This is a genomic window from Marinobacter halotolerans, assembly GCF_008795985.1.
In the GTDB taxonomy this organism is placed as follows: Bacteria; Pseudomonadota; Gammaproteobacteria; order Pseudomonadales; family Oleiphilaceae; genus Marinobacter; species Marinobacter halotolerans.
In genome coordinates this window covers 1,825,469-2,234,069 of record NZ_VMHP01000001.1, presented here as the reverse complement: position 1 = coordinate 2,234,069, position 408,601 = coordinate 1,825,469, and the positions used below count along the sequence as shown (strand labels likewise).

At 58.4% G+C, this 408,601-nt stretch carries 368 protein-coding genes, 2 tRNA genes and 2 riboswitches (1 of these 372 only partly in view); of the genes, 201 read left to right on the top strand and 169 right to left on the bottom strand.

Annotated features, from left to right (window positions below; all coding sequences use genetic code 11):
• Positions 1-163: 163 nt before the first annotated feature.
• Positions 164-1,366, bottom strand: a complete 1,203-nt coding sequence (tyrS, locus tag FPL19_RS10290) for a tyrosine--tRNA ligase (protein WP_150912327.1) — start codon at positions 1,364-1,366, stop codon at positions 164-166.
• Between the two features lie 313 nt (positions 1,367-1,679).
• Here tyrS and FPL19_RS10285 point away from each other — a divergent pair, with 313 nt between their 5' ends.
• Positions 1,680-3,155: an OapA family protein gene (locus FPL19_RS10285; protein WP_150912326.1), complete on the top strand. Its 1,476-nt coding sequence runs from the start codon at positions 1,680-1,682 to the stop codon at positions 3,153-3,155.
• Positions 3,156-3,158: 3 nt separating this feature from the next.
• Positions 3,159-4,259 (top strand): anhydro-N-acetylmuramic acid kinase, encoded by a 1,101-nt coding sequence (locus tag FPL19_RS10280; protein WP_150912325.1) that lies wholly within the window; start codon positions 3,159-3,161, stop codon positions 4,257-4,259.
• Between the two features lie 36 nt (positions 4,260-4,295).
• On the opposite strand, the gene erpA is transcribed toward FPL19_RS10280, so the two are convergent.
• From erpA to argC, 4 genes are all read right to left on the bottom strand, one after another.
• The gene (gene erpA / locus FPL19_RS10275) at positions 4,296-4,649 is read right to left on the bottom strand and encodes an iron-sulfur cluster insertion protein ErpA (RefSeq protein WP_150912324.1); all 354 of its coding nucleotides are present in this window, start codon (positions 4,647-4,649) and stop codon (positions 4,296-4,298) included.
• A 64-nt stretch (positions 4,650-4,713) separates the two neighbouring features.
• The gene (locus tag FPL19_RS10270) at positions 4,714-5,205 is read right to left on the bottom strand and encodes a bactofilin family protein (RefSeq protein WP_150912323.1); all 492 of its coding nucleotides are present in this window, start codon (positions 5,203-5,205) and stop codon (positions 4,714-4,716) included.
• 1 nt (position 5,206) lies between these two features.
• Positions 5,207-5,947, bottom strand: coding sequence for a DUF6776 family protein (locus FPL19_RS10265; protein ID WP_150912322.1), 741 nt, complete (start codon positions 5,945-5,947; stop codon positions 5,207-5,209).
• Positions 5,948-5,956: 9 nt separating this feature from the next.
• Complete coding sequence (gene argC / locus FPL19_RS10260; protein ID WP_150912321.1) at positions 5,957-6,994, bottom strand: N-acetyl-gamma-glutamyl-phosphate reductase; 1,038 nt, start codon at positions 6,992-6,994, stop codon at positions 5,957-5,959.
• Positions 6,995-7,145: 151 nt separating this feature from the next.
• On the opposite strand from argC, the gene FPL19_RS10255 reads away from it, so the two are divergent.
• From FPL19_RS10255 to FPL19_RS10230, 6 genes are all read left to right on the top strand, one after another.
• On the top strand, positions 7,146-8,951 hold the full coding sequence (locus FPL19_RS10255; protein WP_150912320.1) for a chloride channel protein: 1,806 nt from the start codon (positions 7,146-7,148) through the stop codon (positions 8,949-8,951).
• 3 nt (positions 8,952-8,954) lie between these two features.
• Positions 8,955-9,377, top strand: coding sequence for a protoporphyrinogen oxidase HemJ (hemJ, locus tag FPL19_RS10250; protein WP_150912319.1), 423 nt, complete (start codon positions 8,955-8,957; stop codon positions 9,375-9,377).
• A 7-nt stretch (positions 9,378-9,384) separates the two neighbouring features.
• The gene (gene thiD, locus FPL19_RS10245) at positions 9,385-10,176 is read left to right on the top strand and encodes a bifunctional hydroxymethylpyrimidine kinase/phosphomethylpyrimidine kinase (RefSeq protein ID WP_150912318.1); all 792 of its coding nucleotides are present in this window, start codon (positions 9,385-9,387) and stop codon (positions 10,174-10,176) included.
• Positions 10,164-10,811 (top strand): thiamine phosphate synthase, encoded by a 648-nt coding sequence (gene thiE / locus FPL19_RS10240; protein WP_150912317.1) that lies wholly within the window; start codon positions 10,164-10,166, stop codon positions 10,809-10,811. Before thiD ends, thiE begins: the two co-directional genes overlap by 13 nt.
• 27 nt (positions 10,812-10,838) lie before the next feature.
• Entirely contained in the window at positions 10,839-12,119 is a 1,281-nt protein-coding gene (hemL, locus tag FPL19_RS10235; RefSeq protein ID WP_150912316.1) for a glutamate-1-semialdehyde 2,1-aminomutase, read from the top strand.
• A 172-nt stretch (positions 12,120-12,291) separates the two neighbouring features.
• On the top strand, positions 12,292-13,206 hold the full coding sequence (locus FPL19_RS10230; RefSeq protein WP_150912315.1) for a lipase family alpha/beta hydrolase: 915 nt from the start codon (positions 12,292-12,294) through the stop codon (positions 13,204-13,206).
• Between the two features lie 99 nt (positions 13,207-13,305).
• Here FPL19_RS10230 and FPL19_RS10225 read toward each other — a convergent pair whose 3' ends face one another.
• The 4 genes from FPL19_RS10225 to FPL19_RS10210 form a co-directional block, all read right to left on the bottom strand.
• Positions 13,306-14,631, bottom strand: coding sequence for a tetratricopeptide repeat protein (locus FPL19_RS10225; RefSeq protein WP_191965249.1), 1,326 nt, complete (start codon positions 14,629-14,631; stop codon positions 13,306-13,308).
• 126 nt (positions 14,632-14,757) lie between these two features.
• On the bottom strand, positions 14,758-15,129 hold the full coding sequence (locus FPL19_RS10220; RefSeq protein ID WP_150912313.1) for a hypothetical protein: 372 nt from the start codon (positions 15,127-15,129) through the stop codon (positions 14,758-14,760).
• Positions 15,126-15,797 (bottom strand): anti-sigma factor family protein, encoded by a 672-nt coding sequence (locus FPL19_RS10215; RefSeq protein ID WP_225314360.1) that lies wholly within the window; start codon positions 15,795-15,797, stop codon positions 15,126-15,128. Before FPL19_RS10215 ends, FPL19_RS10220 begins: the two co-directional genes overlap by 4 nt.
• A gap of 10 nt (positions 15,798-15,807) precedes the next feature.
• Positions 15,808-16,320, bottom strand: a complete 513-nt coding sequence (locus FPL19_RS10210) for an RNA polymerase sigma factor (RefSeq protein WP_404802804.1) — start codon at positions 16,318-16,320, stop codon at positions 15,808-15,810.
• A gap of 276 nt (positions 16,321-16,596) precedes the next feature.
• Between FPL19_RS10210 and FPL19_RS10205 the strand changes: the two genes are divergently transcribed.
• Positions 16,597-17,529, top strand: coding sequence for a DUF4382 domain-containing protein (locus FPL19_RS10205; RefSeq protein WP_150912311.1), 933 nt, complete (start codon positions 16,597-16,599; stop codon positions 17,527-17,529).
• A 52-nt stretch (positions 17,530-17,581) separates the two neighbouring features.
• Here FPL19_RS10205 and FPL19_RS10200 read toward each other — a convergent pair whose 3' ends face one another.
• Both FPL19_RS10200 and mrcB read right to left on the bottom strand, forming a co-directional pair.
• Complete coding sequence (locus FPL19_RS10200) at positions 17,582-18,136, bottom strand: tetratricopeptide repeat protein (RefSeq protein WP_150912310.1); 555 nt, start codon at positions 18,134-18,136, stop codon at positions 17,582-17,584.
• Positions 18,133-20,451: a penicillin-binding protein 1B gene (gene mrcB / locus FPL19_RS10195; RefSeq protein ID WP_150912309.1), complete on the bottom strand. Its 2,319-nt coding sequence runs from the start codon at positions 20,449-20,451 to the stop codon at positions 18,133-18,135. The genes FPL19_RS10200 and mrcB overlap by 4 nt, the downstream gene beginning before the upstream one ends.
• A 71-nt stretch (positions 20,452-20,522) precedes the next feature.
• Here mrcB and FPL19_RS10190 point away from each other — a divergent pair, with 71 nt between their 5' ends.
• Positions 20,523-22,151 (top strand): bifunctional aminoglycoside phosphotransferase/ATP-binding protein, encoded by a 1,629-nt coding sequence (locus FPL19_RS10190; RefSeq protein WP_150912308.1) that lies wholly within the window; start codon positions 20,523-20,525, stop codon positions 22,149-22,151.
• On the opposite strand, the gene sfsA is transcribed toward FPL19_RS10190, so the two are convergent.
• Entirely contained in the window at positions 22,152-22,880 is a 729-nt protein-coding gene (gene sfsA / locus FPL19_RS10185) for a DNA/RNA nuclease SfsA (protein WP_150912307.1), read from the bottom strand.
• A gap of 179 nt (positions 22,881-23,059) precedes the next feature.
• Here sfsA and dksA point away from each other — a divergent pair, with 179 nt between their 5' ends.
• The 10 genes from dksA to pgi all read left to right on the top strand — a co-directional run bounded on the left by dksA (position 23,060) and on the right by pgi (position 34,910).
• Positions 23,060-23,500: an RNA polymerase-binding protein DksA gene (gene dksA, locus FPL19_RS10180; protein ID WP_150912306.1), complete on the top strand. Its 441-nt coding sequence runs from the start codon at positions 23,060-23,062 to the stop codon at positions 23,498-23,500.
• Positions 23,497-24,381, top strand: a complete 885-nt coding sequence (gene gluQRS / locus FPL19_RS10175) for a tRNA glutamyl-Q(34) synthetase GluQRS (protein ID WP_225314358.1) — start codon at positions 23,497-23,499, stop codon at positions 24,379-24,381. Before dksA ends, gluQRS begins: the two co-directional genes overlap by 4 nt.
• A 50-nt stretch (positions 24,382-24,431) precedes the next feature.
• Complete coding sequence (locus FPL19_RS17540) at positions 24,432-24,608, top strand: hypothetical protein (protein ID WP_191965248.1); 177 nt, start codon at positions 24,432-24,434, stop codon at positions 24,606-24,608.
• Complete coding sequence (locus FPL19_RS10170; RefSeq protein ID WP_150912305.1) at positions 24,598-27,558, top strand: ATP-binding protein; 2,961 nt, start codon at positions 24,598-24,600, stop codon at positions 27,556-27,558. The genes FPL19_RS17540 and FPL19_RS10170 overlap by 11 nt, the downstream gene beginning before the upstream one ends.
• A gap of 7 nt (positions 27,559-27,565) precedes the next feature.
• The gene (locus FPL19_RS10165) at positions 27,566-28,975 is read left to right on the top strand and encodes a sigma-54-dependent transcriptional regulator (RefSeq protein WP_150912304.1); all 1,410 of its coding nucleotides are present in this window, start codon (positions 27,566-27,568) and stop codon (positions 28,973-28,975) included.
• Positions 28,976-29,703: 728 nt separating this feature from the next.
• On the top strand, positions 29,704-31,062 hold the full coding sequence (gene pcnB / locus FPL19_RS10155; RefSeq protein WP_150912303.1) for a polynucleotide adenylyltransferase PcnB: 1,359 nt from the start codon (positions 29,704-29,706) through the stop codon (positions 31,060-31,062).
• A gap of 3 nt (positions 31,063-31,065) precedes the next feature.
• Entirely contained in the window at positions 31,066-31,584 is a 519-nt protein-coding gene (gene folK / locus FPL19_RS10150) for a 2-amino-4-hydroxy-6-hydroxymethyldihydropteridine diphosphokinase (protein WP_150912302.1), read from the top strand.
• 31 nt (positions 31,585-31,615) lie between these two features.
• Positions 31,616-32,410 carry a 3-methyl-2-oxobutanoate hydroxymethyltransferase gene (gene panB, locus FPL19_RS10145; protein WP_150912301.1) on the top strand — a complete coding sequence of 265 codons (795 nt, stop codon included), beginning with the start codon at positions 31,616-31,618 and terminating at the stop codon, positions 32,408-32,410.
• Positions 32,407-33,255: a pantoate--beta-alanine ligase gene (gene panC, locus FPL19_RS10140; RefSeq protein ID WP_150912300.1), complete on the top strand. Its 849-nt coding sequence runs from the start codon at positions 32,407-32,409 to the stop codon at positions 33,253-33,255. The genes panB and panC overlap by 4 nt, the downstream gene beginning before the upstream one ends.
• 29 nt (positions 33,256-33,284) lie before the next feature.
• Positions 33,285-34,910, top strand: a complete 1,626-nt coding sequence (pgi, locus tag FPL19_RS10135) for a glucose-6-phosphate isomerase (RefSeq protein ID WP_150912299.1) — start codon at positions 33,285-33,287, stop codon at positions 34,908-34,910.
• Positions 34,911-34,927: 17 nt separating this feature from the next.
• On the opposite strand, the gene folK (FPL19_RS10130) is transcribed toward pgi, so the two are convergent.
• Complete coding sequence (folK, locus tag FPL19_RS10130; protein WP_150912298.1) at positions 34,928-35,437, bottom strand: 2-amino-4-hydroxy-6-hydroxymethyldihydropteridine diphosphokinase; 510 nt, start codon at positions 35,435-35,437, stop codon at positions 34,928-34,930.
• Positions 35,437-35,793 carry a dihydroneopterin aldolase gene (gene folB, locus FPL19_RS10125; protein WP_191965247.1) on the bottom strand — a complete coding sequence of 119 codons (357 nt, stop codon included), beginning with the start codon at positions 35,791-35,793 and terminating at the stop codon, positions 35,437-35,439. Before folB ends, folK (FPL19_RS10130) begins: the two co-directional genes overlap by 1 nt.
• Positions 35,794-35,953: 160 nt before the next feature.
• Here folB and plsY point away from each other — a divergent pair, with 160 nt between their 5' ends.
• Entirely contained in the window at positions 35,954-36,523 is a 570-nt protein-coding gene (gene plsY, locus FPL19_RS10120; RefSeq protein WP_263656801.1) for a glycerol-3-phosphate 1-O-acyltransferase PlsY, read from the top strand.
• Here the strand turns inward: plsY and tsaD are convergent.
• Positions 36,520-37,575 (bottom strand): tRNA (adenosine(37)-N6)-threonylcarbamoyltransferase complex transferase subunit TsaD, encoded by a 1,056-nt coding sequence (gene tsaD / locus FPL19_RS10115; RefSeq protein WP_150912296.1) that lies wholly within the window; start codon positions 37,573-37,575, stop codon positions 36,520-36,522. The two genes, plsY and tsaD, sit on opposite strands and share 4 nt — an antisense overlap.
• A gap of 204 nt (positions 37,576-37,779) precedes the next feature.
• Between tsaD and rpsU the strand changes: the two genes are divergently transcribed.
• The 7 genes from rpsU (at position 37,780) to nhaD (ending at position 45,628) form a co-directional block, all read left to right on the top strand.
• A complete protein-coding gene (gene rpsU, locus FPL19_RS10110; RefSeq protein ID WP_007153483.1) occupies positions 37,780-37,995 on the top strand; it encodes a 30S ribosomal protein S21 in 216 nt (71 codons plus the stop codon).
• A 148-nt stretch (positions 37,996-38,143) separates the two neighbouring features.
• Positions 38,144-39,871, top strand: a complete 1,728-nt coding sequence (gene dnaG / locus FPL19_RS10105) for a DNA primase (RefSeq protein ID WP_150912295.1) — start codon at positions 38,144-38,146, stop codon at positions 39,869-39,871.
• 131 nt (positions 39,872-40,002) lie between these two features.
• Positions 40,003-41,850 carry an RNA polymerase sigma factor RpoD gene (rpoD, locus tag FPL19_RS10100; RefSeq protein WP_150912294.1) on the top strand — a complete coding sequence of 616 codons (1,848 nt, stop codon included), beginning with the start codon at positions 40,003-40,005 and terminating at the stop codon, positions 41,848-41,850.
• A gap of 62 nt (positions 41,851-41,912) precedes the next feature.
• A tRNA-Ile gene (locus tag FPL19_RS10095) sits at positions 41,913-41,989 on the top strand.
• A gap of 514 nt (positions 41,990-42,503) precedes the next feature.
• Entirely contained in the window at positions 42,504-42,779 is a 276-nt protein-coding gene (locus FPL19_RS10090) for a YrhK family protein (protein ID WP_150912293.1), read from the top strand.
• Positions 42,780-43,454: 675 nt separating this feature from the next.
• Positions 43,455-44,063, top strand: a complete 609-nt coding sequence (locus FPL19_RS10080; RefSeq protein ID WP_150912292.1) for a CBS domain-containing protein — start codon at positions 43,455-43,457, stop codon at positions 44,061-44,063.
• Between the two features lie 119 nt (positions 44,064-44,182).
• Complete coding sequence (gene nhaD, locus FPL19_RS10075) at positions 44,183-45,628, top strand: sodium:proton antiporter NhaD (RefSeq protein ID WP_263656791.1); 1,446 nt, start codon at positions 44,183-44,185, stop codon at positions 45,626-45,628.
• A gap of 98 nt (positions 45,629-45,726) precedes the next feature.
• Here the strand turns inward: nhaD and FPL19_RS10070 are convergent, their stop codons facing one another.
• The 4 genes from FPL19_RS10070 to FPL19_RS10055 all read right to left on the bottom strand — a co-directional run bounded on the left by FPL19_RS10070 (position 45,727) and on the right by FPL19_RS10055 (position 49,230).
• Entirely contained in the window at positions 45,727-46,143 is a 417-nt protein-coding gene (locus FPL19_RS10070) for an EF-hand domain-containing protein (protein WP_150912291.1), read from the bottom strand.
• A 40-nt stretch (positions 46,144-46,183) separates the two neighbouring features.
• A complete protein-coding gene (locus FPL19_RS10065) occupies positions 46,184-47,083 on the bottom strand; it encodes a cation diffusion facilitator family transporter (protein ID WP_150912290.1) in 900 nt (299 codons plus the stop codon).
• A gap of 69 nt (positions 47,084-47,152) precedes the next feature.
• A complete protein-coding gene (locus tag FPL19_RS10060) occupies positions 47,153-48,547 on the bottom strand; it encodes a sensor histidine kinase (protein ID WP_150912289.1) in 1,395 nt (464 codons plus the stop codon).
• The gene (locus FPL19_RS10055) at positions 48,538-49,230 is read right to left on the bottom strand and encodes a response regulator transcription factor (RefSeq protein WP_150912288.1); all 693 of its coding nucleotides are present in this window, start codon (positions 49,228-49,230) and stop codon (positions 48,538-48,540) included. Before FPL19_RS10055 ends, FPL19_RS10060 begins: the two co-directional genes overlap by 10 nt.
• Positions 49,231-49,383: 153 nt before the next feature.
• Here FPL19_RS10055 and FPL19_RS10050 point away from each other — a divergent pair, with 153 nt between their 5' ends.
• From FPL19_RS10050 to FPL19_RS17845, 5 genes are all read left to right on the top strand, one after another.
• Positions 49,384-50,076: a thermostable hemolysin gene (locus tag FPL19_RS10050; RefSeq protein ID WP_150912287.1), complete on the top strand. Its 693-nt coding sequence runs from the start codon at positions 49,384-49,386 to the stop codon at positions 50,074-50,076.
• Complete coding sequence (locus FPL19_RS10045) at positions 50,069-52,234, top strand: AMP-binding protein (protein ID WP_150912286.1); 2,166 nt, start codon at positions 50,069-50,071, stop codon at positions 52,232-52,234. Before FPL19_RS10050 ends, FPL19_RS10045 begins: the two co-directional genes overlap by 8 nt.
• Positions 52,221-53,000, top strand: coding sequence for an SDR family oxidoreductase (locus FPL19_RS10040; RefSeq protein ID WP_150912285.1), 780 nt, complete (start codon positions 52,221-52,223; stop codon positions 52,998-53,000). Before FPL19_RS10045 ends, FPL19_RS10040 begins: the two co-directional genes overlap by 14 nt.
• The gene (locus FPL19_RS10035; protein ID WP_150912284.1) at positions 52,997-53,650 is read left to right on the top strand and encodes a tetratricopeptide repeat protein; all 654 of its coding nucleotides are present in this window, start codon (positions 52,997-52,999) and stop codon (positions 53,648-53,650) included. The genes FPL19_RS10040 and FPL19_RS10035 overlap by 4 nt, the downstream gene beginning before the upstream one ends.
• Positions 53,651-53,877: 227 nt before the next feature.
• Entirely contained in the window at positions 53,878-54,297 is a 420-nt protein-coding gene (locus FPL19_RS17845; RefSeq protein ID WP_150912283.1) for a GFA family protein, read from the top strand.
• 143 nt (positions 54,298-54,440) lie between these two features.
• On the opposite strand, the gene FPL19_RS10025 is transcribed toward FPL19_RS17845, so the two are convergent.
• Both FPL19_RS10025 and FPL19_RS10020 read right to left on the bottom strand, forming a co-directional pair.
• Positions 54,441-55,121 (bottom strand): SOS response-associated peptidase, encoded by a 681-nt coding sequence (locus tag FPL19_RS10025; RefSeq protein ID WP_150912282.1) that lies wholly within the window; start codon positions 55,119-55,121, stop codon positions 54,441-54,443.
• A 13-nt stretch (positions 55,122-55,134) separates the two neighbouring features.
• Positions 55,135-55,968, bottom strand: coding sequence for a type 2 periplasmic-binding domain-containing protein (locus FPL19_RS10020; RefSeq protein ID WP_225314355.1), 834 nt, complete (start codon positions 55,966-55,968; stop codon positions 55,135-55,137).
• Positions 55,969-56,129: 161 nt separating this feature from the next.
• On the opposite strand from FPL19_RS10020, the gene FPL19_RS10015 reads away from it, so the two are divergent.
• From FPL19_RS10015 to FPL19_RS09995, 5 genes are all read left to right on the top strand, one after another.
• On the top strand, positions 56,130-56,384 hold the full coding sequence (locus tag FPL19_RS10015; protein WP_150912281.1) for a TIGR02647 family protein: 255 nt from the start codon (positions 56,130-56,132) through the stop codon (positions 56,382-56,384).
• Between the two features lie 311 nt (positions 56,385-56,695).
• A complete protein-coding gene (aupA, locus tag FPL19_RS10010) occupies positions 56,696-58,027 on the top strand; it encodes an alkane uptake protein AupA (RefSeq protein ID WP_150912280.1) in 1,332 nt (443 codons plus the stop codon).
• Positions 58,028-58,040: 13 nt separating this feature from the next.
• Positions 58,041-61,355 (top strand): Ig-like domain-containing protein, encoded by a 3,315-nt coding sequence (locus FPL19_RS10005; protein WP_150912279.1) that lies wholly within the window; start codon positions 58,041-58,043, stop codon positions 61,353-61,355.
• 156 nt (positions 61,356-61,511) lie between these two features.
• Positions 61,512-63,806: a molybdopterin-dependent oxidoreductase gene (locus FPL19_RS10000; protein ID WP_150912278.1), complete on the top strand. Its 2,295-nt coding sequence runs from the start codon at positions 61,512-61,514 to the stop codon at positions 63,804-63,806.
• Between the two features lie 51 nt (positions 63,807-63,857).
• Positions 63,858-64,313 (top strand): DUF2489 domain-containing protein, encoded by a 456-nt coding sequence (locus FPL19_RS09995; protein WP_150912277.1) that lies wholly within the window; start codon positions 63,858-63,860, stop codon positions 64,311-64,313.
• A 1-nt stretch (position 64,314) separates the two neighbouring features.
• Here the strand turns inward: FPL19_RS09995 and FPL19_RS09990 are convergent, their stop codons facing one another.
• From FPL19_RS09990 to FPL19_RS09980, 3 genes are all read right to left on the bottom strand, one after another.
• A complete protein-coding gene (locus FPL19_RS09990; RefSeq protein WP_150912276.1) occupies positions 64,315-65,682 on the bottom strand; it encodes an aminoacyl-tRNA deacylase and HDOD domain-containing protein in 1,368 nt (455 codons plus the stop codon).
• Positions 65,683-65,765: 83 nt separating this feature from the next.
• Positions 65,766-67,841 (bottom strand): ATP-dependent DNA helicase RecG, encoded by a 2,076-nt coding sequence (gene recG / locus FPL19_RS09985; protein WP_150912275.1) that lies wholly within the window; start codon positions 67,839-67,841, stop codon positions 65,766-65,768.
• 8 nt (positions 67,842-67,849) lie between these two features.
• Positions 67,850-68,812 carry a hydrogen peroxide-inducible genes activator gene (locus FPL19_RS09980; protein ID WP_150912274.1) on the bottom strand — a complete coding sequence of 321 codons (963 nt, stop codon included), beginning with the start codon at positions 68,810-68,812 and terminating at the stop codon, positions 67,850-67,852.
• A 49-nt stretch (positions 68,813-68,861) separates the two neighbouring features.
• On the opposite strand from FPL19_RS09980, the gene FPL19_RS09975 reads away from it, so the two are divergent.
• On the top strand, positions 68,862-69,743 hold the full coding sequence (locus tag FPL19_RS09975) for an NAD-dependent epimerase/dehydratase family protein (protein ID WP_150912273.1): 882 nt from the start codon (positions 68,862-68,864) through the stop codon (positions 69,741-69,743).
• 51 nt (positions 69,744-69,794) lie between these two features.
• Here FPL19_RS09975 and FPL19_RS09970 read toward each other — a convergent pair whose 3' ends face one another.
• The 5 genes from FPL19_RS09970 to FPL19_RS09950 all read right to left on the bottom strand — a co-directional run bounded on the left by FPL19_RS09970 (position 69,795) and on the right by FPL19_RS09950 (position 74,471).
• Positions 69,795-70,181: a RidA family protein gene (locus tag FPL19_RS09970; RefSeq protein WP_150912272.1), complete on the bottom strand. Its 387-nt coding sequence runs from the start codon at positions 70,179-70,181 to the stop codon at positions 69,795-69,797.
• Between the two features lie 101 nt (positions 70,182-70,282).
• Positions 70,283-72,412 carry a RelA/SpoT family protein gene (locus tag FPL19_RS09965; protein WP_150912271.1) on the bottom strand — a complete coding sequence of 710 codons (2,130 nt, stop codon included), beginning with the start codon at positions 72,410-72,412 and terminating at the stop codon, positions 70,283-70,285.
• A gap of 181 nt (positions 72,413-72,593) precedes the next feature.
• Complete coding sequence (gene rpoZ, locus FPL19_RS09960; protein WP_150912270.1) at positions 72,594-72,806, bottom strand: DNA-directed RNA polymerase subunit omega; 213 nt, start codon at positions 72,804-72,806, stop codon at positions 72,594-72,596.
• 91 nt (positions 72,807-72,897) lie between these two features.
• The gene (gene gmk / locus FPL19_RS09955) at positions 72,898-73,530 is read right to left on the bottom strand and encodes a guanylate kinase (protein ID WP_150912269.1); all 633 of its coding nucleotides are present in this window, start codon (positions 73,528-73,530) and stop codon (positions 72,898-72,900) included.
• 77 nt (positions 73,531-73,607) lie between these two features.
• Complete coding sequence (locus FPL19_RS09950) at positions 73,608-74,471, bottom strand: YicC/YloC family endoribonuclease (protein WP_150912268.1); 864 nt, start codon at positions 74,469-74,471, stop codon at positions 73,608-73,610.
• Positions 74,472-74,641: 170 nt separating this feature from the next.
• On the opposite strand from FPL19_RS09950, the gene rph reads away from it, so the two are divergent.
• Positions 74,642-75,358 carry a ribonuclease PH gene (rph, locus tag FPL19_RS09945; RefSeq protein ID WP_150912267.1) on the top strand — a complete coding sequence of 239 codons (717 nt, stop codon included), beginning with the start codon at positions 74,642-74,644 and terminating at the stop codon, positions 75,356-75,358.
• An 81-nt stretch (positions 75,359-75,439) separates the two neighbouring features.
• Here the strand turns inward: rph and FPL19_RS09940 are convergent, their stop codons facing one another.
• Positions 75,440-76,246, bottom strand: coding sequence for an exodeoxyribonuclease III (locus tag FPL19_RS09940; protein WP_150912266.1), 807 nt, complete (start codon positions 76,244-76,246; stop codon positions 75,440-75,442).
• 81 nt (positions 76,247-76,327) lie between these two features.
• Between FPL19_RS09940 and pyrE the strand changes: the two genes are divergently transcribed.
• Both pyrE and FPL19_RS09930 read left to right on the top strand, forming a co-directional pair.
• Positions 76,328-76,966, top strand: a complete 639-nt coding sequence (gene pyrE / locus FPL19_RS09935) for an orotate phosphoribosyltransferase (protein WP_150912265.1) — start codon at positions 76,328-76,330, stop codon at positions 76,964-76,966.
• Positions 76,967-77,045: 79 nt separating this feature from the next.
• Positions 77,046-77,699, top strand: a complete 654-nt coding sequence (locus FPL19_RS09930) for a DUF4124 domain-containing protein (protein ID WP_150912264.1) — start codon at positions 77,046-77,048, stop codon at positions 77,697-77,699.
• 61 nt (positions 77,700-77,760) lie between these two features.
• On the opposite strand, the gene FPL19_RS09925 is transcribed toward FPL19_RS09930, so the two are convergent.
• Entirely contained in the window at positions 77,761-78,174 is a 414-nt protein-coding gene (locus FPL19_RS09925) for a hypothetical protein (RefSeq protein WP_150912263.1), read from the bottom strand.
• A gap of 306 nt (positions 78,175-78,480) precedes the next feature.
• On the opposite strand from FPL19_RS09925, the gene FPL19_RS09920 reads away from it, so the two are divergent.
• Positions 78,481-78,867 carry a fibronectin type III domain-containing protein gene (locus tag FPL19_RS09920; RefSeq protein ID WP_150912262.1) on the top strand — a complete coding sequence of 129 codons (387 nt, stop codon included), beginning with the start codon at positions 78,481-78,483 and terminating at the stop codon, positions 78,865-78,867.
• 3 nt (positions 78,868-78,870) lie between these two features.
• Here the strand turns inward: FPL19_RS09920 and FPL19_RS09915 are convergent, their stop codons facing one another.
• The gene (locus tag FPL19_RS09915; RefSeq protein WP_150912261.1) at positions 78,871-79,221 is read right to left on the bottom strand and encodes a DUF2782 domain-containing protein; all 351 of its coding nucleotides are present in this window, start codon (positions 79,219-79,221) and stop codon (positions 78,871-78,873) included.
• Between the two features lie 87 nt (positions 79,222-79,308).
• Between FPL19_RS09915 and polA the strand changes: the two genes are divergently transcribed.
• Positions 79,309-82,053: a DNA polymerase I gene (polA, locus tag FPL19_RS09910; protein WP_150912260.1), complete on the top strand. Its 2,745-nt coding sequence runs from the start codon at positions 79,309-79,311 to the stop codon at positions 82,051-82,053.
• A 230-nt stretch (positions 82,054-82,283) separates the two neighbouring features.
• Positions 82,284-82,661 carry a hypothetical protein gene (locus tag FPL19_RS09905; protein WP_150912259.1) on the top strand — a complete coding sequence of 126 codons (378 nt, stop codon included), beginning with the start codon at positions 82,284-82,286 and terminating at the stop codon, positions 82,659-82,661.
• A 24-nt stretch (positions 82,662-82,685) separates the two neighbouring features.
• Here FPL19_RS09905 and FPL19_RS09900 read toward each other — a convergent pair whose 3' ends face one another.
• The 3 genes from FPL19_RS09900 to FPL19_RS09890 all read right to left on the bottom strand — a co-directional run bounded on the left by FPL19_RS09900 (position 82,686) and on the right by FPL19_RS09890 (position 86,401).
• On the bottom strand, positions 82,686-84,074 hold the full coding sequence (locus tag FPL19_RS09900; protein WP_191965246.1) for an OmpP1/FadL family transporter: 1,389 nt from the start codon (positions 84,072-84,074) through the stop codon (positions 82,686-82,688).
• Positions 84,075-84,175: 101 nt separating this feature from the next.
• Complete coding sequence (locus FPL19_RS09895) at positions 84,176-85,297, bottom strand: PilT/PilU family type 4a pilus ATPase (RefSeq protein WP_150912258.1); 1,122 nt, start codon at positions 85,295-85,297, stop codon at positions 84,176-84,178.
• Positions 85,298-85,366: 69 nt separating this feature from the next.
• Positions 85,367-86,401 carry a type IV pilus twitching motility protein PilT gene (locus tag FPL19_RS09890; protein ID WP_150912257.1) on the bottom strand — a complete coding sequence of 345 codons (1,035 nt, stop codon included), beginning with the start codon at positions 86,399-86,401 and terminating at the stop codon, positions 85,367-85,369.
• A gap of 145 nt (positions 86,402-86,546) precedes the next feature.
• Here FPL19_RS09890 and FPL19_RS09885 point away from each other — a divergent pair, with 145 nt between their 5' ends.
• From FPL19_RS09885 to FPL19_RS09835, 10 genes are all read left to right on the top strand, one after another.
• Positions 86,547-87,242, top strand: coding sequence for a YggS family pyridoxal phosphate-dependent enzyme (locus FPL19_RS09885; RefSeq protein ID WP_150912256.1), 696 nt, complete (start codon positions 86,547-86,549; stop codon positions 87,240-87,242).
• A gap of 104 nt (positions 87,243-87,346) precedes the next feature.
• Positions 87,347-88,180: a pyrroline-5-carboxylate reductase gene (gene proC / locus FPL19_RS09880; protein ID WP_150912255.1), complete on the top strand. Its 834-nt coding sequence runs from the start codon at positions 87,347-87,349 to the stop codon at positions 88,178-88,180.
• A 43-nt stretch (positions 88,181-88,223) separates the two neighbouring features.
• On the top strand, positions 88,224-88,805 hold the full coding sequence (locus tag FPL19_RS09875; RefSeq protein ID WP_150912254.1) for a YggT family protein: 582 nt from the start codon (positions 88,224-88,226) through the stop codon (positions 88,803-88,805).
• A gap of 162 nt (positions 88,806-88,967) precedes the next feature.
• Positions 88,968-90,956: a dynamin family protein gene (locus FPL19_RS09865; RefSeq protein ID WP_150912252.1), complete on the top strand. Its 1,989-nt coding sequence runs from the start codon at positions 88,968-88,970 to the stop codon at positions 90,954-90,956.
• A 137-nt stretch (positions 90,957-91,093) separates the two neighbouring features.
• On the top strand, positions 91,094-92,242 hold the full coding sequence (gene metX, locus FPL19_RS09860) for a homoserine O-succinyltransferase MetX (RefSeq protein WP_150912251.1): 1,149 nt from the start codon (positions 91,094-91,096) through the stop codon (positions 92,240-92,242).
• Positions 92,239-92,841, top strand: coding sequence for a methionine biosynthesis protein MetW (gene metW / locus FPL19_RS09855; protein ID WP_150912250.1), 603 nt, complete (start codon positions 92,239-92,241; stop codon positions 92,839-92,841). Before metX ends, metW begins: the two co-directional genes overlap by 4 nt.
• Before the next feature lie 18 nt (positions 92,842-92,859).
• Entirely contained in the window at positions 92,860-93,306 is a 447-nt protein-coding gene (locus FPL19_RS09850; protein WP_150912249.1) for a DUF4426 domain-containing protein, read from the top strand.
• 2 nt (positions 93,307-93,308) lie between these two features.
• Positions 93,309-93,911 carry an RdgB/HAM1 family non-canonical purine NTP pyrophosphatase gene (rdgB, locus tag FPL19_RS09845; protein ID WP_150912480.1) on the top strand — a complete coding sequence of 201 codons (603 nt, stop codon included), beginning with the start codon at positions 93,309-93,311 and terminating at the stop codon, positions 93,909-93,911.
• Positions 93,908-95,044, top strand: a complete 1,137-nt coding sequence (gene hemW / locus FPL19_RS09840) for a radical SAM family heme chaperone HemW (RefSeq protein ID WP_225314354.1) — start codon at positions 93,908-93,910, stop codon at positions 95,042-95,044. Before rdgB ends, hemW begins: the two co-directional genes overlap by 4 nt.
• A complete protein-coding gene (locus FPL19_RS09835; RefSeq protein ID WP_150912248.1) occupies positions 95,044-95,571 on the top strand; it encodes a hypothetical protein in 528 nt (175 codons plus the stop codon). The genes hemW and FPL19_RS09835 overlap by 1 nt, the downstream gene beginning before the upstream one ends.
• A gap of 33 nt (positions 95,572-95,604) precedes the next feature.
• Here FPL19_RS09835 and trmB read toward each other — a convergent pair whose 3' ends face one another.
• Both trmB and FPL19_RS09825 read right to left on the bottom strand, forming a co-directional pair.
• Positions 95,605-96,321 carry a tRNA (guanosine(46)-N7)-methyltransferase TrmB gene (gene trmB / locus FPL19_RS09830; RefSeq protein ID WP_150912247.1) on the bottom strand — a complete coding sequence of 239 codons (717 nt, stop codon included), beginning with the start codon at positions 96,319-96,321 and terminating at the stop codon, positions 95,605-95,607.
• 62 nt (positions 96,322-96,383) lie between these two features.
• Complete coding sequence (locus FPL19_RS09825; protein WP_150912246.1) at positions 96,384-97,907, bottom strand: YifB family Mg chelatase-like AAA ATPase; 1,524 nt, start codon at positions 97,905-97,907, stop codon at positions 96,384-96,386.
• A 229-nt stretch (positions 97,908-98,136) separates the two neighbouring features.
• Between FPL19_RS09825 and FPL19_RS09820 the strand changes: the two genes are divergently transcribed.
• On the top strand, positions 98,137-99,339 hold the full coding sequence (locus FPL19_RS09820) for a glycerophosphodiester phosphodiesterase family protein (RefSeq protein ID WP_225314390.1): 1,203 nt from the start codon (positions 98,137-98,139) through the stop codon (positions 99,337-99,339).
• Between the two features lie 22 nt (positions 99,340-99,361).
• On the opposite strand, the gene FPL19_RS09815 is transcribed toward FPL19_RS09820, so the two are convergent.
• Positions 99,362-99,637 carry an accessory factor UbiK family protein gene (locus tag FPL19_RS09815; RefSeq protein WP_150912244.1) on the bottom strand — a complete coding sequence of 92 codons (276 nt, stop codon included), beginning with the start codon at positions 99,635-99,637 and terminating at the stop codon, positions 99,362-99,364.
• Positions 99,638-100,002: 365 nt separating this feature from the next.
• Between FPL19_RS09815 and glnK the strand changes: the two genes are divergently transcribed.
• Together glnK and FPL19_RS09805 are read left to right on the top strand one after the other, a co-directional pair.
• A complete protein-coding gene (glnK, locus tag FPL19_RS09810; protein ID WP_135804419.1) occupies positions 100,003-100,341 on the top strand; it encodes a P-II family nitrogen regulator in 339 nt (112 codons plus the stop codon).
• A gap of 76 nt (positions 100,342-100,417) precedes the next feature.
• Positions 100,418-101,698 (top strand): ammonium transporter, encoded by a 1,281-nt coding sequence (locus tag FPL19_RS09805; protein WP_150912243.1) that lies wholly within the window; start codon positions 100,418-100,420, stop codon positions 101,696-101,698.
• A 58-nt stretch (positions 101,699-101,756) separates the two neighbouring features.
• Here FPL19_RS09805 and speE read toward each other — a convergent pair whose 3' ends face one another.
• Complete coding sequence (speE, locus tag FPL19_RS09800) at positions 101,757-102,638, bottom strand: polyamine aminopropyltransferase (protein WP_150912242.1); 882 nt, start codon at positions 102,636-102,638, stop codon at positions 101,757-101,759.
• 223 nt (positions 102,639-102,861) lie between these two features.
• Here speE and speA point away from each other — a divergent pair, with 223 nt between their 5' ends.
• From speA to FPL19_RS09785, 3 genes are all read left to right on the top strand, one after another.
• Positions 102,862-104,772, top strand: coding sequence for a biosynthetic arginine decarboxylase (gene speA, locus FPL19_RS09795; RefSeq protein ID WP_150912241.1), 1,911 nt, complete (start codon positions 102,862-102,864; stop codon positions 104,770-104,772).
• Between the two features lie 169 nt (positions 104,773-104,941).
• Positions 104,942-105,541, top strand: a complete 600-nt coding sequence (locus FPL19_RS09790) for a sigma-70 family RNA polymerase sigma factor (RefSeq protein ID WP_150912240.1) — start codon at positions 104,942-104,944, stop codon at positions 105,539-105,541.
• Complete coding sequence (locus FPL19_RS09785) at positions 105,538-106,191, top strand: ChrR family anti-sigma-E factor (RefSeq protein WP_150912239.1); 654 nt, start codon at positions 105,538-105,540, stop codon at positions 106,189-106,191. Before FPL19_RS09790 ends, FPL19_RS09785 begins: the two co-directional genes overlap by 4 nt.
• Before the next feature lie 79 nt (positions 106,192-106,270).
• Here FPL19_RS09785 and FPL19_RS09780 read toward each other — a convergent pair whose 3' ends face one another.
• Positions 106,271-107,014 carry an SDR family oxidoreductase gene (locus FPL19_RS09780; protein ID WP_150912238.1) on the bottom strand — a complete coding sequence of 248 codons (744 nt, stop codon included), beginning with the start codon at positions 107,012-107,014 and terminating at the stop codon, positions 106,271-106,273.
• Between the two features lie 152 nt (positions 107,015-107,166).
• On the opposite strand from FPL19_RS09780, the gene FPL19_RS09775 reads away from it, so the two are divergent.
• The gene (locus FPL19_RS09775) at positions 107,167-108,942 is read left to right on the top strand and encodes an acyl-CoA dehydrogenase C-terminal domain-containing protein (protein WP_150912237.1); all 1,776 of its coding nucleotides are present in this window, start codon (positions 107,167-107,169) and stop codon (positions 108,940-108,942) included.
• Between the two features lie 17 nt (positions 108,943-108,959).
• Here the strand turns inward: FPL19_RS09775 and FPL19_RS09770 are convergent, their stop codons facing one another.
• Genes FPL19_RS09770 through FPL19_RS09755 form a run of 4 tightly spaced genes read right to left on the bottom strand, consistent with a single transcriptional unit; the run spans position 108,960 to position 112,921 of the window.
• Positions 108,960-109,766 carry an ABC transporter permease subunit gene (locus tag FPL19_RS09770; RefSeq protein WP_150912236.1) on the bottom strand — a complete coding sequence of 269 codons (807 nt, stop codon included), beginning with the start codon at positions 109,764-109,766 and terminating at the stop codon, positions 108,960-108,962.
• Entirely contained in the window at positions 109,759-110,658 is a 900-nt protein-coding gene (locus tag FPL19_RS09765) for an ABC transporter permease subunit (RefSeq protein WP_150912478.1), read from the bottom strand. The genes FPL19_RS09770 and FPL19_RS09765 overlap by 8 nt, the downstream gene beginning before the upstream one ends.
• 34 nt (positions 110,659-110,692) lie before the next feature.
• Positions 110,693-111,811 (bottom strand): polyamine ABC transporter ATP-binding protein, encoded by a 1,119-nt coding sequence (gene potA, locus FPL19_RS09760; protein ID WP_150912235.1) that lies wholly within the window; start codon positions 111,809-111,811, stop codon positions 110,693-110,695.
• A 3-nt stretch (positions 111,812-111,814) separates the two neighbouring features.
• Entirely contained in the window at positions 111,815-112,921 is a 1,107-nt protein-coding gene (locus FPL19_RS09755; protein WP_150912234.1) for a polyamine ABC transporter substrate-binding protein, read from the bottom strand.
• Between the two features lie 234 nt (positions 112,922-113,155).
• On the opposite strand from FPL19_RS09755, the gene tcdA reads away from it, so the two are divergent.
• Complete coding sequence (tcdA, locus tag FPL19_RS09750) at positions 113,156-113,953, top strand: tRNA cyclic N6-threonylcarbamoyladenosine(37) synthase TcdA (RefSeq protein WP_150912233.1); 798 nt, start codon at positions 113,156-113,158, stop codon at positions 113,951-113,953.
• Between the two features lie 27 nt (positions 113,954-113,980).
• Positions 113,981-115,834 (top strand): cation:proton antiporter, encoded by a 1,854-nt coding sequence (locus FPL19_RS09745; RefSeq protein WP_150912232.1) that lies wholly within the window; start codon positions 113,981-113,983, stop codon positions 115,832-115,834.
• 9 nt (positions 115,835-115,843) lie between these two features.
• On the opposite strand, the gene FPL19_RS09740 is transcribed toward FPL19_RS09745, so the two are convergent.
• From FPL19_RS09740 to FPL19_RS09725, 4 genes are all read right to left on the bottom strand, one after another.
• Positions 115,844-116,830, bottom strand: a complete 987-nt coding sequence (locus tag FPL19_RS09740; protein WP_150912231.1) for an NADP-dependent oxidoreductase — start codon at positions 116,828-116,830, stop codon at positions 115,844-115,846.
• A gap of 78 nt (positions 116,831-116,908) precedes the next feature.
• A complete protein-coding gene (locus FPL19_RS09735; RefSeq protein WP_150912230.1) occupies positions 116,909-117,379 on the bottom strand; it encodes an acyl-CoA thioesterase in 471 nt (156 codons plus the stop codon).
• Positions 117,372-118,463, bottom strand: a complete 1,092-nt coding sequence (locus FPL19_RS09730; protein WP_150912229.1) for an SMP-30/gluconolactonase/LRE family protein — start codon at positions 118,461-118,463, stop codon at positions 117,372-117,374. Before FPL19_RS09730 ends, FPL19_RS09735 begins: the two co-directional genes overlap by 8 nt.
• 52 nt (positions 118,464-118,515) lie before the next feature.
• Complete coding sequence (locus FPL19_RS09725) at positions 118,516-119,304, bottom strand: alpha/beta fold hydrolase (protein ID WP_150912228.1); 789 nt, start codon at positions 119,302-119,304, stop codon at positions 118,516-118,518.
• Positions 119,305-119,717: 413 nt separating this feature from the next.
• On the opposite strand from FPL19_RS09725, the gene FPL19_RS09720 reads away from it, so the two are divergent.
• The 3 genes from FPL19_RS09720 to FPL19_RS09710 all read left to right on the top strand — a co-directional run bounded on the left by FPL19_RS09720 (position 119,718) and on the right by FPL19_RS09710 (position 122,951).
• Positions 119,718-120,740, top strand: coding sequence for an AraC family transcriptional regulator (locus FPL19_RS09720; protein ID WP_150912477.1), 1,023 nt, complete (start codon positions 119,718-119,720; stop codon positions 120,738-120,740).
• Positions 120,737-122,173, top strand: coding sequence for a cardiolipin synthase (gene cls, locus FPL19_RS09715; protein WP_150912227.1), 1,437 nt, complete (start codon positions 120,737-120,739; stop codon positions 122,171-122,173). Before FPL19_RS09720 ends, cls begins: the two co-directional genes overlap by 4 nt.
• A gap of 103 nt (positions 122,174-122,276) precedes the next feature.
• On the top strand, positions 122,277-122,951 hold the full coding sequence (locus FPL19_RS09710; protein ID WP_150912226.1) for a GntR family transcriptional regulator: 675 nt from the start codon (positions 122,277-122,279) through the stop codon (positions 122,949-122,951).
• Positions 122,952-122,957: 6 nt separating this feature from the next.
• Here the strand turns inward: FPL19_RS09710 and FPL19_RS09705 are convergent, their stop codons facing one another.
• Both FPL19_RS09705 and FPL19_RS09700 read right to left on the bottom strand, forming a co-directional pair.
• A complete protein-coding gene (locus FPL19_RS09705) occupies positions 122,958-125,183 on the bottom strand; it encodes a patatin-like phospholipase family protein (protein WP_150912225.1) in 2,226 nt (741 codons plus the stop codon).
• Positions 125,184-125,199: 16 nt separating this feature from the next.
• A complete protein-coding gene (locus FPL19_RS09700; RefSeq protein WP_150912224.1) occupies positions 125,200-125,826 on the bottom strand; it encodes a hypothetical protein in 627 nt (208 codons plus the stop codon).
• Positions 125,827-126,076: 250 nt separating this feature from the next.
• Here FPL19_RS09700 and FPL19_RS09695 point away from each other — a divergent pair, with 250 nt between their 5' ends.
• Entirely contained in the window at positions 126,077-126,439 is a 363-nt protein-coding gene (locus FPL19_RS09695; RefSeq protein ID WP_150912223.1) for a hypothetical protein, read from the top strand.
• A gap of 10 nt (positions 126,440-126,449) precedes the next feature.
• Here FPL19_RS09695 and FPL19_RS09690 read toward each other — a convergent pair whose 3' ends face one another.
• Complete coding sequence (locus FPL19_RS09690; protein WP_404802803.1) at positions 126,450-129,236, bottom strand: transporter substrate-binding domain-containing protein; 2,787 nt, start codon at positions 129,234-129,236, stop codon at positions 126,450-126,452.
• Positions 129,237-129,320: 84 nt separating this feature from the next.
• Here FPL19_RS09690 and FPL19_RS09685 point away from each other — a divergent pair, with 84 nt between their 5' ends.
• The gene (locus FPL19_RS09685; protein WP_150912222.1) at positions 129,321-129,554 is read left to right on the top strand and encodes a DUF2789 domain-containing protein; all 234 of its coding nucleotides are present in this window, start codon (positions 129,321-129,323) and stop codon (positions 129,552-129,554) included.
• Here FPL19_RS09685 and FPL19_RS09680 read toward each other — a convergent pair.
• From FPL19_RS09680 to FPL19_RS09650, 7 genes are all read right to left on the bottom strand, one after another.
• The gene (locus tag FPL19_RS09680) at positions 129,548-131,239 is read right to left on the bottom strand and encodes a GGDEF domain-containing protein (protein WP_150912475.1); all 1,692 of its coding nucleotides are present in this window, start codon (positions 131,237-131,239) and stop codon (positions 129,548-129,550) included. The genes FPL19_RS09685 and FPL19_RS09680 overlap by 7 nt on opposite strands.
• 32 nt (positions 131,240-131,271) lie before the next feature.
• On the bottom strand, positions 131,272-132,240 hold the full coding sequence (gene xerC / locus FPL19_RS09675) for a tyrosine recombinase XerC (protein ID WP_150912221.1): 969 nt from the start codon (positions 132,238-132,240) through the stop codon (positions 131,272-131,274).
• Between the two features lie 2 nt (positions 132,241-132,242).
• Positions 132,243-133,013 carry a DUF484 family protein gene (locus tag FPL19_RS09670; protein WP_150912220.1) on the bottom strand — a complete coding sequence of 257 codons (771 nt, stop codon included), beginning with the start codon at positions 133,011-133,013 and terminating at the stop codon, positions 132,243-132,245.
• Between the two features lie 16 nt (positions 133,014-133,029).
• On the bottom strand, positions 133,030-133,986 hold the full coding sequence (gene dapF, locus FPL19_RS09665; RefSeq protein WP_150912219.1) for a diaminopimelate epimerase: 957 nt from the start codon (positions 133,984-133,986) through the stop codon (positions 133,030-133,032).
• A 14-nt stretch (positions 133,987-134,000) separates the two neighbouring features.
• Complete coding sequence (gene lysA, locus FPL19_RS09660; protein ID WP_150912218.1) at positions 134,001-135,251, bottom strand: diaminopimelate decarboxylase; 1,251 nt, start codon at positions 135,249-135,251, stop codon at positions 134,001-134,003.
• A 50-nt stretch (positions 135,252-135,301) separates the two neighbouring features.
• The gene (gene lptM, locus FPL19_RS09655) at positions 135,302-135,466 is read right to left on the bottom strand and encodes an LPS translocon maturation chaperone LptM (protein ID WP_150912217.1); all 165 of its coding nucleotides are present in this window, start codon (positions 135,464-135,466) and stop codon (positions 135,302-135,304) included.
• A gap of 75 nt (positions 135,467-135,541) precedes the next feature.
• Complete coding sequence (locus tag FPL19_RS09650) at positions 135,542-138,403, bottom strand: class I adenylate cyclase (protein ID WP_150912216.1); 2,862 nt, start codon at positions 138,401-138,403, stop codon at positions 135,542-135,544.
• Between the two features lie 142 nt (positions 138,404-138,545).
• Here FPL19_RS09650 and FPL19_RS09645 point away from each other — a divergent pair, with 142 nt between their 5' ends.
• A complete protein-coding gene (locus tag FPL19_RS09645) occupies positions 138,546-140,984 on the top strand; it encodes an EAL domain-containing protein (protein ID WP_150912215.1) in 2,439 nt (812 codons plus the stop codon).
• Between the two features lie 13 nt (positions 140,985-140,997).
• On the opposite strand, the gene argH is transcribed toward FPL19_RS09645, so the two are convergent.
• Positions 140,998-142,389 carry an argininosuccinate lyase gene (gene argH / locus FPL19_RS09640; RefSeq protein ID WP_150912214.1) on the bottom strand — a complete coding sequence of 464 codons (1,392 nt, stop codon included), beginning with the start codon at positions 142,387-142,389 and terminating at the stop codon, positions 140,998-141,000.
• A 45-nt stretch (positions 142,390-142,434) separates the two neighbouring features.
• On the opposite strand from argH, the gene FPL19_RS09635 reads away from it, so the two are divergent.
• From FPL19_RS09635 to FPL19_RS09610, 6 genes are all read left to right on the top strand, one after another.
• On the top strand, positions 142,435-143,550 hold the full coding sequence (locus FPL19_RS09635; RefSeq protein ID WP_150912213.1) for a sensor histidine kinase: 1,116 nt from the start codon (positions 142,435-142,437) through the stop codon (positions 143,548-143,550).
• 9 nt (positions 143,551-143,559) lie between these two features.
• Positions 143,560-144,318, top strand: coding sequence for a LytR/AlgR family response regulator transcription factor (locus FPL19_RS09630; protein WP_150912212.1), 759 nt, complete (start codon positions 143,560-143,562; stop codon positions 144,316-144,318).
• 81 nt (positions 144,319-144,399) lie between these two features.
• Entirely contained in the window at positions 144,400-145,341 is a 942-nt protein-coding gene (gene hemC, locus FPL19_RS09625; protein ID WP_150912211.1) for a hydroxymethylbilane synthase, read from the top strand.
• A complete protein-coding gene (locus tag FPL19_RS09620; protein WP_150912210.1) occupies positions 145,322-146,128 on the top strand; it encodes a uroporphyrinogen-III synthase in 807 nt (268 codons plus the stop codon). The genes hemC and FPL19_RS09620 overlap by 20 nt, the downstream gene beginning before the upstream one ends.
• Before the next feature lie 2 nt (positions 146,129-146,130).
• On the top strand, positions 146,131-147,255 hold the full coding sequence (locus tag FPL19_RS09615; protein WP_150912209.1) for a uroporphyrinogen-III C-methyltransferase: 1,125 nt from the start codon (positions 146,131-146,133) through the stop codon (positions 147,253-147,255).
• The gene (locus FPL19_RS09610; RefSeq protein WP_150912208.1) at positions 147,252-148,490 is read left to right on the top strand and encodes a heme biosynthesis HemY N-terminal domain-containing protein; all 1,239 of its coding nucleotides are present in this window, start codon (positions 147,252-147,254) and stop codon (positions 148,488-148,490) included. The genes FPL19_RS09615 and FPL19_RS09610 overlap by 4 nt, the downstream gene beginning before the upstream one ends.
• On the opposite strand, the gene FPL19_RS09605 is transcribed toward FPL19_RS09610, so the two are convergent.
• The 3 genes from FPL19_RS09605 to rho form a co-directional block, all read right to left on the bottom strand.
• On the bottom strand, positions 148,487-149,491 hold the full coding sequence (locus FPL19_RS09605) for a 2Fe-2S iron-sulfur cluster-binding protein (RefSeq protein ID WP_150912474.1): 1,005 nt from the start codon (positions 149,489-149,491) through the stop codon (positions 148,487-148,489). The genes FPL19_RS09610 and FPL19_RS09605 overlap by 4 nt on opposite strands.
• 1 nt (position 149,492) lies before the next feature.
• Complete coding sequence (gene ubiD / locus FPL19_RS09600; protein WP_150912207.1) at positions 149,493-150,980, bottom strand: 4-hydroxy-3-polyprenylbenzoate decarboxylase; 1,488 nt, start codon at positions 150,978-150,980, stop codon at positions 149,493-149,495.
• Between the two features lie 241 nt (positions 150,981-151,221).
• Complete coding sequence (gene rho / locus FPL19_RS09595) at positions 151,222-152,484, bottom strand: transcription termination factor Rho (RefSeq protein ID WP_150912206.1); 1,263 nt, start codon at positions 152,482-152,484, stop codon at positions 151,222-151,224.
• Between the two features lie 391 nt (positions 152,485-152,875).
• Between rho and moaB the strand changes: the two genes are divergently transcribed.
• Genes moaB through FPL19_RS09575 form a run of 4 tightly spaced genes read left to right on the top strand, consistent with a single transcriptional unit; the run spans position 152,876 to position 155,384 of the window.
• Positions 152,876-153,448 (top strand): molybdenum cofactor biosynthesis protein B, encoded by a 573-nt coding sequence (gene moaB / locus FPL19_RS09590; protein ID WP_150912205.1) that lies wholly within the window; start codon positions 152,876-152,878, stop codon positions 153,446-153,448.
• Between the two features lie 3 nt (positions 153,449-153,451).
• A complete protein-coding gene (locus tag FPL19_RS09585) occupies positions 153,452-154,666 on the top strand; it encodes a molybdopterin molybdotransferase MoeA (RefSeq protein ID WP_150912204.1) in 1,215 nt (404 codons plus the stop codon).
• Between the two features lie 2 nt (positions 154,667-154,668).
• Positions 154,669-154,932, top strand: coding sequence for a molybdopterin converting factor subunit 1 (gene moaD, locus FPL19_RS09580; RefSeq protein ID WP_150912203.1), 264 nt, complete (start codon positions 154,669-154,671; stop codon positions 154,930-154,932).
• Between the two features lie 2 nt (positions 154,933-154,934).
• Complete coding sequence (locus tag FPL19_RS09575) at positions 154,935-155,384, top strand: molybdenum cofactor biosynthesis protein MoaE (RefSeq protein ID WP_150912202.1); 450 nt, start codon at positions 154,935-154,937, stop codon at positions 155,382-155,384.
• A gap of 65 nt (positions 155,385-155,449) precedes the next feature.
• On the opposite strand, the gene trxA is transcribed toward FPL19_RS09575, so the two are convergent.
• Positions 155,450-155,776 carry a thioredoxin TrxA gene (gene trxA, locus FPL19_RS09570; protein ID WP_007153552.1) on the bottom strand — a complete coding sequence of 109 codons (327 nt, stop codon included), beginning with the start codon at positions 155,774-155,776 and terminating at the stop codon, positions 155,450-155,452.
• A 367-nt stretch (positions 155,777-156,143) separates the two neighbouring features.
• Here trxA and ppx point away from each other — a divergent pair, with 367 nt between their 5' ends.
• Complete coding sequence (gene ppx / locus FPL19_RS09565) at positions 156,144-157,679, top strand: exopolyphosphatase (RefSeq protein ID WP_263656790.1); 1,536 nt, start codon at positions 156,144-156,146, stop codon at positions 157,677-157,679.
• Between the two features lie 14 nt (positions 157,680-157,693).
• Here ppx and FPL19_RS09560 read toward each other — a convergent pair whose 3' ends face one another.
• The gene (locus FPL19_RS09560; protein WP_150912201.1) at positions 157,694-159,655 is read right to left on the bottom strand and encodes an ATP-binding cassette domain-containing protein; all 1,962 of its coding nucleotides are present in this window, start codon (positions 159,653-159,655) and stop codon (positions 157,694-157,696) included.
• A gap of 40 nt (positions 159,656-159,695) precedes the next feature.
• On the opposite strand from FPL19_RS09560, the gene FPL19_RS09555 reads away from it, so the two are divergent.
• The 3 genes from FPL19_RS09555 (at position 159,696) to FPL19_RS09545 (ending at position 161,439) form a co-directional block, all read left to right on the top strand.
• Positions 159,696-160,226, top strand: a complete 531-nt coding sequence (locus FPL19_RS09555) for a DUF2390 domain-containing protein (protein ID WP_191965245.1) — start codon at positions 159,696-159,698, stop codon at positions 160,224-160,226.
• Positions 160,223-160,609: a DUF4124 domain-containing protein gene (locus FPL19_RS09550; RefSeq protein ID WP_150912199.1), complete on the top strand. Its 387-nt coding sequence runs from the start codon at positions 160,223-160,225 to the stop codon at positions 160,607-160,609. The genes FPL19_RS09555 and FPL19_RS09550 overlap by 4 nt, the downstream gene beginning before the upstream one ends.
• Before the next feature lie 119 nt (positions 160,610-160,728).
• On the top strand, positions 160,729-161,439 hold the full coding sequence (locus FPL19_RS09545; RefSeq protein WP_150912198.1) for an FKBP-type peptidyl-prolyl cis-trans isomerase: 711 nt from the start codon (positions 160,729-160,731) through the stop codon (positions 161,437-161,439).
• 44 nt (positions 161,440-161,483) lie between these two features.
• On the opposite strand, the gene rsd is transcribed toward FPL19_RS09545, so the two are convergent.
• Both rsd and FPL19_RS09535 read right to left on the bottom strand, forming a co-directional pair.
• On the bottom strand, positions 161,484-161,966 hold the full coding sequence (gene rsd / locus FPL19_RS09540; RefSeq protein ID WP_150912197.1) for a sigma D regulator: 483 nt from the start codon (positions 161,964-161,966) through the stop codon (positions 161,484-161,486).
• Positions 161,967-162,056: 90 nt separating this feature from the next.
• On the bottom strand, positions 162,057-162,563 hold the full coding sequence (locus tag FPL19_RS09535; RefSeq protein ID WP_150912196.1) for a disulfide bond formation protein B: 507 nt from the start codon (positions 162,561-162,563) through the stop codon (positions 162,057-162,059).
• 117 nt (positions 162,564-162,680) lie between these two features.
• Between FPL19_RS09535 and FPL19_RS09530 the strand changes: the two genes are divergently transcribed.
• On the top strand, positions 162,681-163,145 hold the full coding sequence (locus FPL19_RS09530; RefSeq protein ID WP_150912195.1) for a flagellar basal body-associated FliL family protein: 465 nt from the start codon (positions 162,681-162,683) through the stop codon (positions 163,143-163,145).
• Between the two features lie 21 nt (positions 163,146-163,166).
• On the opposite strand, the gene rmf is transcribed toward FPL19_RS09530, so the two are convergent.
• From rmf to FPL19_RS09510, 4 genes are all read right to left on the bottom strand, one after another.
• Complete coding sequence (rmf, locus tag FPL19_RS09525; protein ID WP_150912194.1) at positions 163,167-163,382, bottom strand: ribosome modulation factor; 216 nt, start codon at positions 163,380-163,382, stop codon at positions 163,167-163,169.
• A 160-nt stretch (positions 163,383-163,542) separates the two neighbouring features.
• The gene (gshA, locus tag FPL19_RS09520; RefSeq protein ID WP_150912193.1) at positions 163,543-165,096 is read right to left on the bottom strand and encodes a glutamate--cysteine ligase; all 1,554 of its coding nucleotides are present in this window, start codon (positions 165,094-165,096) and stop codon (positions 163,543-163,545) included.
• A gap of 68 nt (positions 165,097-165,164) precedes the next feature.
• Positions 165,165-167,513, bottom strand: coding sequence for a Tex family protein (locus tag FPL19_RS09515; protein WP_150912472.1), 2,349 nt, complete (start codon positions 167,511-167,513; stop codon positions 165,165-165,167).
• Positions 167,514-167,588: 75 nt separating this feature from the next.
• Positions 167,589-169,319, bottom strand: coding sequence for a bifunctional diguanylate cyclase/phosphodiesterase (locus FPL19_RS09510; protein ID WP_150912192.1), 1,731 nt, complete (start codon positions 169,317-169,319; stop codon positions 167,589-167,591).
• 142 nt (positions 169,320-169,461) lie between these two features.
• Between FPL19_RS09510 and rep the strand changes: the two genes are divergently transcribed.
• The 3 genes from rep to FPL19_RS09495 all read left to right on the top strand — a co-directional run bounded on the left by rep (position 169,462) and on the right by FPL19_RS09495 (position 174,410).
• Positions 169,462-171,480: a DNA helicase Rep gene (gene rep / locus FPL19_RS09505; protein ID WP_150912191.1), complete on the top strand. Its 2,019-nt coding sequence runs from the start codon at positions 169,462-169,464 to the stop codon at positions 171,478-171,480.
• 117 nt (positions 171,481-171,597) lie between these two features.
• On the top strand, positions 171,598-173,853 hold the full coding sequence (locus FPL19_RS09500; protein ID WP_150912190.1) for a galactose oxidase-like domain-containing protein: 2,256 nt from the start codon (positions 171,598-171,600) through the stop codon (positions 173,851-173,853).
• Between the two features lie 17 nt (positions 173,854-173,870).
• Entirely contained in the window at positions 173,871-174,410 is a 540-nt protein-coding gene (locus FPL19_RS09495) for a hypothetical protein (protein WP_150912189.1), read from the top strand.
• Between the two features lie 72 nt (positions 174,411-174,482).
• On the opposite strand, the gene FPL19_RS09490 is transcribed toward FPL19_RS09495, so the two are convergent.
• Positions 174,483-174,899 carry a c-type cytochrome gene (locus FPL19_RS09490; RefSeq protein ID WP_150912471.1) on the bottom strand — a complete coding sequence of 139 codons (417 nt, stop codon included), beginning with the start codon at positions 174,897-174,899 and terminating at the stop codon, positions 174,483-174,485.
• Between the two features lie 170 nt (positions 174,900-175,069).
• Here FPL19_RS09490 and FPL19_RS09485 point away from each other — a divergent pair, with 170 nt between their 5' ends.
• Both FPL19_RS09485 and FPL19_RS09480 read left to right on the top strand, forming a co-directional pair.
• Positions 175,070-175,402 carry a hypothetical protein gene (locus FPL19_RS09485; protein WP_150912188.1) on the top strand — a complete coding sequence of 111 codons (333 nt, stop codon included), beginning with the start codon at positions 175,070-175,072 and terminating at the stop codon, positions 175,400-175,402.
• An 11-nt stretch (positions 175,403-175,413) separates the two neighbouring features.
• Positions 175,414-176,532: a phospholipase A gene (locus tag FPL19_RS09480; RefSeq protein ID WP_404802802.1), complete on the top strand. Its 1,119-nt coding sequence runs from the start codon at positions 175,414-175,416 to the stop codon at positions 176,530-176,532.
• A gap of 155 nt (positions 176,533-176,687) precedes the next feature.
• On the opposite strand, the gene FPL19_RS09475 is transcribed toward FPL19_RS09480, so the two are convergent.
• The 12 genes from FPL19_RS09475 to FPL19_RS09420 form a co-directional block, all read right to left on the bottom strand.
• A complete protein-coding gene (locus FPL19_RS09475; RefSeq protein WP_150912469.1) occupies positions 176,688-178,046 on the bottom strand; it encodes a phosphohexomutase domain-containing protein in 1,359 nt (452 codons plus the stop codon).
• 58 nt (positions 178,047-178,104) lie between these two features.
• Complete coding sequence (gene bfr / locus FPL19_RS09470; RefSeq protein WP_150912187.1) at positions 178,105-178,581, bottom strand: bacterioferritin; 477 nt, start codon at positions 178,579-178,581, stop codon at positions 178,105-178,107.
• A gap of 108 nt (positions 178,582-178,689) precedes the next feature.
• On the bottom strand, positions 178,690-178,896 hold the full coding sequence (locus FPL19_RS09465) for a bacterioferritin-associated ferredoxin (RefSeq protein ID WP_150912186.1): 207 nt from the start codon (positions 178,894-178,896) through the stop codon (positions 178,690-178,692).
• A gap of 97 nt (positions 178,897-178,993) precedes the next feature.
• On the bottom strand, positions 178,994-180,304 hold the full coding sequence (gene pepQ / locus FPL19_RS09460) for a Xaa-Pro dipeptidase (RefSeq protein ID WP_150912185.1): 1,311 nt from the start codon (positions 180,302-180,304) through the stop codon (positions 178,994-178,996).
• Entirely contained in the window at positions 180,297-181,211 is a 915-nt protein-coding gene (locus FPL19_RS09455; protein ID WP_150912184.1) for a LysR family transcriptional regulator, read from the bottom strand. Before FPL19_RS09455 ends, pepQ begins: the two co-directional genes overlap by 8 nt.
• A gap of 56 nt (positions 181,212-181,267) precedes the next feature.
• Entirely contained in the window at positions 181,268-182,287 is a 1,020-nt protein-coding gene (locus FPL19_RS09450) for an ABC transporter ATP-binding protein (RefSeq protein WP_150912183.1), read from the bottom strand.
• Complete coding sequence (locus FPL19_RS09445; protein ID WP_150912182.1) at positions 182,284-183,282, bottom strand: ABC transporter ATP-binding protein; 999 nt, start codon at positions 183,280-183,282, stop codon at positions 182,284-182,286. Before FPL19_RS09445 ends, FPL19_RS09450 begins: the two co-directional genes overlap by 4 nt.
• Before the next feature lie 5 nt (positions 183,283-183,287).
• A complete protein-coding gene (locus FPL19_RS09440) occupies positions 183,288-184,220 on the bottom strand; it encodes an ABC transporter permease (protein WP_150912181.1) in 933 nt (310 codons plus the stop codon).
• Complete coding sequence (locus FPL19_RS09435) at positions 184,217-185,266, bottom strand: ABC transporter permease (protein ID WP_150912180.1); 1,050 nt, start codon at positions 185,264-185,266, stop codon at positions 184,217-184,219. The genes FPL19_RS09440 and FPL19_RS09435 overlap by 4 nt, the downstream gene beginning before the upstream one ends.
• 84 nt (positions 185,267-185,350) lie before the next feature.
• Positions 185,351-186,913, bottom strand: coding sequence for an ABC transporter substrate-binding protein (locus FPL19_RS09430; RefSeq protein ID WP_150912179.1), 1,563 nt, complete (start codon positions 186,911-186,913; stop codon positions 185,351-185,353).
• Positions 186,914-187,071: 158 nt separating this feature from the next.
• Positions 187,072-187,794 carry an LrgB family protein gene (locus tag FPL19_RS09425; protein WP_225314352.1) on the bottom strand — a complete coding sequence of 241 codons (723 nt, stop codon included), beginning with the start codon at positions 187,792-187,794 and terminating at the stop codon, positions 187,072-187,074.
• Entirely contained in the window at positions 187,791-188,153 is a 363-nt protein-coding gene (locus FPL19_RS09420; protein WP_150912468.1) for a CidA/LrgA family protein, read from the bottom strand. Before FPL19_RS09420 ends, FPL19_RS09425 begins: the two co-directional genes overlap by 4 nt.
• A 73-nt stretch (positions 188,154-188,226) precedes the next feature.
• Between FPL19_RS09420 and FPL19_RS09415 the strand changes: the two genes are divergently transcribed.
• From FPL19_RS09415 to FPL19_RS09395, 5 genes are all read left to right on the top strand, one after another.
• Entirely contained in the window at positions 188,227-188,772 is a 546-nt protein-coding gene (locus FPL19_RS09415) for a YaeQ family protein (protein ID WP_150912177.1), read from the top strand.
• Between the two features lie 88 nt (positions 188,773-188,860).
• Positions 188,861-188,937, top strand: a tRNA-Arg gene (locus FPL19_RS09410).
• Positions 188,938-189,372: 435 nt separating this feature from the next.
• Positions 189,373-190,809, top strand: coding sequence for an OmpA family protein (locus FPL19_RS09405; RefSeq protein WP_150912176.1), 1,437 nt, complete (start codon positions 189,373-189,375; stop codon positions 190,807-190,809).
• A gap of 37 nt (positions 190,810-190,846) precedes the next feature.
• Complete coding sequence (locus FPL19_RS09400) at positions 190,847-192,427, top strand: hypothetical protein (RefSeq protein WP_150912175.1); 1,581 nt, start codon at positions 190,847-190,849, stop codon at positions 192,425-192,427.
• Positions 192,424-193,269: a hypothetical protein gene (locus FPL19_RS09395; RefSeq protein ID WP_150912174.1), complete on the top strand. Its 846-nt coding sequence runs from the start codon at positions 192,424-192,426 to the stop codon at positions 193,267-193,269. The genes FPL19_RS09400 and FPL19_RS09395 overlap by 4 nt, the downstream gene beginning before the upstream one ends.
• Positions 193,270-193,447: 178 nt before the next feature.
• Here the strand turns inward: FPL19_RS09395 and FPL19_RS09390 are convergent, their stop codons facing one another.
• Entirely contained in the window at positions 193,448-193,852 is a 405-nt protein-coding gene (locus tag FPL19_RS09390; protein WP_150912173.1) for a glutaredoxin family protein, read from the bottom strand.
• Positions 193,853-193,957: 105 nt separating this feature from the next.
• Positions 193,958-194,386 (bottom strand): VOC family protein, encoded by a 429-nt coding sequence (locus FPL19_RS09385; RefSeq protein ID WP_150912172.1) that lies wholly within the window; start codon positions 194,384-194,386, stop codon positions 193,958-193,960.
• 257 nt (positions 194,387-194,643) lie between these two features.
• Here FPL19_RS09385 and FPL19_RS09380 point away from each other — a divergent pair, with 257 nt between their 5' ends.
• The 4 genes from FPL19_RS09380 to FPL19_RS09365 are packed head-to-tail and all read left to right on the top strand — an operon-like array spanning position 194,644 to position 197,825.
• Positions 194,644-195,513: a formate dehydrogenase accessory sulfurtransferase FdhD gene (locus FPL19_RS09380; protein WP_150912171.1), complete on the top strand. Its 870-nt coding sequence runs from the start codon at positions 194,644-194,646 to the stop codon at positions 195,511-195,513.
• Entirely contained in the window at positions 195,506-196,093 is a 588-nt protein-coding gene (mobA, locus tag FPL19_RS09375; protein ID WP_150912170.1) for a molybdenum cofactor guanylyltransferase MobA, read from the top strand. The genes FPL19_RS09380 and mobA overlap by 8 nt, the downstream gene beginning before the upstream one ends.
• Positions 196,090-196,581, top strand: a complete 492-nt coding sequence (mobB, locus tag FPL19_RS09370) for a molybdopterin-guanine dinucleotide biosynthesis protein B (RefSeq protein WP_150912169.1) — start codon at positions 196,090-196,092, stop codon at positions 196,579-196,581. Before mobA ends, mobB begins: the two co-directional genes overlap by 4 nt.
• Positions 196,578-197,825, top strand: a complete 1,248-nt coding sequence (locus FPL19_RS09365) for a molybdopterin-binding protein (RefSeq protein ID WP_150912168.1) — start codon at positions 196,578-196,580, stop codon at positions 197,823-197,825. The genes mobB and FPL19_RS09365 overlap by 4 nt, the downstream gene beginning before the upstream one ends.
• Here the strand turns inward: FPL19_RS09365 and FPL19_RS09360 are convergent, their stop codons facing one another.
• From FPL19_RS09360 to FPL19_RS09345, 4 genes are read right to left on the bottom strand one after another with little or no spacing between them, the layout of a single operon-like run.
• Positions 197,826-198,302, bottom strand: a complete 477-nt coding sequence (locus tag FPL19_RS09360; protein WP_150912167.1) for a DUF6505 family protein — start codon at positions 198,300-198,302, stop codon at positions 197,826-197,828.
• Positions 198,299-199,003, bottom strand: a complete 705-nt coding sequence (locus tag FPL19_RS09355; protein ID WP_150912166.1) for a biotin/lipoate--protein ligase family protein — start codon at positions 199,001-199,003, stop codon at positions 198,299-198,301. The genes FPL19_RS09360 and FPL19_RS09355 overlap by 4 nt, the downstream gene beginning before the upstream one ends.
• Positions 199,000-199,845 (bottom strand): Mrp/NBP35 family ATP-binding protein, encoded by an 846-nt coding sequence (locus FPL19_RS09350; RefSeq protein WP_150912165.1) that lies wholly within the window; start codon positions 199,843-199,845, stop codon positions 199,000-199,002. The genes FPL19_RS09355 and FPL19_RS09350 overlap by 4 nt, the downstream gene beginning before the upstream one ends.
• Positions 199,846-199,863: 18 nt before the next feature.
• Entirely contained in the window at positions 199,864-201,792 is a 1,929-nt protein-coding gene (locus FPL19_RS09345; protein WP_225314351.1) for a 4Fe-4S binding protein, read from the bottom strand.
• Positions 201,793-201,994: 202 nt separating this feature from the next.
• On the opposite strand from FPL19_RS09345, the gene FPL19_RS09340 reads away from it, so the two are divergent.
• The 9 genes from FPL19_RS09340 (at position 201,995) to FPL19_RS09305 (ending at position 209,396) form a co-directional block, all read left to right on the top strand.
• Entirely contained in the window at positions 201,995-202,573 is a 579-nt protein-coding gene (locus tag FPL19_RS09340) for a DUF3305 domain-containing protein (RefSeq protein ID WP_150912163.1), read from the top strand.
• Positions 202,573-203,244 carry a DUF3306 domain-containing protein gene (locus tag FPL19_RS09335; protein WP_150912162.1) on the top strand — a complete coding sequence of 224 codons (672 nt, stop codon included), beginning with the start codon at positions 202,573-202,575 and terminating at the stop codon, positions 203,242-203,244. Before FPL19_RS09340 ends, FPL19_RS09335 begins: the two co-directional genes overlap by 1 nt.
• 86 nt (positions 203,245-203,330) lie before the next feature.
• Positions 203,331-203,942: a TorD/DmsD family molecular chaperone gene (locus tag FPL19_RS09330; RefSeq protein ID WP_150912161.1), complete on the top strand. Its 612-nt coding sequence runs from the start codon at positions 203,331-203,333 to the stop codon at positions 203,940-203,942.
• 40 nt (positions 203,943-203,982) lie between these two features.
• Complete coding sequence (locus FPL19_RS09325) at positions 203,983-204,171, top strand: hypothetical protein (RefSeq protein WP_150912160.1); 189 nt, start codon at positions 203,983-203,985, stop codon at positions 204,169-204,171.
• 88 nt (positions 204,172-204,259) lie between these two features.
• Positions 204,260-207,145, top strand: a complete 2,886-nt coding sequence (locus FPL19_RS09320) for a formate dehydrogenase subunit alpha (protein WP_150912159.1) — start codon at positions 204,260-204,262, stop codon at positions 207,143-207,145.
• 15 nt (positions 207,146-207,160) lie between these two features.
• Entirely contained in the window at positions 207,161-207,769 is a 609-nt protein-coding gene (fdh3B, locus tag FPL19_RS09315) for a formate dehydrogenase FDH3 subunit beta (RefSeq protein ID WP_150912158.1), read from the top strand.
• An 85-nt stretch (positions 207,770-207,854) separates the two neighbouring features.
• The gene (locus tag FPL19_RS09310) at positions 207,855-209,027 is read left to right on the top strand and encodes a formate dehydrogenase subunit gamma (RefSeq protein WP_150912157.1); all 1,173 of its coding nucleotides are present in this window, start codon (positions 207,855-207,857) and stop codon (positions 209,025-209,027) included.
• Entirely contained in the window at positions 209,024-209,152 is a 129-nt protein-coding gene (locus tag FPL19_RS17745; protein WP_263656789.1) for a hypothetical protein, read from the top strand. The genes FPL19_RS09310 and FPL19_RS17745 overlap by 4 nt, the downstream gene beginning before the upstream one ends.
• On the top strand, positions 209,142-209,396 hold the full coding sequence (locus FPL19_RS09305; RefSeq protein WP_150912156.1) for a sulfurtransferase TusA family protein: 255 nt from the start codon (positions 209,142-209,144) through the stop codon (positions 209,394-209,396). Before FPL19_RS17745 ends, FPL19_RS09305 begins: the two co-directional genes overlap by 11 nt.
• Here FPL19_RS09305 and FPL19_RS09300 read toward each other — a convergent pair.
• Genes FPL19_RS09300 through FPL19_RS09290 form a run of 3 tightly spaced genes read right to left on the bottom strand, consistent with a single transcriptional unit; the run spans position 209,375 to position 211,998 of the window.
• Positions 209,375-210,124 carry an alpha/beta fold hydrolase gene (locus tag FPL19_RS09300; RefSeq protein ID WP_191965244.1) on the bottom strand — a complete coding sequence of 250 codons (750 nt, stop codon included), beginning with the start codon at positions 210,122-210,124 and terminating at the stop codon, positions 209,375-209,377. The genes FPL19_RS09305 and FPL19_RS09300 overlap by 22 nt on opposite strands.
• 4 nt (positions 210,125-210,128) lie before the next feature.
• Positions 210,129-211,220 (bottom strand): M14 family zinc carboxypeptidase, encoded by a 1,092-nt coding sequence (locus tag FPL19_RS09295; RefSeq protein ID WP_150912154.1) that lies wholly within the window; start codon positions 211,218-211,220, stop codon positions 210,129-210,131.
• 1 nt (position 211,221) lies between these two features.
• Positions 211,222-211,998 (bottom strand): GNAT family N-acetyltransferase, encoded by a 777-nt coding sequence (locus FPL19_RS09290; RefSeq protein WP_150912153.1) that lies wholly within the window; start codon positions 211,996-211,998, stop codon positions 211,222-211,224.
• A gap of 220 nt (positions 211,999-212,218) precedes the next feature.
• Between FPL19_RS09290 and FPL19_RS09285 the strand changes: the two genes are divergently transcribed.
• From FPL19_RS09285 to FPL19_RS09270, 4 genes are all read left to right on the top strand, one after another.
• The gene (locus tag FPL19_RS09285; RefSeq protein ID WP_150912152.1) at positions 212,219-212,473 is read left to right on the top strand and encodes a YdcH family protein; all 255 of its coding nucleotides are present in this window, start codon (positions 212,219-212,221) and stop codon (positions 212,471-212,473) included.
• 84 nt (positions 212,474-212,557) lie between these two features.
• Positions 212,558-214,132 carry a glutamate synthase-related protein gene (locus FPL19_RS09280; protein WP_150912151.1) on the top strand — a complete coding sequence of 525 codons (1,575 nt, stop codon included), beginning with the start codon at positions 212,558-212,560 and terminating at the stop codon, positions 214,130-214,132.
• Between the two features lie 181 nt (positions 214,133-214,313).
• Positions 214,314-214,994, top strand: coding sequence for a PEP-CTERM sorting domain-containing protein (locus FPL19_RS09275; RefSeq protein WP_150912150.1), 681 nt, complete (start codon positions 214,314-214,316; stop codon positions 214,992-214,994).
• Between the two features lie 223 nt (positions 214,995-215,217).
• Complete coding sequence (locus tag FPL19_RS09270; RefSeq protein ID WP_150912149.1) at positions 215,218-216,318, top strand: oxidoreductase; 1,101 nt, start codon at positions 215,218-215,220, stop codon at positions 216,316-216,318.
• A 1-nt stretch (position 216,319) separates the two neighbouring features.
• On the opposite strand, the gene FPL19_RS09265 is transcribed toward FPL19_RS09270, so the two are convergent.
• Entirely contained in the window at positions 216,320-216,979 is a 660-nt protein-coding gene (locus tag FPL19_RS09265; protein ID WP_150912148.1) for a hypothetical protein, read from the bottom strand.
• A gap of 132 nt (positions 216,980-217,111) precedes the next feature.
• Positions 217,112-217,351 carry a DUF1289 domain-containing protein gene (locus tag FPL19_RS09260; RefSeq protein WP_150912147.1) on the bottom strand — a complete coding sequence of 80 codons (240 nt, stop codon included), beginning with the start codon at positions 217,349-217,351 and terminating at the stop codon, positions 217,112-217,114.
• A gap of 159 nt (positions 217,352-217,510) precedes the next feature.
• Here FPL19_RS09260 and FPL19_RS09255 point away from each other — a divergent pair, with 159 nt between their 5' ends.
• Complete coding sequence (locus FPL19_RS09255) at positions 217,511-218,515, top strand: sodium:calcium antiporter (protein ID WP_150912146.1); 1,005 nt, start codon at positions 217,511-217,513, stop codon at positions 218,513-218,515.
• Here FPL19_RS09255 and FPL19_RS09250 read toward each other — a convergent pair.
• Complete coding sequence (locus tag FPL19_RS09250; protein WP_150912145.1) at positions 218,505-219,716, bottom strand: D-amino acid dehydrogenase; 1,212 nt, start codon at positions 219,714-219,716, stop codon at positions 218,505-218,507. The two genes, FPL19_RS09255 and FPL19_RS09250, sit on opposite strands and share 11 nt — an antisense overlap.
• Positions 219,717-219,879: 163 nt before the next feature.
• Positions 219,880-219,978: riboswitch (glycine riboswitch) on the bottom strand.
• A gap of 222 nt (positions 219,979-220,200) precedes the next feature.
• Here FPL19_RS09250 and FPL19_RS09245 point away from each other — a divergent pair.
• The 4 genes from FPL19_RS09245 to FPL19_RS09230 all read left to right on the top strand — a co-directional run bounded on the left by FPL19_RS09245 (position 220,201) and on the right by FPL19_RS09230 (position 228,977).
• Positions 220,201-221,604: an efflux transporter outer membrane subunit gene (locus FPL19_RS09245; RefSeq protein ID WP_150912144.1), complete on the top strand. Its 1,404-nt coding sequence runs from the start codon at positions 220,201-220,203 to the stop codon at positions 221,602-221,604.
• The gene (locus FPL19_RS09240) at positions 221,601-222,863 is read left to right on the top strand and encodes an efflux RND transporter periplasmic adaptor subunit (protein WP_150912143.1); all 1,263 of its coding nucleotides are present in this window, start codon (positions 221,601-221,603) and stop codon (positions 222,861-222,863) included. The genes FPL19_RS09245 and FPL19_RS09240 overlap by 4 nt, the downstream gene beginning before the upstream one ends.
• The gene (locus FPL19_RS09235; protein WP_150912142.1) at positions 222,856-225,969 is read left to right on the top strand and encodes an efflux RND transporter permease subunit; all 3,114 of its coding nucleotides are present in this window, start codon (positions 222,856-222,858) and stop codon (positions 225,967-225,969) included. Before FPL19_RS09240 ends, FPL19_RS09235 begins: the two co-directional genes overlap by 8 nt.
• A 371-nt stretch (positions 225,970-226,340) precedes the next feature.
• Positions 226,341-228,977: a sensor domain-containing protein gene (locus tag FPL19_RS09230; protein ID WP_191965243.1), complete on the top strand. Its 2,637-nt coding sequence runs from the start codon at positions 226,341-226,343 to the stop codon at positions 228,975-228,977.
• A gap of 10 nt (positions 228,978-228,987) precedes the next feature.
• Here the strand turns inward: FPL19_RS09230 and FPL19_RS09225 are convergent, their stop codons facing one another.
• The 6 genes from FPL19_RS09225 to nei form a co-directional block, all read right to left on the bottom strand.
• On the bottom strand, positions 228,988-230,355 hold the full coding sequence (locus tag FPL19_RS09225; protein ID WP_150912140.1) for a sigma-54-dependent transcriptional regulator: 1,368 nt from the start codon (positions 230,353-230,355) through the stop codon (positions 228,988-228,990).
• Positions 230,355-232,508 (bottom strand): sensor histidine kinase, encoded by a 2,154-nt coding sequence (locus FPL19_RS09220; protein WP_150912139.1) that lies wholly within the window; start codon positions 232,506-232,508, stop codon positions 230,355-230,357. The genes FPL19_RS09225 and FPL19_RS09220 overlap by 1 nt, the downstream gene beginning before the upstream one ends.
• A 125-nt stretch (positions 232,509-232,633) precedes the next feature.
• Positions 232,634-234,661 (bottom strand): TRAP transporter permease, encoded by a 2,028-nt coding sequence (locus FPL19_RS09215; RefSeq protein ID WP_150912138.1) that lies wholly within the window; start codon positions 234,659-234,661, stop codon positions 232,634-232,636.
• On the bottom strand, positions 234,658-235,167 hold the full coding sequence (locus FPL19_RS09210) for a DUF1850 domain-containing protein (protein WP_150912137.1): 510 nt from the start codon (positions 235,165-235,167) through the stop codon (positions 234,658-234,660). The genes FPL19_RS09215 and FPL19_RS09210 overlap by 4 nt, the downstream gene beginning before the upstream one ends.
• Positions 235,168-235,184: 17 nt before the next feature.
• Positions 235,185-236,144 (bottom strand): TAXI family TRAP transporter solute-binding subunit, encoded by a 960-nt coding sequence (locus FPL19_RS09205; RefSeq protein ID WP_150912136.1) that lies wholly within the window; start codon positions 236,142-236,144, stop codon positions 235,185-235,187.
• Positions 236,145-236,339: 195 nt separating this feature from the next.
• Positions 236,340-237,182, bottom strand: coding sequence for an endonuclease VIII (nei, locus tag FPL19_RS09200; protein WP_150912135.1), 843 nt, complete (start codon positions 237,180-237,182; stop codon positions 236,340-236,342).
• Positions 237,183-237,315: 133 nt separating this feature from the next.
• Between nei and FPL19_RS09195 the strand changes: the two genes are divergently transcribed.
• The 3 genes from FPL19_RS09195 (at position 237,316) to FPL19_RS09185 (ending at position 239,090) form a co-directional block, all read left to right on the top strand.
• A complete protein-coding gene (locus FPL19_RS09195) occupies positions 237,316-237,720 on the top strand; it encodes a hypothetical protein (RefSeq protein ID WP_150912134.1) in 405 nt (134 codons plus the stop codon).
• A 106-nt stretch (positions 237,721-237,826) separates the two neighbouring features.
• On the top strand, positions 237,827-238,573 hold the full coding sequence (locus FPL19_RS09190; protein WP_150912133.1) for an SDR family oxidoreductase: 747 nt from the start codon (positions 237,827-237,829) through the stop codon (positions 238,571-238,573).
• Between the two features lie 10 nt (positions 238,574-238,583).
• Positions 238,584-239,090, top strand: coding sequence for a prepilin-type N-terminal cleavage/methylation domain-containing protein (locus FPL19_RS09185; RefSeq protein ID WP_150912132.1), 507 nt, complete (start codon positions 238,584-238,586; stop codon positions 239,088-239,090).
• A gap of 15 nt (positions 239,091-239,105) precedes the next feature.
• On the opposite strand, the gene FPL19_RS09180 is transcribed toward FPL19_RS09185, so the two are convergent.
• Positions 239,106-240,659, bottom strand: coding sequence for a methyl-accepting chemotaxis protein (locus FPL19_RS09180; RefSeq protein WP_150912131.1), 1,554 nt, complete (start codon positions 240,657-240,659; stop codon positions 239,106-239,108).
• Positions 240,660-240,854: 195 nt separating this feature from the next.
• On the opposite strand from FPL19_RS09180, the gene FPL19_RS09175 reads away from it, so the two are divergent.
• The 3 genes from FPL19_RS09175 (at position 240,855) to FPL19_RS09165 (ending at position 243,256) form a co-directional block, all read left to right on the top strand.
• Complete coding sequence (locus FPL19_RS09175) at positions 240,855-241,991, top strand: zinc-dependent alcohol dehydrogenase family protein (RefSeq protein ID WP_150912130.1); 1,137 nt, start codon at positions 240,855-240,857, stop codon at positions 241,989-241,991.
• Between the two features lie 15 nt (positions 241,992-242,006).
• The gene (locus FPL19_RS09170; RefSeq protein WP_150912129.1) at positions 242,007-242,432 is read left to right on the top strand and encodes an acyl-CoA thioesterase; all 426 of its coding nucleotides are present in this window, start codon (positions 242,007-242,009) and stop codon (positions 242,430-242,432) included.
• Between the two features lie 62 nt (positions 242,433-242,494).
• Entirely contained in the window at positions 242,495-243,256 is a 762-nt protein-coding gene (locus tag FPL19_RS09165; RefSeq protein WP_150912128.1) for a CLCA_X family protein, read from the top strand.
• Here FPL19_RS09165 and FPL19_RS09160 read toward each other — a convergent pair.
• From FPL19_RS09160 to FPL19_RS09150, 3 genes are read right to left on the bottom strand one after another with little or no spacing between them, the layout of a single operon-like run.
• Positions 243,220-243,900 carry an NAD-dependent epimerase/dehydratase family protein gene (locus FPL19_RS09160; RefSeq protein WP_150912127.1) on the bottom strand — a complete coding sequence of 227 codons (681 nt, stop codon included), beginning with the start codon at positions 243,898-243,900 and terminating at the stop codon, positions 243,220-243,222. The genes FPL19_RS09165 and FPL19_RS09160 overlap by 37 nt on opposite strands.
• On the bottom strand, positions 243,897-244,754 hold the full coding sequence (locus tag FPL19_RS09155; RefSeq protein WP_150912126.1) for an Nmad3 family putative nucleotide modification protein: 858 nt from the start codon (positions 244,752-244,754) through the stop codon (positions 243,897-243,899). The genes FPL19_RS09160 and FPL19_RS09155 overlap by 4 nt, the downstream gene beginning before the upstream one ends.
• A gap of 13 nt (positions 244,755-244,767) precedes the next feature.
• Positions 244,768-245,652, bottom strand: a complete 885-nt coding sequence (locus FPL19_RS09150; protein WP_150912125.1) for a chemotaxis protein — start codon at positions 245,650-245,652, stop codon at positions 244,768-244,770.
• Positions 245,653-245,823: 171 nt separating this feature from the next.
• Between FPL19_RS09150 and FPL19_RS09145 the strand changes: the two genes are divergently transcribed.
• The 19 genes from FPL19_RS09145 to FPL19_RS09055 all read left to right on the top strand — a co-directional run bounded on the left by FPL19_RS09145 (position 245,824) and on the right by FPL19_RS09055 (position 261,953).
• On the top strand, positions 245,824-246,264 hold the full coding sequence (locus tag FPL19_RS09145; protein WP_150912124.1) for a DUF4864 domain-containing protein: 441 nt from the start codon (positions 245,824-245,826) through the stop codon (positions 246,262-246,264).
• A 131-nt stretch (positions 246,265-246,395) separates the two neighbouring features.
• Positions 246,396-246,806, top strand: coding sequence for a MerR family transcriptional regulator (locus FPL19_RS09140; protein WP_150912123.1), 411 nt, complete (start codon positions 246,396-246,398; stop codon positions 246,804-246,806).
• On the top strand, positions 246,803-247,969 hold the full coding sequence (locus tag FPL19_RS09135; RefSeq protein WP_150912122.1) for an isovaleryl-CoA dehydrogenase: 1,167 nt from the start codon (positions 246,803-246,805) through the stop codon (positions 247,967-247,969). Before FPL19_RS09140 ends, FPL19_RS09135 begins: the two co-directional genes overlap by 4 nt.
• Before the next feature lie 295 nt (positions 247,970-248,264).
• Positions 248,265-249,872 carry a carboxyl transferase domain-containing protein gene (locus FPL19_RS09130; protein WP_150912121.1) on the top strand — a complete coding sequence of 536 codons (1,608 nt, stop codon included), beginning with the start codon at positions 248,265-248,267 and terminating at the stop codon, positions 249,870-249,872.
• 14 nt (positions 249,873-249,886) lie between these two features.
• The gene (locus tag FPL19_RS09125; protein ID WP_150912120.1) at positions 249,887-250,696 is read left to right on the top strand and encodes an enoyl-CoA hydratase/isomerase family protein; all 810 of its coding nucleotides are present in this window, start codon (positions 249,887-249,889) and stop codon (positions 250,694-250,696) included.
• Positions 250,697-252,712 carry an acetyl/propionyl/methylcrotonyl-CoA carboxylase subunit alpha gene (locus FPL19_RS09120; protein WP_150912119.1) on the top strand — a complete coding sequence of 672 codons (2,016 nt, stop codon included), beginning with the start codon at positions 250,697-250,699 and terminating at the stop codon, positions 252,710-252,712.
• Positions 252,709-253,617 (top strand): hydroxymethylglutaryl-CoA lyase, encoded by a 909-nt coding sequence (locus FPL19_RS09115; protein ID WP_150912118.1) that lies wholly within the window; start codon positions 252,709-252,711, stop codon positions 253,615-253,617. The genes FPL19_RS09120 and FPL19_RS09115 overlap by 4 nt, the downstream gene beginning before the upstream one ends.
• Positions 253,618-253,636: 19 nt before the next feature.
• Complete coding sequence (locus FPL19_RS09110) at positions 253,637-255,331, top strand: AMP-binding protein (protein WP_150912117.1); 1,695 nt, start codon at positions 253,637-253,639, stop codon at positions 255,329-255,331.
• Between the two features lie 265 nt (positions 255,332-255,596).
• Positions 255,597-256,349, top strand: coding sequence for a hypothetical protein (locus FPL19_RS09105; RefSeq protein WP_191965242.1), 753 nt, complete (start codon positions 255,597-255,599; stop codon positions 256,347-256,349).
• Between the two features lie 69 nt (positions 256,350-256,418).
• Positions 256,419-256,871, top strand: a complete 453-nt coding sequence (locus FPL19_RS09100) for a GFA family protein (protein ID WP_318527383.1) — start codon at positions 256,419-256,421, stop codon at positions 256,869-256,871.
• Between the two features lie 142 nt (positions 256,872-257,013).
• Entirely contained in the window at positions 257,014-257,271 is a 258-nt protein-coding gene (locus FPL19_RS09095) for a type II toxin-antitoxin system Phd/YefM family antitoxin (protein ID WP_150912115.1), read from the top strand.
• Positions 257,259-257,561 (top strand): type II toxin-antitoxin system RelE/ParE family toxin, encoded by a 303-nt coding sequence (locus FPL19_RS09090; RefSeq protein WP_150912114.1) that lies wholly within the window; start codon positions 257,259-257,261, stop codon positions 257,559-257,561. Before FPL19_RS09095 ends, FPL19_RS09090 begins: the two co-directional genes overlap by 13 nt.
• A gap of 110 nt (positions 257,562-257,671) precedes the next feature.
• A complete protein-coding gene (locus FPL19_RS09085; RefSeq protein WP_150912113.1) occupies positions 257,672-258,331 on the top strand; it encodes a hypothetical protein in 660 nt (219 codons plus the stop codon).
• Positions 258,332-258,394: 63 nt separating this feature from the next.
• The gene (locus FPL19_RS09080; protein WP_191965241.1) at positions 258,395-259,120 is read left to right on the top strand and encodes a hypothetical protein; all 726 of its coding nucleotides are present in this window, start codon (positions 258,395-258,397) and stop codon (positions 259,118-259,120) included.
• 84 nt (positions 259,121-259,204) lie between these two features.
• Complete coding sequence (locus tag FPL19_RS09075) at positions 259,205-259,486, top strand: ECs_2282 family putative zinc-binding protein (RefSeq protein WP_150912111.1); 282 nt, start codon at positions 259,205-259,207, stop codon at positions 259,484-259,486.
• Positions 259,487-259,491: 5 nt separating this feature from the next.
• Positions 259,492-259,959, top strand: a complete 468-nt coding sequence (locus FPL19_RS09070; RefSeq protein WP_150912110.1) for a hypothetical protein — start codon at positions 259,492-259,494, stop codon at positions 259,957-259,959.
• A gap of 94 nt (positions 259,960-260,053) precedes the next feature.
• Complete coding sequence (locus FPL19_RS09065) at positions 260,054-260,686, top strand: DUF5343 domain-containing protein (RefSeq protein ID WP_150912109.1); 633 nt, start codon at positions 260,054-260,056, stop codon at positions 260,684-260,686.
• A complete protein-coding gene (locus FPL19_RS09060; protein WP_150912108.1) occupies positions 260,683-261,264 on the top strand; it encodes a Swt1 family HEPN domain-containing protein in 582 nt (193 codons plus the stop codon). Before FPL19_RS09065 ends, FPL19_RS09060 begins: the two co-directional genes overlap by 4 nt.
• 104 nt (positions 261,265-261,368) lie before the next feature.
• On the top strand, positions 261,369-261,953 hold the full coding sequence (locus tag FPL19_RS09055) for a hypothetical protein (RefSeq protein WP_150912107.1): 585 nt from the start codon (positions 261,369-261,371) through the stop codon (positions 261,951-261,953).
• An 88-nt stretch (positions 261,954-262,041) separates the two neighbouring features.
• Here FPL19_RS09055 and FPL19_RS09050 read toward each other — a convergent pair whose 3' ends face one another.
• Together FPL19_RS09050 and FPL19_RS09045 are read right to left on the bottom strand one after the other, a co-directional pair.
• Complete coding sequence (locus FPL19_RS09050; protein WP_150912106.1) at positions 262,042-262,314, bottom strand: BrnA antitoxin family protein; 273 nt, start codon at positions 262,312-262,314, stop codon at positions 262,042-262,044.
• Positions 262,289-262,600, bottom strand: coding sequence for a BrnT family toxin (locus tag FPL19_RS09045; protein WP_150912105.1), 312 nt, complete (start codon positions 262,598-262,600; stop codon positions 262,289-262,291). The genes FPL19_RS09050 and FPL19_RS09045 overlap by 26 nt, the downstream gene beginning before the upstream one ends.
• Positions 262,601-262,730: 130 nt before the next feature.
• Between FPL19_RS09045 and FPL19_RS09040 the strand changes: the two genes are divergently transcribed.
• From FPL19_RS09040 to FPL19_RS09010, 7 genes are all read left to right on the top strand, one after another.
• Positions 262,731-263,189: a DUF3291 domain-containing protein gene (locus FPL19_RS09040; RefSeq protein ID WP_150912104.1), complete on the top strand. Its 459-nt coding sequence runs from the start codon at positions 262,731-262,733 to the stop codon at positions 263,187-263,189.
• A gap of 34 nt (positions 263,190-263,223) precedes the next feature.
• Entirely contained in the window at positions 263,224-263,724 is a 501-nt protein-coding gene (locus FPL19_RS09035) for a pyridoxamine 5'-phosphate oxidase family protein (RefSeq protein WP_150912103.1), read from the top strand.
• A gap of 32 nt (positions 263,725-263,756) precedes the next feature.
• The gene (locus FPL19_RS09030; RefSeq protein WP_150912102.1) at positions 263,757-264,506 is read left to right on the top strand and encodes a class I SAM-dependent methyltransferase; all 750 of its coding nucleotides are present in this window, start codon (positions 263,757-263,759) and stop codon (positions 264,504-264,506) included.
• The gene (locus FPL19_RS09025; RefSeq protein WP_150912101.1) at positions 264,493-264,906 is read left to right on the top strand and encodes a GFA family protein; all 414 of its coding nucleotides are present in this window, start codon (positions 264,493-264,495) and stop codon (positions 264,904-264,906) included. The genes FPL19_RS09030 and FPL19_RS09025 overlap by 14 nt, the downstream gene beginning before the upstream one ends.
• A 33-nt stretch (positions 264,907-264,939) precedes the next feature.
• Positions 264,940-265,341 (top strand): hypothetical protein, encoded by a 402-nt coding sequence (locus FPL19_RS09020; RefSeq protein WP_150912100.1) that lies wholly within the window; start codon positions 264,940-264,942, stop codon positions 265,339-265,341.
• 60 nt (positions 265,342-265,401) lie between these two features.
• Positions 265,402-266,394, top strand: coding sequence for a serine hydrolase domain-containing protein (locus FPL19_RS09015; RefSeq protein ID WP_150912099.1), 993 nt, complete (start codon positions 265,402-265,404; stop codon positions 266,392-266,394).
• Between the two features lie 95 nt (positions 266,395-266,489).
• Positions 266,490-267,821 carry an MFS transporter gene (locus FPL19_RS09010; RefSeq protein WP_150912098.1) on the top strand — a complete coding sequence of 444 codons (1,332 nt, stop codon included), beginning with the start codon at positions 266,490-266,492 and terminating at the stop codon, positions 267,819-267,821.
• Here the strand turns inward: FPL19_RS09010 and FPL19_RS09005 are convergent.
• Positions 267,818-268,996, bottom strand: coding sequence for a magnesium transporter (locus FPL19_RS09005; RefSeq protein ID WP_225314350.1), 1,179 nt, complete (start codon positions 268,994-268,996; stop codon positions 267,818-267,820). The two genes, FPL19_RS09010 and FPL19_RS09005, sit on opposite strands and share 4 nt — an antisense overlap.
• A gap of 99 nt (positions 268,997-269,095) precedes the next feature.
• Here FPL19_RS09005 and FPL19_RS09000 point away from each other — a divergent pair, with 99 nt between their 5' ends.
• Positions 269,096-269,953 (top strand): mechanosensitive ion channel domain-containing protein, encoded by an 858-nt coding sequence (locus FPL19_RS09000; RefSeq protein WP_191965240.1) that lies wholly within the window; start codon positions 269,096-269,098, stop codon positions 269,951-269,953.
• On the opposite strand, the gene FPL19_RS08995 is transcribed toward FPL19_RS09000, so the two are convergent.
• The 6 genes from FPL19_RS08995 to FPL19_RS08970 form a co-directional block, all read right to left on the bottom strand.
• Entirely contained in the window at positions 269,954-270,442 is a 489-nt protein-coding gene (locus tag FPL19_RS08995; RefSeq protein ID WP_150912097.1) for an NADAR family protein, read from the bottom strand. It abuts the gene before it with no gap.
• A gap of 61 nt (positions 270,443-270,503) precedes the next feature.
• Entirely contained in the window at positions 270,504-271,397 is an 894-nt protein-coding gene (mmsB, locus tag FPL19_RS08990; protein WP_150912096.1) for a 3-hydroxyisobutyrate dehydrogenase, read from the bottom strand.
• A gap of 36 nt (positions 271,398-271,433) precedes the next feature.
• Positions 271,434-272,516: an enoyl-CoA hydratase/isomerase family protein gene (locus FPL19_RS08985; RefSeq protein WP_150912095.1), complete on the bottom strand. Its 1,083-nt coding sequence runs from the start codon at positions 272,514-272,516 to the stop codon at positions 271,434-271,436.
• A gap of 11 nt (positions 272,517-272,527) precedes the next feature.
• Complete coding sequence (locus FPL19_RS08980; protein ID WP_150912094.1) at positions 272,528-273,307, bottom strand: enoyl-CoA hydratase; 780 nt, start codon at positions 273,305-273,307, stop codon at positions 272,528-272,530.
• A gap of 33 nt (positions 273,308-273,340) precedes the next feature.
• Positions 273,341-274,507: an acyl-CoA dehydrogenase family protein gene (locus tag FPL19_RS08975; RefSeq protein WP_150912093.1), complete on the bottom strand. Its 1,167-nt coding sequence runs from the start codon at positions 274,505-274,507 to the stop codon at positions 273,341-273,343.
• Between the two features lie 8 nt (positions 274,508-274,515).
• Positions 274,516-276,006: a CoA-acylating methylmalonate-semialdehyde dehydrogenase gene (locus tag FPL19_RS08970; RefSeq protein ID WP_150912092.1), complete on the bottom strand. Its 1,491-nt coding sequence runs from the start codon at positions 276,004-276,006 to the stop codon at positions 274,516-274,518.
• 159 nt (positions 276,007-276,165) lie between these two features.
• On the opposite strand from FPL19_RS08970, the gene FPL19_RS08965 reads away from it, so the two are divergent.
• The 4 genes from FPL19_RS08965 (at position 276,166) to FPL19_RS08950 (ending at position 280,376) form a co-directional block, all read left to right on the top strand.
• The gene (locus FPL19_RS08965; protein ID WP_150912091.1) at positions 276,166-277,041 is read left to right on the top strand and encodes an AraC family transcriptional regulator; all 876 of its coding nucleotides are present in this window, start codon (positions 276,166-276,168) and stop codon (positions 277,039-277,041) included.
• A 110-nt stretch (positions 277,042-277,151) separates the two neighbouring features.
• Positions 277,152-278,207, top strand: coding sequence for an NAD(P)-dependent alcohol dehydrogenase (locus FPL19_RS08960; RefSeq protein ID WP_150912090.1), 1,056 nt, complete (start codon positions 277,152-277,154; stop codon positions 278,205-278,207).
• 141 nt (positions 278,208-278,348) lie between these two features.
• Entirely contained in the window at positions 278,349-279,542 is a 1,194-nt protein-coding gene (locus tag FPL19_RS08955) for a GGDEF domain-containing protein (protein WP_150912089.1), read from the top strand.
• A gap of 27 nt (positions 279,543-279,569) precedes the next feature.
• Positions 279,570-280,376: a crotonase/enoyl-CoA hydratase family protein gene (locus FPL19_RS08950; RefSeq protein ID WP_150912088.1), complete on the top strand. Its 807-nt coding sequence runs from the start codon at positions 279,570-279,572 to the stop codon at positions 280,374-280,376.
• Here FPL19_RS08950 and FPL19_RS08945 read toward each other — a convergent pair.
• The gene (locus tag FPL19_RS08945) at positions 280,370-280,909 is read right to left on the bottom strand and encodes a glutathione peroxidase (RefSeq protein WP_150912087.1); all 540 of its coding nucleotides are present in this window, start codon (positions 280,907-280,909) and stop codon (positions 280,370-280,372) included. The two genes, FPL19_RS08950 and FPL19_RS08945, sit on opposite strands and share 7 nt — an antisense overlap.
• Before the next feature lie 19 nt (positions 280,910-280,928).
• Between FPL19_RS08945 and FPL19_RS08940 the strand changes: the two genes are divergently transcribed.
• The 4 genes from FPL19_RS08940 (at position 280,929) to FPL19_RS08925 (ending at position 286,580) form a co-directional block, all read left to right on the top strand.
• Positions 280,929-282,716 (top strand): VRR-NUC domain-containing protein, encoded by a 1,788-nt coding sequence (locus tag FPL19_RS08940; RefSeq protein WP_318527382.1) that lies wholly within the window; start codon positions 280,929-280,931, stop codon positions 282,714-282,716.
• Entirely contained in the window at positions 282,713-284,962 is a 2,250-nt protein-coding gene (locus FPL19_RS08935; protein ID WP_150912086.1) for an ATP-dependent DNA helicase, read from the top strand. The genes FPL19_RS08940 and FPL19_RS08935 overlap by 4 nt, the downstream gene beginning before the upstream one ends.
• Positions 284,963-285,036: 74 nt before the next feature.
• Positions 285,037-286,059 (top strand): LLM class flavin-dependent oxidoreductase, encoded by a 1,023-nt coding sequence (locus tag FPL19_RS08930; RefSeq protein ID WP_150912085.1) that lies wholly within the window; start codon positions 285,037-285,039, stop codon positions 286,057-286,059.
• A complete protein-coding gene (locus FPL19_RS08925; protein ID WP_150912084.1) occupies positions 286,056-286,580 on the top strand; it encodes a YqiA/YcfP family alpha/beta fold hydrolase in 525 nt (174 codons plus the stop codon). The genes FPL19_RS08930 and FPL19_RS08925 overlap by 4 nt, the downstream gene beginning before the upstream one ends.
• Here FPL19_RS08925 and recD read toward each other — a convergent pair.
• The 3 genes from recD to recC are packed head-to-tail and all read right to left on the bottom strand — an operon-like array spanning position 286,569 to position 295,956.
• Positions 286,569-288,758 carry an exodeoxyribonuclease V subunit alpha gene (recD, locus tag FPL19_RS08920; RefSeq protein WP_150912083.1) on the bottom strand — a complete coding sequence of 730 codons (2,190 nt, stop codon included), beginning with the start codon at positions 288,756-288,758 and terminating at the stop codon, positions 286,569-286,571. The genes FPL19_RS08925 and recD overlap by 12 nt on opposite strands.
• The gene (gene recB / locus FPL19_RS08915) at positions 288,755-292,447 is read right to left on the bottom strand and encodes an exodeoxyribonuclease V subunit beta (protein ID WP_150912082.1); all 3,693 of its coding nucleotides are present in this window, start codon (positions 292,445-292,447) and stop codon (positions 288,755-288,757) included. The genes recD and recB overlap by 4 nt, the downstream gene beginning before the upstream one ends.
• Positions 292,447-295,956, bottom strand: coding sequence for an exodeoxyribonuclease V subunit gamma (gene recC / locus FPL19_RS08910; protein WP_150912081.1), 3,510 nt, complete (start codon positions 295,954-295,956; stop codon positions 292,447-292,449). The genes recB and recC overlap by 1 nt, the downstream gene beginning before the upstream one ends.
• A gap of 193 nt (positions 295,957-296,149) precedes the next feature.
• Between recC and FPL19_RS08905 the strand changes: the two genes are divergently transcribed.
• The 4 genes from FPL19_RS08905 to FPL19_RS08890 all read left to right on the top strand — a co-directional run bounded on the left by FPL19_RS08905 (position 296,150) and on the right by FPL19_RS08890 (position 299,669).
• Positions 296,150-297,178 (top strand): TRAP transporter substrate-binding protein, encoded by a 1,029-nt coding sequence (locus FPL19_RS08905; protein WP_150912080.1) that lies wholly within the window; start codon positions 296,150-296,152, stop codon positions 297,176-297,178.
• 102 nt (positions 297,179-297,280) lie between these two features.
• Positions 297,281-297,874: a TRAP transporter small permease gene (locus FPL19_RS08900; protein ID WP_150912079.1), complete on the top strand. Its 594-nt coding sequence runs from the start codon at positions 297,281-297,283 to the stop codon at positions 297,872-297,874.
• A 34-nt stretch (positions 297,875-297,908) separates the two neighbouring features.
• A complete protein-coding gene (locus FPL19_RS08895; RefSeq protein ID WP_150912078.1) occupies positions 297,909-299,192 on the top strand; it encodes a TRAP transporter large permease in 1,284 nt (427 codons plus the stop codon).
• A 36-nt stretch (positions 299,193-299,228) separates the two neighbouring features.
• Complete coding sequence (locus FPL19_RS08890; protein ID WP_150912077.1) at positions 299,229-299,669, top strand: universal stress protein; 441 nt, start codon at positions 299,229-299,231, stop codon at positions 299,667-299,669.
• 15 nt (positions 299,670-299,684) lie between these two features.
• On the opposite strand, the gene FPL19_RS08885 is transcribed toward FPL19_RS08890, so the two are convergent.
• Positions 299,685-301,973 carry a sensor domain-containing diguanylate cyclase gene (locus FPL19_RS08885; RefSeq protein WP_150912076.1) on the bottom strand — a complete coding sequence of 763 codons (2,289 nt, stop codon included), beginning with the start codon at positions 301,971-301,973 and terminating at the stop codon, positions 299,685-299,687.
• A gap of 46 nt (positions 301,974-302,019) precedes the next feature.
• On the bottom strand, positions 302,020-303,099 hold the full coding sequence (locus tag FPL19_RS08880; RefSeq protein ID WP_150912075.1) for a TRAP transporter substrate-binding protein: 1,080 nt from the start codon (positions 303,097-303,099) through the stop codon (positions 302,020-302,022).
• A gap of 174 nt (positions 303,100-303,273) precedes the next feature.
• Between FPL19_RS08880 and FPL19_RS08875 the strand changes: the two genes are divergently transcribed.
• The gene (locus tag FPL19_RS08875; RefSeq protein WP_150912074.1) at positions 303,274-303,633 is read left to right on the top strand and encodes a thiol-disulfide oxidoreductase DCC family protein; all 360 of its coding nucleotides are present in this window, start codon (positions 303,274-303,276) and stop codon (positions 303,631-303,633) included.
• Positions 303,634-303,647: 14 nt separating this feature from the next.
• Here the strand turns inward: FPL19_RS08875 and rarD are convergent, their stop codons facing one another.
• A complete protein-coding gene (gene rarD / locus FPL19_RS08870) occupies positions 303,648-304,559 on the bottom strand; it encodes an EamA family transporter RarD (protein ID WP_150912073.1) in 912 nt (303 codons plus the stop codon).
• A 94-nt stretch (positions 304,560-304,653) separates the two neighbouring features.
• On the opposite strand from rarD, the gene FPL19_RS08865 reads away from it, so the two are divergent.
• From FPL19_RS08865 to FPL19_RS08825, 9 genes are all read left to right on the top strand, one after another.
• Positions 304,654-305,388, top strand: coding sequence for a sulfite exporter TauE/SafE family protein (locus tag FPL19_RS08865; RefSeq protein WP_225314349.1), 735 nt, complete (start codon positions 304,654-304,656; stop codon positions 305,386-305,388).
• Between the two features lie 87 nt (positions 305,389-305,475).
• The gene (locus FPL19_RS08860) at positions 305,476-308,301 is read left to right on the top strand and encodes an endo alpha-1,4 polygalactosaminidase (protein ID WP_225314348.1); all 2,826 of its coding nucleotides are present in this window, start codon (positions 305,476-305,478) and stop codon (positions 308,299-308,301) included.
• 4 nt (positions 308,302-308,305) lie between these two features.
• A complete protein-coding gene (locus tag FPL19_RS08855; RefSeq protein ID WP_150912072.1) occupies positions 308,306-311,560 on the top strand; it encodes a tetratricopeptide repeat protein in 3,255 nt (1,084 codons plus the stop codon).
• Positions 311,561-311,571: 11 nt separating this feature from the next.
• Positions 311,572-312,108, top strand: coding sequence for a hypothetical protein (locus tag FPL19_RS08850; RefSeq protein ID WP_150912071.1), 537 nt, complete (start codon positions 311,572-311,574; stop codon positions 312,106-312,108).
• Positions 312,109-312,133: 25 nt separating this feature from the next.
• Positions 312,134-313,480 carry a PelD GGDEF domain-containing protein gene (locus FPL19_RS08845; protein ID WP_150912070.1) on the top strand — a complete coding sequence of 449 codons (1,347 nt, stop codon included), beginning with the start codon at positions 312,134-312,136 and terminating at the stop codon, positions 313,478-313,480.
• Positions 313,470-314,456: a tetratricopeptide repeat protein gene (locus tag FPL19_RS08840; RefSeq protein ID WP_150912069.1), complete on the top strand. Its 987-nt coding sequence runs from the start codon at positions 313,470-313,472 to the stop codon at positions 314,454-314,456. Before FPL19_RS08845 ends, FPL19_RS08840 begins: the two co-directional genes overlap by 11 nt.
• Positions 314,453-315,961, top strand: a complete 1,509-nt coding sequence (gene pelF, locus FPL19_RS08835) for a GT4 family glycosyltransferase PelF (protein ID WP_150912068.1) — start codon at positions 314,453-314,455, stop codon at positions 315,959-315,961. Before FPL19_RS08840 ends, pelF begins: the two co-directional genes overlap by 4 nt.
• Positions 315,961-317,337, top strand: a complete 1,377-nt coding sequence (gene pelG / locus FPL19_RS08830) for an exopolysaccharide Pel transporter PelG (protein WP_150912067.1) — start codon at positions 315,961-315,963, stop codon at positions 317,335-317,337. The genes pelF and pelG overlap by 1 nt, the downstream gene beginning before the upstream one ends.
• Positions 317,338-317,482: 145 nt before the next feature.
• Complete coding sequence (locus tag FPL19_RS08825) at positions 317,483-318,805, top strand: HD-GYP domain-containing protein (RefSeq protein WP_150912066.1); 1,323 nt, start codon at positions 317,483-317,485, stop codon at positions 318,803-318,805.
• Here FPL19_RS08825 and FPL19_RS08820 read toward each other — a convergent pair.
• Together FPL19_RS08820 and FPL19_RS08815 are read right to left on the bottom strand one after the other, a co-directional pair.
• On the bottom strand, positions 318,770-319,198 hold the full coding sequence (locus FPL19_RS08820; RefSeq protein WP_150912065.1) for a hotdog fold thioesterase: 429 nt from the start codon (positions 319,196-319,198) through the stop codon (positions 318,770-318,772). The genes FPL19_RS08825 and FPL19_RS08820 overlap by 36 nt on opposite strands.
• 260 nt (positions 319,199-319,458) lie before the next feature.
• On the bottom strand, positions 319,459-320,841 hold the full coding sequence (locus tag FPL19_RS08815) for a ribonuclease J (RefSeq protein ID WP_150912064.1): 1,383 nt from the start codon (positions 320,839-320,841) through the stop codon (positions 319,459-319,461).
• 113 nt (positions 320,842-320,954) lie between these two features.
• Here FPL19_RS08815 and FPL19_RS08810 point away from each other — a divergent pair, with 113 nt between their 5' ends.
• A complete protein-coding gene (locus tag FPL19_RS08810) occupies positions 320,955-321,656 on the top strand; it encodes a type 1 glutamine amidotransferase domain-containing protein (RefSeq protein WP_150912063.1) in 702 nt (233 codons plus the stop codon).
• Here FPL19_RS08810 and FPL19_RS08805 read toward each other — a convergent pair whose 3' ends face one another.
• Both FPL19_RS08805 and FPL19_RS08800 read right to left on the bottom strand, forming a co-directional pair.
• A complete protein-coding gene (locus FPL19_RS08805) occupies positions 321,657-322,103 on the bottom strand; it encodes an acyl-CoA thioesterase (RefSeq protein ID WP_150912062.1) in 447 nt (148 codons plus the stop codon).
• Positions 322,103-323,215: an S-(hydroxymethyl)glutathione dehydrogenase/class III alcohol dehydrogenase gene (locus FPL19_RS08800; protein WP_150912061.1), complete on the bottom strand. Its 1,113-nt coding sequence runs from the start codon at positions 323,213-323,215 to the stop codon at positions 322,103-322,105. Before FPL19_RS08800 ends, FPL19_RS08805 begins: the two co-directional genes overlap by 1 nt.
• A gap of 108 nt (positions 323,216-323,323) precedes the next feature.
• Here FPL19_RS08800 and FPL19_RS08795 point away from each other — a divergent pair, with 108 nt between their 5' ends.
• The 3 genes from FPL19_RS08795 (at position 323,324) to FPL19_RS08785 (ending at position 325,890) form a co-directional block, all read left to right on the top strand.
• The gene (locus tag FPL19_RS08795) at positions 323,324-323,911 is read left to right on the top strand and encodes a TetR/AcrR family transcriptional regulator (protein WP_150912060.1); all 588 of its coding nucleotides are present in this window, start codon (positions 323,324-323,326) and stop codon (positions 323,909-323,911) included.
• 75 nt (positions 323,912-323,986) lie between these two features.
• Complete coding sequence (locus FPL19_RS08790) at positions 323,987-325,108, top strand: alkene reductase (RefSeq protein WP_150912059.1); 1,122 nt, start codon at positions 323,987-323,989, stop codon at positions 325,106-325,108.
• A gap of 32 nt (positions 325,109-325,140) precedes the next feature.
• A complete protein-coding gene (locus tag FPL19_RS08785; protein WP_150912058.1) occupies positions 325,141-325,890 on the top strand; it encodes an SDR family oxidoreductase in 750 nt (249 codons plus the stop codon).
• Positions 325,891-325,958: 68 nt separating this feature from the next.
• On the opposite strand, the gene FPL19_RS17790 is transcribed toward FPL19_RS08785, so the two are convergent.
• Complete coding sequence (locus FPL19_RS17790) at positions 325,959-327,260, bottom strand: methyl-accepting chemotaxis protein (RefSeq protein WP_150912057.1); 1,302 nt, start codon at positions 327,258-327,260, stop codon at positions 325,959-325,961.
• A gap of 165 nt (positions 327,261-327,425) precedes the next feature.
• Between FPL19_RS17790 and FPL19_RS08775 the strand changes: the two genes are divergently transcribed.
• Genes FPL19_RS08775 through FPL19_RS08760 form a run of 4 tightly spaced genes read left to right on the top strand, consistent with a single transcriptional unit; the run spans position 327,426 to position 331,163 of the window.
• The gene (locus FPL19_RS08775) at positions 327,426-328,748 is read left to right on the top strand and encodes a DASH family cryptochrome (protein WP_150912056.1); all 1,323 of its coding nucleotides are present in this window, start codon (positions 327,426-327,428) and stop codon (positions 328,746-328,748) included.
• 40 nt (positions 328,749-328,788) lie between these two features.
• The gene (locus tag FPL19_RS08770; protein WP_150912055.1) at positions 328,789-329,268 is read left to right on the top strand and encodes a DUF6231 family protein; all 480 of its coding nucleotides are present in this window, start codon (positions 328,789-328,791) and stop codon (positions 329,266-329,268) included.
• 12 nt (positions 329,269-329,280) lie between these two features.
• Complete coding sequence (locus FPL19_RS08765; RefSeq protein ID WP_150912054.1) at positions 329,281-330,894, top strand: phytoene desaturase family protein; 1,614 nt, start codon at positions 329,281-329,283, stop codon at positions 330,892-330,894.
• Between the two features lie 11 nt (positions 330,895-330,905).
• Positions 330,906-331,163: a TIGR03643 family protein gene (locus tag FPL19_RS08760; RefSeq protein WP_150912053.1), complete on the top strand. Its 258-nt coding sequence runs from the start codon at positions 330,906-330,908 to the stop codon at positions 331,161-331,163.
• 9 nt (positions 331,164-331,172) lie between these two features.
• Here FPL19_RS08760 and FPL19_RS08755 read toward each other — a convergent pair whose 3' ends face one another.
• Positions 331,173-331,937, bottom strand: a complete 765-nt coding sequence (locus tag FPL19_RS08755; RefSeq protein ID WP_150912052.1) for a fructosamine kinase family protein — start codon at positions 331,935-331,937, stop codon at positions 331,173-331,175.
• A 106-nt stretch (positions 331,938-332,043) separates the two neighbouring features.
• On the opposite strand from FPL19_RS08755, the gene FPL19_RS08750 reads away from it, so the two are divergent.
• The 8 genes from FPL19_RS08750 to FPL19_RS08715 all read left to right on the top strand — a co-directional run bounded on the left by FPL19_RS08750 (position 332,044) and on the right by FPL19_RS08715 (position 339,750).
• A complete protein-coding gene (locus tag FPL19_RS08750) occupies positions 332,044-332,457 on the top strand; it encodes a YkvA family protein (protein ID WP_150912051.1) in 414 nt (137 codons plus the stop codon).
• Entirely contained in the window at positions 332,439-333,215 is a 777-nt protein-coding gene (gene pomA, locus FPL19_RS08745) for a flagellar motor protein PomA (protein ID WP_150912050.1), read from the top strand. Before FPL19_RS08750 ends, pomA begins: the two co-directional genes overlap by 19 nt.
• A gap of 5 nt (positions 333,216-333,220) precedes the next feature.
• A complete protein-coding gene (locus tag FPL19_RS08740; RefSeq protein WP_150912049.1) occupies positions 333,221-334,144 on the top strand; it encodes a MotB family protein in 924 nt (307 codons plus the stop codon).
• 209 nt (positions 334,145-334,353) lie between these two features.
• A complete protein-coding gene (locus FPL19_RS08735; protein ID WP_150912048.1) occupies positions 334,354-335,562 on the top strand; it encodes an ammonium transporter in 1,209 nt (402 codons plus the stop codon).
• Between the two features lie 216 nt (positions 335,563-335,778).
• Positions 335,779-337,212 (top strand): circularly permuted type 2 ATP-grasp protein, encoded by a 1,434-nt coding sequence (locus FPL19_RS08730; protein ID WP_150912047.1) that lies wholly within the window; start codon positions 335,779-335,781, stop codon positions 337,210-337,212.
• Complete coding sequence (locus FPL19_RS08725; RefSeq protein WP_150912046.1) at positions 337,206-338,144, top strand: alpha-E domain-containing protein; 939 nt, start codon at positions 337,206-337,208, stop codon at positions 338,142-338,144. Before FPL19_RS08730 ends, FPL19_RS08725 begins: the two co-directional genes overlap by 7 nt.
• A complete protein-coding gene (locus FPL19_RS08720; RefSeq protein ID WP_150912045.1) occupies positions 338,141-338,926 on the top strand; it encodes a transglutaminase family protein in 786 nt (261 codons plus the stop codon). The genes FPL19_RS08725 and FPL19_RS08720 overlap by 4 nt, the downstream gene beginning before the upstream one ends.
• Positions 338,927-339,024: 98 nt before the next feature.
• Positions 339,025-339,750: a proteasome-type protease gene (locus tag FPL19_RS08715; protein WP_150912044.1), complete on the top strand. Its 726-nt coding sequence runs from the start codon at positions 339,025-339,027 to the stop codon at positions 339,748-339,750.
• An 11-nt stretch (positions 339,751-339,761) separates the two neighbouring features.
• On the opposite strand, the gene FPL19_RS08710 is transcribed toward FPL19_RS08715, so the two are convergent.
• Genes FPL19_RS08710 through FPL19_RS08690 form a run of 5 tightly spaced genes read right to left on the bottom strand, consistent with a single transcriptional unit; the run spans position 339,762 to position 348,238 of the window.
• Positions 339,762-340,853, bottom strand: a complete 1,092-nt coding sequence (locus FPL19_RS08710) for a lipocalin-like domain-containing protein (RefSeq protein ID WP_150912043.1) — start codon at positions 340,851-340,853, stop codon at positions 339,762-339,764.
• Entirely contained in the window at positions 340,850-343,129 is a 2,280-nt protein-coding gene (locus FPL19_RS08705; RefSeq protein WP_150912462.1) for an FtsX-like permease family protein, read from the bottom strand. The genes FPL19_RS08710 and FPL19_RS08705 overlap by 4 nt, the downstream gene beginning before the upstream one ends.
• Positions 343,130-343,136: 7 nt before the next feature.
• A complete protein-coding gene (locus tag FPL19_RS08700) occupies positions 343,137-343,820 on the bottom strand; it encodes an ABC transporter ATP-binding protein (protein WP_150912042.1) in 684 nt (227 codons plus the stop codon).
• Positions 343,821-343,835: 15 nt separating this feature from the next.
• Positions 343,836-347,003, bottom strand: coding sequence for an efflux RND transporter permease subunit (locus FPL19_RS08695; RefSeq protein ID WP_150912041.1), 3,168 nt, complete (start codon positions 347,001-347,003; stop codon positions 343,836-343,838).
• Complete coding sequence (locus tag FPL19_RS08690; RefSeq protein ID WP_150912040.1) at positions 347,000-348,238, bottom strand: efflux RND transporter periplasmic adaptor subunit; 1,239 nt, start codon at positions 348,236-348,238, stop codon at positions 347,000-347,002. The genes FPL19_RS08695 and FPL19_RS08690 overlap by 4 nt, the downstream gene beginning before the upstream one ends.
• Before the next feature lie 115 nt (positions 348,239-348,353).
• Between FPL19_RS08690 and FPL19_RS08685 the strand changes: the two genes are divergently transcribed.
• Positions 348,354-348,764 (top strand): potassium channel family protein, encoded by a 411-nt coding sequence (locus tag FPL19_RS08685; protein ID WP_150912461.1) that lies wholly within the window; start codon positions 348,354-348,356, stop codon positions 348,762-348,764.
• Positions 348,765-348,821: 57 nt separating this feature from the next.
• Here FPL19_RS08685 and FPL19_RS08680 read toward each other — a convergent pair whose 3' ends face one another.
• From FPL19_RS08680 to FPL19_RS08660, 5 genes are all read right to left on the bottom strand, one after another.
• Positions 348,822-352,052, bottom strand: a complete 3,231-nt coding sequence (locus FPL19_RS08680) for an efflux RND transporter permease subunit (RefSeq protein ID WP_150912039.1) — start codon at positions 352,050-352,052, stop codon at positions 348,822-348,824.
• Complete coding sequence (locus FPL19_RS08675) at positions 352,049-353,125, bottom strand: efflux RND transporter periplasmic adaptor subunit (RefSeq protein WP_150912038.1); 1,077 nt, start codon at positions 353,123-353,125, stop codon at positions 352,049-352,051. Before FPL19_RS08675 ends, FPL19_RS08680 begins: the two co-directional genes overlap by 4 nt.
• A gap of 162 nt (positions 353,126-353,287) precedes the next feature.
• Positions 353,288-354,976 carry a SulP family inorganic anion transporter gene (locus FPL19_RS08670; RefSeq protein WP_150912037.1) on the bottom strand — a complete coding sequence of 563 codons (1,689 nt, stop codon included), beginning with the start codon at positions 354,974-354,976 and terminating at the stop codon, positions 353,288-353,290.
• An 18-nt stretch (positions 354,977-354,994) separates the two neighbouring features.
• Positions 354,995-355,861, bottom strand: a complete 867-nt coding sequence (locus FPL19_RS08665) for an MBL fold metallo-hydrolase (protein ID WP_150912036.1) — start codon at positions 355,859-355,861, stop codon at positions 354,995-354,997.
• Positions 355,862-356,018: 157 nt separating this feature from the next.
• A complete protein-coding gene (locus tag FPL19_RS08660; protein WP_150912035.1) occupies positions 356,019-356,696 on the bottom strand; it encodes a DNA-3-methyladenine glycosylase I in 678 nt (225 codons plus the stop codon).
• 107 nt (positions 356,697-356,803) lie between these two features.
• Here FPL19_RS08660 and FPL19_RS08655 point away from each other — a divergent pair, with 107 nt between their 5' ends.
• From FPL19_RS08655 to FPL19_RS08645, 3 genes are all read left to right on the top strand, one after another.
• Positions 356,804-357,436: a DNA-3-methyladenine glycosylase family protein gene (locus tag FPL19_RS08655; protein ID WP_150912034.1), complete on the top strand. Its 633-nt coding sequence runs from the start codon at positions 356,804-356,806 to the stop codon at positions 357,434-357,436.
• A gap of 136 nt (positions 357,437-357,572) precedes the next feature.
• Complete coding sequence (locus tag FPL19_RS08650; RefSeq protein WP_150912033.1) at positions 357,573-359,681, top strand: molybdopterin-dependent oxidoreductase; 2,109 nt, start codon at positions 357,573-357,575, stop codon at positions 359,679-359,681.
• Positions 359,682-359,846: 165 nt separating this feature from the next.
• Positions 359,847-363,221 (top strand): thrombospondin type 3 repeat-containing protein, encoded by a 3,375-nt coding sequence (locus FPL19_RS08645; protein ID WP_225314346.1) that lies wholly within the window; start codon positions 359,847-359,849, stop codon positions 363,219-363,221.
• On the opposite strand, the gene FPL19_RS08640 is transcribed toward FPL19_RS08645, so the two are convergent.
• Positions 363,193-363,396, bottom strand: coding sequence for a 2-hydroxymuconate tautomerase family protein (locus tag FPL19_RS08640; RefSeq protein ID WP_135803598.1), 204 nt, complete (start codon positions 363,394-363,396; stop codon positions 363,193-363,195). The two genes, FPL19_RS08645 and FPL19_RS08640, sit on opposite strands and share 29 nt — an antisense overlap.
• Positions 363,397-363,463: 67 nt before the next feature.
• Positions 363,464-364,825, bottom strand: coding sequence for an MBL fold metallo-hydrolase (locus FPL19_RS08635; protein WP_150912032.1), 1,362 nt, complete (start codon positions 364,823-364,825; stop codon positions 363,464-363,466).
• 150 nt (positions 364,826-364,975) lie between these two features.
• On the opposite strand from FPL19_RS08635, the gene FPL19_RS08630 reads away from it, so the two are divergent.
• On the top strand, positions 364,976-367,399 hold the full coding sequence (locus FPL19_RS08630; RefSeq protein WP_150912031.1) for a phosphoketolase family protein: 2,424 nt from the start codon (positions 364,976-364,978) through the stop codon (positions 367,397-367,399).
• On the opposite strand, the gene FPL19_RS08625 is transcribed toward FPL19_RS08630, so the two are convergent.
• The 16 genes from FPL19_RS08625 to FPL19_RS08550 all read right to left on the bottom strand — a co-directional run bounded on the left by FPL19_RS08625 (position 367,380) and on the right by FPL19_RS08550 (position 384,850).
• A complete protein-coding gene (locus tag FPL19_RS08625; RefSeq protein WP_150912459.1) occupies positions 367,380-370,070 on the bottom strand; it encodes a cation-translocating P-type ATPase in 2,691 nt (896 codons plus the stop codon). The genes FPL19_RS08630 and FPL19_RS08625 overlap by 20 nt on opposite strands.
• A 19-nt stretch (positions 370,071-370,089) precedes the next feature.
• Complete coding sequence (gene arcC, locus FPL19_RS08620; RefSeq protein WP_150912030.1) at positions 370,090-370,995, bottom strand: carbamate kinase; 906 nt, start codon at positions 370,993-370,995, stop codon at positions 370,090-370,092.
• 15 nt (positions 370,996-371,010) lie between these two features.
• Positions 371,011-372,012, bottom strand: coding sequence for an ornithine carbamoyltransferase (gene argF / locus FPL19_RS08615; RefSeq protein WP_150912029.1), 1,002 nt, complete (start codon positions 372,010-372,012; stop codon positions 371,011-371,013).
• 18 nt (positions 372,013-372,030) lie between these two features.
• The gene (locus FPL19_RS08610) at positions 372,031-373,260 is read right to left on the bottom strand and encodes an arginine deiminase (RefSeq protein WP_150912028.1); all 1,230 of its coding nucleotides are present in this window, start codon (positions 373,258-373,260) and stop codon (positions 372,031-372,033) included.
• A gap of 35 nt (positions 373,261-373,295) precedes the next feature.
• Positions 373,296-374,741 carry a YfcC family protein gene (locus FPL19_RS08605; RefSeq protein ID WP_150912027.1) on the bottom strand — a complete coding sequence of 482 codons (1,446 nt, stop codon included), beginning with the start codon at positions 374,739-374,741 and terminating at the stop codon, positions 373,296-373,298.
• Positions 374,742-374,903: 162 nt separating this feature from the next.
• Positions 374,904-375,857 carry a M23 family metallopeptidase gene (locus tag FPL19_RS08600; RefSeq protein WP_150912026.1) on the bottom strand — a complete coding sequence of 318 codons (954 nt, stop codon included), beginning with the start codon at positions 375,855-375,857 and terminating at the stop codon, positions 374,904-374,906.
• Between the two features lie 52 nt (positions 375,858-375,909).
• On the bottom strand, positions 375,910-376,332 hold the full coding sequence (locus FPL19_RS08595; protein WP_150912025.1) for an MAPEG family protein: 423 nt from the start codon (positions 376,330-376,332) through the stop codon (positions 375,910-375,912).
• 85 nt (positions 376,333-376,417) lie between these two features.
• On the bottom strand, positions 376,418-377,044 hold the full coding sequence (locus FPL19_RS08590; protein ID WP_150912024.1) for an FMN-binding negative transcriptional regulator: 627 nt from the start codon (positions 377,042-377,044) through the stop codon (positions 376,418-376,420).
• Positions 377,045-377,154: 110 nt separating this feature from the next.
• Positions 377,155-377,574, bottom strand: a complete 420-nt coding sequence (locus FPL19_RS08585) for a hypothetical protein (RefSeq protein ID WP_150912023.1) — start codon at positions 377,572-377,574, stop codon at positions 377,155-377,157.
• Between the two features lie 93 nt (positions 377,575-377,667).
• Positions 377,668-377,916, bottom strand: a complete 249-nt coding sequence (locus FPL19_RS08580; protein WP_150912022.1) for a hypothetical protein — start codon at positions 377,914-377,916, stop codon at positions 377,668-377,670.
• Between the two features lie 112 nt (positions 377,917-378,028).
• Complete coding sequence (locus FPL19_RS08575) at positions 378,029-378,445, bottom strand: MAPEG family protein (RefSeq protein WP_150912021.1); 417 nt, start codon at positions 378,443-378,445, stop codon at positions 378,029-378,031.
• Between the two features lie 90 nt (positions 378,446-378,535).
• Positions 378,536-378,916, bottom strand: a complete 381-nt coding sequence (locus tag FPL19_RS08570) for a phosphopantetheine adenylyltransferase (RefSeq protein WP_150912020.1) — start codon at positions 378,914-378,916, stop codon at positions 378,536-378,538.
• A 100-nt stretch (positions 378,917-379,016) separates the two neighbouring features.
• Positions 379,017-379,610, bottom strand: coding sequence for a transcriptional regulator (locus tag FPL19_RS08565; RefSeq protein WP_150912019.1), 594 nt, complete (start codon positions 379,608-379,610; stop codon positions 379,017-379,019).
• A 231-nt stretch (positions 379,611-379,841) separates the two neighbouring features.
• Positions 379,842-382,028: an OsmC domain/YcaO domain-containing protein gene (locus tag FPL19_RS08560; RefSeq protein ID WP_150912018.1), complete on the bottom strand. Its 2,187-nt coding sequence runs from the start codon at positions 382,026-382,028 to the stop codon at positions 379,842-379,844.
• 113 nt (positions 382,029-382,141) lie between these two features.
• Positions 382,142-382,792: a glutathione S-transferase family protein gene (locus FPL19_RS08555; protein ID WP_150912017.1), complete on the bottom strand. Its 651-nt coding sequence runs from the start codon at positions 382,790-382,792 to the stop codon at positions 382,142-382,144.
• Positions 382,793-383,023: 231 nt separating this feature from the next.
• Positions 383,024-384,850, bottom strand: a complete 1,827-nt coding sequence (locus FPL19_RS08550; protein ID WP_150912016.1) for an integrin — start codon at positions 384,848-384,850, stop codon at positions 383,024-383,026.
• A 299-nt stretch (positions 384,851-385,149) separates the two neighbouring features.
• Here FPL19_RS08550 and FPL19_RS08545 point away from each other — a divergent pair, with 299 nt between their 5' ends.
• On the top strand, positions 385,150-385,422 hold the full coding sequence (locus FPL19_RS08545) for a YebG family protein (RefSeq protein WP_150912015.1): 273 nt from the start codon (positions 385,150-385,152) through the stop codon (positions 385,420-385,422).
• 15 nt (positions 385,423-385,437) lie between these two features.
• On the opposite strand, the gene FPL19_RS08540 is transcribed toward FPL19_RS08545, so the two are convergent.
• The 4 genes from FPL19_RS08540 to FPL19_RS08525 all read right to left on the bottom strand — a co-directional run bounded on the left by FPL19_RS08540 (position 385,438) and on the right by FPL19_RS08525 (position 389,907).
• Positions 385,438-386,208 (bottom strand): ABC transporter ATP-binding protein, encoded by a 771-nt coding sequence (locus tag FPL19_RS08540; RefSeq protein WP_150912014.1) that lies wholly within the window; start codon positions 386,206-386,208, stop codon positions 385,438-385,440.
• Positions 386,208-387,122 carry a FecCD family ABC transporter permease gene (locus FPL19_RS08535; protein ID WP_150912458.1) on the bottom strand — a complete coding sequence of 305 codons (915 nt, stop codon included), beginning with the start codon at positions 387,120-387,122 and terminating at the stop codon, positions 386,208-386,210. Before FPL19_RS08535 ends, FPL19_RS08540 begins: the two co-directional genes overlap by 1 nt.
• 40 nt (positions 387,123-387,162) lie before the next feature.
• Positions 387,163-388,023 (bottom strand): cobalamin-binding protein, encoded by an 861-nt coding sequence (locus FPL19_RS08530; RefSeq protein ID WP_150912013.1) that lies wholly within the window; start codon positions 388,021-388,023, stop codon positions 387,163-387,165.
• 72 nt (positions 388,024-388,095) lie between these two features.
• A complete protein-coding gene (locus FPL19_RS08525; RefSeq protein ID WP_150912012.1) occupies positions 388,096-389,907 on the bottom strand; it encodes a TonB-dependent receptor domain-containing protein in 1,812 nt (603 codons plus the stop codon).
• A gap of 181 nt (positions 389,908-390,088) precedes the next feature.
• Positions 390,089-390,294, bottom strand: a riboswitch (cobalamin riboswitch).
• A 145-nt stretch (positions 390,295-390,439) separates the two neighbouring features.
• Between FPL19_RS08525 and FPL19_RS08520 the strand changes: the two genes are divergently transcribed.
• Together FPL19_RS08520 and FPL19_RS08515 are read left to right on the top strand one after the other, a co-directional pair.
• A complete protein-coding gene (locus FPL19_RS08520; RefSeq protein WP_150912011.1) occupies positions 390,440-392,311 on the top strand; it encodes a putative nucleotidyltransferase substrate binding domain-containing protein in 1,872 nt (623 codons plus the stop codon).
• Entirely contained in the window at positions 392,304-393,044 is a 741-nt protein-coding gene (locus FPL19_RS08515) for a 3'-5' exonuclease (protein ID WP_150912010.1), read from the top strand. The genes FPL19_RS08520 and FPL19_RS08515 overlap by 8 nt, the downstream gene beginning before the upstream one ends.
• A gap of 25 nt (positions 393,045-393,069) precedes the next feature.
• Here the strand turns inward: FPL19_RS08515 and msrB are convergent, their stop codons facing one another.
• From msrB to FPL19_RS08495, 4 genes are all read right to left on the bottom strand, one after another.
• Positions 393,070-394,254, bottom strand: a complete 1,185-nt coding sequence (msrB, locus tag FPL19_RS08510; protein ID WP_150912009.1) for a peptide-methionine (R)-S-oxide reductase MsrB — start codon at positions 394,252-394,254, stop codon at positions 393,070-393,072.
• A gap of 125 nt (positions 394,255-394,379) precedes the next feature.
• Positions 394,380-395,888: a sensor histidine kinase gene (locus FPL19_RS08505; protein ID WP_150912008.1), complete on the bottom strand. Its 1,509-nt coding sequence runs from the start codon at positions 395,886-395,888 to the stop codon at positions 394,380-394,382.
• A gap of 3 nt (positions 395,889-395,891) precedes the next feature.
• Positions 395,892-396,593, bottom strand: a complete 702-nt coding sequence (locus FPL19_RS08500; RefSeq protein WP_150912007.1) for a response regulator transcription factor — start codon at positions 396,591-396,593, stop codon at positions 395,892-395,894.
• Complete coding sequence (locus FPL19_RS08495; protein WP_150912006.1) at positions 396,590-396,889, bottom strand: pentapeptide MXKDX repeat protein; 300 nt, start codon at positions 396,887-396,889, stop codon at positions 396,590-396,592. The genes FPL19_RS08500 and FPL19_RS08495 overlap by 4 nt, the downstream gene beginning before the upstream one ends.
• Positions 396,890-397,121: 232 nt before the next feature.
• Here FPL19_RS08495 and FPL19_RS08490 point away from each other — a divergent pair, with 232 nt between their 5' ends.
• The 3 genes from FPL19_RS08490 to FPL19_RS08480 all read left to right on the top strand — a co-directional run bounded on the left by FPL19_RS08490 (position 397,122) and on the right by FPL19_RS08480 (position 400,686).
• Positions 397,122-398,288: an acyl-CoA dehydrogenase gene (locus FPL19_RS08490; RefSeq protein ID WP_150912005.1), complete on the top strand. Its 1,167-nt coding sequence runs from the start codon at positions 397,122-397,124 to the stop codon at positions 398,286-398,288.
• A 118-nt stretch (positions 398,289-398,406) separates the two neighbouring features.
• Complete coding sequence (locus FPL19_RS08485; protein ID WP_150912004.1) at positions 398,407-398,988, top strand: hypothetical protein; 582 nt, start codon at positions 398,407-398,409, stop codon at positions 398,986-398,988.
• 123 nt (positions 398,989-399,111) lie between these two features.
• Entirely contained in the window at positions 399,112-400,686 is a 1,575-nt protein-coding gene (locus tag FPL19_RS08480; RefSeq protein WP_150912003.1) for a methyl-accepting chemotaxis protein, read from the top strand.
• Between the two features lie 39 nt (positions 400,687-400,725).
• Here FPL19_RS08480 and FPL19_RS08475 read toward each other — a convergent pair whose 3' ends face one another.
• Positions 400,726-402,117, bottom strand: coding sequence for a sodium-dependent transporter (locus FPL19_RS08475; protein WP_150912002.1), 1,392 nt, complete (start codon positions 402,115-402,117; stop codon positions 400,726-400,728).
• Positions 402,118-402,183: 66 nt separating this feature from the next.
• Positions 402,184-403,050 carry a DMT family transporter gene (locus FPL19_RS08470; RefSeq protein WP_150912001.1) on the bottom strand — a complete coding sequence of 289 codons (867 nt, stop codon included), beginning with the start codon at positions 403,048-403,050 and terminating at the stop codon, positions 402,184-402,186.
• 163 nt (positions 403,051-403,213) lie between these two features.
• Here FPL19_RS08470 and FPL19_RS08465 point away from each other — a divergent pair, with 163 nt between their 5' ends.
• Positions 403,214-404,614 carry an MATE family efflux transporter gene (locus FPL19_RS08465; RefSeq protein ID WP_150912000.1) on the top strand — a complete coding sequence of 467 codons (1,401 nt, stop codon included), beginning with the start codon at positions 403,214-403,216 and terminating at the stop codon, positions 404,612-404,614.
• On the opposite strand, the gene FPL19_RS08460 is transcribed toward FPL19_RS08465, so the two are convergent.
• Positions 404,583-405,593 (bottom strand): GGDEF domain-containing protein, encoded by a 1,011-nt coding sequence (locus tag FPL19_RS08460; protein ID WP_150911999.1) that lies wholly within the window; start codon positions 405,591-405,593, stop codon positions 404,583-404,585. The genes FPL19_RS08465 and FPL19_RS08460 overlap by 32 nt on opposite strands.
• A gap of 291 nt (positions 405,594-405,884) precedes the next feature.
• On the opposite strand from FPL19_RS08460, the gene FPL19_RS08455 reads away from it, so the two are divergent.
• Positions 405,885-407,009 (top strand): HD-GYP domain-containing protein, encoded by a 1,125-nt coding sequence (locus FPL19_RS08455; RefSeq protein WP_150911998.1) that lies wholly within the window; start codon positions 405,885-405,887, stop codon positions 407,007-407,009.
• On the opposite strand, the gene fghA is transcribed toward FPL19_RS08455, so the two are convergent.
• From fghA to FPL19_RS08440, 3 genes are all read right to left on the bottom strand, one after another.
• Positions 407,006-407,857, bottom strand: coding sequence for an S-formylglutathione hydrolase (fghA, locus tag FPL19_RS08450; RefSeq protein ID WP_150911997.1), 852 nt, complete (start codon positions 407,855-407,857; stop codon positions 407,006-407,008). The two genes, FPL19_RS08455 and fghA, sit on opposite strands and share 4 nt — an antisense overlap.
• A 27-nt stretch (positions 407,858-407,884) precedes the next feature.
• Positions 407,885-408,304 carry a CBS domain-containing protein gene (locus FPL19_RS08445; RefSeq protein ID WP_150911996.1) on the bottom strand — a complete coding sequence of 140 codons (420 nt, stop codon included), beginning with the start codon at positions 408,302-408,304 and terminating at the stop codon, positions 407,885-407,887.
• Between the two features lie 65 nt (positions 408,305-408,369).
• Positions 408,370-408,601: the final stretch of an alpha/beta fold hydrolase gene (locus FPL19_RS08440; protein ID WP_150911995.1), read on the bottom strand. It continues 728 nt past the right edge of the window; the window shows 232 of its 960 coding nt (coding positions 729-960); its start codon lies beyond the right edge, outside the window; it ends in the stop codon at positions 408,370-408,372.

Here is a 408,601-nt window from a genome sequence, read left to right as displayed (position 1 = left end):
AGAAGAAATTCAATAACCGGAATCTCTAATGTTTTCAAACGGTTGTCTTTCGATTTCTGGCCCGCCTGACCGGCGTGCCCCTCGAAAGAGATGCGTATTCTACAGCCCAGCGGCTAGGTGTCAACGGGCCATCGGAAAATTTCTTAAATAAGAGGCAGATCGATCACTCAGTGATCAGAACCCGGGCAATTTTCTTCTTTCCCGCCTGAAGGACGACATCTTCACCGACAGCAAACATTCGCTCTTCGGTCATTTGTTCGCCGTTCATGTAGACCGCTCCGCGACCAAAGACGTCTTTGGCCGCCTTGCCGTTCTGCGCCAGACCAGCTTCTTTTAGTAGACCCACAATATGCACGGCATCACGTCCCGCCAGGGAAATCTCCACCACCGGCACATTTTCCGGAATCTCGCCCAGCCCCACGCGGTTACCTGCCGACTTGTGCGCATTAGCCGCGGCTTCGGCATCGTGGAAGCGCGTAATAATCTCTTCCGCAAACACCTTCTTATACTCCTGGGGGTTGGCCCCGTCTTCCACTGCCGCGCGGTACTCGGCAATTTCAGCCAGGGGTCGAAAGCTCAACAACTCGAAGTAACGCCATAGCAGTGCATCCGGCATCGACAGTAACTTGGTGTACATCTCGCCGGGGGCGTCATTCACTCCAACGTAGTTACCCAGGGACTTGGACATTTTCTGCACGCCGTCCAGCCCTTCCAGAATCGGCATAGTGAGAACAACTTGCGGGGACTGCCCATAATGTCTCTGCAAATGACGACCCATTAAAAGATTGAACTTCTGGTCGGTACCGCCAAGCTCCACATCGGCCTCCAGAGCCACAGAGTCGTAGCCCTGAACCAGCGGGTAGAGAAACTCGTGAATGGCGATAGACTGCTCAGCTTCGTAGCGCTTGTGGAAATCATCGCGCTCCAGCATGCGGGCAACGGAATACTGGCCGGCCAGACGAATCATATCGGCGGCGGACAGCTGCCTCATCCAATCGGAATTGAACACGACCCGCGTTTTCTCGCGATCCAAAATCTTGAATACCTGCTCTTTATAGCTAAGGGCGTTCTGGGCTACCTGCTCTTCCGTCAGAGGGGGACGAGTGGCGCTCTTGCCGGTCGGGTCGCCTATCATGCCGGTAAAATCGCCAATCAGGAAAATGACCTCGTGACCGAGATCCTGAAACTGGCGAAGCTTGTTAATCAGGACGGTGTGACCGATATGGAGGTCGGGGGCGGTAGGATCAAAACCAGCCTTTATCCTTAACGGACGCCCTTCCTTCAGTTTCTCCGTAAGCTCGCTTTCAGGAATCAACTCGTCAACACCGCGCTGAATAACAGCCAGTGCTTCTTCTATCGAAGCCATCTACAACACCTTCTGTTCCGGCGGGAAGTCACGGAGCGGTTACAGACATCTACAAAACAGATCTGTGAGTTACCAACGCCCCTGCTACCATTTAACCGGTTAGTTTTAAGACAAAGCCATGATTGGCCGCGTATAAAATGGTCACGGATTATATCAGCGCCGCCAGTAAAAATCTGGCCGGGATTCGTACAACGGTAATGTTTCCTGCTGTCCCGAGCGCATTTTATGCGGTAATCTGTTGGTCTATACTTGAACAAAAGCTTTAATTAGGCGATACAACCTAGCGGAATGTCGATTAAAACGGGTGTGACACGTGCTTAAAATGTTTCCGAAGACACACATTACTATTGCCGCCAGTATAAGCGTCATTGTGACGGCTGCCGTGCTGATGAGCCCCAGCTCCCCCGTGGAAGCCAACCGGGTGGCCTATTCACTCGACCTGAATGAAGGCTCGGTAACCAAGGCCACCAGCCAGAAGCCCGGCCCGAGCGAGCCCGCCGCTGGCAACAACACACCCGATCAGACCGAAAATGTTAGTGAAGCAGCAGCCAACACCACGATGCTGGCATCGCTCGACGCCTCACCGTCAGCAGACGCGCCAGATTCCGGCGCGGACCCGCAGTCCGCACCAGCACCTCAGGTGGCTCAGCAAAAGACAAAGCAGACTTCGACACTGGATTGGGAAACCTTCAAGATCCGTTCAGGTGACACACTCTCTTCCCTGTTCCGCAAAGCCGGGTTCAATGATGGCCTGATGCTCTCGGTCATTCACGGCGAAGGCAAAGCAGACAAACTCCAGCGCCTGTATGCCGGTGAGACCATCCGGTTTGCGACCAATGAATCCGGCGAACTCCAGGCCATCGAACTACAGCGCAATCTGCTTGAAAGCCTAAAGATCCGCAAGAAAGACGGCGAATTCCACGGCCAGACCGTTATGCGGGAGCCGGAAGCCCGACCGGCGTTTGCCGCAGGCGAAATTGACGGCTCTCTCTACCAGGCCGCCCGGGATGCCGGCCTGTCCGACCGGGTCGCCATGGAAATGGCCGGCATTTTTGGCTGGAACATTGATTTTGTCTACGACGTTCGCAAAGGCGACACGTTTGAAGTGGTCTACGAAGAGCTGTATCTCGACGGTGAAAAATTCGACACCGGGCAGATTCTTTCAGCGCGTTTCGTGAACCGGGGAGAGGAAGTCATCGCTTTGCGTTACACCAACAGCAAGGGCGATACCGACTACTATTCTCCGAGTGGCAGTAGTATGCGGAAAGCGTTTTTGAGAACACCAATTGACGCCCGCATCTCATCCTCCTTTAACCTTCAGCGCAGACATCCGGTGCTGGACGTCGTGCGCCCTCATGAAGGCACCGATTATGCTGCCGCACCGGGAACACCGATCAAGGCTGCCGGCGATGGCCGTGTGAAGTTCGCCGGCTGGAAAGGCGGCTACGGTCGCACCGTGGTGCTTCAGCATGGCCAGAACATTACCACGCTCTACGCCCACATGAGCCGTCTCGGTCGCGGCATTCGCACAGGCACCAACGTGAAGCAAGGCCAGACAGTGGGTCACGTAGGTTCTTCCGGCATGGTGACCGGCCCGCACCTGCACTACGAGTTCCGTGTAAACGGATCTCCCAGAAACTCCCGGACCGTGAAGCTGCCCGACGCCAAGCCGATTCCGAGCTCTGAAATGGCCAGATTCAAACAGTTTGCCGAACAGGAAGTCGCCAAACTTGAACTCTTCCGCGGCGACAGTCAGCCACAACAACTGGCCCTTGCGTCGGACGAATAAGCTATGGACGCCTGGATTGGCATGATGTCTGGCACCAGCATGGATGGCATCGATGCCATCCTTGTGTCATTCCCGGCTGACCGCCAGATCCAGATCCACGGTACCTGCACCACACCTTACCCCGACGTTATCCGTCAGCGGCTGGGCAATCTTAGCCAGAATCGCGGTTCGCCCGATGAGCTGGGAGAACTTGATCATCTGGTAGGTGCGCTCTTTGCCGAGTCTGCGGCGAGGCTGATGGATGAGTCCGATCTCGAGCCTGGCCAGATAAGCGGCATTGGCAGCCACGGCCAGACCATCCGGCACCAGCCGGACGGAAGCACGCCATTCACACTGCAGATCGGCGACCCCACACTGATTGCGGAGCGCACGGGCATCACCACGGTTGCGGATTTCCGCAGACGGGATCTTGCTGCCGGAGGCCAGGCAGCCCCCCTTGTTCCCGCCTTCCACAAAGCCTTTTTCAGCGACGCCCATGAAGATCGCTGCATCCTGAATCTGGGCGGAATCGCCAACCTCACCCACCTGCCGGCGGACCCCAAAAAGCCGGTGACCGGTTTTGATACGGGGCCGGCGAACGCCCTGATGGACGCCTGGTGCAAGGACCAGACCGGTCAGAGCTTTGACCGGGATGGCGCCTGGGCAGATCAGGGCCAGGTAAACCAGGCCCTGTTGAGCGACCTGCTCTCCGACGCCTATTTCCAACGCCAGCCCCCGAAAAGCACCGGTACAGAAAAGTTCAATCTGGACTGGGTGAAGACGACGCTCACCCGACACACGCAGGTTTCCGGCGTGGATGTTCAACGCACACTGCTTGAACTAACAGCCATCACCGTCGCCCAGCAGCTACCACAACATCCGGGAATGACACTGTTTGCCTGCGGCGGAGGTGCGAAAAACCCGATATTACTGAGAGAGCTGCAAAGAACCTGCAGCCCCTGCACCGTGACTACCACGGCCAATATAGGCCTGGACCCGCAGTGGGTAGAGGCATCCGCATTCGCATGGTTGGCGCGACAGACACTGGCAGGGCTTCCGGGAAATCTTCCTGAAGTCACCGGTGCAAAGGGAGAAAGGATTCTGGGGGCGGTTTACTACGCCTGACAGACTAGAAACCTAGAAGCGGGAAAGCAGACCGAGTCAGATAGTGAAGGAGCTACCGCACCCGCAGGTTGAACTGGCATTCGGATTCTGTACCACAAACTGAGACCCCTGCAGTCCTTCCTGATAGTCAACAGTGGCGCCCACCAGGTACTGATAGCTCATCGGATCCACCAGCAGACTTATGCCGTCTTTTTCGATGACCGCGTCTTCGTCGTCCTGGGCTTCATCAAAGGAAAAACCGTACTGAAACCCGGAACAGCCGCCGCCCGTCACAAACACGCGGAGCTTCAGGTCTTCATTGCCTTCTTCCTCAACCAGTTCGCGAACTTTGGATACCGCGCTGTCGCTGAGGAATAGCGGGGAAATTGCCTGTTGCTGGACTACACTCAAGAATGCCTCCGGGTACTGCCGTTTCGTGTACCTTGATTATCATATTCCTGACTAAAACAATCAACTATTCCCTGGTCGCGTCTGCATCTGACTCTTCGCCAACTTTCACCTCAGCGGACTCTTCGCTGTCCTCATAGGAGCCGTCTCCGCTGCGGGGCGTTCGGGTCAGAAGGCCCGCCGGTTCACTTTGATGAACCAGGTTACCGTTGACCGACGCTCCCATCGCCATCTCAATCAGATTGTAATAGACGTTGCCATGGATTGCGGCATTCTCTGCCAGCTCAAGATGGGCAGAGGCATACACGTCACCGTGCACCGTGCCGTTAACAATAACATGGGGTGCCCGGATATCACCTTCAACCGTGCCCACCTCGGAGATTCTCAGCACCGCGTCACTGCCCTCGTCGGCGATCAGCGTACCGCAAATCTTGCCATCCACATGCAGGCCGCCAGAGAAATGCACATCGCCCTGGACTGTCGCCTTGGAGGAAATCAGCGTATCGAAGTGTCCGGTCGGGCGCCGTGGTTTCTGTTTCTGCTTTTTCTTACCCAGCATATTAGTTCTCCGTTAATTCATCCCAGTCGAACGTCCGTTCAACCTGCGCCGAATTCGATCCATCCCGCCTGGCCACGACACGCAGTTCCAGAGGTTCGAAATCCTCGGGCAGTGTCAGCGTGCCCTCAACCTCCTGAAAATACTTGAAGCGGAGCTTGATGTCGGTATTTTCAATATCACCTGACAGTTCTTTCAGCGCAATGGTTTCCCTCTGCTCATTACGCCGACCCACCAGACTTACTTCCACCGAGCCGGAAAGGTAACTCTTGTTGTCGCCCCGCTGCACCAGCACCACCATAAACTCGAATACGTCACCGGCGCCGGCAGCACGAACTCTGACCCGATCAATCTGCAGCCCGCGGGTGCTTTCTGACGGGGCCATGATGTTCTTGTAGAAAACCAGCTCGGACTGCATCGTGGCTACCCGGGTCTCGAGTTCAACGATGGTTCGCCTGGCCTGATTCAGGGCCTGCTCGTCCACCGCCCGACCGCGCTCCAGATTCACAAGCTGCTGGCTCATCTCGCGGTTTGCGCTGCGCAGCTCCTCGACCTGTTCCGACAGTCGCTGCCGGGAATCTTCAGCGGAGGAAAAGCGAAACCCGCTCTGAGCCATGCCAGCGGCATATCCAACAACCGCAGCAACCACCGAAAACGTCAGCAGAATAAGAGTCCTGCGAACTCGATATCCGGGCCGGTGCCGGATAACAATGTATTCTTCCGATGGTTTTTTCTGATCTGTCACCCGAACACCTTAGGGCAGCAACGCCGGGGCTTCGAGCCCACGGGTTTCCGGAAAATCAAACATGATGTTCATATTCTGCACTGCCTGCCCGGCTGCACCTTTGACAAGGTTGTCGATCACCGAGGACACAATAACGATGTTACTGTCTTCCTGCCGATGCAGCGCCATACGGCAATTATTGGCACCACGGACACTGCGGGTTTCCGGATGACTGCCAAACGGCATCACATCCACAAACGGCTCGGAACGGAAGCGATCCTCAAAAACGACCTGCAGCCGGTCAAAATCCGCCGGATTTCTGAGTTCGGCATATAGCGTGGCTTCAATGCCCCTGACCATGGGGACCAGATGCGGCACAAAGGTCACCCCAACGCCCACTCCGCTGGCAAGTTCCAGCCCCTGGCGTATCTCTGGCAGGTGGCGGTGGCCGGAGGCGCCATAGGCCTTGAAGCTTTCACCCACTTCACCGTGCAACATGCCGATCTTGCCCTGCCGCCCGGCACCGCTGGCGCCGGATTTTGCATCGGCGATGAGCCGCGACGGATCAACCAGATCGGCTTCTAGCAGGGGCAGGAAACCAAGCTGGACCGCCGTCGGGTAGCAGCCCGGATTCGCCACCAGTTGTGCGCCATGAATATCGGCGCGGGCCACTTCCGGCAGACCATAGACCGCCTTATGGGCCCATTCAGGGCTCTCGTGGGCAATGCCGTACCATTTGGCCCAGACGTCCAGATCCTTTATCCGGAAATCTGCTGACAGGTCTACAACCCTTGCACCCGCCGCCATAAGCTCAGGCATCATCCGCATGGCAACGCCATGGGGCGTTGCAAAGAACACCAGATCGCAATTGGCCAGGGTGGCCACATCAGGTTCGGAAAACGCCAGGTCATAGTGACCGCGAAGATTGGGGTACATCTCGGCCACGGGAAGCCCGACCTCGGAACGTGATGTGATGCAGCTCACCTCGACATCCGGATGTACCGCCAGAATTCTGAGAAGCTCCACACCGGTATATCCGGTGCCTCCTACAATACCTACCTTGATCACCAGCAACTCCCGCTATTCATGCAAAATCCCGGGCGGACAGACCAACCCTGCTAACCGGATAGTCTAACATGATAAACCAATGACTTAGTTGCAGCCCTACGGGCTCTGGTTACAATACTGAAAGAAATCATCCTGCGGCGGTACGGCACCCATGAAAAAACCCTGGCACAAGATCACTGAGAATCTGATTCCTGTGTTCCGTCGCCGACTTTCCGGGGTGGACGCCCTCCCTCAACTGGCCGTGCTTGGCCTTCTGTCCGGCCTGATTACTGGTAGCGTGATCCTGGTGTTCCGGTTTGCCATTGAGTGGCCGCTGGAACAGTTCTTACCCGGCCCGGGTTCGGAATCCTTTGAGGAACTCAGTCTGCTCGCACGCGCCGTGCTGCCTCTTGCTGGCGCTGTTGCCCTGGGCCTTATGCTGCACCGACTGGCAACCCAGGACCGCAAAGTCGGGGTTGTGCACGTCATGGAGCGGCTGAACTACCATCAGGGCTATATTTCCGTCCGCAGCGCACTGGTTCAGTTCGTCACCGGCGTGGCCACGGTGGTGACCGGCCAGTCAGCCGGTCGGGAAGGCCCCGCGGTGCATCTGGGCGCAGCTTTCTCAAGCCTGGTGGGCCAATGGATGCGCCTGCCCAACAACAGCATCCGCACCCTGGTCGCCTGCGGTTGCGCCGCCGCCATATCCGCGTCATTCAACACCCCGATTTCAGGCGTCATCTTCGCCATGGAAGTGGTGATGATGGAATACACCATCGCCGGCTTCACGCCGATCATACTGGCCTCGGTGACGGCTGCAGTGATCAGTCAGGCGGCCTATGGCTCGGAACCGGCATTCAGCGTGCCCGCCCTGACCATGAACTCACTGTTGGAAATTCCCTGGATTATTGCAGTGGCCCTGGTTATCGGCATCGCCGCCGCCGCGTTCATACAGCTCGTGGATACCTTTGGCAGGCATCATCAGCGTCCGGTTATCCTGCGTCTCACAATCGCAGGACTGCTGATGGTTCCTTTTGCCATTCTGGTGCCCCAGGTCATGGGCATTGGCTATGACACGGTTCAACTTACCATTGACCACCAGTTGACCTTCTGGGTGCTTCTGGGGGTGGGTGTTGCCAAGCTGCTAATCACCTCCGTCACCCTGGGCCTTGGCATGCCCAGCGGGGTGATCGGTCCCACGCTGTTTATGGGGGCAACCCTGGGGGGCGCGATGGGCCTGGTCGGCGCGCAGATTCTACCGAACATGGCATCGTCCATTGGTTTCTATGCCATGCTCGGGATGGGCGCCATGATGGGGGCGGTGCTGCAGGCGCCCCTGGCGGCATTGATGGCACTGATGGAACTCACCCGCAACCCGAACATCATTCTGCCGGGCATGCTGATCATCACCACCGCCAGCCTGGTGACCAGCGAGGTCTTCGGCAAGAAATCCCTGTTTCTGACCATGCTTAAGAGCCAGGGAATGAGCTACCAGAACTCCCCGGTAATTCAGGCACTTCGACGGGTATCGGTAGGCGCCATCATGGACCGGAACATTCTTCGCACCGAGCGATTCCTGACCGCGGAGGAAGCCCGCAAGGTGCTGAAATCCGAGCCCAAATGGCTGATTGTGGAAGGCAGCAACGGCCCGACTGCCCTGATGCCCGCGGTCGATCTTGCACGGTTCATGGAAGACAGCAGCGACTCAACGCCGGAAACCGAAAAGAAAAGTGAGGACACCGAAAAACCGGCAGACGAGGAGCCGGCCAAGATCGACCTGATCAACATTCCGGCCAATCGCCGGGACATTGGCCCCGTGCAATACCAGGCCACCCTTGAGGAAGCACTGAACGTGTTTGACCAGAGCAGCGTAGAAGCTCTATACGTTCAGCGTCACGTGGCCCCGACCATTCAGCGGATCTACGGCGTCCTGTTGAAATCCGACATCGAAAGCTACTACCAATATCGACGGAGTTAACCAATGCTGTGGGTCAAAGCCCTGCACCTGATTGCCATGGTGTGCTGGTTCGCCGGCATCTTCTATCTGCCACGCCTGTTCGTTTATCACGCTGCCTGCGACGACCAGCCCGGCCGTGAACGTTTTAAAGTCATGGAGCGCAAGCTCTACCGGGGAATCACCACGCCTTCGATGGTGGCGACCCTGGTGTTCGGCTTCTGGTTGGTAAGCTATAACCCGTCCGGCTATTTCAGCCAGGGCTGGCTTCACGCCAAGCTTTTTCTGATCGCCATCCTGGTGGCTTACCATTTCTACTGCGGCCATCTGGTCAAGGTATTCCGGGACGACGGCAATACCCGGTCCCATGTTTTTTATCGCTGGTTTAACGAACTGCCCGTGTTCATTCTGGTGGCCGTTGTAATCCTTGCCACCGTGCGACCTTTCTGAGGAGTCTATGACTGACCTGAGTTCCCGCCCCCACGTTCTTGTTATTTCCGGCCTCGATCCATCCGGCGGCGCCGGCATACAGGCTGACATTCAGGCCATTACCGCGCTGGGCTGCCACCCATTGCCCGTGCTTTCCTGTGTGACGGTGCAGGACACCCGCAATGTCTATGGGGCGTCTACCATTGACCCTGACATCATCCGCCAGCAGCTGGACGTGCTGGCGGGGGATTCACCCATCCACGCCATCAAGACCGGGGCACTGGGTAGCGCAGAGGTGGTCGATGTGCTGGTGGATTTCATCAAAAAACATCCCGGCATTCCTTTGATCACTGACCCGGTCATCAAGGCGGCCGGTGGCGGCGATCTGGCTGACGAAGCCCTGATCGATCGAATGCGTGAACGCCTTTTCCCCCTGGCGGAAATGCTTACTCCGAACGGCATTGAGCTGGAACTGCTGGGACAAAGCGACGACCCGGAGACTGCCGCGGACCGACTACTCGCCACAGGCTGTCATTCGGTACTCGCTACCGGCGGCCATGGCACCGGCCAGGACATTATCAACAACCTTTATGTGAGGGGAGCGCCACCGAAGCGTTTTCAGGTCGAACGGTTCGGCGGCGAGTATCACGGCACCGGCTGCACCCTGGCAGCCGCCATCGCGGCTGGCCGCGCCAGCGGACTGGGAGCTGGACCGGCGATCGGCCAGGCGCAGAACTTTGTGTCCCACGCCATACGTCATGCCCTGAAAGTGGGCAAAGGCCAGCCGGTCCCGGACAGAGGCATCACATGGACAAGCTGATGCGTCCGGGGCTCTATGCCATCACCGACAGTGCACTGCTGCCCCCGGAGCGATTGGTGAGGGCGGTTGAGGCAGCGCTCAGGGGCGGGGCCGTCATGGTCCAGTACCGGGAAAAATTCCTGCCATCATCAGAGCGGATCAGCCAGGCACGAAATCTGGTGGCGGCGTGCAATAATGCCCGGGTACCGCTGATTATCAACGACGACCCGGAACTAGCCGAACGAGTCAGGGCCAGTGGCGTTCATCTGGGCCAGTCCGACGCATCACTGCAGGCAGCCCGTGAACGCCTGGGCGAGGCCGCCATTATTGGCGCAACCTGCCATGCCAGCCTCGACCTGGCCAGCAATGCGGACCAGGCCGGCGCCGATTATCTGGCCTTTGGCCGATTCTTTCCCTCGACCACCAAACCGGATGCGCCCGCCGCCAGCGCCGACATCCTTGGCAAGGCTAGAGGCTACGGGAAGCCGGTCACTGCCATTGGCGGCATAACCCTGCAAAACGGCGAATCGCTGATCCGCGCAGGGGCCGATATGCTGGCCGTGGTAGGCGGCCTGTTTGACGCCGACGACGATCTGATTGAACATCGGGCCCGACAATTTACCCGGCTATTCACGGCCCATCATCCACTTTCCTAAGTTTCCGGTTATCAGGAGCAATGCAGCATGACCCAGTCCGAAACCCTGTTCGAACAGGCACAGAAATATATCCCGGGTGGCGTCAACTCGCCGGTACGGGCGTTCAAGGGCGTTGGCGGCACTCCGATTTTCTTCAAGCATGCCGAGGGCGCTTATCTTTATGACGAGGACGGCCGCCGGTACGTTGATTTTATCGGCTCCTGGGGTCCGATGATTCTTGGTCATTCCAACAAGCTGATCAAAGACGCTCTGCATGCCCAGGTGGATCTGGGCATCGGCTACGGCGCACCGACTGCCATCGAAACGGAAATGGCGAAAAAGGTCTGTGAACTGGTGCCTTCCATTGAACTGGTGCGCATGGTGAATTCCGGTACCGAGGCCACGATGAGCGCGGTTCGCCTGGCACGGGGCTACACCGGCCGGGACAAGATCGTGAAGTTCGAGGGCTGTTACCACGGCCATGTGGATTCACTGCTGGTCAAAGCCGGCTCCGGCGCACTGACCCTGGGCGTTCCCAACTCTCCCGGCATCCCGGCCAGTCTGGCCGAGCACACCCTGACGCTGGATTTCAACGACATTGACGGCGTGCGCAAAACCTTCCACGAAATGGGCGACCAGATTGCAGCGATCATTGTTGAGCCGGTAGCCGGCAACATGAACTGCGTGCCGCCGGTACCCGGCTTCCTGGAAGGTCTGCGGGAAGTGTGCGACCAGCACGGCACCGTGCTGATCTTCGACGAGGTGATGACCGGCTTCCGGGTTTCTCTTGGCGGCGCTCAGGGCTTTTACGGCGTCAAGCCGGATCTGACCGCGCTGGGCAAAGTGCTGGGAGGCGGCCTGCCCGTGGGCGCTTTCGGTGGCAAACGAGAAATCATGGAACACATATCCCCGCTGGGGCCGGTCTATCAGGCCGGCACGCTCAGCGGCAACCCGCTGGCCATGTGCGCCGGGCTGACTACCCTGAACGCCATTTCCGAACCCGGGTTCCATGACCGCCTGACGGCGAAAACCAACGCTGTTCGCGATGGCTTCAAGCAGGCAGCGGATGAAGCCGGAATACCGCTGACGGTGCAAAGCGCCGGCGGCATGTTCGGGTTCTTCTTCACTGAGGAACCCTCCGTCACCCGGTTTGATCAGGTCACAGCCTGCAATATAGAGCGCTTCAAGGCCTTTTTCCAGGGCATGCTGAAGGAAGGCGTGTATCTGGCGCCCTCGGCGTTCGAGGCCGGATTTACCACCAACGCTTTGAGCGATGAAGACATTGAGTTCACCATCAATGCCGCCCGAAAGGTCATGAAAACCCTCTGACGTCTCGGGCGAGAAACTGCCCGATTTTCGTGACGCCGGTCACAGTTCTCCTGTGACCGGCTCAGCACGGCCCCTTCTGCCGTTGACTTCTGATGCCTGCTGATCAAATTATGGTCACATCTCGCAAGAGATAGTTTGACAATAAATACAACAGCAAACTGCAGGTATAACAATGAAGAACTGTCTGAAAGCACTGGCTGTGCTGGTGGTCGTGGCGTGGTCTGCGCCGTCCATGGCATGGTGGTGGTCCCCCTCCGATTACACTGACACCCGTTATCCGATTGTGCTGGTTCACGGCATGTTCGGGTTCGACTCCATCGCCGGCGTGGATTACTGGTATGGCGTGGCGGAAGATCTTCGCAGCGATGGTGCCGATGTCTACACCACCCAGGTCCCGGCCCTGGACAGCACCATTGCCCGCGGCGAAGCGCTACTGCCCCAGATTGCCTCGATCGCGGCTATCCACGGCAAGGTCAATCTGGTTGGCCACAGCCACGGCGGCCCCACAGCCCGCTATGTCGCCCGCGTGCGTCCGGATCTGGTGGCATCGGTCACCACGGTGGGCTCGCCTCACACTGGCTCCCCGGTCGCAGACCTGATTTACGGCTCACCGGCTGAAAGCCTGGCCGGCCGCCTGGGCAATGCCCTTGGCAGCCTGATTGATCTGCTTTCCGGTGGCGGTTACGACCAGGACCTGAGCTCAAGCCTCTACTCCCTGACCGCCGAGGGCAGCGCCGAGTTCAACCGTTTTGCACCAGCGGGCATGCCATCCACCCGATGCGGAGAAGGCGCCCGTTCAGCCAATGGCGTGCGTTTCTATTCCTGGGGTGGCACCGGAGTGCTGACGAACGCGTTTGATCCTTCTGACGTGTTGCTGGGAACCACCAGCCTCGCCTTCGGCTTCAGCGCGAACGATGGTCTTGTGGGCCGTTGCAGCAGCCATTTTGGCGATGTCATCCGGGACAACTACTTCATGAACCATCTGGATGAGGTGAACCAGGCGCTGGGGCTGCACAGTCTGTTTGAAACGGATCCGAAAACCGTGTTCCGGCAGCAGGCCAACCGCCTGAAAAACGCAGGGCTCTGAGCCATCCACGACCAGCCGGTGCTAGCGTGCATCGGCTGGTTTGAATACCTTCCGGAAGTCCTCCAGAAACACCCTCTAGAACGCTCTCTAAAGCGCTCTCTAAAACACCCCGTCAAGACTGATCAGCAGCTCTGCCTGATCATATTCATACCGGGCCAGGCTACTCTGGTTGTCCAGCCAGCTCAGGTCAGCGCCCAACCGCCATCGGTCATTCAGCTGATAACCGGCAAACAACAGAGTTCTGAACTGCTCGTCCTCACGGGTTTCGGTGACGGTCTGCCCGCTTTCCACCAGCCGATGCGGGTCCGCGTAGCGGCTCGCACGGAAAGTCTGCCTGATGCCAGCGCTGAACGCGTTGGTGAGCTGCCGTTCCGCCTCGAAAGATACCCGGTGCCGGGTGGGTGACAGGCTGAAAAATTCGTCACCGCTCTGAAGGTCCCTGCGATGGTCAATGTCCAGGCCGTAGGCTGCCTCGAGGGTCCAGGCGTCAACGGATTTACGGGCGACCAGAGATCCGCCGTATACCTCTCCGTCATAGGCGCTGAATCCGGAACCACCCTGAATTTTGGCGGCATAGGTCTCAATCTCGCAGTCCAACATGACCACGGTAGGCCAGAAACAACCAGGGCGCTCATAGGCCAAATCAAGGCGCACCTGCCGCTCCAGCAGATCACCGCCGAACCAGAACCCGGAGAGAGAAAGTCCGGAGAGCAGACGAGATGCCGTCAAAGGCTGTTGCCAGGTTGCCCCCATGCTCAGATAGTTGGTATTAAACCGGGCGTTGCCCGGATAACGACGGCCATAGGCCACTGCATCCAGCCTCAAGGCCTTACCCTCGCGCTCGTGAGCATAACCTCTGCCTGATGCCAGAAGCTCGCCAAAAGCACCGGCTTCACCTGTGCTGGCACTGTTTGGGGCGCCGGAAATATTGTCGTCGTAGCCAACTGCCGTGGAAAGAAAACCGACGGTTCGAACAGAAGGGGAATCTGCGCCGGCGTCCCGCGCCGACGGCATCAATTGTCTCTGCGCAAGGGTCTGAATCTGCTCTGGGGATTGCTGGTCAGCGGCCCGTGCAAACCACTGGCGGGCGCCTTCCAGATCACCTTTTTGCTTGAGCACCAGACCGAGGTTGTATCGGGCCAGGGGCGCATGGGGGGTATCGAGCAGGCCGGAAAACGCAGCCTCGGCCTTGTCGTAAAGCCCGAGGCGAAAATACACCACACCAAGGTTATAACGCAGGGCGGATGAGTCCAGACCGGCATTCCGTGCCTGTTCCAGCAGCCGTTTCGCACGGTCAAGATCACCGGCCTGGAAGGCAGCCACCCCGGACTGGAAATCTGCCTGTGGCGTGGGACTATTGTCCGCCGAAACGCCCTGCGACAGAAACAGAGCAGCCATCAGAACGAAGATTGGAAAAAGCTTCAAAGACAACTCCTGCACATCCATTTGAAACCCCGGTACACCCTACCGCGTGTCTCGCGGTCGGCGGGTAGCGACCGGTCAGGAGTATAGCAGCGCAGGAGGCAGGGAGGGAGCAGCCTGAATGAGAACTTAACGCACCGCGCCGTTGGGAATTCCTTCAGGCGGGCCTTGATTCCCTGGCGCTTCAGGCCGTTCTGGCCGACCCACTTCCTGTCGCAGTCGTGCTGCTTCCCGGGCCCGTTCTGAGACGGCCTCGCCAAAAGCGCGACCGTTCTCTCGGGCTTCCCGGGCAACATCCCCGCCCCGCTCCGGACCGGTCTCAAGGTTGACCGGTCGATCAAGTCTGATCTCCCGAACCACCGAATCCGTCAGGGTTTCATCGTCCGTCACCATCCGCATAGTAACGCCCAGATCTTCACTGGCGCAGGCAACGGAAGACGTCAGCCCGAACAAGCCAAGAATCAAACCCACCAACAAATGCCTAACCATAAATGAACTCATAATACAGGCTCCGAACGACTGGCCGCATTGGCCCGAGGCAGATCTGCCCGAAAGGTTTTCCTACGCTCACCGTTATCCAGGTGAGCCACCAGCACGCCCTCGCCCGGGAACATGATATTAAGCGGCAGCTCTACAATATTCTCACCCTTGTCCAGACTCACATTCCAGCTCAGCTGTTGATGGCCTGGATAGCTAGCCATTTCAACGTGAGCGGGAAGTTCAAGCGTCAAAGTGACGTCCGTCATGGCTTCAGCGGCGTTGAAGGCAAGCCGCACCGTCTGGGTGTTACTGGGTGCAGGCGCACTGTCGGTGGCCACACGTGCCTCCCCGGTGGTTGCGCCGGGTTGCAGGCCAACCCCTATCGCCACGCCGAGTACCAGCGCCGCCGCGACCGCACCTCCGACCCAGGCCGTACTCACAGACCGGTGACGACCAGCAGACGCATCCGCTTCAGTGGCCGCTGCCAGAACTCTCGACTCGAACCCGGTTGACGGCTCGGGAACCTGGTACCCGGCCTGCAGGGCATTCAGAATCGCGCTTTCGCTTTCCACCACCCGCGCGCAGCGATAGCAGCCCGCTACATGCTTCTCGACCGCGGCCGATTCGGCTTCGGAAAGCTCACCTCTGAGCCAGGGCTGTATGTGTTCCCGGGTACTGCTGCATGACATTTTAATCACCTCACCGATCTACACGCCGGGTCTCCGCGGAAGGTTCCGGGGTCTCCTGTAATTTTTTCCGCAGTGCCGCCCGGCATCGATGCAGTCGGGATTTCACCGTTCCCAGCGGAATATCAAGCACAGCGGCAATGTCCTCCTGATTCCACCCATCCACTTCGCATAAAAGCAGCAGCGTACGTTGATCCGGAGACAGATCGGACAATGCGTTCTCCAGCATCGCCCGCATACGGTCAGAGTCTAGCCGTTCGGTTATGTCGGGTAAATCGGCAGGTTGTGCGTCAATCCAGCTTTCCGCGTCACTGAACTCAAAACTGCTCATCGGGCTATCTGCCTGTCGGCCTTTGCGTCTGACCGAATCAATGAACTGTCGGTAAAGCACGCGATTCAGCCAGGGCCGCAACTGGTCAATGGACTCAAGCTCTTCCAGCCGGGGATAGAGCTTAACCACCACGTCCTGAACCAGATCCTCAGCATCCTGTTGCTGCCCCGACAGCCGGAAAGCAAAACGATACATTGCATCCAGGTGAGGTTGGACAAGTTTTTCAAACCTTGAGGGCCGGGAGGGCCGCCTGAAAGGGATCAACGCCAAAACAGTTGCCTGTGCTCGTGTGGATAAAACCTGGCCAGATCTGCACCTGTATATTCTTTAATATGAAAGCCGGGAACCCATGGCCGGACCCCAGCGTTATACCGACAGGCACCGGACTCCACAAGAGAGTAAAGGAGGCCCGGTTCAATACCAACAGTATTGGTAAACAAACTCACCGAAAGGTATAGCCTGGAGAAGTTTATGAATAACGCACTGATCAAGGGTTTTGGCGTCACTGCATTGGCAGCTGCGATTTCCGCCTGTGGCGGAAGCGGCAGTGGAAGCAGCGGACCGGCAACCGGCACGGCTTCGTTTGACGTAACCGATGCGCCGACAACCCAATTCTCGGAAGTAGTCATCAGCTTCACCGGACTCTCCGTCAAGCCAGCGGATGGAGAAGCAATCGAATTCACTTTCGAAGAAGCCAAAACTCTCGATCTACTGACACTACAGGGTGGTGAGAGCGCTCCGTTACTGGAAGACCAGGAATTGCCAGCCGGAGAATACGAGTGGATCAGGCTAAAACTGGATCTCGACAGCTCCTATGTTTTTGAGGAAGGCGGCGAACAGAAAACACTGTTTGTGCCTTCTGGCGCCCAGACTGGTCTGAAGCTGGTCAGCGGATTTACCGTTGCCGCCGGCGGGGACGAGAATTTCACCATCGACTTCGATGTGCGCAAATCAATTGTGAACCCACAAGGTGGGCAGGCTGATTACTACCTCAAGCCTGCATTGCGCTTGGTGGATAACCAGGAAGTTGGCTCAATCACCGGCGAAGTGGACTACGCCCTGATCAACTCCACTCGTGGCGTTGACGATACGGAAGACAACCTGGCCGATTGCGCCTATGAAGGCTCTGCCTACATCTACGAGGGCGCCGACGTCACTCCGACAGACCTGAATGTTAATGAGGAAAGCGGTCCACTGCTGGTCGTGCCGGTATCCGCGAATGACAGCGACAGCCTGTATAGCTATACCGCCGCATTCCTGAGTGCGGGCGACTACACGGTAAGCTATTCCTGCCAACTGGACGATAACGAACAGGATGACGCGCTGGAATACGACGGAACCCAGAATGTGACGGTAGAGGCCGGATCCAAAACCGAAGCAGAGACCATTCCGCTTACCCTGTAATGAACTGCAGCAATAAAAATCCCCACCGGCAACGCCCGTGGGGATTTTTCATTTAGAGGCTGGCAGCCCGGGCTTCGGCCTGGTCTGCTCCAGCCATATTACCCCGGGCGCGACGGACCTCGGCAAGCAGTAGCCACCCGGACCGTTGCGCCGCGGCATCACTGCCCGCCAGTGAAAGCCCTTTCAGCGTAAACTGCTCCGCCGTTCCAAGCTGGTCCAATGCCATGTAGGCCCTGGACAACGCGAAATATACCTCTGACGAGCGCGGGGCAATCCTCTGGGCCCGTTCCAACTGGCTGACCGCAGCGCGGGCATCTCCGGAAGCAAGCAGGCTGTCCGCTTTCTGAACCAGGCTCCTGGCAGCCGGTGACAGCTCATCTCCCTGATCCTGATAGCTTGGCGACCGGGGTTCCGGTGTTTCCGGCTGTTCGCTCTTGCGAACGACACCGGGTTCTTGCGTACCCGGGTCAACGCGGGGCGGTTCCGGCGCACGGGGCGCTTCTTCTCCCGCGGGAACGTAGATTGAGCCACCGGGCCCGCTCGCGCAGGCGGATAATCCGCTTACCAGGGCGACCAACGCCCAACGCTTCATTAGCTCTGACTTCATTCAAATACTCCTTCAAACCAGCTCCGCAACCGACGCTCGATACTACCACCGCAAGTTGCTTCGATATCCGGCTCGCTACCTACAATAAAGGGCATGTAGCGGGCATTTTCGCAATGCTCATCTGTGAGTGCGGCTTTTTCGGAGTTCACCCAGTGATACTCCACGCCATCGGGCACCACCGGCGAGAATCCATGCTGGGGCACACGGCTCATGAATCTTGACCAGACCGGTAAGGCGCCGGTCGCGCCGCTCAGGGACGTAGGGCCGTTATCGTCGCGCCCAACCCAGGTCACCGCCAGCAGATCACCGCTGAACCCCGCAAACCAGGAATCCCGGCCGTCGTCGGTGGTACCGGTCTTGCCCGCCAGGGTCAGCTCTTCCGGCACAGTGCGATAGGCCGAGCGCCCGGTGCCTTCCTGCATCGCCTCCTGCATGGCGTACTGGACCAGATGAACCGCTGCCGCATCCGCCACCTGCTCGACTTTCAGGCTATAGCGGGTCAGCGCCTCGCCACCGGAATCGGTTACCTGGCGAATGGTTCGAAGGGGAGTATTGAACCCGGACGTGGCCAGGCCCTGATAGATCTGGGCCACTGTTACCGGGGTCATGGCCACGGACCCCAGCAGCATGGACGGGTATTCGGAAATATCACCGGTCATGCCGAAATTCTGCAGGGTGGTTTTCACCGCCTCAACGCCTACATCCAGCCCAACCCTCACTGTCGGCAGATTGTAGGAACGGGAGAGCGCCCGGTGCAGCGGCACTTCGCCACGCTCCTCGCCGTCATAGTTTTTGGGCTGCCATCGCCGGCCGTCATCAAACACCAGTGAAAAGGCTTCATCTTTTACCGGCGTTACCAGCGTGTACTGGTCGGGGTTCTGCAATGCGGTCAGGTAGACAAAGGGTTTGACCAGCGAGCCAATGGGCCGCCAGGCATCCACAGCGCGGTTGAAACCGGCGAATTTCGGGTCCCGGCCCCCAACCAGCGCCAGCACTTCACCGCTGTCGCGGGAGGTCACGACCATGGCCGACTCGAGCTTGCCTTCAACACGCTCGTCCAGGGAATTCAGAGTATCGCTTACGGCAAATTCCGCCGCATACTGGATGGACGGGTTGAGCGTGGTGAATATGCGCAGCCCCTCGCTTTGCAGATCCTCCTGGCGATAGTCCCGGGCAAGGTGCCGGCGAACCAGGTCAATATAGGCGGGGTAGCGGTTCTCCGACCAGGAAGCCCTGCCGGTCACGCCCAGGGGCTGCCCTCTGGCCCGAGAGGCCTCCTGCTCGGAAATCAGCCCGGCCTCGGCCATCACGCCCAGCACCAGGTTGCGCCGCGACCGTGCCCGCTCCGGATTCTGCCGGGGATTGTAGTAGGAAGGTCCCTTCACCAGCCCCACCAGCATGGCGATCTGATGGGGGGCGAGATCACTGATGGATTCACCGTAATAGAACTGGCTGGCCAGCCCGAACCCGTGGATGGCCCGGGTGCCTGCCTGACCGACGTAAACCTCGTTCATGTAGGTCTCGAGGATGTCATCCTTGCGGTAATGGAATTCAAGCAGCAGTGACATCAACGCTTCGTTGCCCTTTCTGAGCAGGGTCTGATCCCGGGTAAGGAAAAGATTCTTGACCAGCTGTTGGGTCAGGGTGCTGCCGCCCTGAACGATTTCCCCGGCGCGGATGTTGGCCAGCATTGCCCGGGCAATGGACAGCGGCGCAATGCCGAAATGATCGTAGAATTCCCGGTCCTCCACCGCCATCAGGGTGTTGCGAAACAGCTCCGGAACCTGCTCAAGCTCCACCAGAACCCGATCTTCATTATGGGCAGGGTAGATACCACCAATCTGCGCCGGTTCCAAGCGCACGATGGGCGACGAGGGCCCTTCCACCACTGCAAACTGCTGAACACGGTCGCCAAAGATGCTGAGCGACAGGCTTCGGCGCGGTTCCTCTCCATCGTTAAAGCGGAACCCCCGGGTATGAATCCGGAACTGGCCGCCGTTGCGGCGATAGGTTCCTGCCGCGCCGGAGCCGTCCCCCCGGTAACCCGCCAGTTCCAGCTCCCGCTCCAGTGCGCCGGCCGAAACGCTTGCACCGTCATACAGCTCAAGCGGCCTGGCATAGACGCGCGAAGGTACCTCGAAGCGCCGACCCTCGAAACGGGAGGTGACCACCGCATCGAGATACACAGTCCACCCCGCCAGCAGTACCAGGCCGATCAGTGAGAGACGAACAAAAAGCTTCCAGAACCAGGGCTTGCGACCACCCTTCGCGGAACGCTTTCGGGGAGTTTTCTTGGGGGAGGCGGTTTTTTTCATGGCGGGATTATACCGAAACCGGTGGGCGATGCGGCAACGCATCCATGTGTCATTTATGTAACCTGACCGTTATGATAGGGCGCAATCAATCAGACACGATCGAAAATGCCAGGGAGAGAAACGTGACCGACGCACCATCCGATAACCTGATCAAGGCCTTGCAGAACCCTGAACTGTACGACCACCCTGTGCGGGACTTTCAGGTTCTTGAAACTCACATTTCCTGGGTCATTCTCACCGGCGACTTCGCATACAAGATCAAGAAGCCCATGGATTTCGGCTTTCTGGACTTCTCTACCCTGGATCGTCGCAAGCATTTCTGCGAGGAAGAGCTGCGGCTGAACAAGCGCCTGGCCGACTCCCTCTACCTTGAGGTGCTGCCCATCACCGGCTCCACTGATGCACCGGCACTTGGCGGCAGTGGCGAGGCTTTCGAATACGCCATTCGCATGCGCCAGTTTGATCAGGACGGGCTTTTTGACAAGCAGCAGGAGCGCGGTCAGCTGCAGGAAGAGCAGCTCACCAGTCTGGCCCGCCAGGTGGCAGAATTTCACGAAACCCTGCCTCCCGTTGCCGCGGACAAACCGCTGGGCACACCGGACGCCGTCTTTGCCGGCATGCAGGAAAACTTCGACCAGGTTCGCCCGATGATCGACGAGCCCTTCCTGCTGGACCAGCTGGACAACCTCGAAGCCTGGACCCAGGCCACCTTCGAACGTTTCAAGCCATTGATTCAACAGCGTCATGCCGAGGGCTACGTGCGCGAATGCCACGGCGACCTGCACCTGGCGAACATCACCGTTTTCCAGGGCAAGGTGACGGTTTTCGACTGCATCGAATTCAGCGAGCCCTTCCGCTGGATCGACGTCATCAACGATCTGGCGTTCCTGCTGATGGACCTGGAGTCCCGTGGCGAAAGCCGTCTGGCCAACCTGGTGCTGAATCACTATCTGGAATACCGGGGGGATTTTCAGGCCCTGCCCCTGCTGACGCTCTACAAAGCCTATCGGGCGATGGTCCGCGGCAAGATTGCCCTGTTCACCATGGGAAACCCGTCTCTCAGCGAATCGGAAAAAGCCGATCTGATGCAGCGCTACCGGGAATACGCCCAGCTGGCGGAAGATTACAGCCGCTTCCCCAACCCCTATCTGCTGGCAACGACCGGCCTGTCCGCCAGTGGCAAGTCCGTTATCAGCCGGGAGATGGCAGCCGAACTGGGGCTGATCCGGCTGCGCTCGGACGTGGAGCGCAAGCGCCTTCATGGCCTGGGGCCACTGGACAGTAGCAAGTCCGGCATTGGCGAGGATCTTTACACTCCGGAAGCCAACCAGCGCACCTATGAGCGGCTGGCAGAACTGGCAAAAGATCTGCTGCTGGCGGGGCTGCCGGTGATTGTCGATGCGGCCTGCCTGAAACAGGCAGAGCGGGATCTGTTAACGGACGTGGCGGAGAACCTCGGCCTGCCGTTCGCGCTGATTCATTGCGAGGCAACAGAAGACACCCGCAGGCGGTGGATCAGCGAGCGTGACGGAGATGCATCGGAGGCCACGGAAGAATTGCTCGAAACGCAGGCAACATGGTTTGAACCTCTGACGGATCAGGAAAAAACCCACACCGTGCACCTGTACACTGACCAGGACCACCTGGCCGAGGCCGTGGCGGACCGGATCCGCCAGCACTTCGGCATGCCGGCCGCCTGATCAGTCTTCCAGACTGACAGGCATCGGTCCAACCAGGGAGAGGTCACCATCCGGCTCTCCCTGATTCAACAGCCCGGCGCGGTAAGCAAGCACTTCCACACCAGCCGCATGCGCCTCTCGCAGTAATTTCCCATAGGCCGGGTCAATGTCGTCCGCGGGCTTTACCACCTCGATCCCTGTGTGGTTCACCACAAACAACAGTACGGCCCGCTCGCCCGCCGCCACCTGAGCCATCAGCTCCCTGAGATGCTTCTGGCCTCGCAAAGTGACCGCATCCGGAAAATAGCCAACCCCCTGCTCACACAGAGTGACATTCTTGACCTCCACCCAGGCGTCGGACAACGACTCATGCCCGGAAAGGTGAAGGTCGATCCGGCTTTTTTCGCTACCGTAGCGAACCTCCGACCGACAGGCCGCGTAACCGGCCAGCTCGGTAACCACGCCTGTTTCAATCGCTTCCCGGGCCTGGCCGTTGGGGCGGGCGGTATTCACACAGGCCCAGGCGCCCGGTGAAGCTTCCACCAGTTCCCAGGTGTATTTCAGCTTCCGCTTCGGATTATCACTCATACTCAGCACCACCCGCGCGCCATCGGGCTGGCACCCGCGCATGGAGCCGGTGTTCGGGCAGTGGGCGGTTACCTCACTGTCATCTGGCAACCGTATATCCGCCAGGAAGCGCTTATAGCGCCGGATCAGTCGCCCTTCGGTCAGTTGGCCCGGTATGTTCATCTGTGTCTCCGTGCAAAAGTGGGTACGACAAGGCTGGCACCCCCGGAACTAATCTGCTATTTTCCGCAAATTCCCGTTTCAGGACGAGTGCTTCATCCAGAGTTAAACCGCTTAGCCACGGGGCTTGTGCGGTGGGAAGCACACCGTTCTAGTGAAGTGTTAACAAGAGGCCGGGTTCAATGGCAAAGACTGCAGACCAACCACGCGAACGTATTACCAACTTCACCCCCTACGAAATGAAGAAGGGTGAAGAATACATGAGTGCCGACATGCTCGAGCACTTCAAGGGCCTGCTGATGCAATGGAAGCAGGAACTGATGGAAGAAGTCGACCGCACCATGCATCACATGCAGGAAGATGCGGCAAATTACGCAGATCCCAGCGATCGCGCAACCCAGGAAGAGGAATTCAGCCTGGAACTGCGCACCCGGGACCGCGAGCGGAAGCTGATCAAGAAAATTGACCAGACCATCGACCGCATCGACAAGGACGACTACGGCTTCTGCGACCAGTGCGGCGTTGAAATCGGTATTCGCCGCCTTGAGGCCCGCCCGACCGCGACGCTGTGCATCGACTGCAAAACCCTCGCAGAAATTCGCGAGCGCCAGACCGGCATTTGATCGACGGCCCCGTCGATACCGGGTACCGGGGGCGCTTTGCGCCCTCGCCCACCGGCCCCCTGCATTTCGGTTCTCTGGTCACCGCGCTGGCAAGCTATCTTGAAGCCCGCGCCAGGCGCGGAACCTGGCTGGTGCGAATTGAAGATCTGGATCCCCTACGCGAATCCCCGGAAGCCACCGAACAGATCCTTGCGAGCCTCACCGCCCACGGCCTGGAGCCGGACGAACCCGTGCGGTTTCAGTCCCGCTGTCATGATCGCTATCAGCGGATAATTGACGATCTTCTCCAGCAGGGGCGTGCCTACAGGTGTATCTGTTCCCGCAAGCAACTGCAGGCCAATCATGGCAAACACCCCAATGGCTGCCGCGAAGGCAAAGTCGTGGCGGGTGATCGCCCCTATGCGGTGCGATTCGCCCTGCACGATGAAGACAGCCACTGGCAGGATCTTCTGCTGGGCGATCAGCACCAGCAGGTCAATGCGGAAACAGACGACCCGGTCATCCGGCGCAAGGAAGGCTTTTACGCCTATCAGCTTGCGGTTGTAGCGGACGACATTGACCAGAGGATCACCCATGTGGTTCGCGGATCCGACCTGCTGGAGATGACCGCCCAGCAGTGCCAGATCTACCGGGCCCTGGGGGCGCAGATTCCCGCCTGGCTGCATATTCCGGTGATACTCAACGAGCAGGGCCAGAAACTCAGCAAACAGAACCATGCCCCGGCCCTGGACGACGCCCGGCCGGCGAACAATCTACTGAGCGCCCTTCAAGCCCTAGGCCAGGATCTTTCTGGCCTGACAAACAGGGATTCAGCCGCGGATATTCTGCAAACCGCCACTGACCGCTGGCAGCCATCCCGGATTCACCTGACAGCCCGGTAAACCCCGTGTTATAAACTGACTCTCACACGGCAGTGGGGATCTCTTTTCCGATGTATATCTACCGTCTGGTCTTTCTTCTGGTATTGGCAGTCTATATTTTCTCGCCCAATATTCTGGATTGGTGGACCTCGCCGGGTAATGCCTGGTACAGCCCCTACATCATCTGGGCCGGACTGATTGCCATGGGCTTCTGGCTTGAATGGCGGCGAGACCCCAATGAGTTTTAGCGCCTCCGGCCTGCTGGTTGCCAGCTTCCTTTACCTTTTACTGCTTTTCGGCATCGCCTGGATAACAGAACGCGGCCTGCTGCCCCGCGGCTGGGTACGACATCCCCTGGTATACACTCTTAGCCTGGGCGTCTATGCGGGCATATGGGCGGTGTATGCTTCGGTGGGTGCGGCGGCTGAATACGGCTATGGCTTTCTGGCCTACTACCTGGGCATCAGCGGTGCGTTCCTGCTGGCGCCTGTGTTGCTCAATCCGATCCTGCGCATCGGCCGCGCCTATCAACTGACCTCGCTGGCAGATCTGTTTGCCTACCGCTATCGAAGCCAGTGGGCGGGTACTCTGGTCACCATCTGTTCCGGCGCCGCCATCCTGTCACTGCTGAGCATGCAGATCAAAGCCGTATCCACCTCCGCCAGCCTGCTTGCCCCCAACACTTCGCCGGTACTGATCAGCGTTTCCTTCAGCCTGATTGTGGTGCTGTTTGCCACGCTTTTCGGAGCACGCCGGGATCAGAGCTCCGACAGTCATCAGGGCCTGGTAGTGGCGATCGCCTTCGACTCGCTGGTCAAGCTGGTATCGCTGCTGGTTCTGGGCGGAGTCATCCTGTTCGCAGTTTTCGGCGGAATGGCGGGGCTTGAGGGCTGGCTTGCCGATCATGCCCGGCCGGATACCGCCATGGCATTGCGTATCGATGACGGCAGCTGGCGCGCGCTGATGCTGATGTCGTTTGCCGGCGCCCTGGTGCTGCCCCACATGTACCACATGACCTTCAGCGAAAACCCCTCGCCCAAGGCGCTGGCCAAGGCAAGCTGGGGATTACCCCTGTACCTTCTGCTGCTGGGCCTTCCGGTGCCACTGATTCTCTGGGGCGGCCAGGCGCTGTCGGCGACCACCGACCCCGCTTTTTTTGCTATAGGCGTGGCCCAGGCAATCGAAAGTCCGGCACTGACGCTGCTGATGTACATCGCCGGTCTGTCTGCCGCCAGCGGACTGATGATCGTCAGCACCCTGGCGCTGGCCGGAATGGTGCTCAACCATGTGGTGCTGCCGCTGCGCACACCCAAGGATCAGGGTGACATCTACCTATGGCTGCGCTGGGTGAAACGGCTGCTGATCGCGGCAACCATTCTGACGGCTCTGCTGTTCCACGAAATCGTCGGCAAGCATCTGGACCTGTCAATTCTTGGCATCATCTCCCTTTCCGGGATGCTCCAGCTGCTGCCCGGCGCCCTTGGCGTGATCTACTGGCCGGAAGGCAACCGGCGGGGGCTGAACGCCGGACTCTGCGCCGGTCTGGTTATCTGGGCGCTGACCCTGGTACTGCCGTTCTCCCATACCGCGAACGTTCTGGCATTGCTGGATTCGCCACTGGTACCGGACCGCGACAACGCTCATATCTTTATCTTCCTGAGCCTGACCGTAAACATATCGGTGTTTGCGCTGGTGTCGCTGCTCAGCGCCAGCTCAAAGGAAGAATCCGGCGCCGCCGAGGCCTGCTCAGTAGGCGCCCTGTCACGACCACAGCGCAGGGAACTGCTGGCATCCTCCTCCGAAGACTTCGTGCTGCAGCTTGCAGCGCCGCTGGGCATGGGGGTTTCCAGACGGGAAATCGACCGGGCGCTGCACCAGCTCAAACTGCCCAGCGTGGAGTACCGTCCCTATCAGCTGCGCCGCCTGCGGGATCGTATAGAAGCCAACCTTTCCGGCCTGCTGGGCCCGGCGGTTGCCCGGGATCTGGTCAAGCGGAACCTGGGATTCAAACCCATGGCCGGCGGCGGTACCGGGCAGGACATCCGCTATGTCGAACGCGCCCTGGGGGATTATGAAAATCGCCTGACCGGCCTTGCCGGGGAACTGGACAACCTGCGCCGGCATTACCGCCAGACCCTGCACAACCTGCCGATTCCCGCCTGTTCCATGGGGGACGATGGCGAGATACTGATGTGGAACAACGCCATGGAAGCGCTGACAGGCATCACTGCCGATGACGTGGTGGGCGCAAAGCTGCTGGCGTTGCCGGAACACTGGCATCTGTTGCTGGAGGATTTCAATTCCGGAGAGGACCTGCACCGGTACAAACACCGCCTCGACCTCGGCGGCCGGCCCCACTGGCTGAACCTGCACAAGGCGGCACTGGCCGGGCCGGATCATCCTGAAGGCGGCAGCATCATCCTGGTAGAAGACCAGACCGAAACCCGCCTACTGGAAGATGAACTGATGCACAGCGAGCGGCTGGCGTCCGTCGGCAGGCTGGCGGCAGGCGTAGCCCATGAGATCGGCAACCCGGTCACCGGCATTTCATCTCTGGCCCAGAACCTGAAGCTGGAAACCAGCGACCCGGACATCCTCTCGACCGCCGATCAGATCCAGCAGCAGACACGGCGGATCTCCACCATTCTGCAATCCCTGATGAATTTTGCCCGCACCGGCAACCATGCCCACGCCAATCGGTACGAGCCGGTGCTGATCCGCCGCTGCGTGGACGAATCCATCAACCTCCTCTCCCTGAGCGACAAGGGTCTTGGCATCCGTTATTCCAACGACTGCCCGGACAACCTGATGGTGCTGGGTGATGAGCAACGGCTGGTACAGGTATTCATTAACCTGCTGGCCAACGCCCGGGATGCATCACCCGAAGGTGGCGAAGTCCGAATCAGTGGAAAGCACGACGGCTACTCCGCTATGATCGACGTCACCGATGAGGGGTCCGGCATTTCGTCGCAGCAGCTGGATCATATCTTCGAGCCCTTCTACACCACCAAGGCACCGAACCAGGGCACCGGCCTGGGGCTTTCACTGGTCTACAGCATCGTAGAAGAGCATTACGGCAATATTCAGGTGGAGAGCCCGCTGAACCACGACACGGGTGGCGGAACCTGTGTCCGTATCAGGTTACCGGCCTACGAGCCGGAGACGGGGCACACCACAAGCCAGAACCAGGGGTCATAGCACGTTTATGCCGCGTATCCTGATTGTAGAAGACGAAGAGATTATCCGTTCAGCGCTTCGCAAGCTTCTGATTCACGCCGGTTATGAGGTCGCTGATGCGGGATCGGTGGAAGATGCCGCCGAGCATTACGAGCCCGGCGACTTCGACCTGATCATTTCCGATCTGCGGCTGCCCGGCGCGCCCGGCACAGAACTGATCCGTCGGGCACCGGACACCCCTGTGCTTATCATGACCAGCTACGCCAGCCTTCGCTCGGCGGTGGATTCCATGAAAATGGGCGCGGTTGAATACATCGCCAAACCCTTTGACCACGATGAGATGCTGGAAGCGGTGGAAAACATTCTGGCGCGCCAGACCACCAAGGGCACCCAGTCAGCTAACCCTGACACGGCAACGGCTGAAGCAGACACCACCGACAGTGACCCGGCCAGCCTGATGTACGGCAACTGTGACGCCATGGAGAAGGTGTTCACCCTGATCCGCAAGGTAGCGCCAACGGAAACCACTGTGCTTATCCAGGGTGAATCCGGAACGGGCAAGGAGCTGGCCGCCAGGGCGCTGCACCTTATGAGCCCGAGGGCTTCCAACCCGCTGATCTCCGTGAACTGTGCCGCAATTCCCGAAAGCCTGATCGAGTCGGAGCTGTTCGGCCATGAGAAAGGCGCCTTCACCGGTGCCGTTTCGGCTCGTACCGGTCTAATCGAGGCCGCGGACGGCGGCAGCCTGTTCCTCGACGAGATCGGTGAACTGCCCGCCGAGGCCCAGGCCAGATTATTGCGGGTGCTGCAGGAGGGCGAGATTCGCAAGGTTGGCTCGACCCAGAGCCGGAAAGTAGATGTACGGATGATTGCCGCCACCCACCGCAACCTGAAGGCCATGACCCGCACCGGCGACTTCCGCGAGGATCTGTATTATCGGCTAAACGTCATGCAGGTCCGCATACCGCCGCTGCGCGAGCGCAAACCGGATATTCTGGGCCTGGCCCATAATTTTCTGCGCCGTCAAGGCGCGAAGATGGGCAAACCCGCTCTGAACCTCACCCCGGAAGCAATGAGGGTGCTAGAGCGCCATCGCTGGCCCGGAAACGTGCGGGAACTGGAAAACGCCATAGAGCGTGCGACCATTCTTTGTGACAACGACCTGATCACGCCTGCCTTGCTGGACCTGGAGGACGGCGGAGAGGACGTTAACATTCCGGAAACCCTGGTAGACGGCAATCATGAACAAACAACCGTCCAGGACAGCGACACGTCCAGCGATCTGTCACTGGAAGATTACTTTCAGCATTTCGTACTGGAAAACCAGGACCGCATGAGCGAGACCGAGCTGGCTCAGAAACTTGGCATAAGCCGAAAATCACTCTGGGAACGCCGTCAGCGCCTGGGTATTCCCCGTAAAAAGAATTCTGCGAACTGACCGCACTGGCAACCGGAACCCTGCCACATCGAAAGTGTGAACCCATGCTCATTTGTTACCGGGTGTTCCTCACGGTAACACCCGCTTTCAGAAAACTGCGGACTGAGTAACACATTCGTCATAAGTGCAAACCCCTACGCAGGTTTCCAAACACTAACCTGCTGTTAATAAAGCAATTTCAAAATCTGGCACATACCCTGCTCTATCAAGAGCGCACAACAACAAAAACAACAATGATCTGGCAGCGCCAAAACAAAAACAAAAAGCTGCGGAAAGACGTTCATAAACAAAAACAAAAACAGAACGTGTGCGAACTGAGTGTTTTGGGTACTTTGCTTTTTAGTGGTCCCACGGCATGTGCGAGTTGTAGATGTAGAGAAGAATCGTTTCCCAGACGGCACTGCATTTATTCCAATGACTCGCCCGATGTCCCTGACTGCTCTGTGTATTCAAAGCTTTCCGTTTGCGTGAAATCGTCCTCAATAGTGGGGACACCAGTGGGGTAGAAAAACGAAGAAAAATCCCGGCAAAAACAAAAACAATGCAGATCGTCAACGCTTTGAGGGCGGGTTCGTGTAAACGGATCCGCCTTTTGATTTTCTGGGCCGGTGATCCCTGGCCAACCTGCGCCAGACGTTCATTTACCCGCCCAAACCCGCCAGACGTGTTCAAATCCTGTGCAAACCGGTAAACTCTCGCTTTTGCTTCAGCGCAGTCAACGGAATTCAATGTTTAATAACCTAATCGACAGAGTCACCTCCATGTTTTCCGGCACCAGCAGCGGCAAACAGCAAGCGCCTTACCAGAGGCAGGATATCCCGCGGGACCAGCACAATGTGTCGCGCTCTGCCATCAGCGAACCGGCCAAGAAGGTGCTCAGCCGTCTCAACAGCGCGGGCTTCGAAGCCTATCTGGTGGGCGGCGGCGTGCGGGACATCCTTCTGGGTGGCCAGCCCAAGGATTTTGATATCGCCACCAGCGCCACGCCGGAACAGGTGCACGAACTGTTCCGCAACTCGCGGCTGATCGGGCGCCGCTTCCGTATCGTCCACGTGCTGTTCGGCCGGGAAGTCATCGAAGTCACTACCTTCCGCGGTAACGCCACCGATGCCGGCGACGACGAGGATGACGATGACCGCCGCACCAGTGAACACGGCCTGCTGCTGCGGGATAACGTCTACGGGTCAATGGAAGAAGACGCGCTGCGTCGGGATTTCACCGTCAACGCCCTGTACTACTGCATTCGCGATTTCACCGTGGTGGATTTCGCCGGCGGCATGGATGACCTCAAAAAACGCCAGATGCGCCTGATTGGCGACCCGGAAACCCGCTATCGGGAAGATCCGGTACGAATGCTGCGCGCTATCCGGTTTGCAGCCAAGCTCGGATTCACCATTGAGCCGGCAACCGAGGAACCGATCCGCCAGCTGGCTCCTCTACTGACGCATATTCCGCCTGCCCGCCTGTTTGAAGAAGTACTCAAGCTCTTCTCCGCAGGCTATGGCGAGGCCACCTACGACCTGCTCAGCCATTACGGCCTGCTGGCACCGCTGTTTCCGGAAACCGCCGCCGCTATTGCCGACGGCGAAAGCGACGAACTGATCCGCCGGGCACTGCAAAACACCGACCGCCGCATTGCCCAGGGCAAATCAGTCACGCCCTATTTCCTTTACGCCGCCATGCTCTGGCCTGCCCTTCAGGCGGACTGGCGCAGGCGCCAGGAAAACGGCGAGCCGCCACAGCCGGCGCTGCACCAGGCCATTGGCCGGGTAATAGGTCAACAGGTCCAGGCCACCTCGATCCCCAAGCGCTTCTCCGGTCCCATGAAGGAAATCTGGGAGCTGCAGATGCGCCTGCCAAGGCGCCAGGGCAAACGCTCTTTCGTGACCCTGTCGCACCCCAGATTCCGGGCAGCCTATGACTTCCTGCTGGTACGGGAAGACGCCGGCGAAATCGAGCCTGGCCTGGGCCAGTGGTGGACCGAATTCCAGGAGCTCGACGAAAAAGGCCAGGAAAAAATGCTCAGCGAACTGGGCAGCGCTGCGCCCAAGAAACGTCGTCGCAAGAAGCCCGCAAACAAGGCCTGAACCGTGGCAAGAACGGACGCTTTCATCGGCCTGGGTAGCAACCTGGCTGAGCCTTCAGCCCAGCTAGCCCGGGCAGTGATCGGCCTGGCAGCGCTGCCGGAGACCGAACTGGTTGCCCAGTCGCCTTTTTATCGCAGCCGGCCAGTGGGGCCGCAGGACCAACCGGATTTTGTCAACGGGGCGGTCTGGCTGCGCACCGAACTGCCGCCGTTGGAACTGCTGGACCAACTGCAATCCATTGAACAGGATCATGGCCGCGAACGTCGGCAGCACTGGGGCCCACGCACGCTGGATCTGGACCTGTTGATCTATGGTAATGAAAGGATCTCAGAGAGCCGCTTGACCGTGCCACACCCGGAACTGCCCAACCGCGATTTTGTTCTGCAGCCACTACTGGACCTGGCCCCGTCCCTGACCCTGCCGGATGGAACACCTATTGCGGATCTGCGATCAAAATGCCCGGACAACCACCTGCGCCGGCTTGATCCTATTGCCTCTGACACACCCCGGGATTACCCTTAGATAGCCCATCCACCCACAAGGCAAGGATTCTATGGCTGTTACCATCAATACCCTGCGCGAGTACAAGGCCAAAGGCGAAGCGTTCTCCATGCTGACGTCCTACGACGCCACCTTTGCCCAGATTGTCAGTGAAGCAGGCGTAGACGTGATCCTGATCGGTGACTCCCTGGGCATGGTTCTGCAGGGACACGACAGCACACTGCCGGTGACCATGGATCAGATGGTGTACCACGTATCATCGGTAGCGAAGGGCAACCGCGGCTCCCTGATTATGGCGGACATGCCCTTCATGACCTATGGCACGGTCGAGGCGGCCCTGGAAAATGCGGCCGAACTGATGCGCGCCGGTGCCCACATGGTCAAACTGGAAGGCACCGATTGGATGAAAGACACCATCCACGCCCTCAGCGAACGGGGCGTGCCTGTGTGCGCCCACCTCGGGCTGACCCCCCAGTTCGTCAACAAGTTCGGCGGTTACAAGGTTCAGGGCCGGGACGAAAAACACGCCGAGATGATGATCGAACACGCCTGTGAGCTGGTCGCCGCCGGCGCTGACCTCATCCTGCTGGAATGCGTCCCCTCACCGCTCGCCGCCCGCATTACCCAGGCGGTTCAGGCCCCGGTTATCGGCATTGGTGCTGGCGCGGATACCGACGGCCAGGTACTGGTGGTTCACGACATGCTGGGCATGACAACCGGCCGTAAACCCCGTTTCGTTAAGGACTTCCTGGCCGAAACAGGCTCCGTAAGGGGCGCCATCGAAGCCTATGTGGCTGCCGTTCGCGACCGCTCATTTCCCGCCGAGGAGCATACGTTCAAAACATGAGAACCGTACATACGCTCAAAGAACTCCGCACCATGCTTCGTGGCTATCGCCAGAAGGGCAAGCGCATTGCGCTTGTGCCCACGATGGGCAATCTTCACGAAGGTCACATTTCACTGGTACGGCGCGCCAGCGAGACCGCCGACATTGTGGTCACCAGCATTTTCGTCAATCCGATGCAGTTCGGCGCCTCGGAAGACCTCGACAGCTATCCGCGGACACTGCAGGCGGACCAGGAGGCCCTGGAAAAAGCAGGCAGCACGCTGGTATTCACGCCATCCAATGACGAGATATACCCCGAAGGCCTGGCCCGTCAGACCCGGGTTATCGTGCCGGAAGTCAGCGAGGGCCACTGTGGTGCCAGCCGGCCAGGGCATTTTGAAGGCGTGGCCACCGTGGTCACCATGCTGCTGAACATGGTGCAACCGGATGTAGCCGTGTTCGGCGAGAAGGACTTCCAGCAACTGGCGGTGATCCGCAAGCTGACACGGGATCTTATGATGCCTGTGGAGATCGTGGGCGCGCCGACTATTCGGGAAAAAGACGGCCTGGCCAAAAGCTCCCGCAACGGCTATCTGTCGAAATCCGAGCGGGCCATCGCTCCGGTTGTTTATCGCACGCTCCAGGAGGCGGCCGATAAAATCCAACAGGGCCGAACCGATTTTAAAACCATTGAAGATGAAGCCAGCAAGGCGCTCAGCGATGCCGGCCTGCGCCCTGACTACTTCAATATTTCCAACAGCCTCACCCTGAAACCCGCCAGTGCGGAAGACACAGACATCACCCTGCTCACGGCGGCGTTCCTGGGAACTACGCGGCTGATCGACAACCTTTCGGTGTCCCGGTAATCCGGCAAATCTGAAAAAGGAACTGTGTTATGACCAAGGGACCTGCCTCACTGACCGATCGCCCGGAATGGCAGGCGCTGGTTGGTCATCAGAAGGATCTGGAACACATCCACATGCGGGAACAGTTCCGGGTTGACCCGGACCGCGCCAACCGGTTTTTCATTAGTGGCGGCGGGCTGTCCCTGGACTACTCCCGCAACCGCACCACCGATGACTCCCTGGCGAAACTGATGGCCCTGGCCCGAGCCTGCGACGTACCCGGGCGTATTGAGGCAATGTTCCGCGGCGATGCCATCAACCTGACGGAAAACCGTCCGGCTCTGCACGTTGCCCTGCGGGCCCCGGAAGAGAACCCCCTGGTCAGTGAAGACCTTGACCGGATGGAGGCGTTCGTCGAAGACGTGCAGCAGCAACGGCGCACCGGCCGCACCGGCAAAGCCTTTACCGACGTCGTCAGCATCGGCATTGGCGGCTCCTTCCTCGGACCCAAGCTGGTATCCGAAGCCCTGAAGCCCTACTGTCTAGGCCAACTGCAATCCCACTATGTCGCCAACATCGATGGCACCCACATCGCGGAAGTTCTGAAGCGGGTGAACCCGGAAACCACGCTTTTTCTGGTTCAGTCGAAGTCCTTCAAAACCCAGGAAACCCTGGAAAACAGCAAGGTGGCACGGGACTGGTTTCTGGCCAATGGCGGCACCGAACAGGACATCGCCGGCCACTTTATCGCGGTCACCGCCAATGCGCCGGAAGCCGTGGAATTTGGCATCGACGAGGACAACATCTTCCCCATGTGGGACTGGGTTGGCGGGCGTTATTCACTCTGGTCGGCCATTGGCCTACCGGTGGCCCTGACCATTGGCATGGCCAACTTTCGGGCCCTACTCAGTGGCGCCCATGAACTGGATAACCATTTCCGCCATACGCCACTGGAGCAGAACCTGCCGGTGGTCATGGCCATGCTGGGCATCTGGTACAGCAATTTCTGGGGCGCGGAAACCCATGCCATCCTGCCCTACGACCACTACCTGCGAAGCCTGCCCGCCCATCTCCAGCAACTGGACATGGAAAGCAACGGCAAGCGGGTCACCCAGCATGGTGAACCGCTGAACTATCACAGCGGTCCGGTGATCTGGGGCGGCGTCGGCGCCAATGGCCAGCACGCATTCCATCAGCTGTTGCATCAGGGTACGCGGCTGATTCCGGTGGACTTTATTATTCCGCTGAACAGCCATAATAATGTGGCCAGTCACCATGCCACCCTCTTTGCCAACTGCCTGAGCCAGTCCCGGGCCTTGATGTCGGGCAAGACTCTGAGCGAAGCGATAGAGGAACTGGTAGGCGAAGGCTTGTCCGAGGATCAGGCCCGGAGCCTGGCTCCCCATAAAGTCGTGCCGGGAAACAAACCCAGCAACACCCTGCTGATGGACAAGGCAACCCCGGAAACGGTCGGTGCGCTTATCGCACTCTATGAACACCGCACCTTTGTGCAGGGCATCATCTGGGACGTGGATTCGTTTGATCAGTGGGGAGTTGAGCTGGGCAAGCAGCTGGGCAAGGGCATTCTGCCCCGCCTGACCGGGGATTCAGACCAGAGTGCTGGAGCCGGCGACAGCTCCACCGATCACCTGATCCAGCTGTTTCGCAGGCGGTAACCTGCCGCGGCGAATCACTACGCGCGGGAGATGACCCGGCCCTGCCAGTCAAAATCCACGGGCCAGAGTTTCTGGTCCCGGTCGTAGGATTGCCAGAGCTCGGCATAGGTCTGGCCGCAGACCGGGTGTCGTTCATTCGGTGCGACGTCTGCCAAAGGCTTGAGTACGAAGGCGTTCTTGAGGATTTCACCGCGGGGCAGCTCCACACCGTCGAACTGGCCCACCAAGTCGTCGTAGGTCAGAATATCCAGATCCAGCGTTCGACCGCTGAATTTTGGCACGTCCCGGCGACGGCCATTCTCAGCTTCCAGTTGCTTGAAACGGGCGGAGAGCTCTGCCACCGAAAGCCCGGTATCAACGCCCACCACCTGATTCAAAAACGGTTCGCCGACAAAGCCGACCGCCTCGCTCTCGTAGACCGGCGACAGGTCCAGTTCGCCAAACCATTCCTGAAGCGCATCCAGCGCCGCCAGCACGTGCGTCTGGCGGTCGATATTGCTACCGATGCTGATGTAGACCCGGGCCATCAGCGAACACCCCGCTCAATGGAAACACCCACCGAGGTCGCCGCCGGCACGGCACCGGGCTTGCGGATGATCAGGCGTAGCCAGTACACGCCGAATTCCCGCTGCAAAAGCGCCGCAATGCCCTCTGCCGCGGTCTCCAGCAGCTGCGGACGGGTGTCGGTGAGATAGCCGGTAATCCTCTCGCTGACCGCGGCGTAATCCAGCGCGTCGGCGACATCGTCGGACGCCGCAGGAACGCTGTTGTCCCACGCCATCTCCAGGTCGATCAGCAGGCGCTGGCTGACTTCACGCTCCCAGTCATAGACCCCGATGACGGTTTCAACGGCCAGGCCTTCGATCATCACGCTGTCTGTCACTGGCAGGCTCCCCGGGCTCTTCGACTCTCGGCTGATTGAATAACGTACAGGCAAGGGATACTCTGCAAAGAGTGCCTGTTACGCTCATTTGAGCGGGGTAGTTTCTCACAGATCACCCTGACACGTCTTTGCCACCATGCCCCAGATCAGCGATCCGGTTCTGATTGTGCTCCTCTGCTTCCTGGCCTACCTGGCCGGGTCGGTGCTGTTTGCTATTCCGGTCTGCCGATTCTGGCACCTGCCGGACCCGCGGGCACAAGGTTCCGGAAACCCCGGCGCCACTAACGTCTACCGCACCGGCGGCTGGTCACCGGCGGCGGCCACACTACTTCTGGACGCGGCCAAAGGCGGATTGCCGGTATGGCTGGCCAGTGCCGCTGGCCTGTCGATTCTGGCACAGGCCATGGTTGCCCTGTGCGCGGTAACCGGGCACATGATTCCGGTGTTCTTCCGATTCAAGGGTGGCAAGGGAGTCGCAACGGCTCTGGGGGCCGGGCTGGCGCTGGCGCCGCTGACCACACTGCTACTGAGTGCCATCTGGGCCGTGGTGATGTGGCGCTGGCGCATTTCGGCGCTGGCCTCAATAGTTGCTGTCGTCAGTGGGCCGCTGCTCAGCGCCATGCTGGAACCGGAAACGCTGCCGCTGTTCGGCCTGCTGGCACTGCTGATCGTGGTCAGGCACAGGAACAACCTGATACGCATGGCCCAGGGCCGGGAGCCAGGGTTCTAGTCAACCAGACCATTTGAACGAACTTCCCCGACCGGGGGCAGCGTATTCATCGGCCAGCGGGGTACCGACACAATGCGGTCGCCGTCCTGCTGCCCGGCCAATAGGCGCTGACACCCGGCGTAGGCGATCATGGCGCCGTTATCAGTGCAGAATTCAGGCCGGGCATAGAACACTTTCGCCTTCTTTTTCTCGGCCATAGTTTCCAGCCCTGCCCGCAGCCGTTTGTTCGCACTAACGCCGCCGGCAATGACCAGCCGTTTGCTGTGGGTCTGCTCAAGAGCCCGGCGGCATTTGATCACCAAGGTATCCACCACCGCCGCTTCGAACGCCAACGCGATGTCTGCCCGGGTCTGGTCATCAAGTTCACCGGCTTTGTCGGCGGCGGTGACAGTATTCAGGGTAAAGGTCTTCAGGCCACTGAAACTGAAATCCAGCCCAGGGCGGTCTGTCATGGGGCGCGGGAAACGGTAACGCCCGGGCGTGCCCTTCTCGGCGAGCGCCGCCACTCTTGGCCCGCCCGGGTAGTCCAGCCCCAGCATCTTGGCGGTCTTGTCAAAGGCTTCGCCGGCGGCATCATCCACCGACTCGCCCAACATTTCATACTCACCAATACCTTTAACCAGCACCAACTGGGTGTGGCCGCCAGAAACTAACAGGGCGACAAAGGGGAAGGCCGGCGGCTCTGGCTCCAGCATGGGCGCTAGCAGGTGGCCCTCCATATGGTGAACGCCCAGCACGGGAACCCCGAGAGCAAAAGCCAACGAGTGCGCCACTGCGCCCCCCACCATCAAGGCGCCAATCAGGCCCGGGCCGGCGGTATAGGCGATACCTTCAATCTGGCTGCGGGTTTTGCCGGCGTCTGCCAGCACCTGATCGCACAAAGGCAGCAGCTTGCGGACATGGTCACGGGAGGCCAGTTCCGGCACTACGCCGCCATAATCCGCGTGCATATCGATCTGGCTGAACAAGGCATGGGACAAAAGGCCCTGATCACTGTCAAACAGGGCGACACCGGTTTCATCACAGGAGGTTTCGATACCGAGAATAAGCATAAATAGACCAACAGACGGAGACAGAATGCGTAGGAGCCGGCATTTTAGCAGAAACCCGAGACCGCCCGGCAGTTTCATCGAACAAACATTGACCTTACCCGTCTGCTAACGCTATCATTGCCGCCCTTAAATGAGCACTGGTCGGGTTTTAACCAGTTATCCGACCGAAACCAAAACCGAATCAATCAGGTAGGTGATTTTCGAATGCCAGCTGTTAAAGTGAAAGAGAATGAGCCGTTTGACGTAGCCCTGCGTCGCTTCAAGCGCTCCTGCGAAAAAGCAGGCGTACTGTCTGAAGTACGTCGTCGCGAGCACTACGAGAAGCCGACTGCCGTGCGCAAGCGCAAGGCCGCTGCTGCCGTCAAGCGTCATCTCAAGAAGCTTCAGCGTGAACAGCGCAAATTCGAGCGTCTGTACTAAGCTTTACCGGACGCTGCGCTACTGCAAGTAACTGCCATTACCGGCGTTGCCGTGTGAATGGCGACTTAAATGCCGCCGAGGCCTGGCTTCGGCGGCATTTTTGGCTGTACTCGCAGGACGGGCCTTTTGACAGGCCACCGGAGACCTCATGAGTGGACTGATCCCGCAACGCTTTGTTGAAGACCTGCTGCAACGGATTGACCTGGCCGAGCTGATCGGGTCACGGATCACTCTGAAAAAGGCCGGTGGTAACTACAAAGCCCGCTGCCCCTTCCATGACGAGAAAACACCGTCATTCAACGTCAGGCCGGATAAAGGCTTTTATCACTGCTTTGGCTGCGGCGCCCACGGGGACGCCATTAGCTTTGTTCGTGAATTTGACGGGCTGGGGTTCACCGATGCGGTGGAGGAACTGGCAAGGCGTGCCGGGCTGGAAGTGCCCTACGACGAAAACGCCAAGCAGGAAATGCAGCAGGCGAAAACCCTGACCGATGCGCTGGATTACGCCAGCAACTTCTATCAGGGCCAGCTGAAGGGTCAGCAAGGGGCGTTTGCCAAGGATTACCTGACCCAGCGCGGGCTGGACCAGGACATTATCGACCAGTACAAGATCGGGTTCGCCCCGGGTACTGGCACGGCGCTTTACGACAGCGCCAGCAAGGATTTACAGGGGCCGCTGATTGAAACCGGCACCGTGTCGGATCGATACGGGCGCCCACGGGATCTGTTCCGGAACCGGGTGATGTTCCCCATCCGCAACAGCCGCGGCCGCACCATCGCCTTTGGCGGGCGGACCCTGGGGGATGACAAGGCGAAATACATCAACTCTCCGGAGTCGGATGTCTTTCACAAAAGCCGCGAGATTTACGGCCTTTACGAAGCCAAGCAGGCGCTCAAGCAGGTCGACCGACTGCTGGTGGTTGAAGGCTACATGGATGTAATTGCCCTGGCGCAGAATGGCATCCATTTTGCGGTTGCCACCCTGGGCACGGCAACAAACCAGGACAGTCTGTCGGCGCTGCTGAAGCAGGCCCGGCACATAATATTCTGCTTCGACGGCGACTCTGCCGGCTTCCGGGCCGCAGACCGCGCCCTCGACAACGCCCTGGAACTGCTGGGCGACGGCATGCATCTGCAGTTCCTGATGCTGCCGGACGGTGAAGACCCGGACACCCTGGTCCGCCAGGAGGGTCCCGAGGCGTTCAAGGAACGCATCGACAGCGCCACACCGCTGTCCCGTTATCTGTTCAACCGGCAAAGCGAAGGGCTGGACCTGACACTGCCGGAAGACCGGGGCGAACTGAAAGCCAGGGTCGAGCCGCTGCTGAAGAAAATGCCCCGCAGCACGCTGCGGGATGCCATGTGGCACGAGATGCTGCGGCTGTGCCGTAACCAGCAGAGCACCTGGCAGGACCGGAGCCAGTGGAGAAAAGGAAAAGGCGCACAGCAGCGCACCCAGGAAGAACGGATCGACGTTCGCCTGAGCAAGGACACGCAACTTTGCCTGGCCCTGCTGGAAGCGCCGGATATGGCGCGGGAAATTGACGAACTGTGCCGAAGCAGCCGGGAACTGAAACAGGCCGGCCAGTTCGCTGCATGGATTCTTGAACAGGGCGTGACCGACCGCAAAACGCTGGTCAGCCGACTGGCCATGGATGCAGCAGCCAGAACCCGTTTTTACGGCCTGTTTGATGGTATTGAACACGTGCCTGCCAGGGAACAGACACTGGCCGGCGCCCGGGAAATGCTCAACCCGAACCAGGAAGTTGCACGCAAACAACGCCTGGCAGCATTGCTTTCGCAGAAACGGAACCTGTCGGATCTGACCGACGAGGAACGGAAGGAACTGAAAGCGCTGAGCGGGCAGAACGACTGAAACAGGCCCTTGCGGGCCTTGAAACTTACAGAGTTGGTCACCATCTAACCACTCGGTGGCAGACCAATCGGGCGACAGCTATAATGGCTGTTTAACTTTTTTCCTTTGTATAAGCGAGTTCACAGGTGTCTATGTCAGGCAATTCGCAAAAATCACGTCTTAAAGACCTCATCGCACGAGGCAAGGAACAAGGTTACCTGACTTACGCCGAGGTAAATGACCACCTCCCGGAAGACATAGCCGACCCGGACCAGGTTGAAGACATCATTCGCATGATCAACGACATGGGCATCCAGGTGGCCGAGGTAGCGCCGGACGCAGACACACTGCTGATGACCGACGGCGATTCCACCGCCGACGAAGCCGCAGCAGCAGAAGCAGCCGCCGCCCTGGCTGCCGTTGAATCCGATGCCGGCCGCACCACTGATCCAGTCCGCATGTACATGCGCGAAATGGGCACGGTCGAGCTGCTGACCCGCGAAGGCGAGATTGTTATCGCCAAGCGCATCGAGGAAGGCATCCGCGACGTCATGGCCGCCGTTGCCCACTTCCCCGGCATCACCGGCACCGTTATCCAGGCCTACGACCGCATCATCGAGAACGAAGGCCGCATCAGCGACATCGTGACTGGTTTTCTCGACCCGGACGGCGCCGAGCCGTTCATGGAAGAAGACACCTCCACGGATACTTCCAGCAGCTCCAGCGATTCGTCCGATGACGACGATGACGACGACAGCGAAGAAGAAACCGAGAGCGGTCCGGATCCGGAAGAAACCCGCCTGCGTTTCGAGCTGCTGAAAGAAAAGCGCGCAGCCGCTGACGAGGCGTTGGAAAAGCATGGCCGTGGCCACAAGAAAACCCAGGAAGCGCTCAACGAGCTGGGCCAGGTCTTTGCCCCCTTCAAGCTGGGCAACAAGGCGTTTGACGAGCTGGTGAAAGTGGTTCGTTCCACCAACGATCTGGTTCGTGAGAACGAGCGTGCCATCATGAAAATCTGCGTGCGTGAGTGCAAGATGCCGCGCAAGGATTTCATCAAGGCCTTCCCCGGCAACGAAGTAAATCTGGAATGGGCAGAAAAGCTCTCCAAGAGCAAGAAAGCCTACGCGCCGCTGATTGCCGAGCGCCTGGACGAAATCGTCCGCCTGCAGAAGCGCATCCACAACATTCAGACCGAAGTGGATCTGGACGTAGTGGACATCAAGGAAATCAACCGTCGCGTGTCCATCGGCGAAGCCAAGGCCCGCCGTGCCAAGAAGGAAATGGTGGAAGCCAACCTGCGTCTGGTTATTTCCATTGCCAAGAAATACACCAACCGCGGCCTGCAGTTCCTGGACCTGATCCAGGAAGGCAACATCGGCCTGATGAAGGCCGTCGACAAGTTCGAATATCGCCGTGGTTACAAGTTCTCGACCTACGCCACCTGGTGGATTCGTCAGGCCATCACCCGCTCTATCGCGGATCAGGCCCGCACCATCCGTATTCCGGTGCACATGATCGAGACCATCAACAAGCTCAACCGCATCTCCCGCCAGATGCTTCAGGAAATGGGCCGCGAGCCTACCCCTGAAGAACTGGGCGAGCGCATGGAAATGCCGGAAGACAAGATCCGCAAGGTGCTGAAGATCGCCAAAGAGCCGATCTCCATGGAAACCCCGATCGGCGACGACGAAGACAGCCACCTGGGCGATTTCATCGAGGATATCCAGGCCCTGTCACCGGTCGATTCCGCCACCGCCGAAGGCCTGCGCGAAGCTACCCGCTCCGTGCTGTCTGGCCTGACTGCGAGGGAATCCAAGGTACTGCGCATGCGTTTCGGTATCGAGATGAACACAGACCATACGCTGGAAGAAGTGGGCAAGCAGTTCGACGTAACCCGCGAGCGAATCCGCCAGATCGAAGCCAAGGCCCTGCGCAAACTGCGCCACCCTTCCCGCTCCGATCACCTGCGCGGCTTCATTGACGACCAGGGTAACGGTTAACCCCCTCCGCAACAGTAGCGGGCGCCTACCCCCATGGGTATAATGGCGCCCGCTTTCCTTTAGGGCCTATAGCTCAGTTGGTTAGAGCAGGGGACTCATAATCCCTTGGTCGGTGGTTCGAGTCCACCTGGGCCCACCACTTCAATGACTACTCCGCTTCAGTTAGTCATCCAACCATAGTTGGTGCGCTCTGGACGAACTAAAGTAAAAACCATCAAATGCTTTGCCCCCCGTCAAGTCGACTCGTACTGCAGCCGCTTTTAAACAAAAGCGAACATTCGCGACCTGCTAACTCCTCCCGTTTTTTAACACCCGAAACACTCTGCGATTCACCAAATCTACGGTGTCACCAGCTGCCTTCCGATCCTGCTGGTATAACGCATTGGCCAGTAAATGGCCTGTCGCGAAAGTGGGGGTATAATGAAAAACCCTCGAAAACGCCAAGATTTATGCCGTTTAACGTGAACGGATAAACCGCATGCACGCTTTTCACAGAACCAGGTGCTCAAAAATCGTCTGAAATAGCATGGTAAGGACGTGAAAAATCGCGGTTATCCGGATTGTGAGGCAGATTTGGACGGAGTGGTGGTGTTGCTGTTAAATGCAAATTTTTAAGCTTCATACGCAGACTCATATTGCAAGGAGGAGAGGCGATGTCGCAGCGAGATCTTGATCACCCGCTTACATTGACAGTTGGAAATGAGAAGCTGGTCATACGCAGGCGATATGAGGTCATGAGCATTATTAATGACTTCATCATAGCGCTATGGTTTTTAGTGGGTAGTATACTTTTTTTATTCCCAGAGTATGAAAGAGCCGCAATCTGGTTTTTTATTATTGGTAGCTTTCAATTCCTGGTTCGTCCTAGCATCCGACTTGCAAGTTATGTCCACATTAAGCAGGTGCCATCAAGTAACTGGGAGTATTGACTTCAGGCTCTGCGATCGCTGACAACATGCGTATAAATCTCAGTGGTGGGAATATTACTGTGGCGTACAATATTTTGGACTCTCCAAATATCACTCCCGGCTCGCAACAGCCGGGCCCCAAAAGGAATTTCTGAAGGGGTGGGATGCCACCTGATTTGGTACTTTCGGCACACAAGTCCAACGAGTCTTGATTGCCTGCATCAACCGCGGGTGGTAATTTAATCGGAGGATGCTGAATAGCGTATTTTGGTAATTCTATGAGTTCTCAGTCAGACAAAAACACGAAACTCTTTTGCAGTGCGACTCTGCTGCTGACTTTTGTGTTTTTGGTTTGGACAGGGGGCGCCCACGCTGCTCCCTTTTACGAAGACCCGTCTGCATCCTTGCAGGTTATTGATGTCGCAGGTATTACGGATTCTTCGTCTGACGGTAGCTCCCCAACCGAAGATTCGCCATTACAGCGTTTCGTAGTCGTACACTCCCCATTTAAATTCTCGTCACGTGCCCTCGCGCATTTGGCCTTTGACGGACCAGGTCTTAGGCTGCTGAGCTATCCTGGCCTGCCCCAGGCGCCTCCCGCGACGCTTTAGAACATTTACTACGCTCCAGACTTCCAGTGCTCTGTGAATCAGAGTGACGTCTTGACTAAATGATCTTAAGCGAAGGGGAATTGCCATGAGCAATCCATCACGTGTTTTAGTTCCCAAGTCTCCCGGTGACGTTTTCAGGCTCACTGCCTGTCCTGAGGAGGAATCCCTTACAGGTGACGATCCGGCTACCCAGTTGTTAAAGGACTTCACCAGCCATAACCCGATCAATATCCGATCGGCTATGGCTTTTAAGGAAATGAAAGCCAAACTATGCAACTCCGGCGCGACGTTTGCGATGGTGGTTAACCGGAGTGATGAGGTGGTCGGACTATTGACCCTGAAAGACCTTCTCGGTTCGTTACCGTTGAGTCTTGCCAATCAGCGAGGCGGTTCCATTTCGGACATTACGGCCAAGGATGTCATGCGCCCGATATGGAGTTTGCCTGCAGTAAGATATGGTCAGCTTCAGGAGCTGAAGGTCGACCAACTGGCGGAGATTTTCAATGAACTTCACACCGACTATCTGTTGGTGATGGAGGCGGATCTGGGTGAGGCAGGCTCCGGAGAGAAGTCTGTTCGCGGACTTTTGTCTGCTGATGATCTGAATGATCAAGCGGGCATCCGTGTGGACCAGCGCCCCCGCCCTGAGTCATTCTCTGACATTGTTCATGCCGTCAGGGGAAAATCTTACTAAAGCGCTTCAAAGCCGCAATCAGCCCAATCGATTGCGGCTTTTTCTTGTTTGACTGTTAACCAGAGACAGGGTCAAAGCCCATTAAAAAGATACTGATTGCGAATCGCGTCGAGATTGCGGTGCGCGTCGCCCGGGTATTCCTATGCATTCGGAGTTTCCTCTTAATGAAATTAATCGCTGTGCTGGCAACGGCTATCTTGTGGTTGGTACCTGGGCTGGTGTGGGCTAGCTCAAACCCTGATTTGAGTCTGATGTTTCACCCTGTCGGTTATGCCGCTATCGGCATTTTTGTGGTTGCTTATATCCTGGTGATGCTGGAAGAGAAAATTCACCTGGCGAAATCCAAGCCGATGCTGATTGCGGCCGGATTGATCTGGATCCTTGTGGCGGTGGCCTATCGTATGGCCGACGGAGACGGTGAGGTGGAAGCTGCCATCCGGCACAACTTCCTGGAATACGCCGAGCTGTTCTTCTTCCTTCTGGTGGCCATGACCTACATCAATGCGATGTTGGAGCGGAAGGTATTTGATCAACTGCGAATCTGGTTGTTGGGCAAAGGTTATGGATACCGTCAATTGTTCTGGATCACCGGTGTCCTAGCGTTTTGCATCTCGCCCGTCGCAGACAATCTCACCACAGCGCTGATCATGTGCGCCGTGGTGATGGCGGTTGGTCGGGACAGTGGAGTATTTGTATCGCTCGCCTTTATCAACATTGTAGTTGGTTCAAACGCGGGGGGTGCTTTCAGTCCGTTTGGCGATATAACAACGTTGATGGTCTGGCAAAAAGGCATTCTGCCATTCCAGGACTTCTTCCAACTCTTTCTGCCTGCAATGGTCAATTTCCTGGTCCCGGCGGCTCTGATGCATTTTGCATTACCCAAAGGAAAACCTGCACAGCCCGAGACTTATAATAAGGTGATTCGCCCGGGTGGAGGGTTTATTTGTGGCCTGTTTCTGCTGACCATTGCCACTGCGATCGCTTTCCATCAGTTCCTTCATATACCGCCTGTTTTTGGCATGATGACAGGGCTGGGGTATCTCAAGCTTTTTGGCTATTACCTGAAACGACACGAGGAATACCGCTGGAACGAAAATTATGAAACGCCTCCAGGAGACAGATCTAAAGAGCGAAGTTTCAATGTGTTTTCCCATATTGCCCGGGCGGAGTGGGACACACTGTTCTTTTTCTATGGGGTGATCATGGCTGTGGGTGGTCTCGGCTTCATTGGCTACCTGGGCATGTTGTCCGCGACGCTTTACGGCGATCTGGGCCCCACCTTTGCCAACGTGATGGTCGGAGTGATTTCTGCGTTAGTGGACAATATTCCGGTCATGTTTGCGGTACTGACCATGAACCCCGAGATGCCCGACTACCAGTGGCTTCTGGTCACCCTGACGGCGGGAGTTGGTGGCAGTTTGCTTTCTATCGGCTCGGCGGCGGGGGTTGCCCTGATGGGGCAGGCGCGAGGGCATTACACCTTTCTGAGTCATCTGAAATGGACACCCGCTATTGCTCTCGGTTATCTGGCGAGCATAGGTGTGCATCTGTTAATAAACGGCTAAGCGATCAGGGACTGTTGAGCAGTGCTTAATCGAGGGTTGGCCATAAATCCGGTGCCAAGGCTGCGCACCTGAGCGAGTCGAAAGGCTTCAGTTCAAGATTAATTGCTCAACTTGATTTCGTGGTGCTGTCTTTGCATTTCATTCCAGATATTGAATTCCCGCTTGCTTACCCTCCGATCGCGGTCAGCGTCTAACAGGTCAAGGATGACTGCCGCTCTTTTGGATCGCCCCATGCCTCGTTCTTCGGCGTTGTCGACACAGTCAGCTCGCTGGTCGATTTCCTGTTCGGTCAGGTATCCGTTCTTATCCTGATCCATACAGTCGAATCCTTGTAAAGAACTTTCGTGCAGGGGATCCACGTCAGTATCGAAATTCTTCTGAGCATGCTTGGGGTGATATAGGTACTGCTCGACTGACTCATCGGTTGGATTGTTTTCGTCAGCCGAAGTCAAGGCAGAAGTTGTCGCCGCAGAACACAAAATCAGCGTAGCTAATACTGAATTTAATCTGTTCATGTTTGGAACCTTTTGATGGTTTGGTGCGATTGACTAACAGCTAGCAGTAGGAGGTACTCGGACATTCCTGTCGACCGCGCTCCCACTGGATAGTGGCATGTTGGATGTTGAATTCTTTGTGTAGCATTGCAACGGCCTCACTGAGCAATTGATCATCATCTCGCGGGTCTGGCTTAACCAAGTGAACCGTTAGCGCATTTTCGGTCGTGCTCAAGGCCCAAATGTGAAGATGATGTGCCGATTGGACGCCGGGCATACTCTCGAGCCTCTTTTGTACAGCGCAGATATCGATGTCTTTTGGGACGGCGTCGACGGCAAGCGTCACAGAGTCATTTAATAGTTGCCAGGTTCCGAGGAATATCACTGCAGCGATCACAAGACTAATAATCGGATCAATCCACGTGATATTGAAAAATATCAGAATGGTCCCGGAAATAACCACGCCGACAGAAACTGCTGTGTCGGCGGCCATATGTAAAAAAGCCCCACGAATATTGATGTCGCCTTTCTGGCCTTTGATAAAGAGCATCATGGTCGCGCCGTTTATGACAACGCCAATGCCCGCAACAATTACAACCGTTAGGCCGGCGACGCTTGATGGCTCTGTGAGTCGCTGAATCGCTTCCCAAGTGATTCCACCGACAGCGGCAATCAGTATAAGAGCGTTGAATAGGGCTGCCAGGATAGTTGTTTTCTTCAAGCCATATGTTTTGCTCTCCGTCGCTGCCTTGCCAGCGAGCCAACTGGCCGACCATGCCAGAATTAGGCCCAGAACGTCGCTCAAGTTGTGGCCGGCATCAGCGAGCAGTGCAAGGGATCCCGAGAGCAGACCATACACAGCTTCAATGACCACAAAGAGCATGTTGAGGATCACCGCAAAAGCAAAGGAACGATTATGGGTATCGAAATGATGGCTGTGATCGTGGCTTTTATCGTGCATGGCACTCTCTATTACTTGGGTGCGACCGACATTCTAAACCCTGTAGCAACTATAGGGTCAAAGAGCCAGTCATGAGTCGTTCGCCACTGGCAAGGTGATGTGCACGCAAAGCCCACCTCTATTGTCCGGTCTATTTTCAAGCGAAAGGTGACCGTTGTGAAGTTCAGCAATCCGCCGTGCAATTGCCAGTCCGAGGCCCGATCCCTTGCCCACTCTCTGATCGAGACGGCTGAAACGGCGGAGCGCGCGGTCGCGCTCTTCCTCTGCGATGCCGGGGCCTTCATCGCATATCCAGATTTCAGCGTTATCCTTCTCTTTGAGGATGGAGATATCGATGGTTGAGCCTGACGGACCATACTGGATCGCGTTAGCCAGCACTGATCGCATCAGCGTGTTTATCAGTGCAGAATTGCAGTCCACTGTCAGCTCAGCCAGATCACTGTGCAGGACTGGCTCAATCTGTTTATTAAGGGCCAGCGGGGCAATGTCCGCGACACTCTGCTCCACGATGGCCGATAGGTTATTGGGTAAGCGCTCGAAACTCTCGATGCGATCAATTCGGCTAAGCAGAAGTAACTGATCGACAAGATGCGTCATGCGGTCAACCGATTCCATCAGATCCGAAAGATCTTCGGTGGGTCGGGTAGCCATATGTTCGAGATTCAGGCGTAACGCGCTCAGGGGCGTGCGAAGTTCATGGGCCGCGTCGGCGGAAAAACTGCGTTCGTGCGCAAGCGCCTCGTTTAGACGGCCAAGAAGGGTATTCACTGCGGTGACCAGACCGTGAACTTCCTTGGGGGCTATTGTCGTGTCGAGGTGGTACAGATGCTGTGGTTCCATGTCGGCCAGAGGCGCTTCGAGGCGACGAAGAGGCTGAAATCCTGAACGAATGGCAATCGGAATCGCGATCAGCAGCAAGGGAACAATGACAAGAAGCGGAAGAACATTTCCCATCGCCAGCTCTTGACTGAGCTCGTCACGAATATCCTCTCTCTGAGCGGTTCTCAGCCAGAACCCGGTTTCTGGGTCACGCATTGAGAAAGTGCGCCAACGGAAGCCAGAAGCGTCGATCCAATGGTAGCCAGGCATTGCCGGCGGCGTTGCGTCTGAGGACAGCGTATTCAGCAGCGCCGTGCCGTCAGGCGTCCAGATTTCAAACGACAGCTTTTTTTCGTATTTATGACCGGATCCGTCCGAAAGTATCTCACCGAAATCGCTCTCTGAGAGCGCAGCGTGGGGTATTTGCAGGGTTTCTCGAAGTGTTCTGGTCAGCTCGACCGGCGAACGGGTTTCTGACAGGTACCGAACCAAGCCCTGTACGATACGGGTGCTTTGGGCCAGTTCCGCATCAAACAGCTCTTCCAGCTCGTGATTGCTCTCGAAATAGCTCCACAGAGCGGCTGTCATTGCCAGTAGCAGGACCAAAGTGGTTACCATCAGAGTAAGGGTGCGGGTCAGTGACATGCGGTGTTCCCAATGCTGGCCGCCTCTTTGCTGTCCAACAGATAACCGACGCCGCGAACCGTTCGAATGACGGAGCGACCGATCCGTTTGCGCAAGTGATGAATATGCACTTCCAAAGCGTTGCTTTCCGCACCTTGTTCCCATCCATACAGCTGCTCTTCAAGGCGGCGTCTTGTCGCAACCCGGTCTGCGTGGCGCATCAGGTAGTGCATGATTTGGTATTCGCTGCGAGGCAAACTGACGGACACACCGTTGATGGATAAGGTCGACGAATCGGAAGCCAGATTTAGCACCCCGACGGTCAGGCTCGTCTGCGGCTGACCATCAGCGCGGCGAGTGACTGCCCGGATACGAGCTTTCAATTCTGCCATCGCGAAAGGTTTGGTCAGGTAGTCGTCGGCGCCGAAATCCAGTCCTTCAAGCTTTTCATTCAACTCGCTTCGGGCAGTCAGAATGATAATGGGTGTGCTGATGCCCTTGGACCGAAGTGAGCGCAATATATCGAGGCCATCCACGCGTGGTAATGTGAGGTCCAGGATGATCAGATCGAAGTGTTCGTTGGGAATGGCGTTCATGGCCTGTTGACCATCGTTAATCCAATCCACTGTGTCGTTCCCTTCCTTGAGCATCCCGAGCATTGTTTTCGCCAGCATCGGATCATCTTCTACCAGCAATATCCGCATGATTCTTTCCTGAAAAACGTGCGCGAACCAACCAACGTGAAGAACAGTTTGGCATAGAAACCTTAAGACCTTCTTAAGGAAAAAATCTCCCAGGGTTAAGGGATCGTTAAGTCGGCCCAGATAGTTTGGATTCTAACGATGAGTGGAGTCCAAATGATGTCTGAACTAATGACCCTGTCTTCAAGGTGGCGTTCCGATAACAGCGATTTCCAGCCCCAGGTGATTACATCTGGCCGACTGCTTTGCGAAGTGGCACCGGGCAGTGCCGCGGTTGGAGCCATCAGCGAGTTCATTCGGCGGCGTTTCGAACAGTCCTATGGTGCCCGCCCAAACCTATCGATACCTCAGTTACTGGCGCTCATCAACGAAAAAGGCACGTTACTGGCGGCCGTAGGTGCGCGCCACGCAGATCGGGAGAGGCTTTTCCTCGAAGACTATCTGGACGAGCCTGTTGAGGCTTACCTGGCGCAGGAGCCGGGGGTAGCGCGCAGCCACATTGTGGAAATTGCCCATCTGGCCGGCGTAGAGCCAGGGGTAAGCCGTCCCCTGTTTTTGGGGTTGGCACTGTGGCTGGTGATGAATCTGGCTGACTGGATTGTGTTCACCGGAACCGAGCCGCTTCGAAACAGTTTTCGGCGCCTGGGTATCGACTGCTTCCCGCTGGCGAAAGCCAGTGCCGATCGCCTTCCCGGTCGAGGAGCCGGGTGGGGTAGCTATTACGCGCAGAGCCCGATGGTTATGGCCGCCAACGTAAAGGCAGGCTATCAGAATCTGAGAACTGCAGGATTGCTCAACCAGACTCAATGGTTGAGTGCAGGCACGGAACGGGCGGTATCCAATGGCTGAGTTGCGGAATCTCTTGCAAACCGCGTTGGTAGACCGTGAAAAGCCGGCGCTGACTGACGGTTCGAAAATAACGACCGGCGCCCAGCTTTGGCAAAACGCGGAAGTACTCGCAAACACCCTGGCGGATCTCGGGTTCAAGCGTTTGGGTCTGGCGGGAGACAATGGGCAGGCGTGGCACGTTGCTGACCTCGCCTGTCTGATGGCTTCAGTCGTGAGTGTTCCACTACCGCCGTTTTTCTCCCGAAAGCAGACCGATCATATCGCTTCATGTGCAGCGCTGGATGGAGTGCTCTGGGTCGGCAACGCGCCCGAAGGCGCACGGCCACTAGCCGAAGGTCTTTTTTTCACCACGTCTAACGCTGGTAGGACCAGCATTTCACTGCCACCTGGCACGTGCAAAATCACCTTTACGTCGGGAAGTACGGGTTCGCCCAAAGGCGTCTGTCTGGGGGAAAGCCAACTGGCGGCAACCACCGAGGCCCTCGCTCATCGTTTAGCAGCGGTTGGCATTGAAAAACACCTGAACACTCTGCCTCTGGCTACCCTGCTTGAAAATATCGCAGGGGGTTATTTGCCTCTTTTAATGGGCGCAACGATTACCTCTGTGCCAATGCAAAACCTGGGCATGAGAGGCAGCTCGGGTCTCTCTGTTAACCGCTGGGCTTCAGCAATAAACGATCACCGTCCTCACTCACTGATTCTTGTGCCCGAGTTAGCCATGGCGCTGGTACAGGCTGCGAAGTCAGGACTCCTCCGCTATCGGGGCTTTCGTTTTTTGGCCGTGGGTGGCGGAAAGGTATCTCCTGGCCTTTTGCGTCAGGCCCGCGAGATGGACCTGCCCCTTTACGAGGGTTATGGCCTTTCTGAATGTGGTTCCGTGGTGTCGCTGAATGCTCCGGGGCTGGAACGTTTTGGATCGGTTGGTCGGCCGCTGGGCCATGTGTCAGTCCGTGTTGATGATCACGGCGAGATCCGAGTCACTGGCAAAACCTTTCTCGGCTATCTGAATGACACCGCTGAAGCAGGCTCTGGCGTAGGACGTGAGGTTGCAACCGGCGACCTCGGTTGTATGACATCCGATGGTTTTCTCAGGGTGAACGGGCGCGCCAAGAACCTGTTGATTACCAGCTTTGGTCGCAACATCAACCCCGAATGGCTGGAAAGTGAATTGCTTCAATGCCCCGGGATCGCGCAGGCCTGGGTGTTTGGCGATGGACAAGCTGCGCCTGAAGCCTTCTTGGTGCTTTCAGAAATGCCAGATCGAAAAGAGCTTAGGGACCAGTTGCTGATTTTGAATTCCAACCTGCCGGATTACGCCCGGCTTCAGGCAGTCCACTGCCTGAATCAACCCTTCACCCAGGCGAGTGGCTATCTCACGGCAAACGGCCGCCTGCGACGTCAACGATTATTGGACGATCTTGCGGTGCTGTGCGGCAGAGCCACGACCATTCAATTCAATACACGAGGTGCTGATATGAACTTTTTCGAACGTCTTCAGAAGGATACAGCAGTCGCACGACAGCATGTATCGCAAGCTCCAGTCATCCAGGCGATTCAGGAAGGTCGTTTTGACCTGGACAGTTATACCTGGTTTCTCACCCAAGCCTTTCACCATGTAAAACACACCGTACCGCTAATGATGGCGTGTGGTGGGCGACTGCCAGAACGCCTTGAGTTCGTCCGCAAGGCCCTGGTTGAGTATATCGACGAAGAATACGGACACCAGGAATGGATTCTGAATGATCTTGAGGCCTGTGGTGTGGACAAAGCCAGTGTTCGGCAGGGTCTGCCGGACAAGTCGATAGAACTGATGGTGGCCTATCTGTACGACCAGATTAACCGCGGTAACCCGGCAGCATTCTTCGGCATGGTTCAAGTGCTGGAAGGCACCTCCGTGGAGCTGGCGACTCCTTTGGGCCAGCAAATCCAACAGCAGCTGGAGTTACCGACCGAAGCCTTCAGCTATCTGTATTCCCACGGCGCTTTGGACCAGGATCATTTCGAATTTTTCAAAGGCCTGATGAGCGGCATTACCCGGCCAGAAGATCAGGAAGCCATCATCCGTTCGTCAAACATGGTTTACCGCCTTTACGGCGACATGCTGCACAGTATCCCACTCCCTCAATACCGCAAGGAGGCTTGCCATGAAGTTGCATGATCGGACCTTTCTGGTGATTGGCGGGACGGGCGGCATAGGTCGTGCCCTGGTTGCCAGGTTATTGAGCGAGGGGGCGCACGTGATTGTGACGAGTCGCCATCAAACGAACGTGACAGGTCTCGAAACGGTCGATGTGGTTACTCTTGATCTGGAAACAACCGAGCTTGAGACCCAGCTCGGCCAGATTAGTGAGCGATTTCCGCAAATAGATGGGGTGATTTATTGCGCGGGTCAAAACCGTTTTGCGTCTCTGGAACAGACAGACACGGCGATGATTGATACGCAGCTTGATACCAATTTGCGCGCGCCCATGTTGGTGGCTCGCCATTTTCTTCCGCGCTTGCGCAATACAAAGCAAAGCTTGATGGCTTTCATCGGCTCCACCTACGGCAGTATCGGATTCCCCGGTTATGCCGTCTATTGTGCCAGCAAATTCGGGCTCAGAGGATTTACCGAAGCTCTGCGCCGTGAAGTCGCCGACTCGAATCTGAGCATTCTTTATGTTGCGCCGAGAGCAACGGCGACGGCGATGAACCCCGCTGCCGTCGAACAGATGAACAAAGCGCTTGGGAACCAGGTCGACAAGCCTGATGAGGTTGCCAGCCAGATTCTTCGAGCCATTCATAAGAATGCCCGAATGCGCTTTCTGGGCTGGCCAGAAAGACTGTTTGTACTGATCAACAGCGTTTTGCCCAGGATAGTCGATCGAGCGCTGCGAAAGCAGCTACCCGTTATCCGTCAGTTCATGCGCGGAGGTGCAATATGATCAATCCTTTGAAAAGCAAGCCCGGTCGATTCATCAGGGTTCTGAGCTTAAGCTTGATATTGTTCAGTTCTCTCGCCACAGCTGGGGATTTTGAAGACGCGTTGCTAACTATTCAGCAGGAATGGGCAATAGCTCAGTACCAGACGCCTGAGGACGAGCAAACCAGGGCATTTGAGGAACTGGCAGACAAAACTGAGGCCTACGTCAGCAACCATCCCGGTCGCGCAGAGCCGCTGATATGGCAGGGCATCGTGTTCAGTACCTGGGCGGGTGCCAAAGGAGGCCTGGGTGCTCTTGGGTTAGTGAAAGATGCTCGAGCCAGCCTGGAGGGCGCACTGAAAATCGATCCTGCTGCACTTGAAGGCTCGGCTTACACGTCGCTGGGAAGCCTTTACTACCAGGTCCCCGGATGGCCTCTGTCGTTCGGCGACGACGAAAAGGCGGAAGATTACCTGAAAAAAGCCCTGGTACTGAATCCGGATGGCATTGATCCTAATTACTTTTTCGGTGATTTCCTGCACGAGCAAGGCAAATCAGAGCAAGCCAGGCAGTACCTGATTCACGCTCTTGAAGCCGCGCCTCGACCAGGCCGGGAATTGGCAGACGCAGGTCGTCGTCGGGAAGTGCAGCAGGTACTGAATACTTTCTAGGAGTGTAGGTGCCATGAAAGATGCGGGCGTGAGATAGGGCAATTCACTTCGCCCCATTCTCGATCACCCGCCCGCAACCGTTCATGCCAAACTTTGTCAGCGCACAGTGCCTTGTGGATATTTGCTTTGCGACCAGGTAGATTTTTCCCTTCCACGCCAAAGTAGCCTTTAGTTAGGCACGTGTGAAAATTTCAAGGTTTGGGTAATAATTTTCAAAGGTTTGATCGATGAAAGGCGAGTGTCTCTGCGGAGCGGTGAAGTTTGAGATTAAAGAACAGATTCGGAACCTCTATCAATGTCACTGTTCATTGTGCCGAAAAACCACAGGGACGACCGCCAACGCCGCGACTCTTGTGAGGGCCGCGGCTTTCTGCTGGTTAATGGGTGAGAGCAAAATCAGTTCATACAAGAAACCTACCGGATTTCGCAACGATTTTTGTTCACTATGCGGTAGCCCAGTTCCCAATAGGCTCGAAGGCACCGGGGTAGTTTGGATTCCTGCAGGATTACTAGATGAATTGGTCGAATCGCGTGTTGCAGTTCACCTCCATACAAAGTCCGCAGCTCCATGGGAATTAGATTCCGCAGAGTGTATTCGAATAGATGGAGGGCCCGACAGCGTAGACACACTGAATCAGTTGTTATAGTTCATTACGATTCACGGGAAACCCTTTTCCAGACATTGCTGAGCAAGATGTTAGTCATAAGCTGGAATGCTCGCTTTGCGACCCTAGCGGCCCATATATGGCAAAAATCCCCGCCCAAAATATGGTGTCAGACCAGGAGCTGATCACCCCTGATCCGCCTCAATAATCTCCCCTTCTCCCACTTTCTCAAGACTCCCCGGCGATTCAACCGGCTCCACCAACAACGGCTCCCGAATCCGGGTCCTCAGCAGGTGCTGCAGTGGATCGGTATTGGTCATCTGCGGGTCCAGCCACAGGTCAAAGTCCTGCCGTTCGAGCATCAGCGGAATGCTCTTGGGGTGGATATGGCTGAACCTGGGGTGTGGCGGCAGGGTGATGATGGTAAACGAGGGGACTATGTCGCCCTGGAAGTCCCAGAGTTCATAAAGGCCTGCAAAGGCAATCGCGTTATCCACCGGATGGATGTTGTAGCACTGCTTGTGGCCCTTCGGTCCGGTCCACTCATGGAAACCGCTCGCGGGGATGATGGCCCGCTGGGCATGAAACCGTTTTTTCCAGAGCGGGCTTGTGCCCAGGCTGCCCGACCGGGCGTTGAAGGTGCTGTATTTGGGCGAGGGGCGGTAGCCGCTGCCGTTGGGTTTGGGTTCAATCAGCAGTGACCAGATAGCGTCCTGCAGAGTTCTGCCCTGATTTGTCTCGTAGACAATCTGGCCTTTTGCTCCGGGGGCAATATTAAAGCGGGTTTCTGCGTTAACAGAGATTCCCAGGGCGTCGAGAAGATCTTGAACCAGCGGGTCGTCGATTATGTTGTAGCGGCCGCACATCCATAAACCTCTTTCAGAACCCCATATAGGAGTGGCGCAGCTCGGCCTGCAGGGGGCCGATGTAATCCTCGTTGATATCGTAGATTAGTCGGCCTTCGCGGGCGGCGTCAAAGCACTGGTCGAACTCCTCTGCCAAGGCGGCATCACGAAATACCATCTTGTAAGGCAGCGGCAGAAAAATGGGTGCGAACCGCAGGCTGGCCTTGCTGCCATAGCGGTCACGGAATATTGGATTGTCCATCTGACGCCGGTTGATCTCGGCAATGATCAGCCCGTCCGCGAGAATGGCATCTACCCGCCCCAGCATCAGAAGTTTCGAGTGAACCCGCAGATCCCCGATCTCCAGAATCGAGGCAATATCCGGCGCAAGCGTTTCAAGCTCCAGCTGTTTAATGCCATCCCGAAAGGTCACCACGTGAAGGCCCGCCAGATCATGAATGGTTTCAATGGCCTCGGTACGGCCGGAGTCGTAAAAGGCGCCGACCTGATACCAGATGTAGGCAGCCGTGCCCGTGCCTTCCAGAGTCGTGGCCAAGGGCACGGTCATGACCGCATCGTAGCGTGGCACCTCTGAGAAGGTGCGCAGGTGTCGGCCGAAGGGTTGCACCACGAATTCCGGCTCGTGCCCGCATAGCGCAAGAACCTGGCGAACAATGGCCGCATCGCGGCCGGTGCCGCCTTCTTCGGAAGCGCCCGGCAGGTCGGGCGCCATAATCAGCAGGTGGTCGGCGCTCAGCACACTACCCGAGGGCGACAGCCATAGCGCACAAATCAGCACCAGATGAAGAGGCCCGACGGCGGTCCACCTGCGTGTTCTTCTTGAAAGGCACCCGCTGATATCAATCATTGACTGCCAGCTCTATGGTTGCTTTTTACTCACTTTTAATCATATCGGGTTTTGGTCAATTTGCCTGTTTTATCGCGCCTCTATCAATAAAAACTGGCGAAACCGACCAGCGAGTTCCAGACTGTAATAACAGTCAACCCAACCGCGTCCGAGGACCCGTTATGGCCTTCACTAACGACCACCTGGCAGAACTCAATCTGCTGTCCCTGTTCAACCTGTCGTCCATCAACGAGGGCATCAAGGTACACAGTCATTCCGCATCAACAGACGCGGTCGCCGCGGCCGAGCGTTTGTACACCAAAGGGCTGATCACCCAGAAAGACGGCGGCTATCTGACCAGCCTGGGGACCGAGGCCGCCGAGCATGCGCAACGGCTTTTGTCGGTTCTTTCCAGTGACGAAAACTCCACTGTCTGATGTCGCGCTGATGAACGTGGAGCCAGGGAAGGCAACCGAATAGTGCGAACCCGGTCACACCTTAAACACCTGCGCCGGGATCGGGCAACGCCATCACCACATCCTCAAATCCCTGTTAGCAAAAAGAAATAGGCATTACCCCTCCATTATTTGGTCACACCGCCACCTTTGCCTGTCAGAACAGCCAAAGTCCGTCGACATTGCGGCATCTAGAATCCATCACAAGCTCATCACAATAACGGTTGCCACATGTGGTCGGTCCAAAGGACTGAACTGCACAGTGGGCAATAGGACAATAATTGGAGTGTTCCATGGCATTAACCCCCCGATTCTCTCTGCGTTCGCTATCGCTTGTCGTCGCCGCGAGTGGCTATTCCGTTCTGTCACTGGCCAGCATGGGCAACCTTGGCACCACCTATGGTGTGATGCCGATTGACGTGGCAACCGCGCAATCCCTGTCCATGTTTAACTCCCAGGTGTCGGCCACCTATTACAACCCTGCGTACCTGACCGCTGACGAACGCGGCGAGCTTACCACTGGCCTGCTGCACGCCGAGCAGGAGCTGCGGTCCAGCCGCTCTGATGCCAACGGGGATATCGTGTCCAATTCTCCCAGCCAGCATGTGCTGATTGGCATGAAGACCAATGTGGGCTCACTGACACGCTTCGATCACCCGATCTATCTGGGCTTCATCGCCGGGGTCGAGAAGTACGGCAAGGAAATGCTGGCGTTTTCGTCTGAAACCTCTGAGACCGGCCAGTATCTGCAGTATGGCAAGGAGCCTTTGTTTCTGAACATCGGTGGCGCCACTCCCTTGTGGCGGGGTATTTCCGCGGGCTTTTCAGTACGGATCACCCTTGAAGCAGCCGCGCAGCTGGATGCGGTCTCCACCCTGGGCGGCGAAACCAGCCGGGAAAGACTGGCAGTGAACGCGGAACCGTCCCTGAAATCGATTTTGGGCACCACGGTTAAATGGGGTGAAACCCTTTGTCCGGATGAGGCCTGCCTGTTCAGCGGCTGGGAATCGGCGCTGGCTTACCGCACCAAATCGGCGGCGTCCACCTCGGTGAACTCGAACGTGATCGTTACCCAGACCATTCCCGACCCGGGGCTAAGCCTGAAGGTCGCTACCATCGATTCCTTTCAGCCGGAAACCATCGCCTTCGGGACCCAGTACAAGGGTGACGGCTGGCGGGTAGGCGGCAGTATCGAGCAGCAGAACTGGTCGGAACTGGAGGATGAATTTGCCCAGGAATCGATTCGAGACCAGCAAAGTGTCAGCTCAGCCAACCGCATCGGGTTCAAGGACATACTGATTCCCCGCCTTGGCGGCGAGTATCAGCTCAGCGAGCATTTTGCCTTTCGTGGCGGCCTGGCCTACGAGGAATCTCCACTGGAGACAACCCGGAATCCGGAGCTGAACTATCTCGACACCGATAAAATCGTGGTCGGCCTGGGTCTTAGCGCCACCTACCGCAAAACCCGGCTGCTGGCCTACCCGGTGCGGATGGATATTGGCTACCAGTATCAGCAGCTGCAGGACCGGGATTTCACCATCGTCGACTTTGACGGCAACGAACAACAGGCAACGGCCGACGGTGACATCCATGTCATCAGCGGTTCTATCACTCTGAAGTTCTGAGGAGATGCTGGCCATGAAGTACAACAAGACCCTGGCACTGATACCCGCCCTGCTGCTGGCCGCCTGTGGTGGCGAAGAACAGACCATCAATGAACCGGCCGGCCCCGGAGCAGTGGTTTATTCCTATCCAACTGACGGCCAGAAAAGCGTCAGCCCCCACACTGATGCGGTTCTGCGGTTCAGCCACCCGCTAACTGAAGCCGAAGGCGACCTTCAGAGCAAACTTCAGGTCACCAGCGGGGGCGACCCGGTACCGTTCACCGTTGAGAAAATTGATGACGGCCAGAGCCTGAAACTGGATTTCGCTGAGGCCCTGAAACCGGCCACCGATTACAGCCTGACCTTCACTGACCCGCTGATATCCGCCGGCAATCGCATGGTGAACATGCCCAACGCCAGCGGTGACCCCGGGGTGCAGTTCAGCACTCGTGGCTCGTTGTCCGGCGTTGCCTCTATTACCAACCAGTCGGACAGTTTCGGGATCCTCTCTCAGATTCCTGCGCCCGACGGCCAATTTATGGCCATGAACTTTTCCACCTTCCGCCTGACCATGACCCAGCCCGTTCACCCGGACTGGGAGGCCCTGGGTGGGTCCATCGAGCTGCTCGACAGCAATGGCCAGCCAGTACCCACCACGCTTCTGGTCAAGGGCGACCGAATTGCCCTTGACCCCTGTGTCACTGCGGATCCGCTGATGTGTGGCAGCAAAGAGGACCTTCTGGCGAGTGGGGAGGAATACACGCTGAGCATTCAGAACCTGGCCAGCCTGACGGACCCCTCGCTGGATAACCGGTTCAGCACGGATTGGACTTTTACGCCAAGAGACACCGGCCCTACGGTGACGCTCCTGCAAACGGCCGTCGATTCCGGATTAGGCTCGGGTGCTAGTGAAAGCCAGGCGACCCGTTCCGTCCTTAATGGCCAGATCATCAATGGGGTTACCCTCAACTCTGTACTGCAGGGCAAGGCGGGGCCATCACAGCAGACGGGCGAGCTGTTTGCGGAACTGGCTTTCGCGCCCGCATTCCGGGCCCATGAAGCTCTGCCACTGCGCATTGCCAAGGGCAGTGTACTGCGCAGCACCAGCCTGGATGTACTGGTGGGCGGCCAGGTGCCGGTGCTGGATGCGGCAACCGGCGAATTGCAGACCACTGGTGACATCAAGGTCACCATGGTGTCTGACGCGTCCGGTTACCTAAGCCCCAATGCCTATACCGACGACCTGAGCGCCCCCCGCCACATCACCCTGTTCATGGATGTGGCAATGAACACCGAGAACGCCCAGCCCAATGCCGCCCTGTCACAGACACTGATGGGTGTTGAGCTTCGTGGCGTCGCCATCGTCCAAAACGGCGTTCTGACCATCGACGCCATTGGCATGGTCGAGCCCGGCCTGCTGGGTCAGGAATACACGGATTCCACTATCGCCTTCCATCTGGAGGCAGCAACCGATGTGGACTCGGCCCTGGACGCAGCCAGCCAGCGCCCCATGGATTCCACCCCACCATCACTGGTGAGCTGGACCCCGGGCGCGGAAAACGCTATTCCCGACACCCGCCAGGCAATGCATCGCCCCGGCGACCCGGTGATCCTGTTTTTCGATGAGCCGCTGGCCCCTGATTCCCTGCCCAATGGCGTGACCCTGACGGCGGACGGCACCCCGATAACCGACCTGACGATCCGTCTGGACGGCACCACGGTCGCACTCAATCCCGAAGGCGGCCTGCAGCACGGCGTTAACTATCAGGTGATAGTTAACGGCATCACCGATCTGGCAGGCAATCCGGCTACGCTTGCGCCGCTGGATTTTGCCCTGGATCCCGTCGGTGACAGCTCGGTAACCCGGCGGCCGCCGCTGGCTCTGACCACCTACCCGGGCTTCCCCTGCGAAACCGACCACTCCCAACTGGATTTTGAGAATGGCGTTCTAGGCCAGTGTTACGACGCCCGCGGCGACGCCTATTCCGGTGGACGGGACGCCACGGTGGACACCCTGCCGGTATCGCGCCTGCCAGCGGACCGCCCCATTACGGTGGTGTTCTCCAAGACAATCAATCCGGATTCGGTCATTGAAAAGTCCACCTTCAAGGTTGAACGGGTCACCCAAACCAGCGTTGGCGGCGGCTCAGTCACCGTTGGCGAGCCAGTTGCCGGGCACCTGGAACTGAACGCCCAGCGCCTGCGTTTCTTTCCCGATGAGCCCTGGCAGCCGGGTGCCCATTACCGCTACACCCTGGCCTCGTCAGAAGCGGCCGATGCCTGCAGCGCCGGCACCTACAGCGCTATCTGCGACACCCAGGGGCTGGCGCTTAAAACCGACCTGCTGGAAGGACTGAATGACCCGGACGCCGGCGCTGACCCGCTGGTGATCTATTTCACCGGCGCGCCGGCAACCGATACCGTGTTTACGCCGCTGCGCAACCTGCCTGTGCGGGACACCAACTCCAACTTCCTGGTGGACTGCAACGCCGGCACCAACGGCAGCGGCAACCGCACGTTCGAGAACGTCTCGGACTGCCTGGAACCCTTTGATCATCAGGGCAGCGATGCTGAAGGCTGGGCCGCCTCTGCCAACTCCACCAAACTGGCTGTCACCGGCAAACAGGCCTCGGCCAGCGGCCTGGTGGCTCCGACCGCACCGGCACAGGTTGGCTGTGAAGCCGGCGAAGGCATTGACTGCCCGCGGGGCAAATTCATCTACCAGACCTACGCACTGAACACCGAGGTGAAAGGCCCCGGCACCTACGATCCGGACCCGAACGTCACCGGGGACGAAATCGAAGGCATTCTGGTGGACCTTTACCCCACCATGCTGAGCACCACATCTATCAGCGTGTTCACCAAAATCAATGTGCTGGGCTTTATTCCACTGCAGGAAGAAACCGTTACCAACACCCAAATACTGCGCATGCGATACGCCAAGGACGATCCGGGTTGCACCGGCAGCGGCTGCGCCCGGAACTCCCTGATCCCCGGCGTGATCGCCGAGGGTGAAAACGGTCAGCCGGTGTTCATCACCAAAGCCGACCTGCTGATCGATGCGCCGGACATGGCAATCCCGCTGGGCGGCACCCATGATCTCTATGGGCGCCCATTCACCCTTGATCTGAAGGGCGACATCACCTTCTTCGACGACGGGCGGATGCAGATCGAGCAGCGCAACTCGAATCGGGTGGGCGAAGAGGACGAGCTTCTGGTCACCGCGAACACCGGTGGTTTCGCAAACGCGGGCGTGGTCACGCTGCGGCTTCCGCTGGAAATTCCAGTGAACGGCACCTACCTGAACTTCATTTCCAGCCCGATGAAAGACCTGCCAGAGCAGCAGTAGACGGTGCAATTCAGGCAATTCAGGCCAGCCTTCCGGGCTGGCCTTTTTTTAAGTGCGCAAGTCGCTACCCGCTTTTCCCATCAAACGGGTTTCCTGATAATCTGATTTCAGCCTGAACCTGTCATCCCCCCAACGAACACCCTGGAGAAAAGGCCCATGGAAAACGGCACCCACTTCCGCACCTGTCACCTTTGCGAAGCCATGTGTGGCGTTGCCATTGAGTTGGAAGACGGACAGATCCAGTCCATCAAGGGTGACCCGGATGACCCGCTCAGCCAGGGCTATATCTGCCCCAAGGCCACCGCCATGCAGGACCTGCATGAGGATCCGGAGCGCCTTCGCAAACCGGTCCGCCGAACCGCCGACGGCTGGCAGGAAATGGAATGGGACGAAGCCTTTGACCTGGTTGCAGACCGGCTCCATCGGATCCGCCAGGAGCACGGCCGCGACAGCATTGGAGCCTATCTGGGCAACCCCAATGTTCACAACCACGGCGCGCTGGTCGCCGGCATGCCGTTTCTGGGGGCGCTGGGCACAAAGAACCGTTTCTCTGCCACCTCCAATGACCAGCTGCCCCACATGCTGGCCAGCCTGGAAATGTTCGGCCACCAGGTGCTTTTCCCGATTCCGGACATTGACCGTACCGACCTGCTGATCTGTATTGGCGCCAATCCCATGGCCTCCAACGGTAGCCTGATGACGGTGCCGGATTTTCGCGGCCGGGTGAAAAGCCTGAAGGCACGCGGCGGCAAGCTGGTAGTGATTGACCCCCGACGTACCGAAACCGCGAAAATTGCCAGTGAGTTTCATTTTGTCCGGCCCGGCACCGATGCGCTGCTACTGATGGCGATGGTTTACACCCTGTTTGAAGAAAACCTGGTGGACCTGGGCCACGCCGAGAAATGGACCAAAGACGTGGACCTGATCCGGCTGGCCAGCCTTGGTTTCCGGCCCGAAGCGGTCAGCGACCACACCGGCCTTGCCGCTGACGACATCAGAAGCCTGGCCCGCCAACTGGCCACGACCCGCAAGGCCGCGCTATACAGCCGGATGGGCACCAGCACCCAGGCCTTTGGTGGCGTGGCGACCTGGCTGGCCTATGTGCTGAATATTCTGACCGGCAAGCTCGATACCACTGGCGGCGTGATGTTTACCCAGCCGGCGGTTGATCTGGTCACACTTGGCGCCATGGCGGGCCAGAAGGGGCATTTTGGTCGCCGTTATAGCCGGGTGAAAAAATTGCCCGAGTTCGGCGGTGAGTTTCCCTCCAGCACCATGGCCGATGAAATGCTCACCCCCGGCGAGGGCCAGATCCGGGCGTTTGTCACGATCGCCGGTAACCCGGTACTTTCCAGCCCCAACGGCGGCCGCCTGGACGAGGCCTTTGGCAATCTCGACTTTATGGTGTCGGTGGATTACTTCCTCAATGAAACCACCCGCCATGCGGATGTGATTCTGCCGCCCACGGCAGGCCTGGAACGCAGCCACTACGATCTTATCTTCAGCATGTTTGCGGTGCGCAATACCGCCAAGTACAGCCCGGCCTTGTTTGACGCCGGTCCCGACAGCCGTCACGACTGGCAGATTATGCTGGAACTGGCCCACCGCCTGGAGAAACGCCAGGCGGGTGGCAAGCTGCCCCTGCGAATGGAAACCGGCTGGCGCGCCTTCAAACAGATCGGCCCCGAGCCCATTCTGGACATGATGCTGCGTTCCGGCCCCTACGGTGCAGACATCGGGCCGGCCCGGGGACTGGTACAGCCCGCTATTGATCTGGTGATGGACATTCTGCCCATGGGTCATCCCGTGCGCGGGCTGGCCAAGCTGAGCCCCCTGAACCGTCACTGGCAGGACCTGCCCAAGGGGTTGTCGATACGTTCCCTGACCCAGTTACCCAACGGCGTTGACCTGGGCCCGCTTCGCCCCTGCCTGCCGGAGCGGCTTTTCACCGCTGATCGCAAGGTGAATCTGGCACCAAGGCGCTACCTGGGCGACCTTGACCGGCTACACGATCTGCTGGCACAGCCGGCCACCACCGACCTGTTGCTGATCGGCCGGCGGCATATGCGCAGCAACAATTCCTGGATGCACAACAGCCAGCGCCTGGTGAAAGGCAAGGAACGCTGCACCCTGATTATCAGCCCCAAGGACGCCGCGCGATCCGGCCTTCAGGACGGAGACTCTGCCCAGGTCAGCACGCCCACAGGAAAGATTGTGCTACCGGTGGAAATCACTGACGACATCATGCCCGGCGTGGTGTCCGTACCCCACGGCTGGGGCCATGACCGGGCCGGCATCGGTCAGTCCGTTGCCGCAGCCCACGCTGGCGCCAGCATTAACGACGTGATCAGTGACGGGGAGATTGATCCGTTGGTGGGCACGTCCGTACTCAATGGACAGGCAGTGCAGGTAAAGGTCTGGCGCGCAGACAGGCAACGCAAGCGCGCCTGACCTGGCTTCTCGATCCCAGCTCTGATTCTCACCCGAACCCGGAGACGTTTTATGCCCCAGTGGCTACAGTGGGCCCTGATTATTGGCGGCGTGGCGGCCATCGCCCTTCTGGCTGGCTTCATCTTGCGGCAGCTACGTGTGCTTCAGGCCAGTAAACGGCGCCAGGAAAAAACCGAAGCCTTCCAGAAGGAACGCCGTGCCAGCATGGTGGAAAGCCTTCAGGTACTGGCCATGGCCGTAGAAGCCGAACAGATGGAGTATTCAGAAGCTTGCCTGCGCATCAAGGGTCTGTTGGACCATGTCAGTCCGGACCTGCTTCAACAGCAGCCCTACCGGGTGTTCCAGGAGGTCCACGACCAGATCCAGCACATGCCGACCCACAAAGCCCGGCAGAACACCGAGACACGCTTTGTGGAGAAGATGGACAGGGAGCGGATGGCCATTGAAGAGGCCAACGCCGGCCGCATACGTGAGGCCGCCGTCGCCCTTCGCCAACTGGACCTGTAGGTTATTGCGGGTTCATCATGCCCGCCATGGCCATGACCACATCCTTGCTTTCCACCAGCTGATCAAACTGTTCCTCGACCTTCTCGCGGTCCAGCCCGAGCGACTCATAAAGCTCGGAGGGCACTTCCTGGCCCGCGCCGAGGGCAACACCACGCTCTATCAGCAGTTGACGTCCCAGCCACAGCAGCTTGGCATAAACGCTGTATGGCCCGTCGTAACCAGGGTTTTTCTGGTAGCGGATGGCCAGGTTCACCTCGTCCGGCATACCCCAGTTCTGCATCAGCTGTGAGGCGATCTGCTCGCGGCTGACACCCAGCAGGTAGTGCTCGATCAGGGACGAATCCATATGCGGATTCACCTCCAGGGTGCGGCACACCAGTTTGAAATGGGGAGGAAAGACCTGGGCCAGCACCAGATAACCGAAATTGTGCAGCAATCCCGCCAGATAGGAAAGACCAAAAACCGGACGCGCGCCCCGCGGCATCATACTCGACAGAATGCCAGAGGATTGGGCCTGCCAGATGGCCTGTTGCCAGTAATCCACATAGCCTTCCGGATGGTCCTGGGGCGTTTTCAGGGCGCGGCCAAGAGAAAGACCCATAGCGAGGTTCATCACCAGGTCGAAGCCCAGCACTCGGGACACCGCATCGTGAACTGACTTGACCTGGCCGGCCGCCGCATAAAATGACGACGACGCCCAGCTTACCACCTGGGCCGCAAGGCTCGGGTCGCTTTCCACTACGTCCACCAGATCCCCCATCACCGCATTGGGGTTCACCCGCAGATGAATAATCCGCTGTGCGGTTTCCGGCAGAGGTGGCAGTTCAAGGGTGTCTTCCAGGCGCTGCTGGATACGCAGGCTGGTAAATTTGCGGATAGCGGAATGAAACTGGGCCTGGTCATCTTCCGGACTGTTCAGATTGACCGTTATGGAGTCGGACGCCACGGAGAACGACTGCCGCTCGGCATGCTGTATCACCGACTGAAAATCCTCCCGGGGCATGACCATGCACAGGTTCTGATCAACCAGAGCCAGCGCCACTGAGGACATGGTGTCGACACGCTCATCCACCACCGTGCGCCAGCCGGTCAGGGACGGCAGCGGCGGCAGATCACTCAGCCCGGCTCTCTGTCTGGCCTTAGCCTGCTCTCGCTTGTTCATCATGCGAAGATCGCGGCCCAGCTTTTTGTTCAGAGCGTTGATATCCAGAAGGTCACTGTGGCGACAGATCGCCTGCAGACTACCCTGTTCATCGCTGAGGAGTACCATTCGCAACAGCTGTTCCTGCCTGGCCTGGCCCATGTCCCGGAGCGATACATCCGATACAGAGTCACCCAGTGCCTGCCTGACTGCGACAGGTAGTTCCATAATTCTCTCCCATAATCCATATAGAGTGTCGGTTGCGACAGCCTGAATGTTTCTAAGTATAGGGTAGAAAATACACCGCGACGTCAGACATCGCCATACCGTGTACGTTCTCCCAGCCATCGCCGTATCAGGCCATCCACCCGTTCCGGCTGGGTCAGCAGGCTCGGCGCCATGGCGCGAACGGGTTCAATCCAGCCTTTATCCCGCTCGAAATCCGCCAACCGGAACTGCATCATGCCGGTCTGACGGGTGCCAAGAACCTCCCCCGGGCCCCGGATTTCCAGGTCTTTCTCGGCTATGACAAACCCATCCTGGCTGTCCCGCAGGGCTTGCAGGCGGGCCTTTCCGTTCTGGGACAGGGGCGGGTGATACATCAGCACACAGAAACTGGCTTCCTCACCCCGCCCGACGCGACCCCGCAACTGGTGCAGCTGGGCCAGCCCCAGGCGCTCGGGGTTTTCAATGATGATCAGGGAGGCGTTAGGTACATCAACCCCTACTTCGATCACGGTTGTGGCCACCAGCAGGTCCAGCTCCCCTTCCTTGAAACGCTCCATCATCTGCGCTTTCTCGGCGGCCTTCAGTCGACCATGAATCAGGCCCACTTTGAGATCCGGTAGGCGGGCCGACAGCTCCTCAGCGGTGGCTTCCGCCGCCTGGCATTGCAGCGCCTCGGATTCCTCGATCAGGGTGCACACCCAGTAGGCCTGACGACCAGCCCGGCAGGCCTGGCGGACCCGGTCGGTGACGTCATCGCGTCGGCTGTCGGGAATCACAATGGTTTCAATGGGTTTGCGTCCTGGCGGCAGCTCATCGATCACCGACGTATCCAGATCAGCGTAGGCGCTCATGGCCAGGGTTCGGGGAATGGGCGTGGCGGTCATAATCAGCTGATGAGGCGCCAGGGTTCCGCCAACGCCCTTTTCCCGCAGGGCAAGCCGCTGATGAACCCCGAACCGGTGCTGTTCGTCCACAATGACCAGGGCCAGGCGGCTGAAGTTGACGTCGTCCTGGAACAGCGCATGGGTGCCGATTACCACGGCCGCTTCACCGCTGCCCACATCGGCCAGCGCGGCTTCACGGGCTTTACCTTTCACCTTGCCGGACAGCCAGGCAAGCCTTATTCCCAGCGGTTCGAGCCAGCCCCGGAAATTCTGGTAATGCTGCTCTGCCAGGATCTCCGTCGGTGCCATCAACGCCACCTGGGCGCCGGCGCCTATAGTCTGCAGTGCCGCCAGCGCAGCGACGACCGTCTTGCCGGAACCCACATCCCCCTGCACAAGGCGCAACATCGGTACTGGCTGGCTCAGATCCTGACGGATCTCGCTCATCACCTGTCGCTGGGCGCCAGTCAGGCGAAAAGGAAGACCATCCAGAAAGCGCTCGGGCAGATCGCCGGTCGGCAGCAGTGGCAACGCTTCCCGGGCTTGAATCTGCTGACGGACCTTCAGCAGGCTCAGTTGATGAGCCAGCAACTCCTCCATCACCAGCCGTTGCTGGGCCGGATGGCGGCCCTCCATCAGCAAGTGGACCGGTGCGTTCGCGGGGGGCGAATGCACCAGCTCAACCGCTTCGGAAATGCCCGGCAACTGGTACTGTTCCATAATATTGGAAGGCAGCCAGTCGTGAATGGGATATCGCCGGAGGTAAGTCAGCGCCTGCTGACACAATGAGCGCACCCGGGGCTGCTGAATGCCCTCGGTCAGCGGATAAACCGGTGTCAGTGTGGCTTGTCCCTGCGCGGGCATGGGCGGCGGGTTGACCTGATATTCCGGATGATAGAATTCGTAGCCGGCGCGACCGGGTCGGACCTCGCCGAAACAGCGAACCCGGGCGCCTTCGGACAGCTGGTTTTTCTGGGCGGCGTTAAAGTGGAAAAACCGCATCACCAGAAATCCGCTGCTGTCTTTGAGCGTGACCTGCAGGCTGCGTCGCCGGCCCATGACCAGGTCGGCTTTCATGACTTCGCCTTCCACCACGCCCACGTCACCGATCCGCAGCTGCCCCATCGGGATGACGTGGGTGCGATCTTCATACCGGTGCGGCAGATGGAACAGCAAATCCTGCAGCGAATGGATGCCCAGCTTCCCCAGCGTTTCCGCCAGGGCCTTGCCCACGCCCTTAAGAACCGTTACCTCAATGTCGCCCAGTGACGTCATGCGCCGGCTCAGGACGCGACGGCGGCGGCTTTGTCGAGCCTGGCCTTTTCGATGACCCGGCACTGGCTGGCCGCCAGCGACAATACATCTATGGCCTTGGGACGGGGGAAGGTGACCCGCCAGGCCAGTGCCACCGTCCGATAGGGTACGGGCGCGGCAAAGGGTCTGACTGCCAGAATGTCCTCGTCGTATTGCATGGCGGTGGCAGCAGACAAGGGCAACACGGTAATGCCCAGACCGGAGGCCACCATATGACGGATGGTCTCCAGGGAACTGCCTTCAGTGACCAGCGATGGCGCCTTGGCGTTGTTTGCGGTCGGTCGGCTGACCGCCTCAACCAGAGGCGGACAGGATTCCAGCACCTGGTCGCGGAAACAGTGCCCGGGGCCCAGTAGCAACAGCTGTTCCTGTGCCAGTTGCTCCGCCGTCAGGCTCTCGTGGCTGGTGAGGTGATGGCCGCCGGGCAGCAGCACCACAAAGGGTTCATCATAGAGCGGCAGTGTTACCACCTCCGGCTCTTCGAACGGCAGGGCAATGATGATGGCGTCCAGTTCTGACTGACGCAGCTTCTGGCGCAGGGTAGCGGTGTAGTTTTCCTCGATATAGAGCGGCATATCCGGCGCACCGCGACGCAGTTCCGGCAACAGATGCGGAAACAGATAGGGGCCGATGGTGTAGATGGCGCCTACTTTCAGGGGGGCGTTCAGTTGGTTCTTGCCGTCCTGCGCCATATCCTTGATCAGGCCCACCTGATCCAGAACCCGCTGGGACTGCTCGATAATCCGCTTGCCGGTTTCGGTGACGCGGATGCTGTTCTTGCTGCGCTCGAACAGGGGAATCCCCAGTTCGTCTTCCAGCTTTTTCACTGCCACGCTGAGGGTCGGCTGGCTGACGTGACAGCGCTCGGCCGCACGTCCAAAATGCCTTTCGCGGGCCAGGGTAACAACGTATCGTAACTCGGTAAGAGTCATGGTGGGCTCCGGTAATTTATTATCCAAAGCATAAGGATTGAGTTTGCCTATGGCAATCACTGAAGACAAACAATTGCCACGTATTCTTGTGGCTGGCTGCGGCAATCTGGGCGGCGCCATCGCGTCTGAGCTCGCCCGGGACTTCCAGGTGTTCGGCCTGCGCCGCAACCCCGACCGGGTTCCGCAAGACGTTCATCCGGTAAAGGCAGATCTGCTTGAACGCGACACGCTTGCATCGGCATTGCCGGACAACCTGGATATCGTTATCTATTGCCTGACGCCCTCACAATACGATGAAACCGGATACCGGAACGCCTTTGTGGAGGGTCTGAACAACCTGATGCAGGAACTTGAAGGCCAAACGCCTCTGACGCGTCTGTTTTTCATTAGCAGCAGCAGCGTGTATTCACAGGACGACGACTCCTGGGTGGATGAATCCAGCCCGACCGAGCCGGCGCGATTCAGTGGCGAGATTATCCTGGAAGGGGAACAGCTGGCCCTTAATGGCAGACACCCCGCCACCGTGGTGCGCTTTAGTGGCATTTACGGCCCTTCCCGCAAACGCTTTCTCAGCGCGGTTATGAAGGGCGAGATGGACCCTGAGCATCCCGCCCCCTACAGCAACCGTATTCACGAAGAGGATGCTGCAGCCGCCATCGACCACCTAACCCGATTGGCACTGGCGGAAAAGCCCCTGGAGGCCTGCTATCTGGCCAGTGACTGCAAGCCAGCCCGACTGGATGAGGTGGTGGCCTGGGTGCGTGACCAGATACCGTGCAAATCCCCGGATCCGGACGCCCGGAAAGGCGGCCGCGCCGGTAGCAAGCGTTGCAACAATCAGCGCCTTCTGGACACCGGCTTCAGCTTCCGCTATCCGGATTACCGCACGGGTTATGGCGAGATGATTGCGCGGGAAAAACAGCAGGCATGAAAAAAGCGGCCCGCGGGCCGCTTTTTTGCGTCTGAACCTGCAACTCCGGCTCTAGCTCAGAACCATCACCGCTTCCATCTCCACCGGCACACCCTTGGGCAGGGCGGCAACGCCGACGGCGGCGCGTGCGGGGTACGGCTCCTGGAAGTAAGTCGCCATGATTTCGTTGACCGTGGCGAAATTACTCAGGTCGGTCATGTAGATATTGAGCTTCACGATGTCTTTCAGCTCACCACCACTGGCCTCACACACAGCTTTCAGGTTCTCGAAGACCTGACGGGTTTTCGCCGCAAAATCACCGGACACCACTTCCATGGTTTGTGGGACCAGGGGAATCTGGCCCGACAGATAAACCGTATCGCCCGCCTTAACAGCCTGGGAGTAGGTACCAATGGCCTGCGGTGCATTTTCAGTCTGAATTACGGATTTATTGGTCATGAACTTTCTGTTCCCTCTCTCAAAACGCCAATCGTCACCCTCCGGCACCCAACCTGTCAACAGCCAGCCGGGCGCCGGAGCCGAAGGCGGTCACAGCCTTGTCAGTTACGCACCCGGTTGATGTGAGTCACCGCCTTGATATTGCGGATTCGGCGCATCACCCGCGCCAGATGCCGACGTCCGTGAACGTGCACAACCAGGCTTACAATGCCCAGCCGTGCGTTCTGCTCTTCCACATTGATCCGCTCTATGTTGCCGTCTGCGACGGCGACGGCGTTGGCCAGTTCGGCAATCACCCCGCGTTGGCGCTCGAGCTCTACCCTCAGCTCGACAGAAAACTCGTCCGCAATGTCCTTGGCCCATTTGAGCTGGGTCAGGTTGGCCCTTGCTTCGTCGTCATCCGGCAATCTTGAGCAGGTATCTGAGTGGATCACCATGCCCTTGCCGGAATCCATCACACCCACAACCGGGTCGCCGGGAATCGGCTTACAGCAGTTGGCAAACCGCACCAGCAGGCCTTCAGTGCCGCGAATGGTGACCGAGCCGTGTTCTTTGGTACTGACATCGCTCTGGCCGCTTTCATCAGCACCACTGACCAGTTGCCGCGCCACCAGGTAGGCCATACGGTTACCCAGGCCAATATCGCTGACCAGATCATCAAAGCTGTCGACCTGATTGTGCCGGACAACCGCGTCAATCTGGGCTTCACCGATGTCGGATAGGTTGGCCCCGAACCCCTTGAGTGATTTCTTGAGCAGCGTGCGACCCAGTTCCAGCGATTCGGCCCGGCGCTGATTCTTGAGTACGTGGCGAATGCTGCTGCGAGCCTTGCCGGTCGTAACAAAGCTGAGCCAGGCCGGGTTGGGCCGGGCACCGGGAGCAGTAATGATTTCCACGGTCTGACCACTTTGCAGAGTCTGGCTCAGGGACCCGAGATTCCGGTTGATCCGGCAGGCCACGCAGGCATTGCCGATATCGGTGTGGATCGAGTAGGCAAAATCCACCGGCGTCGCCCCCCGGGGCAGCTCCATGATTCGGCCCTTGGGAGTAAACACGTAGATTTCATCCGGGAACAGGTCGACCTTGACGTGTTCGATGAATTCCAGGGAATCGTCCGCCCGCTCCCGCATTTCCATCAGCCCCTTGACCCACTGGTCCACCCGGGTCTGATTGGCGGTGGTCACATTGGAGGGCTCGTTCTTGTACATCCAGTGGGCCGCGATGCCATTGTTGGCAATGTGCTCCATTTCCTCGGTGCGGATCTGGATTTCGATGTTCACGTGCATGCCGAACAGGGTGGTATGCAGGGACTGGTAGCCGTTGGCCTTGGGCATGGCGATGTAATCCTTGAATCGCCCGGGCAGCGGCTTGTAGAGGCTGTGGACGGCACCAAGGATGCGGTAACAGTCGTCTTCCGTGTCGGTGATGATGCGGAAGGCGTATACGTCCATGATTTCGTGAAAGGATTTGTGCTTGAACTTCATCTTGTTGTAGATGCTGTTCAGATGCTTCTCGCGCCCCTGAATACGGCCGGGAAGGCCCCGTTCTTCCAGCTTTTCCTGGAGCTTGCCCCGAATGTCCTCAATGATTTCCCGGTGGCTGCCGCGCAGTTTGGCCACAGCTTTGGAAATGTACTTCGAGCGCATCGGGTAAAGAGAGGAAAAGCCCAGGTCCTCAAGCTCGGTACAGATTGAATGCATGCCCAGGCGGTTGGCAATCGGGGCGTAGATATCCAGGGTCTCGTTGGCGATGCGCTGGCGTTTTTCGTAGGGCATGGGGCCCAGGGTGCGCATGTTGTGCAGTCGGTCGGCCAGTTTCACCAGAATCACGCGTATATCTCTGGCCATGGCCAGGGTCATCTTCTGGAAGTTTTCCGCCTGGGCTTCCGCGCGGGAACGGAATTCAATCTGAGTGAGCTTGCTTACCCCGTCCACCAGTTCCGCCACATCTTCGCCGAACTGCTCCGCCAGGGCGTCTTTGGGGATGCCGGTATCTTCAATTACATCGTGGAGCATGGCTGCCATCAGGCTCTGATGGTCCAGCCTGAGGCTGGCAAGGATATGGGCAACGGCCAGTGGGTGGGTAATGTAACGGTCACCGCTACGGCGCATCTGGCCTTCGTGGGCTTGTTCCGCATAATAGTAGGCGCGTCGCACCTGATTGATGCGATTGGAATCAAGATAGGTGCTCAGTTCACTGGCCAGCACCTCTACCGTCGCCTCTGCGGACACCGCGCCTCCGTCTATCGCCGTTTACAGCCTTTTTCCAGGGACAAAAAAACCCGAATGCGAGCATTCGGGTCCATCCGACGTCTTTGCGCTGAATGTTTGCAGCGCATTTCTGACGTACTCTCTATCTACACTATAAAAGCGGTGTGACAGATTTCAATGCTTTACTGGATAAACTTGCGGCTTATTCGTCGTCATCCTCGGCGAGGAGCTCACGACCGATCTTGCCTTCGGCGATTTCGCGCAACGCAATAACTGTCGGCTTGTCGTTTTCTTCCGGCACCAGAGGCTCGAAACCCTTGGTAGCGATCTGACGGGCGCGTTTGGTGGCCAGCATCACCAGCTGAAAGCGGTTATCAACGTGTTCCAGACAATCTTCAACAGTAACTCGTGCCATAACATCCCCGATATTCAAAAAAGAGCGGAATTCACCAGACCGCGTAGTTTAATGCCGTGAGGCCAATTTGTATACAGCTATTACCAGGTCTTCAGTGGCGTTCAGACAGCCGTATAAGCAGCCCGGAATGCCGCACCTGCTGGGCCTGTATGCGCAGACGGTGACAGCGGACGATAGCCAGCAGATCATCCAGCGCTGTGGTGAAATCATCGTTGACCACCAGATAGTCGAACTCCAGCGCATGACTGCACTCGTCTGCCGCCTCGTTCAGGCGCCGCTCAACCACTTCCGGCGAATCAGTTCCACGCCCGGTCAACCGTTCCCGCAGGGTTTCCGGCGAGGGCGGCACCACGAAAATGCCGACACAGCCGGGCATCAGCCGGCGCACCTGCTCCGCACCCTGCCAATCGATCTCAAGTATGACGTCCTCGCCCTGGGCAAGACGCTCCTGCACCCAAACCTGGGAAGTGCCATAGTAGTTACCGAAAACGGCCGCGTGCTCGAGAAATTCATCGCGACCTATCATCGCCTCGAATTCCTCACGGCTCACAAAGTGATAGTTAACCCCGTCCTGCTCACCGGTGCGCATGGGACGGGTGGTGTGGGATACGGAAACACCGAGTTTCGGATCCTGCCGGAGCATTTCCGCCACCAGACTGGTTTTCCCTGCGCCGGAGGGAGCAGATATGACGTAGAGAGTGCCGTGTTCTGTCGCGTAATTCATTGGCTATGATCGCCTTCCGCAAAACCTGAAAGGGCAGGATTATAGGGTCTTTGAACCCGGGCCGCATCCCGCAGGTTCTATTCGACGTTCTGGACCTGCTCTCGCATCTGCTCGATCAGCACCTTCAGATCCACGGCGGCACGGGTTACCCGGGCGTCAATGCTCTTGCTGCTCAGGGTGTTGGCTTCACGGTTCAGTTCCTGCATTAGAAAATCCAGCTTGCGACCGATGGCCTCATCGCTCTGAAACACATGGGTAACCTCCTGGATGTGTGCGTCCAGGCGATCCAGCTCTTCTGCCACATCCGATTTTTGCGCCAGCATCACCATTTCCTGGGCCAGACGGTCGGGATCAAGCTCTACTCTCGCCTGGGCAAACCGGTTTCGCAGGGTTTCTTCCTGAGCTTGCAGAAGCGTCGGCATCAATTTGCGAACGTCGGCCACCAGAGTCGCCATGGTTTCCAGCCGCTCGTCGAACAGCGGCCGCAGGCGCTCGCCTTCTCGCTCACGCACCGAAACAAGCTCTGAGACGGTTTCGGCAAACAGCCCGTCAGCGGCTTTCTTCGCGCTGCTGTAATCCTGCTCGGCAGATGCCAAAACCCCGGGCCAGCGCAGTACATCCAGGGCACTCAGATGGGCCGGGTTGTCGAGCATGCGGTTGATATGATTGGCCGCGTCATTCACCGCCTTGGCCATGGACTCGTCGATCTCCAGGCGCGGCCTGGTTTCGGTGGACTGGAACCGCAGGGCCACATCCACTTTGCCCCGTCGAAGTTGAGTTCGCAGCTGCTCTCGGAAGCGGTTCTCCAGTTCGCGAAGCGCTTCAGGCAGACGAAAAGAAGGCTCCAGGTACCGGTGATTGACCGTGCGGATTTCACAGGTGAGAACGCCCCAGTCGCCTTGGGTGTCCCGACGGGCAAAGGCCGTCATACTTCGAATCATAAAATGCCCCTCAGTGAGGACCCGGCTTGGGTGGCAGATTGTCTCACCAGTCTATCAGAACACCCTATCAGAACACCCGGGGCTGCCGCGTGTTATACTCCCTGCCCTTTCAGTTTGGCAAAAGACCGGGCAGCTGTCCCGGACACTCACTCGCATTATCAGGATTCACTATGAGACCGAGCGGAAGAACGCCGGAACAACCCCGCGATATCCGAATCACCCGCCAATTCACCCGCCATGCCGAGGGCTCGGTGCTGGTGGAATTTGGCGACACCAAGGTCATTTGCACCGCATCCGTGGAAAACAAGGTCCCACCGTTTTTGCGCGGCCAGGGCCAGGGCTGGATCACCGCCGAATACGGCATGCTGCCCCGCTCTACCGGCAGCCGCATGGGCCGCGAAGCCGCCCGCGGCAAGCAGGGTGGCCGCACCGTGGAAATCCAGCGCCTGATCGGCCGCTCACTGCGCGCAGCGGTCGACCTGAAAGCCCTGGGCGAGCATTCCATCACCATCGACTGTGACGTTATTCAGGCCGACGGTGGCACCCGCACAGCGGCGATTACCGGCGGCTGCGTGGCGCTGGTGGATGCACTGAATTTTCTGGTGAAAGAAGGTCGGCTGAAAAAGTCGCCGCTGAAACAGATGATTGCTGCGTTCTCGGTGGGTGTCTACAAAGGCACGCCGGTTCTGGATCTGGATTATCCGGAAGACTCAGAGGCCGAAACGGACATGAACGTCATCATGACCGATCAAGGCGGCTTCATTGAGATTCAGGGAACTGCGGAAGGTGCGCCGTTTGAGCAGGAAGAGCTGGATGGGATGCTGAAGCTGGCGAAACTTGGTATTAACCAGTTGTTTGAAGCCCAGAAGGCGGCGTTATCTGTCTGAGGTGCCTCGGTGTCGCGTGTTCGGAGGGGAATTCTTCTCCGGGCACGCTACAAGCACATCCATGTGCGCTCGACTCCAAACCTAAAGCCCGATTTCGATGTCGTAATCCATAATCACCGGCGCGTGGTCGGAGAACCGGGTTGAATCATCAATCCAGCCGTCCAGGACAGTTTTGCGAATGCCCGGCGTCAGCAGCTGGTAGTCCACCCGAATACCCGCCTTTTTCCGTGAGCCCTCGGCCTGCTCCGGCCACCAGGTGAACTGGTTGCTCTGCTTGTTCAGGTCGCGAAATGCATCCACACAGCCCATTTCATCAAACAAACGGTCCAGCCATGCCCTTTCATGGGGCAGGAATCCGGAAAAATCGAGTTTGTGATAGAGCGGGCTGGCATCGGTTACGTGATGGGCGGTCTGCAGGTTGGCACCGAAGATGAATTGCCGGCGTTTGCGCAGGGTTTTCTGCATATGAAGCCCAAAAGACTCCATGAACTCGTCCTTGTGATCCAGCACCGTCAGATCGTCGCTGCCGGTAAGCTCGTCTTCCCGGCCCAGGGCGCAGGGAGCCAGCACCGAAGCCACAGACACCTTGTCAAAATCCGCCTGGATGAAACGGCCCTCACGGTCTGCCTGCTCGCTGGCGAAGCCATACATAATGGCCTTGGGGAAGTGGCGGGTGTAGATGCCGACGCCGCCGTCCTCGTTGTGCTCGCCGTCGATAAAGTAGGCTTCATAGCCCTCAGGGATGAGGTTGAAATCCTCAATTTCATAGGCGCGCATGCGGTGATCCTGAACGCAGACCACGTCGGCATCCTGCCGGGCCAGCCATTCAAAGAAACCCTTTTCAACGGCCTGCGCGAGGCCATTGACGCTTATTGTTACGACGCGCATACGTGTTCCCTGATCCGGTTTGTGTGTATCATACTGTTTTTACGCTTCAATTAAAGTTCCAGACCCGCCAGAAACCTTGCCATGCATGACTATCAGCAGAAATTCATTGAGTTTGCCATTCGCCGGGATGCCCTGCGCTTCGGGGAATTTACGCTCAAATCCGGCCGCACCAGCCCTTACTTTTTCAACGCCGGCTTGTTCAATACCGGCGAGGACCTGCTGGAACTAAGCAAAGCCTATGCCGCAGCCCTCGAACGCAGCGAGCTAAATTATGACATTATTTTCGGGCCAGCCTATAAGGGCATTCCCTTGGCGACGGTGACCGCCATGGCACTTGCCTCAAACGGGATCAACAAACCCTTTGCTTTCAACCGCAAGGAAAAGAAAGACCACGGTGAGGGCGGCAATATTGTTGGCGCGCCTCTGCAGGGCAATGTCCTGATTGTTGACGACGTTATCACTGCAGGCACCGCTATCCGCGAATCCATGGATCTGATAAAAAGCGCCGGCGCCCGCCCTGCCGGCGTGCTGATCGCCCTTGATCGCCAGGAACGGGGCGCCGGTGAACTGTCTGCCATTCAGGAAGTACAGGACACTTTTGGCATTCCGGTCGTCAGCATTATCAAACTCGATCAGGTTCTTGACTACCTCAATAACCGCCCAGGCTTCGAAGACCATGCCGCCAGCGTGGCGAGCTATCGGCAAAAATACGGCATCTGACCGGCCCACATGGCATATTGCGCCGGTTTTGGTATGCTTCCCTGAGCATCATTCGTTGACCAGAGCGTGACATCACACCATGAATCATCTGATCCGGCCTGCCATCATTGCCTCTACCCTGGCCCTGCTGCTCTCCGCCGCGACCGTTTCCGCAGCAATGTACCGCTACAAGGATGAGAACGGCCAGGTCGTGATCAGCAACACTATCCCCCAGGAAGCTTCGAAGCGGGGTTACGATATCCTGAGTAGCGATGGCCGGGTCATCGATACGGTTGCGCCTGCCCCAACCGAGGAAGAACTTGCCGAGCGAGCCGCCGAGAAGCGCCGCCAGGAAGCCCGGGCACGCCGGATGGAACAGGACCGCAAGCTGCTGGAACGGTACAGTAATCCGGACCAGGCTGTGCGGGCCATGCACCGCAAGATTCTGGAACTCCGGGGCCTTTCGCAACTCAAGCAGGGCAACATATCAGTTATCGAAAACCAACTGGACGCCGAGCAGGCCAGGGCTGCAGACCTTGAACGTGCCGGCCGCGATATTCCGGAAGCAACCCTTAAGAAAATCCGCCGCCTTGAAGCCGATATCCGCGAAATAGAGCAGGAAATCAACGCTCAGAGAGCCGAGATCGAAGCGGTGAAACGCCAGTTTCTGGAAGACATCAAGCGCCTCGAAGTCATCACCGATCAACAGCGCACCGTTCCCCTGGAAGTCCCGTCGGATAAACCGTCCAAATAAAACAACCCGTCATTAAAAAGGCCGCCCGGAGGCGGCCTTTTAACAACCCGAATCAGACCTATCAGGCAGATGCGGTAGTTGTGGTCTTCTTGGCGGTGCTGGTCTTGCGTGCCGCCGTTTTCTTGGCAGTGGTACCGCCGGCTACTTTGCTCTTGGTGGACTGAGCAGCGCTGGTTACTTCGTCAGCGGCGTCAGCCACACCTTCAGAGGCTTCCTTCTCGAGGCGAGCTACCAGGTCACCGGCAAAGCTGCCGAAACGGGTGTTCAGGCTGCGCAGCTGCTCGAACAGGTTTTCGCTGTAGCCGTAGTAACGGGTACGCAGTGTCTTGACACTGTACTCACGAGCTTCGCTTTCGAGCTTCTCAGCATACTCAAACGGCTTGGAAGCCAGTTTCTTCTGCTGCTCTTCAGCGGCGTTGATGCCTTTTTCAACGATTTCCTGAAGCTGTTCCTGATATGTTTTGAGCTTACCCATAGTCTTTCTCCTTAATGGTTTCGATGCGTGCTTGCTAACTTTAAATCTGCATCATGTCGGCCGGATTTATCAGGCCGTTCTATGACTTCACCTCTTCACAGTAAGCTCAAAAATTAGAATGATCATACTAACTAGAAAAAAATTTTTATCGGTGAACAACTTTTAACGAACCCCCGCTTGATGATTCCCGACCAGACGGCATAATGCGTGCGGTGAAAACGCGTGTCCGTCTACCTGCATTATTCCGGCTTCACTTTCTGATACACACGCACTTTGATCTGCGTGCAACTCACAGCGAGAGTAATCATGACAGGTAGACCCGACCGATCATCGGCAATGCGGTTCATCAGCCTATGTGCACTTCTACCACTGCTGATGAGCAGCGGCTGCCAGGAAGTCAGCGGGACGAGCCAGCCCCTGACGACCAGCGACCGGCCGACATTAAGGTGGGAAGCGCCAGCCACACGGGAAGATGGTTCCCGGCTTTACAGCAGTGATATCAAGGAATACCGCATCTATTACCGGCTGCGGCATCACGATACCTTCAAGGCGATTCCACTTCCGGTTGAGAAAGGAACCGCCTTTACCCTGACCCGTTTCAAACCGGGAGCTTACGAGTTCAGTGTTACCGCCGTGGATGACCAGGGTCGGGAAAGTCGTCGCTCGGACGGCGTCGCCGTCGATCTTATCTGACGGTTACCAGCGGAACAGCACCCAGCTTGGCACCAGCAGCTCGGTTTCAGTTTCCCGAATCCATCCGCCGCCGTCAGCCGGCACCAGATAATAGGCAGGCCCAACGTCGGGGACGACCTTTATCTCAACCAGCTCGCCGTTGACCCGGTATTCATAAAACACCTCTTTTCCGTCTCCCGGACGGATGACGATCTGGGCTTCCGAACCCGGTGGCTGGTAATCGGACACCACCACCGGCTCTTTTGGTGCCTCGCCGGTATTGTCCGAAGACATGTCAGTTTCCTCCTGGCCGACGGCCGAAACCGCAAACAGGCCGAGAGTCAGTGCGCAGCAGGCGATCAATTCTGGTTTCATGATACCCTCTGATCCGAAAGGTTCTACATACCCAAAGACTTGCACAAGCCAACCCATGCTTCAATCACAATCCGGGTCCGTTTTGACATGACACAGAATAAGACTCCGCCGGTGGTTCTGGTAGATGGTTCATCCTACCTGTTCCGTGCCTATCACGCGCTGCCCCCCCTGATGACCAGCAAGAGCCAGCCAACAGGCGCCATCAAGGGCGTTATCAGCATGATCCGCAAGCTGGAGCAGGACTTTCCCGGCTCGAAAATGGTGGTGGTTTTTGACGCAAAGGGTAAGACCTTCCGCCACGATCTGTATGAAGAATACAAGGCCAATCGCCCTCCCATGCCAGAGGACCTGGGTGTCCAGATCAAACCAATACACGAGATCGTGCGTGCCATGGGCCTGCCGCTGCTGATTGTTGATGAAGTGGAGGCCGATGATGTGATCGGCACCCTGGCCAACGAAGCGACCAGCAAAGGCATCGACGTGGTGATTTCCACCGGCGACAAGGACATGGCGCAACTGGTCAGCGACCATGTAACCCTGATCAACACCATGACTGACACCCGGATGGATCGGGAAGGCGTGGTGGAGAAGTTCGGTGTCAAACCCGAGCAGATTATCGACTATCTGGCTCTGGTGGGCGACAAGGTCGACAACATACCCGGCGTCAACAAGTGCGGCCCAAAAACCGCCGTCAAATGGTTGCAGACCTGGAACAGCCTCGACGAAGTGATCGAGCATGCGGATGAGGTGAAGGGAAAGATCGGAGAATACCTGCGCGAAGCCATTGATAGCCTGCCCTTGAGCTATGAATTGGCCACCATACGCACGGATGTGAAGCTGGATTTCGGCCTGGAAGACCTGCAACTTCGCCAACAGGACGACACCGAACTGCTGGAACTGTTCCGCGAATACGAATTCCGCTCCTGGATCAACGAACTGGAAAACGGTAACGGCCAGACTAAGGCCAGTTCCCAACAGACGGACCAGCCAGCCGCGGGACAGCCATCCACAGCCAAAACGGAAAAAAACTACAGTGTCATTACCGATAGTGAAACACTGAACCAATGGATCGAGCGCCTGAAGAACGCATCGCTGTTTGCCTTTGACACCGAAACTACCAGCCTGCGCTATATGGAAGCCCGGGTAGTCGGCGTTTCCTTTGCCATTGAGCCGGGCGAAGCCGCTTACGTGCCTTTCGGTCACGACTACATGGGGGCTCCGGAACAGCTTGAACCTGACTACGTGCTGGGCCTGTTGAAGCCACTACTTGAAGATCCGAAGCTGGCCAAGCTGGGGCAGAACCTGAAATACGACAAGAACGTGCTGGCCAATCACGACATTGACCTTCAGGGCATTGCCGAAGACACCATGCTGGAATCCTATGTACTCAATTCCGTGGCTTCACGCCACAACATGGACGCGCTGGCGCAGGAATACCTGGGCGAGCAGACGATTTCCTTCGAATCCATCGCCGGCAAAGGCGCAAAACAGCTCACCTTCAACCAGATTGACCTGGAACAGGCCGGGCCCTACGCCGCAGAGGATGCCGACATCACCCTGCGACTGCACCACGTCCTGCGCCCCCGACTGGCGGAAACCGGCAAGCTGAAAGACGTCTACGAGAAGATCGACCTGCCGCTGGTGCCGGTGCTGTCACGCATGGAACAGCGAGGCGCCATGATCAGCGCCAGCACCCTGCGCCAACATAGCCAGGAACTGGCGGAGCGGATGGCAGAGCTGGAGAAGGAAGCGCACGAGGAAGCCGGTGAAGCGTTCAATCTGGGCTCACCCAAGCAGCTGCAGGCCATTTTCTACGACAAAATGGGGCTTCCGGTCATCAAGAAAACCCCGAAAGGCGCGCCTTCAACGGCAGAACCTGTGCTGCAGGAACTGGCCCACGACCATCGGCTGCCCCACCTGATTCTGGAACACCGCAGCCTGAGCAAGCTTAAATCCACCTACACCGATACCCTGCCGGAACTGATTCATCATCGCACCGGGCGGATTCATACGTCTTATCATCAGGCGGTAACCGCCACAGGGCGCCTGTCGTCCTCGGAGCCCAACCTGCAGAACATCCCCGTGCGCACCGAGCAGGGCCGGCGCATTCGTCAGGCCTTTATTGCGCCGGAAGGCTGCAAGCTGGTTGCCGCGGACTATTCGCAGATCGAGCTCCGTATCATGGCACACCTGTCGGGAGACAAGGGCCTGCTGAAGGCTTTCGAGAAAGGCGAGGATATTCACAAGGCGACGGCGGCCGAAGTTTTCGGCGTCAGCGTCAACGAGGTTTCTGCCGATCAGCGCCGCAGTGCCAAAGCCATCAACTTCGGGCTGATCTACGGTATGTCCGCCTTTGGCCTGTCGCGCCAGCTGGATGTCGGGCGAAACCAGGCGCAGGAATACATTGACCGCTATTTCGAACGCTACCCCGGCGTTCTTAAATACATGGACCGCATCCGCAAACAGGCCCACGACGACGGCTACGTTGAAACCCTGTTCGGTCGGCGTCTATACCTGCCAGAGATCAATGCCCGCAACAAGCAACTGCAACAAGGCGCGGAGCGAACCGCCATCAACGCCCCGATGCAGGGTAGTGCCGCCGACATCATCAAACTGGCGATGCTTGATGTCGAGCAATGGCTGATGACGAACCATGCCGATGATGCGCGCATGGTCATGCAGGTGCACGATGAACTGGTACTGGAAGTGAGGGAAAGCGCCCTGGACACCATCTGCGCTGGGCTGGAATCAAGAATGTCCGCCGCAGCCAGCCTTGATGTACCACTGCTGGTGGAGACCGGGGTGGGCAATAACTGGGACGAGGCGCACTGAATACTGGCGATCCAGGCCTTCTGTGCGCCAAAATCGTGCCTTCCCGGTAGCGGGATGGCACTACCTTCATCACCCCTTATCACCCGCAACACCCCGGAACCCCGCCATTGGCGGCGTTTCCTGCCCTCAAGCGGTAGGCGGCATGGATTTCGCAGCATAAACCCGGTCGGCTCCCGACCCACCGGGCTCTGGAGCCAGGTTGTGACATCCCCACTATCGAGGCACCCACCATGTCCACTATGGCATCCGAACGCAGTTGGCTGCTGAACCCTGGCCTGTTGAAGCTGGTGCACCAGTGTCGCCGGCTGATTCAGTCGGAATTCGGAGTCAAACTGCATCTCACAGAAGACAAACTGGAATATCGGCTGGCGGAATACGCCAGTAAAACCCGATCATCCCATCTGATGCGAACCTGGGAAACGCTCAAGCCTCAGATCCCGAACCTCGAGCTTGAAATGCCCCCGGCAGAGGACGCGGCTGGATCGGAAGGAAAAAAACCGAAAAGGATGTACCGGGGGCAGCCCATCGCCGATGAACCGAGCCATGGTGACGAGGCCATGGCCCAGCGGAAGAAAATCATTTACCGGGGCCAGGTTGTTGAGCAATAACCGGTGCCTGCCGCTTCGGGCTGATCAGAACTTCCTGCTCAGCTGGAACGCAGCGCCCCAGGCATCCAGCTCGTACTCTCCCTGCAGACGGGCCGCACCGGGCGTCGGCTCATTCTCGTAGGTGTACTCCTGCTCATCCACTGTCGGGTCGTCGATGATCAGGTAACCGGCCGCCAGATCCACCGTCCAGCCTGATGGGGCGTGGGCATACTGGCCGCCCAGCGTCAGCCAGTGGCGGTCCTCTGAAGGCACCCGGGCGGTGCGATACTGATCATTGATCGGCGACTCATCAAAGGCGTAACCGGCCCGCAGCTTGACTGCTGGTGTCGCCTGCCAGGAAACGCCCGTGGCCGCCGACCAGGTATCTCGCCACTGCTCCGGCACATGGCCGATCACGCCGGGTTCGCCATACTTGTTTTCACCAAGAAACGAAATGGTTTCGTTCGGTGTGCCGGCATTGGCCTGAGTGCTAACCACGTCCAGAGACTCGAACCGACTCCAGCGGGTCCAGGTGGCACTGGCCAGCAGGGTAACGTCGTCCGCCACCTGATGGCTGACGGCAAAGTTGAGCTGTTCGGGGATATCCAACGTCACTATGGCATTTTCGGTCAGCGTTTTGGTCATACCTGTAGGTGTGCCGCCCGGTCCAAATATCGGCGCATTCGTCAGCCGTGCGTCCCCTTCCAGCTTCAGTTCAGTCGCCGTGCGGTAAACAATGCCCAAACGGGTCGTCTCAGCCGGTTTGAACTGCATGCCCAAGGTATAGTTAACAGCGACATCATCACCTTCGACTTCAAAATAACCATCCTGTGGAAGCCCCGCCGAACGAAAATCCTGGAACTTGCTCAGGGTTCCCTCGCCATAGAGGACGTTGACGCTGGCCCCCAGCGAGAAGAAGCCATCGTTGCTGGTGGCGGCGAATGAGGGGCTGATGCTCAGTACCTGAAGATCCGTTTCATCCGCGAAGAAGCGGCCAACGAAGTCGTTATCGTAATCCGCTGATAACCCGTAAGGCGCGTTCACACCCAGGCCTACCGCGACGGCGTCATTCACTTCATGGGTCATGTATAGGTTGGGCACCACCGCCGTGGGCACAAAATCACCGCCATCACCGCCGGATACCGGGTTCCCGTTATCCCGGACGGCACTGCCCTCAAAATCACCGGTAATAGTCAGCACCGCTGCACCAAAAGACAGGTTCGTGCCTTCCAGCTCGGTCATACCGGCGGGGTTGAAATAGACGGTGGAGGCATTCTCGGGGTTGGCCGCGGCGCCGGCGTTGGCAACGCCGGATGCACTTGCGCCCTGCTCATTGAGGCCGTAGCCGCCAGCAAGAACACTGGCGGGCGCCACGGCCATCAGAGCAGGCAGGAAACAGGTCCTGATTACGGAATAGTCGTTTTTTGGCTGCATAAATCCCCCTTTCTGTAATTGGGGGCAGTGATAGCAGCACGAATCCTGAACTTCAACTGACAAGGCCACCGATTCAGGATGCTAACTAATTGAATACGTTGTCAATCATCCTGAATAGACAACTTGTCGACGCTTGAAGACAGCTTATCGGCTCCGTGTGCATCTGCGCCCAGTTTGATCATCAGTCGCAGGTCGTTCGCGGAATCCGCGTGTGCCAATGCATCTTCGTACGTGATTGATCCTTCAGCGTAGAGGTCATAGAGGGCCTGATCAAATGTCTGCATGCCCGACTCGCGGGATTTGGACATCAGTTCCTTGAGGCGGTGCACCTCACCCTTGCGGATCAGGTCGGACACCAGCGGGGTGTTGATCAGCACCTCGATAACCGCTTTACGCCCCTGCCCGTCCGGGGTGGGCACCAGCTGCTGGGCCACAATGGCCTTGAGGTTTAGGGACAGGTCCATCCAGATCTGATTGTGCTGTTCCGGCGGGAAAAACTGGATAATCCGGTCCAGCGCCTGGTTGGCATTGTTGGCGTGCAGGGTGGCCAGACACAGGTGACCGGTTTCGGCGAACTGTACCGAGTATTCCATGGTCTGGCGGGTACGCACCTCACCAATCAGGATCACGTCCGGCGCCTGTCGCAGGGTGTTCTTCAGCGCCACTTCAAAGCTTTCCGTGTCGATGCCCACTTCCCGCTGGGTAACGATGCAGCCCTGGTGCTGGTGAACAAATTCGATAGGGTCTTCGATGGAAATAATGTGGCCACGGCTGTTGCGGTTGCGGTGCCCAAGCATGGCTGCCAGGGAGGTAGACTTACCGGTACCGGTGGCGCCCACGAACATGATCAGCCCGCGCTTGGTCATCGCCAGGTCTTTGACCACTTCCGGCAGCGACAGTTCGTCGATCTGGGGAATCTTCACCTCGATCCGTCGCAGGACCATGCCGCACAGGTTACGCTGGAAAAACGCGCTGACCCGGAAACGACCAATGCCCCGGGCGCTGATGGCAAAGTTGCACTCGTGGCTCTCCTCGAACTCACGCTGCTGTTTGTCGTTCATCGAGCCGTACACGAAATCCCGGGTCTGCTCCGGCGTCAGCGCACTCTTTGTGACTGGCAACACCTTTCCGTTCACTTTCATGGAAGGCGGCACACCGGCAGTAATAAACAGATCCGAACCGCCCTTCTCGACCATCAAACGCAGTAACTTATCAAAATCCATATTGCCACCTGTTCTTTTGTTCTCAGCGTGCCCCGGAGGGACTGCCCGCCCCGTGCCTTCTCCAGGCTCTTAGAAATTGTCCGGCATCTTCGCTTTGATCCTCGCCGCTTCGCGGGAGATTAGGCCCTTCTTCAGCAGCTTCTCCAGACACTGGTCCAGCGTCTGCATGCCCAGCGAACCACCTGTCTGTATCGCCGAATACATCTGGGCAATCTTGTCTTCGCGGATCAGGTTCCGGATGGCGGAGGTACCAATCATGATTTCGTGAGCTGCAATTCGGCCACCGCCCATTTTCTTCATCAGCGTCTGGGAGATAACCGCCTGCAGGGATTCGGAGAGCATCGAGCGCACCATGGACTTCTCCTGGGCCGGGAACACGTCGACCACACGGTCGATGGTTTTGGCCGCCGAGGTGGTGTGCAGGGTGCCGAACACCAGGTGGCCGGTTTCCGCGGCCGTCAGAGCCAGGCGGATGGTTTCCAGGTCACGGAGCTCGCCCACCAGGATGATATCCGGGTCTTCCCGCAGTGCCGACCGCAGGGCTTCGTTGAAGCCCAGGGTATCGCGATGAACCTCCCGCTGGTTCATCAGGCATTTCTTCGATTCGTGAACAAATTCGATCGGATCCTCAATCGTGAGGATATGCTCGTAACGACTGTCGTTGATGTAGTCGATCATCGCCGCCAGAGTAGTGGACTTGCCCGAACCGGTCGGGCCAGTTACCAGAACCAGACCGCGGGGAACGGAAGCGATATCCTTGAACACCTGCCCCATACCCAGGTCTTCCATGGTCAGAACCTTGGAGGGGATGGTACGGAAAACCCCGCCGGCGCCCCGGTTCTGGTTGAATGCGTTAACACGGAAGCGGGCCACGCCGGGCACTTCGAATGAAAAGTCCGTCTCCAGGAATTCCTCGTAGTCCTTGCGCTGCTTGTCGTTCATGATGTCGTAAATCAGACCGTGGACTTCCTTGTGCTCCATCGGCGGCAGATTGATACGGCGGACATCGCCATCAACCCGTATCATCGGGGGAAGGCCAGCAGACAGGTGAAGGTCAGACGCACCCTGTTTCGCTGAGAAGGCAAGCAGTTCAGTAATATCCATAGAGGTCCTCGGAAGGCATTATTCTTCTATCCTGATTTCCGCCTGTGACGGCACCTGTGCTTCGCTGCCTTCACTTGGCATTTCAGTAACCTGGGGGTAACGTGTCACCCAATCTGAGGCACAGCGGCATCGGCGGAATCGCACAATGAGCAGCATAGCAGACAACGTGGGGACCGTAACCCGACGCATACAAAAAGCAACAATGGACGCGGGCCGCAAGCCCGGTTCAGTGAAGCTTCTTGCAGTGAGCAAGACCCGCCCTGCCAGTGATCTTCGTGAGGCCCACTCGGCCGGCCAGAATGCCTTTGGTGAGAACTACCTGCAGGAAGCGCTGGAGAAGATCGACGCGTTGGCTGACCTGCCAGATCTGGAATGGCATTTTATCGGCCCCATCCAGTCCAACAAGACCCGACAGATTGCCGAGGCCTTCCACTGGGTGCACAGCGTCGACCGGCTTAAAATTGCCCGTAGGCTCAGCGAGCAACGGCCCGATTCATTGCCACCCTTGAATCTCTGCCTTCAGGTCAATATTAATGAGGAAGACAGCAAATCGGGCTGTGTGCTGGCCGAGTTGCCCGATCTGGCGCGGGAATGCCTGGCACTGCCCAATATCCGCCTGCGGGGGCTGATGGCAATTCCGGACCCGGACCAGCCGGAGGCGGACCTGAGAGCCAGCTTCGACCGGCTCGCGGATGCGCTTGCGGCCCTGCGCAGGGACAATCCGGGAAGCGACGACCTGGACACGCTGTCCATGGGCATGTCCGCGGACCTGGAGCTGGCGATCGAGGCTGGCGCCACCTGGGTCAGGGTAGGCACCGCGGTTTTTGGCGCGAGGGACTAGCAGGTGCTGGTTCTTGGCCCGTGGCAAGCCCGCGAGCTCTGTTCCTGTTATCATCCAGTTCAATGCGGCCAAGGGCCGCTTTCGATCATAAGCGGGAGTGAATCTTGAGCACATCACCAACCATTTCGTTTATCGGCGCAGGCAATATGGCCAGCGCCATTATCGGTGGCATGCTGGAGAGCGGTTTCAATGCAGCCAATATCTGGGTGAGCGCCCCGGATGACGGTCATCTGCAGTCAATCCGCAAACAGTTCGGAGTCAGCATTACCACCGACAACCGTCACTGCGCCCAACAGGCAGACATGGTGGTGCTGGCGGTGAAGCCCCAGGTCATGAGGGACGTCTGCGTCGATATTGCTCCGGTTGTGCAGAACACGCGGCCGCTGATGGTGTCCATTGCCGCAGGCCTCGAAGCCACCACTCTGGACGAATGGCTGGGCGGCGGCATGCCCATGGTGCGGGTCATGCCCAACACGCCGTCGCTCGTCGGCAAGGGTGCTGCGGGCCTCTATGCCAATGATCAGGTGAAAGACAAACAGAAAGCCATGGTGGAGTCGGTGTTCAACAGCATCGGCTCGGCACTCTGGGTGGATGACGAATCCCTGCTTCACGCTGTGACGGCGCTTTCCGGCAGTGGCCCGGCCTATTTTTTCCTGATGCTTGAGGCCCTGGAAGAGGCGGCTACCGAGGCTGGCATTCCCGGCAAGACCGCGCGGGAACTGGCGATCCAGACCATGGCCGGCGCTGCAGAAATGGCCGGGCGCAGCGAACACGACCCGGGGCAGCTCAAACGTAACGTGATGTCCCCAGGAGGCACCACTGAACAGGCTATTAACACCTTCGAGGAAGGCGGCCTGCGCGAGCTGGTGAAAAAAGCCTACTCGGCGGCCTACAACCGTTCCGGCGAGATGTCGAAAGAACTTGCGGCCAAACAGTAGCGCTGCAGACAAACAGTCATAGATAAACGGGAGACACAGCCCCATGCTGGCCGACGTTCTGATCACCATCCTGCTTATAGCTTCCAGCTTTTACCTGACCATCGTACTGCTCAGATTTCTGCTCCAGCTTGCCCGGGCCGATTTCTATAATCCCATAACCCAGTTTGCGGTGAAGGCGACTAACCCCCTGCTGCGCCCCTTGAGAAAAATCATCCCGGGCTGGGGCGGCATCGACGGCGCCTCCCTGGTGCTGGCGGTGATCATTCAGGGCATTACCTTTTTCCTGATTCTCATCGCGTTGAACGGCGGCATCCCCAGCGTCAACCCGCTTTCACTGCTGACCTGGTCAGTACTGAACGTGCTGGACCTGATCGTGACCATCTACTTCTGGTCGGTGATCGCCGTGGTGGTGGTCAGCTGGATTGCACCGCAAAGCAGTCATCCCGCTATCCAGCTGGTGGCGCAGGTCACCGAGCCGATCATGCGGCCGGTTCGCAACGTGATGCCCTCCATGGGCGGCCTGGATCTGTCGCCTATTATCGTGTTCCTGATCCTCAACGTGTTGCAGGTGGTCATCGACAATCTGCAGCGCAGTGCGGGCATGGGCGCTTTGGCAGGTATGTAACAAAAATGTAGAGTGGCTCGCAAAAAAACACTTTGTTACAGAGCCACGCGCGACTTTTCATGAAACTCCCGTAACCTTAGCTATATTTGAATCACTCTTTTACCGGTTACTGGTTTCAGGGATCGTTGTCGTCGCCCGCAAGTCGCGCAGAAGGATTCTCCAATGAACACTCACGGCCCATACACTGGCACCTTCCAGGGCACTCTGTCCCAACAGGTCGAGGCCTATCACGGCTGGAAAAAAGAACTGATACGCCAGATCGGTCGTTATCGCCTGTGGCTCCAGGACAACAACCTTTTCTCGGACGATATCAGCACGCGCATTCGCAACGGCCTGGAGTTGCTGGTAGAAGACGAACTGACCATAGCCTTTGTGGGGGAATATTCCCGGGGCAAAACCGAGCTCATCAACGCCCTGTTTTTCTCGGAGTACGGCCAGCGCATGCTGCCGTCCCAGGCGGGGCGGACCACCATGTGCCCCACCGAGCTGTTTTTTGATCGCAACAGCAACAGCAACTACCTCCTCCTGCTGCCCATCGAAACCCGGACCGGCGAGCTTTCCCTGCAGCAACTGCGCAAGCAACCTGAACGCTGGGTCAAACACGAACTGGACGAGCGCGACCCGGAAGTCATGCGGGAAGTTCTCGCCGAAGTTGCCCGGGTCAAGAGTGTGCCTCCTTCCGAAGCACGGGCACTCGGCTTCGATGAAAGCATGCTTGAAAGCGATAGGGGACAGCCCGGACAGGTGCTGATTCCCGCCTGGCGTAACGCCCAGATCAGCATTCGCCATCCGCTTTTCGAGCGAGGCCTGCGCATTCTGGACACACCCGGCCTGAATGCCCTCGGTTCAGAGCCGGAGCTGACCATCAGCATGCTGCCCCGCGCACACGCCATCGTATTCCTGCTCAGCGCCGACACCGGTGTGACCGCCAGCGATATGACCATCTGGAAGGATCATATCGACACCGAGCATGCCGACCATCGCGCCGGACGCTTCGCGGTGCTGAACAAAATCGACGTGCTATGGGACGATCTACAGGGCGATAAGTACACCAATGACGCCATCGACCGCATCCGAAGCTATACCGCAGACCACCTGGGCATGCGGGAAAAGGACGTCATTCCTTTGTCCGCCAAGCAGGGGCTGACGGCGCGGGTCCGAAAAGACGAAGCTCTGCTGCAACGATCCAACCTCGCCCAGCTGGAGCAGCTTATTATCCAGCGCATATTGATGCACAAAGAGCAGTTGATCACCCAGAGCCTGATCAACGATCTACTGGGCATGCTGCAGAATAGCCAGGCCGCGATGCAGAGTCGGCTGGATGCGCTGAAAGAAGAAATGCAGGCCTGCTCAGGCGTCACCGTGGACAAAAAGGCGCTGCGACTGCTCGCCGACCGCGCCCAGCGCGACTACGACTTCTATTACAAGAAGTTGATCACCCTGCGTTCAAGCCGCCGGCTGATGGATTCACAGGGTGAAACCCTGAAGGAGTTCGTTAACGAAGAGCGCTTTGAGAAGCACGCGGAAACCATTCGCCGTCAGATGTCCAGCAGTTGGACCACTGCCGGCATGAACCGCAGCATGGAGCATTTCTTCGAGCTGCTGGAAGGCGACCTGAGCAACCTTATGAGCGAAGGCCGCCTGGCCGAGAAGATGGTCAGCGCGATCTATCGCCGGTATAACGAAGACACTCGCGCCAGACACCTCGAGCCGATCCCACTCCGTTCCGGGAGACACGTTATTGCCGTGCGGGAACTTCGCAAGAAGGCACGGCGCTTCCGCATAAGCCCCACCAACCTGCTAACCGAACAGTCAGTGCTGGTAAAACGCTTTTTCAATGTCATGGTCAGCGAAGCCCGCACGCTACACCAGCGGGTTCGCAACGATGTGGAGCGATGGCCATCGGAAGCCATGCTGCCGATCATGCAGTACTCCATGGAACAGAAGCAGTTGCTGGAGCACCAGATCCGACGTCTGCGCGACATGGTTCGCAACGACCGGGACGGCCGGGCGGAGCGTGAACGCCTGCAGAACACCATCACCGACCTCAAGCGACAGCTTGAACTTGCGGATACCATGCACAAGCAGATCCGCAAACCCGCCCCGACCATGATCCAGCAGAAAGTCGTCAATATTTCCGGCGCGCTCTGACCACCAGGCTGATCGCCAGCAACGGCGGTTGCAGCCTTGAGTGGCGGGCTTTAAACTCCTGTGCTGGCAAAGGGGCTGCCCGTTGCCGCCAATGCTCTTCCTTAGTTGATGGACCGGACCAGGAACCTGTCGCGCCCATGCCCGAATCCCTGCCAACGGATTCTGTCGGGATTGTCACCCCGCAGACACTGCATTTCGACACGCCCATTACCCTGGCGTGCAATCGGACGCTGGATCAGTACGACCTGGTGTATGAGACCTATGGCACCCTGAATGACGATGCCAGCAACGCCGTACTGATCTGCCATGCCCTTAGCGGCCATCACCACGCCGCCGGCTACCACAGCACCGATGAACGCAAGCCGGGCTGGTGGGATAGCTGCATAGGCCCCGGCAAACCCATCGACACCAACCGTTTTTTTGTGGTTAGCGTCAACAACCTCGGGGGCTGCCACGGCAGCACCGGCCCCTGCACCGTCAACCCCGAAACCGGCAAACCCTACGGCCCGGATTTTCCCGTGATTACGGTACAGGACTGGGTACAATCCCAGGCGCTGCTGGCCGACCGGCTAGGCATTAAATGCTGGGCCGCCGTCGTCGGCGGCTCACTCGGCGGCATGCAGGCGCTTCAGTGGAGCCTGGACTACCCGGACCGCATCCGACATGCGGTGGTGATTGCCTCAACGCCCCGGCTCAGTGCTCAAAACATCGCTTTCAACGAAGTGGCCCGGCAGGCCATCACCTCGGACCAGGAGTTCCACGATGGCCATTATTACGAGCACAACACCCTGCCCCGTCGTGGCCTGATGCTTGCCCGCATGGTGGGCCACATCACCTATCTGTCGGATGCCTCCATGGGCGAGAAATTCGGCCGCGAGTTGCGGGATCAGGCCTACAAGTTCGGCTATGACGCCGAATTTCAGGTTGAGAGCTATCTGAGGTATCAGGGCGAGCGCTTCTCCGAAAGTTTCGACGCCAACACCTACCTGCTGATGACCCGGGCACTGGACTACTTCGACCCCGCCTATGAGCATGGCGACGACCTGGCAAAGGCGCTTATGCAAGCGCGCTGCGAATTCCTGGTACTCTCTTTCAGCACCGACTGGCGTTTCACACCGGCCCGCTCGGAAGAGCTGGTCAATGCCATGATTGCCGCCCGAAGAAAGGTCAGCTACGCCGAAATCGATGCGCCCTGGGGGCATGATGCGTTTCTGATCCCCACGCCCCGCTATACCGCCATTTTCCATGCCTATATGGACCGGGTTGCACGGGAGGTGGGCGCATGAGAACGGACCTGCGGATCATCGAACAATGGATTAACTCCGGTAGCCACGTGCTGGACCTGGGTTGTGGCGACGGCACCCTGCTCGACTACCTCCAGCGGGAAAAACAGGCCACCGGTTTCGGTCTGGAAATTAATCCCGACCACATCACCAGCTGCATGAGCCGTGGCGTGTCGGTGATCGAGCAGAACCTGGACACCCAGGGGCTGGGCAATTTTGAGGACCACACCTTTGACACCGTGCTGATGACCCAGGCGCTACAGGCCGTCCGTCGCCCCGATGTGGTGCTGGATGAAATGATGAGAGTCGGCCGGGAGGGCATTGTCACTTTCCCCAACTTTGCTTACTGGAAACTACGCTGGTATCTGATGCGTAGGGGTCGCATGCCCGAATCTGAAACTCTACCGTATAAATGGTACAACACCCCGAACATACACCTGTGCACCTTCAAGGATTTTGAAGCCCTGTGCTACCGCAAGGACTTCCAGATCCTGAACCGGACGGTGGTGGACGGCGAACATCAGGATCGCTGGCTTAGCCGCCTTTGGCCTAATATGTTGGGACAGATTGCCATTTACCGGATCACCCGCAAAAACGGGTAAGCCATAAGGAGAGTCATCATGAACCTAGCCAGATTCCGCCCACTGATAACTGCGCTGACGCTGATGTTGATCAGCTGCGCCAGTCAGGCCGGGTCGAAGGATTTCGGCGACTACACCGTGCAGTGGAGTGTCCTTCCCAGCACGTTTCTGACACCCGAAATCGCCAAGGAAAACAACCTCAGCCGAAGCAAGGGCATTGGTGTCGTCAACATCGTTATCCTCAGTAGCGATGGCGAGGGAGAGCAGGTTACCGTGTCCGGGCAGGTTGAAGGCAAGGTACTGAATAACGTCCAGCAACCCAGTTTTCTGGCGTTTCGGCGGATTCAGGAGGGTGAGTCCATCTACTTCATCGCCCAGTATCAGTACCCCAGCGCCGAACTGATGACCTTTCAGATCACCGCTCGGCCCACCGGCTCGCAAGACGAACTGGCAGTTCGTTTTACCCATACGCTGTTTAACGACTGATGATGACTGAAGAAAAGCGACTGGTAATCGCCAGCAACAACCGTGGCAAGATCGCCGAACTGGAAGGCCTGCTCGCCCCCCTCAACCTGAAACCCGTGGCTCAGGGTGAGCTAGGAGTCGGAGAGGCAGAAGAGCCTGCCGTTACCTTCGTGGAAAATGCCATTCTCAAGGCACGTCATGCCTCAAGAGTAACCGGGCTGCCCGCCCTGGCGGATGACTCCGGACTGGCAGTTGATGCCCTCGGCGGCCGGCCCGGCGTGCGCTCGGCTCGCTTTGCCGGGGACTCGGCCACGGATCAGGATAACGTCGACGCCCTGCTGGTAGCACTGAAAGACGTTTCACCTGAAGATCGAACCGCCCAGTTCCACTGCGTGCTGGTCTACCTGCGACACGCCGACGACCCGACGCCCATTATCTGCCATGGCTGCTGGCCCGGCCGGATCCTGGAACAGCCCCGGGGCGAGGGTGGATTTGGCTACGACCCGGTATTTCTGGCACCAGAAACCGGGACCAGCGCCGCTGAGCTCAGCCGGGAGCAAAAGGCGGAGATCAGCCACCGTGGCCGCGCACTGAGCCTTCTGCTTGAGCAGCTGGGGGCACGTTGAGCCAGCAATCCTCACCGCCTCTCAGTCTTTACCTGCACATGCCATGGTGCGTCAAGAAATGCCCCTACTGTGATTTCAACTCCCACGCACTGACCGGCGACATCCCGGAACAGGCCTACCTGCAGGCCCTGCTGGAAGACCTGGAGCAGGACCAGCAGCTGATTCAGGATCGTCCGATCCAGACCGTCTTCATTGGCGGCGGCACACCATCGCTGATGTCACCAGATTTCTATTACCGGCTGTTTGAAGGTCTGAGCCGCCACCTGTCCTTCGCCGGTGATGCGGAGATTACCCTGGAGGCCAACCCGGGCACCGTCGAGGAGGAGCGCTTCAACGGCTTTCGCGCTGCCGGTATCAACCGGCTATCCCTGGGGATACAGAGCTTCCAGCCCCGGCAGCTGGAAGCCCTGGGGCGAATCCACGACGACACCGCCGCCCACCGGGCCATCGAGGCGGCGCGTAAGGCGGGTTTCGACAATTTCAATCTGGACCTGATGCATGGCCTGCCGGACCAGACCCCGGAGGATGCCGTGGCCGACCTGGAGGCCGCCATCGCCTGGGCGCCGCCGCATCTGTCGTGGTACCAGCTTACACTGGAGCCCAATACCGAGTTCTACAGCCGCCCGCCCGATCTTCCCGATGACGACCGGCTCTGGGAGATCTACTGCCGTGGAGCGGAACTTCTGCGAAGCCAGGGCTACAGCGACTATGAAGTCTCGGCCTGGAGCCAGCCGGGCGCGGCTTCCCGCCACAACCTGAACTACTGGACCTTCGGCGATTATCTCGCTCTGGGGGCGGGCGCCCATGGTAAAGTCACGCTGCCGGACGGCCAGGTCCGGCGTTTCTGGAAAACCCGCCAGCCTGAGGCCTATCTGAACCGGATTGGCAGCCGCACGGCAGGCCAACAGCAGATTGAGACCGAAGAGCTTCCGTTGGAGTTCATGATGAATGCACTCCGGCTCTCTGGCGGTGTGCCAGAAAGTCTGTTCACAGAACGTACAGGTTTACCGCTGAGCGTGGTTGAGGTAAAACTTGAATCATTGCGAAAGGATCGCCTGATGATGCGGGACCGTCTCCAGACCACGGAACTCGGCCAGCGCTATCTGAACAGCCTGCTGGAGCGTTTTTTATAATGGCAATGCCCGGACACGACTTCCCGAAAGCCCTGACCCTCAGCCTTCTGGTATCCCTGATCCTCTTTATCGCCCTGCTGGTCATTAACGAGCCCCTGCAGACCAACGTTGCCCCGAAAGGGATCGTCAGTTTTGAAATGGCGGGTACTCAGGATCACGCCGCAGAAATACTGGCGAGCTGGGATAACGACGGGATTTCCTCGGCAAGGGCGTCGCTGTGGCTGGATTTTGCCTTTGCAGCGGCTTACGTTGCCACACTGCTTTTGCTGACCAGATACCTCTCCCGCGACCGGCCCGGTGTGCGGGAGCGTACCGTCTCACGATGGGTGCGGGGGCTTTTTATTGCCGCCGGCGCCAGTGACGTAGTGGAGAACATTCTGCTGCTGAATAATCTGGATTCGCCCAGCGATTCACTGAGCATGGCCGCCACACTGTTTGCATTGGCCAAGTTCACCGGGCTGATACTCGGCCTGGCGGGGCTGGTCATTCTCAGGGCCGCCAGACGTCATCCGCTGTCACACCAATGACCCCATCCAGGTCAGATCGGGCTCGGACTCACCTCAGTTGGTCCGATAGAACAGCAGATCCCAGACTCCGTGGCCCAGATTCTCGCCCCGCTTCTCGAATTTGGTCATGGGTCGCTCATCCGGACGTGGCGCGAATGCCCCCGGCTCTACGGCGTTTTCAAACCCTTCAGATTCAGCCATGATTTCCATCATGTGCTCAGCATAGTTTTCCCAGTCGGTGGCCAGGTGTAGCACACCGCCGACCCTGAGTTTATGGCGCAGGCGCTGGACAAAATCGTGCTGCACCAGGCGACGCTTGTGGTGTTTTTTCTTCGGCCATGGGTCCGGGAAAAAGACCATCACCCGGTCCACCGCCGCATCCGGCAGACACAGATCCACTACGTCGTTGGCATCAATGGCGTAGACCCGCACATTCTCCAGGCCACGATCTTCCACTTCTTTGAGCAACGCACCAACACCGGGCAGATGGACCTCAACGCCAATAAAATCCTGCTCCGGCGCGGCTTCTGCCATATCCGCCAGGGACTGGCCCATGCCAAACCCGATCTCAAGGTTGAGCATGTTGTCCCGTCCAAAGATTTCCCGCGGGTCGATCATGCCCTGTTCGCGGGTCAGGCCGTATTTGGGCCAGTTCCGCTCGTAGGCTTTTTTCTGACCTTCCGTCATTCTGCCTTGGCGCAGCACAAAACTGCGCACACCCTTGCGGGTGGTGACCGGTGAATCGCCGGAATCGTGATTCTGTTCGCTCATCGGATGTCCTCAACCGCCGTAAAAAGGCTTGGTTTATTCGTTTGACGACAAGTTTATCAGATCTATACGGACACCTGAGCATTACGGGACTGCTGCCGATCCAGTTTTCGGTAGCCCAGGGCCTCCACAAGATGGGTCTGTGCGACCCCGTCCGCGTCTTCCAGGTCCGCCAGCGTCCGGGCGACCCTCAAAATCCTGTGTAGGGCCCGGGCCGACAGCCCCAGGCGCTCCATGGCGCCGGTCACCAGCGCTTCGCTGGCGCTGTCCAGTTTGCAGTGACGGTCCAGCTCCCGACCGCCAAGCATGGCATTCACCGTGCCCCGGTGGTTCTGACGGTCACGAGCCTGATTGACCCGCTGACGCACCGATGCACTGCTTTCGCTGTCGCTGGCAGAGGTCATCAGTAGCCGGGCACTCTGCACCGGCACCTCCACATGCAGGTCAAAACGGTCCAACAGCGGGCCGGACACCTTGGCACGGTAACGGATCACCTGCTGGGGCGTGCACTGGCATTCCACTGACGGATGCCCCAGATAACCACAGGGACAGGGGTTCATGGCCGCCACCACCTGAAACCGGGCCGGGAAAGTCACCTGGCGGGCGGCCCGGCTAATGGCGATCTCGCCGCTTTCCATGGGTTCGCGCAGCACCTCCAGGACCCGACGGCCAAACTCCGGCAACTCATCCAGAAACAGCACGCCCCGGTGCGCCAGGGAAATTTCTCCGGGCCTCGGGCTGCCGCCCCCACCCACCATGGCCACGGAGGAAGCGGTGTGGTGTGGTGCACGATATGGCGGGCAGTGCCAGTTGCCCTCGGGCACCGCCAGGCCGGCGACCGAATAGATACTGGCCACATCCAGCATGGCCTCGTTGGTCAGAGGTGGGAGAATGCCCGGCAACCGGCTGGCGAGCATGCTTTTACCGGTGCCCGGCGGTCCAAACATCAACAGATTATGAGCGCCTGCAGCGGCCACTTCCAGCGCCCGCCTTGGCACTTGCTGGCCACGGACGTCTTCAAGATCAGGCGCTTCGGCGGGGCGATCATCAAACGTTACCGGCGCCACCGGAGACAGTCGGGCGCGGTCAGCGAGATGCTCGCAGATCGCCAGCAGATGACTGGCAGCAAACACGTCATCCTCGCTCGCCAGGGCGGCCTCATCGGCATTGGCCAGGGGAATCAGCAACTGCCGGTTTTCCTTGCGGGCCGCGATCACCGCCGGTAGAACGCCTTTTAACGGCCGCAAGGCGCCGTCCAGCGACAGTTCGCCGAGGCACTCTACCGACCTCAGGCTTTCTGGAGGTATCTGCCCGGAGGCCGCCAGAATCCCCAGGGCGATGGGCAGATCGAAACGTCCGCCTTCCTTGGGTAGATCCGCAGGGGCAAGATTGATGGTGATGCGCTTGGCAGGGAACTCGAAGCCGGAATTCAGCAGCGCGCTTCGCACCCGCTCGCGGCTCTCCCGCACGCCGGTTTCTGGCAGGCCAACAATTGAAAGCGCCGGCAAGCCGCCGGACAGATGCACTTCCACCGTCACCGACGGCGCGGAAACGCCCACGCAGGCGCGGGTATGAACGACAGCTAACATGACAACCTTCCATGGTTTCAGGTAATAAACAGGGCCCCATTATGTCTGGCCGGAGCGAATGTGCAACTGGTGCAGCGCCGTTCAGAGGTGAAATCCGCTGCCCCTGATCTCCGTCATCCAATGGTCATCCGAGGCAGGGATGCTGTAGGGGATGTATGATTCAATCCACAAGGAGCCGGTTATGAATTTTCGAACATTTCTGAGTGCCCTCTGCGGCCTACTCACCCTGATGTCCGCCTGGACAGCGGTTAACGCAGCCCAGGCCTCTCTGGAGATGGAATCTGTGCAGCTCGGGCCGCGGCCGTTCTGGCTGGTGGCGGATATGGACGAAAGCCCGCTGAAAACCCGGTTGCAGGCCTGCGACATCCGCAACGTCAAGGCCGCGGACTTCTCTATTGGCCATCGTGGCGCACCCCTTCAGTTCCCTGAACACACCCGGGAATCCTATATCGCCGCCGCACGCATGGGCGCTGGCATTGTCGAGTGTGATGTTGCCTTCACCAAAGACCGGGAACTGGTCTGCCGCCACGCCCAGAATGACCTTCACACCACCACCAATATCGTGACGGTGCCGCAACTGAACGCCAAGTGCACCCAGCCCTTCGTTCCCGCCGACCCGGCCACCGGCACGCCAGCAAAGGCAGAATGCCGAACCAGCGACATCACCCTGGCGGAATTCAGAAGCCTCGAGGGCAAGATGGATGCATTTGATCCCATGGCGACAACGCCACAGGAATACCTGGGCGGAACAGCGGACTGGCGCACGGACCTGTACGCCAGCCGTGGCACGTTGATGACCCATAGGGAAAGCATTGAGCTATTCCAGGAACTGGGCGTGAAATTCACCCCGGAGCTGAAATCGCCTGTGGTGAAGATGCCCTTCGAGGGCGAATACAGCCAGCAGGACTACGCCCGCCAGATGATCCAGGATTATGTGGATGCCGGCGTGAAACCCGGGCATGTCTGGCCTCAGTCTTTCAATCTTGAGGATGTTCTGTTCTGGGTGAATCAGACGCCTCGCTTTGGCGAGCAGGCGGTGTTCCTGGATGAGGCGGCCCCCACGCCCGCCAACAGTTCACTGGCCCACATGGAAGAACTGAAAAGCCGTGGCGTGAATATTATTGCCCCGGCACTCTGGAAGATGCTGGCGCCCGGCCAGAACGGTGACATTGTCCCCTCAGACTACGCGCAGAATGCCCGCAAAGCCGGCCTCGACATGATTGCCTGGACTGTGGAGCGCAGCGGCCCCCTGGCCGAGGGCGGAGGCTGGTATTACCAGACAGTATCAGACGCCATCGACAATGATGGGGATATGCTTGAGGTCATTGACGTGCTTGCAAAAGATGTCGGCGTTATCGGTATCTTTTCGGACTGGCCGGCAACCACCACATTCTATGCCAACTGCATGGGGCTGACCGGCAAAAGCCACTGACACCCTGCAGTCGGCACTCTGCTTAACTCGCTGGCGACGCGCTGTCGTCAGCAGATGATGCTTTTTCAAGGACTTCTACCCGCTTCTCCAGCGCTTCCACTTTTTCACGGGTCTTCATCAGGACGGCCTGCTGGGCATCAAACTCTTCCCGGGTGACCAGTTCCAGTCTGGACAGCACGGTCATCACCGTGGCCCTGGCCTGCGCCTCGAAGTCCTCGCGCGCCGCACGCGCCATATCCGGAACAAACTGGCCAAACTGCCCCTGCAACTGGTTAAAAAAATCCTGGGGACCTTTCACAAGACACCTCGTTAATAACTCGGAATAATGACCTGGAAGTGTATCACACCGTGACCCCTGCCATACTGGGGGCGGTACACCCTATAATGGCGATTCAGGGGAGACGAGGCGCGTACAGAGCCTGTGCATTATTTTGGTTCATTCGCCCCCCTGTGGCGCTGTTTTGGTGCACCAGAACGGTCCATTTTGGATCAGTGTATTGCTATATAACTGATATTTAAGATTTTTTTTGCGTTGGCACACACGATGCTAAAAGCCTTGTACGCAATCCGCACAATTGGTGTGCGAGGTGGCAGCATCCCGAACTCAATACAAGGGACCCGAAGAATCCTGACTTTTGAGACGGCTTTACCAAGGAGAAACCCATGAAACTTGTGACAGCGATCATCAAGCCTTTCAAGTTGGATGATGTCCGTGAGGCACTATCCGAGATTGGCGTACAAGGCGTAACGGTCACTGAAGTCAAAGGCTTCGGTCGCCAGAAAGGCCACACAGAGCTCTACCGGGGCGCAGAATACGTGGTGGACTTCCTGCCGAAAGTGAAGGTTGAAGTCGCCATTGGCGAAAATCTTCTGGACCAGGTCATCGAGTCCATCACCAAAGCCGCCAACACCGGCAAGATCGGCGACGGCAAAATTTTCGTGACCGAACTGGAACAGGCCATCCGGATCCGGACTGGCGAGACGGGCGAAGAGGCCGTCTGATCCGGTAGCACGGTCAGAACCAGCCAACGCAAAAATTTTAACGCCAAAAGATTAGCCTCGTGCGGAGGGCTTACCAATGGAAAGTAATCTCAATTATATTTTTGAATTGCAGTACGCAATGGATACGTTCTACTTCCTGATTTGCGGTGCTCTGGTCATGTGGATGGCCGCGGGTTTCGCCATGCTGGAAGCCGGACTTGTCCGTGCGAAAAACACCACTGAAATCCTGACCAAGAACGTCGCCCTGTTCGCAATCGCTTGTACCATGTACCTCATCTGCGGCTACGACATCATGTACGGCGGCGGCATCTTCCTGAGTGGCATCACTACCGTTGCCGGCATGGACGAAGCAGCTGTTGCAGGCATTCTGGCCGCCTCGGCCGAAGCTGGCTTCGGTGACATGGGCGAGTACAGCGGCGCCTCTGACTTCTTCTTCCAGGTCGTGTTCGTGGCAACTGCCATGTCCATCGTCTCCGGTGCTGTTGCAGAGCGCATGAAGCTCTGGGCTTTCCTGATCTTCGCAGTGGTCATGACCGGCTTCATCTATCCGATGCAAGGCGCATGGACCTGGAACGGCGACGCGGTTTTCGGAATCTATGAACTGAGCTACAGCGACTATGCCGGTTCCGGTATCGTTCACATGGCCGGCGCTGCCGCTGCCCTGGCTGGTGTACTCCTGCTGGGTTCGCGTAAAGGCAAATATGGCGCGAATGGCCAGATCAAGGCCTTCCCGGGTGCAAACCTGCCCCTGGCGACCCTCGGTATGTTCATTCTGTGGATGGGCTGGTTCGGCTTCAACGGCGGTTCTACCCTGAAACTGGGTGGCATCGGTGTAGCCAACGAAGTGGCCAACGTATTCCTGAACACCAACGCAGCCGCTTCCGGTGGCCTGATTGCAGCTCTGCTGGTTGCCCGCATCATGTTCGGCAAGGCTGACCTGACCATGGCCCTGAACGGCGCTTTGGCTGGTCTGGTAGCCATCACTGCTGAACCTGCCGACCCTTCACCTCTGCTGGCCACCATCATCGGTGCCATCGGTGGTGTAATCGTTGTGTTCTCCATCGTGTTCCTGGATAAGATCCGCATTGACGATCCAGTCGGCGCGATCTCTGTCCACGGTGTGGTCGGTATCTGGGGTATCTTCGCAGTACTGCTGTCCGACGCTGACGCAACCTTCATGGGACAGCTGGTCGGCATGCTGACCATCTTCGTCTGGGTTTTCGTCACCAGCCTGATCGTCTGGGGCATCATCAAGGCCGTCATGGGCCTGCGCGTCAGCGAAGAAATCGAGTACGAGGGTGTGGACGTTGCCGAGTGCGGCATGGAAGCCTACCCGGAGTTTGTCAGCGCCAAGTAATACCGGCTGACTACTCAAACAAAAAGGGGCGCCAGATGGCGCCCCTTTTTTTTCTTCTTCAACGCTCGCTGGACATAACCTCGTCTTCCAGCACATCCACCATAAACTGCGGCATCGCCAGTGCACCCCGGTGGATATCGGCATTGTAATAACGGGTCACAAACGGGCGCTGGTCCGCATCTTCCTCCCGGAAGTACACCACCGGCTTTTCCTTGCCAGCCATGGTGCAGCTCCACCAGCCTGTTGGATAGACCGGCTGAGGGAACGGCAGCGTACGAACATGGTCGAATCCGGCCTTTTTCATATCATCATGGATGTTCTTGATGATGGTGTTGGTGTGTAGCAGGGGCGATTCGCTCTGTTGCACGATAATGCCGCCGTCCCGCAGGGCCAGCATGCAGTCACGATAGAAATCCAGGGCGAACAGGCCTTCGGCGGGGCCAACCGGGTCAGTACTGTCGATGATAATGATATCGAGACTGTCCGGCGCAATGTCCCGTATCCACTGGATACCGTCGCCAAAGAAGAAGTTGGCCCGAGGGTCGGTGTTGGATTCGCACAATTCGGGGAAGTATTCCTCGGACACCCGTGTCACCCGCTCGTCGATCTCTACCTGCCAGGCTTCCTCCACCCCCGGATGCTTGAGGACTTCTTTCAAAGTGCCGCAGTCACCGCCACCAACGATGGCGACTTTCCTGGGGTCGCGGTGGGTAAACAGTGCAGGGTGAGTCATCATTTCGTGGTAAAGAAAATTATCGCGGCTGGTGAGCATCACGCAGCCATCCAGAACCATCAGGTTGCCAAAGGTCTCGGTCTCCCAGATTTCCAGTTTCTGGAAACCGGTCTGCTCCTCATGAAGTTTTTTCTTCACCTTGAGCGAAAAGGCCGTTCCGTGGTCCTGGAAGACCTCTGTAAACCAACCGTCGTTCAGTTCTGTCATGGTATTTCTCCGAAAGGCGATGAGCGCGTTAGCGATGCTCGTTCTTAATGATCACGGTATTGTAGGTGCCCTGTGCCCGCAGCTAAAGCTCCGGGCAGTGGAAATCTGCCATCTTGCAGGTATGGTCGGGTTCAACAGTTCTTTCGACAACGCCCCCGAATCCCTACAATAAGCGCCAGTTTCCGGCGAATAACGGCCCGGCCACAGAACAGGTAAAAGCATTATGAGCGAATCCGGCACAGTCACAGCCCAAGAGGTGTATAACATCGCCCACTGGAGCGACGGATACATCGGCGTCAGCGAGGACGGCGATGTGCAGATTCGACCGGACCGGGGCCGCGGCAAGCACAGCATCAGCCTGCCAGAGCTGGCCCATTCGCTGACCGACCGGGGCATCCAGCTGCCGGTGCTGGTGCGCTTCACCGATATCCTTCATGACCGGGTCAACACCCTGTGCGATGCCTTCAACCGGGTATCCGCCGAGCAGCAGTACCAGGGCCATTACACCGCGGTTTATCCCATCAAGGTCAACCAGCAACGCCGGGTCGTGGAAGAGCTTCTAAGTGCACAACCGGCGGCCAGTAACAACCAGATCGGCCTTGAAGCGGGCAGCAAGCCGGAACTGATGGTGGTGCTGGCGCTGTCCCGCCAGCCCGGATCGGTGATTGTGTGCAACGGTTACAAGGACCGGGAGTATATCCGGCTGGCCCTGATCGGCCAAAAACTGGGGCACCGGGTCTTCATCGTCGTGGAGAAGCAGTCGGAACTGCCGCTGATCCTTGAAGAAGCCCGGGATCTGGGGGTTACTCCGCTGATCGGTGTAAGGGCGCGGCTGGCCACCATCGGCAAGGGTAACTGGCAGAATACCGGCGGCGAGAAATCCAAGTTCGGCCTGTCCGCCAGCCAGGTGCTGGATGTGGTCAATACGCTTCGGGACGCCGGTGCCCTGGAGTCCCTGCAGTTGCTGCACTTTCACCTGGGCTCCCAGATCGCCAACATCCGGGATATCCAGACCGGTCTGCGGGAATGCGCGCGGTTCTACAGCGAACTGCGCCACCTGGGCGCACCGGTCAGCACCGTGGATATCGGTGGCGGCCTGGGCGTGGATTACGAAGGCACCCGCTCCCGCAGCAGCTGCTCCATGAACTACAGTGTGCAGGAATACGCCTACAACGTAATTCACATCCTGCAATCGGAATGTGACCGGGCAGATATTCCCCACCCCAACCTGATCAGCGAGTCCGGTCGGGCGCTGACCGCCCACCACTCTGTGCTGATCACCAATGTGATCGACCGCGAGGTGCCGGACCGCCAGCAGACCCAACGACCGGAGGCCGGCTCACCGGAGCCTCTACACTCGTTGCAGCGGGACCTGGACAGCCTGTCCGACCGCCACAACCGCCGCTCACTGGCGGAGATCTACCATGACACCCTGCACGCCATGGCGGATGTGCACGCCCAGTTTGCCCACGGGGTTCTGTCGCTGACCGATCGGGCCCAGGCGGAAACCCTCTACAAAGCCTGCTGCCGGTCTCTCCAGAAGCAGCTGAATTCCTCAAACCGGGCCCATCGGGAAATCATCGACGAGCTCAACGAAAAGCTGGCCGAGAAACTGTTTATCAATTTCTCGCTCTTCCAGTCACTGCCGGACGTTTGGGGCATTGACCAGATCTTTCCCATCATGCCGATAAACGGTCTTCACCGGCCGCTGAACCGGCGCGCGGTGATCCAGGACATTACCTGTGATTCCGACGGTCGCATCGATCGCTATGTGGACGGCCAGGGCATCGAAACCACCCTGCCCATGCCGGCGGACGTACCGGGGGAACCTCTTTTAATGGGTTTTTTCATGACCGGCGCCTACCAGGAGATCCTGGGAGACATGCACAACCTCTTCGGCGATACCCACTCGGTGGACGTGCGCGGTAATGAGGCCGGGGGCTATACCATCAGCGATCCCATACAGGGCGATACCGTGGCAAAGGTGCTGCAATATGTGAACTTCGAGCCCGCCGCGCTGCTTGCAGCCTATGAACGAAAGTTTGCCGTCAGCGAATTCGACCGTGACACCCAACAGACCCTTCTGGCAGAACTGGCTAACGGCCTGAACGGCTATACCTACCTGGAAGAATAGCGCTGGGATGGCGGGCCATCAGGCCCGGGCAGAATGGTAATTTTTTGTGACCGGGCAAATCCGGTCTAGTAGCGCCAGCGTAAAACCGGTCAGACTGACAAATCCGGGACGAGCGCATAGAATGATGAACAAGACAATTCAAAGCCATGCAACAGTCAAGGAGCGTCCGGTGACCACACTGGATAAAAAACCAGCAAGAGCCGAGGGCCGGAAAGACCCCTGGAGCCAGTTGCTGGAGAAAGTGGGCAAGCACCAGGACCGTGAGGCGTATCACGCCCTGTTCCAGCATTTTGGCCCACAGATCAAGTACTATGCGATGGCTAACGGCATGGCCAACCATGCCGAAGAACTCGTGCAGGAAGTGTTCGTTTCAATCTGGCGCCGGTCGTGCCTTTACGACTGGAAGAAGGCAGCAGCATCAACCTGGATTTTCACGATTGCCCGGAACCAGCGCATCGATATGCTGCGCAAGATGCAACGAACCAGTGCTGAGATGCCCGTGGAAACCGAGGACCTCTGGCAGATTCCTGGCGAGCATGAAAATGAACCAGTGACTTCGCTTCACCGGTTGATGTCCGAGCGTCGGGTTCGCGACTCTCTGAAGCATCTTCCAGAGGAGCAGATCACGGTCATTGCCAAGGTCTATATGGAAAGCAAGTCCCACCAGATGGTGGCAGATGAGCTGAACATCCCACTGGGAACGGTAAAGAGCCGGGTTCGCCTGGCATTGAACAAGCTAAAAGTGATTTTGCAGGACCAAAACGTATGAATTCGCACCACCCCGATACGATTACTCTGATGGAATTCAGCGCGGGCAACCTGAGCGAACCCCATGCCCTGTGCATTCGGCTTCACCTGGACCAGTGCGCTGATTGCCGCAGTCGTGTTGATACTCTCGACAGCCTGGGCGCCGTGATGATGGAAAGCCAGCCCCAGACCGAAGTGTCTTCAGACATGTTTGATTCCATCCTTTCCCGTATCGACAACGACGCGGACGAGTCGGGCCAGCAGGTCAGCACGGCCGCCAAGAGCAACCGGCGGGTCAGCCCTCTGGTGAAATTGCTCGGCGACGATCTGGACAGTCTGCCGTGGAAACGACAACTGGGCGACGTCAGCGTACTGGACATTACCGACCGCTTTCCGGGTCAGAGAGAACAGGTTGTTCTCCAGAAGCTGGCAGCCGGAGGCAAGGCCCCGTCGCATACCCACCGGGGCGAGGAAACGACCATCGTGCTTCAGGGCGCGTTCGCCGACCAGAAGGGCGTATTCAACCAGTGGGACTTTGTGGTTCTGAACCAGGAAGACGACCACAAACCTGTAGCAGTGGGATGTGAAGACTGTATTACCCTGTCGGTGCTAAGCGCACCTGTGAAACTGACTGGAACATTCAGCCGGATGCTCAACCCCTTCATTCGCTGATCGATTCAGGCGTTGGATTTTCAGGCCGGGTTTGTCCCGGCCTTTTTTATGGGCCCTGCATTCTCCTCAATCCCACGTTTTACCAGGGAATCCTTGAACCGTCCCAGCTCAGGAACTGACCGTTGTTGTCCTGGGTCAGGCCATCAATAACGGACGCGATGTTTCTTGCGGTGTCCGCCGGTTCATGCACCGTTAGCTGCGCCAGAGATCGGGAAAAGGGCTCGCTCAGAGGCGACAGGGTGGTACCCGGGTGGACGGCTACACAGGCCAGCGGCCGGCACTTTCTGGGCAGTTCAATAGAGAAATTACGAACCAGCATGTTCAGCGCTGCCTTTGAACTGCGATAGGCGTACCAGCCACCAAACCCGTTATCGGTAATCGACCCCACCTTGGCGGAGATCGCCACGACGGTTTTGAAACCCCGATGCCGCAACCAGGGCGCGACCGCCCGCATCAGCACCGCGAATCCCGTGGCATTGACCGCGAATGAGTGAGCCAGAGCTTCCGCATTCAGATCCTCCAGCCGCTTCTCCGGCACGATGCCCGCACCGTGCAAAAAACCGGCTGCGTATATTACCCCGTCAAGACCCTCGTCCTTCGAAAGAACTGTCTCCAGATCGAATGCAATTTCCGTGGAATCCGTCGAGCCAGCGGCATCCCAGGGAAGCAGATGCACCCGGCCCTTATATTCCGAGTGAAATTTGACGGTCGAGGGATCACGGCAGAGCCCGATAACCTTCAGGCTCTCGTCCTGCGCCAGATAATGCTCCGCCAGTGCATGCCCGATAGCACCGGACACCCCGGCAATCAGAATATGCTTCATTCAACGCTCTCCTTCGAAAGATCCTGTATTCAGTACGAAAAAATTTTCAGAAGGACTGTTTTCTGGTGAACCAAACAATTCAAACGGCCGTATGAATTGGAGTAATTAACAGGTGTATTTCCACCAGCAAGACGGTTTGAGGAGAGACTTCCATGCAATATCAGGCTCCGGCTAATGATCTCAGCTTTCTGTTGTTCGACGTACTGGGCGTCGACAAGCTCCACGAACTGGAGAAATACGCCGATGCGACACCGGATCTGATCACCGCGGTGATCGAAGAAGCCGGAAAGCTGGCGTCCGAGGTGATTCAGCCCACCAACAAGATTGGCGACCAGCAGGGCTGCCAGTACAACCCGGAAACCCACGACGTCACCACCCCGGACGGGTTCAAGGAAGCCTATGCGAAGTTTGTGGAAGGCGGCTGGACGGCTCTGGACGCGCCCCTTGAGTACGGCGGTCAGGGTCTGCCCCACACCCTGAAGTTTGTGGTAGATGAAATGATGTGTTCCACAAACCTGTCGCTGGGTATGTACCCGGGTTTGACCCACGGGGCCATCAGTGCGCTGTATTCCCACGGATCCGACGAACTTAAAAACATCTACCTGGAAAAGCTGATTTCCGGCGAGTGGACCGGCACCATGTGCCTGACCGAACCCCAGTGCGGCACCGACCTGGGCATGATCCGCACCAAGGCCACACCTAATGATGACGGCTCTTACGCCATCGAAGGCACCAAGATCTGGATTACCGGTGGCGAGCACGACCTGGTCGACAACATTGTGCACCTGGTGCTGGCCAAGCTGCCGGGCGCACCGGACACCACCAAGGGTATTTCCCTGTTCGTAGTGCCAAAAGTGCTGCCGGACAGCGGTGAGCGCAACCCGGCTTTCTGTGGCGGCCTCGAACACAAGATGGGCATCAAGGGCTCCGCCACCTGCGTCATGAACTTCGAGGGCGCCAAAGGCTGGCTTGTCGGCGAGCCGAACGACGGTATGCGGGCGATGTTCACCATGATGAACGAAGCCCGCCTGATGGTGGGCATGCAAGGACTGGGACTGGCGGAAATGGCTTACCAGGAAAGCCTCGGCTTTGCCCGCGAACGCCTGCAGAGCCGTTCACTGAGCGGCCCAAAAAATCCCGACGGTCCTGCCGACTCGATCCTCGTGCACCCCGATGTTCGCCGCATGCTGATGCGTCAGAAAGTGTTGAACGAAGGCATGCGTGCCCTTGCGCTCTTTGCAGGCCAGAAGCTTGATCTGTCGGTTGCCCACCCGGATGAGGCGGTTCGGGAATCATCCGACGACCTGGTTCAGCTGCTGACGCCGGTGGTCAAGGCCTTCCTCACCGACGAAGGCTATAAGAACGCAGACCTTGGCCTGCAGGTACTGGGTGGCTCCGGCTTCACCACCGACTGGCCGCTGGAGCAGCTGGTTCGTGATGGCCGTATTGCCCGCATCTACGAAGGCACTAACGGCATCCAGGCCATGGACCTGGTAGGACGCAAGCTCAGCCTTAAGGGCGGCCAGCTGGTGCGCACGCTGTTTGGCGAGCTGACCGGCTACCTGAAGGACAACCCGGAAGCGCCCCATCGCGAAGAGCTCAAGGGCGCAGTGAAGGCCCTGGAGTCCGCCACCATGTGGATCGCCCAAAACGCCCCGAAAGATCCGGAACAGGCAGGTGCGGCGGCAACACCTTACCTGCGCCTGATGGCCCTGACGGTGATCGGCTACCTCTGGTCGCGCATGGCGGGCGTTGCCCAGGCACAGCTTGACAAGGGCGAGGGCAACAAGCCGTTGCTGGAAGCAAAGCTGATTTCGGCGCGCTTTTACTTCGAAAAGGTGCTCCCGGAAATCGAACAGCTCAATAGCGATATCGATTCCGGCAAGGCCTCGATGATGGATCTGGGTGACGATCACTGGGTTGCATAAACACAGGTGGGGGCGGTTTATCGCTGCTCGTTTCGTCGCATCAGATACCAGGCGACAAAAGCGATCAGCGAGACCGCCAGGATAATCAGCGCAGCCAGAGCGTTGATTTCCGGCGACACACCCATACGCACGGACGAGAACACCACCATGGGCAGTGTTGTTGCTCCGGGGCCGGAAACAAAGCTGGCGATCACCAGGTCATCCAGAGACAGGGTGAACGCAAGCAACCAGCCGGACACCAGCGCCGGTGCGATAACCGGCAGAGTAATTACGAAAAAGGTCTTCAGGGGAGTGCAGCCCAGGTCCATAGCCGCCTCCTCAAGGGAGCGGTCCACTTCCCGCAGGCGGGCGCTGACCACCACGGCCACATAGGCGCTGCAGAAGGTGGTGTGGGCAATCCAGATGGTGGCCATACCGCGATCCACAGGCCAGCCAATGGTCTGTGCCATCTGCACGAACAGAAGCAACAGAGACAGTCCGGTGATAACCTCCGGCATCACCAGCGGCATGCTGATCATGCTGGAAAGTAGAGTACGACCGCGAATGCGTTTGAAGCGGGTCATGATAAAGGCACACAGGGTGCCCAGGCACACCGCCATGCTGGCGGAGTAGAAGGCAATTCTCAGGCTCATCCACACCGCCGAGAGAATCTGCTGGTCCCGAAACAGCTCGCCGTACCAATGAGTGGAAAACCCCGCCCATACCGACACCAGCCGTGAGGCATTGAAGGAATAGACGATCAGCACCAACATGGGCACGTAGAGGAACAGCAGGCCCAGCACCAGCATCACTGTCGAGAAACTCATCGCCCGCGACTTAACCATGCTTTTCCATCTCCCGTGCCTGGAAACGATGGAACAGGATGATGGGAATCAGCAACAGCGCCAGCATCACAATGGCCAGAGAAGACGCCACCGGCCAGTCCCGGTTGTTGAAGAACTCCTCCCACAGAACCTTGCCGATCATCAGCGTATCTGGCCCACCCAGCAACTCCGGAATCACGAACTCCCCCACCGCCGGAATAAACACCAGCATGGAGCCGGCTATGATCCCGGCCCTGGACAGCGGTAATGTGATGGTGCAAAAAGTGGTCAGGCTGCGACAGCCCAGGTCCGAGGCGGCCTCCAGAAGGCGACCGTCCAGCTTCACCAGGTTGGAGTAGATCGGCAGCACCATGAATGGCAGATAGGCATAGGCAATGCCGAGCACCACCGCAAAGTTGGTGTTCAGCATTTTCAGAGGAGCATCGATGGCGCCCAGCCACATAAGCAGATTGTTCAGCAGGCCCTGGTTGCCAAGGATGCCCATCCAGGCGTACACGCGAATCAGAAACGAGGTCCAGGAAGGCAGCATCACCATCAGCAGCAGTACCATCTGCATGCTGGTCGAAGCCCGGGCCATGGCATAGGCCATGGGGTAGCCGATCAGTAGACAAACCAGAGTCGAGATCAGGGCGATCTTGATCGAGCTCCAGTAGGCGGCGATGTAAAGGCTGTCGGACAGCAGAAACAGGTAGTTGCTGAAATTCGCCACCACCGTGAAGGTGTTGTCCACGAAGTTGAACACCGGCTGGTAGGGCGGAATAGCCATGACCGCCGAGGAGAAACTGATCTTCAATACCAGGGCGAACGGCAGCAGGAAAAACAGCAGAAGCCACAGGAAAGGAATGCCGAATACCACCCGGCGGTGGAACACCACTGCGCGCACCCGCTCCATCAGCGGGCTGGACATCAATCTTCTGACCATGGCATCAGTTCCATAGCAGGATGGGGCTGGAAGCTTCCCAGGAAACAAACACCGTGTCGCCCCAGGTGGGCCGCTCGCCACGACGTTCCACATTGGCCATGGTGGCCTGCACCCGCTGGCCGCTCGCAAGCCGGACGTAGTAGCAACTGATGTCTCCCAGATAGGCGATGTTATCGACCATGCCCCGGCTCCAGTTGTTCTCGCCTTCCGGCTTTTCCCTTGAGAGGTAAACCTTTTCCGGTCGCAACGCCACGAGCGTCGCGGTACTTTCCGCCGGTGTGCTGACACCCCGGTCGATAAAGACCGGCGCGTCCAGCGCGGCACTTTCCAGGGTAATACTGTCGGATTCGTCCGCCAGAATCCTGGCCTCGAAGATATTCACCGAGCCGATAAACTCTGCCGTCATACGGCTGTTCGGGCTCTCGTAGATATCGATGGGCGACCCTACCTGGGCGATCCGCCCGTGGGACATGATGGCGATGCGACTGGCCATGGTCATGGCTTCTTCCTGATCGTGGGTGACCATCAGGCAGGTGGCGCCGACCTTCTCCAGTATCTCCACCAGTTCCAGCTGCATCTCGGAGCGCAGTTTCTTGTCCAGCGCCCCCATGGGCTCGTCCAGCAACAGCAGTTTCGGGCGCTTGGCCAGGGAACGGGCCAGGGCCACGCGCTGCTGCTGGCCGCCGGAGAGCTGCTCGGGTTTGCGGCTACCATAGGTCTCCATCTTGACCAGCTTCAGCATGGCTTCGACCCGGTCGCGGATTTCAGTCTTCGGCAGCTTGTCCTGTTTAAGACCCATTGCAATGTTCTGTGCCACCGTCATGTGGGGGAACAGGGCGTAGGACTGAAACATCATGTTGGTGGGCCGCAGGTAGGGCGGCAGGGCCGTAATGTCCTGGCCGTCCAGCACGATACGACCGGCATTGGGCACTTCGAAGCCTGCCAGCATGCGCAGCAAGGTGGACTTGCCCGAGCCGGAGCCACCCAGCAGGGCGAAGATCTCGCCCTTGCGGATCTGCAGGCTCACATCGTCCACGGCCAGGGTGCTGTCGAAACTCTTGGAAATGCCTTCGATGGTAAGTAATACCTCCGCTTGCGCGGAGGTATTGTTGCCGTTGTCCACCCCTTAACGACCGGACTTAACGTTGGTCCAGGTGCGGGTCATCAGGCGCTGGGCGTCCTGGGGCCGGCCTTCCATAACGTACAGCTTCTTCATCACCTCGTCGGTGGGGTAGATACTGGTATCGCCGAGGATTTCCGGGTCCACGAACTCATTGGCCGGCTTGTTGGGGTTGGCGTACCAAACATAGTTGGTCACGTCCGCGATGATCTCCGGGCGCATCAGGAAGTTCATCAGCTTGTGGGCATTCTCCACGTTCGGAGCACCCGCGGGAATGGTCATCATGTCAAACCACAACACCGCGCCTTCCTTGGGAATGGTGTAGCGGATCACATTGCCGTTACCTGCTTCCTCGGCGCGGGCTGCGGCCTGCAGGATGTCGCCGGAATAGCCGGCGGCCACGCACAGGTCACCGTTGGCCAGGTCACCAATGTAGCGGGAGGAGTGGAAATAAGTGACGTTCGGGCGAATGGCCCTGATCACATCGCCGCCTTTTTTGATGTCGTCGGCCTTGTTGCTGTTTGGATCCAGGCCAATGAAGGCCATGGCGGCGCGCACCATTTCTTCGCCGGAATCCAGCATGGCAATGCCGCAGCCCCCGGCGGCGAGTTTGCCGGTGACTTCCGGATCAAACACCAGGGCCCAGGAATCGGTAGGGGCGCTGTCGCCCAGGATTTCCCGGATGCGGCCTTCGTTGTAGCCGTAACCGTTGGTACCCCAGAGGTAAGGCAGAGAGAACTGACTGCCCGGGTCAACGTTTTCCAGATCGTCCATCAGGTCCGGATTCAGGTTCGCCATGTTTGGCAGCAGGGAGTGATCCAGCTTCTCGAACGCGCCAGCGGAAATCTGCTTGGCCACGTAATGATTGGAGGGCACCACCAGGTCATAGCCTGAGCGGCCGGAGAGCAGTGCCGCTTCCAGAATCTCGTTACTGTCGTAGACGTCGTAGATGACCTTGATGCCGGTTTCCGCGGTGAATTTCTCCAGCGTATCCTCGGCAATGTAGTCAGACCAGTTGTAGACACGCACTTCCTCCGCGGCCAACACGGAAGAGGCACCCAATGACACGGCTATAGCGGCGGCCAGCGCCGTCGGCTTGAACAACTTCAACATCGGAAAAGTCCCTCACAGAAAAGGGATGGATACAAAGCGTGCAGGACGCACGCAGTATTTTGCAGGTCTCTCGCGCGATATTTATCACGAGACCGCCCGGTACGCTACAGATTTTTGTGCAAATTCACGTCGCCCACAGACGACTCCCGGCAAAGGCTTTTTTTTGCACCTGCACGCTGCTGTACAATGTGGCGCTCTGCCTGACTTGCCTGGCCTGAAAACCGGAGAGATACCGTGACCGACAACGACTTCCAGTTCCGCTTCGGCGGCATTGAACGCCTCTATGGCCGCACGGCATTAGCGTCGTTCCGAGAGGCGCACATCGCCATCGTCGGCCTTGGCGGCGTCGGGTCCTGGGCGGCAGAAGCACTGGCGCGCTCCGGCATTGGCACCCTCACACTGATCGACATGGACGATGTCTGCGTCTCCAACACCAACCGCCAGCTTCACGCCCTTGACGGCCAGTTTGGCCACACCAAAACCGATGCGATGGCGGCCCGGCTACGGGCCATCAATCCCCACGCCGATATCCGCGTGCATTTCGGGTTTGTCACGCCAAAGAATGTGGCGGAACTGATTACCAGTGACCTGTCCGGTGTTGTCGACGCCATCGACAGCGTGAAAGCCAAAGCCTCGCTGATTGCCCACTGCAAACGCCAGAAAATTCCGCTGATCTGCGCCGGCGGCGCCGGCGGCCAGATGGACCCCACCCAGATCCGGATCAGTGATCTGAGCAAAACCACCCAGGACCCGCTGCTGGCCAAGGTGCGCAACCTGTTACGCCGGGAGTACGGTTTCTCCCGCAACCCTAAACGCCGCTTCGGCATTGAGGCCGTGTACTCCCTGGAACAGCTGACGTATCCTGCCGAGGACGGTGAAGTCTGTCTGCAGAAGCCGGCAACCGACGGCCCGGTAAGACTGGATTGTGCTACCGGCTTCGGGGCCGCCAGCCCGGTGACCGCGAGCTTCGGTTTTTTTGCTGCCTCAAGACTGCTGGCACGGCTGGCCCGCAAGGCCAACACTACACACTAGGAACTACCAGAGGGACCTGATCGCATCATGACCGTCAGCACCGTTTTTCTTCTCGCCTGCATCGGAGTCATTTCCCTCGTCTGCCAATGGCTGGCCTGGCGTGTGCGGATGCCCGCCATCCTGTTCCTGCTCGCCGGTGGCCTGGTCGCCGGCCCTGTGTCGGGGCTGCTCGATCCCGAACTGGTATTCGGGGACCTGCTGTTTCCGCTGATCTCCCTGTCGGTGGCGATTATTCTTTTCGAGGGTAGCCTGACGCTGCGTTTCAGCGACATCGCCGGTCACGGCAAGATGGTTCGCAACCTGATCCCGGTAGGCTCGGTGGTCACCTGCGTGATCGGCACCCTCTCTGCGCGCTGGATACTGGGTGTGTCCTGGGAGGTTGCTTTGCTGTTCGGCGCCATCTCCATTGTTACAGGCCCGACGGTAATCGTGCCGTTGCTAAGGTCCGTGCGGCCGCAGTCAAAGCTGGCCAACATCCTACGCTGGGAAGGTATTGTCATCGACCCGGTAGGTGCACTGCTGGCGGTCCTGGTGTTCGAAGGCATTGTTTCCTGGGGTCAGGGCAACGTATTTGGACACTCCATGTGGATCTTCGGCAAGACCCTGGCCGTGGGTTTCGTGATCGGTGCGATTGCCGGGTGGCTTAACGGGGTCGTTCTACGCAACCATCTGATTCCGCAATACCTCCACAATGCCGGTACGCTCACCTTTATGCTCGGGGTCTATGCGCTGTCCAACGAGATGGCCCACGAGTCCGGCCTGCTGACCGTCACCGTCATGGGCATCTGGATGGCGAACATGAAACTGGTGCCGCTGGAAAGCATCCTGGAGTTCAAGGAATCCCTGAGCGTACTGCTGATCTCCGCCCTGTTCATCATTCTGGCGGCGCGGGTGGAATTCGAGGCCATTGCCCAACTGGGCTGGGGCATGGTGCTGGTGCTGGCGCTGCTGATGCTGGTGGCCAGACCGGTGAGTATTTTCCTGTCGGCGATTGGCACTTCGCTGAACTGGCGAGACAAGCTGTTTCTGAGCTGGATTGCGCCCCGGGGCATCGTGGCGGCCGCGGTGTCTGCGCTGTTTGCGTTCCAGCTTCAGAAGCTGGGTTACGAGAGTGCCGGGGCCCTGGTACCGCTGGTATTCATGCTGATCATCGCCACCGTTACCATCCAGAGCCTGACCGCAAGGCCTCTGGCCCGGCTCCTCAAGGTGGCCGAGCCGGCGTCCTACGGCTTCCTGATTCTGGGGGCCAACCCCATTGCCCGGAAAATAGGGGCGGCCCTTCATAACCTCAAAGTACCCGTGGTCCTCACCGATACCAACTGGGAAAACGTCAAACTGGCGCGAATGGAAAACCTTCAAGTGTATTTCGGCAACCCGGTGTCAGAGCACGCCTATACCCATCTGGACCTGACCGGCATCGGCAACCTGCTGGTGATTTCGCCCTACAAGCACATGAATTCGCTGGCCACCTACCACTTCCTCGACTGGTTCGGGACCACCCACGTATTTACGCTCTCCGACGGCGAACAGGATCAGAACGCCCGGCACCGGACCGCTGAAAAAATCCACATGACCCGCGGGCTCTTCAATGGCCTTAGCTACGCCAAGCTGGCGAGCCTGGCGGCAAAGAACTACACCATCAAGACTACCCAGCTGAGCGACGAGTTTACCTTCGCGGATTTTCAGGCCAAGTACGATCAGCAGGCCTGTGTGTTGTTTGTGCTGGATAGCCGGGACCGGATTTCACCAGTCAAGGACATGGAAAGCCTGAAGCCGGAAAAAGACTGGACGCTGATCAGCCTGGTTCCGCCTCAGCCCAGCCGGGAAAAGGAAAGAAAAGAGAAGTCCGAGGCGCCGCCGGCAGAACCGGCGAAAACCTGACAGGGACCGTCAGGCGCGGCAGTCGAGCACCAGTTTGCCACGGACGTGGCCGCCCTCAAGGGTCTGGTGCGCCTGCTGCACTTCATCCAGAGTGAAGGTGCCGTCGATGTGGATTCTTACATCCCCGTCCTCAATCAGCTCGGCAATTTCCTCCAGATGGAAGACATCGGGTCTTACTGTCATTCCGTGGGCTCTGAGCCCCATGGATTCTGCTTCGGTAATGATCTCGTCAGCGGTCACGGTAGGCACTGTCACCAGCACCCCATGCTCACTCAGGGTATGCAGTGAACGCTTGCCCACCTCGCCGCCGATCAGGTCCAGCACCACGTCCAGACCATAGCACTCATCTTCAACCCGGGTAGTGTGGTAGTCGATCACCTCGTGAACCCCGAGCCCGGCCAGAAAATCCCGGTTGGAACCGGAGGCGGTGGCAATCACATGGGCGCCGCGCTCCAGGGCAAATTGCACGGCAAAATGGCCGACGCCACCAGCACCGGCATGAATCAGCACCTTCTGACCCGCCTGCAGTTGCGCCACCTCAAAAAGCGCCTGCCAGGCCGTCAAGGCCGCCAGTGGCAAGGCGCCAGCCGAGACCAGGTCAAGCTCTTCCGGCACGATGGCAAGGTCAACCGCCGGGGCGATCACATACTGGGAATAACCACCGCCGCCGGCGGGAAATCCAATCATGCCCATCACCCGGTCGCCGGGTTCAAGCGTTGTCACGTCGGAGCCTACAGCCACCACTTCCCCGGCCATGTCATAGCCCGGCGTCCAGGGCAGGCTGTTTTCGATCTGCCGCGCGGCAAAACCCAGGCCCTTACGGGTTTTCCAGTCGATCGGGTTCAGGCCCGCGCCGGCCACCCTCACCAGTACCCCGTCAGGGCCGGGCTCTGCGATTGTCGCCTGCGCCACCCGCAGCACGTCGGCCTCACCAAAGCGGTCATAGACAACGTGACGCATGTGGGTCTCAGAACTCGAATCCGTGGTGTTTTGCATAATGCTCTCCGGGCACGGGTTAACAGTGTTCAGATTAGCAGAAGTCGGCGGCGCCGTGATTACCGTCCACCATGAGTATCAGCCATCAAGGCCCCGACCGCCTTCTACCAGAACACTGGCGAGAATACGCTTGAATTCCGGCGGCATCCGGGACGGACGCTGGCTTTTCATATCCACGCAGGCATGGGTGGAAAGCGCCCGCACCAGAGTCTTGCCATCGGATTTGCGGATCAGCTGAAACTGTCGGGCAGAGCGGAAACGGCCGTCAAAATCCGTCAGCCAGGTGCCCAGTTCAAGCACATCGCCGGCGTTGGCCGAAGCCAGATAATCAATTTCCGTACGGGTGATGGCCATCGCCTTGCCGGTCTGTTCGTGCAGCGCCCAGGTCATTCCGAGGCTCTCGATATGGGCCCAACTCACTTCCTCGAGCCAGCGCAGATACACCACATTGTTGGCGTGTCCGAGGCGGTCAGTATCCTCAGGCGACACCCTTATTTGCTGAGTGAACGGTGATGGCAAATCCCAGTGCAGTTCTGGCTGGTCACTCATTGTTACCCTCCGTCAGACCCGGAACCGCTTCGATCGGCAGTCGCCCGATCCGGTCGTTGTGCAATGACCCGAAATACAAAATGCCGTTGTGGGGATTCACCGAGGTGATCTCCTGCAGATGCTTGCCGTCGGTATCGTGAAGACTCGCCAGCACCTCCCCCTGCTCATTGAACGCGAGCGCCAGGCCGTATTCCCGGGGTTTGGGCCGAAGAGCCTCCGGCATCTTGGCGATCAGCTCTTTGAGCCAGGGTCGGGGGTGCATGGTATCAATCTGACTATTGCGGAGCGTGGGAAAAGCCACCCAGTAACGGCCGGCGCTGTCCACGGCCAGGTTGTCCGGAAACCCTGGCAGGTTATCGGCGAATACTTCGGTGCTGCCGGGTTCACGCTTGCCGATCCAGTACTTGAGGATCCGGTATTTCCAGGTCTCGTTCATCAGCAGGTAGTCGCCGTCCGGCGATACCGCCACGCCATTGGCAAAGTAAAGGTCGCGGAGCAGTACCTCGGTTCTACCGGTTGCCGGATCATAACGCAAAAGGCGCCCGTGGGGCCGCATTTCCAGCAGGTCCAGCATGTACTCGGGCTGATTGAAACGGGAACTGGCGTCAGTGAAGTAGATTCGCCCGTCCGGGGCGATATCGACGTCGTCAGTGAAACCGAATGGCAATCCTTCCGCCTCGTCCGCCAGCACTGTAACCCCCTTGTCCGGCGCGATGGAAAGCAGGCCTTTCCAGGCATCGGCCACGATCAGGTTACCTTCCTGGTCGAAGACCATGCCCAGGGGGCGCCCACCGGTATTGAGCCAGTTTTCCACCCGGCCATCCGGCCAGACCCGGACAATCCAGCCGTCCTGGGTGCCGGTATAAACCACGCCATTAGCGTCTACCGTAGTGTCTTCCGGGCCGTAGACCTGACCTTTGGCAAGCAGGCCTGCAGATTCCAGGTGTTCATTGGGCGCCAGATTGCCGGTCATGGGTGACGCTTCAGGCGGGCTCCAGGCGGCACTGTCGACGGGGGACTCCGCCAGCAGAAAACCGCCGAGTACCACAAAGACCACCAGTACAAAACCCGCAAACCACTTCATGATGTTTTTCCGTCTTATTGTTTGGTTGCCTAACCTTACCAGACAGCCAGGGCTAGCCGTCCAGAAAGCGGCGGCAGAGTGCTATAAAAGTGTCCGGCTTTTCAGCGTGCAACCAGTGACCGGTGCCATCGATAATCCGCAGATCGGCGTTCGGGAACAGGCCCATGATGGTATCCCGGTGCTTGGTCTGGATGTAGGCCGACTCCGCGCCCTTGATAAACAGAACCGGCCCCTTGTAGGGGCCCTGACCCTCGGGGGCGGCAGACAGCGCGGCATAGCTCTGGTCGATCACCGGGAGGTTGAGCCTCCAGCGATAACGGCCGCCTTCCTCCTGCTCCGACGCCGGAACCGGCGCAAGGTTTTTCAGCAAAAACTGCCTGACTCCCGCTTCCTCGACATACTCCGACAGTGCCTGATCCGCGTCTTTGCGCGATTCGATGCTGCTGGTATCGACGGCTTTGAGTCCCTCCAGAACGTGATCATGACGGGGGTGGTAGGTTACCGGCGAAATATCGGCAACAATGATTTTCTCCACACGCTCCGGTGCCTTCAGGGCTAGCTGCATGGCCACCTTGCCCCCCATGGAGTGTCCCAGAATGCTCGCTCTGTCGATTCCCCGGGCATCCATATAGGCCAGCACATCATCGGCCATTTCCGGGTAGGTCATGGTGTCAGTGTGTGGTGACCGACCATGATTACGCTGATCGAGGGCGTGAATCTGCCAGCGATCCTCAAGCCCCCGGGCGATCACACCCAGGTTGTCCAGCGATCCGAACAGCCCGTGCAGAAGGATCAGCGGCTTGCCTTCGCCCGTGACCCGATGATGAAGCTCAACACTCATTAATAGATTCTCCAGTCGAAAGGCCTCAGACAGAAAAATGTCAGACGTAGAATGCACGGACACAAAAAAGCCGGGCAAGCCCGGCTGATAAAATGTCAGGTAAACGTATGATCAGCAATAGTAGATGCTGTCCAGGTACTCTGCCAGAGCCATCACGTTGATACGTTCCTGCTCGCTATGGGGGACAAAAATCTCACGCTCCATAAAACACCTCCTGATGAATGAAACCCGATTGCTTTGTTGACTGGTTACAATGCTATCTTTAGTGGCAACCGGGACGATTGACAGGCTGTCCCATTCCCTTGACAGTTTGTGACACCCCTTGTGATATTTTTCTCTACGGGGCGACAACGTCTCTACCAAAAGCAAAGGTTATCGTGAGCGCCGAACACGCTGATTCCAGAACATCACCCATGATTGCCGCTTCCAGCACCCTGGCGCTGGTGCACTACCTCAGGTGCCAGGGCGTTCTGGACCCGGCAGCGGTCGAGCAGATCACCGGTTATCCGCAGGAAGCGCTGACCGATCCGGATCTGATGATCCCGGCGGATCAGCATTATCATCTTTGGGAATACGCGGAGGCGGTCACCGGAGACCCGGCCGTGGGACTGCACGTGGGGCAGATGGTGGACCCAGACCGCATGGGCCTGGTCGGACACGTGTTTTTCAACTGCGATACCCTGGGCGAGGCGGTGACCCAGTATGTAAGACTTCATCGTCTGATCAACGAATCCGTCCGGCTCAGCTTCGAGCAGACCGGTGACCAGGCGGTTCTGACCTGGCAGGCGGACTCGCCCGGGCACTATTGCCGCCAGGACATGGACCGCACCATTGCGTCGGTGTTGTGCCGTACCCGCCATTTCATCCACCCGGGCATTGTCGCCGACTGGGTGGAAATTGCCCATGCCAGCCCCGACTACGCCGGGGAATATCGCGAGCTGTTCGGCGGCACGGTGCGATTTGGCTGCAAATCTACTCGGCTGGCCTTCGACAGCCGTCACCTTCAGCACCCCATTCCTCATCGCAACCCCTACGTGTATTCGGCAGTTCTCAAACAGGTGAATACACTGCTGTCGCGGCTTCAGAGCCGCCGGACTTTCGGCCGCAAGATCCGTCGGCTGATTTCCCAGCAGATGTCCACGGAACGGATTGATGCCGACACCCTGGCCAGGCAGTGTCATATGAGCCGCCAGACACTCTACCGCCGGCTGAAGAAGGAAGGTCTGGGCTTTCACGACCTGGTGGAGGAGGTGCGCAAGGACAAGGCCATGCGCTATGTCGCTTCGGATCACTATGCCCTGGGGGAAATCGCGTTTTTGCTGGGTTTCTCGGAGCTGAGCGCGTTCAGCCGGGCGTTCAAACGCTGGACCGGTATTGCCCCGGCGCAATATCGGGCCCGACACCTGGCTGACCAGAGCCGACGGGGCGGATCATGAATGCAGCGGACCCAACCTGGATCATCCTTGGGCTGATCGCCCTCTACACCGTCGCAATTGCCTGCATCTACCAGATACTGCTGAGCTACCGCACCGCCCAGGGCGCCATCGCCTGGATACTGGCGCTTCTTGGCCTGCCCTACCTTGCTGTGCCCTGGTTCCTATTGTTCGGCCGCAACCGCTTTGGCGGCTACCTACACGCAAGGCGGCCAGGCGAGGAAGCCGTCGCTGGCGCCATCACACAGTTCGAAAGCCAGAACCACCTAATCGACTGCCCCGGTCAGTCTCGGGACAGCAACGAGCTTCAGGTGCTGTCCCGGCTCGGTCGGCAGTCCTTTACCCGGGGCAACCGATGTGACCTGCTGAAAGACGGCGCGGCCACCTTTGATGCCCTGTTCGAGGCCATGGAGGACGCCCGCCACTACATTCTGCTGGAATTCTACATCGTGCGCTCCGACAAGGTCGGCCAGCGTATCAAGTCGATCCTCAAGCGGAAACTGGCCCAGGGTGTCGAGGTCTGGTTTCTATATGATGACATCGGCAGCGTGCTGCTGCCCCGCAAGTACCTCAGGGAACTGGCGGCAGCCGGCGCCCACGTGGCCTCGTTCGGTGATGGCAATCTCCGCCGTATGAAACTGCAGGTCAATTTCCGCAATCATCGCAAACTGCTGGTGTGTGATGGCGACGTGGGGTTTGTCGGCGGGATCAATCTTGGCGATGAATACCTCGGTGCCGTGGGCGATGAAGAGCCCTGGCGCGACACTCACTGCCGCATCCGCGGGCCCGCCGCCCAGGGCCTGCAACTGGCCTGGCTGGAGGACTGGAACTGGGCCAGCGAAGACATGCCGGACCTTGACTGGAAGGCTCCTGCGACAGCCGATGAAGACGAGGAAGTGCTGATTCTGCCGATGGGGCCCGCCGACACCTATGAGACCGGCGCGCTATTTTTTCTCAACTGCATCAACAACGCCCGTGACAGGATCTGGATAGCCTCACCCTATTTCGTGCCGGACTTTCAGATCCTCAATGCCCTGCAACTGGCGGCTCTGAGAGGGGTCGACGTCCGCGTGATCATTCCACAAAAAACCGACAGTTGGCTGATTGGCCTGGCGGCCTATTCCTACCTGGTTCAGGCCTCCCAGGCCGGTATCTCGATTTACCGTTATCAGAGGGGGTTTATGCATCAGAAGACCATCCTGGTGGATGATCGTTACGCCGCCGTGGGTACGGCCAATCTCGACAATCGCTCAATGCGGCTGAATTTCGAGATCATGGCGATCAATACCGCCAGGGCTTTTGTGGAGCGGATGGAAGAGATGCTTACCGCTGATATGGAGAACTGCCGCCTGATGACAGAACAGGATTACCGGGATCGCTCGATTCTCTTCCGCCTTACCTGCCGCGCCACCCGTCTGGCCGGGCCACTACTGTAATGCCGATCGGGTCTCAACACGGGCCCTGCCCTCGTTTTCCGGGCCAGGGGAATGTGAGAGTATTCAGCAACCAGCCATCAAACGTGCGAAAACAAACCACAAAATGACACTATTCAAACCCCGTGAAACCCTGACCGAGCAGGTGGCCCGACATATCGAAAACCTGATTGCGTTCGGTCAGCTACGTTCCGGTGAACGCATCTATGAAAGCACCATGGCTAAACAGATGGACGTCAGCCATGGCTCCATCCGTGAAGGGCTCCTGCTGCTTGAAAAGCGCCATCTGGTTCAGAACGTGCCCCGCAAAGGTGCCTTTGTGACGCCCCTGGACGAATTCTTTGTCCACAGCCTTTACGAAGTCCTGCAGCTTTACCTCACCCATACCGGCCGTAAACTGGTGCGGCAGTGGCAGCAGGCTGATATGGACAGGCTGGAATCCCTATACGGGCAGATGAAAGCCTGCCACGAGCGCAATGACCTGATGGCGTTTATGGAACTGGGGATCGAATATACCCAGGCGTCGCTGATCTACGCGGACAACTACTTCATCGTCTCCGCGATCCAGGATCTCTGGCCCTCCGCCAAGCGCTGTGCCTTCGTCGCCTTTCAGACCGGCGGCGGGCGGGTACTGGAAGACAACCTTGCCCATGTTCGCGAATCCATTGACGCCATCCGCGACCGGGACGAAGAACGCATGGCAGGGATTCTGGCAGGCTACGCAAGACAGCAGTGCGACCAGGTGTTGAAAGCCATCGGTGCCACGCCGGTCACGGCCTGAGATTGCTCAGTCGAACAATCGGGTGAACGAAAAACCAATATTGAGGTAAGCGCCCCAGTCGTCCTCATTATTGTAGGCGGTGGAGAACTGCACCGGGCCGATGACGGTCTCCACGCCGGCAAAGAGGCTCCATGAATAAAGCAGGTTGTCCCAACGGGCATCACCCAGGGACGACCACGCATTGCCCGCCTCGGCGCCCACGCCGGCAAACCAGGGAACGAACGGCCCCCCGAACGAGCGCCGCACAAAAGCACTGGCCAGGGCGGCATCCTCACCGGCAATTTCCCCCTGACTGAAGGCCGACAGCCGTTTAAAACCGCCCAGGGCCACGGAATTCTCCACACCAGCGACACCGCGGGTAACCGCGTTGGCAAACAGCAGCCCCGTCAGTGTGGTCCTGTCCCAGGTTTTTGCCGCCAGGGCCATGGTCCGGACGGAATCAAAGCGACGATCGGAGCCCAACCCCGGGCGCTCCAACCGGCCACGGACACCGGCGAAGGCGCCCGATTCCGGCAGAAATGCGTCGTCCAGAGAATCATGCTCGAAAGCCAGGTTGATACTGCCTTTCTGGATATAGCGATAAGGAACCACCTGGGCGCCTAGCTGCTCATCCACCGTGGCATAACCGCGCCGGTAGGTAAGCCGCACCTGGTTGTCCGAGCCAACTTCCATGCCGAGGGTGAGATCTGCCTCGCTGGTCGAAAGGTCAATTTCCGTTATTCGCTCGCCGTCTCCGTTAAAGGCGCTGAAAGTCTCTCGACGATATTCCGTGCCCAGGGTCAGATAACGCTCATACCCGTAATCCAGAGGCTGGAACCATTCCGTGCGAACCCAGGGTTCCGTACCCAGCTGCAGCCCCGTATTCCACTCCGCACCCAGTGCGTTCAGTTCCGTCATCCGCAGCGAGGCTGCGACATTGAACTCGGTGCGGCTCTCGAAGTTGTCCTCGTAGTTCAGCCCGAATGCCAGGTAATTTGGGCCCCAGCTTTTACGGCGAACCTGAATCAATAGCTCTGCACCCTCGCCCCCATACTCGCCGGACACCGGCCTGAGGGAATAGGACACGGTCTCGTAATAGCCGAGGCCATAGATTCGCTTCAAATCCTGCTCTAGCTGGTCCGGGTCCAGCGGTTCACCCAGTGTCTGGGTAATGCGGGAGCGGATGAAATCGGAAGCCAGCCGGTCACCGCCTGACACCCGGATGCGGGTGATGACCGAGGGGGCATCCGCCTCTTTCTTGAGGCCCGCCCGATAGGCGGCCCACTGCTCGTCACTGACAGACAGATGGTTCAACTCGACCGCATGATTGCGGGCCTCACTGGCACCCAGCTCAAAAAAGGGCGTGGCCTGGTAGAAGTCGGCCGAAGACAGGGTGCCCAGGTCCGGGCGGATCAACACATCACGCTCATTCAGCAGGTCAAGCTGGCGCACGGTATTTCTGCGGGTCAGTAGGGTGGTGAGCTGGCCGATTACGTTAAAGGCATTCTCGAGCTCGTCGCTGCTCATCAGGGGGTCGGTGATATCCACGGCGATGATTACGTCAGCGCCGAGTTCACGGGCAACGGAAACCGGCAGGTTGTTTGCAACGCCGCCGTCGATCAGTAGCCGTCCGTCTCGGAAAACCGGGGCGTAAACCCCCGGGATACTCATGCTGGCGCGAATCGCCTCGGCCAGGCTTCCGCTGCCAATCACCACGGCATCGCCGGATTCCAGATCCGTCGCCACCGCGCGAAAGGGCAATGGCAGCCGGTCGAAGTCCTCCACCAGGGCCGCATCAAGGGTGAGTTCGTTCAGAATGAATCCCAGGTTCTGACCGGCGATGAACCCACCCCCCAGTTCCAGGCCCTCGGCGCTGACGCCAATACCGGGGGTGATGGGAAAGCGCCAGTCCTGGCGCTTACGGCGGACGGGCTTGAAGACGCGGCCGGGGTCATCACGAAAGCTCGACAGCCAGTCCAGATTGATAAACCGGTCCTCAATCTCTTCAACTGTCATGCCCAGGCTGTAGAGGGCTCCGACGGCGGAACCGGCACTGGTGCCCACCACAATATCCACCGGCACCTGAATCTCTTCCAGCACCCGCAGCACGCCCACATGAGCCATGCCCTTGGCACCACCGCCACTGAGCACCAGGGCAACGGTGGGCCTCTCAGCGGCGGTCACCGGGCCCACCATTACGGCAGCCAGCAACAGAGCCAAAAGAACCGGAATCTTCAACCGAAGGATCAACATCGCTGACTGCCAGCAATCACTCTTTGCGTCCCGATCCGTCTTCCTGATCCGCCAGTGACAGGTGGGAGATATCCGGCACCACCGGAGGTGGTGACTCGCGGGATTCCACAAGTTCAGCGCCGGGCGGTGCCAGGGTCCACTCATCCAGATGTTCAAACATCGGGGCTTGCGCCTCTTTGTGCTCCTCCAGAGTGACCCCTACCGGGTCCAGAGTCAGGCCAGAGCCAGCCAGAATGCTGTCCACCTTTTCGCCGGCCACATTGGGCCTGTCGCCCGGCTCGACTTTGACTGACCCGCCGGCGCGGGAAGGAGTGGAATCGGAAGCAGAAGACCGGGGCGGCGCTGAAGGTTGCTCCGGAGCAGAGGGTTCTTTCTGAGCTGAGGGCTCTGGTCTGGCCGAAGACGGTTTGGGTGCCGTCCCTTCCATTGGCTCGACGTAGGCAACCATGCCGTGTTTTTTGAGGACGCCCTTGTACTTCTCGGCCTGGACTTCCTCCAGCCGGTTGCGGATAACCACCGGCTGGCCGCTAAACATCTTTGTGATCTGGTCAGCATTGGCCTTGAACAGGGTTCTGGCGTTGCTGCGGGCCTCTTCCGGATCGGTGCCGGGTGTGCACTCACCTTTGAAAACCAGTTGGAACATGATCCTACCTCTGACCTTGACTGAATACCCACATCATAGTTGAAAGCCGGGACCTGGGGGAACTTTGAACCGACCTCGGCCAACGGCCCAAGACTGTGAACAATTGAAAAATGTGGACAAAAAATGAACACATTTGCTGGAATTCCGACAAAAAGATCAGTAACCTTTAGTTACATAGTGTTACCGGATCGCTTTATCTGTCTGAAATTTGGTCTTGTCTGAACATTGCTATCTCACGAGAATACCGGCCATGAACATCAACCGCCTGATCTGCGCCTTCACACTTCCCCTGCTTTTTGGAGCCGGGTCAGCCTCGGCTGGCAATCTGGACGTGCTGCTGAGCGGCCTGTTCCCCGAAAACCAGGCGACCTACATCGGCTATGAGAGCATCGAACGTGAAATCATACCGGTCAGCGCCCCGGTTGAGCGCAAGTACCTGATCGTGGATTTCCGCTTCAACAGCGAGCCCGGCACAGAACAGCTCCAGGCCAGTGTTCACAAGGTGTGCATGGCCATGCTCAAAGACCGCGACCTGATCCGTGACCTGACCAACCAGGGCTATGACATGGTGTCGGTCGCTTTTGACCGGCGCTCCCAGTTCGACTGCCTGTAACACGCTAGATTTACTGCTCGCGGCCCAATAGCCGGGGAAAGGCTTCGAGGGCACTGTTTACCGCATCCAGGTTGAATGCTTCAACATCTGCCAGCAGCTTTTCGCCGTACCGGGTCACTGACGGCGATCGCACCCGTTGACCCCATTCGATCACCCGGCAGGCAAAATCTCTCATCTGCTCAGGATCGCCGCTTTCCCGGACCGTCTGCCATTCGTTACCGAAGTCCCGCTCCAATTGCTCTCTTAGCCAACCGCGCTCCTGCATGCTCAGAGTCTGGGCGAGCAGGCGGTCGGATTCCTGGGGCTGACCATCCTCCTCTGCCTGCTCGTCCGTTACCTCCACATCCGGCAGCCGCACGGTAAAGGTGGACCCGACGCCTGGTTCACTCTCCACATCCAGCTCGCCGCCCATCATTCGCACCAGCTTGCGGCTGATGGCCAGACCCAGGCCGGTGCCGCCATAGCGGCGGCTGTTCTGGCCTTCCTGTTGTTCGAAGGCGTCGAAAATCTGCTGTTGCTGATCCTCCGGAATGCCGATGCCGGTATCCTGCACGATGACCACAAGCTGAGAGCGGGGCATGCGCCCTTCCGCCTCGTCGCCGTCACTGCCCGCCTGCGGCGTGGCGGTGGCCCGCACCGTCACACCGCCTTCATGGGTAAACTTGATGGCGTTACCCACCAGGTTAAACAGCACCTGGCGCAACCGGGTTTCATCCAGCCTCATGGCCGCCGGCATGCGGGAGTCAACGCTGACTTCCAGGGAAATTCCCTGCTCGGTGGCCCGCAGATCGAAGATATGACGCACATCGCTAAGCAAGCGGCGCATGGACACCGCAGAATAATCCAGCCGCATCTTGCCGGCCTCGATCCGCGAGAGATCCAGAATGTCGTTGATCAGCATCAGCAGACTGCGGCTACCCGCCCGAATGGCGTTGAGGTAGTTTCGCTGCTGGGGGTCCTTGACGGTGTTGCTCAGCAGATCGCTGTAGCCGATCACGGCATTCATCGGGGTGCGGATTTCGTGGGACATGTTGGCCAGAAATTCACTCTTCGCACGGCTGGCCGCCTCGGCCTGACGGGCCAGACGCTCTGCATCCTGCTTGGCGGATCGCAGCTCATCCTCACTCCGTCTTAGCGCATTCTCCGAGCGGATACGCTCGTCCACTTCCCGGGAAAGCTTGCGGTTCCAGTAGAGGAAGATCAGTACCACCACCAACGCGATCAGCACGATGCGCCGAACCACGGTGTAGTCGGTCTCCTGTTCGATATCCAGATGAATCCAGCGGTTATAAATGGCTTCGGTTTCACTGGCGTCCAGGCTCGCCAGGGCTTTGTTCAAAATGCCCAGCAGTTCTGGTCGATCCTTTGGTACCGCAAAGCGAAGCTCATACTGGTAAGGGGTAATACTGGTAATCCGGAGGTTGGAGAGACCCAGCCGGGCCACGGTGTAACTCACCGCGGGAATATGGGTCACCATCACGTCGAGATCACCGTTGGACAGCGCCAGCAGGCCCTCTTCAACCGAGCTTACCGGATAAAGATTCAGGTCGGGGTGGTTGATCAACAGGTAATCGTGGCCGGCCTGCCCGTTTACAACGCCCACACGTTCATCCCTGAGTTGCCGCAACTCACCGATAAACCGACCGTCCTCACGAATCGCCAGCGCGATAGGTACAGTCAGGTAGGGGCGACTGAAAAGGAAGGATTCTTCCAGCTGAGGCGTTCGGGTCATGGCTGGAAGGATGTCGATCCTGCCCTGGCTCAGCTGCTCTTCCGGCACCTGCTCCGGCGCCAGCATGCGGCGTTCGAACTGCACTGACTGCTGTGACTCCAGCCGGGTGACCAGATCCGGGACCAGGCCACGTGGCTCGCCATCCTGGGTAAACTCGAAGGGCGGCCAGGCGGAACGGAACCCGATTTCAATATCCGGATTCTGCTTGAGGAACGCTATCTCATCGTCCGACAGACGGATGGCTCCATCTTCGGTTTCCTCCACACTGGATTGCAGCCAGGGCTGACGTATCGCCCGGTGCTCACTATGACTTATCGCCAGTACCGCCTGGTTAAGTACACGAAAAACACGATCTTTGTCGGCGGCCACCTCAAACACTACGTTCACCGACTGATTGCTCATCAGCCGGGCCAGCCGCACCCCGTTCACCATGGCAGAGCGCAGATAGTCCGACACTACGGCAACGGGCCCGACAAAGGCATCTGCCTGCCCCGAAAGCACCGCACTGACGGCCTCGCCTATGGTGTCCACCGGTACCGGCGTGAAACTTTTCACCGGGTCCAGCAGGGAATACTGGTTAGCATCCCGGGCGACAAGAGCGATACGGGTATTCTCAAGATCCGTAAGTTCGCGAATTCCGGCATCACCGGTGGCAACGAAAAGGCCGTAGGTCAGTGACATGAGAGGCGCGGATAGTTGTGTTTCACCCTCGTCGGGCTGCCGCGCCGGCCGCGTATTGAGGCGGGCGTCAATGATGCCGTCTGCCAGCCACTGGTCAAGCTGAGCTTCGGTGCCGGTCACCTGCTCAACCGGCACATCCAGTTTGGCGGAAACAGTGTTCAGGTAATCAATGAAAACCCCGGCCAACTGGCCTTCCCCGGTATCGAAGACCAGTGGAATCTGGTCGCTGCGTACGCCCACCCGAATGGACTTCCGGGCGCTCAGCCAATCCAGGTCCCCACTGCCCAGCACTGGTGAAGGTGAGGGTTGGGGCGGCTCTGCCATCAGAAGGCCAGGCGAAAGCAGGCAGGCCACACACAACAGTAGATGCAACGCCGCCTTCACTGGATATCCTCATACGTTAGACTAGAGTTCTGGGAACGATACCGACTAAATTCACTGATTGCATGCAGGAGTCGTACAACCACCATGGATACAAGCAAACACACACTGGCTACCCTTTTCGAACAGCTTGGCATGCCCGCGGATGAGGCAAGCATCGAGAATTTCATCGCCAGACACTCGCCCCTGCCGGCGGAAATTGCCCTGCAGGATGCGCCCTTCTGGTCTGACGCCCAATCCAACTTCCTGGAGGAAGGCCTGGAAGACGACTCGGACTGGGCCGAAGTCATCGACGAACTGGACGCACTCATGCGTCACTGAGCCGGGCGAACCCCGATACAGACCTGATCGCGACCGGTTTCCTTGGCGTGATAGAGAGACCGGTCCGCACGGTCGAAAACCTCGTCCGGTTCATCATCCGTGTCAAAGCAGGCCACGCCAGCAGAGAAAGTCACCGAAACCGGTTCACCTCGAAAATGAAACGGCAGCGCCTGGATATGCCCTCGCAGGCCGTCGAGAACGGCTTTGGCAGCCTCAGCGGAAGTTTCCGGAAACAGCAATACAAACTCCTCTCCGCCGTACCGGGCAATGAAGTCGGTCTGGCGCAGGCGATCCTGTAGTGCCTTGGCCACCAACTGCAACACCCGATCGCCAGCCTTGTGGCCGTAGGAGTCATTGACCCGTTTGAACAGATCAATGTCCAGTACCGCCAGGGTAAGGGAGCTGCGATAGCGCCGCCAGCGCTGATATTCAATGTCGAGGCGGTCCTTCCAGGCTTCCCGGTTCGGCAATTGAGTCAGCACATCGGTCATTGCCCGCCGACGCTGTTCCCGCAGTTCGACTTTGACACTTTCCGCCTGGGTTTCCATGGCTGCAAGTTTTTCCTGCAAGGTACCCAACTGCTCGGCCAGATACTTTTCCCTTTCAGACTCTTTGGTTCGAAACCGCCCCACGGCCTCGCGAATAGAGGTCAGATGTCCGGAAACCGACGCCTTGAGTCCCTGAAAATCCTGGCTGGCCTCAACTTTCTGCCCGAACGCATCCAGCTCCTGCTGTATTTCCTGGTCCAGTTCGGCAGAGGCGCCAAGCCGGCCGGCCTGGGCGTTCTCCTGTTCCGCAAAATACTTTTTGAGCGTATCCAGGCGCTCGTCGAGCCTGCGCAAGAACGCTTCAAAGTCTCGCTGACTACGGGTGACAGCCGCAATGACCAACTCAGCAACGCCGCTTAGACCTTCTCTCAGTTCGCCCCAGTCATCACTGGACAGCAGGCTTTCCTGAAGGCGCCGCGCCCGGGCCTCCGAGGCCGGCTCCAGAACCACCTGTTCCAGTAGCTGGCCCAGAAGCTCGCCGACCCGACGCGCTATCCGCAAACGCTGGTCAGCCTCTTCACCACAGGGTGGTTCCAACTCAACGGGTGGCGCTTCAACACCGGTCGACGCTGCCGGTAATGCTGGCTCCCGACCCTCATCGTCACTGGCATCGCGATCAAACAGTCGCCCGAACAGGCCTTTTTGCGGAGAGCGCGCTGCCTGCCGGCCAGCGTCGCTGTCTATTCCGGCCTGCAGAGCAGAGGCAAAATCCACTAGCCACTCGTTGAAAGATGCACGGAAGGTTTCCGGTTTCCGGAGCCGCTTTTCAAGGTCTTTCAGGCGATCTTTGACAGGCCGGAACGCGCTGTGGTGGCGTAGGTCTGACAGCAGTTTTTCAAAGATGCTCCGCAGCCGTCTATCCGACTCCGACTTGCGATCATCCAGTCCTGACACGTTGCGATCAATGCGTTCCTGGAGTTGCTGCCAGCCACTGGTGTCGAGGTGGCCCTTGCGGATATCTTCCCTCAGCCGCGCCAGCAGTGTATCCAGCTCGGCGCTCTGTCCTTCCGACGCCAGGCTTGTGCGAACCAGCATGCGCAGTAGTAGGTTTTTCTCAGTATCCCAACGCGCCTGCTGCGCTTCGGTGGCTTCGAGTTCCCGGAGGTATTTGTCTTTCCAGGACGCATCCGATGACATCTGGGTCTCCTGCTGTCCGGCGGGCCTGTCATTCATATCTTGGTGTCATCTGATTTACGACCCCGGCGGGCGCGGGGATGGCTTTGATCGTAAACTTTGGCCAGATGCTGATAATCCAGATGAGTATAGATCTGGGTGGTACTGATGTCCGCGTGGCCAAGCAACTCCTGAACCGCGCGCAGATCACCACTGGATTCGAGCATATGGCTGGCAAACGAATGTCTCAGCAGGTGGGGGTGCAGCGTCTGGTCGGCACCGTTCTTTACTCCCCAGCGTCGCAGACGGGACTGGATACTACGGTTGCTCAGGCGCTCTCCGCGGCGGCTGACAAACAGGGCCCGCTCGCGCTCGTCAGCCAATGCGGGGCGCGCCGCAAGCCACTGCTCCAGGGCCTCAAGCGCGCGCCGACCGACTGGCAAAATACGTTCCTTACCGCCCTTACCCAGCACTCTTACTTCACCGCCCCGACGGTCAACCGATTCCAGATCCAGGCCAGCCAGTTCGGACAAACGCAGGCCCGATGAATAAAGCAGTTCGAACATGCTCAGATCCCGCGTTTCCAGCGGATCATCTGGACTGGCATCCAGAAGATGGCTCAACTGATCCACGTCCGCCACCCGGGGCAGTCTTCGGCCCGCTTTGGGTGCTCTTACATCCAGCACCGGATTGTCCGTAGCGAGATGCTCCCGCAGCAGGTAATCATAAAATCGACGAACGGCGGAAAGATGACGGGCAATGCTGCGCCCTCCGAGGCCGGCGCGACTGAGAACGGCGACATAACGCCGCAAGTCATGGGAGGTCATATCACGCCATTCCGAGCGCCCCTGCGACCCGGCGACCCAGTCGCCAAACCGGCGAATATCATCCTCATAGTTGGCGCAGGTATGACGGGAATGGCGTTTTTCGGAAGCCAGGTAGCGGATAAAACCCCGAAGCGGATCTGCAAGCGCGGCAGCGAGACCGGCTTCGGAATCGGACGGTACGCTACCCGAAAAAGACACGCTCAGCGCGACTCCGCAACCGAGTCCGCCAGGGGTGCGGCGGCGGTGTGCTGCCGGAGAATCGGGGGCAGCAGCCGACTCAGGGTATCGCTGATATAGGTCAGGAAAAGCGACCCCATGTTCTGGTCGAAGTAGCCGGCTTCGCAGCTTCCGACCGCGAACACGCCCACCAGTTCGTTGGCTCCGCCAGTGAGTTCATGGGCAGCACGCAGGGGCACCAGCGCCACCGAAGCGATGGGATCTTCCCGATCCGGAAACAGGAAACTGCGTTCGCTCTCACGGAACTGGCCGCAGACCGCACGGTCACCGTCCAACAGACCCCCGAGGCGCTTTCTGGCGTCGTCCGGAGACACCACATGCAGCGCCCCATGACCGTTGCCGGGCAGTTGATCGTCGGTAAACAGAATAATCGAGGCCGCATCCAGGCCGAAATCACCACGTATGCTGTCATCAACAGCCGCGGCCATATCATTGAGATTGCGCGCTTCAATCACCTGCATCAGCAAACGCTTGCTCTTCTCGAACAGGCGGTCGTTATGCCGTGCGATAGACAGCAGCTCGACCAATTCCTGGCGCAAGGTGTCGCGCTGCTCGCGGAACAGGTGAACCTGACGCTCCACCAACGAAATGGCCCTGCCGCTGTCGTGGGGCAAAGTCAGAGTGCGCAGCAGCTCGTCCTGATCCAGAAAAAAATCGGGATTCTCGCGAAGATACTCTGCAACCGTTTCCCGGCTGATCTCACCGGCCTTCTGGCGGGCCGTTTGTTCTGTCATGCTGATCTCCTGACGGTCACTGCCTTGAAGCGGCCGTCTGGCGGCCACGTTGTTGTCGGTTCTGGGCAGACTTGCCATCGCCTTGTCTGGGGCCTCTGCGCCGACGTGGCGACGGATCTCCGGGCAGTCGCAACTGGCCTTCGAACACACTGGTCGCGGACCCTTCCATCATAACAGGCGACCCCTCACCCTGCCATTCCACCACCAGGTGTCCACCCAGCAGCTCCACATCCACCCGGGCATCAAGCAATCCGCGCAGGCGCCCGGCAACCACCGCGGCACAGGCGCCGCTGCCGCAGGCGAGCGTTTCACCGGCACCGCGCTCGAATACCCGCAGCCTCACGTGGCGGCGGTCCAGAATCTGGAGAAAACCAATGTTCGCGCGGGCGGGAAAACGCGGGTGGTTTTCCAGCCTGGGCCCCAGCTCCGCCACCGGAGCCGTATCTACGTTGTCCACCAGCAGAACGCCATGGGGGTTACCCATGGAGATCGCGCTCAGCTCGACGGTTTCGCCACCTACTTGCACGGTGTACAGCTCTTTGCGCTGGTCCGCGGCGAAGGGGATTGCCGGCGGGTTCAGCTCGGGCACGCCCATATCGACCGTTACCAGACCACCCTTGCCAATACGCAGTTCGATAACGCCCTTGGCGGTCTGCACGCGGATAATCTTCTTGTTGGTCAGCCGCTGATCCCGCACAAAACGGGCAAAGCAACGGGCACCATTGCCACACTGCTCGACTTCTGAGCCGTCGCTGTTGAAAATCCGGTAGCGGAAATCCACGTCGGGCAGGCCCGGGGGCTCCACCACCAGCAACTGGTCAAAGCCCACGCCAAAATTGCGGTTTGCCAGTTCCCGGATGGACTCTGCGCTCAGGCGGAACGGCTGGCTGATGGCATCCACCACCATGAAATCATTGCCCAGACCGTGCATCTTGGTGAAGCTCAGAAGCGAGCCGCGTCGTGACTGATTCATTTCCGGCTCCCCACTCATAACGGCAGGCAGCTTTCGGGTGCAAGCTGCTCGTCGAGGGTTTCGCGTCGGCGCACCACGTGTACATCCTGTCCGTCCACCATCAGTTCCGGTGGGCGGTTACGGGTGTTGTAGTTGGAACTCATGACAAAACCATAGGCGCCAGCGGAGCGCACCGCCAGCAGATCGTCGGCCTTTAGCCGCAGCGGGCGATCCTTGCCAAGGAAATCACCGGTTTCACACACCGGCCCCACCAGATCCCACTGTTTTTCGTCCACATCATTGCGGGGACGGACTGGAACAATCGACTGCCAGGCGCTGTAAAGCGCCGGGCGGATAAGATCGTTCATGGCAGCGTCGATAATGGCGAAATTACGGTGCTCGGTGCACTTCAGAAATTCCACCCGGGTCAGCAGAATACCGGCGTTGGCGGCGATGGACCTGCCCGGCTCCATAATCAGCTCCAGCTTACGGTCTCCCAGGCGTTCCGCCAGGGCCGTTACATAGTCCGATGGCTGGGGCGGCTGTTCCTGATCGTAGGTGACACCCAGGCCGCCGCCCATGTCCAGATGCCGTATCACAATCTGCTTTTCCGCCAGCGCATCAATCAGCACTAACACCCGATCGAGGGCATCCAGAAACGGCGCAACCGTAGTCAGCTGCGACCCGATATGACAGTCAACACCCTGAATATCCAGGTTCGGCAGAGTCGCTGCGCGCTGGTATACCGCGGGCGCCTCGGCGATGTCGATGCCGAACTTGTTTTCCTTGAGCCCTGTAGAGATATAGGGATGGGTACCCGCGTCCACATCCGGATTCACCCGCAGGGAGATTGGCGCTTTCACACCCAGCTCGCCAGCCACTTCGTTCAGACGGTCCAGCTCGGTATCCGATTCCACGTTGAAACAGCGAACCCCCGCTTCCAGTGCCCGGCGCATTTCCCAGCGTTGCTTGCCCACGCCGGAAAAAACCACCCTTGACGGTTCGCCACCGGCGCGAATGACTCGCTCCAGCTCGCCGGCGGAAACAATATCGAAGCCCGCGCCCAGGCGAGCCAGCACGTTCAGAACCGCCAGGTTACTGTTGGCTTTGACGGCGTAACACACCAGGTGGGGTCGCCCGGCCAGGGCATCGTCATAGGCCCGGTAATGTCGCTCCAGCGTCGCACGGGAATAGACATAGGCAGGCGTGCCGAACCTGTCAGCGATGTCCGCAACAGGAACGTCTTCGGCATAGAGCTCGCCGTCGCGGTAATTGAAATGATCCATGGGGCTCTCTGATATTTTCCGGGCTGTCGGTTTTCGGGTGCTACCAGGCACTACTGATCAGCGGCGCTCTCACGATCGGCCTGTTTTTCCGGCATGGTCGCGTTCTCCGCACCGGTCTGGTCGGATGCTGGCAGGTAGAGCGGACCTTTCTGCCCACAACCGGCAAGACCCGCAGCCATCACCAGAAACACCATCGTGATCAGTCCTGCTTTCATGTCCGCAGCCCCAATGAGTTTCGATAGACCCAGTATACCTGAGTGAAGCCCCGCCCGGCGAGACACCGCGGTGGCTCACTCCATCAGATAGCGGTTCAGGGATTCCTCAAGCACGGCACGGTAGTAAAGATACTGGATAGTCTGGATATCCTGCTGATAAACCTGAGGGTCCAGGTCATGGGGAAGGTGAACGTCCGTCAGATACACCGGGTAGGCTTCGTTGCCGCCACGCAGGGAACGGATGTAGTGGGCCACGGCCGGAATCAGCTGGTCTCCATACTCCTGAACCGTGAACTCCTGATCGGCGCAGAAAATGTCGAAGCGAACCCGGGCACCGCCTTCCTGAACGCCCACAGCCTGAACCTCCAGTCCGGACAGAGACAGTCCCTGCCGACTGGCGTCCGGGCGGGGCTCGGCCCGCCACTGCCCTTCCATCGGCGTCAGTTCGTAGCAGCGCACACCCGTTGGCCCCGCCATAACATCAAGCTGACGCAGCTGTTTACGCTCCAGCAGATTTTCAAGGAATCGCAACAGGGGCACCAGCAGGTAACGCCTGGAACTGAAGGCCTGCTGCCAGGAAAACACTCCCCCCAGCTCGTCCACCGCCCAGAGCTGAGCCCTGTCACCGGTGATTCGGTAGAAGATCTGGACATTGGACGGCTCGGCGGCGTGGCACACTATCCGGAGTTGTGGGTCGTCGGTCATCGCGTAGTGATCGAAAACCACCGGCAGATAACCTTCCTGGGGTCGCGCCAGGCACTCCAGCAGGGCGGATTTGCTGTCCACGGCGATAAAACCGGGCTCGGTGCCGTTGAAACTGAGCAGAAAATACCGCCGGTCCATCTCGATAACATACCGCAACGGGTGTGGCCCGGTACCCCCGGCAAAAAACGATCGCATCACCCCGGTAAAAAGCTCCTGCACCCGGCGGGCAATAGCGGCACCGTGACCGGCGCTGTGACAGTGCACCTGAATCTCCGGCAGCTGATCTGGCGCCGCGGCCACAGAGGCCAGAATATTCTTCAGACACTGGATGAGCGTATCGCCGGCGGCGTAGTGCTGAAGACTGACCTCATGCCAACTGTTGTAGGTCACCTGATCAATGGTGATCACCAGGTTTTCGCGGCCGCCACTGAATCCGAGGGAATCATGCCGGGCGCTGAGTTTGTGCAGGCCCCGCTCGGTCAGATGGGCCTGGGGGTCAACACCGACGTTCACGAACAGCAGATGGCGCAGGGGTCGAACACCGCGGGCGAGGGCTTCCCGGGAGACCGGCTCCACCGGCATGGGCAGACAGCCCGCCAGCGCGTCCAGCATATCCCTGAGCTCAGCCACCGAGGCATTGCTGGTGCCGCTGCGCACATTCAACCGTGTGCTGCGGGTCAGCAAGCCATTACAGAAACACCACACCATCAACTCAGTAAGGTTGCCGGAACGGCGGATCACCGGCTGCCAGAAGGCATCCGAGGGGTCTTCAAGATCCCGGTAAAGGAGCCACCCGCCCTGAGACGAACCATCCCCCTGCTCGGACTGGTGATGAAACGACAGGTTCTCCTCCGCCAGGGAGGGCGCCAGGCCCGGGTTGATCAATTCGATCTTCCCGGCCTTGCGCTGGAATGCCGCGTAAAGCTTTCGCCCCAGCAGGTTCATGTCGTTGTCGCTGATTGCTGCCTGGCTGCCGTGTTCACGGGCCAGCCGGGAAAGCAATCGGTAGCTGTGGGTTAGTTCTGCAACCACCTGACGGCGCAGCGACATGACATCTTCCGCCCGCCAGCGGGCGCGGTTGTCCAGTACATGCAGATCGTCCTCTGACCATTGCCACCGGCCCACCAGCGAATCCAGCAAAGCCGCGCGCCAGCCTGCACTGGCACGATTAACCCGGGTCAGCGGCAGCCCCGACTTCAGATAAAGACTCTGTCGAACGAGGCCCAGGCGGTCTTCCGCGCCGCTTTCAGCCAGCCATTGCTCCAGCCTCTCATACAACAGCATGTAGGGGTCCAGCCGATTGGCGTCGGTAACACCAGAAAACACCGCCTGCTTGAACACCCGGGACAGCAGCGGCCGGTCTTCTCCCATGGCGTAACACTCAATCAGCAACAACTTGAGCAATGCTTTCCAGGGCGCATCGATGCCCTTATAGAGCTGCCAGACCCCCGCCCCAAGGAATTCTTCCCGGGGGATTGAAGGCACCGCGCCGAAGTCGATGTATTCGTCCGCCCGGATAAACCGGCACTCCACCAGTTGCCGGACGCGCTCGTCGTAGCGGTGTTCGTCCTCCGGTGGCACCAGCCACCAGAGCGGATAGCGTCCGCCAAGATGGATGCCGGTTCGATAGAACTCGTCCAGCAGCAGATAATGCTGGGCACTGCCACAGTTTTCTCCGGTCACTTCGGTACCCTGGCGTCCCTCCCGGAATTCCGCGGCACAGAACACGAACACGTGAAGCTCCACACCCAGGCTCTGGGCCCATTCGCCCAGCCGCGAGGCTTTTCGCTCCAGACAAGCCACACCCCGGGTGCTCAGATCCGCCCGGTGACAGAGCCAGACGTCCAGATCGCTGGCTACCGAATGCCCGAGCGTGCCGGGACTTCCCATTAGAAACATTGCCTCCAGATCCGGTCGCCTCCGACCCTCATCTTTCAGACTGAAGGTGCGCGCCAGGCGTCGCGCGGTGTTCAGCACATCGTCGGAAGGCCGATAATGGCTAAGCCCGTAGGGACAGTGAGCGTCGGCGTAACCGGGCAGCGAGGGGTGATTGAGGTGGAATACCAGCGGCAGAATCTCGAGAACCATCTGCTGGCGATAAGTAAGCGCCGACCTTGCCCGATCCCAGCGCTGGAGGTTGATTCCCATGAACCGGTCCCGCAACCTGCGCAGCGTTTTGCGATCTATACCTTCATCAAAATCAAGGTCAATCCGGGCAGTCTGGACGGTCACTTTGGCTCCGGGGGAGAGGTTCTTTCAGTCTTTATTATGAGTATGATGACCGAATCGTGGCAAAACCGACAAAAAAATAAAAGCGGGACGCAGGTGACACACCCACCTGACCCGCCGTGGACATGGCGGAGGTTCTCCTTCTGTGAAAGAATTTTTTATTCGTCGCAACCCCTCAGAGAAGTCACCGGACAGCGAACGCCGGACCCTGATCCGGGTAAACGACGACGGCGAGATTGTCTCGGCGGACAGCCATAGCGACAGCGTTCTGGGGTACGAAAGCGGCGAACTGGAGGGCAAAAAAGTCCAGAAGATTCTGGCTGCGCGGCAGGACGACCCCTTCGCTCCCGCCCACCGCCAGAAGCTGGAAAATGGCGAGTCAGTGCTGATCACCTTCCGCCACAAGGAAGGCTTTTTCTTCACCGCCGCCCTCGGCCTGAGCGTCAATATCAACGATTCCGACCAGGCCGCCAGCGCGCAGATCAGCCAGCGCAACCATACCCCGATCGACCATCGTCTGATGCGCCTGGCCGAGAGCTCCGCCGGCTTTGGCGTCTGGGAGCTGGACATACTCAGCAATGAAGTCACCTGGACCGAAGGCCTGTATCACCTGCTGGAGCTCCGCCCCGGCAGCCGGATAACGCCTGAACAGGCCATGTTCTACTGCCAGGAAAGCCAGAGCCGGATTCGCGCCTCGATCCGTCGCTGTATCCGCACAGGGCAGCCATTCTCCATTCCGGTAGCGCTGGCAACCGCACGCCAGAATATACGCCGGGTCCGGCTGACTGGGCGGGCCCTGAAATCCGGTGACCGGGTCAAATCCGTGGGTGGCACAATGGTGGACCGCACTCATGAATACCACCGCGTGCTTGACCGCGAACAGGCCGACAGGCTGCTGAACGCCACCATAAGCGCCACCGACGACCTGGTTCTGGCGGTGGACCGGGACCTCAACTTCCTGCGCTTCAACCAACCGTTTGGCCACAAGTTCCAACAGATCTTCAATAAAACGCCCAAACCCGGCGACAACCTCAGCACGCTGCTTGCGGATTTTCCCAACGAAAGACGACTGAGTGAACGCTTGTGGCGCCGTGCCTTCGAGCGCGACGGCTACGTGGTGGAATTGCCCCTGTCGGCGAACAATGAGCGGCTACCCCTGTATGAGATTCACTACCAGCGCCTGGAAAATGGCAACGGTGAAGTCACCGGTGCCGTTCAGGTAGCCCGCGATATCAGCGACCGCGTGCAGCACGCAACCTCCGGCGAGCATCACCTCGAGCATGATCCCACTACCGGCCTGATGAACCGCAAAGCGTTTTTGTGTCGGCTCAAACGATCATTACAACAAAAGGCCCGCCGTGACGGCGCGGACAGCCTGCTGTATCTGGACCTGGACAGCTTTGAAAACTTCAACGAAATGGCTGGCCAGGGCGTTGGCGACCGTTACCTGCGGGAGCTGGCCAGCAACCTGGGGGTAAAAGTGCGACAGCGGGATGCGCTGGCGCGACTGTCTGGCAACACCTTCGCACTGCTGATCGAGAACTGCCCGGACGCGCGAGCCCGCAAGATTGCCGATGATATTCTGGAAATGATCCGCAACTTCGTTTTCAGCTGGCAGGGCAGCCAACTTCAGACCACCGCCAGCGGCGGCCTTCTCTTCATGGGCGGCAGCACCCCGTCTGACCCGGAGCAGTTGCTGACCCAGGCGGCGGATCTCTGCCACACCGCCAAGACCTCCGGCCGCAACCGGATTCATGCCGCCCCTGCGCTTCAGCAGGACATGGACGAGGGCACAACCAACCGTCTGGTTGAGCGGATCCAGAAAGCGCTGGAGCAGAACGGGCTGATTCTGGAGTACCAGGCCATGAGACCCGTTGCCAGCGTTACCTGGGGCGACCACATCGAAATTCTGGCGCGCATTCCTGGCGATGGTGAACCTGCTCTTCAGCCCCACCAGTTTCTGCCTGTTGCGGAGCGCTTTGACCTGTCAAAACGGCTGGACCGCCAGGTAATCCGCGAAACTCTGGCCTGGCTGGGACGACAGCGCTTGCTGGAACCCAGACTCAAGTACTGCGGCTTTAACCTGTCACTGGCCAGCGTACTGGACGACCGATTCGCGGATTTCATGGCGGAGGTGCTGAAAGGCTCGCCCTATGCTCCGGAGGTATTCTGCCTGGAAATTCGCGAAGACCACGCCACCCAGTACCCGGATGAGGTGGCCGTGCTGTGCGACACCCTGCATTCGGTAGGCTGCCGGGTGGCGCTGGAAGGCGCTGGCGCCTCGGTGGAAAGCTATCGGCTTGCAGCCAGGCTGCCGGTGGACATCATCAAGCTGGACCACAAGATCATGGAGCATCTGAACGATGACCCGGTGCAGCAGGTAATGGTGGAAGCCCTGCACAAGATTGCGGAGGCCGCCGGTAAAGCGACCGTCGCCACCTTTATTGAGGACGACGACACGCTCAGAAAGGTCAGAACCCTGGGCGTTCATTACGGCCAGGGCTTCCGCCTTTCCCGACCCAGACCGCTGGAAGAGCTGAAGCCGGCTGAAGTCGCGCTTACCACCGGCAAGATCGGCGGCTGATCACCCAGGGCAGCTATCGCCCCTTTCGGGCCCGGGCCACGGCCGCGAGCACCTGCTCGGGCGCCGTGCCGCCCAGGTGATTGCGGGCCTGCACCGAGCCGTCCAGCGTCAGCACGTCAAACACGTCCTCGCCGATGACATCGGAGAATCGCGCCAACTCGTCTGTGGTCATTTCCGACAGGTCCCGGCCTTCGGCCACACCAAAGGCCACCGCCTTGCCCACAATCTCGTGCGCGTCCCGGAAGGCCACGCCTTTCTTGACCAGGTAATCGGCCAGGTCGGTTGCCGTCGAGAAGCCCCGCTTGGCGGCCACGCGCATGTTATCGGCTTTCGCTTCAATGGCGGGAATCATGTCGGCGTAGGCCTTGAGGCAGCCCTTGACGGTATCCACAGTATCGAACAGCGGCTCCTTGTCTTCCTGATTGTCCTTGTTGTAGGCCAGAGGCTGGCTTTTCATCAGGGTCAGCAGGCTGACCAGGTGGCCGTTCACCCGGCCAGTCTTGCCACGCACCAGCTCCGGCACATCCGGGTTCTTTTTCTGGGGCATGATGGAGGAGCCGGTGCAGAAGCGATCCGGCAGGTCGATAAAATCGAACTGGGCCGATGTCCACAGCACCAGTTCCTCGCTGAAGCGCGACAGGTGGGTCATCAAAAGGGCGGCAAAGCTGCAGAACTCAATGGCAAAATCCCGGTCGCTGACGGAATCCAGCGAATTCTCGCTGGGCCGGTCAAAGCCCAGCAGTCCGGCAGTAATGCTACGGTCAATCGGATAGGTGGTGCCAGCCAGCGCCGCCGCACCCAGCGGCATCACGTTCACCCGCTTGCGGCAGTCCTGCAGGCGCTCGGCATCGCGCACCAACATTTCATACCAGGCCAGCAGATGGTGGCCGAAGGTGACCGGCTGGGCAGTCTGCAGGTGGGTAAAACCGGGCATGATGGTGGCTGCTTCCCGCTCCGCCAGATCCAGCAGGCCGCTTTGCAGGCGATTCAATTCCTCAGCGATCACGTCGATCTCGTCCCGCAGGTACAGGCGGATATCCGTGGCTACCTGGTCATTGCGGCTGCGCCCGGTGTGGAGTTTCTTGCCGGTGATACCGATGCGGTCGGTCAGGCGTGCCTCGATGTTCATGTGGACGTCTTCCAGACTGACAGACCACTGGAACCGGCCCGCCTCGATGTCTTCCCTGACGCCCTTAAGACCTTCAATGATGGTGTCACGCTCCTCATCCGTCAGCACACCCACCCGGGCCAGCATGGTGGCATGGGCAACAGAGCCGGTAATGTCGTGATGGTAAAGCCGCTGGTCAAAGCCCACGGAGGCTGTGAAACGCTCAACGAAAGCATCGGTGGGTTCTGTGAATCGACCGCCCCAGGGTTTCTCGGCGCTCTTGTTCTGATCCGTCATGGTCTATCTTTCCTGCTGACAGCCCGGCATTATTCGGCGGGAGCAATGAATGAAACAAGGCGGGATTATAGCATTGTGCAGCAGGCCAGAGAACGCGCTCTTCCCCTTCCCCGTGTAGGCGATGGTGATTTTTACATTCCGGATCTTTGCCGGGTGCGATCGGTATTCATGCTGGTGGTTACCGGCGAGTTGCTGTCGCTGGTACTGGCCGTGGTCCAGGCCGATGAACGCTGGATCGAGTGGAACTATTTCGGTTTGCTGTCGCTTTTCGTGCAGTGGACACTGCTAACCAGCGCCGCCGGCATCTGCCTTCTAAGGCGCTGGCTTGCCCGCCAGACCGTACCGCTGGCAACCGCAATCGTGGTGCTGATTGTATTATTCGATGTTCTGGTCTTCAGCCTTTTTGCCGACGGCATTATCAATCCGGCGCAGTCGGACAGGCCCTGGCAGGGCGTGGCCAAGAACCTGCTGCTCTCCCTGCTGATCACACTCATGGTTCTGCGCTATTTCTACCTGCAGTTCCAGTGGCAGCAACAACAGGAAGCCGAAATGCAGGCCCGCCTGACTGCCCTGCAGGCGCGCATTCATCCACACTTTCTTTTCAACAGCATGAACACCATCGCCAGCCTGATCAGCGTTAACCCGGAACGGGCCGAAGATGCGGTTCTGGACCTGTCGGAACTGTTCCGAGCCAGCCTGAGGGCCGATGATCGGCTGATCCCCCTGGCCTCGGAGCTGGATCTTTGCCGGCGCTATCTGGCCATCGAGCAGCTGCGACTGGGCGACCGGTTATCCCTGGACTGGCAGATCGAGGAGGGGCTGGATCAGCAGGCCATTCCTCCCTTGACCCTCCAGCCACTGGTTGAGAACGCCATCTACCACGGCATACAGCCGCGGCCTGAAGGTGGCATCGTACGTATCGAGGCCTATCGCAAGGGGGAGTCTGTCTACTTGATGGTGCAGAATCCCCGACCCACGGAAGACCAGCGCACCCACCAGGGCAACCGCATGGCCCTGGCCAATATCCAGTCCCGCCTGCAGGCGCTGTTCGGCGAACCGGCGATCCTGAAACACAGCCACCAGAATGATATCTATACTGTCACCATGCGCCTGCCCTGGCAGAAGACAGGCGACCGACGAAACCCCGCTGGCAAAAGGTAAAACCAGCGTATGTCCGAGACACACAGCCGCAGCGTACTGATCGCCGACGATGAACCCCTGGCAAGGCAACGTATCAGCCGACTGGTCGAGGCGATGCCGGGCTACCATGTCTGTGGCGAGGCCGCGGACGGCCATGAAGTGCTGAAGCAGATTGCGGCACTCGGCCCGGACCTGCTGCTACTGGATATCCGCATGCCAGGCATGGACGGAATGGACGCGGCGGAACGCATTGCCCAGCTGGACGCGCCGCCGGCGGTGATTTTCTGCACCGCCTACGACCATTACGCCATTCAGGCCTTTGATGTTCACGCCATCGCCTACCTGCTCAAACCCGTCCGTCGGGAGGCACTGGCCGAGGCCCTGAGCCGGGCAGGCCGGGTCAACCGTGTGCAGCTGCAAAGCCTGAGCAGCCGGGTAGAGCCCGCCGACGAGCAGCTTGCAATACGCACCCATCGGGGCACCGAGCTGATCGACCTCAATGCCATCGTCTGCTGCCAGGCGGACCAGAAATACGTCACCCTTCATCACGCCGGGGGCGAAACCGTCACCGATTTCACCCTCAAGGAACTGGAGAGCAATCACCCTTCGCATTTTCTGAGGATTCACCGGCAAACGCTTGTCGGCACCCGCTACATCCGCGGGCTGATACGCCAGCGGGACGGCCAGCACGCCGTTGAGCTGAGCGGAGACCTGGGACAGCTACCGGTCAGCCGGAGGCACACCGCCCAGGTTCGACAATGGCTCGAGGAGCAGTCAGCGAGCCCCTGAATTCGACGGTGCCCGGCTCCACAAATCCCCCGACAAAGAGTACCCTTGTCAGACATTTTTCAAGACGCGGTATCAGGCAACATGACAAACCGAACCCTTCGCATCGCAACCCGCAGCAGTGCCCTGGCCCTGTGGCAGGCGGAATTCATCAAAGCCGAACTGGAACGCCTGAACGATGGGGTGACCGTTGAACTGGTCAAGATCAAGACCCAGGGCGACAAGATTCTGGACGTGCCCCTGGCTAAAATCGGCGGCAAGGCCCTGTTCGTCAAGGAACTGGAAGAAGCTATGATGGACGGGCGGGCCGACCTGGCGGTGCATTCCATGAAAGACGTGCCCATGGAACTTCCCGAAGGCCTGGGACTGGTGGCCATCTGTGAGCGGGAAGACCCTACCGACGCGTTTGTGAGCAACGATTTCGACAATGTGGATGCCCTGCCCCACGGGGCCATTGTGGGCACCGCCAGCCTGCGACGGGAAGCCCAGTTAAGGGCTTATCGCCCGGACCTCGAGATTCGCAACCTGCGGGGTAACGTCAACAGCCGGCTGGCCAAACTGGACGCCGGCGACTACCACGCCATTGTGCTGGCCAGCTCCGGTCTCAAGCGTCTGGGCTTTCACCACCGTATCCGCTACGGCCTGCCGGATTCCATTTCTCTACCCGCGGTCGGCCAGGGCGCGCTGGGTATCGAGTGCCGCCTTGATGACCAGGAACTGATCGATATGCTAACGCAGCTGGACCATGTCGACAGTTCGGACCGAGTAAAAGCGGAACGCGCCCTGAACCGCCGCCTGGAAGGGGGATGCCAGGTGCCCATTGCTGCTTATGCCCTGCTGGAAGATAACGACACCATCTGGCTTCGCGGGCTGGTGGGGGCGGTCGACGGCACCCAGGTGTTCCGCGTGGAAGGTCGAGCGCCCCGCAAAGACGGCGAGAAGCTGGGCCGGGAACTGGCCGAAGACCTGCTTGCCATGGGAGCGGACAAGGTACTGGCCGAGATCTATGGTCACACCCCCACCTGATGCGCTGAAAGGCCGACGGGTTCTCGTCTGCCGACCCAGGCCCGAGGCAGAGCGCCTGGCCGGGGCTTTTGCTGAGGCCGGGGCCGAGGTCCGCGTTCTGCCCATGCTGGAGCGGGAACCGATCACCGACGATCCGGCCATTCGCACACAGATTCTGAATATCGACGAATTCGGCCACGTTATTGCCGTCAGCCCCTATGCCGCGGGGCTTCTTGTAGACTGGCTCGATACCTGGTGGCCACAAACCCCCAGCGGGATTGTGTGGTACGGGGTTGGCGCCGGCACCGCCGCCGTGCTGTCCGCTTACCATCTTGATACCCGTCAGCCGGAACACGGGTACACCAGCGAGGCGCTGCTGGAACTGCCGGAACTGTCCCGACTGGAGCACGAGAAAGTGCTGATTGTACGGGGTGAGGAAGGACGGGACCTGTTACCGGACACACTGCGGGCCAGAGGCGCCCGGGTCACTCTATTGCCCCTGTATCGCCGCTTTGCCCCGGAACATGATGCAGCTGCCCTGAAGCACAGCATCACCGGCTTTAACCCTGAGGTTGTGGTCACACTGTCGGGAGAAACATTGAACAATCTCATTTCACTCGGTAACAATACCGGCCATAATCTTAAAAATTGTTTAATGGTTGTCCCGGTGGAGCGCATTGCCGATCAGGCTCGCAAAGCCGGATTGCGGTACACCTGCGTACCTGAAAGCCTTGCCGACCATGCCATTGTGGCGGCCGTTGCAGACCAACTGGCCAGCCTTGACGCAAGCCCCGGAAATACCAAGTAAGGATGCCCGTGACTGAATCAAACGCCCAACTGCCTGCCACAATCAACCACGCCCCCTCCAAACCACGACGGCTATGGCTGCTCTGGATACTGGCCCTGCTGACCTTTATCGCCGTTGTTGCGCTGGCCCTGTGGAACTGGCAACAGTGGAATAATGCCCAGGCTCTGCAGCAGTCCGTGGCCAATCTCAAGCAGGAAACCTCCCAGCTGGACCAGCTTTACGGCAAGACCGGCGATCAGCGCAGCCAGCGCCTGCAGGCTCTGGAAAACAAACTGGCCAGCCAGCGAGAGCTGATCGCCACCCAGCAGCGGCAGATTGATCACAATGCCCGGGAATTGCTGGAGGCCGGCAATCGCACCCGCACCGACTGGTTGCTGGCCGAGGCGGAATATCTGCTGCGCATTGCCAACCAGCGTCTGATGATCGAAAAGGACATTCGCGGCGCGCTGGCCGCCCTGCAGGCCGCCGATGAGGTACTCCGGGAATCCGACGACATTGGCGTGTATCCGGTCCGTGAACAGCTGGCAAAAGAAATACTGAAGCTCAAGGAGCTGACGACTGTGGACCGCACCGGGCTCTACCTGACCCTGGAAGCGGCCATCGACAGCATTCATGAACTGACCGACAACGCCCTGGCCAGTGACCGGATGGCCAGCACCCTGGAGCAGTCCGGTACGGATTCCGGATCGACGTCGGACGCCAGCACCAACTGGTGGATCGAGGCCTGGAACAAGGTCAAGTCGACCCTGTCGCGAGTAGTGGTTGTGCGGCGTCTGGACGAACCGGTCAAACCACTGTTGTCGCCGGAACAAAGCGCCTACGCCCGTCTCAATCTCCAGCTGATGCTTGAAGAAGCAGAGCTTGCGGTGTTGCGAGGTCATCAGGAGCTCTATACTCGATCGCTGATCAAGGCCAGCAACGCCATCGAGACCTGGTACGACAGCACCAATCCGAAGATCATTGCCCTGTCCGAGACACTGGAAGGCCTGGCCGATGAAAATATCGACCCGGAACTGCCGGACATCAGTCAATCTCTTCAGCTGTTGAAATCCCGTCTTGCCGGGCGCCTTAGCACCGAGGGAGAGGGCAACAACGGCAGCAACAGCACCGAGGGGGATAACTCATGATCCGCCTGCTGCTGATCATCCTCATTGCCCTGCTGCTTGGAGTGGGCCTGGCCATCGGGCTGCAGTACGACCTGGGCTACATCCGCATCAGCCTGGGCAACATACTCATCGAAACCAACTTCTGGGTGGGGCTGGCGTTGCTGATCCTGCTGGTCGGTGCGCTGGTCACCGGCATCAGTCTGCTGCGCCGCATGCGCCAGGGATCGGGCGTGGTGGCCGGATGGCTGGCCCGGGGTCATGAGCGGCGTGCACGGCGCCGCACGACCCAGGGCCTGCTGGCGCTTGCAGAGGGCAACTGGCCACGGGCGCGCAAGCTGCTGGTCTCTTCCGCTGAGCACGCCGATACGCCACTGATCAACTATCTGGCGGCGGCCCAGGCCTCCTTCGAAACCGGCGACCACGACGCAGTGGACGATCTGCTGCGCCGCGCCTTCGAGAGCACTCCGGGCTCCGATATGGCTGTGGGCATTACCCAGGCTCAGCTGCAACTGGCGGGCAATCGTCAGGAACAGGCGCTGGCAACCCTGCTTCGATTGCGCAAGCAGGCCCCTCATCATCCGTTTGTGCTCAAGCTGCTGAAAAACGCCTATGTGAAACTGGAGGACTGGCGGGAGCTATCGCGGCTGCTACCGGAAATCCGCAAGCGCAACCTGATTGATCCGGAAGAACAGGGCAGCCTGGAACGCCTGGTCTGGCAGAAACTGCTCCAGCGCGCTGCTGACGACTGCCGCCGCCAGGTGGAAACCGGTTCGCCCAGCCTTGAGCCACTCACACGCCTGTGGGACGAGCTGCCGGGATTCCTGCGCCGGGACGAGCACACGATTCGCGAATACGCCCGTCTGCTCGCGGAACTTGGGGATGAAGAGCAGTCCGAAACCCTGATCCGAAAGGTGCTGCGCAATCACTGGAGTGACGAACTGGTCAATCTCTACGGGCGGATCAAGGGGCCCAAGCCCGAAGAGCAGCTATTGGTCGCCGAGCAGTGGCTGAAGGACCGACCCAACAACGCGGAGCTGTTACTGGCGCTGGGGCGTCTTAGCCTACGGAACGAGTTATGGGGCAAGGCGAGAGAGTATTTTGAAACCAGCCTGAAAATGCGCCGCAGCCGTGAAACCATGGCCGAGCTCAGCCGCCTGAACGCCCATATGGGTGAGGGTGAAAACAGTGTACGGCTGTTGATGCAGGGGTTGGTGAAGGATAGCGGGCTGCCGGATCTGCCCATGCCCAAGGCCTAGCCCCGGGGAGCGTATTCCAGAACATCGGAGAAAAACGCTTCCTGCGGCAGGCCCGCCTCGACCAGCGCATCCATCAGGGTATACACCATGGTGGGCGAGCCGCTGGCGTGAACTTCCACATTTTTCCAGTCCATGCCCGAGGCCAGAACGGTGCGAACCAACTGGTCATGATGCCCGGCCCAATCGTTGTCCTCGTCATCGCCCACCACCTGCTTGAAGGTGAAAGGTTCCCACTCTTCCTGCCATTTCTGGGCCAGGGATTTCAGGTACATGTCCTCGTGGCGGCGCACCCCCCAATAAAGGCGGACAGGCTTGTCGAAACGGGTTTCCCGCAGGTAGTCCACCAGGCTCTTCATCTGGGCAAAACCGGTTCCCGCCGCCACCAGCAGCAGGGGTTTATCCGGAATACTGGCCAGGCAGGCACGACCATTGGGCAGCTCGACGGTAACGTCTTCCCCCGAGGTCAGGGCATTGATCACCTTCTGGGCAGACACCCAATCAGGCGTCGCCTGAATATGCAGCTCAATCAGCTCCGCAGACGGGCTGCTGGCGATGGAAAAGTAGCAGGGATCTTCACCCGGCAGGTTGACCGACAGGTACTGACCAGCATGAAAAGACAGCTCGCGGCGGCGCGGCAGTTGCAGCTCCACCAGGTAGACATCGTGGCTGATGGAGCGAACGTCCACCACCTTCGCCTGGAACTTGCGGGGCTGGTTGTTTCCGGATGCCATAACGGCGTCTGTCTCCAGTGTCAGGTCACTGAGCGCGATGGTGAGGCACATCATCAGTCGCCCGGTGACGGGAATGATTTGTTGATTGCGGGTATTCAACGCTTTGCCGCTGCCGAGGCGGGCTTCACATAGCTCGCAAACACCGTTTCGGCAGGCTGCCGGAACCGCAATACCGGCACCGTTGGCAGCGCTTAGCAGCGTTTGCTCCCTTGCCGACTCAAAACAGAGTTCGGCAGGAACAATGGTGATACGAAACCCGGCCTCCGCCATATCACTCGGGGCGGCCGGTGGAAAGATCAAGCCCCAGGCTGTCCCAGAGGTCATCAACCCGTTGTTTGACGTCGTCAGACATGGCGATGGCTGTACCCCACTCCCGATCTGTCTCGCCGGGCCACTTACTGGTGGCGTCCATTCCCATTTTCGAACCCAGGCCGGACACCGGCGATGCGAAGTCCAGATAATCGATGGGCGTATTTTCCACCAGGGTGGTATCCCGGCTTGGGTCCATCCGGGTGGTCATGGCCCAGATCACATCTTCCCAGTTACGGGCATCCACGTCGTCGTCGGTCACGATGACAAACTTGGTGTACATGAACTGTCGCAGGAACGACCATACACCCATCATCACACGCTTGGCATGGCCCGGGTACTGTTTCTTCATGGTCACCACTGCCATGCGGTAGGAGCAACCCTCCGGTGGCAGGTAGAAATCGACAATCTCGGGAAACTGCTTCTGCAGAATGGGAATAAAAACTTCGTTCAGCGCTACGCCCAGAATCGCCGGCTCATCCGGCGGACGCCCGGTGTAGGTGCTGTGGTAGATGGGGTCGCGCCGATGAGTAACCCGCTCCACGGTGAATACCGGAAAGTGGTCCACTTCGTTGTAGTAACCGGTGTGATCGCCGAAAGGGCCTTCCGGCGCCATATCATCGGGATAGATAAACCCTTCCAGCACAATCTCCGCGCTGGCCGGCACCTGTAGATCGCTAAGCTCACACTGTACCAACTCGGTCCGACTGCCCCGTAACAGGCCCGCAAAGGCGTATTCCGACAGGCTATCCGGAACCGGCGTCACCGCCCCCAGAATGGTCGCGGGATCCGCACCCAGCGCTACAGCGACGGGATAGGGCTTTCCGGGGTTCTGTTTCTGGAACTCCTGAAAATCCAGCGCACCGCCACGATGGCTGAGCCAGCGCATGATCAGCCGGTTACGACCAATCAGCTGCTGCCGATAGATCCCCAGATTCTGCCGTTCCTTGTTGGGGCCGCGGGTAATCACCAGTGGCCAGGTCACCAGGGGCCCGGCATCCCCCGGCCAGCAGTGCTGGACCGGAATTTTATACAGATCCACCTGATCCTTGTCGTAAACCACTTCCTGGCAGGGCGCCGACCGCAGCACCTTGGGACTCATCTTCATGACTTTCCGAAAGATCGGAAACTTTTCGATGGCGTCCTTGAATCCCTTGGGCGGGTCCGGCTCCTTCAGAAACGCCAACAGCTTGCCAATGTCCCGCAGCGCCGTGACGTTGTCATGCCCCATACCCATGGCAACCCGTTTGGGAGTACCAAACAGGTTGGCCAGCACCGGCATGTCGTAACCTTTGGGGTTTTCAAACAACAACGCAGGCCCACCTGCCCGCAAAGTGCGGTCGCAGATTTCGGTCATTTCCAGGTGGGGATCGACTTCCACTGAAATTCGCTTCAGCTCGCCCAGCTTTTCAAGCTGGTCTATGAAGTCACGAAGGTCGTTGTATTTCATGTTTTGCTCCGTTCAATGCGTGGCAATACTACGGAGATAGGCAGCAGCTGGACTGCTTAACAGAAAGTCTAAAAACGGATGCGCGCACAAAGTCTGAACGGCGAAGCCGGGGAGAGCATCCCCGGACCGTGCATTGCCAGGGATGGCAATGCCGAGCCCCCAGGGATGGGTTCACGGCGTGTCCGGGGAGGCTCATTCCCGGCTTCGACCGCCCCCAAGCACTGAGGCGCTGAGCTACGAACTAACGACGCTTCATAGACTGGAAGAATTCGTCGTTAGTCTTGGTTTCCTTGAGCTTATCCAGCAGGAATTCGATGGCCGCAGTGTCGTCTTCCATGGAGTGGAGAAGCTTGCGCAGAATCCAGATGCGCTGGATATCCGCCTCACTCATCAGCAGATCCTCACGGCGCGTGCCGGAGCTGCGGATATTGATCGCCGGGTAGACACGCTTCTCGGCAATCTTGCGATCCAGATGGATTTCCATGTTGCCGGTGCCTTTGAATTCCTCGTAGATCACCTCGTCCATCTTCGAGCCGGTGTTCACCAGTGCCGTCGCCAGGATCGTCAGGCTTCCGCCTTCTTCCACGTTACGGGCCGCGCCGAAGAAACGTTTGGGCTTCTCCAGGGCGTGGGCATCAACACCACCGGTCAATACTTTGCCGGAAGAAGGAATCACAGTGTTGTAGGCTCGAGCCAGACGGGTAATGGAATCCAGCAGGATCACCACATCCTTCTTGTGCTCAACCAGACGCTTTGCCTTCTCGATGACCATTTCCGCTACCTGAACGTGACGGGCCGGCGGCTCATCAAAGGTGGAAGCAATTACCTCGCCGCGCACCGTGCGCTGCATTTCGGTCACTTCTTCCGGACGTTCGTCAATCAGCAGCACCATCACGTGGCACTCCGGATTGTTGCGGGTAATGGACTGGGCGATGCTCTGCATCAGTAGCGTCTTACCGGCCTTGGGCGGAGAGACAATCAGACCACGCTGACCTTTACCGATCGGAGAAACCAGATCCAGCACTCTTGAGGACAGATCCTCAGTGCTGCCATTGCCCGCCTCGAGCATCAGGCGCTCGTCGGGGAACAAGGGGGTCAGGTTCTCAAACAGAATCTTGTTACGGGCGTTATCCGGTTTATCGAAGTTGATCTCGCTGACTTTCAGCAGCGCGAAATAACGCTCGCCGTCTTTCGGCGGCCGTATCTTGCCCGCGACCGTGTCACCGGTGCGAAGGTTGAAACGGCGAATCTGGCTGGGGGAGACATAAATGTCGTCCGGCCCGGCCAGGTAGGATGCGTCAGCGGAACGCAGAAAGCCGAAGCCATCCTGCAGAATTTCCAGTACGCCGTCGCCGTGAATGTCTTCGCCGCTTTTAGCATGCTTCTTCAGGATGGTGAAGATCACATCCTGCTTGCGCGAACGAGCCAGGTTATCGAGGCCCATCTCTTGCGCAATATCGAGCAATTCGGGCATGGAATTCTGCTTGAGTTCAGTAAGATTCATAGGTTATTAGATTGTCAGGAATGGAAGTAAACGATCATTGGAATGACAGGAAAGCCCGCGAGCATATTGTTCGGGTACACGTTTGAACTAGGTGCTGGCCAGATGGAGCAACCGGTGGAGATAGAATCCGGAAAGTACTGAAGCCAGAGACAGGAAGAACAACCGTTCGCCGGGCAACAGCGATAATCAGCTACCTTCAGCACCAATGTCAAGTGAAGTTGGGCAGTTTTGAACCAATTTCCGGTTTTCCACCTATAGATGTTTCCGGGCAGGCCGGATTTATCGCCCCGGGGGTGTCTGTGACCTGCCTCCAAAGGGTTACTCCCCTTCCATTTAACATCGCCGATACGGATACTGGCTCTATGACCTTTTCTGACATTGGAGCACACCCATGAGCAGTAACATCACCAGCGAGCTGAAGCCCCTCAGTGTTGGCCTGTTAACCGTATCCGACAGCCGTGGCGTGGCAGAAGACACGTCCGGCCAGTTTCTGGAAAACAGCGTGATCGAAGCGGGCCACAAACTGGTTGCACGGCGAATACTGCCAGATGATGTCTACCTGGTGCGGGCACTGATATCTGCCTGGGTCGCGGATCCGGAGATCAACATTGTTATCATCACCGGCGGCACCGGCTTTCACGAACGCGACAGCACGCCGGAGGCACTTATCCCACTGTTTGACAAGAGCATCGAAGGTTTTGGTGAGGAGTTCCGCCGCCTGTCTGCCGCTGAAATCGGCTCTTCCACCATTCAGTCCCGAGCCTTTGCCGGGCTGGCCAACCACACCATGATTTTCTGTCTGCCCGGATCCACCGGCGCCTGCCGTACCGGCTGGAACGGTATTCTTAGCAGCCAGCTGGACAGCCGACACGCACCGTGCAATTTCTCAGCCCTGGCCCTGCGCAAGCCCGACAAGCCCGTTAACCGGATCAACCAGCCCATCGGCGAACGGGCGGAGCGGTAAGCCATGGCTGCTTCAGACCTGACCTCCGTTGACGATGCCATTCGTCACCTTGTCAGCCGGGCCCGTCCGGTTTCAGACACGGAAACTGTCGCCCTGACCCAGAGCCTGGACCGGATTCTGGCGACCGACTATCAGGTGCCCGCCGATGTACCACCGGCGGACAACAGCGCAGTGGACGGTTATGCCGTGCGGGCGGGGGACCTGTCCGGCAACACCCGTTTGCCGGTATCCGGACGCGTTGCCGCCGGGCATGCACCCGGCTCCCTGGAGGCGGGAACCGCGGTGCGCATCTTCACCGGCTCGGAAATTCCCGCCGGAGCGGACTCGGTTATCATGCAGGAGCGGGTAACGGTGTCCGACGACGGCATTTCAGTCGACGCCCCGGTCAGTGAAGGCCAGAACATCCGGCGCCAGGGTCAGGACCTGGCCCGGGGCGAACTGGCGCTCGCCAAAGGCACCAGGATCCGACCCCAGGAAATGGGTCTTCTGGGCTCTATTGGCATCGGCAAGGTGGAGGTGTTCGCCCGGCTGAAAGTCGCCATTCTCAACACCGGCGATGAACTGGTGGACCCGGGGCAGCCGCTGGGTCCCGGGCAGATCTACAACTCCAATCGGTATACCATGCTGGGGTTGCTTGCGAAGGCAGGCTGCGACGTGGTGCTCTGCGAAACCCTCGCTGACACCCGTGAAGATACCCGCAAGACCCTCAAAAGGGCTGCGGCCGAGGCGGACCTGATCATAACCAGCGGTGGCGTATCAGTAGGCGAAGAGGATCATGTGCGGGCGGTACTGGAAGAGTCAGTTGGCCTGTCTCTGTGGAAGATGGCGATAAAGCCCGGCAAACCCGTGGCGTTCGGAACGATCGACGATACACCACTGCTAGGCCTGCCAGGAAATCCGGCGTCGGTTCTGGTGTCCTTCCTGGTGGTCGGCATGCCGTTTATCCGCGCCTGTCAGGGGCGACCGCCCTTTATGGTCTATGGTGAACGGGTGCCGGCCGGATTCTCCACGGAGAAATCCTCGTTTCGCCGGGAGTATGTCCGCGCCCGTAAAAGCCTGAACAATGGCACGCTGGCGATAAACGCCTACCCGAATCAGAGCTCGGGTGTACTGAGCTCTACCTGCTGGGCGAATGGGCTTGCGGTAATACCGGAAAACCAGACCGTCGAGCAGGGTGACACTGTAACCTACTATTCTTTTGCGGAGCTGCTTGAATAAACATGGCGACCGATAAAACCATTACCGTTAAGTTCTTCGCCCGCCTGCGGGAAGAACTGGACACCTCAACGCTGACGGTAGACGCCGAACCCGGTCTGACCGCCGGCGCCCTGCTGCACTCCCTTGCAGCCAAAGGCGGCAACTGGGCCCAGTTGGACGGAGACCTGCCGGTGATGATCGCCGTCAACCAGGAGATGACCAAACCCGAGCGGGCATTGCACCCCGGTGACGAGGTGGCATTTTTCCCGCCGGTGACAGGGGGCTGACCATGATTCGCGTGCAGCAGGAAGATTTCAACGCCGCCGAGGAATACCGGGCGCTCCGCGACAGCGGTTCAGGCACTGGCGCCATTGCCACCTTCACCGGACTGGTTCGTGACAGTGGCGACATGAAAGGCGTGACCGGGCTGTTTCTGGAGCACTATCCGGGGATGACGGAACAGGTCATCGAAGGGCTCATCAATACCGCCTCGGAGCGCTGGGATGTGCGTGAGGCGCGGGTTATCCATCGGGTTGGGGCACTGTCGCTGAGCGAGCAGATCGTGTTTGTGGGGGTCTGCAGCGCCCATCGGGGGGATGCGTTTGCGGCCTGCGAGTTCATCATGGACGCCCTGAAAACCTCGGCACCCTTCTGGAAGAAGGAAATTACCGGAGACAGCGAGCACTGGGTGGAGCAAAAGACATCGGACCTGGAGCGGTCCCAGACCTGGGATGATTGATTACCAGACACAAAAAAACCGCTCCTGAACATCAGTCCGGGAGCGGTTCTTGCCATCGGCTGCAATCAGAGATTGCTGTCGAGGAAGGCTGCCAGTTGTGACTTGGACAGGGCGCCCACTTTGGTGGCATCCACGTTGCCATTCTTGAACAGCATCAACGTGGGGATGCCACGGATGTTGAACTTGGGCGGCGTCTGCTCGTTCTCGTCGATGTTCAGCTTGCAGACTTTCAGTTTGCCTTCGTATTCCTCGGCCATTTCCTCAAGAACCGGGGCAATCATCTTGCACGGGCCGCACCACTCTGCCCAGTAGTCAACCAGCACAGGAACGTCTGACTGCAGCACGTCCTGCTCAAAAGATGCGTCGGTTACGTTTACAATATTTCCGCTCATTTTATCTTCCCAGTTGGTGCGCTGAGCGACAGTGTCTGCCGTCTGATCAGCACAGTTGACTCAATTCCAGAACCGGCGTTGCACACGGCACGCCATCATTAAATCCATGTTAATAGCCGCTACTTTACGCGATTGCCTCGGCAAATGTGAAGCAAATCGGCGGCTGCCCTACCTTCGGATTTCCCTGACGCCTGGCCGCCGCGGTCATTGCGTTACAGTTCATATCGCTTATAGTAACGGCTGAAACAGGCGGCCCGAATCTGCCGCATAAGCCCTGCCACCGCGCAGGTCGGCACTCTGGCCCAACCCAGGGCTCAAGCTGTCTATACCACTTTAAATTGAGCCTGGCAGAAGGAATTCAAGACACGTGACGGTTTCATCTTCTCCAGCCGCTTCCGCCACCATTCCAGGTACCGCCCCTGAATTGCTTGCCGCTATCGACATGGGCTCCAACAGTTTCCACATGGTGGTCGCGCGACTGGTTCACGGTGAAATCCGCACGCTGGAAAAAATGGGCGAGAAGGTTCAACTGGGCGCAGGGCTGGACAGCAACAACCGCCTGACCGAAGAAGCCATGGAGCGGGGTCTTGCCTGCCTGAGCCGGTTTGCCCAGCGATTGTCCGGCATGCCACCGGAAGCCGTACAGGTCGTCGGCACCAACGCGCTTCGTGTCGCCCGCAATGCCCGACAATTCATGGCCAGGGCGGAAAAGGTACTGGGCTACCCGGTCGAGATCATTGCCGGACGGGAAGAGGCTCGCCTGATCTATCTGGGCGTTTCCCACACCCTGTCCGACGACAGTGGCCGCCGCCTGGTGGTGGATATCGGCGGCGGCAGTACTGAATTCATTATCGGTGAGCGCTTCGAACCCCAGGATATGGAAAGCCTGCACATGGGTTGCGTGTCTTTCCGTAATCGCTATTTCCCGGATGGCAAGATTACCCGCAAACAGATGGACCGGGCGGTAACCCACGCCGAGCAGGAGCTGCTGAATATCCGTCAGCACTATCGGCAGCGGGGCTGGCAAAGCGCAGTGGGCTCATCCGGTACCATCAAAGCCATTGCCAGCGTTCTGTCGAGCCTGAAACTGACCGATGGCACAATCACCATGGAGGCCATGACCGAGCTGCGCAAACGCCTGGTGGCCATGGGCAAGATCGACAAGCTTGGCGACCTTGGCGTTCGCCAGGACCGCCAGAGCATTTTCCCGGCGGGCTTTGCCATTCTGATGGGGGCGTTCAACTCCCTGAGCATTGCCGATATGACCTTTACCGACGGCGCCCTGAGGGAAGGCCTGCTGTACGACATCGCCGGGCGGATCCAGCATGAAGATGTGCGCGAACGGACGATCCAGGCATTGCAGGAACGTTATCACGTGGACCAGGAACACGGCGCCGCGGTTGAGCGGACGGCCATGGCTGCCTGGGACCAGGTCGCCGACGCCTGGGACATCAACACGCCGGGGAATGAAGAAGTGCTGCGCTGGGGATGCCGCCTGCACGAAATTGGCCTGACCATCTCCCACAGCCAGTACCACAAACACGGCGCCTACCTGCTGCGGTATTCGGATCTGCCGGGCTTCAGCCAACAGTTCCAGCGGGAACTGGCCACCCTGGTACGCGGGCACCGCCGTAAATTCTCGGCCTCGGTTTTCGAAGGACTGGATGCAGACGATCTGCCGCGGCTGCGGTACCTCTGCGTACTGGTGCGATTGGCCGTGTTACTGCAGCATCCACGGAACCATGAAAACCCACCAGACTTCAGCCTTGAGGCAAGAACCAACGGGCTGACGCTAACCTTTCCGCCGGGCTGGCTGGATGACCGGCCACTGACCATGGCCGATCTGGAGAACGAGCGGGACTACCTGTCAAAGCAGGATTTCGAGCTGAACGTCAACGCCTGACACTCTGCCGGACGCTATGCCTGGGCCTCCAGCTCGGACTCCATCTCCTCGACTTTTTCACTGACCTCCAGCCACTCGGCCTCCACGTCGGCCAGCCGGCTCTTGGCGCTGCCCTGCTCGGCCAGGCTGGCTTTCAACTTTTCCCTGCCCTGTTCGGCGTAAAGATCAGGATCTGAGAGCGTCTCTTCAAGGGCGGCCAGTCGGCCCTGAAGCTGGTCCATTTCCTTCTCGAGCGCCGACTGCTTTTTGCGATAGGGGCTCAGCTTCTGACGCAGCGCCGCCTCTGCCCGCTTTCTGGCCTTCCGGTCGTCAGCGGATTCGCCGATGGTGGCCTCTGCTTCCGGTTTTTCGGGCGCACTTGCCGTGCCGGCGGCGGCCGCCCTGCGGGGCGCCTCGGTTTCATCTTTGCGCCGATCCGCCAGCCAGCGCTCGTAATCCTCAAGGTCACCTTTGTACTCGGTCACCCGGCCATCGTTCACCAACCAGAACTCATCCACCGTATTGCGCAGCAGATGCCGGTCGTGAGAGACCACCACAATGGCGCCATCGAAGTTCTGCAGTGCCATGGTCAGTGCCTGGCGCATTTCCAGGTCCAGGTGGTTGGTGGGCTCGTCCAGCAGCAACAGATTGGGCTTTTGCCAGGCGATGACCGCCAGGGCAACCCGGGCCTTCTCACCACCGGAAAAGGAGCGGATGGCACTCAGCGCCTCGTCACCGTGAAAATCAAAACCACCCAGAAAATTGCGGATACTCTGTTCAGAAGCCCGGGGCGACAGACGCTGCAGGTGGAGAAACGGGCTTGCATCCAGGTCCAGCGACTCCAGCTGGTGCTGGGCAAAGTGCCCGATGGCCAGATGCTCTCCGCAGATGCGCTGGCCTTCCAGCAAGGCGTCCTGTTGTCTCAGGGCGTCCATCAGCGTGGATTTACCGGCGCCGTTAGGTCCAAGCAGTCCGATCCGGCTGCCCGGCAGTAGCGTCAGGTTGATGTCCCTGAGAATCACCGCATCATCGTAGCCGGCAGCGCCATGACGAATAGACAGTAACGGGCTGGACACTTTATCGGCCACCGGAAACTCGAAACTGAAGGGCGAATCCACATGGGCAGGGGCAATCTTTTCCATCCTCTCCAGCGCCTTGACGCGGCTCTGGGCCTGCTTGGCCTTGGTTGCCTTGGCCTTGAACCGGTCGATGAAACGCTGGATTTCGGCGATACGCGCCTGCTGCCGTTCAAAGCCCGCCTGTTGTTGGGCCAGTCGTTCACTACGCTGGGCCTCGAAGGCTGAGTAATTACCCGTATACAAATCGAGTCTGCGCTGGTCGAAATGCACCAGATGAGTGGCCACACGGTCCATGAAATCTCGGTCGTGGGAGATGAACAGCAGCGTACCTTCGTAGCGGCGCAGCCAGTTTTCCAGCCACAGACAGGCGTCCAGATCCAGGTGGTTGGTGGGCTCGTCCAGCAGCAACAGGTCGGACGGGCGCATCAGCGCCTGGGCAAGATTGAGACGAATGCGCCAACCGCCGGAGAATGCCGATACCGGCCGGTCGGCGTCGGCATCGGTGAATCCCAGGCCACGGATCAGCGATTCCGCCCTGCGCGGCGCGGACCAGGCTTCGTGCACGTCCAGTTCACCGTGGATACGGGCAATCTCGTGGTCGTCGCCTCTGGCCTCGGCAGCGGCCAGATCCGCCTCGAGCCGGCGCAGGTCAATGTCGCCGTCCAGCACGAAATCACGGGCACTGCGCCGGGACGCCATGACTTCCTGGGCCATGTGGGCAATCCGGCAACCGCCGGGCAAAGAGGCGCTGCCCTGCTCCGGCGCAAGCTGGCCGAGCAGCAACTGGAACAGGCTGGACTTGCCGGCACCGTTGGCGCCGACAATCGCCACACGCTGACCGGGCTGGATGGTGAGGTTGACGGATTCTAGCAACCAGACTCCACCCCGTTGTAAACTGAGATCGGTTATCGTTAGCATGGCGTAATGATATCAGGGCTTAGCAATCAGGGGTAAGAGTGTGTCCAGCGAACCAGCCATACCATTGGACCTCTGCCTTGACGGGCCACTCTGGCAATTTGCTGGTAGCTTCTGGACCCGTCCAATTGCCCGTGAAGCCGCTCTCGCTCTTCAGGACGAGGGCTGGAGTGTAACGGACATTCTTTGCGGGTTGTGGCTGGCCCTGCGAAACCGCAAGTTCCCGGGCTTTGTCTCGGGGCCGGTGGTTACCTGGCGACATCAGGTAACGGAAGCCCTCAGACAGGTTCGAAAAGCCATTGCAAAAGGCAACCCGGCGACCGAACAGGCCAGGGGCTACGTGGCACAAAGTGAACTTGAGGCGGAACGGGTAGAGTTGGCACTGGCCTACAGGGCCCTCGATTCTGGCACTACCGCTGTGACCGGCCTGAATGAACGATCAACAAGGATTCTGGCGCTGGAGAACCTTCAGGCGGCCGCACCGGAGAAGGCCATGGACAACGAAACCCGCTTACTGCTGAATAGCCTGATCGAAGAGTTGCAGGTGTTTGCCGAGGGAGACAACCCGCCATGATGATGAAATGGCTTATCCGGCTGGCCTTTCCTGCCCTTGGTGTTCTGGTGGTGCTGATTTTTTTCGGCGTTGGCGGTCCGGTAAACACAAAGCCCGCGTCAGACAACACAGGGGCTACCCAGGATATTCCCGCCTTCGAAGGCCTGGTGCCTTCACCTGTCCCCACCGACGGACCAGAGATTGTCTTTAAATGGCAGGATGACAAAGGCAACTGGCATTACGCTGATTCGCCCCCGGAGACCGGCCACTGGAACGCGCTGGCTATCGAACGAGCGGACAAACCACCCCGCCCAACTGCCAGCGCAGACCCGGAGCCAGACTGGCAATCCCCTTACACCGCACCCTTTTCGCTGGACACCAACCCCGCAAATAATGGTAGCTGACCACCGGACAACGCAGGCCACCCCGATCCTTAACACATGTTCAGTAGCATCTGCGGCCTGAACCGGTTACGGTCTGGGGTTTCGAAAAATCCAATCGGTATCAATACAAAGGACCCTCCATGAAAAGAACTCTGATCGCATTGACCGTCGCTGGCGCCCTTGCAGGCTGCTCTTCAGCCCAGGAAACGGCGCCTGCCCCGAAGCTGGAAACCACTGACCAGAAGGTCAGCTACGGCATGGGCCTGGTGATGGGCGAAAGAATGGGCAACGACCTTCCCGACCTTCAGATGGAGCAGTTCCTGCAGGGCATCAGGCACGGCCATGCCGGCGATGAAAAACAGCAGCGAATGACCCGCGAGGAAATTCAGCAAGCCCTGATGGCCTACCAGGCAGAAATGCAGGAAGAGGCCGCCGGCCAGCAGAGCGAACTGGCACAGAAGAACCTTGAAGCGGGTCAAACCTTCCTGGCTGAAAATGCCGAGCGCGAAGGCGTGAAGACCACCGAATCCGGCCTGCAGTATGAAATCCTCGAAGAGGGCGAAGGCGAATCGCCAACGGCTGACGACCGGGTCAGGGTTCACTACACGGGTGAGCTGATTTCCGGTGAGGTTTTCGATAGCTCCCGCGAGCGCGGCGAGCCGGTGACCTTCGGCCTGAACCAGGTGATTCCGGGCTGGACTGAAGGCCTGCAACTGATGAAGGAAGGCGGTCGTGCCAAGCTGTATATTCCGGCAGATCTGGCTTACGGCCCGGGCGGCAATCAGCGCATTGGCCCCAACGAAACCCTGATCTTCGACGTGGAACTGCTGGACGTTAACCCGGAGCAGTGATCGACTAGCCTCGGAACCCGGCCTCCGGGTTCCGAGCGATTTCCTCAGGCCGAGGACATCACTTTTTCAGCGTGAGCGTTATGCAGATGCTCAATCAGGAAGTCTTCCATCTCAAAACGCGTTTCCAGCGTTTCTCCCAGCTCGGATAGCTGCCCGAACAACTCCCGCGCCTTCTCTTCTGTCAGGGACTGACCGTTAAGCTGATCGTTGAAGTTCAGTGCCGTTTCGGTGGTTTTCTCGATGCGGGGATAGACCTTGGCTGCCAGTTCAATACCACCGTCATCGAATTCACGGGCTTCCTGAATCAGTTGCTCGTAGATTTCGAAATGCCCGGCAGACACGTAATCCACGAGAACCTCGCACAGCCGTACAAATTTCTGATGCAGTGACTCGGTCTGGGAAAAGTCCGTGGTGCCTGAAAGATCGCAATAGTGGACCAGCAGCTCCTGTCTTTCCTTGAGCCAACGGTCAATCAGCTCGCTGACTCCGCCCCAACGCTCCCTCGCGTTCTCGCAATTTTCCAACATAACGCCTCTCCGATCACGGGTTCTGCTTCTACGTCTTATTGTTCGGTCAGGAATCAAGTTACCCCATGGCCACAACCTGCCGCAACTGGTTTAGCCGCCGATCCAGTCCGAGCGTTTCGGTGTGCGGAATATCAACACCAGCCCGACAACAATCACCAGGGTGAAAAAGACCGCCGTCCATCCGGGAATACTCAGCCCCAGAAAGCGCCAGGTCACCTCTGCGCAATCGCCGGTGCCGCGCAACGCGGTGGTCAGTACTTCCATCCAGGGCAGCACATCCAGCATGTACTCCACCGAGGGGCCACACGCCGGCACCTGATCCGCGGGCAGGCTCTGCAGCCATAGTTGCCTGCCCGCCACCGCCAGGCCGGCGCCGGAACCCACCACCATAAAAAACGCGTAGATTCGTGTGCCAGCCGTGCCCGGCCCGTGCACAGCCGCCAGCAGGCTGACAAAACCGGCGGCCATAAAGCCGAAACGCTGGAGCCAGCAAAGCGGACACGGCTCGAGCCCCATGAAGTGCTCCATGTAAAACGCAACGCCCAGCAAACCGGCGCAAAGCAGAAAAATCAGGAAGAAAACCAGTCTGGAACTCAAAGGACCACCTCGGATTAGGGACGGGCTGCAAGCCGGCGGCGAGCCTGCTATTCTCCAGACAACAATACCGGCCACGGCCAGGTTACTTAACCGCAAACCAAATCGAACTTCAAGCCTATGATGCTCAATCTGAAACGCTTTTTGCTGTTCATCGCCCTGACTATGACCCTGTACCCGACCGCGTACGCACAGGAAGAGGCCGCCGGGGATGAACAGGCTGAAGACGTGGCCGAAGAAGAACCGGCAGAGCCGTCGGTCACGGACTACATCTCAATGAACCCTCCGTTCGTGACTCACGTCGGCAAGCCGGGGACTTCGCTGGTCTATCTGAAAGCAGCGGTTACGCTTCGGGCCTCAAGTGCCAGCACACGTCCGGTTGTGGAAACCCACATGCCACGGCTTCGCCATGAGCTGGTGATGCTGTTTGGCGAGCAGACAGATGTGGATGCGCTGGCCACTAACGCAGGCCAGACAGCCCTCAGGCAGGAAGCCAAACAGAGGATCAACGAGGTACTGAAGGAACAGCAGACCGGCGAACAGATTGCCGATGTGCTGTTTACGGAGTTTGTGGTGCAGCGCTGATTTCAGAACAAAGCGATAGCGTCAGGCGATCCGCGAAAGAAAATCGTCGAAGCTGCTCTGGGGCTCCTGGATAACCTGTTCGGCGTCTTCCCAGCCGGCTTCCCAGGCCGCCACAACGACTTCGCCACGATAGGGGCAACGGTCGCGGGGCATCCCCATATTGGCGGCCATGTATCCCTGACGATAGGCTTTGTTCAGGGACTCTACGTCCCATCCAAGCTTGATGTCCCTGGCCATGCTGTTTTCCCCGTTTCTGATTACTGCAACAGATTCTTAACACTGTTTTACAAAAGCTAACAGCGCACCCAAAGGGTGACAAACGCTTTGTGTTGAATCTGTGCAACAGGTCCAGATAACGGGGGAACCTTTTGCTGAAAGCGAGCGTCGCCCGTCGCAATCAGCTCCGCAGGTACTGCTCCAGAAACTCGGCGAAAGGCTGATGATCATCCGCCTCAATGGCGGCCTGATCGGCAAGCGAGTCCGCACTCATGCGTTCAAAATCGCTGCGGGTCTGGCTGGAAAGGCCTTCATCGCGGAGTGTCTGCTGTTGCTGGCGCGCCATCTCCAGCCCCCACTCGCGGTGCCCCATGCCCCTGGCCTCCATATCGGTGAGTACCCTCGCCGAGGGCAGCTGAACCGGATCTACCAGCTTGCCGCGCTGGGATTCCAGGGCCTGACGGTAGGTGTCGCCGCCGGCCAGGGAATCAAGCTGGGCGGCCAATGGTTCCAGGTCGTCCATCAGCGCGCTGGCGGCGGCGCCCACACCCAACCGCTGACCACCGCGGCAGAGGGTCAATGACGGATCCCTGCCCTTTGCAATCACATCCTGATAGTTATCATCCAGCCGGTCGCATTCCGGATCATCAATCCGTGGGCTGTCCGTCAGCAGGCAGTCCAGCAGAAACAGGTCCAGGAAATCGATCTGGCTCTGGCTCACACCGATCGGAGAGAAGGGGTCAAGGTCCAGACAGCGCACCTCGATGTACTCCACGCCCCGGGATTCCAGGGCCTGGATCGGCTTTTCTTCCCGTTCGGTGGTGCGTTTTGGTCGTACCGCGCTGTAGTATTCGTTTTCGATCTGCAGCACGCTGGTGTTGATCTGGATGAACTGGCCATCCCGTCGGGTGCCGATGGCCTCATACTCCGGCCAGGGGGTGTGAATGGCCCGCGCCAATGTCCGGGTATAGGTCTCCAGCTCGTTGAAACAGATATTGATCGAAGACTGGGCATTGTTGTGATAGCCCAGATCGCCCATGCGCAACGACGTGGCGGTCGGTCCATACCAGGTATCGGCACGAAGGCGGCTAAGGTCGTGGCTTACCCCTTCCACAAAACTGGCATCCAGAGCCGGCGAGGCGCCGAACAGGTACATCAGCAGCCAGCTGCGACGACGGAAGTTGCGGATCAGCCAGAAATACTGGTCCGACTTGAAATCCTTCAGGGACTGCCCGCTTTCCAGACGCTGGTGCCAGAGCTTCCAGAATTCGTCGGGCAGCGACAAATTGTAGTGAGCGCCGGCGATGCTCTGCATCATGCGACCATAACGGACCGCCAGACCCTGGCGGTAGACGTGCTTGAGCTGGCCAATATTGGACGTGCCGTATTCGGCAATGGGAATACTGGCATCGCCGTCAAGCTGGCAGGGCATACTGGCGGACCAGAAAAGCTCATCCCCCAGATTCATCTGTACGAAGCGGTGGATGTCTCGGAGGGACGCCAGCATGTCGGTGGTGTTGTCACAGACCGGCGTAATCAGCTCCAGCAGTGATTCAGAGTAGTCCGTGGTAATCCGCGGATGAGTCAGCGCGGACCCCAGTGCCACGGGATGAGGCGTCTGGGCGATAAACCCGTTCCGGTCCACCCTTAACCCTTCTTTTTCAACACCTTTTCTGAAGCCGGTCCATTCGCTGGACGAGAACTGGCGAAACAGATGATGGCGGGATTCCCCCATGGACTACTCCTGCAAGGATGCGGCCGGATAACCGGCCCCATCAATAATAGTGTAATTTGCGACGGCCTTCAGCGGCCATCTTTACGGGCCGAGGCCAGCGCCTGGGCCAGGGCTCCCGCCATTGCACCCTTCTGGTCTGAACCGGTGCCGCTCTTCTGGCCTTTCTGGTGGCCTCCTGCGGTTTTCTGCTGCGAATCGCGACGCTGGTTATTCGCTGCCGGGCGCTTTTCGGACTTCTCCCCGGGCTGGTCGTCCATACGCATGGACAACGCAATTCGTTTTCTGGGGATGTCCACGTCCATCACTTTGACCTTCACGATATCACCGGCCTTGACCACTTCCCGCGGGTCTTTTACGAAAGTATTAGACAGTGCGGAAATATGCACCAGGCCGTCCTGGTGAACGCCAATGTCCACAAAGGCGCCAAAATTGGTGACGTTGGTGACAGAGCCTTCCAGCACCATGCCGGGTTTAAGGTCATTGAGCGTTTCAACGCCTTCCTCGAAGCTGGCAAAGCGGAATTCCGGCCGTGGGTCACGGCCCGGCTTTTCCAGTTCGGACAGAATATCGCGAATGGTAGGCAGACCGAATTTCTCGGTCACGTAATCCTCGGGCTTCAACGATCGCAGAAACGACGCGTCGCCGATGATGCCATCCACTTTCCGGTTGTTCTTGGTGGCAATGGCTTCCACCACGCCGTAGGCCTCCGGGTGAACGGACGAACGGTCTAGCGGATTCTCACCGCTGGCAATCCTCAGGAAGCCGGCGGCCTGCTCAAACGTCCGGTCACCCAGACGGGCCACTTTCAGCAGCTGCTTGCGATTGCGGAACATGCCGTTCTGGCTGCGAAAATCGACGATATTCGAGGCAATGGTCGGGCTCAGACCTGCCACGCGGGATAACAGTGGTATTGAGGCGGTGTTCAGATCGACCCCAACACCGTTTACACAGTCCTCAACCACCGCGTCCAGGCTGCGGGACAGCTGGACCTGGGACACATCGTGCTGGTACTGGCCCACACCAATGGACTTGGGTTCAATCTTCACCAGTTCCGCCAGTGGGTCCTGTAGACGGCGGGCGATGGATACCGCGCCACGGATGGTGACGTCCAGATCCGGCAGCTCCCGGGAGGCGAATTCAGACGCAGAATAAATAGACGCACCGGACTCGCTCACTACAATGCGGGCGAGCTTCAGGTCCGGGTAGCGTTTGCACAGCTCCGCCACCAGCTTCTCGGTTTCCCTGGAGGCGGTGCCATTGCCGATGGCAATCAGCTCAATGTGGTACTCGCGGCACCATTTCGCAAGCTGTTCAATGGACTGGTCCCACTGGTTGCGCGGTGCGTGGGGGAAGATGCCGCCATGGCCGACCACCTGGCCGGTGCCATCGATGATCGCGACCTTTACCCCGGTACGCAGCCCCGGATCCAGACCCAGTGTCGGCCGCGGCCCCGCCGGTGCCAGCAACAAAAGGTCTTTCAGGTTGGCAGCGAAGACATTGATGGCCTCGGTTTCGGCGGCTTCACGCACCTGGGCCATCAGATCGGTTTCGATCTGGGTAGACAGCTTAACGCGCCAGGTCCAGCGCACGACTTCCGCCAGCCAGCGGTCGGCTGGCCGCCCCTGATCCCGAATATGCCAGCGAGCGGCAATCCGATGTTCCGCCGGATGGGGCTGACGCCGGTCGTCCTCGGAATCACCCACTGCGATGGTGTAGGTCAGAACACCCTCGTTGCGGCCCCGCAGAATGGCCAGCGCCCGGTGGGACGGCACCTTTTTCAGCGGCTCGACGTGATCGAAATAATCCCGGAACTTGGCGCCTTCGTTTTCCTTGCCTTCAATCACCGTCACCTTGAGCTGGCCCTGCTGCCAGATAAAGCTTCTCAGATCCCCCAGTAGTTCCGCGTCTTCCGCAAAGCGCTCCATCAGAATGGCGCGAGCACCCTCCAGGGCCGCTTTAGTGTCGGCAATACCGGCTTCCTGATTCAGATAGCCTTCAGCCGTCTTTTCCGGATCCTGGGAAGGGTCGTCATAGAGTGTATCGGCCAGTGGCTCCAGGCCGGCTTCCCTGGCGATCTGCGCCTTGGTGCGACGTTTGGGCTTGTAAGGCAGGTAGAGGTCTTCCAGACGATTCTTGGTGTCGGCGGCATCAATGCTGGCGCGAAGCTCATCGGTCAGCTTGCCCTGCTCTTCAATGCTGTTGAGGATGGTGGAGCGTCGATCTTCCAGGTCACGAAGATAACGCAGACGGTCTTCCAGGTTCCGCAGCTGGCTGTCATCCAGTGACCCGGTCACTTCCTTACGGTAGCGGGCAATGAAGGGCACGGTTGCGCCTTCGTCCAGCATACCCACGGTTGCGTTTACCTGTTCTTCCCGAACACCCAGCTCCTCGGCGATACGCTGGCTGATACTGCTCATACCCGTCTTCATCTCGCTTGCCATTCAACCCGTCCGTTGCATTTGATCAAAGCGCAAAGGTACAGCGGGTTATAGCTACAGGCAAGCAGCCTTGCCCCGGTTGTTCAGGAATTCGACGAGGCTGTTCCAGGGCATGGGCCGAGCGTAGTAATAGCCCTGGATTTCATCACAGTGGTGTTGGCGCAGAAACTCAAGCTGCCCTTCGGTTTCCACCCCTTCTGCCACCACGCTAATCTGCAGGCTGTGGGCAAGGCTGATAATGGCCCTGATGATATGTTCCGAATCGGCGGAATGCCCCAGCCCCTGGACAAAGGATTTATCAATCTTTACCAGCGAGATAGGCAGATGCTGCAGATTGCTCAGGGAAGAGAAACCGGTCCCGAAATCATCCAGCGCAAAACTGATGCCCAGCTGGTTCAGCTCCCGCAGGCAGCGCTGGGCATACTCAGGGTCATGCATCATGGCGCTTTCTGTAAGCTCCAGTTCCAGAAGACTGGTGTCGATGTTGGCGTTAAAAATAATGCGGAAAATGGTCTCGGTCATCTTGCGATCGTGAAACTGGCGGAACGACAGGTTCACCGCAAAAACCAGCCCCGGGTACCCCATGCCATCGGCTTCCTTCAGCCGTTTGCAGGCCTGTTCGATCACCCAATAACCAATCGGCACAATCAGGCCGCTTCGCTCAGCAACCGGAATGAACTCATCGGGGCCCACCAGACCACGTTCCGGGTGATTCCAGCGCAGGAGGCATTCCACACCACGCACCTCTTCGGTGGCCAGGTCAATACGCGGCTGATAGAACACTTCCAGCTCGTTGCCCCTGAGCGCATTGCGCAGATCGGCCTCCAGGCGCAGCTGATGGCCGGCGGTGATGTGCAGTTCGCGGTCGTAATAACGGTAGCTGGTTCCGGGATCACGCTTGGCCTCGAACATGGCCCGGTTAGCCCGGCGCAAGAGGTTTTCAGGGCTGTCTCCGGCCTCCGGGAAAGTAGCCACACCCAGGCTGGCACTGACCACGACGGCCTGTCCGTCAATCTGCACGGGCTCGCCAAGGGCAGCCACAATCTTGCGAATAAGCAGGGCGACATCCGGGCCGTCATCCACTTTTTCAATGATGATGGCAAACTCGTCACCGCCAATACGCATCAGTGAATCCACACGGCGGAGTTCAGTACGCATCCGGTCGGCCAGTTTGAGCATCAGCTGGTCACTCTGGCGGTAGCCAAAGGATTCGTTAAAACTGCGGAAATCGTCCAGGTTGATATGCAAAAGCGCCAAACGCTGGGACGCGGCTTTTGCCCGGATCAGCGCGTTCTGCAGACGGTCGAAGAACAGATCCCGGTTGATAAAACCACTGGCCACTTCCCGGCCAAGGTGGCCATGGGCCGATTCCGACAGCTGTTGCCGATACCACAGACAGCGCACCGCCCGCCTCAGGGTCCAGCAGTCCAGCGACTGACGGCTGAGGTAATCCGCGGCGCCAATGCGGCACAACGCCACACCACGCTCGGCAAAGGGCTCGGCACTGAGGGCAAGAATAGGTTTTTCGCCACCGGATACGGTGAGGTACTGAAGGAAGGCGGACTCGGAACCACTGTGGAAAACGCAGTCCCAGATGACCACGTCGAAACTGGTGTTGCGAATCAGATCGTCGCAGTCGACAAGATCAGGACACCAGGTCAGATCAGCGTCCATTTCCGTATCACCAGCCAGAAGCGATTCCAGCCAAAGCAGGTCAGCGTATTCGGGCGTCAGCACAAGCAGTTTTACCGGGCTGACATTTGCCTCTGTCGATACCAGAGTCATCAAGAAGCATCCTGTTCTTCAATGGCCGCCATTTCCGTTCTGACAAGCATAGCCCATTGATCAGGAAGATACAGCGGGCCCGGCTCGTGTAGAATGTACGCTTGCGATTCCGAACCGATCTTTCTGCGCTGGCAACCCTATTGTGAACAAGCTCAACCCCCGACAAAGTGAAGCAGTGCGCTACGCCGACGGCCCTATGCTGGTGCTTGCCGGCGCCGGCAGCGGCAAGACCAGCGTTATTACCCGCAAGATTGCCTGGCTGATCGAACAGCTGGGCATTCCGGGCCGACACATTGCCGCGGTCACCTTCACCAACAAGGCCGCACGGGAGATGAAAGAACGCGTGGGCCGGCTGGTCGACCGTAAGCTGACCCGCGGGTTGATTGTCTCCACTTTCCACAACCTGGGCCTGAACATCATTCGCGAGGAACACACTCACCTGGGCTACTATCCCGGTTTCTCGATTTTTGATGCCGATGACGCCAAGGCGCTGTTGCAGGACTTGATGATGCGCGAGGCCAGCGCCGATGCGGGCGATGAGCTGTCGGACGTGCAGATGACGATCTCTTCATGGAAGAACGCCATGCGCAGCCCCCAGGACGCCTGGAGCCGGGCGGCCGACGAGCGGGAACAGCGCATTGCCATTATTTACCGCCACTACGCCGACTACCTGAAAGCCTACAACGCGGTGGATTTTGACGATCTGATTCTGCTGCCGGTGCAGCTGTTCCGCAGCCAGCCGGATGTGCTGGCCAAATGGCGCCGTAAAATCCGCTACATGCTGGTGGACGAGTACCAGGACACCAACCTGTGCCAGTACGAACTGGTCAAACTGCTGGTGGCGGAACGGGCGGCCTTTACCGTGGTGGGTGATGACGACCAGTCGATCTACGCCTGGCGCGGGGCGCGGCCGGAGAACCTGGCGCAACTGAAAGAGGACTTCCCGAGCCTGAAGATCGTCAAACTGGAGCAGAACTACCGTTCCACGGTCCGCATCCTGCGATGCGCCAACACGGTGATTGCCAACAACCCCCACGTGTTCGAAAAGGCCCTCTGGAGCGAGCACACCACTGGCGACGAACTGCGCATCGTGCGCTGCCGCAATGAAGACGCCGAAGCCGAACGCATTGCCACGGAAATCATCGACAGCAAACTGAAAAGGGGCCTGAAGTTCCTGGACTTCGCCGTGCTTTACCGGGGCAACCACCAGTCACGACTGCTGGAAATGAAGCTGCAGGCCTACCAGGTGCCCTACCGCATTTCCGGTGGCCAGTCGTTTTTCTCCAAGAACGAGATCAAGGACGCCATGGGCTACCTTCGGTTGCTGGTCAATCCGGACGACGATGCTGCGTTTCTGCGCGTGGTCAACGTGCCACGCCGGGAGATCGGACCACGGACGCTGGAACAGCTGAGCCACTATTCCCGGTCACGCAATATCAGCCTGTTTAAAGCGCTGGGCGACATGGGGGCGGAAACCCACGTCACCGAAAAAGGCCTGGACCGATTACGCCGTTTCGCCCACTGGGTGGACAGAACCTGTGAGCGGCTGCACAGCGAAGATCCGGTACCGGTGATCAAGCAGTTGTTCACCGATATCGAGTACGAGGAATGGCTACACCAGCATTCCGGGTCGCCGAAACAGGCCCAGAAACGTATGGAGAACATCTGGTATCTGGTGGAATCCATCCAGCGCATGCTCGAAGACGGCAAGGGCACGGCCGACGAAATGGGCATCGAAGACGCCATCAGCCGGCTTATACTGCGGGACATGATGGAGCAGCGGGAAGAAGAGGACGACAGCGACAAGGTGCAACTGATGACACTGCACGCCTCCAAAGGCCTGGAATTTCCCCACGTGTTCATCATGGGCCTGGAAGAGGAAATCCTGCCCCACCGCTCAAGCATTGAAGAGGGCAACATAGAGGAAGAGCGGCGCCTGATGTACGTGGGCATCACCCGCGCCCGGGAAACCCTGACCCTGACCTACGCCGCCCAGCGCAAACAGTACGGGGAAAAAATGGAAACCATCCCCAGCCGGTTTCTGGATGAACTGCCGGAGGCGGACCTGCGCTGGGAAGGCACCGGCGACCTGGACCTGGAAGCCAACCAGAAGAAAGGCAAAGCCACACTCAGCGCGCTCTTGGGCGACCTGGGCAACTGAATTCCACATTTTTTCACATTTTCTGCAACTTTCCTGCCTCCTGATCCGTAGCTGCGAACGGAGCTCTAATTCCGTTAGAGGTTCCGCAAAACACAAAAACAAGATCAGGAGGACACTATGTCCCGTATTCTCAATCGGCCCCATCGATTGTCGACCGTTACCAGCTCATTGCTGCTTGTGGCCGCCGGCTCGGCCCCCGTCCATGCAGGCCTTCTCGGTAGCCTGCTCGGCGGATCATCCGATGACTCGACGACTCAGACCGAAAGCTCTGCCGCGCAGAAGGGCAGTTTCAGTGAGCCGTTCGCCGAACCCACCATCATTGTGGACGGCACCGAGATTCAGACCGATGATAAATGCATTACCCGCGCCGACGGCATGGACGAATGCAAGCCCGCCGCAGGCACCATGGCGTTGCTCAAGGATGGACGCCTGCTGTACCTGAACGCCCTGGAAGGCACGGAAAACGTGGAGCTGTCCATCGTTGCCGAATTTGGCGAAGTTTCCGTCAACGACCAGACCCGGGTGCTGTCACTGGATGAAAACGACAACCCGTCCTGGCTAAAGCCCACTCCACTGGATGCCGGTGCCAACCCGGACGGCAACGACAGCGAAACCCTGTTGAACGACACCAGCCTGGATGGCGCACTGGATACCGCCGACAACACCAGTAAAAACGACGGTGCTCTCTTCTGCTCGGACGTTATCGGCCTGGCCAACGGCGACGTCATGGCCGTGGGTGGCACCGACTACTATTCCGAGCCTGGCATTGATGGCCTGCCTCTGGGCGTGGCCGAGCTGGAAGGCATCAAGAACTCCAGGATCTTCGACGAAGAAACCAATACCTGGACCCAGACCGGCGATATGACCTACGGCCGCTGGTACCCGTCCATGGTGACCATGGGCAGCGGCGAGATCTTCGTTGCCAGCGGCGTCACCAAACTGCTGAAGCCGGTCTATCCGGACGAGCCGCTTAACAGCGGCCGCAATGTGGTCCAGACGGAAACCTTTGACCCCTGCGCCGGCCAATGGACTGAAAACCCGTCCACCGCTGACCGGTCACTACCGCTCTATCCACGGATGCACCTGCTGCCCAATGGCCATGTGTTCTACAACGCAGGCGGCCAGGCCTTTAACCCCTTTGGCCAGGGCTACGACCAGGCACTGTGGAACATCGTTGCCAGCTTCAACCCGGACACCCAGCGCTGGAACGACATCGGCTACGCCGGGCTGCCGCTGCGGTTGGACGAGGCCGGCCTCGGTCAACTGACCAGCACGCTGAATGTGACCAATCTGTCCGTGGATCAGGTCGGCACGCTGCTGGGTGATGTACTGGAATCCCCCACTGATCTGCTGACCAGTGCATCGGACCTCGGGGTCTCCGAAGAGGACCTTCGGATGGCCATTGCCGGCGGAATGCGGGGGTCGACCTCCTCCACCATGCTGCCGCTGAAGCCGAATGCCAACGGCGAATACACTGATGTGGAATTATTGACCGCCGGCGGTGTACCCAGCTATGCCCTGCTGACAAACCCGGGCGGTTACTTGCCGACCGATCAGACCCGTATTGATACCATTACCACCAACGGTGATGAAATCGGTTATGAGAGTCGTCTGGCCGGCCCACTGAACCAGCCCCGCTGGTACGGTACTAACGTCATGATGCCCGATGGCAGCGTGATGGTATTCAGCGGTGGCAACCGCGACGGCGTGGTTGCGCCGGGCCTGGAAGGGCCGATTCGGACTGCGGAACGGTTTGATCCGGAAACCGGTACCTGGACCGAAATGGCCACCGGCCACCGCGCCCGGACCTATCACAACACCGCCGTACTGATGGAAGACGGCCGTGTGATGATTGCCGGCCACTCGCCGATCAACACGGCATACCTCACCTTTGTGGATCTGCAGGATTTCGGCCTGGCGCCCTATGACGGGCGTGACCCCAGTTTCGAAATCTACACGCCGCCCTATGCCATGCGGGATGACCGGCCGCAGATCGAGAGTGCACCGGGCAATCTGACCATTGGCGACCGCTTTAACATCAAGGTGGATCAGGCCGACGCCATCGACAAGGCACTGCTGATTCGCCGCACGGTAATGACCCATGTTATTGACGGCGACCAGCGGGCCATTGAACTGGTGATGGAGCGGGGCCCGGGCAACAAACTGACCCTGACCATGCCGGATAACCATAATGTGGTGCCTGCAGGCGAGTACATGCTGTTTGTCAGCAAGGAATCTGAGGGCATGCGTGTTCCGTCGGTGTCCGCACCCATTACCGTGGTGAACGAAAACCTGCAATGCATGGTGCCCTCTCAGATGGCAACGGACACCAGTGGTGACGGCATTATCGATTCCACACTCAGCTTGTTGTAAGCGGCGGGAGAGATAACATGACACACATCGAACCCACCTGTGCCCGGATCCTGGGCCCGGTGTTGTTCGGCCTTGCGTTCCTGTCAGCCCCCGGGCTGGCAGGAGCCCACGGGGCGCCCGACGTCGAGGGCGTACCCGATGGCATCGTCAAGGCCCGCATCACGCAGCAGCCGGATATTTCCGGACTGAGCGCGATCATCCTTGATGCCCCGCGCCCGGGTATTCTGCTGAGATATCAGGGCGAGGAGACGTTGACCGTGCTGGGCACCGAAGGCGAGGATTTTCTGACCTTCAGCCAGACAGACGTGACGGCCAATCCGGATAGCCCCAGCTGGCAGGCGCTGCCCAACGTCGCCGCCGACCCGGAAGCTGCGGACCCGATACCGCTGTCAGGGTCAGGCAGTTTTGGCTGGCTCGACCCGCGCCTTAACGCCCTGACCGACATTCATAACGCTGGAAATGGACAGGAGTGGAAAATCAGCATCCGAACGGCAAACGGCGACATGACGGAAATTGGCGGCACGCTGACTTACGTACCGTTAAACCAGAATCGATAAATCTGATAAGCACAAAAAAGCCCCCGAGCGCAGAACGCAAGGGGGCTTCTTCATATCGGCAAAAGCCTGTGTTTACTGGCTATCTTCAATAATGTGCTCGACCGCAAGCTTGATTTCTTCATCCGAACAGCTGGAGCAGCCGCCTTTGGCCGGCATGGCATTGAAGCCGTTGATGGCATGGGTGACCAGAGTATCAAGGCCCTTTTCAATGCGTGGCTCCCAGGCAGAGGCGTTGCCCTTCATGGGCGCGCCGGCTGCCCCGGTGTCGTGACATGCAGCGCAAGCAGCGCCGTAGACTTCACTTCCCGACCTGGGGCCGGAGCTGGCAGCCTGCTGAACAGGTGCTGCGCCTTCAGCGCAATCTTCACCGGAAACGCAGACGCTCCCTACCGGTGCAATTCTCGCACGGATCTCGTCTTCAACGCTTGCCGTTACAGCGCCGGCCATCAGACCAAAGCCAAGCAGTACGGCAGCCAGGACTCTCTTCATCATCACATGTCACCTCAATATTGGGCGTTATAAAAATCGTTGGGCGCATTATAGCGATTGCGGACTGGCAAAAAAACCAAATGGCAAAATGAAGCGAAAATACAGGTACCATGGCGCTGCGCTTGCACACGTGGGACCATTCAAAACATCAACTGAAAGGACACCCTACCATGCCAGACCAGAACCCGCTCCAAAGCTGGCGAAAACCGCTGCTTATCCTGGAGTTTTCCGCACTGGCGGTTTTGTTGACCTCGATGGGCTGGCTGTCGAGCCACACCGGTACGAACGCTCCCATCAGCCCGGCCTGGCTGCTGATTCCGGCGGCGGCCAGCCTTGCGGTTTTTATCAGTTTTATTGGCCTGATGTATCTGCGATGGGTGGTTGCGGCATCGGCCCAACGGCAATTACGTCATAAAGTTGTGTTCTCGTTATTGACCATCACCCTTCTGGGGGTCTGGGCGTTCGGCATTGCGAATACCTGGATCAGTCTCTCCGCAAGTTGAGGATACGCACATTGTTCGCTTCCAAGCTTAAAGTTGCCGTCATTCCCGACTCGCCGTTCAGGCGCGGCCTGTTGGCGGTGGTTTTCAGTATTTTCCCTTCACTGGTGGCGGCACAGGAACCGGCTGAAACGACGCCGGACAAGTCTCCGGAGAGTCTGGAAACCTGCGCGATGATCAAGAATGGCGACAAGCGGCTGACCTGCTACGACGAGTTTACCGAGCCCCTGAAAGCGGCCAAGGCTGGCGATAGCCCAGAGGGATCAGAGAAGAGCGCCATTACTGAACCTGAAACCGCCGAAGATGCCGACGACGGCGTTATGACGGACCTGCTTGATCGTTATATGGCGGCGGAGAAAGCAATTTTTTCGTTTTCCGGCAGCTTCGTGGGCCATCGGCCGATGTATATCCTGCCGTTTAGCTACATGAGAAACGCCAACCGGACGCCCACAAGTCCCAGAACCGGCACCACAACCTATGATTACGAGCTGGATAATCAGGAGGCGAAGTATCAGATCAGTTTCAAGGTGCCGCTTTTCACGGGGTTTCTGGATGGCCCTACCACGCTCTGGTTTGGCTACACCCAGAAGTCTTTCTGGCAGGTCTACAATACCGATGATTCCGCCCCCTTCCGGGAGACCAACTACGAGCCGGAAATTTTCCTGCGCTATGCCACCAATTACGATATCGGGCCGGGCACGCTGAATGGTGCCACCATCGGGTTCAATCATGAATCCAATGGTCAGTCTGAGCCGCGCTCGCGGAGCTGGAACCGGATCAAGGCATCTGTGGCCTACAGCTACAATCGCTGGCTGTTTATAGTTCAGCCCTGGTACCGGTTGCCGGAGAGCGACAGCGAGGATGACAACGCGGATATTCAGAGGTATCTGGGGTATGCCAACTATCTTGCCGTCTACCGCTGGACGGAAGATCGCACCCTGTCCCTTAATCTGATGAACAATCTTCGTTCTGATGGCAACAAGACATCGGTGGAGCTGGGATACAGTTTTCCGATGGGGGATACAGTGAAAGGCTATATCCACTATTACAACGGTTATGGCGAGAGTCTGATTGATTACAATCAACGGGTACAGCGGATTGGTATCGGGATTATGCTGAACGACTGGCTTTGAGCTTTTCGGGCTGTTGGTGCATGCCAGGCCGCGGCAACACCCCTGTCAGAAACACGCTCCTTGCGGCACATCCATGTGACGCTTGGGCTCCGCCATCCATGGCTCCGCACAGTTTCTGACAGGGGTGTTGCCCCGCCCTGGCCCATAACTTTAAGTTAGCCTTCCGAGTTCAACCGCTCCATTTCCGCAAGCAGCTCTTGCGTCTTTTCTTTCATCAGCGGGATATTCGCCCGTGATTCCACGTTCAGGCGAACCACCGGTTCGGTGTTCGACATGCGCAGGTTGAATCGCCATTCATCGAATTCGATGCTCACGCCATCCACATGGCTGACGCTTTTTGCGCCTTTGCCGTAGGACTTCTCGATCGCACCGATGACCCTGGCCGGGTCGTCGATGGTGCGGTTGATTTCGCCACTGGCCGGATAGGCTTCAATGCGAGCATCAATCAGTGATGACAGGGTCTGGCCGGACTGGCACAGGCGTTCGGCAATCAGCAGCCAGGGGATCATGCCGCTGTCGCAGTAGGCGAAGTCGCGGAAGTAGTGGTGGGCGCTCATTTCGCCGCCGTAGACCGCGTCTTCGTCGCGCATGCGCTGTTTGATGAAGGCGTGGCCGGTTTTGCTTTCGATGGCTTCGCCACCGGCCTGCTCCACCAGGTCCATGGTGTTCCAGGTCAGGCGGGGGTCATGGATAACCTTTCCGCCGCCCGTTTTGCGCAGGAACTGGTCCGCCAGCAGACCGACGATGTAATAGCCTTCGATGAAACGGCCGTTCTCGTCAAAGAAGAAGCAGCGGTCATAATCGCCGTCCCAGGCGATGCCCATGGCCGCGCCGTATTCGATCACGGCGTCAGCGGTGGCCTGGCGGTTCTGTTCAAGAATCGGGTTGGGTACGCCGTTGGGGAAATGGCCATCAGCTTCGTGATGCACTTTTACGAAGTCGAACGGCAGGTGCAGTTCGAGTTCATCGATCACCAGGCCTGCGCCACCATTGCCGGCGTTGACCACGATGGTCATGGGCGTCAGGGAGGCGGCGTCTATGTAGCCCAGCAGATGATCGATATAGGCGGTGGTGGTTTCGAGCGGCTCGTAATGCCCCTGGGTCGGGGCATTCTGGAAAGGTTCCAGCACCCGGTCCCGAATGTCGTTCAGGCCGTTATCGGAGCTGATCGGTCGGGAATCCGGGCCGACCATTTTCATGCCGTTGTGGTCTTTGGGGTTGTGGCTGGCGGTCACCATGATGCCACCATCCATCTTGAAATGGCTGGTGGCAAAATAGACCTGCTCAGTGCCGCACAGGCCGATATCGAATACGTCGGCACCGGCGGCCATCAGGCCGGAGCTCAGGGCATCGGCAATGTCCGGGCTGGACAGGCGTATGTCGTAACCGACGATCACGCGCTTCGCACCGGTCACGTCCACATAGGCCCGGCCAATCAACTCGGCCAGTTTCGGGTTCAACTGATCGGGCACACGCCCGCGCAGGTCATAAGCTTTAAAGCAGGACAGGTCCATTGTCACCTGGAATCACTCCTGATATCGGTCGTTGGATCTGGTTCAGCCGGTGAGCTGCTTATTCAGCAGTGCCGGACTGAAGCTGGATATAGTTCTGGATGCCCATTTGCGAGATCATTTCAAGCTGGGTTTCCAGAAAGTCGATATGCTCTTCTTCGCTTTCCAGGATGCGACGGAACAGTTCGCGGGAGGTGTAGTCCTTCACCTCATCGGCGTAGGCGATCGCCTCGACGTAATCCGCATGGCCGGCCTGCTCCAGTTTCAGGTCGCAGCGCAGCATCTCTTCGACATTTTCACCGATCAACAGCTTGTTCAGGTCCTGAAGATTGGGCAGACCTTCCAGAAAGAGGATGCGCTCGATCAGCTGATCGGCGTGTTTCATCTCGTCGATGGATTCTTCGTATTCCTTGTCCGCCAGTTTGGTGATACCCCAGTCCTTGTACATACGGGCATGCAGGAAATACTGGTTGATGGCGGTCAGCTCGTTGGCAAGCGCTTTGTTGAGATACTGGATGACTTTCTTATCGCCTTTCATAACCAAAATCCTTGTTTGGAGAATATGTTAGTTACCAAGGATAGCGCTTACTGACGGGAGAAAAAATCGCAAATGCAAACCGGACGCGACAGCACGCGGTTTCCGGATTCAGGCGGGCTGGGCAAGCATGTCAGCAAGGGCAAGGTAATCGGGTCGGCGACACTCGCGCAATATCTCGCGGGCGCTGCAGGCGCACCGACCACATTGGGTGCCAACGCCAAGTTCCCGGCCGAGCTGGCGCATTGAGCTGACGCCATTATCGGCGGCTTCGCGGATTTCGCGGTCAGTGACCCCGTGGCACAGGCACACGTACATAGGCTGTCTCACTAACGATACTAAAGTTAGTGATAATTATTGTTATTACGATCTGGAATTGCAAGCCTGTTGGGTTAATTTTGTGCAAAGAAGTGTTTCACGCACCGTCTGGTCGGGTCAGATTCCGGAAACCTGTGTCCGTAACCACCACATTGTCTTCGATGCGGATCCCGCCACAGCCCTGCAGTTCAGTAATCAGCGGCTGATTGAGATGCTTCGCCACGGGCCCCGCTAACAGCGGTTCAAGCAAGGATGGAATAAAGTACAGGCCCGGCTCGATGGTCACCACCATGCCCGGCTCCAGGGTGCGGGTCAGCCGCAGGAAAGGGGCATCCGCCGGCGGCGGCGTTGGTTTTCCCGCCACATCGTGTACCTGCACCCCCAGGAGGTGCCCCACGCCATGAGGAAAAAAGGCTCGGGTAACGCCCTCGGTGATCATGGCCTCATCATCCAGGCCGGTTACCAGATCTGAGGCACTGAGCAGGGCTGCGATACCCTGATGGGCTTTGCGGTGTATATCGATGTATTCAACGCCGGGCGCCACCATGCTGCAAAGCCGCTGTTGAATCTGGTCAAGCCCGTGGATCAGGGCCGCAAAACGCGGGTCGGAGGGCCCTGCCGTGGTGCGGGTGATATCGGAGCAGTAGCCCCGGAACCGGACACCGGCGTCAATCAGCAGACTGCGGGGCGGCTTCGGGGCATCGCTGCCGTAATACTGATAGTGCAGCGTGCCAGCATGCTCGTTGATACCGATAATACTGTGATAGGGCGCATCGGCTTCCCGCTGCCCCGTTGCCCGCTGGTACGCGAGGTTCACCTCGAACTCGCTGCCACCGGCCAGAAACGCTTCCCGCGCGGCCCGGTGTCCGTCCAGCGCAATGCTGTTCGCCCGCGCCAGGCAGGCGACCTCATAACGGGTTTTATGCACCCGGGTCTCATCAAGTGCGGCCAGCAGGGCCGGCGGGTTATGATCACCGCCTACCCCGGACAGGCAGGCCGGATCACCGATCACCGCCAGCTTGCCTACGCCCTCTTTTTTGCCGATATCGCCCAGTGCCGGCGCCTCGGTCCGCTCACTGGCCTGAATCTCCATGGATTCCTGCCAGGGCTCGCCAGGCAGTTCAGGTGTAGCGTGCCAAAAATCCACCGGTTGATAGAGCCATAAAACTGGTCGCTCGCCAGGCCGGATCAGCAGCCAGCTGTGTTCCTGGCCTGTCAGCCCGGTCCAGTGCAGGAAGGGTCCATAGCCCTGAAAATGCCAGGCCTGGTCGTCGCCGTATCGAAGGGGCGCGGCGCCGGAACTGATCAGCAGCGCATCATAGCCCTCCGCCTCCAGCGCCTGCTGATATCGCTGTTGCAGGATGCGCAGATGGTCCGTCTGGAGGGAGAGCAGCTCAGTGTCAGGCATGTTGGTTTTCCAGGGTTTTCCAGAGAATGAGAAGATCGTCGGAACGGGTCTGGCGCAGGCGAATCAGGCGGATTTCCAGCGGCACGTCCCAGCGCTCATCACCCGCCCGCGCCAGACTGCCAAACTGTTCGCTTTTTTCGGTCATCCGTTTGGGCAACCAGCCCATACCGAACCCCTGTTTCACCAGAGCTTTGATACCGGCAGACTGGGTGTTTTCGTTGAGCGGTAGCAGATAGGCCGGCTCGTTTATCTTCGCCAAACGGGCTTCTATGGCGGACTGCAGGAAGCCCCGGGAATGATAGGCGATCAACGGCACCGGCTGGCCCACGGTCCCCGGCAGGGTAAACCGTGGTTGCCCGCCGCTGTCTGCCACACTCACGGGCACCAGTGTTTCCCGGGCCAGCGTCATCCACTCGTAGCGTTCCGGGTCCAGGCGTTCGCCCCAGGGCAGATCGTCATGCCAGTAACACAGCACCAGATCACACTCGCCGTTGTCCAGCGCGTCCAGAAACTGCTCACCTACCCAGTTGGTGGCTTTCAGGTTCAGCTGCAGGCGTTCCGCCACTCCTGCCTGGCGGGCCCAACTCTGATAATAATGGGAGAATAGCCCCTGGGTGGACCCGACGCTGATGCGGGCCGACGCCTCGGCTTCCATGGCATCAATCCGGTCCCGTGTCTCCCGGACATCCCGGGTTACCCGTTCGCACATTTCCACGAAGGCCTCGCCGGCCGGAGTGAGCGAAAGAGGCAGAGTCTGGCGATTGATCAGGGTGGCGCCCATGGCCTCTTCCAGCAGTTTGATACGACGGCTGAACGTCGGCTGGCTTACGTGCTGCAGCTCAGCGGCACGGGAAAAATGGCGGGTACGGGCCAGCGCCATGAAGTCTTCAAGCCAGCGTATTTCCATGATTCATCCGGAGGAACAGTTAACTGCGGGCATGATAGCCCATGGCAGCAGGACCGTTACAACCTCCCCTCCTGAACGGCGTGACAGGCCACCTGTGTGCCGCTATCGGTGGCGATCAGCTGGGGGATTTCCTGCCGGCAACGCTCGTTGGCGTAGGGACAGCGGCCATGAAACACACATCCGGAGGGCAACTGCACCGGCGTCGGAACTTCTCCCTGCAGGCGGATGTGGTTGGGCCTGTCGTCCTCCAGCTTGGGAATAGCCGACAGTAACGCCTGGGTGTAGGGGTGCCGGGGGCTGCTGAACAGGGTGGCGGTTTCCGCCAGTTCGCACACTCTTCCCAGATACATTACCGCCACCCGCGTGCCGAAATGCTCTACCACCGCCAGATCGTGGGTGATGAACAGATAGGTCAGGTTGCGGGTTTCCTGGGCTTCCATCAGCAGGTTCAATACCTGGGCCTGAATGGAAACATCCAGGGCGGAAATGGGTTCGTCGGCGACGATGAACTCCGGATCCACGGCCAGGGCCCGGGCAATGGCGATGCGCTGACGCTGGCCACCGGAGAACTCATGGCCGAAGCGGCTGCCCCAGTCCGGATCAATGCCCACGGACTGCATCACATCCTGAACCTTGTCGCGAATCTGCGCCTGAGAAACGCCCGGCTGATGAAAGCGGATGGGCTCTTCCAGCGTTTGCTGAATGGTCATGCGCGGGTTCAGCGAGGCATAGGGGTTCTGGAAAATCATCTGCATCTTGCGGCGGTAGGGAAGCACGTCCCGGCCACTAAGATGGTCTATGCGCTGGCCATCGTAATGGACCTCGCCCGCCGTCGGCGACAGCAGGCCCATGACCGTGCGGGCCACGGTGGATTTACCACAACCGGACTCGCCCACAACACACAGGGCCTCTCCTTTCTGTACCTGCAGGTCGACGCCATTAATGGCATGAACAGCTTCCTGCTTGCGGTGAAAGCGGCCGCCTTTAAAGGAAATCTGCTCCAGCAGACTGCCGGAAAGATCGAAGGATTTTTCCAGCCCGCGGATATCAACCAGGGGGGAGGATGGTGACGTCACGATTCCGCCTCCTGCATGCGTTTCTCCTGCTCGATAAGGTTGCTGACTTCATAACAGGCCACGTCCACATTCCCGGAGCGGACATAGTCCGGCATTGTGCGCCTGCACTGGTCCGTGGCGAAGTGACAGCGGGGATGGAAGGGGCAGCCTGAGGGTACGTTTTTCAGGGACGGCATGGACCCGGGAATCTGGAACAGCTTTTCACCCGGCTCACCCATCTGGGGCAACGCATTGATCAGCCCCTGGGTGTAGGGATGCTGGGCATCGTTAATAATCTCCCGGGTCGGCCCCTGCTCGATAATACGGCCGGAATACATCACCAGCATGCGCTGCGTCACCTGGGATACCACACCAAGATCGTGGGTAATCAGCATCAACGCCACGTTCTCCTGTTCGCACAGGTTCAGCAACAGATCCATGATTTCTGCCTGAATGGTCACATCCAGCGCGGTGGTAGGCTCATCGGCGATAATGATTTCCGGGTCCAGCAACAGGGCGATGGCAATGATCACCCGCTGACGCATGCCACCAGACAATTCGTGGGGATACTGGTCCAGCCGGGTGTCCGCCGACGGAATCTGTACCTTGCGCAGTTTCGCCAGGGCAATCTCCCGGGCCGCCCGGGTGCTGATCCGTCGATGGGCTTTGATGGCCTCCACCATCTGGGTGCCGATGGTAAGCACCGGGTTCAGGGTCATCATCGGATCCTGAAAAATCATGGCGATGCGATTGCCGCGGATTTTCCGCAGCTCCCGCTCGCCCATCGCGGCCAGGTCCCGGCCTTCGAACAGAATCTGCCCGCCGGCAATATAGCCGGGCCTGGCGATCAGGTTGAGTATGGAAAACGCCGCCACCGATTTGCCGGCGCCGGACTCCCCTACCAGGCCCAAACGCTCGCCCTTGTCCAGACTGAAGCTGATGCCGCGCAGCGCGGTGAGGTCGCCTCCGCGCACTGCAAATCGCACATCCAGATTTTTTACTTCTAGCAATGGCATGGCTCTTACCCCTTATACAGCCGTGGGTTCATAACATCCCGCAGCCAGTCACCCAACAGGTTGATGACGAGCACGAGCACCACCAGCACCAGGCCGGGAATCAGGGTAATCCACCAGGAGCCACTCTGGATGTAGTCGAAACCGGACTTGATCAGCGAACCAAGTGAGGGCTGGGTTTCCGGCATACCAAGACCCAGGAACGACAGCGCCGCCTCCGAGATGATGGCGTTGGCGATCTGCACCGTGGCAATAACAAAGATGGGAGACAGTGTATTGGGCAGAATGTGCCGGAACATGATCCGCCCGGTGCGGAAACCCATCACCTTGGCTGCGTCCACGTATTCCTTTTTCTTCTCTGCCAGTACCGAGGCCCGCACCGTGCGGGCAATCTGCGGCCACTCCGCAATACCGATAATGAAAATCAGCATGTAGATGGCAATCTCGCCGAACATGAGGTTACCGAAACTGGCCTTGAACACCGCCCCGACAATAATGGCCACCATCAGGGTCGAGAAGGACAGCTGCACATCAGCAATGCGCATCAGCACCGAATCCACCCGGCCGCCCAGGTAACCCGCCAGCAGGCCAAACAGAATGCCAAGGGCCGCCTGCAGCAGCACCGCGCCAAAGCCGATCAGCAGCGACACCCGCGTGCCATACAGAATGGTGGACAGCAGGTCCCGGCCCTGGGCGTCGGTGCCCAGCGGGAAGGCGGGGTCAGCGCCGTCCATGCCCACCGGCGGCAGCTCGGAGTTCATGATATTGATCTGGGCCAGATCGTAGGGATCGGCCGGCGCCAGCAGAGGTGCGAACACCGCCGCCAACACCATGCTCAACAGCACAATAAAGCTGGCGATTGCCACCTTGTCGCGCTTGAAGCTGTACCAGAGGAAGGACTCGCGAAAGCGATCCCAGCGTGAAATCGTCGCCGTCGTCATGCTTTCTTACCTGTCAGTTTTACGGTGGGATTCACCAGCCCGTAGATCAGATCGACCAGGGTATTGGTGATCACGAAGATCAGGCCCACCACCATCAGGTAAGCCACGATCAGCGGAATATCACTGCGGGTAATGGCCTCCAGGAACATCAGGCCCACGCCCGGCCACTGGAAAACCGTTTCGGTGAGAATGGTGTAGGCCACCATGATACCGATCTGCACCCCACCGACGGTGATTACCGGCAACATGGTGTTCTTGAGGGCATGCAGAAAGTTGACCCGGACGGCGCTCAGGCCCTTAGCGCGGGCGTAACGGATGTAGTCGCTTTGTAGCACCTCCATCATTTCTGCCCGGATCAGCCGGATAAACAATGGCAACATGATGGAAGCCAGTGACACCGACGGCAGCACCAGATGCCACAGCCCGGATTCGGAGAAAAAGCCCGAATCCCAGGTGCCGAATAGATGGGTAAGCTCATCGCCGCGGCCGTAGGACGGCAGACCACCGTCGGTACTCAGCGCGCCATTAAGCCAACGACCCCAGCCGGTATCGGCAGGAAACCAGTCCACCGTGACACCGATGGAATACAACTGAATCAGAACAATGGCGGTCAGAAACACCGGGATGGAAATCCCCACGGTACTGATCCCCATAAAGAATTTGGCCAGCCAGGCCTGGGGCCGGATGGCGGCATACACGCCAATTGGTACTGAAAACACAATGATGATCAGACTGGCGCCAATCACCAGTTCCAGTGTGGCGGGCAGATGTTCAAGAATGACGTCCAGCGTGGGCTTGCCATAGAAATAGGACGTGCCCAGATCACCCTGCAGGGCGTTACCGGCGAATCGGAAGTACTGAACTACCAAAGGATCGTTCAACCCCATGTCGTCGCGGATAGCCTCCCGTTCATCCTGGGAGACCGACATGCCGACCATCTGCTGAAGTGGGTCGCCCAGGCCATCCTGGATGGCAAAGGCGATCACACTGATCACGAACATAACCAGAAACGCCTGGGAAATTCGCTGAACCAGAAACGCTAACATTGAGAATTTACCGTTAATAAGTGCCGGAAAGCCTCTCCCCCATGACGGGAGAGAGGCCCGGAGATTGGCAGTGACGCGAGCCGGTTATTCGATAACCAGATCACCCAGGTACGGGAAGTTCATCACGTTGAGGATTGGCTCGATCTTTACGTTTTCCTTGCTGGCCCAGGCCAGATCCTGCCAGTGCAGAGGAACAAAGGCGGCATCTTCATACAGGCGCTTTTCCACTTCCTGAAGCATCGCGGCCCGCTTTTCCAGATCGGTTTCCACGTTGGCCTTGTTCACCAGGGCATCCAGCTCCGGGTTGCAGTAGTTGCCTGCATTGTACTGGCCGGTGCCGGATTCGGCGTCCGGGCAGAAGGTCAGGAACTCGAAGAAGTTGGCGGAATCCTCGGTATCCGCGTGCCAGCCGATCATCATCATGTCCGCTGCGCGCTCATCATATTCCGGCCAGTACTGGGCCTTCGGCAGGGTCTTCAGATCCACCTTGATATTGATCCGCGCCAGCATGGCGGCGACTGCCTGGGCAATCTTGTCGTCATTCACGTAGCGGTTGTTCGGCGCCATCATGGTAATGGTGAAACCGTCTTCGTAGCCGGCTTCCTTCATCAGCTGCTGTGCCTTGGCGACATCGAAGCGCGGCGTCAGGGACTCATTGTGGCCCTGATAGCCCGCTGGAGACATCTGCGCGGCCGGCGTGGCAAAGCCCTTCATGATCTTGGCAGCGATGCCTTCCTGGTTGATGGCGTAAGCAATGGCCTCACGAACCTTCGGGTTCTTGAAGGCTTCAACCCGATCCTGGTTCATGTGGAACAGGATAATACGGGTGCCGCTCATGGTAACCAGGTTCGAATCATCGTCACGACGGATCCGCTCCAGGTCAGTGGGTGGAACCGGGGCGATAAAGCCCACACCGCCGGACAGCAGGGCAGAGACCCGCGTGTTGTTTTCCTTGATCGGGGTCAGCGTGATCTTGCCAACATTGCCCGGGGATTTGGTATCCCAGTAGTCATCAAATCGTTCAAACTCCACCCGGACGCCCTGCTGGCGATCAGTAATGACGTAGGGCCCGGTGCCGGACAGGTTCTCGGAAGCGAAGGAGTTACCGTGCTTGGTGATTGCGCTCTTGTCCTTGCCGTCTTCGGTCTTGCCGGTGTAGAACTCGCTGTCCATCGGAAAAATGTAGGTGGCGGTGTTCAACAGCAACGGGTAAGGCTGCTTGGTGATCAACTCAAAGGTGTAGTCGTCGATCACTTTCAACTCGCTGAACGGCTGGAAAATCGCCTTGTAATCCTGGCTCTGCTTGAGCCGGTCAAAGGTGAACTTCACATCTTTCGTGGTGAGATCGTTGCCGGAGTGGAATTTCACGCCTTCCCGGAGTTCAAACCGCATGGTGTTTTCATCAATGCGTTCCCAGCTTTTGGCCAGGCGCGGCTCGAATTCCAGATCCTTGGTCCAGCGAATCAGGGGATCGAAGGTCATATGGCTTAGCTGAAGCATGCCACCGGACAGTTGCTCGTGAATATCCAGGGTCACGGGGTCGGCGTCGTACGCCATCTTCAGTTCCTTGTTCGCCTCGGCAGACATTGCCATCGGAGCGGCCGCCAGGGCCACAGAACCAACAAAAGCGGTCAGTAGTTTTTTCATCGCGTTTTCCGTCGCTGTTTTAAGAATTTTGATGACCATCGGCGCAAAACAACGGCGCTCAATGACTGCGTTCAAACCTAGTCGCGGAAAACCCTTACGGCAATCGAAATTGCAACATGCGGCTATTCGTGAAGTGAATGACCTGATTCGGGGCGCCCCTAGAACTGGAAAAACAGCGGTAGAATCAGCGCGGTAAATACACCCGTCAGCCCCATACCGAGAGAGGCAAACGCGCCGGCTGCGTGACTGATCTCGAACGCCCGTGCGGTTCCGATGGCGTGGCCGTTCAGGCCCAGAGCAAACCCCAGAATCCGCTCGTCTTCCACTGGCAGCCAGCGCGCGAGCAGGTCAACGAACAGGGTTGCGACTACCCCGGTCACCAGCAGCCCACCCATCATCAGCGATACCGAACCGCCCAGTTGTTCGGTAATGCCAATGGCAATAGGTGCGGTCACAGACTTGGGTGCCAATGACGCCAGCACCAGCGGCGTACCCCCCAGAGCCCAGCCAATCACCACCGCATACACCGCAGCCAAGGTAGCGGCCACCGGCAGCGTGCACAGAATCGGTCGCCACATTGCGCGGATATGGTGCATCTGCTGATAGAGGGGAATGCCGAGCGCAACCGTGGCCGGGCCCAGCAGCACCGTCAGCCAGCGGGCGCCCTCCCGATACTGGTCATAGTCCAGCGCCAGCGCCGCAATCACGGCCGACAAAAAAAACGCGGAAATCACCACCGGCGGCAGCCAGATCGGCCGCCCCAGTCGGGCAAACAGCCAGTTGCCCGCAAAAAAAGCTCCCAGGGTAAGACCGATGGCCAGAGCCGGCGTGCCCGACAGCACATCCGGGACGCCCAGCAGTCGCTCGAAGACACCGTTCACTGGCTGTCCTCCCGCTGTCCACGTCGAACCAGAAAGCTCATCAGCAGGAGCGTGGTGATCACACTGAGAAAGGTGCCAACCAGCAACGCTGCCCCGACCGCCAGCCATTGGCCTGCAAACTGATCCGCCTTGAAGAACACGCCGACAACGCCGGGCATGATCAGCAGAACCAGCACGGAAATCAGTCCTTGGCTCGCCGACGCCAGTTCATTGCTGACTCCACCCAGGGTCATCAGCGTGACGGTCATCGCAATCATGCCCAGCACACCGCCACTGACCGGCAGGGCGAATACCAGCCGACAGGCCTCGCCCAGCAGATAAAACAGAACCAGAACCAGAAAACCACGCAACAATCCCATGCCGCCCCACTCGTCCGAAAGAAATTGCATTACACTGGTGCTTCGATTGCCACTCTACACCAGCAGGAAGCCCATGGCGCTCAAAGCAACCATCTGCAAGGCGACACTTAATATCGCCGACATGGACCGACACTATTACGCGGACCATCATCTGACCCTGGCCCAGCACCCGTCAGAAACCGACGAGCGGATGATGGTCCGCCTGCTGGCGTTTGCAATAAACGCCAGCGACACCCTGGAATTCACCCGGGGCCTGAGTACCGACGACGAGCCGGAATTGTGGCAGAAAAGCCTGAGCGACGAGATCGAACTCTGGATCGACCTGGGCCTGCCGGATGAAGACCGCATTCGCAAAGCCTGCAACCGCGCCCGGGAAGTCATCCTGTACACCTATGGCGACCGCGCCTTTCCGGTCTGGTGGGACAAACACCGGGGCAAACTGGAACGTTTCGGCAACCTCCAGGTTATTCATCTGCCTGGCGAGCCCGTCGAAGCATTTGCCAAGCTTGCCGACCGTTCCATGGGCTTTCAGGTGACCATTCAGGAAGGCGAGGTAACCTTCAGCAACGACAACAGCCTGGCATCGATCACCCCCGAGCCACAGCTGACAATATCCTGATGATTTCTCTTGCCCACGAGGACTGGACAGGCCCCGTGGTCGCACGTACCATAGCGACCTCGAAATTGCGGCATCCGCCGTTTCGTATCCGCCCGTAGCTCAGCTGGATAGAGCGCTGCCCTCCGGAGGCAGAGGTCAGAGGTTCGAATCCTCTCGGGCGGGCCATATCTTTTAAAGGCCTGCGTGAAAACGCAGGCCTTTTTTATTGGGCTATGTCCACATTGTGTCCATCCAGAATCTTGCCAATCACCAGTAGTCGGACATTTGACCTTTACTAAGTTTTGCAAAGACTGTGAGTAAGAGTCTTTTTATTGCCCACACTTCTCAAGTGACTCGCCTCTCAATAGGCCACCTGCAGAGGCATCGGTTCTTACATTCCATGGCCTGCATTCAGCCGAATGACCCCCAGCACCACACGGTAGAGAAAATAGGCAAATTGTAAAACGCCGCAAAACGTTCACGTTTATTAACGCTTTTCTTACAAGAACTTGCATATCTGAGGCTGGCGGTATGTTCGGTTTAGTTACTTTCCGTTAAGGTTCACGGGGCCGGGTAAACGGAAGAACTATTTAAACGAAACCTTAAAATACAGAGGAAGTTATGGGGAAATCAAAAATCGCAGTCGCCGTGTCGATGGGGTCGGTCCTCATGTTGTCGTCTGGCTGCGCAAATTTTTCACAAACCATGAAAGAAAATGCCGGGAAGATAGGTGGCGTTGTTCTCGGTGCCGGCGCGGGCTACCTTGCTTGCGACGGCGATCCAGCTTGTGTCGCAGCTGGTCTGGTTGGCGGCCTGGTCCTCGGCGATCTTTATGATAAGCGCCAAGAGCAGCTTCGAAAGCTGGCGAAAGAGAAGAACATCGCTCTCGAAACCAGAACAGTGAAGACCTTTAACTCCGACGAGGAAAACGGTCTGGAGCTGGCCATCAACGAAGGCGGTATGTTTGAACTGGGATCAGCTGAATTGAAAACCCGATCCCGGCTGGATCTGATGTCTGTCGCCACTGTATATCGGGAACAGACTCAGAAGATTCTCGTGATTGGCCATACCGACGCCACGGGGTCTGACGCGTATAACCAAACCCTGTCAGAAAAACGTGCCAGAAGCGTGGCCAAGCTGTTCAAAGAAGTTGGTGTGCCTGCCGATCAGATCTATTTTCAGGGTGCCGGGGAATCGCAACCCGTAGCCACGAATGACACGCTTGAAGGTCGTTCCACAAATCGCCGAGTGGAGATCGTTGAAATCGACAGTGAGGAATCGCTGTCGGCATACAACCTTCAGCGCCAGAACGATAGCAAGTACCTCGCCCACTCTAACCGGACCACTGAGGAAAAGGCTGAGATCCGTAAGCGCGTAAAGTCTGCACCTGAACCAAAGCCAGTTGAAAAGCCAGAAGTTGCTGAAAAAGTTCCAGAGCCCAAGCCCACGCCCTCATCCATGGCGATGTTGGACTTTGGCGGAGTGCCTGCGTCGTCTGATTTCAGCCAGATCAAGCAAGCGGCAGGGCCTGCCTCAGAGGATAACGGCATCAGCTTTTCTTTGTTCTCAGAGGCCGTGGCCAATGAACCTGCTGACTTATCCCCCTGCTACATGGAAGCCCCTCGCGTCACAGGTGACATTCAGAACCTGGCATCGGGTAAAAAGCTCAAAGCCAGTGATCTTGAAATGGCTGATTACTGGCCTGGCCTGAACGGTAGTGTCTGGTACGACGGTAACGTGAACGGCCATGGCATTGGTTATGTCGACCTTGTTGTAGGCAGAGACACGGGCATTCCGAAAGGCCGGCCTACGGTGAAGATCTACGAAAACGTGAAATCGGAGAACACCCCTGATTTTGTCGATCAGCCTCACATCGAGACCTACCCCGGCGAGAAGGGTCTGCTTCTGCGCACCTATTTCGATGAAAACCACCCAGTTGAGTGCATGGATGTGGTCATGGCAAATGGCCCCAGTCGGTCAGCCAAAGCAGGCGTTCTTTACTACGCCAGCGGAGAGACCATCTATGAAAAAAACATCAACCTGACTCGAATTCGATAACTGGCCTGCTTCAATCGCATTAAACGAGGATTCAAAAATGGATAGCATTCTCAGCGCCATAAACGATTACCGCATCATCCTTGGTGCGATCGTTCTTACCCTGATCGCTTTGATTTTAATCAAGTATTTTTGGGAGCAAGTTTCATTTCACGTCTTGCGCATGAAAATGAACGCTCCCTTGTTTGGCAAGATTAAAAAGCTGGCCAAAAACCCCGCCCGTGATGATGCCGGCTGGTTCCACTCAGAGAAAGACCTATGTAGCGAGTTTGAGCCGTTCTACAAAAAGGTCGACAAAGGCCCTGAGTATTACGACAACTGCAAAAACTATTTGAGCAAAGTCGGCGAGCTTGGGCGTAAGAATCTGGGTTTCTTCGGCTGGCTGGCGATCAGCATTATGGTCTTCATTGAGGCTATGGGTTTCTCCTACGTGCTGGCCGGCTTCACAATTCCGGGTGCCAGTGAGTCCCTGCAGCAGCAAGGCGCGATCGGGATCGCGATTCTGATTTCGGGTCTATTGGTGGCCTTTACTCACTTCACCGGTCATGAGCTGCACAAAAACCAACTGGTTAAGACTGTGCGGGTCTGGTGGCGTCAGGATAATGATCAACCCAATCTCGCGCCTCGCCCGCGGGTGAAGCTTGAAAATGACTATGAAGACGACAATGATCCTGCCTGGCGGATGATGCTAAGCCGGCTGTCTACCAATGCCGAAGTTACTCCGGCCTACTGGGCAACAATCGGAACGGTTATCTTCGTAGTCCTTGTCGCCATCGGCTCAACTTATGTCCGGGGACAAGTTCTCGAATCTGAAGCTATGGAGCAGCATAGAAGCCAGACTTCAGCCGGCCCCGTTGCAAGCTCTGATGATCCCTACGCAACGGCGGTCCCACCTGACCTGGTAGAGAGCCAGCAAGAAACGGACGCAGCCGTTGAAGAAGGCATCACCAACGCAACGCTTAAAGGCGGCTGGGCGACGTTTATCGTGCTGGCGGTAATCTTTATCTTCCTTCAGGCTCTCGGCGTGCTCATCGGTTACAAAACGGGTTTTGCAGGCAAGGAGTCAGGCATTGCCCACAAGTACACCCGAAAATTCAACACGCGGGACGAGTTTGAGGCTCACCATGAGCGCAAGCGTAATCTGGTTGTCCAAATTGCTCAGAGGAATCTCACCAAGCTTCAGGCCCTGATGGCCAAGAAATTGAGCCAGGTGGCCACAGACAAGGGCATGCTCAAAACGCTTGAAGGCGGCAACAACCGCACCTTCCTTGCCTACAACCATCGGAGCACGACTGAGCAAGGTCATCACGACGTGAATGAAGCCGTAGCCCGCAATGATCGTGATACGAAACTGGCACGCGTTTCAGCGCCCCGCGCTCAACAAGCTTCTCCAGCTCAAACAGAGACTGCACAACCTGCCCCGGCCCCAGAGGCGAATTCTCCAGGCGATTCTCACGGCCTTGAGGAGTCCGAAATCCAGCAGTGGATGGATAAGCTGGGATGGGAACGTCAGCGCACTATTGATCTTCTGATCAAACAGCGCGAGAAGAAAGCTGCTCAGGCCAAACCGGAGGTTTCAGAGGAAGACGCACTGCGCATGATGGAGGAATCCAATCAATGATGACCGGTATCAGATCTGGATTTGTAAGAACGCTTACAGCCTGTCTGATCGTTGGGGCGACTTCAGTCGCCCACAGCGCCAGCCGGGATGATTTCCCGACATGCTACGGCTTGCTGGGCAAAGCAGCACAGGAACAGTCGGCGAAACGAGAGCTGTTTGTTGTGATCGATCAAACCCTGGAGTTTGAAGTGGATCTGAAGCGGCATGTTCATGCCAAGGTTCACGAATATCTTCAGCCTGGCGATCGGATCAGTGTTATGACATTTAGCGCCTATGCCAAAGGCCGCTATGCTCAGATGCCACTTACCGGAAAGCTTGATCATCCTCTTGATGAGGACACGCGCTTCGATACTGGCAAGTCAGACCTTCGCAATTTTGATCGATGCATGGAACGGCAGAAGTCCTTTGTAAAAGCCAAGATCGATGAGGTTTTGAAAGCCGCTTTCGAACATGCAAGCTCGAATCTCCCCAAGACAGAGCTGATGGGCTCTTTGGTCAACTTTGGTGAAGGGGTAATCTCTCCGTCAAAAGCGCCGGAGAAGTCCGTTCTGATCGTCTCAGATATGATGGAGAATTCCGAGGCCGTATCCTTCTACAGAAACGGAGGCATCCAGAACCTGGATATTGAAGATACTCTCCGCAAAACTGAAGAAGCTGACCTGATCAGCAACATGGGGGGTGCGTCAGTGAACGTGATCGGTGCGGGCATATCCGGGAACGATGATTATTTGAGTCAGACAGCCATGAGAAATATGCAAAGCTTTTGGACTGGATACTTTGAACGCTCCGACGCCAGCCTTGCTGGCTGGGGACAGCCTCAGCTTTTCGGTGCAATTCGCTAGGGTTGCCAGCCCCCCGCTGCCCTGAAGATCTGGGGCATGCTTAACTTTCGCGCCCCGATATCGGGGCGTTTTTGTGACTGATTTGCTCCCTTAAAACCACGCGCAAGCATGTTCATGAGGTCGAACCTGGACATTGACTGGCTGATTATTCTTGTCCTTTTGACCCCATCCCAATCTCTCAGGCAGTTCCCGAGCCTGGCTCGAACCGCTCCTGCAACCACGCCTTGATAGCATCAGACTCATACACCCATTTCTCACTGTCATTGGCATCAGCAATCAATAAACAGGGTACTTTGACTTGCCCACCGCCATTGTGCAGTGCTTCACGGTGATGATCATCGTGCTGGGCGTTGCGAGTTTCGATGTTCAGTCCCAGGCGCGCTATTTCCTTACGCACCTTGATACAGAAAGGGCAGGCACTGAACTGGTAAAGCGCCAGGTTTTCGCACGCTCTATCCACACGTTCCTGGTCTTCGGGGGAGCGCTCAACGCTCTTTGGCGTGCTGAGTTTCTCGCTGATCAGCATAAACGGGGTCAGGATCAGGCGGAGGCCGCGGAAAAAATAGCGAATGACAATTCTCATGGAAGGAATATGACTCCGGTTAAAGGGGTGAGCCGAATCAGGCGCTCACCCGTGCAGGTATTCGAGATTACCATTCCGCCGGCATCCGGGCCAAACCAGGCCCCCTCATTTCGCAAACAGGGCTGACATATCCGCAAACGCTTTCATTTCCACCGCATTACCACTGGGATCGCGGAAAAACATCGTGGCCTGCTCGCCCGGTTCACCCTTGAAGCGAATGTAGGGTTCGATGATGAAATCCATACCCGCAGCCTTGAGGCGCTCGGCCAGCGCGTGCCACTCGTCCATATCCAGAACCACGCCAAAATGACGCACAGGCACGGCGTGCCCGTCGACGGCATTTTCAGCGCCTTCATCCGCACTATCCGGCGCCAGGTGTGCAACGATCTGGTGGCCGTAAAAGTCGAAGTCGATCCACTGGTCTGAGCTTCTGCCTTCCGGACAGTTCAGCAACTCGCCGTAGAATTTGCGGGCTTCGTTCAAATCATGAACCGGAAAAGCAAGGTGAAAGGGAGGAATTATTGCTCTGGTCATCACGCCATCCTTCGAACGGTTAGTTTCAAATAATGTAACTCATGACATTCGCTAATCGGAAAGCATATATTCTGACCCGATTACTCATTCAGGGTGATTGACGACGAGCCCGTAGCAGCAGAGTCTTTAACCTGGCCGACCAAAGTCAGGCTCGACGTCCGGCCTTTGACATAGTATTGATACCCCATGACTGTGTGGCATCAGGTTGATGACCAACAGCTTTTTCTCCGGAAGCCAGACAGGCGAAACAGGTATACATGACGATTGCACCGCTATTACCGACCCCCGCCGACCCCCGGTTGTCCCGCACCGTCGAGGGCGTTGACGAACATGGCCAGGCAAAATCCATCAGCGTGATCGAAGAACGCCCGCTGACCATCTACCTGAACCGTCAGGAGATCGTCACGGCCATGACCATCGGCGATTACCCGGAATACCTGGCGCTCGGCTTTTTGCTGAACCAGGGCATGCTGAGCGAGGCTGACCAGATCACCGGAATTGATTTCGACGAAGAACTGGAAGTGGTGGTGGTCCGTACCGCCAGCGCCACCAATGTCGAGGATAAACTGGAGAAGAAAACCCGCACGTCCGGCTGTGCCGTGGGCACCGTGTTCGGCGACATGATGGCCGGGCTTGAAGGGCTGTCCTTGCCGGACACACCGGTTCATACCAGCACCTTTTACGACCTGTCCTACCAGATCAACCACACGCCCAGCCTTTATATGGAAACCGGTGCCATTCATGGCACCGCCCTGTGCCACGGCCTGGACGTTCTGGCGTATATGGAAGACGTCGGGCGCCATAACGCGGTGGACAAGATCGCCGGGTGGATGCATCTGAACGATATCCAGGCGGCGGACAAGGTGCTTTACACCACCGGCCGCCTGACCTCGGAGATGGTTATCAAAACGGCGCTAATGGGCATACCCACACTGATCAGCCGGTCCGGCTTTACCGCATGGGGAGTGGACATCGCGCAGCAGGTGGGCCTGACATTGATCGGACGTATGCGAGGCAAGAAATTCACCTGCCTCAGTGGCCAGCACCGCCTGGTGTTCGACCAGGACCTGTCCCAGGTGCCGGACGACGACAAAAAAATGCGGCGTAAAGGAGCCCAACGTGACTGAATGCGCCGTGATTCTGGCCGGTGGCCAGGCCAACCGTATGGGTGGTGGTGATAAAGGAAGGCTGATGCTCGGAGATCAGTCACTGATTGAGCGTGTCATCGAGCGAATCACACCACAAGTCCATTCCGTCGTATTAAACGCGAACGGAGACCTTAGCCGCTTTGCGGATCTGGGCCTGCCCGTGGTGGCCGATTCCATCAGCGATTTTCCGGGCCCATTGGCCGGTGTGCTGGCAGGCATGGACTGGGCCGCCGAACAGGGCCACGAGTGGCTGATCAGCGTCGCTGCCGACACCCCCTGCTTTCCCCTGGATCTGGCCAGACGCCTGGCCGAGGGCGACACGCCGGTGGTGCTGGCCGCCACACCTGACCCGGACCGTGGCCGGCTGCCCCAGCCGACCTTCGGTCGGTGGAATGTGGCATTACGGCATGATCTGAGGGCCGCTCTCAAGGACGGCGTGCGAAAAATACGACAATGGACACAGGCCCAGGGGGAATCCCTGGTCGTATTTGGTCAGGACGACTTTTTCAACATCAATACCCCGGAAGACCTGGCCTGGGCGGAGCAGAACCTGAAGTGAATGTTATTGGCATTGTAGGCTGGAAAAACTGCGGCAAGACTACCCTGGTCAGTGCCGTCATCCGCGAACTGTCGAGCCGCGGGTTAACCGTCAGCTCGATCAAACACGCCCATCACGCGGTAGACGTGGACCAGCCCGGAACTGATAGCTATCGGCACCGGGACGCCGGCGCAAGGGAAGTCATCCTGGCCGGCGGACAGCGCATTGCCATCATGCAGGAGCTGCGCGGCGACGCCGAACCAACACTGGATGAACTGTTGGCCCGGCTGACCCCCTGTGACTGGGTGATTGTCGAAGGGTTCAAAACCCATTCCCATCCCAAAATAGAGGTGCACCGCCAGGATTGCGGCCGCGCACCCCTGTTCCGGGAAGACCCCAGTATCATTGCGGTGGCCACTGACTACGCTGCCGACTACCCGGGCCCGAAATACGGGTTAGACGATGTCGCAGGGATTGCGGACTTTATTGTGAGTCAGACAAAGCCATGAAAGAACTTCGCAACGACTGTTTTGCCCTGCCCCCCGGAGTGAACTGGACGCCAGTGGAAGAGGCCCTTGAGCGGCTGCGTTCACGACTGCATCCGGTGGTAGGCGTAGAACAGGCAGTTCCACTGGCACAGGCCAACGGCCGCATTCTGGCCAGCGATGTGACGGCACCCCGGGCCCATCCACCCAGCAACAATTCAGCGGTCGACGGCTATGCGTTCGCCGGCCCGGTAGACCAGGTGCCCTGCACTCTGGCCCTGGTGGATGGCCGCAGCGCGGCAGGCGAACCCTATCTGGGGCAGGTCCCCGCAGGCCATGCCATCCGCATTCTGACCGGCGCGGTGATTCCGGCTGGCACGGATACCGTCGTCCTGGAAGAGGACTGCGAGGTCAAAGACAATCAGCTGCATCTGAACGGCACCCTGAAAGCCGGCGCCAACGCCCGCAAAGCAGGTGAAGACATTCAGACACAGGATCTTATCCTGACCGCGGCAACTCGGCTGACGCCAACCCAGATTTCCGTGCTGGCCAGTGTCGGTATCGAATCAGTGAATGTGTACCAGCGTCTACGGGTTGGCGTTCTGTCCACCGGAGACGAGGTGAAGCCGGTGGGGGCCGCCGTTACCGACTGGCAGATTTACGATGCCAACCGCCCCATGCTCAGCGCCCTGGTAACCCAGCTTGGCTATGAGCTGGTGGATCTGGGGCACGTGCTGGACAACGCCGAAGACGTCAGAGGTGCGCTGGAACGGGGCGCCGAGCAGTGCGACCTGATTCTCACCAGCGGCGGCGTGTCCGCCGGCGACGAGGACCATGTATCGAAAACCCTGAAAGCCCATGGCGATATCAGCAACTGGCGTATCGCCATCAAACCGGGCCGCCCGCTGGCGCTGGCCATGTTCCACGGCACGCCTGTGGTGGGCCTGCCGGGCAATCCGGTGGCCGCCTGGGTCTGCGCACTTCGCTTTGCGGCGCCAGCCATGGCGTTGCTGGCGGGGGGCGAGTGGTTTGAACCCCAGGGTTATGTGATACCGGCGAATTTCTCGAAAAACAAGAAGCCCGGGCGCAGCGAAATGCTGCGAGCCAGGGTGCATAACGGTCAGGTTGAGGTCTTTGGGTCGGAAGGTTCGGGGCGCGTCACCGGCCTGGCCTGGTCCGAAGGGCTGGTGGAACTGGACGAGAGCGCTCAGCAGATAGAGCCAGGCACCCCCGTCCGCTTTATCCCCTACGGCAGTTTCGGACTATAATCATTCCACGCTGCCATGCATTGCAAATGCTTCCAGTGAGGCATCCTGGGGCGCCCGGGAGCGGAAGGTTTCCTCAACGCCCAGGTCGGTCAGCGTACGGCTGACCATCAGCAAGGTGTTTTCCTCGAAGTCTTCGCACATGGCGCGCATCTGATCGATTTCTTCGCTGGCTACGGGGTAGGCGGCGTCAATATCCGGCGCGCCGTAGACATCCACAAACGTCTGCGCAAGGGTCCGCCTCAGCTGTTCCAGCTCGGACTCGGTGATCTGGCAGACGCCCACGAAGCTGGCCCGGCCACCACAATCAATGCTGTACCAGCCGTTGGCGAAGGCCTGTCGGGCCTTGCCGGTCAGATCCGCTTCGGTCCAGTTGGAAAACTCGAATCCACCCGAGATGGCCCATTCGCCACTAAGTGCGGGCCTCTCGTAAACGTTTTCATCGGATATATCCAGTCTCAGGGTTCGGGCCAGTTTCATACTTGCTCCGCGAATTGAATCAGGCTGATGGTCTCGGTCATGGGGCCGTCACGCAGCAACATACGACCTTTTTCGTCCAGGCCAACAAATACGCCAGGTTTGGGCGTTTCCACTTGCTCGCCCAGGGTATCGCATCGAGGCCGCCACTCCTTGTGGATACGCTCTGCGCCCTCATCCAGTAAGTAGGTCAGCCACAACAGTGTGTGCCTGGACCAGCTTTCCAGCAAGGCCATGGGCATTACGTCACTGCAGCCTTCTTCCAGCAGACAGGTTTCGTTCGGGTTCGCACCCGGATCGTCGCCTTGAGGAATAAACGGCAGTTCGATACCCACCACCAGCCAGTTGGGTTGCTCATCGGGATCAGACACATCCGCGGCAAACCGGACCTTGCCACAGACCGCACCGTTGACCTTGATTCGGTCCGGCCATAGAAAATGCACCGGTACCTCAGGCGGGGCCAGCGCCCCCAGGCTTTCCGCCAGGCCGATCTGGGCCACGTAAACTGCCTGGATCGCCTCCTCCAACGGAGTCTCCGGCGCCAGAACCAGCGCTGCCCGTAACGTATCCCCCGCTTCGGAATAAAACACCGTACCAGAATCGACGCCGGCAACAGCGCGGCTGACGGCTTTTTCAAACGGGTCCATATTCCTGGGCACCACTTCTCCCGACAACAGCGGCGGGAAGGTAGGCGTCTCGATCATTGGATGGCCTTAGCGTAGGCTTCGGACGCGATAATCTCGTCGGCGATGTGCTGGAAAGCCCGGGCCTGAGGGCTATCGGGCTTTGAAACCACAATCGGTACGCCGCCGTCCGAGCCAACGCGGATTTCCAGATCCAGGGGGATTTCGCCCAGGAACGGCGAGCCCAGCTTTTCAGCCTCGGCACGAGCACCCCCATGACCGAAGAGGTGATGCTCCTTGCCACATCCGTCGCACACAAAGGAAGACATATTCTCCACCAGGCCAAACAGGGGCACTTCCATACGCTTGAACATATCGATGCCTTTGCGGGCATCCATCAGCGCAATGTCCTGTGGCGTTGAGACGATTACAGCGCCGGCCACGAAAAACTTCTGGCTCAGCGTCATCTGCACATCACCGGTTCCTGGCGGCAGATCCACCAGCAACACATCCAGCCTGCCCCAGTCCACCTGGTTCATCATTTGTTCCAGCGCGCCCATCAACATGGGCCCACGCCAGACAATGGCCTCGCCCTCGGGAGCCATCAGACCCAGCGACATCAAAGTGACGCCGTGGTTGCGCAGGGGCAGGATGGTATTGCCATCCGGGCTGGATGGGCGCCCGGAGACACCCAACATGCGGGGCTGGCTGGGGCCATAGACGTCAGCATCCAGCAGACCAACTTTCAGGCCTTTCGAAGCCATCGCAACGGCCAGGTTGGAAGACACTGTGGATTTTCCTACACCGCCCTTGCCTGAGGCGATGGCGATGATCCGGTCAATCCCTCTGGGGTTCTTGTCCTGTGGCCGGGGCGCATCTGTGCCGATCAGATTGGGTTTTCCGGCATCGACGTATTCAACCATGCTTGTTCCTGTTTGTTATTAGCTGTCCAGATAATCGTCGCTGGTGCGAACCCGTGGGCGCTGGCCAGCAGCCATCGGCGAGTTGTCGCCGTGGTACTGCGCTTTCACCCGACAGTCATCACACATCTTGATCAACTGAACATTGTCAGAATTCGTGTACATCCAGTGCTGGTTTTCCAGCTTCTCCACAATCCGATTGATCGTGCTGGCCACACCAAACGGCCGGCCACAACTGACGCATTCGAAAGGGTCTTCTCCGTGCAACGCTCTGGTGCTCAATGCTTCCTTGGACAGATTCAGTTGAGGCACCAGGTTGATCGCCGTTTCCGGGCAGGTGCTTTCGCACACGCCGCACTGAACACAGGCGTTTTCCGTGAACTGAACTTCCGGTCGATCCGGATGGTCGCTGAGGGCACCGGTGGGGCATAACGACACGCAGGCCAGACAAAGCGTGCATTTATCGGAATCGATACTGATTTCGCCATAGGGTGCGCCCTTGGGCAGCGGAATCGGCGCTTCGATTTTGTCGGACATCGCCGCAACAACCACACGGGTGATATCCCTTCGTCCGCCCACCAACAGCACCGGCTCACTGACCCGCGCTGCGTTTTCACCCTCTACGCTCAGCTCGTCCGCGCCAATCACGCGAACACGGCTTGAAGAGTGATGCGCGCCGTGAAGCATCGCCTGGGACAGCGCAACCTCGGACGCGAGGGCCTCGCGGTCTGCGTCCGTGTCAGCCAGGATAAGCACCTCAGCGAAACCGGCACCCAACGCCGCCATGATCTCGGCGTGCCCAATGCGATCGACGTGTTCAATACCCAGCGGGATCAGATCGTCTGCCAAGCCGTCCCCGAAACGCGCCAGTCGGGCAATCGTGTCACCGCCGGCTCCCATGGTATGGAAGACCAGCCGCGGGGATTGCTGGGTGTGCTCGCGGTAGGTTCGCGCCAGTACATCCACAGCCTTGGTAATGGCCTCGAACGGAGTCTCGTTCATGGTCACGGCGGAGGTCGGGCAGACGGCGGCGCAAGATCCACAGCCAGCGCAGATGTCGGAATCAATCTGAACCGTGTCGCCGAAGGAGAAAATAGCTTCTGTCGGGCAGACATCCAGGCACCGTGTGCAACCGGGTTTGTTAGCCCGTGAGTGGGCACACAGAGATTCTTCAAGGTTGAAATAGACAGTCTTCTCGAACTCGCCCACCCGCTCACGGGCAGTCAGCGCGATGCGCTCAAGCTCGCCGGATTTTGCCGGATCAGCCCAGAAATAGCCGTTGCGTTTTTCGTAACTGGGAAACGCCGGTTCGCCGCCACGCAGGTCAATAAACACGTCGCACTCACTGCGTGCCGTTGCCTGCACTTCGCCGAAACCAAGGGCGCCGCGGCCTGCGGGGTTGAGGGTTTGGAGGTGCTCGAATTCCAGCTTGAAATTACCCAGAGCGCCACGGGCCGATGCCAGCTTACCTTTGGCCATATCGTACTGGTCCGAAGGCAACTGAACGGGGCCGGAATCGCTCACCACACAGGTAACGCCCAGCTCATTCTGCACCAGCTCGGCCATGCGAACCGCCTGCTCCGTCGGTCCGACAATGCAGCAGACGCCGTCTGACTGAATGGTCTTTGCCGGTGCCATGGGCGCTGGCAACCGGGACGCGGCCAGCAGAGCTGCCTGCTTGCCGTTGATTCGCCGGGGGTCGGCGTTGGCCGAACTCCAGCCAGCTCGGTCGCGAATGTCGATGGTATTCAGCGGCGCAGAACGGCCGGTTTCGGCCTGAATCTCCTCACCGAGCCGTTCGAAAAGCGCAGCCTGCTGACCGCAGGCAATCACGACTTCCGAATTGCCGCCGAGGTGCTCGACAGCCTTGCTCATCTCGCCAATGCACAGCTGATCAACAGAAAACACCTGATCAGCCGCGGCCGCCGCCCGGAGCGCTTCTGCGTCCAAAGGCTGCGTCTTATCGCACGAGCACAGTAATAACGTTTTGTTTGCGGTCATCGGAACTTTGGCTCTTTTAGTTGTTCTTATACGTATAACTGGGACTTAATGTTCACCGAGCATGCCACAGCCATCTGGCATTGGACAATTGGATGATTGGATAATTCCCATAGCTCTGCTAGCTTCGCCAGACAATAAGAAGAGAATGTGTATGAGCAGTCGCACAGAAAGCTGGAAAAGAGAATTACAGGTCGGCGCCGTCGTGCGCCGAAAGCCGGGCGTCACTCGCTGGGCCAAGCATGTCTACAAGCCGGTCGCCATTATCCCGGGTGCTCCGGATGCCTTCTGGAAAGAGCTGGTCCATGAAGATGACGTCGTCGATTATCACGCCGGCACGGTCACCATGGAGCTCTTTCGCGCCGACGTGGAAGCCTACCTTGTCTCGCTGAACCTTGCCGTTCCATCCGTCTGGGTCATTCTCGATCGGGACGAATCACAGCGGTCGCCATCCGGATGGGTAGTCAGCGCGATCACGGCCAGTGCCTTTGAAGCACAGGACGCGCTAGACAGCGGAGAGAACATTGTCGAGGCCGTCCCCATCCCTGAATCGCTGGCCGCCTGGATCAAAGAATTTGTCGACATGCACTATATAGAGGAGCCTTTCAAGAAACGCCGCCGCAACAAACACGACATTGACGGCATTGAGGACGGCAAGGGCGATCCTCGCATTCGTCAAACCAGTGACGTGTTCCGCGCTCCAAAGACTAACCGCAAGCCAGGGGTGCACTGATGACAGAATCACGTTTACAGCGGTGGGCAAGAAAGAAAGCAGAAACCCGGCAAGAGGCTCCGCCAGCCCCGCAGGAGCAGGTGAAAGAGGCCGCGGCAGTCCCGGAGACCAGTCCCGTCGAGCAGGAACTTGCGGTCAATGAGGCATTGTCGGAGCAGGAGCTTCTGGCCAAGTACAACCTCCCCGACCTGGAAAACCTGGCTCAAGGCACTGATATTAAGGGCTTTCTTAAAGACGAAATTCCTGAGTTTCTTCGGCGCAAGGCCTTGCGCGCACTGTGGCGGTCGAATCCTATCTTTGGCGTGTTAGACAGACTTAATGAATACGATGAAGATTATTCAAAAGCCATCGTACCTGAAGGTGGGGTAAAAACAGCTTATAAGGTGGGCAAAGGTGGCTTCCTGGACCTCGAGAAACGCGAGAGAGAGCGTCAGGAACGGGCACTGGAGGGCGAGTCAACCGATGACAACGTAAGGCTGTCTGAACCAGAGCCACAGGTGGCCGACGAAGCGCAGCCCGAACCGGACGACGAAACAGTCACTCCGGAACTGGTTGACGCGGCGACTGAGAGCGACCAGCCAGAACCGCAAGCAGCCGTGGGAACAGCTGAAACCGAGGCCGAACCGACGTCGCCGCGTTTCCGCCCGAGGATGCATTTCGAAAGCTCATAACCTAAGTCGAATTGATCCAAAGCACTGTATCGACTATATACATAGTTAGTAACCACGACACGACAACAATAATCAGGAACAGCATTTTGGCCAACACTGCAGAAGTTCAGTGCCCGAAGTCGATCACCGAAGAGGATCGTTCCCGGGCTCAAATGTATCAGTTAATGGGGGCCTTGCTAGGCTCACCGCCCTCTGCTGAACTTTTATCCGGCCTCGCCACACTGAAGGGCGACGACTCCGCCCTTGGCTCTGCTTCCCAGCAGCTTGCGGCACTGGCAGCCAGAACTTCCCCGGCAAACGCGGAGCGCGAATACCATAATCTTTTTGTTGGGCTCGGCCGCGGTGAACTCCTGCCCTACGCCAGCTACTACCTGACCGGTTTCCTGAATGAAAAGCCCCTGGCTCAACTCAGAACCGACCTGATGGCCCGCGGCATCAAACGCAATGACGACGTCAAGGAGCCGGAAGACCACATCGGCACCCTGTGCGAAGTCATGGCAGGCATCATCACCGGCGAATTTCCCTGCGACAGCGACGTAGCCTCGCAGAAAGCCTTTTTTGACGCCCACCTGAAAAAGTGGGCGGAACTGTTCTTCAGCGATTTGGAGAAAGCGCAATCAGCGGTCTTCTATGGTCCTGTGGGTTCCCTCGGGAAAGCCTTCATGGCCATTGAAGCCGAAGCATTTGCGATTCAGTAAACGGGGTCGACCCGACCCCAGCACAAGGTGGAGGAGTCCCATGGACAATCCGAAGGTTGAAAGCCGCCGTCGCTTCTTGCGTCTGGCAGCCGTCGCCGGTCCGGCTGCAGTTGCCATGACCGTTGCACCAAACGCCGCAGCTGAAATGGCGAAACCTGCCCCGAAGAAAAGTCGTGGCATGCGTGAGACGGAGCACACGCGCAAATATATGGAGTCGGCTCGCTTCTAGGAATCGAGTGGTGTTCAAGGTTGCGTGACGCTCTTGAATGGCCGCGATTCCGACAAAACGAGAATAAAAAAAGAGAGAGGTATTCAAAATGTTAAGAAAGAAAACCAACGGGGTAGCGAAAGGCTCCCGTGCTGGATCTTTGCTTTCCTCCCTCGCTGCTAAGACCATGGACCGCCGGGGATTCCTTGCGGCTTCAGGTGTTACAGTGGGCGGCCTCGCGGCACTATCCCTGACATCCAATCGTGTTCAGGCAGCCACCCCCTCGACTGAGGGCGGCAAGGTCGAAGTCAAAAAATCCGTCTGCACGCACTGTTCGGTCGGCTGTACGGTCGAAGCCGAAGTTCAGAACGGCGTCTGGACCGGCCAGGAGCCGGGATGGGACAGCCCGTTCAACCTGGGTGCCCATTGCGCCAAAGGCGCATCGGTACGTGAGCACGCTCACGGCGAGCGTCGCCTGAAGTCACCGATGAAGATGGTGAACGGCCAGTGGCAGAAGATTCCCTGGGACCAGGCGATCAACGAAATCGGCGACAAGATGATGCAGATCCGCGAAGAGAGCGGACCCGATTCGGTCTACTGGCTGGGCAGCGCGAAGCACAACAACGAACAGGCCTATCTGTTCCGGAAGTTTGCCGCGTACTGGGGTACCAACAACGTTGACCACCAGGCTCGTATCTGTCACTCCACCACGGTTGCCGGCGTAGCGAACACCTGGGGCTACGGTGCGATGACCAACTCGTACAACGACATCCACAAATCCAAGGCGATCTTCCTGATTGGCGGCAACCCTGCTGAGGCCCACCCGGTCTCGCTGTTGCACATTCTCAAAGCGAAGGAAGAAAACAACGCGCCTCTGATCGTCTGCGACCCGCGTTTCACACGCACGGCCGCTCACGCCGACGAGTTTGTCCGGTTCCGTCCAGGTTCCGACGTAGCGTTGGTCTGGGGCATCCTGTGGCACATCTTTGAAAACGGCTGGGAAGACAAAGAGTTCATCCGCACCCGCGTATGGGGCATGGACCAGATCCGTGAAGAAGTGAAGCGCTGGAACCCTGAAGAAGTCGAGCGTGTCACTGGTGCCCCAGGCGCCCAGCTTGAACGCGTTGCTCGTACCATGGCGAATAACCGCCCGGGTACCGTAATCTGGTGCATGGGTGGTACCCAGCACACCAACGGCAACAACAACACCCGTGCCTACTGCATTCTGCAGCTTGCACTGGGCAACATGGGCGTTTCCGGCGGCGGCACCAACATCTTCCGGGGCCACGACAACGTACAGGGCGCTACCGACCTGGGCGTTCTTGCCAACACCCTGCCCGGTTACTACGGCCTTGCCGCCGGTTCCTGGGCTCACTGGGCCCGGGTCTGGGAAGAGGATCTGGACTGGCTCAAAGGCCGTTTTGCCACCATGGACAAGAACGGCAAGTCCAAGGCGATGATGAACGAGAACGGCATTCCGGTATCACGCTGGATTGACGGTGTACTGGAAGCCAAGGAAAACCTTGAGCAACCGGACAACACCCGAGCCATGGTTCTGTGGGGCCACGCGCCCAACTCGCAGACCCGTATGCTGGAAATGAAGGAAGCCATGGAGAAACTCGACCTGCTGGTCGTAGTGGATCCCTTCCCGACCGTTTCAGCCGTGTTGCACGACCGTAAAGACGGTGCTTACCTGCTACCAACCACGACTCAGTTCGAAACCCGTGGCTCGGTAACCGCTTCGAACCGCTCGCTGCAGTGGCGTGAAAAAGTGGTTGAGCCGCTGTTCGATTCCAAGGTTGACCACGAAATCATCAAACTGTTCGCGGACAAGTTCGGTTTCACCGATCGTATGTTCAAGAACATCGCGATCGAAGGCGACGAGCCAAACATCGAAGACATTACCCGCGAGTTCAACCGCGGCATGTGGACGATTGGCTACACCGGTCAGTCACCTGAGCGCATGAAGAAGCACATGCAGTACCAGCACCACTTCGACAGAACCACCTTGCGTGCCAATGGTGGCCCCTGTGACGGAGATATCTATGGCATGCCCTGGCCCTGCTGGGGTACCGCTGAGATGAACCATCCGGGCACCCCGAACCTGTACGACATGTCGTTGCCGGTTTCTCAGGGTGGCCTGACCTTCCGCGCCCGCTTCGGTGTGGAACGGGACGGTGACAACCTGCTGGCAGAGGGCGTTTACTCGAAGAACTCCGAGATCAAGGATGGCTATCCGGAATTCACCATGCAGATGCTGATGGACCTGGGCTGGGACGGCGACCTGACTGCTGAAGAACGCGCAAGCATCGAAGCAGTTGCAGGTGCCAGCACCAACTGGAAGACCGACCTTTCTGGCGGCATCCAGCGTGTGGCGATCAAGCACGAATGTGCGCCCTTCGGTAACGCCAAGGCGCGTACGGTGGTCTGGAACTTCCCGGATCCAGTGCCCATTCACCGCGAGCCCCTGTACACCAACCGTCGCGATCTCGTCGAAGACTACCCGACCTACGAGGACAAGGTTTTCTGGCGCGTACCGACCATGTACAAGTCGATCCAGAAAGACGACTTCAGCAAGGAGTTCCCGATCATCCTTACCTCCGGCCGTCTGGTCGAGTACGAAGGTGGTGGTGACGAGACTCGTTCCAACCCATGGCTGGCAGAGTTGCAGCAGGACATGTTCATTGAGGTGAATCCGCGTGACGCGAACAACCTGAACATTCGTGACGGCAATGACGTCTGGGTTGCGGGACCTGAAGGCGGTCGCATCAAGGTGAAAGCCATGATTACCGAACGTGTCGGCGAAGGTGTTGCCTTTATGCCGTTCCACTTCGGCGGACATCTGGAAGGCAAGTCTCTGAGGAACAAATACCCTCAGGGCGCCGATCCGATTGTATTAGGTGAATCCAGTAACACGATCCAAACATACGGGTATGACTCGGTCACGCAGATGCAAGAGACCAAGGCCACCCTGTGTTCGATCATGCCGGCATAACAAGAGGTGTAGATCATGGCACTTGAAGGACAAGCAAGAGCAAAATTCCTGTGCGACGCCGAACGCTGCATCGAATGTAATGCCTGCGTAACGGCCTGTAAGAATGAGCATGAAGTTCCCTGGGGCATCAACCGCCGCCGCGTGGTCACCATCGAAGATGGTAAACCGGGCGAGCGTTCGATTTCGGTAGCCTGCATGCACTGTTCAGACGCGCCCTGTATGGCCGTCTGTCCGACAGACTGCTTCTACCAGACCGAAGACGGTGTGGTGCTGCATTCCAAGGACCTGTGTATCGGTTGTGGTTATTGCTTCTACGCTTGCCCCTTCGGCGCGCCCCAGTTCCCCCAGGCGGGGAACTTTGGCAGCCGGGGCAAGATGGACAAATGCACATTCTGTGCAGGCGGCCCGGAAGAAGACACATCCGACGTGGAGTTCCAGAAATACGGTCGCAACCGTATTGCGGAGGGCAAGTTGCCTATCTGTGCGGAAATGTGCTCCACCAAGGCGCTTCTTGCCGGTGACGGCAATGAAGTTGCTGACATCTATCGCCAACGCGTCGTGAACCGTGGTTTCGGTTCCGGCGCCTGGGGATGGGGCACAGCTTACGAGAAGAAGGGCGCTTAAACCGGCCGGAACCTTCCGGGGCCTTCGGGCCCCGGAATTCATTACGGCAACGATTTCTTCTTGTTGATTCCGTTGGAGTGCTCTAATGAACAAAAAACAATTGAGTGCCGCCCTGCTTCTGCTGGCGACGCTGCTTTTCAACCCTGCCTGGGCACAAGACGTCCCGGAGGTTGATCGCACTTCTACCGGGGGCGCTCAGACCCTGGAAGACATCATGGCTCGTCAGAAGCAATTGGAAGTTGACGAGTCCTTTCGGTCAGAAAACACCGGCAATCCCGCCAACGCTGCAGCAATCGATGAGCCGCTGGGAACGCTCGGTGGAGCTTCTCAGGCCGATGCCTGGCGGGGCGTCCGCTATAACGAGATTGATCTCAGCACAGAGGTGCGGGGGCCAGCGGTTGACGTCCTGATTCAGGACGGCGGCATGCCCTGGTACAAGACGCGCCAAGGGCCGGTCATCACCTACGGCGGGGGCGCCATACTCGGCATCATCCTGCTGCTGGCGCTATTCTACTTCACCCGCGGCAGAATCAAGATTGAAGGGGGCCCCGCAGGCACCACTATTGAACGATTCAAAGCGGTGGAAAGATTCGGCCACTGGCTGCTGGCGGGCTCCTTTGTAGCTCTCGGCATCACAGGCCTGATCACCCTGATGGGGCGAAGCTTCCTGATACCGGTGATAGGACACGAGGCCTTTTCCACTCTGGCGATCGGGTCCAAATGGATCCACAACAACATCGCCTGGGCCTTCATGCTGGGGCTGGTGATGACCTTTGTCATGTGGGTAGCGCACAACATCCCCACCAAACTTGACTGGCAGTGGATCAAGGCAGGCGGTGGTTTCGTGGGCAAACACCATCCATCGGCGAAGAAGTTCAACGCCGGTCAGAAAATTGTTTTCTGGACCGTGATGATTCTGGGCGCCTCCGTTTCCCTTTCCGGGCTGTCGTTGCTGTTCCCCTTCCAGATGCCCATGTTCGCTGATACCTTCGGCATTATGAACAGCATTCTGGGGACCAGCTTCCCTACCGATCTGGCACCTCATGAAGAGATGCAGTACGCCAACATCTGGCATTCGATTGTTGCCTTCGTCATGTTGGTGGCGATCATGGCCCACATCTATATCGGCTCTGTCGGTATGGAGGGTGCGTTTGATGCCATGGGTAACGGCCAGGTGGATCTGGAATGGGCCCGCCAGCACCACGATCTGTGGGTAGAAGAAGTCCAGGCCAAACAAGGCAAGGGGGAGTCACCATGAAAGTCATGATTGCCGCGTTCGTCGCAGCCCTGGTGATTGCCTATCTGGCCCCGGTTACGCTGAACCAGTTCGGCTGGTCCTCGGCGGAACAAACCGCAAGTGAGAGTGTTCGCCTTGGCGAATGAGTCTGCAGCCGAGGAGGCAGAGGTATACCAGATCGACGCCGTCGGTCTGGTCTGCCCCCTGCCTATTCTGCGTTTGAAAAAGCGCACCCGGGATCTGCCCAGCGGCACCCGGGTCGACTTTCTGGCTGATGACCCGAGCGGTCGCCGTGACCTGGAAGTTCTTTGTGAGCTTACCGGTCACCAGCTTGAATGGGTTCGTGAGGAAGACGCCGGCGTTATTCGCTATCGCCTCTGCCTGGCCTGACGCTCCCGAAAATCCCCCAGCTTCCCCAACACCCAGTCCGGATCATCCAGTGGCAGATCGTGCCCAGCCCAGGAGTGTTCGGCAAAACCGCAACCCCAGAGCTTTGCCAGCTTGCCGGAACAACGGCTACTCACCATTGGATCGGCCTGACTGGCCAGCAGCAATACCGGCACCGACGGTGATTTTTCCGGCGGACGGTAGCGGGCAGCGGCACGCATCTGTCTTAGCGCTGTTCGACGACTGACCGGCCTTTGAGTCTGCAGTTCGCGCCAGTGGGCCAATAGGCTCGCCGGATGAGACAAGTTACTCGTCAGTGAAAGAATTGCCGCCTCACGCCGGTCTGCACCGGGATCGGCAAGGATTTTCAGAACAGAGCCCCACTGGCCCGGTTGCAGTCTTTGCCAGGGCGGGCTCCAGCCACTGCTGGTATTAATAGCAACCACGCCAGCGAGCCCCAGCGACTGCTGGCCGGCCCAGTCCATCGCAACCATCCCACCCAATGACAAGCCAACCAGTATCAACGGCGAGGGTAATTCGCCAGCGCATGCCTGAACGGATTGGCGGATTTCGGGAATGGAATCAGGGCTGGCTTCGGTAAACCGTGAGCCAGTGCCCGGCAGGTCCAGCGTGAACACCCGATCACCGGGAACCGCTTTGGCCAACAAAGAAGGAAAGTCACCCCAGTGTTCGCTCTGGCGGGCCAGGCCCCGCAGCAGCAACCAGTTCATGCCGTCACCGGTACCAATGCAGCAGCGCCGCCTGACGCAGGGTGCGCTCCTGGGCAGCATCCGGCAGCCACTGGTGGTAATGGGCGGTGGAACTGAGCAGAAAGTCCAGCCAGACCAGATGGCTGCGAAGAACCCGCTGGTGCCTGTGAGGCAAAAGCGGGTTGAACAGGCCGTCCAGCCTCAGCAGCTGGCGCGGACGCTTGCGTACCCAACGCCAGCTGCCCATCTCCAGGGTCAGTGGAAGGAAACGCCCGTCGCTCTCGCGGTTAATCTGCTTGTAGAAATAGTCCCACAGGTCACCATGTGTCAGGTAATGGGCAGACTGTGGCTCGAACACATAATTGTGATGGGGGTAGGCCTGCTCCCAAAGCAGCTTCAGTGCCATAACGTCGGCAATTCGGCGCATGGGCCGGCGCCGGTAGGCATAGGGAAACCAGATCTGATCCTGCAGCCCAAATCCGGAATGACAGTCCAGCGACACGCTGAACGGGCGCCCCGTCACCAGATCCTGCACCACTGATTCCAGTGCCCGGCTCTCAGCCTCCATCCCCGCTTCCGGCTCGCCCACGTACCAGGGCAGCCTTGCCGACACACGCTGACCACCCAACAGCCAAGTGCTTCTGGACTGGGCCATCAGCGGGGCGTTGCGCATCAGGTCCACGCCGCCGGGATTGCTGCGACGGTTCTGCATCATGCCGCCCGGGTTCAGCAACGGCACGAATACCAGACGCACCCGATCCAACAATTCCGCCAGGTGCTGGTCCCATCGGAGACGGTGGCACAGGCTTTCCAGCCAGGCCAAAACCACCTGGGTTCCAATCCGCTCGAGGCCGTGCACACCCCCAACCACAAGCAACGCTGGCGCATCGTCGGGCGCGTTACCCACATCCACCCGGTAGACCGGCAACGTCAGGTCCCCGGCAGACACACGGGTCAGCACCTGCGCCGTCACGCTGGGCGGCGCTTCTGAAACGATACGTTCCAGGCTCTGCAACTCCGGCAACCGTCGGCGGACTCGTGCCCGGTCCGGCCCGCTGCGGGCTTTCTTCTCGTTTCGTATGGAAGCGGCGTGGGTCAGGTCGGTGAGTTCAGTCACCCTACCCCGCCTTCGCCATGAAGTGATCACGATACCGACGGGATATCTTGTTGACCTCGAGCAGTATGAACACGTCGGCGCAGTTGAAGTCCGGATCCCAGCAGGGTTCACCGGCAATCTGAGCGCCCATCCGCATGTAGGCCTTCAGTAGCGGTGGCATCACGCCGCCGGTTTCGCAGGGTAGTGCCGCTGGCACTGGCAGGCGCGGCACCACCCTGAGGTTTTCAGGGGTCAGGTAGCGTTCACGCAGGCCAGGCATGATACCGGCAACGCCCGCGCCGCCATCAGCCATGGGAATGCTGGCGCATCCAATCAGGTAATCCACCCGGGCGGTAAACAGGTAACGGGCAAGGGCCGCCCATAGCACCGCTATGGTGGCACCGCTGCGGTAGTTCGGATGCACACAGGTACGCCCCACTTCCACCACATGGCCGGGCAGTTCCGCCAGCCTGGCCAGATCAAACTCGCTACGGGAGTAGAAGCCGCCAAGACGACGGGCGGCCTCGCCAGGAAGCAGCCGGGTGTAGCCGATCAGGGCACCAGTGGTTCGGTCTTCCACTCCCAGATGCAGACAGTGGCGATCGAACCTGTCCCGGTCCACGCCGAAAGGACTGATGCGAATTCCGAATTCCTCGGAGAAGGTCCGGCAACGAAGCCGCTGCGCCCGCAGGATATCCCGGCGGCTGGTCAGCCATCGAGCATGCAATTGCGGACTTGCCGATTTGGCCGGCGAACCAAGCCACCGCTTCCCCGCTTTCAGAAATCCCAGCTTTGCCATTCTTACCCCCGTCTATTTGTTCTATATTCTGAGGTGAGAGTGGCGGGCAAATGCTTCATCAAGATGAACGTAGAATGACGTTTTGATGATGGCTGGGCCGAGCCCTGTTAACCCAGCAAATCGGCGGGCCACTGCAGGGCATTGACGAGCACCAAAATCTGAGTAGGGTGAAAGATAAGCGGACAACAAATGCAATGCACGCTAATCAAGGGGACGCGATATGCCCGTTGAAAAACACGACCTCGTTTATGAACTTCCCGAATCCAAGGCAACCATCCAGCATCTGAAATCCACTGACCTTCGTTTCGCGGAGCTGTTCGCGGACTACCATCGTGTAGAAACAGAAGTGCACCGCTACGAAGCCGGCCCCGACAACACGACCGATCAACACCTGGAAGATCTCAAGAAGCAGCGGCTGAACCTGAAGGACCGGCTGGTCAGGATGGTTCATGAGTATGAGTCTTCAACCGGATAAAAGGTCTTCAACCGGGTAGGACACTTTCTTAATCCGCATTACAGAAAGGACCGTACCTTTTCAAAATGTTAACGGAGCCGGCTCATGAGCAACCCTGTAATCGCGGATAACAAACCGAAGACAGTGTCACTGGAAAAAGGTGAGAAGTACCTTTTCTGCACCTGCGGACGTTCAAGCGACCAGCCATTCTGCGATGGCTCTCACGCCGGTACAGGCCTTGCCCCAAAGAGTTTCGTCGCCGAACAGGACGGGGATGCGGTTCTGTGCCAGTGCAAGCACACGGGCGATGCGCCCTTCTGCGATGGCACCCATAGCCGGTTCGACAACGACCAGGTTGGAAAGGAAAGCCCCGACGGGGATGACGACAAGGCATCCGAAAAGGAAGACTCCGGCGAGAGCAAGTCGCCTGAAGCAAAAGCCACCCAGGACGAACCAACGGTTGCTTTTATCCACCAGCTTGCCCGGGAAGGCCTGAGCAAAATGGGCCCCCACGGGCCCACCACCGCCATGGGCGTACCCCGGCATACACTGCCCCACTGGGATGACCTGCAGTTGATGGTAGGTCAGTTGGCCACCCGGCCGCTGATGGAAGACACCGAGGTGGCCACCGAACTGGTCATCGGCCCGGAAGCAAAGAAGCCCCTGACTCTGAGTATGCCGCTGTTTGTCTCGGATATGAGCTTTGGCGCGCTGTCCCAGGAAGCCAAGATTGCCCTGGCCCGTGGCGCCGAAATGGCCGGCACCGGCATCTGCTCCGGCGAGGGCGGCATGCTACCGGAAGAACAGCAGGAGAATTCCCGCTATTTCTACGAACTGGCCAGCGCCAAGTTCGGCTATGAGGAAGAACTGCTTAAGCAGGTTCAGGCATTCCACTTCAAGGGTGGCCAGGGCGCAAAAACCGGCATTGGCGGCCATCTGCCCGGCAACAAGAATACCGGCAGAATTGCCGAAGTGCGCGGCATTAAGGAAGGCGAGCCCGCGGTATCGCCGCCCACCTTCGAAGATCTTCAATCGGTAGAGGATTTCCAGCGTTTCGCTGACCGGGTCCGGGAAGTTACCGGCGGCATCCCCGTGGGCTTCAAGCTCAGTGCCAATCATATTGAACGGGACGTGCAGTTCGCGCTGGATGCTGGCGCCGACTACATCATCCTTGATGGCCGGGGCGGAGCCACCGGCGCAGCGCCGGAAATGTTCCGGGACCACATCAGCGTCCCCACCATTCCTGCCCTGGCCCGGGCGCGCCGGTATCTGGATGACCGTGGCGCCAGCGGTCGGGTCACACTGATTGTTACCGGCGGGTTGCGAGTACCGGTCGACTTCGTCAAGGCCATGGCTCTGGGCGCTGATGGCGTTGCCGTTGCCAACAGCGCCATCCAGTCGATCGGCTGCGTCGCCGCACGAATCTGCAATACCAACAATTGCCCCGCCGGCATTGCCACCCAGCGGGAAGACCTGCGTCAGCGCCTCAACGTCGACAAGTCCTCCAGGCAACTCACGAACTTCCTGGAAGCGTCAGTACAGTTGATGCAGGTTATGGCCAGAGCCTGCGGCCACGACGCCCTGAGCAAGTTCAATCGGGAAGACCTGGCGACCTGGCACCGGGACATGGCCCTTCTGAGCGGTGTTCGCTACGCGGGGGTGATGGACCCCTCAAACTGAGCCTGCATGGTCAACTACTGCCTGCGCATTCCGTTTGGCCGCTGTCGAGATATTTTACGATTGTGCTTACAGGAAAAACCACGGCATCTGGTTTTTGACTAAAAAACAGCCAGCTATAACTCCTGGCTCAGTCTGTGCTTCCGAGTCACCTGAACCAAAAAAATAGTGAAAGGGAGCTTTGATGATGAACTTTAAATTGATCGCGGCGGCGGGCTGTTTCCTGCTGGCGTCCCAGGGGCAGGCGGCGCTGATCAGCGTTAGTGGACCAAATAGCAGCTTTGGCGATGCAGCCAGTATTGTATTGTCCAGTACAATTGTTAATGCCAATGACGATGCAGCCTATAACACTGCGCAACAGGGCTTTGACGAGAAACAAGGTGTATTGTTGGGCTCTGCGCTGAATGTTGATGGCGGATCGATTGCTGCCGGCACCCGGGTAGACAGCCATATGATCTTCCTGAACTCCGGCCCCGAAAACAACACAGCCCTGCTTGAACATTTCAACGTCAAATGGACATTTGACGGCGATATCCTTGGCGTTATGTCTAACTCCAACGGCAGCCTGGAGATCAACTCCACGAGCTTACTTGGCGCCTCGGATGTTCTTTATCCGAATTCAGCCTTTAACGCCCGTGGTTTCGAATCCAATCAGTCACCCTGTGACGGATCTGCGACCAACGATTGCTACGCCATTTTCGGCAGTGAACTCACCGTGACCATGAGAGTGACCGAGCCGGGCGACTGGATTCGTGTAGTGACGCGCACTGCTGAAGTTCCGGAACCAGGCACATTGGGTCTTCTCGGCCTCGGCATTCTGGGGCTTGGAGCAGCAAAAAGAAGAAAGATGGCAAAGAACGCCTGACGTTACTCTGCTTGTACATGTTTGAAAACGATTCCCGGGATGCCCCGGGAATCGTTTTTTGATTATCTCGACACCACCCTCAGTCGGGCACATCCCTCAATCCTGAACCTCAGCCAGAGCAGTCGTTCAAAAATATTGACGGCTTATATCTATATTCTCCGCTTTCAGCAAAAGCCGCTGCCACTGATACTCTCCTCACTAATTTCACCAGTGAGGGGTATTAATGAGCGACATCATGAAGTCTGCGAAATTCTGTGAAGTGGCGTTGCCGAACCGGTTCGCCCTGGCGCCGATGACGCGTACCAGCGCCGACGCCGATGGCACGCCCAATGCGTTGATGGCCGATCACTATGAACGCTACGCCCGAGGCGGATTTGGCCTTCTGATTACCGAAGGCACCTACACCGATGATAAGGCCAGCCAGGGCTACGCCAATCAGCCCGGCATTATCAACGAGGCCCAGATTGAAGGCTGGAAGGTGATTGTCGACCGCGTTCATGCGGCAGGCAGCAAAATCTTTACTCAGCTCATGCATGCCGGCGCCCAGTTCCAGGCGAACCGTTTTACCGACCAGCCGCTAGGGCCCAGTGAAGTCGCCCCGAAAGGCGCACCACTTGGTTTTTACGGCGATCAACAGCTCTGGCAGATCCCTGGTGCCATGAGCGAGGCCGATATTCAGACAGCGATTGATGGATTTGCCCAGTCCGCCACAAATGCCAAAGCGGCAGGCTTTGACGGCATCGAGATTCACGGTGCCAACGGCTACCTGCTGAACCAGTTCCTCAGCACCCATTTCAATAAACGAGATGACGGCTACGGCGGCTCACTGGAAAAACGCCTGCGTCTGGTTGTGGAAGTCGTCCGCGCCGTCCGCAAGGCAGTGGGTGACAACTACCCGGTAGGCATCCGGCTTTCCCAGGGTACGGTGACCGACCCGGACTACCAGTTGCCCGAAGGCGCGGCAGGCTTCCGTCAGATCGTTGAAGCGGTACGGGATGCGGGTGCAGACTTTGTTCACACCACCGACGGCGAGGTGAACCGGCCCCACTTCACGGACGGCGACCAGAGCCTGGCGGGTGTTGCAGCGGATGTACCGGGCATTGGCCTGATTCTTAACGGCGGCATTGATGAAACCAGCTGCCAGGAGATTGCCAACCAGTTCCCTGGTGCGTTGCTGGCAGTGGGCAAAAAAGCCCTCGCCAACCCGGACTTTGTCCAGCGCCTGCAAGACGGTAAGGAAATTGCCGACATCAACTTTGAGATGCTGCAGCCAAAGGCGACGATTTCCAACGAACTGGCGTGGCGCAAAAAGAACGCGGCCTGAGTCAGTTTTCGGGATCGGCTCGGGACTGATCGGAGCTTTCAGACTCTGATTCGCCTTTGCGTACTGGCTGCAGTTCCGACTCCAGCCAGTAGCGAACTTCATGCCGGTCGCGGCGGCGATTGAGCTGCTCACTGTGAATATTCTGAGGAAATATCTGGGCGCCGCCTTCGTGCTCCAGCCTGAAGCTCCGTCGCACGCCGACGGGGTGCCGGCTGGGACCATGAACCACGGCAGCACGGATTTCTACGGCGGTAATGTCCTCGAAAAGATAGTCGTTCTGGGTCTCGCTATCGTCGCTCCTGCGGCCAAGAATGATGTTGCGGAAAGAGCCCAGAACCAGATAGCCACCGGGCTGCAACGGCCCCTGCCTCAGCACCTGGTGAACGTTGCTGTCGTCTGCGCCCACTCGACGATACTCCGTTACCGTTAACACTCTGTCCTCGCCTGCCCTGGAGTGCAGAACCACCTGAACGCACTGCACGTGAACGGTTTCCTTGCCCATGTTCACCAGCAGGCACAGAGCATCCGGGTTCTCGTTCTGGGCGTGGTGAATCACCAGGTAGGGCCGGTTGTTGCGCTGGTACTGCAAAAAGAATAACTGAAAATAGACAATCCAGATGAGCGCCATAACGGCGCTGCTGACGGGTGCGATATATTCCATTTCTGCTTCCGGTCAGTAAATTGTCTGACTACGTTACTCCATAAGCGACAATCTCCACCAGCAATCAGCCCTGCCGGGCAACACCGATCACCGTATCCTTGGGTGGCTTACAGGCGCTATCACCTTATTAACTCAGGCTTTTTTCGATTTCTTCTGCTTGGCCTTTTCGTAAAGCTCCCGCAGCGCCCTGGGCTGCTTGCCCTTGCCGGAGCCATGGGACTCCAGAATGCGGGTCCATATCGCCTGCTTTTCCTCCGGTGAAAGCTGCTTCCACTGCTTTTTTTCCTGGCGTGTGCGTCCGCAGGCCTTGCAGATCTCCTTCTTGTTGAATTCACAGATATCGATACAGGGCTTTTTGGTAACAGGCTCCATGGACAGGAACGCTCCGGCATTGAGAGTGTATTACTGATAGATGCTGGCGATCAGTCGGTCTGTATTCAAGGCAAATGTCAGACTGTCTTATCCCGGCTAGACTGTGGCTTGTACAGACTTTAATTCAAGGATTTGGCTGTTTCCGCCAAGGAGAGAACCATGATGAGCTTCATTGCCTTTCTGGTCGGCGCGGTGGTGATCGTAACCGCTGGTAGCCGGCTCGCCCGTGTCGCCGACGAACTGGCCGATCGCACCGGCATGGGTGAAGCTCTGTTTGGTCTGTTCCTGCTGGCTGGCGTAACGTCGCTGCCGGATTTCGCCGCAACGCTGAGCGCGGCGTTGGATTCTCGCCCTGACCTGGCGATGAGTAATATCATGGGCAGTATGGCAGCCAACCTGGCGTTTCTCGGGATTGCCGACGCCATCTACCGCAAAGCCAACCTGGAGCACGCCGCCGCCTCTTCCACCAATCTGCTGCTGGCGGCACTGCTGATCGTGCTTCTGGCACTGCCACTGCTGGCCATTGTCAGCCCGCCACTGGATTTTCTCGGCGCACACCCGGTTACTCCGCTCATTGTGGCCGCCTATATTTCCGGGTTGTACCTGGTGCGCAGTTCGGAGAGCAGACCCATGTGGTTTCCCCGGGTCACCCTTCATACCGTGCCAGACGAACCTGCCCCGAGCGTGGGGGGCAGCCTTTCCAAAGCCTGGATCCAGTTCAGTACACTTGCCGTTGTAACCGGGGTTGCGGGCTGGGTTCTCATGGAAGGCGCCAAAGGCATTAGCGACCAGACGGGGTTGTCCGACACAGTGGTCGGTGGCCTGCTCACTGCGCTGGCAACCTCATCACCGGAACTGGTCACAACCATCGCAGCAATCCGCCGCGGCGCTTTGACCCTGGCGGTCAGCAATATCTTCGGCACCAACTGCTTCAATATGATTGTTGTCGCCGCCGCAGACCTCGGCTACCCGGGAGGGTCCATCTATCACGATATGGCCCCGGTACAGATGACCTGGGGCCTGATCAGTATTCTGATGACGGCGATCCTGCTGATGGGCATGCTGCAACGTCAGCGTTACGGCATTGGCAGGATCGGTTTTGAAAGCGCGCTGATACTGTCGGTCTATATCGTCGCGCTGGGGATTGTGACAGTTACCGGGTAACCGATTCCGCCAGCATTTCGGCAGTAATCGCCGACAGCGTCCAGCCCAAGTGGCCGTGACCGGTGTTGTAGAACACCGTGGGCAGTTTGCCCTGGCCGACCCGCGGCATCATGTTGGGCAGCATCGGACGCAGCCCTGCCCAGGGGACAACCCGGCGGGTGCTGACGCCGGGGAAGCATTCTTCCACCCAGCGGGTCAGCGGTTTGATCCGGTCATCACGGATGTTGCGATTGTAGCCATTGAACTCGGCGGTACCGGCTACCCGGAACCGCCCGTCGCCCAGACGGCTGGTGACCAGTTTGGTGGCATCGTCCAGCAGGCTGACGGTGGGTGCGGCTTTCTGCGAGGCCTCGTCGTCCAGTTCTACGGTGATGGAATAGCCCTTCACCGGATAGATGTTGACCCGATCGCCCAGCTTGGCAGCCAGGGCACGGCTGCCAACACCGGCACAGATCACCACGCCGTCAAACGTGTCGCGGTGCTGCTGTTCGCCGTCGTGGGCGGTGACCCAGGCGTGTTTCTCGTCCGCACTCAGTTCTGTGACGGTCTGGCCGTAATGGGTCTTGACCCCGAGCCGGACGATGGCATCCGCAAGGCCGTTGGTGAACTTGTGAATATCGCCGGTAGAATCGCTTTCCGTGAAAAAACCGCCGTAGTAAGTGCCGGCGAGCGTCGGCTCAATGTCCTTCATCTCTTCCGGTGTCACGGGGCGTCTTTCGAGGCCGCCAGCGGCCAGCAGCTTGGACACGTGGGCGGCGTGATCAAAGCCGGCCTTGTCCCGGTAGATATGCAGAATGCCCTGCTTTTTGAGGTCGAAATCAATGCCTTCCTCATCGGCCCACTGGAACAGATAATCACGGGCGGCAATCGCCATTCGGGCTGTTTCCGTGGTGTTCTTCTCGTACTGGGGAATGGCCGCGATGAACTCGGCGAACCAGCTAAGCTTGTGCCAGGAGGGCTTGGGGTTGACCAGCAGCGGCGCGTCACTGCGCAGCATCCACTTCATGCCCTTGGCGATGGTCTGCCAGTTGTTCCAGACTTCTGCGTTGGATGCGGACAGCTGACCGCCGTTGGCAAAGGAAGTTTCCATTGCCGCATAGCGGTGCTTCTCATAAACGGTGACGTCGAGGCCGCGCTTGGCCAGGGTGTAGGCTGTGGTGATACCGGTGATACCACCGCCAATTACTGCAATGCGCTTCATAACATGCTCCATAGGCGCCCAGGGTTTCCTCTCTACGCGAATCGGTAGAAAGCACCCCTTCCGTCTATGGACCTGAGAGATTCACACGCCGTTTCAGTGAAACCGGCGGCTTGCTCCTTCGGTGTGCCGAATGACGCAATTATCGGCAGCTCTTCGGAAAGTCTTCATGCCAGCGGTCCTTTTGCCTGAGAGTTTCCGGGGCAGTTGCTCCTTCGGCGCCGGTCTCGCTGTGATGCGAACCAGTCTCTCCCGCTAGCATGACGGCACTGGCAAGCAGCACCGACGAAGTTGCAAGGTAGCAAAATTTTCAGTCTATCGAAACCAGAATCTACAAAGGCCGCTCATTTCCGGAGGTTTGTCAAAATCGTGTAAATCCTGCCAATCTCATGGCCCGGGGTAATCCGCTACGGTCTGTAAATGGTATGTTCTCATCTACCTGCACTGGTTATACAAGACGCCTTACAAAGACGGAAACCGATTATTCATGATCGAACCGATCGTCCAATCCTTCACCCGGCTTCTGCCTGCCGCTGCGCTGCTCCTACTTGTCGGCTGCGCCAGCCGGCAGGAAGCGCCGCCCCCGCCGGTGGAACTTCCGTCTGCCTTTTCCGACACAGGCCGACCAGCTATTGATCAGGCCTGGTGGCAGTCCTTTCAGGATGAGCAGTTAAATCAGCTGGTTCAGCAGGCTCTGGACAGCAACCTGAGCCTGAAAGCCAGCTACCAGCGGCTGCGCCAGGCCCGGGCCGTGGCGGATCGGCAAAGCGCCGCACTGTTCCCAAACCTGGACGCCACGGCCGGGGTTGAACGACAGGAATCCGAAACGGTTGACGCCACCGCGTTCAGCGCCGGACTCACTGCAAGCTATGAGCTGGACCTGTGGGGCCGTGTTCAATCCTTGAGCGAAGCCGAAGCCCTGCGCGCTTCCGCAACGCTGGCCGACTATCAGGCCGCTGCCGTGACGCTCAGCGGGGAAATCGCCAACACCTGGTTCCAGCTGGTGGCGCAGCGGGCCCAGCGTCAACTGGCTGAAACCCAGCTGGAAACCAACCAGAACGTACTTACGGTTATCGAATCCCGGTTTGCAACAGGACAGAGTAGCAGCGCCGATGTACTCCGCCAGAGACAGCTTGTCAGTGCCTCCCGGGAACGCTTGAGCACCATTGAGGGAGACACTGACGTACTGAAACATCAACTGTCGGTCCTTTTGGGCCGGTCACCGGTGCGGAATAACCTGCCACAGGATGCAGCGCTGCCCGCCCTGCCACCTTTGCCGGACACCGGCGTGCCCGCCGAACTGGTGCAACGGCGGCCGGACCTCAGGCAGTCGTGGCTGCAGGTTCAGGCGGCCGACGAGGAGCTTGCCGCGGCCATCACTGACCGTTTCCCGAGATTTTCCATCGAGGCGTCGGTCAGCTCCCGTGCCGATAGTGCCAGTGAGCTGTTCGATAACTGGCTGACAACCCTGGCGGGCAACATGCTGGTGCCTCTGATTGACGGCGGCGCACTGCGGGCCGAGGTCCGCCGGTCCCGGGCGGTTCTGGAAGAACGGGTGCAGCAATACGGGCAGTCCGTGCTGACCGCCATTCAGGAGGTCGAAGATGCACTGGTCCGGGAAAGACAACAACGCCAGCGCCTGCAGAGCCTCCAGAACCAGATCCAGTTGGCGGATTCAACCTATCAGCAGCTACGCAGCCAGTACCTGAACGGTGCCGTCAGCTATATCGAAGTACTGACCGCACTAAAGGACAAACAGGATCTGCAGCGCACCATCCTCAGTACCCGACAGCAACTGTTAACCACCCGCGTCGCCCTTTACCGAGCACTGGCCGGAAGTATCGAAGCTGCAGAAGCCACTCAGGAAACAACGGAGCAAGAACAGGCATGACCCATCCAACTGATGAAAACTCAGTTCGTCCCGAACGTGGCCGAGCGGGCCTGTTTAAAACCGTGATTGTCTCGGTGGTGATCGTGCTGATAGGGGTCGCACTGGTTTGGCTGATCTTCAAGACCGAACCGAAGGCAACCCGCTCCGATCTGGCCCGGAAAACCGCCATGCTGGTGGACGTTGAAACCGTCAGCCGTGGCCGCTACACCCCCATTGTGGAAGTTATGGGCCAGGTCATGCCGGCGCAAGAGGTCACTCTCGGGTCACAGGTTAACGGTGAGATCATTGAACAATCGGACGCTTTTACCCCTGGTCGACAGGTTGAGAAAGGCCAGCAGTTGCTGCAGATCGAACCCGCTGATTACGAAGCCGCCTTACTGCAAAGACGAAGTGAACTGGAGCAGGCCCGCGCCAATCTGGACCTGGAACAGGGACAACAAGCGGCGGCCCGGCAGGAATTCCAGTTGCTTGGGAAAGACATCAAGGCGGCGAACGAGGCACTGATCCTGCGCAAGCCGCAGCTTCAGCAGGCCCGGGCTCAGGTCGATGCCGCGAAAGCTGCCGTGCGGCAGGCCGAACTAGCTCTGGCCCGCACCCGGGTTCGCGCGCCTTTTGCCGCGCAGGTACTGACTCGTGACGTCAGCCCTGGTTCCCAGGTCAGTTCCGGCCAATCCCTTGGCCGGCTGGTGGGCACCGCACAATACTGGATTGAGGCCGCGGTTCCGCTGTCAAAGCTGCGTTGGCTGACCTTCAGCAATGAGCCGGACTCACCGGCCGCAGCGGTGACTCTCTCCCACGACACCATATGGCCGACAGGCCAGACCCGACAGGGCCGGCTCACACAACTGGTGGGCGAGCTGGATACCAACGCCCGCATGGCCCGGGTACTGATCACCGTAGATGACCCGCTGGCGCTGGAGAAATCTTCCGGCGAACCGCCGCTGATTCTCGGCACCTTTGTGACGGCAGAGATACAGGGCAAACCGCTGGACGACGTTGTGCGGCTGGACCGGAACCTGCTGCGCCGTAGCAACACCGTCTGGGTGATGAAAGACCGCACGCTGGCAATCCACGACGTGGAAATCGCATTCCAGAACGAGGACTACGCTTTTGTCCGCTCCGGCCTTGAAACCGGCGACAAGGTGATCACCAACGATCTGGCATCGGTGGTCAGTGGCGCCCGCCTGAGACTGGAAAGCGATACCGAAGAGCCGGCTCCCGAAAGCACCGACCTGGCAAAAGGTGACGGCAATGAGTGATTCGCCCAGACACCAGGGCTGGGTCGGCCCCATAGCCTGGATGGCGCGTAATTCCGTCGCCGCCAACCTGATGATGGTGATGCTGCTGGCAGGCGGCTTCTGGATGGCCACACAGGTACAGAAAGAGGTTTTCCCCCAGTTCCAGCTGGACATGGTGCGGATTACAGTCAGTTATCCGGGGGCAGCACCGTCAGAAGTGGAACAGGGAATTTTGCTGCCGGTAGAAGAAGCAGTCCAGGGCATCCAGAGCGTCCAGGAAATGACTTCCACTGCACGGGAGGGCCGAGGCAACATACAGCTGGAGCTGATTCCCGGCACCGACCGGATGAAAGCACTGCAGGACATTGAGCAGGCCGTGGACGGTGTCCGCACCTTCCCGGAGCAGGCGGAGGAGCCGGAAATCACCCTGGTGACGCCTACCCGGGATGTAATGGAACTTACACTTTATGGCGATGTGGATATCTGGACACTGCGCCAGATAGGCGAACGGGTCCGCAATCGCCTGCTGTCGGAAGCCTCCATCACCCAGGCCATCATCGACGACGTACCCGCTTATGTCACAACGGTCGAGATCTCGCAGGAAACATTGCGCGAGTACAACCTTACCCTCTCCGGTGTGGCCAGCCTGATCCAGCAGTCCAGTGAAGACATTCCCGCCGGCTCCATGGCCACCTCCAACGGCGACATACTGATCCGGCTCAAGGCCCAGAAGCAGTGGGCCGAGGCCTTCGAAAACATTGTGATTCTCAACGCAGCATCCGGGGGCTCTGTCACCCTGGGGGATATTGCCACCGTAAGGGATGGCTTCGAGGAAACCGGTTTCCATTCCCGATTCAACGGTCAGCCTTCGGTGGAAATCGAGATCTTCCGAACCGGCAGCCAGTCCCCACTGGATATCTCTGCGTCTGTGGAAACCGTCATGGCGGAACTGGAAGTCACGCTGCCCGAGGGGGTAGAAGTTCGCATAGACAGCAACCGGGCCAAGCAGTTCGAAGAGCGGATGGACATGCTGATCGAGAACGGCATCATGGCCATGGTGATTGTGTTGGTGATCCTCAGCCTGTTTCTGGAGTACCGCCTGGCCTTCTGGATCATGATGGGCATGACCATTTCTTTCGTGGGCAGTGTGCTGTTCCTGCCGGCGATGGATGTAAGCATCAACATGATTTCCATGTTCGGTTTCCTGATGGTGCTGGGGATAGTGGTGGACGACGCCATTGTGGTGGGCGAAAACATCTACGAATACCGGGAAAGGGGCATGGGATTCCTCGAGGCCGCCATTCAGGGCGCCAAAGACATTGCCGGCCCGGTGACCTTCAGCATTCTGACCAACATCGTGGCCTTTCTGCCACTGCTGTTCATCCCCGGCACTACCGGCAAGTTCTGGTGGCCCCTGGGGGTAGTCGTGATTCTCGTTCTGGCACTGTCGCTGATTGAGGCCCTGTTCATCCTGCCCGCCCACCTGGCCCACAGCGGTCGCGGCAGCGTCACCATCTACGGCCAGTGGATGCACCGCATACAGCGTGTGTTCTCCGGTGGATTCGAGTCTTTCATGAATCGGGTTTACCGGCCTCTGCTGGATCTGGCCCTGCGCTTCCGTTATGTCACACTCTCTGCCGCGCTTACGATCATGGTGGTCTGTGGCGCCTACGCCACAAGTGATCACATGGGCATGATCATGATGCCCGAAGCGCCCGCGGATGAAATCGAAGCAGCGGTCGAACTGCCAGAGGGAACCACCAGCCGCAGGGCCGGCGAACTGGCGATGGCCATCACTCGCGATACTCAGCGCCTGTTCGAGGAAAACAATCTGGCATCCGACGTAGAGGGCATCAAAACCAACGTTCGCGGTCAGAATTCCATCGACGTCGAGCTGGTGCTGCTTCCGGCTGAACAGCGGAACATGACCGTCAACGAAATTATCGATCTCTGGCGCGAACAGCTTGGTGATTTCAAAGGCGTCAATCAGATTACCTTCGAGGCAGAGCAGGGCCCGGGCAGTTGGCGGGACGACATCAGTGTTGATTTGAGCCACGTCAATATCGACATACTCGCCCAGGCGAGCGAGCGGCTCGTGAAAGAACTGAGGCAGGTCTCCCAGACCATCAACGTCAACGACAATTACACTACGGGCAAACCCCAGTTCGATATCAGCCTCACCAGAGAAGGTGAGGCCCTTGGCCTGACCGGCGCCGAAGTGGGCCGTCAACTGCGGGACGCCTTCTATGGCAGCATTGCCCTGCGCCAGCTCCGTGGCATCAACGAAAACGAAGTACGCGTGATGCTGCCGGAGTACCAGAGACAGGATCTCTATTACCTCGACAACTTCGTGATCCGCACCAGCAACGGACAAGAAGTCCCGCTGATGGACGTGGCGCAGGTGAACGTCACGGAGTCCCTGCGGTCCATCGACCGTCGCGGCGGCAGACGGGTCATTACCGTCGGGACGGATGTGCAACCCAAACCCGCCATCAGCCAGGTTCTGGCACTGATGCAGTCGGAAATACTGCCGCAACTGCGAGCCGACTTCCCTGGCCTGACATGGACATTCCAGGGCAGCCAGGCGGACTTGAGGGATTCCACCACCGCCCTCTGGGGTGGCTTCGGTCTGGCCATGGGCGCTATCTTCGCACTGCTGGCCATCGCCTTTGGCAACTACCTGCAGCCGCTGGTGGTGATGCTGGCGATTCCCTTTGGCGCCGTGGGCGCGATCATGGGCCATATGATTCTGGGGATGGAGCTTTCCCTGGTAAGCATCATGGGCATTGTTGCCCTGTCCGGCGTGGTGGTAAACGATTCACTGATCATGGTGACCTACGCCAACCGGCAACTGCACCGGGCAAGTCCGGCCCAGGCCATCTATGAAGCCGGCATGCGCCGCTTCCGGCCCATCATGCTGACCACCCTGACCACCTTTGGTGGCCTGACACCGATCATTTTTGAAACCTCTCTGCAGGCCACCTACCTGGTACCCATGGCGGTGTCGCTGGGCTTCGGCATCGTGTTTGCCACCGCGCTGATCCTCTTCCTGGTGCCGTGTCTGTATCTGGTGCTGGAAGATCTCAAAGGCTGCTTTGGAGCCAGTCGGGCACAAGTTGCTCCTTGAACTACACTTGAACCAGTCGATAAGGAAAGGTTCCGGACTCTTGATCCGGAACTGTCCTCTTAGTTCGGCCGGAACTCGCGCTGGCAATCAGGTGTCATTGGATGCATCCCAAAGTTCGACAGGCCATTTCTGACCTCCTCGGTTTATCCGCTGAAGCAAGCGGCTATCGCTGGATGGCCGTTTTGTCAGACCACTCTCCGGAACCTGTTGTTTACCCTCCAGAGGATCATGAAAAGATCAGGCCTTATCTCGAGGAAAATCAGAGTTTAACCAGCCGTTCGGCCGAGACGGAGGCTATTTCTGAAAGTGGTATTGTGCGTGCCGAATCCGTGATGACGGGACCGCCGAACAACGAATCAGAACCCTCTTTTTTGACCGCAATTGACCTGTTTGACAGCCGTGGCAGACGCCAGGGGTCGCTCATCGCGCTTGATCAACATCCGAAAGCGCTCGACGAGAAACAGGAGCACGCTATCGCCCGCATAACCCGGCTGGCAGCGATGCACATTGAAGCGGGAGCCATAGAAGAGCTGAACCAGCGCCTCAGGACCAGGAATAATGAGGTTGATCTGCTTTCAGAGGTCGCGCGACAGATCAACAATGGCGTGGTTATAACCGATGAGAGAGGGTTTGTTACCTGGATTAACCATGGCTTTGAAAAGATATCAGGCTACAAGCTGCATGAGATGCTGGGCAAAAGACCGGGAGAACTTCTGCAGGGTGAGCAGACCGACCCCGATATCGTAACTTACATGGGTGATCAGCTTGCAAAGCGGCAATCATTCTCCGTCGAAATGATTAACTACCACCGCAGCGGGACCCCTTACTGGATCAGAATTCAATGCCAGCCATTTGAGCCACGCAGCGGAGCCAGAAAAGGTTTTATCGCGATTCAGACAGACATCAGTGCCGAGAAAGCCAACCAGGAAAAGTTTGAGAACAGCCTGAGGCTAAACCACACCATACTCGAAACGCTGCACGATGCCGTTGTCACTACCGATATCAACGGCCGCATCCGCACTGTAAACCCTGCCCTCGAAGAGTTGTTCGGATACCCCGAAGACACCCTGATTGGTCAGTCGATCGAGAAATTAATGCCTGCGGACGTTGCCGATCATCATGGCTCCCACATGAAAGCCTATTCTGATGGCCTGGCGGGATCGGGGAAAATCATGGGCAACGCCAGAAACCTGCATGGTATCCGGTCAGATGGTTCGCAGTTTCCGCTGAGGATTGCGGTAACCGAAACAACCGTCGATTCCGAACGCCTTCTTGTTGCCGCCATTCACGATATCACCGAAAGTGAAGAAGCCAAGGCGGGTCTTCAGCGTTTCAGACAAACGCTCGACGGTACGCTGGATTGCGTATTTATGTTTGATGCTCAAAACCTGCAGTTCTTTTACGTTAATCGCGGGGCCATCGACCAGTTGGGCTATTCCCGTAAAGAACTGATGCGAATGCATCCCTTTGATATCAAGCCAGACTACCCGGAGGACAAGTTCCGGGAGCTGATTTCCCCGCTGGTCAGCGGCGAGGTTCCTCGTCTCAGCTTTCAGACGCTACACAGGCACAAGGATGGCCACGCCATTCCGGTCGATGTCGCCTTACAGTACATGACTCTGGAAGGAGAGCCTCCACGCTTCGTCGCGATCGTCCGGGATATTTCGGAGCAACATCGACACCGGGAAGAGGTGGAGCAACTGGCTTACTTCGACCCGTTGACCAATCTGCCAAACAGGAGGCTCATCCGACAGAGACTGGCGGAGTCAATGCGTACCTGCTCAGAGTCAGGCTGCTTCGGTGCCGTTTTGCTCTCTGACCTGGATGATTTCAAAAATATCAACGACACACTGGGCCATCGTCACGGCGATGACTTTCTGGTTGAGGTTTCCAGCCGCTTCTTGGAGGTGCTGGGCGAGAACACCTCCTTATCCCGGCTCGGGGGCGACGAATTTCTGGTTGTTCTTGACACTGCCGAACAGGACCGCAGTTCAGCCATCCGGAAAGTCAGCGAAACAGCGCGGCAACTTCTCAACGCCGCCTATCATGCCTCCGAAACCATCGGAGGGGCACAGCCGGTCTCCACCAGCATTGGCATCGTTTTTTATAACAATGCCTCCAACTCCACAGCCGAACTGATGCGCATGGCGGATATCGCCATGTACGACGCAAAAAGGAAGGGCAAGAACAACTTCAGCATTTTTGATGAGGTGATGGAGCGGAACCTGCTGGAAGAACACACCTTGACCGGTGACCTGAGCGTTGCCCTGGGCCGGGACGACGAAATCCTTCCCTGGTTCCAGCCAAAAATTGATCGGGAGGGGCAAATTACGGGCTTTGAAGCTCTGGTTCGGTGGAACCACCCTGAGCGTGGCTTACTCAACCCAGGCCAATTCATTGACCTGGCAGAGAGAAAGAACCTGATCGTGCCGATGAGCGATCATGTCCTGCACCAGGCCTGCCAGCGAATGAGTGCCTGGCGCCAGCAATTTGCCATCGACGACTGGACCATATCGGTCAACATCAGTCAGAGCCAACTGGCAATGCGCGACTTTCCGCAGAAGATTGAGCAGGTGCTGAATAAAACAGGCCTGCCCGCCCGGGCCCTGATACTGGAAATCACCGAAACGGTGGTAGCGGAAAACATTCTTCACAGCATCCGGCAAATGGAGCTGGTCAGGCAGCTCGGCGTCCGGTTTTCCCTGGATGATTTCGGCACAGGCTATTCATCAATGTCTTATCTTCGTCAGCTTCCCATTGATGAACTGAAAATCGACAAGACCTTCGTCGACAGCATTTTGCACGATGAGGAAGGCAATGCCATCGTCAAAGCAATACTGGATCTGTCACACAGCCTGAAACTGTCTGTGGTGGCAGAAGGGATAGAAGAAGAAGCGCAGTGGGAGGCGCTCAAAGCACTTGGGTGCGAAGGCTTCCAGGGCTACTTTTTCAGCCGACCGCAGCCATCCGAGATCATCCTGGAAATGCTTAACCGGGAGCGCCGCTGACCGGCCCTGGCTACCTGATAAAGGCTTCTCGCCTTAACCCGTGCTTCTGCATTTTTTCGTTCAGGGTTCGTCTAGGCAGACCGAGTACTTCCATCACTTCCTTGATGTTACCGTTGTGGTGGGTCAGCTCGGCGGAAATCAGCGCTTTCTCAAACTGATCAATGCGTTCACTCAGGGACCGCTCCGCTGAAAGCGTTGCCGACGGGTTGCTCAGGCCCAGACGCATCAGATCCGAGACCGAAATGCCGCTGATGCTCTGTGACAGCAAATAGCGTTCGGCGGTGTGTTTCAGTTCTCGCACGTTACCCGGCCAATCGTGCAGCTCCAGGGCAAGCACGTCCTCGTAGTCGAGCTTCGGCACTTCCAGGCCGTTGTTCCTGCCCGCTTCCCGCAGGAAATAGCTGAACAGGGCAGGCACGTCATCAATCCTGTCACGAAGGGCCGGCAAGTGGATATCGGCCACCATCAGACGGTAGTAAAGATCTTCCCGGAAACGTCCTTCGTTGGCCGCTTCCCGGAGGTCCTCTTTGGTGGCGGAAATAATCCGCACGTTGATGGGAATAGGCGTGTTGGACCCGACCCGCACCACCTCCCGCTCCTGCAGAACCCGCAGCAGCTTGATCTGGAAAGACATGGGCATGCTCTCGATCTCATCAAGGAAGAGCGTGCCCTGGTGGGCGGCTTCGAACAGCCCGATCCGGCGTTTCTGGGCGCCGGTGAAGGCGCCCGCCTCGTGCCCGAACAGCTCGCTTTCAAGCAGGGTCTCGGGGATGGCGCCCACGTTAATGGGCACAAAGGGATGCTCACGACGAATACTCAGGGCGTGCAGGCTACGGGCAACAAGTTCTTTACCGGTACCGGTCTCGCCGGCAATCACCACATCGGCGTTAACGCGGGCAAGACCCTGCACCTGCTGGCGAAGCGTACGCGTGGGTTCGGACTCGCCGATGATAATCGACGCCAGCCAGTCATCGTTCGCAGCCGTCGCCTGCTGAGGCTGGGTGGCAAGGGTTACCTTGCGTTGCTGACAGGCCCGTTTGATCACGTCAATCAGCCTGTCCTGCTTGTAAGGCTTTTCAATGAAGTCATAGGCACCCAGTTTCATTGCCTCTACCGCCTGGGCGATGCCCCCGTGGCCGGTGATCAGAATCACCGGAATACCCGGGTCAACGGCCTGCAGAAGACTCATGCCATCCATGCCAGGCATCCTGATATCACTCACCACCACACCCCGGAAATCACTGTTCAACAAGGGAAGCGCATCGCGGGCGTTGGTGAATGTGCGCACTTCAATGTCCGCCAGCATGAGGCACTGGGCGACCGATTCCAGCACGGTCGGCTCATCATCAATAACCACGGCATGGGTGATCTCATTCATCAACTCGGCTCCGCAATGTTTGTCGTTGTTATTGGCAGTATCAACGTAAAACAGGTCCCCTGTCCTGCTTCACTGCTAACCGTCAACTCCGCGCCGATGTCACAGGCAAGGCTATAGCTGATTGCCAGGCCCAGGCCCAGGCCCTGCCCCATGGGCTTGGTGGTAAAGAAAGGCTCGAATACCTGGGCAAGCTGCTCTTCCGACATGCCATGGCCGTTGTCTTCAATGCTCAACGCCACCTGACCGGGACTGTCGTCCTGCGCTTTCACGCTGATGCTTATGCGCGCCGCCGGCTGGCCGGCCAAGGCGTCAATCGCATTGCTCAGCAGGTTTACCACAATCTGCTCAAGAACCATGGCGTTGGCCTGAACGGAATAGTCCTCGGCCAGGTGCACGGTGCATTTGATCTGTTCCGCATCAAGTCGGGCACTGAGCAGCTCCAAAGCATAATGAATGGGTGCATGCACCGACACAAACGCGCTTCCGGAATTTCGTTTACCGGAGAAGATCCGCAGTTGCCGGGACAGCCTCGAAAGCCGCTGAACCAGGGATTCGATCCTTACCAGATTTTCGCTGACGGCTTCCGGTTTGTTGCGCTCAAGCAGGACCTGGCTGCTGGCGACGAAATTGGACAGTGCCGTGATCGGCTGGTTGATTTCATGGGCAATAGCCGCCGACATGCGGCCCAGAGCCGCCAGCTTCTGGTTCTGCGCCAGCGCTGCCTGCGCCTGTTCAAGATCGCGCGTGCGTTCCTGCACCCTCCGTTCCAGCGCTTTGTTGATTTTCTGCAGAGCCTGCTGGGCAGCCGTCAGTTCCGTCACATCCTGTACGGTCAGAATGAACTCTTCCTTTTCGCCCACCCATATCCGGTTCAAGGTGTAGATCACCGGGAAGCGGCTCCCATCAGTCCGGATACCCTCGGCCCGGCAGGCCCCTTTTCCGGCAGCGTGGGGATCCCAGGGCTCAATCAGTTCTGCCGGGGCGTGGTGATCATCCGGGTCTTCCAGCGCAAACAGGGAACGGGCCTGTTCGTTCAGGAATATCGGCCTGAACCTGGCGTCCAGATTGAGCAGGCCCACGTCGGTGTTCTGGATAATCGCCCGCTGGTGTGATTCGCGCTCAGACGTCAGCCGCACCAGGGAAGCCTGGGCCTGGGTGCGTCGCCTGCGCTCGCGATAGAACAGGCTGCCAACCGCAAACACCCCGTAAATCAGAACCATCAGTACCTGCTTGGAAAACACCCGGGCCCTGATCTGCTCCAGCGGAACCCGCACGTGCATCCGCCATGGGTACTCATCGATAGCCGAGCCAAAAACAATCTGGGCACCAGAATCCATCAGATCGAAAGTCGACCAGTCTTCGGATTGCCACTGGGTCACCCGATCAAGCGATTCGATGCGCCCTCTACCATACTGCTGAGTCTCGGTCAGTCGGGACTGGAGGGTTTCTGAAATGGGACGTAGAGAGTAATAGTGCCACCTTGAGTTCGACGCCAGGAAAATGATTCCGTTCTCGTCCGTTACCCATACCGAGTCGCCGGAATTTGCCCAGCTCTGTTCCAGCTTCCCCAGGTCGATCTTGATAACAACGACACCCAGAATCTTACCGGCGTCTGAACGCACAGGCGCCGACAGAAAAAGCCCTGGAATCCCCGATGTTGCGCCGACGGCAAAATAAAAGCCCGATTCACCGGCCATGGCGTCACGGAAATAGGGCCGGAAGCCGTAATTTTTACCGACAAAACTGGTATCGGCATCAAAGTTACTTGAATAGTAGGTCTGCCCGCTCCGATCCATCAGAAAGATTTCATCGGATTCCGCCTGCTCGTTGATCTGCCGTACAAGTGCGGAGCCCTGACTGTAGCCCGTCACCGGAGTTGCCGGCAGGCTGTCCAGAGAACTGACAATTCGGGGATCAGACGCCAGCACCTGGGGCAGATAGAAATGGCGTTCAATGGTGGCCAGAAGGGACGTTCTGTAGGCACCCAGGCGCTGAACAGAATCGGTTCTGGCCTGATTGATCTCATACCGCATCAGTCGTGAATCGGTTGCCAGTATCACAAGAATGAGAACAACCAACCCGAACACCAGCCAGAACGGCAGGGATTTCAGGGGCATTGCATTGCGATGTGCAGCCGGATCATTCAGGGACATAGGGCGTTGTGATTCTACTTGTCAGATAAAACACCCGGGGTACCGAGTGACCCCGGATGAGTAAATAGCACCAGTCTACTATCAGAGCCTCACCCATGCCCCTAAAAGCACGGGATCACTCAGGTTCAGCGGTTGGAAGCAACCGCAGTTGCTCTTTCGTTGCTCAAATGCTGATAAAGGTTGATTGCCAATAGCACCAGTATGGTGCCGGCACCAGCAACTTCGACCAGAAGATCGGGGTAAAAGACACAGATGACAGCACCAGTCAGGACGATCCGCATCCAGGCCTTCATATAGGTAAACAGAAAGCCCTCCAGCGCCGCGGCAAAGGCGGCAAGGGCCAGAATCGCCATAAACCCGTTCCACAGCACCAGGGGCAGTGGTCCACCCAGGATAATGGACGGGTTGAACACCATGAACAGCGGAATCAGATACAGCCCTTTGGCAAACTTCCAGGCCTGGACGCTGGTCTCCATGGTCTTGCTCCCGGCAATGGCCGCCGCTGCATAAGCCGCAAGCGCCACGGGCGGCGTAACGTTGGAATCCTGGGAGTACCAGAACACCATCAGGTGGGCGATCAGGAGCGGAATACCGAATTCATTGGTCAGTGCCGGGCCAACCAGCACGATCAGCACGATGTAACTGGCCGTCACCGGCAGCCCCAGCCCGAGGATCAGGCTGGCAATGATCACCAGCAGAATCGCCAGCAGAATGTTGCCGTCGGCAAAGGCGATCATCATCGAGGAAAACTTGAGGCCCAGTCCGGTCAGGCCTACCACCGCCACAACGATGCCGGCGATGGCACAGGCAATACTCACCGACACCGCGTTACGGGCGCCCAGGTCCAGCCCCTGCATGAGCTTTATGCAACCGGCACGGATCGCGTTCTTCAGCGACGCCGCCAGCTGATTGTCCGCCTTGCCCTGGCGATAGGCGACGAACAGACCGTTAACGCCGGCAATAACAATAATACCCATCACCGCATAGAACCCGACTCGCATCGGCGACACGCCGGTAACCAGCAGGTAGACCAGCATGATGATCGGCAGCAGGAAGAACCAGCCGGTGGCCATCACATCCCTGACCTTCGGCAGCTCGCTGGACGGCAGGCCCTTCATGCCCTGCTTGATGGCGATGATATGAACCAGCAGGTAAACCGTGGCGAAGTAGAGCAGCGCGGGGAAAACGCTGACCTTCACGATTTCCAGATAGGGCACCCGGGTGTATTCGGCAATCAGGAACGCGCCGGCGCCCATCAACGGCGGCATGATCTGCCCGCCGGTACTTGCCGCGGCTTCTATGCCGCCGGCCTGCGCCGGGCGATAGCCCAGTTTCTTCATCAGCGGGATGGTAAAAGCGCCGGTAGTGACCACGTTCGCGATGGAGCTGCCGGAGATCGACCCCATGCTGGCGGACGCAAGGACTGCTGCCTTTGCCGGCCCACCCCGCTGCCTGCCGGTGGCGGCAAACGCCAGATCAATGAAAAAACGACCGGCACCGGTGACTTCAAGCATGGCGCCAAACAGTACAAAGATGAATACGAAGGTTGCGGCAACACCCAGCGGCAAGCCGTAGATACCTTCCTGGCCCAAAAATAGCTGAGCGCCGACCCGATCAAAGGAATAGCCCCGGTGTCCCAGAATACCGGGCATCCATTCACCAAGCTCGGAAAGCGGACCGCGGGACCCAATCACCGCATAGAGTATGGCCACGATGCCAATAATGGTCAGACCGGCACCCACAGCCCGCCGGCTGGCTTCCAGCAATGTGACGGTGCACACCCAGGCCATGACGATGTCGGTCTGGTTCCAGAACCCTGCACGAGCCATGATGTCATCTAGAAACCAGACCAGATAAAGGCCGGAGGCGGCCGAGGCGATGAAGAAGCCGGCATCCACCACCGCCATCACCTTGCCCCGGGCTTTGCCGGGCCTGGGCCCGAAGATCAGAAAGCACAGCATCATCACCAGCATGAGATGAATGCCGCGCTGATAGAACAGCCCCAGCGGTTGAATGCCCGCGCTGTAGAGCTGAAAAAGCGACAGCCCGATGCCCATCAGGGCGATTAACCACACCAGCGGGCGGGGGCCGCCCATCAGTGTCGGCTGCCATTCACCGTGGGTCTTGAACGGGATTGCAGATTGTTGACTCATTGAAGCTTCATTCCTTTATCGCCGGCAGGAGTCAGACGGATCTCCACAGACTCATTGGCCGCCAGATGGCTGAGGCTGACCGTGCGGGAACCCGTGCTGATGCGATGGTTCACAGATTCGGAACCCACCCGTAAGCGAAGCGTGTTGTCCGGTATGGGCACATCCATATCGACGATGCGATACCCGTGCTGACTATCCGATTCCAGCGTCCCGCGTCCGGATATGTGCCCCAGACCTGCCGCAAAATCCGGCGTCTGGGTGCTCTGCAGCATGAGTTGCTCATTGCTGACAGTGAAGCAGTCAATCACCGGAAAGCCCTGAACCGAGTGGTTCCAGATCAGGCACCACTGGCCCGACCCCTGAAGGCTGATGCGGGCCAATGGCGCCTGGTCGCGGCCGGTAACGGCCAATTCCCAGGCGGTGTCATCGCTGGCGGTGACTGCCACGGGCAGGAACACCCATGAAAGCAGACCCGCCAGACAACAGACTCTGATTGCTGAACCCATAACTCACTCGGCCAGGGTCAGGGGCGCAGATTGTCAGGGATAGACGCCCCAATTTCCTCGTAATAACGGACGGCGCCCGGGTGCAAAGGAATAGGGGTAGACTCGAGGCTGAACTCCACCGTGGTGTCATTGGCCGCCGGATGAATGGCCCGAAGGGCTTCCACCTTTTCGAACAGAAGCTTGGTGATCTTGTAGGCAAGATCCTCAGACATGGCCGAATTTACCGTGAGCACGTTAGGAATACCAATGCTGCTGGTGGGTGCTTCCAGGCCCTCATAGATTCCGGCCCGAAGTGTGTAGGGAGCAAAAACCGGCACTGCTTCCCGGGCGTTGGCCACTTCCTGCTTCGACAGCGAGACCAGGGCGATATCGCGGGTGTTGGCCAGGCTAACGATGGAACTTGTGGGCGGGCCCACGCTCCAGAAACCGGCATCAATGTCGCCATCGCGCAGAGCATCGGCGGATTCATTGAAGTTGAGACTGCGAACGTCAAAATCCTCGAAGCTCATGCCGTTGGATTCCAGCAACGCTTTGGCGTTTACCTCGGTTCCACTGCCGGGCGCCCCGACGGAAACCCGCTTGCCTTTCAGGTCTGCCAGGGAGGTAACACCGGAGTCCGCCAGTGTGACGATCTGAACCGCGTTGGGATAAAGCGAGGCAAGTGCCAGCACATCAAGCTTATTGCCGTTAAACCGCTCGCCACCGTGATAGGCCTGGTGAACCGTATCTGCCAGGGCAATCGCCAGATCGGAGTCCTGGCGATGAATGAGGCCCATGTTCTCAACGGACGCACCGGTCACTTCCGCAACCGCCTTGTAGCCTTCAATCTCAGAACTGATCAGCTCGGCAAGGCCGCCCCCGAGCGGGTAATAGGTGCCCCCGGTTCCACCGGTAGCAATCGACAGGTTGGTCTGGGCCTGGGCTGAAGCAGCGCCCATCATCAGGCAGGCACTGGCTGCAATAAGCAACTTTCGCATGGTAATCACCTCGTTATTATTTGAATGGCATCGATGTCTGAAAGACGTCAATGACTGGTCAAGGTAACTGCAGCTAACGTGCCAAAGGCTCAAAGCCCGCGAATAAAGGCCTGAAGGGCATTCCGGATACAGCAATAGGCGGAAATCCGCCGATTAGTGCCGAATAGGATAAGCGGAAACTGGCCGGCTAAGGGGTCAGGTGCGGGTATTCTGGCAGGTTTCACACAAATACAACCGGCGACTGGCCTGCTGAATTCGGGTAATGGGGGAATCACATTCGTGACAGGCCTGGCCATCGCGATTGAACACCATGTGACGGCGCTGGCCAAAGCTCCAGCCTGCCTGTTTCAGCCGTTCAGCCCGATCCGGATCGTTGGTGATGCCTTTTAGCCGATAGGCCCGGCTGAGCATCTCCAGAATGGCCTGGGCGAGGCGTTCCCGGTCAGTCCCGTCCAGATCTTTCGGCCGGGTGGCAGGCGCCAAACGAGCTTCGAACAGAATCTCCGAGCGCAAATAGTTCCCTATACCGGCGACAAACCCCTGGTCCAGTAAAAGGCCACCCAGTGCCCGTCCGGCAAAGCGCTTGTCGTCAAAAACCGCCATCAGGTCGTTAATACCAACCGACTGATTCAAGGGGTCCGGCCCCAACCGGCTCAGATAACCCACCTGGTCCAGGGCATCCGGCCTCACCAGCTGTATGTCCGAGGCGCTGTAAAGCCGTGCAGCCTTCTTGCCGCTGAAAATCGCAAATCGCAGCTGGCGGTTGGTAGCGGGTTCTCTGTTTGGGGAGCCCATACGCCATTTCCCATACAGTTGGTTGTGACTGTATACGCACCAGGAGCCGTCCGTGACCGTGGCCTCAAAAAACACCAGAACCGCTTTTCCCCTGGCTTCCACCGAACTCACTCTGCGTCCGGCCAGAGCCGACTCGAAAGATTTATAGTGGTCGAAAGCAAAAAAGACCTGCTCGGCGCTCTTGTCACCAATCGCAGCCTCAATGTCATCCACCATACGTCGTATTTCGGGCCCTTCGGGCATTGTCAGCTCTCCGGCTACTTGTTCGGTACGTAGATGTAAAGCTACGTTCATTGTCCGCTTTCGGAGTACCTGGCAGACCCAATTGGAAGATTCTTCGTACTGGAGTTGTATTAGATTGAGACAGGTGGCGGGAATGAATGACGCATTGCCTCGCAACAACAGGCTTTACTCTGCCGCGGGAATCACGCTGATCGCGGCTGTCCTGATCACTGCCGCACTGACACTGCTCAGACCCGAAGAAAGGGAGCAAACCACTGTGGTGCCTGTTGCCTACGCCAGAGCGCATGGCGCGCAGAGCTGGGATGCGGCCACTTGGCAGGCATTTCGCCAGAGCCCGGATAACCGCTGGCTGTTATCGGAGGCGGACTTGCAGGCGCGGGGCGACCGCCTACCCGGGAAATGGCTGCCAGCCCTGAACCAATGCCTGTATATCAGTCGGTTCATTGCCACTGTGGAACAGTTCGATCTGGACGAAAATAAAGCCGAGATTCGGCAACTGGCCAGCCAGCGTCAGCGCTGCTATATCCGCTTTCAATAGCGGCCCCTGTCAATAAATCGGTGCTGAACACGGATCAGTCCTGTGGAGCTTTTTGCCAAATAGCGATAGGGTGCAAGCTTCAGAACACAGTTGGAGACCATGCATTATGCGCAAGAATATCCTGATCACCGGGGCCAGTTCCGGGCTTGGCGAAGGCATGGCCCGAGAATGGGCGGCGAAGGGCTGCAATCTTGCGCTGTGTGCCCGCCGGGCGGACAAATTGGAAGCACTTCAACGTGAGCTTCAGCAGGCCTATCCGGACATCCGGGTGTTGGTGCGGGGACTGGACGTGTGCAACTACGAGCAGGTATTCGAGGTCTTTCGGGGCTTCCGGGAAGAGCTGGGCAGCCTCGACCGGGTTGTGGTCAACGCCGGCATTGGCAGCTCCCAACCCATCGGCAGAGGCCATTTTGAAGCCAATCGCCATACCGTGGAAACCAACGTTATCGGCGCGATTGCCCAAAGCGAGGCAGCCATGGAAATCTTCCGCGAGCAGAACAGCGGGCACCTGGTGCTGATGTCTTCAGTCAGCGGCGTGCGCGGGTTCCGTGGGCCGCTTAACGTTTACGCAGCCACCAAGGCCGCGGTCGCTTCCCTGGCGGAAGGCCTGCAACTGGACACCTACGGCAAACCTATTAACGTCAGCAACATCATGCCCGGCTATATCCTGACGGACATCAATCGCGATGCGAAAACGGCCCCCTTCCGGGTGGATCTGGAAACCGGGGTAAAAGCCCTGGTTAAAGCCATCGAGTCGGAAAAGCGCTGCGCGTACGTGCCCTGGTGGCCCTGGACGCCTCTTAGCCGCGTACTGAAAGCCATGCCTTTCGGGCTATTTGCGCGGGCGATGTGAGAGGCAACAGATGAGCAGTATTCCGGCCTCACGGCCAGATGGTTTTACGCTGATCGAGCTGGTGCTGGTGATCGTTATTCTGGGGGTTCTTGCCGCCTTTGCCCTGCCCCGCTTTGCGGATCTGTCATCCAGCGCTCGCCTGGCTGCGCTGGACGGTGTGGAAGGTACCATGAGAAGCACCATTGGCATTGTCAAAGCCAAGGCCCGGGCGCAGGGCCTGTCTCCCGCCGCTGCCAACCCATCTGGCGGCAACGCACAAACCGGTCTCATTATCGAAACAGAAGCGGGCCGTTCAGAAGTGGACTGGCGCAACCTCTGCCCTGAAAGCCGGGCAGAGAGTGCAGACGCACTGACAATGCTGGATTATCTCTCGATAGATGAGAACGACCAGACCTTGCTGAGCCAGGTTGATAACCGGTACACCAGAGTCGGTTATGACCTCAATACCTGCTATGTCGAGTATGACTCTTTCGGTGACCCTGAATGCACAGTAACCAAGGTCACCTCAGGCTGTTAAAAACCCGGTTCTTCCCTATTTGAATCGCACAACCAGCTCATGCAGATCGCTGGCGATGCGGTCCATCTGTTTCGAGCTTTCCGTGGACTCTTCACCCTTGGCCAGATTTTCCGAGGCCAGGGTTGAGATCTGCTCAACCTGTTCGTTGATCTGATCCGCCACCTGGGCCTGCTCTTCCACGGAGGCGGCCATCTGTGTTGCCATTTCGGCGATGACGTTGACCGACTCGGCGATTTCGCTGAGGGTTCTTTCGGCTTCCAGCATTTTCTCCAGACCACTGTCCGCCGCCGTATTGCCCTCTTTCGCAATCTTCACCGAGTTGGAGGCACGGGACTGCAGGGTATCGATAATGCCGTGGATTTCTTTGGTGGAATCCTGGGTCCGGCGGGCAAGGTTGCGCACTTCATCGGCCACCACCGCAAATCCGCGGCCGTGTTCACCGGCGCGCGCGGCTTCGATAGCCGCATTCAGAGCCAGCAGGTTGGTCTGTTCGGCGATTTCTTCAATGATCTTGGCGGCACCCGCAATCTTGCCGGTTTCCGACGCCAGCTCCTGAACCGACTCACTGATGCTGTGCACCGTAGACTTCAGATTCTCGATCGCGCCACGGGTAGCAGCCACCACTGTCGAACCCTGGGTCGCGAATTCGCGTGCACCGTCCGCCTTCGATGCGGTTTCCTGGACGTTGGAGGAAACCTCCGCAATCGTCTGGGACATCTCGTGAACAGCAGCGGCGACCTGCTCGGTTTCACCCTGCTGTTTGCGGAGCGTCTGCTGGGCCTCGTACATCACTTCGAGCCCGTGCATCGCACCGGTCTTGGCCTTGTTTGCGGAATCCTCAAGGCGGGTCAGCACCGCATCCAGGTGGGCCTGCTGGGCGCGGACAGCCACCTTGATTCGCCCCAACGGCAAATCGTCATCGGTATAGCTCAGAGCCGCCAGGTCGTCGGTAAAAGACTTTTCCATTAATGCCGTTACCGAACGCAGAAGCTGCCGCTTGGACAGGTTCATCCAGATTGCATAGGCGACCACTCCCACCGATAACACAAGCTCCGACGCGAGCCGATAGTCAGAATAGAAAAGCAGGGCCACGGCGCTGAATACAGCCGCCAGAAAAATAACACTGGGGCTCAGCCTTTTCCAGAAAGGCAAGCCGCTTTTACCGCTACGGATCTTTGCGTAGAGCTTTTCGGCCCGCTCCACATCCTCGCGGTTCGGACAGGACCTTACCGATTCATAGCCCACCACACTGCCGTTCTCTGTAACCGGAGTGACATAAGCGCTGACCCAGTAAAAATCGCCGTTTTTGCGTCGGTTCTTGACCAGGCCCATCCACGGTCGCCCGGACTTAAGATAAGACCACATCTTTTCATAGGCTTCCGGCGGCATGTCCGGATGACGAATAATGTTATGTGGCTGCCCGATCAGCTCTTCCCGGGTAAAGCCGCTTACTGCAACGAAGTCGTCGTTACAGTGTTGAATCTTGCCTTTCAGATCAGTCGATGAGATCAATTTCTGGGATTCAGGGAACTTCAGCTCTACATCTGTTACGGGAAGGTTTTTACGCATTGAACAAATCCTTTATATGAACAATCTTATTATTCGATTCAGCAAGTACTCTTATCATCGGCCGAGAGACGAAAGCTTTTAACTTTATTTGTCATTTTTCGTATCCGAACTGGCCCATGAGTTACCTTCCCCTCGCTGCAAAAAGTGCGGTACTTTGTCTAAAACTCATACAACAACACAGCAGGGAATACCCCTATGAAAATCCGCGCAGCCGTTCTGCAAACCATCGGCGCCGAGCGCCCTTACACAGACACCCGCCCTCTCTCAATCGAGACACTCGACCTGGAGCCGCCAGGTGATCGCGAGGTGCTGGTGCAGATCAAAGCTGCGGGGCTGTGCCATTCCGATCTTTCAGTCATTGACGGCAACCGCCCCCGGCCGGTGCCCATGGCCCTGGGCCATGAGGCGGCGGGTGTGGTCAAAACCGTTGGCGCGGGCGTCCACGATCTGGCGCCGGGCGATCATGTGGTCACCGTGTTTGTGCCCAGCTGTGGCCACTGCGCTCCCTGCGCCGAAGGCCGGCCGGCATTGTGTGAACCGGCGGCGGTGGCCAACAACGCCGGCACCCTGATCGAAGGGGGATACCGACTGCACCGTTCCGACGGCACGCCCATCAACCATCACCTGGGCGTGTCCGCCTTTGCCGACCACGCCGTGGTATCCCGGGATTCACTGGTCAAAATCGACAAGTCACTGCCCTTTGAACACGCAGCGCTATTTGGCTGCGCGGTGCTGACCGGCGTTGGTGCCGCCATCAATTCCGCTAACATCCGCCCCGGGCAAACCGTTGCCGTGATCGGGCTGGGCGGTGTAGGGCTTAACAGCGTGCTGGGTGCGTTGGTCGCTGGCGCCAGTGAAGTCATCGCCGTGGATCTGGACGATGGTAAGCTCGCGACCGCCAAGGCTCTGGGTGCCAGCGTGGGATTCAACCCGTCCGATCCCGATTGCAAGGACCAGATCCGTGCGCTGACTGGCGGTGGGGTGGATTGCGCCATCGAAATGGCCGGTTCGGAGAAAGCCCTGGAACTGGCGTATCAGATCACCCGGCGCGGAGGAATGACCGTAACGGGTGGGCTTGCCCACCCGGACCGCAAGGTGTCGATCCAGCAGGTCAGCCTGGTGGCGGAAGAGCGAACACTGAAAGGCAGTTACGTGGGCAGCTGTGTACCGGTACGCGATGTAGCCCGTTATGTCAGTCTGTTCCGGCAGGGGCGATTGCCGGTGGACAAACTGTTGAGCGACACGCTCACGCTGGACCAGATCAACGAAGGCTTTGAACGTCTGGCCGACGGCAAGGCCATTCGTCAGGTTATTCTTTTCGACAGCAAATAGACCCGGTTTTTATCCATGGAACGATCTGATTTCTCTGTTTTTTACCCCATCACCACCCGCTGGATGGACAACGATATCTACGGTCACGTGAATAACGTGACCTACTATTCCTATTTTGATTCGGTGATTAATCGCTACCTGATCGACGAAGGCGGTCTGGATATTCACCACGCCCCCGCTGTTGGGTTTATGGTCAGCTCAAGCTGCCAGTTCAAAAAGCCGGTGGCCTATCCCGAGGCGCTGGATGCCGGCCTGAAGGTCTGCAGAATCGGCTCGAAGTCGGTCACCTACCAGGTGGCGATTTTCCGGGAAGGCGAGAACGATGCTGCCGCGATAGGGGAGATGGTTCACGTATTCGTAGACCGGGCCAACAATGTGTCAGTACCCATTCCCGGCCCAATCCGTAAGGCGCTTGAAGGCATTCATTCTCAGCCAGGATAACTGTACATTTGTACAGCTATATTCTACGCTTTGTGGCAACAGTCACTCACCGGTGTCACGCCATGAGACCAGAGAGCCAACCTGCGAATTTCGCCACCATAAGACGGCGCTTTGAATTTCGCAGCATTGAAATCGGACGATGGGTATCCGAGCCCGAGAAAGACCGCGCCGCCATCCGTTTCCAGCAGGCCCTGAACGACCTGATGGACGTACTGGGTGGCCCGGAACACCTGATCTCCCTGCGCCAGACCCTGGGGTTGCAATACGGTATCGGTGGTCGGCCGGGCGTGTCGGCCCATTACCTGCCTGGCACCCGGCAGCTCGCGCTGGCCAAAAACGCCGGGGCGGGAAGCCTCGCCCATGAATGGTTCCACGCCTTTGACCATTACATGGGCAGCCGCATGTTCCAGAAATCCGGCAAAGGACTGTTCGCCTCCACCGGCTGGCTGGAAAGCACGCCGCTGAAACCCCACCCACTGAATGGTCTGTTGGCTGATTGCTTCAAGGCGGTGATGCTGAACCAGAATGGCACCGAACCCAGCGAGCTTTTCCGCCAGTCCCGCCAGGCGGATCAAAGCATGGGCGTGCTTTATTACGCCCGGCCGGAGGAGATGTGCGCCCGCGCCTTCGAAGCCTTCGTGGAAGACGCCCGCCCCATGAGTCATTTCCTGGTTCGCGGCAGCCGACAGTCAGACGAAGCCAGGGCCGGGCTCTATCCCCAGGGCGAGCAGCGTTCAGGTATCAACGAAGCGTTCCGGCGTTATTTTCAGGCACTGGGCGGCGCGCTTTACCGGGAACTGGCGGACGCCACCATGTCATCGTAATGATGATAGAAAACGCCGCCCGGCGCGGCAGCGCCCTGCTCGGCCAGTAGCATCACTTCATTAACCATGGCACTGGCCACGTGCGCCGCATCAATACCCCGATACCGCTTTAAGGGTCCTTGCAGCAGGCAGTTGACCGCGGGCATGGCCTTGATCCCAAGATTTTCGGCCAGCCGCTGCTCGGCCCTTTCAGTCATTAGCAGCCCAGGCTGATAGATGGACAGCCGGGGGTAATTCAGCGTTTTCAGCGCGTCTTCCAGCTCGCCTTTCACGCGGTTGTAGAAAACCGGCGATGACGAAGATGCCCCCACGGCGGACATCAACAGAAAAGCGTTGACCCCCTGCTGCCGGCCCAGCTCCGCCGCTTTCAGCGGAATACCACCGTCAATCTGGCGGAATCGCTCCCGAGAACCGGCCTTTTTGATGGTCGAACCCAGGCAACAGATAATGGCGTCTACCGCGAACAGGTCCTGGTGTTGCTCCAGATGATCAAAATCCACCAGTGCCTCTGCCAGCTTTGGATGGCTGATACCGGTTTCCCGGCGAACCGGCGCCACCACGCAGGAGACCTGCTCACAAGCCAGTAATTTATCCATTACCATGCCGCCGGTCAGGCCGGTGGCACCCAGTAACAGCACTTTCATTGGTCCACTCCCTGTAACAGTGTTTTCACCCAGTCCAGAACCTCTGGTTTGTGGGCCGCATCCAGCACAAATTCCTGACCCCGGGCGGCGCTTTTCAGCGCGCAGCCCGAAGCCGTCCGTGACCACCGATCCATGTTCTGATGATAGGTCATGGCGTCGGCCACCGACTCCGGATAAAAGCAGGCGGGCAACCGCCATTCGGTTGTGGTTCTGGCCTGCGACGCGGTCAACCGGTGTTTAGACGTCATCTGATCAAAGATCCCGGCACCGCTGCAACCGATCTTTTCTCCTGCCAGCTCAAGCTGGTCGCTAGCCACATAAAGCGTGTTGGCAGAATCTGCTTCGCCGTGAAAATGCGGATGATAGCCGGCCCAGGGCAACTGACCGTCGGCCAACTGATCAATGGCGTGGACCTCGCCAATCTGCAGCCAGCCCCAGAGACCATGGAAGGGTTTTGAATCCCGACGGAAGCGCCAGCGGCCCCGCTGTTTCTCTACCGCCTGGAACAGACCAAAAAACAGAAACAGGTCACCCTCACCAACGCCCTGTTTTTTCAGATGGCCCTGCGCACTGCCGGACTGCCCCAGGCAGGGCCGCCAGCCCGGGGCACGAGGCAATGAATCGGCAATCAGGTCCGGATCCAGATGGGCTTTTCGCTGCCGTGCCCGGGGATCACCGGTCAGGTTACGAATCAGCGTGCCGACTTTCTGGCCCCGCCACTGAATCTCGCCGTAGGGGATGCGTGAGCGACGATCAGGAATCGGCAGCGCATAGCCGCGACCGTCGGGGAAGAGGGGGCTGGGGCAGCCGCCGGCAGACGAATCAAATCCCTTGCGGCTCAGAATCAGTTTCAAGATAGTTCCCGGTTTACCGCTGCTCCGCGCCTCTCAGTATGGCATGCAGCAGTTCTTCCGCATCAAATTTGGTCAGGGCTTCGTCGGCCCCCACCTGTGTGGCATAGCTCACACTCATCTCGCTGTTCAGTGAAGTGTGCAGAATAATGTAGGGCTGCTTCAGGCCGGACTTGTCCCGCACATTGAACGTCAGTTCGTAGCCGTCCAGACCGGGCATCTCGATGTCGCTGACCAGAATATCCACCGGTTTGCCGTGGCTATCCGCTTCCAGCAGATGGTTCAGCGCATCCTGGCCGTTGGTGGTTACCGAATAAGACACCTCCTTGCTGTCCAGCGCGTCAGACAGCTGCTTACGGGCCACCTGGGAATCGTCCACCAGCAGAATGTTCAGGCCTTTCAGGGTTTCCCGCTGCACATCCGTCAGCACCACCTCCGCCGGATTCACTGACTCCGGATACACCCGGGCCAGCAACAGCTCCACATCCAGCAACTGAACGATTTCCTTGTCCAGCTGGAGAAGGCCGGTAATAAACGCCCGGTTTCCCAGGCTCTTGGGCGGCGGCGCCACATCCTTCCACTGGGTCTCGATAATCTTCCGCACATTGCGCACCAGAAAGCCGATTTCCTTGCGCTGTACGTCCGTGACGATAATGGATGCGGTCTTCCGCTCCTCCGGCGTCAGAGGTGCATAGCCCACCGCATAGGCCATATCGATTACCGGCACCGTGGAGCCCCGAAAATTCATGGCTCCGATCACCGCACCGTGACTCTTCGGCAGCCGCGACAGCGGGGTATAGGGCATGATTTCCCGAATCTTCAGCGTGCCCAGACCGAACAGCCGATTGTCGTTCAGATAAAAAAGAAGCAATTTCTGGGGATGCGATTTTCCCTCAGCCATGGGCGCTCATCCTGTTAAAAGTATGTCGACGAGTATAACAGTCTGCCTGCAGACTGCCCGATACGGAAAGCCGAAACCTTCGACAATCCATCAGTAGGTGCGGAAGTACGATTTGAATCCGCCAACCTTCTGGCTGCGTAATATTTAGACAGCGTTCCGGGAGGCCGCATCATGAAAACCCTTTTCTCCACCACCACATTCAAGCTTTTGGCATGCGCCGTCGCCATCGTTATCACACTCGCTTTGACCGCCATGCCCGCGGCCAGTGACGACACCGACGATGCCATAAAAGATATTATTCTGTCCCAGATCGAAGCCTTCGCGAACGACGACAAGGAGGCAGCCTGGTCGTTTGCATCCGAAGGCATCAAACGCCAGACCGGCTCTGTCGACACCTTCTACAACATGGTGAGACTGTCCTACGAACCCGTGTACAAAGCCTCGTCCATTGAATTCATGGAGCGCGTTCCACATGATGGCTTTCAGATCCAGGTCTTGCAGCTGCGCGGCCCGGACGGCAAACGCTGGCGTGCGGTCTACCGCATGGTCCGCAATGACGATCAATGGCGCATCGGCGGCGTAGCGCTGAAAGAGGCACCTGACACCATCTGATCCGGAATTATCGAACCAGATAAACCGAACCGATTGGCATGCCCTCGTGACATCGATTTGACCCCGGACTTTACGTTTACGTAAACTTCCACTAATCTGGTCAATATCAGAACAATTTGACCGGAAGCACCATGTCGGACAAAAAACATTTCAGCATCAGCGAGCTGGCCAGAGAATTCGACGTCACTACGCGAAGCATCCGCTTCTACGAAGACGAAGGATTGCTGCACCCCGCCCGTCAGGGCCAGACCCGCCTCTTCAGCAGTAAAGACCGGGCGCGCCTGAAGCTTATCCTGCGGGGCAAGCGCATGGGTTTCTCCCTGGCAGAAACCCGGGAACTGTTCGAACTTTGGGACGAGACCCTTACCGGCACTGAAAAGCAGCTACTGAAAACCCTGGAAGTGGTGGAGCGCCGCCGCGCCCAGCTGGCCCAGCAGAAAAACGACATCGCCATGATGGAAATGGAACTGGACGCCCACGAAAGCCGATGCCAGGAAGCACTTCAGGACATCCGCCACAGACAACAAAAGGCAATGACATGAAATCCCAGTACACCGAACTTAACTTCGGCCTAGGCGAGACACTCGACAGCCTGCGTGAACAGATCAACCGCTTCGCCCAGGCAGAAATTGCCCCCCGCGCCGCCGACATCGATGAAAGCAACCAGTTCCCCATGGACCTGTGGCAGAAAATGGGCGACATGGGCCTGCTGGGCATCACAGTCAGCGAGGAATACGGCGGCGCGGGCATGGGCTACCTGGCCCACGTGATCGCCATGGAAGAAATCAGCCGTGCGTCTGCCTCCGTTGGACTGAGCTACGGCGCCCACTCCAACCTGTGCGTCAACCAGATCTACCGCAACGGCACCGAAGAGCAGAAGCAAAAGTACCTGCCCAAACTCATCAGCGGCGAACACGTCGGTGCCCTGGCCATGTCCGAGCCCAACGCCGGTTCCGACGTGATCTCCATGAAGCTCTCAGCCCGGGACGAAGGCGACCACTACGTGCTGAACGGCACCAAAATGTGGATCACCAACGGCCCGGACGCCAGCACTTATGTCATCTACGCCAAAACCGACGTCAATGCCGGCTCCAAAGGCGTTACTGCCTTCATCGTCGAGCGCGGCTACCCTGGCTTCAGCCGTCACCAGAAGCTGGACAAACTGGGCATGCGCGGCTCCAACACCTGCGAACTGGTGTTTGAAGACTGCAAGGTACCAAAAGAGAACATCCTGGGTGGCGAAGGCATGGGCGCCAAAGTGCTGATGAGCGGCCTGGATTACGAGCGGCTGGTGCTCTCCGGCGGGCCGTTGGGCATCATGCAGGCGGCCATGGACATCACCGTGCCCTACATCCGCGAACGCAAACAGTTCGGCCAGGCCATCGGAGAATTCGAGCTGGTCCAGGGCAAGGTCGCGGACATGTACACCTGGATGAACACCGCCAAGAGCTACGTCTACATGGTCGCCATGTCCGCCGACCGCGGCGAAACCACCCGCAAAGACGCCGCTGGCGCGATCCTGTACTCCGCCGAAATGGCCACCAAACTGGCCCTGGACGCCATCCAGTTGCTGGGCGGCAATGGCTACATCAACGAGTACCCGACCGGCCGCCTTCTCCGCGACGCCAAGCTTTATGAGATCGGCGCGGGTACTTCCGAGATTCGGCGTATGCTGATTGGTCGGGAGCTGTATTTGAACAACTAGGCCCTCTGTCTTTGGTGGAGGCGGTCGGCCGGACCTAGGCAGTGACCTCCAATAAAATGCGCTGAGCGGCTAGCAACCAAAGCCAGACGAGGGGCAGCGGGTAAAGCGATTCGAAAATTTCGTAGGCCATGGATGGCCGAAGATAAGCGCACATGGGTGAGGCAAGCGTTTATTAAGCGAAGCTTCATGCGCAGCCGAACGACAGCAATCTGTGATTGCTGGCTGGACCCCGCAAGGGGTGCTCGTAGCGGTTTTCGAATCGCTTTACCCGCTGCCCCGATGCACGGAATAAGATATGACCGTACTCCAAAGCAAAGTGAACCCAAAAGACGACGAATTCCAGGCCAAAAAACAGGCCATGGCAGACGCCGTCGCGGATCTGAACGATAAAATCGCAACCATCCAGCAAGGCGGCGGCCCCAGTTATCAGGAGCGCCACGTGGCCCGGGGCAAAATGCTCCCGCGCGAACGCATCAACTACCTGCTGGACGACGGTGCCGCGTTTCTGGAAATCGGCCAACTTGCCGCTTACAACGTTTACGACGAAGACGTCCCCGCTGCGGGCACCGTTGCAGGCATTGGCCGCGTCAACGGCACCGAGTGCATGATCATCGCCAACGACGCCACGGTGAAGGGCGGGAGCTACTACCCGCTGACGGTCAAAAAGCACCTCCGTGCCCAGGAGATCGCTCTCGAAAATTGCCTGCCTTGCATTTACCTCGTCGATTCCGGCGGCGCCAACCTGCCCCGACAGGATGAGGTGTTTCCGGACAAAGACCACTTCGGCCGCATCTTCTACAACCAGGCCCGTATGTCTGCCGACGATATACCCCAGATCGCGGTCGTAATGGGACTGTGCACCGCCGGGGGCGCTTACGTGCCAGCAATGGCGGACGAGTCCATTATCGTCAGGGAACAGGGCACCATTTTCCTGGCCGGGCCGCCGCTGGTGAAAGCGGCCACCGGCGAAGTGGTTTCAGCCGAAGATCTGGGCGGGGCCGACGTGCATTGCAAAACCTCCGGGGTGGCCGATCACTACGCTGAAAACGACGCCCATGCCCTGGACATTGCCCGCCGCTGCATTGGCAACCTGAACCGCAAAAAGCCCACGCCGGTGGAAGTGCGCGAACCCAAAACGCCACTTTACGACCCCAAAGAAATCTACGGCATTGTCGGCACGGATCTGCGCAAGCCCTTTGACGTGCGGGACGTGATTGCCCGCATGGTCGACGGTTCCGAATTCGACGAATTCAAACGCTACTACGGCCAGACCCTGGTTACCGGTTTTGCCTATATTCACGGGTACCCCGTGGGCATCATCGCCAACAACGGCATCCTGTTCAGCGAATCCGCCTTGAAGGGCGCCCACTTTGTGGAGCTGTGTTGCCAGCGCAATATTCCCCTGCTGTTCCTGCAGAACATTACCGGTTTTATGGTGGGCCAGCGCCACGAGGCCGAAGGCATCGCCAAACACGGGGCCAAGATGGTGATGGCCGTAGCCTGCGCGAACGTGCCAAAGATCACCGTGCTGATCGGCGGCTCTTTTGGCGCGGGCAATTACGGTATGTGTGGCCGCGCTTACAGCCCGGACTTCCTGTGGATGTGGCCAAATGCCCGCATCTCGGTGATGGGCGGCGAACAGGCGGCCGGTGTGCTGGCCACCGTGAAACGGGAAGGCAAGGAGCGCAAAGGCGAAAGCTGGAGCGACGATGAAGAAGCCGAATTCAAGCAACCAATCATCGACAAGTATGAAGAACAGGGCCACCCCTATTATGCCAGCGCCCGCCTCTGGGACGACGGTGTGATCGACCCGGCCCAGACCCGGGAAGTGGTCGCACTCAGCCTGTCCGCCACCCTGAACCGACCGGCTAAACCCACGCGCTTCGGCGTGTTCCGGATGTAATCGAGGAGACCATCATGACCGATCAGACACCCGCCGTGGTTCTGAACAAACGTACCGAAGGCGTCACCGAAGTGGTCCTCAACTACCCGGAAAAGCGCAACGCGTTCGACGACCTGATCATCCGCCGGCTGATTGACGCCCTGGACCAGGTGGCCAAAGACGACAGCACCCGCGTGGTGATCGTGCGTTCCGAAGGCAAGCACTTCTCCGCCGGGGCCGATCTGGCCTGGATGCGGCGCATGGCCGGCAATACCCGGGATGAAAACCTGGCAGATGCCCGCCAACTGGCAAAACTGATGTCCACCCTCAACCACCTGCCCAAACCGGTGATTGGCCTGGTGCAGGGCGCAGCTTTTGGTGGCGCCGTGGGGCTGGCCGCCTGCTGCGACATTGTGATTGCCACGGAAGACGCCAAGTTCTGCCTGAGCGAGGTCAAACTGGGCCTGATTCCGGCCACCATAAGCCCCTATGTGGTGAGGGCCATGGGCGAACGCCAGGCACGCCGGTATTTCCTCACCGCCGAAGTGTTCAGCGCCAAAAAGGCCAGACAACTGGGCCTTATCCACAGGATCTGTGAGAACAAAGACGCCCTGCAAACCTGCTGCGACGAACTGACTACCCAACTGATGCAGAACGGCCCCGAGGCCATCAAGGCCGCCAAGCAACTGGTCTTTGACGTAAGTCAGCAGCCACTGACCAAAGAACTGATCGACATGACCTCCCAGCGCATCGCCGACATCCGCGTCAGCGACGAAGGCCAGGAAGGGCTGGGCGCGTTTCTGGACAAGCGGCCTCCGAGTTGGGCGCCCGAGGAGGATCAGTAAATGTTCCGCAAGATCCTGATCGCTAACCGTGGCGAAATCGCCTGCCGCGTGATCCAGACCGCCCATCGCCTGGGCATCCGCTGTGTGGCGGTGTATTCCGATGCCGACGCCAACGCCCGCCACGTGGCCATGGCCGACGAAGCCTTCCACATCGGGCCGGCGCCCAGCTCGGAAAGCTATCTGCTGGGTGAACGGATCATCGACGTCGCCAAACGCAGTGGTGCCGAGGCCGTTCACCCCGGTTACGGCTTCCTGTCGGAAAACACCGGCTTTGCCGAGGCCTGCGAAGCCAATGGCGTTGTGTTCATTGGCCCGCCCTCGGCCGCCATCGCCGCCATGGGCTCCAAATCCGCCGCCAAGGCCATCATGGAAAAAGCCGGCGTACCTCTGGTGCCCGGCTACCATGGCGATGACCAGTCCCCGGAATTGTTGAAAGCCGAAGCACAGAAATGCGGTTACCCCGTTCTGCTGAAAGCCGTCGCCGGTGGCGGTGGCAAGGGCATGCGGGTCGTGGAACGCCCCGAGGACTTCAACGATGCCCTGGCCGCCGCCCAGCGCGAGGCAATGAACGCGTTCGGCAACCCGGACATGCTGATCGAACGCTACCTGACCCGCCCACGCCACGTGGAAATCCAGGTGTTCTGTGACCATCAGGGCCAGGGTGTTTATCTGGCGGAGCGTGACTGTTCCGTGCAGCGTCGCCATCAGAAAGTCATTGAAGAGGCCCCCGCCCCGGGGCTGGCCAGACGCACCCGCAAAGCCATGGGCGACGCCGCCGTTCGCGCTGCCCAGGCCATCAATTACGTGGGCGCCGGCACGGTGGAATTTCTCTACGACGCGGACGGTTCATTCTTCTTCATGGAAATGAACACCCGCCTGCAGGTGGAACACCCGGTGACCGAAATGATTACCGGCCAGGATCTGGTGGAATGGCAGCTACGGATTGCCGATGGCGACCCACTGCCCCTGTCGCAATCCGAAATACCGATTCATGGACATGCCCTGGAAGTGCGCGTTTACGCCGAAGACCCGGCCCACGACTTTCTGCCCGCCACCGGCCGTCTGCATTATCTGCGCACCCCCGCCGAGAGCGATCATGTGCGGGTGGATACCGGCGTGCGGGAAGGCGATGACATCAGCGTTCACTACGACCCGATGATTGCCAAACTGATTGTGTGGGACCACACCCGTGAGCAAGCCATCAATCGTCTGGTGACGGCACTGGCCGACTATCGGATTGCCGGGGTGAAAAACAACCTGTCGTTCCTTCACGCCATCGCCGATTCCACCCCTTTCCGGAACGCGGACCTGACCACCGGCTTTATCGACCAGCATGCCGGCCTGCTGTTCGGGCCACCGACGATCGACAACGACGAATCCCTTGCCCTGGCCGCCGCGTTCGTGATGAGACAGCGCCAACCAGCGAAGGACCCGACCGATCCCTGGTCCCCGTTTGCCAGCTTCAGCAACTGGCGGCTGAATGCCACCTATGCCGAACCGCTGAAGCTGAAAGTGGGCGATACCGTTCACACCCTGCAGATACGCAACGGGCAAAGCCAGGATGACGAGCTGACAATTACCACTGAGACCGGGCATTACCAAATTCACGCCACCCTGAACGATGACCAGCTGGACGCCACCATTAACGGGCATCGCCAACGGGTTTTCGGGCATGTGCAGGGCAGCGACGTAACCCTGTTCCAGAATGGCGAAACCTTCCGCTGCGCGGTCTTCCGGGAAACCTTTGGCCTTGGCGACGTCGCCACCGAAGGCAGCCTTGAGGCCCCCATGAACGGGGCGGTCATCTCTGTACAGGCCCGAAAGGGCGACACTGTCACCGCCGGTCAGACCCTGGTTATCATGGAAGCCATGAAGATGGAGCACGCCATCAAGGCCCCGGCCGATGGCGTGGTCAGCGACGTGTTCTTTGCCGAAGGCGACCAGGTCAGCGAAGGCGCCGAACTGATTGCCATTGACGTAGTGCCTGATGTGATGGAGAGGGAGACAGAAACATGAGCTTTCCCGGACACGTACGCATCGCCGAAATGAGCCCCCGGGACGGCCTGCAGAACGAACCCGGCCCGGTGCTCGCCACCAACCTAAAAACCGGGCTGATCGAACACCTGGCCGACTGCGGCCTGACCCACATCGAATCCGCCAGCTTTGTGTCCCCGAAATGGGTGCCGCAGATGGGCGATGCCGCCGAAGTGATGGCCGGCATTAGCCGCAAGCCCGGTGTGCGCTACACCGCCCTGACCCCCAACATCAAAGGCTTCGAAAACGCCCTGGCCGCTGGAGTGGACGAAGTGGCCGTGTTCGGCGCCGCGTCTGAAACCTTCAGCCAGAAAAACATCAACTGCTCGATCGCCGAAAGCCTGGACCGGTTCGCGCCGGTGATGGAAGCCGCCGCAAAACACCGGATTCCGGTGCGCGGTTACGTTTCCACCGTACTTGGCTGCCCCTATGAAGGCGATATCGCCCCCGCGCAGGTGGCCCTGGTGGCCAAAGCCCTGCTCAACATGGGCTGCTACGAGGTTTCCCTGGGTGACACCATTGGCGTGGGCACACCACTGAAGGCCAAACGCATGCTCGCCGCCGTGGCTGAACAGGTGCCCATGAATCAGTTGGCGGCACACTTCCACGACACCTACGGCCAGGCCCTGGCCAACCTTTACGCCGTGCTGGAAGAGGGCATCAGCGTGATTGATGCCTCCGTCGCCGGGCTTGGCGGCTGCCCCTACGCCAGAGGCGCCTCCGGCAACGTGGCCACGGAAGACGTGATCTATCTGCTAGACGGGCTCGGTATTGAAACCGGCGTGGACCTGAAGAAACTGGTGAAAACCGGGGACTGGATCAGCGCACAGCTGGGGCGAAAGAACGGCTCCAGAGTCGGCCAGGCCATGGGCGGAACAGGGGAATGAATCACTGGAGGCGGAAAACATGACTCTTCCAAGCTACTCTCCAAGCTATACGAGCGGCACATCGGATAAACCCCTCCTGGGCATGACCATCGGCGCAATGCTGGACCGCACCGCCGAGAAATACCCGAACACCGAAGCCCTGGTATGCCTGCACCAGAACATTCGCTGGACCTACAGAGAGTTCGTGGAAAAGGTCAACGAAGCGGCCCGAGCCTTCATGGCCATCGGCGTCAAACGCGGCGAGCGCGTGGGCATCTGGTCCCCCAACTGCTACCAGTGGACGGTCACCCAGTTCGCCACCGCCAAGGTGGGCGCCATTCTGGTGAACATCAACCCGGCGTATGGCCTGCACGAACTGGAGTACGCCATGAACCTGGCCGGCATCGCGGTACTGGTCACCGCGGACAGCTTCAAGGCGTCTGACTACCGCAAGATGATCTACGCCCTGGCTCCGGAACTGCAAACCGCCCGTCCCGGCAGACTCAAGGCCCAGAAAGTGCCCGAACTGCGCGGCGTGATCAACCTGGACAAGCGCAAACACGACGGTATGTGGACCTGGGAGGAGTTCATCGGATTCGCCGGCGACATCAGCCAGGCAGAACTGGACAAGATACAGGGCCAGCTACAGTTCGATGACCCCATCAACATACAGTTCACCTCCGGCACCACCGGCAACCCCAAAGGTGCCACCCTCACCCACCACAACATCCTCAACAACGGATACTTTGTGGGGGAAAGCCAGTTGCTTACCGAGCAAGACCGCCTGGTAATCCCCGTGCCTCTTTACCACTGCTTCGGCATGGTGATGGGCAACCTGGGCTGCATCACCCACGGTGCCACCATGATTTACCCTTCCGAGGGCTTCGAACCGAAAGCCGTGCTGCAAGCAGTGCACCAGGAGAAGGCCACCGCCCTGTATGGCGTGCCCACCATGTTCATCGCTGAACTGGCCGAGCCGGACTTCGAAACCTATGACCTGTCCACCCTGCGCACCGGCATCATGGCCGGCTCCATCTGCCCGGCGGAGATCATGAGAAAGGTCAACGACAAGATGCACATGAAGGAAGTGCAGATTGCCTACGGCATGACCGAAACCAGCCCCGTGTCCGTCCAGACCAGCTCCCTGGACCCGTTCGAGAAACAGGTGACCACCGTGGGCCGCACCCAGCCCCACCAGGAAACCAAAATCGTCGACCCGGCCAACGGCAACGTGGTGCCGCGTGGTGAAACCGGCGAACTCTGCACCCGCGGCTACAGCGTGATGCTGAAGTACTGGAACAACGAAGAGAAAACCCGCGAAGCCATCGACGATTTCGGCTGGATGCACACCGGCGACCTGGCCACCATGGACGAAGACGGCTATATCAAGATCGTCGGCCGCATCAAAGACATGGTCATCCGCGGCGGCGAGAACATCTACCCGAGAGAAATCGAGGAATTCCTCTACACCCATCCCGCCATCGAAGAGGTGCAGGTTACCGGCATTCCCGATGAAAAATACGGCGAAGAACTCATCGCCTGGGTGAAACTGCGCCCGGACGCAGACCCTGTCACCCGCGACGAACTGCAGGAATTCTGCAAAGGCCAGATCGCCCACTTCAAGATCCCCAGGAACTACAAGTTCGTGGAGGAATTCCCGATGACCGTCACCGGGAAGATCCAGAAGTTCAGGATGCGGGAGATTTCTATTGAGGAGATGGGGTTGAAGAAGTAGCCCTCAGCCTTTGCTTCTTTCCTACCTCAAACCCCGGCTTTATGTCGGGGTTTGTGCTTTGTGTAGTTGGCGTATACGCTCCGAGAGAAGCTGGAATCATGAAGCGCGCTTCGTTATTACGGGGTTTTTGATTGCGAGGTTTGCAGAGGCCTGACTTTAGAGACTTTTTAGTGGTTAGGTTCCAAGCTGAATGGAGTAATGAAGCGATCAGTTTTTTGTTGGCGGGGTGACCGCTATCTAATTGCTGTTATACGTAAGGAGTGCCATGTATCTGTATGAGCTGACTTACCCCGGGACATGGCTTCAGCTTGAGAGTGATGAGGTTCGGTTCGAGATAGAAGGCGCGCTGCGTGCACTTGAAGGAATTCTTACCGAAGCAGCTATCGCTCTGTCGATGTTTGAAGAGAGTCAAAGTCAAAGACCTGATCCCCGTAATGAGTGGGAAAGAGATGCTGAGATAAGGCGACAGGCCGAGGATGAAATTAGGAAAGAGGCTGGCGACGATTACTATCAGAATTTCGATGAGTATCGGCTTTTGTCGGAAAAACGAGTGAGGGATAAAAAGGCCGAACTCGGTATGTTGCCACGTTCTTACATACATAAAATTCCGTTTATTCATGCTCACACATTTGTATACGCTGTTGATTCATTTGGTAAATATTTAGAGATTCTCCAGGAGTACGATGAGATTCCCGGAGAAATTGAAAAGTGCTCACATGAATTTGATCGTCTATTGCCATCGGTACGAAAAATCAGAAACTCAGCGCTTCACATAGAAGATCGTTCCCGCGGTTACGGGCCACCCCGGGATAAGAAAAAGGGTAAGAAAATGGAAGTCGAAGGGTTTTTAGGGTTGAGTAACTTGGAGGGCAATAGTCTTTGCTACACCATTGATAACGGGAGTTACCAGAGAGTCGAAATTAGCCCCGAAGTACTGGGGATTCTCGTCAGCCTGGCGAATCGAGTATTGGCTAGTTTCGAGTGGAGTGGGCCGGCACGCATTGAGCCAAGTTTTTGAAACGTATAACCAAGCCAGGCACGGCGTCGCCTTTTTCGTTGCGGCTTCGCCTCCACTACAAAGTCGCGCATGCTGGCGGCGTTATGTGTATTTCATCCACAGACCATGGAAGGGATTCTGATGACTGATCATTTAGGTTCTTGTCTGTGTGGCACCGCGAGCTTTGAGGTAAAAGGTGACTTCGATAGCTTTTACCTTTGCCATTGTCAGCATTGCCAAAAAGATACGGGTTCGGCTCATGCGGCAAATCTATTCTCACAGTCAGCTAACTTGGTCTGGCGGTCGGGTGCAGATGCTGTGACTTCCTTTACGCTTCCAGGCACTCGCCATAGCAAAAGCTTTTGTAAGTTGTGTGGCTCAGCATTGCCAAACACTCAGATCCCAGGTTTGCTCGTCGTTCCCGCAGGGTGCTTGGACACTGAAATCTCTATGGCGCCAACAGCACACATCTTTTCATCAAGCAAAGCTGCTTGGGATGGGAAGTTAGGAAAAGTGCCAGAGTTTGAGGGGTTGCCAGATTGAATTACCATTACATAACCAGAGGCTGTTGGCGGACGCACCTACGCTGCGCTCCGGCACGCCGCAAAGCCAAGCGTTAGCTGTGATTGCCCCAACTGCAAAGTGATACTATAGTGCCACTACCAGTCTAATTCACGGTGAGTCCATGAAAGTTGAGCTTGTTACGAACCTCAAGCGCCAAGCCACAAAGATTCTGGCAGATCTGCACTTGTCTAAAGAGCCGATACTGATCACGGAGCATGGTCAGCCATCCGCATATCTTGTCGATGTGCAGGACTACGAGTTTATGCAACGCCGACTTGAGCTGCTTGAGGGGCTCTCACGGGGAGAGCGTGCTGTATTTGAGGGAAGAACGTACAGCCAAAGTGAGGCCAGGGAGAAAATGAGTAAATGGCTGAAGTAATATGGACTGAGCCCGCCCTTCAAGAGCTGGGTGCCCTCGCTGAGTACATTGCTCTGGATAATCCTGCTGCCGCAAATCATCTGGTCCGGGAAGTTTTTAATAAGACCGAGCGTTTGGAAGATTTTCCCCAATCAGGACGGACTCCACCAGAGCTGCCTAATTCGGTATACAGGGAGGTAGTGGTTCCTCCGTGTCGCATTTTTTATCGTGAGGATGAGAAGCGGGTTCTCGTCCTTTTTGTTATGCGAGAGGAGCGACAGCTTCGTGCCTACATGCTTGGGAACAGCTAACCAGGCGCGTCACCCGGATGCCTTTGCCTCCGCTTCGCTACGTCAAAGTCACCGGTGCGCTTCGGCGTTAGGTTTTTCGAAGTTTTCAACAAGTGAATGGAATTTCATAGATGGAAGAGTATTACCCTCATATTATTAAGGCCCTGATAGGTGCAGTCGTAACTCTTACCTTTACCCAGGTTAAATCTTACCTTCCGGAACGGAAGGAATCGAAGCAGCATGACAGCTTTGAAATTTTAAGGAGCTTTATGGCTCAGGGACTTGAGGGAAGGCCAAATATAGTTGTCGAGCATGCTTTTAAGAATTATCTGAAGTTCTCCTTGAATTACTCGGAGATAATGAGACTGATTAACCTGCAAAATCCATTGAGGGCTTTCCAGCTTTATAAAAGTGCCCGATTCATGGTCGAATACAACGAATTTAGCAAGTTTTTTGAATATAAAGAAAAATATAATAATAAGAAGAAGAGGAAGGCTGCAAAGCATAAAGCTTTTTTGGCGTATTTTGTGTATGCATTCTTGGCGGTAATGGCACTTATGTATGCCCCAATTTTGGTTCAGGTGAGTGGTTTTCAAGGATTTGCTTTCATTTTCTTTTTTCTGGTGTTCTTTTTACCCGCTGCGTGGCTAATGTTGGAAGAGTCTGGTCACGAAGAAAATGCAGAATATTTTATGTCTTTTCTCGAGCGTGACTCCAAATATGAACCTAACAAGCCGATGAATGCGGACACCATTAAACAAAACTCCGCTTCGCTTCATCATGTTTCATGATGCCGGTTATCGTAGCGTTAGCCGTCATGGAGATTTGACATTAGAGATCTATTGAAAAATATCTTGCCAGAACTTCTAGGAGCGATTTTTGCTGTTCTTGTCATGGGGTTCGCGTACGTTATTCTTTCATTTTTCATAGAGATAACTCGCTCCACCTCATTTCAGTTGATGGCGCGCAAGATAGCTGAAGGTGAATTTAACCTATTGCCAGCCACTGTGGTAGTGGCGATCGCGCTTTTTGCTTTGAGGGAGTTTTTTGATTTTTACAAGAAGCGATCTGATAAGAAAAGGAATATTGAAGCGATAAAGTTGCTGATTGCTGACGAAATTGAAAAAAATCATTGGTCACTCGTTTCAATGTTCAGGATATTGTCAGAGTTAAAAGAAGATTTTGAGAAGGAAAAAAATACGATTCATTACTTGCATATTGCGAGAAATGGTTCGGAGCACTTTAGATCAAAAGAAGATCCAGAAGACGAATACTCTTCAGGCCAAGCTATTCCAAAATTCCATACTTCTATGTATGAGAGGCTTATCCCGGATATTGCAGCTTTAGATAAGAAATTGTTTCTATCGATTCACTCTACTTACGAAGAAATAATTGAGCTTACGCATTACCGCGACACTATGATCGACTACCTAGCAGGGGAAGAGTTGTCCCCAAGTCCAGAGTTAACTAAGCTATTTCTCAGTGATTTTGCAGATGAGAAAGACGATTATTACGAACACCTAAATAAAACATATAGGCTAATAAAAAATAAAAAGCTTATTGCTTGGAAGTTAAGGTGAATTTGCTAACAAGTGCAGGCAAGGGACGCTCCTGGCGTCGCGCCCCTGCTGCAAGCGTTATATGTTGTCACCGAAGGGGGAACTATGAACTCTGATAAATATGATCGGAACGTATCGCTTCAGTGCCCGACTTGTGGGGCAACACAATTTGAGTATGACGAAGCGGTTGAAAGCGATCATGCAAAAGTACGTTGTGTCTCCTGTGATCGCGAAATGACTAAAGAAGAGCTCATCCATGAGAATTCGGAAAATTTAGATGAGCACATGAGAGAGATAGGCGAGCAAGCCTTAGATGACGTGGCTAATGAAACGAAGAAGTCCCTGAAGAAAGCATTCAGTGGTAACAAAAACATAAAGTTTAAGTAGGGCTTATGGATGTATCTCTGGGAGACATAATTGCGGCGGTAGCTCTTCTTTTTTCGGGGTATGCGACTTGGCGTTCGCGAGGTTTACGTAAGAAAGAAGAAGAGCTTATTGAAATTCAGCACAAACTGAATGCATTAATGCTCGATAAAGAAGAGAGGGAAGCCCAGAGTGAAAATACGGCAGACCTCGGGGCAAACTTCATTACCCTAGGTAGTAAAAAACACCGCCTCAAGATTTTCAACAAAGGTAAGGCCACCGCTTATCAGGTAAGCGTTGAGCTTCCAGAGGGTAACGACTGCATTATAGATTCGGACTTGAAGGAAAAATTTCCAATGGAGTCAATGGAACCAGGGCAGACCGTAGAACTAATCGCAGCATTTAGCATGCAGACCAAGCGTAAGCACGCAATAAAGCTGCAGTGGAAGAATGCTGAAGGTGAACCGTTTGAGAAAGTTGCCCATGCTACGCTTTAGCACATATAACAAGCCGCTGTTGCCGGACAATTTTTCCACCGCTGCGCGGCTCCAAAATTGCCGCAAAGCTCCGCGTTAACTAAAAGGAGATAGTATGGCTCAGCTTCCCTATATGATTTCTGCTTCGGCGGTGAAGAAGATTTTAGAAAAAATAAAAGAAGCTCCTACCCCTGCAAAGTTCACGCAGAACTACCTATCGACCACATTGGGGTTTGAGGGGGCAAACGATAAAGCATTTATCTCTTATGCAAAAAGTCTCGGTTTTATAGATGCGTCCGGGGTTCCGACGTCTCTTTATAAGCAGTTTAGAACGCCCCACTTGTCACAAAGAGCTTTGGCTAGGGGTCTGATGCAGGCATATAAGCCCCTTTACGACAGAAATGAGCGGTTTTATGAGCTGACTAAGGCAAAATTTCACGAGTTAGTTTGCGCCGAAACCGGCCTAGACCACGATAACGTGACAGCAAAGAGAATTACCAATACGTTCCTCGAAGCAAAAAAGCTTGCCGACTTTACTGCGGTCGATGGAGCCGAAGACGACTCTGATTATGAAGAAGCGACCGAGTCGGACGAACAAAACTCGCCAGAAGAGCCACCTCAGGCAGTCGCTCAACATCACGTAGGAAAGCTTGGTCTTGCTTACAACATCAACTTAATCCTGCCAAACACTGATGATCCCAAGGTTTTTAACGCCATATTTAAGAGCCTAAAGGAGAATCTACTGTGACGGATCACATCGAGAATCGTTTACGTTCTTTTTATTTTAGCTGCATGGCAGCTAATGGCGATTTAGAGCGCTTAGAGGAAAGTGGCCAGTTAAGGCTTGTGGAGAAAGATCATAGGGTAGAGAGCAGCATATCCGATTATTTTGAAGAGAGCATATTTCGCGAAGCGAATCAGATGGCTCAACACTATATGACTTTCTATTGCTTGGAACGGTCGGCTAGAAATATCGTCGTCGGCAAGCTAGAAGCAATACATGGGGGTGGTTGGTGGGCATCAACTGTCCCGCCAAATATTCAAACAAGCGTTTCACAAAACATGCAGCGTGAGCTTGATGCAGGTGTAACTCCGAGATCGGAAAATGAAATTAATTACACCACTTTTGGGGAGCTCGGAGAGATTGTAAAAGCCAATTGGGCAGATTTTGGTGATATTTTTAAGAGCCCAAAAGCATTCACAAAAATAATGACGAATTTGAATGTACTCAGGGGGCCGATTGCTCACTGCAGCCCTCTTTCTGAGGATGAGGTGCTCAGGCTAGAGCTAACAGTCAAAGATTGGATACGGCTTCAGTCGACTTAAAGTTAACAAGTGCGTCAACGGGACCGCTTTGTTCCGCTGCCGCTCCACAAACCGGCCCGTTCCGCCGGCGTTATATAAAGAGAAAGGCGAAACAAGGAGTTAGTATGAAAAATTATTTCTACATTTTAGTTCTGATGCTTTCCGTTCCAAATCTAGCTTCGGCGGAAGATAGTTCGTCTCTTCTGTTTGATGGAGGAATTGGGAGCCTAATTGCCTTAAGGGATAATTTTTTTATCGAATATAGTGACCAAGTTTCTGATGGCTGCCTTCCTCAACCCTCGAAAATGAAAGACAAGATGGAGTTAGCTCTCCGTCAAAACGGATTCTCTATTTCAGCAGAAGAATCATTTTTCCCAAATGTGATAAAGATTACCGCACTAGGATTTGGCACAAACAACTATTCATGTGCAATTCATGTCGAAGCGAATCTTATCTTTTACGCCAGCGTCGCAGTGCCTTACGCACAAGAATTGGAAGACGGTAGCACTACATTTGCACCAGTAACTTTTACATTTGGAAGCACAATGTTGACTGGTAGGAAGAATGGGATGCAGGGACGCATAGAAGAAACAGTGAAAGAATTTGGAGACAATTTATACTTACAAATTTCTCGTTCCAAGGACGAACTGGCTGACAATTTTCCTGAAATTCTCGAATACCACGCAAAGCAGAATTCGCAGAACAATTAGGAATATAACAAGTGTAGGCGCGGCGACGCCCACTACATTGCGCCTTCGGCCCCACTCCGTGGGCGCGCATGCTGCAAGCGTTAGCACTTCATGCCCGACGGCTGTCGTCCACGTCATCTGCAAGCCAAGCTTTGATCAAAGACTGATAGGGCATATCTCGCTTGTTGGCCTCGATTTTGATCCGATCAAGCAGAGTTTCGGGCAAGCGGAGTGAGATTGTCTTGGTTGAGGGCTTCAACTTCGGAAAAGAAGCTGGTTTTGCGTGACTCCAGTCCAGGTAATCGGAGGAGTCGTGGGTTTCCCAGAACGCTCGCTCTTCTGATTCAGTTTTGAACTCAGGCATCTTTTTTAACTTGCTCATAAACAGCCCTCCCTTTGCGGTGCATGTCTCGAGCGGCAATCACCCGAACCAGCGTGTCGCCCTGCCTTAATGCAAACGTGATGTGAAGCATCCTCCGATCATCTGTTTCACCAAGAGCGTGAAAACGGGCCTCAGCCTGGCTGTGTTTGGAGTCTTCCGGTAACAGAAGCGGCTCATTAAAGAAAATTTCTTCCGCTTCGGACTGACTGACGCCATGTTTCTCCGCGTTTTTGCGGGAGTTGCCTTCGTCCCAGTCAAAGCCAGTAACTTGTGCCCAATTGATCATAAAAGTAAATTATCAGCATATACGCAGGCGTCAACAAGCGCTAACCAATGCAGGCACGGCGACGTGCGCCTTGGGCTCCATTCCAAGGGCGCGCATGCTACTGGCGTTAGGTGTTTTCAGGGAAGAAACTGTGAGTAAGTATCATATTGCACAACTCAACATTGCCACGCTGTTGGCACCGATAGATTCGCCGCAGCTTTCCGATTTTGTCGCGAATCTCGATCGGATTAATGCGTTGGCAGATGAAGCCCCTGGTTTTGTCTGGCGGCTACAAACCGAAGACGGTGATGCTACCAGCATTGATTATTTCGGCTCCGACAAGATCGTGAATCTTTCCCTCTGGGATTCGATCGAGGCTTTGCACAAATACGTTTATCGGTCTGCACATGTCGAGATCATGCGCCGCAAGAAAGAGTGGTTCGACAAAATGGGTGAGGCATACATGGTACTTTGGTGGGTGCCTGCCGATCACATTCCTTCAATTGAAGAGGCGGCGCAGAAGCTGAACATTCTGCGAGAGCATGGCCCAACCACGGAGGCTTTCACCTTCAAGAAACCATTCCCGGTTTCCGCCGGACGCCCAGCATAAAACCCGGGCTGACAGATACACAAAAGGACTAACAATGAACATCAAGGATGACTGGCAGAAAGTGAAGTCGGCACTGGAACAAGGTCAGGCCTCCAGTATCTACTGCTCAATAGCAACCGTTAACCCCGATAGCACTCCCCATATTACGCCCGTCGGCACTGTCTTTCTGCGCGATGATCAGACGGGGTATTTCTTTGATCATTACGCCGAGGCCCTGGGTAAGAACATCGACCAGAATCCTGATGTCTGCGTCATGGCGGTCAATGCAGGTCGGCTATTCTGGTTTAAATCACTGTTAAAGGGCCGTTTCGTTGCGCCCCCGGGGGTAAGGCTCTACGGCAAAGTCGGGCCGGTTCGTGAAGCCACACCTGACGAAATCGAGAAGATCGAAAAGCGGGTCAGGCCGTCTCACTGGATGAAAGGGGCGCGTATGCTATGGACAGACTTTACCCACGTCAGGGATATTGATTTTACCCATTACAAACCTGTCACCTATCCGGTGATGATGGACGGGATGTGGCCAGAGCATGCGTAAATCAGCGCTAGCGGCTTAAAACGGACTGCCCTATGAACCCGCACAGTGACGAAAAGATTGTCGACTCCTGGGGAAAGAATTCATCTCAGTGGACCGAAGCTGTGCGCGGTGGTCATATCGAGAGCCGCAGACTGATCACGAACAAAGCAATCGTCGAGGCTGTATTAAGTCATTCTCCTGTATCTTTGCTCGATATTGGGTGCGGCGAGGGATGGCTTATCCGTGAATTGGCGTCTCGAGTCCCGAATTTAGTTGGGGTTGATGTCGTGCCTGATCTGATTGAGCAGGCGGAAAAGGCAGGCGGGGGACGTTTTCTGGTGGCCTCTTACGAGGACATCGCGGCAGGTGCCGTCGACGGTTCGTTCGACATTGTTGTCTGTAATTTTTCGCTGCTCGGGAAGGAGTCGGTCGATACGCTGTTTGAAGCGGTATCGGCGATCCTGAAAGCGGGCGGGGTGTTTATTGTTCAGACACCTCACCCGGTGTCGGCAAGCGACCTACCTTATATCGACGGTTGGCGGGACGGCTCCTGGGCGGGTTTTGGCCCGGACTTTATCGATCCCGCCCCCTGGTACTTCAGAACACTCGGAAGCTGGGTGGCGCTGTTTTCAGACAACGGGTTTCAAATACGGGAGATACACGAGCCCATTCACCCCGAGACACATAAGCCTGTGTCCGTCATTTTCACTGGCGCTAACACGGCAGCGCACGCAGACGGGCCGGGCGGTAGAGCCAAACCAGACGTCAGACCCAAAGAAGGAGAGCCCCGTGTACTCAGGTAATTGCTTATGCGGTGAAGTCCGTTTCCAGATTCAAGGCGAGCTGGCGCCCATTCAGCTGTGTCATTGCTCGCAGTGTCGCAGGGCACAGGGTACGCCCCTCGCTACAAACATACCGGTGGACGAAGCCGCGTTTCAGCTCCAGAGCGGCGCGGAATTGCTAACCGCCTTTGAGTCCTCGCCGGGCAAGCAGCGTATCTTTTGCAGTCGCTGCGGATCGCCGGTTTTCAGCAGAAAGGAGTCGCTGCCGGGCGTAGTGCGGATTCGGGCCGGGCTGATCAATGAGCCATTGAACGCGAAGCCATCTGCGCACTGCTACACGGCGTCAAAAGCGAATTGGTGGCCGATTAACGATGACCTCCCGCAATTCGGGGCCGCTTACGTTGCGCAGGACGGAAAATAAGGCGTGCCGCGCAATTCAAGATGAGGACAAGCTATGGTGACAGTCATCGCTTTGAAGGCCCTGGTAATCTGGGCCGGCATCCTTGTTCTGGCCATTGCCAACGGCCTCGCGCGCGAATCCTTGCTGACACCGGCTTTCGGAACCCCGACCTCGCTCGTGCTAAGCGGATTGCTGCTCTCGGCGCTGATCATTGGCATGGCTTACGTGTCGCTTCCCTGGTTGCAAATCAGCCGCCCTGTTCAGTTTGTCATTGTCGGGCTTGGCTGGCTTGTTCTCACAATCGTTTTCGAATTTTCCTTCGGGCTCTGGCAGGGGAAGTCCTGGCCCGAGTTGCTGGCGGCCTATACGTTCAAAGGTGGGAACATCTGGCCCGTTGTTCTGGCGGCTACAGCGCTGGCACCCTATATTGCGGCCAGGCTTCGGGGCTGGGCCTAGCGCGCCTGATCAGGAGATCAACGTCGTGAGCCCATCGCAGTGTCCGGACGTATAGTCAGAATGCTCAAGAATTCCGTAGTATTCGCACTGCTTCTGGTTGTTCCTCTGTTGTGTCACGCCGATGTCGACGATTGGCAGACCACAGTGGAAAAAGAGGCAATCACGCTCGAACGCCTGCACACCTTGATTGTTGTCCATCAGGGGCGGGAAGTTCTGGCGCTGGATATACAAAACAGGGGCCTGGATACGCCCGTCAACATCAAGTCCCTGTCCAAAACCGTGCTAGCCGCCCTGGTCGGCATTGGCATCAAAAAGGGTGTGTTTGAGGGAACGGATCAGCCGGTGGTGGAAACCCTGGGGGACCGGGTTCCGGCCAGGGCCACTAAAGGCGTGGAGCGCATTACGCTGGGGCATCTGCTGTCCTTGCAGGCAGGACTGCAGCGCACATCTGGCCGTTACTACGGTCCCTGGGTCAACAGCGATAACTGGGTGCATCACGTGCTTACCCGGCCCTTTGTGGATGAGCCGGGCGGGCGCATGCTCTACTCCACCGGCAGCAGCCACCTGCTGTCCGCGGCCCTGACTGAAAGCGCTGACCGCAGCACCCTGAGTCTGGCCCGTGAATGGCTGGGCGAGCCCCTGGACATCAGATTCCCGGCCTGGGGTCGAGACCCTCAGGGGATCTATTTCGGGGGTAACAACATGCGCCTGTCTCCCCGCGCCCTGGTGAAAATCGGCGAGCTGTATCGCAATCAGGGCCGGGTGGGCGATCGGCGTCTGTTTCCGGAAGGCTGGGTGAGCGAATCCTGGACCGAGCGTGGCCGGTCCGCCTATACCGACGATCCCTACGGCTACGGCTGGTTTGAACGCCCGCTGGCGGGCGAAACCGGTTACTACGGGCGCGGTTATGGCGGCCAGGTGCTCTACGTGATGCCTGCCCTCGAACTGACCGTGGTCATGACTTCAGACCCGACCCCGCCGTCACCGGGCTCGTCCTATCTCCGCAAGCAGTTCCAGTTGATTGAAAACCACGTGATTCCGGCTCTGCGCTAGCGGGACATCCGGTCCGGCTTTGGCTCCCCCAGACATAGGGTTCACTGACAGTTATAGTGAAGAATAGAGCTCAGCCCGGTCAACGGATGGTTTTTATGCAGACAACGCAGGAAAAACACGAAAACGGCGGCACCACTGTCGGGGCATCCCGCAAAGCGCTATGGTCCTGGGCGCTTTATGACTGGGCTAACAGCGCCTTTTTCACCATCATCCTGACCTTTGTGTTTGCCCGCTACTTCAGCCAGTCGGTGGTTGGCGAAAAGGTGGCCGGCACGGAATACTGGGGCAACATTGTCGGCATTACCGGTGTCGTGATTGCGGTGGCAGCACCGGTTCTGGGTGCCATTGCGGACCGGTCCGGGCGCCGCAAGCCATGGCTTGTCGGCTTTACCCTCCTATGCGTGCTGGCCAGTGGCATGCTCTGGTTTGTGGAGCCGGGCATGGGGGATTTCTGGTGGGCGGTGATCTGGGTCAGCCTGGGTATTCTCGGAGCCGAATTCGCGTTTATCTTCTACAACACCATGCTGCCCGATCTGGCCGCTCCCGCAAAGCTTGGCCGCTGGTCCGGCTGGGGCTGGGGCCTTGGCTATGTCGGCGGCGTTGTCTGCCTGGTTGTGGCCCTGTTCGGATTCGTGGAGGCCGATCCGTCATTCCTGGGGCTGAACCGGGAAGAAGCAGAACACGTGAGGGCCACTTTCGTTCTGGTGGCGGTCTGGTACCTGGTGTTTGCATTACCGCTATTCTTTCTGACGCCCGACCAGCCGTCTTCCGGGCTGTCCGCCGGCCAGGCGTTGAAGGCGGGCCTTGGCCAGCTGAAAGACTCCCTGGCCAAGGCCCGGGAATACGGCCATATTCTGCGGTTTCTGGTGGCGCGCATGCTGTACACCGATGGCCTTGCCACGGTGTTCACCTTCGGTGGAGTTTACGCCGCAGGAACCTTCAACATGAGCCAGACCGAGGTGCTGCAGTTCGGCATTGCCCTGAACGTCACTGCCGGCCTGGGCGCCCTGGTTTTTGCCTGGGTCGATGATGCCATCGGCGGCCGGAATACGATTTTTCTGTCATTGGCAGGCATCGGGGCAAGCGCCACGGCGATACTGGTGGTGCAGAGCGAGCTCTGGTTCTGGGTGTTCGGCATGACGCTGGGCATTTTCGTCGGCCCGCTTCAGGCGGCCAGCCGATCCCATCTGGCCCGCGCCGCGCCGCAGCACCTTCGCAACCAGATGTTCGGCCTGTTTACTTTCTCGGGCAAAGCGACAGCCTTTGCCGGGCCACTTCTGGTGGGCGCTGTCACCGCCGCTACCGGCAGCCAGCGCTGGGGCATGAGCACGATTCTGCTATTTTTCCTGGCTGGTTTTTTGCTGATGCTAACAGTGCCTGACGCCGGCACCAGCAAAGAGAACACGGCAGACGCCGGCACTCGCTAGAGCACCAGCGAGGTGGCCAGAAACAGCATCAGGCCCATACCGATAATATCGGTGAAGGTGGTCAGAAAGATGCTGCTGGCGGTGGCGGGGTCGGCGCCAAAGCGTTTCAGCACCAGCGGCACCGCGACCCCGAATATTCCGCTGCCCATGCAGGCGCCGATCATGGCAATGAAGATGACCAGCCCCAACATGGCCGGGTTGGCGGAACCGGTGGACATGGCGTAGGCAAACATCGCGATGCCGGCGATCACCCCGACCGCCGCGCCGTTAAGCGCCCCCAATAGGATTTCCTTGCGGAACAGCCGCCGCACCGGGTAATCGTTAATCTGCCCCAGCGTCATGCCGCGCAGAGTGATCGCCAGCGCCTGGCAACCGGTGTTGCCACTCTGCCCGGCCAGCACCGGCAGAAAAGCCGCCAGCGCAACAATCTGGGTGATGGTGCTCTCGAACATGCCCACCACAAAGGCCGCCGCGAACGCGGTGATCAGGTTGACCTGCAGCCAGGGGTGGCGCATACGGAAAGCGGCCAGCACCGGGGTGTTGATCTGCTCTTCCTTTGCCACGCCATACTGGGAGCCGGCCTGGGCGCTGAGTACGGAAGCCACGCGTTCGTAAAGCTTCCAGCCACGCACCTCGCCCACCACCTGATTGTCATCATCCACCACCGGGTACATACGGTAGTGGCGGTACATCACCTCGCTGACCGCGTCTTCCACCGGAGTTTCCTGCTGGAAGGCGAAGGGTTCCCGCACCATAATCGCGGACAGGGTTTCAGAGGGTTTCGCCAGAATCAGGTCCCGCATGCCCACGACGCCCACCAGCCGGTCGCTGCTGGTCACGAAGATGTAACTGATCTCGGTAACGTCGGCACTTTTCACCATAAAGGTCAGCGCCTCGGCAACGGTATAGTCTTCCGGCAGCGTCGCGGTAACCGGGGTCATCAACTCCCCGATGGTGGCTTCCATACCGGAAATGACGGCCCGGGTGGCGGCCTCATCCGGCGCAGCAACCTGGGCCAGATGGGAGGCGATGGCCAGCGCCTGGTCCGACGGCAGTCGCGACAGGATGAACTGGATATCGTCCGCGGACAGCGCGACAAGTTCTTCGGCGGCATCCAGCGGGGTAAGGTCGCGGATCTGCTCGATCCGTTCAGTCAATTCCATACTTTGAGACATGTCTCACTCCAGGCCTCAGTCAAGGGAATATGACTATAGCAGGCCGGGCAATTTCCCGTGACAATGCATCATTTAACGTACCTGTCACGGAACTGAAACATGCTCGAAAGCCTGGCCTTCGTGCCCGAAAATCTGTCGCTTCCGGATAACATGCTACGACTGCTGATCAGCACCGGCCTGCTGATTCTGGCGATTGTTATTCTTCGCACACTGACCGCCCGCTTCATCCGCCGGAATGTCGCGTCTGCTGAATTGCGCGGGCGCTTGCTGGTGAACTTCCGCAATGGTTTTCTGTTGTTGGCGGTACTGGGGCTGGCACTGATCTGGGGTGACCAGATCCGGTCACTGGCGCTGTCTATCGTCGCCATTGCGGTGGCCTTCGTGGTTGCCACCAAAGAGCTGATCCTTTGTGTATCAGGCGCCATTCTGAAAAGCGGCGCGGGGTCCTTTAATCTGGGGGATCGCATTCAGGTAAAGGATTTTCGGGGGGATGTCATCGACCAGACCCTGCTGGCAACCACCATTCTGGAAGTCGGCCCCGGCAAAACCGGCCATCAGCGCACCGGGCGAATGATCGTGATACCGAACGCCCTGTTCGTCTCCGAGCCGGTCGTCAACGAGAGCTTTACCGACCACTGGGACTTCCACATGTTTACCGTGCCTTTCAAACGGGAAGACAAATGGCAAGCGGCCCAGGCAGCCCTGCTGGCCGCCGCCAACCGACAGTGTGAGCCTTACCTGGAGTCAGTCCGGAAACACATGAACAAGTTCGGCGTGTCCCGCGGCCTGGAAGTGCCTTCCGTTGACCCACGAGTCACCATTCACACCCCGGCTGCCGGCGAAATTCACCTGACCGTCAGGCTGCCCGCCAAATCAGGTCAGCGCAGTTACATTGAACAGACCATTCTGTCGGAGGTTTTTGCGGATACGGACTATTCCGCGAAAAAAGAAGGGTAGTTAACGGGCATCCTCTGGGGATGCCCGCTCTTCGCTCAGCTTTGCCCGCACATTCATCAACACCCGTCCGTAGGCATTATTGCCCCGCCTGTCCCTGCCACAGCCCCAGAAATAGTCAAAGTTGCTGTTTTCGACAATCTTCTGGTCACCGGTTTCCAGAAGGGCGTCGGCTAGCTCAGGGTGTGTCCGGCAGCGGGTATAGACTCCCCGGGTCATGATGGTCTGACGAACTTCTTTCCAGTCCTTGCGGAAGCTTTTGCTGCGCTTGCGGCCAAGCTTCCTGGCAAGCGCGGGCGATTCGGCTGCCCGAATCTTTTCCTGCCGGGCTTCATCGCTGAACTTCATGCCCTGAAAATAGTGCTCGACGGTGGGCCACACCTTGCCCTCCAGCTCAAAACTGAAAGGCGCATAGGTTCCGAAGGGGCTGTCTGGATCTGTTCGAGAGGTGAACAGATCGTTCTCGCCGTCGTCTGTAGGGAAAAGGGACATGGTAAAGGTAACCGCCGCGATAAAAAGTGAGCAAACAGTTTAACCAAACCCGTCGTCCGGATCACTCGGGATCCGGACGATAAAAGCGCTGGATGCTGGAGAAATCCAGCTGACCGTTGCCCTGTGCGGCGTGGAACTCGAAAAGGTTACGTGCCAGGGAACCCATCGGCACCGGCGAATGGTTGGCGGTGGCATTTTCCATCGCCAGGCCCAGGTCCTTGGTCATCAGGTTCACCAGAAATCCGCCGGCGTAATCCCTGGAAGCCGGCGCAGCTTCCATTACCCCCGGCCAGGGGTTGTAGCCGTTCAACACCCAGTTGCCACCGGAACTTTTCTTCATGATTTCCGACAGGACGGCCGGGTCCAGGCCGTTTTTAACGCCCAGGGCCAGGGCTTCACTGGTGCCCGCCATCTGGATGGCCAGCAGCATGTTGTTGCAGATCTTCGCGATCTGCCCGGCACCGCTGGGACCTGCATGGAAAACGTTCTTGCCCATGTTCTCCAGAATCGGGCGGGCGCGCTCGAAAGCCTCAGCCTCACCTCCACAGATAAAGGTCAGCGAGCCGGCTTTGGCCCCGGCGACGCCACCGGACACCGGAGCATCCAGCAAGGTAATGTCGGCTGACCTGGCAGCATCAGCAACGGAGCGGGAGGTTTCCGGGGCAATGGTGGAGGAATCAATCACCAGGGTAGCTGCCGGCAGGTGCGCCAGCAGGCCGTGCTCGCCCAGATAGACGGTTTCAACATGCTGCCCGGCTGGCAGCATGGTGATCACCACCTGGGCGTCCCTTACGGCCTCCAGTACCGTGTCAGCGGTTTTGGCACCCTGGTCTACCAGGGTTTTTACGGCGGATTCGGACAAATCAAATACGGTCAGCTCGTGGCCGGCTTTCAGCAGGTTCCCGGCCATGGGGCCGCCCATGTTGCCCAGACCTATAAAGGTAATGGTCGCCATGTCTGTTCTCCTTGTTGTTGTTCTGTTCTGAGTGTTTTAACCGGTGAAAAACTCATCCACCCACTTGGGATCAACCTGTTCAAGGCCCGGAAAACGCCAGCGCGGCTTCAGGTCCTTGTCGATCAGAAGCGCCCGAACCCCCTCCGCAAACTCGCCCATCACCAGGCAGCGGCGGGACATCTGCAACTCCTGATCAAATACCTCGGCCAGGCCAAGGTGGGCGCTGCGATGGTAGTGTCGCCAGTGCAGATAAAGGGACGTTGGAGACGCCTTCTCAACCGTTTTCAGGGCTTTGACAAGCCATTCATCGTCACCGGCGTAGTCGGCCAGATTCTTCACCACTTCGGGTAGCGAATCGCCATCGGTGAGGGTCTGGATCACATCGAAATGGTTCCGCACCGGCGAGGTGGGCTTCAACGCCTCGCCACCGCGCTCGAAACGTCGCAATACCTGGCTAACGCCGGCGTCTGGATTGTGTCTCAGGTCTTTGACCAGCAACGCACTTTGCACGTTGGCCCGCTGCTCCTGCGGAATAAAACGGTCCGCCAGCCCCACAAACAGGGCGTCCGCCGCATTCATTCGCACACCGGTCAGCCCCAAAAACAACCCGGTGCGCCCGGGCATCCGGTTCAGAAACCAGCCTGCGCCCACATCCGGATACAGACCAATACCCACTTCCGGCATGGCCAGCTTTGAGTACTCGGTAACCACCCGGTGGGAGCCGCCCACCATCAGGCCCAGGCCACCGCCCATCACAATGCCATTGCCCCATACGACGACGGGCTTCGGGTAGGTGTGGATCAGGTAGTCAAGGCGGTATTCCTCATCAAAAAACTGCTCGCCTTCGCTTTTGACGCTGCCGGGCTGGGCAGATTCGGTCATGGAACGGTAAAGCGCCACGATATCGCCACCGGCACAGAGTGCTTTCTCGCCGGCGCCTTCCAGCCACACGGCGGCGATTCGCTCATCCTCCGCCCATCGCTCCAGCTGGGGCTGCAACTCGCGAATCATGTCCAGGGTCAGTGCGTTCATGGACTGGGCCGCGTTCAGTCGGGCTACGCCCAGAACCCAGCCGTTGTGACCCGGGTGTTCTTCAAAAATTACGGATGCTTCGGTCATAGTCTTCTGTGTTATCGGTTTTTCCACTGCGGTGTGCGCTTTTCAAGAAACGCATTCACCCCTTCGCGCTGGTCTTCGGTGCTGAACAGGTCCACGAACAGTTCCCGTTCCATCCGCCAGCCATCGGCGTGGCTGCGGCCATCCCGGGCGCTCATGATCAGGGTCTTGCAGCGGGCGATGGACGAGGGGCTCTGCTTTGCCGTCATCGCCGCCAGCGCCATCGCTTTGTCGAGGGATTCGCCAGTGCCAACCACTTCTTCCACCAGGCCAATAGCCAGGGCCTTGTCGGCTTTTACCCGTTCGCCGCACAGAATCATGCGCTTGGCCCAGCCCTCTCCCACCAGCCAGGGCAGGTTCTGAGTGCCGCCGGCGCAGGGCAGCAACCCCACGGTGGCTTCCGGCAGGGCCATCTGGGCCTGTTCCTCGGCGATGCGGATATCACAGGCCAGGGCGCATTCCAGGCCACCGCCCATGGCGTAGCCGTTAATCGCCGCAATCGATACGCCCCGGAAACGGGTCAGTGCATCAAACGCCTGACCGAAGGCCTGGGCCATGGCGTTGGCATTGCCGGCATCACCGTCGGCGAAGGATTTCAGATCCGCCCCGGCGGAGAAGAACTTTTCGCCTTCGCCGGTGATCACCAGGGCATAGATAGCGCGATCTTCGTTCAGGCCCTCCACCAGGGTGGTCAGATGGGTCAGCGATTCCAGGGTCCAGGTATTGGCCGGTGGGTTGCTGATGGTGATCACTGCCACGTGATCCCGTTTTTCCAGTTTCAAAAATTCGCTCATGGTGCAGTCCCTGTGTCCTGTTTTATTGGAGGGCTATTGGATAGCCTCAGCGACGCCGTCTTCCAGCAACCGGCGTGCAACGATCAGACGCATGATTTCGTTGGTACCTTCCAGAATCTGATGCACTCGCAAATCCCGCACGTAGCGTTCCAGCGGGTATTCGCGGATGTAGCCATAGCCGCCGTGCAGTTGCAGGGCCTGGTTGCAGACCTCGAAACACGCATCGGTGGCGAATTGCTTGGCCATGGCGCAATGCAGGGTGGCTTCCGGGTCGCCGGTATCCAGTTTGAACGCACCCAGACGCACCATCTGGCGGGCCGCCACAAGCTGCGTGGCCATATCCGCCAGCTTGAACTGCAGGGCCTGGAAACCGGCCAGGGGCTGGCCGAACTGTTCCCGCTCGTGCAGATAGTTCCGCGCCCGCAACAGAGCCGCCTGGGCGCCGCCGAGGGAGCAGGTGGCAATGTTCAGGCGGCCGCCGTCCAGGCCTTTCATGGCGATATGAAAGCCCTCGCCCTCTGCGCCCAGTCGGTTGGCTTCTGGCACGCGCACATTTTCAAAAGTCACCTGGCGGGTGGGCTGACTGTGCCACCCCATTTTTTCTTCACATTTGCCGTAGTGAATACCGTCCGCGTCGGCTGGCACCACAAAGGCGCTCACGCCTTTGCTGCCGCTTTCCTGGCTGCCGGTCCGGGCCATCACCACCAGCATCTGGGTAGCGCCGGCGCCGGAGATGAACACCTTGCTGCCACTGATCAGGTAGCTGTCGCCGTCTTTCTCGGCGCGGGTACGCAGGTTGCCGGCGTCCGACCCCGCACCGGGCTCGGTCAGGCAGTAGGAGCCCAGCCATTCGCCGCTGGTCATGCGGGGGGCAATTTTCTCCTTCACCGGGTCACTGCCGAAACTGGCCACCATCCAGGTGGCCATGTTGTGAATGGTGAAGAACGCCGCCGTGGAGGGGCAGGCCGCCGCCAGTTCTTCCACAATCACACTGGTGTCCAATCGCGAAAGCCCCATGCCGCCCTGGGCTTCCGGTGTGTAGATGCCACAGAAACCCAGCCGGGCACCCTCGCGGATAACTTCCACGGGGAAGGTGTGCTCCGCGTCCCATTTGGCGGCGTGGGGCGCCATGGCCTTTTCCGCAAAAGACCGTGCCGCCTGTCGAAACGCCAACTGGTCGTCTGTCAGGTTGAAATTCATGGCTCACCTCATCGCATGCGAATGGAGAAGTTGGTTTCTGCCTCGGCATCGCTGCTGAACCAGCGCGCGGTGATGGTTTTGGTCTCGGTATAGAAGCGCACCGCCTGCTTGCCGTAGGCGTGCTGATCACCGTAGAAGGAACCCTTCCAGCCGGTGAAAGAGAAGAACGGCAGCGGTACCGGAATCGGCACGTTGATGCCCACCTGGCCCACGTCGATTTCGTGCTGATAGCGCCGGGCCGCGCCACCGGAACTGGTAAACAGCGAGGTACCGTTGCCGTAGGGGCTGCGGTTGACCAGGGCGATGGCATCCGAAAGGTTGTCTACTTCCATACAGGACAGAACCGGGCCGAAGATTTCCTCCCGATAGATCTCCATCTCCTCGGTCACGCCAGAGAAGAGCGTGGGGCCAACCCAGTTGCCGTCCGGCAGGCCATCGACGGTGCAGCCGCGGCCATCGAGCAGCAGGTTGGCGCCCTCTGTTTCACCGCGTCCGATCAGGTGCTCGATTTTCTCTTTGGCTTTCTGGCTGATGATGGGGCCATAGCTGGCTCCCTTGTCGTTCCAGGCGCCGGGTTTTGCCGCGGCCAGGGCGTCTCTCACCTCCGGTATCCACTGCTGGGCTTCGCCCACGAATACCGCCACGGAAATCGCCATGCAGCGCTGACCGGCCGCTCCCACAGACGCACCTACCAGAGCATTGATCACCTGCTGCTTGTTCGCGTCCGGAAGAATCACCATATGGTTCTTGGCACCGGCCAGGCTCTGCACCCGCTTCATATTGCGAGTCCCGGTTTCATAGATATACCGGCCAACCGGGACCGAACCCACAAACGAAACAGCCTTGATAGCAGGGTCGGTCAGCAGCCGGTCGACCTGCTCCTTGCCACCGTGAACTACCTGCAATACCCCCTTCGGCGCGCCGGCTTCCTCGAACAGCTCGGCCAGGCGGGTCGGCGTCAGTGGGTCCTGCTCTGAAGGCTTGAGGATGAAGGTATTACCACAGGCAATGGCCAGCGGGAACATCCACAGGGGAATCATCGCCGGAAAATTGAACGGGGTGATACCGGCACAGACGCCCAGGGGCTGCGTGATGGAATAGGTGTCGATCTCCCGGGCCACGTTTTCCACGGTTTCACCCATCATCATGGAGGGAACGTTGGCGGCGTGTTCCACCACCTCGATACCCCTCCAGACGTCACCCTTGGCGTCTTCAAAGGTCTTGCCGGTCTCGCTGGACAGAATCTCGGCGATTTCATCGTGGTGTTCTTTCAGCAGTGCCTGGTAGCGCATCATCACCCGCGCCCGCTCGGACACCGGGGTTTCTTTCCAGGCCTTGAAGGTCTCGCTGGCGCTTTCGATGGCGCGGGTCATTTCCTCGGCCGTGGTGCAGGGTGCTTTGGCAATAACTTCGTTGGTGGCGGGATCCGTTACGTCGATCCATTGGTCAGTGCTGGACTGGACGAACTCGCCGCCCAGGTAGAGAGGTACCTGTTTCATGGGATGTTCCCTGTCTTTGTTGTCGGTATGGGGATTATGACTATTCAATTTATTGGCTAATGGCTCTGATGCTAGCACAGGGTCTGAAAGCCGGATGATTGACTAACTTTCGCTCATGCTGGACTATCTTTCGATATTGAAGCCCTGGACACACGGATTATGACCCGCACCTCCCAATGGCCTGTGCCGCCGGACAGCATCCGCTATGTCATTCCCGCCCCGGTGATCCGTGGGCTGTCTCAGCATCCGCTAACCCGGGACCTCTACCCGCTTGCTTTCGGCCACTATCGGCGGGCTGAAGGCCATCATATGCATCGGGAGCAGCACAATGACCATCTGCTTATTCTGTGCACGGAGGGCGAGGCCTATCTGAACATCGAGGATCAGCCCTGCTTCGTCAAAGGCGGCGACCTGGTGCTGATTCCCGCCGGGGCCGCCCATCGCTACACCGCCGCACCGGACAACCCATGGACAATTCATTGGGTTCATTACACCGGTCCGCTGGCCAGCGCCTTTGCGCATCACATGGGGTTTGTCGACGGCCTGCACGTTCAGCACATCGGCCGCCAACCGCGGCTGCTGGTGGATTTCAATGGCCTGTTGTCGGTGCAACAGACCGGGTTTCGCTCGGCGGGGCTGGTGCACGTGGCCAATCGCCTGAGACAACTGCTGGCGGGCGTGCCCCTGAGCCTGGACCAGGCAGCCCAAACCACCCAGCCCGACCTGGAGATAATCCACAATTTCATGCGGGAACATCTGGCCGAGCGCATCACGCTGGACCAGTTGGCAGATCTGACCGGGCTGTCGCCTGCCCATTTTGCCACACGCTACCGTCAGGCCACCGGGGTTTCTCCGATCCAGCACTTTCTTCATCTTAAGGTGGAGCAGGCCTGCCAGTTGCTGGATGCCACCGGCCACTCGTTCGCCCACATCAGCCGAATGCTGGGGTATGACGACAGTTACTATTTCTCGCGGCTGTTCAAGAAGATCATGGGACAGTCTCCCACCGACTATCGCCACACGCATCGACATTAGTCGTAGATAGTTCGCCCCGCGGTTGGAATCGGTAATCCAGGCCCCAGTTATTTCGTAGTTAACTAACTATCAAGTGAACATCAACACGGATAAATAAAGGAAACTGAACCATGGCGAATGCAAAAGGTTACGCAGCTGAATCGGCCAATTCCAAACTGGCTCCAATCAGCTTCGACCGTCGTGAACCGCGCCCGGACGACGTCTCCATCGAGATTGATTACTGTGGCGTCTGTCATACCGACATTCACTTCGCCCAGAACGACTGGGGCGTCACCCAGTTTCCGGTCGTACCCGGCCACGAAATCATCGGTCGTGTAACCTCCGTCGGACCCGACGTCAAAGGCTATAAAGTTGGCGATATGGTGGGCGTAGGCTGCATGGTGGATTCCTGCCGCAGCTGCTCCGCCTGCGAATCCGGCCTCGAGCAATACTGCGCCGAGGGGATGACCGCCACCTATAACGGCGAAGACCGTCATGACGGCAGCATCACCTTTGGCGGCTACTCCGACAAGGTCGTAGTCAGCGAGCGTTTTGTGGTGAAAGTGCCCGAGAAGCTGGACCCCGCGGCGGCTGCGCCCATTCTGTGTGCCGGCATCACCACCTATTCACCGCTGCGCCACTACGGCGTGAAAGCCGGTGACAAAGTGGGCGTGATCGGCATGGGCGGCCTCGGCCATATGGGCGTGAAATTCGCCAAGGCCCTGGGCGCGGAAGTCACCATCTTTACCCGCTCCGAAAGCAAGGTGGCCGAAGCCAAGAAGCAGGGTGCAGACCATGTGATCATTTCCACCGACCGGGACCAGATGAAAGCCGCCAGGGAAACCTTCGATTTCATGCTGGACACAATACCGGTTCAGCATGACGTGAATCCCTACCTGAACAGCCTGAAAGTCGATGGCACCCATATTCTGGTAGGTCTTTTGGACCCCATTGAACCGCCGGTTCAGGCAGGGGCCCTGGTAGGCAGACGTCGCGTGCTTGGCGGTTCGCTGATTGGCGGTATGCCGGAAACCCAGGAAGTACTGGATTTCTGCGCCGAGCACGACATCACCTGTGATATCGAAATGCTCGACATCAAGAACATCAACGAAGCCTACGAACGCATGAAAAAAGGCGACGTGAAATACCGCTTCGTGATCGACATGAAAACCCTGAAAAACGGCTGATCAGATCGGCTGACCCCAACGCCGCCGGCACAGCCCCGGCGGCGTCTTTTCCCGCCGTACCAATCGACACAGAAATCCCGTGGAGCTTTACTTCGCCCAGGTCTAACCTGAAACGCTGGGCCAGGTAAATCTGAGGGAAGCTTGAACATCCAATTGCATCTGCCAACGCTGGTAATCGTATCCATCGCGCTCAATCTGCTGATTGGGGGTTTGCTGTGGTGGATCTATCATCTGCGTGCCCGCCAGCCCTGCTTTCGCATCTGGGCCTTTTCCTGCGCGGCCTTTGCTGCAGGCAGCCTGCTTGCCGGTGCCAGAGTGTTTGTTGATGCCCCGTTTGTGACCGGTTTTCTGGCCCTGGCGCTTCTGGGGCTGTCCCCACTGTTGGTACTGATGGGCCTGCAGAGCTTTTCACGGCTACCATCGCGCCACCAGCGACTGTTCTACCGCTTTGGGCTCGGCGCCTTTGGCCTCTACCTGATCCTGATAGCAAGCACCTTCCTGCAGTCAGAAACCCTGGCGCGGGGCATCACCGCGCTATTCTCTGCGTTGGTCTTCAGTGTTGCCATTTACCGGCTGTCGGCTATCGCGACACAGGTTCGTCTACCGGTGCGTGTACTGCAGTTTCTGTTCACCCTTCACGGGGTGCTGATGATGGCCCAGGCGCTGATTATCGCGGTGGATCAGCTGGTCGGTGGGGTGCATGGGCTGGAAACCATTCTGCGCCTGATTCTGATCAACCACATTTTTCTCGCCACCGGTGCCGCCCTCGCGCTGCCACTTATGGCGTTCTCAATTTCGGAAAACCGATTGCGGTCCCTGGCTGAGCGGGACGGGCTTACCGGTCTCTACAACCGCCGCTCACTGCTGCGAGAAGGCACCCGGGCGTTCAGCCGGGCCCGGGCGTCGAATTCCGCCCTGGCCGTGCTGATGCTGGACCTGGATCATTTCAAACTGATCAACGACCAGTGGGGCCATGCCGCCGGTGATGAGGTGCTGCGCCAGGTGTCGCGAATCCTTGAGGCGGAGTTGAGGGAGGACGACATCGTGGGCCGGATCGGCGGGGAGGAGTTCGTGGCGGTATTACCGCTGTCCGACGACAAGGACTTCATCCGCATCGCCAACCGCCTGCTGGAAACCATCGCCCGCCGGGGGCCGCACATCAAGGGCAGCCCAATGGAGCTGTCTGCCAGCATCGGGGGGATCCGAATGGCGCCCCGGCACCGAACCTTCGCCGATATGCTGCAGGAAGCCGATACCGCTCTGTATACTGCCAAGAACAGAGGTCGAAACCGCGCCGAATTCCCGGAAATTTCAGAACAGCCGGCGTTACTCTAGGTCCTGGCAGATCCCCGGAGCTTTACAATGACAACACCCTCGCCCGACAACCCGCCGGTCTATACCGAAGTCTCCGGCGACATCATCACCGTGGTCATCAACCGTGAAACCCGCCGCAATGCCGTCGACCGCGAAACGGCCCAGGCCCTGCTGTCGGCGTTTGAAGACTTTGAACGGAACGACGCATTGAAAGTGGCGGTGCTCTGGGGCCGCGGTGGCAATTTCTGCGCTGGAGCAGACCTGGAAGCCGTAGGCGACCCGGACCGGCGCAACCACATTGAACCTACCGGTACCGCCCCCGGCCCCATGGGCCCGTCACGAATGGCGTTTACCAAGCCGGTGATTGCCGCGGTTTCCGGCTACGCCGTGGCCGGCGGGCTGGAACTGGCATTGATGTGCGATATGCGGGTTGCCGAAAAGTCCGCCGTTTTTGGCGTGTTCTGCCGTCGCTGGGGCGTGCCACTGATCGACGGCGGCACAGTGCGGCTACCCAGAGTTGTGGGCCACGGCCGCGCCATGGACATGATTCTGACCGGCCGCCCCGTAGACGCGGAAGAAGCCCTGACCATGGGACTCGCCAACCGTGTGGTACCGGACGGTGAAGCCCGCGAAGCGGCCGAAACACTGGCGCGGCAGATTGCCGGCTTTCCCCAGCAGTGTCTGCGGGTGGACCGTGCATCGGCAATCAGCCAGTGGGATCTTTCCCAGTCGGACGCCCTGGCGGCAGAAGGAGCCGGCGGCTACCCGGTGGTTTTTGCAGAAGCCATTGAGGGAGCCAGCCGGTTTGCCGGCGGTGCCGGACGCCACGGAAAGTTCGAAGATTCCGGTCAGTAACCGGCTACCGCCTGATCGAGGGCATTGCGCAGCTTTTCATCACCCGGCGCAACCTGGCTGGGGAAACGGGCTACTACCTCACCCCCGGGGCTAACCACGTATTTGTAGAAGTTCCACCCCGGCTGGCCGGCCTGGCGGTTAAGCTCGCTGAACACCGGGTTGGCCCCATCACCGGTTACCGAGGTGGGGGCGATCATGGTGAAGGTCACGCCATAGTTCTTGAAACAGACGCTGGCGGCCTCGGCTTCGCTGTCTGCTTCCTGACGGAAATCGTCGCTGGCGAACCCGACAACCACCAGGCCTTTGTCCTGGTAGTTCTTGTGCAGGCTCTCAAGGCCGTCGAACTGACCGGTAAACCCGCAACGGCTGGCCGTGTTCACCACCAGCAGGGGTTTGCCCGCCGCCAGCTCACAAAGGTTAACGGAATCAGCGGAATGCAGTTTTCGCAGGTCTTGATCCAGAAAAGCCGGGCATTCAGCGGCCTGCAGCGTGAACGGCAGCAGGGAAAGTACAAGCGCGAACAACAGTCGCATGACGGCGTCTCCTTAAGGCATGATCGCTGGTAATATTTACGCTCTGCCCACTGAAACAGTTTCACCTTCTGAAAACCACGAGTCCATGACGGCAACGCCAAAAGCCCCATCAGTATCCGATCAGCCCCGGATTCCCGGTACCGCAGACCTGGACGATCCGCTTTACTACCTGGCCAACTTCGAGACGGTGGTTCGCTGGGTTCATCAGCACCACAGGGATCTGCTTCTTGAAGAAGAATGCCGCCTTATCGACTCCCTGATGGCGCTGTCACCGGACGCCCGGGCACTGGCCGCCAGAATGGTGATGCGTACCGGCGAGCACTTCCGACAGGAAAAGCTCCGCTACCCGGAGTTGACTCGGCCGATTCCGGCGCTGATGAGTGAACTGGAAGAATCCGGCTGGATCGACCCGACACCGGAGATCCATGTACCCGAGCTTTTCCGGCTTTACACCCTTGCCGAGCTGAGACCGGCCCTGGCGGAGTTCGTCACTGAGCTGGGGCTGAAAATCAGCGCCCCCAAGGGGCAGCTCCGGGCCGCGATGATTGACGCCTTTCCCGCCCGAGCACCCGTGACGCGCTGGCTGCCGGACAGCCAGACCCGGTTGGTTCGGCTGCAGCACATGGACCTGTTTGATCGGCTGCGACTGATGTTTTTCGGCAACCTGCGTCAGAGCTGGTCGGATTTTGTGCTGGTGGAACTGGGCCACCAGCAGTTCGAGCAGGTGCCGTTTACCCCGGACGCCCGGGCCTTTGACACCCGAGCCGACGTTGACCGATACCTGCTACTGCAGCAGTGCCGGGAACGGCTGGATGAGGGCGAGCCGCCTGAAGACATCATGGGGGATATTCCCGATGCCGGTGACAATGCCTGGCTGGAAAGCCGACGCGGCCGACTGCTGTTCGAACTGGCCCGCCTGGCCGAACGCGGCGGGGACATTGCTCTGGCCCTGACTGCCTACGGGCAAAGCCACCACCGCGAAGCACGCTTGCGTCACCTTCGGCTGCTGGAGCGCCAGAAACAGTATCAACAGGCCTGGGAAATCGCACTGAAGGCCGCCGAGCAACCCCGCAACGATGCCGAGGTTCAGGGACTGAAACGCCTGATGTCCCGGCTGGCCAAGAAACTGGCCCGGCCGGTACCGGCCCGCAAAGCCCCGCCTGCCGTTCCCACGGTCACCCTGACTCTGGACAACCCAGAAGGCTACTCGGTGGAATGGCGCACTCTCGAGCACCTGCACACCGCGGAAAGCCCGGTTACCTATGTGGAGAACACCCTGATCAACGGCCTGTTCGGCCTGCTGTGCTGGCCTGCGATTTTTGCCCCCGTGCCCGGCGCCTTTTTCCACCCTTTTCATACCGGCCCCGTCGATCTTTACCGGGAGGATTTCCTGAATCGTCGGCAGGCGCTTTTCGAAGACTGCCTGGCGCACCTGGAAGACGGCACCTATCCGGAGATCATCCGCAGGACCTGGCGCCAGAAATACGGCATCGCGTCACCCTTTGTGATCTGGCCCGTGCTGACCGAATCGCTGCTGGACATGGCACTGGCCTGTATTCCGGCGGAACACCTGAGATTACTGTTCCATCGGCTGATGGCGGACCTTCGTATCCACCGGAGTGGCTTCCCCGACCTTATTCGCTTTGAGCCTGAACATCCGGACCCAGAACGGCGTTACGAAATGATCGAAGTGAAGGGCCCCGGCGACCGACTGCAGGATCATCAGACCCGCTGGCTGGAATACTGCGTGGAGCAGGGAATACCGGTATCGGTTTGCTATGTGCGCTGGCAAGAGACACCCCCGTGACGGCTTACAGGGTTTCCGTAAGAACGCTCTGCGAATTCGCCGCACGCAAAGGCGATCTCGACCTTCGCTACACCCCCGCGCCCACCTCCGAAGAAGGGATTGCCGGCCATGGTGAAGTACAGGCCCGGCGCGGCCCCCGCTACCAGAGTGAGCGGCCGCTGGCGGGCCAGTGTGGCAACCTGCTGGTCAGTGGGCGCGCCGACGGCTGGGACCCGATTGCCGGCCGGCTGGAGGAGATCAAAACCCACCGGGGCGACCTGTCCCGGGTTCGCGAAGCCCAGCGCCATCTCCATCGCGCCCAGTTGCGGGTCTATGGCGCCCTGCTGTGTCGGGAGGAAAAGCGGGCCGAGATCGAACTGGCGCTGATTTACTACGATGTGGGCAAGGACCGGGAGACACCGATCACCGAAACTGCCACGGCAGCAGAGCTGTGGCAGGAACTGGAGGAATTGTGCGCCCTTTATGCAGGCTGGGCAGAACAGGAGCAGGCCCACCGGCAGGCCAGAGACCAGTCGCTGTCTGACCTGACCTTTCCGTTCCCGGATTTCCGGCCGCAGCAACGGGCACTTTCGGAAACCGTGTACATCAACAGCGTGCGGGAGCAGTCTCTGTTATTGGAGGCGCCTACCGGGCTGGGCAAAACCATGGGGGCACTCTTTCCGGCACTGAAGGCCATGCCGGTGGCCGGGCAGGATCGCCTTTTCTACCTCACCAGCCGCAACACCGCCCGTCAGGTCGCCATAGGCGCAGTGGAGAATCTGGCCAGCGCACAGGCCAGACCGCTGCGAATCCGCACCTTGGAACTGGTGGCCAAGGACCACGCCTGCGAACACCCGGACAAAGCCTGCCACGGCGACGACTGCCCCCTGGCCAAAGGCTTTTTCGACCGTCTGCCGGCGGCAAGACAGGCTGCCGCGGACCGCCCGGGGGTTTTGACCCGGGATACCCTTGCGAAAATCGCTGCGGATGCAAACATCTGCCCCTATTTCCTGGCCCAGGAAATGGCCCGCTGGTGCGACCTGGTGGTGGCGGATGTGAATCGCATGTTCGATCAGTCAGCGTTGCTGCACGCCCTGGTTCGCCAGAACGAATGGCAGGTCGGGCTGTTGATTGACGAGGCCCACAATCTCGTGGACCGGGCCCGGGGCATGTATTCCGTGACCCTGGGCCAGCGCCGTCTGCTGCGCGCAAAAAAGCAGGCGCCCAAAAGTCTAAAAGCCGGCGTGAACGGCGTGGCGCGGGCCTGGCAGGCATTGATCCGCGAACAGGCGCCGGAGGTGGGCGAGCCGGCGGTTAATCTGGACAACCTGCCCGTCAGCCTGACCGGCGCCCTGAACAGACTGGTGTCGGCCATCAGCGATCATCTGGCGGACAACCCGCCGGACCTGACCCTGCAGGAGCTGCTGTTTGAATGCCTGGCCTTCTCAAAACTGGCGGATGTCTTCGGCGACCACTCCCTGTGCGAACTGGCCAGACCCGGACGGGGTGACGCCCGCCTGTCGATCCAGAACCTGATTCCGGCGGATTTTCTGGCACCACGTTTCGAAGCGGCGCGAAGCACCCTCCTGTTTTCCGCCACCCTGTCGCCGGGCGAATATTACCGGGATCTGTTGGGCCTGCCGGACGGCACCCGCTTTCGCTCCCTGCCAGGCCCCTTCAGCGCAGACCAGCTTCAGGTGCATTTCACACCACAGATCAGCACCCGCAAGCCGGACCGGGAACGCTCCCTGCAGCCCATCGCCGAACTGATCGCCCGTCAGTACCGGGACAAACCCGGCAACTATCTGGCGTTTTTCAGCAGCTTTGCCTATCTCAATCAGGTCAGTGATGCCCTTGCCCGATTCGCGCCGGACATCCCCCAGCGCAAACAGCAGCCGGGCATGTCGGGGCCACAACGCCAGGCGTTTCTGGATGCGTTTGCCGAAGACAGCAGTGGCATAGCCTTTGCGGTACTGGGTGGGATTTTCAGCGAAGGCATCGACCTGCCCGGGAACCGGCTTATCGGCGCCTTTGTCGCCACCCTGGGCCTGCCACCGTTCGACAACTGGCACGAAATTCTGCGCCAGCGCCTGGAGGCTCGTTTCCGGACAGGCCATGACTACACCTACCTGATACCGGGCATGCAGAAGGTGGTACAGGCGGCAGGCCGGGTGATTCGTACCCAGCAGGACCGGGGCGTGATCTGGCTGGTGGATGACCGTTTTCTACAGCCCCGAGTTCGTGCCCTTTTGCCGGGCTGGTGGTGATGCGGGCGTGATGATCGAGGGAAACCCTTGACGGATTTGTTATCCTTGCTTCCATTACCAATCTGGAGTTTTCAATGTCGTATCGCGATCTTCCCTACTCCCTGCTCGAGCTGGCCTCGGTGCGGGAAGGTGATTCGGTGGGCCGGACCCTTGCCAATAGCGTGGCCTACGCTCAACACGGCGAGCACCTGGGCTTTAACCGGTTCTGGCTGGCCGAGCATCACAATATGGAAGGCATCAGCAGCTCCGCAACGTCGGTGTTGGTGGGTCATATCGCCGGGGCCACCAAAACCCTGCGGGTCGGTTCAGGCGGCATCATGCTGCCCAACCATCCGCCGCTGGTGGTGGCCGAGCAGTTTGGCACTCTGGAAAGCCTGTACCCGGGACGGATTGATCTCGGCCTCGGCCGGGCCCCCGGCACCGACCCCATTACCAGCCGGGCACTGAGAAGGGAACACTTGGGGGCCGAGCAGTTCCCGGAAGACGTGGCCAAACTGCAACAACTGCTTGGGCCATTGCAGCCCGGCCAGCAGATCAAAGCAATTCCCGGGGCAGGAACCAACGTGCCTATCTGGCTGCTTGGTTCCAGCCTGTACAGCGCACAACTAGCTGCCCAGCGCGGACTGCCCTACGCCTTCGCAGGGCATTTTGCCCCGCGCCTGTATCGTGAGGCCATCCACCTGTACCGCAGCCAATTCCAGCCATCGGACACCCTGGCGAGGCCCTATGCGATGCTGGCGGTGCCGGCGATTCCCGCAGACACAGACGAGGAAGCGCGTTTTCTGGCCACCACCAGCTATCAACGAATTCTGTCGCTATTCCGCGGCCAGCCCTTATGGATGAGGCCACCGGTGGAATCCATGAACGGGCTATGGAACAGCGGCGAGAAGGCCGGTGTTCAGGATTTCCTGTCACTGCAGCTGCTGGGCAGCACTGATACCATTCGCCAGCAGCTTGATCGTCTGCTGGAATCGGTGGAAGTCGACGAACTGATGTTCACCATTGATCTTTACGATCCGGAAAAGCGGCGCCGCGCACTGGATATTCTTGCCGCCACCCGACCGGAAAACCGCACCGAAAAAAGGAGCCTTTCATGACCAACCCCGTTCACGTATTTCTGTCCCACGGCCTGGAAAGCGGCCCTGACAGCACCAAGGTGCAGGCCCTGAAAGCCGAGGCGGAAACCTTTGACGGGGTAACCGCCATGGCCCTGGACCATCGCAGCAGCAAGGACCCGGCCACGCGGCTGCTGCAGATGCGCGCCGCCATTGAAGCGTCCGGTGCGGAGCCTGAGAATTGCATCCTGGTGGGTTCCAGCATGGGCGGCTGGGTGTGCGCCCAGACCAGTGCCGAAAGCCCGGTTCTGGGCTGTTTCCTGCTGGCGCCGGCACTGGCCATGAAGGACTATCCCCAGTCCAGCCCGAAGATTCAGGCCCGCCACACCCAGATTATTCACGGCTGGCACGACGATGTGGTTTTGCCGATGCCGGTGATTGAGTTGGCCAGAGAGCAGGATATACCGCTGCTGGCGCTGCCAGACGGCCACCGGCTTCAGGAGAGTCTGCCGCGACTGGTGACCGAATTCCGTAGGTTTATGAAGGACTGTCTAGGCCAGTAATCTGGCCAGTCCGGAGGCCCGCACCACACTGCGGCCGACTGCATCACGCAATACCCCTTCCTGAGGAACGGCAAGGCTGAGCCAGTGTCTTGCTCGCGTGATACCGGTATAGATCAGCTCCCGTGTCAGTACCGGTGTAAGCCGATCCGGGATCACCAGGCAGGCATGGGTAAATTCGGAGCCCTGGGATTTGTGCACCGTCATGGCGTAAACGGTTTCCAGGGACTGCAAACGGCTGGGGGATATCCAGCGGATAGTGCCGCTGCCGTCACTGGACGGGAATGCCACCCGAAGGGTCTGAACCGGCTTGCCCGCTTCGTCGTGATCCCAGGGCACGCTTAAAGTCACACCGATATCGCCGTTCATCAAGCCCAGGTTGTAGTCGTTGCCGGTCACCAGCACCGGGCGGCCGGCGTACCAGCCTTCGGTTTTAACGATCAGCCCGGACGCGCGAAGTTCATTGGCTACCTGCTGGTTCAACCCTTCCACGCCGAACGGGCCTTTGCGCAAGGCGCATAGCACCTGGAACTGGCTGAAAGCGGCGAGCACCTTCGTTGCCCAGGCATCCCATTCCAGGCGATCCGCCTCGGAATCGGTGGCGTGGGGGCGTTGTCCGGACATGATCTGCAGATAGTGCCCGTAGCCGACAGGTGCGCTCACCGAATCACCGTTCACCATTCGACCCTCGCCGGCATTGAGAAACGCCCCGGCGCTGCCGGTGCGGGCGTGGCGAGCCAGCGGTAGCAGGGCATCGGCTGTGGATGGATTGTCCGTCGGATCAGTCATTAACTCGGACCGTCCAAGCCAGGCGACGTCGGGAAAGGTCTGGGTCTGGCACTGGCTGATCAGGCTTTTATCAAAACGGCCCTCATTGGTGGCCTGCGCCAGGACACCGATCCCGCTGTGCTCGTCAAAGCGGTAACTCTTGCGCAGCATGCCCACCGCCTGGTCCAGCGGTTGTCCGCTGGCATCGGCCAGCTCCTCAGGAAGCCGGCAACCGGTGACGGATTCCAGCCATTCCAGTGTCTCGGGCCGGTAATGGCCCGCGTTCGCCCGTTGGCACAACTCCCCCAGTACCGCACCGGCGTCGACCGAGGCCAGCTGATCCTTGTCGCCCAGCATGATCAGGCGGGCATTCTCTGGCAGGGCTGCGAACACCGAGGCCATCAGGTCCACATCCACCATGGAGGCTTCGTCGATCACCAGGATGTCCAGTGGCAGCGGGTTGTCCTCGTTGTAGCGGAACTGACGTGAACCCGGGCGGCTGCCCAGCAGGCGATGCAGGGTGGTAACTTCTGTCGGAATTGCCGAGGCATCCGGAGCGCCAGGAAGCGCAGCCAGCGGGACTTTGCTCAGGGCTCCGCCAATGGATTCACTGAGCCGCGCGGCGGCCTTGCCGGTGGGGGCCGACAATCGGATTCGCAGATAGGGGTCATCCGGGTCCAACCCCGGCTTCTGGCAGGCCATGGACTGTAACGCCGCCAGCAGGTTGAGCACCGTGGTGGTCTTGCCGGTGCCCGGCCCGCCGGTGATGACGCTGAAACGATTGCGGGCGGCCAGGGCGCAGGCGACTTTCTGGTAATCCACCGCGTCCTGCTGGCCGAAAAGCGTATCCAGCGCCAGCGAGAGCTGCTGATCGCTATCGGCCCCGCCGGGGCTCAGGCGCTGACGGATGCCAGCGGCGATGCCCTGCTCATAGCGCCAGAACCGGCGCAGATAAAGGCGGGTGCCTTCCAGTACCAGGGGCGTGCAACGGCTACCGTCGCTGACGGCAATGCTGTGGATAATTGCCTCGACCAGCCTGTCGGTGGCGGTGTCACGGAAGAGATCCACCGGCTTCGACGGACTCTCCGGTGCCTCGTCCAGCCTGGCGGTGCCCTCCGGCGGCAGTACCAGGGTGGCTTCCGCATCCTGGCACAGCTGACCAAGATCAAGGCATACGTGGCCACGACCTACCTGGTGGGACACCAGGGCCGCCAGGATTGCCAGCTGAGCATTGGGAGCGCTGGTTTTTTCCCCGGGCGTCGTTTCTGCAGAGGCCTGTGATGAGAGAGTACAGACAAATTCAGCAAAGGCGTGGTCCAGCGCCCTAAGCCAGCCCAGATCGACCCAGCGGTCCAGCAGTCCGAGTGCGTCATCCACGGAAGCAAATTCGGCCAGGGGTACCTGTGTGCTCATACCGCAACCTCCGGCTGGCCGCAGAACAGGCGGTCCAGGGACTCGATCAGGGCTTTGTCCGGCCTTTCGGTGAAAGCGCCGGCACCGGGCGCATCACAGCCCCGCAGAAACAGATAGACCGCCCCGCCCACATGGGTGTCGTAGTCGTAGTCCGGTAGCCGCGCCTTCAGCAGGCGATGCAGCGCCAGCAGATAAATCACGTATTGCAGGTCGTAGCGGGATTCCAGAATCCTGGCGCGCATAGCGTCGGGGACATAGGCGCTGTCGTCCTCCCCCAACAGGTTGGATTTGTAATCCAGCACGTAATAGCGGCCCTGGTGCTCGAACACCAGGTCGATAAAGCCCTTCAGCATGCCGTTAAAGGTAGTTTCGTGGGCCCGGGGCCGTGGTTCTGCATTCAGGGTGCCCTTCTGCACCAGCCGGTCCAGGGTCAGAGTGTTTACCTGTCTGCTTTTAAACCAGAATTCCAGCTCGGGGCGCGGGCTATCCAGTGTGGCCAATGTAAAGGTCTGGCCCGAATCCGGCAGTGGAATGTCGACCGTTAGCAGGCGCAGAACCCAGCCGTGCAGCACGTCTACCCAGGCTTCCCAGTGGCGGAGCTGGCAACGACGCTGAAGCAAAGTGTGAAGCTCATCCGGCGCCGCCACTACCTGATCAAAACCCCGGGTGGCACACCACTCCAGAATATCGTGCAGGAAGGTGCCGGGGCCGGAGCCTTTGGGAAACGCGTGTTTGCCGTCCGGCGGCGCGGCCGGCACCGGGGATTCTTCTGTATTGGCCGCATCTTCTTCCCGCAGATTTTCCTGTTCCGCGTCCTCGCTGGCGGGCTGGAAATCGCCCCTGAAACCGCTGAGGGCGCCGTAGGTGATCGCGGAATAACTGGCAATCCACCAGTTTTCACGGGCTTCCCGGGTGGGCTCCAGTGCCGGGCCCAGCGGTGGTTCCGGTTCGCCGACGTAGCGAAGATCGTCCGGCTCCGGCGCCGGCATTATCTCAATGCTTGCCTCCCCCGCCGCCATGGCCTGAAGCTGGGGTGTCAGATCAACCTCGTTTGTCTGAGCCGGTCCACTGATCAGGTGACCCAGCCCGCTCAGGTGCCAGTTTTTGATGCCGGCAGCCCCCACCCAGGTGGCGTGACGGGCGCGGGTCAGTGCCACGTAGAGTTTGCGGATGTCCTCGCCCAGGCGTTCCCGGTCGGCGAGCGCCAGTGTGTGCTCGTCCGGGGCCAGTGAGATCTGCAATTGCCCCTGAGGATCATGGAACGCCAGGAAATTCTGCCCGGCTTTTTCCTGACGGTGTTCGGTGGCAAAGGGCAGGAACACCAGCGGATATTCAAGGCCCTTGGATTTGTGCACGGTCACCACCTTCACCAGACCGGAATCGCTTTCCAGGCGCATGGTGCGGTGCTCGCTTTCATCGTCTGACTGTTGCAGCAGCTCGGTGAAGTGATGCACCAGGGCGTGTTCACCGTCCAACTGCTGGCTGTCGGCCTGAAGCAGTTCAGCCAGGTGCAGAATATCGGTTAGCGCCCGTTCGCCGCTGTGGTGAGCCAGCAGCTTGGCGGGCACATCGAAGTCCATCAGGAAGCGGCGCAGCATGGGCAGAACACCCTGGCTCTGCCACAGCTCGCGATAGTGCTGGAAACGGTCAATCTCCCGGTCCAGGGCGTTTTCATCACTCAGCAGACGGTCCAGTTGCGAGTGGGATAACCCCAGGGATGGCGTGGCCAGCGCACCGCGCAGCAGCGACAGCTGCCCGGGTTCGGCACAGGCATGGAGCCATTGCAGCAGCTCGACGGCCTCCGGCGAATTCAGTACCGAGTTGCGGTCAGACAAATAAACGCTGCGGATACCCCGGTCGCTTAGCGCCCGCCGCACAGCCTCAGCCTCATCTCGTTTATTTACCAGAATGGCAATGTGTTCCGGACGCAGGGGCTCTACTGCACCAGCATCACTTTCGGGCCGGAAGCCGGCCAGGCCTTGTTGCCCAAGTGTCAGCAGGCGGGCGATTTCCGTGGCGCAGGCACCGGCAAGACTGGATCTGGCATCGCCTTTGGTCACGCCCTCGTCGTCACCAAACGTCCAGAAGGTCAGCGGCGTCGCGGCCTCGCCGTCTACCCACCATTGCCGGTCGCTGCCTTTGGCGTTAACGGGCGTAAAGGGAAGCGGGTTACCGGCGTCGGTACGGAACAAAAACGCCCCTTCCACCCTGGCCTGGTCGGCGTAGGCGAACACCTGGTTCACACCATCCACCATGGCTTTGGAGGAGCGAAAGTTGGTCCCAAGAGTGTAGGTCCGTTCGCTAACCGCCTGTCGGGCAGCCAGATAGGTGTAGATATCCGCGCCACGGAACTTGTAGATGGCCTGTTTCGGGTCGCCGATCATCAACAGGGTGGCATCGGGATTGTTCGCCGCTACCTGGTAGATGCGATCGAAAATCCGGTACTGCACTGGGTCGGTGTCCTGGAATTCGTCAATCATGGCCACCGGAAACTGCCGCGCGATGGTGGCCGCCAGGCGATCGCCCTGAGGGCCGGCAAGGGCCTCATCAAGCCGGGTCAGCAGGTCGTCGAAACCCATGGTGGCCAGGCGCTGCTTCTCGGCGTGCAGGCGTTTTGCGATCCAGCGTACCGCGTGGTTGAGCATGGCCGGGCCGGGTCTGGGCAGGTCCGCCAGGGCCTGTTTCAGGATACTGATTTCGTCCATGGCCGGGTGATGGGGCGGCGGCTCGTCACCGGTCCACTTGCCGGCGAAGCCTTCGGCCTCCAGATACTCGTAACCTTTCAGTTCGCTTTTGACCAGGCCTTTGGGTTCGTCAGCGTCGGAGGTGGCCCAGTCCCGTAGATGGTTCACCGCGCTCTGGATGGTGTTCTTGGTACCGCCGTGAAGGGGTTTCGGTTTTGGTTTGGCAGTGTCTTCCAGCAATTCCGTCAGCTCGTCGCACCACCGGGGCCAGGGCTGCTTGAGTTCAAGAAGCCTTTTCTGTTTTGCCTCAAGGGCCTGGCTGACCGCCTCTTGCGGCGATAGCGGATCGGCCGGCAAGGCATCCACGTGGGGCAGCAGGTTGCGAACGGATTTACGCAGGCTCTCGGGGTCCGCCCAGTTGTCCAGCACCGCGTCGATCATTTCTGGTGGCGTGGAGTAAACAAACGTACGCCAATAATCCCGGGCCACTTCGTCCAGCAGTTCGGTCTGGTCGGTTTCCAGGGTCTGGCGGAAAAGGCTGCCACTGTCGAAGGCGTGCTCGCTGAGCATGCGGTTACACCAGCCGTGAATAGTGGATACGGCGGCCTCGTCCATCCATTCCGCGGCCAACAACAGCTTGCGCTGGCAGGCGGGCCAGTCACCGGTCGGGCACTGGTTGCGCAGGTTCAGCAGCGGGTCTTTGGTATCCGTGGCGATGTCGGCAAGATCGGGCTGCTGGCCAAAGAGCGCGGCGGCCTCGGTCAGGCGAGCGCGGATACGGTCCCGGAGTTCCTTGGTGGCCGCTTCGGTAAAGGTCACTACCAGCAGATGCGGGGGCATCACGCCCTCCGTCAGCGGCTGTTCGGCTTCCCGGTGACCCAGTACCAGGCGCACGTACAGCAGCGCCAGGGTGAAGGTTTTACCAGTTCCGGCACTGGCTTCAATCAGGCGACTGCCTTTCAGGGGCAGCGTCAGCGGGTCAAGGGTGCGCACCGTCTCGCTCATCAGGCACGGCCTCCGTGTTCGCATTGCCAGAGTGGTTGATACAGGTCACGGACCAGCGCGGGAAAATTATCGGTACCAATCAGGGATTCGAAATCCGGAAAGGCCCGGCCCAGGTAGGCGCCGCGATAGGCCAGGGTGGCATCAAAAGCCTGCTCGGCCCTTTCCAGCGCCAGCTCCTCGCTGCCCTCTTTTTTGGGCGGATGAAGGCCACGCAGGTAAGCATAGGCAGTGCCAGGCTCAATCGGTAATGGCGTAGTCTGCCCGATTATCCAGTATTTCAGCAGCGTATCCAGAAGCTGCCGGGCCTGATCCCGCCCAACCGGAGGCAACAGCACTTTGCGGTTTTCCTCTTTACCCAGAACCAGAGTGTGGAAATCCTCGTGGAGACTGCACCCGGCCAGGTGAATCACCCAGTCTTCCAATACGGAAGCGTATTTTAACGCCTTGGCCCCACCGTTTTTTTCCAGCAGACTGCTGCTGGCAATCACCACCCGACAGACGGCGCCGTCCGGCCGGGTCCGGAGCTGGCCAATGCGATCGGCTACTTCTACTTCATAATTCTGTTCGCTTTTAAAAGACCGGCGGAAATTCCAGGCCTGGTCCTGCTCATCCGGCCAGTCCTGCAGAGCTTCCCGATAGCGCCGGAACAGATCCGGCATGCGGCTGTAGATCTGCTGTTCGGCTACCTGCTCTGTTGACGCCATACCCAGGTCGCCTCTGGCTCGCATACGCTGAAGGCGGTCCTGCAGGCGCTCTTCCAGATCCGACTCGTCGGTGGCTTTCACCAACGCCTGATCAATCAGTTCCCGCTCCAGCGCCCAGTGTTGCAGGCCATCCAGCCGGAAGGTCTCGTTGTCCGTGTCCTGGGTCTGCACGTTGATGAACTGGACCTGCAGCCGGCGCCGGTAGAAAGTGTCCACCGGCGCTTTCAGGAACGCGGCCAGTTCGGACAGGGTCAACGGTGCTGCCGGTGCCAGGTAATCCAGGGGTTGGTCCTCGTCTGCCTCAACGGCCTGATGAGCCTGGAGCCATTCGTGGTCATAGCTGAACAGGCCGGGCCGGCCTGCACCATCAACAGGGAAATACTCACGGCTGAACGGTTGCAGCGGGTGGCCGGTTGTCAGGGCGTCGGCGGCCCTGGTTCTGGAACCAGTGGACCAGACGGCGTCCAGGTGGTCCCGCAACTGGGCCACCAATACCGAAGGCGGCCGTTCGGAATCGTCGCGAATACTGCGCCCCACCCAGCTGATGTAGAGCTGCTCCCGGGCGGAAAGCAACGCTTCCAGAAACAGGTAACGATCGTCTTCCCTCCGGGAGCGGTCGCCGGGTCGACTGTCCTGGGCCATCAGGTCGAAATCCACCGGCGGGCGTGAGCGGGGATAGTCGCCATCGTTCATTCCCAGCAGGCACACCCGCTTGAAGGGGATGGCACGCATGGGCATCAAGGTGGCGAAATTGACCTTACCCGCCAGGAATCGCTGGTTCAGGCCGCCTTCCTCCAGCCCCTCCAGCAGTTCCTCGCGAACAATGGACAGGGGCAGGGTCTCGAATTCCATGCCGCCGCTGGTGCAATCCTCAAACCACTGCTCCGCCTGTCGGCGCAGCCGGTTGACCAGAAGCAGTTCGTCATCCGTGAATTCATCGAAAAACTGCTCCAGCATGGACTGAATCAGTTCCAGCCACTGGCCAGGCGTGTAATCTTCCGCCAGTTTCTCCCAGAGCTGCTCCAGCCTCTCCACAAACCGGTAAAGGTTGCCCGCTAGCGACGCCTGTAGCCCCCCAATTTCCCCGTAGGGTTCTATGCCCTGCCAGGCGTCGTCCGGGCCGGTGCCATAGCCCAGCAACATGCGGCGCAGGCCCTCCTGCCAGGTATTGCGGGCCAGGCCATCAGGCAGATCAAAGCTTTGCCTGTGCCCCGCGTGCAGGCCCCAGCGAATGTTGGCGCCCTCGACCCATTGGCGAATCAGCGGCAGATCCGACTCGGCGATGTCAAAGCGGCGGCGGACGGCAGGCACATCCAGCAGGCTGATCACTTCGCTGGCGCCAAAGCGGTGTTCCGGCAGCGACATCAGTGAATCCAGGGCAATCAGTACCGGCTGGCGGTGACGCTGCTGCTGATCAGAGATGGTAAACGGAATATACCGAGACGAACCCGGCGAATAGCGCCCGAACACCGCCTGAATGTGGGGGGCATAGGCGTTCACATCCGGGACCATCACAATCACGTCACGGGGACGCAGGGAGGAGTCGGCACTGAAGGCCGCCAGCAGCTGATCATGCAGCACTTCCACTTCCCGCTGGGGGCTGTGGGTGCGGTGAAATACGATCGAGTGATCGTTTGCCGGGCTCAACCGCCGTTTCTGCTGCAGCATTTCCGGCTGGGACGTGAGGGTGCGGATATCGTCCTGTATCTGATGAAGTACCCGGGGCTTTCCGCTTTCGCCGTGCGCCGTGAAGATATCAATACGGCCGTCCGGCGTGGTCACGGCGCTCTGGTACTGATCAGGGTTGTCGAATTCGTCCAGCAACCGGATGTAGTCCCGCCCCTGTTTGCCCCAGGCGGCCAGAAGCGGATTGGCATGCTGGTGGAGCGCATCCGGGTCGGTCAGGCTGGCCAGTTTTTCATGCTCCTTGCCGCGCCGCCGGCTGGCGGTGAGCAGATCCCGGTCGCTGATGATGTCGGCCCAGAAGAATTCGCAAGGGTTGTGAAGGCAAAGCACCACCTGGCTGATCCGGCTGAGCACCGACAGGGCTTCCAGTGCCTGTCGCGGCAGGGAGGAAACGCCGAACACGATAATCCGCTGCGGCAGGCCCGAAGGGCGATCACTGGCGGTCAGATGCCGGCCGTGCTCCATAAACCGCGTATGAATCCGGGAACGGCTGGTGGCGGACAGCCCCGCCACATCGTCCACCAGCGCCCGCCAGAGCACCGGCTGCCAGCGTTGGTCGTCCGTCAGCTCCCGCACTTCCCCGCGAGCCAGCTCGATGGTGTTCCGGCCCTGCTCCCAGGCCGTAAGCCAATCGGCCCGGAACACCTGATACTGGTCAAAAAGGTCGGCGATCTGGCCCGCCAGCTGATAGCAACGGGTATCGGCATCGGTACCCTCCAGAAACCGTCGGAGCGGAGAGAACACGTCCTGTTGATGTACCAGTGAGGGCAAAAGCCGGAAAAGCCGCCACACCAGCCTGGACTTGTCGAAAGGGGATTGCTCGGGAACCTCGTGGGCAGGAAGAACCGCCCGGTACGCCTGCCAGATAAAGCGGGACGGAAAGAGGAAGTCCATTCCAGCGGCGATACCTATACCACCATCCGATTCCCCCATCGGGTCTTCCGCCAGCGCCAGCTTCAGCCACTGGGCAATACCGTTGCTCTGAACCAGAAAAGTTTCACTGGCCAGGGGCGGAACAGGGTGCTGCTGGCAGATCCACACCACGGCCCGACGAAGATCCTCCAGGTGGTTGGCGTGGATGGCGTGGAAGCCAGTCCGGATGGGGGGTGTATGGGGCATACCGGCTCTTGTCGGTTGGCGGAAAGCTGCAAAATCTCTGACGTCAGACTACCATAGTTATGGGTCAGCCAGACTAAAGTAGAAATCTCAAAGTTGTTGTAGATCAGACATTTTCTTGCGCAACACCGATTGTTTTGCCAGTCTTGTTTAATGTAACAAATCATTTCAGTGACAAAAAAGTGGAGACAATGCGATGAGCAGCATCAGCAAATTCAAGAAACTGGCCGGAGTTTCGGCCGTGGCTTTTGCCGCCATGACGGCAGCGAATTCGGTGAACGCCGCTAATTGGCGTTATGCCCACGAAGAGTATGAAGGCGATGTCCAGGATGTCTTCGCGTACGACTTCAAAGAATACATCGAAGACAATTCAGACCACACCATTCAGGTTTACCGCTTTGGTGAGCTGGGCGAGTCTGATGACATCATGGAGCAGACACAGGCTGGCATTCTCCAGTTTGTAAACCAGTCTCCGGGCTTTACCGGCTCCCTGATTCCAGAGGCACAGATCTTCTTTATTCCCTATCTGCTGCCGACGGATATGGAAACAGTGATCGAATTCTTCCGCGAGAGCGAGGCCATCAACAAGATGTTCCCCGAGCTGTACGCGAAAAATGGTCTCGAGCTGCTCCAGATGTATCCGGAAGGTGAGATGGTTGTAACCGCCAACGAGCCAATCACCGAGCCAGCCGACTTCAATAACAAGAAGATCCGGGTAATGACCAACCCGCTGTTGTCCGAGACCTACAATGCCTTCGGCGCAACGGCGACACCGCTGCCATGGGGCGAGGTATATGGCGCACTTCAGACCAACATGATCCAGGGTCAGGAAAACCCGATTTTCTGGATCGAGTCCGGTGGTCTTTATGAAGTATCGCCGCACCTGACCTTCACCAAGCACGGCTGGTTCACCACAGCCATGATGGCGAACAAGAACTTCTACGACGGTCTGTCTGACGCCGACCAGAAGCTGGTTGAGGATGCTGCCGACTATGCGTTCGAAAAGATCATCGTTCACATCGACGGCCTCGCAGAAGAAGCTCTGACTAAAATCAAGAAAGCCAGCGACAAAGTCACCGTTACCCGCCTGAACGATGAGCAGATCGAGGCATTCAAGGCCCGCGCCCCGCAGGTTGAAGAGAAGTTCATCGAGATGACCGGTGAGTCCGGCAAAGAACTGCTCAACCAGTTCAAAGAGGATCTCAAGGAAGTCCAGTCGAACTGATAGAGAAGGAATAACAATCTCCGCCGGTCAGCCGGCGGAGATTGCGCATTTACCCCGCCCTACCGGCAATCCCGGTCATGGCAAGACGCTTTGGAGGTTCCCATGTCTGACAATTCCCCGGATCTGGACGATGACACCGGTACCTTCGAGTCCGGCCTGCCCGGATTTCTGGGAACCATTGATGTATTAATCAGTAAAATCGAAGCGGTCATGCTAGCCATGGGCGTGATCCTTATGGCCATCAACACCTGCACCAACGTCATTGCCAGGTATGTGATGGGCGAAGGTATGTTCTGGTCCGGTGAAGTCAACCGGATACTCATTATCCTGATCACTTTCGCAGGCATAGGATATGCGGCGCGCCACGGCCGCCACATTCGTATGTCCGCTATTTACGATGCCATTCCTGTCAAAGGCCGGAAGGTACTCATGATATGCATTGCACTGATCACTTCCGTGATCATGTTTTTCCTGTGCTATCACTCCTATCTCTACATCGAAACTCTCCATGAGCGGGGCAGAATACTGCCGGCGCTGGGGATTGAAATCTGGTGGATATACATCTGGGCACCAGTTGGCTTTGCCATAACGGGCATCCAGTACTTTCTGACCGCTATCAAGAACATCACGAGCAAGGATGTATACCTGTCCACTGGCGTGGTTGATGGCTATTCGGATTCCGAGTCTGAGGTCTGACCCTCTGAAGCTGCATTAATAAAGGGAAAAAATCATGGCAACTATAATGATGGTGGTTATGATCGGGCTGCTTCTGCTGGGCTTCCCGATGATGGTGCCTTTGATCGCCGGTGCGCTGATCGGCTTCGTGATGACGTTCGATGGCTTCGGACAGATGGGAACATTCGTACAACAGATGATGGCGGGTATTCGTCCGGCATCGCTAATCGCGGTCCCCATGTTTATTCTGGCAGCCGACATCATGACTCGCGGCCAGTCTGCGGATAGGCTGATCAACATGGTCATGGCGTTCATTGGACACGTTAAAGGCGGGCTGGCGATCAGTACGGCCACTTCCTGCACCCTGTTCGGCGCTGTATCCGGCTCTACCCAGGCGACCGTTGTCGCCGTTGGCTCGCCACTGCGGCCAAAGCTTCTCAAGGCAGGCTATTCCGATTCCTTTTCGCTGGCCCTTATTATCAACTCCAGCGACATCGCCTTCCTGATACCCCCAAGTATCGGCTTCATTATCTACGGTGTTATCTCGGAAACCTCAATTGCAGAACTGTTCATTGCCGGCATCGGGCCCGGCGTGATGATTCTGATGATGTTTTCGGTCTACTGCCTGATCTACGCGCACATCAACAAGCTCCCCACCGAGGAAAAATCCACCTGGGGCCAGCGTGGTGTGGCAATGCGCGAGGCCCTCTGGCCGCTGTTTTTCCCGGTCATTATCGTCGGCGGCATCTACGGCGGCATTTTCAGCCCCACAGAGGCTGCTGCGGTCTGCGTTCTGTATGCCTTCCTGCTGGAATTTGTGGTGTTCAAATCGCTTAAGCTTCCGGACATCTACCGGATTGCCAAGTCGACCGGCCTGATCACCGCGGTCGTGTTTATCCTGGTTGCGGTTGGCACCGGGTTCTCGTGGATTATTTCATTCGCACAGATTCCCCAGGCCATTCTTTCGGCCGTTGGTATCAGCGAGATGGGCCCGGTTGGCGTGATGATCACCATCTGTATTGCCTTCTTCGTAGCCTGTATGTTCGTTGACCCGATTGTGGTCATTCTGGTGCTGACACCGATCTTTGCTCCGGCCATTGCCTCCACAGGCCTGGACCCGGTTCTGGTCGGTGTGCTGATTACCCTGCAGGTTGCCATAGGCTCGGCAACGCCACCGTTCGGTTGTGACATTTTCACTGCCATCGCCATCTTCAAGCGCCCCTATCTGGAAGTCATTCGCGGCACGCCACCGTTTATCTTCATGCTAGTGACAGCGGCAGCGCTTCTTATTGCCTTCCCGCAGATTGCCTTGTTCCTGCGCGATCTGGCCTTCAGATGATCTGACGCTTGAAGACTGAAAACAAAGGAGAGCGACATGTTCAAACGGATTCTGGTGGCAGTGGATGGCTCAATGACATCATTCGATGCCCTGACCAAGGCGATAGAACTTCAGAAGCTGACGGACGCGGAGATTTACCTGATCTGCGTTTACAAGCACCACAGCCTCTTCGAGGCATCGCTATCGATCGGACGCCCGGCAGGAATGGATATTCCGGATAAGGTTCTGTCCGAATACGCGAAGGAAGTGGTCAATCATGCCAAGGAACTGGCCAAAGAGCGCGGCGCCACTCATGTGAGGGGATTCGTCAAATCGGGCAAACCCTCGAAGGTGATCGTCCAGTTCGCGCAGGACAAGGAAGCGGACCTGATCGTGGTGGGAACCCGGGGTACGCACAGCGACAAGGACGGTATGTTCCTGGGCAGCGTGTCTCACCGAGTCGCGTCCAATGCGAAATGTCCGGTGCTGGTGGTCTAAAATCCCGTTGAGAAATCAACCGACCTCAACCCGGTCACGACCGCTCTCCTTGGCCCGATAGAGTGCCCGGTCAGCCTGTCCCAACAGGCTGTCCGGATTATCAGTACATTCCGGCCAGCTTGATACCCCTATAGACAGAGTAATACCCTCCAGTTCCTGCCCACGATGCACCACCGGATAGCCACGCATTTCCCTCACCAGCTCCCTTGCTTTATCCAGTGCCGCCGGAAGCTGTGTGTTTGCCATGATGACAACGAATTCCTCACCGCCAAAGCGGCACACAACGTCACTTTCCCGGAACTGCCGAGTCAGGAAAGAGGCTACTGACTTCAGTGCGGTGTCCCCCGCTTCATGGCCGTAGGTATCGTTAAAACGTTTGAAATGGTCGATGTCCAACATCAAGAGGGATAGTGGCTTGTCGCTGCGCATGGCAACCGCCGTTTCATGGTCGAAAAGCTGGTCAAAATAACGGCGGTTCTTTAGGCCGGTAAGCGCATCTTCATAGGAATATCTCTGTAATTCTTCCCGCAGGCCGATCCCGGAGAGGGTAATGCCAATTTTCTGAATGCTCTGGCTCAGCGTCTGAAGCAGTTTGGCGGCTCCGAACTGCGAGTCATCCGCTGTAAGTTCTGCCGGAACCTCAACAAACAACAGTGCCACAGGCACTGATCCTTCCGTGGCCGACTGCACGTTTATCCAGAGACACAGTTTTCCTCCGTCACCCGAACCTTCACCAGCCGGCATTATGGGCCTATCAGCAAGATGCTTGGCAGACAGGTCACTGTTCGGTGGCGGCCCTTCCGGGGTTTCAATACGTTCCGGGGAAGGAGGCTCGCCGGCGTAGCCCCAGCGATTGAGCAAACGGTAGGCGCCGCCCTTTTCAACTCGCTGATAGAGCTCACCTTTCATCGGGCTGCAAAGATCCGGCAACCACTGGGCCAGAACCGGGAAGGTCTGGTTGAGGCTGATGCAGTCCTGTAGCGATGCGATAATGTCGTTCAGTACCCGGGTCTTCTCGTTCTCGAAGGTCAGCAGCCTTACCCTGGCCTGCTCACGGCGGGCCAACGACTCGGCCCTGGCCGTGCGCTCGCTGACCTGCTGCTCAAGGGAGAGGTTGAGCTTGTGCAAGGATTCCTGTGTGCGAGCGTAGTGGACCAAGGCAATCAGAACAACGGCGAGCGAAAAGATCAGCGTGCCCCAGCTGACCGGCACCCGCCACCAGGGTAGAAATCCATGTGCCACCGCCATATCCAGAATAAGCAGGCCGCCGAAAATACCATAGGCCAGAAGAATAGCCTGTTGCTGGCGACCGAGCTTTCTGAAGCGTCTGGCTACCAGAAGGGTTACGGTAACAAGGGAGATCAGAAGCAGACCATCAAAGACCGCAAACGTCCAGGACAGGTCAATTACACCGAATGCCGCCAGCGTCAGGGCGATCACAAAGTAGCCCAGATGGATCTTCCAGACCAGGTTGATCAGCCAGGGCCGCTGATCTTCGAACCATTGTTCCAGCAGCAGTGCCATGGCCACCGGTAACAGGAAGTAGGACCCTGCCGCCAGATAGTCCCACACCAAAGGCGCGTTCCAGATCAACTGGCTGGCCTGGCTTTCCGCCACCAGCAAAACCGCAGAGGAAATCGCGAAGAGGGCCAGGCTGGCAAAGCTTTTTTTACGCGCCTGCAAAAAGGCGAATATGATGCAAAGTGCGGCAATCAGAGCAGAAAAACCGGCAATAATCAGGGCTTTAAGCGAGGTTTTCAGGATATAGAGCGTCAACTCTGAACGCTCCATAATGGCCACTTCACCCCACAGGCCAATATCTGTGTAATTGGAAAATATCCGGAAGTAGAGATCCTTACCCTGGAACTCTTCGGGTAGAGCTATAGCGTGCCAGGGCCAGCCCTCGAACCGGCCTCTGCCGTCTTCGTCAAAATGGCCGTACTGGTAAATTTTCTCGCCGTCCATCCAGGCTTGAACGATCAGGTCAACGCTGTAGATGTAGAGCACCGGTTCCCGCCAGGGTCCATCGGGCAGGGTAACGCGATACCAGACCTGTTCACGGCCCTGCCTGTCCGGCGGATTGGATGGAAACCCGATCGCCTGCCACTGGTCGGGATCGCCGCCTTTAATCCATTCGGGAGTGCCGACGCTGTCTGTTGGTGAATCCCCCCAGCGATATTCCCACCCGGTTTCCAGATCGGTTTTGGCATGGGCCGTCTGGAAAACACACAGGCACAAGGTTAAGGCCAGTACCCGGCGACCAGCCCATGCAAAGGTCAACGTCCGCCCGGTCCACCTTTTCATTGACAACGACACCTACCGCCTTGAGTTACACAGCTAAAAGTATAGTTCAGTCACCGGTCTGCGATGAAACGCTATTCAGATACGCTTTGTCGGAGATATTGGTCCATTGGCGGATCTGTTCCAGATACTCGCGCTGGGAATTGATGATCTGGCTGGCCAGTTCGTCGTTTTTCGCAGCTTCAGCCAACAATTTCTCAGTGGCCTGGCGGAGTGCATTGATCACTTCCGGCGGAAAGGTTTGATGGCTGACGTCTGGGTGATTTTCCTTCATTTGGGCCCAGGCCTTGCCGTTTAGGTGCATGCTCTGCGCGTACATGTCATAAGCCGCGGCACGCATGGCCACTCGCAGAATCTCCTGGAGGTCCTCCGGCAGCTTCTCCCAGCTTTTTTCATTAATCAGGAACTGCACTTCCGCCGCGGGTTCCTGCCAGCCGGAATAGTAGTATTTGGCAATCTGGTGAAACCCCATCTGCAGGTCGAGGGCCGGCCCCACCCATTCAAGGGCGTCGATGGTGCCCCGTTCCAGCGCCGTGTAGAGTTCACCCGGCGGCAGATTGGTCACCGCCACGCCCAGCTCGGCCATTACCTCACCGGCGAAGCCGGGCGTGCGCATCTTTAGCCCCTGCAGATCCTCCAGGCCGTTGATCTCCTCGCGGAACCAGCCACCCATCTGGTTGCCGGTATTGCCGCCAGGAAAGGAGAGCAGACCGTGGGGACGATAGACCTTTTCCATCAACTCCATACCGTCACCATAGTAGAACCAGGCGTACTGCTCCGGCGCAATCATGCCAAACGGCACGGTTGTAAAATACATGGCGTTGGGTATCAGCCCTTTATAGTAGTAGGAAGCCGTGTGACCCATGTCGTACTGGCCGGCCTTCACCATGTTGAAGATACCAAAAGGCGCCTTGTGCTTGTTGGACGAATCAATGCGGATCTGAAGCCGACCAGCGGACATTTTTTCCGCCATGGCCGCCATATTCCGGGTGGTTTCCCCCAGTATTGGCGTATTCGGCCCCCATGTTTCCGCCAGCCGCAGCTCATAGGTTTCCTGAGCCGTGGCCAGGGTGGAGAACGCGAGTAAACAGGTGGTTAAGACAGCAAGGGAGAATTGTCGGATGAACATGTTAAGGCAGTCTTCCTTCGAAATCGGTTGAGTGACGTCAGCGATGTGTTGAACCTATCTTATTTCCGCCGGGCAAGCATCCGAAATGCATCACCGTGACGTATAAATCCGCTGTATTTCAGCCAATATCCGTGTCGGCCTTGTTAAAAGCCGGTCGCGGTTTAGGAGTCAGAAATGGATACCCTTTTCTACGATGGCCAGTGCCCACTGTGCGCCAAAGAAATCGCCACTCTTCGTAAACTGGAAACGGGCAATCTGGTATTTGCAGATGTCCATCTCCAGGGCAACCGCAAGGGGCTATTGCCAGAGCGGGAAGCGCTGCTGAGAAGACTTCATCTGCTGACCAGCGACGGCCAATGGGTTGTCGGGCTGCATGCCACCGTCAGGGCCTGGTCCCACACCCGCCTTGGATTTCTGTTCAAACCGCTGCTTTGGCCAGTCATCTATCCCCTTGTTTCCCGTTTCTATAGCAACTGGGCTGACCGGCGCTACCAGCGCAAATACGAGTGCGACGCCTGCAGCATCAAACCATGATCTTTTCAGACAAATCAGGCGACCTGTACGCTAGGCCGGCTACGCCATGCCGACCAGGAGTATAGCCCCAGCGCCACCCAGATCAGCGCAAAACTCAGCAGTTTTTGCTCGCTGAGGGGCTCATCAAACACCACCAGTGCCAGCCCGAACTGCAGGCTCGGGTTGATATACATCAGAAACCCGATGGTTGAGAGCCTGAGCCTGCGTGCAGCACCGGCAAAAAGCAGCAGTGGAATAGCCGTCACGATGCCACTGGACATCAGCAACAGAGCTGTTCCCGTGCTTTCCGTGAAATGGGAAATTCCGCTCAGGTTAAGCCAGGTAAGGGCCATCAGACCCACCGGCAGCAACAGCAACGTTTCCACAAACAGCCCTGAGAGACCGTCCAGAGGCACTTTTTTCCTGAGCAAACCGTAGGTTCCGAAACTGAAGGCAAGCACCAGCGAGATCCACGGCACCACGCCCAACAGAAACAGCTGGTAAAGAATCGCAATGGCTGCAATCACCACGGACACAGCCTGCAAACGGGAAATGCGTTCCCTCAGAACCAGCAGGCCCAGTGCAACGTTTACCAATGGCGTGAGAAAGTAGCCAAGACTGGCCTGAAGCACCTGACGGGATTCCACCGCATAGATGTAGATGCCCCAGTTAAGAGCGATAAACACCGCACACCCGAGCACAAATCCAAGCTTCCTGGGTTCGGCGAGTGCCGCCTTGATCGGTGTCCAGCGACCCATAGCCGAAACGACAATCACCAGAAACAGGCAGGACCAGACCACTCGATGAATCAGCACTTCATAGGAAGGCACCCCCCCAAACAGGGCAAAGTACAAAGGAAAGCAGCCCCACAGGGTGTAGGCAGACAGGCCAAACAAAACGCCTTTGGTATTCTCGGCTGCAGCGGCTTCGGGGGCAGTCATTTTCATAGCTTCCTTATTATCCGGTGAGCCACTTTACCAGTTTTCCTTATACCGACGCTGTGCTATCAACGGCTAATATGTTTGCCTTTTGAGTCTTTCAATGTTGACCGATTTTTCCGTTATTCAGATCCTACTGGCCAACCTGGCCCTACTTGCCGGCGCCTGCCTGCAGGGCGTGGCAGGCTATGGTATAGGCACGCTGGCCGCTCCGCTGCTTTTTCTGATCAGCCCCACGCTGGTGCCGGCCCCGCTGGTTCTTAATGCACTGGTGCTGACGGTCTTCATGCTGGCGAGGAATCGGGCGGCACTGCAGGTACGGGAGGTCCGCTTTGCCCTCGGCGGCGGAGTAGGCGGCACCGTCCTTGCGACAATCACCCTGATGCTGATTTCCGCCAAGGGCTTCGAACTGGTGTTTGGCGTACTGATCCTGATCGGCGTGTTATTAAGCGTTGGTGGACTGAAACCCGCCCTGAACGCGCGGAATAGTATCCTGGCCGGGGCGGCCTCGACCTATATGGGCACCATCACGGCAGTCGGCGGGCCGCCCATTGCACTTATTTACCAGAACCAGAAGGGGCCCCTGGTGCGGGCCAATATGTCGGCGTTCTTCCTGGTTGCAAGCTTCTTCAGCCTGTCTGCGCTCGTGGCCTCCGGTTACCTGGGGCAGAGGGAACTGCAGCTTTTTGCCGTGACCTTCCCGGGCGTACTCGTTGGTTTCTGGCTTTCCGGCAAACTGGTCAATCGCATGCCGTTCGATGGGCTCAGGCCGTTGATCCTCGGCATTGCTGCCACTGCCGGTGTTGCTGCGATCGTCCGGGGACTGATGTCACTCTGATCCATGTACAGGATCGGTCAGCAAAGGCCAATAGGGTGCTGGTAGCAAGTCATCTATACTAGGATGGCAACGTATCAGGTACACCTGATGAATTCGCGCGCCGACCTTCTGGGTTGCCTTACTTTCTACCGGCTTTTAATGATAAAAATCCTACAACTGCTTTTCGCCCTGACCCTGCTGCTGATGGCAGCCGGGGCCAGCGCCACGAGGCCGCCGTTCAATATTGCCTTCTATTACGGTGACGAGGCTCCGATTGGCAGCCTCATGGCCTATGACTGGGCTGTACTGCAACAGGACCAGACCAGTAACGCGCGGCTTGACCTGCTGGCCCGGGCCGGCACCTTGCCGGTTGCCTATGTCAGCGTGGGGGAAATGGCCCGCAGCCACCGTCTGTTCAGAGACCTGCAGCCGGATTGGACAATCGGCAAGAATCCCTCCTGGGCCAGCGTGGTCCTGGACGTGAGACTGCCGGAAGTCCGTGAATTCCTGTTGGACAAGCTGATTGACCCCGCCTTCAAACGTGGTTTTCAAGGCGTATTCCTGGACACCCTCGACAGCTTTTTCCTTTCCCCCAACGGTGAACAGCAGACTGCCGCCTTTGCCGCCGCGCATGAGAAACTGATAAGCGCCATTCGCCAGCGCCACCCTGACAGCAAGATCATTATTAACCGGGGTTTCCATCTGCCGGACGATATCAGGGAGACGGTGATGGGGCAGGTGGACGCGCTGGCCCTGGAGTCCTGGCGCACCGGCTACGACGCGGGGAAAAAAGCCTATAGAGCGGTCTCTGATGCTGATCGCCAGTGGCTTGCCGGGCAACTGGAACCCTGGCACAGGGCCCGGCCGAACATGCCCATTATCGCCATCGACTATGTGGAAGACCCCTTGCGGGCCGAGGAACTGGCAAACAGGCTGCGTCAGGACGGTTTCGTACCCTGGGTAGCCAACCCCGCGCTAACCCGCCTGGGTCCGGCCGTGCCGCGGCAGGTAAACCGCCACACGCTGGTGTTCCATGACCTGGCCGAGGCCGACATGGATCGCAGTGCCGCCCACCGATTCGCCGGCATTGTGCTGGAGCGCTCGGGCCTGGTGCCCCACTATCGCTCCACCCGACAGTCACTGCCGCAAGAGCCCACAGCCGACCGGTACGCAGGCATTCTGGTATGGCTGGAGACCGGTGACCGCAACAGCGGTCTGTGCAACTGGCTCGGCCAGCAGCAAGACAGGGGGCTGCCGGTGGTCATGATGGGGCAGATTCCGGACGGCCCTGCCTGCCGCCGCGTCATTGCCGCCAGCGACAGCACCATCCCCGCAGCCCCGCTGAGCTATGAAAAAACACAGTCATCGGTGGCGACCTATGAGGGCAGACGCCTGCCTTCGCTGTCCGCAAACCCGGTGCCCGTTGCAGAAAATCCGGATTCCTGGTTAGCCATCACCGACAGCCAGGGCAAACGCTTCTCGCCGATCTACACCCACGCCCGTGGGGCAGTGGCGTCGGCTCCCTATATCTTCGAGACCGGGCCGGATAATCAGGCGTATTGGCTGTTCAATCCTTTCGACTTTTTCCGGAAAGCCTTCGGTACCGCCTCCATGCCGGCGATTGACACCACCACCGAAAACGGCCGTCGGATTCTTACCGCCCATATCGATGGCGACGGATTTATTTCCCGGGGGGAGTTTCCGGGTAGCCCGCTCAGTGCCCGGGTCATTCAGGACGAAATTCTCTCACGCTATACGGTTCCCCATACGGTGTCGGTTATTGAAGCAGAGGTCTCCCCTGACGGGCTTTACCCCGACGTCAGTGATACCGCTGAAACCATTGCCCGCTCGATATTCCGTATGGACGAGGTGGAAGTGGCCTCCCATACCTATAGCCATCCGTTTTTCTGGCAGCCTATGGAAGGCGGCAGGGCACCACAACTGGAAGACACGCTTTACGGCTATGCAATGAGTGTCCCGGGTTATCAACCGTCACTGGAACGTGAAATCAGCGGCTCGATTCGCTACATCCGCCAACGGCTTTTACCAGAGGACAAAGCCGTGAAGGTGTTCCTCTGGACCGGGGACGCCCGGCCCGGCGTCGAAGCTCTGCAACGGGTACGCGAAGCCGGCCTGCTGAACGTTAATGGTGGCGACACCAAACCCCTGCCGTTTGCCTCGGAGTTGGCGGGAACATGGCCGGATGCGCGCCCGGTGGGTGATGAACTGCAGGTTTACGCTCCGGTCATGAACGAAAACGTGTACACCAATCAGTGGACGGGCCCCTTCTACGGCTTCCGGAATGTGATCGACACTTTCCGTATTCTCGAGGAAAAGGGGCGGCTGAAGCCCATGGGCATCTATTATCATTTTTACTCGGGCACCAAACCTGAGGCGCTGGGAGCTCTGCATGACGTCTACCGCTATGCCCTCAGCCAGCCGGTCACTCCACTTCATCTCAGCGACTATGCCAGACGGGTGCAGACGTTCTACTACTCGGCTCTGCTCCAGGATCCGGAAGGCGGCTGGCAATGGCGGGGTATCGGACAGCCCAGTACCGTCACGATTCCCCAGGACAGGTTTCCTGACGTGACGGCGAGTTCGGGCGTGGCCGGATTCCACGACGCGGCGGGAAATCGCTACGTACATCTGACTGGGGGCTCTCCCCGCCTGATTCTGACTGACGCCCCCCCGAAAGGCCCCTGGTTGGACCAGGCCAATGGCGTGCTGACCCGTTGGGATCGCGAACGCGAGGGAGGCCGCTGGAAAGTCACGGTGGGCCTGAACAGCCACCAGCCCGTCAGTCTGTCACTGGCCGGCACGCAAAAATGCACGGCAGACAACCCCGGAGCCAAGGTTCGCTCTGCCGGTGAGCAGATTCAGATAACGCTGGCTGCACAGCAGGTTGAAAACCTGGTTCTGGAGTGCCAATAGCGTTATGCGCCGCAACCGGGAATCCTTTTTCAGCCTGCCAGCACTGATCCTTCTCGGTGCACTGATTGCGCTGGCACTGTACCTGTTGTACCCGCGGCAATCGGTGTTCGAAGACGCCAACTACCTGGAAAAACCGGATGCGCTCTCCATCGCCTATCTGGAAGTGCTGCTACGTTCCGATTCGGACAACGTTCCGCTACGCCTGAGCCTTGCCAAAGCCCTCGGAGCCACCGGCCAGATTGATCGTGCAGAGCAGGTGCTGGGCCCGCTGATGGCTCAGGACCCGGTGCCGGAAAAGGCTTTCGAATCCTGGCTTGAGTTACAGGCGAAACGGGTGTTCGCGGTGCCAGCGGGGCCGGAACGGAACACCCGGCAAGATGAACTGTTCATCGCCGGCCAACAACTGATCCGCCAGCCCTACGAGCCAGAGCGCATTCTTGAACTGCTTCGCCCTATGGCCGACTGGATCAGCCAGCACCGGTATCTGTCGCTGTTGCAAAGTACGCTGCCGCAGATGACCAGCCCGGGCCAGAAGCTGCAGCTGGCCAGGGAAGTTGCCCGGCTTCAGGAAGCGCAGGGCCAGCCCGGGGCCGCGGCTGAAACCTTACGGGCACAGCTGGAAACCGCAACCCCGGATGCCCGGCCGGAACTGATTGACAGAATCATCGCCCTGGAACTGGCCAGCGGTAATCCAGGGGCTGCCCTGGCACTTTTCAAACAACGCCAGCCTGCCAGAAATATGACCGAAAAAACGCTGAACGAGGGTATTCGTCTGGCCCGGCTGGCGGGGTCTGCCGAGGACGAGGTGGCCTGGATCCGGCAGCGGGCGGATAACAACCGGGGCAACCTGGATTATCAACGCGAACTGCTGGCCATCCAGCTCGCTGCAGGTAAGCCTCTCGCTGCACTGACGGCCGTAAGGCGTCTACAGAAAAAGCCTGATCGCCTGACCCCGACAGACCGCCAGCGCATTGCCAAGGTGCTGGAATGGAACGGACTTGCACAGGAAGCCTTGCCGGTCTGGGTTTCCCTCTATCAGAATACCGGTTCCGACAGGGCCTTTCGTCGTTCCGTTGATCTGGCCAGGGGCCTCTTCCAGTGGGACACCCTGCTGGCTGTGCTCAGCGATGCAGCAAAACGCAGAACCCTGCAGCCGTCAGGCTATGTGGATCTGGCCGATGCCCTTGTTCAGGCTGGTCGGTTTGAGGATGCCCGGGCGCAACTGGTCAGTGGCCGGGCCGCTTACCCTGACTCCTCGGTGATCAGGGACCGGCTGCTAGAGCTGCTGATGAACCTCCGGGACTTTCCGGCGGCCATTGCCCTGCTGGAGAACCAGCCGGCGCTTTCACAGGCGGACCGGATGCAGTTGGCCACACTATACTGGCGCACCCGCCAGCCAGAGCGGGCGCTGGCGTTGCTGGATTTCGAACCCGACGACCCGGCGATGGCAGAGTCGCACCTGTCGATGCGGCTGGAGCTGGCCACCACCCTTGGCAGAACCGAGGTTCTCAGGGAAGCTTACGAACAGCTGCTGGCCCGGGACGAAAACGAACTGACGCCAGCCCTGCAGGAACAGCTCCTGGGGCTTGCGGTGCTTTTTGAAGACTACCCCCGGGCCCTTCGCCTGAGCCAACGCCGCTACCAGGAAACCGGCGAGCCACGATTTATTGAGGCAACTGCGGAGTACCAACTGGCGCTGGGGCGCTGGCAGGCCCTTGAGAACACCCTTCAGCGCTGGCAGAAAGAAACGCCGGGTGCCCGACAGAATGTCCGCTACTGGTCCATGCAGGCCCTGATTCAGGAACGCAACGGCAACGTGAGTGCCGCAAACGAGTCCTACCGAAAGGCTTGGCAGCTGGCTCCGGATGATGAAAATCTGATGATCAGCTGGGCCTGGCTCAAGCTTGCCAACCCCACGATATTTGCCGATTCGCTGGATGCTCTACTGGCGCGACTTGCACAAACCACTTCTGCCGAGGCGTTCCCGGTGTTGGCCTATGGCTACAGCGCCCTGGGCAAACCCCAACAGGCCCTGCACTGGTTCCGCCGGGGCCTGGATATTCGGGACGCAGACCCGCAGTGGCTGCGGGCAACCGCGGACCTGCTTGAGCAGACCGGCTCACCGGGCACGGCCACCAATCTGCGCCAGTTGGTGCCGGAGCAGCCCCCGGTCGATTCACCGGCCCAGCGATCCGAGCCGCTCTATCCCGTCCCGGAAAACCGCCAGCAACTGGCCGACCGCTACCTTCGCCAGCTGCAACAGCTCGACCGACCCATGGCCGCGACGCAACGGCAGGACACGCTGCGGGATACCGTCAACCTGCACCAGAATTTCAATCGCGCCGTCCAGGTCGGGAGCCAGTGGCAAAACCTGGGTAATTTCACCGTCCGACGCACCGGTGTAACCGGCCAGTTCAGCCAGGACGAACTCCGCTGGCTGGTGTCGGCCGAGACTCTGGACGCCGACTCCTCCGGACGACTGAACAAAACGCCAGGGCGCAATACCGAGGCATCCATTACCCTGGACAGACGTTCCGGCAATGCCGCCTGGTCGCTTTCGGCAAGCCTTCTTCCACGGTATCAGAAAAACGACCTGGCACTGTCCGCCAGCTACGATTGGCAGGTGTTTGACCGAATCGTATTCGGCACCGGCTACCGGTTCCGGGAACGCACGCCAGACAGCGCCGAGGCCTGGTGGCTGACCCGTCGACACCGGGCTTACTTCAGCGTTGGCTATACGCCGTTTTCACGAATGAATCTGAACTCCCAGGTCGAACAGCTGACCGTCAACAGCCTGGAAGATGACCAGCTGGCAGAGGGCTTTGGCCTGGACCTGAACGCCACCTACACCCTTTTTCGCAATGATCCGGCCTGGACGGTCAGCGCCGGCTACCGTAATCAGCAGCTGTCCCTGACGGACGCTTTACCAGCTTCCACCACTGAAGCGCTGAACCAGCCACTGGCCCCGGCCGGGCTGCTCACAGAGAACTACGAGCGGATCGGCGTCAGCACACGCTGGTTCAGTGGTGAACCCCATGCGCTCTATCGCTCCACCCCCTCGCCCCGGCTGTTTCTCGGACTGGATGCCGGTTATGTATTATCCACCTCTTCAACCGAATTCGGAGTGGATGCGGGGCTGGGCTGGCGACTACTGGGCGACGATGAACTGGCCCTGTCCGGGCGCTGGTCGTCGGAGGGGCTGGACGGTGATGGCCGGACCGAACTCAATCTCACTTACACGTTATACCTGGGTCGCTAAAGGAGACCGCTATGAAAACACTACGCCACTGCCAGTCGCTTGCACTCTGGCTTACCCTGCTGGCTCTGACCGGCTGTTCGGTTATCCAGACTGAAGAAGGGTCGCCAATTCCGGAAGACGGCCAGTTCGCGGTGCTTCCGCTGATCAACCTGTCACAGACACCTCAGGCCGGCGACCAGGCCGCCAGTGTGCTTTCGGCCATGCTCCGCGCCAAAGGCAGCGGGAACGTGACGCTCTATCTGCCGGATGACCGCAATCCCCTGATGTATGAAAACAGTGAACGCCAGCAGACGGCCATCAGTTCCGCCCGCAATGACGGTGCCGACTACCTGTTTACCGGCACGGTAGAAGAGTGGCGCTACAAGAGTGGTCTCGATGGCGAGCCGGCCGTGGGTATTACCCTGGAAATACGCAGTGCCAGAGATAACCGGGTTATCTGGTCCGGCACCTCGGCCCGCACCGGCTGGGGACGCGAGAGCGTAAGCGTTGCAGCTCACAAGGTGCTGGACGAATTGACCGAAGCCATGCCGCTGACTGAAAGCCCCTAACACCGCCGGACTAACAGGGTTCACTATGGACGAGGAAGAACAGACAACCGACCAGAAGGCGAGCGTTCCCACCATCCTCAAATGGCTGGAAACGCTGCTGATCACCGGGTTTTTCCTGGCGTTCAATATCTGGTACCGGCCGGAAGATCCGTTCTACCTGAACGGCAACTTTCCATGGACAGCCTTGGGGGCGCTGCTTGTCGGCCTGCGGTACGGCTTTTTCATGGCACTGGTGTCGGCACTGATCCTGATTGCCGCTCTGGGCCTGCACCTGCGCCTGGGTATGACCGCAGAAACGGGCTTCCCCTATGTGTGGACCATTGGCGTATTGGGCGTCAGCCTGCTGGCGGGGGAATTCCGCGACTACTGGGAGCGGCAACGACAGCGACTGGAAGCGAGCAATGAATACCGCGGCTCCCGGCTGGAGGAGTTCACTCGCAACTATTATCTGCTGAAAGTCTCCCATGATCGCCTGGAGCAGCAACTGGCCGGCAGTTCAAGCAGCTTGCGGGAAGCGCTGAGACGCCTCTACGCGCAGATCGACGAATCCGGCGAGACCGGACTTAACAGACAGAGCGCCGCCCTGATGCTGCAACTGCTGATGCGTTACGGTCAGCTTCAGATCGCCGGTATCTATGCCGTGACCGATGGTCGGCCCGAGGCCGAACCCCTTGCCACCCTTGGCCGCTTTCGCAAGGTGAATCCCCGGGATCCGCTGCTGCAGCATGCTCTGACAGAGCGCAAACTGGTGTCGGTACAGACCGAGTTCCGCAAGCGCATGGATGAACTGGATACCGACCTTTTAGCGGTGATTCCGCTCATTGATTCCCAGGACCGGTTCATCGGCCTCTGTGTCATTGAGGCCATGCCGTTTTTCAGTTTTGAAGCCCGTTCCCTGCGGCTGCTTGCCATCCTGGCGGGCCACATGGCCGACATCGTTCACGAACAGACCGACGCTTCCGCCGGCGACACCCCGGACTGGCGGGCGTTACGTCGTCACCTGGCTCGGGTCGGGCGGGATGCGGAGACCTTCAGTTTACCCGCTGCCATGGCCGGCCTGTCTCTTCCGGATGACCAGACCGGAGCACTCGTCGCCGACTTCATCCAGAAGATCCGTCGGTGGCTGGACGTTATCGCCGAGCACACGTTTCAGGGCAGAAGGCAGATTGTGATACTCATGCCCCTGACCGACGAACTGGGCCTGGCGGGCTACCTGCAAAGGCTGGACGACGGCCTGCGGGAGCAATTGGGTCTGCACGTCAGCGACCTGCCGATGCCAAAAACCCTCCAGATCAGTGATCGCGCTCAGGCCGAGCAATGGCTGCAGGATTTTGTGTCGCCCGACCAACAGGAAATCCCCTATGGCCGGTAACTGGTTTGCACTGATCGCCCTGGCGTTGGAGACCGGCGGTGTTATCGGCCTGCTCTCGCCGGACGCATCGGATATTCATCTGGTCGCCTACCTGATCGCTCATGCAATGGCCTGCGCGATCCTCGCCGTCGTATTGCTTCCGCTACTGCCATCGCGCTACCGCGGCCAGCCGCTAACCGCCGCCATTTTTCTGTTCACCCTGCAGTTTGCCATTCCGTTTATCGGCAGTGTGGGACTGATCCTGGGCATTCTGCTGGCGCTGTATCTGCCACGGTCAAAACGGGATGTGCCCTGGCAGGAGATGGACATTCCGGAACTGCCATTCCAGCCCATCGACATGAACCTTCAGGTTATCTATAGCCAGGGCGGCCTGCGCCAGGTGCTGCGGGAGGCCAGCAGCACCAACAAACGGCTGAGCGCGATGATGGCCACCCGCCAGATGAACGATCGCGAGGCGATTGATATCCTCCGTGAAGCACTCCGAGACCCTGCGGACGACGTGCGATTACTGGCCTACTCCATGCTGGAGCAGAAAGAAAAGACACTGGCTCAGCGCGCCGGGCGACTCCAGCAATCCCTGCAGAGCGCCAGTGACCTGGACAGCGTTGTTCTTGAGCGCCGACTGGCACAGGTGTGGTGGGAAATGGCCTATCTGGGCCTGGCCCAGGGCAGCCTGAAACAGTATTACCTTGAGAGCGCACGAAAACTCCTGCGCCGCCTGGTCAACCGCCGCTCCCAACACAACGACTGGCGCCTGCTGGGCCGGGTGGAATTGGCCCTGGACAATATCGACGGTGCCGAGGAGGCATTCAGATCGGCCCTTGCCGGCGGCTCGGCCCCGGAAACCATCATGCCCTATCTGGGGGAAATCGCCTTCCTGCGCCGGGATTTTGCCCAGGTGCGCAGACATCTGTCCGCCTGCCCGCCGGAGCGTTTTCACCCCGCCAACCGCCCGATCATCGAGGCCTGGCTATGAAACAGAGCAGCCCCAAAGCAGACATCGCGCTGCTGTTGGAAGGCACCTATCCGTTTATCCGCGGAGGGGTGTCGTCCTGGGTACACCAGATCATCACCGGACTGCCGGAGTACACCTTCGCCCTGATTTTTCTGGGCGGTGACCGTAAACACTACGGCAAACAGCAATACGTCCTGCCGGACAATGTCACCCACCTGGAATGCCACTACCTGATGGATACCGAGACGGTGAACAAACCTCGGCCGACGCAGGGCAACAAGGCGGCCTTCGAGGCGCAGAAATGCCTGCACGAGCAGTTCAAGTCGGCGACGTCGGTACCGCCGGAAATACTCCACCGGGTATTCGCCGATCTGGGCCAGAAAGGGGGAATCAGCCGGGAGGATTTTCTTTACAGCGAACAGAGCTGGGAGATGATCGACGAGAGCTATCGCAAATACTGCACCGAGCCGTCGTTTGTCGACTACTTCTGGTCCGTCCGCATTATGCACGCGCCGCTGTTCCAGCTTGCCGAAGTTGCCCGCAGGATGCCGCAGGTGCGAATGCTGCATTCGATCTCCACCGGCTACGCGGGTTTGCTGGGGGCCATCGCCAGTGAGCAACGTGGCATCCCCTTTGCCCTGAGTGAACACGGCATCTACACCAAGGAGCGCAAAATCGACCTGTCCCAGGCGGACTGGATTCACGACCCCACGGATCAGGTCAGCGGTACCCTGAACGAGCAGCTGGGTTATATCCGCCGGCTGTGGATCCGGTTCTTTGAAGCCCTGGGGCGCCTGGCCTACCAGCAGGCTGCCCCGATCGTTTCCCTGTATCTGGGCAACCGCGAGCGCCAGCTTCAGGATGGCGCACCGGAGGAACGCACCTGCATCATCCCCAACGGCATTGATCCAGCCCGCTTTGAAGCGGCCAGGGCGGCCCGCCCCGACGCTATCCCCAAAGTGCTCGGGCTGGTCGGGCGGGTGGTTCCCATCAAGGACATCAAGACCTTTATCCGCGCCATGCGCTCGGTCACCGACGTCATTCCCGACGCCGAAGGCTGGATCGTGGGGCCCGAGGATGAAGACGAAACCTACGTTCGCGAATGCAAAGAGCTGGTGGACAGCCTGGGCATGAGCCGGCAGGTAAAGTTTCTCGGTTTTCAGAATGTGAACGACATACTGCCGCAACTGGGTCTGATGGTGCTGACGTCTATCTCTGAAGCCTTGCCCCTGGTGATACTGGAAGCCCACGCCGCCGGCCTGCCGTGTCTGGCCACCGATGTGGGTGCCTGCCGCGAATTGCTGGAAGGAACCACGGAAGAAGACCGGGCCCTCGGTGCCAGCGGTGCGGTGGTGCCAATCGCAGATCCCGAAGCCACGGCCCGGGAAGCGGTGCGGCTACTATCGAATCCGGAACAGTGGCGCCGGGCCCAGAAGGCCGGACTTGAACGTGTGCAGAAGTTCTACACGCTGGACAGCATGTTCGGAGCCTACCGATCCATCTACCAACAGGGGCTTGATCACTGATGGCCGGCATCGGTTTCGAAATCCGCCGCATACTGAAACGGGACAGCTTCCTGAACCTGTTCGAGGCCTACGGCCTGGCCGGCATTATCAGTTCCGGCCCCTGGGTGCTTTCCGTGCTCGGGGTAATGTTGATCGGCATCACCAGCCTGGCACTGAAAGTGTCCGGCACCCTGGTGGTGCAGTTTCTGGTCTCGGTCACCTATTTGATGGCCGTGTCTCTGACCTTGTCCGGCCTGTTCCAGCATGTGTTTACCCGTTGGGTCGCGGACCGGCTCTATGCCAAACGCAGCGATCTGATCCTGCCCAATCTGATGGGACTGATCTGGGTAACCACCACCCTGTCCCTGGGCCTCGGCCTTTTGGCCATGATGTTTTTCTTTGGCGGCACATCGGTGCTTTACCGGCTACTGATGCTGGCCAACTTTGTGGTGCTGTGTAACCTGTGGCCGGTCACCATTTTTCTGTCCAGCATGAAATCCTACCGGCGCATTGTGGTGGTGTTTGCACTGGGATACGCCACTGCCGTGGTCAGTGCCGTGATGCTGTCCCGGTTTGGTCTGGAAGGCCTGCTGACCGGGCTGCTATTGGGCCACAGCCTGCTTTTTTTCAGCTTTTTCTACACCATCATCCGCCAGTATCCCGGCAACCGCTTCATACGCTTTGATTTTGCCCGGCGTCGGCAGATCTTCCCGACACTGATTCTCACCGGGCTGCTGTTCAATGCGGCAGTGTGGGCCGACAAGTTTATCTTCTGGTTCCACCCGGATACCTCCCAGCCGGTTATTGCCAGCCTCCGGGCGTCGGTGATCTACGACCTGCCGATTTTTCTTGCCTACATGTCCATCATTCCGGGCATGGCGGTTTTTCTGGTGCGAATGGAGACCGACTTCGCAGAAGCCTACGAACGCTTCTACAACGCCGTCCGGGAAGGGGACACCCTGCAGCGGATCAACCGCTTCCGGGACCAGATGGTTGTGGTTGCCCGCAATGGCATCTACGAGATCTTCAAGGTGCAGGGGCTGACCGTTATCCTCATCTTCCTCTGGAGCGAGGAGCTGCTGGCGGCGATCGGCATCTCGCCTCTGTATCTGCCGTTGTTCCACATCGACCTGGTGGCAGTCAGCATCCAGTTGCTACTGCTGGCCATCCAGAATGTGCTGTTCTACCTGGATGCCCGGGGCATCAACGTGACACTGTGCGCACTGTTTTTTTTCGGAAACATTGCCTTCACCTTCATCACCATCGAAATGGGCGCGTCCTTCTACGGCTATGGTTTCGCCGCTTCAACACTTCTTGCGGCACTTGCCGGTCTGTGGCTTCTGTCGCGGAAGTTCGAAAAGCTGGAATACGAGACTTTTATGTTACAGGGGCGCTAGTCGCTGCTAATCTGGATGTAAGAGAGTCGTATTTCGGTTACAAGATTTGACAAATTTTTAACCCGTCAGACCCGCGTAAAGCTGTAATACGCGGCATACTTACCGGTCGGGGCTTCGTGCCGGAACAGCAGTCAGGATGTAAAAGATGAGCTCCTTTCACCAGGACATCGTCGAAACGGAAATTCCAGTATCCCAACTGACCATTGGCATGCACGTGATTCGCCTGGATCGGCCGTGGGAGGACACCAATTTCCTGCTCCAGGGTTTTGTGATCCAGAATGAGGACGACCTGCTTTCGGTGCAATCCCAGTGCCACTGGGTTGTCATCGAAGGCCGCGTCGACGTCGTCAGATCGTTCGAAAAATCGCCTATCACGACAGGCAAAAAGAAAACCGCCGCAGATATCCGAAAAACCAGTTCCCTGCCAAAAAAACGTGTCACCTATATCAATAAAATCGACACGGCCCGGGAAATGGCCAGGGCGCGGACCCACTACGGTCATGCCAAGGAAACCGCCAAACAGATCATGTCCAGCATACGCCTGGGCCGGATGCTGGACATGAACGAGATTCGTCAGACGGTCGACAACACTGTGGACAGCGTACTGCGGAACGAAAACGCCCTGTTGCTGCTCAGCAAGATCAAGAACAAGGACGAGTACACCGCGGAACATTGCATCAACGTATCGATACTTTCCGCAGCTTTTGGCAAGCACCTGGGGCTGCTGGAGGACGAGATCCGCGTTCTGGCGCTCAGTGGCATGCTGCACGACGTTGGCAAGATGCGGATTGACGATGCCATCCTGAACAAGCCCGGGGCACTAACGCCGGAAGAATTCGACATCATGAAAAAACACGCCACCTACGGCCGCGATGTGCTGGCCGGGTTGCCTACGCTCGAACACGCGGCGGTGGATGTGGCCTATTCCCATCATGAGCGGATGGATGGCAAGGGTTACCCCCGCGGCCTGCCCAGCCAGCAGATTCCGGTGTTTGCGAAAATGGTCGGGCTTGTGGATACCTACGACGCCATCACCAGCTCCCGGGTCTACGATAAGGGCCGTGCGTCCATGCAGGCGCTGCAGATCATCCATCGCAACAAGGGCACCCAGTTTGATGCGGAGCTGGCGGTGGAATTTATCCGAATGATCGGCGTCTATCCCCCAGGCTCTATTGTTGAGCTGGAGAACGACGAAGTCGGAATAGTGGTGGCCAATCAGAAAAGCAGCAAACTCCGGCCGATCATCCTGCTGGTCCGGGATGCTGACAAAAAGCCTATCACCCCCTATCGGCAGATCAACCTGAGTGAGGACGTGAAGGACGCATCGGGCGAGGTCTACAAAATTGCACGCGAGGTGCCGGACGGCACCTACGATATTGTGATGAGCGATTTTATTGAGCGCGGTTTTCTGAGCACCCGACCGACGTCGGAATCACCCCCGGTTGATGACGGCCATGGTGAGCCGTGAAATACAGATAAGCTTACCTTCCTCGTTTTCCATGCGGATCTCCCATACCTGGGTAGTGCCACCCAGGTGAACCGGCCGAGCAGTGCCGTAAACCCAGCCGCTGGACGCGGAACGGATATGGTTGGCGTTGATGTCCAACCCCACGGCAATCTGGTTTTCCTCACGCAGACAGTAGTTTGCAGCCATGCTACCCAGTGTCTCCGCCAGCACCACTGACGCGCCACCGTGCAGGATTCCGAAAGGCTGCACCGTACGGCCGTCGACCGGGATCCGGCCGGTAATGTAATCGTTTCCAACGTCCACAAATTCGATACCCATGGCGCTAACCGCGGTATTGCGACTGCTTTCTTCCATCTGCTCAAGGGTGGGAAGACTGCGGGTCCAGATTGCCATCAACTGCTACCTCCTGATGTTAAAGTCCGCGCAAAAGGCGGGCATGGGTGCTTGAGTTTATACAGACGGGAAACGAACGACCATCGTGATTTATTTTAATGCGAATCGTTTGCATTCATTATTGCTAGTGCTAATCTCATAAAAGGATCAGCAAACAGGAGAATGAGCGATGAGCAGATCAGCTACCCAACTGGCCGGGAATGCCGGCAGCATATTCAGGGCCTGGCTGGATTTGAGCCAGCAGCAACGTCCCCGGCGCCTCAGAACACCCGGGTCAGCTCCTGCTTCTGCCAGCCCAACCGGCCAGTCTCCACAATCTGACGGCGCATCCCGGGTACCGGGCGGATCATAAACAGGTCGCCATTGCGTCCCACCAACCGCCGGGGCACCCCTGTCGCCTCAGCAATGTCGGCATGGGCCCGCATATGCTCTTCTTCGCCATGAACCGGGATGGCGATGGACGGCCGCACCCAGCGGTACATGGCTTCCAGCTCTTCCCGGGCCGGATGGCCGGATGCATGGATAGGCAGGCTGGCCGATTCTGCAGTCAACACATCGACACCCATCGCTTCCAGCTGGCTTATAAGGGCATTAATAGCCTCTTCATTGCCGGGAATGGCCCGGGCGCTGAAGATCACCCGGTCACCCGCTTCCAGTTCAAAATCCGGATGATTGCCCGAGGCCAGCCGCCGCAGTGCGGTTCGTGGTTCGCCCTGGCTGCCGGTAGCCACCGCCAGCACTTCCTCCCTCGGCAGGTATCCGAAGTGGCTGGACTGGATCAGCGAGTCCGCTGTATCCCATAGCCCCGCTGCCTTGGCGGCACTGCTCATGTTGATCAGTGAGCGGCCCATCAACCCCATGTAGCGACCGGTGGCCCGGGCCACGGCCGCCAGCGTATGCAGCCGGGCGATATTGCTGCCAAAACAGGCGACGATTACACGGCCTTTCGCCGGACCAATGGCGTCCAACAGCCCGCCATAGAGTGCCGATTCCGACATGGAATGCCCGGCCACCGTGGCATTAGTCGAGTCGCAGACCATGGCAACCACCCCTTCTTCAGCCAGGTCGGTAAAGGTGCTTTTGCGGTAGCCATGGCCGACCAGGGGCTGGTCATCCAGCTTCCAGTCACCGCTGTGGAAAATGTTGCCCGCGGCGGTGCGAATCATCAGGGCATTGGGGTCCGGAATGGAGTGGGTCAGCGCCAGCCATTGCACATCAAACGGTCCGATCTGCCGCCGGTCACCGGCATCCAGCACAAAAATGGGCACCCGATGGAGGAGATCGAACTCCGCCAGCTTGCGGCGCAGGATTTCGGCGGTAAAGCGGCTGGTGTAGATCGGGCACTGCAGCAGGGGCCAGAGATAGGGGACCGCGCCAATGTGATCCTCGTGGGCATGGGTGATCACCAGGCCTGCCAGCCGATCCCGCCGGTCGGCAATAAAGGCCGGGTCGGCCATCTGGACCGGTGGTTCTCCGGAATGATGGACGGTGCCATCCGCCGAGACCCTTCCCGGTTTCGGAAAAGTGACCCCGCAATCCACCATCAGCCACTGGCCATCGTGACCGTACAGATTGAGATTCATGCCGATTTCGCCGGTTCCGCCCAGAGGCAGAAACCAGAGATCGTTTTCATCCGGGGTCATGGTAAGGACGTATCCCTGTGGTCAAACGGTTGAAGTGATGCGGTTTCGGCACCACAGACTGTGTTAAGCAATTCAATTCAGTTACGTAAACTGATTTCAAAAGGAGCAGGCGAATGAACATATTGATGGTTCTTACCTCACATGACCAGATGGGCGATACCGGCCACAAAACCGGTTTCTGGCTTGAGGAGTTCACGGCCCCCTACTACGTGTTCAAGGATGCCGGCGCCAATATCACTCTGGCTACTCCCAAAGGCGGCCAACCGCCCATTGACCCGAATAGTGAAGGCGAAGACGCGCTGACAGAAACTACCCGTCGCTTCCAAGAGGATGCTCACGCCAAAGAATCCCTGGCAAGCACCAAGAAGCTGGCCGACGTGGACATGAACGAATTCGACGCGATTTTCTACCCCGGCGGCCATGGACCTCTGTGGGATCTGGCCAACGACGCCAAATCCGCAGAGCTGATCAAGACCGCGTATGAGCAGGACAAGGTGATCGGCGCTGTCTGTCACGCTCCGGCGGTCTTCAAAGACGTGGAAGTCAAACCCGGCCAGAACCTGGTGGGCGGCCGCAACGTGACCGGCTTCAGTAACAGCGAGGAAGAAACCGTGGGACTGACCAAAGTGGTTCCTTTCCTGGTGGAAGACATGCTTAAGGAAAAGAACGGCCGTTATACCAGCGGCGATGACTTCACGCCGCACATTGTGGTGGACGGCAGACTGGTCACCGGTCAGAATCCGCCTTCTTCAGAAGGCACCGCCAAGGCCGTACTGCAGGCGCTTGAGGATGCCCACGCAACCCACGGCAACTGATTAATCAGTTGCCTGATCTTCCCCGGCGTGGCTGATCAGCACGCCGGGTGCTCCCCTTTCCAGCAACTCCCGAATCGACTCCGGCACCGGTGTTTTGGCCATTATTGATGGCTGAATCAGCACATAGGTGATGTCGGCGTCCGCAACCAGCATTTCATCCCCCAAACGATAGAACTCCAGATGCAGGGTGAAAGACGTATTGCCAATCCGACCCGCCTGGATCCGCGCTTCCAGCACATCATCAAACCTCGCCGGCGCCCGGTAATTCAGGTTCAGGCTGACCACCTGGATGTCCAGATCCTGATCCAGTAGCCGCTGGTAGTCACCGAACAGGGTCCGGATGTATTCGTTGACTGCAATATCCACATAGTCCGCATAGCGGGCGTTGAACACGACGCTCTGGGCATCGCATTCACCATAGCGGACACGGAAGCGAAAACGGAACATCAGAAGTGAATCACCGTCCGGATGCTCTTGCCCTCATGCATCAGCTCGAACGCCTCGTTGATGTCTTCCAGCGGCATGTTGTGGGTAATGAACACATCCAGCGGAATCTCGCCGGTCTTGGCTTTCTCGACGTAGCCCGGCAATTCGGTACGGCCTTTCACGCCGCCGAACGCAGAGCCTTTCCAGACCCGGCCGGTGACCAGCTGGAAGGGACGGGTGCTGATTTCCTCGCCAGCACCGGCCACGCCGATAATGACAGACTCACCCCAACCCTTGTGGCAGCATTCCAGCGCTGACCGCATCACCTGAACGTTGCCAATGCACTCGAAGGAGTAGTCCACGCCGCCGTCGGTCATCTCGATGATCACTTCCTGAATCGGCTTGTCGTAGTCCTTGGGATTGACCACGTCCGTGGCGCCCAACTCCTTGGCAATGTCGAACTTACCGGGGTTGATGTCGATGGCAATGATGCGGCTGGCCTTGGCCATGGTAGCGCCGATGATCGCCGCCAGACCGATGCCGCCCAGGCCGAAGATAGCAACGGTTGCGCCTTCTTCGACTTTGGCGGTGTTCAGTACGGCACCAATACCGGTAGTCACACCACAGCCCAGCAGGCAGACTTTTTCCAACGGTGCTTCCTTGGGGATCTTTGCCAGCGAGACTTCAGGCAGAACCGTGTACTCGGAAAACGTGGAGCACCCCATGTAGTGGTAGATGGGCTCGCCCTTGTAGGAGAACCGCGAGGTGCCGTCTGGCATGACGCCCTTGCCTTGGGTCTCGCGCACGGAACCACAGAGGTTGGTCTTGCCGGAGGTACAGAACTTACATTTGCCACACTCGGCCGTGTAAAGCGGGATAACGTGATCACCCACTTCAAAAGACGTCACACCCTCGCCCACGGCTTCCACAATGCCACCGCCTTCATGGCCCAGAATGGCCGGGAAGTTACCTTCAGAATCGGCGCCGGAGAGGGTGTAAGCGTCAGTGTGGCACACGCCAGTGGCGACAATGCGCACCAGAACTTCGCCTTTTTTCGGTGCTTCTACATCAACTTCCACGATTTCCAGCGGTTTGTTGGGCGCGAACGCCACGGCAGCACGGGATTTAATCACTGGCAGACTCCTTGAATACAGTTCGGGGCTGATCCGGCTATTCGGGACAGCATGTCTCGGCTTTTACGGGTTTGACCCATTGTAGACGACCGGTCTAATATAACAACCATGACATCGAACGACACGCGCAATCACATCATCCAGACCGGTGCCGACCTGATCGGCCAGAAAGGTTTTGGCGCTACGGGCATCAACGGCGTACTGACAACCGCCGGGGTGCCTAAAGGGTCGTTTTACCATTATTTTAGTAGCAAAAACGATTTCGGGCTTGCGGTCATTGATGCCTTCGCCGAGGAATACGACGCGAAGCTGGATCGGATTCTCAACGATACCAGCCGCTCCTGCCTTGATCGCCTTCGTGCCTACTTCGACACTGGCCTGGATACCATGACCAGTTGCGAGTTCACCCGCGGCTGCCTTATCGGCAATCTTGGCCAGGAACTGGCCGGGCAGAATGAAGCTTTCCGCAAACGCCTCGATACTGTATTCCAGGGCTGGGAAAAGCGTTTCGAGCGCTGCATCGAAGAAGCAAGACTGGCTGGAGATGTGGACAAATCCATCGATCCCGCCGATGTCGCCAGCTTCCTGCTGTCAGGCTGGGAAGGCGCCATTCTAAGAGCCAAGGTCTTGAAGAGCACCGAGCCGATGGAGCGGTTTGTTCGTGTCTTTTTCCGGCAATGTCTTGGCATTGCCTGACGTCTCCCCTTTTTTTCGCCCTTCTTCTAGTAGACTGGTCTAATTACATCGACTTCATTCAAAAAAGGATAATCAATGAACAATCCAAACGATGCACTGTTTCAACCCTATCTTCTGGGCGATCTTACCCTGCCCAACCGGGTTCTGATGTCACCATTGACCCGGGCCCGCGCCACTCAGCCTGGCGATATTCCCAACGAGATGAATGCCCAGTATTACCAGCAGCGTGCCGGTGCTGGCCTCATCTTCAGCGAGGCCACTCAGGTATCGCCCCAGGGCAAGGGCTATGCGTTCACACCCGGCATCCACTCCCCCGAGCAGGTAGTGGGCTGGAAAAAAATCACCACCGCCGTGCACATGGCCGGTGGGCGAATGCACGCTCAGCTATGGCATGTGGGCCGGATTTCCCACACGGCCCTGCAGCCAGATGGCAATAAACCAGTGGCTCCGTCTGCCATCCAGCCTGAGGGCGCGAAAACCTTTATCAGTGCCGATTCAGGCATGGTGGATGTACCGCAGCCCAGGGCTCTGGAAGCAAGTGAAATGCCGGATATTGTAGAGCAGTTTCGTCAGGGCGCCATCAACGCCAAGGCAGCAGGGTTCAACGGTGTAGAAGTCCACGCCGCCAACGGCTACCTGCTGGACCAGTTCCTCAAGAGCGGCAGCAATCAGCGCACCGACGAATTTGGCGGTTCGGTGGAAAACCGTATGCGCTTGCCGCTGATGGTGATGGAAGCCGTCATCGACGTCTGGGGTAAAGAAAATGTCGGTGTACGTATCAGCCCCACCGGCAGCTTCAACGCCATGTATGACGAGGATCCAGAGGAAACCTTTGGTGCCTTTGCCAGTCGCCTGAACGATCTGGGTATTGCCTATCTGGAAGTGGTTGAAGATTCCTTCCAGGGCAACCACGCCAATGGTCGCCCGGAAGAAGTGATCGACGCTATCCAGGCCGGATTCAAGGGCACCTATATTGCCAACGGCGCCTACACAGCAGAGGAAGCGCGTAAGCGTATCGGCGCTGGCCGTTGCGACCTGGTCACCTTTGGCCGGCCGTTTATTGCCAATCCGGACCTGCCGGAGCGTTTCCGCCAGCACGCCGAATTGAACGAGTGGGACGACAGCACGTTTTATGGCGGCGATGAGCGCGGCTATACCGATTACCCGACGCTGAAAGAACTCGAGATCAGCGCCTGAATAAAGTTTTTATCCACAAAAGGAGACAAACCATGAGCAACAGCAACGATCCGATCAATAGCAAAGTCGTCATCATTACCGGCGCCAGCAGTGGTCTCGGCGAAGCCACGGCCCGCCGTTTGGCAGACCGCGGTGCAAAACTGGTGCTGGCAGCACGCCGGGAAGATCGCCTGAAAGCCCTGACCGAGGACCTGAAGTCAAAAGGCGCCGAAGTCATCTGGCAGGTCACCGATGTAACCGACCGCAACCAGGTAGAAGCCCTGGCCGCATCGGCCAAAGAAGCCTTTGGCAGGATCGATGTACTGGTGAATAACGCCGGCCTGATGCCACTGGCACCGCTGGATGCACTCAAGGTCGACGAGTGGGACCAGATGGTGGATGTGAACATCAAGGGTGTGATGTACGGCATCGCGGCGGTGTTGCCCACCATGCGGGAGCAACATAGCGGTCACGTGATCAACCTGTCGTCCGTCGCCGGTCACAAGCTCTTCCCCGGTGCCGCTGTCTACTGCGCCACCAAATACGCAGTCAAGGCCCTCTCGGAAGGTCTGCGCATGGAAGCCGGTGACGAGATTCGCAGCACCAACATCTCACCGGGTGCCGTAGCGACCGAACTCACCAGCACTATCACCGATCCGGATGCCAAGAAAGCGGCAGAGGATCTGTACAGTGTTGCGATTGATGCCGACGCCGTGGCACGGGCCATCGTTTACGCCATCGAGCAACCGGCCGATGTCGATATCAACGAGATTATCCTGCGGCCCACTGCCCAGGAACTGTAAACCGGAGCTGTACAAGCTGAATCCGTCACGACGCCGCCCTTCTGGGGCGGCGTCCCGTTAAGACAGCATCACCGGCCGATTTCATCGATCGCATTCTGCACATCGGTCGCACCGCCCTGGATTTCAGCAACGATCGACTCAGCGTCTATCACCTGCTTTCTGCCTTCAACGGCCTTTCCAAGGACCTCCCCAACCTGACGCTCGACGCCCCCTGAAAGCTCCAGAATCGCATGAATGACGTCCGCAATTTCTTTGGTGGCGACGCCTGTATTGGCAGCCAGCGTGCGAACTTCATCAGCAACGACGGCAAAACCTCTCCCATGCTCACCGGCGCGGGCTGCCTCAATGGCGGCGTTCAGCGCCAGCAGATTGGTCTGGTCCGCCACCCCGGCGATGGTCCCAACCATTTTTTCGATACTCTGGGAACGTTCGTTCAGATCCGCAATGATCGCCTTTGCCCTGTCGACTCCCGCCTCAATCTGCTCGGAAGTGGACCTGGAATGCTGAAGCGCCTCCATGGCACGTTTGGCTACGGCCCGGGTCTGGGTCGCCGTTGTCGAGGCAACCGTGGCGGCGTCCTGGGTCTTTATGGCCGTCTCTACCCGGCCAGTTATATCACTGGCAAACTTGATCACTTTTTCAACCCGGCCCTGCTCATCAAAAACCGGGTTGTAGCTGGCTTCGAGCCACAGGTCTGAGCCATCTGACCGGATGCGCCGGAACTGTCCGCTTTTAAACTCGCCTTTGGCAAGGTTCTCCCAGAAGTCCGGATGCTCGCGGTAGAAATCCCCATCGCAAAAGATACGGTGATGCTTACCGCGCACCTCCTCTTCCCGGTAACCAATGGCATCGAGAAAATTCTGATTGGCCCGGATAATAGTGCCATCCGGCTCAAACTCGATGGTGGCCATGGACCGGTTGATGGCTTTGAACGCCGCTTCCTGATCCCGCAGACGGTCGTGCTCCGGCGTTACGTCCGAAGCGATTTTCATCACCCGTTCAATCCGGCCCTGTTCATCCTTGATCGGGAAGTAGGTTGCTTCCAGCCACAGCTTGTCGCCTTTTTTGCCCCGCCGGGGAAAAGTGCCAGCGTGAGACCGGCCACTGCGCAGTACCTCCCAAAACTCGCGGTATTCGCTGGAGCGTGCATAGTCCGGGTCACAGAAAAGGCTGTGGTGCTTCCCCAAAACTTCATCCCGCGAGTAACCAATCACGTCAAGAAACAGTTCATTTACCGCCAGAATGACACCATCCGGGGAAAATTCGATGGTTGCCATGGCGCTTGAGATCGCCTCCTGCACAGCCTCGCAGTGATGCACGCGTTGCCGATAATCGGCCAGTTCGGCCGTTCTTTGCTTCGTCAAAAACATTCTTTTCTTCTCAAAGAGGTCCTGAGGATCTGACCACGGACATCCTGTTCTGTGGCAATCGGTATGGTTGCGAATTATAGCCATTATCTATTGGTTTTCTCAAAACCATATTCAGTGTTTTACCGTATTACTTTTCTATCAAAACCATAGACAAGGCTGATAGCTATGAAGACCCTCTACTGGCTGACGCGGGATCTTCGCCTGCACGACAACGCTGCCATGCTGGCCGCGTCGCAGTCGGACATGCTGCTTTGCGTCTACGTCGTGGACCCCCGCTGGTTCAAACCGGGTCCGCTTCAGTGCCGTGCCATGGGAAGCCACCGGTGGCGTTTTCTGTGGCAGAGCCTGATGGCCCTGGAAAAGAGCCTTCGTCCTCTGGGCCAGCGCCTTCACATTGCATTCGGCGAACCAGAGACGGTCTTGCCGGAGCTGGTGCAAAATTTTTCCATGGATCGGGTCATCCGTTCCCGCCAGCCCGGCACTGAAGAGGCCGGGCAATGGCAGTCGGTGAAAGACCGCTTACCCCGCACAACCTTCCAGCAATTCGAAACTCTCAGTCTGTTCACCGAAGGCTCCCTGCCCATGACGCTGGAGGACCTGCCGGGCACCTTTTCGCAGTTTCGCAAACAGGTGGAAAAAGCCGGGCAGCGCCATTCAGAGGCGTTGCGCATCCGAATCCTGACGGCGCTGCCACCTCCCCCGGGATTCCCGGAGGATAACCGCGGTGAATGCCCGCCAATTCCGGAACCAAAACACGCCATCGCCTTTCGGGGCGGCGAGGATGCCGGCCTGGCCCGGCTGAAAGAATTCGTCTTCCAGAACCACAGCATTGCCACTTACAAGGAAACCCGCAATGCGCTGGACACCTGGGACGCGTCGTCCAAGTTTTCACCCTGGCTGGCCAATGGCTGTTTATCAGCGCGGGAGGTGGCGAAAACCATTGAAGAGTACGAGCGAACCGAGACCAGCAATGAATCCACCTACTGGCTCTGGTTCGAACTACTCTGGCGGGAATATTATTACTGGTATGCCCTGAAACATGGGGCCAACCTGTTCAGACGAGACGGCGTGCAGCGCAAGCGCCGACCCTGGACCTTTTACGGCCATCGATTCATGGCATGGTGCCAGGGCAACACCGAATACCCCTTGGTCAATGCCGCCATGAATCAGCTGCGGGAAACCGGCTACATGAGCAACCGGGCCCGCCAGCTGGTGGCCAGTTGTTTTGTCAACGAACTGGAACTCGACTGGCGATACGGCGCGGCCTGGTTTCAGGAGCAGCTGATCGACTACGACGTGGCAAGCAACTGGGGCAACTGGCAGTATCTGGCAGGCGTGGGTGCCGACCCCCGCGGATTGCGGCAGTTCAACCTGGAAAAACAGGCCCGGGAATACGACCCCGACGGCGAATTCGTGGCCCGCTGGAACGGTAAAGCCGATCAGCCCGTTGGACTGCATCTGGTTGATGCGGCTGACTGGCCGGTGTAATACTCATCCACCCACGCTCTTGTTAAAGGACACGCCAGCCATGACCACCAGCCATCAGGCGCTTGCCCGCATCGTGGACACCTGCCAGCCCGAGAGCCTGGTGGTATGCGGCGATATTGCCGTAGAAGTGGGAGAGCACTGGCATCAGCATCGCAAGACGTCCTACGTCATTACCCTGGATGCCCGGTCCCCGAACTCGGCCTTTCCACTACCGCAAACACAGGATCTTGCCCTTATCACCCATACCCTGGAGGAACTCGCCCATGGCGAGGGGGAAATGCTGCTGGGTCAGCTTCGTAACTACGGCACTCACCAGATCGCTGTCGTGGTCGATCCCGAGCAGGGCTGGGACTTCAAGGATTTCATCGGGCTTGGGTTCCGCCGTCAGGCCGAGCTTGACGATAATGGCCGGGCGTTGACGCTCTACACCTACAACATCGACAACTACAACCATAAGCGCGCCTGGAACAACCCGAAAAACTGGGCCAACCCGGAAATGTGGGGCAAGGCGTGGTGGTGAGGACTCTCTGATATGAAACCCAGCACGATACGGATCGGTCGCCGATACCGCGCCAACCGCCTGGACGGCCCCTACGATGCCATCGTGATCGGCTCCGGCATCGGCGGACTGACCACCGCCGCCTGCCTGTCGAAAGCGGGTAAAAAGGTGCTGGTACTGGAGCAGCACTACACCGCCGGCGGCTATACCCACAGCTACGCCCGCAACGGCTACGAATGGGACGTGGGGGTTCACTACATTGGCGACATGGGCAGCCCCAACACCCTGGGCCGAAAGCTGTTCGACTATATTACCGACGGCAAACTGCACTGGGCGCCAATGGACGAGAACTACGACCGTTTTTTCCTGGGCGATAAAGTCGTCAACCTGCGCGCCGGGAAAGCCGGCTTCCGCTATTCGCTGGTCAGCGAGTTCCCGGATGAGGAAGAAGCCATTGATCAGTACATCAGCCTGCTAAGCAAGGTCGCCGGAGGCATGCAGTGGTATACCCTGTCCAAAATCTCGCCCGGGCTGCTGCAACCGCTGATCGGCAAGGGTCTGGACATGACCCTGCCGGACTGTTTTAACAAAACCACTTATGAAGTGTTGCGGGAACTGACTGACAACGAGGAGCTGATCGGCGCCATTACCGGCCAGTGGGGCGACTGCGGGGTTACCCCCAAGCAGTCCAGCTTCATGATTCACGCGCTCATCGCCAAACACTACATCCATGGCGGTTATTACCCGGTCGGCGGCGCGTCGGAAATCGCCAAGACCATCATCCCCGTAATCCAGCAATCCGGGGGCGAGGTGTTTACCTATGCAGACGTAGCCGAGATCCTCATCCACAAAGGCAAAACCGTCGGTGTGAGAATGGCCGATGGCCAGGACATCAAGGCCCACACCGTCATCAGTAACGCCGGCGTGATCAACACCTTTGAAAAACTGCTGCCGCCGGGCATCGCTGACAAATGTGGCTATCAGACAAAACGTCAGCATATCCGGCAGTCCATGCCCCATATCGGGCTCTATCTGGGCCTGAAGGGCACGCCGGAGCAGCTCGGGCTGCCCCGAACCAACTTCTGGATCTATCCCAGCGCCCATCACGACGACAATGTGGAAGCCTTCCTTGAGGACACCAGCGCTGACTTCCCGGTCGTTTACGTGTCTTTTCCCGCCGCCAAGGACCCGGACTACCAAAACCGGTGGCCCGGCACCTCCACCATCGAAGTGGTGGCACCCACCACCTGGGAAATGTTCGAAGCCTGGAAAGACACCACCTGGGGCAAGCGCGGCGGTGACTATGAAGCGCTGAAGAACGACATCACCGATCGCATCATGGAGGTGGTCTACGAAAAACTTCCCCATCTGCGCGGCAAAGTGGACTACCTGGAAACCTCCACTCCCCTGTCTACCGCCTGGTTCTGCCGCTATGAACGGGGCGAACTCTACGGCCTGGACCACACCCCGGAACGCTTCGACCAGCAATGGCTGCGGCCGAAAACCGAGGTTCCTGGCCTGTATCTGACCGGCCAGGACGTACTCACCTGTGGCGTTGTGGGTGCAATGATCGGTGGATTGATGACGTCCCTCTCGTTTTTGGGTCTACGAGGGGCGCCCCTGGCGAAACGAATTTTTGTTGGATAGCCTGGATTTCTATGAAAACAACCGAACTCGAGGAACCGGAACTGTCCCGGATTATTGAAATGGCCTGGGAAGACCGCACGCCCTTTGAAGCCATTGAGGCGCTTTATGGTCTGCCAGAGAAGGAAGTGATCCGGGTGATGCGTCGCTCGCTGAAGCCGGCCAGTTTCCGGCTCTGGCGAAAGCGGGTTAGCGGTCGTAAAACCAAGCATCGCGCCCTGCGGCCGGAGGGCGTCATTCGTGGTTATTGCCCTACCCAGTATAAGCGATAGACCGGGAAGCTAGATTTGCTGAACGGCGCCAAGGTTGCGACGACAGGCTCCAAGGTAGGAATCGCCGAACAGATTGTAGTGGTTGAGCGTATGGTAGAGGTTATAGACGGGCCGCTTCCGCTCGTATGCTGCCGTCAGGGGATAGACCGCATGGTAGGCTCGGTAGAAATCCGGCGAGAAGCCGCCAAACAAATGAGTCATGGCCAGATCGGCTTCCCGGTCGCCATAGTAGGCGGCCGGGTCAATCAGCCAGGGGCCATCGCGGTCGAAAATCGCATTTCCCGACCACAGGTCTCCATGGAGCACACTGGGATGATCGCAATGCTCATCAAGGAATACCTGCACTCTCTCACCGCAGGCATCCAGGGTGGATTCGAATTCGTCGCGTACTCCGCCGTCGGCAATCATCGACACCTGAGGCCTCAGCCGGTATTCCAGGAAAAATTTTCCCCAGTGATCCATCAGGGTGTTCTTTTGTCGAGAAAGCCCGATCATGTTGTCCGCGTCAAGCCCATACCGATCGATAGGCAGCCTATGCATACGCGCCAGGCCTTCACCCAGCGCAGCCATCTTCTCGGGGGTGGCAGGTGCCGGGTTGATGCGGGGGATAACCAGTTCCGATTCCGAGACACTGAGAACTTCAGGAACCCGAACGGCGCCAGGCCCCTCAACGCCAGCAGCGCGAAGCGTATCATCGAGCAGTCGCAGGCCCTGGGCTTCCCGAATCAGCGCGTCGGAATACGAGGCGGCGTTACGTTTGATGAACTTCTCCATCCAGTTAGTATAAATGCTTCGGGCGGGCCGGTTTCAACCCTTGGCTTCAGAGGGCGCCTGTTAGAAGATAGGCTCGCTAATTAATGCCGGACAGGACGACGGTTGCATGGCCATATTCAATGATCGCAAAGCAAAACAGCAGCTTGACCGTGAAGCAGGCAAAGTGAGAGAGCAGGACGTCAACGAATTACTCGAGAAACAACAGGCCATTGAAGAGAAAGTCCGCAACAGCGGCAAGCTGATGCGTTTCAGTTCCGATATACGCCTGATGTTTTCCATGCTCCGTGACTACTGGCAAGGCAATTACCGTGCTGTGCCGTGGAAAAGCATCGCGGCCATCGCCGGTGCGCTGGTATACGTGCTGAACCCGCTGGACGTAATTCCGGATCTTATTCTGGGTTTTGGTTTTATTGACGATGCGGGCGTTGTTGCCCTCTGCCTGACGATGGTCGAATCCGACCTTCTGCGTTACGCAGCCTGGAAAGAACACAAGGAGGAGTCTTGGACTTCGCAACCCTGATTGGACTGCTCGGTGCACTGCTTCTTATTTCCTCTGCGGTTATCCTTGGTGTTTCGCCTGATGTCTTCATAAACCCTGCGTCCCTGCTGATCGTTGTGGGCGGCAGCCTCCTCGTGGTGCTGGCGAAGTTCAGCTTTGTCCAGTTTTTCGGAGCCTTCAAAGCGGCCGCCCGGGCGTTCAAGTTCCGGTTACCGGACATGCTGGACAGCATTGATGAGCTGGTAGAGGTTGCCCAGGTCGCGAGAAAGCAGGGCGTGCTTGGCCTGGAAGGCCGGGATGTTTCCACCGAATTTCTTGGCCAGGGCATCCAGATGCTGGTGGATGGCCACAATGGCGACACTATCAAACAGTTGCTGAACAAAGAACGGCTGATGACCCTCGATCACAACCGGTCCGGCGCCAAGGTCTTTACCGCCCTGGCGGATGTGGCGCCGGCCATGGGCATGATCGGCACGTTGATCGGTCTGGTCCAGATGCTGTCCAACATGGAAGACCCGAAGTCCATCGGCCCCGCCATGGCGGTAGCGCTGCTCACGACCCTCTATGGCGCAATGATCGCCACCATGATTGCAACGCCCATAGCCGATAAGCTGTCACTGCGGATGACCGAAGAGGCCCGCCTGCAGTCCCTCTACATTGATGCGCTGGTGGCGATCCAGGAAGGCACCAATCCGCGGGTTGTGGAACAGATGCTGTCCAGCTACCTGACGCCAAAGCAGCGTGAGAAGCAGGGGCAAACTGAAGAGGCCACAGGTTAGCAATCATGGATGAACTGCCCGAGGAGGAGAAACCGGGGATTCCGGCCTGGGTCGTCACCTTTGCCGACCTTATGTCTCTGCTGATGTGCTTTTTTGTGCTGTTGCTGTCGTTCTCCGAAATCGACGCACAGAAGTTCAAGCAGATCGCCGGGGAGCTCTCCAAAGCCTTTGGCGTTCAGCGTGAAGTGCCCGCACTGGAAATCCCACAGGGCACCAGTCCGATTTTCGATAAGTTTTCCCCGGCGCCGCCCGAGCCCACCGTGCTGGAACAGGTAAAGCAGACCACCACCACGGAAGAGCCGGAACTGGAAACGCTGAAAAGTCCCGAAGCCAAGGCAATTGCAGAAGCCGTTCAGGAACAGATGGACGAGCGCGTCGACAGAATTCTCGAGGTGCTGGAACCGGCCATTGCCGAGGGCCGCATCAGCGTCACTCAGGACCAGACACGTATTATCATCCGTATCGAGGAAAAGGGCTCGTTTGGCTCTGCGTCAGCGAACGTAACCTATGATTTCGAGGGACTGCTTCTGGACATGGCTCCGATACTGGCGGACATGCCCGGCGACATCGCCATCGAAGGCCACACCGACGACCTGCCGATCAATACCAGCCAGTTTGCCAGCAACTGGAATCTGTCCGCCGCCCGGGCGGCCGCCGTGGCCAATGTGTTGCTGGCCCGCGGTCAACTGGAGGCAGACCGGGTCAGCGTCACCGGCAAGGCCGACACCCAGCCCCTGGTGCCCAACACATCTGCTGCAAACCGGGCCCGAAACCGACGGGTCGAGATCATCCTCGACCTGTCCGACAAGGTTCAGGAGGAGATTCTGCGGCTTAGGGAACTGATTGGCTCCGCGCCCTCTGGTCAACAGGAGCCGCTTCTCGAGCCCACCATAGAACCGGGCCCCTCCGGCAATCGGATCTCCTGGTAGCGCACCATAAAAGCCCACATTCGCTCATTGCGCACTACTTTCGTGCGCTTTCGAGCTTAATGTAATGGCGCTTCTACCCAACGATCTCTCTTAGCCCCCGAACTTCCTGCCTATGCATTATTTTGGAACATCTATTGCTTAGCTTGCCCTCTTTGAATGCATTGTCGCCCCCGGGGCACGTCGTTTAACCATTCAGGAGAGATCACCCAGTGGATATCACCAGTGCAGTTCACACGCTGACCGAAAGCGCCAACACGCTGTTCATTCTTATCGGCGCCATTATGGTGCTGGCGATGCACGCCGGCTTTGCCTTCCTCGAAGTCGGCACCGTACGGCACAAGAACCAGGTTAATGCCCTGGTCAAGATCATGACCGACTTCGGCGTCTCCGCCGTGATGTACTTTTTTATCGGCTACTACGTGGCCTACGGCAGCCACTTCATGACCGGTGCCAGCGAGCTTACCGCCAGCAACGGTTACGAACTGGTGAAGTTCTTCTTTTTGATGACCTTTGCCGCGGCCATTCCCGCGATCGTCTCCGGTGGCGTCGCCGAACGCGCCCGCTTCTACCCAATGCTGATTGCATCTGCAGTGATCGTCGGTTTTGTCTATCCGTTTTTCGAAGGCATGATCTGGAACGGCAACTACGGTTTCCAGGGCTGGCTGGAGAACCAGTTTGGTGCACCTTTCCATGACTTCGCCGGCTCCGTTGTAGTGCACGCCGTCGGTGGCTGGATCGCCCTGGCCGCCGTTCTACTGCTGGGAGCCCGTAACGGACGTTATCGCAACGGCCGGGTGGTGGCCTTCGCCCCGTCCAGCATCCCCTTCCTGGCCCTTGGCGCCTGGATTCTGACCGTCGGCTGGTTCGGTTTTAACGTGATGTCTGCCCAGACCATGGACGGCATCAGCGGCCTGGTCGCCGTCAACAGCCTGATGGCCATGGTAGGCGGCGTGCTGGTTGCCATGTTTGTGGGCCGGAAGGACCCCGGCTTCATTCACAACGGTCCGCTCGCCGGCCTGGTGGCTGTCTGTGCAGGCTCCGACCTGATGCACCCTGTCGGTGCACTGATCACCGGTGGCGTTGCCGGTGCGCTCTTCGTCTTTCTGTTTGACTGGGCTCAGGACCGGATCGAGCGCCTGGACGATGTACTGGGTGTCTGGCCGCTTCATGGCGTCTGTGGTGTCTGGGGTGCAATCGCCTGCGGCATCTTCGGCCAGGAAGCCCTGGGTGGCCTTGGCGGCGTCAGCCTGACCTCCCAGATCATCGGCTCCATTGCCGGCGTCGCGGTGGCTTTCATCGGTGGCCTGGCGGTCTACGGTGCGGTCAAGGCCGTTTCCGGCATCCGCCTCACCGAAGAGGAAGAATTCAACGGCGCCGACCTGAGCATCCACCGCATCGGTGCCAACGCCACTGATTAATCCTTTTTCCTCCCTTCGGGGGAGTGAGCCACGCGCGCCACTCCCCCCGTTTTTGACAAAGCCCCTGTCTGCTCCTTTACTGAAGTCTGAGGTCTGCCCGCCAAATGCAAATACTGGCCCACCATTTGCTGCGGTTTTACACAGAACTTTCTAACGAACTGAAACCGGATATCAGACACGGCGTCATAAACGCCGCCAAGGGAGAAGTGTGTAACCATGCTGATAAAAACTCCGGAGGACGGTCTCTACGACGAGCTGTTCGACCCCAACAATCGCGTCCGCCCTCACTACCGAACCCTCGAGAACTGGTTGATCAACTCGGACGAGGATCTGATCGCTGAAAAGCGCCGTGAAGCCAATGTGCTGTTCCAGCGTCTGGGCATCACCTTCAACGTCTATGGCCAGGATGAGGGCACGGATCGTCTCATCCCCTTCGACCTGATCCCCAGGGTCATCTCTGCTTCGGACTGGCACAAGCTGCAGAGTGGTCTGCGCCAAAGGGTGAATGCGCTCAACCGCTTCCTGCATGATATCTACCACAACTTCGACATCGTAAAAGCGGGAGTCATCAACGCCGAGCAGGTATTTGCCAACCCCCAGTACCAGCCCGGGATGCAGAACCTGAAACTGCCCCGCAACCTCTACTCCCATATCGCCGGCATCGACCTGATCCGCAACAACGACGGCGATTTTTACGTGCTGGAAGACAACCTGCGCTGCCCGAGCGGCGTATCCTATATGCTGGAAAACCGCCGGATGATGATGCGGCTTTTTCCGGAACTTTTTGCGGAAGCACCGGTGGCCCCGGTGGATCATTACCCGGCGCTGTTGGGTGAAACCCTGCGGGCCGCATCACTGAAGCCCAACCCCACCGTCGCGGTCCTGACACCGGGCCGCTTCAACAGTGCCTATTTCGAGCACGCCTTCCTGGCCCGCCAGATGGGCGTGGAACTCGTGGAAGGTGCCGACCTGTTCGTGCGCAAGAACAAGGTCTTCATGAAGACCACCATCGGGCCCCAGCAGGTGGATGTCATCTATCGCCGGATTGACGATGACTTCCTGGATCCTCTGTCCGGCAACCCGCACTCCATGCTGGGCGTGCCCGGCCTTTACGGCGCCTACCGCAGTGGCAACGTAGTGCTGGCCAACGCCATGGGCACCGGCGTGGCGGACGACAAGTCCATTTATCCCTACGTCCCGGACATGATCCGCTTTTACCTGAGCGAGGAGCCGATTCTGAAAAACGTGCCAACCTGGCAGTGCCGCAAACCCAAGGATCTGAAATACGTGCTGGAGCACCTGCCGGAACTGGTAGTCAAGGAAGCCCAGGGCGCAGGCGGCTACGGCATGCTGATCGGGCCCAGAGCCTCCAAGAAGGAAATCAGTCATTTCCGCGACCTGTTGAAAGCAAAGCCCCATCACTACATCGCCCAGCCGACTCTCAGTCTCTCTACCTGCCCCACGTTTGTGGAGGAGGGGATCGCACCAAGACACCTCGACCTCAGGCCCTTTGTATTGAGCGGCAAGAAAGTCCAGATGGTGCCCGGTGGACTTACAAGGGTGGCATTGAAGGAAGGCTCATTGGTGGTGAACTCGTCCCAGGGCGGCGGAACGAAGGACACCTGGGTGCTGGAGGACGACTTATGCTGAGCCGCGACGCATCCAGCCTGTTCTGGATGGCCCGCTATCTGGAACGCGCTGAATCCCAGGCCCGCCTGCTGGACATCAGCCTGACCATGGCGCTGATCGATGTTCCGGAAGACCGGGAAGAGCAGCTATCCGTGCCTCTGCTGGTCACCGGCACGTCCGGGGAATTCGAAAAACTCTACGGCGATGTGACCCCCCAGAACCTGATCGACTTCATGCTGCTGGATGACCGCCATCCCGCCAGCGTGTTCAACATCATTCAAAGCGCCCGGGACAACGCACTTCATGTACGCGGCAGCCTGTCCGCAGACGTGTGGGAAAGCATCAACCTGTCGTACATTGAAATGAAGGAGTTACGCAAGACTGGCGTTACTGAATCCAATGCCAGCCAGATCTTTGACTGGACCCGGGCCCGCTCCCACATCTTCCGGGGCGCCGCCTATGGCACTCTGCTTCGAACCGACGCCTTTCATTTCATGCGTCTGGGTACGTTTATCGAAAGAGCCGACACCACCGCCCGGGTGCTGGACATCCGGCATGAAATGGCCAGCGCATCCCATAACGAGCACGCGACCCGCTCCTTTTTCGAGTGGACCGCACTGCTGCATTCACTGGCGGCATTCGAAGCCTACCAACAGATTTACGGCCCCAACATATTGCCGCTGAACGTCGCCGAACTGTTGATACTGGAGCTGGACGTACCCCGTTCCCTGCACGCCTGCCTGCATGAAATTGTGGCACTGCTGGAACTTGTCGACAGCGGTGATGCCAGGAGAGCCAGACGAATGGCCAACAGCCTGTACGCCAATATTCATTACGGCGACCGGGACTACATAGCCGAACGTGGCCTGCACGAATACCTGACCGACTTCCTGGAGCGGATTCAGGACATTTCCGCACAGATCCAGAAGGACTATATGGGGTGGCAGGCATGAAACTGAAAATTCGCCACGAAACGACCTATACCTATGACGAACCCACCCAGACCAGCATCCAATACCTGAGGCTGACGCCCCGCAACACGCCCCAGCAGCGTATTCTTGCCTGGAATCTGCGTACCCCCGGCGACACCAGCATGATGACGGACGGATTCGGCAACCAGGTTACCGTGATGACCATGGACAAACCGGTTTCCGAAATCACGCTGACGGCAGAGGGCATCGTAGACCTGACGGGCAAGCCTCTGACCAAGGATGATTCACCCTTCCCGCCGGAAGTTTTCCTGCGTCCAACGCCGCTGACTGAAGTGAACAAGCCTATCAAGCAGTTTGCCAAGCAGTTCTCTGCGAACAAACGCAGCCTGGTGCGAATGATGAACCGGATCCTGGAACACATCGAGTTCATGCCCGGCGCTACCACCGTCACCCACACCGCGGCGGAAGCCTTTGACCAGAAACGGGGGGTGTGTCAGGACCATACCCACGTGTTTATCGCCTGCTGCCGGTACATCGGCGTGCCAGTGCGTTATGTCAGTGGCTATATCCATACCAACAGCGAAGACCACCTGGCCACTCATGCCTGGGCAGAGGTCTGGCTGGGCCGCAACTGGCACACCTTTGACGTGGTGAACCTGCTGAACGTGGCAGAAAGCCATATCAAACTGGCGACGGGTCTGGATTATCTGGATGCGGCGCCGGTAAGAGGAATGCGCAGCGGGGGCGGGACCGAGCGTCTTCACACCAGAGCGTGGGTCACCCCCGCAAGTGAGAGTCAGTAACCGGGCAAAGCCGATTAAAAAGACGAACGCGCCGCATGATTTCTCTGAAAAACCGGGTAAACTGACGCCGTTCAGTCTGTTCCCGAGGATACCCGCTTATGACCTATTGTGTGGCGATGCGACTGGCCGATGGCCTTGTATTCGCATCCGATTCCCGCACCAATGCAGGTTTCGACCAGATTTCCACGTTCCGGAAAATGCACGTCTTTGAGCAGGAAGGAGAGCGCGAACTGGTTATACTGTCCGCCGGTAACCTTGCCACAAGCCAGAGCGTGATCAGCCTGCTGGATAAACGAAGCGGCACCAAGGATCTCAACCTGCTGAACGCCCCCTCCATGTTCGAGGCAGCCGAGCTTGTAGGGCAGACCATGCGGGAAGTCATCCGACGGGACAATCCAGACGGCAAGATCAGCCACGTGGATTTCAGCTGCTCGATGATTCTGGGCGGGCAGATTCGCGGCGAGAATCCACGGCTGTTCAACGTCTACCCGGAGGGCAACTTTATCGAGGCCACCCGGGAAACCCCCTACTTCCAGATTGGCGAATCCAAGTACGGCAAACCGATACTCGACCGGATAATGAGTTTCGATACGCCTCTGGAGCGGGCCTACCAGTGCGCGCTGATTTCCTTCGACTCCACCATGAAAAGCAACCTCTCAGTGGGCATGCCGCTGGATGTGGCGATCTATCGTAATGATCAGCTCAAACCCTGCTTCATTGAACAGGTCGACGACCACAACGATTACTTCCATCAGTTGCGGGCCGATTGGCATCGCGGCCTCCAGACGCTGTTCAGCGACCTGAAACCGCCCACCATTCGCTGATCTGCACGGGCTTATCGTCCATAGCCGGTCAGCTCCATATAGCCCACACCAGCATGGGAGCCTTCCACGGTCACCGGGCTTTCCCAGTAGGGGTAAAGCCCGTCGTTCCAGTACTGGCCGGGCGGTGCCGACACGCTGACATCCACACCATGATCGGGTATCTGTAGCCGGAACTGTCCTGGGACACGGCCGTTTTCAGAGGTCCGCCAATCCCTCCCGGTGAGCTCAATCTGGTCCGGCTCCAGCGACGTCACCGAGCCATCCGGCGCAATCCAGCTGCCGGAGAGAAAATTCCGTTCATCCTCACGCAAACGGAAGGCCATCAGCTTGTGGCCGTCCTCAAGATGCAGTGCAAACCAGTCCCAGCCCTGCTGGCCGGTTTTCAACAACTGACTGCTCCACTCCCGATCGAACCAACCCCGGCCGGAGACGTCCACGGCCTTGCCCCCGACGGTAACCGTTCCGGCAATCCGGATGTCCACCAGACTGAAATACATGGAGCCCTCGCCAGTAGCCGATTTGGCACTGAAACCCTGGTCGCCATGGGCTACCGGATTGCCACTGATTTGAAGGGAAAGGTCGTAGGACCAGCTGTCCGCCTCTACCTGCAAACGCCACAACCCGTCTTCGGAAGACTCAGCAAGTTGCCAATCGTCGAGCCAGACCGCCAGAGGGTCGGCGCGGGCCCCGGCATGGCCGACGTCTCCCCGGGCCAGTTTTTCGGCGAAATAGTGCCGGCCGTCGAAGCTCACTGCGGCGTGGGCCATCCAGGCCGCCTCCAATGGCCAGTTTTCGGCATCGGGTGGTTTAGCATCTGCTGGCCTTGGTTTGATGGCCTGCCGGAACTGGGTCCATTGCAAGCCCAGGGGATCACCTCCTGCAGTTTCCAGATTGGCGGTCAGATACCACCACTCAATCCGATGCTGGGGATGAGGGCCAAAATCTTCAGGAAACCCCAGTTGGTCTCCCGGACCGGGCTGCAAAAATGGCACCTCGTCCCGCGAATCCGCAACTCCGGTCAGCCCGGCAAAGCCACCTTGCCCAGTTTGCTCGGAGCAGCCTGCCAAAACAGCTACTAACACCAGCCAGAAGAACCGGCTCATCGTTCACCTCCGGACAGGGCACTGGCACTCTCCGGTGCCGACGCAGGGCTGTTCAGCTGCCGGCGCATCAGCAGGGCAATACTCAGCCCCACCAACAGGCTTAGTGCACCAAGCTCCAGCCAGAACCCCGGATAAACTGCCATCGGCAGGGACCAGCCGAAGGCCAGGGGATTGATACGATGCACCAGCACCCAGGTCAGCCACACCCCCAGGGGCAGTGCCAGCAGGGCAATGGCCGTAGTCAGTGACAGTGCCAGCCGGGTCAGCTGGGTTGCGGCCTGCCGGCGCGGCAGCCCCCAGACAACCAGCAGCCGGAAGTACCAGGCCCGGGTAGAGAACAACACCCAGCCCATCATCAACAGGGCAATAGCCGCCAGTATCAGGGTCAAAATCGTCATTGCCCGGGTCAGCAGAAAGGTCTGGTCAAAGATAGCGGAGGCCAGGGCCTCGATCGCCCGGTTGTCCCGCACCGTGAGCTGCTCTACGCTCCAGATCCGTTTCAGATTGCGGCTGATGGCCTCTATCGACATTGTTCCCGGTGATATCGACAGACTTTGAAAGCTGACCCGGAAATCCGGGGGCAGCGCCGATGCGTGAACCAGAATCTCGCCGGCAGGCCGGCCATAATCCGGGTAGATCGCCAGGACCGGGAACTCGCTAACCTGCTGGCCCAGTTGCAGCGGAAGCGTATCGCCAATGGCCACCGACCACCGGCGCGCCAGCTGTTCATTCACCATCACGCCCGGCCCCTCTGCCAGGCTCTGCCAGGGCGAATTCACCGATTCAAACAGCTGCCAGCCGGTCACCAGAGGGCCAATGGGGCTCAGTGCAAACACATCCACCACCGGCCCCTGCTTTCCAAACGAATTCGTCAGGGCTGCTTCACCCCGGATGACCCGATGCCAGCGCCCCGAAGCTTTGAGCGCCGGCTGTTCCATCAGCCAAGCTGCCGCCGCACCGGCATCTGCGCCCTCAGGAACTTCAATGTAATACTCTGCCTCCAGCCGTTGCGCCAGCCATTGATCAAAAGTGCTTTCGAAGGTGGTAACCAGTGCCTGGACTGCCAGCACCATAGCCATGGCAAACTGGAGCGCTACCAAGGGCAGAGCCAGGCGCCGCGCCAGTACGGAGAGTTCCCGGTGGCGCCAGCGCGCAAGCGGATCTGACTCGCGCCCGGCTCGCCAGTCCGCCAACAGGGAGATCAAAAACGGCGCCAGAATGCCAGCCGCGACAAACACCATGGCCACAGCGAGGAACAGCCACACCAGGCCCGGCGCCCAGACTGACAGGGCAATCCCTGCAAGCAAAAAAAGCACGGGTAACAGGCCCTGCGGCGGGCCGGCAACAGCCAATCGCCGGGCCAGGGGCCGGAGATAGTCCGCCAGGCACGCCACCAGAACGACCGCCAGCATGGTGGCAACCGGCACCAACCAGCCGCCGCCCCGCCCGGCATACAGCGGCGTATCAAAAAGCCCTTCCAGGGCTCGCCCGAACCCGCTCCCCAGGCCCGTCGCCAGCCAACGACCAAGCCAGACACCGGGGACGATGCATACCAGGGCCAACGCCATAATCTCAAACACCAGCAGGCGGCTGATCCGGCTCTGGGGGACTCCAAAACGCCGCAGCAATGCGAAACTTTCCCGGCGTTGGGCCAGACCCAGCAGATAGACACTGCGCAGCAGCAAAGCGGTGATCAGCAGAACAAGCACGCCAAGGGCGTCCAGATTCAGCAGAAAGCTTTCGCCCAGCTCGCCGGTGTCGGGCCCGAGGGAAAACGCAGCAAGCAGGTAACCCGGAGGCAAGCCGGCATCACTGTCGGTCCCGGAAATCAGCAACGACAACTCTCCCGCCGGGGGTTCCTGTGCCTCTGCCAGCTCGGCCGCTTCGCTGATATCCACGAAGGGCGCACCATTGAGTTCACCACGCCAGGGCGTATTGCCCTGATCCGCACGATCAAAGCAGCCAGCCGCCAGGGGATCAACACCCACTACGCGTCCGGCGCCGGACAATGCCACTTCCAGCCAGGGCATGACACACAGGCCCGCGCGCCTGAGTGTCACGAAGTCCTGCACGGAAACCGGCTCACCATCAGCCCGGATCACCTGCTGGCGCTCTGCCACCGCCGATTCGCTCTGATCAAGGCTGGCCCGGGCCTGGCTGGTCAGATGGTGAACGCCAGTCCAGAGCATGGTGGCCAGTACAATCATGGCCGCCAGCGCCAGCAGCTGGAGGGGATGACGTCGATAGTGGCTGAACAGAGCGGCCAACAGGGTCATGATAGGCTCAGGAACCGGGCTGGTGCCCGAGGTCCAGATGGTGACTGCATCGAGTAGCCAGTTCGGTGTCATGGGTGGCAAGAATCAGGCTACAGCCATGGCGTGCCTGAAGCTCGAACAGTTGGCGGGTAACAGCTTCGGCGGTGTGCCGGTCCAGACTGCCTGTGGGCTCATCCGCAAGAATCAGGGCCGGGTTCATCGCAAACGCCATGGCAAGGGCCGCTCGCTGCCGCTGGCCACCCGAGACCTGGTCCGGATAGCGGCCAGCAAGCTCGCCGATACCCAGGCGCTCCAGCCGGTCCCGGCAGTCGTCGTCATTCTGTCCGGCGAGGCGGGCACGCAGGCGGACGTTATCCAGCAATGACAGGGCCGGCATCAGGTTTGCTTCCTGGAAAACCACACCAATCTGTTGTCTCCGGAGCTTTGCCCAGCGGGCCTCTGCCTGATGCCCCCGTTCTTGGGTCCGACTGTCAAACGCCTCACCCAGTACTTCAATCCGGCCGGCGTCGGGCTGCTCCAGGCCACACAGGATATTGAGCACCGTACTCTTGCCTGATCCCGAGCGACCGGTCAGCGCCAGGGATTCGCCGCGATCGAGTCGCAGGGAGAGATCACTCAGCACCGACACCGGCTGATTACCGCTGCGGAACTGTTTATTCAGGCCTCGGGCCACAAGTACAGGTTCCACCATGCTCTTCCACTCAGGTTATTCGGGCGCCCCCAGGGGCTCGGCGACCGTCCCTCGCCGGCTGGCACGCCATTCCCGGTACTGTTCAAGCCACGACAGCAATGACGGGACAACCACCAGCACCAGCAGCGTCGACAGACCCAGTCCGAAGGCAATGGAAGTAGCCATAGGAATCAGGAACTGCGCCTGCAGGGACGTTTCAAACAACAATGGCAGGAGGCCGCCAATGGTTGTCAGCGAGGTCAGCAGTACCGCCCTGACTCTCTGAACCGCCGCTTCGTTCAGCGCATCGGTAATGCCCAGGCCTTTCTGCCGCTGCTGATTGTAAAAAGCTACGAGGATAATCGCGTTATTGACCACAATACCCGACAGCCCAAACAGCCCGAACAGTGACAGAATGGTTAACTGCAGGCCCATCAGCCAGTGCCCCAGCAAGGCACCCACCAGAGCAAACGGGATAATCGCCATGACAATCAACGGTAGGCTCCAGGACGCAAACACCCATGCCAGCACCACATACATGAGTCCGAGGCCGATCAACAGCCCGGTTTTCATATCGGCCATGGTTTCCCGCTGGTCAGCGGCCCGGCCTTCGAAGCTGTAGCGCACGTTGTATCGGCTGGCAATGTCCGGTAATGCCTCCGCCTGCAGGCTGGCGAGAGTCTGGTCAGTGGTACTGACCCGCGTATTCAGGCCTGAGGTAACCTCCACCGCCAGCTTGCCATCGGCGTGACGCAGCGCCTGGAAGCCCTGGCGATGATCCAGATTCATTACCTGACTGAGCGGCACAAAACGTCCGTCGGGCACCCGCACAGTCATCCGGGACAGGGTCGACAGACGTTCCCGCTGATCCCGGGGCAACTGCACGCGCACTTCGACCTCGTCACGGCCGTCCTGGTAGATCTGTGCAACCCGGCCATCGAATGCGGCCCGCAGCTGCCTACCAAGATCCGCGGTGGTCAGCCCCAGGGCCTTCCCGGAGGGGCTGACCTGATAGATCAGCTGCTCCCTGCCCCAGGGCATATCGTCTTCCACATCCAGTACCCCCGGCAGGGTGGCAAGCGCCTGACCCAGCTCATCCGCGGCCCGCTTCAGGTCTTCTGCGTTTTCACCGGTCAGTCGTACATTAACGTCGCGCCCCGGTGGCCCCGCCTGGCGTTCGGAAATCGTCAGATTATCCAGTCCGGCCGGTATCTCCAGCCTGCTGCGCCATTCGGTGATGAACTCGGGATTTCGAACCGATCGCCGGTCCGACGGCACCAGCTCGATCATCATCGATCCCAGCTCGTCACCGCTGCGGGAGCTGCCTTCCGCCCCGAGAGTTGCGCCCTGGGTGGTCACCGCGTGGAGAATGAAGTCGCCGCCCAGGGCCGCCTCGGTCTCGTTCAGCGTTCGCTGCATCTGGCCGAGAAACCTGTCCACGGTGCCCCGGTCGGTGCCGGCGACGAAGCTGGCATTTGCGTAAAACACCGAGGGCTCCGGGGTTGGAAAAAAGTTGAAGCCGAGCCGGCCACCGGCAAGCAAGCCAACGGTCAACAGGGCCAAAGCCACCGCAGTCGCTACGGTAGCGCCCCGATGCTCCAGGCTGTAACGAGAGAAGCGCCGGAAACGGCCTTCCCGGAACCGGTCGAAGCTCTTCTCGAAGCCGCGCCGGAAACGCTCCACAGGGCCCGGTTTTTTCGGCGCTGTCTCTGCCTCCCCTGATTTTTTCTTGCGGCGGGGCACAAAGGCGTGCCGCAGGTGCGCAGGCAGCACAATGAAACATTCCAGCAGGGAGGCCACCAGAACGCAGATCATCACCAGTGGAATGTCGCCGAGAATATTGCCGATCACGCCGCCCACAACCAGCAGGGGCATGAAGGCCGCAACGGTGGTCAGGGAGGACGCCAGCACCGGCCAGACCATCCTTTTGGCAGCACCTTCGGAGGCGTAAATGGATTCCTCCCCCATTCGGGCATGGGCATCGGCGTCCTCCCCCACCACAATGGCGTCGTCGACAATCACCCCCAGCGCCATGATCAGGGCAAACAGGGATATCATGTTGATCGACCCGCCTATCAGCCAGAGCACCGCCATGGCGGCGAGAAACGCGGTCGGAATACCGATGGCCACCCACATGGCGACGCGACCCGGCAGAAACAGATAGAGCAGGCAAACCACCAGTACCAGACCACCCAGACCGTTGTTCACCAGCAGGGAGATACGATCATCCAGCAGCTGCCAGGTTTCGTCATATACCTCCAGCTCGATAGTCGGCGGCAGCAGCGGCCGGGTGTCCGCCAGCCAGGTTTCCAGCACCTTCGCCGCCGCCAGTGAGTTGCCATTTTCCGACCGCTGCAGCTGGAGCTCGACCGCCGGGTTGCCGTCTTTCTCCAGAGACACCTGGCTCTCCCGGGCTTCCTGCCGGATAATCGCGATATCGCCCAGGTTCAGCTGGATACGTTCGCCGCTGAGCACCGGAATGTTCTCGAATTCCTGGGGGCTGCGGCGCTGCTCCACCGCCCGCAGTTCACGGGTGGCGTCCTGCTGGGCCATCATACCCGCCGGCAGGTCCCGTGAAATGGCGGCAACCCGCTCGGCAATCTGGTCCAGCGACAGCCCCAGGGTCTCAAGCCGTTCAACCGGCACATCAATACTGATCTGCTGTTCCGGAAGGCCACGGATGGAGACCCGATCGATTCCCCGCTGCAACAGCTCATCCTCAAAACGGTAGGCCATTTGCCGCAATTCACTTCGGTCTACGTCACCCGACATTAGCAACCGAGCCACGGGCTCATACCGCTCCACCCGGGTTACCTGGGGTTCCTCCGCTTCAGCAGGAAAGTTGGTGAATTCGTCGACCTGCTGGCGAACATCGTCCAGGGCCAGAATCGGATTAGTGCCCTCCTCGAATTCCAAGGTAATGGACGACACGCCCTGGGCCGAGGTGGAGGTCATTTTTTTCAGACCGTCGACACTGCGCAAACGCTGCTCCAGCGGGTTGGTAATGCCTTGCTCGACATCCTCGGCGGAGGCACCACTCCAGACCACGCGAACGCTGACGATATCCAGTGCAAAGGTGGGAAAAAACTGGATGTTCATCCGGGTCAGTGCCAACACACCGCCGAGCAGCATCACCAGCATCACCAGGTTGGCGGCAACCCGGTGATGCACGAAAAACCCGATCACACCTTTCCCGCGTCTCATTGCTCAGAAGCTCCGGGATCGGCCACATCCACCTTGAGGCCGGTGACGGCGTTGGGCAGATGCGTGGTGATCAGCCGTGCACCCGGAACCAGGGCCTCGCCGGACACCAGCAGGCGACGTTCGCCGTTGCTGGCGCGGGCTTCGCCAATGCGCTCCACCTCGACACGCTGCATACGATTATCGTCGTTCATCAGGTAGACCGCGTTTGCGCCGTAAAGCGCGCTGAAGGGAATCGCCACGGTCTGCGCCCGCTCAGGCCGTTCCAGCATGACCGGCAGCAGTCCGCCCGGCCTCAGGCCCTGCGGCGATCCTCTCACCGCCAGAATGGCTTCGGTGCCAGCCGGGTCGGCAGTACCGGCAAAGCGTACCAGGTCAAACCGGTGCTGCTGCCCTTCGCTGAACGCCGACAGTGTTTCACCCGCTACGAGCGCATTCACCAGCTCGGTGCGATACATTTCCGGCACCCGCGCCCGCAGCTCCAGGCCTTCGGTCGGATACAGCGACAGCAAGGGTTCATTGCGGGATACCTGATCACCCGGCGCAACCTGAACCCCGGTCACAACGCCGTCAAAGGGCGCGCGCACGGTGGCACGCTCGGCATCCCGTTGCATCGATGCCAGGCTGGCTTGGACCTGGGCCAGTCGGGCCTGGAGGCTTTGCAGCCGGGCCGGATGCTCGTCAATGGCGCGCTCCCGGTTACTCACCATCAGCTCCGCCCGGGCCAGCGCGTCAGTTGCTGCCTCCAGGTCTTCCTGTGATGCCAGGTTCCGCGTTACCAGCGACTGGATCCTTTCAAGCTGCCGCCGGGCATTGGCTTCGATCGCCCTTTCACTTTCAAGGGCCGACTGATCGTTCCGGTACCGCACCTGCTCTGACCGGATCTGGGCCTCGAGATCCGCAACCTGAGCTTCTGCCTGGGCGAGCACTGGTCGGATGTCGGCGTCATCCAGCGCAACCAGTAATTCGCCGGCCCGGACCCGCTGGCCCTCGGACACCGGCCGCTGGTCGATCCGTCCGGCCAGGGTCGCGGTGACCGTCACCTGTTCCGGCGCTACAATTTCACCATAAAGGGGCAGTACCGGCACATGGCTTCCCGGCTGGAGCTTCTGGACATTGACCCGCCAACTGCGCTCAGTGGCGGTGACTTCTGCCGGTTCCGGACGGGTCATTTTCAGAAACAGGAAACCGGCAATACCCAGGGCAAGAATCAGAACGGGAAAAAGTCGTTTGGACATTACTCACTGGCCAGCTAAGGTAATTGACAACCGTCGGACTGACGGGAACGAATGACGTACATGGAGCGAATAATACTTGTCTGCGCAAGAGCATGTCAGCCTCATCAGCGTCTTCATGCTGAACGCCCTGATTGTGATGGCGGCGGTGCTTATTCACCACGAAGCCCTGTTACGGCTTAGCAGTTTTCTCAACAAGATGCACCAGAGCCACCGGTTTCGCCTGATCACCGCGGTTTTCGGCGTGCTCCTGGCCCACACCGCGGAGGTCTGGCTCTTCGCCGCCGCCTATTTCTTCATGCATCACGGGGACGGCTGGGGCCAGCTCACCGGTAATTTCAGCGGCAGCTTTCTGGATTCCGTCTACTTCTCCTTCACCACCTTCACCACCGTTGGCTACGGCGACATACAGCCCGAGGGAGACCTCCGCTATCTGACGGGTATTGAAGGCCTGACCGGATTTGTTCTGATTACCTGGAGCGCCTCCTTCCTGTTTGTCGAGATGCAGCGCTATTGGCCAAGCCGGTAATCATCTCCTGCCTGGCTTCAGAACACCCCGGTTCCGGTGGTCTGCTGAGTTGTGGGGTCACACCCATTTGCACCGGGCCAGTGTGTAATACAGCAAAGGTACCACGATGATGGTGAAGATCGTGGACATGGCCAGACCGAACACCAGCGAAATCGCCAGGCCGTTGAAAATCGGATCGTTCAGAATAAAGTAGGCGCCCACCATGGCCGAGATCGCCGTGAGTGCGATGGGCTTGATCCTTACCGCGCCCGCCAGCACAACGGCCTCGCCCAGCTCCACCCGCTCGTCAATCAGCTGCCGGATAAACACCACCAGCAGGATGGAGTTGCGGACAATGATCCCCGCCAGGGCAATCATTCCGATCATGCTGGTGGCGGTGAATTCCCGCCCCATCAACGCATGGCCCGGCATGATGCCGATCAGGGTCAGCGGAATCGGCGCCATGATCACCAGCGGCAGAATGTATGAACGGAACTGGGCCACCAGCAGCACAAAGATCATGAAAATGCCCACGCTGTAGGCTGCGCCCATGTCGCGGAAGGTCTTGTAGGTAATCTGCCACTCACCATCCCACTTCAGGGCTCCCTGTTCCGGCAACACTGGCTGGCTGATGAAATACTGGTCCGGCGCGCCGGGATCCTGTTGCAGGCGATCGACCATGTCGAACATGCCATACAGGGGTGAATCGATTTCGCCGGCCATGGCTGCGGTCACATAGGTGACCGGCAACAGATCCTTGTGGTAGATCGCACCCATCCAGTCCGCCTCCCGAACCTCGGCAATACTGGCCAGCGGCACCAGCTGGCCATTACGGCTGCGCACGTTCACCGATAGCAGGACCGCAGGCTGCGCCTTGTCACCTTCGGCAAGAATGACCCGGATCGGCACCGGGTATTTGACATGTTCATCGTGCAGGAAGCTGACACCCCGTCCACCCAGGGCGGTTTGCAGGGCCATCACCACCTGGCCCTGGGATACCCCAAGGCGAGTCGCCCGGGACCGGTCTACCACCACCTCCCACTGTCGGGTCGGCGCTTCCAGCGTGGTATCAATCTGGACCAATCCGTCCACATGGGTCATGCCCTCGGCCACCCTGCGCGCCAATTCGGCCCGCCGCTCGGTATCCACGGCGTAGATTTCCGCGACCACCGGAGCCATCACCGGCGGGCCCGGCGGTACTTCAACTACCTTGACCTCGGCGTCGTAGCGGTCCCCGATCTCCGTCAACGGGTCGCGCAGGGACTGCGCGATAGCATGGGATTGCCGTGCCCGGTTCTCCTCAGCAACGAGGTTTACCTGGATATCGCCCTGGTATGGTTCGCTGCGCAGGTAGTACTGCCGCACCAAGCCATTGAAGTTGATTGGAGAAGCCGTGCCGGCGTAGGTCTGCCAGCTGGCCACCTCATCCACCGTCTCGAGGTAATGCCCCATCTCCAGCAGCACCCGCTGAGTATTCTCCATGGGCGTGCGCTCGGGCATATCCACCACAATCTGCAGCTCAGACTTGTTGTCGAACGGCAGCATTTTCAGGATCACCGCCTGGAATACCGGCAACGAAGCCGCCGCGACCGTCAGCAGTACGACACCCAGCGCCAGCAATCGGCGCCGCCAGGGATGATCACCCAGAAACGGCGACAGCACGGTCCGGAAAACTCGCAACGCAGTGGAATTGACACCTTCTGCGGAATTCGAGGCCTCGGCAGCCTCCTCCACCGCCTGGCCTTTCTTGTGGCGTAACAGGCGCAATGCCAGCCAGGGCGCCACTACAAAAGCCACAATCTGGGAAATCACCATACCGGCGGAAGCATTGATCGGAATCGGACTCATGTAGGGCCCCATCAGGCCAGAGACAAAAGCCATGGGGATCAATGCGGCCATGATGGTAAGGCTCGCCATGATGGTGGGGGTGCCAACCTCATCCACCGCCACCGGAATGATGTCCTTGACCGCCCGGCGGGAGCCCTGGATACGCCGGTTGATATTCTCCGTAATAACAATACCGTCGTCCACCAGGATGCCGATGGAGAAAATCAACGCAAACAGCGACACCCGGTTCAGGGTGAAGCCCCAGGCCCAGGAAAACACCAGGGTCAGCAACAGGGTAATGAGAACCGCAATGCCGACAATCAGCGCCTGGCGCCAGCCCATGGCGGCGAGCACCAGAATCATCACCGCCAGCGTGGCCGAGATCAGGTCTGAAATCAGTTTACGGGCTTTCCGGGAGGCGGTTTCGCCGTAGTCCCGGGTGACCAGGACCTCCACCCCGACCGGCAGGGCCCGGTTGCGTAGCCGGTCCAGTCGTTCCTTGATGGCGGTGGTGATATCAATGGCGTTCTCGCCGGGTTTCTTGGCGATCGCCAGAGTGACCGCCGGGTAAACCTGACCGGGCGTACCAGCGGTTTCGGTTTTCCCGCCCGGACCGAATCCGGTCATCACACTCTGGTCCGGGACAGTGCCACCACGGCGAACCCGGGCCACGTCCTCCAGATGCACCGCGGCGCCGTTGTGCATGCCCACCACCAGGTTGCGCACATCCTCCACGGTCTCCAGCAACGTACCTACCTGCACCGGTATCGACAGGTTATTGCGGGTCACCCGGGATTCCTGACTGCTGGCGTTTGAGGCCTGCAGGGCTGTCTCGATGTCATGGACCGTCAGCTGAAAGCCGGCCAGCAGGGCGGGATCAAAGACAATGTCGACACGGTCCGGCACGCCGCCAACGGTGTAGACGCCCCGGGTACCGGGAACCCGTTTGAGAGCCACTTCAAGCATGTGGGCCAGACGGGTGAGTTCCTCACCGGTGTGGCCGTTGACCGGGTCGTAGAGGGTCAGGGTCATCACCGGTACATCGTCAATGCCCTTGGGCTTGACCAGCGGCTGGGTGGCGCCGAGGTTCGCAGGCAGCCAATCCTGATTGGAGTAGACCTGGTTATACAGACGCACGAGGGCTTCCTGCCGGGGTACACCCACCTCAAACTGAACGGTGATCACCGCCTGACCCTGGCGCGAGACGGAGTAGACATGCTCGACGCCCTTGATCTCGCTCATCACCTGCTCGGCAGGCGTGGCAATGGCGCTCTCCACTTCCCGGGCACTGGCGCCGGGGAAGCCCACCATGATATCGGCCATGGTGACATCAATCTGGGGTTCTTCCTCTTTCGGGGTAATGATCACCGCCAGGATACCCAGAATCACCGCCAATACCGCCAGCAACGGCGTGAGTTTATTGTCCTGGAAAACCCGGGCAATGACGCCGGAGGGTCCGACGCCAGGCAGTTCTTCGCTCACCGGCTTTCCTCCCCACCAGGCCCGGCGGCCTCAGGCAGGGTCAGGCGTTCACTGCCCGCGAGAAGCGACGGATTGGTCACTACCTTTTCACCCTCACCAAGACCGGCCAGAATTTCCAGGCGATCACCATCGCGGATGCCCGCACGCACCTGGCGTAGGCGGGGGCGGTCGTTACTGTCCATGACATACACCGCCCGGAGTTCACTGCGATGAATCAGGCTGCTGGCCGGCACCCAGAGGGCCTCGCGGCTGGCAACCGGCACGCCGACTTTCACCAGCATGCCCGGAAACAGGGAGCCGTTGGGTTCATCAAGCTGCATCCGCAACCGGAAGGTGTGGGTGGCCGGGTCGGCGTAGGGATAGAACGTCATCTCGCCGGTTTCCAGTACCCGGCCATCGGTCAGGGTAACCTGCGCCTGACGCTCTTTGCGCGCCAGCTCTGCGTACTTCTGGGGCAGATCAACCACAATCCGGAGCTGCTCAAGCGACAGCCCGCTGAGCAGGGGCTGCCCGGGGCTTACGGACTCGCCCAGCTCAACGTGCCGTTCCGTCAGGATACCGTCATAGGGCGCCACAACCCGGGTGTAACTCAGCTGCTTTTCGGCCTCCGCAACTGCGGCCCGTGCCCGCTCCACTCTGGCCCTGGCCGCCGCCAGGTTATTCCGGGCCTGGTCAAACTCCTGCCGGGCCACCAACCCACGGGCGTGCACCTCCTCAATCCGTGCAAAGCGTTGGCTGGCATCGGTCAGTGCCGCCTCTGCCTCTTCAAGTCCCGCCTGAGCCTGGTTCAGCCTTGACTGCTGCTCGCTGTCCTCAAGTTGAACGATCAGGTCACCCGCTGCCACCGAATCGTCGACGTCAAACGGCAGTTTCTGGACGGTGCCACTGGTCTGGGCCGAGACGGTACTCTTCTGGACCGCCTCGATAACACCATCAAGATGGACGGTTTCCGGGAAACTGCTGCGCTCCGCGACCGCGGTCTTCAGCGTCAGCGAACTGTCGCTCTGCCCTTGGACCGTTGCGGCCGTCAGCGCGAGGGCCACGATAAAGGCTGCAGCAGCGATCCGACTCATCTCAGCACCTCCGGCCAAAACAGTTTGGCAATTAGGTAACAAAAAAAGGTTATCAACAATCACAGCCCGAGGACACGACACGTTCTTCACCTGCCAACGCCATTCAATACGGCCCCGCAAAGAGTCCGAGCGTGGGCGCCGGTTCCGGGCTGAATGTCCGGATCAGATGGAAGTGTTGAGTGCCCTCCAGGCATCAAACGCACTCAGGAAAACCCGGCCACTGAGCTTTTCCAGTAGCGGCGTCGCTTTCAACTGATCCATCACAGGCCCTTTCACGTCCGACAGGTGCAGGCGGACGCCCGCGTCGGTCAGGCGTTCATTGATGGTTTCCAGGCTTTCCATGGCGGACGCGTCCACCAGGTTGACGGCAGGGCACACAAGCACCAGATCTGTCATCTCTGGCTGACCGGCCACCAGTTCCATCACCCGGTCCTCCAGAAATCGGGCATTGGCAAAATACAGGCTTTCGTCAATACGCAGGAAGGTGACCCGGGGGCAGAGCTCCACCTTGTGCCGTTCCACATTGCGAAAGTGCTCGGTTCCCGGCACCCGGCCAATCACGGCGCTGTGGGGCTGGCTGGTGCGATACAAGAACAACCCGATGGAAAGCCCCATCCCGGCCAGGATGCCGGCCTCGACACTGTGCACCAGCGTCAGCGTGATGGTGGCCAGCATGGCGCCGAAATCCGGCTTCGAGTAACGCCAGGTTCGTCTCAACGCGGGCAGGTCAATCAGCCCGGCCACCGCCACAATAATGGTTGCCGCCAGTGTTGCTTTGGGCAGGTCCGCAATCAGTGGGGTCAGTGTCAGGGTGGCTGCCGTGATTCCCACGGCGGCATAGAAACTCGACGCGGGTGTTCTTGCTCCAGCATCGAAGTTCACAACGGAACGGGATAAGCCTCCCGTCACCGGCATGCCTGATGAGACACCCGCCCCGAGATTGGCAGCACCCAGGCCGATCAGTTCCTGATTGGGGTCAATACGCTGCCGACGCCTGGCCGCCAGGGTCTGGGCAATGGAGACTGACTCCACAAAACCCACCACGCTAATCAGCAACGCACCCACCAACATAGGTTTCCACAGGTGGAAATCCGACGCACCCATCGACAGGCTCGGCAACGACAGGGCCGGCAGCCCCGATGGAATAAACCCCACGACAGCCAGCCCCTGTTGCTCCAGATCCAGCCACCGGGCAAGCAAAATAGTGATTGCCACCGCCGCAATCGGCGCAAGCTTGCCGATCACTCCCGGCAATAACCGCCGGGCCAGTAGCAGAAATACCAGCACGCCACCGCCTGTCACCAGAGACAGAGCATGAATGTTACCCAGACCGGGGCCCATGGAAACAAGCAGATCCAGCAGATTATACCCGGAGGCGGGGATACCCAGCAGGTGCTTGACCTGGCTGGCGATGATGACCAGGGCCGAGGCCGTCATGAACCCGGATATCACCGGATGGCTGAGAAAATTGGCGAGGAACCCCAGCCGCATGCAGCCCATGAGGATCAGCATCAGACCGGACAGCAACGCCAGGATGATGGCGCCGGTGATATAAGCTTCGCTGCCAGCTTCAAACAGTGGCGCCAGTACCGCCGCGGTCATCAGCGCGACAATGGCCATCGGCCCCACCGACAAGTTGCTGCTGGAGCCGAACAGCGCATAGAGCACCAGCGGCAGGATACTTGCGTAAAGACCCACTTGGGGCGGCAAACCGGCCAGAAGTGCATAGGCAAGAGACTGGGGAATCAGCATCACGGTAACCAGAACCGCCGCCACCAGATCACGGCCCGCATCCGCCCGCCGATAGGCAGGAAGCCAGCCGATAATTGGCAGAATCCGCTCGAGTTTCATGGCTGTCTCAACATCGCCCTAGAAAAAGTTCAGGGGCACTTTCAGATAGACCTGCCCGTTGCTCTCGGCCGGCGGCATTTCTCCGGCCCGCATATTCACCTGAACAGACGGAATAATCAGCCTTGGCATTCCCAACGTAGCGTCCCGTTCCTCCCTCATGGCCACAAACTCGTCTTCTGTCGTCCCTTCTTGCACGTGAATGTTGGATTTGCGCTGCTCCGCAACGGTGGTTTCCGGGTTAAAGGTTTCTCTGTCCGGCCCTTTGTAGTCGTGACAGAGAAACAGCCGGGTATCACCGGGAAGGGACAACACCTTTTGAATAGACCGGAACAGCACCCGGGCATCACCACCGGGAAAATCACAGCGGGCCGTACCGTAATCCGGCATGAACAGGGTGTCCCCCACAAACGCTGCATCGCCGAACACGTAGGTCAGGCAGGCGGGCGTGTGCCCGGGCGTGTGCAGAACCTTTCCCTGCAACTGGCCAATGGTCAGCGTGTCGCCTTCTTCAAACAGGCAGTCGAACTGGCTGCCATCCCGCGCAAAGTCAGTGCCGGCGTTGAACGCCTTTCCGAAAATTTCCTGCACCTCGACAATTCTGGCTCCAATACCGGTTTTTCCGCCCAGTGTTTCATGCAGATAGGGCGCGGCCGACAGATGATCCGCGTGAACATGGGTTTCCAGAATCCATTCGACATTCAGACCCTGTTCCCGAATGTAGTCGATGATCTGGTCCGCCGAGCGCAGGTCGGTCCGCCCGGCGGCATAATCAAAATCCAGAACCGAATCGATGATGGCGCAGGCACTGCTGGCCGGGTCCCGGACCACATAACTGAAGGTATTGGTAGGCTCGTCGAAGAAAGGTTGAACCTGTGGAGATTGCATCGTTTTCACCTCGCCTGGTCGTTTAACCTTTTTGGTATAAGGATATACTATTTTGTAATATACGCCGGCACACCGAAACTGACAACGTAGAGATTTCCCTTACTGAAGGATAGCTGGCCTGACGGTTTAAACGGGCGGTTTGCGGGAGGACGGCGGGCTATTCGCCCACCGTGAACGAGAGAATTCTGGAAAGGTGGCTATAGGGCAGCCCGGTCTCCCGGCGCCAGGCGTTAAACGCCTGCTGGGCCTGGGTCAGGGCCTTCTTGCTGCCGGGTGTCGCATCAAACAGACCTTCCCGTCTCAGGGCCGTGACCACATCCGTAGACAGGATGAACCCATCCCAGCCGACGCGGCGCAGAAAATACTGGGCACTGGCACCGCCGAGTCGATCGCCATGCTTCTTGAGGTAAACGAGCAGGCCAACCTGGTCGTCGCTCGGCCACTTCGCCAGAAACCGGCCAAAGCCGCCGTGTTTCTGTGAGGCCTCCACAATCATCCGGGCGTTTTCCGGCACCGTACGGATTTTCTGCATATTTCGAACAATCCGCTCGTCCCGGGCCAGGTCTTCCAGAACCTCTGGTGGCACCTGCTGCCAGTAGATCGGCACGAAACCATCAAACGCCGCCTCAAAATCCGGCCATTTGCGCTCGATGATCCGCCAGACAAAACCGGCCTTGAAGACACAGCGGGTAATCTCGGACAGAAAGCGGTCATCACCCAGTGCTTCCAGTTCGCACGCTGCGGCTGTTTTTGGCAGCGCAGCCTCGACGGCGGCCGCGTCCCCCTTGTGAAAGCAGGCAAATTCGTGGATTTTGGCAAAAGGGGGGATATCCATGGCAGCCTCGGATAAGCAGAATTTCTGTACGGACCGGAATCAGCACGATAACACCATTAAAATGCTTGATTCGAAACTTTCGATTCAGACACGGGATATCAAGCGTCATGTCAGATGCTCTGAACCAGCAAAGCCTTGAAAAGGGTACCAGAGAGCTCGCAGCCCGAGATGCCGACCTTGCCGGCATTGTCCAGCGGCTTGGTACACCGCCCCTCTGGCCCCGTGACCCGGGCTTTGCCACGCTGATCCATATCATCCTGGAACAGCAGATTTCCCTGAAGGCCGCTCACACCATGCTGCTGCGGCTGGAGAGTCACCTGGGCGTGCTGACTCCCTCATCCATTATCGAAGCGGGCAATGACGCATTGCGCGCGCTGGGGCTTACGCGCCAGAAAAGCCGCTATTGCCTTGAACTGGCTACACGGGTCCACTGCGGAGAACTGGTGCTGGAGAATCTTGCGGACCTGCCGACGGAAGAGGGAAGACGGGCGCTGCTAAAGGTTCCGGGCCTGGGACCCTGGAGTGTCGACGTGTATTACATGACCGCACTTCGTAAGCCGGACGTCTGGCCTTTCGGCGACCTTGCCCTGGCCGATGCCATTGCCGACATCAAGGGCCTGGAGGCCCATCCAACCCGGGACGAACAGACCCGCATCACGGAAGCATGGGCGCCCTGGCGTGCCGTCGCCGCGCGACTGCTCTGGGCCCACTACCTTGATGCCAGAGGCCAGCTTGGCTGAACTCCGTCAGCGGCTCTGAACGCAGTCTGGCGGTAATCGCCATATTCGTGTCATTTTCGACAATCTGATTTCTTCGGCAAGGCTGCCATACTCAGAGCAACCAATAATCATAAAACCAGCGACTGAGCCCTTTGATATGAGTGAGACTGCCCCCCAGCCCCAGACCCATTACCGCACCTGCAACATTTGCGAGGCCATGTGCGGCCTTGAGATCAAGCACCAGGGCAAAGAGATTCTGTCCATCAAAGGGGACAAAAACGACCCGTTCAGTCATGGCCATATCTGCCCAAAAGCGGTTGCGTTGCAGGATTTCTACAGTGACAAAGACCGCTTGAAGACGCCTTTAAGGAAAACTGCAGACGGCTGGAAAGAAATCAGCTGGGATGATGCCCTGGAAGAAATCGCCACCCGTTTCCGCGGCATACAGCAAAGCCATGGCCAGGATGCGGTCGGCGTCTATCTGGGCAACCCCAACGCCCATAATTTCGGCAACGCCATCATGCTGCCCAGATTCTTCAAAGCCCTGGGCACCAACAGCCGTTTCAGCTCCGCCTCGGCGGACCAGCTTCCCCATCATGTGGCGTCCAACTACATGCTGGGCGCAGGCATGCTGATTCCCGTGCCGGACATCGACCATACCGATTTCATGCTGATCATCGGCGGCAACCCGATTGTCTCCAACGGCAGCCTGATGACAGCCCCGGGCGTGGGCAAGCGCCTGAAGGCGATTCAGGACCGGGGTGGCAAGGTGGTTGTGGTAGATCCCCGCCGCACGGAAACCGCCAAAAAAGCCGATCAGCATTTATTCATCAAACCTGAAGCCGACGCCCTGCTGATGCTCGCCCTGGCCCATACCCTGTTTGATGAAAACCGGGTGAATACCGGCCACCTGGCGCCGATGATTGAAGGCATTGACCAGCTTGCCGAGACGGTAAAAGCCTATTCGCCGGAAACCGTGGCAGACGCCTGCGGAATCGATGCCCAGACCATCCGCCAGCTCGCCCGCGACATGGCCGGGGCCAAAAGCGCCGTATGTTACAGCCGTATGGGCGCATCCACCCAGTCTTTCGGTGGCCTGTGCCAATGGCTGAACAACGTACTGAACATCCTGACCGGCAACTTCGATCGCCGCGGCGGCGCCATGTTCCCGCAGCCCGCCTTCGATCTGCTACAGGGCAGAAAAGGCAAGGCCAGTTCCTACGGTCGCTTTGAATCCCGGGTGCGCAAGCTGCCGTTCTACAACAGCGAATTCCCGGTGGCGACCCTGGCGGAGGAAATCCTCACCCCGGGTGACGGCCAGATCCGCGCCATGATTACCATTGCCGGCAACCCGGTGCTGTCGAGCCCCGGTGGCGCCGGGCTGGACGAGGCGTTCGAGTCGCTGGATTTCATGGTGTCGGTGGACATCTACCTGAACGAAACCACCCGTCACGCAGACATCATCCTGCCCGCCACCACCGGGCTGGAAGTGCCCCACTTTGATGTTTTCTTCAACTCCTTCGCCGTGCGCAACACCGCCAAATTCTCCGAACCCATGTTCGAGAAAACCGCCAACCAGAAGCACGACTGGGAAATACTGCGGGACCTGTCCCTGCACCTGACCGGCCGGGAAGACGACGGCATCACTCCGGAAATGATGCTGGATGGCGGTCTTAAACAGAGCATCTACGCAGACCAGGGCATGAGCCTGGAGCAACTGAAGTCCAACCCCCACGGCGTGGACCTGGGCCCGCTTCAGCCATGCCTGGAACACCGGATTCAGACCGAGGACGGCAAGCTTCATATCGCCCCGCAGCTGTACCTGGACGACCTGAAACGCCTCAACGAGTTTGCCCTGATGGACGGCACCGGCGACTACCCCTTCGCCATGATCAGCCGCCGCCTGCCCCGCAGCCACAACACCTGGACCCAGAACAGCCATCGGTTGGTCAAAGGCAAAGACCCCTGCACCCTGCAGATCAACCCGGACGATGCCCAAAAACTTGGCCTGCAGGACGGCCAGACGGCGGTAGTGTCATCGCCCGTGGGCCATGTCCGGTTGCCAGTTGAACTGGACGACGACATGTTTGCCGGCGTGGTCAGCATTCCCCAGGGCTGGGGGCACAACCGGCAGAACACCGCAATGACCGTAGCGCAGAATCAGCCGGGGGTCAGCATAAACGACCTGACGGATTCACAGCGGGTGGACCAGCTGACCGGTAATGCCGCATTCAACGGGACCCGTGTGGCAGTCGCGCGGGGATAACCTCCCCGCTAAGAGTCACCATCTCCATAATTTAAAAGTAGGTTTTCGAGAACCAGGACACTACGGCTACACGTTGGATTGATTAGACTCGGTTTCTCGATTCTTTGAGTAAGCGCCGCCGGGTTTTACCAAGGATGTTCACCGGACCAGACAAGGACTGTCAGAATGACCGTTTCATTGAAGAGAGTGCTAACGCTCGTTGTTTTTCTATCTGTGAGCTCGACCCACGCTGGTCTGGTCGATATTGATGAGTCAGGTGGTGTTGCCTACTTCACCTTCGCATTACCCAATAAAGTCATTCGATATGACATGGTCAGCGAGTCCTTTCTTCCCGAAATACCATTATCGGGCACTCCCAGCGCCACCCAACCTTACGGTGGGTCTCTCTACGTAGCTTATGGCCGCAGCGCCTATGCCATTAACCTGAGCAGCCTGACCTCAACTTTCATATCCAACACTAGCGTATCAATTTCAGACGTGATGATAGTGGGCGATGCCCTGTACCTGGTTCAGAACTTTGACCGGGTTATGGCTCGAGCTCTAACGGATTTTTCTTTGATTGAGGAGGAGACGTTCTTTTACAGCGGCACAGGCGCCATCAGCTCGAGCAGCCAAAGTGCCATCTTTTTCAGGGATACGGGCGTGTCGCCCGCAGACTTACGGAAGATCCCGTTAGCCCCGGATGGTACTTTTCAATCATTACAAGACAGCCCATATCACGGCGACTACCCCCGATCTGATCAACTCTATCTTTTCCCTAACGAAAGCCGACTGATCGATAACGCCGGAATCGCCTATTTCACAAGCGATCTGACCTACAGTGGAAGTATTGCAGGCGGCTTCGATGACATGACCTTCTGGCAGGATCATCTACTGGTGAGGCGCGGCAATATAATATATCAGTACAACAGCCAGCTTCTGGAGCTGGGCCAGATGCCCCTTCAGACCACACCGACCAAACTCCTCAGCCATGGCGAGAAGGTGTTGGCCTTTACCGACACGGGCGACCAGATCAGCGTTCAGGAACTGGATCTAACCGGGTTGACACAGCCAGAGCCGGACGCACCGCCCTCGCCGGATTCCCTGCCCTATTCTCCAGAATTCATCGAATTGGACGAAACCACGGGTGATATTTTTCTGCTGGACCGGGAAACCCTTGGCCTCTTTGTTTGGTCGGCTGAATCCGGCACCTACACCAGAAGTATGGGGCTGCTTTCCCCACCAGACTGGATGACATTTTCTCAGGCGCATAACCGCCTTTATCTGGGATACAGCAGCGGTGCCATCACCTATATCGATCTCGCCGCCCCTGAACTTATGGAATCGGCGCTGGTCAATCTGCCGTCCGGCATTCAGGGACTCAAAGCCGCAGGTGATTATCTCTTTGCCGTAGATCCCTCAGGCGCATGGAGCAGCCATTACAGCATTGATGCGAACGGCACGATTGTTGACTCAGAAGAATGGCGCAACCCAAGCGTGGAGTATGTCTGGAACCCCATAACAGAGCGGATTTACCACTTCCGCAATGGCACGTCGCCCAATGACATCGAATGGGCCGAGCTCGATGTCAGCACCGGTCTTCTGGGCGCCGAGGGTGACTCCCCTTACCATTCCAGCGAGTACGCGACGGCCCCTTTGCACATTGACCCGACTGGACAATGGCTCCTCTCAGGCGGTGGCAAGTTTCACGACGCCACGACACTCTCCGAGGTCAACTATCTTTCCAACACAATTACGGACGCGGCCTGGGTCCAAGGGCAACTTTTCACAATCGGCGAAATTGACAGTGCACTCTTCCTCCAGCAGTGGAGCAGTGGCTATGAACGCCTGAACAACATTCCTCTTGATGGCAACGCCAGTTATCAGCTTCTGGCCTATAACGATCAACTGATCATTATTGAACAACGGGATTCTGGCCCACAATTTTCGGTCCTGGCTCCCAACAACGATTCAGATACTGATGGTATTTCGAACCTTCAGGACAACTGCCCTGGCACATCGAACGAGACCCAGAGCGACATTGATCAGGATGGCAAAGGGGATGCCTGCGACAGTGACGCGGACGGCGATGGCATTCCAAACACAGCCGAATTAGACGCTGGCCTCGACCCAATGGACGCCACCGATGCCAACCAGGACATCGATGGCGATGGCTTCAGCAATCTAACTGAGCACCTCCAGGGCACCGGCTTGAATGACCCTGACGACTACCCGGAGCAAACAGACATCTACCTCCAGGATTTCGAGCTCGGAATCTTCCCCAGTGACTTTAGCCACGATCCGCTGGATGACGGAAACTGGTCGATCAGTACGATCAATACCCGCGGTCAATACAGCCTGCGCTCCGGTGCCATTGCAAACAGTGAACAAAGCCGAGTGACCTGGAACTTCCAGGAACCATTACCTGCAGGGACCCTTTCCTTCGACCATCTACGGTCAGCCGAGAGTTGCTGCGACAACCTGCAGATTCTGATCGACGGCAGCAGATCCTGGAATCTTTCAAGCAGCAACGGCGACTGGGTTTCGAATTCAGTTGAGGTACCAGAAGGAACCCTTTCCGTATCGTTTATATACCGAAAGGACGGGTCGGTCAGCTCAGGCAGCGATGCGATCTGGATTGATGATCTTCAATTCTCGCCGTCGGCAGAGCAGCCAAACCTGGATTGGGATGGCGACGGAATCCCCAATGAGACTGAGGAGCAGTTTCAGGCCCTTGATCCGAACGATCCCTCAGATGCTTTCCAGGATTATGATGGGGACGGGGCTGATAACTACTCGGAAGTTCTCTCCGGTTACAACCCTGATCAACCAGATGAGTTTCCCGCCAGACCGCTACTGGAGTCCTACTTTCCCTTGGGCGACATCGTGTGGGAGTTCTCGGACAGCAATGGCCCCATATTCGTCAGAAGCACAAACATGAACCAGCCGGGACGCAATATAATCCGAGAGGGTGACCTGGTCAGGGTTTTTGAGCGTCGGCCTGGGGGCATCTTTATGATGGAAGAAGGCTCACTATCTCAAACCAGTAATGCGGGATATGAATCTCACATCGAATTTCAGGACGGACTGATGTTTCTTCCCGCCGAAATGCAATTAGGCGAAACCAGGCAGCACAGCACACCGGCGAAATTTTATCGCGACGATAAACTGGAACTGGAATTTACGGTCACAACCCGCCTCCAAATGGTGGAAGAATCCTACATTGAATTCGAGGGCCAGGAACGTCGGGTCATCGTGATACTGGAAGAATTCACCTACGGTTTCGAAGATGGTACAACTGACAGTGTCCTGGTATTGCGCGGGTACGCAGAGGACATTGGAGAAATTTACCATTCGGCCCAACCTGACTGGAACCTTGAGGCAATGACCGTGCTGATGATTGACGACAGTATTGCTGTTCAAAGTTCCGGTAAAGGGAAAAAGAGTGAAAGTGGCGGTGGTGGTTCTGCCTCCTGGATACTTCTTCTGATAATGGCGGGCCTGGCACTGATCCGAGTGCCGGGAGTCACCCTTAAATCCCCTTCTTCCTGCGATGGGTAACCTGCTCGCCAGCGATTCCCCAATTATCGGTCTCCACCTCGTCGATGACGACGACGGTGGTGGCCGGGTTTTTATTCAATACTTTCTCAAGTAACTCTGTCACCCCGGAAATAAGCTCACCCTTTTGCTCAGCGGTTGCGCCTTCCTTTGTGATCTTGATATTGACGTACGGCATAAATGACCTCTTCGAGCGATCGCCCGGATTGAACGGTTGGTTATGTTTGTTGCATTGAAACGACGGCTTAAACGTCCACTTCCTCAAACAGATCGGGCACTTCGGTATCCCAGCCGAAGCGATCACGAATCCGCTTGCGCATCATATCGCTGGCCAGGGATTCGCCGTGGCTGATATAGACTTTGTCCGGGCGAAGACTGCCATGGCCCAGCCAGTCCAGGATTTCACGGTAATCGCCGTGGGCCGAAAGTGAACCAATATTGTAGATTTCAGCATTCACGGGCCAGTATTCACCGTGAATTTTCACCGAGTCTGCACCGTTCACCAGGGAGTCTCCGCGGGTACCGGGCGCCTGAAAGCCCGCAAAAACGATGCTGTTCCGGGTATTCGGCAGAAGCGTCTTCAGGTGGTGCAGCACCCGTCCGCCGCTGGCCATCCCGCTGGCTGAAACAATGATGCAGGGATACCGCTTGGCATTGAGTTCAATGGACTCGTCCACGGTTCGAACATACTCGGTGTTGTCATCAATCAGCTCACACTGAGCCTGGTCCAGCTTGTGTTCCTTGTGGTGCCGCACAAAAATCTCCGTGGCGCGGATGGCCATCGGGCTGTTGAGGTACACCGGCATCTTCGGAATTTTCTGTTGCGCCATCAGTCGGTGCACCAGATACAGCAGCATCTGGGCGCGGCCCACCGCAAAGGCGGGCATCAGGACAATGCCGCCCCGGCTGGCGGTCTTGCGGATGATGTCTCCCAGTTCGTCCTCCGGATCACTGTCTTCGTGAAGCCGGTCGCCATAGGTGGACTCACAGACCAGTACGTCAGCTTTCTGGATAGGCTCTGGCGGGCGCATGATAACGTCGCTCTGACGGCCGACATCGCCGGAAAATACCACGGTCCGGTCACTGCTTTTATGGTGAACATGAACACAGGATGACCCCAGAATGTGGCCAGCAGGGGTAAACGTCACCTCAAAGCCCTTTAGCGGCTCGATCGTCTCGTGGTAATGCACGGACTCGAAGTGTTTAAGGGCCTCGAAGGCATCTTTCTGGGTGAACAGTGGCACGGGATGATCGTGCTTTGAAAAGCCTTTGCGGAATGCGTATTTGGCGTCTTCTTCCTGAAGATAACCCGCGTCCGGAAGCAGCACCTTGCAGAGATCGTGGGTGGCTTTGGTGCAATAGATTTTGCCCTTGAATCCGTTCTTGACCAGTGCCGGCAGATACCCGCTGTGATCGATATGGGCGTGAGTGAGAACAACGGCATCAATGGTGCCCGGCTCCACCGGGAAAGGCGCCCAGTTACGCCGGCGCAGGTGCTTCACGCCCTGGTACATGCCACAGTCCACCAGAAGTCGTCGGTCACCCTCTGACAACAAATGCCGGGACCCGGTTACCGTGCCCACACCGCCCAGAAAACGTAGTTTCATCCATGCCTCCATTTGTCTGATGTTACCCAGGCTCAAGTCTACGCCTGGCACCCCTCTTGTCCACAAATCTCGGGGGGCTGGTTCGAAAGGCTTTCCGGAAAAGTGTATTACACTTGTATTGTTCGCGGGAAACCGAGGAGGCAAGGAATCATGCCCACCCCTTTACCAGATCGGAAAGCACTCGATCACCAGGCCCAACTCCATCCCGACTTTGCCGCCTGGCGCGAGGGTTACGGAGTCATCCGCCACCAACCGGAAACCCAGCGACAGGCCCTGAAACTGGCCGAACAGCTGGTTGCAAAGGGGCATCAGCCGGATTTTGCCAATGTGTTCCAACAGCTTTCCGCCCTAGACCGGCTGACCAGTGCAGGCCTGTGGCTGGTGGTTCACATGACCTATACCAACCGGATCCGCATGGATGGTGAGCCCCTTGCGCCAGAAGACTTCAAGGTTAACCCGGAGGGCCATACCGGGGGCGCACTCAACATGGTGCCTGCCTACGCCGCCTACCTGACCCTGAACAGCCTGACCGGCACTACAAGAAGCTGGCTGATGGGCCAGGGGCACTGCGTGGCGGCCATTGATGCCCTGAACGTGCTGACCGGCAATCTTCACCCGGAACAGAAGGCCCGTTACCGGGACACCGACGAGGGGCTGAACCATCTGGTCTCGGATTTCTACAGTTACCGGCAACGGCCGGGTGGCGGCATGGCTGCGCCCCTCGGAAGCCATGTCAATCCGCACACCGCTGGCGGCATTATTGAAGGCGGCTACCTGGGGTTCGCCGAGCTGCAATACGTCCACATGCCGCTGCCCGGGGAATCCCTGGTTGCTTTCCTGTCAGACGGCGCCGCAGAGGAACAGCGGGGCAGCGACTGGGTGCCCCGCTGGTGGCGCGCAGAGGACTGTGGCCTGGTCATGCCCATCATGATTGCCAACGGCAGACGCATAGAACAGCGAACCGAACTGGGCACCCGGGAAGGGCTGGAACGGTTTGCGGAACGGCTATCTGACCATGACTTTGAGCCCCGACGCTTCGATGGCTGTGACCCGGCGGCCTTTGTATGCACGCTGTACGACATGGAACAGAGGCTGGACGAGCAGGGCGAGCTTGCCCGCCGGGGACAGCTGACGTATCCCGCCCGGATTCCCTTCGGCATCGCGGAATCCATCAAGGGCTTTGGCTTCTATGGCGCCGGCAGCAACGCCGCCCATAACCTGCCGCTGCCGGGAAACCCGCACACCGATGCAGACGCGCGGAAACTGTTTAACGAGCATGCACGCAAGGTCTGGGTAGCGCCGGACCTTCTGGCCAGCTCAGTCGAGCTGCTGTGCCGGCACAATCAGCAACAGCGCCCGCTGGAACGGGATCACCCCCTGGCACGGCGCCAGCCGGCAACTCCGGTGATTCCGGAAGTACCGCCTGCCCATGAGGCCTGTTCGCCCATGCTGGCCGTGGATCGCTTTTTCCAGGCGCTGGTGGCATCCAACCCTGACCTCCGGCCAAGGGTGGGCAACCCGGATGAGCTGGCCAGCAACCGCCTTGGCGGCGTACTCACAGCGCTGCGCCATCGGGTGATCGACCCGGAGAATGACCTTGAATCCGTGCATGGCAAGGTCATTACCGCACTCAACGAGGAAGCCATTGTCTCCGCCTGCCTGGCGAACAAGGCGGGCCTGAACCTGGTCGCCAGCTACGAGGCCTTCTGCCCGAAGATGCTGGGCGCCATCCGACAGGAACTGATTTTTGCCCGCCACCAGAAAGAAGTCGGCCGTCCGGCCCAGTGGCTGGGGTTTCCGGTCATTGCCACTTCCCACACCTGGGAAAATGGCAAGAACGAGCAATCCCACCAGGACACAACCTTCTGCGAGGTGTTGTTGGCCGAGATGAACGACGTCAGCCGGGTGCTTTTCCCCGCCGATTACAACAGCACTCTGGCGGTTCTGCCCGGCGTATTTCGGGAAAGAGGAAGACTGAGCTGCATGGTGGTGCCCAAACGGGACAGGCCCTGCCTGTTTTCCCCCTCAGACGCCGACCTGCTGGCCCAGAACGGCGCCATACTGGTCGATGAGCATACAGCCAGCGGCGAGCCTTTGTTGTTGATCGGCAATGGCGCCTACCAGCTCTCGGAGCTTATCCGTGCCTGCGAAAGGCTCAAGGAAACCGGTGCGCCTTTCCGCCTGGTCTACCTGCAGGAACCGGGACGCTTCCGACAGCCCCGGGATGCCATGGAGGCCGAGGTCTGCCTGGCCGAGCGGGAACAGGAACGCCTGCTGCCAAAGCGTCTGAAGAACAGGATTGCCCTGACCCACATGCGCCCGGAAGTGTTCCGCGGCCATTTGCCAGCGCTATTCCCGGACACCTCACGGGCCCATGTTATGGGATACAGCAACCGCGGCGGAACCCTGAACGAAGCCGGCATGCTGTTTGCCAACCGATGCTCCTGGGCCCACGTCCTGGTGGCCTGTGCCGATCTGCTGGGCAGGCCCGCCGGGGAGTGGCTGTCGGATCAGGAGCTGGCCGCTGTTGAAGGCCGGGGATCGCCCTCTGTGATTACCGGGACTCAGCCCTGACGGGCCAGAAGCGACGACGAACCCAGGTCTCGATTTCCAGAATGACCAGCACCGCAACCCCGGCGACACACGCGAAGCCCAGCATCTCGAGTGACAGTGCACGGGTTTCGAAGGTGGCGTTAAACCAGGGCAGATAGGTGAACAGCAGTTGCAGGCCTGCGACGGTCGCGACCGCGCCCAGCACAACTGGCGTTCCCAAAACCCCGCGAAGGGTGATGGATGGGCTATCCAGGTAGCGCACGGCAAACAGGTAGAACACCTCCATGGCCACCAGGGTATTCACGGCCAGGGTACGGGCCAGGCTCTGGTCCCCATGCTGATGCATGGCCCAGAACCAGGCAGCGAAGATCCCTGCCAGGAACAGCACTGATACAAAGAACACCCGCCAGACCAGAAATCCCTGTAGCAGGGATTGTTCTCTGGGCCGCGGCGGGTGTTTCATCACATCCGGTTCCGGAGGCTCGAAGGCCAGGGTCATGGCCAGCACAACCGAACTGACCATATTGACCCAGAGAATCTGCAACGCCGAAATAGGCAGCGCCAGCCCCAACAACAAAGCAGTGATAAGGCTGATGGACTCGCCGCCATTAATCGGCAGCATAAACGCGATGCCCTTTTTCAGATTGGTGTATACCGTACGACCTTCACGGACAGCTGCGGCAAGGCTGGCAAAATTATCGTCCAGCAACACCACCGATGACGCCTCGCGCGCCGCTTCCGACCCCTTGACGCCCATCGCAATGCCCACATCGGCACGCTTCAGCGCAGGCGCGTCATTAACGCCGTCACCAGTCATGGCAACAACCCCGTGCCGGGCCTGCAGTGCCTCCACCAGCCTCAGTTTGTGTTCCGGACTGGTGCGAGCGAACACATCCACTTCGGTCGCCAGTTGCTGCAACTGTTCAGCGCTCAGACCATCCAGTTCCTTTCCGGTGAGCACCCGGTCGCTGTTACGCAAGCCCAACTTGCGGGCAATGGCGCCTGCAGTCAGGGCATGGTCGCCAGTGATCATTTTTACCCGTATACCCGCCGCGTGGCAGTCAGATATCGCGCGTATGGCCTCCTGTCTGGGCGGGTCCAATAGCCCCACCAGACCCAGCAGTTCCACGCCGGTATCCAGGTCTTCGATCGCCAGGTCCGTGGTGCCACGGGATACGGATTTGCGGGCCAGAGCCAATACACGCAGGCCTTCAGATGCCATGTCGGCAATAACCTGGTCCCAACGCGCTCGATCCAGGGCCGTGGCATCGCCATTCGCCATCAATTCAGACTCGCACATGTCCAGGATGCGCTCTGGCGCGCCCTTGACGTACACCACGCCGTGGCCATGGTGATCATGGTTGAGGGTGGCCATGAAGCGGGTCTGGGTGTCGAAAGGAATTTCATCCTTGCGGGGCCAGTCACCAGCGCTGGCTTCAATATCGAACTCCGCTTTGTGGGCAAATACCTTCAGGGCGGCTTCCATCGGGTCCCCCTGAACGCGTGGTGACCCCTCGCGGAAATCCAGATGGGCATCGTTGCACAGGGCAGCCGCGCGGGCCAACTGCTCCAGCGCCCCGGTAACCTCGGCCGGCTGGTTGTCCTGGGCTACCATACCCTCCAGCTCATAGCCCTCGCCGGTCACATCCAAACGTCGGTGGCCCTGCACTGCGGTAGTCACCATCATTTCATTGCGGGTCAGGGTGCCGGTCTTGTCAGAGCAGATCACGGAGACCGCCCCCAGAGACTCGATAACGGGCATCCGCCTTACCACGGCCTGACGCCTTGCCATCTGGCGCACGCCAATGGCCAGGGTAATGGTGAGTATTGCAGGCAGGCCTTCGGGAATCGCAGCCACCGTCAGGCCAACCACGGCCATGAACAGCTCCCGGAAAGGCAGGCCGCTGAACACCAGGCCACCGGCGAATATGGCGACTCCGGCAACAATCACAATGATGGACAGCAACCGCGCGAAGCGGTCCATCTGTTCCAGCAGCGGCGTTTTCAGAGAGGTGGTTCGGGCCAGCAGCCCGGAAATACGGCCGATCTCTGTTGCTGCTCCGGTGCGAACCACGACCCCGCGACCGGTGCCCGTCGACACCATGGTTCCCGAGAACGCCATGCCGGTCTGGTCTCCCAGTGCCGCCTCTTTTTCCACCGAATCCGGGGATTTGTCCACCGCTTCGGATTCACCGGTCAGGATGGCTTCTTCAATCTTCAGGTTGTGGCATTTCTCGAGCCTGACATCCGCCGGTACTCGGTCGCCGGGTTCCAGCAATATGGTGTCTCCGGGGACCAGATCAGCAGCGTCCACCTGGTGCTGCCCGTCCTCACGGACTACCCGTGCTTTAGGGGCAAGCATGTGGCGAATGGCCGACAGCGCCTGCTCGGCTTTGCCCTCCTGTATAAAGCCCACCAGAGTCTGAATGACCACCACCGCCAGGATCACACCGGCGTCGACCCAGTGGCCCAGGGCACCCGTGATGGCCGCCGCCGCCAGCAGAACGTAAATCAGGAAGTTACGAAGCTGGCGCCCAAGCCTGGCCAGGGGGCCGCTCGACCGTCCCTCCGGCAGGCGGTTGGGGCCATAGCTGGCAAGCCTGGCCCTGGCTTCCTCAGTGCTCAGAGGGGCAGAGGCTGACAGCTGTTCCCTGGCGGCGGAGGCATCCAGGGTGTGCCAATTCTGTTCCATCGCTGAGGTGGGCGTGGCTTCAACGGACAATGTACGTACCTGCGCGTCGATCAAGGATTGCCACTGCGTCCTCCAACCGGCCAATGCCACTGATGCCGCCGCTTTCGGCAAAGTGTGCAGCCGCGGCGAGCTTTGGGCCCATGGAGCCGGCGGGCAAAGCCAGGGCTTGTGCTTCGGAAAGGGTCAGGCTTTCTATGGGGGCGGCCTTGTCCGTGCCGAAATCACGATAAATGGCATCCACATCGGTAAGCAGCAACAGGGCGTCCGCCCCCAGCTGCCGGGCCAGCAGAGCGCTGGCGGCATCCTTGTCAATCACCGCTTCCACGCCGATCATGCTGCCATCGTCCCGACGAAGAACCGGAATGCCTCCGCCCCCGGCGCAGATCACCACAACACCCTGCTCCAGCAACAGCTGGAGCACCCGCATGTCCGGAATTTCCAGCGGTTTGGGCGAGGGTACGACCCGCCGCCATTTGTCACCATCCTGCGCGATGTGCCATCCAGCAGCTTTGGCTCTGGTTTCGGCCTCTTCACGGTCGTATACCGGCCCGACAAACTTCGTGGGTTTCTGGAAAGCAGGGTCGTCCTTGTTCACCAGCACCTGCGTCAGCAAGGTTGCCACGGGGCGGTCGTGGTCAAGGGCGTTTTCCAGTTCCTGCTCAATGATATAGCCGATCATGCCTTCGGTTTCGGCGCCCAGCACGTCCAGCGGGTAGGCCTCATCCGGCTTGTAGGCAGCGCCCTGCAGCGCCAGCAGGCCTACCTGTGGGCCGTTGCCATGAGTGATGACCAGTTGATGACCAGCGCGGACAATACCCGCCAGCGATTGCGCGGCAATCTTGACGTTGGCGCGCTGGGCCCCGGCGGTCAGCGGCTCATCGCGCCGCAACAGGGCATTGCCTCCGAGGGCTGCAACCACAAGCATCTTAAACTCCCTATATCAGGTTCCCAGTGTGGCAACGAGCACGGCCTTGATGGTGTGCATGCGGTTTTCCGCCTGATCAAACACGATAGAGGCCGGGCTTTCGAAGACCTCCTCGGTGACTTCCATGGCATCGATCCCAAACTCTGCCTGGATCTCCCTGCCCACGGTCGTTTCGGTATTGTGAAACGCCGGAAGACAATGCATGAACCTCACCCGTGGGTTACCGGTTTTCTCCATCAGGGCTGCATTAACCTGATAGGGCTGCAATAGCTTGATCCGTTCTGCCCACTTTTCTTTCGCTTCGCCCATCGATACCCACACATCGGTGTAGACAAAGTCCACGGCCGCGACGGCGGCATCGATATCCTCCGTGATCATGATTCGCGCGCCCGTATCACTGGCGATGGCCCGGGCTTCTTTCTGAATGGCCTCACCGGGCCAACAGGCCTTCGGTGCGCAGAGGCGGACATCCATACCCATCTTGGCGCCGCCGATCAGCAGGCTGTCCCCCATGTTGTTGGCTGCGTCCCCGATGAACACGAAGGCCACATCCCGCAAGGGCTTTTCCACGTTTTCCTGCATGGTCAGGAAGTCCGCCAGTATCTGAGTCGGGTGAAATTCATTGGTCAGCCCGTTGTAAACCGGTACGCCCGCATATTGCGCCAGCTCCTCAACGACCGCCTGGCCGAACCCCCGGTATTCAATGGCATCGTACACACGGCCCAGCACACGGGCGGTGTCCTTGACGGATTCTTTATGGCCGATATGGGTGCCCGTTGGTCCCAGATAGGTCACCCGGGCGCCCTGGTCAAACGCGGCAACCTCAAAGCCCACCCGGGTTCGGGTGGAGTTTTTTTCGAAGATCAGGGCAATGTCCTTGCCCTTAAGTTGTGGCACCTCGGTGCCGGCGTATTTGGCGGTTTTCAGATCGGCGGAAAGCTTCAGCAAAAAGCCGATCTCCCGCGGGCTGAAATCCCGCAGGGTCAGAAAATGCCGGTTCTTAAGATTGAAAGCCATGACTATCCTCCTTGCGTGTCAGACTGCATCCCGTATGGTCGGGCAGCTCATGCAGCGCCCGCCGCCCCTGCCACGGCCCAGCTCCGCGCCGGGAATCGCAAGCACTTCAATGCCGGCAGCTTCCAGGGCGGCGTTTGTGTCGTCATTGCGGTCGTAGCCGATCACCACCCCCGGGCTCAGAGCCAGTACGTTGTTACCATCATTCCACTGCTCCCGTTCGCGTTCTGCGGGGGTTTCACCACCGGTGGCGATGACCTCCAGGGATGGGTAGCCCAGCACCTCCGCAACCACCTCGAACAGCGGCCGGGCGTCCTGCCGGAACGACAGGTGCTTACCATCCTTGCCGGGACGCAAGTCGTAGCAGACCATCTGGTCTGCCATCTCCTTGAAGGTAGTGACCACATTGCCGCCACAGAAGGTAAAAACGGTATCCAGATGCATGGCGGAACGGGTCTTGGGAATCTGGCAGGCAATCACCCGGTCCGCGGTGCCATTGGCAAACAGGGCCCTGGCAAGCTGGCCGATGGCCTGGGGCGAGGAACGCTCGCCCATGCCCACCAGCACAGCCCCATGACCGACCGGCATGATGTCACCCCCTTCCAGGGTGGCCAGGGCATGGTCGACAAGAGGGTCGCCCCAATGCACATTGACCTTGCCGGCAAACGCCGGGTGGAACCGGTAGATGGCGCTCATCAACAGCGTTTCCGGTTTGCGGGCCGCCCAGTACATGGGGTTCAGGGTGACGCCGCCGTAGATCCAGGCGCTGTTGTCCCGGGTGAACAGGAAGTTTGGCAGCGGCGGCAACACAAAACCGTGTGGTCCCAGATGGTTCCCGAAAAGCCCGTCGGGCTTGAAGGGCAGGTCCCCTACTTCCAGTCCACCGATCAGAAACTGAGCCAGGGTCTGACCCGGAAGCTCGTCCATCCAGGCACGCAGGTCGGAAACCATGCCCACGCCGATGTGGTTCCAGGTAATTCGATTATCCAGAACCCAGGCCCTTGCCTCGGGGATATCCAGGGTGGCCGCAAGCAGTTCGTTAACGTCCAGCACCTCGACACCCCTGGCACGCATCACTTCGGCGAACACATCATGATCTTTCTGGGCCTGCTTGACCCAGAATACGTCGTCGAACAGCAGCGCATCGCAGTTCGAAGGCGTTAGCCGGCGATGGGCCAGACCGGGGCGGCAGACGATCACCTGCCGCAGGGTTCCCGTTTCAGAGTGAACGCCCAATGGTTGTTCAGTCATACCGCTTGCTCCTTTGCCCGGGGTTATGAAAAGGCTTACAGAAACGCACCAACACTGATCACCACCGTGATGAACACCGTCAGGATCAGCAGCAGAGGCCAGATAAACGCCAGCCAGCGGTCATAGGCAACGCGACCAATTGCCAGGCCGCCCACTACGACGGCAAAGGTCGGGTTGATCAGGTTCACCAGGCCGTTGGCAGACTGATAGGCGGTGACCACCAGGTCACGCCCCACATCGGCGAAGTCGGCCAGTGGTGCGAGGATGGGCATGGAGAGGACAGCCAGGCCGGAGGAAGACGGCACAAAGAAGCTCATGCCCACTTCAATCCAGAACATCAGGTTGATAAACGCCAGTTCCGGCAAGCCGCCCAGAGTGGTTTCGGCACTGTGCAAAATCGTATCGGCAATCATGCCCTGCTCCATGATCACCACAATGCCCCGGGCCAGACCCACAACAAGGGCGACACCGAGCAGATCCCGGGCACCGTCCACAAAGCTGCCGGTAAGCCTCTTCTCGCCCAGCCGCGCGATCAGGCCGATCACGATGGCTGACCCGAAAAACAGGGACCCCATCTGAGCCATCCACCAGCCCTGGGAGGAAACACCCCAGATCATCACCAGGAACGTGAGGGCGAAAATAACCAGTGCAATCTTCTGGGTGCCTGTCAGCTCGAAATTATCCAGCTCGTCATGGCCCTGAAGGAACAGTTTGCGGTGCGCATCTCTCTGCCTGGCAACCACCGAGCGGGAAGGGTCCACCTTGACCCGGTGGGCATAACGCATAACGTAGGCTGCGCAGATGATAAGGCCACCGATCAAAAGCACGAATCGCAGCACGATGCCGTCAGTAAAGGGAATATCGGCGGCGTTTGACGCAATCACCGTGGCAAACGGATTGATCGTTGAACCCAGCACACCGATACCGGCACCCACCAGAATGATCGCCACCCCTGTCACTGCGTCATACCCCGCCGAGATCATCACCGGAATCAGGATGGCATAGAACGCCAGGGTCTCTTCCGCCATGCCGTAGGTTGTGCCACCCAGCGCGAAAAGCGTCATCAGTATCGGGATCATCCATATCTCCCGGCCCTCAAGCCGGTGCATGGCACTGCGTATGCCGGTGTCGATGGCGCCGGTGGCGTTCATGACCCCCAGAAAACCACCAAGGAAAAGGACAAAGAGAGCCACATCAATAGCATTGGCGACGTAACTGTCAGGGTCATAAAAGCCGGCCGTCGGCGCCAGCATCACGTCTACAAAACCCTGGGGATTGGGTTCAACCGTCTGATAGGTGCCGGGCACTGCGACTTCACGCCCGACCTCGTCGTTCATGGTGCGCTCGTACTGCCCCGCAGGGACTATCCAGGTTAAGGCAGCAACCAGAATAATGAGCAAGAATAGAATGGTATAAGCCGTGGGGAATCGTGTGACCAGATCTTCTTCTGGGTTCTCAGAGGGACTATTTACATCAGTCATTTGGCGCCTCCTGCGATAAATGGATACTGACGAGTTAGCGACCTAAGTATAGTTACAATGCATGTTTTAGCGAGCCTGTCACAAAAACTTCTTCAAGACATTTCATCCGGCCCGCATCCAGCCTGTTTCAGCAAACCTCCAGGCTCTGAAACGGCCTACCCGTCACTGCAGATGGATACGATCATTGCGCGCAAGAAACCGGCCATTGATCGTCAGCCATAAAGGTTCACCACCAAAGGCGGCTTCCTCCGGCAGGCCTTGCTGGGCGTGCACATGCAGGTGCGGCTCTGAGCTGTTTCCGGAATTCCCCATTTTTCCCAACGCATCGCCAATCTGCAGTGGTTCGCCAGCAGAAACCGTAATACTGCCCCGTTGCAGATGAGCGAGGATCACGAAAAAATCACCACAATCGATGGCAACATAATTGCCGGGCAGACTGCTGCGATCCATTTCCGGCACGGTCATGTCCGGGCGGACATCAACGACCTTCGCCACCTGCCCCTGGCATGGAGCCAATACCGGTGTGCCGAAAGTAAGGTACTTTTCAGGCTCTTCCGGCTGCCATCCATGCTTATGTACCCCCAGCGGTGTAATCCGGAAAATATCCAGAGCCCGGCTTTGCCCCCGCCAGGGCCGAAAGCGTTCAACGGACTCATTGAGGGTTTTCAGATGTACGTTTACCATCTCGGTCGAGCCGCCGTGGCCCACCAGGTAATTTCCGGGCGGGAAGGGCGGTGCAATGTCTGCTACCTCACCCCCGGGCAGCGCCGCTCCCTGTATCGCCTGGTGACTCATGTAACCGCCCAGTATGCCAAGAGCGCACACCAATCCGATGGCGATGGAATTTGCTTTTGACGCCCGCCACGGACGAGGCCCCGGGAACCCGTCCCTCATCCAATGCCTGAAAGCGATAATCAGAAAGAGGGTTCCATACAGGTAAGGCACCCAGAAGGGTGGCATGGTCCATAAAGCCGTGAGCCACAGCGCCGCAAGGACCGCCGCAACCGATACCAGCTGCAGCGCCCGGGCAAGCCAGCCGGCCGCCGGAAACAGTGCCAGCCAGGCCAGCAGAAGCAGAGGCAGAAGCACTTGGGTAAGGATTGCGAGCCAGGACATTTAAACTCTCTATTTCAACGTGTTTTTATGAGGCGTGGGGTTTAAGGCTCTTTCAGGTAACTGCCCCGAGAATCTGGATGCTCATGATGAACATGCAAACAACCCCAACTGCATACGCTACGGTTCGCCAAGGTTGAATCCCCAGAAGGTAAAAGACGGTGTGCAAGTAGCGCGCTGCCGTGAAGACAAGGAAAAGCCAGGCTGCCCACCCCGGCGCGGCACCAACCCAGACGTAGGCAACCCCCAACGCCAGAAAAATAGGAATGTTCTCAAGGTCATTCAACCAAGCCTTAGCCGCTCTCTGAACCTGCGGCAACTCTTCTTTGGCGGCCTCGCGACCAACGAACGCGGCGTCCTCAGGGGTCTTGAATGTGCCCTTTCCGATGCGATGGAACCCTTGATAGAGGGATATGGCAAACATTTTGAAGAACAGCAGCACTGCAGCTACCGCGTACCAATATTCTGTCTGATCCATGGTTTTCGTTACTCCCTAGTGCTGGGCTTTGCACTGGTATTGGAGGAGCGAAGCGACGAAAAAGACGTCCGACAACAGCCCCTGGTTAGCTGATGAGCTTGGCCATGGCACGGTTCTGCGCCTCTACTCCGGTCTCCAGGCCAGCTTTTACACCGGCCCGATTCCTCTCTGGCTGGTTCTGACTTGCTTTCAGCTTACCCGTCAGAGTTTCAATTTTGATCTCTACGCCAACAATTGCCTGTACCAGACGTTCCGTGAAATCCGCTGGCGCATCACTCACGGACCAAGGGGCAACCATTTGCGACTCGTGTTGGTCTGTGAGCTGGTGGAGATGACGCTTTAACCAGCTAGGGTCCTGAATAATCCGGGCGCTACCTTGCGCATGTACAGCCAGATAGTTCCATGTCGGGACGACCCGGCCTGTCTCAGCCTTGGTTGGGTACCACGAGGGCGAGACGTAGGCATTTGGCCCCTGAAAAACGGCCAGCACTTTAGCCCCGCCCTGCATGCGCTGCCAGACGGGGTTGCTGCGAGCCAGATGACACTGAAGATGACCAAGAGAACCGTTTTCACCAACACTCAGGTGAAAGGGGACGTGATTGGCCTCAATCCCTTCCTCGTCGGCGATAACGAGCATACCGAAGCTATAATCGCGAACGTACTGTTGAAGCTTTTCCTGGTTGTCTTCTTTGAAGTGATTCGGGACATACACCCTTTTATGCTCCTGAGTAGAGTCCTGGCGCAGTGAATGCCAAGCTAAGCGCCCTTACAAGGGCGTCCGGCGACCATCGGCCGCGTACTACAGCGCCTTGTTACACGAAATTATGGCGCAATTTCAGGAAGCATAAGGGTGACTTTCTTTAGCGAATGCGTGCCGATATGAAATTCGACATGAATACAGATATCTTCGTGATCGAAGCGCAACCAAGGACCATATTTTCCCAAAAACTCGATCTCTTTTTCCTCACCTGATTTATCAGGGGTGCCAAAAAGGCGAACTACATCATCTGGTTTCATCGAAGCTTCGAGGCCAAAAGGCAAAGATGATGCTGGCATAGCTTGCAGGAAAATGGTCTCAACTATACCGCTGGTATCCAAATTCATCTGCCATAAACCGCTTTTCGACTCCACGTGGTCGGAATACACACCGTGCCCCTCATCCTCTTCCATAACGGTTCGAGTGAAAGAGCCGTCCTCTTCAGCAGAAAAGGTTTTTCCTAAAAGGTCTACGACATTCAACATATCGTGTAACGCTGCGGTAACCGGCGCCGGCGCGACAGCGACGGGAACCAAAAGCACACAGCTTTTGGCGTCCGGTTGACCGATTGGTTAGATTTACTGTCCAGATTTTTGACCATTGATGCCGTAGTCGACAATTGACTGAGTCCTTGCATCGTGGAGTTTGCGACGTTTTTGACCTTCTTGAAGAACGAGTATGTCTCGATACTCCGCTTTGACAGCAGCTTGCTCGTCCTCACTCAAGCTGTTCCACTCTTCTCCGGTTAAACCATAGTAGGGAGCGGCACACCCTTGTGTTCCCAGTGCTATAAAAAATATTCCAGTACAACAAAGCAGACTTTTCATACGCTTCCTTTCAGAAAAATCTAACGCCAGCAATAAACGGCACCTTGACAAGGGCGTCCGGTGGAGGCCGTAGGCCGGAAAGAATTTGATTGCCTTGTTATGCAAGCGTGCGTCATGCGGCCAAATTCCAGACCGATACAACCAGCATAGCCAACAAGACAAAGGCTCCGGTCATGAAGAGAGGCAGCCTCACTGGTATATAGTTTGAAGTCACATGAACGTATGCGTGGGCGTACCGGCTCACGACAAAGAGCCACGCCAGAAACACTGAGAGAGATCCGGCAGCGTTGATACTGTATAGAACGAAACAGAGAACGTAGAAAAGAACCGGAATCTCAAACTGATTGGCAATGTTGTTGGAAACTTTGACGACATTTTCCGGCCACACTCGGTTATCGAGAGCCGCTTGTTGTCGATTGACCTTGCCGGCTTTCACCGCGCCGGATTTCCTTCCCCCAAGAATGATAAACATCACTAAGGTCAGAAGGACCTGCGCCAGAACAGGCCAGAAAATATGACTAGAACTCATCCGTGACTCCAAATTTTTTGTGCATAACGCCAAGCACAGCGGCGGCTGAAAGCCGTCCGGTGGCCGTAGGCCACGTACTGCTGCGCCTTGTTAAATTTGGTTGCGGGTGACGACATGGATTGCCCCTGCAGCAATGAGCGCGATAGTGGCAATGATGTCTGCGATGACCACCTTGCGAACTTCCTCATTGTACCCACCAACCGACCACGCAATAGCGATGAAGGACACAACGCTGACAAGGCCTGCAACGATTGCCATTAGTTGTAGCGATGGCTGGAACGCTGCATAAACCAAGAAGAGACCAAGAAGCCCGAACAGGATGGCCCGATGACGCATCAGGATTTCAATGTTGGGCTCACCCAGCGAAAGGCCGTATAAGGCAGCAAGGCGCTCAACACCCAAAACGCCGGAAACGGGCAAGAGGTGAATGATGCCTACGAGCACCAGCAGGCCTGTGACAACTTTCTCCATGTTTGCGTTTCCTCCCTGAATTTAACGCGAAGCTAAGCGGCGGCCCGTCAGGGACGTCCGGTGGACGGCCGTCAGGCCGGGAACGAACTTGAGCGACTGGTTAAGAATCATGGCTCAGCTTAGGGTTAAAACCAAACTCAGGCGCCGCTTCGTGGAGTGGCTGGATCCTCTCTAAGTCTGAGTTGATTGACCAAAGCATCCATAAACAGACAGTCAGGAAATCACCACGAGGCCCCTTGGGGTTCAGGCGCGTGTCGTCGCTTCCGTTTACGTATTTTTGGCTTTTATAAAGTTCCATCACTCGACTCTTAACAGCGCTATCTTGAAATGAGCCGCCATGGATATTGTGCGCAAACTCATTGCGAATTCGTCGAATCAAATGCAAATTTCTTGCGAAAGCACTAGAAATTAGGCCCAGCCGGTGTGCGAACGCAATTTTCGCGCTAAAAGTTGATATCGGCGCATTTGCACCGTCAAAAAGCTCATCTTGCGAGGAAGGTGTGGGGACTAAAAACTGTTTTAGCAAATTACCGAGGGCATCATCAAAAATTGAAGCAGCCACAATTACTGCTGCGCGATCGGACTCCTTACTGAACTCGTCAAGAAAAACATCGGCCCAGTGGGATGCATGTTCATATGAGGACCCTTTTTCAGATTCCTCCTCGGAAACCTGTTCTTCAGGCTGATCATTCATTGGGTACTCCATTCTTAACAGCAATTAGACCGAAGTCTCCCATATTGCAAAACCGTGACTTCGTCGTTATTACACCAAATCACGGAATCTGACTCCGCAGTTTCCGCCTTAAAAACAGCGACTTACCTTTTCCCTTAACTCAATTTACGTAGTATCGCGACGTCTGCATTTTGCTCATACAATCATACTGTATATCCAGGCACCCACTCTTATCGCGCGGGTCCGACCTTTCTAGACGGATGCCTTTGCTGCCCGCGCGGCATGCAACTTCTTGTAGCTTTCTATCAGCCGCAGGTGCTTTTCCAGCCCTTCCAGCTGCGTATTGGTGGGCGTCAGGCCGTGGAAACGCACGCTGCCTTCCACCAGGCCGACGACGTCGTCCATGGTCTGGTCGCCGTACATGCGTTTGAAGCTGGCCAGGTAGTCGTCCAGCTCCAGCTCGTCGTCCAGGGTGATTTCCAGTACGGCATTCACGGCGCGGTAGAACAGGTTCCGTTCGACGGTGTTGTCGTTGAACTGCAGGAACATGTCGACAAATTCCAGCGCTTCTTCATGCCATTGCAGGGCCAGGCAAATCAGCAGTTTCAGTTCCAGAATGGTGAGCTGGCCCCAGACGGTGTTCTCGTCGAACTCGATACCGATCAGGCTGATGATGGTCATGTAGTTGTCGAGCTGGCTGGCTTCCAGCCGTTCCGCCAGGTCCGCCAACTGGTCGTCGCTCAGGGCGTGCAGGTTTAGGATATCCTCGCGGTAGTCCAGGGCCATGTTGGTGTTGTCCCACACCAGATCCTCCACGGGGTAGACCTCGGAATAGCCGGGCACCAGTATGCGGCAGACCGGCGCGCCCAGATCTTCATGGGTGGCCACGTAGACTTCTTTACCCATGTCTTCGAGGATGCCGAACAGGCCTTTCGCCTCTTCTTCGTTCGTGCCGGAGAAGTCCCATTCCACAAATTCCAGATCGGACTTTGCGCTGAAGAATCGCCAGGACACCAGGCCGGTGGAGTCGATAAAGTGCTCAACGAAATTGTTGGGCTCGGTGACCGCCTGGCTGTTGAAGGTGGGCGGCGGTACGTCGTTCAGGTTTTCAAAGCTGCGGCCCTGTAGCAGTTCGGTCAGGCTGCGCTCCAGTGCCACTTCGAAACTGGGATGCGCGCCAAACGAGGCAAACACGCCGCCGTTTCTGGGGTTCATCAGTGTGACGCACATCACCGGGAACTGACCGCCCAGGGAGGCGTCTTTCACCAGAATCGGAAAACCCTGGTCCTCCAGCGCCTTGATGCCCTCCACGATGTGCGGGTACTTATCCAGCACAGGTTGCGGCACGTCCGGAAGGGCGATTTCTTCTTCAATGATCTGCTTTTTCACCGCCCGCTCGAAGATCTCCGACAGGCACTGCACCTGGGCTTCGGGCAGGGTGTTGCCTGCGCTCATGCCGTTGCTGAGGAACAGGTTTTCAATAAGGTTGGAGGGGAAGTACACCAGCTTACCGTCGGACCGGCGCTCAAACGGCAGGGACACAATGCCACGGTCGGTGCGACCGGAATTGGTGTCGATCAGGTTGCTGCCGTGCACCTCGCCATCGGGGTTGTAGATGGCCAGGCAGTGGTCGTCCAGAATGCCTTCAGGCAGCTCGTCATCAGGCCCCGGCAGGAACCATTTTTCGTTGGGATAATGAACGAAGTCGCTGTTGGCGATCTCCTCGCCAAAGAACTGGTCGTTGTAAAAGAAGTTGCAGCTCAGGCGTTCGATAAACTCGCCCAGCGCAGAACAAAGCGCGCTCTCTTTCGTGGCACCCTTGCCGTTGGTAAAGCACATGGGGGAGGCGGCATCACGAATATGCAGGGACCACACGTGGGGCACGATGTTGCGCCAGGAGGCAATTTCGATCTTCATGCCCAGGTCCGCCAGGATCGACGTCATATTGGCAATGGTCTGCTCCAGCGGCAGGTCCTTGCCCTCGATGTAGGTGCTGGTTTCGCCCAGGGGCTTGGTCATCAGCAGGGCCTGGGCGTCTTCGTCCAGATTCGCGACCTGCTCGATCTCAAAAGTGGGGTTGGTCTGGACCACTTTTTTCACCGTGCAGCGGTCGATAGAGCGCAGAATGCCCTGGCGATCCTTGTCGGAAATGTCTTCGGGCAGCTCTACCTGAATCTTGAAGATCTGGTTATAGCGGTTCTCCGGGTCCACGATATTGTTCTGGGACAGGCGGATGTTTTCCGTGGGAATGTCGCGCGCCTTGCAGTACACCCGCACAAAATAGGCCGCACACAGGGCGGAAGACGCGAGGAAGTAGTCAAACGGGCTGGGTGCCGACCCATCACCCTTGTAGCGGATGGGTTGGTCAGTAACGACAGTAAAATCATCAAACTTGGCTTCAAGTCTGAGGTTGTCGAGAAAGTTGACGTTGATTTCCATGAGCAAACTACCCGGATCGGAGGATGTGGCGCGGCTTTTTCAGTACAGCGTGTCGCACTTTTTCAGTGCCGGCCATTATCCAGTTTTTGGGGCGGTTCGTCTTGGTGGATTGATCAGGCGCCAGCTTCGTCCGCTTCGACCACTTCGGTCTCCTGCCGGCCCTGTTCGACCCATTCACGCATCGCTTTTGAGTTCAGAACCTGCTGCTGATACTCGCGCGCAAGGTCGGACAGCGAAACGCCGTAGGTGGCAAACCGGGAGGTCACCGGGGCAAACATACAGTCCGCAATGGAGAACTCGCCGAACAGCCAGGGGCCGCCCGCCGAAAAACGGGCACGGCAATCGCTCCAGAGGCGATCCACCCGGGCAATGTCTTTTTCCAGCTCCGGCGTCATTGGTACCTTGCGGCCGGTGGCGCGGCAGTTCATCGGCATCTGGCCGCGGATGGCCGGGAAGCCGGAGTGCATCTCGGCGCTGATGGCTCTGGCTTCGGCACGTGCTGCCGTGTCAGCAGGCCAGCCCCGGCCTTCCAGGTGCTGCTCGGATACGTACTCGCAGATCGCCAGGGAATCCCAGACGGTCACATCGCCATCCACCAGAACCGGCACTTTGCCGGCGGCGCTGTATTGCAGGATTTTCTCTTTGGTGTCCGCCAGATCCAGTGGAATGCGCACCTCCTCAAACGGGAGGTCGTTCTGGGCGATGAGCAGCCAGGGGCGCAGGGACCAGGAGGAGTAATTCTTGTTACCGATAACCAGCTTCATATCTTCTTGCTTCCTTGTGGTGTTGCGACGGTGTCGAAGTTCCTTGAAACCTGGGAGGAGACGCCCGAGAACTCTATTTAGTCGGTATGTTGGCATGGGCTGTTAGTTCGCGCCTACCATAATTTGCAGCCATCGGTTACTCAAAACTGACTATCATCGCCAGGCCGGATCCTTTACGACCCGGCTCAGCGCCTCACTCACTTTTGGGGCGTCAAATCGTCCCGCTCAAGCTCAGTAGAGGTAAACTGCCCCACTGTTTGAGGCGCTGTTGTCGGCCTCGTCGCCATCAATGCCCATCGCGTTGCTGTCCTCACCGGTTGCCCCCACCGCCAGGGTGTTGCCGTCGGCCGCTAGAGCCACACTGTCGCCGAACAGGTCGTTCGCCCCGGTGTTGGGGGCCTTGACATAGGCCTGCTGAGACCAAACGTTGCTGCTTCGATTGAAGACGTAAACCGCGCCACTATTAACGGCGCTGTTGTCGGCCTCGTTTTCGTCAATGCCGGTGGCGTTGCTGGTCTCTCCGGTTGCCCCCACTGCCAGGACATTGCCATCGGCCGCGAGTACCAGACTTCCGCCAAACCTGTCATTCGCTTCGGCGTTGGAGGCCTTGATATAGGCCTGCTGCGCCCAGACGGGGCCGCTGCGGGCGAATACGTAAACCGCGCCACTTCTAGCGGAGCTGTTATCCGTCTGGATGCCGTCAATGCCGGTGGCGTTGCTGTCCTCTCCGGTTGCCCCCACTGCCAGGACATTGCCATCGGCCGCGAGTACCAGACTTCCGCCAAACCTGTCATTCGCTTCGGCGTTGGAGGCCTTGATATAGGCCTGCTGCGCCCAGACGCTGCCGCTACGGACAAACACGTAAACCGCGCCACTGTTAGCGGAGCTGTTATCCGTCTGGTTGCCGCCAATGCCGGTGGCGTTGCTGGCCTCTCCGGATCCCCCCACCGCCAGAGTGGTGCCATCGGCCGCAAGTGCCAAGCTTGCGCCGAAGAAGTCGCTTGCTCCTGCGTTGGAGGCCTTGAGATAGACCTGCTGAGACCAGTCAGTGCCGCTGCGGACAAACACGTAAACTGCGCCACTGGATTGAGCGCTATTATTGTCCTCGACGCCGTTGACGCCACCGGCGTTGCTGTCCTCGTCGCCTGCCCCCACCGCCAGGGTGTTGGCGTCGGCCGCGAGCGCCAATCTGGAGCCGAAGAAGTCGCCTGCTTCTGTGTTGGAGGCCTTGAGGTAGGCCCGCTGCGACCAGACGGTGCCGCTGCGGGTAAACACATAAACCGCGCCACTGTCGCTGGCGCTATTATTGTCGGCGTCACCGTCAATGCCGGTGGCGTTGCTGTCCTCCTCGGGCGCGCCAACTGCCAGGGTGTTGCCATCGGCCGCAAGGGCTACACTGAACCCGAAGTTGTCGCCTGCCCCGGTGTTGGAGGCCTTAATGAAGGCCTGCTGCGACCAGACGGAGCCGCTGCGGGTAAACACGTAAACCGCGCCACTGTCGCTGGCGCTGTTATTGTCGGCGTCACCGCCAATGCCGGTGGCGTTGCTGGCCTCCCCTACTGTACCCACCGCCAGTGTGTTGCCATTGGCCGCAAGCGCTACGCTTGAACCGAAGTCGTCGCTCGCCTCAGTGTTGGAGCCCTTGACGTAGCCCGAAGCAGAAATCAGGCTTTCATTGACAAACACCTCCGGCGAGTCGCTGCACCCGCCACTGTTACAGGCCTGCAGGATGTAGCTGGCATTGACGCGCCCGGGCAGGAACACCTGAAGATTTTTGCTGGAGGCATCCGCAGCGATAGTCGCTACCTGGGTGTAGCCAGACATTCCGTCCGGGTTTTCCAGCAGACGGTATTCAGTCTCGCCGGAGACATCGTTCCAACTGAAACTGAAAGTCTTGATGCTCTGCGGTGACAGATCCAGAATCGGGGCGGCCGGCGTGGCCGCTCCACCACCGCCACTACCACCGCCACTACCGCCGCCACACCCAAGCAAGGCAACGCTCAACAGGGCTAGCAGCCCGATTCGGGAAAACCGGACAGCTTGAAATAGGTGTTTCATCAAAATTGCCTCTCGAGGGGTGACGACTTGGTCAATATTTATTCAATATAGCCACCTCTCGAACCGAAAACCAAGAAAACCCAAAATTACCGGCAATCTCTATGTGAAAAGGGCTGGCGATTTCTAGTCGCGTTCCACCGAAAGACTGTTTATACAGTGTTATATACAGTACGATTGAGGCTGTACTAAATGCGAAAGCAAACATTGCCATTTTTATGCAATATCAATGTTAGGCTTCTGCCATCGGTTTAGTCCCATCACCAATTACTCAAGCGGGGCGCTTACAGGAGAGCAGACACATGGCTGTAAAGGCACTTTATTTTTCAGAAAGGGACGGGCAGGACATGGCATTGAAAAACCCGGAAAAGATGCTGTTTGCGAACAAGGCGGATGCGGATGCCCGGGACAAGATGCTGGAGTTATCGGAAGAGATTCTGCTGTTCCTGAAATCGAAAGTGAATGGCCTGACTGAGGAGCATGCGGAACAGTGTGCCCTGGCGATTGCGGAAGAGCGGGATCTGTTCCTGAAAGCCCTGAAAAAGCCGTCACTGCTGAACGAGCCGGCCGAATAATCAGCCGGTTTCCGGTTACGACCGGGCTGGCACGAAGAGCGGGGCACCGTCGGCTTCAACGGTAATCAGTTTCTGGCCGTAAAGCCTTTCCAGCGCGGACGGCACCAGCATCTCGCTGGCCGGGCCCCAGCAGGCTTCGCCTTCCGGGAACAGTAGAAGGATATGATCACACCAGCGGGCCGCCAGGTTGAGGTCATGCAGGCACATGAAGATGGAGCGGCCCCCGCGGGCCTGCTCCGTCAGGAGTTTCAGAACAGACACCTGATGATGCAGGTCCAGATGATTGGTGGGCTCGTCCAATAGCCAGGTGTCCGGGTTCTGGGTCAGTACCGTGGCAATGGCCACCCGCTGGCGCTCGCCACCGGACAGCGTACTCACCAGCCGGTCCTTCAAATGGCCCACATCCAGCGCATCCAACGCCGACCGGGCTTTACGCTCGTCCTCGCCGGACTCCATCTGCCAGGGCGAAAGCCACGGGTGGCGGCCAATCAGGGCGGTTTCCAGAACCGTGGCCGGAAAGCCGTCCTGCTGGTCCTGAAACACAAGCCCCAGTTGTTGGGAGATCTGCCGGCGCTTCCATGCGGTCATCGGGCGCCCACCCAGATGAACACTGCCGTCACGGGGCGGACGAAGCCCCGCCAGGGTGTGCAGAAGCGTACTTTTGCCGGCGCCATTGGGCCCGAGTATGCCCCAGACCTGCCCCCTTGCCAGGGTAAAATTCAGTGGCTGCCCGCTACGGCGCCCGGGAATATCAATCACCAGCTGTTCAGCCTGCAAGGGATTCATCAGCGGCTCCGGTGCAACAGGTAGAGGAACGTTGGCACGCCCAGCAACGCCGTGATCACCCCAACCGGCAATTGCTCCGGGGCAATCACCACCCGTGCCAGAGTGTCCGCCACCACCAGAAGCGCCCCCCCGGCAAGAGCACAGGCGGGCAGAATCAGGCGCTGATCATTCCCCAGCACCAGTCTCAGCATGTGGGGCACCACCAGCCCCACAAAACCCACGCTTCCTGCCATGGTCACGGCGGTTGCCGTCAGCAGGCTGGCGAGGATGTAAATGGTCCACTCCAGAGGGCGAACCGACACCCCCAGCGCAGCCGCCTGCATGGGGCCGCGAGCCAGCACATTCAGGCTGCGACCAAGCGGGAACACCAGCAGGCAGACCAGTAGCATAAGAATCAGAGCCGGAACGGGATTGGCCGTCGGGGAAATATCCCCCATCAGCCAGTAGAGCATGCCGGGCAGCTGCCTGGCCGGGCTCATCGCCAGAATCAGGGCAATCAACGCGCCCCAGCCCGCCGCTACCACCACACCGGTCAGCAACAGTCGGGAAGGCGTCCAGCTTCCGGTGCCATGGGCAATACCAAATACCAGAAAGGTGGCCAGCAGGGCACCGGCAAACGCCGAACCAGACACCACAGCCCCGGCAACACCCGCCATCATGGCAAGCAGGGCACCCACGGCCGCGCCGCCGGACAGTCCAAGAACGTAGGGATCGGCCAGCGGGTTTCTGAGCAGAACCTGCATCAGCGCTCCGGCAACCGCCAGTAAACCGCCGGTGGCAAACGCCGTCAGCGTTCTTGGAAGGCGCAACTCCAGCAGAACCGTTTGCTGTATGGGCGTACCGGAACCCGTCAGCACGGCAAAGGTATCCGACGGCGAAATCGAGGCACTGCCAACACTGATCGACAGCGCCATACTCAGCAGGCCAATAACCCCAAGAACCACCAGTGCCCGGCTATAGGTCTGCACGGGCCTGCTCCAGAACCTGGCAAAGCTCTTCGGCACCTTCAAGCATACGGAAGGTGGGTCGCTGAATCAGCGAGGGGGACACCAGGAACAGGTTATCCACCGCCACGGCTTTCAATTCAGGATAGCCCCGCCACCGTTCCAGCCAGCGACGGTCATCAGGCCCCTTGCCACCCGTAATAATGACCTCGGGATTGGCCGCCAGCACCGCCTCGGTGCTCAGCCGCGGTACCAGGCGAGGCAAATCGCCGAAGACGTTATCACCGCCACACAGCGATATCGCCCGGCCAATCAGCTCCTGATCGTTAATGGTCATCAAAGGCTCGTGCCATACCTGATAGAACACCCTGACAGGCGCAACGTCCTGGTAACGCTTCTGCAGCCCGGCGATGCCTGAAAGAAAGGCCGAGGCCCGCCTGAAGCCGGCCTCTTGATGGCCTGTGAGAACCGCAAGGCGCTCCACGGCACTGGCAATATCCGCAAAAGTGCGAGGCTGTAGCCAGAAAACCGGGATTCCCAGTTCCTCGATTCTTGCCAGCTGGGCTCTGGAATTGCCGTCAGTCCACGCCACCACCAGATCAGGCCTCAGGGTAATAATGGCCTCCAGATCCAGCCGGTTGCTGTCGCCTACCTGCGGGAGCTCATCCGCTTCCGGCGGATAATCGCTCCAGGCGCTGACCGCTTTTACCTGCCCCCCGGCACCGGCCGAAAACAACAGCTCGGTGGCGCCGGGGGAAAGGGAGATGACCCGTTCGGCAGGTTGGTCCAGGCAAACGGATCTGCTCAGGTCATCTTCAACACAAACTGCCTGTGCGGCCCTGGCAATCAGTGACAGAAGAATGACCATCATGATGCCGATCAGGCTGACAGCAAGTCGCCAACAGGAAGAGGAAAAGTAGCGGATTAGGAACACCCTCTGGTATCACCGTGCAAATTCATATCGTACCGAAAGAAACGCCGTGCGCCCGGCAACAATAAAGTCGTTGTTGTTGAAATCCTTTACAGTAGCGTATTTGTTATCCAGTACGTTATCCACGGTCAGATAGGCATGCCAGTCCTTTGCAAATTCTTTACTGACACGCAGGTCCCAGACCCCGTAACCAGGTATCCGCTGACGGCCAACACCGAATACATCATCGTAGCGGTGGCTTTCAGCACGAACAGTGGTGCCGAAACCCCAGGTGCCCAGCTGTTTGTCCAGGCCCAGTCTCGCAGTGCGTTCTGCACGGCGGGCAAGCTGACGGCTTGTCTCCTTGTTCTCGAAGTTGCCCACCGACACTGCGGCCCTCAGAGACCAGCCATTGTTTTCCCAGCCACTGCTTAGCTCAACGCCACGTAGCCTGGCTTCAGGCACGCTGCCTGCTTGATTCTGAGAAGGCAGCGAAAGATCCTCAACGTCGCTCTGGTAAACGGCCAGGTCCCAGAACCACTGGTCATATCGGCCTTCAATGCCCGCCTCGTAACTAATGGCCTCCTCCGGCTCCAGGGTCGGATCTCCGAAACCCGGAAAATAAAGGTCGTTAAACGAAGGCGCCTTGAAAGAGGTGCCCGTGTTGGCGCGGACCCGATAGTTGGCGCTCAGGGCATACCCAACACCTACGCCCCAGGTTGTCTGATTGCCGTAGGCTTCATTGTCATCGTTGCGAAGGCTCAAATGCAGGTCAGCAGGACCGAAATTGAGCAGTGCCTGGCCAAAATAGGCTTCATTGGAGCGGCTGCTTTCCTCGTAGGCCGTCGTGCTTTCGACCTGGTCCACCGTATATTCTGCGCCCAGCACAAACTCATGGGTACCAGCTGTCAGCCAGTTCTCCAGTCGCGAATTACGAGTCCGAGTATCAAAAACACCGGGAAACGAGCTGAATACTTCCAACTCATCGCGGGCTTCAGACAAATGCAAAGAGGAGCGCCAGTGACTGGTTATCGGCACCTCAATGCCGCCGCCAACCGTCTGGAACCTGAAATCCTGGTCACCACCTTCATACTCTGAATTACCCACGGCGCTGAGGGAACTGAAACCAACCTCAACACCGTTACTGAACTCATGCCTGGCGCTGGCGACCCCGGACATGTTGTCGTATCCCTTGTCTTCTCCACCCTCAATAACCGGGGCGCCGTCGGTCCGGAAATAGTTGGCAGCAATATTGACGCTGGTTTGATCGGTCACCGATGAAAACCCTGCGCCGTATTGTTGGGTGTCCAGATTGCCGCCACCTGCTTCCACCCAACCGCTTTCCCCGCGCTCCCGAGGCGTCGTAAATGCCTGGACAACGCCGCCCACCGCATCAGCGCCGTAGAGGCTACTGCGACCACCACGAACAATCTCTACACGCTTCAGCAGCTGTGGCGGGAGATACTGCCAGGCCGGCCCGCCGACCGTGGCCGAGCGGATACGAACACCATCTACCAGCAGCACTGTGGCGTCAGACGCCTGTCCGCGCATAAAAACGCTTGTCTGTTTGCCGAAGGAACCGTTACCGGACACAGAAACTCCCGGTTGCGACTCAAGCAATTCAGAAAATTCTTTCGGTTGCTGTTCACGGATATCTTCTGCAGAAATAACCGTAACAGAGGAAAGGCTTTCGCCCACAGTTCTGGGCCCCAGAGTCGCCGTCACGACGATCGGATCAAGCTCTGCCGCCTGGTCCGACTCATCGGCAAGGGCTGAGGGAAGACTGAAGACTGAAATCGAGGCGCCAGCCCACAGAAGACAGGCAAGGGGTCTGTAAACATTCATAATTCTTACTCACTGCAGAACCACACGCACCCGCGTGGTCGATTCAAGGCTGCTGCGAGAGGAGAAGACTATGAATTTGCCCTAACAGGGCCAAAAAACGTCTCGGGAAGGCGGGCGGAGGGTGGCAGATGCAAAAATGCAGACGACAGGCCGGTTCACCCACCTCCGCTGCCCTCCGCAGCGTCTGGTGTGTCAACAGGCCGGTCTCCGGGCTTGTGAGCGGGCGAGTGGAACCCTGGGCGATCGCCTTCCCATGCTTCGGCACAGTGGCGCATTCGATCGCTTTTAACTCATTTACCGTTGCGGGGGCAGCGCCGGATTTACACCGGCTTCCCGTTTCACTCCCGAGCAGCTTTGCACGGCAGCACCTGAAAACGAGCGCAAAGGCTACCAACCGCTCTGTGGCTGGTCAATTGATTTTGGCGGCGTCAACCTTGGGGTAAGAGCCCACTGGATGGAACCCCACCCCGCACCACTGCTATATTGGCAGAATCATGCCTAACGCTGAACCGGTGCAAAAAGGAACAATGCCATGCAGGCCGAGCTGATCGACATCCGTAATCACATGATGCAGCACGCACCATTTGATGACCTGCCAGAGGAAATGCTCGATCGGGTGGTCTCCGGTATCGAAGTGTCCTATTTCCGCGCAGGCACCGACATTCTCGAATTCGGTCAGAACAATAACTACCTCTATTACATCCGCAGCGGCGCGGTGGAGATCTTCCGCCGCTCCGGTGAGCTCTATAACCGGGTAACCGAGGGTGAGATCTTCGGGCAGTTCGGGCTGATGATGAATCGCACTGTCCGATTTCCGGCCCGGGCCATTGAAGATACGCTGGTTTACCTTATTCCCTTTGAGCTGTTCCAGTATCTCTGCGAGAACGATGAGTTCACGGATTTTGTCGAGATTGAGGACAGATCCCGGCTAAGGTCGGCCGTTTCCCGGCGTGAAAAATCCAACCAGCTGATGACCGCCCGGGTCACCCGCCTGATCGGCCGGGCAGCGGTCACCGCGCCCAACACGGTTCGGCTTCAGGAAGCGGCCCGGATCATGACTGAGCAGGGTGTGTCGGCCCTGCCACTGATGGACGAAAGCGGCGACAAACCCGTGCTTTGCGGCATCGTGACGGATCGGGATCTGCGCACCCGGGCCTTGAGCAAGGCCCTGCCATCGGAAACACCCATCAGTGAAATCATGAGTACCGGCATCACCACCACCAAATCCACGGCGTTTATTTTCGAAGCCATGCTGACCATGCTGCACAACAACGTGCACCATCTGCCGGTAATGGACGGTGATACCGTGCGCGGTGTGATTGCCCTGTCCGATATCATCAAACACGAATCCCAGAACAGTCTCTATCTGGTCAGCAACATTTACCACCAGAAGGACGTCAAAGGCCTGAAGCGCCTGAGTAAAGACGTGCCGGACACCTTCGTTCGAATGGTAAACGAGGATGCCAACTCCCACATGATTGGCAGCGCTATCGCCGGCATCGGACGCAGTTTCAGCCAGCGCCTGCTGGAGTTGGGCGAGGAGAAGCTGGGGCCGCCGCCGGTGCCCTACTGCTTCATGGCACTGGGTTCAATGGCCCGGGACGAACAGCTGGTAGTGACCGACCAGGACAACGCCATGGTGCTGTCGGATGAGTTTGTCCCGGAAGAGCATGACGAGTACTTCAAGGCCCTGGCGAAGTTTGTCAGTGACGGCCTGGCCGAATGCGGGTACAGCTACTGCACCGGCGACATCATGGCCACCAATAACAAGTGGCGTCAGCCGCTGAAAGTGTGGAAGGACTACTTCGCGGACTGGATCGATAACCCCAAGGCAGAAGCGCTGCTGAACAGCAACATTTTCTTCGATCTGGATGGCATCCACGGGGAAACCGGGTTCACCGATGAGTTGCAGGGATTCGTTGCCAGCCGAGCCAGCAAGAACCCGCGGTTCCTCGCCATGATGGCCCGTAACGCCCTTGGCCGCACCCCACCGCTGGGGTTTTTCCGTCAGTTTGTGATGGAAGAGGACGGCCAGCACAACAAGACGTTCAACCTGAAACGCCGGGGCACGGCGCCCATGTCGGATCTGATACGCATCCACGCCTTGGCCTGCGGCTCCAAAGCCCAGAACACCTTCAACCGGCTCAAGGCGATCGGCGATACCGAGCTGATTCCCGAGGATGGAGTCGGCAACCTGAGGGATGCCTTCGAGTTCATCGCCATTGTGCGTATCCGCCATCAGGCGCTGGCTATCGAGGCAGGCAAGGAGCCCGATAACAATGTGCGCCCGGAAGATCTGTCACCCTTCGAACGCAGCCACCTGAAAGACGCGTTTCAGGTGCTCAGCCAGGCTCAGAAGTTCCTGCGGTTCCGCTACAACGCGGGGGCGGTTCGCAATGTCTGAAGGGATAGACACCACGAATGAAACCGATGGGCAAAAAGCCGCCTCTGACTGGCCGGCACGCTTCGAAACTCTTGCCCAGGAGGCAAAAGACCAGCGCCTGAAGCGGTTCTATGAGGCGGGATGTGTGTCCGCGGACACACCCATGGAAGAGGTGCCGATGGTGGCGGTGGATTTCGAGACCACCGGTCTGGACCCGAACCACAATTCCATCGTCAGTATCGGGGTTGTACCGTTCGACCTGAATCATATCCAGCTGTCAGGCGCCAGGCATTGGCTGGTAAAACCGCCGCTTCCTCTACATCAGACTTCGGTCACCATTCACGGTATCACCCACAGTGACATCGATAAGGCGCCTGACCTGGACGAGGTACTTGAGGAGGTTCTGGACAGCCTGAAAGGCCGGATTCCCGTGGTTCATTACCGGGCCATCGAACGGCCTTTTATGAATGTGGCGGTCCACTGGCGCACCGGCGAAGGTATCGACTTTCCGCTGCTTGATACCATGGCGATCGAGGCCTTTCTGAATCCGAATCGTCAGCCGACGCTGCTGCAGAAACTGAGAGGCAGGAAACCGGTATCCATCCGCCTTTCTGACAGCCGCGTCCGATACCGGTTGCCCCACTACCCGTCCCACAACGCTCTGGTGGACGCCTTGGCGACGGCGGAATTGCTGATGGCCCAAATCCGGCACCACTTTTCGCCAGAGACCCCGATCGGCGATCTCTGGCTCTAATCTCTGACTCTAAGGTGTCCGGGCCTTAGCTGTTCCCTTTCACATCATCGATATACTCGCCGTACCCACGCTCTTCCATCTCCTCCAGGGGAATGAAATCCAGTGCGGCCGAGTTCATGCAATAGCGCAGGCCGGTCGGTGCCGGACCGTCATTGAACACGTGGCCCAGGTGCGAATCCGCATAGCGGCTGCGAATCTCGGTGCGGGACATAAAGAAAGAATTATCTTCCTTTTCCACCACCATATCGGGCTCGATCGGCTTGGTGAAACTCGGCCAGCCGGTGTTGGATTTGTACTTGTCTGCCGATGAGAAGAGCGGCTCGCCAGAAACCACGTCGACATACAGACCCGGTCGTTTGTTGTCGTAGTACTGATTGTCATAGGCAGGCTCTGTGCCGTCTTCCTGGGTGACGTAGTACTCCATGTCCGACAGCATCTTCTTCAGAGCTTTCTTGTCGGGCATGGTGAAGGTCTCAGGGTTGAAGCCCTGACTGTCATTGCTGGAGGACTGAGAACCCATCGAAGACTGGGATTTCATATCAGTCTCGGGGCGGTACTTGGAGTAATCCACTTTCTGATCGTCACCCCAGACCTTTTCAATGAACTGATAGCGACCTGAATTGAAGGTATAAACGTTGTACCGCACCGGATTTTTCTTGTAGTAGTCCTGGTGGTACTTCTCTGCTGGGTAGAATTTTTCAAACGGCACGATCTCAATGGCCACCGGCTTGTCGTAACGGCCTGAGGCCTCCAGCTGAGCTACGGACTCTTCGGCCAGCCGCTTTTCTTCCTGGTTGTGGTAGAAGATCGCTGGACGATACTGTCGCCCACGGTCAACATACTGGCCCTTGGTATCAGTAGGGTTGGCAGTACGCCACAGTGTCTGCAGCAGGCCTTCATAGGTGATCTTGGTGGGGTCGTAATAGACCTGCACCGCTTCGGTGTGCCCGGTCTGGCCACCGGCTACCTGCTGGTAAGTGGGATTGGCTTCTTCACCACCGGCGTAACCCGACACGGCTTCAACCACCCCGGGCGCCTTTTGTTCAAATGCCTCTTCCACACACCAGAAGCAGCCACCGGCAAAGGTAGCCACTTCCAGGCTCGGATCTTTCGGAGCATATTCGGTGTCCGCCTCATCAGCGGCACCCACCTGCAATCCGGTCAGCCCAATGATGGCTGCCAGGGTGCCCAATAACAGATAGCGTTTCATAACCAGACCTCTTGCGTTGTATACCTGTGAACAGCCTGAGCTTTACTGACTAAACAGCCTGAGCTGTACTGATTGTTTAGTCTGCATCAAACGTGTCACAACAGCTTCTTGCATTAATTACGTTTCTATAACGCCGGAGGGATCATTCCGGATGCATCCGTAGTGCCCGATACCGGTAGCCGGATACAGAAGCAGGCGCCGCCTTCGTCGGCGTTCTCGGCACGGATGTTTCCGCCCTGAAGGCTCATTATTCGCCGCGCTATGGCCAGCCCCAGCCCTGCGTGGCCCGCTTCACCCGTGCCCTGGCCCCGGTAGAAGGGCTCAAATATATGAGGCAGATCCTGCGCCGGAATGCCAGGGCCGCTGTCGCGGACACAGACCTCCGGCAGGCCATCGGCATCAGCGAAGCCGATGGTGATCCGCCCACCCTCCGGGGTATAGGTAATGGCATTACCGATCAGGTTGTCCAGCACCCGCTCGGTCATGGCCAGATCCGCAAAGGCCAGCGGAATCTGCGGATTGCCAGTGACCTGCAAAGCCACAGATTTTTTGCCAGCCTCAGGGCTGTGCTTGTGAACCACATCGTGCACCAGCTCGGCCAGCGGAAAAGGCTCCGGCATCGGCTGTTTCTCTCTTGCTTCGAGGGCAGCCAGTTCAAAAAGTTCATCCACCAGTCGGCTCAGTCGCTGACCCTCCTGCAGGGCTATCTGCAGAAAACGCGCCTGCTCTTCATCACTCAGACGGTCACGGCGCAGCTTCAGCGTCTCGATGTACCCCTGCATGGAAGCCAGGGGCGTGCGTAGATCGTGGGACACCTGAGCCACAAGCTGACGACGCTGGGCGTCCTTGTCTTTGAGCTGGTCAATCTGGCTGGCGATACGCCGGGCCATTTCGTCAAAGGTCGCCCCCAGATAGTCGATCTCGTCCTTCACCACCGGTCGCTGGCTGAGCCAGGTCTTCTCCGGGCGCTGGCTCATGTCACCGGCCTCGAAGTCTTCTACCAGCCCGGTCAGCAGGGTCAGCCGCCGGGTCAGCAGCCTGAATACCACCAGCCCCGCAATCATCACCACCACCAGGCTGATCAGCAGAGCCCAGGCGCTGAGCCCGATCAGTTGGCCGCCCCGGGCCATGGTTTCCGCGGCATCGTATTCTTCACCCCGCAGTACCACATACAGATAGCCCTCGGGCTTGTCGGCCGAAGGTACCGGGGTCACCGAAAATACCTTTTGACGCTGGTGACTGCGGGGGTCGTCCCCCAGCACCGGATATTCCCCCATGTCCGCAAGCAGCCTGCGGACAGGCGCCAGCGAAACCCTGTTGCGTTTGATCTTTCCCGGCTCCGCCGAGTACGAAAGGATAGTGCCGTCGAGATCCAGCAAGTAGATCTCGATACTGGGGTTGATCGTCATATAGAGCGAGAAAAGCTCTTTCAGCGCGCTTCGGTCCAGTTCGCCGCCGCTCACCAGGTTGCGATCCGCCACCAGGTTGCTGGCCAGATCGCGATGAATCTCCTGGTTTACCGAGGCGTTGTATTCTTTCAGGGAATAGATGGTAATAAAGGCGTAGAGCAGACCAACCAGCAACAGTAGCAGAAACAGCCCCAGCGCAAGGCGGGTGTAGAGGGTTTTCAGCATGGACTACTCCCGGAAGCGATAGCCCACACCCCAGACCGTTTCGATGAATTCCGGCTGGGCGGGGTCGGTTTCGATTTTGCCACGCAACCGGTTGATGTGGGTGTTTACCGTGTGCTCGTAGCCCTCGTGGTTGTAACCCCACACCTTGTCCAGCAACTGCACCCGGCTGAACACGCGCCCCGGCTGACTGGCGAAATGCCAAAGCAGGTCGAATTCCCGGGCGGTCAGTTCCACTTCCTCATCCCGGACAAACACCCGTCGCCGGGCGGGATCCATTTTCAGACCGGGCACCACCAGCTCGGTTTCCTCATCCTGGTTTTCTTTTGCCCCGGCCATGGCGTCAACCCTGCGGAACAGTGCTTTTACGCGGGCAGACAACTCCGCAACACTGAAGGGCTTGGTGAGATAATCGTCCGCTCCCATTTCCAGCCCCAGCACCCGGTCCAGCTCCGTGCTCTTGGCCGTCAGCATCAGCACGGGTACATAGCCGGCACCGCCACGAATCTCACGACACACCGAAAGCCCGTCCAGTCCCGGCAGCATCAGATCCAGAATCACCAGATCAATGCCGCCTTCACGGAAACGGGCCAGCCCGGTGTCGCCCCGGTCACACAGAACAGGCGTCATGCCCAGATCGGCAACCTGCATTCGCACCAGGTCGCCGATGCTGGAATTATCTTCTATGATCAGAATCGTTCTTGTCATTTGGCCATGCTGTCTTCTTTCATCATACCGTCTTCCTTCATGCTGCCCTGCATGCCGTCCTTTTTCATGCCTTCCTTTTTCATAGTTCCGTGCATGTCGTCATTCATCATGCCTTTGTCCTTCATACCGTCGCCCATGGCGCCGGACATGTCATCTTTTTTCATCTTGTGAGCAGACATGGACGATTCTGCATCGTGCTTCATCATGCCGTCGTCCTTGGCCATTTCGTCGGCGTGGGTGACACCCGACATCAGACCAAGCATCAGGACTGCCGCTACCATCTTTAGATTCATCATTCTATTCTCCATCAATCTGTCTGAAACCCTGAGGGCCTGGCATGCCAATCTGGCAGGCCTGGAATCGATGATGAACACTGACACTCACAGCGGTGTCACGGCAGCCTAAAGAGTCTATACCGCAAACATCACAATTCCATCACGGCTCTCAAATGGCAGAAGCCTTGCACTGCCGTTAAACTGGCAAACACACCCGAACAACACCACCGGCACCTGCTGGCAGGAGAAAACGATGACCACTTCACCCTGGAATGATCTGCTGGGTTTTGAAAGCCAGTTGGCCGACGACGAGCGCCAAGTCCGCGACAGCATTAAGGCGTTTTGCGACAAGAGGCTTATGCCCGGCATTCTTCAAGCCAACCGCGAGGGGTCTTTCGACCGGCAGATATTCAACGACATGGGCAGTCTGGGTATGCTTGGCGCCACACTGCCGGAAACCTACGGTGGACCCGGCCTCAGCCACGTCTGCTATGGCCTGATCGCCCGCGAGGTGGAGCGGGTGGATTCCGCCTATCGCTCTGCGCTCAGTGTGCAGTCGTCCCTCGTTATCCATCCCATCCACGCCTTTGCCGGGGAGGCGCTGAAACAGCGGCTTCTGCCTAGACTGGCTTCCGGCGAACTGGTGGGCAGTTTTGGTCTGACCGAGCCTGACCACGGGTCTGATCCGGGCAGCATGGTCACCCACGCCAAAGCAGTGGACGGCGGCTATCTCGTCAGCGGGGCAAAAACCTGGATTACCAACGCCCCGATTGCCGATGTTTTCGTGGTCTGGGCAAAACTGGACGGAACCGTCACCGGGTTTGTTCTGGAGCGGGGCATGGACGGGCTGGAAACGCCCAGGATTGACGGCAAATTCTCTCTGCGCGCCTCCGAAACCGGCTCCATCTTCATGGACGGGGTGTTTGTGCCAGCAGAAAACCGGCTGGACGTCGAAGGCCTGAAAGGGCCATTCAGCTGCCTGAACAAGGCCCGCTACGGCATCTGCTGGGGCTCGCTGGGGGCGGCGGAATTCTGCTGGCACGCTGCCCGGCAGTACACCCTGGACAGAAAGCAGTTCGGCAAGCCCCTGGCAGCCAACCAGCTGGTCCAGAAAAAGCTGGTGGACATGCAGACGGAGATCACCCTGGCCCTGCAAAGCACCCTTCAACTGGGCCGGATGATGGATGCTGGCACCGCGTCGCCGGAAGCGGTTTCCCTGCTGAAACGCAACAACTGCGGCAAGGCTCTGGACATTGCCCGCACCGCCCGGGACCTGCACGGCGGCAACGGTATTTCCGACGAATATCATGTGATTCGCCATGTCATGAATCTGGAATCAGTGAACACCTACGAGGGCACCCACGACATTCATGCTTTGATTCTTGGCCGAGGACAGACTGGCCTTCAGGCCTTCACCTAGACCCGGCGAAGCATCCAGCCAGCTTTTTGCCAGCAGACAAACAGCGAACTATCTTTAAAGGACTTTCATCCATATCAACGGATGAAACCGGAGGTCCCAATCACAAGGAGACGTTGTCATGAAGCGACTGTATGCCATTCTGCTTACCTTTTTCTGCCTGCTTGCATTCACCGCGGTTCCGGCGCACGCAGAAGCATTGACCGACCAGAAGGTCCGATCCTTTATCAACAGCCTTGAAGCACTTCAGGGCATGGAAGACAAATACGACACCCTGCCCGACGACCTGGCTACCGAAGAAAGTGATCTCGGTATGGACGATATGTCGAGCATATTTTCGTCATCGGTGGAGCGGATGGAAGGCCATGCGATGTATGACGACCTTGCCCGTGTGGTTAAGCAGCATGGCTTTTCCAGTCCTGAACAATGGGGACAGACCGGAGACCGGATCCTGCGTGCCTGGAGCGCCATTGAGATGGGCAAGAACGCCGGCCAGATGAACCGGGAAATGGAAAGGGCCATGGCGGAAATCGAGAACAACCCCAACATGAGCGAAGCGCAGAAACAGCAGATGCGTGAAATGATGGGAGGCGCCAGATCAGCAATGGACAGTGCGGCCAATGCGCCTGAGGCGGACAAGCAGGCCGTGCGGCCACATCTGGAAGCACTCCGTTCTGCAACGGCTGACAAAGAGGACAGGTGACCCAAATAAACTGAAGAAATTTCATCAAGATTCATCCCACCCGGCCGCTAAAGATGTATACGCGACGTCTTAAATACGTCGGTGCACATAAATCTTTAAATCGGTAGGGATCGGGAACAGAAAATGGCCATTGCAGACACCTTCAACAATATCTCAATTGGCAAAAAACTCGGGGCCGCCTTCACCTTCGTGGTGCTTCTGGCGGTCGTGATTGCAGCTTTGGGAATAAACACTCTCAGTCTTTACTACGACCGCTCCCTGATTGTTGCCGCCGCCAGCAGTGCGGAAGGCAGCCTGCTGAATGCCAGACTGGAAGAAAAGAACTTCCAGCTCCGTCAAGAGGCCACTTACGCCGATCAGGCAAGGTCTCTGGCCTCTGACGCGGCAGAAAAAGCCAAAGAGCTCAAGGAAATGCTGGTGGTGCCAGAGGACGACGAAAGGGCCCAGGGCATTATTGATGGTGTGAAGGATTACAACAGGCTGATTGGCAAGCTCCAGGCGCAGATCGATGAAAGCCCGGAGGTGGTCGAAGCCATCGAGGAAAACCTGCAGCAAACAGCGCGCGATATAGTCGGCCTGGCCGAAGGGCTTCAGGAGCTTCAGGTCAACCGGATGGAAGAACAGTACAACAATGCGGTGAATCTGCTGATTATCATTTCCGTGGTGATGGCCGTACTCGCGGCGATTATTGGCCTGGCCATCACTCGCGGTATCACCGGGCCGGTGCGCGACACCGTGGAAATTGCCAACAAAGTGGCCTCCGGTGACCTGACCGTCCGGGTAAAAAGTGACCGGGGTGATGAGTTTGGCCAGTTGCAGGCGGCCTTCGCCACCATGGTGACGAACCTCGGCGAACTGGTGCGCGAAATCAACACCGGCGCGACCAGCATTGCGTCATCCTCCGAAGAGCTGTCCACCGTTACCAATCAGACCAGCAAGAGCGTCGCGGAACAACAAAGCCAGACCGACCAGGTGGCCACCGCCATGAACGAAATGGTGGCTACGGTCAACGACGTCGCCAAGAGCGCCGAGGCCGCGTTCCAGGCGGCCAACCACGCCAGTGAAAAATCCGGCGGCGGCGAGAAAGCCGTGAGGGAAACCCTGTCCTTTGTCGCGGATCTGAACAAACAGAGCGCAGAGGTGATGAAACAGCTCAACGGCCTGCAGGCGGAGACCAACAACATTGGCACCGTACTGGACGTCATCAAGTCCGTAGCCGAGCAGACCAACCTGCTGGCCCTGAACGCCGCCATCGAAGCGGCCCGGGCCGGTGAGCAGGGGCGCGGGTTTGCGGTGGTGGCCGACGAGGTACGTTCACTGGCCCAGCGCACCCAGAGCTCGGCAACCGAGATTGAATCGTTGATTGGCAACCTGGTCACCAGTGCGGAAACCTCGGTGGCCAGCATGGAAACCGGCAACCGGCTGGCAGAACAGACCCTTGAGCGGGCGGAATCTGCCGGTACGGCGATTCAGGAAATGGCGGAAGCCGTTGAGGAAATTCGCCAGTACAACAGCCAGATTGCCACCGCCGCCGAGCAACAGACTTCCGTGGCGGAAGACATCAACCAGAACATCACCCAGATCCGTGACGGGGGCGATCAGTCCGCTGCCTCTGCCGAGCAGGTCTCGGCCGCCAGCGAGGAACTGGCAAGACTCGCCGAGGGTCTCAGCACGCAGATTGCACGCTTCCAGATCTGATCAACCAAATCCCCGCAACCTGGTGGCCTTGAAACCTGTTCAGGCCATCAGGTTGTAGGCAAACACAACGGCCACCGCCACCGGCGTGGCATACCGGATCAGGTTATACCAGAGTGTGAAGGTTGGGCCTTTCAGGGCCAGATCTTTCACCAGCGATTCCTTTGCCACGAACCAGCCCACAAACACCGCGGTCAGCAGGCCTGAAAGCGGCAGCATCACGTTTGCGGTGAAAAAGTCGAGCAGTCCAAAAATGGTCTGGCCCTCGAAGCGTTCGAACATCCCCAGAGGCGCAAAGCCCGACCAGAGGTTCATGGAAAGGATAGACACAATACCCAGCGCCCAGCAGCCTAGCCCCACCACCACGGTGCTGCCGACGCGGCCGAATATCAGCTTGTCTTCCAGCCATTCCACCACCGGCTCCAGCAGGGAAATCGCGGAGGTCCAGGCGGCGAACACCAGCAGCACGAAAAACAGGGTTCCAAACAGAATGCCCATGGGCATCTGCCCGAAGGCCAGCGGCAGGGTCTCAAAGATCAGGCCGGGGCCGGCACTGGGTTCCAGCCCATTGGCAAACACCACCGGGAAAATCGCCAACCCGGCCATCAATGCCACCACCGTATCCATAATCGAAACGGTCACGGCGGTACGTCCGATGGAAATGTCATCGCCCAGGTAGGAGCCATAGGCCATCATCACGGCCATGCCCAGGCTCAGCGTGAAGAACGCGTGGCCCAGGGCAATCAGCACACCATCCATTGTCAACACGCTGAAATCCGGCGTGAACAGGAATGAGACGGCTTCGCCGAAGTGACCGGTCGTGGCCGCATAGGCCGCCGCAATCAGAAGCAGACCAAACAGCGCTGGCATCAGAATAGTGACCGCACGCTCCAGCCCCGATTTAAGGCCCCGGGCCACCACGAATATCACCAGCACCATGAACACACTGTGCCAGATCAGCAGGGTTACCGGGCTGGCCAGCAGAGCGCTGAACAGCTCGCCAATCGCCTCCGCAGTCTGGCCGCTAAAATCCCCCATGGCCGCGTGGCCAACGTAGGAAGCCGCCCAGCCGCCGATCATCGAATAAAACGACAGAATGATAAACGCCGCCAGCACGCCGACAATCGCGGATACGCGCCAGGCCGGGGATACAAGGTTTCTGGCAGCTACCAGACGGAAACTGGTGATGGGGTTGTGGCGACCGTTACGACCGATGAACACTTCCGCCATCATGATGGGGATGCCAATAATCGCTATACACAACAGGTACACCAGCACGAAGGCACCGCCGCCGTTTTCGCCGGTAACGTAGGGAAATTTCCAGATATTGCCCAGGCCGACGGACGACCCGGTCGCCGCCAGAATGAAGGCCAGCCGGGACGACCAGAGCCCACGATGGGCCGGAGTGGAGTATGTTTTGGTCGGTTTGGTCATAGTCGGGTCCTGTGCCTTGAATCGCGGGGCGCGATTCTGCCAGCAGGCAACCCCAATGCCAAGCCGCTAGGCAGCGATGCGCGCCCTCGGGTGAAACCGGGCATTCAGCCACAACGAGAAACCGATCACTGCACCGCCGAGAGCCAGACGGAGCAGATCGGCATCGCGGTTCCAGATTAACAGATTGACCAATAGTCCGGCAGGCACCAGGGCGTTGTTCATGATCGCCAGGGTGCCCGCATCCACATGGCAGGCACCGCGGTTCCACAGGAACAGCCCCACACCGGAAGCCGCCAGGCCCAGCCAGAACAGAACGCCCCACTGCAGGGCGGTCGAAGGCAGCCGTTCAGCGTCACCGAAAATCAGGAAGGAAGGCAGGGCAATGATCAGCGCGCCGAAAAAGAAATAGCCGAACGTTCGATAGGCCGGCAGATCCAGCGGAAAGTGCTGCATGGTGTGTTTATAGCCCACCTGTCCTGCGGCAAAGGTGAAATTGGCCACCTGCAGCAGCAGAAACCCGGTAATGAAGTCCCCACTGAGGCCATCGTAACGGATGATACCCGCCCCCAGAGTTGCCACCGCGGCGGCCATCAGTGCCACCGGGGAAAACCGGCGGTAAAAGGCATCGTCAATCAGCGTGACATACAGGGGCGTAAAGATCGTGAACAGCAGCACTTCGGGAACGCTAAGGTAGGCAAACGAGCGGTAAAGGCATAAATAGGTGATACCGAACTGGAGCATGCCCGTGACCAGCACCCCCAGTTTCAGCCCACCCGGAACCCCCCGCCAGCGTGTAAGTGGCAGGAACACCAGGGCGGCCAGCACGACCCGTGTCAGGACGGCAAAATCACTGTCCACCTGGCCGGCCAGAAACTCGCCGATCAGGCTGAATGAAAACGCCCAGAGTACCGTTACAAAGACCAGAAGACCCACGTTTGACCACCTCCGCATTGTCAGGCCGCGCACTTTACCGCTTCCCGGATTCCCCTGTATACCGTGCCACGGAAACACCCTATGCCCCCGGCGGCCGGGAATAGGGTACCATCCCGCTTCCTGAACGCTGCCTTTTCACTTTTCTGGTCTGAACCGCAACCCTATGGATGAAGCTCACCAGCCGTTACCCGAAGTCCGCCAGCCGCTGATCCAGCGCACGCTGACCGAGTGGCGAACGCTGGCCATTCTGGGCGGCCCGATTTTGATTGCCCAGGTAGCCCAGATGGCCAATGGCGTGATCGATACCGTTATGGCAGGCCACGCCAGCGCCGAGGACCTGGCTGCGGTGGGCATCGGTAGCAGCCTGTGGATGCCCGTTTTCCTGTTTTTCATGGGCCTGCTGGGTGCGCTGCAGCCGATCATTTCCGGTTTCAACGGCGCCCGATCTTTTGAAAAGGTCATGCCAGCAACCTGGCAGGGCCTTTACATTGCGGCCGGCGGCTCGGTGATCATGATCGCCCTGCTGACCAACGTTTACCCGGTACTCAATCTGCTCCGGCTGGAAGCCGACACCGCCCGCATTGCCCAGGGCTATCTGGATGCATTCGCCTGGGGCATTCCCTTCATGCTGGTGATGATGTCACTGCGGGGGCTGACAGACGGGCTCGGCCACACCCGGGTCATCATGGCGTTTTCGGTGTTGGGTACGCTGATCAATCTGCCACTGAACTACATCTTCATCTACGGCAAGTTCGGCCTGCCAGCCATGGGCGGCGTGGGCTGTGGCTGGGCCACCTCGATCTCCAACGCGGTGGCGGTCACCGCCCTGGTCATCTATCTCAATCGCAGCTCGGTGTACCGCCGTTTCCATCTTTGGGCGGACTGGGCAAAGCCGGACTGGCCGGGCATTCTGGAAATCCTGCGGCTGGGCGTGCCCATCGGTTTCACCATCTTTGTGGAAGCCAGCCTGTTTTCGGTGATTGCCCTGTTTCTGGCACCGCTGGGGCCGGTCGTCGTCGCGGGCCACCAGATTGCGCTGAACGTGGTCTCACTGCTGTTCATGCTGCCGCTAAGCATCGGTATGGCACTAACGCTAAGGGTCAGCTTCCTGCTGGGCGCGCGAAGCCCCGATACGGCAAGGCTGATCGCCCTCAGTTCTCTCATTCTGGCCGTGGCTGTGGCGCTGTTCTTTGCAGTTGCGCTGTTCGTATTTTCTGGGGAAATTGCCGCGCTCTACACCAATGCCCCGGATGTTCAGGCGGTGGCGGTTCAGTTGCTGGTGTTTGCGGCCATTTTCCAGATTGCCGACGTGATACAGGTTACCTGCATCAGCGCCCTGCGAGGCTACCGGGACACACGCATTCCCATGTTCATCATGCTTTTTTCGTTCTGGGGCGTGGGGCTGACGCTGGGCTGGGTTCTGACTTTCAGGGATTGGCTGGTACCGGCCATGGGCGCGCCAGGCTTCTGGGTAGGGCTGACCTGCGGACTGGCCACGGCCAGTGTGCTACTGGGTACGCGCCTGTTCCTGTTCAGGCCGGCAGGACAGGCGCAGCCGGCGTAGCGAGTTCGTCCGCGTAAACCACCTGGTCGCGTCCGGACTCTTTGGCGGTATAAAGGGCGGCGTCTGCACGGGAGAACCAGTCCTCGGGACTTTCGTCGGCCCGAAGCACGGCAACGCCGAAGGAGGCGGTGACCGATCCCCCGGGGTGTTTCAGGAACCGGCGTATAATTTCCTGAAGATTGTGCATTACCGCCCGCAGACCCACTTCATCAACGCCAGGCATCAACAGCACGAATTCCTCTCCGCCGAAACGGAATACCTGGTCAGAGCGCCGGATATTCTGCTGTACCAGCGACACGAGCTCTTTCAGCACTTCGTCGCCCACACTATGACCGTACACATCGTTCACTTTCTTGAAATGGTCGATATCCAGTAATACCAGCCCCTGGGAAATGCCGTTGCGGGCATATACCGACACGGCAACGGCCAGTTCTTGATCCATTGAGCGGCGGTTCTTAACCCCCGTCAGCGGGTCTACGGTTGCCAGGTGCTCCAGCCGCTCACGCTGGTTTTCGTTGCGATGGGCAAAGGCATAGGCGCAGCAACTGACCACAACCGCGGTGGTGGCAAAGGTCCACATCTGCACCGACGAGCTGAACGCCACACCGTGGACCATCAGCCCCATCACCCCGGCAATGTTGATGGCGATGGCGTAACGGGACTCGGTCAGAAAGAAGCTGGTCACCAGCACCGGATAGATCCAGAAAAGCCCGGGCTCGCCCACGATCGCACCCACGGCAACAGCACCACCTGCACATATGACCGCCATGAATAAGCCGCTGCGGCCCGTGTCGCCGGTCACCCAGGCGTAAACCATGCCTCCAAAGATGGACAACAGGATCGCCAGGTCTACTGCGCCCGCAAGCACATTGCCCTGCAGGAAGCGCATGACCGCAAACGGAGTGATGCCAATCAGGCCGCTGACGCCAAGCAGGGTGATGATCGATAACCGTAGGTCGGTTTTTAATCGATAAAGCATAGTGTTGTCCGGATCAATGTTCGAGGCGACTGCATGTTGGAGCCTCAGTCGTCAGACCATTCCTTGTTCTGGTGTCTGCGCCGCATGCACCCTAGTATATCGAAAGTCCAGTGCGGTTCGGTGCGCTACCACCAGATTTTACAAATCACCTGCAATCAGATCATGGCAAGGACAAAACCGCGGTATTTGTAATAGATGTTTGAGCATCGATTGACTGGAATTCTATGGAGTTAATAACAGCTTAGCGGTTAGACTCGGCTATTATTAAAAAAAACAGCAGGAAGCTATCGCGTGGAGAACCTTGTCCGCATCGCGCCTGGCGCACTCACCATTGGAAAGCCCCTGCCCTGGACAGTCTACGACGTCGACGGCAACGTGCTTTTACGCCAGGGCTATGTGATTCATAACGATGCCCAGCTTGAGCAACTGTTCGAGCGTGGACGGTTTCTGCCCCGCAAGATCGAGCGCCCGCCCGAAGAAGCACCCGAGGATGTTCGTGAACTCAATCCGTTTGCCGAATACCCGGTGCTTTTGCACACCCTGGAATCCGCCCTGAAAGCCGTCACTGATCAGGATCCGAGTGCCCAGAAAAGACTGCTGGGGCTGGGTCGCATCATTGATCAGATGTGCGACGCTTCCCCGGAGGCCAGCCTGGCGTTGGTTCATCTCTATTCCATCGAGCCGACGATCCATGAGCAGATCCTGTTCTATGCCATTCTCTGTCGGTTTACCGCGCGGCAGTTCGGGTTGGATGAAAAGCGCACCGCGGTTCTGATTGGCGCCGCGCTGACTGCGAACCTGGCCCTGGTGCCGATCGCCGACAAGCTGAACGCCTCCAACAAGGTTCTGACGGAAGACCAGCGTGCAGTGATTCGCAAGCATCCGGTGCGCAGCATCCAGGCACTGAAGGACGCAGGCATCACCAATTCCCTGTTGATGAAGATCATCGAACAGCACCATGAACAAGCCAATGGCAACGGTTATCCCTTCGGCCTGAGTGGCACGGAAATCCGGGGTGAAGCAGAAATCCTGGCGTTGGCCGAACGCTATGTCGCAAGCATTACGCGACGGGCCTATCGGCGGCGTATGAAGGTGACGGAAGCCCGCAAGCTGATCACCAACCTGGCAGGCAGCGGCGTGTTCCGGCCCGCCATCCCGAAAGCCCTGCTGAAGGTGCTGACCGACTACCCGCCGGGCACCCTGGTGAAATTACAGAATGAGGAAATCGCGGTAATTGTTGCACGGCCCAGAAGCACCCGCGGCCCGTTTGCCAGAGCAATCATTGGTCCCAGGGGCAACCGTTACAACGGCACCTTCGAGCGGGATTGCAGCAGGCTGGAATACGGTATTGTTGACGTGGAAATGCCCGAAGTGATGCCCTCCATGGACTTCGGGCAGATCTGGGGCTTCCACTAGCCGGGCAGCAGGCCAAGGGCCCGGGCGTGGTGGTCCAGATGCTCGTCGATAAACGAAGCAATAAAGAAATAGCTGTGATCGTAGCCCCGGCGCATGTGCAAGTGGATCGGGTGATGCACCTTCTCACAGGCGTCTGCCAGCGCTTCCGGATACAGCTGTTCTTCCAGGAAATTGTCGGCCGTGCCCTGATCAATCAGCAGCGGAAGGCGCTCCTTTGCGGTCGGAATCAGCAGTGTCGCATCCCATTCTGCCCAGGTGGCGGTATCACTGCCCAGGTACCCTTCAAAGGCCTTCTGACCCCAGGGGCAGACTGACGGATGGGATATCGGCGCAAACGCTGACACCGACTGATAGTGGCCAGGATTCTTCAGCGCAGCGATCAAGGCACCGTGTCCGCCCATGGAATGACCGCTGATTGAACGGGTTTCCATGACCGGCAGGTTGGATTCAATCACCTGCGGGATTTCCTTTACCACATAGTCGTACATGCGGTAGTGAGTGGCCCAGGGTTGCTGGGTGGCATTGACGTAGAAACCCGCCCCACTGCCAAAATCATAGCTTTCGTCTTCGCCGGGCAGGTTCACGCCCCGCGGACTGGTATCAGGGCACACAATGGCCATTCCCAGCTCTGCGGCGCGCTTCAGGGCCCCTGCCTTCTGCATGAAATTCTGATCGGTACAGGTCAGGCCAGACAGCCAGTAAAGCACGGGAACCTTGCGTGATTCGCTGCCGATGGCAGCGGGCGGCAGAAACACGGCAAACTCCATTTCACAGTCCAGCGCCGCCGAGCGGTGCCGGTACCGCCGATGTTCGCCGTTGAAACAGACATTTGTCGAAATCAGTTCCATGGTTACCTCATTGTGTTCAGAAAATGGCTAAGCGGTTTTTGGCACTTCGATACCACAGCCGACTTTTGCCAGCTCCGCCAGAATCGAGGTGCGGGTAACGATGCCAATCAACTTGCCGTGATCAATCACCGGATACACCTTGGGCTTGCCCGCCCCCAGATTCTGGGCCAGATCCACCACCGACATCTCGGGGGAAATGGTCAGCGGGTTGCGAAACATCACATCGTCCACCACCGGATCACCCTCGCGATGGTAATTACTGACCAGCAGGGCGTGAATGCAATCCTGCTCGGAAATGAAGCCGATGACCCGTCGGTGATCGTCAACCACCGGCAAGCCGGAAATATGGTTGTGCAGCAGGGTTTTGACCACTTTGGTCAACGGCGTCCCACAACGAACAGGTTCGATGTGGTTTGACATGACATCAGAGGCTTTCAGCGATTGCATGGGCAGACTCCCTCCCTCGGGGTTCGGATTCCGGTACTGCTCACTCTAAATATAGGTCATTTGATTCAGCTTGCGCGGTCCATGGTTTCGAAACTGATTTCAGCGAAACGCCCCAAAAGGGGCTCTGGCAGATCGTGACCCATGCCGTGAATCAGTTCCAGGCGGGCATGGGGGATCAGATAGCCCAGCTGTTTCGCCGCCGCCGGGCGCACCAGCGGATCGGCCAGGCCATGGATCACTGCCACCGGCTGCCGGATACGGCGCGTGGCCGAAGACAGGCTGCCGGTGGCCAGAATC

Coding starts and splice junctions, on each gene's coding strand:
- FPL19_RS08995 (WP_150912097.1), bottom strand. CDS start 270,442: ATGTCCCTTTTCCCTACAGACGACGGCGAGAACGATCTGTTCACCTCT.
- FPL19_RS09920 (WP_150912262.1), top strand. CDS start 78,481: ATGACAGGTAGACCCGACCGATCATCGGCAATGCGGTTCATCAGCCTA.
- FPL19_RS09095 (WP_150912115.1), top strand. CDS start 257,014: ATGAAAGTTGAGCTTGTTACGAACCTCAAGCGCCAAGCCACAAAGATT.
- FPL19_RS08730 (WP_150912047.1), top strand. CDS start 335,779: ATGCTGATAAAAACTCCGGAGGACGGTCTCTACGACGAGCTGTTCGAC.
- FPL19_RS09145 (WP_150912124.1), top strand. CDS start 245,824: ATGAAAACCCTTTTCTCCACCACCACATTCAAGCTTTTGGCATGCGCC.
- FPL19_RS08945 (WP_150912087.1), bottom strand. CDS start 280,909: ATGCGACTGTTGTTCGCGCTTGTACTTTCCCTGCTGCCGTTCACGCTG.
- FPL19_RS08860 (WP_225314348.1), top strand. CDS start 305,476: ATGAATTCGCGCGCCGACCTTCTGGGTTGCCTTACTTTCTACCGGCTT.
- FPL19_RS09310 (WP_150912157.1), top strand. CDS start 207,855: ATGAACAAAAAACAATTGAGTGCCGCCCTGCTTCTGCTGGCGACGCTG.
- FPL19_RS09755 (WP_150912234.1), bottom strand. CDS start 112,921: ATGTTGAAGTTGTTCAAGCCGACGGCGCTGGCCGCCGCTATAGCCGTG.
- dapF (WP_150912219.1), bottom strand. CDS start 133,986: ATGAATCAGTCACGACGCGGCTCGCTTCTGAGCTTCACCAAGATGCAC.
- FPL19_RS08965 (WP_150912091.1), top strand. CDS start 276,166: ATGACCCGCACCTCCCAATGGCCTGTGCCGCCGGACAGCATCCGCTAT.
- FPL19_RS09820 (WP_225314390.1), top strand. CDS start 98,137: ATGTCCGCCTGGACAGCGGTTAACGCAGCCCAGGCCTCTCTGGAGATG.
- FPL19_RS10060 (WP_150912289.1), bottom strand. CDS start 48,547: ATGTCACTGACCCGCACCCTTACTCTGATGGTAACCACTTTGGTCCTG.
- FPL19_RS09995 (WP_150912277.1), top strand. CDS start 63,858: ATGCCCCAGTGGCTACAGTGGGCCCTGATTATTGGCGGCGTGGCGGCC.
- moaD (WP_150912203.1), top strand. CDS start 154,669: ATGGCGACCGATAAAACCATTACCGTTAAGTTCTTCGCCCGCCTGCGG.
- FPL19_RS10200 (WP_150912310.1), bottom strand. CDS start 18,136: ATGAAGTCAGAGCTAATGAAGCGTTGGGCGTTGGTCGCCCTGGTAAGC.
- FPL19_RS09545 (WP_150912198.1), top strand. CDS start 160,729: ATGAAAAGAACTCTGATCGCATTGACCGTCGCTGGCGCCCTTGCAGGC.
- aupA (WP_150912280.1), top strand. CDS start 56,696: ATGGCATTAACCCCCCGATTCTCTCTGCGTTCGCTATCGCTTGTCGTC.
- panB (WP_150912301.1), top strand. CDS start 31,616: ATGGCTGTTACCATCAATACCCTGCGCGAGTACAAGGCCAAAGGCGAA.
- FPL19_RS08905 (WP_150912080.1), top strand. CDS start 296,150: ATGAGCAGCATCAGCAAATTCAAGAAACTGGCCGGAGTTTCGGCCGTG.
- FPL19_RS10090 (WP_150912293.1), top strand. CDS start 42,504: ATGTCGCAGCGAGATCTTGATCACCCGCTTACATTGACAGTTGGAAAT.
- mrcB (WP_150912309.1), bottom strand. CDS start 20,451: ATGAAAAAAACCGCCTCCCCCAAGAAAACTCCCCGAAAGCGTTCCGCG.
- FPL19_RS09215 (WP_150912138.1), bottom strand. CDS start 234,661: ATGAGTCAACAATCTGCAATCCCGTTCAAGACCCACGGTGAATGGCAG.
- FPL19_RS10230 (WP_150912315.1), top strand. CDS start 12,292: ATGAAGAACTGTCTGAAAGCACTGGCTGTGCTGGTGGTCGTGGCGTGG.
- FPL19_RS09385 (WP_150912172.1), bottom strand. CDS start 194,386: ATGACCAGAGCAATAATTCCTCCCTTTCACCTTGCTTTTCCGGTTCAT.
- FPL19_RS09045 (WP_150912105.1), bottom strand. CDS start 262,600: ATGATCAATTGGGCACAAGTTACTGGCTTTGACTGGGACGAAGGCAAC.
- metX (WP_150912251.1), top strand. CDS start 91,094: ATGCCCGAATCCCTGCCAACGGATTCTGTCGGGATTGTCACCCCGCAG.
- FPL19_RS08490 (WP_150912005.1), top strand. CDS start 397,122: ATGACCACTTCACCCTGGAATGATCTGCTGGGTTTTGAAAGCCAGTTG.
- FPL19_RS08880 (WP_150912075.1), bottom strand. CDS start 303,099: ATGTTCATCCGACAATTCTCCCTTGCTGTCTTAACCACCTGTTTACTC.
- pepQ (WP_150912185.1), bottom strand. CDS start 180,304: ATGCCTGACACTGAGCTGCTCTCCCTCCAGACGGACCATCTGCGCATC.
- FPL19_RS09745 (WP_150912232.1), top strand. CDS start 113,981: ATGACCGTCAGCACCGTTTTTCTTCTCGCCTGCATCGGAGTCATTTCC.
- FPL19_RS09070 (WP_150912110.1), top strand. CDS start 259,492: ATGGATGTATCTCTGGGAGACATAATTGCGGCGGTAGCTCTTCTTTTT.
- FPL19_RS08500 (WP_150912007.1), bottom strand. CDS start 396,593: ATGACAAGAACGATTCTGATCATAGAAGATAATTCCAGCATCGGCGAC.
- FPL19_RS08625 (WP_150912459.1), bottom strand. CDS start 370,070: ATGGAACAGAATTGGCACACCCTGGATGCCTCCGCCGCCAGGGAACAG.
- FPL19_RS09620 (WP_150912210.1), top strand. CDS start 145,322: ATGGTCACACCCCCACCTGATGCGCTGAAAGGCCGACGGGTTCTCGTC.
- FPL19_RS08485 (WP_150912004.1), top strand. CDS start 398,407: ATGAAGCGACTGTATGCCATTCTGCTTACCTTTTTCTGCCTGCTTGCA.
- FPL19_RS09905 (WP_150912259.1), top strand. CDS start 82,284: ATGTCCACTATGGCATCCGAACGCAGTTGGCTGCTGAACCCTGGCCTG.
- FPL19_RS09270 (WP_150912149.1), top strand. CDS start 215,218: ATGAGCGACATCATGAAGTCTGCGAAATTCTGTGAAGTGGCGTTGCCG.
- FPL19_RS10170 (WP_150912305.1), top strand. CDS start 24,598: ATGAGTTTTAGCGCCTCCGGCCTGCTGGTTGCCAGCTTCCTTTACCTT.
- panC (WP_150912300.1), top strand. CDS start 32,407: ATGAGAACCGTACATACGCTCAAAGAACTCCGCACCATGCTTCGTGGC.
- rsd (WP_150912197.1), bottom strand. CDS start 161,966: ATGTTGGAAAATTGCGAGAACGCGAGGGAGCGTTGGGGCGGAGTCAGC.
- FPL19_RS09135 (WP_150912122.1), top strand. CDS start 246,803: ATGAAATCCCAGTACACCGAACTTAACTTCGGCCTAGGCGAGACACTC.
- FPL19_RS09465 (WP_150912186.1), bottom strand. CDS start 178,896: ATGTACGTGTGCCTGTGCCACGGGGTCACTGACCGCGAAATCCGCGAA.
- FPL19_RS09035 (WP_150912103.1), top strand. CDS start 263,224: ATGAACATCAAGGATGACTGGCAGAAAGTGAAGTCGGCACTGGAACAA.
- FPL19_RS09265 (WP_150912148.1), bottom strand. CDS start 216,979: ATGGAATATATCGCACCCGTCAGCAGCGCCGTTATGGCGCTCATCTGG.
- moaB (WP_150912205.1), top strand. CDS start 152,876: ATGAGCAGTAACATCACCAGCGAGCTGAAGCCCCTCAGTGTTGGCCTG.
- gmk (WP_150912269.1), bottom strand. CDS start 73,530: ATGAATTACGCGACAGAACACGGCACTCTCTACGTCATATCTGCTCCC.
- rpoZ (WP_150912270.1), bottom strand. CDS start 72,806: ATGGCACGAGTTACTGTTGAAGATTGTCTGGAACACGTTGATAACCGC.
- hemL (WP_150912316.1), top strand. CDS start 10,839: ATGACCCAGTCCGAAACCCTGTTCGAACAGGCACAGAAATATATCCCG.
- FPL19_RS09420 (WP_150912468.1), bottom strand. CDS start 188,153: ATGGGATTGTTGCGTGGTTTTCTGGTTCTGGTTCTGTTTTATCTGCTG.
- FPL19_RS09720 (WP_150912477.1), top strand. CDS start 119,718: ATGATTGCCGCTTCCAGCACCCTGGCGCTGGTGCACTACCTCAGGTGC.
- FPL19_RS08690 (WP_150912040.1), bottom strand. CDS start 348,238: ATGTCCAAACGACTTTTTCCCGTTCTGATTCTTGCCCTGGGTATTGCC.
- FPL19_RS08895 (WP_150912078.1), top strand. CDS start 297,909: ATGGCAACTATAATGATGGTGGTTATGATCGGGCTGCTTCTGCTGGGC.
- FPL19_RS08495 (WP_150912006.1), bottom strand. CDS start 396,889: ATGATGAATCTAAAGATGGTAGCGGCAGTCCTGATGCTTGGTCTGATG.
- FPL19_RS08700 (WP_150912042.1), bottom strand. CDS start 343,820: ATGGTGGAACCTGTACTTGTGGCCCGAGGCCTGAATAAACAGTTCCGC.
- FPL19_RS08760 (WP_150912053.1), top strand. CDS start 330,906: ATGAAAACAACCGAACTCGAGGAACCGGAACTGTCCCGGATTATTGAA.
- FPL19_RS08790 (WP_150912059.1), top strand. CDS start 323,987: ATGAACAATCCAAACGATGCACTGTTTCAACCCTATCTTCTGGGCGAT.
- FPL19_RS09415 (WP_150912177.1), top strand. CDS start 188,227: ATGGCGCTCAAAGCAACCATCTGCAAGGCGACACTTAATATCGCCGAC.
- FPL19_RS09950 (WP_150912268.1), bottom strand. CDS start 74,471: ATGATTCGAAGTATGACGGCCTTTGCCCGTCGGGACACCCAAGGCGAC.
- FPL19_RS08660 (WP_150912035.1), bottom strand. CDS start 356,696: ATGGATATCCCCCCTTTTGCCAAAATCCACGAATTTGCCTGCTTTCAC.
- FPL19_RS09360 (WP_150912167.1), bottom strand. CDS start 198,302: ATGAAACTGGCCCGAACCCTGAGACTGGATATATCCGATGAAAACGTT.
- argF (WP_150912029.1), bottom strand. CDS start 372,012: ATGGCTTTCAATCTTAAGAACCGGCATTTTCTGACCCTGCGGGATTTC.
- FPL19_RS09105 (WP_191965242.1), top strand. CDS start 255,597: ATGTATCTGTATGAGCTGACTTACCCCGGGACATGGCTTCAGCTTGAG.
- FPL19_RS10220 (WP_150912313.1), bottom strand. CDS start 15,129: ATGAGTTCATTTATGGTTAGGCATTTGTTGGTGGGTTTGATTCTTGGC.
- pgi (WP_150912299.1), top strand. CDS start 33,285: ATGACCAAGGGACCTGCCTCACTGACCGATCGCCCGGAATGGCAGGCG.
- FPL19_RS09495 (WP_150912189.1), top strand. CDS start 173,871: ATGACACACATCGAACCCACCTGTGCCCGGATCCTGGGCCCGGTGTTG.
- FPL19_RS10025 (WP_150912282.1), bottom strand. CDS start 55,121: ATGTGCGGCCGCTACAACATAATCGACGACCCGCTGGTTCAAGATCTT.
- FPL19_RS09630 (WP_150912212.1), top strand. CDS start 143,560: ATGTCCGAGACACACAGCCGCAGCGTACTGATCGCCGACGATGAACCC.
- rpoD (WP_150912294.1), top strand. CDS start 40,003: ATGTCAGGCAATTCGCAAAAATCACGTCTTAAAGACCTCATCGCACGA.
- FPL19_RS08555 (WP_150912017.1), bottom strand. CDS start 382,792: ATGAAGCTGGTTATCGGTAACAAGAATTACTCCTCCTGGTCCCTGCGC.
- FPL19_RS08840 (WP_150912069.1), top strand. CDS start 313,470: ATGGCCGGTAACTGGTTTGCACTGATCGCCCTGGCGTTGGAGACCGGC.
- FPL19_RS09220 (WP_150912139.1), bottom strand. CDS start 232,508: ATGTCCCTGAATGATCCGGCTGCACATCGCAATGCAATGCCCCTGAAA.
- FPL19_RS09005 (WP_225314350.1), bottom strand. CDS start 268,996: ATGTCTCAAAGTATGGAATTGACTGAACGGATCGAGCAGATCCGCGAC.
- FPL19_RS09605 (WP_150912474.1), bottom strand. CDS start 149,491: ATGGCGGAGGCCGGGTTTCGTATCACCATTGTTCCTGCCGAACTCTGT.
- FPL19_RS08725 (WP_150912046.1), top strand. CDS start 337,206: ATGCTGAGCCGCGACGCATCCAGCCTGTTCTGGATGGCCCGCTATCTG.
- FPL19_RS09730 (WP_150912229.1), bottom strand. CDS start 118,463: ATGAAGTGGTTTGCGGGTTTTGTACTGGTGGTCTTTGTGGTACTCGGC.
- FPL19_RS08525 (WP_150912012.1), bottom strand. CDS start 389,907: ATGAATGTTTACAGACCCCTTGCCTGTCTTCTGTGGGCTGGCGCCTCG.
- FPL19_RS09500 (WP_150912190.1), top strand. CDS start 171,598: ATGTCCCGTATTCTCAATCGGCCCCATCGATTGTCGACCGTTACCAGC.
- FPL19_RS09980 (WP_150912274.1), bottom strand. CDS start 68,812: ATGACTCTTACCGAGTTACGATACGTTGTTACCCTGGCCCGCGAAAGG.
- FPL19_RS09260 (WP_150912147.1), bottom strand. CDS start 217,351: ATGGAGCCTGTTACCAAAAAGCCCTGTATCGATATCTGTGAATTCAAC.
- FPL19_RS08535 (WP_150912458.1), bottom strand. CDS start 387,122: ATGGCGCTGTCGATCAGTGTTGGCAGTGCCTCGATTTCGCCGTCGGAT.
- FPL19_RS09705 (WP_150912225.1), bottom strand. CDS start 125,183: ATGTTGATCCTTCGGTTGAAGATTCCGGTTCTTTTGGCTCTGTTGCTG.
- FPL19_RS09065 (WP_150912109.1), top strand. CDS start 260,054: ATGGCTCAGCTTCCCTATATGATTTCTGCTTCGGCGGTGAAGAAGATT.
- FPL19_RS09455 (WP_150912184.1), bottom strand. CDS start 181,211: ATGGAAATACGCTGGCTTGAAGACTTCATGGCGCTGGCCCGTACCCGC.
- FPL19_RS08850 (WP_150912071.1), top strand. CDS start 311,572: ATGAAAACACTACGCCACTGCCAGTCGCTTGCACTCTGGCTTACCCTG.
- FPL19_RS08475 (WP_150912002.1), bottom strand. CDS start 402,117: ATGACCAAACCGACCAAAACATACTCCACTCCGGCCCATCGTGGGCTC.
- FPL19_RS08815 (WP_150912064.1), bottom strand. CDS start 320,841: ATGACCCCGGATGAAAACGATCTCTGGTTTCTGCCTCTGGGCGGAACC.
- FPL19_RS09120 (WP_150912119.1), top strand. CDS start 250,697: ATGTTCCGCAAGATCCTGATCGCTAACCGTGGCGAAATCGCCTGCCGC.
- trxA (WP_007153552.1), bottom strand. CDS start 155,776: ATGAGCGGAAATATTGTAAACGTAACCGACGCATCTTTTGAGCAGGAC.
- FPL19_RS10215 (WP_225314360.1), bottom strand. CDS start 15,797: ATGTCATGCAGCAGTACCCGGGAACACATACAGCCCTGGCTCAGAGGT.
- fdh3B (WP_150912158.1), top strand. CDS start 207,161: ATGGCACTTGAAGGACAAGCAAGAGCAAAATTCCTGTGCGACGCCGAA.
- rph (WP_150912267.1), top strand. CDS start 74,642: ATGAGACCGAGCGGAAGAACGCCGGAACAACCCCGCGATATCCGAATC.
- FPL19_RS09340 (WP_150912163.1), top strand. CDS start 201,995: ATGAGCAGTCGCACAGAAAGCTGGAAAAGAGAATTACAGGTCGGCGCC.
- mmsB (WP_150912096.1), bottom strand. CDS start 271,397: ATGGCGACCATTACCTTTATAGGTCTGGGCAACATGGGCGGCCCCATG.
- pcnB (WP_150912303.1), top strand. CDS start 29,704: ATGTTTAATAACCTAATCGACAGAGTCACCTCCATGTTTTCCGGCACC.
- FPL19_RS09020 (WP_150912100.1), top strand. CDS start 264,940: ATGGTGACAGTCATCGCTTTGAAGGCCCTGGTAATCTGGGCCGGCATC.
- FPL19_RS09400 (WP_150912175.1), top strand. CDS start 190,847: ATGGATAGCATTCTCAGCGCCATAAACGATTACCGCATCATCCTTGGT.
- thiE (WP_150912317.1), top strand. CDS start 10,164: ATGGACAAGCTGATGCGTCCGGGGCTCTATGCCATCACCGACAGTGCA.
- FPL19_RS09445 (WP_150912182.1), bottom strand. CDS start 183,282: ATGCCATTGCTAGAAGTAAAAAATCTGGATGTGCGATTTGCAGTGCGC.
- FPL19_RS09850 (WP_150912249.1), top strand. CDS start 92,860: ATGAACCTAGCCAGATTCCGCCCACTGATAACTGCGCTGACGCTGATG.
- FPL19_RS09165 (WP_150912128.1), top strand. CDS start 242,495: ATGAGACCAGAGAGCCAACCTGCGAATTTCGCCACCATAAGACGGCGC.
- FPL19_RS08765 (WP_150912054.1), top strand. CDS start 329,281: ATGAAACCCAGCACGATACGGATCGGTCGCCGATACCGCGCCAACCGC.
- FPL19_RS09285 (WP_150912152.1), top strand. CDS start 212,219: ATGCCCGTTGAAAAACACGACCTCGTTTATGAACTTCCCGAATCCAAG.
- FPL19_RS09615 (WP_150912209.1), top strand. CDS start 146,131: ATGCCCGTGACTGAATCAAACGCCCAACTGCCTGCCACAATCAACCAC.
- FPL19_RS10020 (WP_225314355.1), bottom strand. CDS start 55,968: ATGATTGATATCAGCGGGTGCCTTTCAAGAAGAACACGCAGGTGGACC.
- speE (WP_150912242.1), bottom strand. CDS start 102,638: ATGACAGAACTGAACGACGGTTGGTTTACAGAGGTCTTCCAGGACCAC.
- FPL19_RS10040 (WP_150912285.1), top strand. CDS start 52,221: ATGAAGTTGCATGATCGGACCTTTCTGGTGATTGGCGGGACGGGCGGC.
- FPL19_RS08465 (WP_150912000.1), top strand. CDS start 403,214: ATGGATGAAGCTCACCAGCCGTTACCCGAAGTCCGCCAGCCGCTGATC.
- FPL19_RS09235 (WP_150912142.1), top strand. CDS start 222,856: ATGAGTGATTCGCCCAGACACCAGGGCTGGGTCGGCCCCATAGCCTGG.
- FPL19_RS08855 (WP_150912072.1), top strand. CDS start 308,306: ATGCGCCGCAACCGGGAATCCTTTTTCAGCCTGCCAGCACTGATCCTT.
- FPL19_RS08845 (WP_150912070.1), top strand. CDS start 312,134: ATGGACGAGGAAGAACAGACAACCGACCAGAAGGCGAGCGTTCCCACC.
- FPL19_RS09825 (WP_150912246.1), bottom strand. CDS start 97,907: ATGTTAGCTGTCGTTCATACCCGCGCCTGCGTGGGCGTTTCCGCGCCG.
- FPL19_RS09355 (WP_150912166.1), bottom strand. CDS start 199,003: ATGATCGAGACGCCTACCTTCCCGCCGCTGTTGTCGGGAGAAGTGGTG.
- FPL19_RS09290 (WP_150912153.1), bottom strand. CDS start 211,998: ATGGCAAAGCTGGGATTTCTGAAAGCGGGGAAGCGGTGGCTTGGTTCG.
- FPL19_RS08950 (WP_150912088.1), top strand. CDS start 279,570: ATGACAACACCCTCGCCCGACAACCCGCCGGTCTATACCGAAGTCTCC.
- recC (WP_150912081.1), bottom strand. CDS start 295,956: ATGCCCCATACACCCCCCATCCGGACTGGCTTCCACGCCATCCACGCC.
- FPL19_RS08580 (WP_150912022.1), bottom strand. CDS start 377,916: ATGAAAAGTCTGCTTTGTTGTACTGGAATATTTTTTATAGCACTGGGA.
- FPL19_RS08975 (WP_150912093.1), bottom strand. CDS start 274,507: ATGAATTTCAACCTGACAGACGACCAGTTGGCGTTTCGACAGGCGGCA.
- FPL19_RS09890 (WP_150912257.1), bottom strand. CDS start 86,401: ATGGATATTACTGAACTGCTTGCCTTCTCAGCGAAACAGGGTGCGTCT.
- FPL19_RS08985 (WP_150912095.1), bottom strand. CDS start 272,516: ATGACCGAAGCATCCGTAATTTTTGAAGAACACCCGGGTCACAACGGC.
- FPL19_RS08600 (WP_150912026.1), bottom strand. CDS start 375,857: ATGTCCTGGCTCGCAATCCTTACCCAAGTGCTTCTGCCTCTGCTTCTG.
- FPL19_RS09160 (WP_150912127.1), bottom strand. CDS start 243,900: ATGAAAGTGCTGTTACTGGGTGCCACCGGCCTGACCGGCGGCATGGTA.
- FPL19_RS09175 (WP_150912130.1), top strand. CDS start 240,855: ATGAAAATCCGCGCAGCCGTTCTGCAAACCATCGGCGCCGAGCGCCCT.
- FPL19_RS08770 (WP_150912055.1), top strand. CDS start 328,789: ATGACCACCAGCCATCAGGCGCTTGCCCGCATCGTGGACACCTGCCAG.
- FPL19_RS10165 (WP_150912304.1), top strand. CDS start 27,566: ATGCCGCGTATCCTGATTGTAGAAGACGAAGAGATTATCCGTTCAGCG.
- FPL19_RS08645 (WP_225314346.1), top strand. CDS start 359,847: ATGACCGTTTCATTGAAGAGAGTGCTAACGCTCGTTGTTTTTCTATCT.
- FPL19_RS10205 (WP_150912311.1), top strand. CDS start 16,597: ATGAATAACGCACTGATCAAGGGTTTTGGCGTCACTGCATTGGCAGCT.
- FPL19_RS10255 (WP_150912320.1), top strand. CDS start 7,146: ATGAAAAAACCCTGGCACAAGATCACTGAGAATCTGATTCCTGTGTTC.
- FPL19_RS09875 (WP_150912254.1), top strand. CDS start 88,224: ATGCTGGCCGACGTTCTGATCACCATCCTGCTTATAGCTTCCAGCTTT.
- rdgB (WP_150912480.1), top strand. CDS start 93,309: ATGACTGAAGAAAAGCGACTGGTAATCGCCAGCAACAACCGTGGCAAG.
- FPL19_RS09325 (WP_150912160.1), top strand. CDS start 203,983: ATGGACAATCCGAAGGTTGAAAGCCGCCGTCGCTTCTTGCGTCTGGCA.
- FPL19_RS09700 (WP_150912224.1), bottom strand. CDS start 125,826: ATGTTCCAACTGGTTTTCAAAGGTGAGTGCACACCCGGCACCGATCCG.
- FPL19_RS09970 (WP_150912272.1), bottom strand. CDS start 70,181: ATGACCAATAAATCCGTAATTCAGACTGAAAATGCACCGCAGGCCATT.
- FPL19_RS09895 (WP_150912258.1), bottom strand. CDS start 85,297: ATGGATTTTGATAAGTTACTGCGTTTGATGGTCGAGAAGGGCGGTTCG.
- FPL19_RS08550 (WP_150912016.1), bottom strand. CDS start 384,850: ATGAAACACCTATTTCAAGCTGTCCGGTTTTCCCGAATCGGGCTGCTA.
- FPL19_RS08610 (WP_150912028.1), bottom strand. CDS start 373,260: ATGACTGAACAACCATTGGGCGTTCACTCTGAAACGGGAACCCTGCGG.
- FPL19_RS10070 (WP_150912291.1), bottom strand. CDS start 46,143: ATGAACAGATTAAATTCAGTATTAGCTACGCTGATTTTGTGTTCTGCG.
- FPL19_RS09725 (WP_150912228.1), bottom strand. CDS start 119,304: ATGAGTGTTGAGCTTCATCATCGGGTCACGGGCGAAGGCAAGCCGCTG.
- FPL19_RS08710 (WP_150912043.1), bottom strand. CDS start 340,853: ATGAGCCGGTTCTTCTGGCTGGTGTTAGTAGCTGTTTTGGCAGGCTGC.
- pelG (WP_150912067.1), top strand. CDS start 315,961: ATGGCCGGCATCGGTTTCGAAATCCGCCGCATACTGAAACGGGACAGC.
- FPL19_RS08560 (WP_150912018.1), bottom strand. CDS start 382,028: ATGGAAATCAACGTCAACTTTCTCGACAACCTCAGACTTGAAGCCAAG.
- recG (WP_150912275.1), bottom strand. CDS start 67,841: ATGACGTCACTGGGCGACATTGAGGTAACGGTTCTTAAGGGCGTGGGC.
- FPL19_RS09835 (WP_150912248.1), top strand. CDS start 95,044: ATGGCAATGCCCGGACACGACTTCCCGAAAGCCCTGACCCTCAGCCTT.
- arcC (WP_150912030.1), bottom strand. CDS start 370,995: ATGCTTGTGGTTGCAGCCCTCGGAGGCAATGCCCTGTTGCGGCGCGAT.
- FPL19_RS08565 (WP_150912019.1), bottom strand. CDS start 379,610: ATGAATGATCAGCCTGAAGAACAGGTTTCCGAGGAGGAATCTGAAAAA.
- FPL19_RS09550 (WP_150912199.1), top strand. CDS start 160,223: ATGATGATGAAATGGCTTATCCGGCTGGCCTTTCCTGCCCTTGGTGTT.
- FPL19_RS09010 (WP_150912098.1), top strand. CDS start 266,490: ATGCAGACAACGCAGGAAAAACACGAAAACGGCGGCACCACTGTCGGG.
- FPL19_RS09335 (WP_150912162.1), top strand. CDS start 202,573: ATGACAGAATCACGTTTACAGCGGTGGGCAAGAAAGAAAGCAGAAACC.
- FPL19_RS08715 (WP_150912044.1), top strand. CDS start 339,025: ATGACCTATTGTGTGGCGATGCGACTGGCCGATGGCCTTGTATTCGCA.
- FPL19_RS09180 (WP_150912131.1), bottom strand. CDS start 240,659: ATGCGTAAAAACCTTCCCGTAACAGATGTAGAGCTGAAGTTCCCTGAA.
- FPL19_RS09940 (WP_150912266.1), bottom strand. CDS start 76,246: ATGCGCGTCGTAACAATAAGCGTCAATGGCCTCGCGCAGGCCGTTGAA.
- FPL19_RS08925 (WP_150912084.1), top strand. CDS start 286,056: ATGACCAACCCCGTTCACGTATTTCTGTCCCACGGCCTGGAAAGCGGC.
- FPL19_RS09560 (WP_150912201.1), bottom strand. CDS start 159,655: ATGCTAACGATAACCGATCTCAGTTTACAACGGGGTGGAGTCTGGTTG.
- FPL19_RS09110 (WP_150912117.1), top strand. CDS start 253,637: ATGACTCTTCCAAGCTACTCTCCAAGCTATACGAGCGGCACATCGGAT.
- FPL19_RS09765 (WP_150912478.1), bottom strand. CDS start 110,658: ATGGAGCGGGTGCGCGCAGTGGTGTTCCACCGCCGGGTGGTATTCGGC.
- FPL19_RS08675 (WP_150912038.1), bottom strand. CDS start 353,125: ATGAGTCGGATCGCTGCTGCAGCCTTTATCGTGGCCCTCGCGCTGACG.
- rarD (WP_150912073.1), bottom strand. CDS start 304,559: ATGAAAATGACTGCCCCCGAAGCCGCTGCAGCCGAGAATACCAAAGGC.
- gshA (WP_150912193.1), bottom strand. CDS start 165,096: ATGGGGGAATCCCGCCATCATCTGTTTCGCCAGTTCTCGTCCAGCGAA.
- FPL19_RS09320 (WP_150912159.1), top strand. CDS start 204,260: ATGTTAAGAAAGAAAACCAACGGGGTAGCGAAAGGCTCCCGTGCTGGA.
- FPL19_RS09575 (WP_150912202.1), top strand. CDS start 154,935: ATGATTCGCGTGCAGCAGGAAGATTTCAACGCCGCCGAGGAATACCGG.
- FPL19_RS09350 (WP_150912165.1), bottom strand. CDS start 199,845: ATGGTTGAATACGTCGATGCCGGAAAACCCAATCTGATCGGCACAGAT.
- FPL19_RS08930 (WP_150912085.1), top strand. CDS start 285,037: ATGTCGTATCGCGATCTTCCCTACTCCCTGCTCGAGCTGGCCTCGGTG.
- FPL19_RS08705 (WP_150912462.1), bottom strand. CDS start 343,129: ATGACCCTGTTGGCCGCTCTGTTCAGCCACTATCGACGTCATCCCCTC.
- FPL19_RS10045 (WP_150912286.1), top strand. CDS start 50,069: ATGGCTGAGTTGCGGAATCTCTTGCAAACCGCGTTGGTAGACCGTGAA.
- FPL19_RS09240 (WP_150912143.1), top strand. CDS start 221,601: ATGACCCATCCAACTGATGAAAACTCAGTTCGTCCCGAACGTGGCCGA.
- FPL19_RS09275 (WP_150912150.1), top strand. CDS start 214,314: ATGATGAACTTTAAATTGATCGCGGCGGCGGGCTGTTTCCTGCTGGCG.
- ubiD (WP_150912207.1), bottom strand. CDS start 150,980: ATGAAATACAACGACCTTCGTGACTTCATAGACCAGCTTGAAAAGCTG.
- FPL19_RS08585 (WP_150912023.1), bottom strand. CDS start 377,574: ATGTTGAATGTCGTAGACCTTTTAGGAAAAACCTTTTCTGCTGAAGAG.
- FPL19_RS10065 (WP_150912290.1), bottom strand. CDS start 47,083: ATGCACGATAAAAGCCACGATCACAGCCATCATTTCGATACCCATAAT.
- FPL19_RS08695 (WP_150912041.1), bottom strand. CDS start 347,003: ATGAGACGCGGGAAAGGTGTGATCGGGTTTTTCGTGCATCACCGGGTT.
- FPL19_RS09115 (WP_150912118.1), top strand. CDS start 252,709: ATGAGCTTTCCCGGACACGTACGCATCGCCGAAATGAGCCCCCGGGAC.
- FPL19_RS09485 (WP_150912188.1), top strand. CDS start 175,070: ATGCCAGACCAGAACCCGCTCCAAAGCTGGCGAAAACCGCTGCTTATC.
- dnaG (WP_150912295.1), top strand. CDS start 38,144: ATGAGTGGACTGATCCCGCAACGCTTTGTTGAAGACCTGCTGCAACGG.
- FPL19_RS09405 (WP_150912176.1), top strand. CDS start 189,373: ATGGGGAAATCAAAAATCGCAGTCGCCGTGTCGATGGGGTCGGTCCTC.
- argH (WP_150912214.1), bottom strand. CDS start 142,389: ATGACGGATCAGAACAAGAGCGCCGAGAAACCCTGGGGCGGTCGATTC.
- FPL19_RS09225 (WP_150912140.1), bottom strand. CDS start 230,355: ATGAATGAGATCACCCATGCCGTGGTTATTGATGATGAGCCGACCGTG.
- glnK (WP_135804419.1), top strand. CDS start 100,003: ATGAAACTTGTGACAGCGATCATCAAGCCTTTCAAGTTGGATGATGTC.
- FPL19_RS09170 (WP_150912129.1), top strand. CDS start 242,007: ATGGAACGATCTGATTTCTCTGTTTTTTACCCCATCACCACCCGCTGG.
- FPL19_RS09300 (WP_191965244.1), bottom strand. CDS start 210,124: ATGAACTGGTTGCTGCTGCGGGGCCTGGCCCGCCAGAGCGAACACTGG.
- FPL19_RS09735 (WP_150912230.1), bottom strand. CDS start 117,379: ATGAGTGACCAGCCAGAACTGCACTGGGATTTGCCATCACCGTTCACT.
- FPL19_RS09430 (WP_150912179.1), bottom strand. CDS start 186,913: ATGAAAAAACTACTGACCGCTTTTGTTGGTTCTGTGGCCCTGGCGGCC.
- FPL19_RS08940 (WP_318527382.1), top strand. CDS start 280,929: ATGATCGCTGGTAATATTTACGCTCTGCCCACTGAAACAGTTTCACCT.
- FPL19_RS09390 (WP_150912173.1), bottom strand. CDS start 193,852: ATGAGAATTGTCATTCGCTATTTTTTCCGCGGCCTCCGCCTGATCCTG.
- recB (WP_150912082.1), bottom strand. CDS start 292,447: ATGAGCGAGACGGTGCGCACCCTTGACCCGCTGACGCTGCCCCTGAAA.
- FPL19_RS09365 (WP_150912168.1), top strand. CDS start 196,578: ATGAAAGAACTTCGCAACGACTGTTTTGCCCTGCCCCCCGGAGTGAAC.
- FPL19_RS08740 (WP_150912049.1), top strand. CDS start 333,221: ATGGATGAACTGCCCGAGGAGGAGAAACCGGGGATTCCGGCCTGGGTC.
- FPL19_RS08795 (WP_150912060.1), top strand. CDS start 323,324: ATGACATCGAACGACACGCGCAATCACATCATCCAGACCGGTGCCGAC.
- FPL19_RS09530 (WP_150912195.1), top strand. CDS start 162,681: ATGATGCTCAATCTGAAACGCTTTTTGCTGTTCATCGCCCTGACTATG.
- FPL19_RS09585 (WP_150912204.1), top strand. CDS start 153,452: ATGGCTGCTTCAGACCTGACCTCCGTTGACGATGCCATTCGTCACCTT.
- polA (WP_150912260.1), top strand. CDS start 79,309: ATGACACAGAATAAGACTCCGCCGGTGGTTCTGGTAGATGGTTCATCC.
- FPL19_RS08865 (WP_225314349.1), top strand. CDS start 304,654: ATGTTGACCGATTTTTCCGTTATTCAGATCCTACTGGCCAACCTGGCC.
- FPL19_RS10050 (WP_150912287.1), top strand. CDS start 49,384: ATGATGTCTGAACTAATGACCCTGTCTTCAAGGTGGCGTTCCGATAAC.
- thiD (WP_150912318.1), top strand. CDS start 9,385: ATGACTGACCTGAGTTCCCGCCCCCACGTTCTTGTTATTTCCGGCCTC.
- sfsA (WP_150912307.1), bottom strand. CDS start 22,880: ATGAACATACCGGGCCAACTGACCGAAGGGCGACTGATCCGGCGCTAT.
- FPL19_RS09680 (WP_150912475.1), bottom strand. CDS start 131,239: ATGTCATCGGATGCGTCCTGGAAAGACAAATACCTCCGGGAACTCGAA.
- FPL19_RS10035 (WP_150912284.1), top strand. CDS start 52,997: ATGATCAATCCTTTGAAAAGCAAGCCCGGTCGATTCATCAGGGTTCTG.
- FPL19_RS08515 (WP_150912010.1), top strand. CDS start 392,304: ATGTCTGAAGGGATAGACACCACGAATGAAACCGATGGGCAAAAAGCC.
- bfr (WP_150912187.1), bottom strand. CDS start 178,581: ATGAAAGGCGATAAGAAAGTCATCCAGTATCTCAACAAAGCGCTTGCC.
- FPL19_RS09770 (WP_150912236.1), bottom strand. CDS start 109,766: ATGGTTAAGTCGCGGGCGATGAGTTTCTCGACAGTGATGCTGGTGCTG.
- metW (WP_150912250.1), top strand. CDS start 92,239: ATGAGAACGGACCTGCGGATCATCGAACAATGGATTAACTCCGGTAGC.
- FPL19_RS09740 (WP_150912231.1), bottom strand. CDS start 116,830: ATGCAAAACACCACGGATTCGAGTTCTGAGACCCACATGCGTCACGTT.
- FPL19_RS09090 (WP_150912114.1), top strand. CDS start 257,259: ATGGCTGAAGTAATATGGACTGAGCCCGCCCTTCAAGAGCTGGGTGCC.
- FPL19_RS09490 (WP_150912471.1), bottom strand. CDS start 174,899: ATGAAGAGAGTCCTGGCTGCCGTACTGCTTGGCTTTGGTCTGATGGCC.
- FPL19_RS08480 (WP_150912003.1), top strand. CDS start 399,112: ATGGCCATTGCAGACACCTTCAACAATATCTCAATTGGCAAAAAACTC.
- FPL19_RS09150 (WP_150912125.1), bottom strand. CDS start 245,652: ATGGCTGAGGGAAAATCGCATCCCCAGAAATTGCTTCTTTTTTATCTG.
- FPL19_RS09050 (WP_150912106.1), bottom strand. CDS start 262,314: ATGAGCAAGTTAAAAAAGATGCCTGAGTTCAAAACTGAATCAGAAGAG.
- FPL19_RS10005 (WP_150912279.1), top strand. CDS start 58,041: ATGAAGTACAACAAGACCCTGGCACTGATACCCGCCCTGCTGCTGGCC.
- FPL19_RS08820 (WP_150912065.1), bottom strand. CDS start 319,198: ATGGCAATCTGGACCCGCAGTCTTCCCACCCTTGAGCAGATGGAAGAA.
- FPL19_RS09805 (WP_150912243.1), top strand. CDS start 100,418: ATGGAAAGTAATCTCAATTATATTTTTGAATTGCAGTACGCAATGGAT.
- lptM (WP_150912217.1), bottom strand. CDS start 135,466: ATGAAAGCAGGACTGATCACGATGGTGTTTCTGGTGATGGCTGCGGGT.
- FPL19_RS08665 (WP_150912036.1), bottom strand. CDS start 355,861: ATGCAATCTCCACAGGTTCAACCTTTCTTCGACGAGCCTACCAATACC.
- FPL19_RS09440 (WP_150912181.1), bottom strand. CDS start 184,220: ATGACGACGGCGACGATTTCACGCTGGGATCGCTTTCGCGAGTCCTTC.
- FPL19_RS08545 (WP_150912015.1), top strand. CDS start 385,150: ATGGCTGTAAAGGCACTTTATTTTTCAGAAAGGGACGGGCAGGACATG.
- FPL19_RS08785 (WP_150912058.1), top strand. CDS start 325,141: ATGAGCAACAGCAACGATCCGATCAATAGCAAAGTCGTCATCATTACC.
- FPL19_RS08530 (WP_150912013.1), bottom strand. CDS start 388,023: ATGATGGTCATTCTTCTGTCACTGATTGCCAGGGCCGCACAGGCAGTT.
- FPL19_RS09380 (WP_150912171.1), top strand. CDS start 194,644: ATGACGATTGCACCGCTATTACCGACCCCCGCCGACCCCCGGTTGTCC.
- FPL19_RS09140 (WP_150912123.1), top strand. CDS start 246,396: ATGTCGGACAAAAAACATTTCAGCATCAGCGAGCTGGCCAGAGAATTC.
- folK (WP_150912298.1), bottom strand. CDS start 35,437: ATGGCCCGGGTCTACATCAGCATCGGTAGCAATATCGACCGCCAGACG.
- FPL19_RS10000 (WP_150912278.1), top strand. CDS start 61,512: ATGGAAAACGGCACCCACTTCCGCACCTGTCACCTTTGCGAAGCCATG.
- FPL19_RS09775 (WP_150912237.1), top strand. CDS start 107,167: ATGCAATATCAGGCTCCGGCTAATGATCTCAGCTTTCTGTTGTTCGAC.
- FPL19_RS08635 (WP_150912032.1), bottom strand. CDS start 364,825: ATGAAACTACGTTTTCTGGGCGGTGTGGGCACGGTAACCGGGTCCCGG.
- msrB (WP_150912009.1), bottom strand. CDS start 394,254: ATGAAACGCTATCTGTTATTGGGCACCCTGGCAGCCATCATTGGGCTG.
- trmB (WP_150912247.1), bottom strand. CDS start 96,321: ATGAGCGAACAGAATCACGATTCCGGCGATTCACCGGTCACCACCCGC.
- FPL19_RS09030 (WP_150912102.1), top strand. CDS start 263,757: ATGAACCCGCACAGTGACGAAAAGATTGTCGACTCCTGGGGAAAGAAT.
- FPL19_RS09925 (WP_150912263.1), bottom strand. CDS start 78,174: ATGGGTAAGCTCAAAACATATCAGGAACAGCTTCAGGAAATCGTTGAA.
- hemJ (WP_150912319.1), top strand. CDS start 8,955: ATGCTGTGGGTCAAAGCCCTGCACCTGATTGCCATGGTGTGCTGGTTC.
- FPL19_RS09125 (WP_150912120.1), top strand. CDS start 249,887: ATGACCGATCAGACACCCGCCGTGGTTCTGAACAAACGTACCGAAGGC.
- FPL19_RS08630 (WP_150912031.1), top strand. CDS start 364,976: ATGCCCACCCCTTTACCAGATCGGAAAGCACTCGATCACCAGGCCCAA.
- FPL19_RS09990 (WP_150912276.1), bottom strand. CDS start 65,682: ATGGAACTACCTGTCGCAGTCAGGCAGGCACTGGGTGACTCTGTATCG.
- FPL19_RS17540 (WP_191965248.1), top strand. CDS start 24,432: ATGTATATCTACCGTCTGGTCTTTCTTCTGGTATTGGCAGTCTATATT.
- FPL19_RS09785 (WP_150912239.1), top strand. CDS start 105,538: ATGAATTCGCACCACCCCGATACGATTACTCTGATGGAATTCAGCGCG.
- FPL19_RS08670 (WP_150912037.1), bottom strand. CDS start 354,976: ATGAAACTCGAGCGGATTCTGCCAATTATCGGCTGGCTTCCTGCCTAT.
- FPL19_RS08900 (WP_150912079.1), top strand. CDS start 297,281: ATGTCTGACAATTCCCCGGATCTGGACGATGACACCGGTACCTTCGAG.
- FPL19_RS08960 (WP_150912090.1), top strand. CDS start 277,152: ATGGCGAATGCAAAAGGTTACGCAGCTGAATCGGCCAATTCCAAACTG.
- FPL19_RS08980 (WP_150912094.1), bottom strand. CDS start 273,307: ATGAGCGAATTTTTGAAACTGGAAAAACGGGATCACGTGGCAGTGATC.
- FPL19_RS08805 (WP_150912062.1), bottom strand. CDS start 322,103: ATGTTCCGTTTTCGCTTCCGTGTCCGCTATGGTGAATGCGATGCCCAG.
- FPL19_RS09670 (WP_150912220.1), bottom strand. CDS start 133,013: ATGACAGAACAAACGGCCCGCCAGAAGGCCGGTGAGATCAGCCGGGAA.
- FPL19_RS10190 (WP_150912308.1), top strand. CDS start 20,523: ATGATAGGGCGCAATCAATCAGACACGATCGAAAATGCCAGGGAGAGA.
- FPL19_RS08640 (WP_135803598.1), bottom strand. CDS start 363,396: ATGCCGTACGTCAATATCAAGATCACAAAGGAAGGCGCAACCGCTGAG.
- FPL19_RS09085 (WP_150912113.1), top strand. CDS start 257,672: ATGGAAGAGTATTACCCTCATATTATTAAGGCCCTGATAGGTGCAGTC.
- rmf (WP_150912194.1), bottom strand. CDS start 163,382: ATGGCCAGGGACATCAAGCTTGGATGGGACGTAGAGTCCCTGAACAAA.
- FPL19_RS09885 (WP_150912256.1), top strand. CDS start 86,547: ATGAGCAGCATAGCAGACAACGTGGGGACCGTAACCCGACGCATACAA.
- FPL19_RS08825 (WP_150912066.1), top strand. CDS start 317,483: ATGAGCTCCTTTCACCAGGACATCGTCGAAACGGAAATTCCAGTATCC.
- FPL19_RS08575 (WP_150912021.1), bottom strand. CDS start 378,445: ATGAGTTCTAGTCATATTTTCTGGCCTGTTCTGGCGCAGGTCCTTCTG.
- FPL19_RS09475 (WP_150912469.1), bottom strand. CDS start 178,046: ATGGACCTGTCCTGCTTTAAAGCTTATGACCTGCGCGGGCGTGTGCCC.
- FPL19_RS09395 (WP_150912174.1), top strand. CDS start 192,424: ATGATGACCGGTATCAGATCTGGATTTGTAAGAACGCTTACAGCCTGT.
- FPL19_RS08445 (WP_150911996.1), bottom strand. CDS start 408,304: ATGCAATCGCTGAAAGCCTCTGATGTCATGTCAAACCACATCGAACCT.
- FPL19_RS09695 (WP_150912223.1), top strand. CDS start 126,077: ATGAACATCAACCGCCTGATCTGCGCCTTCACACTTCCCCTGCTTTTT.
- rho (WP_150912206.1), bottom strand. CDS start 152,484: ATGAATCTTACTGAACTCAAGCAGAATTCCATGCCCGAATTGCTCGAT.
- FPL19_RS08775 (WP_150912056.1), top strand. CDS start 327,426: ATGAAGACCCTCTACTGGCTGACGCGGGATCTTCGCCTGCACGACAAC.
- FPL19_RS09435 (WP_150912180.1), bottom strand. CDS start 185,266: ATGTTAGCGTTTCTGGTTCAGCGAATTTCCCAGGCGTTTCTGGTTATG.
- FPL19_RS09710 (WP_150912226.1), top strand. CDS start 122,277: ATGACACTATTCAAACCCCGTGAAACCCTGACCGAGCAGGTGGCCCGA.
- FPL19_RS08540 (WP_150912014.1), bottom strand. CDS start 386,208: ATGAATCCCTTGCAGGCTGAACAGCTGGTGATTGATATTCCCGGGCGC.
- FPL19_RS10210 (WP_404802804.1), bottom strand. CDS start 16,320: ATGTATCGTTTTGCTTTCCGGCTGTCGGGGCAGCAACAGGATGCTGAG.
- FPL19_RS17845 (WP_150912283.1), top strand. CDS start 53,878: ATGAAAGGCGAGTGTCTCTGCGGAGCGGTGAAGTTTGAGATTAAAGAA.
- FPL19_RS09075 (WP_150912111.1), top strand. CDS start 259,205: ATGAACTCTGATAAATATGATCGGAACGTATCGCTTCAGTGCCCGACT.
- FPL19_RS08570 (WP_150912020.1), bottom strand. CDS start 378,916: ATGGAGAAAGTTGTCACAGGCCTGCTGGTGCTCGTAGGCATCATTCAC.
- FPL19_RS09210 (WP_150912137.1), bottom strand. CDS start 235,167: ATGGGTTCAGCAATCAGAGTCTGTTGTCTGGCGGGTCTGCTTTCATGG.
- FPL19_RS09865 (WP_150912252.1), top strand. CDS start 88,968: ATGAACACTCACGGCCCATACACTGGCACCTTCCAGGGCACTCTGTCC.
- cls (WP_150912227.1), top strand. CDS start 120,737: ATGAATGCAGCGGACCCAACCTGGATCATCCTTGGGCTGATCGCCCTC.
- FPL19_RS09510 (WP_150912192.1), bottom strand. CDS start 169,319: ATGACTCTGGTATCGACAGAGGCAAATGTCAGCCCGGTAAAACTGCTT.
- FPL19_RS09610 (WP_150912208.1), top strand. CDS start 147,252: ATGATCCGCCTGCTGCTGATCATCCTCATTGCCCTGCTGCTTGGAGTG.
- FPL19_RS09245 (WP_150912144.1), top strand. CDS start 220,201: ATGATCGAACCGATCGTCCAATCCTTCACCCGGCTTCTGCCTGCCGCT.
- FPL19_RS10280 (WP_150912325.1), top strand. CDS start 3,159: ATGGACGCCTGGATTGGCATGATGTCTGGCACCAGCATGGATGGCATC.
- FPL19_RS09515 (WP_150912472.1), bottom strand. CDS start 167,513: ATGAGCAGTATCAGCCAGCGTATCGCCGAGGAGCTGGGTGTTCGGGAA.
- tyrS (WP_150912327.1), bottom strand. CDS start 1,366: ATGGCTTCGATAGAAGAAGCACTGGCTGTTATTCAGCGCGGTGTTGAC.
- hemC (WP_150912211.1), top strand. CDS start 144,400: ATGACAAACCGAACCCTTCGCATCGCAACCCGCAGCAGTGCCCTGGCC.
- FPL19_RS08890 (WP_150912077.1), top strand. CDS start 299,229: ATGTTCAAACGGATTCTGGTGGCAGTGGATGGCTCAATGACATCATTC.
- FPL19_RS08605 (WP_150912027.1), bottom strand. CDS start 374,741: ATGACTGATGTAAATAGTCCCTCTGAGAACCCAGAAGAAGATCTGGTC.
- lysA (WP_150912218.1), bottom strand. CDS start 135,251: ATGGATCATTTCAATTACCGCGACGGCGAGCTCTATGCCGAAGACGTT.
- FPL19_RS08875 (WP_150912074.1), top strand. CDS start 303,274: ATGGATACCCTTTTCTACGATGGCCAGTGCCCACTGTGCGCCAAAGAA.
- fghA (WP_150911997.1), bottom strand. CDS start 407,857: ATGGAACTGATTTCGACAAATGTCTGTTTCAACGGCGAACATCGGCGG.
- FPL19_RS09685 (WP_150912222.1), top strand. CDS start 129,321: ATGGATACAAGCAAACACACACTGGCTACCCTTTTCGAACAGCTTGGC.
- FPL19_RS09055 (WP_150912107.1), top strand. CDS start 261,369: ATGAAAAATTATTTCTACATTTTAGTTCTGATGCTTTCCGTTCCAAAT.
- FPL19_RS09015 (WP_150912099.1), top strand. CDS start 265,402: ATGCTCAAGAATTCCGTAGTATTCGCACTGCTTCTGGTTGTTCCTCTG.
- FPL19_RS08750 (WP_150912051.1), top strand. CDS start 332,044: ATGGCCATATTCAATGATCGCAAAGCAAAACAGCAGCTTGACCGTGAA.
- FPL19_RS09185 (WP_150912132.1), top strand. CDS start 238,584: ATGAGCAGTATTCCGGCCTCACGGCCAGATGGTTTTACGCTGATCGAG.
- tsaD (WP_150912296.1), bottom strand. CDS start 37,575: ATGCTTATTCTCGGTATCGAAACCTCCTGTGATGAAACCGGTGTCGCC.
- pelF (WP_150912068.1), top strand. CDS start 314,453: ATGAAACAGAGCAGCCCCAAAGCAGACATCGCGCTGCTGTTGGAAGGC.
- FPL19_RS08650 (WP_150912033.1), top strand. CDS start 357,573: ATGAGTGAGACTGCCCCCCAGCCCCAGACCCATTACCGCACCTGCAAC.
- pyrE (WP_150912265.1), top strand. CDS start 76,328: ATGCATGACTATCAGCAGAAATTCATTGAGTTTGCCATTCGCCGGGAT.
- FPL19_RS09195 (WP_150912134.1), top strand. CDS start 237,316: ATGAATGACGCATTGCCTCGCAACAACAGGCTTTACTCTGCCGCGGGA.
- FPL19_RS17745 (WP_263656789.1), top strand. CDS start 209,024: ATGAAAGTCATGATTGCCGCGTTCGTCGCAGCCCTGGTGATTGCCTAT.
- FPL19_RS09205 (WP_150912136.1), bottom strand. CDS start 236,144: ATGCGAAAGTTGCTTATTGCAGCCAGTGCCTGCCTGATGATGGGCGCT.
- FPL19_RS10270 (WP_150912323.1), bottom strand. CDS start 5,205: ATGCTGGGTAAGAAAAAGCAGAAACAGAAACCACGGCGCCCGACCGGA.
- recD (WP_150912083.1), bottom strand. CDS start 288,758: ATGAGCACACAGGTACCCCTGGCCGAATTTGCTTCCGTGGATGACGCA.
- FPL19_RS08460 (WP_150911999.1), bottom strand. CDS start 405,593: ATGCTTTATCGATTAAAAACCGACCTACGGTTATCGATCATCACCCTG.
- FPL19_RS09280 (WP_150912151.1), top strand. CDS start 212,558: ATGAGCAACCCTGTAATCGCGGATAACAAACCGAAGACAGTGTCACTG.
- FPL19_RS09930 (WP_150912264.1), top strand. CDS start 77,046: ATGAATCATCTGATCCGGCCTGCCATCATTGCCTCTACCCTGGCCCTG.
- FPL19_RS09250 (WP_150912145.1), bottom strand. CDS start 219,716: ATGAAGCGCATTGCAGTAATTGGCGGTGGTATCACCGGTATCACCACA.
- FPL19_RS09915 (WP_150912261.1), bottom strand. CDS start 79,221: ATGAAACCAGAATTGATCGCCTGCTGCGCACTGACTCTCGGCCTGTTT.
- FPL19_RS10055 (WP_150912288.1), bottom strand. CDS start 49,230: ATGCGGATATTGCTGGTAGAAGATGATCCGATGCTGGCGAAAACAATG.
- nei (WP_150912135.1), bottom strand. CDS start 237,182: ATGCCCGAAGGGCCCGAAATACGACGTATGGTGGATGACATTGAGGCT.
- FPL19_RS09000 (WP_191965240.1), top strand. CDS start 269,096: ATGCTCGAAAGCCTGGCCTTCGTGCCCGAAAATCTGTCGCTTCCGGAT.
- FPL19_RS09255 (WP_150912146.1), top strand. CDS start 217,511: ATGATGAGCTTCATTGCCTTTCTGGTCGGCGCGGTGGTGATCGTAACC.
- FPL19_RS08655 (WP_150912034.1), top strand. CDS start 356,804: ATGTCAGATGCTCTGAACCAGCAAAGCCTTGAAAAGGGTACCAGAGAG.
- FPL19_RS08595 (WP_150912025.1), bottom strand. CDS start 376,332: ATGGATCAGACAGAATATTGGTACGCGGTAGCTGCAGTGCTGCTGTTC.
- FPL19_RS09900 (WP_191965246.1), bottom strand. CDS start 84,074: ATGCAGCCAAAAAACGACTATTCCGTAATCAGGACCTGTTTCCTGCCT.
- FPL19_RS09100 (WP_318527383.1), top strand. CDS start 256,419: ATGCTGGCGGCGTTATGTGTATTTCATCCACAGACCATGGAAGGGATT.
- FPL19_RS08720 (WP_150912045.1), top strand. CDS start 338,141: ATGAAACTGAAAATTCGCCACGAAACGACCTATACCTATGACGAACCC.
- FPL19_RS08520 (WP_150912011.1), top strand. CDS start 390,440: ATGCAGGCCGAGCTGATCGACATCCGTAATCACATGATGCAGCACGCA.
- FPL19_RS10015 (WP_150912281.1), top strand. CDS start 56,130: ATGGCCTTCACTAACGACCACCTGGCAGAACTCAATCTGCTGTCCCTG.
- FPL19_RS10080 (WP_150912292.1), top strand. CDS start 43,455: ATGAGCAATCCATCACGTGTTTTAGTTCCCAAGTCTCCCGGTGACGTT.
- speA (WP_150912241.1), top strand. CDS start 102,862: ATGAGCGAATCCGGCACAGTCACAGCCCAAGAGGTGTATAACATCGCC.
- FPL19_RS09635 (WP_150912213.1), top strand. CDS start 142,435: ATGAATGAAACAAGGCGGGATTATAGCATTGTGCAGCAGGCCAGAGAA.
- FPL19_RS08755 (WP_150912052.1), bottom strand. CDS start 331,937: ATGGAGAAGTTCATCAAACGTAACGCCGCCTCGTATTCCGACGCGCTG.
- FPL19_RS08685 (WP_150912461.1), top strand. CDS start 348,354: ATGCTGAACGCCCTGATTGTGATGGCGGCGGTGCTTATTCACCACGAA.
- FPL19_RS08810 (WP_150912063.1), top strand. CDS start 320,955: ATGAACATATTGATGGTTCTTACCTCACATGACCAGATGGGCGATACC.
- FPL19_RS08885 (WP_150912076.1), bottom strand. CDS start 301,973: ATGAAAAGGTGGACCGGGCGGACGTTGACCTTTGCATGGGCTGGTCGC.
- FPL19_RS08970 (WP_150912092.1), bottom strand. CDS start 276,006: ATGAAACAGGTACCTCTCTACCTGGGCGGCGAGTTCGTCCAGTCCAGC.
- FPL19_RS08505 (WP_150912008.1), bottom strand. CDS start 395,888: ATGCTGAAAACCCTCTACACCCGCCTTGCGCTGGGGCTGTTTCTGCTA.
- FPL19_RS09780 (WP_150912238.1), bottom strand. CDS start 107,014: ATGAAGCATATTCTGATTGCCGGGGTGTCCGGTGCTATCGGGCATGCA.
- rpsU (WP_007153483.1), top strand. CDS start 37,780: ATGCCAGCTGTTAAAGTGAAAGAGAATGAGCCGTTTGACGTAGCCCTG.
- FPL19_RS09130 (WP_150912121.1), top strand. CDS start 248,265: ATGACCGTACTCCAAAGCAAAGTGAACCCAAAAGACGACGAATTCCAG.
- FPL19_RS09975 (WP_150912273.1), top strand. CDS start 68,862: ATGGCAATCACTGAAGACAAACAATTGCCACGTATTCTTGTGGCTGGC.
- dksA (WP_150912306.1), top strand. CDS start 23,060: ATGGCAAAGACTGCAGACCAACCACGCGAACGTATTACCAACTTCACC.
- FPL19_RS09190 (WP_150912133.1), top strand. CDS start 237,827: ATGCGCAAGAATATCCTGATCACCGGGGCCAGTTCCGGGCTTGGCGAA.
- FPL19_RS17790 (WP_150912057.1), bottom strand. CDS start 327,260: ATGTTTTTGACGAAGCAAAGAACGGCCGAACTGGCCGATTATCGGCAA.